Below are 461,373 nucleotides of genomic sequence, written 5' to 3'. Positions count from 1 at the left end.
CGGCGTGCTGGCTCCGCCACCCGACGATGACGAATTCCAGATTATCTTTCGCTTTGCCGATGAACAGACCCTGCATGCCTGGGAGCACTCCGTGTCGCGCACGGCGTGGCTGGCACGGGGCAGTGAGTTGTTCGCCCATCCGACGGAACATCGGGTCAGCGGCATCGAAGGCTGGTTCGGCGCTGCCGGTCAACGCCCGCCACGCTGGAAGCAAGCAGTGGCAATCTGGCTGGCGTTCTTTCCGGTGTCACTGCTGTTTAACTTTGTATTGGGGCCGTTGCTGGGCGAAATGACGCTTCTGCCACGCGTGCTTATCAGCACCCTGTGCCTGACGCCGTTGATGGTTTATTTCTTCATTCCGTTGTCGACACGGTTGTTGTCGGGTTGGTTGAATAGCACGCCAGCACGACCATTGTCCGCCGAGCCAAGTCCTCAAAATCGCTGAAAGATCGCAGCCTTCGGCAGCTCCTACAAATGCGGGACAGCATCCATTCTGTAGGAGCTGCCGCAGGCTGCGATCTTTTCAGGGCACCGCACGGCTTGTCGCTGGTATAGTTTTGCTCTCACCGCGACGCGAGCCCTTCATGACCTCCTCCGCAGCCCCTATCCTCATCACCGGCGCTGGCCAGCGTGTTGGCCTGCACTGCGCGCAGCGATTGCTCGAAGAGGGCCATCGCGTGATTTTCAGCTACCGCACTGAACGCCCCGGCGTGCAAACCCTGCGCGATCTGGGGGCGACTGCGGTATATGGAGATTTCTCCACCGAGGCCGGGATTTTCGCCTTCATTAGCGACTTGAAAGCCCATGCCGACAGCTTGCGGGCCATTGTCCATAACGCGTCCGAGTGGCTGGCCGAAACACCGGACACCGATGCGGCGGCGTTCACCCGCATGTTCACCGTGCACATGCTGGCGCCTTACCTGATTAACCTGCATTGCGCTGATTTGCTCGAACGCTCGAACCCCGCCGACATTGTGCACATCTGCGATGACGTGACCCGCAAGGGCAGCAGCAAGCACATCGGCTACTGCGCCAGCAAAGCCGGGCTCGAGAGCCTGACCCTGTCCTTCGCCGCGAAGTACGCACCCGGCATCAAGGTCAACGCCATTGCGCCGGCCCTGCTACTGTTCAATCCTGATGACGACGCGGCCTACCGCGCCAAGACGCTGGCCAAATCCGCGCTGGGCATCGAGCCCGGCAGCGAAGTGATCTACCAAAGCCTGCGCTATTTGCTCGACAACCCGTATGTCACCGGCACGACCCTGACCGTCAACGGCGGAAGGCACATCAAATAAGTGTCCCGCGAGGATCTTCCATGACGCTAACCCTGCCCCACAACGCTCTGTCCGAGAGCTACCGTGAAATCCTCCTCGGCCTCGGGGAAAATCCCGACCGCGAAGGCCTGCGCGACACCCCGATGCGCGCCGCCAAAGCCATGCAGTACCTCTGCCATGGCTATGAGCAAAGTGTCGAAGAGATCGTCAACGGTGCGCTATTCGCCTCCGACAACGATGAAATGGTGATCGTCGACAACATCGAGCTGTATTCGCTCTGCGAACATCACCTGCTGCCCTTCATCGGCAAGGCGCATGTGGCTTATATTCCAACCGGCAAGGTATTGGGCCTGTCGAAGGTTGCGCGGCTGGTGGACATGTTCGCCCGCCGCCTGCAAATTCAGGAAAACCTCACCCGGCAGATTGCCGAAGCGGTGCAAAAGGTCACCGGTGCGGCTGGCGTTGCGGTGGTCATTGAGGCCCAGCACATGTGCATGATGATGCGCGGCGTCGAGAAACAGAATTCGACCATGAACACCTCGGTAATGCTCGGCGCGTTCCGCGAATCGAGTAATACCCGCCAGGAGTTCCTGCAATTGATTGGACGGAGCAAGTAGTAATGCCACAACTTCAACCAGGCATGGCACGCATCCGGGTCAAGGACCTGTGCCTGCGCACCTACATCGGCATCAACGAGGATGAAATCCTCAACAAGCAGGATGTGTTGATCAACCTGACCATCCTCTACGCGGCCCAGGAAGCGGTGCGAGACAACGACATTGATCACGCGCTGAACTACCGCACCATCACCAAGGCAATCATTGCGCACGTGGAGGGCAATCGCTTTGCCCTGCTCGAACGCCTGACCCAGGAAATTCTCGACCTGGTCATGGCCAACGAATCGGTGCTGTACGCCGAGGTCGAAGTCGACAAGCCACATGCCTTGCGCTTTGCCGAGTCGGTGTCGATAACACTCGCGGCAAGCCGCTAAGCTTCAAGCCGCAAGCCTCAAGCGTTAAGCTACAAGCCACCGAAACCCAACTTGCAGCTTGAAGCTTGTAGCTCGCAGCTGTCTCGCAGAGACCCTTATGACCGCTCAAGAACGCCTCGAACTCGAAGCCGCCGCCTTTCGCCGGCTAGTGGCCCACCTGGACAGCCGCAAGGATGTGCAGAACATCGACCTGATGAACCTCTCCGGTTTCTGCCGCAATTGCCTGTCCAAGTGGTACAAGGCCGCCGCCGACGAACGCCAGATCGACGTCAGCCTCGATGAAGCCCGCGAAGTGGTTTACGGCATGCCGTACGCCGAGTGGAAAGCCCAATATCAGCAAGAAGCCAGCGCCGAACAACAAACGGCGTTCGCCAAAGGAAAAACCCATGAGTGATTTGAACACCCTGCGCGCCAGCCTCCAGAGCGGCGAACACGCCTTCGCCGACACCCTGGCGTTCATCGCAGCCGGTTACGATTACCAGCCCCAGGCCTTCAACAATGGCGGCGTGGAAAACGCGGCCGGGCAGAACGAAGGTTCGTGCAAGACCCTGGGTCTGGCACTGCTGGAAGGCCTGAGTGATGACGAAGCACTGCTGGCGTTCGGTGAACATTACCGTTCGGTGCTGGCGACGCCAGAAGGCAGCGATCACGGCAACATCCGTGCGTTGATCGCCCATGGTCTGGCCGGCGTGAAGTTCACCCAGCAGCCCCTGACCCGCCGCTGATTCAATTCGACGCTGATCAATCCTGTAGGAGCGAGCCTGCTCGCGATGGACTGAAGAACGCCACGGGGTGTCAGGCTCCCAGCGTTATCGTTCACACCCATCGCGATCAGGCTCGCTCCTACAGGTGTCCTGCGACACGTCCCGACTTTTAAGATTGACCCGGCGACTTTATTTCGTTTGCCGCCCGGTGCTGCTCACGGCTTAGATAAAAAGAAGTCCTCCTTCTTCCGAGCCGGCCCTCCATGCACAGCGAAACCATCAGCCAGTCGATCAACATCGTTCACCCTGTCACCCTCAGCCACGGCAAGAACGCCGAGGTCTGGGACACCGATGGCAAGCGCTACATCGACTTTGTCGGTGGCATCGGCGTACTGAACCTCGGTCACTGCCACCCACGCATCGTCGGGGCCATCCGCGAGCAGGCCACACGCCTGACCCATTACGCGTTCAATGCCGCGCCCCATACACCCTATCTCGAACTCATGGATCGCCTGGCGGCGTTTATCCCCGTCACCTATCCGGTCAGCGGCATGCTCACCAACAGTGGCGCCGAGGCGGCCGAGAACGCGCTGAAGATCGTGCGTGGCGCCACCGGCCGTACCGCGGTCATCGCTTTCGATGGCGCCTTTCACGGGCGCACCCTGGCCACCCTGAACCTCAACGGCAAGGTCGCGCCCTACAAGCAGAAAGTCGGCGTGCTGCCGGGCCCGGTGTATCACCTGCCCTACCCCAGCCAGGACAATGGCGTGACCTGCGCCGAGGCCCTGAAGGCCATGGAGCGGCTGTTCAGCGTCGAAATCGACGTCGAGGACGTGGCCTGTTTTATCGTCGAACCGGTGCAGGGTGAGGCGGGGTTTCTGGCTATGGATATCGAGTTCGCCCAGGCACTGCGCACGTTTTGCGATGAGAAAGGTATCGTGTTGATCGCCGATGAAATCCAGTCCGGTTTCGGCCGTACCGGCCAGCGCTTTGCGTTCTCGCGACTGGGCATCGAACCGGACCTGATTCTGCTCGGCAAAAGCATCGGCGGCGGTTTGCCGCTGGGCGCGGTGGTCGGACGCAAGTCGTTACTCGACACCTTGCCCAAGGGTGGGCTGGGTGGCACTTACTCCGGCAACCCCATCGCCTGCGCCGCCGCCCTGGCGACCCTGGACGAAATGACCGATGCGCACCTGCAAGCCTGGGGCTCACAACAGGAAGAGGCGATTGTCAGCCGCTATCAATCCTGGCGCGATCGCAACCTGTCGCCCTACCTCGGACGTCTGACTGGAGTTGGCGCGATGCGCGGCATCGAGCTGGCCAAGGCCGATGGCACGCCCGCATCGGCACAGTTGACCCAACTGCTGGCTCTGGCACGGGACGCAGGCTTGTTGCTGATGCCGAGCGGAAAATCCCGGCACATCATTCGGTTGTTGGCGCCGTTGACGACTGAAGCGCCTGTTCTTGAAGAAGGCCTGGACATCCTTGAGGCGTGCCTGCAGAAACTTGTCTGATCGACGAAGTCCCCTGTAGGAGCGAGCATGCTCGCGAAGAACCTGAGAGCCCCACGGGGTGTCAGGCTCCCCGCGTTATCGTTGACGACCATCGCGAGCGTGCTCGCTCCTACAGGGGTATGTGTATTTTTCGAAGGCACAAAAAAACCGGCCGGAGCCGGTTTTTTCATGTTTACAGCATCAAGCGTTCTGCAGATTGTCCAGGTAACGCTCGGCATCCAGTGCCGCCATGCAACCGGCGCCAGCCGAGGTGATGGCCTGGCGGTAGACGTGGTCAGCCACGTCACCGGCCGCGAAGATACCTTCGAGGTTGGTGGCGGTGGCGTTGCCGTCACGGCCGCCATTAACCACCAGGTAGCCGTCTTTGAGGGTCAACTGGCCTTCGAACAGCGAAGTGTTCGGGGTATGGCCGATGGCGATGAACACGCCGTCAACTTTCACTTCGTCGAAGCTGCCGTCGTTGTTCTTCAGACGGGCACCGGTCACGCCCATGTTGTCGCCCAGCACTTCATCCAGGGTCGCGTTCAGCTTCAGGATGATTTTGCCTTCAGCCACGCGGGCATTGAGCTTGTCGATCAGGATCTTCTCGGCGCGGAAGGTTTCGCGACGGTGAATCAGGGTCACGGTGCTGGCAATGTTGGCCAGGTACAGGGCTTCTTCAACAGCGGTGTTACCACCGCCGACCACCGCTACCGGCTTGTTGCGATAGAAGAAACCGTCACACGTTGCGCAGGCCGAAACGCCTTTGCCCATGAACGCTTCTTCGGACGGCAGGCCCAGGTAACGAGCGCTGGCGCCAGTAGCGATGATCAGGGCGTCGCAGGTGTAGGTCGCGCTGTCGCCGATCAGGGTGTACGGCTTGGAAGCGAAGTCCACGGCATTGACGTGATCGAAGACGATCTCGGTTTCAAAGCGCTCGGCGTGCTCACGCATCCGTTCCATCAACGCCGGGCCGGTCAGGCCGTGGACGTCGCCCGGCCAGTTATCGACTTCGGTGGTGGTGGTCAGTTGACCGCCAGCCTGCATGCCGGTGATCAAAAGTGGCTTGAGGTTGGCACGGGCGGCATAGACCGCAGCGCTGTAACCGGCAGGGCCGGAACCGAGAATAATCACTCGCGAATGACGGACTTCAGACATGACCTGCTCCTGTTGACCGGCCCGGAACACCTGGCACGGAACGCCGGATTGCCGGCTGGAATAAAAAAGAACGGTTGAAAGCACTTGGGGAAGGCTTGAACACGACCGTCCTGTAAAAGATTGGGTGCAGCGTATCGAGGGGGCGAAGATTAAGGAAATACGGTTTAACAATCCAGCTCATAGGTGGTCTCTATGTGTTCGCCGTGTGTATTCGGACGCCTTTGTTACAGTTAATGTCGATACCGCTGCCGCGCTTTCGCACCTCAAGCAAAGCCGGTAAGGTCGGCGCGTTTTCTCTTTGCTCGGAGCACGTTATGCCCGCCCCTGCCCTCTCTGGCCCGCAATACCTGCGCGAAGGCCTGAAACTGGTTCTCAGCCCCAGCTTGCGACTTTTTGTATTGCTGCCACTGGTGATCAACCTGGTGCTGTTCGTCGGATTGATCTTCTTGGCCGGCCATCAATTCAGTCTGTGGGTCGATTCACTGATGCCGACCCTGCCCGACTGGCTGAGCTTTCTCAGCTATGTCCTGTGGCCACTGTTCGTGGTGCTGGTGGTGTTGATGGTGTTTTTTACCTTCACAATGCTCGCCAACGTTATCGCTGCGCCGTTCAACGGTTTCCTGGCGGAAAAAGTCGAGGTGGTGGTGCGCGGCACCGACGACTTCCCGGCCTTCAGCTGGGGCGAGCTGATCGCGATGATCCCGCGAACTTTTGCCCGGGAAATGCGCAAGCTCGGCTACTTCCTGCCCCGGGCTATCGGTCTGTTTATCCTCTCGTTCATTCCCGTGGTGAATATCATCGCCGCGCCACTGTGGCTGTTGTTCGGGGTGTGGATGATGGCGATCCAGTACATCGACTACCCGGCGGACAACCACAAGCTGGGCTGGAACGAGATGCTCGCCTGGCTGCGGCAGAAACGCTGGCAGAGCATGAGCTTCGGCGGCAGCGTTTATCTGGTGCTGCTGATTCCGGTGGTCAACATCCTGATGATGCCGGCTGCCGTGGCCGGAGCGACGCTGTTTTGGGTGCGTGAACGCGGGGCCGAGAACCTCGTGAGCCAACGCTGAGCCATACCTGCAAAAGCGTTCATAAATCCATCATCTGAACGTCACAACGCCGACATGGCCTCAGTCGACACTGGGGCCATGACGACAGCTCTGCATATCACCCTGATCACCGAAACTTTCCCTCCCGAAATCAACGGCGTGGCCAATACCCTTGGTCGCCTGTGCGACGGTTTGCGCGCGCGCGGGCATCAGGTGGAGTTGGTGCGACCGCGCCAGGGTTGCGATCAGTCAGCAGGCAGCGACGACGAATTGCTGTTGTGCCGGGGCTGGCCGCTACCGGGTTATCCCGGTTTGCAATGGGGGCAGTCGTCGATGCACAAGCTGCTCAGACGCTGGAAGCGCCATCGCCCGGATGTGCTGTATATCGCGACCGAAGGGCCGCTCGGGTTGTCCGCACTACGCGCGGCTCGGAGGCTGGGGATTTCTGTGGTCAGTGGTTTTCACACCAACTTCCAGCAGTATTCCAGCCAGTACGGGCTCAGCCTGCTCACGCGCCTGCTGACCCACTATCTGCGCTGGTTCCACAATCGCTCGACCTTGACCCTGGTGCCCAGCGTCAGCCAGCGAATGGAACTGGAGCGTCGGCACTTCGAGCGCCTGGCGCTGTTGTCCCGTGGCGTCGACAGCCAGTTGTTCCACCCGGCCAAACGCCTGAACGCGTTGCGCGAGCAGTGGGGCCTGGGTGAGAACGACATTGCCGTCATCCACGTAGGACGCTTGGCACCGGAGAAAAACCTGGGCTTGCTCAAGCCCTGTTTCGACACGCTCAAGGCCACTTATCCACAACGGAACATGAAACTGATTGTGGTGGGCGACGGCCCGCAACGACCGATCATGGAAAATGAAATGCCCGATGCGATTTTCTGTGGGACGCAACGGGGTGAGGCCTTGGCCAGTCATTATGCATCGGGGGATGTGTTCGTGTTTCCCAGCCTGACTGAAACCTTCGGCAATGTGGTGCTTGAGGCGCTGGCTTCCGGGTTGGGCGTGGTGGCTTACGATCAAGCGGCAGCGGCGCAGCATATTCGTCACGGCTACAACGGCGTATTGGCGATGCCGGGGGATGAAGCAGCGTTCTGCGATGCCGCTGCGTGGCTGCTGGAGCAGGATGAAACCTTGCGCTGTGTGCGACTTAATGCCCGTCAGCATGCCGGGCGACAGGGATGGGCGACGATTATCGAGCAGTTCGAGGGGCAGTTGCGGGGGGCTTGCGTTCAGGGGCAAGTCTTGCCCGACGCAGCGTTGCTGCCTTAAGAGCTTCGCGGGCAAGCCTCGCTCCTACAGGTCATAGGGTGTACCTGTAGGAGCGAGGCTTGCCCGCGATAAGACACCGCTTAAACCAGCGTCATCAACGCCTCACGACTGAACGGCAGGATGTCCTGCTCACGACCGTCGCGCACTTTCTGCGCCCAGTCCGGGTCCACCAGCAGCGCACGGCCGACTGCCACGAGGTCGAACTCGTCGTTGTTCAAGCGCTCAAGCAGTTTTTCCAGGCTGGCCGGCTGGGCGACTTTGTCGGTGTTGACCATGAACTGCAGGAACTCGCCGTCCAGGCCGACGCTGCCCACGGTGATGGTCGGCTTGCCGGTGAGCTGGCGGGTCCAGCCGGCCAGGTTCAGTTCGGAACCGTCGAACTCCGGTTCCCAGAAACGGCGGGTCGAGCAATGGAAAATATCCACACCGGCGTCGGACAGCGGCTGGAGAAACTCGCCCAATGCCTCCGGTGTTTGTACCAGGCGCGCGGTGTAATCCTGCTGTTTCCACTGGGAGAAGCGCAAGATGATCGGGAAACCTTCACCGACCGCCGCACGTACGGCCTGAATCAATTCGATGGCGAAACGCGAACGGTTGGCCAGGCTGCCACCATATTCGTCGCTGCGCTGGTTACTGCCTTCCCAGAAGAACTGATCGATCAGATAGCCGTGGGCGCCGTGGATTTCCACGCCGTCCATACCAATGCTTTGGGCATCCTTGGCCGCTTGGGCGAACGCGGCGATCACGTCCTGAATGTCCTGCTTGGTCATGCCGTGAACCACGACATTGCCATCCTTCACCTTTTCCGACGGGCCATACCCCGGCACGCTGGCGTCCGGCTCGGTGCCGATACGGCGCACGCTGCCCACGTGCCACAGCTGCGGAACGATCTTGCCGCCTTCGGCGTGTACTGCATCGACGACTTTTTTCCAGCCGGCCAGCGCGGCTTCACCGTAGAAATGCGGCACGTTCGGGTAACCGTTGGACGCCTTGTGACCCACGGTGGTGCCTTCGGTGATGATCAAACCCACGCCGGCCGCGGCGCGACGACGGTAGTACTCGATCACTTTGGAATTCGGCACGCCACCAGGGGAAAACGAACGGGTCATCGGTGCCATGACGACGCGGGTCGGCAGCTCGAGACTGCCGAGGTGGAACGGTTTGAACAGGGCTTTTACGGGCATGAGGACGCTCCACGGACATAGAGTTTATGACGGCGATAATATGGAGGTTCGCAAGCGCTGAACAGCATTATTGATTTTGGTGATTAAGGTTTAAAAGGCGGAATACTGTAGGAGCGAGCATGCTCGCGATGAACCTGAGAACGCTGCGGGGTGTCAGGCACCCAGCGTTATCGTTCACGTCCATCGCGAGCGTGCTCGCTCCTACAGAGGGGGATATCAGCTCAGGGCTTTTTCTATCGCCTGAACGACGCTCGGATCGTCCGGAGCAGTGCGTGGCGAGAAACGCGCCAGTACTCGCCCGTCTTTACCCAGCAGGAATTTTTCAAAGTTCCAGGTGATGTCGCCGGGAAATTCAGCCCCCTCACCCGCCAGCAATTTATACAGCTGATGCCGCTCATGACCGTTGACTTCCAGCTTGCTGGACAACGGAAAAGTCACGCCATAGTTGAGGCTGCAAAATTCCTGGATCTCTTGCTCGGAACCCGGCTCTTGCCCGGCAAACTGATTGCACGGCAGGCCCAGCACGCTGAAACCCTTGCCCTTGTATTGCTGGTAGAGGTTTTCCAGCGCCGCATATTGTGGGGTCAAGCCACATTTGGAGGCGACGTTGACCACCAGCACGACTTGCCCTTTGAAAGGTGCCAAAGGCAGCGCCTGACCATTCAGGGCGGTCAAATTAAGGTCGTGAAAAGCACTCATGACGTACTCCAGATTCCCGTGTTTTTCTCGAAACAACCGCTTGGCGGTATCGCCTGAGACAGCCGCAGACTAAAAAGGCGCCCTCGGGGCGCCTCTCCAGTTATCTGAGCTTAGCGCAGAAAATCAGTGGTGATGGCCACCTTCGCCATGGACGTGGCCATGAGCGATTTCTTCCTGGCTGGCGTCACGGATAGCAACGATCTTGACCTGGAAATTCAGGCGCTGACCGGCCAATGGGTGGTTGCCGTCAACGGTGACGTCGTCGCCGTCCAGATCGCGGATGGTGACGATCTGCATTTGGCCGTCTGGAGCGGAAGCGTGGAACTGCATGCCCACTTCCAGTTCATCGACGCCTTCGAACATGCTGCGGCTCAGGGTGCTGACCAGTTCGGCAGCGTATTCGCCGTAGGCATCTTCAGGTTCAACGGATACTTTCAGCTCGTCACCGACGGTCTTACCTTCCAGAGCCTTTTCCAGACCAGGGATGATGTTGCCTGCACCTTGCAGGTACACCAGCGGCGCGCCGCCGGCGGAGCTGTCGATGACCTCACCAGCGTCGTTGGTCAGGGTATAGTCGATAGAGACAGCCTTGTTGGCGGCGATCAGCATGGGGCGAGACCTTTTGCATAAGAATGATGAAAGACCCAGTTTAGCGAAGCAATCGCCCGAAAGCGAACACAACCCAGACAGACGGGGGGCGACGATCATAGGCTTCCATCAGGACGAGGACGGACACTGGGTGGCCGAACTTTCCTGTGGCCACACCCAGCACCTGCGCCACCAGCCGCCGTGGCAGTCACGGGCCTGGGTCATGGATCCGGTGCAACGCCATGAAAAAATAGGCCAGCCCTTTGATTGCGGTTGGTGCGCACAGGGCTCGGTTAGCGATAACCTTGGCGACTGAATTTCGGTAGTCGACCAGCCATAGGTCGTCACCATTGCCATGCTCCTTCAGAGAATTCGCATGCAAACTTTTTTTATTGCACCCACCGATTTTGGTGTGGGCCTGACCTCCATCAGCCTCGGGCTGGTGCGTACGCTTGAGCGGGCCGGCCTCAAGGTCGGCTTTTTCAAACCGATCGCCCAGCCACATCCGGGGGATACCGGCCCCGAACGTTCCACCGAGCTGGTGGCCCGCACCCACGGTCTCAAACCGCCACAACCACTGGGCTTGGCCCATGTCGAGCGCATGCTCGGCGACGGTCAGCTGGACGAGTTGCTCGAAGAGATCATCACCCTCTATCAGCAGGCCGCCATCGGCAAGGACGTGCTGGTTGTCGAGGGCATGGTGCCGACCCGCAGCGCCAGCTATGCCGCACGGGTCAATCTGCACCTGGCCAAGAGTCTGGATGCCGAGGTGATCCTGGTCTCAGCGCCGGAAAACGAAGTGCTGACCGAATTGTCCGGTCGCGTGGAATTGCAGGCGCAATTGTTCGGCGGCCCGAAGGACCCGAAAGTCCTTGGCGTGATCCTCAACAAGGTCAAGACCGACGAGAGCATGGATGCCTTCGCCGCGCGCCTGAAGGAACATTCGCCGCTGTTGCGAAGTGGCGACTTCCGTCTGCTGGGCTGCATCCCGTACCAGCCGGAACTGAATGCGCCGCGTACCCGCGACGTGGCCGACCTGATGGGCGCCCAGGTGCTCAACGCCGGCGACTACGAAACCCGGCGCATGACCAAAATCATCATTTGCGCGCGCACCATGCGCAACACCGTGGAGTTGCTCAAGCCCGGCGTCCTGGTGGTGACCCCCGGCGATCGCGACGACATCATCCTGGCCGTGAGCCTTGCGGCCATCAATGGCGTGCCGCTGGCCGGCCTGTTGCTGACCAGCGACACCCTGCCCGATCCGCGCATCATGGACCTCTGCCGTGGCGCCTTGCAGGCTGGCCTGCCGGTACTGTCGGTGAGCACCGGTTCCTACGATACCGCCAACCTGCTGAACGGCTTGAACAAGGAAATCCCGATCGACGACCGCGAGCGCGCGGAGATCATCACCGATTTCGTCGCCGGCTATCTGGACGCCAACTGGTTGCACCAACGCTGCGGCACGCCACGGGAAATGCGCCTGTCGCCGGCGGTGTTCCGCTATCAATTGATTCAGCGTGCCCAGAACGCCAACAAACGCATCGTCCTGCCCGAAGGCAGCGAGCCGCTGACCGTACAAGCTGCGGCGATCTGTCAGGCCCGTGGCATTGCCCGCTGCGTGTTGCTGGCCAAACCCGCCGACGTCGAAGCCGTGGCGCGCGCCCAGGGCATTGAGCTGCCACCGGGGCTGGAAATCCTCGATCCGGATCTGATCCGCGAGCGCTATGTCGAGCCGATGGTGAAGTTGCGCAAGAGCAAAAGCCTCAACGCGCCGATGGCCGAGCAACAACTGGAAGACACCGTGGTGATCGGCACCATGATGCTGGCGCTGGATGAGGTCGATGGGCTTGTCTCAGGCGTCATTCATTCCACCGCCAACACCATTCGCCCAGCCCTTCAACTGATCAAGACGGCACCGGGCTGCACCCTGGTGTCGTCGGTATTCTTCATGCTGTTTCCCGAAGAAGTGCTGGTCTATGGCGACTGCGTGATGAACCCGCACCCGAGCGCCAGCGAGCTGGCTGAAATTGCCCTGCAAAGCGCCGACTCGGCGGCGGCATTCGGCATCACGCCACGGGTGGCGATGATCAGTTATTCCAGCGGTGAGTCGGCCAGCGGCGAGGAAGTCGAGAAGGTTCGCGAAGCGACATTGCTCGCCCATGAACAACAGAATGCGTTGCTGATCGACGGCCCGTTGCAGTACGACGCCGCCGCCAACGAAACCGTGGCCAGGCAATTGGCACCGAACAGTCAGGTCGCCGGTCGCGCCACGGTGTTCGTGTTCCCTGACCTCAACACCGGCAACACCACCCACAAGGCCGTGCAGCGTAGCGCCGATTGCGTCAGCCTCGGGCCGATGTTGCAAGGCCTGCGCAAACCGGTGAACGATTTGCCGCGCGGTGCGCAGGTCGACGACATCGTCTACACCATCGCGTTGACCGCGATCCAGGCAGCCAACCGACCTATGGATGTTTAAATGCTGGACTTTCTACCTGCCCCCGTGCGCGGTGTTATCGCTTCGCTACTGTTGGCATTGAACACGATTCTGCTCTGCTCGTTCCTGTTCTGCGTGGCGTTGGTCAAGGCATTGCCATTCGCCCTCACACAACGCATTGCCGGATGGTTGATGAGCCACACCCACGAAGCCTGGATCAGTCTCAACAAAGGCTGGATGAATCTGGTCCGCCGCACCCGCTGGCACGTCAGCGGCCTGCAGGGTCTCGACTACAAGCACTCCTACCTGATCACCAGCAACCACCAGAGCTGGGTCGATATCCTGGTGCTGCAATACGTGCTCAACCGGCGAATTCAGCCGTTGAAGTTCTTCCTCAAGCAGGAGCTGATCTGGGTGCCGGTGATCGGGCTGGCCTGGTGGGCGCTGGGCTTTCCGTTCATGAAGCGCTATTCCAAAGCGTATCTGGAAAAGCATCCTGAGAAGAAAGGCAAGGATCTGGAAACCACCCGCAAGACCTGTGCGAAATTTCGCGACAACCCGGTGGGCATTTTCAATTTCGTAGAGGGGACGCGCTTCACGGAAGGCAAGCATGCCCAGCAGCAATCACCCTTCAAGTACCTGCTCAAGCCCAAGGCCGGTGGCATTGCGTTTGTGCTGGATGCCATGGGTGAGCAACTGGAATCGATCGTCAATGTGACGATTCACTACCCGGCCGGTCGCCCCGGTTTCTGGGACCTGTTGTGCGGGAACGTTGCGGACGTGGTGGTGCACTTTCAGGAACTGAGGATTCCGCCGCAGTTCATCGGCAAGAACTACGACCAGGACGGTGAATACCGCTTGCAGTTCCAGGGCTGGATCAATCAGTTGTGGCAGGACAAGGATGCGTTGTTGGGGCAGATGCATCGCGAATATCCAGCGAAGTAATTCGGTGAATGTTCCGGCCTCTTCGCGGGCAAGCCTCGCTCCTACAGGGAAATGTGTTCCTCTGTAGGAGCGAGGCTTGCCCGCGAAGGCGTTCGAAAAGACACAAAAAAAACCGCCGATGATCACTCATCGGCGGGTTTATTTTTTTCTGCCTGACGCTTAGATCGCGCCGCGTTTACGCAGCAGATCCAGCACTTGCTTGACGCCTTCTTCCAGCGACACGGATTGGGTATCAACCACCAGATCGGCATCCAGCGGCACGTCGTACGGGAAGGATTCGCCCGGGATGTTATCCCCGGCCGCCGCGTACAGGCCTTGCGGATCACGTTCGGCACACACCGTTGGCGAGGCCTGGACGTAGACCGTCAGCAGACGCTCCTTGCCGATCAGTTCTTTGGCCTTTTCGCGACCTTCGGCACTCGGTGCAACGAACGCGGCCAGGGTCAACAGGCCGGCTTCGTTGAACTGACGCGCCACGTGCGCGGCACGGCACCAGTTCTCGGTACGCCCGGCGCGGTCCTGTGGCAGACCTTTGTTCAGGTCGTGACGCAGGTTCTGGCCATCAAGCACAAACACCGCACGGCCCAGGTCGAACAGCTTGCGCTCGACCGCGTAGGCCAGTGTGCTTTTGCCCGCGCCCGACAAGCCGCTGAACAACACGGTGGCCGGTTGCTGGCCGAAGCGCAGGGCGCGCTCTTCGGTAGCCACGTGAGCCAGTTTGCCGTGGTGGGTGCTGGTGCCGTGCACCACCGGTTGCGCGACGATCATGCCCGCGCCAACAGTGCCGTTGGTCAAGCGATCAATGACGATGAACGCGCCGGTGGTGCGGTTGCTGTCGTAACCGTCGAGCGCAATCGGCGCATCAAGCGCGATCTTGACCTTGCCGATTTCGTTCAATTGCAACGCACTGGCAGGACCTTCCTCCAGAGTGTTCACGTCGACCTTGTTGACGATGCTGGCGATGGAACCTGGCACGTAACTGGTGGCGCGCTTGATGTCGTATTTCTTGCCCGGCAGCATCGGCTCTTCGGCCATCCACACCAGCATCGCTTCGAAGCTGTCGGTCACCGGCGGCACGTTGTCGGCGTGCACCAGCAGGTCGCCACGGGAGATGTCGATTTCGTCTTCCATGGTCAGCGTCACGGCCTGACCTGGACCTGCGTGCTCCAGCTCACCTTCGAAGGTGACGATGGATTTCACGCGGCTGCTTTTGCCCGACGGCAGAACCACAACTTCGTCGCCCTTCTTGACGATGCCGCTGGCCAGGGTGCCGGCGAAACCGCGGAAGTTCAGGTTTGGACGGTTGACGTACTGCACCGGGAAACGCAGGTCGGTGAAGTTGCGGTCGCCCGCCACTTCCACGGTCTCGAGAATTTCCATCAGCGACTGACCGGTGTACCAAGGCGAGCGCTCGGACTTGTTCACCACGTTGTCGCCCTTGAGGGCCGACATCGGCACGAAGTGCATACTGGTCGGCTTCATCTTCAAGCCTTCGGCGAACTTCAGGTAGTCGGCCTTGATCGACTCGAACACGCCTTGGTCGAAGTCCTTGAGGTCCATCTTGTTGATGGCGACGACGATGTGCTTGATGCCCAGCAAAGAGGCGATGAAGCTGTGGCGACGGGTCTGGGTCTGCACGCCGTAGCGAGCATCGACCAGGATAATCGCCAAGTCACAGGTGGATGCACCGGTGGCCATGTTGCGAGTGTACTGCTCGTGGCCTGGGGTGTCGGCGATGATGAACTTGCGCTTGGCGGTGGAGAAGTAGCGGTACGCGACATCGATGGTGATGCCTTGCTCACGCTCGGCCTGCAGGCCGTCGACCAGCAATGCCAGGTCGATGTCTTCACCGGTGGTGCCGACTTTTTTCGAGTCACGGGTAATGGCTTCCAGGTGATCTTCGTAGATCATCTTGGAGTCGTGCAGCAGGCGCCCGATCAGCGTGCTCTTGCCGTCGTCGACGTTACCGCAGGTCAGAAAGCGCAGCAGCTCTTTACGTTCGTGCTGGCCCAGGTAGGCGAGGATGTCCTCGCTGATCAAATCAGATTGATGCGACATGACAGCCCCTTAGAAATAACCTTGACGTTTTTTGTCTTCCATCGAGCCTGCGCCATCGTGGTCGATGACACGGCCCTGGCGCTCGGAAGTTCGCGTCAGGAGCATTTCCTGAATGATGTCCGTGAGGCTTTCGGCCTCGGACTCCACCGCGCCCGTCAACGGGTAGCAGCCAAGGGTACGGAAACGCACTTTCTTTTTGACGATACGGGCTTTGTCTTCATCGCTCAGGTGCTCGAGGATGCGCTCGTCGTCGATCATGATCAGGGTGCCGTTCTTCTCGATGACTTCGCGCTCGGCGGCGAAGTACAGCGGCACGATCGGGATGCCTTCGAGGTAGATGTACTGCCAGATGTCCAGCTCGGTCCAGTTCGACAGTGGGAATACACGAATGGATTCGCCCTTGTTGACCTTGCCGTTGTAGACGTTCCACAGCTCCGGACGCTGGTTTTTCGGGTCCCAGCGGTGCTTGCTGTCGCGGAACGAGTACACACGCTCCTTGGCGCGGGATTTCTCTTCATCGCGGCGCGCACCGCCGAAGGCGGCGTCGAAACCATGCTTGTCCAATGCCTGCTTCAGGCCTTCGGTCTTCATGATGTCAGTGTGCTTGGCACTGCCGTGGGTGAACGGGTTGATGCCTTGCGCCACACCTTCAGGGTTCACGTGGGTGATCAGGTCCAGGCCCAGTTCGGCGACCATCTTGTCGCGGAACTTGTACATCTCCTGGAATTTCCACTGGGTGTCGACGTGCATCACCGGAAACGGCAGCTTGCCGGGGAAGAACGCCTTGCGTGCCAGGTGCAGCATCACGGCGGAGTCTTTACCGATGGAGTACAGCATCACCGGGTTGTCGAACTCGGCGGCCACCTCGCGGATGATGTGGATGCTTTCCGCCTCCAGCTGTTTCAGATGCGTCAGTTTGTCGACCATGGCTACTCACGAAATCTTTCTTATGAACGGCCAGCGGGCCGTGTTCGAGCGGGGATCCTAGCACAGCGCCCCGCTTCTAATCAGGGCGCCAGCTAGATCGAAAGGGCATATGAATATGCCTGCTCGTTTGGCCACTGCACCCCGTAGGAGCGAGGCTTGCCCGCGAAGAACGATGACACGGTGTACTTGATGCACCGCGTCATCGTTCTTCGCGGGCAAGCCTCGCTCCTACAAGGGCTGTGTTGAAATCAGATCGGATTCGGACAATCGATGAAAATGTGCTCAAGGGCAAACCGTCGCGCCAGGTAGTCGCCTAGCGCCTGCACACCGTAGCGCTCGGTGGCATGGTGACCGGCGGCGATGAAGCTGATGTCGTTTTCCCGGGCGCTGTGGAAGGTTTGTTCCGAGGCTTCGCCGCTGAGGTAAAGGTCGACGCCGGCCAGGATCGCCTGATCGATGTAGCCCTGACCGCCGCCCGTGCACCAACCCACACGGCGAATCATCGCACTGCCTTCGATCAGCAACGGTTCGCGCCCCATGACTTCCTGCACGCGGCGGGCAAAATCCCGGGCAGTCACCGGCTCGTTCAAGGAGCCGACCAGGCCGACGACTTTCAGGTTGTCCGGATCTAGCGGTCCTTCGACAGTGATGTCTAGCTGACGCGCCAACTGCACGTTGTTGCCGACATCCGGGTGCAAATCCAGCGGCAGGTGATAGGACAGCAAGCTGATGTCGTGCTTGAGCAGGGTCTTCAACCGGCGCTGTTTCATGCCGGTGATGCACGGGTTCTCGCCCTTCCAGAAATAACCATGGTGCACCAGCACCAGATCGGCGTTGGCTTCGACGGCGGCATCGAGCAAAGCCTGGCTGGCGGTGACGCCACTGACAATGCGCATCACTTGCGGCCGGCCTTCGACCTGCAAGCCGTTGGGGCAATAATCGGCGATCCTTGCACTATTCAGATAACGGTCGGCTTCTTCGACGAGTGTGCTCAGGGCGACGGCCATAAAAGACTCCTAAATATCCCGTTCAGAGGCGCGCGCGGCCTCGTATAATGCGCGACATTATGGGCGGTCTCCATTCGCCTGCAAACTTCTCAGGACGTGCTTAATGCTCAAGGCGCTGCGTTTTTCCGGCTGGCCGTTGTTGGCCGGCGTGCTTGTCGCTCTGTTAATCATCCAGCGTTACCCACAGTGGGTCGGGCTTCCAAGCCTCGACGTCAATCTGCAGCAAGCCCCGCAAACCAGCAGCATGCAGCAAGGCCCGGTGTCCTATTCCGACGCAGTGACCACCGCCGCCCCGTCCGTGGTGAACCTGTACACCACCAAAGTCATCAACAAACCCAACCATCCGCTGTTTGAAGATCCGCAGTTTCGCCGTTTCTTCGGCGACAACTCGCCCAAACAGAAACGCATGGAATCGAGCCTGGGTTCCGGCGTGATCATGAGCCCGGAAGGCTACATCCTGACCAACAACCACGTGACCAGCGGCGCCGACCAGATCGTGGTAGCCCTCAAGGACGGTCGGGAAACCCTGGCCCGCGTGATCGGCAGCGACCCGGAAACTGATCTCGCGGTGTTAAAAATCGACTTGAAGAACCTTCCTTCGATCACTGTGGGCCGCTCCGACAACATTCGCATCGGCGACGTTGCACTGGCCATTGGCAACCCCTTCGGCGTCGGCCAGACCGTGACCATGGGCATCATCAGCGCCACCGGGCGCAATCAGCTGGGTCTGAACAACTACGAAGATTTCATTCAAACCGACGCCGCGATCAACCCCGGCAACTCCGGCGGTGCATTGGTAGATGCCAACGGCAACCTGACCGGCATCAATACGGCGATTTTCTCCAAGTCCGGCGGTTCCCAGGGCATCGGCTTTGCCATCCCGGTGAAACTGGCGATGGAGGTGATGAAGTCAATCATCGAACACGGTCAGGTGATTCGTGGCTGGCTGGGGATCGAAGTGCAGCCATTGAGCCAGGAACTGGCGGAATCCTTTGGCCTATCCGGTCGTCCAGGCATCGTCGTCGCCGGGATTTTCCGTGACGGTCCGGCGCAGAAGGCCGGCCTGCAATTGGGCGACGTGATCCTCAGCATCGACGGCGAGCCGGCGGGCGATGGTCGTCGCTCGATGAATCAAGTGGCTCGCATCAAGCCAACCGACAAGGTCGTGGTCCAGGTGATGCGCAACGGCAAGGAACTCAAGCTCACGGCGGAAATCGGCCTGCGCCCACCTCCCGCCCCGGCCAAGGAAACAGAAGAGAACTGATCCTGGTTCGACTCCCTCGATCGATTGGAAGATATTCTCATTAGACATGTTATATTGTTTCAATTATTGCAATTGGAACAATATGACATGTCGCCTCATTCTCTCAAACCCTTCGCACTACTGGCCCTGCTGTTTGCTACCGAAGTATCGGCCCACGGTCTGTGGACCGAACAACGTCGAGGCAACATCGAAGTGATCTACGGCCACGGCGCCGAGGACGACGCCTTCAAGGCGCAGAAAATCAGCGGCGCCTGGGCGTATGACGTCAACAGCAAAATGATTCCGGTGACAGTGCAGCGCCTGGCTGACCACGCACGCCTGCAACCACTAAAGCCCCCCGCCGTTATTGCCGTGGCACTCAACAATGGTATGTGGTCGCAAACCGCCGAGAAGAAATGGATCAATGAAGGCCGCAGCAAAGTGCCCGGCGCCATTGAATCCACACAGACGTTCAAGTACAGCCTGGCGATTTATCAACTGGGGGCGAAGTTGCCGAAACTGGATCAGATCAAGTTGCTGATCCTGCCGGAGGTCGACCCGCTGACCGTCGGGCCGGGCCAGTCGCTGCCGGTCCGAGTACTACTGGATGGCAAACCAGCAGCGGGTGTGAAGCTGGTGGGTGACTATCGCAATACGCCGAGTACCCTGATCACCGAAACCGACGCGGACGGTCGGGCGCAGGTGTTGGTGCGCAATGAAGGTTTGAATGTGATTTCGGCACAGGTGGAAGTGCCGGTGAAGGACAGCGCGGACGTGACCAGTCGAGGGCTGTTCAGCTCGCTGACATTCCTGGGCGAGCCGCATCACGAGTAATTAATCACCCTCGCGCAAACTCGGTGATGGTTCAAAGGTCGCCGATTTGTTATAGCCGATGCTTATAAACAAGCCAAAAGACAATGAAAACAACATTGAAAAACTGTCACTTATGACAGATGCCATCTTTCCACAAAAAATCTACAGTCAGCACTCCCTGCTGAAACTAGATTTTTAAGGAGATCGTCATGCAAATCAATGAAATTGAGCTTGATAAAACTTCAATCAAAAGTATTGGCTATATCAAAATACAGACCGCTGATTCAAAAATGGAAACAGAACACGCAGTTTTATACCTACAGCCGAAACCAGGCGAACCGGATGTTGCCAAGGGTGCAGTCTATGGTTGGTCCGCCGATAAGCAAGATACAGTCTCGATTAGCTTCCCTGAAACCAGCGGTGACGGAAAGTTCACATACCATTACAAGAGGGACTTTGGTTCGCAGGAGATGCGCTGGGGCTTTAAAATTGGCGATATCGTCAAAGTTGCTGACTCAGGCGAGATAACCATTGAATTCAAACACTCAAAAAATAATGCAGAAGGAACTTTCAAATTTTTTTATGATAAGACCAAAGAAGCAACTGGCACGTTTAAATTAGAACGTCGCTAAAATCTTTGTTCGCTTTAGCTCACTACCTTGAAGCAAACGGCCCTCGTACCTTGCAAATATCAAAGTACTAGGGCCATTCTTTTCAAACCGTCAGATCACCAAGCCCATCGATTAATGCCTGGTTCTGCTCCGGTGTGCCGATGCTGATCCGCAGGAACTGCGCAATGCGCTCCTGCTTGAAGTGCCGAACGATCACACCCTGCTCGCGCAACTTCGCTGCCAGCCCCGCCGCATCGTGCTTGGGGTGACGGGCAAAGATGAAGTTCGCCGCCGAAGGCAAAACCTCAAAGCCCTTTGCTTGCAGTTGCGCGACGACCTTCTCGCGACTCTCGATCACCAGGCGACAGGTCTTGTCGAAATACTCGCGATCCTCGAACGCCGCGGCCGCACCGACATTGGCCATGCGATCCAGCGGATAGGAGTTGAAGCTGTTCTTGATCCGCTCCAGCGCCTCGATCAGGTCCGGATGCCCCACCGCCAGCCCCACCCGCAGGCCGGCCAGCGAGCGGGACTTGGACAGTGTTTGCGTCACCAGCAGGTTCGGATAACGGTCCACTAGGTTGATCGCCGTTTCTCCGCCGAAGTCGATGTACGCCTCGTCCACCACGACCACCGATTCCGGGTTGGCCTTGAGGATCTGCTCCACCGCCTCCAGTGCCAACAGGCAACCGGTGGGTGCGTTCGGGTTGGGGAAGATGATCCCGCCGTTCGGCTTGGCGTAGTCCGCCGGGTTGATCCGGAACTGCTCGTCCAACGGCACGGCGTCGAACTGGATGCCGTACAACCCGCAGTAAACCGGATAGAAGCTGTAGCTGATGTCCGGGAACAGCAGCGGCTGATCGTGCTGCAGCAACCCGTGGAAGATGTGCGCCAGGACTTCGTCGGAACCGTTGCCGAGGAACACCTGGTTGCTCTGCACGCCGTAGTACTTGGCCACGGCGTTTTTCAGCAAGTCGCTGTTCGGATCCGGGTACAGGCGCAGGTTGTCGTTCAGTTCGGTTTGCATCGCCGCCAGCGCCTTGGGCGATGGACCGTACGGGTTTTCATTGGTGTTGAGCTTCACCAGTTTTGCCAGTTTTGGCTGCTCGCCCGGTACGTAAGGCACCAGGTTCTTGACGAAAGGGCTCCAGAATTTACTCATGATCAGTTCCCCTTCTTTTCATCAAGAATGCGGTATTCAGCGCTGCGCGCGTGGGCGCTCAGCGATTCGCCTCGGGCCAGAATCGAAGCAGTCTTGCCGAGCTCGGAAGCACCGGCCTCGGAACAAAAGATGATCGAGGAACGCTTCTGGAAGTCGTACACACCCAACGGCGAGGAGAACCGAGCCGTGCCGGAAGTCGGCAATACGTGGTTAGGGCCTGCGCAATAGTCACCCAGGGCTTCCGAAGTGTGGCGGCCCATGAAAATCGCACCCGCGTGGCGGATGTGCGGCAACCAGGCTTGCGGATCGGCGACCGACAACTCCAGGTGCTCCGGCGCAATTCGGTTGGCCACTTCCATGGCTTGCTCCATGTCACGCACCTGAATCAACGCACCACGGCCATTGATCGAGGTTTCAATGATGGTGGCGCGTTCCATGGTCGGCAGCAGCTTGGCAATGCTGGCGGCGACCTTGTCGAGGAAGTCGGCATCCGGGCTGACCAGAATGGCTTGCGCGTCTTCATCGTGTTCGGCCTGGGAAAACAGGTCCATGGCGATCCAGTCCGGATCGGTCTGGCCGTCACACACCACGAGGATTTCCGAAGGGCCTGCGATCATATCGATGCCGACCTGGCCGAACACATGGCGCTTGGCAGTGGCGACATAGATGTTGCCTGGACCCACGACCTTATCGACCTGCGGTACGCTTTCGGTGCCGTAGGCCAATGCAGCAACAGCCTGGGCGCCGCCGATGGTGAACACGCGATCCACACCAGCGATGCATGCGGCAGCCAGCACAAGCTCGTTGACTTCACCGCGTGGCGTCGGCACCACCATGACCACTTCGGTCACGCCGGCGACCTTGGCCGGAATCGCGTTCATCAGTACCGACGACGGGTACGACGCCTTGCCACCAGGGACATACAAACCGGCGCGATCCAGCGGCGTGACTTTCTGGCCCAGGACGGTGCCGTCGGCTTCGGTGTAGCTCCAGGAGTCCTGCTTTTGCTTTTCGTGGTAGCTGCGCACGCGGGCGGCGGCATTTTCCAGGGCTTCGCGCTGAGGTACGGTGATGCGCGTAAGCGCCAGCTCCAGACGCTCGCGCGGCAGGATCAGGTCGGCCATGGACGCGACGTCCAGCCCATCGAATTGGCGGGTGTAATCCACCAGCGCCGCATCGCCACGCTCGCGCACGGCCTTGATGATGTCCAGCACGCGCTGATTGACCGAGTCGTCAGACACACTTTCCCAGCTCAGCAGATGATCCAGATGATGCGCGAAATCCGGGTCAGCAGCGTTGAGTCGGCGAATTGCAGTCGGTGCGGTCATAGCGAGAGCCTCATAGGATTGGCAAAAAACTCAGGCGCCCGAAGCTAACATTCGATCCGCTTGGGCACCTGAGAATTCTGGCTATGAGGCGGATAGACGGCGCGACGTGACGTCGCGCAGGTGAATCAGCCGCGGTGTCGAGACTCCACTGCCTTGCGCAGGGTGTCGATCAACGCCTGGATACGGGCGTGCTGCATTTTCATCGAAGCTTTATTGACGATCAGCCGGGAGCTGATGGCAGCAATGAAATCCTGTGGCTCCAGGCCGTTGGCCCGCAGCGTGTTGCCGGTGTCGACCACGTCGATGATCTTGTCGGCCAGACCGATCAGCGGCGCTAGTTCCATCGAGCCGTACAGCTTGATGATATCGACCTGACGGCCCTGCTCGGCGTAATAACGCTTGGCAACGTTGACGAATTTGGTGGCGATGCGCAGACGGCCCTTGGGCTCGACGGCGCCGACCTTGCCGGCAGTCATCAGCTTGCACTGGGCAATTTGCAGGTCCAGTGGCTCGTACAGGCCCTGGCCACCGTATTCCATCAGCACGTCTTTACCGGCGACACCCAGATCGGCGGCACCATGCTCGACATAGGTCGGCACGTCGGTGGCGCGTACGATCAACAGGCGTACATCTTCCTGGGTCGTGGGGATGATCAGCTTGCGGCTCTTGTCCGGATTCTCGGTCGGCACGATGCCCGCTTCGGCTAGAAGCGGCAGGGTGTCGTCAAGGATGCGGCCCTTGGACAGTGCGATGGTCAGCATGGAAAACGCCTTAATCAGGAATCTTATGCCCGGTCACAATCGGTGCCGGACACGCGTCGAGCCGCAAACCGGCTCGACCTGCAACAATCCAATGGGCACGTCCTTGTGCCCCATCTGCAACGACTAGCCCGGAACGCGACGGATCTTCGCGCCCAGCATCTGCAGTTTCTCTTCGATGCACTCGTAACCACGGTCGATGTGGTAGATGCGGTCGATCAGAGTGTCGCCATCGGCGATCAGTGCCGAGATGACCAGGCTGGCCGAAGCACGCAGGTCGGTGGCCATGACTGGCGCGCCCTTGAGTTTTTCGGTACCGGTCACGATGGCGGTGTTGCCTTCGACCTGGATCTTGGCACCCATGCGGTGCAGTTCGTAAACGTGCATGAAGCGGTTTTCGAAGATCGTCTCGATCACAGCACCGGTGCCTTCGGCAATGGCGTTGAGGGAGATGAACTGCGCTTGCATGTCGGTCGGGAACGCCGGGTACGGAGCGGTCCGCACGTTGACGGCTTTAGGCCGCTTGCCGTGCATGTTCAACTCGATCCAGTCGTCACCGGTGGTGATTTCAGCGCCCGACTCACGGAGTTTTTCCAGAACGGCTTCGAGGATGGTCGGATCGGTGTCCTTGACCTTCACACGGCCGCCGGTCACGGCAGCGGCAACCAGGTAGGTGCCGGTTTCGATACGGTCAGGCATCACCTTGTAAGTGGTGGTGTGCAGACGCTCAACGCCATCAATGGTGATGGTGTCGGTACCGGCGCCGGAAACCTTGGCACCCATGGCGTTCAGGAAGTTCGCCAGGTCGACGACTTCAGGTTCGCGCGCGGCGTTCGCCAGTACGCTGCGACCCTTGGCCAGAGCAGCCGCCATCATGATGTTTTCGGTACCGGTCACGCTGACGGTGTCGAAGAAGAAGTGCGCGCCGCGCAGGCCGCCTTCAGGCGCCTTGGCCTTGATGTAGCCGCCTTCAACGTCGATGATCGCGCCCATGGCTTCCAGGCCACGGATGTGCAGGTCAACCGGACGCGAACCGATGGCGCAACCGCCAGGCAACGCCACTTCGGCTTCACCGAAACGGGCAACCATCGGGCCCAGCACCAGAATCGACGCACGCATGGTTTTAACCAGTTCGTACGGAGCGACCAGGGTCTTGATGGTGCGTGGGTCGATTTCGACGGCCAGCTTCTCGTCAATGACCGGCTCGATCCCCATGCGACCGAACAATTCGATCATGGTGGTGATGTCGTGCAGGTGCGGCAGGTTGGCAACGGTCACCGGGCCATCGCACAGCAGCGTGGCAGCCAGGATCGGCAGGGCAGAGTTCTTCGCCCCGGAGATGCGGATTTCGCCGTCAAGACAAGCACCGCCAGTAATAATCAATTTATCCATAAGAATCTCGACGCCCTTGGGCTCAGGTGCGCTCGGCCCAGGCCGCGCTGCTGAAAAATTTCATAGTGACCGCATGGATGCTGCCATCGGCGATCCACGGGTTCAAATGGGCATAGATGCTCTGCTGACGCTTGACCGGGCTCAATGCCGCCAGTTCATCGCTAATCACGTTCAGCTGGAAATTGCAGCCTTCGCCTTCAACTTCAATCCGAGTTCCTGGCAGCTTTGCTTCAAGGAAGCTTTTCACTTCTACGGCCTGCATGCTCAACCTCAATCGGCGCCCTGTGCGCGCGGGTCGGACATCATACAAAAAAGCCCCGCGCCTGCGAACCCCGCGAAGCAGGACTCTGACGGGGGGCTTATTTGTCGATGCGGGTTAGGAGTTCGTCAACAGCTCGTCCAGTTCACTGACCTGAGCGATTTCACGCATATCTTCCGGCATCCCACGCAGGCTCAGCGACTTGCCGGCCGCTTTGGCGTCACGCATGAAGCACAGCAACAACGACAGACCGACGCTGCTGGACTTGGTGACCTGCGAACAGTCGACAATCAGCGCTGCTGCCTTGCTGTCCTTGATCAGCACCCGGCCCTCTTCACGCAAGCCAGGACCGGTACGGTAATCCAGCACGCCACTCAGATGCAGCTCGCCGGATTCGTCCATCAGGACCGCCGACTCACTCATTGGGTTTTCTTCTCGGAGGACTTGTCAGCGCTTTCCTTGGCCTTGGCGACTTCCCCGGCCCAACCATTGATGGTCTTGTCCAGGTCGTTACCATTGCGCTGCATGGCATCGGCGAACTGGTCGCGGAACAGCTTGCCAATGTTGATACCGTTGATGATGACGTTACGCAGTTTCCACTCGCCATTGATCTTTTCCAGGGTGTAGGACACCGGATAGATCGCGCCACTGCTGCCCTTGACCGTCATGCCAACGCTCGTACGGTCGCCTGATTCGTCCTTGGCTGGATCAACGGTGATGCCCTGGTTGTTGTACTCGAGCAAGGCATTGCCATAGAACTGGAACAGGCCTTTTTTGAAGTTCTCTTCAAAGGTTTTCATCTGCGCGGGTGTGGCTTTGCGCGAGTATTTGACGGTCATGATGCTTTTGGAAATGCCCTCGGCATCCACGACCGGCCCGACGATGGTGTTCAGCGCAGCATAGAAACCATTAGGGTCCTGCTTGTACTTCTCTTTGTTGGCGGCCAGGTCGGCCAGCATACGGTTTGTAGTGTCCTGCACCAGGTCGTGCGCGGAAGGCGCTGCCACGGCGTTAGCCACCAACGGCAAGGCTGCGAGCAATACCAACAGGCCACGTCGCAAGGTAGAGATCATTTACAAATTCCTCATTTAGGGTCTTTGCTAACGGTGTTGAGAAGAAACTTGCCGATCAGGTCCTCGAGCACCAGCGACGACTGGGTGTCGTGGATGGTCCCGCCATCCTTGAGCAGAGCTTCTTCCCCGCCGACGCTGATGCCGATGTATTTCTCACCCAACAGACCAGCAGTCAGGATAGATGCAGTAGAGTCCGCCGGTAGATTATCGACGCTTTTTTCCAGCTGCATGGTCACTCGACCGGTGAAACTGTCGCGGTCCAGATCGATCGCCGTGACCTTGCCGATGGTCACACCAGCCATGGTCACTTTAGCTCTGACAGTCAATCCGGCAATATTGTCGAAGTAGGCATAAAGTTTATAGGTATCGGTACTTGGGCTTGGGGACAGGCCACTGACCCGCAGCGCCAACAGCAGCAAAGCCAGGACGCCAGCCAGCAAGAAAAGGCCGACACCGATTTCCAGGGTGCGGTTTTGCATCAGAAATCTCCAAACATCAAGGCGGTCAGAATAAAGTCCAGGCCGAGCACAGCCAGGGAGGCATACACCACGGTCTTGGTCGTGGCACGACTGATCCCCTCGGAAGTGGGCTCGCAGTCATAGCCTTGGAATACGGCAATCCAGGTAACGACAAAGGCAAACACCATGCTTTTGATGGTGCCGTTGAGTACATCGTCAGTGAAGGTCACGCTGTTCTGCATGTTCGACCAGTAGGAACCGTCATAGACGCCGAGCCAGTCGACGGCGACCCATGAACCACCCCAGATGCCCACCACGCTGAAAATCATCGCCAGCACCGGCAGGGAAATGAAGCCGGCCCACAGGCGTGGGGCAATGATGTACTTGAGCGGGTCGACCCCGATCATTTCCAGGCTGGACAATTGTTCGGTGGACTTCATGTTGCCGATTTCCGCAGTCAATGCGGAACCCGCACGCCCGGCGAACAGCAACGCCGTCACCACCGGCCCCAATTCGCGCAACAGGGTCAACGCGACCATCTGCCCTACCGCCTGCTCCGAACCGTAGCTGGACAGGATATTGAAGCCCTGGAGTGCCAGCACCATGCCGATGAAAATACCGGAGACCACAATGATCACCAGCGACATCACGCCGACTGAATGCAGCTGCTTGACCAGCAGGCCGAAACCGCCGCCAATGCCGCCGCGACCGAGCAAGGCGTGAAACAGGAACAGGGTCGAACGACCGAACACCGCAACGGTATCGATTCCGGCTCGACCGAACCGCCGCACGCGTTCCAATAATGTAATTCTGCGCATCAGCGGCGCTTCCCTAGAAGATCTGCGCGGTAATCCGGCGCTGGAAAGTGGTACGGGACGGGGCCATCTGGCTCCCCGGTCATGAATTGACGAATTTTCGGGTCTTCCGAGTTCATCAACTCTTCAGGCGTACCCTGCCCCAATACTTGCCCATCGCCCACCACATAAATGTAATCAGCAATGCTCGCGGTCTCGGCCAGATCATGGGAAACCACGATGCTGGTGATACCCAGCGCATCGTTGAGCAGGCGGATCAGGCGCACCAGTACACCCATGGCGATCGGGTCCTGGCCGACAAAAGGCTCGTCGTACATGAGTATCTGCGGATCGAGCGCAATCGCCCGGGCCAATGCGACACGACGCTTCATGCCACCGGACAGTTCGTCGGGCATCAGGTCAATGGCGCCACGCAAGCCCACAGCCTGTAATTTGAGCAGGACGATATCGCGGATCATCTCCTCGGGCAGCTCGGTGTGAACGCGCAAAGGAAATGCCACGTTCTCGAACACATCGAGGTCGGTGAACAGCGCACCGCTCTGAAACAGCACACCCATGTGCTTGCGGGCATCGAAAAGATCGCTGCGCGAGAGCTTCGGCAGGTTCTGACCGTTGACCCAGACTTCGCCCTTGGTAGGCCGCAACTGCGCGCCCATCAACCGCAACAGCGTAGTCTTGCCACACCCGGAAGGCCCCATGATGCCGGTGACCTTGCCGCGCGGAATACGGATATCGACGTTATTGAAAATGCTGCGCGCACCGCGCTTGAAGGTCAGTCCCTTCAGCTCGACCGCGTAGGCGTTATCGGCACTCATCTAAACTCCTTGCGATGCAGCCTCTCACTCGGACGCCTGACTTTCTGACGAAAGCACATCTCTCCCGGGCGGGCCGAACTGGCGGCGAACTATATCACTGCAAACGCCATGCACCCAAGGTCATTGCCTGTCCTTTGTTTAATAACATGACTGGGGAAAAGCCTAATTTAGAAGGATCAGGTAACAAGGAATAACAATGCGCGACGAACTTGCGTGAGGGTTTTGAACATAACCGCTATAATCGCCGCCTTTTCATCAGGCTATACGATTTCTGACATGAGCCAATCCAGCGACCTGATTCAATCCGCCCAACGCACCATCCGCCTCGAAGTGGAAGCCGTACAAGGCTTGCTGCCGCATATCGACGCAGATTTCGTACGCGCTTGCGAGATGATTCTGGCCAGCAAAGGCCGCGTAGTCGTGGTCGGCATGGGCAAGTCGGGGCATATCGGCAACAAGATTGCCGCCACCCTGGCCAGCACCGGCACCACGGCATTTTTCGTCCACCCGGCTGAAGCCAGCCATGGTGACATGGGTATGATTACCCGCGACGACGTCATCCTGGCGCTGTCGAACTCAGGCTCCACCAATGAAATTGTGACCCTGCTGCCACTGATCAAGCGCTTGGGCATCCAGCTGATCAGCATGACCGGCAACCCCGATTCGCCACTGGCCAAGGCCGCCGAGGTCAACCTCAATGTTCACGTCGAACATGAAGCCTGCCCACTGAACCTTGCCCCCACGTCCTCCACGACCGCGGCGCTGGTGATGGGTGATGCCCTGGCCGTCGCCCTGCTGGAAGCCCGCGGCTTCACCGCTGAAGACTTCGCCTTTTCCCACCCCGGCGGTGCCTTGGGCCGACGCCTGTTGCTGAAAGTGGAAAACGTCATGCACGCAGGACAGGAGCTGCCGCAAGTTCAGCGCGGCACGCTACTCAAGGATGCACTGATGGAAATGACCCGCAAGGGCCTGGGCATGACCGTTGTTCTCGAAGCTAACGGCAAGCTGGCCGGCATCTTCACCGACGGTGATTTGCGCCGCACACTGGATCGCACCATCGACATCCACAGCGTCACCATTGATCAGGTCATGACCGCCCACGGCAAGACCGCCCGCGCCGAGATGCTCGCCGCCGAGGCCCTGAAAATCATGGAAGACCATAAAATCAACGCACTGGTCGTAGTCGACAGCGAAGACCGCCCGGTCGGCGCCTTGAACATGCACGACTTGTTGCGTGCAGGAGTAATGTAATGAGCACGGACCTGCTGCAACGCGGCCAACAGATCAAACTGGCAGTTTTTGACGTCGACGGCGTTCTGACCGACGGGCGCCTGTACTTCCTCGAAGACGGCAGCGAGTTCAAGACGTTCAACACCCTCGACGGCCAAGGCATCAAGATGCTCATGGCTGCCGGCGTGCAAACCGCCATCATCAGTGGCCGCAAGACACCGGTGGTTGAGCGACGAGCGAAAAACCTCGGCATCCCGCACCTGTATCAGGGGCGCGAAGACAAACTGGTCGTGCTCGACGAGCTTCTTGGCCAACTCAACCTAAGCTATGAACAGGTCGCCTATCTGGGCGATGACCTGCCCGACCTGCCGGTTATACGCCGTGTTGGCCTGGGCATGGCGGTGGCCAACGCCGCCAGCTTCGTGCGTGAACACGCTCACGGCATTACTCAGGCCCGTGGCGGTGAAGGTGCCGCCCGCGAATTCTGCGAACTGATCCTGCGTGCCCAGGGCCGCCTCGATGCGGCCAACGCTGCGTACTTGTGAGCCAAACATGCTGAGCAAAAAGATTCGCAACACCTTGATGTTCGGTTGCATCGCGGCAATTTTTGCCGCGGTCGGCTACTGGAACATCAGCCCCGAACGCTTCCTCGACAAGCCGGTCGTGCAAGTCGACAACAGCGAAATCGACTATTACGCCACCAACGCCCACAGTGTGCAGTTCCTGCCGGACGGCAGACTGCAATACGAAATGACGTCGGACAAGGTCGAACACCTGAAAGCGAGCGAAGTAACATTGCTGACCAATCCCGACCTGAACATGTTCCGCGGCACCGAGTACCCGTGGCACGTCCAGAGTGAGAAGGGGGAAGTCAATCCGGACGGCACACAGGTCGAACTGATCGATTCGGTTCGCATCACGCGCTTCGATGAGAAGAACCGCAGGACCCTGATCACCACCACCCGCATGACCGTGTTCCCGCAGCAGCAATATGCGCAGACTGATCAACCCGTTAGAATCGACGGCGCTGGTGGCGTATCGACAGGCAACGGAATGAAAGCGTACTTGAAAGAAAGCAGGATACACCTGCTCTCGAACGTAAGAGGACAGTATGAGGCTCGTTAAAACCCTCCCTATTTTGCTCAGTCTGGGCGCAGCACTGGGAAGCGTGAGCGCCTGGGCTCTGCCAAATGACCAAGAGCAGCCAATCCGCATCCAGGCCGACGACGCCCAACTGGACGACAAGAACGGTATCGCCACCTACACGGGCGACGTGATCATCACCCAAGGCTCGATGAAGGTCACCGGCAACAAAGTGACCATGACCCGCGCGCCCAACGGCGATATCGACGTGGTGACATCGGTGGGTAACCTCGCCTACTTCGAACAACTGCAAACCGCAGGTGATGCGAAGCCTGTTCAAGGCTGGGGCGTGACCATCCAGTATCACGCCGCGCAAAACCGCGTCGTTCTGATCGACAAGGCCAAGGTCGTCGACAAGGACAACAACGTCACCCAGGGCGAGAAAATCGTCTACGACACCGTTAAAAAACTGGCCAGCGCCGGTCGCGCTACTGGCAGCAAGGTCACCGAAGCGCGTCCGCGCATCGACATGGTGATCCAGCCGAAAAAGAAAACCGACGAGCAAAAGGCCCAGTAATGGCAACTCTGAAAGCTCAGCATCTGGCCAAGAGCTACAAGAGCCGCCAGGTCGTGCGTGACGTGAGCCTGTCCATCGACAGCGGTCAGATCGTCGGCCTGCTTGGCCCCAACGGTGCCGGCAAGACCACCTGTTTCTACATGATTGTCGGCCTGGTAAGGGCCGACCAGGGCCGCGTCCTGATCGACGACCTGGACGTCAGCCACCAGCCAATGCACGGTCGTGCGAAGGCCGGTATCGGTTATCTGCCGCAGGAAGCCTCGATCTTCCGCAAGCTGTCGGTGGCCGACAACATCATGGCGATCCTCGAGACCCGCAAGGAACTCGACAAGGCCGGCCGTCGCAAGGAACTGGAAAGCCTGCTGCAGGAATTCCACATCAGCCACATCCGCGACAACCTCGGGATGAGCCTGTCCGGTGGCGAACGTCGACGCGTGGAAATTGCCCGTGCGTTGGCTACCAACCCGAAATTCATCCTGCTCGACGAACCCTTCGCCGGCGTGGACCCGATTTCGGTGGGCGACATCAAGCAAATCATCCACCACCTCAAGGCCAAGGGCATTGGCGTGCTGATCACTGACCACAACGTCCGTGAGACCTTGGATATCTGCGAAACCGCCTACATCGTCAACGATGGCCAACTGATTGCCGAAGGTGATTCCGACACCATCCTGGCCAACGACCTGGTCAAGGAAGTGTACCTGGGCCATGAGTTCCGCCTGTAAGAGCAAGGTGCCTGACTGGTCGAGCGAGCGCTTGTCCCGATAAAAATCAACACTTTTTTATTGTTACAGCGCTCTAGGCAAACACTGCAAATTCGGGCATATAATTTGCTTATGTTTGGCGCTTCGGCGCCCTGTAGTGGATGGCGCATGTGCGCCGGCGAATAAGGTGTTAAGCCCCTGCCATGAAACCATCGCTAGTCTTGAGAATGGGCCAGCAGCTGACGATGACACCGCAGCTGCAACAGGCCATCCGCCTGCTCCAATTGTCGACCCTGGACCTGCAACAGGAAATCCAGGAGGCCCTGGAGTCCAATCCGATGCTCGAACGCCAGGAGGAAGGCGACGACTTCGATAACTCCGACCCCTTGGCCGACAACGCCGAACAGAAACCCAACGCCGAGATTCAGGAACCCTCCTACCAGGAAAGCGCCCCGACGGTTGATAACCTCGACGAAGGCGACTGGAACGAGCGCATTCCCAACGAGCTCCCCGTCGATACCGCATGGGAAGACGTCTACCAGACCAGCGCCAGCAGCATGCCAAGCAACGATGACGACGAGTGGGATTTCACCACCCGCACATCGGCCGGCGAAAGCCTGCAAAGCCATCTGCTGTGGCAATTGAACCTGGCGCCGATGTCCGACACCGACCGCCTGATTGCCGTGACCCTGATCGATTGCATCAACAATCAGGGCTACCTGGACGAAACGCTCGAAGAAATCCTTGATGCATTCGATCCGGAACTGGACATCGAACTGGACGAAATCGAAGCCGTCCTGCACCGCATCCAGCAATTCGAACCTGCCGGCATCGGCGCCCGCAACCTGGGCGAGTGCCTGCTGCTGCAATTGCGTCAGTTGTCGGCCAAAACACCTTGGCTGGCCGAAGCCAAACGCCTGGTCACCGACTTCATCGACTTGCTTGGCAGCCGCGACTACAGCCAGCTGATGCGCCGCATGAAGCTCAAGGAAGATGAACTGCGCCAGGTGATCGAACTCGTGCAGAGCCTCAACCCTCGTCCGGGCTCACAGATCGAATCCACCGAAGCCGAGTACGTCGTCCCCGATGTCATTGTGCGCAAGGACAACGAACGTTGGCTGGTGGAGCTCAATCAGGAGTCGGTACCCCGCCTGCGGGTCAACGCCCAGTACGCCGGCTTCGTGCGTCGCGCCGACACCAGTGCCGACAACACGTTCATGCGCAATCAGTTGCAGGAAGCCCGCTGGTTCATCAAGAGCCTGCAAAGCCGCAACGAAACCCTGATGAAAGTAGCCACCCAGATCGTCGAGCATCAGCGCGGCTTCCTGGAGTACGGCGACGAAGCCATGAAACCGCTGGTCCTGCATGACATCGCTGAAGCCGTCGGCATGCACGAGTCGACGATTTCACGGGTGACCACGCAGAAATTCATGCATACCCCTCGGGGCATCTATGAGCTGAAATATTTTTTCTCCAGCCACGTCAGCACCTCCGAGGGCGGCGAATGCTCGTCCACGGCAATCCGCGCGATCATCAAAAAACTGGTTGCCGCGGAAAATCAGAAAAAGCCGTTGAGTGACAGCAAGATCGCTGGTTTACTGGAGGCACAAGGCATTCAGGTGGCTCGCCGCACCGTCGCCAAGTACCGCGAGTCCCTCGGGATCGCGCCTTCGAGCGAACGCAAGCGGTTGATGTAGAGCCACGCCACAGCGTTCCAGTGGTAGATCATCTGGTCTACCGCTTTATGCACTGGCAACGAAGGAGAAGCTGTATGCAAGTCAACATCAGTGGACACCAACTGGAAGTGACCGAACCTCTTCGCACCTACATCGGCGAAAAACTCGAACGATTGGAGCGACATTTCGACAAGATCACCAACGTGCAGGTCACGATGACGGTCGAAAAGCTGAAGCAAAAAATCGAAGCCACGCTGCATATTCCCGGCAATGAAGTGGTCGCCAACGCGGAACATACCGACATGTACGCGGCGATCGATGCGCTGACCGACAAGCTGGACAAACAACTCAAAAAGCATAAGGAAAAGACCCAGAGCCTCCTCCAGGGCGCTACCGGTCGCTAACACCCCCAACCCATGATCCGACTTGAAAGCATCCTGACCCCCGGCCGTTCCCTGGTGAACGTGCCGGGCGGCAGTAAAAAGAAAGCCCTTGAGCAAATTGCCAACCTCATCCATCGCGAAGTGCCGGATCTGGAGATGCAAGATGTCTTCGAGGCGTTGATTGCCCGTGAAAAACTCGGTTCTACCGGTTTTGGCAACGGCATCGCCATTCCTCACTGCCGCCTCAAGGGTTGCAGCTCACCCATCAGTGCCTTGATGCACCTTGACGCCCCTATCGATTTCGACGCTATCGATGGCGCCCCGGTCGACCTGCTGTTCGTACTGCTGGTCCCGGAAGCCGCTACCGATGCGCACCTGGAGTTGTTGCGCCAGATCGCCAGCATGCTCGACCGCAAGGATGTGCGCGACAAACTGCGCAGCGCCCCGAGCAATGAAGCCTTGTATCAGGTTGTCCTGGACGAGCAAAACGGGCAGTAACCATGCGCTTGATCATCGTCAGCGGCCGCTCCGGCTCAGGTAAAAGTACCGCCCTCGATGTACTGGAGGACAACGGTTACTACTGCATCGACAACTTGCCTGCCGGGTTGTTGCCGGAACTGGCCGAACGCGCGTTGATTCACACCGAGATGCTACAGCCGCTGGTTGCCGTATCCATCGACGCCCGCAACCTGCCCAGCCACTTGTCGCGCTTTCCGGAACTGCTGGACGAAGTCCGCAGCCGGTATATCCAGTGCGACGTCCTGTACCTGGATGCCGACGAAGAAACCCTGCTCAAGCGCTTCTCGGAAACCCGGCGTCGCCACCCGCTGAGCAGTGCCAATCGCTCACTGGCCGAAGCGATCAAGGATGAAACGAACCTCCTTGGCCCGATCGCCGACCTGGCCGACCTCAAGATCAACACCACCAACCTGAACCTGTATCAGTTGCGCGATACCATCAAGCTGCGCCTGCTGAACCAACCGGAGCCCGGTACAGCGTTCCTGGTGGAGTCTTTCGGCTTCAAGCGCGGCATGCCGGTGGACGCCGACCTGGTGTTCGATGTGCGCTGCCTGCCCAATCCCTATTGGAAGCCGGAGTTACGTGCGCAGTCCGGACTCGATCAACCAGTTGCCGAGTACCTGGAGGCTCAGCCGGATGTCGAAGAGATGTTCCAGGACATCTCCACTTATTTGCTCAAATGGTTACCTCGCTTTGCTGCCAGCAACCGTGCCTATGTCACCATTGCCATTGGTTGCACAGGTGGGCATCACCGTTCTGTCTACCTGACCGAACGCCTTGGCAAGACCCTGCAGCAATCCCTGAAGAACGTCCAGGTCCGCCACCGCGACCTCAGCTAAAGGATTCACATCGCGATGCCTGCTCTGGAAATCGAAATCATCAATAAGTTGGGTTTGCATGCCCGGGCGTCAGCCAAATTCGTAGGGGTCGCCGGCCAGTTCAAGGAGTGCACCATCAGGGTAGGACGCACGCCAGAATCCACCGTCGATGGTAAAAGCATCATGGCCATGATGATGCTCGCCGCTGGCAAGGGCACCAAGATCCACCTGAGCACGGAAGGTGAGCAGGAACAGGAAGCGATGGATGCGTTGGTGGCTTTGATCAACAACTACTTCGACGAAGGCGAATAATGCCGGATCTGCGGACTGGCTCCTGTGGCGAGGGGATTTATCCCCTCGCCACAAAGGCAGTGCTGTTTTTAAGTGAACGGTATTAGCTTACCGACACCCCCTTACGCGAGCGCCGTATCCATCACCATCATCAAACAGAATCCGCCCAGCAACCCAAGGCTGGCCAGCTTGTCATGACCGTGACGACGGGATTCAGGAATGACCTCGTGGGTGACCACCAGCAACATGGCTCCGGCCGCCAAAGCCAATCCCAAAGGCAACAGCAGTTCGGCCAGGCTCACCAACCACGCACACAGCAGGGCGAACACCGGTTCGACCAGCCCTGACGCAGCACCGATCAGGAATGCCTTGAACCGCGACATCCCTGCCCCGGCCAACACCAACGCGATCACCAGGCCCTCCGGCACATCCTGCAACGCAATACCCATCGCCAAACTGTCGGCATCAGGCGTACCGCCGCCGGCCGAAACGCCCACGGCCATGCCTTCGGGAATGTTATGGGCAATGATCGCAAACACGAACAGCCAGATACGCGGCGCGATCACCGGATGATCCACCGTACCAATGAGCATGTCCGGCGATGCAGCGGAAACTTTGCGATCGACGAGAAACAGACCGAATGCACCGAGCATGATGCCGAAACAGATCAGGCCACTGGCCGCCCATGGCGTCATGCCCAGGCTTTGCGCCGCCGCAATGCCCGGCACGATCAGCGAAAACGCTGTCGCCGCCAGCATCACTCCAGCACCAAACCCCAACAATGTATCGCTGAGCGCCTGGGGAATACGCCGGATCACCAGCACCGGCACCGCCCCCAGCGCGGTACCCAGGGCGCAGATTGCACCACCCTGCAACGCCCCTGACAGCTTCGGCTCCAGATCCAGCCGCTCCAGACCGTGCGCCACCAGCAGGCTCATGCCCGCCAGCACCAACAGCGATCCAAACGCGTAACGAAACATTCGCCCACTCGCGACCGCCAGTGTTTCAGTGCCCATAGTCAGCCTTGAATTATTTTTGAACACTTAAACCAGCGCAGCCTGATAACGCGCAGCAACTTCAGGCCAGTTGATCACGTTGTAGAACGCGCTGATGTATTCCGGACGACGGTTCTGGTACTGCAGGTAATAGGCGTGTTCCCACACGTCCAGACCAAGGATCGGTGTATTGCCGCTCATCAGTGGACTGTCCTGGTTGCCACTGCTTTCCACGACCAGTTTCTTTTGCGGTGTCACGCTCAACCAGGCCCAGCCACTGCCAAAACGGGTCAGCGCGGCTTTGGTAAAGGCCTCCTTGAAACTGTCGAGACCGCCCAACTGCTCGTCGATGGCCTCAGCCAATACGCCTTCAGGCTTGCCGCCACCGTGAGGCGCCATGACTTCCCAGAACAACGAATGGTTGGCATGTCCACCGCCCTGATTGATCACTGCCGCGCGAAGCTTTTCCGGCAGTTGCTGCACCGCCGCCACCAGTTTTTCCACCGGCCACTCGGCGAACTCGGTGCCTTCAACCGCAGCGTTCAGGTTGTTGATGTAAGTCTGGTGGTGCTTGGTGTAATGAATCTCCATTGTCTGCGCATCGATGTGCGGCTCCAGAGCGTCGTAGGCATACGGCAAGGCAGGCAAGCTAAAAGCCATTTCAGTGGACTCCATGATGGTGAGGCGCAGGCGAAGCGGTATCGATTTGCAGCAAACGATGGGTGCGCGGGTACTCGCCGTGTTCGCTGATGAAATTCAGCAGCTCGACATAGGTTTTGCTGCTCTGACGCAGTGCGGCTTCACGCAGCGCCGGCGACAGTCGCGGGTCCTGCATGGTCTGCAACAGTCGTTGGTGGATGGCGCACAGGTACTCGGCGCTCTCCTCCGGCTGGTTCAGACGCAAATGCAGGTCCGCCAGGTTGTGATGGGAAATCACGCAAGCTGCCACCGCTTCCTCGGCATCCGCCCAGCGCTCGAACAGCACTTGGGCCAGGGCCAGCGCTTGCAAGTAAGCCTCGCGGGCGTCGACCAGCTCGCCCTGCATGAAAAAGCGGTTGGCTCTTTCGATCGTGCGTTTCCAGTGCTCCATGGTGAGCCTCCAAAGCGGCGTGGCCAGTTACACGCCGCCTGCGGTGAGTTTTTCCGGGTTCAACAACTCTTCCAGCTGGTTGCGGGAGAGGTCGGTGTGTTCCAGTGCGACATCAATCACCGGTCGACCTTGCGCATAGGCCTTCTTGGCGATTTCGGCAGCTTTCTGGTAACCGATGATCGGGTTGAGAGCGGTCACCAGAATCGGGTTGCGTGACAACGCTTCCTTGAGCCGAGCGTCATTGACCTTGAAGCTGGCGATGGCTTTTTCACCCAGCAAACGACTGGCGTTGGCCAGCAACTCGATACTGCTCAGCAGGTTCTGGGCAACGATCGGCAGCATCACATTCAACTCGAAGTTGCCCGATTGCCCGGCGATGGTGATGACCGTGTCATTCCCAATGACCTGGGCGGCCACCATGGCAGTGGCTTCCGGGATCACCGGGTTGACCTTGCCAGGCATGATCGAAGAGCCCGGTTGCAGAGCCTCGAGCTCTATCTCACCGAGACCAGCCAAGGGCCCCGAGTTCATCCAGCGCAAGTCGTTGGCAATTTTCATCAGCGATACGGCGGTTGCCTTGAGTTGACCTGAAACAGCCACCGCCGTGTCCTGGGAGCCGATCAGGGCAAACAGATCCGTGCCTGGCGTGAACTCCACGTTGGTCAATTGGCTCAATTGCCGGCTGAAACGCGCCGCAAACTCAGGATGCGCATTGATACCCGTGCCCACCGCCGTGCCGCCCTGGGCCAGGGATTGCAGGCTTGGTTGCAAATCCTGCAGATGACCAATGTTGGCTTTGAGCTGTTGCGCCCAACCCTTGAGCACCTGGCTCATGCGCACGGGCATCGCATCCATCAAGTGGGTGCGTCCGGTTTTGACATGGTGATGAACTTGCTCCGCCTTGTGCTCGATTGCCTGCACAAGCCCGATCAGAGCGGGCAACAGTTGCTCATGCAACGCCAGCGCCGCACTGACATGGATGGTGGTTGGAATGATGTCGTTGCTGCTCTGGCCGCAGTTGACGTGATCATTGGGGTTCACCGGCTCGCCGAGCAGACGGCTGGCCAGGGTGGCGATCACTTCGTTGGCGTTCATGTTGGAACTGGTGCCGGAACCGGTCTGGAAGATATCCACTGGGAAGTGCTGCATGAAATCACCTTCCAGCAGGCCCTGCGCCGCATCGACGATGGCCTTGCCCTGGGATTCGCTGATCTGCTTGAGATCGACGTTGGTGCGGGCCGCCGCCGCTTTGGCCAGGATCAGCGCGCGAATGAATTGCACCGGCATCGGCTTGCCACTGATTGGAAAGTTATCCACTGCACGCTGGGTCTGTGCGCCGTAGAGGGCGTCTTCCGGGACCTGAAGCTCGCCCATGCTGTCGCGCTCAATACGTGTCTTGGTCATCTGAAAATCCTTGCACCAGTTCAGTTAAGGGAATCGAGGGCTGCAACTCGCAGGTCGCCAGTTGCCAGGTGTAGCTTTGCCAGCGTTTGAGGCGGCATTTGCAGAGGGAAAGGCGTTCCAGGTCACGCAGCGGGCGCCAGGCCTGGTCGAGGCAATAGGTGCGCCAGTGCCAGGGCAGAGCGACATCCGCGGCGGTGTCGAGTAATAAACGGAAAGAGGTTTCAGCGACGGTCCAGGGTGAGGTCGCCGTGCAACAGGCCAGATACCGGCCTTCAGCCAGGTAATGTTCGATCAGACGAGGTTCGTCAGGATCCATCGCGCAACGGATCTGGCGGCTCATCCAGCGCCAGTTTTCGAGGTAAGGCTGCTCGTGCAAGGCAGAACTCATGATCCGGGGCTCATTCGATAATGAGATTTATTATTAAATGATAATCAGAAGCAAAACAAGAGCGGAAAGATCGCAGCCTTCGGCAGCTCCTACATAAATTTTGTGTAGGAGCTGCCGAAGGCTGCGATCTTTTGATCCCGAAAAAAAAACGCCACCCGGTGGGTGGCGCTTTTTTGTGTCCAGTAGCGAGATTTAACTCCCCGCTACCATCATTCGCTCGATCAACACCGACCCCGTACGAATGTTGCTGCGCAGCTCCAGGTCGTTCCCCACGGCCAGGATTTGCTTGAACATGTCGCGCATGTTGCCGGCGATGGTCACTTCCTGGACCGCAAACTGGATTTCGCCGTTCTCCACCCAATAACCTGCCGCGCCGCGGGAATAGTCGCCTGTCACCATGTTCAGGCCCTGGCCCATCAGTTCGGTGACCAGCAGGCCGCGCCCCATGCGGCGCAGCAAGGCCGCCTGGTCTTCATCGCCATGGGTAACGAACAAGTTGTGCACGCCACCGGCATTCGCCGTGCTCGGCATGCCGAGCTTGCGACCGGAATAAGTCCCAAGGATGTAGGACACCAATTCGCCTTTTTCGACGAACGGCTTGGCGTAGGTCGCCAGTCCATCGCCATCGAACGCCGCGCTGCCCAGCGCACGCATCAAATGCGGACGCTCGTCGATGGTCAGCCACTCGGGAAACAGTTTCTGCCCCAGCGTGCCTTCGAGGAACGATGATTTGCGATACAGGCTGCCGCCGGAAATTGCCGACAGGAAACTGCCGAACAAACCACCGGCCAGCTCAGCGGAAAACAGCACCGGCACCTCGCAGGTCGGCACCGGACGCGCACCCAGGCGGCTAGCGGCCCGTTGCGCGGCGCGTTGGCCGATGCTCACTGGGTCCGCCAACAAATTGCCCAGTCGGTTCACGTCGTACCAGTAATCGCGCTGCATCTGCCCGTCGGCCTCGGCGATCATCACGCAACTCAGGCTGTGCCGGGTCGAGGCATAGCCGCCGATAAAGCCATGGCTATTGCCGTAAACCCGGCAGCCCTGATGGGTGCTCAACGTGGTGCCGTCGGCGTTTTTGATCCGCGCGTCGGCGTCGAATGCTGCAGCTTCGCAGAGCAAGGCTTTTTCGATGGCCTGCTCCGGGGTGATGTCCCATTGATGGAACAGATCGTAATCCTGCACGTCCCTGGCCATCAGCGCGGCATCCGCCAGGCCCGAGGCTTCGTCTTCAGACGTGTGCTTGGCGATGGCCAGTGCAGCGGCGACCGTTTCGCGAATGGCTTCCGGGCCACTGGCCGAAGTGCTGGCCGAACCTTTGCGCTGCCCGACGTACAAGGTGATGCCAAAGCCCTGATCGCGGTTGAATTCGACAGTCTCGACTTCGCGCTGGCGCACGGTGGTCGACAGGCCCTGCTCCAGGGACACCGCCACCTCACAGGCACTGGCGCCCTGACGCTTGGCTTCAGCGATGATCTGCTCGACTTGTTCCTGCAGTGCCGGCAATGCTTGTGGGCCGACGCTTTCAACTGCACTCATGCTGTTCTCCACTCAAATTCTGCTTTCGGTAACGGTCATCGAGCGACCGGGCCGGACAAGCGGCCCCCGACTGGTTATCATGGCGGCGTTTCTTTGCGGACTGCCACCATGGTTGATTCTTACGACGACTCCCTCGATACGGGAGAAAAAAGCAAATCCCAGGTCAAACGCGAGCTGCATGCTCTGGTTGACCTCGGCGAGCGCCTTACAACGCTCAAGCCTGATTTGCTCAACAAACTGCCCTTGACCGACGCCTTGCGCCGGGCCCTGGCCGATGCGCCCAAGCACACCGCGCACATCGCGCGTAAACGGCACCTTCAGTTCATCGGCAAACTGATGCGCGATCAGGACACTGACGCCATTCTGGTTCTGCTCGATCAACTCGATGCCTCCACTCGCCAGTACAACGAACGCTTTCATAACCTGGAACGCTGGCGCGATCGCCTGATTGCCGGTGACGATGCGGTTCTGGAAAAATTCGTCGTCGAATACCCAGACGCCGATCGCCAGCAGCTGCGTTCCTTGATCCGTCAGGCCCAGCACGAGGTTGCGCACAACAAGCCTCCTGCTTCCAGCCGTAAAATCTTCAAGTACATCCGTGAGCTGGACGAGACTCAACGCGGCTTGCGCTGATTAACGTCCATCCCCTGTAGGAGCTGCCGCAGGCTGCGATCTTTTTAAGATCAAAAGATCGCAGCCTGCGGCAGCTCCTACAAGGGATGCGCATTTCCTTACGCGCCCGTGCCGCCCACGGTAATCGCATCAATTCTCAGCGTTGGCTGGCCGACACCGACCGGCACCGACTGCCCATCCTTGCCGCATGTCCCGACGCCGCTATCGAGCGCCAGATCGTTGCCGACCATCGACACTTTGCTCATGGCTTCCGGACCGTTACCGATCAAGGTCGCGCCTTTGACCGGAGCTGTGATCTTGCCGTCTTCGATCAAGTACGCTTCGCTGGTGGAGAACACGAACTTGCCACTGGTGATATCCACCTGACCGCCGCCAAGGTTGGCGCAGTAGATGCCCTTCTTCACCGAGGCGATGATTTCCGCCGGATCGCTTTCGCCGGCCAACATGTAGGTGTTGGTCATGCGTGGCATCGGCAGGTGGGCGTAGGATTCGCGACGGCCGTTACCGGTGCGTGCCACACCCATCAGGCGCGCATTGAGCTTGTCCTGCATGTAGCCCTTGAGTACGCCGTTTTCGATCAGCGTGGTGCACTCAGTCGGGGTGCCTTCATCGTCGACGCTCAACGAACCACGACGACCGGACAAGGTGCCGTCATCGACGATGGTGCACAGCTTGGAGGCAACCATCTCGCCCATCCGCCCGCTATAGGCCGAGCTGCCCTTGCGATTGAAATCCCCTTCCAGACCGTGGCCGACCGCTTCGTGCAGCAGCACACCCGACCATCCCGAACCGAGCACCACTGGCAAGGTACCGGCCGGCGCAGGAATGGCTTCCAGATTCACCAGCGCCTGACGCAGCGCTTCACGGGCATAGCCCATGGCGCGGTCTTCGGCGAGGAAATAACGGTAGTCCGTCCGACCGCCACCGCCGTGGCCACCGCGTTCGCGACGGCCATTCTGCTCGACGATCACACTGACGTTGAAGCGCACCAGCGGTCGCACGTCTGCGGCCAGCCCACCATCGGTGGACGCCACCAGAATTCGCTCCCAGACGCCGGCCATGCTCACCGTAACTTGCTGGATACGCGGATCGAGCGCACGCGTGGCCGCATCGATACGCTTGAGCAGGTCGACTTTCTCGGCGCGGCTCAGCACTTCCAGGGGATTGTCTGGCGCGTACAACTGCGCAACATCCTGAGTGGTAAACGCTTGTACCTTGCCATTCTGGCCGGCACGGGAAATCGAACGGGCGGCACGGGCCGCCGCGCCCAAGGCTTCCAGGGTGATGGCGTTGCTGTAGGCAAAACCGGTCTTTTCACCCGATTGCGCCCGTACACCTACCCCTTGGTCGAGATTGAAGCTGCCTTCCTTGACGATGCCGTCTTCCAGCGCCCAGGACTCGGAAATCTGCCCTTGAAAGTACAGGTCGGCGGCATCGATTCCCGGGCCGGCCAGATCGCCGAGCACGCCTTGCAGACTTTCGATCGTTACGCCGCCGGGTGCCAGGAGGTGTTCACTGACGGAGGACAACAACTCGCTCATATGCTTTACGCCTTAAATTCGTCGTTCTGATGCAGGTCGCTGGGCGCCCTGCGAGAAAAAGCGCCGGTGACTGGACACCGGCATCCGCGCCCGAATGGACGCCTGTTCACTGCTGTCTCGTTCGGCCAGCAGCACGGCCTCGCCTTGATCCTGTTGCGCCAGCACACGCCCCCACGGGTCGATGATTGCCGCATGGCCCCAGGTTTCCCGAGGCCCCGGATGTGTCCCACCTTGGGCGGCCGCGAGCACATAACACTGGGTTTCGATGGCCCGTGCACGAATCAGCACGTCCCAGTGAGCGGCGCCGGTCACGGCGGTAAAAGCCGACGGTGCGGTGATCAGCTGCGCGCCAGCAGCGCGCAATTCACTGTAGAGTTCCGGAAAACGCAAGTCATAACAAACCGTCAGACCCACTCGCCCCACCGGCGTATCCGCCACCACGACTCCACTGCCGTAAGCATAGTCATCGGATTCGCGATAACGGCCGCGATTGTCCGCCACGTCGACGTCGAACAGGTGCAGCTTGTCGTAGCGCGCCACCGTTTCGCCCTGATCATTGACCAGTAACGAGCATGCATGCGACTTAGCTGACGGTTGACCCGCCGGCGGTAATGGCAGAGTACCGGCCACTATCCATAACTTGAGGTCGCGGGCAGTCTGACTCAACCATGGCAGGATCGGACCTTCGCCCAAGGCCTCGGCGCGACCAATGTCGGCGATGTCGCGCCGGCCCATGGCGGCGAAGTTTTCCGGCAGCACCGCCAGTAATGCGCCAGCAGCCGCAGCCTGTTCCAACAAACGACGTGCCTGGGACAGGTTGGCCAGCACATCGCTCTGGCTGACCATTTGAATCACCGCAACAGACATGGCCTTTTCCTTATTGAAATCATCACAATCCTGTAGGAGCTGTGTAGGAGCTGTCGAGTGCAACGAGGCTGCGATCTTTTAAAACAAGATCAAAAGATCGCAGCCTGCGGCAGCTCCTACAGTCGGAGTGTTCAGCCATGCTACTCCATAGGTCCGCAGATTGGCTTTTCAAAAAGGCTTGTCGAAGGTGATTTTCGGATCTTTCCAGGGGCCTTGGACTGAGTATTTCACACTGGCAAAACGCGACACCCGATCACCGATCAACTTGTCGATCAGGAACAATGCACCACCAACGGCCGGAGCCCCCACGATCAGCGCGGCAATCGGCAGGTTATTGGTCACCGGCAGGGTTACCAGCAGTTTTGCGTCAATTCGATCGGCCACCATATTCAGGGTGCCATCGAGTTCAAGGGTGCTTGACGGTCCAGTCACGCGGATGGGTTCTCGGGTAACGTAAACGCCGTTGGTCCCTACCAGCAGGCCCTTGACCCGGTCGTAGCTCAGGCCTTTGCCAAACAGGTCCGAGAAGTCCAGACGCAGGCGCCGGCCGATGGAGTTGAAGTTGAGCAGGCCAAACACTCGCAGTGCCTGGGCACTGCCTTCGACTTCAACAAACTGCCCCTCTTTCATCGACGCATCAAGGGTGCCGGAGAAGCGCTTGCTGGCCAGCCAGGCCGGCGAACCGGGCCAACTGCCGTCGATATCCATGCGGAATTCCTGGCTGGTCACGCTCGGCGCAAAGCCCCAGCCCTTGAGTACATCAGCAAGATTCTTGCCGCTGATCCGCCCCTTGTACCAGCTCTTGCTAGCCCCCGGTGCGCCTTCCCAACCGCCAGTGCCCTGCAGCAGGATGCCCTTGAGACCCATATCCAGTGAATTAAAGGCAACGCCCTTGGCTGTCGGACGCACCTTCAGTGACCAGGCCCCCACCAGGTCCTTGCCCAGAAACAGTTGGTTGATGGTGATGTCCATTGCCGGGATCTTGGTCGGGTCCACCGAGGCCAGCGGGTCTGGCGCGTTTTCGTCAGTGATGACCGTAGGGTCGGGTGCCGGCAGTCGCACGGTTTGCAGATTGATCACCATCGGTGCGGCTTTCGCATCAGGGATGCTAGCGTTGCCTTTGACCTGCTGACTGTCGAGTTGCAAGGCCCAGGTAGACGGTTTGCGCGTCAACTGTATCGATGCCTGATCCAGCGTCGTGCCAAGGGCGCTGAGCTTGTCGACCTTGAAATCCGCGCCACTGAGCAACTGCTTGGCGCTGCCACCGGGATCCTGTCCGGCGTATTTGTTCACCAGATCCTGCCATGGGCCGATATCCAACTCCGACAGCACCCCGCGTACCCGCAGGCCTTTCGTGCCGGGTAGAACTGCGTCTCCGTTGCCCAGGAACAACTCACCACGACCGCTGGCAAAATCACCGGTCGGCGCGGTAAAGGTGAAGTTGGCCAATTCGCCGTAATTCACCCAATAGCGTCGTTCCGCGCCTTGCAGGGTCATGCGGAACGTCGTATCCCGCCCGGCATCTGCCGCCATGCCGAAAGGTGCCGGCAGATCTACCGTCACGCCCTTGAGATTGGAATTGACCCTCAACTGACTGTCGGCACCGTCCAGGGTCAACTGCAATTGATAGGGGATCACGCCGCTCACCGGCAACGGCTGGGTTACGCTCAACCAGTCTGTGAGCTTCTTGACCTCGACCTGCCCCGACGCGGTGACCCGGGTATTGAGCTTACCCTCGCGCCCATCGGCAAAAATCTGCGCCGTCACCGGCTTGTCGAACGCTCGGGCGCTGATGTTCTGTCCGCTCAGGCCTTTGGCACTGTCGAACCGGAAATCGCCCTTGAGCTGTGTCAACTCCAGCGGCGGCTCGGGCAGTTTCAGACGGGATTTAGCAGTTTTGAAGTCGACCAGGATCTTCGGCTGCTCGCCCTTGACCAGCGGAATATCCAGTTTCAGTTTGCCTTGCAGGTCACCCTCGCCCTCCCAACCGGCAAAGGTCTCGGCAGTGCCGATCGGCGCTTGTTGAAGGATTTTCAGGCCATCGCCCAGCCCCCCGGCGAACGCACCGTCGAGAAACAGGTGAGAGCTTTGCCCTTCCGGCACATGGGGTATGTTGACGTAAACGTCGCTGACCTGAGTGTCGAGCAATTGCCCCTTGCTGGCCAGAATCCGCACACCGCTGTCTTCAACGAACACATCGCCGGTGACCTTGCTGACATGAGGCCATCCCGGCTGAAAAGCCAACTCGGCATCGTGTACCTTGAAAAACAGGCTGATGCTGCGTGCCGTGTCGGTTGCGCCGTGATTCAACGAACCTTGGTATTGGAAGAAGCCCTGATCCACGGCACCTTTTAGAATCGCCGTGCGCAACCACTCGTCCAGCGCAGGGCTGAGGACCGCCGGCAGGTACTTGGCGGTGTAACGGCCGTCGCCGTCCACCAGACCGACCCGCAGGTCCATGTAGTCTTCCTGGGTGTGATCGAAATGCAGGCGAATCAGGAAGTCGCCGGCAATCTTGCCTTCTTCGCCCAACACCTTCAGGTACGGCGCGATCAGGGTGAAGCCGTCTTTATCGAGCTTCCAGGTCAAGGTTGCGTTGGCCTGAAGGTATTGCCACGGCTTGGCGAAAATCGGGTCCAGGTGCAGCATGAAGTCCTTGCTGTCCATGCGCAGCTCGCCATGGCCAAGGTCACCGCTGATGCTGCCCGTAACGTTTCGTGCTGCCGGCGCGCCGTGATAAGCGTCGAAACCAACTCGATCGAGGTTGGCGGCAAAGCTGAATTTGCTGTCATCGGTGGCGTTGGGCCGCACGTCGATCAATATATTGCGAAGTCCACCTGTCACCTTGAGTCGCTCGACCACCGTGGCAAAGCCTTCCGGCAATGGCGCCAGGGCATTGAGCAAGGGGGTGAGCGGTGTGAGGTCGAGACGGTCGGCTTGCAGGTGCCAAAGTTCTTCCGACTCGTCACTGGCCGCCGTTTGTTTGACTTGCAGACGCGACTCCCAGCGAGTCTCGCCAAGATTCATCGCCAGGGAATCCACCGTCACCAGCATGCCTTTGGCGTTGCGCTGGAAATAGCCGTTAAGCGCCAGATTGTTGATCTTGATCGGCTTTCGATCGGCGTAGGCGCCCTTGAGTTGCGGTGCATTCAAACGCACTGCGGCGCTTTGCAACAGGCCCTTGCCCCAAGTCGCCCACACCTCGCCACCGGCCTTGATCTCGGAGAAATTCCACTGTTGGCTGACACTCTCGGGCAGCCATTTCGACCAGTCACTTTGCGGCAGACTCAAGTAGACCTCGGCTTCACCCTCCTCCCACTCGCTGGCACGAATGCGGGTGCGCAGGCTCATGGCCATTGGCTGGCCATCGGGCAGGGTCAAGCGGGCATCGAGTCGCTGACGAATGGCACCGGTTTTCAGGTTCAGGCCGACGTAAGTCAGGGTCAGCGGCGAGGCTCCCCACGGTTGTAAAGTGACTTGGCTGTCGAGCAGCGACAGCTGCTGGATCATTTGCATGCGATTGAGCAACTGCTCCGGATCGAGAGGCTTGTCGTCTTTGACCGGCAACCCTTCCAATGCCCATTGACCGTCATCGCCCTGTTTGACGCTGATCTTCAGGCCGCTGAATTCCAGATGAGCGATGCGTACTTCGCGCGCCAGCAGGCTGGCCCACAGGTCCGGCACCGCACGCACCTTTTCCAGGTGCAGGGCCTGGGCACCTTCACCGACCGTCACATCTTGAGCCGACAAAATAGGTGCGAAACCACTCCAGCTGCCTTTGAGCTCGCCGATTTGCAACGGCATGCCCAAGGCCTCACTGGCCCGGGTTTCGACTTCGACACGGTATTCGGCCACCAACGGCGCGAGTTCGCGCCCCAGACTGACGTACAACGCCATCAACACCAAAACCAACGCGCACAGGCCCAGACCCCAACGGATCAGTGCGGCCAGAATGCGTGTCAGACGCTCCATGTCAGTTGGCTCCCATGGCAAAAGTTTTGCAGAAAGCTGAAGCCAGCCGTGCAGGAAAAATTAAAACGCAGCGACTCAGAGCAACACCACGTCGTATTGTTCCTGGGAATACATGGTTTCTACCTGGAACCGAATAGTGCGCCCGATAAAGCTTTCCAGTTCGGCGACATTGCCCGACTCCTCATCGAGCAGGCGGTCGACAACTTTCTGGTTGGCCAATACACGATAGCCTTCCGCCTGATAGGCGCGAGCTTCCCGGAGGATTTCGCGGAAGATTTCGTAGCATATCGTTTCAGGGGTCTTGAGCTTGCCACGCCCCTGGCAACAGGTGCACGGCTCGCACAACACTTGCTCGAGACTTTCACGGGTACGCTTGCGCGTCATCTGCACCAGGCCCAATTCGGTAATGCCGATGATGTTGGTCTTGGCGTGATCACGTTCCAGCTGCTTCTCCAGCGTGCGCAACACCTGGCGCTGGTGCTCTTCATCTTCCATGTCGATGAAGTCGATGATGATGATCCCGCCCAGGTTGCGCAGGCGCAGCTGGCGAGCGATGGCGGTCGCCGCTTCCAGGTTGGTCTTGAAGATGGTCTCTTCGAGGTTGCGATGACCGACGAAGGCCCCGGTATTGACGTCGATGGTGCTCATGGCTTCCGCGGGATCGACCACCAGATAACCACCGGATTTGAGCGGCACCTTGCGTTCCAGGGCTTTCTGGATTTCGTCTTCGACGCCATAGAGGTCGAAAATCGGCCGCTCGCCGGGGTAATGTTCCAGACGATCGGCAATCTCGGGCATCAGTTCGGCGACGAACTGCGTGGTTTTCTGGAAGGTTTCCCGAGAGTCGATACGAATCTTCTCGATCTTCGGGCTCACCAGATCACGCAATGTACGCAGCGCCAGACCGAGGTCTTCATAGATCACGCTGGGAGCGCTGATGGTTTTGATCTGTGCGCTGATCTGATCCCACAACCGGCGCAGGTAACGAATGTCCATCAGGATTTCGTCGCCCCCGGCGCCTTCGGCCGCGGTACGCAGGATGAATCCGCCAGCCTCCTGGATGCCTTCTTTGGCAACGCAATCGCTGACCACTTGCTTGAGCCGTTCGCGCTCGGCCTCGTCTTCGATCTTCAGCGAAATGCCAACATGCGCGGTGCGCGGCATGTACACCAGATAGCGCGAAGGAATCGACAGTTGGGTAGTCAGCCGTGCGCCTTTGGAGCCAATCGGGTCCTTGGTGACTTGCACCACCAGGCTCTGTCCTTCGTGCACCAGGGCACTGATGCTCTCGACTGCCGGGCCCTCGCGCAAGGAAATTTCCGATGCGTGAATGAACGCCGCACGATCCAGGCCGATATCGACAAATGCCGCCTGCATGCCCGGCAATACCCGCACGACTTTGCCTTTGTAGATGTTGCCGACGATCCCGCGCTTTTGCGTGCGCTCGACATGGACCTCTTGCAGGACACCGTTTTCGACCACCGCCACGCGTGATTCCATCGGCGTGATGTTGATCAGGATCTCTTCACTCATGGCAGGGTCTCGTTCAGGCATGTTCACGATAATGGCCGCATCTGGTCAGTACGACGCTTAACGCGCGTTATGGGTTTGCCAACAGGGTATGCCGAAATGGCCGAGCAGTTCCGCGGTTTCGCACAGCGGCAGTCCAACCACCGCCGAGTAACTTCCATCGAGCCCGGCGACAAACACCGCGCCCAATCCTTGAATGCCATATCCACCCGCCTTGTCCCGCGGCTCACCGCTGGCCCAGTAGGCGGCTGCCTCATCGGCGCCGATGGCGCGAAATCGCACCGAGCTGCGCACAACCCGCGATTCACAGCGCTCACCATCGAGCAACGCAATGGCTGTCAGGACTTCATGTTCTTTACCGGACAACATCTTCAGCATGGCGCAAGCGTCAGCTTCATCAACCGGTTTGCCAAGAATTTTGCCGTCGAGGACCACGGCGGTATCGGCGCCCAATACACAGAAGGGAACGTCGGACACCACAGCCTCGTGTCCAGCCGCTGCCTTGCTGCGCGCGAGACGCTCGACATAGTCGCAAGGGGATTCGTGAGTCAGGGGGGTTTCATCGATGTCCGCGCTGATGGCGGTGAATGGCACGCCGATCTGCGTGAGCAGTTCGCGCCGACGCGGCGAGCCAGAGGCGAGATAAAGGTGTTTCATCAAGACATCTCCCTGTCCAAGTGGCAAATGCCTGACCGAATTAATTGATTTTGTAGCGTCGACGCAATCCACGCAAACCGAAGCTGATCCAGGGCCAGAGCAATGCGCTGACCAGTGCCGGCAGTACCAGCGCCAGCGTTGGCTGACGGTTGCCGGTCAGGGCGCTCAACCACAGTTGAACCAGTTGCGCGAGACCGAAGATCACCAGGATAACCAGGCTTTGTTGCCACATCGGGAACATCCGCAGGCGTTGTTGCAGCGCCAGCACCAGGTAAGTGATGAGGGTCAGGATCAATGCGTTCTGGCCCAGCAATGTGCCGTACAACACGTCTTCGGCCAGCCCCAGGCACCATGCGGTGACCATGCCGACTTTCTGCGGCAGGGCCAGCGCCCAAAACGCCAGCAGCAAGGCCAGCCATAGCGGGCGCAAGATTTCCATGAATTGCGGCAAAGGCGAAACGCTGAGCAACAGGCCGATGGCAAACGTCAGCCATACGATCCAGCCGTTTCGGGAGGCTTTGACACCGACCATTATTCTTGCCTCCCAGTGGCAGCCGGTGCGGAGACAGGCGGTTTGGCAGCAGGTTTCACGGCAGCAGGTGGCTTGGCAGCTGCCGGTGGCTTGGCATTCGCGGCTGGCTTCGCAGCGGCCGGATGTGCGGCTACAGGCTTGGCCGGGGTAGCCGGTGTCGGAGCGGTCGCCGGTGCAACCGGAGTTGCTGGCGCAGCAACAGCTGCCGGAACGATCGCAGGTTTCGGCACGGTCGCCGGAATGATCGGCCCGCCACCCTGCGCATCCAGTGACTCCTGAGCTTGAGCGGCATCGTTGGCCCGCTCTTCGGCGGTGCGTCCATCGCTGAACACCAGCAACAGGTAACGACTGCGATTCAGGGCCGCGGTCGGTACGGCTCGGACGATGGCGAACGGCTGGCCGGAGTCATGAATCACTTCCTTGACCGTGGCCACCGGGTAGCCCGCCGGGAAACGCTGGCCGAGGCCGGAGCTGACCAGCAAATCGCCTTCCTTGATGTCGGCGGTATCCGCCACATGGCGCAACTCGAGGCGCTCCGGGTTACCGGTGCCGCTGGCAATCGCCCGCAGGCCGTTGCGGTTGACCTGCACCGGAATGCTATGGGTCGAGTCAGTCAGCAACAGGACGCGGGAGGTGTAGGGCATCAACTCGACCACTTGCCCCATCAGGCCGCGGGCATCGAGCACCGGCTGACCGAGGATCACTCCGTCGCGTTCACCCTTGTTGATGATGATGCGATGAGTAAAAGGATTCGGGTCCATGCCGATCAATTCGGCCACTTCGACCTTTTCGTTGACCAGTGCCGACGAGTTGAGCAACTCGCGCAGCCGAACGTTCTGCTCGGTCAGGGAGGCCAGCTTTTGCATGCGCCCCTGCAACAACAGGTTCTCGGTCTTGAGTTTTTCGTTTTCGGCGACGAGCTCGGTACGGCTGCCAAACTGGCTGGCCACACCCTGCCATAGCCGCTGCGGCAGGTCGGTGATCCAGTAAGACTGCATCAACACCAGCGACATCTGGCTACGCACTGGCTTGAGCAGTGTGAAGCGGGCATCGACCACCATCAGCGCGACCGAAAGCACGACCAGCACCAACAAGCGCACGCCCAATGAGGGACCCTTGGTGAAAAGCGGTTTAATAGGCCGCTCCTCCCAGGCAAATGTTCTCTTTATTCATACGGCAGACCGGCCTGGATGCAGACTGACAGAAGATAAACGCGAACAGGCAGCACTGCAAAGTGCTGCCTGCGCGCTGAACAGCATGGAGGCGATCCGGCGATTTATTCGCTGGAGAGCAGATCCATGGTGTGCTTATCCATCATTTCCAATGCACGGCCACCGCCGCGAGCAACGCAGGTCAACGGGTCTTCGGCGACGATCACCGGCAGACCGGTTTCCTGGGCCAGCAACTTGTCGAGGTCACGCAGCAAGGCGCCACCACCGGTCAGTACCAGACCACGCTCGGCGATATCGGAAGCCAATTCCGGAGGCGATTGCTCCAGGGCGCTTTTCACCGCCTGAACGATAGTGGCCAGGGACTCTTGCAGAGCTTCCAGCACTTCGTTGGAGTTCAGGGTGAAGGCACGTGGAACGCCTTCGGCCAGGTTACGGCCACGAACATCGACTTCACGGACTTCGCCGCCCGGGTAGGCCGTACCGATTTCCTGCTTGATGCGCTCGGCGGTGGATTCACCGATCAGGCTGCCGTAGTTGCGACGCACATAAGTGATGATCGCTTCGTCGAAGCGGTCGCCGCCCACACGTACGGATTCGGCGTACACCACACCGTTCAGGGAGATCAGGGCGATTTCGGTAGTACCACCACCGATATCCACGACCATCGAACCGCGAGCTTCTTCAACCGGCAGGCCGGCACCGATCGCAGCGGCCATTGGCTCTTCGATCAGGAAAACTTCACGGGCACCGGCACCGAGGGCCGATTCGCGGATGGCACGACGCTCAACCTGGGTGGATTTGCACGGAACGCAGATCAACACGCGAGGGCTAGGCTGCAGGAAGCTGTTTTCGTGAACCTTGTTGATGAAGTACTGCAGCATCTTTTCGCAGACGCTGAAGTCGGCGATCACGCCGTCCTTCATCGGACGAATGGCAGCAATGTTGCCCGGCGTACGGCCCAGCATGCGCTTGGCCTCGGTGCCGACAGCAACGACACTTTTCTGATTACCGTGGGTCCGAATGGCCACAACCGATGGCTCATTCAGGACGATACCGCGCTCGCGCACGTAAATAAGGGTGTTGGCAGTGCCCAGGTCAATGGAAAGATCGCTGGAAAACATGCCACGCAGTTTCTTGAACATGGGAAAGGGACCCTAGGCAACGCGTGGGTAAAAAAGTGCGGCAAACTCTAACAACGACAGGGATTTTGGGCAAGGCGCCAATATGTTAAATTGGCCGCTTTTCTGTGCACCAAGCCCCACAATCGCGGCCGTATGACCGCAGAAGTGCGGTAGTGTTCCGACAATCTAACACACGGACGCCGTCCGTCTTGTTTTCCACTGGAGACTCCCAATGGCGCTTGAACGCTCCGACGTGGAAAAAATCGCGCATCTGGCCTGCCTTGGCCTTAATGATGCCGATCTTCCACACATCACTTCGGCCCTCAACAGCATTCTCGGGCTGGTCGACGAAATGCAGGCGGTCAATACCGACGGTATCGAGCCGCTGGCCCACCCACTGGAAGCCAGCCAGCGCCTTCGTGCAGACGTCGTCACCGAGAGCAATAACCGCGAGGCCTACCAGTCCATCGCACCAGCGGTCGAAAACGGCCTGTACCTGGTTCCGAAAGTCATCGACTAAAGGGAAAGAGCCTGCAATGCATCAATTGACTCTGGCCGAGATCGCCCGCGGACTCGCCGATAAAAAGTTTTCCTCCGAAGAGCTGACCCAAGTCCTGCTGGCGCGCATCGCCCAGCTTGATCCTCAGCTCAACAGTTTCATCAGCCTCACCGAAGACCTGGCGCTACAGCAGGCGAAAGCCGCTGACGCACGCCGCGCCAAGGGTGAGAACGGTGCCCTGCTTGGCGCGCCAATAGCCCATAAAGACCTGTTCTGCACCCAGGGCATTCGCACCAGCTGCGGCTCGAAGATGCTCGACAACTTCAAGGCACCGTACGACGCCACGGTCGTCGCCAAGCTGGCCGCCGCCGGGGCCGTGACCCTGGGCAAGACCAACATGGACGAATTCGCCATGGGCTCGGCCAACGAGTCGAGCTACTACGGTGCGGTGAAAAACCCGTGGAACCTGGAACACGTACCAGGCGGCTCCTCTGGTGGTTCGGCTGCCGCAGTGGCCGCTCGCCTGTTGCCTGCCGCCACCGGCACCGACACCGGTGGCTCCATTCGCCAGCCCGCCGCGCTGACGAACCTGACCGGCCTGAAACCGACGTACGGTCGTGTATCGCGTTGGGGCATGATCGCCTATGCCTCCAGCCTCGATCAGGGCGGCCCCATGGCACGCACTGCCGAAGACTGCGCAATTTTGTTGCAAGGTATGGCCGGCTTCGATCCGAACGACTCCACCAGCATCGACGAACCCGTGCCGGACTACAGCGCCAGCCTGAACGGTTCGCTGCAAGGCCTGCGCATCGGCGTACCGAAAGAGTATTTCAGCACCGGTCTCGACCCGCGCATTGCCGACCTGGTCATGGCCAGCGTTGAAGAACTGAAAAAGCTCGGCGCCGTGATCAAGGAAATCAGCCTGCCGAACATGCAGCACGCGATCCCTGCGTACTACGTGATCGCCCCGGCAGAAGCGTCTTCCAACCTGTCGCGTTTCGACGGCGTGCGTTTCGGCTACCGCTGCGAAGACCCGAAAAACCTTGAAGACCTGTACAAGCGCTCCCGTGGCGAAGGCTTCGGAACGGAAGTGCAGCGCCGCATCATGGTCGGTGCCTACGCCCTGTCCGCCGGTTACTACGATGCCTACTACCTCAAGGCACAGAAGATTCGTCGCTTGATCAAGAACGACTTCATGACCGCCTTCAATGAGGTCGACATCATCCTCGGCCCAACCACGCCAAACCCGGCCTGGAAGCTCGGCGCCAAGAACAGCGACCCGGTCGCTGCGTACCTGGAAGACGTGTACACCATCACCGCCAACCTCGCGGGCCTGCCTGGCCTGTCGATGCCGGCTGGTTTCGTCGATGGTCTACCGGTTGGCGTGCAACTGCTCGCGCCGTATTTCCAGGAAGGTCGCCTGTTGAACGTTGCCCACCAGTATCAGTTACACACTGACTGGCACACCCGCACCCCAACCGGCTTCTGAGGAGACACACATGCAATGGGAAGTCGTGATCGGGCTGGAGATTCATACCCAGCTCACCACCCGGTCGAAAATCTTTTCCGGTAGTTCCACCACCTTCGGCTCCGAGCCGAACACCCAGGCCAGCCTGATCGACCTGGGCATGCCCGGCGTACTGCCGGTGCTGAACCAGGAAGCGGTGCGCATGGCGGTGATGTTCGGTCTGGCGATTGACGCCGAGATCGGCCAACACAACGTGTTCGCCCGTAAAAACTACTTCTATCCTGACCTGCCCAAGGGCTACCAGATCAGCCAGATGGAATTGCCGATCGTCGGCAAAGGCCACCTGGACATCGCCCTGGAAGACGGCACAGTCAAACGCGTCGGCATCACCCGCGCGCACCTGGAAGAAGACGCCGGCAAGAGCCTGCACGAAGAATTCAGCGGCGCCAGCGGCATCGACCTGAACCGGGCCGGTACGCCACTGCTGGAAATCGTCTCCGAACCGGACATGCGCAGCGCCAAGGAAGCCGTGGCTTACGTCAAGGCGATCCACGCCCTGGTGCGCTACCTGGGCATCTGCGACGGCAACATGGCTGAAGGTTCGCTGCGTTGCGATTGCAACGTCTCGGTGCGTCCGAAAGGCCAGGCCGAGTTCGGTACCCGCTGCGAGATCAAGAACGTCAACTCGTTCCGCTTCATCGAGAAGGCGATCAACTCCGAGATCCAGCGCCAGATCGACTTGATCGAAGACGGCGGCAAAGTGATCCAGCAGACCCGCCTGTACGACCCGAACAAGGACGAAACCCGTCCAATGCGCAGCAAAGAGGAAGCCAACGACTACCGTTACTTCCCCGACCCGGATCTGCTGCCGGTGATCATCGAAGAGTCGTTCCTGGGCGATGTACGCGCCACCCTGCCGGAACTGCCGCCACAGAAGCGCGAGCGCTTCCAGAGCCAGTTCGGTCTGTCGGCGTACGACGCCAACGTGCTGGCAACCAGCCGTGAACAGGCGGATTACTTCGAGAAAGTCGCGAGCATCAGCGGCGATGCCAAACTGGCGGCCAACTGGGTCATGGTCGAGTTGGGCAGCCTGTTGAACAAGCAAGGCCTGGACATCGAAGAGTCGCCGGTGTCGGCCGAGCAACTGGGCGGCATGCTGTTGCGCATCAAGGACAACACCATCTCCGGCAAGATCGCCAAAGTGGTGTTCGAAGCCATGGCCAACGGTGAAGGCAGCGCGGACGAGATCATCGACAAGCGCGGCCTCAAGCAAGTGACCGACACCGGTGCGATCTCGGCGGTGCTGGACGAAATGCTCGCCGCCAACGCCGAACAGGTCGAACAGTACCGCGCGGCAGACGAAGCCAAGCGCGGCAAGATGTTCGGCTTCTTCGTCGGCCAGGCCATGAAAGCCTCCAAGGGCAAGGCCAACCCGCAACAGGTCAACGAACTGCTCAAAAGCAAGCTCGAAGGCTGAGTGGAATGGAGCCAGTATTCAAACCTGGCTCTATCCCCCTGTGGCGAGGGAGCTTGCTCCCGCTCGACCGCGAAGCAGTCGCAAAGATGGCTAGTGCATTTTTTAATGAATGTGCTGTCCGATTTGGGTCTGCTTCGCAGACCAGCGGGAGCAAGCTCCCTCGCCACAATCACTTTGGGAGCCTTTGAATGAAGCGTCTACTGGGTGCCTGCGCCCTGCTCTCTCTTCTGGCCGGTTGCGCCAGCACTGACACCGTCGATCCGCATGGCTACGACAAAACCGGTGTGGCTTCGTACTACGGCGCCAAACACCAAGGCAAACGCACCGCCAGCGGCGAGCGTTTCGACAAGAATTCCATGACCGCCGCCCATCGCCAGCTACCCTTCGGCACACGGGTGAAGGTCACCAACCTGAACAACGACAAATCCTGCGTGGTGCGCATCAATGACCGTGGGCCTCACACCCGTGGCCGGCTGATCGACCTGTCCCACGAGGCCGCCGCACGCCTGGGTATGCTCAAGAGCGGCACGGCCCGGGTTCGGGTCCAGGCCCTCGACGACTGACCGATGGAGCCCCGACCATTTTCGGACTAGCCGATTTACCCCTGATCAGCGTGATCGAATTGTTCAGCGGGCTGCTGCTGTTGATTGCCGGGGCCGAACTGATGGTGCGTGCCGCCGTGCGCCTGGCCGCGCGCCTGCATGTGCGACCGCTGATCATCGGCCTGACCATCGTCGCTCTCGGTAGCAGCGCCCCGCAAATGGCGGTAAGCCTGCAAGCGACCCTCACTCACAACGCTGACATCGCCGTCGGCAGCGTGATAGGCAGCAGCATTTTCAACATCCTTGTCACCCTCGGTTTGTCGGCGCTGATCATCCCGCTGCGGGTATCACGGCAACTGGTGCGCCTGGACATTCCGCTGATGATCGGTGCCAGCCTGCTGGTGTTCGTGCTGGCCTGGAATGAGGAGCTGACCCGAGTCGACGGTGTGATGCTGCTGGCGGCACTGCTCATCTATCTGGCGTTATTGCTGCGCCAGTCGCAACATTCGACGCGCCCACATTCGATCACCCACGACACCCCGCAGGCGCCATGGGTCAGCAGCCTGCTGATGATCGTTGCAGGCCTGGGGATGCTGGTCTACGCCGGACACTTGCTGCTGGGGGCCGCGGTATCGGTGGCCACCGACCTCGGACTGTCGGAACGGATCATCGGCCTGACCATCGTCGCCGTCGGCACATCCCTGCCGGAACTCGCCACCTCCTTGATCGCCGCGTTGCGCGGTGAACGGGAGATCGCGGTGGGTAACGTAGTCGGTAGCAACCTGTTCAACCTGCTGGGTGTTCTGGGTGTCACGGCGCTGGTCGCGCCAGCACCGCTGTCGGTATCGCCCAACGCCCTGGATTTCGACCTGCCGGTGATGCTCGGCGTCGCGGTGCTGTGCCTGCCGATGTTCTATTCGGGTTATCGGGTGACCCGCGCCGAAGGCTTGCTGTTCCTGAGCTTGTACCTGGCCTACGGCCTGCATGTGGTGTCGTTTACCACCGGCATGCCACTGGCCGGCAAGCTAGAACACCTGATGCTGTTTTTCGTTCTGCCGGCGCTGGTGGCGTTCTTGCTGTTCACGTCGCTGCGCGCCTGGCGTCGCCAACACCACAAGAGGGAATTGCCATGACCGAGAATAAGAAAACCGGCGTTGAAGTGCGCCGCCAAGTAATGGGCGACGCCTTCGTCGACCGCGCCCTGGGCAATGCCACCGAGTTCACCCAGCCGCTGCAGGACTTCGTCAATGAACACGCCTGGGGCGGCGTGTGGAACCGCGATGGCTTGCCCCTGAAAACCCGCAGCCTGATCACCCTCGCCGCGTTGACTGCGCTCAAGTGCCCGCAGGAGTTGAAAGGCCATGTACGCGGCGCGCTGAACAACGGTTGCACCGTGGAAGAGATCCGCGAGGCGCTGCTGCATTGCGCGGTGTATGCCGGCGTACCGGCGGCGATCGATGCGTTTCGGGCGGCGCAGGAAGTGATCGATACCTACCAGAAGCCGGAGTGAAAACACGGTATTTGCAGTGACTATCTGATCGCCATCGCGGGCAAGCCTTGCTCCTACAGGTTTTGTGTTGTTCGCATAATTTGCACCCGACCACGATCCTGTAGGAGCAAGGCTTGCCCGCGATGCGGCCCCAGAGAGCAAAGCAAATCTGAAGCTAGATCCACCCGCCCCACTGCAACAGAAAGATCCCGATATTGGTGGTCACTGCCGCCATCAACGTAGTGATGACGATGATCGCCGCCGCCAGTTCATGGTTGCCATCCGCCGCCCGGGCCATAACGAAACTGGCCGCAGCGGTCGGGCTGCCGAAGTACAGAAACAGAATCCCCAGCTCCGCTCCTCGAAAACCCCAGAGCCATGCGCCCAGCGTCGCCAGCACCGGCAGGCCGAGCATTTTCACCAGACTCGAACTGAGCGCCATCGAACCGCTTTTGCGCATCGCTGCCAGCGACAGCGTGCCGCCGATGCAGATCAACGCCAGTGGCAAGGTGGTTTGTGCCAGATACTGGCCGGACGTCTCCAGCCACCCCGGCAAGCCAATCTTGAAATACGCGAATGGCGCCGCCGCAATCACACTGATGATCAGTGGGTTGCTGAACACGCTTTTGCAGATGCTCCACGGGTCGGACTTGATCACCGGGCTATACACCGCCAGGACGATGGTGGACAGCGTGTTGTAGAACAGGATCACCAGCGCCGCGAGAATCGCGCCGAGGGAAATGCCGTAGTCGCCGTACATGCTCGCTGCCAGCGCGAGACCGATCACGCCGTTGTTACCGCGAAAGGCTCCTTGGGTGTAGATGCCACGGTCTTCTCGCGGACACCTGAAAATCGCCCAGCCCCAGGCAATGGCAAAGCACACAAGGGTAGCGATTGAGAAGTAGATCAGCAGCGCCGGTTGCAGCGCGGCGTGCAGGTCGGCATGCAGGATGCCCAGAAACAGCAACGCCGGCATGGTGACGTTGAACACCAGGGACGACGCGGTGTGGATGAAATTGTCGTTGATCCAGTCGATGCGCTTGAGCAACACCCCCAGAAACAGCATGGCGAACACCGGTGCGGTGATGTTCAGGGTTTCGAGGAAAATTGCCAGCATGCCGGGGAGGACCTTGAAGTGGGCGTCGTTAGGGGGCTAATGATAAGCCACCCAGGGCATCGGCGTCTGTTAGACCGTCATCGCGGGCAAGCCTTGCTCCTACAGAACCGGGTCATACACATTTCCCGTATACGACGTAAATCCGTAGGAGCAAGGCTTGCCCGCGATGCAGGCGACACGGTCTTAAGTGATCGGCGCCGGATTGAACAGGGTGATGTCGTTATGCAGCTTGTGCCGCTCAGCCCAGGTCTGCTGCTTGCCGCTGGCCACGTCCAGGTAGTAGTGGAACAACTCCCAACCCAGCTCTTCGATGGACGCCCGACCGGTAGCAATGCGCCCGGCGTCGACATCGATCAGGTCCGGCCAGCGCTGCGCCAGTTCGGTCCGGGTCGACACCTTCACCACCGGCGCCATGGCCAGCCCGTAAGGCGTGCCGCGACCAGTGGTGAACACGTGCAGGTTCATCCCCGCCGCCAACTGCAACGTCCCGCAGACAAAATCGCTGGCCGGGGTCGCGCAGAAGATCAGGCCTTTTTCCTTGAAGCGCTCGCCAGGGCCAAGCACCCCGGTGATCGCGCTGCTGCCGGATTTGACGATCGAGCCCAAGGACTTCTCGACAATGTTCGACAGCCCGCCCTTCTTGTTGCCCGGCGTAGTGTTGGCGCTGCGATCCGCTTCGCCCTTGGCCAGGTAACGGTCGTACCAGTCCATTTCACGCACCAGCTCTTGGGCGACGGCTTCGGTTTTGGCCCGGGACGTCAGCAGGTAGATCGCGTCGCGCACTTCGGTGACTTCGGAAAACATCACCGTCGCACCAGCCCGCAACAGCAGGTCCGAGGCATAGCCCAACGCCGGGTTGGCGGTGATCCCGGAGAATGCATCGCTGCCGCCACATTGCATGCCGAGGATCAGCTCGGACGCCGGCACGGTTTCCCGACGGCGTTGATCGAGCTTCTTCAAGCGGGTTTCCGCCAGTTCCATGATCTGCTCGATCATCTCGGTGAAACCGTGGCTGGAATCCTGCAACCGATACAGCCACGGCTCGCTCAAATCGACCGAGGCATCGTCTTCGTGCATCACCTGCCCGGCCTGCAATTTCTCGCAGCCCAGGCTGATGACCAACGCCTCACCGCCCAGGTTCGGGTTGCGCGCCAGGTTGCGCACGGTGCGAATCGGGATGTAGGCGTCGGTGGCGGTAATCGCCACGCCACAACCATAGCTGTGGGTCAGTGCAACCACGTCGTCGACGTGCGGGTACTTGGGCAGCAATTCGTCCTTGATGCGCTTGACCGCGTGATCGAGCACTCCGGTCACGCATTGCACCGTGGTAGTGATACCCAGAATATTGCGCGTACCGACGGTACCGTCAGCGTTGCGGTAGCCCTCGAACGTGAAGCCTTCCAGCGGTGCCTGCGCGTCCGGCACTTCGGTGGACAGCGGCAGGCTGTCCAGCGGCGGCGCGGTCGGCATGCGCAGTTGATCTTCCTTGACCCAGCTACCGCGCGGAATCGGCTGCAAGGCATAGCCAATGACCTGGCCGTATCGAATCACCTGGCCACCCTCGGGTATGTCCTCCAGGGTGACCTTGTGGCTCTGTGGCACGAAGTCCACGGTGACCAGACCGTCCGAAAACTCGGTGCCGGCCGGTACGCCCTGATCGTTGACCACGATCACCACGTTGTCCCGCTCGTGCAGGCGGATGTAGCGCGGCGAATCGGAATGTTCAATCAACTGCATGACGCCGCTCCTCAGGAATGCGCTTGAGACAATTTGTTGTTGGTTTCAGGACCGCTGACCGGTGGTTCTTTGAGCACCACACGTTTGATCGGACCTACGATGACCAGATAGCTGAACACCGCGACCAGTGCGTTGCAACCGACAAACACCAGCGCCCATTTGAACGAGCCAGTGGAGCTGATGATGTAGCCGATGACGATCGGTGTCGTGATCGATGCCAGGTTGCCGAAGGTGTTGAACAGGCCACCGCTCAGACCGGCGATCTGTTTCGGCGAAGTGTCGGACACCACCGCCCAGCCCAATGCGCCCACGCCTTTGCCGAAGAAAGCCAGGGCCATGAAGCCGACGACCATCCATTCAACGTCCACGTAGTTGCAGGCCACGATGCTGCTGGACACCAGCAGGCCGGCGATGATCGGCGCCTTGCGGGCGAAGGTCAGGGAATGGCCCTTGCGCAGCAGGTAGTCGGAAATCACCCCGCCGAGCACACCGCCGATGAAGCCGCAGATCGCTGGCAACGAAGCAATGAAGCCGGCCTTGAGGATGGTCATGCCGCGCTCCTGCACCAGGTACACCGGGAACCAGGTCAGGAAGAAGTAGGTGATGCCGTTGATGCAGTACTGGCCCAGGTATACGCCGAGCATCATGCGGTTGGTCAGCAACTGGCGGATGTAGTCCCATTTCGGACCGTCGGTTTTTTTGCCTTGCTTGTGGTCCATGTCGACCATGCCGCCGTTTTCGGCGATGAACTTCACTTCCGCTTCGTTGGCCAGCGGATGTTGGCGCGGACTGTGGATAACTTTCAGCCAGACCAGCGAGAAGACGATGCCGAAGATACCCATGACGATGAACACGTGTTCCCAGCCAAAGGTGAACACGATCCAGCCCATCAGCGGTGCGAACAACACGGTGGCAAAGTATTGCGCCGAGTTGAAGATCGCCGAGGCCGTGCCGCGTTCAGCGGTGGGGAACCACGCCGCCACGATGCGGGCGTTGCCGGGGAACGACGGTGCTTCGGCCAGGCCGACCAAAAAGCGCAACATGAACAGCGCCACCACGGCGGTGGACATGCCGAACTCACCGACGAAGCCTTGCAGCACGGTGAACAGCGACCAGGTGAAAATGCTCAGCGCATAGATTTTTTTCGAGCCGAAACGGTCCAGCAACCAGCCACCGGGAATTTGCCCGGCCACGTAGGCCCAACCGAATGCGGAGAAGATGTAACCGAGAGTGACCGCGTCGATACCGAGATCTTTTTGCAGGCTGGAGCCAGCGATGGCGATGGTCGCCCGGTCGGCGTAGTTGATCGTGGTCACCAGAAACAGCATGAGCAGGATCAAATAGCGGACGTGAGTCGGCTTTTGGGTCGATTGCATGTAGATGTACTCCCACTGATTATTTTTATGCGGGGTGAATCTTTTGTTCCTTTTTTGTAGGAGCCGGCTTGCTGGCGATCCAGGCACCTCGGTGTGTCATTTACACCGCGTTGATGCGATCGCCAGCAAGCCGGCTCCTACGGGGGTAGCGTCAGGAACCGATGTAGCTGGTTTTCACTACGGTGTAGAACTCTTGCGCATAGCGACCTTGCTCACGTGATCCATAGGATGAACCTTTACGCCCACCGAACGGAACGTGGTAATCCACGCCGGCGGTCGGCAGGTTGACCATCACCATCCCGGCCTGGGAGTGGCGCTTGAAGTGATTGGCGTACTTCAGGGACGTGGTGGCAATACCTGCCGACAACCCGAACTCAGTGTCATTGGCCATGGCCAGTGCGGCGTCGTAATCGGCAACACGGACAATGTTGGCCACCGGGCCGAAGATCTCTTCGCGGCTGATGCGCATCGACGCTTCGCTGTCGGCAAACAGCGTTGGCGCAAGGAAATAACCTTCGGTGTCACAGGTCACCAGACCACCGCCACTGACCAGGCGAGCACCTTCGGACTGACCGATGTCGATGTACTTCATGTCCTGTTCAAGCTGAGCCTGGGAAACCACCGGACCGATATCGGTACCCGCTTTCAACGCGTGGCCGACTTTGATCGACTTCATGCGCTCGGCCATGGCTTCGACGAACTTGTCGTGAATACCGGCGGTGACAATCAGGCGGCTGGACGCTGTGCAACGCTGGCCGGTGGAGTAGAACGCGCTCTGTACCGACAACTCGACCGCTTGCTTGAGGTCGGCGTCGTCGAGAATGATCTGCGGGTTCTTGCCGCCCATTTCCAGCTGGACCTTGGCTTGACGCGATACGCAGCTGACGGCGATCTGACGACCCACACCGACGGAGCCGGTGAAGCTGATACCGTCGACTTTCGGGCTGTGTACCAGCGCATCGCCGACTACGCGACCGCTGCCCATCACCAGGTTGAACACACCAGCCGGGAAGCCGGCGCGGGAAATGATTTCAGCCAGGGCCCAAGCGCAACCTGGCACCAGATCCGCCGGTTTGAGCACTACGCAGTTGCCGTAGGCCAGGGCCGGGGCGATTTTCCACGACGGAATGGCAATCGGGAAGTTCCACGGTGTGATCAGGCCAACCACACCCAGGGCTTCACGGGTGACTTCGACGTTGACGCCCGGACGGACCGACGGCACGTAGTCGCCGGATAGACGCAGGCATTCACCGGCGAAGAACTTGAAGATGTTACCGGCACGGGTCACTTCGCCAATGGCTTCGGGCAGGGTCTTGCCCTCTTCTCGGGCCAGCAGGGTGCCGAGTTCTTCGCGGCGGGCGAGGATTTCGGTGCCGACTTTATCCAGCGAATCATGACGCGCCTGGATGCCGGACGTGGACCAGCTCGGGAATGCGGCACGGGCGGCGTCGATGGCGGCATTGACCTGGGCCAGGTCAGCCTTGGCGTAGTCGCCGATGTTGTCGCTCAATTCAGATGGGTTGATGTTGGCCGAGTAATCGGCACCGGCGACCCATTCGCCATTGATGTAGTTGTCGTAGCGCTTTGTCACGGGACGGCCCTCGAAACTAAGAAATCTCACGCAAAAGGCCGCTGAATACTCAGCGGCCTCGTTTAATCGGGTGTGTTACTGCGCACCCTGCTTGTCGATCAGCGCGGCAAGCATTTCGTACTCTTCGCCGGTCAGGTCGGTCAGTGGTGCACGGACAGGGCCTGCGTCGTAGCCGGCAATTTTTGCCCCGGCCTTGACGATGCTCACGGCATAGCCGGCCTTGCGGTTACGGATGTCCAGGTACGGCAGGAAGAAGTCGTCGATGATCTTGGCCACAGTGGCGTGATCTTCGCGGGCAATGGCGTGGTAGAAGTCCATCGCGGTTTTCGGAATGAAGTTGAACACCGCCGAGGAGTAGACCGGTACGCCCAGCGCCTTGTAGGCCGCTGCGTAGACTTCGGCGGTCGGCAGACCACCCAGGTAGCTGAAACGATCACCGAGGCGGCGACGGATCGACACCATCAATTCGATATCGCCCAGGCCATCCTTGTAGCCGATCAGGTTCGGGCAGCGCTCGGCCAGACGTTCCAGCAGCGGCGCATTCAGGCGGCAGACGTTACGGTTGTAAACCACGACGCCGATGTTGACCGATTTGCACACGGCTTCAACGTGGGCGGCAACGCCGTCCTGGCTGGCTTCGGTCAGGTAGTGCGGCAGCAGCAACAGGCCTTTGGCACCCAGGCGCTCGGCTTCTTGAGCATATTCGATGGCCTGGCGAGTCGAACCGCCGACACCGGCCAGAATCGGCACGCTGGTGGCGCAGGTGTCTACGGCCGTCTTGATGATTTCCGAATATTCGCTGGCTGCCAGCGAGAAGAACTCACCGGTGCCGCCTGCGGCGAACAGTGCCGAGGCGCCGTACGGGGCCAGCCACTCCAGACGCTTGATGTAGCCAGCGCGGTTGAAATCGCCCTGGGCATTGAAATCGGTGACCGGGAAAGACAGCAGACCGGCAGAAAGGATGGACTTCAGTTCTTGTGGATTCATTATTCGAACACCCTGCGTAGCGACGTTTGTGTGAGAAGACCGTTCAGCCTGCGCTGAAGTTGTAGGTCATCGTACAACTTAAAATACAACCGTCAACTGCATTTCATCGTCGTGGGTGAAAATTGTTCGACTGGGTGGAGTGATCGCCCTGATTTAGGGGGGTTTTCAGGGCGGGGGGATTAGGCAAGGTGACGCGACCAACGGATTGAAAGAGATACGTTGTCGGAAGATTCGGAGTGAGAACCCAGAAGATTGCGCAATGGCTCATGACCCCTTCGCGAGCAGGCTCGCTCCCACAATGGATCACCTGCGGACACAGATTATGTGAACGACCGCAATCAACTGTGGGAGCGAGCCTGCTCGCGAAGAGGGCCTGACAGGTAATGGACCACTCAATCCAACATCTTTGAGCAGGCCGATTCCGCTTGTCGGAACTGTTATTTTTAACAGTTTCCGACACTGCACCCTCAGTGGATAAGTATTCGCAAGCTAAGGGCCGGCTTCTGTCGTATTCCTCATGGCCTGCTAATAGGAGCTTTTATCATGGCCAATCCAGCGCCGACGCTGAATATCCCCACCACCGGCTCTCCTGTGCAAGCGCAGATAGATACTTCCACATTCAGCGGGTCGTTGTTGCTCACCATCCCTGATCACGCAACATTGCCTGCGGAAGGAAGGGTCTATGCAATTCTGGGTGATCCGGAGGATCCCGAATTGACCGGAGCCGAGGTCGCCGCAGGCAGGTATGTGCCACCCAAGCCACCGGCAGAGCCGGACGAGGGCGAATTTAAACAGGACAAGAACCTGATGGTCGAGATTTCCAACGCACAACTGCAAAAGTTTACCGGCCGAACAGTGGAGTTGCGCTACCAGGGAATGGGAGAGTCTAGCCTGGCCTATGACTCGGACCCTGTATTACTGACAATCAAGTGAGCCAGCACACTGCTCGCACCCCGGGGCTACCCGCCCCGTGTCTGCGCGTGGTGAAAGCAGCGAAGATTCGTCGGAAATGATCGCCGTCAAAATCATCGCTTGGTCTCAGCCCCGCTGCGCCTCAGCCTCTTCATGGGCATGACGCAACCGCTCACGGCTGTTGGTCAGGTGCAGGCGCATCGCGGCACGGGCGGCATCGGAATCCTGGCGGGCGATGGCCTCGTAGATTTCCTCGTGCTCGCGGCTCAGGCGATTCATGTAGTGCTGCTGATCGTCATGGGCCAGGCGCGCGGAGTTCAGGCGGGTACGCGGGATGATGCTGGTACCCAGGTGGGTCATGATGTCGGTGAAATAGCGGTTGCCTGTGGCCAGGGCAATCTGCAAGTGGAACTGGAAGTCCGAAGCCACGGCATCGCTGGCGTGGGCCACACTTTCGTTCAGCGCATCCAGTGCCGCGCGCATCAGGCCAAGCTGCTCGGGGGTACGGCGTTGCGCGGCCAGGCCTGCGGATTCCGTTTCGAGGCTGATGCGCAATTCCAGAACGGCCAACACATCACGCAAGGTGACCACGGTCGCCGGGTCGATGCGGAAACCGCTCGGGCTCGGGGTGTCGAGTACGAAGGTGCCGATGCCGTGACGGGTTTCCACCTGGCCGGCCGCCTGCAATCGGGAAATCGCTTCGCGCACCACTGTGCGGCTGACGCCATGGGCATCCATGATCGCCGACTCGGTGGGCAATTTGTCGCCACGCTTGAGGTGACCGTCGCGGATCTGCTCGGACAGCACCGTCACCAGTTCCTGAGCGAGGCTGCGGCGCTTGCGAGGGAGGCGGGGTGCGTCGTTCGGGTTTTCCATGGTGAACATCTGTCTCGAAAAATTCGGCTGAAACCGCATCATAGCTCAACGCGGTTGTACGATCACCACCACCCCTTGTAGGAGCTGCCGCAGGCTGCGATCTTTTGATTTTGCTTTTTAAAGACAAGATCAAAAGATCGCAGCCTGCGGCAGCTCCTACAAGGGGTGGTGGTGTTTAGGCGGTCACGGTCTGGTCCACCAGATGGCCATTGTCGATACGCACATGCCGCGGGTGGAAACGCTTGAGGCTGCTGCGATGGCCGACGCTGACGATGCTCAACCCAGGCAGTTCATCGATCAGCGCCTGATACAGCGACGCTTCGTCTTCTTCATCCATCGCCGAGGTCGCTTCGTCCATGTACAGCCATTGCGGTGCGTACAGTAGCGCACGGGCGAAGGCCAGGCGCTGCTGCTCACCCGGCGAAAGCATGCGCTGCCAGTGATTGGCTTCATCGAGACGTCCCACCAGATGCGGTAACCGGCAGGTTTCCAAGACATGCACATAGCGCTCGTTCGGATAGGTGTCGCCGGGCTGTGGATAACTCAGCGCTTCGCGCAGGGTGCCAATCGGCAAATAGGGTTTCTGCGGCAGGAACAGATGGCGTGCCGCCGGCATGCGGATGCTGCCATGCCCCGTCGGCCACAAGTGCCCCATCGCCCGCAGCAGGGTCGACTTGCCACTGCCGGAACGGCCGCTGAGCATGACGCGCTCGCCCTCCTCCACCGTCATATCGGCATTGGTCAGCAAATGACGGCCGTCAGCGAGGTCGAGACCAAGGTTATGCACTTTCAATGCATCCCCATGACTCTGCACATCAATGGCCGGTGCGCGATCTTCGTTGTCAGCCATGGCCTGGCGGAAACTCAACAGACGATCACAGGTGGCGCGCCACGAGGCAAGGCTCTGGTACGCACTGATGAACCAACTGAAGCTTTCCTGCACGTTGCCAAACGCCGAGCTGATCTGCATCAGTTCACCGAGTTCGATCTTGCCGGACAAGTAACGCGGCGACGCGACGATGAACGGAAAGATGATGGCGGCCTGGCTGTAACCGGCGGTGAAGAACGTCAGGCGCTTGGAGACTTTCATGATGTCCCAGAAGTTGTGCCAGACCATCCCGAAGCGGCTGCTCAGGCGACGATTTTCATTCGGCTCGCCGTTATACAACGCGATGCTTTCGGCATTTTCACGAATCCGCACCATGGAAAAACGCAGGTCGGCTTCGAAGCGTTGTTGTTGGTTGTTCAGGCCGATCAAGCGACGACCGATCAAATGCGTCAGCCAACTGCCCACCACGGCATACACCAGCACGCACCAGAACATGTAGCCGGGAATGGTAAAACCCCACACTTCGATACTGCCCGACACGCCCCACAGGATGATCGAGAACGACACCAGGCTGACAATGTTGCGAAGCAAGCCAATGCCCAGCTCCAGCGTGTTGGAGGTGAAGTTGTTGAGGTCTTCGGAAATCCGCTGGTCCGGGTTATCGGTGTAGCCGCCCTGCTCCAGCCGGTAGTAATTTTTGTCATCGAGCCAGCGGGAAAAATACTGTTCGGTGAGCCATGCTCGCCAGCGGATCGTCAGCATCTGCGTCAGGTACAGCCGGTACACCGCCCCGACAATCGCCACGGCGGCGATCACGCAGAAATACAGAATCAGCTGCCAGAACGCCGCCTCGTCCTTCTTTTGCAGGGCGTTATAAAAGTCCTTGTACCAGGTGTTAAACCACACCGAGATACCGACGCTGATGAGCGAAAGCGCGATCACGGCAATCAGCAACGTCCAGGCCTTGCCCTTTTCTTCGCTGCGCCAGTAAGGCGTGGTCATCGCCCAGATTTTTCGGAAAAACTGCCCGCGCACAGCATCGTTGACCGCGGAATATTCAGCGTTCTGATTCATGGAAAAGGCTCGATAAAGAAAAAGGCACGCACGAACCGATCATAGATGATCGGTTCGATTTGTCGCGAGGAGCGGCCCGCATTCGTTCAGCGCAGGTTCAGCGGCGAACGGGGCGTTTCTGCAGTTTGCGCTGCAGCGTGCGGCGGTGCATGCCCAGGGCGCGGGCAGTAGCGGAAATGTTGCCTTCGTGCTCGGTCAACACGCGCTGAATGTGCTCCCACTGCAAGCGGTCCACGGACATCGGGTTTTCCGGCACCAGGCTGTCGAGGTCAGCGTGTTCGGACAGCAACGCAGCCAGCACATCGTCGGCATCGGCCGGTTTGCACAGGTAGTTGCAGGCACCGCGCTTGATCGCTTCCACGGCGGTGGCAATGCTAGAGTAACCGGTGAGGATCACCACGCGCATTTCCGGGTCCATTTCCAGCAATTTGGGCAGCAGCACCAGGCCCGAATCGCCGTCCATTTTCAGGTCCAGCGCGGCATAGTCCGGCAAATCAGCCTGGGCCAGCACCAGCCCTTCTTCGGCGGAGCTGGCGGTGCTGACACGAAAGCCGCGCCGAGCCATGGCGCGGGCCATCACCCGAGTAAAGGTCGCATCGTCGTCGACCAGCAGCAAATGCGGCAGTTCTTCGCCTTCAACCTGGATTTCGTCACTCATGTTGGTCTCCTCGGGCGCCGTGAGGCAGGCGCAGCTCGGTGAGCGTGCCGCCTTCCTCATGACTATAGAGTTTCACTGAGCCGCCGGCGCGTGTCACGCTGGCCTTGCTCAAAAACAGGCCCAGGCCGAAGCCTTTGCCCTTGGTGGTAAAAAACGGCTTGCCGATCTGTTCGGCAATGGCCAGCGGCACGCCAGCGCCGTGGTCGCGGATGCTGATGGTCAAATCTTCGGCATTCCAGTCCAGGGTGACTTGCAGCCCTTCAGGGCAGGCATCGGCGGCGTTGTTCAATAGGTTCAGCAAGGCCTGGGTCAGGTCCGGCGGCGGCGCCATGCGCGGCACTGTGCCCTGGCCCAGGCGCTGGAATCGATAACTGGCTTCCGGGCGCATCAAGTGCCAGCGGTTAAGTGCCTCATCGAGCCAATCGGTGACGTCCTGCATTTCCACCGCCAGACGGCGATTGGCCTCGGCGGCGCGCACCAGCTGCTGCAAGGTTTCCTTGCAGAGTTTGACCTGGTCCTGCAGCACACTCAGGTCATCCTGCAACATCGGGTCGTGGTGGTCCTGGCGCATCTCCTTGAGCAGCACGCTCATGGTCGCCAGTGGCGTACCCAATTCATGAGCGGCACCGGCAGCCTGGGTGGCGACGGCCAGCAATTGCTGATCGCGCAGGCCTTCTTCGCGGCGAATGGCACGCAGTTCTTCCTGACGACGCAACTCTTCAGCCATGCGCGCGGCAAAGAACGTGATCACTGCCGCGGCGAGGGCAAAACTCAACCACATCCCGTAGACCTGAAGGTTTTCCCGGGCAATCGGGAAGGTTTGCAATGGGTAGAAGCGCGCCAGCAGCAGCGTGTACATCGTCAGCGCAATGCCCGACAGGATCACCGAATAGCGCCACGGCAAGGTCACGGCGGCAATGGTCAGCGGCACGAGATAATAGGAAACGAACGGGTTGGTCGAACCACCGGAGAAATACAGCAAGGCACTGTGGATAAACAGGTCGCAAGCCAATTGCACGGCGTATTCAAGCTCGGTCACCGGCCACGATGTGCGCAGGCGAATCGCTGTGAACGCGCACAGCAGCATCGAGCAACCGAGGGTCGCGGCCAGTTGGAACCAGGGTAGCGGCAGCAGTTCGAGCCAGTAGGCCAGGCCCACGGAACCGGCCTGGGCAGCCAGTACCAACGTACGGATGAAGGTCAGCCGCCAGAGGTTCTGGCGAGTGGCGGAGGTGATTTGAACGGGGGCGAGCATGAGCTCTCCTGATGAGCGCTCCAGGCGGATCGCAGGGAGTATAACCAAGCGTGGGGGCTGACAGGCAAAAGTGCGGCAAACCGCCACACGTGTAGATGGCTTGCAGGCCTTTGTGGCGAGGGGATTTATCCCCGTTGGGTGGCGAAGCCGCCCCAAAATCAGTGACCTCGTATTCAAGGTTATGCAAAAGACTGCAGGCGACTGCTCCGCAGCCGAACGGGGATAAATCCCCTCGCCACAGAAACCCCCTCGCCACAGGGTTAATTGCCATACATCTGTATAGAAGTTGTAACTGTGCGAACCGGATCATTGAAGCTAGAGTCTGATGGTTTCAAGCAGGCCCGGACCACGCCTGCGCACCATTTAAGGAGCCTTCATGCACACATTCCGCCGCAGCGCCGCCCTTCTCGCCCTGAGTGTCGGCACGATCGCCAGCCTTCCGGCCATGGCTGCCGACGAGCTTCATTACAACCAGATTTCCCTGCGTGCCGAAGTCAGCCAGGAAGTGGCGCGCGACCTGATGATCGTGACCCTCTACACCGAAGAGCAAAACACCGACCCGGCCAAACTCGCCGCCGACGTCAGCACCACCATGAACAAGGCGTTGGCCCAGGCCAAGCAGGTCAAGGACATCACCCTGCGCCAGGGCAGCCGCAACAGCTACCCGATCTATGATGCCAAGGGCCAGAAAATCACTGGCTGGCGTGAGCGCGCCGAATTGCGCCTGGAAAGCACGGATTTCGCCGCACTGTCGAAATTGACCGGCGAACTGCTCACCGACCTGAAGATGGGCGGCATGGACTTCGCCATTGCCACGCCAACGCGCAAGGCCAGTGAGGACGCCCTGCTCAAGGAAGCCGTGACAGCCTTCAAGGCCCGCGCCCAACTGGCGACCGATGCCCTGGGCGGCAAGGGCTACAAGATCGTCAACCTGAACTTCAACACTAATGGCTACCCGCAACCGTACATGCGCGCACCGATGATGATGAAAGCCGCCAGCATGGATGGTGCCGCACCAGTAACACCCGAGGTTGAAGCCGGGACCAGCCAAGTGAGCATGACGGCTGACGGTTCGATTGAAGTGTTGATGCCTTGAGTCAGTAACCCGCAGGCAAAAAAAAGGCGATCACCTCCCGGTGATCGCCTTTTTTTCTGCAAACAGCATCTATGCTCAATGTCGGGACGGGAAGGCAACCTGACAAAAACGACATCAGTTGCACTTGGTACAACCAACTACCAAAGCGCAATTGCGGAGCAACAATAACCAATCCCATTCAACCCCACAGGACCGGGTTTAAATAGGTAACACCCTCGCCCCGCCCACGGGCAACCCAAAGCCTGAACGCACCAAAAAAGTGCGCGAAATGCACTGCAAAAACGCCTCGCAAACGGTTAAATGCGTCAAAAATTACACATATGCGACATTAAGGTACGTTCGTGCCACCGTTTAAGGCTTATAAACGCATCGCATCTTGCATTGGGTATGGCCCCTGCATAAGTATCCGCAGGCACGACTCACGAGGTCGTCCTCAAAATCAAAAAATGACAACAAATCATGAGGCCACCATGCTCAAACACGCGGTCATTCCGTTTTTAGTTGGCGCCAGCCTGTTGGCTAGTGCACCGTTCGCTCAAGCTGCGACTAACCTGGTGTTCTGCTCCGAAGGGAGCCCGGCCGGTTTCGATCCGGGTCAATACACCACCGGAACCGACTTCGACGCCTCTGCAGAAACCATGTTCAACCGTCTGACTCAGTTCGAGCGTGGCGGCACCGCCGTTATTCCTGGCCTGGCGACCAGCTGGGACGTCTCCGCTGACGGCCTGACTTACACCTTCCACCTGCGCGAAGGCGTCAAGTTCCACACCACCCCGTATTTCAAGCCGACTCGTGAGTTCAACGCCGACGACGTGCTGTTCACCTTTAATCGCATGATTAACAAGGATGACCCGTTCCGTAAGGCGTACCCGACCGAATTCCCGTACTTCACCGACATGGGGATGGACACCAACATCACCAAGGTCGAGAAAGTCGACGACAAGACTGTCAAGTTCACCCTCAAGGACGTTGATGCCGCGTTCATCCAGAACCTGGCCATGAGTTTCGCCTCGATCCAGTCCGGCGAGTACGCTGCCCAGCTGCTCAAGGAAGGCAAGGCTGCCGACATCAACCAGAAGCCGGTCGGCACTGGTCCGTTCGTGTTCAAGAGCTACCAGAAAGACTCCAACATCCGCTACACCGGGAACAAGGACTACTGGAAGCCTGAAGACGTCAAGATCGACAACCTGATCTTCGCCATCACCACCGACCCTTCGGTGCGTATCCAGAAGCTCAAGAAAGGCGAGTGCCAGATCACTCTGTTCCCGCGCCCGGCCGACCTGAAGGCGCTGAAGGAAGACAAGACCCTGAAAGTGCCTGACCAGGCTGGCTTCAACCTGGGTTACATCGCCTACAACGTGATGCCCAAGCTCAAGGGTCAAACTGCTCCAAACCCGCTGGCCGACCTGAAAGTGCGTCAAGCGCTGGATATGGCAGTCAACAAGCCACAGATCATCGAATCGGTTTATCAGGGCGCCGGCCAGCTGGCCGTCAACGCCATGCCGCCGACCCAGTGGTCCTACGACACCACCATCAAAGATGCCAAGTACGACCCTGAGAAAGCCAAAGAGCTGCTCAAGGAAGCTGGCGTTAAAGAAGGCACCGAGATCGTTCTGTGGGCCATGCCTGTACAGCGTCCATACAACCCGAATGCCAAGTTGATGGCTGAGATGTTGCAGTCCGACTGGAAGAAGATCGGCCTGAACGTCAAGATCCAGAGCTACGAATGGGGCGAATACATCAAGCGCGCCAAAGGTGGCGAACAGCAAGGCATGCTGATTGGCTGGAGCGGTGACAATGGTGACCCCGATAACTGGCTGAACGTGCTGTTCGGTTGCGATTCGCTCGATGGCAACAACTTCTCCAAGTGGTGCGACAAGAAGTTTGACGACCTCGTCAAGCAAGCCAAGCGCACTTCGGACCAGGCCAAGCGCACCGAGCTGTACAAAGAGGCGCAACACGTCCTCAAAGATGCTGTTCCCTACACACCTATCGCTCACTCGACGGTGTTCCAACCCATGCGTGCCGAAGTACAGGACTTCAAGATCAGCCCATTTGGCTTGAACTCCTTCTACGGCGTCAGCGTCAGCAAGTAAGGTTTGGTAACGGCGACGTTTCTGACGTCGCCGTTACTCTATCTACCGAGAAAGCAGGAAATCACCTACATCCAAATCGTCTGCTGCCTACAGCAGTACGCTAGGACGCGTTGACTTTTCCCACAAGTCTTTCGGACTTTTCGCATTTACTGCCGGGCCTACGGTTCATACCGTCGGGACCTGACCAGTTCATGCGTGGGTCATCGGTTACTTTTGCTGTACGTCATGGCTGGAAACCAATGAAGCCTCCACGTCCCCGGACGGGACGAAGGCTCATTGCCAATACACTGAACAAGAGGGAGCGTCATGCGCCATACCTTGGTTTTATCCGCCTTGCTGGGCACCGGCCTGTTGGCTGCCACTTCCATGAGCCAGGCCGCCAATAACAGCCTGGTGTTCTGCTCCGAAGGCAGTCCCGCCGGTTTCGATACGGCGCAGTACACCACTGCGACCGACAACGATGCCGCCGAGCCGCTGTACAACCGCCTGGCAGAGTTTGAAAAAGGCTCGACCAATGTCGTACCGGGCCTGGCGACCAGTTGGGATATTTCCGAGGACGGCCTCAAGTACACCTTTCACCTGCGCCCTGGGGTGAAGTTTCACACGACCAAGTACTTCACTCCGACCCGCGACTTCAATGCCGATGACGTGCTGTTCACGTTCAATCGCATGCTCGACCCGCAACAACCTTTCCGTAAGGCTTACCCGACCGAATTCCCGTACTTCAACGGCATGAGCCTGAACAAGAACATCGCCAAGGTCGAAAAGACCGGGCCGCTGACCGTGGTCATGACGCTCAACAGCGTGGACGCCGCGTTCATCCAGAACATTGCCATGAGCTTTGCCGCAATCCTCTCCGCCGAGTACGCCGACAAGCTGCTGGCTGAAGGCAAGCCGAGCGACATCAACCAGAAACCGATCGGCACCGGGCCGTTCGTGTTCAAGAGTTACCAGAAAGACTCCAACATCCGTTACACCGGCAACAAGCACTACTGGGACCCGAGCCGCGTGAAGCTCGACAACCTGATTTTCGCCATCAACACCGACGCCTCGGTGCGCGTGCAGAAACTCAAGGCCAACGAGTGCCAGATCACCCTGCATCCGCGTCCGGCCGACGTGACCGCACTGAAGAACGATCCGAAACTGCAACTGATCGAGAAGCCCGGTTTCAACCTGGGCTACATCGCCTACAACGTGCGTCACAAGCCTTTCGACCAACTCGAAGTGCGCCAGGCACTGGACATGGCGGTGAACAAGCAAAGCATTCTCAACGCCGTTTACCAGGGCGCGGGGCAACTGGCGGTCAACGCCATGCCGCCAACTCAGTGGTCCTACGACGAGACGATCAAGGACGCCGCCTACAACCCGGAAAAAGCCAAGGAACTGCTCAAGGCAGCCGGCGTGAAGGAAGGCACCGAAATCACCCTGTGGGCCATGCCCGTCCAGCGTCCGTACAACCCTAACGCCAAGTTGATGGCCGAAATGCTCCAGGCGGATTGGGCGAAGATCGGCCTCAAGGTCAAGATCGTCAGCTACGAGTGGGGCGAGTACATCAAGCGCACCAAGAACGGCGAGCATGACATCAGCCTGATCGGTTGGACCGGTGACAACGGTGACCCGGACAACTGGCTCGGCACGCTGTACAGCTGCGATGCCATCGGCGGCAACAACTACTCCATGTGGTGCGATCCGGCTTACGACAAGCTGATCAAGCAGGCCAAGGTCGTGACCGACCGCGAGCAACGCACCGAGCTCTACAAACAGGCGCAGCAGTACCTCAAGCAGCAGGTACCGATCACGCCAGTCGCCCACTCGACGGTCAACCAGCCGTTGAGCGCCAAAGTCGAAGGGTTCAAGGTCAGCCCGTTCGGTCGCAACGTGTTCTCGGGTGTCAGCATCGAAAAATAATAAAACCGTGTAGCTAAAACGCTGGGGGTGCAATGCACCCTCACGCAAGCGTATTGCCGTTATTCGCCAATTTGGCACACAGCAAACGTTTGCAGAGCGTGAAATGAGTTCCAAAGCGAATAGCCGGATCACCCAAAAAGACCGGCATAACAATAAAGAAAGTAAGGAGCTTCACCCATGAAACTGAGCAGCACCGCAATGTTGGCTGTGGCCATCAGCAGTATCACCGCCACGGCTTACGCCGAAACCCAAAGCCAGGCATTCACCCCGGTGACCGTGAATGAAAAGAGCGCCCAAGCTGAAGCCACCGGCTTCCTCGAGGGCCAGTCGATCAGCGGCACGACCCGTAACTGGTATGCCAATGAACAACTCCAGCGCGGCGGTAAATTCGCCTACAAGAAAGACGGCGTATCGACCCCGACTGACCGTCGTATCAACTGGGTTCAGGGCACCATCGTCAAGTACAACTCGGGCTTCACCGAAGGCGCTGTTGGATTCAGCACTGAAGTGGCGGCCTACAACGCCATTGCCCTGGACCGTGACCGCAAGGACCTGGCCTCCAACAACGGTGGCGCACCGGGCACTCGTCCTGGCGCAGGCAACAACCGTACGCTGACCGAAGAAGGCGGCGATGCTGTTGGTCAGTGGAGCAAACTGGGCCTGGCCAACGTCAAGGCCCGCGTTTCAAACACCACCCTGACCGCCGGCCGCATGAACTTCAGCAGCCCGATGGTCGATGTCATCGGTAACCGTGCACTGCCATCGAGCTTCCAGGGTGTGGCGATCCACAGCGAAGAGCTGAACAACCTGCAGTTCGACCTGGCCACGTTCGACCGCAACTCACCGCGTACCGAAGAAAGCCAGCGCAAATTCCGCACCGAATACGCCAACGGCATCGTCGAAACCGACCACGTCTACACCGGCGGTATCACCTACAACCCGCTCGCCAGCCTGACCACCAGCCTCTGGGCGACCCAGGCTGAAGACATCTGGAACCAGTACTACTTCGGCGCCTCTCACGTACTGGGCGATAGCCAGGTACTGAGCCTGACCACCGGCCTGAACTACTACAAAACCAAGGAAACCGGTAAGGCCCTGATCGGCGACATCGACAACGACACGTACTCGCTGTCGCTGGGCCTGACCCACCAGGCTCACAGCCTGACCTTCTCGTACCAGGAAGTGAACGGTAACGAGTACTTCGACTACCTGCACGAAACCAACGGCATCTACCTGGCCAACTCCCTGCTGTCGGACTTCAACGGCCCGAACGAAAAATCGTTCCAGGTGGCCTACGGTCTGAACATGGCTGAATACGGCGTGCCTGGCCTGAAGTTCAACATCTACCAGGCGCGTGGCTGGGGCATCGACGGCACCCACTACACCGGCAACGGCGGCGTGGTTGGCAAGGGTTACGACGGCATCCAGAGTCAGGATGGCGAAACCCATTATGAATATGGCATCGGCGCAACCTACGCCGTGCAGAGTGGCCCGCTCAAGGCCACCACGATCCGCGGCACCTACACCGCTCACCGTGCCAGCGAAAACCAGGCTGACGGCAGCATCAACGAGTTCCGTCTCGTGACCACTGTTCCGTTCAACATTCTGTAATGCACCGGTCGAACGACTGGCTCAACGATGAGCCGGCCGTTCGGCTTTTGTCCTTCAAACCGATTGCAGAGGGTTCTTGATGAAAATGCTTCCCCTACGTGCGGCCATCGCGGCCGCCTTGCTGAGTGTCGCGGTGGGTGTATCGGCCAAACCCCTGGTGGTTTGCACCGAAGCCAGCCCCGAAGGCTTCGACATGGTCCAGTACACGACTGCCGTCACCGCCGACGCGGTGGCCGAAACCATCTTCAATCGGCTGGCGGACTTCAAGCCCGGCACCACTGAGGTGATTCCGGCCCTGGCCGAATCCTGGGACATCAGCGACGACGGCCTGACCTACACGTTCCATCTTCGCAAGGGCGTCAAGTTTCACACCACCGAATACTTCAAGCCAACGCGCGACATGAATGCCGATGACGTGGTCTGGAGCTTCCAGCGCCAGCTGGACCCGAACCATCCATGGCACAAACTCTCGAGCGTGGGCTTCCCGTACTTTGAAAGCATGGGCTTCAAGGAACTGCTGAAAAACGTCGAGAAAGTTGACGACAACACGGTCAAGTTCACCCTGACTCGCCAGGAAGCGCCCTTCCTTGCCGACATCGCCATGGCGTTCTCCTCGATCTACTCCGCCGAGTACGCCGACCAGTTGCTCAAGGCCAACAAGACCGGCGACTTGAACAACAAACCGGTCGGCACCGGTCCATTCGTCTTCCAGCGTTACAACAAGGACGCCCAGGTTCGCTTCAAGGCCAACCCGGACTACTTCCGCGGCAAGCCACCGGCCGATTCGCTGATCCTGGCCATCGCCACCGACAACAACGTGCGCCTGCAAAAGCTCAAGGCCAACGAGTGCCAGGTCGCGCTGTACCCCAAACCGGATGACATCCCGAGCATCAAGAAAGACCAGAAGCTGAAGGTCGATGAGCTCAATGCCATGACCGTTTCGTACATCGCCATGAACACCCAACACAAGTACATGAGCGACGTACGCGTGCGCAAAGCTATCGACATCGCCTTCGACAAAGAGGCTTATGTCAACGCACTGTTCGGTAAGGGCAATGCCACCGTGGGCGTCAACCCGTTCCCGGACACCCTGCTGGGCTTCAACCACAGCCTGAAAAACCCGCCACGGGACCTGGACAAGGCCCGCGCCCTGCTCAAGGAAGCCGGCGTACCGGAAGGCACCACGTTCACCCTGTTCACCCGTAACGGTGGCGGCCCGACCAACCCGAACCCGATGCTCGGCGCGCAGATGATGCAGGCCGACCTGGCCAAGGTCGGTATCAAGATCGACATCCGCGTGATGGAATGGGGCGAAATGCTCAAGCGCGCTAAAAACGGCGAGCACGATATGGTGTCCGCCGGATGGGCGGGCGATAACGGCGACCCGGACAACTTCCTAACACCTATGCTCAGTTGCGAAGCCGCCAAGAACGGCGAAAACTACGCACGCTGGTGCAATGATAAATTCCAGGCCCTGATCGATCAGGCCCGGGAGAAAACCGACCCGGCCGAACGTGCAGCACTCTACGAACAGGCTCAGGTTATCTTTAACCAGGACCAGCCATGGATCAGCATGGCGCACACTAGAATGTTTACCGCAATGCGCAACAACGTAGAGGGCTACCAAATTAGTCCGCTCACAACAAATAACTTCGCCACCACCCAGGTGAAGTAGATAAGAAACTCCCGGTGTGCCTGACCCCAGGCACGCCGGGCACGCCTAACCGGCTGATGAGGTACACCACACGATGTTTAGTTTTATTGCCCGCCGACTGGGGTTACTGATCCCCACGTTCTTCGGCATCACCTTGCTGACTTTCGCGTTGATTCGCATGATCCCCGGCGACCCCGTGGAAGTGATGATGGGTGAACGTCGGGTCGACCCCGAGATGCATGCTCAGGCAATGGAACGCCTAGGTCTGAACAAGCCCCTGTATGCCCAGTACCTGGATTACATCGGGAAACTGGCCCACGGCGACCTGGGGGAATCCCTGCGTACCCGTGAAAGCGTCTGGACCGAGTTCACGTCCCTTTTCCCCGCGACCCTGGAACTGTCCATGGCCGCCCTGCTGTTCGCCGGCATCCTGGGCCTTCTGGCCGGGGTGATCGCGGCACTCAAGCGAGGGTCCCTGTTCGACCATGGGGTCATGGGTGTCTCCTTGGCGGGATACTCGATGCCGATCTTCTGGTGGGGCCTGATCCTGATCATGTTCTTCTCGGTGTCCCTGGGCTGGACCCCGGTGTCCGGGCGGATCGACCTGCTGTATGACATCGAGCCGCGCACCGGTTTCATGCTGATCGATACGCTGCTGGCCGATGACGTCAGCGCCTTCCTCGACGCCTTGCATCACCTGATCCTGCCGGCCATCGTGCTCGGCACCATCCCGCTGGCGGTGATCGCACGGATGACCCGTTCGTCGATGCTAGAAGTGCTGCGCGAGGACTACATCCGTACCGCCAAGGCCAAGGGCCTGTCGCCATCGCGCGTGGTCTTCGTGCACGGCCTGCGTAACGCGCTGATCCCGGTACTGACCGTGGTCGGCCTGCAAGTCGGCACCCTGCTGGCCGGTGCGGTCCTGACCGAAACCATCTTCTCCTGGCCGGGCATCGGCAAATGGCTGATCGAAGCCATCGGCGCCCGTGACTACCCCGTTGTGCAAAACGGCATCCTGTTAATCGCCTGCCTGGTGATTCTGGTCAACTTCGTAGTGGACATCCTCTACGGCTTTGCCAACCCACGCATCCGTCATCAGCGCTGAGGTCAATACCCATGAGCACTCCAACATCCTCAGTAGCCACCGCCGCCACCGCCGTGGATCAAAGCCTGCTGTATCCGTCGCCGTACAAGGAATTCTGGCAAGCCTTTGCCAAGAACAAAGGGGCCGTCGCCGGCCTGCTGTTCATGCTGCTGGTGATTTTCTGCGCGATCTTCGCGCCGTGGGTCGCCCCTCATGATCCGAGCGAACAGTACCGTGACTTCCTGCTGACCCCGCCAGCCTGGCTGGAAGGTGGGCAGATGCAGTTCCTGCTGGGTACCGATGAACTGGGTCGCGACCTGCTGTCGCGCCTGATCCAAGGTTCGCGCCTGTCGCTGCTGATCGGCTTGTCGTCGGTGGTGATGTCGCTGATTCCCGGCATCCTGCTGGGTCTGTTCGCCGGGTTCTTCCCGCGCGTGGTCGGCCCGACCATCATGCGTTTGATGGACATCATGCTGGCCCTGCCCTCCCTGCTGCTGGCCGTGGCGATCGTCGCCATCCTCGGCCCAGGTCTGATCAATACCGTGATCGCCATCGCCGTGGTGTCCTTGCCGTCCTACGTTCGTCTGACCCGCGCTGCGGTGATGGGCGAGCTGAACCGCGACTACGTGACCGCCGCACGCCTGGCCGGTGCCGGCCTGCCACGCCTGATGTTCGTGACCGTGCTGCCCAACTGCATGGCGCCCCTGATCGTTCAGGCGACGTTGAGCTTCTCCTCAGCGATTCTCGATGCCGCCGCCCTGGGCTTCCTCGGTCTTGGCGTACAACCGCCAACCCCTGAGTGGGGCACCATGCTGGCCTCGGCCCGCGACTACATCGAACGCGCCTGGTGGGTCGTCAGCCTGCCTGGTTTGACCATTTTGCTCAGCGTGCTGGCAATCAACTTGATGGGCGACGGCCTGCGCGACGCGCTGGATCCGAAACTCAAGAACGCCGCCTGAGGAGATTCCCATGTCACTGCTAGAAATCAAGAATCTCAATGTTCGCTTCGGCGACAAGAACGCTACACCCGTGGTCGACGGCCTCGACCTGAAGGTAGACAAGGGCGAAGTCCTGGCCATCGTTGGCGAATCCGGTTCCGGCAAGTCCGTAACCATGATGGCGCTGATGGGCCTGATCGAGCACCCGGGGATCGTCACTGCCGACTCGCTCAGCTTTGACGGCAAGGACATGCTCAAGCTCAGCAATCGCCAGCGTCGGCAGATCGTCGGTAAAGACCTGTCCATGGTCTTCCAGGATCCGATGACCGCGCTGAACCCAAGCTACACCGTCGGTTTCCAGATCGAAGAAGTGCTGCGCCTGCACCTGAAAATGTCCGGCAAGGCCGCCCGCAAGCGCGCCATCGAGCTGTTGGAAAAAGTTGAAATCCCGGGCGCGGCCAGCCGTATGGATGCCTACCCGCACCAACTGTCCGGCGGTATGAGCCAGCGTGTCGCGATCGCCATGGCGATTGCCGGCGAGCCGAAACTGCTGATTGCCGACGAGCCGACCACCGCCCTCGACGTAACGATCCAGGCGCAGATCATGGACCTGCTGCTGGCGTTGCAGAAAGAGCAGAACATGGGCCTGGTGCTGATCACCCACGACCTCGCCGTCGTGGCCGAAACCGCCCAGCGCGTGTGCGTGATGTACGCCGGCCAAGCCGTTGAAGTCGGCCAGGTACCGCAACTGTTCGACATCCCGGCGCACCCGTACAGCGAAGCGCTGCTCAAGGCGATTCCGGAACACAGCCTGGGCGCCTCGCGCCTGTCGACCCTGCCGGGCATCGTGCCGGGCCGTTACGACCGTCCACAGGGCTGCCTGCTGTCGCCGCGCTGCCCGTACGTTCAGGACAACTGCCGCGCGCAGCGTCCAACCCTTGACCCGAAAAGCAACAGCCTCGCCCGCTGCTTCTACCCGCTGAACCAGGAGGTGGCGTAATGGCCGTCGTACTTACCGCCCGCGACCTGACCCGTCACTACGAAGTGTCCCGTGGCCTGTTCAAGGGGCATGCCACCGTGCGCGCCCTCAACGGTGTATCGTTCGAACTGGAAGCCGGCAAGACCCTCGCCGTCGTAGGTGAATCGGGCTGCGGCAAATCCACCCTGGCCCGCGCCCTGACCCTGATCGAAGAGCCGTCGTCCGGCTCCTTGAAAATCGCCGGCCAGGAAGTGGCTGGCGCCGACAAGGCCCAGCGCAAGCAACTGCGCAAAGACGTGCAGATGGTGTTCCAGAGCCCGTACGCCTCGCTCAACCCACGGCAAAAAATTGGTGACCAGTTGGCCGAACCGCTGCTGATCAACACCAACCTGTCGGCCGCGGAGCGTCGCGAGAAAGTCCAGGCGATGATGAAGCAGGTGGGCTTGCGTCCTGAGCACTACCAGCGTTACCCGCACATGTTCTCCGGCGGCCAGCGCCAACGGATCGCCCTGGCTCGCGCCATGATGCTGCAACCCAAAGTGCTGGTGGCGGACGAACCGACCTCGGCGCTGGACGTGTCGATCCAGGCGCAGGTGCTGAACCTGTTCATGGACATGCAGCAGGAGTTCAACACCGGTTACGTGTTCATCTCCCACAACCTCGCGGTGGTGCAACATGTGGCCGATGACGTGATGGTGATGTACCTCGGTCGCCCGGTGGAAATCGGTCCGAAGGAGGACATCTACGCCCGTCCCCTGCACCCGTACACCCAGGCACTGCTGTCGGCGACACCGACCATCCACCCGGACCCGTCCAAGCCGAAAATCAAGATCGTCGGTGAGCTGCCCAACCCGCTGAACCCGCCACCGGGCTGCGCCTTCCACAAACGCTGCCCATACGCCACCGAGCGTTGCAGCAGCGAAGTGCCGGCCTTGCGCGCGCTCGATACTCGTCAGGTGGCTTGCCACTACGCCGAGCAGTTCTTGTAAAAGCGCCAAAAAAACTGTGGGAGCGAGCCTGCTCGCGAAGGCGTCATTTCAGCCAACATCATTGCTGACTGACACACCGCTTTCGCGAGCAGGCTCGCTCCCACAGGGATATGTGTTAACCCAACCCCTTCTATTTCGATTGCGCATCAATCGAGGCAGAAGGGGTTTTATTTGGCCTGTGATCTAAGTCTGGCTATCGCCTTCGTCCGAGTCATCGGAGTCCGGCTCGTCGGTGGTCGAATCATCGTCACCTTCGCTTCCACCCTGCCCTTTATCGCCTGGTTCCGAATCGGAGGCGGCAATCATCAACTCACCCTGCCCCGCCTGACCGCTCGACGCCTGAGTATCGTGATTCTCACATTCTGCCCAGGCCATCGACGTCCCGAAGGACAGCATCACCAATACCTTCACCAGCAGTAAAACGCGCAATAACTTGTTCATAGCCGAATCCATCCTTTCTTGAGGGCCTGTCTGGCGCTGAATGAAATTTAGTTCCGATCAGCAAGGTTCTCCAGATAGGACGCTAACGAAGGGACGGAATGCGGTGGTTGTAGAGATTGGATTTGAATAAGAGTTATAACCAGATCAGCTATGGTGCCGTTTCACTTGGCGAAGGGAAGCTGACGATTCGCCTGGGTGTAAGCGTGTTGCCTGGTAAATCAATGGCATCGATAACAATGCCAGGAACGCGCCTGCAATCCAGACACTGTGCCCTCCCAGGTGGCCGTACAGCTGGCCGCCCAATGTCGGTGAAAGAAGCACACTCGTACTCCAGCACATTGAAAAAGCACCAAAATAAAGCCCGCTTCTACCTGCTTGCGCACGCTGCATGACCAGGACGTTCAACGTTGGCATAAACAGGATTTCGCCCAGCGTCCAAATTACGGTCGACAGGCACGCATAAAAAACATCTGTTCCCCAGGGCAACATTCCAAGTCCACAGGCCAGCAAAACGGCGCCCGCCAGTAGTTGCCGGCGCGCTCCCCATGTTTCGCTCAGATGGGATAACGGAATTTGCAGTAAAACCACAAGCACCGCATTGAGGGCAAATAACCATCCCACAACCTCAGGCCCCAGTTGATAGAAATCGAGTAAATAGTTACCCAACATGCTGTAGACCGGTTCGAATGCAAGGCCGAGAAAAACAGAAGCCGCCAGTAACCAAAGAAAGGGCTTGTCGCTAAAAGGAACACCTGAACCTGAAGTAGTGTCGGCAAACTCTTCCGGCGTCAGCACCTTTCGACGGGCAGTCGCCCGGACAAACCAGACCAAGGCCAGCAGCGTCATGGCTGCACTGACGAAAAACACCCATCGAAAATCAGTCTGTGCCAAAAATCCCCCGATCACTCCTGCTACCGCCATACCAAGGTTACTGGCAACACGGCTTAAAGACTGCGTACGGGCACGTTGTGCAACATCGCAATACTCCATGATCAAACGCTGATGCAGCGTACGATTCGCACCATCGAGCGCACCGCTAAACAGCAGCAATCCAGCTAACAAAAACACATTGGTTACCAGACCCAATAAAATCAGGATCCACGCCGATAAAAAAAACAACAAGGTAGAAAGCCGCGCAGTGGAGAAATAATCGCTCAACAGTCCACCGCCCATCGATCCAATCAGTAACCCTGCTCCGTAACCCGATAACAGCCAGCCAACGGTCTCAATTGGCAGTCCCAGCTCCTGACGCAGATACAACGCCATGAACAACTTGACCATGGCGCTCAACCGACTGATGAAGATCAATGCAGCAAGTACCCAAGCCATTTTTGAGAAATAGCCGTCCAACCGAATCAGGTGAGCGAACCGGCTAGTCATGCCATTGATCCAGGTTGTGACTCACTTGGCTGTAAATGCCTTTTGAAGCAAATGGAATATCCAAACGAATCTCGTGATCCGAATCATAAAAATACTGAGCTTGAAGCTGTCTGTCAGAATCCAGACCAATGAAAGGATTGTTAATCAAAAACTGTCGAGCGGCAGCGGAAAGTGTCGGTACTCGAATCAATATTCGCATTAGACCGAACGGGTTCGCGGGAACAATGGCCTGAGCGCCGAAGCGCTTTTTGTATTGGAACGTACCTTTGCTCAAAAATGGCTCACAACCTTGGAAGTCGACACTGTCAATCGACGATTGATTGGAGGCCCACTCCAAGATCGCGTGATAAACAAAATTCTGCGCCCCATTTTCCCGATAAAGTGCTCCACCGTCTTTCACTCCGATCAAGCGTGCATTCAAAGTGCGCGCCGCCCAATCTATCTGGGAAACACTCCCTGCTATCCACTCCTTGTTCAAATGGACGCGAAATAACACTCCCTGCTTGAACAAATCTTGATATGCCGACTGCTCCTGTACGCTTCGAGCAAATGCCCCATAGCGCGCGTTCATTGTCGGAACGTGCATGGAGCGATAAAAAGAAAAAAAGTCTTCATCCTTAGTTGATACATCGAAATTAAAACCCTGTTTTATCGATTGAGTCCTGCGCTTGCTTTCCCGATGGGAGAGTTCCCCCAACACATACTTCCACCCCGCAGACACATCGACTTTCTGGTGAATCCTGCTGAGCCCGACAATATCGCCCGGTTGCTGGAATCGCTGGACGACCGCCGACAGCGCCATCAACAAACTCATGTCGGTTTGATTCTGCTCTAGAAAAACCTCAAGTTGCTCCCATTCCAAAACACCCTCTCGCTCCACGGATGAATGCTCGAAAAAGCATTGATCCACAAAAGGGGCAATGTAGAGCAACCCCTCTGCCACCCCGACATACATAAAGCGAGCCGGACAACCGGCTCTGGAACTCCCACTGTAAATACGAAAATGGCAGAGCGCTTTCTGAGTCATTTGAATATCAGCACTCATGTATTGTTACGGTTACGAAGGGTTTCTATCATCTCTTCAGCACTGCCTATTAATGAAAAACCATCGAGCGGCAGGACTTGATAGTCTCCATGACAATAGGTACCTGATGCATGAATGGTGAAACCATCCACCCCCTCCAGCAACTCTCGATCAATCGCATTCAGGCACCCGGTCATCGCCATCACCAACGACCACTCTTTTAAATCCCGAGGATCGTTGGGCAGTCGAACAGGGGTACTGGCGAGCAAATGAGCGCATTCGCTGTAGCGTTGCATGCATTCATAGAGCGAAACGACAATTCCTGACCCACCACTGGCTCTGACATACTTGGACATTTCCACAGCTGTCGTTGGCTGATGAGTGTAAAAAGTGGGCTCAAGGATCTCTGCGGGACTCCAGGTCTTTGCAGGAAAATGTGCAGATTCCGATTGCGTCCACAGACCGTTCCCCTCCTGAATGTAACGTGGAGTGGAAGCGCCCTCGAAATTTCCGTCCAGCAAGTGCAGAACCATGTCACTGGTAGCTAAGTGTTGAACCAATAAAAATGAAGGAGTGGAAACTTTTTCTCTCTGACGCTTCAATAACTCCACACCAGAGCAATATCCCAGAAGACCATAAGCGCTCGACACCGCATGCACATGTACCGTCTTGCGATCAGTGTCCCAAGCGTCTCCGTACTCGAAGTCGAAAAACGCTCGAGCCTGATCAGAGAATCGGTAGTTCTCAAGTCGCAATGAATGCCACAGCTTCGAATCACCCACTGGCTGGCGATTAAAGAGATCCTTGAACTGCTGTCCTACAATTTTCACAGCCTCCGGCGACTCTGTATCAAGGACGAATACCGGATTAAGATCACGCAGCCGAGGGTCATCGTAAAGCTCAGTCTTTCGCAATTTCCCGATAGTCTGCATAGGCGTCAGCGTGACGATACGCAACTGCTCTGGGTGAACCAATTTGGCTTTCAGTGCACGTAGAACCGCGTCACGTAGTGCAATGGCTTTATTTCCCGATGAAGGGGAAAACAACAGAATGTTTTCACCAGTTTCCTGAATATGCCGGATGGCACGAGCAACGATCAGCGTGGAGGCAAAGGTTTTTGTCGTTTGCGTATTTTCGTTTTGTCTCAGGTCGAATAAGCGCAGCGGCACATTTCGATAGCTACCTATCTCGAAAAGCTGCGCAGTGGCAACGGATAGAAAAGACTGCATACGGGAGTCAAGTTCAGGCAATCTCATAGATGGTTCGAAAGCCGCGTCGCTGGTACTTATCTCAAATTCGGAAGAACTGCTGACGATCAGATCGTAATAACGCTCGATAAGAGAAACAGGCGTTTCAGGTCGCTTTGTTGCCAACGCTCCGATATCAATTTTCATCGCATCCATTTTTCATATGCTCCTGATCGAGGTAATTCGCTTTTTGCAAAATGCCCCTCGAACGCTAGACGTCAAGGAATGCGTTGTCGTGGGTAAAACCCAGTGGAATGGAAAACCAGACTCAAGCTACAGACTCAGGAAAGCGTTCCGACAGAAAAGTCCTACACAGCTTCGACTTGGTACTCCACGCAAGGTGAAAACGAATAACTAAGGAAAAGGTCAACGCCATGAATTTGTCTCAAACACTTCTACGACTCGAACAACGCCTACTATCCGAAGCAACCCGATGCAATGCTGATGAACTCTCCGGCCTGCTCGCCGATGACTTCATCGAGTTCGGCGCCAGCGGCAGCATCTGGACTAAGGCCGAGGTGATCCAGCAGTTGCCAAAGGATAGTTTCAGCCAACGAACCATCAGTCAGTTTGCAATCAAACCGCTGTCTGAGAACACCGCGCTGGTGACCTATCAATGTCATACCGAAACCAGCAATAGCTTGCGCAGTTCAATATGGCGCAAGCAGAACGAGCAATGGCAAATGCTCTTCCATCAGGGCACCCCGATTCTGTAGCAGCGCGCTCGCTATGGACGCAGCGCCCTTGAGATCACTGCGGGCAAACTTGCCCGCGAAACATCCGCCATCAGACTTTTCACACCACCCTGTAGGCCGTTTCTGAAATCCATCCAACCGGCTACATCAGCTTGCGGCGTTACCTACAACTCCTCCAGAGTCCGCCGGCTTGTGCGCTTCGAGGGCCATCACTAACTTGATCCGTGTCACTGAATACTCAGTGATCGGGTTTAGTAGCCCGTGGTCGTATGAAGTGCGTTTGCGCTCCTGATAGGCAGGTATCCCCATACCTGCCCTTGACGGCCGCTGTGCGCAGGGCACCTTCGGGTGCGCCGGATTCATACGACCCGGTCTACTAACCTGCGCACAGCTGCCACCTTCATTAAGAAACGCGATTCGGGGTTGGCGCCCACTCTTCAAGGACCTGAATCATGGCCACATCCCGCCAGCCCAGCAGCCTTTTCCTCATCACCCCCAACGCCGACAACCACACCCTGCTCGAATACGCCTGCGTCACTCTGGCCTCCGCCAGCGCCATGGCCAGCGACTTTGCACGGAATCTGAAAGGCCCCGAGGGCCACCAGCTACTGGGTATCCAGCAATCCATCATGCTCGGAGAAATGGCCGTCAATCGAGCACTGGACAACCTCGATCCCCCGTAACACTGCCCCTTGTGCAAGCGAGCCTCCCCGTCATGAAAAATATCGCGAGCAGATGCCCACCTGCGTAAGTGAATGCCAGTAAAAAGCCCCGGTGCTTTCGGACCGGGGCTTTTATGTGTTCCTGACAACCTGTAGGAGCAAAGCTTGCTCGCGATGGCAATTTCGAAACCGCCATCGCCGGCAAGCCGTGCTCCTACAAATCAGTGATGCTCACGCGTCGCACGGAATTTGATATCCGGCCAGCGCTCTTCCATCAGCGCCAGGTTGACCCGCGTCGGAGCCAGGTAGGTCAGGTGACCGCCGCCGTCCAGTGCCAGGTTTTCCACAGCCTTGTTGGAAAATTCCTCAAGCTTCTTCTTGTCGCTGCATTCGATCCAGCGCGCGGAGTACACGGTGATCGGCTCGTAGGAGCACTCGACCTTGTATTCCTCTTTCAGGCGGCTGGCGACCACATCGAACTGCAGCACACCGACGGCGCCGAGGATGATGTCGTTGCTGCGCTCCGGGAAGAACACCTGGGTCGCGCCTTCTTCGGCCAATTGTTGCAGGCCCTGGCGCAATTGCTTGGATTTCAGCGGGTCCTTCAGGCGTACGCGGCGGAACAGTTCCGGGGCGAAGTGCGGGATGCCGGTGAAGCCCAGGGTTTCGCCTTCGCTGAAGGTGTCGCCGATCTGGATGGTGCCGTGGTTGTGCAGGCCGATGATGTCGCCGGCGAAGGCTTCTTCGAGTTGCTCACGCTCGGAGGAGAAGAACGTCAAGGCATCGCCGATGCGCACGTCCTTACCGGTGCGCACGTGGCGCATCTTCATGCCTTTTTCGTACTTGCCCGAGCAGATACGCATGAAGGCGATACGGTCGCGGTGTTTGGGGTCCATGTTCGCCTGGATCTTGAAAATGAAGCCCGAAAACTTCTCTTCCACCGGCTCCACGGTGCGTTCGTTGGCCACCCGTGGCAGCGGACGCGGCGCCCAGTCAACCACGGCGTCGAGGACATGGTCGACACCGAAGTTACCCAGCGCGGTACCGAAGAACACCGGGGTCAGCTGACCATCGAGGAATTCCTGCTGGTTGAACTCGTGGCAGGCGCCCTGCACCAGCTCCAGCTGTTCGAGAAAACGCTCGTACTCGTCGCCCAAGTGCGCGCGCGCTTCATCGGAATCCAGCTTCTCGATGATCTTGGTTTCGGTGCGCTCGTGACCGTGACCGGCGGTGTAGACAATGATGTAGTCACCAGCGAGGTGATACACGCCCTTGAAGTCGCGGTAGCAACCAATCGGCCAGGTGATCGGCGCTGCCTTGATCTTCAGGACCGCTTCGATTTCGTCGAGCAGTTCGATCGGGTCGCGGATGTCACGGTCGAGTTTGTTGATGAAGCTGACGATCGGCGTGTCACGCAGACGGCAAACATCCATCAGGGCGATGGTCCGTGGCTCTACACCCTTACCGCCGTCGAGGACCATCAAGGCCGAGTCCACCGCAGTCAGGGTGCGGTAGGTGTCTTCAGAGAAGTCTTCGTGGCCCGGGGTGTCGAGCAGGTTGATCATGTGCTCGCGATACGGGAACTGCATGACCGACGTGGTAATCGAGATACCCCGCTGCTTTTCCATTTCCATCCAGTCGGAAGTGGCATGGCGGTCGGACTTACGGGATTTCACCGTACCGGCCACCGCAATCGCCTTGCCCATCAGCAAGAGCTTTTCGGTGATGGTGGTTTTACCGGCGTCGGGGTGGGAAATAATGGCGAAAGTGCGGCGTTTCGCGACTTCGGCGGCCTGTTTGGTCATGGGAAATCGCCTGGCAGGTGATTCAAAAAAGGGCGCAGATTATAGCCCAAGTTGATCAAAGAACCGAACCGTTGAGCACATTAGGGGTGGCCAAATGCTGCTTCAGATGGGAACCTTTTAAAGCACGGAGACGTCCACTCCCCCGTAACGACCACTCGTCGGGGGCCTGAAACACCTGCAATTCGGCCTGACGAGGCTGTGCTCATGGCTCAATTGCCATACGCGTCCCCCTGTAGGAGCGAGCATGCTCGCGATAGCGTGATTTCAGTCAGCATCGCTGCCAACTGACACACCGCCATCGCGAGCATGCTCGCTCCTACAGGGGACCGCGTTCGGTATTGAGAGCTGCTTCTCGCGACGTTTTTCCGGCAGCCAGGAATGGCCTGCCCCACGGGACTGCGTTCGCCGACTTAAAAAAGGAGTCCGCCTGTGGCTATCCACCATGGCAAAGGGCTGATAGGAGGCGCGCTGGTAATCGCCCTTCTGGCCCTGCTGATCCACTGGATCGGCATCGATACGATCGAACATTACCGCGACGATTTGTTGTTTTACCTGCAAGCTCATCTGCTGCTCGTCCTCGCCTCCATGCTGGCCGCCCTTGTCGTGGGTCTCCCCGCCGGTATCTACCTCAGCCGCCCGACCCGCGTCGCGCGTGCCGAACGCTTCATGCAGATCTTCAACATCGGCAACACCATTCCCCCACTCGCCGTCCTGGCCATCGCCCTGGGGTTCCTCGGCATCGGCAGTGGTCCTGCGATCTTCGCCCTGTTTCTCGCCTCACTGCTGCCCATCGTGCGCAATACCTACGAAGGCCTGAAAAACGTTCAGGGCTCGCTCAAGGAAGCCGCCGTCGGCATCGGCATGACCCCGCGCCAGGTGCTGTGGAAAGTCGAACTGCCGAACGCCGTGCCGATCATCATCGGTGGCGTGCGCGTGGCGCTGGCGATCAATGTCGGGACGGCGCCGCTGGCGTTCCTGATCGGCGCCAACAGCCTGGGCAGCCTGATTTTCCCTGGCATCGCCCTGAACAATCAGCCGCAGCTGCTGCTCGGCGCGGCTTGCACCGCGCTGCTGGCCTTATTGCTCGACGGCCTGGTGACAATGGCTAGCCGCCTCTGGCTTGAGCGCGGGCTGCGCCCGTCTTAAGCACTGGCAAAGGAACTCTCATGAAGACAACAAGCTTTTTACTAGGCTGCATTCTGCTGTGCGCAGGATTTGCCCAAGCCGCGGATAAACCGCTGATCCGCATCGGCGCCCGGGTATTCACCGAACAGACCCTGCTGGCGGAAATCACCTCGCAATACCTGCGCACCAAGGGCTACGAGGTTCAAGTAACCGGCGGCCTGGGCAGCAACCTGGCCCGCAGCGCCCACGAAAGCGGGCAACTGGACATGCTCTGGGAATACACCGGCGTGTCGCTGGTGGCCTACAACCATGTCACCGAAAAACTCGACAGCGAACAGTCCTACGCCCGGGTAAAAGAACTCGACGCGAAAAAAGGCCTGGTCTGGCTCACCCCGTCGAAGTTCAGCAACACCTATGCCCTCGCCCTGCCGAAAAGCGTCGCCGACGAGTACCCGCAGATCAACAGCATCAGCGACCTCAACAAAGTGCTACGTGACGAAGCGGACACTCATCATCTGGTCGCTCTGGATACCGAGTTCGCCAACCGCTCCGACGGGCTGGGAGGCATGGTGCAGCTGTACGACATGCCCCTGACGCGCAAGAACATCCGCCAGATGGATGCCGGCCTGGTGTACACCGCACTACGCAACGGTCAGGTGTTCGCCGGGCTGGTCTACACCACCGACGGTCGCCTCAACGCCTTCAAGCTCAAGTTGCTCAAAGACGACAAGCATTACTTCCCGGACTACACCGCGGCCCCCGTGGTGCGCCAAGCGTTTCTCGATGCGCATCCGCAATTGGCCGAGCAGCTCAAACCGCTGGCCGAACTGTTCGATGACGAGACCATGCGCCAGCTCAATGCGCGGGTGGATGTCGATCATCAAAGCCCCTCCACCGTGGCCGCCGACTTCCTGCGCCAGCATCCACTCAATTAAGGAGGAAAAGTCATGGAATTCTTGAACGCCTTTTCCCATCTCGACTGGCAGCAGGTGATGCACCTGACCTGGCAGCACATCACCCTGGTCGGGATCGCCGTCACCCTGGCGATTGTCGTCGGCGTGCCGCTGGGCATTCTGATGACGCGCTTTCCGACCCTCGCCGGCCCGCTGCAGGCCAGCGCGACAGTGCTGCTGACCGTGCCATCGATTGCCCTGTTCGGCCTGCTGCTGCCGTTCTATTCGAAATTCGGTCAGGGTCTGGGACCGCTGCCGGCGATCACCGCGGTGTTTCTTTATTCGCTGCTGCCGATCATGCGCAACACCTACCTGGCCCTGACCGGCGTCGAGCCGGGCATTCGCGAAGCCGCGCGCGGCATCGGCATGACCTTCGGCCAGCGCCTGCGCATGGTCGAACTGCCGATCGCCGTACCGGTGATCCTTGCCGGCGTGCGCACCGCCGTGGTGATGAACATCGGCGTCATGACCATCGCCGCCACCATCGGCGCCGGCGGCCTGGGCGTGCTTATCCTCGCTTCCATCAGCCGCAGCGACATGTCGATGCTGATCGTCGGCGCCGTGCTGGTCAGTGTGCTGGCCATCTTCGCCGACTTGATCCTGCAACTGCTGCAACGCTCGTTGACCCCAAAAGGACTCCTGAAATGATCGAACTTCAAAACCTCAGCAAGACCTTTCAAAGCAACGGCAAAGACGTGAAAGCCGTGGACTCGGTGAGCCTGACCGTCAATGAAGGCGAGATTTGTGTGTTCCTCGGGCCATCGGGTTGCGGCAAAAGTACCACCTTGAAAATGATCAATCGTCTGATCAAACCCACGTCGGGCAAGATCCTGATCAACGGTGAGGACACCACCGACCTCGACGCCGTGACCCTGCGGCGCAACATCGGTTACGTGATCCAGCAGATCGGCCTGTTTCCGAACATGACCATCGAGGAAAACATCGTGGTCGTGCCCAAGTTGCTCGGCTGGGATAAACAGAAATGCCACGACCGCGCGCGCGAACTGATGAGCATGATCAAGCTTGAGCCCAAGCAGTACCTGCATCGCTATCCCCGTGAATTGTCTGGCGGTCAACAGCAGCGGATCGGCGTGATTCGGGCGCTGGCGGCCGATGCGCCGCTGTTGCTGATGGATGAACCGTTCGGCGCGGTCGACCCGATCAACCGCGAAATGATCCAGAACGAGTTCTTCGAGATGCAGCGGGCGCTGAACAAGACGGTGATCATGGTCAGCCATGACATCGACGAAGCGATCAAGCTCGGCGACAAGATCGCGATTTTCCGCGCCGGCAAGCTCCTGCAGATCGACCACCCGGACACCCTGCTCGCCCACCCTGTGGACGACTTCGTCAGCAATTTCGTCGGCCAGGACAGCACCCTCAAGCGCCTGCTGCTGGTGAAAGCCGAAGATGCGGCGGACAACGCACCGTCTGTCAGCCCGGAAACGCCGGTGGCCGAGGCGCTGGAATTGATGGATGAACATGACCGGCGTTACGTAGTGGTTACCTGTGCTGAGAACAAAGCGCTGGGGTATGTACGACGTCGCGACCTGCACCGCCAGACTGGCACCTGCGGTCAGTACTTGCGTGAGTTCAATGCCACAGCGGCGTACGACGAGCATTTGCGCATCCTGTTGTCGCGCATGTATGAGTTCAACCGCGCGTGGTTGCCGGTGATGGATGCTGAGCGGGTGTTTTTGGGCGAGGTGACACAGGAGTCAATTGCCGAATATCTGAGCTCTGGCAAGTCCCGTGGGGGCAAGACAAGTATTGTTTCGCCGGCTGAGATAGCGCTGGCCTGATCTAAAAAATTCCGCCGCTAATTCATATATTTAGCGGCGGAATTTTATTAACCAAGAAAAACGAATCAAGCAAAAAGCTCTAAAAAAAAACCACTTATTACAAATCAATAGTTACAACTGTTAAATCTAACAGGTTCTTTTTCATGCCAAACTTATTTAACTAAAGACGTACAACTGACCACCCTTTTTTTTCGCGGGTCAGCTGTCAGAAACCGAGCATTGCCCTAAGTTCGCTTGTTCCTCTTCGGGAGTAGACAATGAAAGATCTTACAATGAAATCGCAACCTGGTGTAGCTTCCATCGCCGCAGGGCCTCCTGTTTCGCTTCGCTTCAACAGTGCTAGCAATCCAAACAAAGTCCGCCGAGGAGGCAACCTTGAGAAACTCCCAGCGGCCGATGCACTAGATGCATCTGGCAATATTGTATCTGGTGTGTCCGGAAACTACACATTGGGCACTCCATTACCTGGGGTAACTGTATCTAATAATCCAGGCAACTTGAACGGAAAACTTACTGTCACCAACGTGCAAAACAACATGAGCATCGACGTCGTGCTACGCACGAATACCACACCGCAATTGACGGGCATCTACCACGTAGTTGTTGAAGTAATAGGCTGATAAATTGGTTATGCCCCTTTGGCTGCACCCCCAGTGTTTGTTTGCCTCCCTCCCCTTGATCACCTCAGGTTCCCCCTCGGGGGGGGGGAACATCAATCCGTCATCACTGTCAGCTACACAGGTAGCTGAGCGGTGCCGCACGACGGAAGCGTGCAAAAACGCGACATTTTTTGTTGATCTCAAGCCCCTCACGCCCTAAAGTTCGCGCCGAGCGTCCATGCTGGAAACGATCCATCCGGCTCAAGTACTGACGACGAGACAGCAAGGCCAAGGGTAAAGCAGCACATCCCATGGCCTTTTTGCTTTCGGCGACATGCCTTGGGAAGTAGGCGAACCAAAGTGGGGATACGGAGGACGTTCATTTGCACCCATTGTTTTTTTCCGTTTGCCAATAGGAGCTTCCAAGCATGTCGATTCAGGTCGAAGATTATTTCGCGCGCGAAACCTTTCAAAAAATGAAGGCATTCGCCGACAAGCAAGAAACCCCATTCGTATTGATCGACACCGGCATGATCAGCCAGGCGTATGACGACCTGCGCGCCGGTTTCGAATTCGCCAAGGTCTACTACGCGGTCAAGGCCAACCCGGCTGTCGAGATCATCGACCTGCTTAAAGAGAAAGGTTCGAGCTTCGACATCGCTTCGATCTACGAGCTGGACAAAGTGCTGAGCCGCGGCGTCAGCCCCGACCAGATCAGCTACGGCAACACCATCAAGAAATCCAAGGACATCCGCTACTTCTACGAGAAGGGCGTGCGCCTGTACGCCACCGACTCCGAAGCCGACCTGCGCAACATCGCCAAGGCCGCGCCGGGTTCGAAAGTCTACGTACGCATCCTGACCGAAGGCTCGACCACCGCCGACTGGCCGCTGTCGCGCAAATTCGGTTGCCAGACCGACATGGCCATGGACCTGCTGATCCTGGCCCGCGACTTGGGCCTGGTGCCTTACGGCGTGTCGTTCCACGTCGGTTCGCAACAGCGTGACATCAGCGTCTGGGACGCGGCGATCGCCAAGGTCAAAGTGATCTTCGAGCGCCTGAAAGAAGAAGACGGCATCGAACTGAAACTGATCAACATGGGTGGCGGCTTCCCGGCCAACTACATCACCCGTACCAACAGCCTGGAAACCTACGCCGAAGAAATCATCCGCTTCCTCAAGGAAGACTTCGGTGACGACCTGCCGGAAATCATCCTCGAGCCAGGCCGCTCGCTGATTGCCAACGCCGGCATCCTGGTCAGCGAAGTGGTACTGGTCGCGCGTAAATCCCGTACTGCGGTAGAGCGTTGGGTGTACACGGATGTGGGCAAGTTCTCCGGCCTGATCGAAACCATGGACGAAGCCATCAAGTTCCCGATCTGGACCGAAAAGAAAGGCGAAGTCGAAGAAGTCGTCATCGCCGGCCCAACCTGCGACAGCGCCGACATCATGTACGAAAACTACAAGTACGGCCTGCCGCTGAACCTGGCTATCGGTGACCGCCTGTACTGGCTGTCGACCGGTGCGTACACCACCAGCTACAGCGCTGTGGAATTCAACGGCTTCCCGCCGCTGAAGTCCTTCTACGTGTAAGCGCTACACGCAGACAACAAAAAGCCCATGACCTGTCATGGGCTTTTTTGTATCTGAAACTTGAACATGTTCTCTGTAGGAGCTGCCGAAGGCTGCGATCCTTTGATCTTGGTTTTGAAGATCAAAAGATCGCAGCCTTCGGCAGCTCCTACAGTTCAGCGCAGCGCCGGAGGTAATCGCCCGCCAATGCCTGAATGCGTGCATCGGTCGCCCCCGCAAGTGTCTGACTCGCCACCCGCAGAAAATTCAGATTTCCCCCCTCCAGCGCCTTGCGCAACCAGACCAGTGCCTCATCGATATTGCCTTCGTCCGCCAACATCGCGGCATAACTGAACTGCCCACGAAAATCCCCGCCGACGGCCGAGCGTCGATACCAGTCGCGGGCTGCTTTGGTATCTGCCGGGCAAAAGCGCCCCTCTTCCAGATATCGCCCCACCAGGTTCATTGATTTTGCGTGACCCAATTCGGCGGCGCGCTGATAGAAACGCAATGCCTTTGGCTGATCCTCAACGACACCACGCCCGGTCGCCAGCAGGTTGGCGTAGTTGTACATCGCCCAGTCCAGTCCAGCCTCTGCCGCGATCCGATAATGGCGCGCAGCGAGCGAAGCCTCGGCGGCACACCCCCAACCATGCTCATGGCACCGGCCCAGCATGTTGCGCGCCATCAAGTGTCCCTGGCGGGCAGCAATGCCGAACCAACGCAGCGCCAGCGACTGATCCTGCGCAATCCCTCGACCGTCCAGCAGGATCTGCCCAAGCAACGCCTGGGCATCGACAACGCCCTCACGGGCCGCCATCAGAATCGCCTGAGCCGCACGCGCCGGGCTTTCGTCGAGCATGGTTTTAAGGCGCTCACCGTCGAGCACTTCCTCACGGCGCAGTTGAAACGTCATACCTCGACCCACCGGCGCAGCAGGTTGTGATAGGTGCCGGTCAGGCGGATCAACGAAGGGTGGTCCGGCACATCCTGTGTCAGTTGCCGGATCGCCCCGTCCATCTCGAACAGCAGGGCGCGCTGGCTGTCTTCGCGCACCAGGCTTTGGGTCCAGAAGAACGAGGCGTAACGCGCGCCACGGGTCACCGCGTTGACCTTGTGCAAGCTAGTGCCGGGGTACAGCACCATGTCGCCGGCGGGCAGCTTCACCCGCTGGGTGCCGTAAGTATCCTGAATTTCCAGTTCTCCACCGTCGTAATCCTCAGGCTCGCTGAAAAACAGGGTGGCCGACAGATCGGTACGCACCCGTTCGATGCTGCCCTTGGGCTGGCGCACGGCATTGTCGATGTGGAAGTCGAAACTGCCACCGGCCGTGTAACAGTTCACCAGCGGAGGAAAGACCTTGTGTGGCAGCGCCGCTGACATGAACTGCGGGTTTTTCCACAGGCGGTCCAACATCGCCGCGCCAATTTTCTTGGCTAGCGGATGCCCTTCCGGCAGTTGAAGATTGTGCTTGGCCTTGGCTGACTGATAGCCGGCCGTGATCTTGCCATCGGCCCAATCGGCCTGTTCCAGCGCCTGGCGAATGCGCTGCACTTCTTCTTTGTCGAACAAGCCGGGAATGTGCAACAGCATGGAATAGACGCCTGGATGCAAAGGGGCGCCAATGGTATTGATTCTTATTGCCGAAGTAAAACCCGCTAGACGAACGAAACAGTAAAAACCGTAAGGATAAATTGTAAAGATTGTAAATTCAGTGCGAATAGTAACGTTTCGCAATTGATACAAAGACGCGTCTACCCTATATTCCGCCGCCTCAAATCCTTGGGGAGGGGAATTAAAAATGTCACGTCTATACCCACAACTACCGGTCAGTTCACCACGCCTGCTCGCTTCTGCCATTGGCGTGGCAATCACTGCCGGCTCTGCGGGCCACATGGTCTTCGCGGCAGAGAAAGCCGACGAGAAAGCGCCGAGCAACACCATTTCGCTGGGTGCTACAGCGATCACCGGCGAAGCCCAGGACGAGACTTCCTACAACGTCGAAAAAGCCTCCTCGCCCAAGTACACCGCACCGCTGATCGATACCCCGCGTTCGATCACGGTCATTCCACAACAAGTCCTGAAGGACACTGGCGCCCTGAACATGCAGGACGCGCTGCGCACCGTGCCGGGCATCACTTTCGGCGCCGGTGAAGGCGGTAACCCACAAGGCGACCGTCCGTTCATTCGCGGCTTCGATGCCCAAGGCGACACTTACCTGGACGGCGTGCGCGATACCGGTTCACAGAGCCGCGAAATCTTCGCCGTCGAATCGATTGAAGTCAGCAAGGGCCCGAACTCCGCCATCGGCGGTCGTGGCGCGGCGGGCGGCAGCATCAACCTGGTCAGCAAAAAAGCGCACCTGGGCAACTCGCTCGACGGTGGCTTTACCTGGGGCTCGGACCAGACCCAGCGCTACACCCTGGACGGCAACTACCAGTTCTCCGACACCGCCGCCGGCCGTCTGAACCTGATGAGCCACGAAAGCAACGTCGCCGGTCGCGACAGCGTCGATTACGATCGCTGGGGCGTCGCGCCGTCGCTGGCCTTTGGCCTGGGCACCGACACCCGCGTCAACCTCGACTACTACCACCTGGAAAGCAACGACACGCCAGATTCGGGCATTCCGTACTCGATCCCGACCGGTGGCTCGGCTGCGCGCACCAAGTCCAACCCGGACAAGCCCAACGATGGCGGCGACAGCACCAATTTCTACGGCCTCAATGACCGTGACTTCCGCAAGACCCGCGTCGACACCGCGACCTTCGCCATCGAGCACGACCTGAACGATGCGCTGACCGTCAAGAACACCCTGCGCCACGGCACCAGCATGCAGGATTACATCCTGACCCAGCCGGACGACAGCAAGGGCAACGTCAACAATGGCACCGTGTGGCGTCGTGCCAACACCCGTGTCAGCAACGTCTCCACGACGACCAACCAGACCGATCTGTTTGGTGACGTGTATATCGCCGGGTTCAAGAACAGCTTCGCCACCGGCATCGAGTTCACCCGTGAAGAAGGTGAAAAGTCCTCGTACAACGTGAACACTGACACCACGCCGAGGACCGCCGCCGTCACGACCAACTGCAACCCGGCACTGATCGGTGTAAGCAGCGGCTACAACTGCACCTCGCTGTCCAATCCGAACCCGAACGACCCATGGAACGGAGCGATCTCGCGTAACTACGCCGGCACCGACACCGATGCCAATACCCGTGCCATCTACGTGTTCGACACCCTGGAGCTGTCGCAACAATGGCTGGTCAACATGGGTCTGCGTTACGACCACTTCGACACCCAGTACAAGACCTTCACCGCGTCGGGTGTGACTACGGCCAAAGGCAAGGACACCAGCGAGTTCGTCACCGGGCAGTTCGGCGTCGTCTACAAGCCGGCGGAAAACGGCAGCATCTACGCGTCCTACGCCACCTCCGCAACACCACCAGGTAACACCCTCGGCGAAGACACTGAAGGTAACCCGCTGAGCGGCACGCCGGATCGCAATGGCAACCTGCTGAACAGCGACATGGAGCCGGAAACCACCAAGAACTACGAGATCGGCACCAAGTGGGATCTGATGAATGATCGCCTGTCGCTGACAGCCGACATCTTCCGCACCGAGAAAGACAACGCTCGCGTGCAAACCGACGCCACCACGTACGAAAACGTCGGCAAGACCCGCGTGCAAGGCTTCGAGTTGTCGGCCAGCGGTAAGCTCACCGACAAATGGCAAGTGTTCGCCGGCTACGCCTACATGGACAGCGAGCAAGTCGATGGCGGTGACTTGCCAGCCAACAAGATCAACGACGGCAACGAACTGCCGAACACGCCGAAAAACAGCGCCAGCCTGTGGACGACCTACCAGGTCACGCCGAAGCTGACCATCGGTGGCGGTGCGTTCTACGTCGACGACGTGTTCGGCAGCGTGGCCAACACCACCATGGTCGACTCCTACGTTCGCTACGATGCGATGGCTGCCTACAAGCTGAGCAAAAACGTCGACCTGCAACTGAACGTGCAGAACCTGACCGACGAAACCTACTACGACAAGGCCTTCTCGACCCACTTCGCCAACCAGGCGGCGGGCCGTACGGCGCTGCTGAGCACCAACTTCCACTTCTAATGGAAATGTAACCACCGGCCCTGTAGGAGCTGCCGCAGGCTGCGATCTTTTGATCTTCAGCGATGTCATTACCGCCAAGAATCAAGATCAAAAGATCGCAGCCTGCGGCAGCTCCTACATTGGCAGCGGGTACAGCCCCGTTCACCCAGGTGAACGGGGCTTTCGTGTGTAAAAAAGAATGTTTCTCGACAACCCACGGCATCATAATGCGCGCCGTGATGACTCTTTCGAACGAACAAGGCGAGTGACGTGTTGAAGAAAACCCTGTTCCAGTTGCACTGGTTCTTTGGCATCAGCGCCGGGCTCGTCCTGGCCTTGATGGGCATCACCGGCGCGACGGTTTCGTTTCAGGATGAGATCCTGTACGCACTGAACCCTTCCGTGCTGCAGGTGCACAAGCAGGTCGCCGGCGTGCTGCCGCCCGCCGAACTGGTGGAAAAAGTCGAAGCGGCGACCGACCTGAAAATCGCGATGCTCTCGGTCGACATCGACTCCAACAACGCCGCACGCGCCTTCTTCACCCCGCCACCGGGCGAGCGTCGCGGCCCCATGCGCTACTTCGACCCGTATACGGGCGAGCTACTGGGCGACGCCACCGGCCAGCAATTCTTCGGCCTGATGCTGCAACTGCACCGCTTCCTCGCCATGGGAGACACCGGCAGACAGATCACGGGGGCCTGTACGCTGATCCTGGTGTTCTTCTGCCTGTCCGGCCTTTATCTGCGCTGGCCACGCCAGTGGAATAGCTGGCGCGCCTGGTTGACTCTGGACTGGAAGAAGAAGGGGCGCAGCTTCAACTGGGACCTGCACTCGGTCGCCGGCACCTGGTGCCTGGTGTTTTATCTCCTGGCAGCGCTGACCGGGTTGTCCTGGTCCTACGAGTGGTACAACAAGGGCCTGACCCAATTGCTCTCCGACTCGCCGCAGAACGAACGCGTTCGCGGCGGTCGTGGTCCGGCCCCCAAGGGCCCTGCGCCAACGGCCGACTACTCGGCCATGTGGAGCAGCATCTACAGCGCGGCCGGTCCCGACCTGAGTTTCTACAACACCCGCATGCCACCGGTGGCCGGGCAACCGGCGACTGTTTTTTACCTGTTGAAAGATTCTCCTCATGACCGCGCCCTGAACCAGATCACCCTCGACCCGGTCACCGGCGTGATCAAACGCCACGACCGTTACAACGACAAGAGCTTCAAGGCGCAGCTGCTCACCAGCATCTATGCACTGCACGTCGGTAGTTACTTCGGGATTGGCGGGCGCATTATCCTGACCATCACTGCCCTGACCATGCCGCTGTTTTTCATCACTGGCTGGCTGTTGTACCTGGATCGTCGCCGCAAAAAACGCCAGATCAAGGATGTGCGCAAAGGCCTGACCCAACCGGGCAGCGATGCGCCGGCGTGGCTGATCGGTTTCGCCAGCCAGAGCGGGTTCGCCGAGCAACTGGCGTGGCAGACCGCTGGCCAACTGCAAGCCGCCGGCCTGCCGGTGAAGGTGCAGCCGCTGGCGAGTGTCAGCGAGCAGGACTTGCACGATTCGAGCAACGCGTTGTTCGTGGTCAGCACTTTCGGTGACGGTGAAGCGCCGGACAGCGCCCGTGGTTTTGAGCGCAAGGTGCTGGGCCGGACCTTGAGCCTGGAAAGCCTGAACTACGCCGTGCTCGGCCTCGGTGACCGGCAATATCAACACTTCTGCGGTTTTGCCCGACGTCTGCACAACTGGCTGGGTGACCACGGTGGCAAGACATTGTTCGCCCCCGTGGAAGTCGACAGTGGCGACCCTTACGCCTTGCGTCACTGGCAACAGCAATTGGGCCTGTTGACCGGCCAGGCGCCGGTGGACAACTGGCAAGCGCCGAGCTACGACAACTGGACCTTGAGCCGTCGCGAATTGCTCAACCCGGACAGTTGCGGTTCGCCGGTGTACTTGTTGGGCCTCACTGCACCGACCACCAGCAGTTGGTTGGCCGGTGACTTGGTGGAAGTGCTGCCGCGCAATTGCCCATGGGCCATCGAGCATTTCCTCGAAGGATTGGGCATCGACGGTCGCGCGACCATCAACCTCGATGGTTTGTCGCAACCCTTGGAGCAAGCCCTCGCCGGCCGACAGCTGCCCGAAAACCGCAGCCATCTAGTCGGCTTGCACGCCCAGGCGTTGGTGGATGCGTTGGTGCCATTGGCCATGCGCGAGTACTCCATCGCCTCGATTGCCGCCGACGGCATTCTTGAATTGATCGTGCGCCAGGAACTGCACCCCGATGGCAGCCTGGGCGTCGGCTCCGGCTGGCTCACCGAACACGCGCCGGTGGGTGGTACTGTCAGCCTGCGGGTTCGACGCAACAGCGGCTTCCACCTGCCGAACGAGCCGGTACCGATGATCCTGCTCGGCAACGGCACGGGACTTGCCGGGCTGCGCAGCTTGCTCAAGGCGCGGATTGCCGACGGTCAGCAACGTCAGTGGCTGTTGTTCGGCGAGCGCAATCGGGAACACGATTACCTGTGCCGCGACGAGCTGGAAGAGTGGCTGATTTCGGGCGATCTGCAGCGTCTGGACCTGGCGTTTTCACGGGATCAGGCTGAAAAGATCTACGTGCAGGACCGCCTGCGTGAATCGGCCAATGAACTGAAAAAATGGCTGGCGGACGGTGCCGTGATCTACATCTGCGGCAGCTTGCAGGGGATGGCGGCCGGGGTTGATCAAGTACTCAACGACATACTTGGCGCTGCCGAGGTTGAGCGACTGATCGAACAGGGCCGCTACCGCCGCGACGTTTACTGACCCACATTGCCCCTGTAGGAGCTGCCGCAGGCTGCGATCTTTTGATTTTGTTTTTCAAGATCAAAAGATCGCAGCCTGCGGCAGCTCCTACAAGGGCGGTGGGGGTGTTATGCAGGTTGTTGTTTCTGCTCGTACACCGCCATGCCATCCAGATCGCGCAATACCACGCTCAACTCCCCGCTCTGCCTCTCAATATTCACCTCGCCATCCGGTGCCTCGAGCCCGATCGATATGTCGGCGGCAATGACTGTCCATTGGGTGGTGGTGATGTAGCGCCACACCCGGCCGCTCTCGGTGACGAGCTGTGCTGGTATGGGGTTGTCGGCGTAGAGGGTGTCGCCGCTGTGGATAAAGAAGTCCGGCAGGCGCAGGCGCATGGCTTCGTAGATGCGCATGCCACCGATGTCCGGGTTGATGCCGGCGGCCGGGATGACGCGACGGCGGCCAGGGTTGAATTCGCTCATGGTGTTCTCCCTGGAAAGGGAAAACTCAAACAGGCATCACTCGAGTGTGCGACATACAACCCGTAGGAGCGAGGCTTGCCCGCGAAGCCTATTTAACATTCAACACAGATGTTGATTGATAGATAGCCTTCGCGGGCAAGCCTCGCTCCTACGGGTGGTGGTGTCAGGCTTTGGCGGGCTCCAGGGCCAGCTCTACGGTTTCAGGCCTTTTGACCAACGCATACACCACCGCCGTCAACACACTCCCCGCCACAATCGCCAGCAAATAAAGCAGTGCATGGTTGATCGCATTCGGGATCGCCAACACGAACAGACCACCGTGGGGGGCCATCAATTTGCAGCCGAAATACATCGACAATGCACCGGTCAGCGCGCCACCGGCAATGCTCGCCGGGATCACTCGCAACGGGTCCTTGGCGGCAAACGGTATCGCACCTTCGGAGATAAAGCACAGGCCCAGCACCAGCGCCGCTTTACCGGCCTCGCGCTCGGTCTGGGCAAACTTGTGCCGGGCGATGAACGTGGCGATCCCCAGGCCAATCGGCGGCACCATGCCTGCGGCCATGGTCGCCGCCATCGGTGCATAACTCTGCGACGCCAGCAGCCCGACTGAGAACGCATACGCGGCCTTGTTGATCGGCCCGCCAAGGTCGACGCACATCATCCCGCCCAGCAACACACCCAGCAGAATCGCGTTGGTGGTGCCCATGCTGTCGAGGAAATGCGTGAGCCCTGCAAGCATTCCGGCCACCGGTTTGCCCACCACGTAGATCATCACCAGGCCGGTGAACAAACTGGCCAGCAACGGGATGATCAGGATCGGCTTCAACGCTTCGAGGCTTTGCGGTAAACGCGCATAGCGATTGATCGCCTGAGCCGCGTACCCGGCGATGAAGCCGGCAACGATCCCGCCGATAAATCCGGCACCGAGGGTGCTCGCCAACAAGCCACCGATCATCCCCGGTGCCAGCCCCGGACGGTCGGCAATGGAGTACGCGATATAACCCGCCAGCAGCGGCACCATCAGCTTGAACGCGGTGTCGCCGCCGATCTGCATCAGCGCTGCCGCCAGCGTCCCTTCTTCCTTGAACGCGGTAATGCCGAACACGAACGACAAGGCGATCATCAGACCGCCCGCCACCACCATCGGTAACATGAACGACACGCCGGTCAGCAGATGCTTGTAGACCCCGGTTTTCTCTTGCTTGGCCGGACCTTTAGTGCCCGTCGAGGCGCTTTCCTGCACACCTTCAGCCAGCGCTTTATTGAGCGTCGCCTCAGCTTGTTTGAGGGCAATGCCGGTGCCGCAGCGGTAGATTTTCTTGCCGGCAAACCGCTCGGTGGCGACTTCGATATCTGCCGCCAGCAGCACCACGTCGGCCTCGGCAATCGCTTGCGCGCTCAGCGGATTACGCGCCCCGACCGAGCCCTGGGTTTCCACTTGCAAGTCAAAACCCAGACGCTTGGCTGCTTGCTGCAAGGCTTCGGCGGCCATGAAGGTGTGCGCAACGCCGGTCGGACATGCGGTGATCGCAACCAGGCGCGGGGCATTCTTTGCAACGGCAATAGGCTCGACGATGGCCTCGGGTGCTCGATAAACCTTGGCCTCCTCGGCGCCACGTCGCAACACCGCTTCCACATCCTGCAGGGCTTGGGCTGGCGTGCTCTGGAACACGCGTTTGCCGACAAATCGCGACATGTCCACGGGGGCGCTGGTCACCAGCAACACCCACTCGGCGGCGTCAAGGGTCGCCGCCGACAGTTGCCGTTCGGGGTGTGCTGCATCGGTGACTTCGACGCTGGTGCTCCACCCCTGACGCTGGGCCGCCGCATCGAGCAAACGGGCGCACAGCACACTGGTGACCATGCCATTCGGGCAGGCAGTAACAATGGCTAATTTCATGACCAACCCTCTTATTGTTCTGTCAGGGGACGCACGTGCACACCCTGTTCGAGCTGCGCCAATTGCCCGGCATCGCCGATGCCGAAACCGATCTGGGTGACCGCCATCGCGGCAATTGCCGTGGCGGTGCGCAAGGTCTGCTCGGGCGTATCGGGCTTGAGCAAACCGTGAAGCATGCCCGCCAGCAACGAGTCACCAGCGCCCACCGTACTGGCGACACTGACCCTGGGCGGTGTGGCATGCAGCGCCGAGCCGACGCTGAACCAGTTCACACCCTCGGCGCCGTGGGAAATCACCACATGCTCGATGCCTTGGGCGTGCAAGCGATTCGCCGCTTCGGCCTGGGCCAGTACCGAAACCACCTCGCTACCCAGCACCTCCGCCAGCTCTTCGCTGTTGGGTTTGATCAGCCACGGGCCAGCCTTGAGCGCTGCTACCAAGGCCTCGCCGCTGGTATCGAGCGCGACTTTCAAGCCCAGGTTTTTCAAGCGCAGGATCAGCGCCTGCAACCACTGCGGGCTGACGCCTTGCGGCAGGCTGCCGGCGACGACTACGGCGTCATGGCCTGGCGCAATCTGCTCCAGTCGATCGAGCAATGCCTGCTGCGCTGCCGCACTGACCCTGGGGCCAGGACCATTGAGGTCGGTAATGCGGCCATCGTTTTCCGCCAATTTGATATTACTGCGCGTTTCACCGGGTACGCGGATGAACGCGTCGTTGAAACCCCGTTTGGCGAATAGGGTTTCAAACGCTTGCGGGTTGTCTTCGCCGAGGAAACCGCTGACGGTCAGCTGATGCCCAAGGTCCGCCAGCACCTGCGCCACGTTCACCCCTTTGCCGGCGGCGTGGGTGTGCATGCCGTCGCTGCGGTTGACCTGACCGGGCTCCAGGCGCGGCAACTGTACCGTCAGGTCCAATGCCGGGTTGAGGGTCAGGGTTAAAATCCGGGCCATTACAGGGCCTCCACTAATGCACGTACTTCATTGGCGCTGCCCACGGCGAGCGCCTCTTGGGCGAGGGTTTGGCTCTGGCTGAGGCTGAGCTCGCGAATCCGCGCCTTGACCTCGGGGATGCTGCGTCCGCCCACGCTCAGCTCATCCACCCCCAGCCCGACCAGCACCGGCACCGCCAGCGGATCGGCCGCCAGCTCACCGCAGACGCCCACCCACTTGCCATGGGCATGGGCCGCACGGACGGTGATGTCGATCAGTTGCAGCACCGCCGGGTGCAAGCCATCGGCCTGGGCCGACAGCGTCGGATGACCCCGGTCGATGGCCAGGGTGTATTGCGTCAGGTCGTTGGTGCCAACGCTGAAGAAGTCGACTTCTTTGGCCAACACCGGCGCCAGCAATGCCGCCGACGGCACTTCGATCATGATCCCCAGTTGCAGATCCGCGACCGGGATTTCCACACGCAGGCGCTCGGTCATGTCCCGAGCCTGGCGCCACTCTTCGACGCTGCCGACCATGGGGAACATGATGCGCAGCGGGCGGTTGTCGGCGGCCCGCAGCAAGGCGCGCAGTTGCGCTTCCATGATCTGCGGCCGTTGCAGAGTCAGCCGAATGCCGCGCACGCCGAGGAACGGGTTTTCTTCTTTGGCGATGGGCCAATAAGGCAAGGGTTTGTCGCCACCGACGTCGAGGGTGCGCACCACCAATGGCCGTCCGGCGAGGCCATCGAGTACGCGACGGTACTCAGCTTCCTGGGTGGCTTCGTCCGGCGCTTGGGGGTGGGCCATGAATATCAGTTCGGTGCGCAGCAGGCCGATGCCTTCGGCGCCCTGCTCCACCGCGCCGATCACACCAGCGCTTTCACCGACGTTGGCGAACACTTCGACGGCGTGACCATCGGTGGTCAGGGCCGGTTGGTGGCGTTGTTCGGCAGCGGCTTTGAGCCGTTGTTCGCGGGTGTCTCGTTCTTCGGTGGCGCGCTGCAACGTTGCCGCGTCGGCGTCTACGTGCAAACGGCCTCTTTGGGCATCAAGCAACAATGGCGTGCCCGGCGCCAGCAGCAACACAGCCGCACCGGCACCGACCAGCGCTGGAATTCCCAGGGCTCGGGCGACGATGGCGCTGTGGGCGGTGGCGCCACCCCGGGCGGTGAGAATGCCGGCGACGCGGGCCGGATCGAGGCGCGCCACATCGGACGGGCCGACTTCATCCATCACCAGAATGTACGGCTGCTCGGGTTCGCTCGGCGTTTCAATGCCGCACAATTGCGCCAGTACACGACGACCGATATCGCGCAAGTCGGCAGCACGTTCGGCCAGCAATGCGTCCTGTAAGGCTTCCTGTTGCCGCGCGGCCGCTTCGATCACCGACATCCAGGCCGCTTCCGCGCTTTCGCCCTGTTTGAGGCGGGTGTCGACTTCATCGGTCAATTCCGGGTCGTCGAGCATTTCCTGGTGCGTGACGAAAATCTCGCGAATCGCCTTGGCCTTGCTGCGTTCGATCAAGCCGCCAATGTCGCTGCGCACCTGCGCCAGCGCTTGCTTGAGACGTTCGCGCTCAATGGCCGCCGACTCGCCGCGCAGTGGGTAATCGATGTGTTGCTGCACTTGAATGTGTGCCGGGCCGATCGCAATACCGGGCGCGGCGGCAATGGCTTGAACCAGGCTGCCGGACGCCGGGGCGAGCAGCACAGGGGCCAACTCGACAATCTCTTCACGCGCAGGGCTGACCGCCGGGAGCGGCTCGACGTCCTCGCCGAGCCCCTCTTCGATAGCGGCCAGCAGCACGGGCAACGCATCGGCGGCGATGCTCGGTTCGGCAATGATTTCCAGCACCTGACCGCGACGGGCACCCAGGCTGAGCAACTTGCTCAAGCTCTTCACCGACACCGCGTTGTCCTGGCTATCGACGATGCGGATGCGGATCTCGCCTTCAAAACTTTTCGCCAGTTGCGCGAGGATTTTCGCCGGTCGCGCGTGCAGACCGTGGGCATTGGCCAGTGCAATCCGCGCACTCGGCCAATCTGCCGGCAACTCACCGCCGAGCACTTCAAGCACGGCGCGGCAACTGGTGGCACGGCCCAGTTCATGGCCGCGACCTTCAATCAGCAACGCACACAGGCGTTCAAGCAACGCTTGGTGGGCCTCACCAAGGCTGGCCAGACAGAACAATCCGTTCAACGGTTGACCGAGGTATCGCAGCGGCTTGTCCGGGGTGACAAAGGCCAACCCCGGCCGCTTGACCGTTTGCTCGCTGTGCAACCACCACAGGCCGTCGCCCAACGGCAGCGCTTCGACTTGCTGCAAGACAGCGGAGAAACCATTGCTGACGCAATCGGCCTGGCGCAGCAAACGTGCGCCGCGCCAGACCAACTCTTCGAAATCCTCGGCGGCCACGCCCAGGCCAATCATCTGCGCATCCAGCGCCAGCTCTTGCGGCGCGCCTTGCAACAGTTTCAGCAAGGCTTCGGCGGAACTGGCGCGGCGCAAGGCTTGGCCCAGATCGGTCTCGCCGAGGGCGCGGGTCAGCAATTGCAATAAACGCAGATGTTCATCGGATTTGGCGGCGATACCAATCGCCAGGTAAACGATCTGCCCATCGCCCCAATCCACGCCCTCGGGAAACTGCATCAGGCGCACGCCGGTGGTGTGCACCTGATCGCGGGTTTCGGGTGTACCGTGGGGAATGGCAATACCTTGACCGAGAAAGGTCGAGCCCTGGGCTTCGCGCGCCTGCAAACCAGCCAGATAACCGTCGGCGACCAGGCCGTCGGTAACCAGATGACGGGCCAGCAACTGCAACGCGGCGGACTTATCCACAGCCGATTGGCCCATGGAAATCTGCTCTACAGTGAGCTCGAGCATGCTTTCTCCTTTTTGGCGCCTGTTGGCACCAGGTATTGTTTTGAATGATTCAGCTTAGGCGCCTGACTTGAGACCGTATTTGGCAGTTTCGCGGCAGAACTGACCAAAGACGCCAATAACGTAGAAAATACGCTTGCTGAAACGTTTAATCTAGAATGATATGCACGTTACTCGATAATCCCTTTCGCTAGAAGTCCAATTGTCGGATGCGTCGCGACAATGGTCGACTGCCAGAATCGGGTAGGATTGACGAAAATGTCGGGCATGCTCGAAAAAACAAGGAAATAACGGGTTGAAACTCAGTGATATCGCCCAGTTGGCCGGTGTGTCCGTTACCACCGCCAGCTATGTCATCAATGGCAAGGCCGAACAGCAACGCATCAGCAGCGCGACCGTCGAACGTGTGCGTGCGGTGGTTGATCAACACGGCTTTACGCCCAATCCCCAGGCCGCCGGGCTGCGCAGTCGCCACACCCGTACCCTGGGCTTTATTTTGCCGGACCTGGAAAACCCCAGTTACGCGCGAATCGCCAAGTTGCTGGAACAAGGCGCACGGGCTCGCGGCTATCAATTGCTGATCGCCAGCTCCGACGATGCGCCGGACAGCGAACGGCAATTGCTGAAACTGTTCCGTGCCCGGCGCTGCGACGCGCTGATCGTCGCCAGTTGCCTGCCAAGCGGTGACGACAGCTATCGCCAATTGCAGGCCAAAGGCATTCCGATCATTGCCATCGACCGGGTCATGGAACCCGAGCATTTCTGCTCGGTGATCAGCGACGACCGCGAAGCCAGCCTGCAACTGACCCGCAGCCTGCTCGACCCGTTGCCCAAACAGATCGCCCTGATCGGCGCCCGCCCGGAACTGAGCATCAGCCAGGAACGGGCTGCCGGGTTCAAAGAAGCACTGGTCGGGTACACCGGCGAGGTTATCGTTGAACACGGCGAATCGTTCAGCCGTGAATGCGGCAAACAATTGATGGAAGAACTGCTCCAGCGTGTCGGCCATCTGCCCGAAGCGCTGATCACCACCTCTTACGTGCTGCTGCAAGGCGTGTTCGATGCCTTGCATGACTTCCCGCTGAAATCCCGTCCCTTGCGCCTCGGCACCTTCGGCGACACCCAACTGCTGGACTTCCTGCCATTACCGGTCAATGCCATGGCCCAACAGCATCAGTTGATCGCCGACAAAGCACTGGCGCTGGCCCTGGCGGCCATCGAACAGTCCGATTACCAACCCGGCGTACAGGCCATCGCGCGCACCTTCAAGCAGCGTATTCGCCAGGACTGAACCGTGGAGCTGATCGACACCCACACCCATCTGGACTTTCCGGACTTCGACGCCGATCGCGAGGCGCTGATGACGCAAAGCCGCGCCCTTGGCGTGCGGCGGATGGTGGTGTTGGGGGTCTATCAAGGCAATTGGCAGCGGGTGTGGGATCTGGTGCAAAGCGATCCCGACTTGCACGCGGCACTCGGCTTGCACCCGGTGTATTTGGACGATCATCGCCCGGAGCACCTGACGGAACTCGGCGACTGGCTGACGCGGCTGGCTGGTCATCGACAACTGTGCGCAGTAGGCGAAATCGGCCTGGATTACTTCATTGAAACCCTTGACCGCGATCGCCAGCAGGCGTTGTTCGATGCACAACTGCAACTGGCGGCGGATTTCAATTTGCCCGCGCTGATTCACGTACGGCGCAGCCACGCGGCGGTCATTGCCACGCTCAAACGCTTCAAGCTCAAACGCGCCGGCATCATTCACGCCTTCGCTGGCAGCCGCGAAGAGGCCCGGGAATACATCAAGCTGGGTTTCAAACTGGGCTTGGGCGGCGCCGCAACCTGGCCTCAAGCACTGCGCATGCACCGCGTTCTGGCGCAGCTACCGCTGGAGTCGGTGGTACTGGAAACCGACTCACCGGACATGGCGCCCGCCATGTTTGCCGGACAACGCAACAGCCCGGCGCACTTGCCGGCCATCTGCGCGGCATTGGCCGACATCATGGCGATCAGCCCCGAGCAATTGGCGGCTGCCAGCACCGTCAATGCCTGTGAGTTGTTTAACTGGTAGTCAGTCGACGTGGGCCTTGGCGGCCTCGAGAATCAGCGTCATGTGCTGACGCTGACGGGCATATCGAACAGCGATGAAGTAAACGAAAATCGCCACCAGGGAAAAGTTCAGCTGTTCGAGGACGCTGAACAAACCCATCCACTCCAGCACCAACAATACCAGCAGCGCCGTAAACACCATGACCAGCAAACTCGCCTTTAACATGGCCAGTGAGTCGAGGGACTTGAAGCGTTTGATCTGTTTGGGGTCGTTCAACCGCAAGGTTTTCTGGCAGTGGGAACAGGTGAAGGGCTCATTGATTGCGATGGCATTGAGCTGCCAGGGTTTGAGTAACAGCGTGCACTGACAATGGGCGCAGTGACCCTGGATTCCTTGCGTTGCGACAGTCATGACCGGGCCTTCTCCATGCGGGCGATGAAATGAATCTTCCTTCATTGAAGACGAAAAAGCAGAAAGCGTAGAAAAAACAGGAAGTTTCTGACTCCAACAGGGAAAAAGTACTACAGCAATTTCCGCAATACTTCCAGTAGGAAACAATTCCCCCTGTGGGAGCGGGCTTGCTCGCGAAGGCGGTGTGACAGTCGAAATATGCGTTGCCTGACACACCGTCTTCGCGAGCAAGCCCGCTCCTACATTTTTTATCGTGGTGTTTGTTAAACCCGAAACGCGCTGATCAGATGTTTGAGTTCCACTACCTGTACTGAGAGTACCCGACTGGCATCCTCGGTCTGGTGCGCCCCTTCAGCGGTCCGTTCACCAGCGCGATTGATCTCGACGATATTCTGGTCGATGTCGTGGGCCACGGCGGTTTGCTGCTCCACGGCCGCGGCGATCTGCTGGTTCTGGTCGACGATCATGCCCACCGCGCCGAGGATGTTCTCCAAGGCCCGCTGGACCTTTTCCGACTGACCTACCGTACCGTTTGCCATTTCATGGCTGACGCCCATGGCCTTCACCGCCGCGCCAACGCCACCGTGGAGCTTGGCGATCATCTGCTCGATCTCTTCGGTCGACTGCTGGGTACGCTTGGCCAACGTGCGAACCTCGTCCGCCACCACCGCGAAACCACGCCCCTGTTCCCCGGCCCGCGCCGCTTCGATGGCGGCGTTCAGCGCCAACAGGTTGGTCTGTTCGGCAATGCTCTTGATCACTTCCAGCACACGACTGATGGACTGGCTGTCACTGGCCAACTGATTGATCACCCGTACAGATTGATCGATCTCGCTGGCCAGTGCAGCGATGCTGCCTTGTTGGGATTGCACCAGTGCGCGACCGCTGATGGTTTCGTCGTTGACGCTGTGGGCACTGCTCACCGCCGCAGAGGCACTGCGCGCCACTTCCTGGGATGTGGCGGACATCTGGTTCATTGCCGTGGCGACCTGCTCGATCTGCGTGCGCTGTCCGGCCACGGCCTGGTTGCTTTGCGCAGAGACATTCTCCACCTGGCCGGCCTGGCGCTCGACTTCGCTGACGGTCTGTCCCACGCGCTCGATCAAGTCATGGATCTTTTTCACGGTGCCGTTGAACACTTCACCCAACTCGCCCAACTCATCGTCGCTGTTGGCGCTGAACGTGACGGTCATGTCGCCTGCCGCCACTTTGTCCATCACTGCGCCAAGGCGCTTAAGCGTGGTCCGGGTCGAAGCGTAGAAACCACCGTACAGGTAGAAAATCAGGACAAACACCACCGACAGCGCTACGGCCTGCAAGATCATGTGAGTGCGGTTCTGCTCCAGGCGCTGCTGCAATTGAGTGCCAAGGAACTTCAGGGTGGCTTCGTTGAGCTGGTAAGTCTGCTCCATCAGGGCGGTGACCTGGTCGTAGAAACCCTGCCACGGCGCATCCAGCGTGTCGGCCATCACCACTTGTTCTTCGAACAGCTCACCGGCTTTTTTCAGCGACGCTTTGCTGGTCTCAGCCTGGGAAGCCAAGGCTTCCCGCGCGGTTTTACTGGAGGCCAGTGCGTCTTGCAGTTTCAAGCCATATTCGGCCTGGAGTTTTTCGATCTGCGCCAACAGTTCATCGAAACGGGTGCTTGAGGACGAATTGAGAAAGCCCTGCCCCAGTGAATAGGCCCCCATCGCCCGACCGTCGCCCAAGACCTGCGTAACCATAGGTGTCACGCTGGTGACGAGCTCACTGAGCTGACGCATGTCGCTTTGACTATCACGGCTCAGACCGGCCTGACTGGCGACAATCTGGCTGAAGATTTGCGCATTGCTTACCAGTTTGCCGATCAAGGCACTTTTGCTTTGCAGGGAGTTTTCCGTTTGTTGAGCCTTCAACGCGGCGATCATTTCATCGCGTTTGCCATCGAACACCACAACCTGCTCCGGATCGTTGGTCATCGCCGCCAGCCCTTGCAGGCGCGTCAACACACGTTGCTCCAGCGTGGCGATCTGTGACTCGAGATTGCCGGCCTTGCCGGACTGGCCAAGGGTGACGTTGATCTGTACCAGGTTGTTCAGGGTTTCCAGATCGCGCCGCAGAGTCAAGCTGCTGCCCAACAGGTCGAGGCTCTGCAATTCGATCCGGGTGCCCTGGAATTCGCGATAGGAGTCACGTACCAGATAGAAGTTAGTCACCAGCATCGGTACCAGGAACAGAACACTGATCAGGCTGAACTTCATGCCGAAGCTCAAGCGGTTCATCAGCGCGACGGCGGGATGGAGCAAACTCTTCACTGGAAGTCTCCCCTTGATTTTTTATTTTTATTGGCAGGCGCAGCCAGACAGCAGATAGCCACTACTGGGCGCTGTCTCTATATAGCTCAAATCGAGGGAGGGTTTTGTAACTTAAAGTAAACGGAAAACTGCGACAGCTATCACCTTGTAGGAGCTGCCGCAGGCTGCGATCTTTTGATCTTGATCTTCAATTCAGGGCAGGACAGTCCACAACGCAAACCCCGCATACCAGAGCACCGCTGCCCGCAGCAGCAGCGCCCAGATTCGGTCGAGGCTGTTGATACCCTCCGTTCCGACCACCGGGGCAGGGATTTCAGCCGCTGCCAGTCCGGCCTTTTCGATCAATTGGGCGGCGCTGATATTCCAGTTCAGCAGCTCGTGCAACATCACCCGGCCGACCGCGACGAAGTTACCGACCAGGGCAACACTCGCCGCCAGCAGGCGCACCGGCACCCAATCGAACGCGTGGCGCATTTGCCCTGCGCGTTCGGCAACCGCTGGGTTCTGGCTGTGTTCTTCAGCCAAGGCCAGCAGCCGGTAACTCAGGGCGGCGACCGGCCCCAAGAGGAAGTACCAGAAAATCACCGCGAAAAAACTGTGGTAGGCCTCCCACAACAAATGCCCTTCGACCCGTTCCAACAGTTGCTCGCTGTTGTCGGCGCAGATATCGAGGTCGCGTTTTGCGACATGAGCCGCGGCTTGCAAGTCCTCCCGGCGCCAGGCATCGCGAAACGGGCCGAGCTCGCCCAGAAGATCGCCGCGCCCCAAACTGTAAATCACCACCAACAAGTGCACCGGAAGCGCCAGCAAACCGTAGGCTACCGGGTCCAGCACCAGCAACAGCAGACCCAACAGCGCGACCGGCAACAGCACCAGCACGACCAGAACCAACCATGGACTTTTCGCCAGTCGCGAATCGGACTCGAGTTTATGCAGCTCCCGCACCCAACCGCCATCTCGCTGAACCTGGTGGCGCAGGGCCGAAAATTTCTCGATCCATACCGCCAACAGCAACACCAGAAAACTCATCGTTGTTCCTCTTGTTCCGGAGCGGCGCTTACCAGAGCCGCACGATAGCGCGCCCAGTCGAACGCGGGGCCCGGATCGGTTTTGCGTCCGGGTGCGATGTCGCTATGCCCGCAGATACGTTGTGGCGTGATGGCCGTGAAGGCGCTTTGCAGTTGCCGGGTCAGGTCAATCAACGCATCGTACTGAGCATCGGTGAACGGCAAATCATCCGTGCCCTCGAGTTCAATGCCCACGGAAAAATCGTTACAGGTTTCCCTCCCTTCAAAACTCGAAACCCCGGCATGCCAGGCGCGCTCAAGACAGGAGACAAACTGGGTGACGGTGCCGTCACGCTCGATCAGAAAGTGCGCGGACACACGCAGGTCGGCAATCCCTTCAAAGTAAGGGTGCTCGGTGACATCCAGACGATTCTGGAAAAACTCCTGCACCTTGCCGGTGGCGAACTGCGCCGGCGGCAAGCTGATGTTGTGAATCACCAGCAGGGAGATTTCACCCGTAGGGCGCGCATTGAAGTTGGGCGAAGGACACAAATGCACGTCCTGACACCAACCGCTCGCGAGGTCCAACTGCATACCGATTCCTTCAACGACGACTGTATTGGTGCCCAGTATGCCGCGATAGTCCCTCCGCGCGCGATCACTTGCCGCGATTGAGATGGAACGGGCCGTCTTCAGTGCTCGGCAAAACGATTTCCTCCCGCACTTCGACCATCGCAAGGTTTTCACCGGCGCTGCCGGGCTCGGGTTCAAACAACTGAACGTGCAAACCTTCCAGCTCGGTAAAAAATTCGCTGACGGTAAACGGATCGAATGCCGAGCCAGTCAATCCCTCACGCAATCCCTTGAGCAAGTCCGGCACCAACGCCAACAAGCGCGAGCGCGCATCGGGCTCCACATGGCGTTGGACGCTCCAGATCAGCTGTTCCATGGTCTGCACAGCGACATGCCATTGCGTGGACTGATCGCCATGCTTAAGGCTGGTCAGCAGTAACACGTTGCTCCAGACCTCATGTACGAACACCACCACGCTTCGCGGCAAGGTCTTGCCGATCAGTGCCTGGTTTAACGCCAACTCGACACGGCGCCGAGCCAGCGCAGTTTGGGCGCGACTTTGCGAGGCATCGCGGGTTCGTTGCTCAAACCATTCACTGCGACGACGCTCAAGCAGCGCGTCAGACTCAAACAGCGCACCGGTGAGTGCAGCCTCCCCGCCCTGGCATGCCGGAGCGGGCTGGAGATCGGCCAGTACACCGGTGGCGATCAGCAGTTGGTTAGCTTGGGCGTAGAGCTGACCAGCCTCGCTGAGCACATAGCGATCAAACAGTTTGAGCATGATCAACTTGACCTTGATCTCCACCCCCAGACTGCGCCAGGCCTGCAAGAAGTACCCGCAAAGCATCGTCGGCCCAATGGGATTGTGCTGCTCCATCAGCGACCTGCCCAGCAGTGTGCTGAGGCGAGCAGTGAGCTGATCAAGTGCGAAACCGTCCTGGTTCAACACCTTGTTGACCATCGCCTCCACCGCGCCATTGCGCTCCTGTTCATCACTGGGCAGCGTTGCATGGGGCTCGGAGAACGAAGGTTGAGACAATATCGTGTGAGTGGCGTCGTACCGGGTGAGATGGATGAACCCGTCGAAGAATTGCTCGAAGAAAATACGTTCGATGCTTTTGCGCTTTAACCGCAGATCACGCATCGCCTGGAAGAAAACATTCTGATCAACATCATTGCGGGCTCGGTCGGACATTTCGAAGAGGGAGTCGTCGGCGTTGTCGAACAGCTGCTGCAACCCCTGTCGCAGTTGTTGTGCTGCCTTGTCGCGAACCTGAAGCAGAACCACGGGCAGCCGGGCGAGCGGCGAGTGAATCGCCTGGCCGGTAGTCGCCTTTCGCAAAGGCACTACATTCCCGTCGTTGCGCATTCAGCCTCCTGAAACGGTAACCCTTCGATTCGTCAAAGCCATGACGTCAATTACAAGGCGAATTATCTTGTAAAGACCCCTGCTGTGCCAGAAGACTCTGCACTGGCTTGCGGGCAGACGCCCTTCTACCCGCAGGAATCGATCAAATGCAGGTTTCGCAGCAGCATGAACCACGCGGATACCTTGGGTTGCTTCGCGCCATGGCCCTATAATCGGAGCACTTTGTTTGTGGAGCCCGTTATGCCGAATCTACGTCTCGCCGATTTGACCGCCGAAATCGAAGCCAACGTGCGCCGTGCGCTGCTCGAAGACGTCGGCAGCGGCGACATCACCGCGCAATTGATCCCGGCCGAACGCTTGGCCAAAGCCACCATCATTACTCGCGACGCCGCCGTCATCAGCGGCACCGCCTGGGTGGATACCGTGTTTCGGCAACTGGACCCACGGGTGGCGGTGCACTGGCAAGTCGCCGATGGTGAACGGGTCAAACCCAATCAAGTGCTGTTTCACCTCGAAGGCCCGGCCCGCTCGCTGCTGACCGGAGAACGCAGTGCACTGAATTTCCTGCAGCTGTTGTCCGGTGTGGCCACTCGCGCGCAGCACCTGGCGGACTTCGTGGCCCAGACTCAGGTGAAGTTGCTCGACACCCGCAAGACCTTGCCGGGTCTGCGCCTGGCGCAAAAATACGCCGTGACTTGCGGCGGTTGCCACAACCATCGCATCGGCCTGTATGACGCTTTTCTGATCAAGGAAAACCATATCGCGGCTTGCGGAGGGATCTCACAGGCTATCGCCGCCGCACACAAAATCGCACCGGGCAAACCGGTGGAGATCGAAGTGGAAAGTCTGGATGAGCTCAAAGAGGCGTTGGCAGGTGGTGCAGACATCATAATGCTTGATGAACTGAGCCTGGACGATATGCGCGAAGCTGTACGCCTGAACGCCGGCAAGGCCAAACTGGAGGCCAGTGGCGGAATCAATGAAAGTACATTGCTGCCGATCGCCGAAACCGGTGTGGATTACATTTCGATCGGGGCGATGACCAAGGATGTGAAGGCTGTCGATCTGTCGATGCGCTTGAGTCTCTGAGTCGCCTGTAGGAGCCAGGCTTGCCGGCGATGGCGTTCTCAGGGACGCTATCGCCGGCAAGCCTGGCTCCTACAAAAGCGGGTAAGCAGGCTGACGTCAGACCACCAGATTGTTCATCTCGCAGTACTCTTCCCACTCGACACCCAGCACCTCAGCCGCTTCTTTATGCAGTTTCAGGCGTTCAGCCTCGAACTCTTCCGGGGTCGTCGTGTATTTGAGCGTCAACTCCCACGGCTGTAGTCCCTGGGCTTCCGCTTCGTCCTCGAACGCCCACTGGATCTGGTCTTTCTGATCATCCGGACTCAAGTCCTTAATCTCGTCCAGTAGCTCGGGCGCGTCCAGTATGTACTTTTTGAGCGCCTCTTCGTGTCTGGCTTCCTGGCTCAATGCTTTCACGGTCATGTTGTTCTCGCTGATCGGGGAGGAATGGAAGATGGATGTGGATCATCAAGGATCTCTCTGACGCAAAAAACCGTTGGCAGTCCGGTCGATTGGCCTTCAGAACCATTCGGGATCATCTGAAAACAGAGTGTTGCTGGTGCCCGAGACAGGAATCGAACCTGCGACCTTCGCGTTACGAGTGCGCTGCTCTACCGACTGAGCTACACGGGCAGTGGGCTAAACCTAGCATCGCGAAGCAATACCAGCAACTTCGTCCAGCATCTTGATGAATTCCGACCAAAAAAAGGCCCCGCAGTTTTCACTGCGGGGCCTTCCTACAACGTTGTAGCGGTCAGACTTGAGGGTAATTAAACGCCCGAAGCCTTGGCTGCTGCTACATCTTTGATGGACAGCTTGATACGGCCGCGGTTGTCCACGTCCAGTACCAACACTTCCACTTCCTGGCCTTCTTTCAGGATGTCGGTCACTTTCTCAACGCGAGCGTCGCTCAACATCGAGATGTGAACCAGGCCGTCCTTGCCAGGCAGGATGTTCACGAATGCGCCGAAGTCGACGATGCGCTCAACCTTGCCGACGTAGATCTTGCCGATCTCGGCTTCGGCGGTGATGCTCAGAACGCGTTGGCGTGCTGCTTCTGCTGCATCCTTGGTTTCGCCGAAGATCTTGATCGAACCGTCGTCTTCGATGTCGATCGAAGCCTTGGTCTCTTCGCAGATCGCACGAATGGTCGCGCCGCCTTTACCGATGACATCACGGATTTTGTCGGTGTCGATCTTCATGGCGATCATGGTCGGAGCATTGGCCGACAATTCGGTACGCGATTGGCCAATGATCTGGTTCATTTGACCGAGAATGTTCAGGCGCGCTTCCAGGGCTTGGCCCAGGGCGATTTCCATGATTTCTTCGGTGATGCCTTTGATCTTGATGTCCATCTGCAGCGCGGTCACGCCTTTGGCGGTACCGGCTACTTTGAAGTCCATGTCACCCAGGTGGTCTTCGTCGCCCAGGATGTCGGTCAGAACTGCGAATTTCTCGCCTTCTTTAACTAGACCCATGGCGATACCGGCAACGGGTGCCTTCATCGGTACACCCGCGTCCATCAGCGCCAGGGAAGCACCGCAAACGGAAGCCATCGAGCTCGAACCGTTGGATTCGGTGATTTCCGAAACCACGCGGATGGTGTACGGGAACACGTCAGCAGCTGGCAGCATGGCCTGAACCGAACGACGGGCCAGACGGCCGTGACCGATTTCGCGACGACCGGCGCCACCCATGCGGCCACACTCGCCCACCGAGAACGGAGGGAAGTTGTAGTGCAGCATGAACGGGTCTTTTTTCTCGCCTTCCAGAGTGTCCAGCAGTTGCGCGTCACGGGCGGTGCCCAGTGTTGCAACGACCAGTGCCTGGGTTTCACCACGGGTGAACAGCGCCGAACCGTGAGTCTTCGGCAGAACGCCGACTTCGATGTTCAGCGGACGAACGGTACGCGTGTCACGACCATCGATACGTGGCTTGCCATTAACGATGTTTTCGCGAACAGTGCGGTATTCGATTTCACCGAAAGCCGCTTTGACGTCGCTGGCCGAAGGCTGGCCTTCTTCGCCGGACAGCTTGGCAACAACCTGGTCTTTCAGCTCACCCAGGCGAGCGTAGCGGTCGGCCTTGACGGTGATGGTGTAAGCCTGGGAGATCGCTTCGCCGAACTCGGCACGGATAGCGCCCAGCAGCTCGGTGGCTTCGGCTTGTGGAGCCCAGGTCCAGGTTGGCTTGGCTGCTTCGGCGGCCAGTTCTTTAACGGCGTTGATCACAACCTGGAACTCGTCGTGAGCAAACAGTACCGCGCCCAGCATCTGGTCTTCGGTCAGCTCTTCGGCTTCCGATTCAACCATCAGCACGGCGTCCGAAGTACCAGCAACGACCATGTCCAGGCTCGAAGCAGCCAGTTGCTCGTAAGTCGGGTTCAACAGGTAGCCAGTGCTTTCGTGGAAAGCGACGCGGGCTGCGCCGATCGGACCATCGAAAGGAATGCCGGAGATGGCCAGGGCAGCCGAGGTACCGATCATCGCAGCGATGTCCGGATCGGTCTTCTTGCTGGTGGAAACGACGGTGCAGACGACCTGCACTTCGTTCATGAAGCCTTCTGGGAACAGCGGACGGATCGGACGGTCGATCAGTCGGGAAGTCAGGGTTTCTTTCTCGGAAGGACGGCCTTCACGCTTGAAGAAACCGCCAGGGATCTTGCCGGCAGCGTAAGTCTTTTCCTGGTAGTGAACAGACAGTGGGAAGAAACCCTTGCCTGGATCGGCTTGCTTGGCACCGACTACGGTCACCAATACGCTGACGTCGTCGTCAACGGTGACCAATACTGCGCCGGAGGCCTGACGGGCGATACGGCCAGTCTCGAGGGTAACGGTCGACTGACCGAACTGGAATTTTTTGATGACCGGGTTCACGGTGTCCTACCTTCTTCTGTGGCTCTTGGGGAAACTGGTTTCTTGCGAAATTCTTGGGCAACATCGGGAATCGGCCCGATCGATTTGTCCAGGTGTTGTCACTCAGGTAAAGCCAATATCCAGATAAAACTTGAGGCTGGGAGCCTGCCGTTCGCCAACGGAAACCCGCTGACGCACGACAAACAACCAACCTCTAGCGCAATCGCTTATTAGCGACGCAGACCCAGGCGAGCGATCAGAGCGCTGTAACGGCTCACGTCTTTGCCTTTCAGGTAGTCCAGCAGCTTGCGACGCTGGTTAACCATGCGGATCAGACCACGACGGGAGTGGTGATCTTTACCGTTGGCCTTGAAGTGACCTTGCAGTTTGTTGATGTTGGCGGTCAGCAGTGCAACTTGCACTTCTGGCGAACCAGTGTCACCAACAGCTTGCTGGTAGTCAGCTACGATTTGAGCTTTTTCTTGAACGTCGAGAGCCATGAGGCAATCCTTTTATCAGGAAACTGTTTCAGAAAAACAGTTTCAACAGGCCAGGGACAAATCCCTGTATCTAAAAATGAGTAGTGACCGTGCCTGTTAACAGCCACCCTCGTTCGGTCATTCTGACCGAATCAGTCGACGCGGCGCGATACGCCCGTCTTCGCTCACTTCACCGATACCGATGAAGCGACCATTGTGATCCTGTACTCGTACCATGCCAAACTTCGGTGCATCCGGGGCGCGTACCGGCTGGCCGTTGAGCCAGTAGAACGCACTCGCTTCCGAAAATTGCAGCAGTGGCCAATCCAGCAAGCCACTGTCCGATGGCATCAGGAAGCGATCAACCGCTTCGTTGCCGCCTTCGGCATGTACTGCTTCCAGCTCTTCCAGTGTGACCGTCTGGGCCAGCGTGAAGGGTCCGGCCTGGGTACGTCGCAGTTCTGCAACGTAAGCGCCACAACCGAGCTGCTCACCGATATCCTCCACCAAGGTACGGATATAGGTGCCTTTGCTGCAATCTACCGCCAGCCGTACAGTGTCGCCTTCGAAGGCCAGCAATTCCAAGCGCGTAATAGTAACAGAACGCGGTTCACGCTCCACTACTTCGCCAGCACGGGCCAGCTTGTACAACGGCTGACCATCACGCTTGAGCGCCGAGTACATCGGTGGTATCTGACTGATTTGCCCACGAAATTTCGGCAGCGCGGCCTCGATTTCGGCGCGACCAACGGTCACTGGGCGCTCCTGCAAAACTTCACCCTCGGCATCTGCCGTGGTGGTGGTTTTGCCCAGTTGCGCCAGCGTTTCGTAACCCTTGTCCGAATCGAGCAGGTATTGCGAAAACTTGGTCGCTTCACCGAAGCACAACGGCAACACGCCGGTAGCGAGCGGATCGAGACTGCCAGTGTGACCGGCCTTTTCGGCGTTGAGCAGCCAGCGGACTTTCTGCAGGGCCGCGTTGGAGGTGAACCCCAGCGGCTTGTCGAGCAGGATGATGCCGCTGACGTTACGACGGATACGTTTGACCTGAGCCACCGATTACTCCTTGGTGTCTTCGGCTTCTGCCGCAACCGGATGCTGATTGTCTTCAGCCACTGCACGCTCGATCAAGGCCGATAGATGCGCACCGCGCACGACACTTTCATCGTAGTGGAAGTGCAACTGTGGAACGCTGCGCAGCTTCATTTCGCGGGCCAACTGCATGCGCAGGAAGCCAGCGGCGGAATTGAGCACCTTGATGCTCTGCGCGATCTCTTCGTGACCATCCTGCCCCATCACGGTGATGAAAATCTTGGCGTGACCAACGTCACGGCTGACTTCCACAGCGGTAATGGTAACCAGGCCGACACGTGGGTCTTTGACTTCACGACGGATCAGTTGTGCCAGCTCGCGCTGCATTTGATCGCCGATGCGTTGGGTACGGCTGTATTCTTTTGCCATGTCTTGTTACCTGTTACTGCCCCATGGTGAAACCCATGAGGTCTGAAAGCGGCAAACGCCCGGCCTGACAAAAGCCAGACCGGGCGTTGCGTTTAGAGTCCTGGCGATGCGCCGTGCATTTGCATGCGGCTGGCCATCACGGCTCTTGAAGTGCGCGAGTTAGAGGCTGCGAGCAACCTGAACCTTCTCGAAGACTTCGATCTTGTCACCGACTTTGACGTCGTTGTAGCTCTTCACGCCGATACCGCATTCCATGCCGGCACGTACTTCGGAAGCGTCATCCTTGAAGCGGCGCAGGGATTCCAGCTCGCCTTCGAAGATAACGATGTCTTCACGCAGTACACGGATTGGACGGTTACGGTGAACGACACCTTCGATAACCATGCAACCTGCGATCGCGCCAAACTTCGGCGAACGGAACACGTCACGCACTTCAGCCACACCGAGGATGTTCTCGCGAACGTCGCTGCCGAGCATACCGGTCAACGCTTTCTTCACGTCTTCGATGATGTCGTAGATCACGTTGTAGTAACGCATATCCAGACCTTCCTGCTCGACGATCTTGCGAGCGCCAGCATCGGCACGCACGTTGAAGCCGAACAGTACAGCGTTGGAGGCCAGTGCCAGGTTGGCATCGGACTCGGTGATACCACCGACACCGCCACCGACTACACGCACTTGCACTTCGTCGTTACCCAGGCCATTCAAGGCACCGTTCAACGCTTCCAGCGAACCACGGACGTCGGATTTGAGGACGATGTTGAGCGTCTTCTTCTCTTCCTGACCCATGCTTTCGAAGATGTTTTCCAGCTTGCCGGCGTGAGCACGAGCCAGCTTGACTTCGCGGAACTTGCCTTGACGGAACAGAGCCACTTCGCGGGCTTTCTTCTCGTCTGCCACAACGCTCATTTCGTCGCCAGCATCCGGAGTGCCGTCCAGGCCGAGAATCTCGACAGGGATAGCTGGACCGGCTTCCTTGATTGGCTTGCCGTTCTCATCGAGCATGGCGCGAACGCGGCCATAGTTCGAACCGACCAGGACCATGTCACCCTGACGCAGGGTACCGTCTTGAACCAGTACGGTAGCCACCGGGCCACGGCCCTTGTCCAGACGCGATTCAACCACGACACCACGGCCAGGAGCCGAAGGCGTAGCCGTCAGTTCCAGAACCTCGGCTTGCAGCAGAACAGCTTCGAGCAGTTCGTCGACGCCGGTACCCATCTTGGCCGAAACCGGTACGAATGGAGTGTCGCCACCCCAGTCTTCCGACGTCACGCCATGCACCGACAATTCGCTACGGATACGATCGAGGTCGGCACCCGGCTTGTCGATCTTGTTCACTGCCACGACCAGCGGAACACCGGCGGCCTGAGCATGCTGAACAGCTTCGATGGTTTGCGGCATTACGCCGTCGTCCGCTGCAACCACCAGGATCACGATGTCGGTTGCCTTGGCACCACGAGCACGCATTGCGGTAAACGCGGCGTGACCCGGGGTGTCGAGGAACGTCACCATGCCACGGTCGGTTTCAACGTGGTATGCGCCGATGTGCTGAGTAATACCACCGGCTTCGCCAGCGGCTACCTTGGCACGACGGATGTAGTCGAGCAGGGAGGTCTTACCGTGGTCAACGTGACCCATTACGGTCACGACCGGCGCACGGGCAACCGCCTCGCCTTCAAACTTCAGGGACTCGGCCAGGGAATCTTCCAGGGCCGTATCGCTGACCAGGGTCACTTTGTGGCCCAGCTCTTCAGCAACCAGCTGGGCAGTTTCCTGGTCCAGTACTTGGTTGATGGTCGCTGGAGTACCCAGTTTGAACATGAATTTGATGATTTCAGCGGCCTTGACCGACATCTGCTGGGCCAAATCGCCCACAGTGATGGTCTCGCCGATCTTCACTTCACGCACGACAGGGCCGGTTGGGCTCTGGAAACCGTGAGCGTTGCGCTTCTTCAGCTTGGCCTTGCCGCGACCACCACGACGGAAGCCATCGCTTTCTTCGTCGGTAGTACGTGGGGCAACACGTGGAGCAGGCGCCTTTTCCTTGACCGATGCACGATGCGGAGCGTTTTTGCGCTCGCCATCGCCACCACCGCGACGATTGTTATCATCGGCACGTGGTTTGTCCGGGCGACGTTGCTCATCGCGCTTACGGGTATCGGCAGCAGGAGCCGGCGCGACAGCTACAACCGGTGCGCTTTCGCGAACAGGCTCGGCGACCACGGCAGGTGCTGCAACGGGTTCAGCTGGAGCGGTCGGCGCAGCAACAGGCTGGCGACGCGCTTCTTCTTCGGCGCGACGCTTGGCTTCTTCTTCAGCCTTCTGACGTGCAGCATTTTCTACTGCGCGACGTTCTTCCAGTTCACGCTTGCGCTCGGCTTCGATTTCTTCCGGGCTGCGCTGTACGAAGACTTTCTTCTTGCGTACTTCAACGCTGATGCTTTTGCTGCCAGCAACACGCAGGGTGCTGGTGGTTTTACGCTGCAGCGTAATCTTGCGTGGTTCTTCCACTTTCGCCTTGTGGCTGCTTTTCAAGTGAGTCAGCAAGGATTGCTTCTCACTGTCAGTCACATGTTCTTCGGCGGCGGTGTGCGGCAGACCTGCCTCACGCATCTGCTGCAACAGGCGCTCTACCGGTGTTTTGACCTCATCGGCCAGTTGTTTCACCGTGACTTGCGTCATGCACTTCTCTCCTCAGGCCGCGCCTAATTACTCGAACCAATGGGCTCGGGCGGCCATGATCAACTTGCCGGCACGATCATCGTCAATGCCGTCGATGTCGAGCAGGTCGTCAATAGACTGCTCGGCCAGGTCTTCGCGGGTAATTACGCCGCGCACCGCCAGTTCCATCGCCAAATCCTTGTCCATACCCTCAAGCGAGAGCAGGTCTTCGGCCGGATGGGCGTCTGCCAGCTTTTCCTCTGTAGCGATGGCTTTGGTCAACAAACGATCCTTGGCACGAGCACGAAGCTCGTTGACGATGTCTTCGTCAAAGCCGTCGATGTTGAGCATTTCTTCCAACGGTACGTAGGCAATCTCTTCCAGGCTGGTGAAGCCTTCATCTACCAGCACCTGAGCCAGCTCTTCGTCGACTTCCAGCTCGTCGATGAAGTTACGCAGGATGTCGCCGGTTTCTGCTTGCTGCTTAGCCTGGATGTCCGATTCGGTCATCACGTTCAGGGTCCAGCCAGTCAATTGGCTAGCCAGACGCACGTTCTGACCACCGCGACCGATGGCCTGAGCCAGATTGTCTGCGCCAACGGCGATGTCCATGGCATGGGCATCTTCGTCAACGATAATTGCCGCAACCTCGGCCGGGGACATGGCGTTGATTACGAACTGAGCCGGGTTGTCGTCCCACAGAACGATGTCAACACGCTCACCGCCCAACTCACCCGACACTGCCTGGACACGCGAACCGCGCATACCGATGCAAGCGCCCTGAGGGTCGATGCGTTTGTCCTTGGAACGGACGGCGATCTTGGCACGGGACCCCGGATCACGGGATGCAGCCATGACTTCGATCAGACCTTCAGCGATTTCCGGCACTTCGATTCGGAACAACTCGATCAGCATTTCCGGCGCGGTTCGCGACAGGATCAACTGCGGGCCACGGTTCTCGGTGCGGATTTCCTTGAGCAATGCGCGCAGGCGCACACCAACCCGGAAGGTTTCGCGAGAAATGATGTCTTCACGAGCCAGCAACGCTTCGGCGTTGTTGCCCAGATCAACGATCACGTTGTCGCGGGTCACTTTCTTGACGGTACCGGAGATGATTTCACCCAGGTGTTCGCGGTAAGCGTCAACAACCTGAGCGCGCTCAGCCTCGCGAACCTTCTGCACAATGACTTGCTTGGCAGTCTGTGCAGCGATACGGCCGAACTCGATGGATTCGATCTTCTCTTCGACCACGTCGCCAACCTTGGCACCAGGATGCGTTTCGGCAACCTTGCTTGGCCAGGTTTCGATTGCTGGATCGTCCAGGTCGTCTTCTTCGACGACCGTCCAGCGACGGAATGTCTCATAAGCACCGGTGTGGCGATTGATTTCCACACGCAGATCAACTTCGTCCTCGAAACGCTTCTTGGTAGCAGTGGCCAGAGCCAGCTCCAGCGCTTCAAAAATCACGTTTGGCGGTACGCCTTTTTCATTGGATACCGACTCAACAACCAGCAGTACTTCTTTGCTCATCGTACGCCTCGCCTTTCGCAAGCCATTGGATCCGCGGGATCCGCGTCTCAGTCAAAACTGGGAATAATGTTGGCCTTGTCGATCATATCGATCGGCAACAGGAACTCATGGTCATCTACCTGCACCACGACATCCTGCTCTTCTACACCGCGCAGAAGGCCCTGAAAGTTGCGTCGACCTTCAAAAGGCGAGCGCAGCTTGATCTTCACTTGTTCACCGGCAAATTTGGCAAACTGCTCAAGAGTGAACAGCGGGCGTTCCATGCCAGGCGAGGAAACTTCAAGGGTGTATTCAACGGAGATAGGATCTTCAACATCCAGCACACCGCTGATCTGACGGCTGACAATGGCACAATCGTCCACCAGCACGCCGCCCTCTTTATCGATATAAACGCGCAACATTGAGTGGCGGCCCTGGGCCGTAAACTCAATACCCCAGCATTCATAGCCTAGGGCCACGACCACCGGGGCCAGCAAGGCCTGCAACTCTTCTAGCTTGCTCGACACCTGAACCCCCTAGTGCATGTATGTGCATGCTATGCAAAATAAAAAAATGGGCGAAACGCCCATCCTTGAAACGCCGTCGAACAGCGGCGTTGAAAGTGTCCAGCTAACAAAAAGCCCCTTAAAAGGGGCTCCTTAAACTGGTTGCGGGGGCCGGATTTGAACCGACGACCTTCGGGTTATGAGCCCGACGAGCTACCAGACTGCTCCACCCCGCGACAAAGCTGGGGCGGAAGTATACGACCGATCCCTGACAGGGTCAATGTAACCTTCCACCTGCAAGAAAGCCCGCAACAGCGGGCTCTCCTGACTAATTGGTACCGAGAAGGGGACTCGAACCCCTACACCCTATGGGCACAACCACCTCAAGGTTGCGTGTCTACCAATTCCACCACCTCGGCAATACTACGTTTGAAACCCTTCTTACTTCTGCTCTTGAGCTGGAGGTACGTCAGTCGCTGGAGTAGCCGACTTTTGCTCTTGAAGCACCGGGACATCATCAGAAGCCGGTTTTTGCTTTGGAACTTCCAACACCGCTGGATTTGGGAGACCTACTTGAGTCAGCTGGTGAGCCTTCTCTTTAGCAAAGTATCCTAACCCCAAGCTAGTCATGAAAAAACCTGCGGCGAGTATAGCAGTAAACTTACTAAGAAAGGTAGAGGAACCTTGGCTTCCGAACACAGTATTTGAAGCACCTGCTCCGAAAGACGCGCCAGCATCCGCACCTTTACCCTGCTGCAGCAATACCAGAGCCACTACGCCCAATGCACCCAGCAGATGAAAAACGACTACGACTGTTTCCAGCATTTTTTCAGTTTCCCGCGGCGCGACAAATCGCACCGAACTCATCTGCATTCAGGGAAGCCCCACCAATGAGGCCCCCATCGATATCCGGCATGCCGAACAGTTCGACCGCATTGGCCGCCTTCACGCTGCCGCCGTATAGAAGCCGCACACCTTGCGCGACCTCAGAATTCTCTGCCGCCAACTGAGCCCGGATGGCTGCATGCACATCCTGCGCTTGTTGCGGCGAAGCCGTCAGCCCGGTACCAATGGCCCAGACCGGCTCATAAGCAATGACTGCCTTTGCAAAAGCACCGACACCCAGCTCCTCAATGATACTGCCCAGCTGACGCGAGACAACCTCAAGAGTTTTCCCGGATTCACGCTCTTCAAGGGTCTCCCCTACACAGAGCACCGGAATCAAGCCACATGCCTGTGCCGCTGCGAACTTGCGATTCAGCATTCCGTCCTGCTCGCCCATGATAAGGCGGCGCTCGGAGTGCCCGACAAGCACCAGGGAACAGCCTGCATCCACCAACTGACTCGGCGCAACCTCACCGGTCAACGCACCCTGCATGGATTCCACCGCAGAGTTCTGCGCGCCGACCGAAATCGACTTTCCTTTCAAGCCATCAATCACTTGATTGATATGCAGGCAAGGCGGGAATACCGCAACATCAACACCGCTCGGCAAGGCCAATTGATTCAGGCCATTGATCAGCTCAGCGACGCTGGCGCGGGTACCGTGCATCTTCCAGTTACCAGCTACCATAGGGCGACGCATGCTGTACCTCGTCGGTCAAAGTGGGCGCAGATGTTACCCAACACAATCATGGCTGGCAAGCCGAATTCAGGCAGAAACTTCAGTAACCAGTTTTGCCAGCTCTTCGGCATAGCTGCGAACCTGTGTTTCATCCTCACCTTCGACCATGACACGCACCAGTGGCTCTGTACCGGACTTGCGCAACAACACACGCCCGCGCCCTGCCATAGCCTTGGTTACACGCTCGCTGGCTTCTTTCACCGACGGGTGCTCGAGAGGGCTTGCCCCACCACCGAACCGTACGTTGATCAAAACCTGAGGGCACTTTCGCAGCGCCTGGCGAGCCTGAGCCAACCCTTCGGAGCGGGTTTTCAATGCCATCAGCACCTGCAAGGCTGCAATGATCGCATCGCCGGTCGTGGTGTGATTGAAGCAAACGATATGCCCCGAGTTTTCACCCCCCACCAACCAGTCACGCTCTAACAGATCAGCGATCACATAACGGTCACCGACATTGGCTCGCACAAAGGGAATAGCAAGATCCGCCAGGGCCAGCTCTAGACCCAGGTTACTCATCAATGTGCCGACTACACCGCCCTGCAACTTGCCGCGCTCATGCAAATCGCGAGCGATGATATACAACAGCTCATCGCCATCGACGACAGCGCCAGTGTGATCGACCATCAGAACGCGATCGCCGTCGCCGTCGAAGGCGATCCCCAGATCAGCATGCTCAGTCAGAACAGCGGCCTGCAATTGCCCCATATGGGTCGATCCGCAGTTCTCGTTGATGTTCAAACCGTTGGGCTGCGCTGAAAGCACTACAACGTCGGCGCCCAGCTCACGGAAAACGCTGGGGGCGACCTTGTAAGTCGCACCGTGAGCGCAGTCGATAACGATTTTCAGGCCCGAGAAGCTGCTGCCGGTCGGCACACTGCTCTTGCAGAATTCGATGTAACGGCCAGAGGCGTCATTGATTCGCGAAACCTTGCCAATTTTGCTTGATTCAACCACGGTCATCGGGGTGTCCAGCAGCTCTTCAATCATCTGCTCGACTTCATCCGGAAGCTTGGTGCCCTTGCCGGAGAAAAACTTGATGCCGTTGTCATCGTGAGGGTTGTGAGACGCACTGATTACGATGCCGGCTTCAGCATGGAAGGTGCGTGTCAGGTAGGCAATGGCCGGTGTCGGCATCGGCCCCAGGAGCATGACATCGGCGCCCGCCGACGTGAGCCCAGCTTCGAGCGCCGACTCGAACATGTACCCGGAAATCCGGGTGTCCTTGCCAACCAGCACCTTGCAGGCTCCCATCTTGCGGAATGCCATACCCGCGGCCCAGCCGAGCTTGAGCATGAAGTCAGGAGTAATCGGGTATTCGCCGACTCGACCACGAATGCCGTCAGTACCAAAGTATTTCCTAGCCATAGGTGCTCCATCATTCTTATTCGGCTGATTCAACTGCGGCGATCATTCTCACCACGTCGACTGTTTCGGCCACGTCATGGACGCGCAATATGCGCGCGCCCTTGCTCGATGCCAGCGCCGCGAGGGCGAGCCCACCATAAAGGCGCTCACCCACCGGGCGACTCAATGCCTGGCCTATCATGCTCTTGCGAGAAACCCCGACCAGCAAGGGGCGCCCCAAGGCGTGCAAGGCTTCCATATGCTTGAACAAGCTTAGATTGTGCTGCAAGGTTTTTGCGAAACCGAACCCCGGGTCGAGAATGATCCGCTCAGCCGGAATGCCCACCGACTCACATTGAGCCATGCGCTCGGCGAGGAACTCACCCACTTCTTTCGTAACGTCTTGATAGTGCGGGTTATCCTGCATATCGCCCGGCTCGCCCAGCATATGCATCAGACAGACCGGCAAACCCGTTGCCGCTGCCGCATCAAGCGCGCCATCGCGGCGCAACGAACGCACATCGTTGATCAAACCGGCCCCTAGCCGCGCAGTTTCACGCATGACAGCTGGCGTGGACGTATCGACCGAGATGATCACATCCATTTCGCGGTTAATGCGCTCGACAATCGGGGCAACACGCTCAAGCTCCTCCAGTGGCGAAACCGCCCTGGCGCCTGGTCGCGTGGACTCACCACCGACATCGATCAGTGTCGCGCCAGCCGCCACCATAGCCTCGGCGTGGCGCAAGGCCGCGTCGAGCTGGCTGTACTGGCCACCATCGGAGAAGGAATCGGGAGTGACATTGAGGATGCCCATGACATGCGTCTGGGCCAAATCAAGAACCCGGTTGCCGCAAGGCAACCGGGTCGAGGACTGAACAAAAGTCATTTCAAGCCTTAAACGTCTGCAGCCGGACCGCCGATAGGTGTTTGCGGGCGCTCATCCTGCACCACCGGAGGCGTTCCGGAAGTACCGGTACCACCTGACCAATCGCGTGGTTCGCGAGGTGTACGCCCAGCCATGATGTCGTCAATTTGCTCGGCATCAATGGTCTCGTACTTCATCAGGGCATCGGCCATGGCGTCGAGCTTGTCGCGGTTATCCGTGAGAATCTGCTTCGCCGTGCCATAGCACTGGTCGATGATGCTGCGAACTTCGGAGTCAATCAGTTTCGCCGTCTCACCAGAGAAACTTGCATTCTGACCACCACCGCCACGACCAAGGAACACTTCACCCTCTTCTTCGGCGTACATCAGCGGGCCGAGTTTTTCGGAAAGCCCCCATTTGGTCACCATGTTCCGGGCAATTTGACTTGCACGCATGATGTCATTGGAAGCACCGGTGGTAACACCGTCGAAGCCCAGCGTCATCTCTTCGGCAATACGGCCACCGTACAGCGAGCAGATCTGGCTGATCAGCGCACGCTTGGACAAGCTGTAACGATCTTCCTCCGGCAAGAACATGGTCACACCCAGCGCTCGACCGCGCGGGATGATCGACACTTTGTACACTGGATCATGTTCAGGTACGACGCGACCAACGATGGCATGACCTGCTTCATGGTAAGCCGTGTTTTGCTTCTCTTTCTCGGACATGACCATGGATTTGCGCTCAGCGCCCATCATGATCTTGTCTTTGGCCAGTTCGAACTCTTTCATTTCGACAATGCGTTTGCCGGCACGGGCAGCAAACAGCGATGCCTCGTTCACCAGGTTGGCGAGGTCCGCACCGGAGAAGCCCGGCGTACCGCGAGCAATCACGGCCGGAGCGACATCGTCACCCATCGGCACTTTACGCATGTGAACCTTGAGAATCTGTTCACGACCACGGATATCTGGCAGACCGACCACAACCTGGCGGTCGAAACGGCCTGGACGCAGCAGCGCAGGGTCAAGCACGTCAGGACGGTTGGTTGCAGCAATCACGATGATGCCGTCGTTCATTTCGAAGCCGTCCATCTCCACCAGCAACTGGTTGAGAGTCTGCTCGCGCTCATCATGACCGCCGCCCATGCCGGCGCCACGGTGGCGACCAACGGCGTCGATTTCATCGATAAAGATGATGCATGGTGCGTGTTTCTTGGCCTGTTCGAACATATCGCGAACACGACTGGCACCGACACCGACGAACATTTCGACGAAGTCGGAACCGGAAATGGTGAAGAAAGGCACTTTGGCTTCGCCAGCGATTGCTTTGGCCAGCAGCGTCTTACCGGTACCCGGAGGACCGACCATCAGCACGCCGCGTGGGATTCGACCGCCCAAACGCTGGAATTTACCCGGGTCACGCAGGAACTCTACCAGCTCACCAACTTCTTCTTTGGCTTCGTCGCAACCGGCAACGTCAGCCAGGGTAGTCTTGACCTGATCTTCGGAAAGCAGGCGCGCCTTGCTCTTACCGAAGCTCATCGGCCCGCCCTTGCCGCCTGCACCACCCTGCATCTGCCGCATGAAAAACATGAACACGGCAATGATCACCAGAATCGGGAAGCTGGCGACCAGAAGTTGAGTCCAGATGCTTTGCTGTTCAGGCTGCTTGCCTTCAACCACGACATGGTTATCCACCAGGTCGCCGATCAGACCGTTATCCTGAATGGCCGGACGAATGGTCTTGAAGCTGTCGCCATCGTTGCGCTTGCCGGTGATCACGTAGCCATCTACCGCCACGCGCTCGACCTTGCCATCCTTGACCTGCTGGATGAAGTCGGAATAGTTGAGGGTCTGCGGCTCGTTAGGGCTGGAGAAGTTGTTCATCACCGTCACCAGGACAGCCGCGATGATCAACCACAGGATCAGATTCTTTGCCATATCGTTCAATTAACTACCCTCTGAAGCTAGCACCGCTGGTGGCGCGCGCTTCGCATGATATTCACCGGCCTAACTTACTACATTACCTACAACTCTGGCAGGCGCCGTCTGTAACCCTTTGTGAAACACTTCCTACACAATATTCGCTAATTCTCACAAGGCGAAATACGAAAATCCTATCGCCCCGGTCGAAAAATCTCTCTTTTCACTCAGTACGCCCACGATAGCCCCAAGCCAGCATGTATTGCTCGCGGGAACTCCCACGGGAGGAGTCTGGCTTGAGCATCTGGATCTTGTCGAATTTCCGACGCGCATCCTTCAGGTAAACATCAAACCCTTCGCCCTGGAAAATCTTGATCACGAAATTACCACCCGGCTTGAGTATCCGTTCCGCCAAATCAAGCGCGAGCTCGCAAAGAAACATGGCTTTTGGCATGTCTACTTCAGGCGTACCACTCATATTGGGGGCCATATCGGAAATCACAAGGTCCACCTGTGAATTACCCACGGCTTCAAGTATCCGAGCGAGCACCTCGTCCTGGGTGAAGTCACCCTGAATGAAAGTCACGTCCGGAATGCTGTCCATTTCCAGGATGTCCGAGGCAATCAGACGCCCCTGACCACCGATCAGCCGGCTGGTGACCTGCGACCATCCGCCGGGCGCTGCACCCAGGTCGACAACGCTCATGCCCGGACGGATCAGCTTGTATTTCTCCTGGATCTCCAGAAGCTTGTAACTCGCACGCGAGCGGTAGCCATCCTTCTGCGCCTGCTTCACATAGGGATCGTTGACATGTCTTTTCAGCCAACCAAGGCTTGTCTTGGAACGCGCCAATTGGGCACCTCGATGATAAGGGTCGTGATTAGTTGGGCGGATCCACGAACCCTCGGGTAAAATGGCCGCCATTTTACAGAATCCAGACGAAAGGGTCAGATTATGCCGCTCACTCAAGAGCAGAAGAAACAGTACAAATCCATTGGCCACCATCTGAAACCAGTTTTGATTGTGGCTGACAATGGCCTGACTGAAGGTGTATTAGCCGAACTTGAACGCGCTTTGGCGGATCACGAGCTGATCAAGATCAAGCTCAACATCCTGGATCGCGAATCGCGCCTGGCGTCCATTGCAGAACTGTGCAAGGTCGGCAAAGCGGATCTGGTTCAGGTCATCGGCAAGATGGCACTGATTTACCGCAAAAACTTCAGCGTCAACAAGCAGCTGTCGAACGTCCATCGCTTCAAGTGATGACAAGGGTCAAGGGTGCGCTTCGCGCGCCCTGCCACCCCATCCCGGCACCGGCTGCAGCACCAGTACCAGCCCGGAAAAGCCCAAGACAAGATAGCTGAACACCTGCCACCGCATCGCATCCGGCCAACCGATACGCACCGCGAAGTACATTGCACTCGCAAAAAGCGCCATCAGCAACAGCTGCCCGCGAACATCGCGCCATAGACTGGCAAGGCCCTCGGCCTGAACCAGCACCAAAGCCTGAAACACCACGCACGCTGCGGCAAATCCCACCATCAGCGCATTCGACATACCTGCAATTTCATCGATCAGCAACGGCGCCAGGCCAATTCGACCCAGCACCGGCGGCAGACCAATGTGCAACAACCACAAACCGCCGACCCACAACATCTGGGTCAGCTGCCAAAGCATGGCGCCCGCACGTAGCGGGCGCCTGCCTTTAGATGTGGCGAACTTCGACAATCTCATACTCAATAACGCCGCCTGGCGTCTTGACCGCAACCACATCACCTTCTTCCTTGGCAATCAAGGCGCGAGCAATGGGCGAGCCAACGGAGATCTTGCCGAGCTTGATGTCAGCTTCGTCCTCACCCACGATCTGGTAAGTCACGCTTTCATCGGTTTCGACGTTGGCGATTTCGACGGTCGTGCCGAAAATCACCTTACCGGTGTGAGGAATGGTCGTGACGTCGATAATCACCGCATTCTGCATGCGACCTTCAATGTCACGGATCCGCGCCTCGACCATACCCTGCTGCTCACGAGCAGCGTGGTATTCGGCGTTTTCCTTCAAGTCACCCAATTCACGGGCCGTACCGATGTCCTGGCTGAGCTTCGGACGGACGACCTTGGTCAGGTGAGCGTGCTCTTCTTCCAGGGCGCGAGCGCCCTGAACGGTCATTGGGTACTTCGTTATGCTCATGCCTTCAATCCTGCGTGTAGATCCTGCAAGCGGCGTACGGTCTTCTCCGGACCGAACTTCAGCGCTTCGCAGATCGCTTCGCCAGCAGCAATGGTAGTGGTGCAGTAGATCTTGTGCTGCAGGGCATTGCGACGAATGGAGTAGGAGTCAGCGATCGACTGGCGACCTTCGGTGGTATTGATGATCAAAGTGACTTCGTCATTCTTGATCATGTCGACCACGTGCGGACGGCCCTCGGTCACCTTGTTCACGCGGCGCACTTTCAGGCCTGCCGCTTCAATCAGCTTGGCAGTACCGACAGTGGCAACCACTTCAAAGCCCAAGTTGATCAGATCACGGGCCACGCCTGCAACCAGTGGCTTGTCGTCATCACGTACGCTGATAAACGCAGTACCGCCGGTCGGCAGCACTTCGCTGGCGCCCATCTGAGCCTTGGCGAACGCCTCACCGAAGGTGTCACCGACGCCCATGACTTCGCCCGTCGATTTCATCTCTGGGCCGAGGATCGGGTCAACACCAGGGAATTTGGCGAATGGGAACACCGCCTCTTTCACGCTGTAGAAGTTCGGAATGATTTCCTTGGTGAAGCCCAGTTCTTTCAAGGACTTACCTGCCATCACACGTGCGGCGATCATCGCCAGGGAAACACCGATGCACTTGGACACGAACGGCACGGTACGGGAAGCACGTGGATTGACTTCGATGACGTAGATGTCTTCGCCTTGCAGCGCCAACTGTACGTTCATCAGGCCGACCACGCCCAACTCCAGGGCCATTTTCTTGACCTGTTCGCGCATCTCGTCCTGGATGTGCGCCGGCAGCGAGTACGGCGGCAGCGAGCACGCGGAGTCACCGGAGTGAACACCGGCCTGCTCGATGTGCTGCATGATCGCACCGATCACAACATCTTTACCGTCGCTGACTGCATCCACATCCATTTCGATGGCGCAGTTGAGGAAGTGATCCAGCAGCACCGGGCTGTCGTTGGACACTTGCACCGCTTCGCGCAGGTAACGCTTGAGCTCTTCTTCCTTGTAGACGATTTCCATTGCCCGGCCGCCCAACACGTAGGATGGACGCACCACCAGCGGGTAACCGATCTTCGCCGCAGCACGAACGGCTTCGTCTTCGCTGCGCACGGTGGCGTTTGGCGGCTGACGCAGGTTCAGGCGCTGGACCATCTGCTGGAAGCGTTCACGGTCTTCGGCGCGGTCGATTGCATCAGGGCTGGTACCGATGATCGGCACACCAGCGGCTTCCAGGGCACGAGCCAGCTTCAGAGGGGTTTGACCGCCGTACTGGACGATCACGCCTTTTGGCTTCTCGACGCGAACGATTTCCAGCACATCTTCCAAAGTCACTGGCTCGAAGTACAGGCGATCGGAAGTGTCATAGTCAGTGGATACGGTTTCCGGGTTGCAGTTGACCATGATGGTCTCGTACCCGTCATCACGCAGGGCCAGTGCCGCGTGCACACAGCAGTAGTCGAACTCGATGCCCTGGCCGATACGGTTCGGACCGCCGCCCAGAATCATGATCTTGTCGCGACCCGATGGTGCGGCTTCGCACTCTTCTTCGTACGTGGAGTACAGGTACGCAGTGTCGGTAGCAAACTCGGCGGCACAGGTGTCGACGCGCTTGTAGACCGGGAATACTTCCAGCTTGTGGCGATGAGCACGCAAGCTCTTCTCGGTCACACCCAGCAACTTGGCCAGACGCTGGTCAGAGAAACCTTTGCGCTTGAGGCGGAACATCAAGTCGCGGTCGATGCTGGTCAGACCCAGGGTCTTGACCTTCTCTTCGTCCTTGATCAGATCTTCCATCTGAACCAGGAACCAAGGATCGATCATGGTCATGCCGAAGATATCTTCAACACTCATGCCGGCGCGCATTGCGTCCGCCACGTACCAGATACGCTCGGCGCCCGGCACGGTCAGCTCGCGCTTGAGTACACCCATGCTTTCCGGGTTGCTCAGATCAACCTTCTCGTCCAGGCCACAAACACCGACTTCCAGGCCGCGCAGGGCTTTCTGCAAAGATTCCTGGAAGGTACGGCCAATAGCCATGACTTCGCCGACCGACTTCATCTGAGTGGTCAGGCGCGCGTCAGCCTTGGCGAACTTCTCGAAGGCAAAACGTGGCAGCTTGGTCACGACGTAGTCGATGGATGGCTCGAAGGACGCCGGGGTCTTGCCGCCGGTGATGTCGTTCGACAACTCGTCCAGGGTGTAACCCACCGCCAGTTTGGCCGCGACCTTGGCAATCGGGAAGCCGGTGGCTTTCGAAGCCAGCGCCGAGGAGCGGGACACGCGCGGGTTCATCTCGATGACGACCATGCGACCAGTGTTTGGGCAAATACCGAACTGGACGTTGGAACCACCGGTTTCCACGCCGATCTCGCGCAATACCGCCAGGGAGGCGTTACGCAGGATCTGGTATTCCTTGTCGGTCAGGGTTTGCGCAGGCGCCACGGTAATCGAGTCACCGGTGTGCACACCCATCGGGTCGAAGTTTTCGATGGAGCAGACGATGATGCAGTTGTCCTTCTTATCGCGGACAACCTCCATCTCGTATTCTTTCCAGCCGATCAGCGATTCGTCGATCAGCAGCTCTTTGGTCGGCGACAGGTCCAGACCACGGGCGCAGATCTCTTCGAATTCTTCACGGTTATAAGCGATACCGCCACCGGTGCCGCCCATGGTGAACGACGGACGGATGATGCACGGGAAGCCCAGTTTCTCGAGAACCGCGTTGGCCTCTTCCATGCTGTGAGCGATACCGGAGCGTGGGCACGCCAGACCGATTGCCTTCATGGCCTTGTCGAAACGGGAACGGTCTTCAGCCTTGTCGATGGTATCGGCATTGGCACCAATCATTTCCACGCCGAACTTCTCCAGAACGCCTTCGCGCTCCAGATCAAGGGCGCAGTTCAGCGCCGTCTGGCCGCCCATGGTAGGCAGCAGCGCGTCTGGGCGTTCTTTCTCGATGATCTTGGCAACGGTCTGCCACTTGATCGGCTCGATGTAAGTGGCGTCGGCCATGGCCGGGTCGGTCATGATGGTGGCCGGGTTGGAGTTCACCAGGATGACGCGGTAACCCTCTTCGCGCAGGGCTTTACAGGCCTGGGCGCCGGAGTAGTCGAATTCGCAGGCCTGGCCGATTACGATCGGGCCAGCGCCGAGAATCAGGATGCTTTTAATGTCTGTACGTTTTGGCATGGGTTTGTCACTCAAATCCGCAGGTCAGTCGGCAAGCCGTCTTGTTCAATCTCTGAAGACCTGAGGGGGCCACCGGTGCCGGGACCACCCTCAGGTTTTGCTACATCAGGGCGAGCGATCAGCGTCGCTTGGCCATCTCATTGATGAAGCGATCGAACAATGGCGCTACGTCGTTCGGGCCAGGGCTGGCTTCCGGGTGACCCTGGAAGCTGAAAGCGCTCTTGTCGGTGCGCTCGATCCCTTGCAGGGTGCCGTCGAACAGCGATTTGTGGATCGCACGGACGTTGGCTGGCAGGGTTTCTTCGTCAACCGCAAAACCGTGGTTCTGGCTGGTGATCATCACAACACCGGTGTCCAGATCCTGGACCGGATGGTTGGCACCGTGGTGGCCGTGGCCCATTTTCAGAGTCTTGGCGCCGGAAGCCAGGGCCAGCAGTTGGTGACCGAGGCAGATACCGAATACCGGAATCTCGGTTTCCAACACGTCCTTGATCGCCTGGATGGCATAGTCGCAAGGCTCCGGATCACCAGGGCCGTTGGACAGGAACACGCCATCCGGATTCATTGCCAACACATCGGCAGCAGGCGTTTGCGCAGGGACCACAGTCACACGGCAACCGCGCTCGACCAGCATGCGCAGGATGTTCACCTTGACGCCGTAGTCATAGGCCACAACGTGGTAAGGCAGCTCGGATGCTTCGATGGTCGCGTGGCTGTCGGTTTTCAGATCCCAGACGGTCGAGCGCCACTCGTAAGTGTCTTTTGTGCTGACGACTTTCGCCAGATCCATGCCTTTCAGACCAGGGAATCCCTGGGCAGCGGCGATGGCGGCTTCTTCGGTAATGTTGTCACCGGCCATGATGCAGCCGTTCTGCGCGCCTTTTTCACGCAGGATGCGCGTCAGGCGACGAGTGTCGATACCAGCGATGGCTACAACGTTGTTGGCCTTCAGGTAATCGGACAGGGACATGGTGTTACGCCAGTTGCTCGCCACCAGTGGCAGGTCACGGATAACCAGGCCAGCGGACCAGACGCGGTTCGATTCGGCGTCTTCCGGCGTGGTGCCGGTATTGCCGATGTGCGGGTAAGTCAGGGTAACGATCTGTTGGGCGTAGGAAGGATCGGTAAGGATTTCCTGATAGCCGGTCATTGCGGTGTTGAACACCACCTCACCAACGGTCTGACCGTCGGCTCCAATGGCTTCGCCGCGAAAAATGCTGCCATCAGCAAGGGCGAGTATGGCTGGCTTAGTCAAGAAGACCTCCCGTAAATAAAGCCTGAAAGGGCGATCGCAGGTTGTAAAAAAGCGGAGTGACGTATGGACACGTCACCCCGCTTCTTCACTGAATTATTCTGCGCGCTTTTAGTGGACACACTAAAGCTGTAGCTTACAGAAAAAGGCATTTTTGGTCTACCGCCAATGAGCCCGAAAGGCCAGAGAATGCGACAGGTCGTCGCTTGGCGGAGTAAAACCGGGCTCAAACGCTGGGTTCGAGCCCGATTTCGAGCGCATCTTAACGCAAGTCGAGCACGTCTTGCATGTCGTACAGACCAGGCTCGCGCCCATCCAGCCAGAGCGCAGCACGCACCGCGCCCTTGGCGAAAGTCATGCGACTGGACGCTTTATGAGTGATCTCGACGCGCTCGCCATCGGCGGCGAACAGCACAGTGTGATCACCCACAATGTCACCCGCACGCACAGTGGCAAAGCCAATCGTTTCGCGATCACGGGCACCCGTCTGACCTTCACGACCATAAACCGCCACCTTCTTCAGGTCTCGACCCAAGGCATCGGCAATAACCTCACCCATGCGCACAGCGGTCCCCGAGGGTGCATCGACCTTATGTCGATGGTGAGCTTCGGTGATTTCGATATCGACGTCATCACCCAGCACACGAGCGGCCGTATCGAGCAGCTTCAGGCACAGGTTTACACCGACACTGAAGTTGGCCGCGAAGACGATCGGGATATCCTTGCCCGCCTCGGCCAGCAACTGTTTCTCTTCAACGCTGAAACCGGTGGTACCGATGATCATCGCCTTACCGTGTTTGCGGCAGAACGCGAGATTCTTCAAGGTCACCGTCGGGTGCGTGAAATCGATCAACACGTCGAACTCGTCAGCCACTCGATCCAGATCACCGGACAGCGGCACGCCGATACGACCCAGCGCAGCCAGTTCGCCAGCATCAGCGCCGACCAGCGTGCTATCAGGACGATCCACCGCTGCCGTCAACCCCGCGCCAGGCGCTTGATGCACCGCCTCGATCAAGGTTTTGCCCATGCGCCCGGCGGCGCCCATCACAGCAATACGTCGCATGCCAGTCTCCTTACAAGTCGCCGAAGAAGCGCTTCACGCCTTCGAACCAGCCCGTGGTTTTCGGCGAATGACTATTGTCGTCCGCGAGCGAACTGCGGAACTCCTCCAGCATCTCGCGCTGACGACGACTCAGATTGACCGGCGTCTCGACCGCCACACGGCACATCAAGTCACCAGCACCACCGCCACGCACAGGAGCAACGCCCTTGCCACGAACACGGAACTGCTTGCCGGTCTGAGTCCCCTCAGGGATCTTCAGCTTGACCCGACCATCGAGGGTCGGAATTTCCAGCTCGCCACCCAGTGCCGCATCGACGAAGCTGATCGGCACCTCACAGAACAGGTGCTTGCCATCGCGCTGGAAGATCGAGTGCTCGCGCACATTGATCACCACGTACAGATCGCCGGTTGGCCCACCTTGAGCGCCCGCCTCGCCTTCGCCCGACAAGCGAATGCGATCACCGGTATCAACACCGGCCGGCACCTTCACCGACAGGGTCTTGTATTCTTCGACACGACCTTCGCCGTGGCAGGAATCGCACGGATCGGAAATGATCTTGCCTTGGCCATGGCAGCGCGGGCAGGTCTGCTGCACCGAGAAGAAGCCTTGCTGCATACGCACCTGACCGATACCACCACAAGTCGGACAGGTAACCGGCGAAGAGCCTTTCTTGGCACCGGAGCCGTCGCACGGCTTACAGTTGACCAGCGTCGGAACGCGGATATTCACGGTCGTGCCACGCACCGCTTCTTCCAGATCCAGCTCCAGGGTGTAACGCAAATCGCTGCCGCGCTGAGCACCGCCACGGGAACCACCGCGACCGCCACCGAAGAAGTCACTGAAGACATCGCCAAAGATGTCGGAGAAGTTCTGACCACCGAAACCGGCACCGCCACCACCCATGCTCGGGTCGACACCCGCATGACCATATTGGTCGTAGGCTGCACGCTTGCTGGAGTCGGACAGCACTTCGTAGGCCTCGTTGGCCTCCTTGAATTTCTCTTCCGATGCTTTGTCATCGGGATTACGGTCCGGGTGATGCTTCATCGCCAGGCGACGGTAGGCCTTTTTCAGGTCCGCCTCGCTTGAACCTCGCTCAACACCCAATACTTCGTAATAGTCACGCTTTGCCATATGTCTTCTGCACTCTTGAGGACGTTCGGCCAACCTCTCCTGAGCTTCGCCAAACTCGTTGAGCCCCAATACAGGCCCGGACCCAACTCACGTCAATTCAACGATCCTGGTCTTTGTTTCAATGCGGCACTTTCAGCTCGGAAAGCAGGAGCATTCCCGACCATGCCACCAACACGCGAACACTGTCGCATGCTGTAAAAATTCGTGTACTCCAGACACGCCAACGCGGGAGCAGGCTCCCGCGCGGCGACATCCTACCAGTCACCGCCTCAAGGCAGTCAACCGGCCGACCAACAACTTACTTGTGGTCTTTGACTTCTTCGAACTCGGCATCGACAACGTCGTCAGCCTTTTCTGCCTTGTCGTCGTGCGGTGCCGCGCCTTCAGCAGGCTGAGCCTGTTCGGCGTACATCTTCTGAGCCACTGGTGCGGAGACCTTGGACAGCTCTTCAACCTTGGCTTCGATAGCCGCCTTGTCGTCGCCTTTAACAGCAGCTTCCAGGGCAACCACGGCCGCTTCGATTGCGGTCTTCTCTTCAGCGCTTACCTTGTCGCCAGCATCAGCGACCATTTTGCGCGTCGAGTGAACCAGTGCATCACCCTGGTTACGGGCAGCGGCCAGTTCTTCGAACTTGCGGTCTTCCTCGGCATTGGCCTCGGCATCACGCACCATGCGCTCGATCTCTTCGTCGGACAGACCGGAGTTGGCCTTGATCACGATCGACTGAGTCTTGCCGGTGGCCTTGTCCTTGGCACCTACGTGCAGAATGCCGTTGGCGTCGATGTCGAAGGTCACTTCGATTTGTGGCACGCCACGTGGTGCTGGTGGAATCTCGGCCAGGTCGAACTTGCCCAAAGACTTGTTCTGAGCCGCTTGCTTACGCTCACCCTGCAGCACGTGAATGGTCACGGCACCCTGGTTGTCGTCGGCAGTCGAGAACACTTGCGATTTCTTGGTAGGAATCGTGGTGTTTTTCTCGATCAGCGCGGTCATCACGCCACCCATGGTTTCGATACCCAGGGTCAGCGGGCTGACGTCCAGCAGCAGAACGTCTTTCACGTCACCAGCCAGAACAGCACCCTGAATCGCGGCACCCATGGCAACAGCTTCGTCCGGGTTCACGTCTTTACGAGCTTCTTTACCGAAGAACTCGGTGACCAGCTTCTGAACCAGCGGCATACGAGTCTGACCGCCAACCAGGATCACATCGTTGATCGAGCCAACATCGATACCGGAGTCTTTCAGAGCGATGCGGCAAGGCTCGATGGTGCGTTGAACCAGGTCTTCTACCAGCGCTTCCAACTTGGCGCGGGAGATCTTCACGTTCAGGTGCTTAGGACCGGTGGCGTCTGCAGTGATGTACGGCAGGTTCACGTCGGTCGACTGAGCGGACGACAGCTCGATCTTGGCTTTTTCAGCAGCTTCTTTCAGGCGCTGCATCGCCAGCGGGTCACCTTTGAGGTTCATGCCGCTTTCTTTCTTGAACTCGTCGACGAGGTAGTCGATCAGACGAATGTCAAAGTCTTCACCACCCAGGAAGGTATCACCGTTGGTGGCCAACACTTCGAACTGGTGCTCACCATCGACTTCGGCGATTTCGATCACGGAAACGTCGAAAGTACCGCCACCCAGGTCATAAACGATCACAGTGTGGTCGCCTTTGGCCTTGTCCATGCCGTAAGCCAGAGCAGCCGCGGTTGGTTCGTTGATGATACGTTTTACGTCCAGGCCCGCGATGCGGCCGGCGTCTTTGGTGGCTTGACGCTGGCTGTCGTTGAAGTAGGCCGGAACGGTGATCACCGCTTCAGTCACTGGCTCGCCGAGGTAGTCTTCGGCAGTCTTCTTCATTTTCTTCAGAATTTCAGCCGAGATTTGTGGCGGCGCCATTTTCTGGCCGTTCACTTCAACCCAGGCGTCGCTGTTGTCAGCCTTGACGATCTTGTAAGGGACCATCTGAATGTCTTTCTGAACCACATCTTCTTCGAAGCGGCGGCCGATCAGACGCTTTACTGCGTACAGGGTGTTGTGCGGGTTGGTCACAGCCTGACGCTTGGCCGACTGGCCGACCAGGATTTCGCCATCGTTGGCGTACGCGATGATCGACGGCGTGGTACGCGCGCCTTCAGCGTTTTCAATCACTTTGGCTGTGCCGTTTTCCAGCACGGAGACGCAGGAGTTGGTAGTCCCCAGGTCGATACCGATAATTTTGCCCATGTTCACTCTCCCGAAACTTTGGATTTGGTTGCCGCAGTGGTTGTGGCCATCTGCGGTAGCACTTAAACGCTTGACTTCTAAATGGGGGCCTTACGGCTAATTTCAAGCCTGCTCGTCAATAGAAGGCGAAACAGGTGCCGGAGCCTTGCTGACCACGACCATTGCCGGGCGCAGCAGGCGACCGTTGAGCTGGTAGCCCTTCTGAAAAACCTTGAGCACGCTGTTCGGCTCAACGTCAGCACTTTCCTGCATGGCCATTGCCTGATGAAGAACGGCATTGAACGGTTCGCCATGCGGATCGATCGCTTCCAGCTGATAACGCTTCAGGGTGTCCTGGAACATTTTCAGGGTCAGCTCGATGCCTTCGCGCATCGGACGGATGCTTTCGTCATCCGGGCTGGACAATTCCAGGCCGCGCTCCAGGCTGTCGATGATCGGCAGCAGGTCGCCGGCGAATTTCTCCAGCGCGAATTTGTGAGCCTTTTCTACATCCTGCTCGGCGCGACGGCGGACGTTCTGCAGATCGGCGGCAACACGCAAAGCCTGATCCTGCGCGCCTGCCAGTTGCTCTTCGAGCACTTGTACACGAGCCGCCAGGTCTTCACCCGAAGCCTCGGGCGCCTGGTTAGCGTCTGGGTTTTGCGTATCCACTGTCTGTTCGTCAGCCATAGAATTCTCCTTTCAATATCGTCCGCGAGCCTGACTCGCGCTTCTGCCCAGCTATATGGGGCCGCAAAATCGGGCTTCAAGGGGCACCAACACATTACCCCTACAAAAAACACCTGCATTGTCATTCCAGGGCGCGCTAAGGATTTCGTCGGGTCAAGCGAATCGACCTAACGAGGGGCATTGTCAGCCCGAAACAAAACACTGTATAAATAACCAGACCTAATGCCTGGGAGCGGCCTTTATGCTGGTGCACCTGTCCGTACACAACTACGCCATCGTTGAACATCTCGACCTCGAACTCGATCGCGGGATGAGCGTGATCACAGGGGAAACCGGCGCCGGCAAGTCGATCATGCTCGACGCCCTGGGCCTGACCCTCGGCGATCGCGCCGACAGCGGCGTTGTCCGACCTGGTGCAGACAAGGCCGACATCCTGGCAACATTCGATCTCGTCGATATTCCGGAAGCCGGAGCATGGCTGGCCGAGCGCGACCTCGAAAACGATGGCCCGTGCATCCTGCGCCGAGTGATTACCGCAGAAGGCCGTTCGCGCGGCTATATCAACGGCACGCCTTGCCCGCTGGGCGACCTCAAGGCGCTAGGCGAACTGTTGATCGACATCCACAGCCAGCACGAACACCAATCCCTGCTCAAGACCGACACCCATCGCCGCCTACTCGACGAATACGCCGGCGCGACCGACCTTGCCCGCCAGGTGCAACTGGCCGCCCAGCGCTGGCGCCAGACTCGCCAGGAACTGGAGCGACTCTCCAACTCCGGCGATGAGCAGCGTGCCCGCCACCAACTGCTCAGCTACCAACTTGAAGAACTGGAGAACCTGGGCCTCGGCGACAATGAACTGGAGCAGCTTGAGCAGGAACACAAGAACCTGACCAATGCCGAAACGCTGCTGGGTATCTGCCGGCAAGTGGTCGAGCAATGCAGCGAAAGTGATTCCGGCAACGTATTGAATGCCCTGACCGCCAGCCTTAACCGCCTGTCGAGCGTGAACAACTCAATCGGCGCGCTGGGCGAAGCCAGCAGCCTGCTGACCAGTGCACAGATCCAGGTCGAAGAAGCCGTGGGCGAATTGAACCGCTTCCTCGACAACTTCGACGCCGACCCCTCTCGCCTTCAGTATCTGGAAGAGCGCCTCGACTCGATCTACACCCTAGCTCGCAAACACCGCATTCAACCCACCGAAGTCGCCGAAATGCAGCAGAAACTGCTGGATGAAATCGAAACCCTGAATGCCAACGACGAATCCATCGAGCGACTGAGTGGCGAGCTGTCGTCCTATGCCCGTCACTATCAGGAAAAGGCCCGGGAATTGAGCGACTTGCGCCAACAGGCATCCAGCAGCCTGGCCAGCGCCGTGGAACAGGAAATCCAGCGCCTGGGCATGCCCGGTGGCCGCTTCACCATTGAACTACGCCCCAACAGCGGCGATGAGCTGCTGCCTAACGGGCTTGAGCAGGTGGAGTTATTGGTCAGCGCCAACCCGGGACAGCCTTTGAAAGCCTTGGCGAAAGTCGCCTCCGGCGGCGAACTGTCGCGAATCAGCCTGGCCATCCAGGTGATCACCGCACAAACCTCTCGCGTGCCGACCCTGGTGTTCGACGAAGTGGACGTGGGTATCGGTGGCCCGACAGCCGAGATCGTCGGTCAATTGCTGCGTCGACTTGGCGAAAGAGGCCAGGTTCTGACCGTGACTCATTTGCCACAAGTCGCTGCGCAAGGTCATCAGCATCTATTTGTGCACAAAGTACGAGGCGAGGATGCGACGCGTACCGCCGTCTCGAAATTGAGCAAGAACGACCGCATCGAAGAGGTGGCTCGAATGCTGGGCGGCATTGACCTCACCAAGGAATCCCTGGCCCACGCCAAGAAAATGGTGGTCGCTGCAAAAGTTTGAGACCGATAGAAAGCACGAAGGCGACCCTTGGGTCGCCTTCGTTCGTTTCGCGAACCTTGTGTTCGCGCGACATGCTTACTTTTTCTTGCGTACGTACAGCACCAGATTGTGATCAACCATCTCGAAGCCATATTTGTCGACGATCGCTTTCTGCAAGCGCTCGATTTCTTCGTCGAAGAATTCGATCACTTCGCTGGTCTCGACGTTGACCATATGGTCGTGATGCTTGCCGTCGTCCAACTCGAAGACCGCATGGCCTCCGTCGAAGTTGTGTCGCACCACTAGGCCAGCTGCCTCGAACTGAGTCAGTACACGGTAAACCGTGGCCAGACCGACGTCCTCGCCAGCCTCCATCAGTGCCTTGTAGACATCCTCGGCACTCATGTGGCGCTGCTCGGCAGAATCGAGCATTTGCAGAATTTTGACCCGTGGCAGGGTCACTTTGAGGCCGGCTTTGCGTAGTTCGCTATTTTCAACCATGGTCAGCTTTCTCGCGATGCTGCTTCGCAGCTTCTCTTAATGCGGGTATGATCGGCGTTTACGTTGTCCCAGCCAAGATAGTGGAAGTCGCCCACCGATGCAAAACACCAAGCTCTTGCTAACCAGTTTCACCTTAGTGGGACTGCTCGCACTCGCCGGTTGTTCATTCCCCGGGGTTTACAAAATCGACATCCAGCAGGGCAATGTCGTCACGCAGGACATGATAGACCAGTTACGCCCGGGAATGACCCGTAAGCAAGTAAGGTTTATTATGGGCAACCCTCTGTTGACCGACACGTTCCATGCCGATCGCTGGGATTACCTATACAGCCTGCAACCAGGGGGCGGTGAACGCCAACAGGAACGCATTAGCGTAATCTTCAACTCAAATGATCAACTTGTCAGCCTCTCCGGTGATTTCATGCCAGGCGTGAGCCGTGACGAAGCCATTCTCGGAAAGGACAGCGGCACCAACGTGACCGCACCGGCTGAAAACGCCGAGAAGCCGAAGCCGGAAAAGCCGGTCAAGCCGGGCTCGCTGCTGGATCAGATCCAGAAGGAAGTGGACGGTGTAGAAACTGTTCCAGTCCCGACCCCAGAACCACTGGAAACCTCGCCGCAATAATTTGCGACGCAATAAAAAACCCGGCATGCCCGGGTTTTTTATTGCCTGGCATTTATACCACTTACTGATTCCGGGCCTTGGCCTCGGCAGCTTTGGCCGCACGGAGTCGACGGACTTCTTTTGGATCAGCAAGCAGTGGCCGGTAAATCTCGATCCGATCCCCGGATTGAACCGGACGAATATCCGGATCAGCGATCACCTTGCCGAAGATACCCACAGTACATCCTGCCAGATCCAGGTCCGGGAACGACTGACCAATCCCGGACTCAAGCAACGCCGCCCGAACAGTCGTACCTGCCGGCACCGTCACCGACAACAGCACCTGACGATCAATGGCGGCATACACCACCTCGACCTCAACTTCGCCTCTCGCCTCAACCATACATTTGCTTGGCCCGCTGGCAGAATGCATCCACCAGCGTATTGGCCGCCTGATTGAACAATGGCCCAAGGGTCGCGCGAATAATCGGCCCAGCATAATCGAACGACAGGTCCAGACTGATTTTGCAGGCCTTCTCGCCCAATGGCTTGAACACCCAGACACCGTGCAGTTGAGTGAACGGCCCTTCTTCAAGGTTCATCTCAATTGACTGACCGGGAACCAAGGTATTGCGCGTCACGAAATGCTGGCTGAGTCCTCCCTTGGCTACACCTACGCTTGCGCGCATGTGCTCGGAGGAACTCTCCAACACTTCGGCGGACGAGCACCACGGCAAAAACTCCGGGTATCGCGCCACGTCGTTGACCAGGTCATACAGGGCCTGTGCCGGGTACGGCAGCAAGGCCGAACGTGAAATGTGTGTCGTCATGTCAGCGTCACTTCCACAGCTGGGCGGCAAACACTACGAGAATGCCGATGGGCGCCACATAGCGCATCAAGAACAAAGACCGGGCGAACAATGCCGGGTGCGGATCGACAGTTCGTCGTGCACCGCTTCCCGGCCCATTGCCCAGCCTGCAAACACCACGAAATACAAACCACCGACTGGCTACATGGTTCGCAACGTGTAGAAAACAATCACACCAAAGAAATAATCCGCTCGCGGCGCCCCACTGTTAGAGGTGGAACATACCGCCCTCGTTCACGAAAACTCCGGCATTCAAAAAAGAGCGCGCATTGTCCGGGATTCGATCAACCTGCTCAAGCACGTAGCATCACCGTAGCCGACTTGCTTGCAACTCCCTATAATGCCGCCCCTATGGCTAAACAGAAGAAACACCCCACAGGGACCATCGCGCAAAATAAAAAGGCGCGACACGATTACTTCATCGAACACAAGTTCGAGGCTGGTCTGGTCCTGGCCGGCTGGGAAGTAAAGAGTTTGCGGGCGAACAAGCTGCAACTGGTCGACAGTTATGTCCTGCTCAAGGATGGCGAAGCCTGGCTGCTCGGCAGTCACATCACACCCCTGACGACCGCCAGCACCCACGTCATCGCTGACCCGACGCGCACGCGCAAGCTGCTGCTGAACCGGCGCGAGCTGGACAAACTGTCCGCCGCCGTGGCGCAAAAGGGTTACGCCTGCGTGTGCCTGTCCTGGTACTGGAGCAAGCACATGGTCAAGTGCGAGATCGCTCTGGGCAAGGGCAAGAAGGAATATGACAAGCGTGATACCGAGCGCGAACGCGACGCCGGTCGCGAGTTGCAACGCGCCGTGCGGAACAAGGGCAAGGAAGAGTAATTCTTCCGACCTGAGGTTTGCGGGGCCATCGAAAAAGATCGCAGCCTTCGGCAGCTCCTACAGTAGGAGCTGCCGAAGGCTGCGATCTTTTTTGCGTTTAAGCGCAATCACATCCCCTTGCGCCGCTCCGCCCTAGCCATGCGCTGCACTTCCTGGCGCACCTCCTCAAGCACCTCCTGCACATAGAGAATATGGCGACTGGAGACTTCACGTGCCTGCTCCGCCCTGCCTTCGATAATCGCCTGGTACAACTCCCGGTGCTGCTCGATCAGCATGTCGCGGGTTTCAGTGCGCTGCTTGTACATGCCGCCAATGTTGGTCACCACGTTGCGCTTGAGCAAGTCAAACAAGCCACGAATGGTGTGCAGCAGCACCGCGTTATGACTGGCCTCGGCAATCGCCAGATGGAATTTCGCATCCGCCGCGCCTTCTTCGGCCCGACTCACTTCCTCATGCCGCGAATAGCAGTCCTGCAATTCATTGAACGCCGCGGTTAGCCGCTCACGATCAACATCCGTAGCGCGCAATGCGGCGTAATACGCACAGGACGCTTCCAAGGTATGACGAAACTCGAGCAGATCGCGCTGGGCCTCCGGGTTGCTTTCAAGCAGTAACAGCAATGGATCACTGAAGGTCGTCCCCAGGGACTCCACCACATAATTGCCGCCGCCCTGGCGACTGACCAGCAAACCCTTGGCGACCAGCTTCTGAATGGCTTCGCGCAACGAAGGTCGCGACACACCGAACTGCTCAGCCAATGCTCGCTCGGCCGGCAAGCGCTCACCCGCCTTCAGCGTGCCTTCGAGGATCATGCCCTCCAGTTGCTCGACAATATCGTCAGACAAACGGCGCTGACGAATCTGATCAAAGCCCATAACTCGATTTCTCCACCATCCGACGACACGCCGGGGCTCTATTCTGGCCTATCCACAAGGCATCGGCACCTGTCAGTCAAGATTCAGCCAAGCGAACCAGACAAGCGAAGGGTCACGCATTCGACAAAAGTTTTAGGGCGGCAAATTGACACACCGCCCACAAGACTTTTACCCTACCCAACAGCGATTGTAAATTGGTCTTACCAATTATCCAAGAACGCTGATCAGTGCCTGACCAACAACAATTAGGGGCCACCCCATATGCAAACCTGGCAACAGCTCTACAGCCCGCTCGGCAGCCTCGGTTTATCCGCACTCGCAGCCGTCATCCCCATCGTGTTCTTCTTTCTGGCCTTGGCTGTGTTTCGCCTTAAAGGTCATGTGGCCGGTAGCATCACGCTGGCCTTGTCGATCCTGGTGGCAATCTTCGCCTTCCAGATGCCGGTCGACATGGCATTCGCTGCCGCCGGATATGGCTTCGTCTATGGCCTGTGGCCGATTGCCTGGATCATTGTGGCGGCCGTATTCCTCTACAAACTGACGGTCAAGAGTGGCCAGTTCGAAGTGATCCGCAGTTCGGTACTGTCGATTACCGACGACCAGCGCCTGCAAGTGTTGCTGATCGGCTTCTGCTTCGGCGCCTTTCTTGAAGGTGCCGCCGGGTTCGGTGCGCCGGTGGCAATTACCGCTGCGCTGCTGGTAGGCCTGGGCTTCAATCCGCTGTACGCAGCGGGTCTGTGCCTGATCGCGAACACCGCTCCGGTGGCGTTTGGCGCCCTGGGTATTCCGATCATCGTTGCCGGCCAAGTCACCGGCATCGACGCGGTCAAGATTGGCGCCATGGCCGGTCGCCAATTGCCGCTTCTGTCGCTGTTCGTGCCGTTCTGGCTGGTGTTCATGATGGATGGTCTGCGTGGCGTCCGTGAAACCTGGCCTGCTGCACTGGTCGCTGGCTTGAGCTTTGCCGTCACCCAATTCTTCACCTCGAACTTCATCGGCCCGGAACTGCCGGACATCACTTCGGCCCTGGCCAGCCTGATTGCCCTGACCCTGTTCCTGAAAGTCTGGCAACCGAAACGTGCTGCCGGCCAGCACATCGCCGGCGCCGTCTCGGCTTCCGTGGTCAGCGAAAGCGCCGGTGGTTTCGGCCAGAAGCGCACCACCGTGGCTTCGCCTTATAGCCTGGGCGAAATCTTCAAGGCCTGGTCGCCGTTCCTGATCCTCACCGTCCTCGTCACCATCTGGACCCTGAAACCATTCAAGGCAATGTTTGCGGCCGGCGGATCGATGTACAGCTGGGTGTTCAACTTCGCCATCCCGCACCTTGATCAACTGGTGATCAAGACTGCACCGATCGTGGCTGCGCCGACCGCCATCCCGGCAGTGTTCAAGCTCGACCCGATCTCGGCGACCGGTACGGCGATTTTCTTCTCGGCATTGATCTCGATGCTGATTCTGAAAATCAATGTCAAAACTGGTCTGACCACTTTGAAAGAAACCTTCTACGAACTGCGCTGGCCGATCCTGTCCATCGGCATGGTGCTGGCGTTCGCGTTTGTCACCAACTACTCGGGCATGTCTTCGACCATGGCCCTGGTACTGGCCGGCACCGGCGCAGCGTTCCCGTTCTTCTCGCCGTTCCTCGGCTGGCTGGGCGTGTTCCTCACCGGCTCCGACACATCGTCGAACGCGCTGTTCAGTTCACTGCAATCGACCACCGCCCACCAGATTGGCGTCAACGACACCTTGCTGGTGGCGGCGAACACCAGCGGCGGCGTGACCGGCAAGATGATTTCGCCACAATCGATCGCCGTGGCTTGCGCCGCGACTGGCCTGGTGGGCAAGGAATCGGATCTGTTCCGCTTCACGCTCAAGCACAGCCTGTTCTTCGCCACCATCGTCGGCCTGATCACCCTGGCCCAGGCCTACTGGTTCACCGGCATGCTGGTGCACTGAGTCCTACGGCCACCCTGAAAAAAACCGACGCCGGACCACCACTCCGGCGTCAGCTATTCACAACCCGGTCTGTAAGGCTGCTGAAAGCCTGCATCTCTATATTCAGCAGCCTCGACGGACGGACAACCGGCCGAGAGACACGCCTGATGAGCGAGCTTTTTTACAACGCTGTGCCGAATGCGACCCGCGTCGCCCCGCCACTGCCCGAGCCTCGGCAATACCCCAGCGAGAAACCGCAACGGGTGTACCTGTTCGGGACCTGCGTAGTGGATCTGTTCTACCCGCAGGCTGGTATGGACGCGATCCACTTGCTGGAGCGCGAAGGCATCCGTGTCGAGTACCCGCAAGAGCAAAGTTGCTGCGGACAACCGGCCTACACCTCGGGTTACACCGAGCAGGCCCGGACCGTCGCACGCTCGCAATTGGCGCTGTTCGCCGGGGATTATCCGGTGGTGGTGCCGTCAGGCTCCTGTGCCGGCATGTTGCGCGAGCACTATGCCGACCTGTTCAAGGACGAACCGGAAACCTTGAAACAGGTTCAGGCCCTGGCGGCCAGAACCTATGAATTGGCCGAGTTTCTGTTGTTTGTCTGCAAAGTGCAGCTCAAGGACAGCGGCGAGCCGGTAAAAGTGGCGCTGCACACCTCGTGCTCGGCACGTCGCGAGATGAATACTCACTTGCACGGGCGTGAGCTGTTGTCGCAACTGAACAACGTCGAGCGGGTCAATCACGATCACGAAAGCGAGTGCTGTGGCTTCGGTGGGACTTTCAGCGTCCGTATGCCGGACATTTCCGGAGCGATGGTCGCCGACAAGACCCGTTCGTTGAAGGAATCCGGCGCACACAAGGTACTGAGTGCCGACTGCGGTTGCCTGATGAACATCAACGGATCTCTTGAGAAACAGAAGGAAGCGTTGCGTGGCCAACACCTGGCCAGCTTTCTCTGGGAAAGAACTGGAGGCGCGCAATGAACGCTTCCACGATTATTCCTACGGTCGCCGTAGAAGAAGATTTCCGCACCCGCGCACATAACGCGCTGGGTGACGCGCAATTGCGAAACAACTTTCGCAAGGCGATGGATTCACTGATGACCAAACGGGCAATGGCCTTTGGCGATGCCCACGAACGAGAACATCTGCGAGCGCTGGGCAATGCCGTCCGCGCCCGTGCATTATCCAAGCTGCCCGACCTGCTCGAGCAGCTTGAACAAAACCTGACCCGCAACGGTGTGACAGTGCACTGGGCGGAAACGGTGGACGAGGCCAATGGCATCGTTCTCTCGATCATCCGCGCTCACGAGGGGCGGCAAGTGATCAAGGGCAAATCGATGGTCAGCGAAGAGATGGAGATGAACCATGTCCTCGCTGAACAGGGCATTGAATGCCTGGAATCGGACATGGGCGAGTACATCGTCCAGCTCGACCACGAGAAGCCTTCACACATCATTATGCCGGCGATCCACAAGAATGCCGGTCAGGTCGCGTCCTTGTTCCACGACAAACTTGGCGTGGAATACACCAAGGACGTTGACCAGCTTATTCAGATCGGTCGCAGGGTCCTGCGGCAGAAGTTCTTCGAAGCGGACATCGGCGTCTCCGGCGTTAACTTCGCCGTGGCCGAAACCGGCACCCTGCTGCTGGTGGAAAACGAAGGCAACGGTCGCATGACCACTACCGTTCCACCGGTTCATATCGCCGTCACCGGCATCGAAAAAGTCGTGGAGAATCTGCGCGACGTAGTGCCGTTGCTGTCGCTGCTGACCCGATCAGCGTTGGGCATTCCGATCACCACGTACGTCAACATGATTTCCGGCCCGCGCAAAGAACATGAACTCGACGGCCCCCAGGAAGTGCATCTGGTGCTGCTGGACAACGGTCGCAGCCAGGCGTTTGCCGACAGCGAATTACGCCAGAGCCTGAACTGCATCCGCTGCGGCGCGTGTATGAATCATTGCCCGGTCTATACCCGAATCGGCGGCCATGCCTACGGCGAGGTGTACCCCGGCCCTATCGGAAAAATCATCACCCCGCACATGGTCGGCCTGACAAAAGTCCCGGACCATCCGAGCGCTTCCTCGTTGTGCGGTGCCTGCGGTGAAGTGTGCCCGGTCAAGATACCAATCCCGTCGCTGCTGCGGCGCCTGCGCGAAGAAAACGTCAAAGCACCCGATAGCCCGAATCCCGTGATGCGCGACCAAGGCCGCAAATATTCGCGCAAAGAGCGGTTTATCTGGAACGCCTGGGCAAAACTCAACAGTTCGCCGACGCTGTATCGCCTGTTTACCCTCGCCGCCACCCGCCTGCGCGCGCTGACGCCGAACAACGTCGGCCCCTGGACGCAAAACCATAGCGCGCCAAAACCCGCCGCCCGCTCACTGCACGACATGGCTCGCGAGCATCTGGCCAAACAGGGAGATCGTTGATGAGTGCCAAGCAAAACATCCTCGGCAAACTGCGTAAAAGCCTGACAGGCACCACACCGGTGCCTGACAACTTCGATGTCGATCTGGTGACCGTGCCCTACACCTACACCCCGGAACAGCGCATCCCGCAACTGCGCAAACTGATGGAGGCAGTGCACACGGAAATCCATCTGACCTCGGCGCAAGAATGGCCAAGCTTGCTGGCCAAACTGCTGCAGGATCGTCAGCTGCCAAGCCTGCTGATCGCACCGACCACCGAGCATGGCCAACAGATCACGCAGCATTGGGCGGAAAATCCGACGCTGCCTACACTCAAGGCCTACAACCGCCCGGTAGAAGAGTGGAAAGCCGAACTGTTCAACGACACCCCGGCGAGCCTGACAGGTACTTTGGGCGCCATCGCTGCCACCGGTAGCCTGATTCTCTGGCCAACGCGCGAGGAACCGCGCCTGATGAGCCTGGCGCCAACGGTGCATTTCGCCCTTCTCAAGGCCAGTGAAATCCGTGACAACTTCTATCAGGTGCAACAGGAGTTCGAATGGGCCCAGGGCATGCCGACCAACGCGTTGCTCGTGTCCGGTCCGTCAAAGACTGCCGACATCGAGCAGGTGCTGGCCTACGGCGCCCACGGCCCGAAAGATCTGGTGGTGTTGATTCTGGAGGACCAATGAGTCTACCGGCCGCTTTTCTGCGTGATGCGCAGCAACTGATTCCTCGGGAACGACGTTTCGACGACCCGTTGTCGACCCTCGCGTTCGGCACCGATGCCAGTTTCTATCGCCTGATTCCGCAACTGGTGATCCGCGTCGAGTCGGAAGAGGAAGTAGTGTCGCTGCTAAAGCTGGCACAGCGCGACCAGGTCCCCGTGACCTTCCGCGCCGCCGGCACCAGCCTGTCCGGCCAGGCCATCAGCGATTCGGTGCTGATCGTCCTTGGGGATAACTGGAACGGTCGCGAGATCCGTGGCCAAGGCACGCAAATCCGCCTGCAACCGGGGGTGATCGGTGCTCAGGCCAATGCCTGGCTGGCGCCGTTCGGGCGCAAGATCGGCCCAGACCCGGCGTCGATCAACGCCTGCAAAATCGGCGGCATCGTCGCCAACAACGCCAGCGGCATGTGCTGCGGCACGGCGCAAAACACCTACCACACGCTGGCCGGGATTCGACTGGTGCTGGCCGATGGCAGCCGTCTTGATACTGAAGATGCGACGAGCGTCGCAGCGTTTCGGCAAAGTCATTCAACGTTGCTGGAACGCCTGGCAACCTTGGGCCGCGAGACCCGCGCCAACACCGAACTGGCTGAAAAGATTCGCCACAAGTACCGTCTGAAAAACACCACCGGCCTGTCACTCAACGCCCTGGTGGATTACGACGAGCCTGTGGATATCTTGAGCCACTTGCTGGTGGGCTCCGAAGGCACCCTGGGCTTCATCAGCGCGGTGACCTACGACACGGTGATCGACCACCCGAACAAAGCCTCGGCGCTGATCGTCTTTCCAAACGTGGAAACCTGCTGCAATGCGGTCACCGTGCTCAAAAGCCAGCCAGTGTCCGCCGTGGAACTGCTGGATCGCCGCAGTCTGCGCTCGGTACAGAACAAACCCGGCATGCCGGCTTTCGTACAGCACCTGTCGAACAATGCCTGCGCCTTGCTGATCGAATCCCGAGCCGCGTCGTCTACGTTGCTACAGGAACAACTGGCGCAAATCATGGCGTCCCTGACCTCGTTTCCGGTGGAGAAGCAAGTCGACTTCACCGAAGACCCACTGGAAAACGCCCGCCTCTGGGCGATCCGCAAAGACACCTTCCCGGCCGTCGGTGCGGTGCGCAAAACCGGCACCACGGTGATCATCGAAGACGTGACCTTTCCGGTGGAACAACTGGCCACCGGCGTGAACCGCCTGATCGAGTTGTTCGACAAACATCACTACGACGAAGCGATCCTTTTCGGACATGCACTGGAAGGCAATCTGCACTTCGTCTTCACCCAGGGCTTCAACAGCCCGGAAGAAGTCGTACGCTACCAGGCGTTCATGGACGACGTGGCACAGTTGGTCGCCGTGGAGTTTGGTGGCTCGCTCAAGGCCGAACACGGCACCGGGCGCAACATGGCGCCCTTCGTCGAACTGGAATGGGGCAGCGATGCCTACCAGTTGATGTGGCAGCTCAAGCGCCTGCTCGACCCCAATGGCATTCTCAATCCGGACGTGGTGCTCAGCGAAGATCCGCAGATACACCTCAAGCATCTCAAACCGTTGCCTGCGGCTGACGAGATTGTGGACAAGTGCATCGAATGCGGTTTCTGTGAGCCGGTCTGCCCGTCGAAAGGCCTGACCCTGAGCCCGCGCCAGCGCATCGTGATCTGGCGAGACATTCAGGCGAAGAAACGCGCCGGCGTAAATACACAGGAACTGGAGGCCGCTTATGAATACCAAGGCATCGACACCTGTGCCGCCACGGGTCTGTGTGCACAACGTTGCCCGGTAGGCATCAATACCGGTGAGCTGGTGAAAAAGCTTCGCGGCCAGCACGCTACCCATACGAAAACCGCTAACTGGCTGGAAGGAAATTTCGCCACGGCACTGCAAGGTGCACGCTTCACCCTGCACGTGGCCAACGGGGCGCGGATGTTGCTGGGCGCGCCACGACTGGCCAGGCTTTCGGCGACGGTGACGCGCCTGTCCAAAGGGCAAATCCCGCAGTGGACCAACGCCATGCCGCAACCGGAACGGGCGATCCGCTTCAGCCCACCCGTGACGGACGAGCGCCCGCGCGTGGTGTACCTGGCCGCCTGTGTTTCACGGGCCATGGGGCCGGCGGCTGGCGACAAGGAGCAAATGTCGTTGTACGACAAAACCCGCGGCTTGCTGGAAAAAGCCGGTTATCAGGTGGTCTTCCCGGACAACCTGGACAACCTCTGCTGCGGCCAGCCGTTTGCCTCCAAGGGCTATGCCGAACAAGCCGAGCACAAGCGCCAGGAGCTAATCGGTGCCTTGCTCCACGCCAGCCGTGGCGGGCTCGACCCGATCTATTGCGACACCAGCCCCTGCACCTTGCGCCTGACTCAAGACCTTGGAGACGTGCGCCTGGATCTGTACGACCCGGTGCGTTTCATTCGCACGCATCTGATGGACCGACTGGAGTTCACCCCGCAGGACACACCGATCGCCGTGCATGTCACCTGCAGTACCCAGCACCTGGGGGAAAGCCAGGCGTTGATCGATCTGGCGCGCAAGTGCAGCAAGCACGTTGTCATCCCCGAAGGCATTCACTGCTGCGGGTTTGCCGGAGACAAGGGTTTCACCACGCCGCAATTGAACGCCCATTCGCTGCGCACGCTCAAGGACGCGGTACAGCAGTGCAGCGAGGGTATTTCCACCAGCCGCACCTGCGAGATCGGCCTGACACAACACGGCGGAATCGACTACCACGGACTAGTCTATCTGGTGGACCGCGTTACCCAGGCTAGGGTGCCCTGATGACAAGGCCTCAAGTAAGGCGCATTCAATCGCCTGTTCAGTAGTTTCTTGCGGGTATCAACACAGAAAATCAGAACCCTGACGTACCGCTACGGTCCACCGATCAAGTCCCGTCAATGCGGGACTTTCACAATCCTCGGCAGCCCGTCCTGATGACCAGCGATGCCTGGCCCTCAGTTCAAGGAGATACACATGAAACGTTCTGTGCTGTTAGGTCTGTTCGTTACTGCTTCCATAATGGCTTCCCCTTCGTTTGCCGCTGACGATCTTTGCACGATCAACCTGAAAACCATCGAAAACGGCAAGGCACAGATTCCTCCGGAAATGGCTGACCAGGTAATGGCCTCCGTCGAGAAAGCCAAGGCCGACCATGCAAAAGGCACCAAAGAAGGCACTGATGATTGCATTGCCGAGACCAACCAAACGATTCAGGACCTCAAGAACGCGAGCAAAGGGGGAAAGTAACTCTGCGCTCAAGGCCAACCTTCGGGTTGGCCTTCCGGGTCACATTGACGTAGACTGTACAGGCTTGTTGCTCATCAAGATTTGCGAGCAATGAGTTCGGGGCCGTTTAGGATTCGACGCCGGTCGCGAAACTTTAGGTGCATGCCGAGTTGGTAACAGAACTCGTAAATCCACTGTTGCAACTTCTTATAGTTGCCAATGACGACCAATACGGTGCTGCTCTCGCTGCTTAATTGCAGCTGACATGCACTCCTGGTACCTTCGGGTCCAGCAATCATCAGGGGATGTCTGTAAACCCGAAATGATTGTCATATAGAACAGAATCGCCGTGCAGTACGTTGTGGACGAAGCGGCTAAAACTTACACAACTCGCCCAAAGCACCCTGCCCGTCGGGTCGCTGAGGGTTAACTTAATAGACACGGCTACGCATGTAGTACCGACAGCGGAGTACTGGCGGACGGGGGTTCAAATCCCCCCGGCTCCACCAAATTAACATCTAAAGACGTCCACGGACGTCTTTTTTTGTGCCTGAAATCCAGTGAATACAGGGGCTTAGAGTCCGCGAGCGTCCACCAGCATCCGTGACCATCTACGATTTCGTGTATTCCAAGTGGTATTCCAAGCCCTCACCTGCTATTTTTTGGAATACATAAACAGCACTGGAATACACCATGGGGGCCCAAGCCACGCGCCTTTCAGACGTAAAAGTCAAAGCCGCGAAGCCAAAGGAAAAGGACTACATACTCACCGATGGCAACGGCCTTCAGATGCGAGTGAGAATCAATGGCTCAAAGCTATGGAATTTCAACTACATCCAACCAGTGACGAAAAAGCGGATAAACATGGGATTGGGCACCTTTCCTGAGGTAAGCCTGGCTCAAGCACGCAAGAAAACCGTGGAAGCGAGAGAGCTCGTCGCCCAGGGGCTGGACCCTAAAGAGAAACGCGACGCCGAGCGGCACGCGAAAAAAGCAGCCACGGAACACACTTTCGAAAATATCTCGGCAGCGTGGTTCGAGCTCAAAAAGGACTCAGTGACCCCAGCGTACGCCGAAGATATTTGGCGCTCTCTCACGCTGCACGTTTTCCCTGATCTGGCCGCCACCCCGATCTCTGCTATCACCGCCCCAAAAGTCATAAATTTGCTTCGCCCCCTTGAGACGAAGGGCAGTCTTGAAACTGTTAAGCGCTTGACCCAACGCCTCAATGAAATCATGACCTATGGTGTCAACTCGGGATTAATTCACGCGAATCCACTCAGTGGAATCCGCGCCGTCTTCAAAAAGCCCAAAAAGAAAAATATGGCCGCCCTGGCGCCCGACGAGCTGAAAGAGCTCATGCTGGCAATTGCTAATGCCAGCATAAAAAGAACTACGCGCTGCCTGATTGAGTGGCAACTTCACACCATGACTCGGCCAGCCGAGGCGGCCACATCGCGCTGGGCAGATATCGACTTCGAGAAGAAGATCTGGACGATACCGGCTGAGCGCATGAAGAAACGTCGGATGCACATCATTCCGCTTACGGAACAAGCTTTGGCGCTCTTGGAAGCAATCAAGCCCTACAGTGGACACCGGGAGTACGTCTTCCCTGCAGACCGGAACCCTCGCACCCACTGCAACAGCCAGACAGCCAACATGGCGCTGAAGCGCATGGGCTTCGAAGGGCGTCTAGTAAGTCATGGCATGCGCTCAATGGCGAGTACCATCCTTAATGAGCGCGGTTGGGATCCTGAGTTAATCGAGGTCGCGCTAGCCCACGTCGATAAAGATGAGGTGCGCAGCGCCTACAACCGAGCCGACTACATTGAGCGCAGACGCCCGATGATGGCCTGGTGGAGTGAGCACATCCAAGAGGCGGCAACTGGCAGCCTGTCGGTGGCAGCTATCAAAGAAGATAGAGACCGAAAAGTCGTGCCAATACGCTGACAGAGGGCAGCGATCGGTCGACACAATGGCTCAATCCGCATTGCCCCCAAGTGCTTGTGCGATCTCATGGAATACTGCTGGGCAGTGGTGATCATGGCATTCATCGCACTGGGTTATCGGGTTTGAGAGCAAACCTAACCGAAATTCGAGCCCCCCATGGGTTGCAAGTTGCGACAGTATTAATCCACTAAATTCAGAAATCCGAGTCGTCACCAGGATTCTGGGGGCTCGGCGTTGCTTCAGCTCCATTTCCTGAACCCAGGAGTGGGATCAACGTCGCTCGATGACACTGAATCGGTGACAAGGCGATTTTTCATTCATCAAACGGCTGCCTGCCCAGCATGTCCGTCACATGGTCAACGAAGCAGGTGATGCGCGATGCCAGCGTCGTGTTGTGGTAGTACACCGCATTGATTACCTGGTGCACATCGAACGTCTCCTTGGGGAGTAACTGCACTAGCCGCCCACTCCCACGGTCCTCAAGCGTCATAATGTCCGAAAGGCAGACGATGCCAAGACCAGCCAGCGCCATTTGCCGGAGCGTCTCGCCACTGGACGATCCGATCGTTGGTTTGATGTGCAAGTTCGTATCGCTGTAAGCGTCCGCCAAACACCCCTTGCGTAGTTAAACGAGCGCCCACTTGTACGGAAGCAATTCCGTAATCTCACTCGCCCGTTGCGTCGGCAGACGAGTCAGGACGTCTTTCAGATAAGCATACGGATCATGGGTGTCTTGGTGGGTGTGCTGATACATGTGGGGACGCAGGTTTTCGTGCACGGGTGTTTGCCACGATTACATGCGCAGAACTTAAAGCTCATTAGTGACCAGCCGATAACCTTCCGACTCGCCTGAAAGGCATCGTCGGTCAACCCAAAAAGGATGATGAAGTGACCCCTGATCTGATCAAGAATCTTGAACACGCCGTGGCCGGCGTCCTGGATGTAGTGGCCGGGCTCGATAGCCGTTCCGCCCACCGTGCCACGTTGAAGTCCGTGTTGCGCAAATTGCGGATTACGCGCGAACTTTCGTCCCTTTATTACATCTGCGTTGCCGGTAGCCAGAGTGCGGGCAAGACGCGCCTGGTCAGGGAACTCTATAACCTCAACGGTGAACACGAGTGGTTGGTTGATAACCAGGGCCGTGGTGAGCGAGTACCGGTTTTTATCCTTGAGAAAGACTGTGCCGAACCTTATGCCGTCGGCGTGCGTTACAAGCCAGGTCCTGATGGCAGTGAGGAAGAGACACTCGACAAGGCGTCCTTCCGCCGAATCATCAGCGCTTACGACGTCAACGACGATTATCTGTTCACCAAACTTTATGTACCGAAACAATATTTTTCGGCTCAGAGTTTCGGGCTTGTTCTGTTACCGGGTTACGAAATGCTCAACCGCGACAACGCCGAATGGCAGGGGTTGATGCGCCACACGTTGATCCACTCGCTTGGTAGCGTACTGGTTACCGACCGCACTCGAATTGCCGATAACGCCCAGGTCAAGATTCTGGCTGATCTCAAATCCCGGTATTTCCCCGACCGTAAGCCCGTCATTGCCGTAACCAAAACAGAAGCCTTGGAAAACCAGCAGATTGAGGACCTTACTGCAACGGTTGCCGATGTGTTCGAAGTCCCTGGACACGAACTGGATCGAATCATCTGCACGGGCGTGGGAGATGAGGATTATCGGAGGAAATGGACCCGCAACATCATGGATGTTGTCGGCAAGTACGCCTTGTCTTCGGCGGGCTCGGAGACCGTTCGGATCGAAGAGTTGGAACGCATCATCAATGATGAACTGGACAACGTTTCTGCAGCGCTTCGCGAGGAAGCGGCGGGCGAAGGTATCAGCGAGCACCTGAAGGAGCGCCAGGTTGAGAAAGTTCGTTCCGCATTCCGCAAAGCGTCCGATCGCTATCGGCGCGGGTACGCGAAGGAACTGCGAAACAACATGATCGGCTATGCCGGCCACGCCATCGGCATGGCGACAGACAAATACATCGAAGAAGAGGAAAACCTGACAGCCAAGCTGCGTCAGGCCGGTAATTTTCTGACGTTCCAGTCGGGTGAACATGAACAGCGCTTTCACAAGCGCATAGTCGACTGCTGGAACGGCGCGGACGATCAAGGCCAGTCACCTTTGATCAGTGACTATCGCGCCATCACCGATATGTCTCGCAAGGAACTTGATATCGAACCGCCTACAGAAGGGACGCTGGCACTGACACAACAGCCACTGCAAAACCTGATCGGTCATGGGACAACCAGGGAGCAAATTCCCGACGATAAGCTCCTCGCACTTCGCCAGGATCTGCGCTTGTTAATGGGGCAAAACCTGAAAGACGAGAAAGACCTCACCCCGCAACTGTTGCAGAGTGAGCAGCTGGAAGAGGTCCTGCGCCAACTGCCCGCGATGACGATGGAATACGTTCGGATTACTCAGGCAATTGCGCTGCGTAAGCCCGAATTGCTCAACAAAGAGTTGGCGAATTTCGACTTCAACGCACTGCGAACGGAAATCGAAACCGAGCTGCCACAGGCTCAAAAAACCTTCGGTCCGCTGCTCAAGTCCATTGCCGCCATCATGGCGGTAGACGTTGTCATTGATGGGCAATTCGATGTCTTGAACACCCTTACCGGTGGGGGCGCGGCGACTGGGCTGGGCGGTACGCTCTCGATGGCGGCTGCGGGAGCCATCGCGGTTGGCTTCATCGCTTACAAAACGGCCAATCAGGTTCAGGCGTACGACGCCGCGAAAAAAGGTTTTATTCGGGAAAGCCTGATGCACTTTGCCGAATCGCACATCCAGAAAAGCCTCGAACTCTACGATGACCTGATGGAAAACCTCGACGACCGGATGACCAGGAACCTGCGACTGGCTTATGGCCTGGGGGGTGAGTTGACGACGCACGATTCGTTGACGCGCAACTTGCACCGCATGGACGTGGCCCGCACCAACGTGATCAAGGCGCTGGACCGTGGCTGATATCTGGACGCAAAAGTTTCGCCAACGCAACGATTGGGCCCAGCACGCCTATGACCGCTTCGTCGCCGAGGTGGACCCTGAGCTGGTCGGGGATTTCACCCGCTCAGAGCATATTACCGTGGTGGTCTACGGCACGACTCAGGTTGGCAAGACCACGTTGATTCTCGATCTGCTCGGCATTCGCAAGGAGACGTTGCCGGCGGTCTCCGAGGTATTGCGGGGCGGGCAACGGCTGGGTAAATCGTCTACCGCCGCTCCTATTCGCTATGGACGCTCCCCTGACGATCTTTGGTATTTGGGGGAGGACGCGACGGGCTTGAGCAATGACCAGGCCGCCGAGCGCTTCGGTGAAATTCGCGAGCAGGTCATGAATGGGAGCGCTCATTCCTCGCCCCTCCTGAATGTCCGTATTCCGGGCATGTTTTTCCAAAATGAAGGAGAGGGGGCGCTCAGCCTGGATCTGCGGCTGATCGATATTCCGGGGATCAATGCGATCAACGAGCACGAACAACAGGCCGTCAGGCGAATCGCCGAGCGATATGTCGCCTCGGCTGACTTGATCCTGTTAGTGGGGCGGGCGGACAACCTCGGCTTTCTTCATCCTCGTGCCCTCGATTTTGAGGCACTCAACGATTGGATGCTGCAACCCAGCCGGTTTCGCGTGGTATTGACCTATACCTTTTCTCCGGCAAGTTTCCAGACCTGGTTCGGCAAGGCCCAGGACGCGAGCCCCCTTACGGCCCGCGACGTTCAGCAGCACCTTTACGATGAAATGTGCACCCACGATGAAAAGCCCCCCTCGGAGATGCTCAAGCATATTTATCCGCTGGAGTTTGGTGATTCTCTGGAGAACATGCGCAACCATTCGCAAGCTTATTACGAGCGCGCGAGTAGCGTCATCGAGGCATTACGCCGTGAATTGCTGGCCAGCATTACGGACGCGGCCAGCCCGTACGCTCGATTGTGGTCTGCCTTTCGGGTGGGGGAGTTCATCGAGGCAAAGGTCCAGCGCCACAACGACGCATTCGAGAGCCAGCGACCTGCTCTGGAACAGGCGATTACCAAGGCGCAACAGCGTATGGGGGAAGCCGAATCGCAGTTGAACGATGCAATAGGCGAGCACCTGGGCATGGAACTGCTGCGCCGTCGCCATGAGCAGCGTCTGAGGCATTTCAATCGAGGCGTCTATGCACAACGACTGAAGCGGTACTTTACCGCCTATATCAAACTCGATAGCGGTGAAACCGTGCCCGTGCTTCAGAACGCACTGAATGAGTTCCGGCTCCGTATTCGCCGCCTTTGGAGCGATCTCTGGGATGGGTTGAGGTACTCCTCAGCCAATCTCGATGTGGGCGATGTAAGCCCTCCCTCCACCGCAGCATTGCGCATGATCGAGGACCGGCTCGACGGATACTGGACCGACAGTTACTTGCTGAGCAGCAACTTCCAGACCGATGCCTCGGTCCTCCGGAACCAGGCCGGCATCGTGTGTTGCACCTATGCCCAGGAGGCTGACCAGGTGCTGGGAAAACTACTCAGGACAACACTGGCTCGCGCCGTCCAGCAAACGCGTAGCAGTGAAACGATGCTCAAGGCAATGAAATTGGAAGCGCAGCGCCATGAGCTCAAGCTGAAGGAGGCCGAAGCGCAATTGCTCAACGCCGAGCAGCAACATGCGCTCTTCAATGAGCGGATGGAACAAGGCCTGGTGCACGCTCAAAAATTCAAACAGTACATCTTCGAAGCATTCAGGACTGAGCTCAGCACCGTGCGCGGTGCGGTTGCCCGGCCCAAGAACAGTGTCGAGCAGCTGTGTGATGCCTTTTATGGGCTTTTGTTGCCGAACGAGCTCGACAAGATGCTTAAAGGAGATGAAAAGTGATGGACCGTGCAACCCTTGAACCCGAGATCCAGCAGGCGCGTGAAGAGCTTGGTCGCTTGCTCGACGATCTGATAAACCAACCGTTGGTTGAAGAGGCCCGGCGTATAGCAGGTGACAACCTCGACCAGTTAAAAAGCGATATAAAAACTCAGGGAGGCGGTCTTCGGCGACAGATCGATACGGGCTTCACAACGACCAATGATGACCTTGGGGACGCGGTGGACAAGGTGCGCTCAGCGGTTACGAAAATCGGCAACGACCTCACCCAGGCGGCACAGAGTACCCAACTGCGGCTGGAGGGTATTGAGCCGTTGCTGAACAACCTCGATGCAGGGCTCATGTCCAGTGAAGAGCGTCTGACGAAGTTGATGCAGACGCAACTTCACCACAGTGCCACGTCATTCAAAGCCATGACTGTACTTCTGAATACTCAACAAGAGGAGTACAGCAAGACCGTCGCCAACGTGTCGGAGGAACTGGAGAGTGTGAAAGGAATGCTGTACGTCGAGCGTGAAGACTTCCAGCGGGCGCTACAGGAACAACGCTTTAGGTTTAAAACCCTGTTAGGACTGTTTCTGCTGACAGGCGTTGGAACCTCTGCCATTTTACTCAAAATGTTTCTTGGTTGATCACCTGCCTGCAGGGACCTCAAGGCGCCCTGCAGCGTAACTTTTAATTTAATTTTAGATCAATGCCACCCGTCCAAAAAACATCTCTAACATTTCGTTAAGTTTTTAACGACTACATTGTTGTGCTCTTTAATAAGATCAAAAAAAGATCTTGGCTGAACTTTACTCTTATCCAGGAGCAGTCCAGGATTTTTCAGCAAGGCCTCCTTGACGCCATAATCCCCGCCTTCCACCAATAGCTCCTGAGTCTCTTTTGTCAAGCCTGGGTTGTTGGCCAAATTTACTCTTACACTCTGCTCCGGATCATTGGCGAGCCTCACCTGGACTTCCTTCGAAAGTTTTTGATGTACGGTAAGGATTATTTTCAATGCCGTATCAGCATTTTCCAATAGCAGTAACTGTTCGCTCTCTGTCAACTCTGGACGCCTGGCGAATGCCTGCTTGATACTGATTCCGCCATTCTCAAGGAGTTGAGATTTTACACTGCTTGTAAGTGAGGGGTTCGAGATCAGAGCAGCGCCAACCGAAACGTCTTTATCTAAAGCCAGTTGGAGCAGCAGGATTTCACTCAGTATCGGGTTACGAGCCAGCGTGGCTCTTACTTCGGCGTGCTCATCCTCTACCAGCTGCTCAGCGGCACCGTCGGATAGTGTTCTGTTGTTTGCCAAGTTCTTGCGCACAACCACATCGCTGTCGTTAGCGAGTGCCGTTTGGAGCGCTCCGTTCAAATCATTTCTGGTGGAAAGAGTTCGACGGACACCCGCCTCGCTATCCGCTGTCAGCTTCTGCTGAAGAGTTATGCCTTTCACCCTGCTTGCCAGCTTGGTGCGTAGGTCTTTGGCAAGAGTGCCGTCATTGATCTGGCGAATCAGCAAATCTTCCGGCGCATTGCCGTTCAAGCAAGCCAGCTCTAGCAGCTCCAGATCGTACTGTGGGCTGTTCTGGGGAATATTGATGCGAATCGACAACAAGCGCTCCGGACATCGCGGGTTATCGTAAACGGCCTTGATCACAGTACGCTGCGAATCCATTGCCAGCTTCTCTAACTGATCATCCGGACAATCAGGGTTACTCGCGACTTCCTCACGTTTCACATGGTTAGGGTCGGCAGCCATCTTGATCATCTGTGCGACACTGAGCCCCTGGTACTCAGATGCCGGGCGCAACTTGAGCTTTTCAAACAACTCCTCGTACTTGCCGACCTGATCGCGCAGGGTTTCACGCAGAGGAATGGTGGATTGAATTGCCTCTTCCAACAGTTCCTGAGTCAACACGCTGTCGCTAATAAACGCGTTGGCCAAGGCTTCGTTGACCGCATTCTCGATGTCGGCACCGCAGTAATCGCGGCACTTCTTTACAAGCGTCGGAATATCAAAATCGGCAACCTTTTGGCGGGACTTGCCCAAATGAATCTTCAGGATGCTTTCCCGCTCCACAGCGTTGGGAAAGCCCACATAAAAGATCTCGTCGAAACGCCCTTTGCGCAGAAGCTCCGGCGGCAATGCGCTGATGTCATTGGCAGTGGCGATAACGAAAACCGCTCCGGTTTTTTCCTGCATCCAGGTCAGGAAGTAGCCCAATAGGCGCGCAGTCACTTCCGAAGCATTACCACCGCCCATGCCAACGAAAGCCTTTTCCAGCTCATCAACCCAGAGAATGCAGGGGCTAACAGTCTCGGCCATACTCAGGGCGCGACGCATATTGTGCTCGCTTTCGCCGACATACTTGCCCAGCAGCGAGCCGATATCCAGACGCAACAGGGGCAACTGGAACAGATTGGCAGCGACCTTGGCCGTCAACGACTTACCGCAACCAGGCATACCAGCAATCAGCACCCCCTTAGGCGCCTTGACTCCACGCTGAGCGGCCTCGTCCAGCCGACGGATGATGGTAGCGCGCTGCTCCAGCCAATGTTTCAGGTTCTCTAGGCCGCCGATGTCGCCCAGCTCCACGACGCTGGGGACCATCTCCAGCACCCCGCTCTTGGCGATGATTTGCTCCTTCTCATGGAGAATTATCTTCAACGCATTTTCATCCAGCGTCGCGACCTGCCTCCCCATCATCCTCAGTAACTGGCCGATTTCGCTCGCGGTCAGTCCACTGAGCCCTGAAACCACCCGGTCATTCAGACTCTCCGGCACGATTAGTCGTCCGCTGGCTTTGGCCTGGGCCAGCAAGACCTTAATTTCCTCACGATCTGGAAGAGGCAGAGATAGCAGGGTGACCTGGGCCTCGATCGAAGCTGGGATGCAAACAGCCTCCGAAACCAGAATGACCGAGCATTCGCCAGCGTGATGACGCTCGATCAGGTTTAGCAATTGCTTGAGACGGGCGATCGCGAGCGTGTTGTGTTCCAAGGCGAGCCGAGCGCCCTTGATCAAGATCAGTGACTGCTCCAAATCCGCGTCCAGCAACGCCAGCAGCGAATGCTCCAGCTCGGTTTTTCCAGACTCAAGGTTACTCAACGGTCGCTTGTTATCGAAGTCGACCCAGCCATGTCCAAGGTTCCATTCGTGGATGCGCTTTAGCCCGAGTTTATCCTGAAGTCGGACCAGCAATTGGTCGACACGGGCCTCTTCTGCAGACTGGATATAGATGGCGGGAGCTCCAGCCAGGAAATGCTCTTCCAGCTTTACTTCGAAATTCTTTTTGCTTTTCATTGCGAGCTCTCAGCTAAACAGACCGCTAACAAAATTCCTGAAGCCATCCACTACAGCGACGGCGGCCTCTTTAATGCTCTCAGTCACTTTGCGGACTACCTTGCTGGCAACCTCGACAATCTTCCTGCCACCCTTTTCAATAAGCGTGCCCACCGCCTTCCCCGCTAAACGACCGGCAATGCCGCCAACAAGACCACCCACAGCCGTTCCTCCAGGACCAAAAACGGAACCTAACGCAGCTCCCCATTTGGCGCCAAGTTGGGTGCCTTTTTGTTCGACTACTTGCGCCAGCGAGCGAGCGGCCACCATGGTTGTCTGCTCGATGGCATTAATTGCGGTATCGGCGAGGAGGTCGCCCTGCCCTAGCTTATACAACGCCTTGGAACGCTCCAGGCCCGTATAGGTAGTAGTCGCGATCACCTCGGTTGGCGTATCGCGAAAAAAACTCAGCCAACCGCTTTTGGCAGCAATTACCACGCCACCGGAAACGGCAACCTGCGCACCGATATGCCGGGTGGACTTCAGCGAACTATCGAAAAATTCCTGCAGGGCCACACTGACCGGTGCGTTTTCATGGCCACGCATCCAGTTCCAGGTGCGCTGCCCGAGGATGCGGGCACCATGGCAGGAAGCATTCAGCGCCGCATTGAGCAACGCCTGATTGTTGATGTCCTTGGCAATGGCCAAACGGGAGTTTTCGTCCCAGATAGTCGGTTGTTTTTCCGTAGTGACTGTCGTACCGCCAATGGCGACGCCGGCTGGTACCGTAGTGTGACGAACATCTGGCTTGAGTGTCTGCATCAGCGATACGTTGGCCGACTCCAGCATGTCCTTCACATGTCCGGCGTACTCGCCCAGATTCAGGTCGGGATTGTCCTGAGCGTCCTGCTCCAGCTCCTTGGCCAGCCAGTTAGCCGTGCTTTTCCCCTTGTCGAGATGTCGTTGCAACGACTCTTTATGCTGATTGGTACGCGTGATCGACTCGATGAGCGAGCGCGCGACACTTTCGACTTCGGCGTTGTTTTCCCAGAGATGCGGATACTTGTTGAATTCATGCGTGAGCCACTGATCCAGGGGCACCTCGTGGCGATGCTGGTCGTAGGAACGAATGAAGCTCCAAATGACCTCTACAGCCTTGGGCGCATTACCGGAGTCAACGAATGCGACTTGGCTCAGCAGATCTGCTTGGCGCTCGTGCTCTTTTTCATCGTTAAGCATCGGCTCGGAAACGTTCGACATAGAAAATCCGTCTGATTGGCTCATGGCAGAGTGTCCTTTGGGGTTCAGCAAGGGTGACAAAAAAAAGAAATGATACCCGGCAAAGTGCCTATGGTCTCGCTAACGAATGGCCTTTTGCCATGCGACCCCACCCAGATATCACTGGACATGCACTTAGAGACGCAGAAGCAACCCTGCTAACGTCCGATCAACCCACCCCGCATCGCGCATCTTCAACGATTCGCTCCCGCATTTCGGGCACTGCTTGAACCACTCCCCCGGTCCCAGCGCATCACTCTGGGGTGCCATCGTTTTCTTCCAACCACATTCACCACACACAAACGTAAATGGCCTGGGCCTTATAGGCATCGCAGCTCTCCTGAAAATTTATCCATAGTCGTCTCCATCAGCGCTCTCAACTACCGGGATACGCCAACTCGATCTGCTGATCGAACACTCCACCAAATCCACAGTACTCACGCGGAATGCGCTCCATGTCCTCGGCGACTTGCACAATCACTTCGCGCAGCTCCAATTGCTCGAACCACCGAGCAGGAATCGCTGCAGCACCATACTGAACACCCAACAAGTGCCCGGCGATGAGCCCGGTACTGTCGCTATCGCCACTGTGATTCACCGCCGTGATTACGCCTTCTTCGAACGAAGGCGCTGCCAGGGCACACCACAATCCGATAGCCAGCGTTTCTTCGGCGACCCATCCGCCACCGAGCTCGCCTATTCGTTGCGGAGTGGGCTGGTAGCCCTCGTAAAAGAAGAAAAGTACGCGCTCAATGAGGCTCCGTATTTCTTCCATACCGGGCACTTGTCCATATTGGGCCAGGCTCTGAGTGACTGCGTGTTCCAGGCTGTCTTGCCGATCGACAATGCGCTGGAGAATATCGGCAAACAACCCGGCCGCCAGGTAGCCCGTAGGGTGTCCGTGAGTCAGGCGCCCTGACTGGACAGCGTAGTCAAAGGCGTTTGCAAAGAAGGCGCAGGGCGCAACGCGCATCAAGGCGCCACAGCCTTTGCTGTTGTTCTCGGCAACTGCGCCCAGCCGCGGACTGGCCTTGAGTGCACCTAGGCAAGTAGTGCCAGGGGCACGCCGAGACCAGAGCTCCGATTGCTTGATCAGCCAGCCGTCCACGCCGATCGGCATCGCCGTAGGGTAGTCCTGGGTTATCAGCCAGCGCAGCAACGAATGGTGAATAATGCTGGGGACGTGGCAAGGCCCTCTTGAGCTGCCGCACACATAAGCCCGTAGCAAGCCTTCTGCGGTGAAAAGCATCATCTGCGTGTCGTCGGTGATGGCGCCGGTGGTACCGAAAGCAGGGGCAAAATCAACGATACCTTGCGGACCGAACTTAGCTTCAATTGCAGACCACTCGAGAAACTCCACTGGGGCGCCTAGCGCATCTCCGACGGCGCCGCCGAGCAGGCAACCCTTGATCCATTCAAGTCTGTTCATGTCCTTTCCTCATCCCTCTGCAGGGATCAATTCCTGCAGAATCACCAGCTTTCTTTGCAACTGCTGGACGTGCTCTTTCTCGGCTCGCAACGCCGAACGCAGTTCGCGGTTTTCCATTTCCCAGATCCGCGCCCAGCGCACATTTTTTTGGCAGCCCATAGCCATCTGCCAGAGCTCACGCAATCTCAGACACTGATGCAGTAACACCAGCAGGATTGCTCCCATCATCAGCAATGCACCCGTCGAAACCGCTTCCGACATACTCATGTCCACTTCCTTTCGTGACTTCAATTCATTTTGAAGACAGACACACGATATGTAGTGTTTAACGACAGGTCTAGAATGTAGACTTATACAGGTAAAGTATTCGCGCACATGGAGAGGGTATGAAACGCAAGCAGTCCATCGAACAGGTCCGCTGGGATCTGGCACTTCGCTATCGTTTGATTGAGACCGTTGCCTGGTGGGAGGGCCGGTTGACCACGGGACACTTGATGCAGAGCTTCGGCATCAGCCGTCAGCAGGCGTCCAAGGACATCAACACCTACATCACAGAACATGCGCCTAAAAATCTTACATATGACAAAAAAATAAAAGGTTACGTGCCCAGCAAGACGTTCACGCCGCTGTTCATCGACAACAGCGCCAGCGCCTATTTGCACCTGCTCTATCAGAACAACGAACGCGCCCCGCACATCGATGGACTCGCCCTAGCCTACGCCCACACCAAGGTGCTGGAAGTCCCGGATCGTCCAATTCGGCCGGAAGTCCTGCGCCCATTGCTCAAGGCCTGTCGCGACGGCCTGCGCCTGGAAACCGAGTACGTGTCGCTCAATACTCCGAACGTGGAGATTCGCCTCATAGCCCCTCACACGCTGGTCTACACCGGTATGCGCTGGCATGTGCGGGCTTACTGCGAGAAGAACGGCCAGTACCGCGACTTTGTGCTCAGCCGTCTACGGGGCCAGCCGGATTTGCTCGACGAATCGCCAAACACTCGTGAGCTGGATGAAGACTGGAACACCGAAATACCGGTGATATTTGCCGCCGATGGGCGATTGAACGCGGCGCAGAAGTCAATCATCGAAACCGACTTCGGCATGATTGATGGCCAGCTCGTGGTGCCCAGTCGCAGGGCGCTGGTGAAGTACGTATTGCAACGCTATCAGATCGACCCGAGAAACCAGGCCACTAACCCCGAGGCCCAGCAAATCGTGGCAACCAACCTCAAGGAGCTGCGCCCCTGGCTCATGCATGACTGATCCTCAATCCTTTGGGCGAAGGCGTGTTGCCCCGAGTCGATCGCTGTCTGTCAGGCGTTTCGACTCGGCAACATCCATGTCCACCCGGCCGACATCTCGTGCCAGATACGCGCAGCGCTGATGCAGTTGTTGATCTCCCGGATCAGCAGTTGCTCAGCGATGTCGTTATGGCCATAGAGGATGGCCAGATTTCGAGCGGTATTGCCCTCGTTGTTCTTCGCGTTCATATCAAGTTCGAACATATTGTAGTTATCAGTGAAGTACTTGACGGCCTTGAAGTGGCCGTTTATTGCGAGCCAATGAATAGGCGTATTTCCGCCCACATCACGATGGTTGAGACTCCCGCCTAGCCGGAAACGCGTTTCAAGAGTTTTTATTTTTCCCTGCCTGGCGGGAAGATGCATGTATTTATCGTGCGGCATGAAGCTGCCGAGGCCTTTCCAGCCCCGCAGTTGCTTGTCCCCCAAGGCACCGAGTGCCTCCAGCTTCTCGATCAGGGCGATTCGGTTCAGCCGATAGGCGATGTCCAGTGGGGTGTCCCCCACAAGATTCCGGTCATTGAACGCCAGCGGATCAAACGACGACAGATACTGCGTATTGTCGAGAAGCACTGAAGCGTGCCAGTCCCCCAAGCCGAGCCCCTCCATGTCATCAACGCAAAAGCTCGTCGAGGCCAAAGCCTTCTGCAGCAGAGGAAGCAAAGCGGGCGTGTATGGCATTACTGTCTTCCCTGTTGCGGATAGATGACAAAACCCTTGATGGCACTACTCACACCGGGCGAGAGCATTGCCAGCCGTCCCGTACCTGACAGCCATGCACAAACCGTTGACTAGGCTCATGTCGTGCGGAGTCAGGCAGCGTATGGCAGTTAGATCGGGGCTGGCGACGATACAGGCCAGCGATTTCGCCCGGCTGACGGCTACATTCAAGCGATTTTTCGAGTACAGGAAGCCAATGTCTCTGGGCAAATAGTCTTCATTCGAGGTCGCCATCGATACGATAACAATCTCCGCTTCCTGCCCCTGAAACTTATCCACAGTACCGACACGAGCGCCCGCTGGCAGCACCTGTTTCAACAACTGTACTTGCAGGTTATACGGGGCTACTACCAGGATGTTTTCGATGCAGATCGCGTGCTCTACGCCCTTGTTATCCACATAACGTTGGCGCAGGAAGTATGCGTAAAGCTCTTGGACTTGCGCCGCTTCTTCGTCCGAACTCTGGCTGTTGCCATCGTGCTCCACAGGGCAAAACATCAGCCCGCTGTTCGGCACTTCCGGTCGCTGGCCATCCAGTAACAACACCCGCTTCTCAGTACCGGGCGCCGAAGAAAGTTGCCCTTCGTACACGGCTTGCGAAATGAACGAGCAAACGTTGGGGTGCATCCGCCAGGTTTGCGCCAGGAACACCCCACGATCAGGTGCGATTGTGGGCGTGCCATCCAACAGATAGTCGAGGATGGAATCGCCGGAGCGGCCCGGATGCACGCCTTGCACTGGCTGCGACAATTGCATCTGGTCGCCCATCAGGACGATGTTTCGCGCAGCCAAGCCCATCGTGACCAAATTCGCCACACTCACCTGACCAGCCTCGTCGATGAAGAGGTAATCCAGTTGCTCGGTGAAGACGGGATCGGCAAATAGCCAGGCGGTGCCGGCCGTCAAGTTAATGTTCGGCCCCCAGGCATCGAGGAACTCCTTTTTTTCCTCGATGGAACGGATGCAGCGGCCGGTGAACTCCGTGCCTTCGCCCTCCGAGGACTTTTTCAATCCCGTGAAAGTGAATCCCTCTTCTTGCGCACGAAATTCAACCGCCGCCAGCAGGTTATTGATGGCGTGGTGCGAATTGGAAGTTACGCCGATGCGCTTGCCCGCCTTGAGCAAGTCAACGATGACGTGCGAGCCGGTGTAGGTCTTGCCTGCACCTGGCGGCCCCTGAATAAACAGCACGCTGTGCTCGAGGTTTCGCACCACCTGCTTGATGGCATCAATCGTCGGCAGGCTTGAATCAAGCAGTGGTCCACCCGGCTTAATGCCCTTCACCCGCGGAGCGCGTCGATTTAGAAAGTCGGTAACCGCCTGGAATCGCTGTTCACCGGCCAAGAGGCTGTCGGCATAACGGAACAACGCCTTGCGGAGCGAAGTAGACGGAATCGGCCTCCCGGGAATCATGTCGAAGTAATCAGGCGGTGCATTTCTCTCGGTAGCCTTGAATGTCGCCAGACCGTTGTCATGGTCCAAATTAACCAACAGTACGCTGGCCAGGGACTCGGTGATGACGCCCTGAGAACCGGTACGCATTTTGGTTTCTTGAGGGTCGAAACTGTACTCATACAAAAACGATTTCTTGTTAGGTTCAGGCGGTGTATTTGTGCGCCGCAAACCGGCCAGACTCTCGATATCCTCCAGCAGCTCCTCGGTTGTCATGTCCTGCCGACTGAACAGCTGCCACCACGTTGGCTTCTCTGCACGGCGGTGGAAGTCGAGTAGCTGGAAGGTGAGCAACGTGACCTGATCCTCGTCACTCATGGCCTCTTCGTCGGCTTGCAGACCACCCAGCAGACGAACGCGATAATTCTCCAGAAGAATCTCGATTTCCTTTTGCTCCACGACTGACTTCTCGCTTTCGGCTTCAGTCCCGAAAAAAGCGGCTGCATTTGACGGCTTGATCTCCAGCAGCCAGTTGCGCAAAAGGTAAGTGGACAGCACGTCGTCTTCGTTATAACGCTCGATTTGCTCAAGCAATGCCGACTCGCCGGTCTCTTTCCATCGCTCATAAAACACGATGCTCGCGCCAGCATTGGTCACGTCGCCGTCGCGCCGGCCCATGTAAAAATGCTCGATATTCTTGATCGAGTAGCTGGGCTCGGACACCCGGATAGCTTCGCGCACGACCTTGTACAGATCGATCAGTTTGCCGTTGCGCAGCAACCAGTCCACTTGCGCTTCGCGCGTCCCGTGTTGGCTCATCAGTCGCTTAATAGCTGTTTCTTCGTAGCTGGCGTAGTGGTAAATATGCGCGTCGGGGTAACGCTTGAGATGGCCGATGACCCAGTCGATAAACTGCTCGAAGGCGATCTTTTCTTCATCCCGGGTATGCGCCCAAAAGGGTTTGAAGATTTGCTGCCCACCCTCCTCTATGTAAAGACCGAAGAGGTATTCCAGACCACCCTCTTCCAGCGGATTGCCCTCCATATCGAAGAACAGGTCGCCCTCGACCGCCTTGGGCATCCGATAAAAGCCACGTCGCTCACCCGACACGGGAAGCAGTTCGAATAGCGGGACATCACTGGAACGCCCCTGGAACTGCAAACGCGCCTGATGCCGCAACTTGCTCAATGACTCTGTCTGCAGTTTTGGAATGTGCAGGTCGTCAGTACTGTCCGCCAACTGGTGCAATGTGGTCACGCCGGCACTCTGTAACTTCTTGATTTGCGAACGGCTGATACCCGCTACCGCCGAGAGATGATCGTCCTGCAGTCGTTGTTCGTCGCAGCGATCACGCCAGGCGCAGAACCCACAATGCCCGCATGGCTCCGGGTAAGTAACGGGTCGCTTGGCACTGTTCACGAACGCTTCGAAACGCTGTAGCACATGCTCCAGATAATCGGCGTAGTCAGCGACCCGAAATGCCTGCTCGGTACGCGCAGCATCACCGAGTACGACATACATAAACGTTGGTTGCACACCTTGGATCGAGATCAGCATTCGTGAATAAAGCGCAACCTGTACAAGGAACTTGGCCTTGGCCGTTTTCGCCAGTTTGGTGTCGATCACCTCATAGCTGTGGTCGCCCAGCGCCGACGCCCGCGGCACTTTGCGCAGGAAGTCGGCATGGCCAATAAAGGCACCTTCCTGAAGCGACGCCTGGAAGATGATATCGACACCGGCCTTCATGGCCTGGATGGTCAGTTCCACCCGACGCGCGAAACTCGGATTGCCCTCGGCAATGTCGACAACGTTGGCGTATTGGTTTTTCAGCCGTTCGAAAAAGGCCGCTTCATGGGCCAGACCTTTGTCCTGGATCAAACGGTTCTGCTCGCTTGCCGCCGTTTTTTCCATAGGGCTGACAAGGTTCTGAAGGTCCAGCGCCGTTAGGTGCTGGCACTCAAGAAAACCGCAAATATCTGAGGCAGAGTACAACTGAATTCCGTTTCGGCTTTGCATGGTCGCTTCCAGTCCGGTGAAGCGTCCAGGAACGCTTCACGCTGATTCAATGTTGTGTGTGAGTCAGGCGTCGAGCGAGCATCCGCGGAAAAACTGCTCGAACAAGTTCGTCGGCAAATGTTCTGCATCGAGCAGCCCGAAATGCTTGCCCACGTTGCGCCCCAACGCCATCAGCGTCTTGGCAGAGTTCTCGGTACCTGCATATCCGGTGCTCACGATGTAGTCGATACGTGCCTTTTCGGTCGTCGCCCGCAGATACGCATTGCCCGTGATCAACACATCCACCAAACAGACGCTTGCCCGTTCATCACCCAGGGTGAACGGTTCCAATGTCTCGGTGGCCAATGCCGCGCACAATCCGTCCTTGCCACCGTCGACGATGCGTTCGAGCTCTTCGAGCGGCCGGCCGAACAGGTCGAATTCATCAATGGAAAACGCGAAACAGTAGCCCTGCGCGGTGGCACGCGTGAGCGGGTTCTCGTTACGCGGGTTAGTCAACAACCATGCAACGAAGGACGCTTTATTGTCGTGCGAACCGCTGTGGCGGAAAGCCAGATAATCCTTCAGAACCTGACTAAAGGGGTGCCCGGTAGGCACCCAGCCAGTGCCCTCACGTTCGCTTTTCTGCGCATCAATCACTGGCACTGCTGCCTTCGGATCAGTCGCCAGCATCACACCAAAGCACCGCAGGTCATAGCCGAGCATAAACAGGCTGGCCTCGAAGGCGTGGCACCGCGCGGACAGAGCCCCTTGTTCGGCAAACCAGCCGGTACGCTCGAGCAGGGCTCGGATAATCCACCCCAACCGCACCTGCCAACGTGCCCATGCGGCATAATCGATCACCGAAAATTGCGGCGCCGGCAAACCGTTCAAGAACGCTCCCGGATTGCGGATCTGGCTGCCACGAGCGGCTCCGGACGGGAACGCCAGCAAGGGTTTGCCACTCCCCGTCCATCGTTGGCGAAACAGCGAGTACAGCATGCCTATCGCTGCGCCGACGCGACTGTCATAGATGGGTGACCCCGACGCATCAAGCAAGGCGTGAATCTTGGTTAGGCCAGCATCGAAACGCTCGACACTGATCGCGTCGAGATCATTCAGATTATTGTCGCCGTCGAGCGACATGAGCCCGGCCATTTTTTGCAGGTAGCTCGACAGCTCGCCCTTTGCGGCCAGACGGTGCAAAAATGGAATGGCTCCCCGGACACCACCCCAACGAAGTATCTGCAAGCACGCCTGAAGCGCTTGTTGTTCATCCCCTAGGTTGACCGCACTCGTCAGCCACTCGCGAAGTTGCCCGAGAGAACGTTGAGTTTCAGCCCAGGTTTGTGAATCCACCGAGCTTTGGTTGGTATCTTGCCAACTTGCCTTCCAGCGATAGTGCTTAAGCACCTGCTCGAAACCTCGGACATCCGCCTGTAAACCGCCCGGCACGAATTTGCTGGATTTGAAACGAAGCTTGAACGTGAGCGTCGGCAAGTTCGCCGCCAGCCATGCAACGAAAGACTCAACTTCAGGTTGTGCCAGGAACTGTTCGCGCTTCATGCAGACTGCCTTGCAGGTAATATCGAATAGCCATACCCTAAGCAAATAAGAAGGCCCCGTCCACGTTGTCTGTCCATACAGGTAAACAAACGGAGCAGGTTCTGAAGCTCCTGATAGACGCTTCTCTACCAACGTCGGCGTTTAGCACAAAGTGCGTAAAGTTTTCAGACACTCCCTTACCCGTTCGCACGCCCCATGACATCAAGGATCGGCATCCATGGACCATCAAGCACTCAAGACCCGTCATCGCCTGGAACGTGAAAATCATCACCCCAATCTCACCTTGCGTGTTCATCGGGCGTTGAGCTGGCTCAGTCGTGCCGAGCAAGCTGACGATGCCGATGGGCGTTTTATCTTCCTGTGGATTGCCTTCAACTCGGCCTACGCCACCGATATCGACGAACAGTACCGCCTTTCCGAGCAATCCACGTTCAAGGCGTTCCTGGACAAACTCTGTGCGCTCGACACTGCCAACCTGATCGAGAATCTGGTCTGGTCCGAGTTCTCTGGCAGCATTCGCGCATTGTTGGACAACCCCTTCGTGTTCCAGAGCTTCTGGGATCACCAGAACGGCAAGATCAGCGAGCAACAGTGGACCGAGCGCTTTGCCAGCGGTCGGCGAGCAGCGCAGCAAGCGTTGGCCAACCGCAATACCCCGGCAGTGCTCGGAGTGCTGTTCAATCGAATTTATACATTGCGTAATCAGGTAATGCATGGGGGCGCAACCTGGAACAGCAGTGTGAACCGAGATCAACTGCGCGACTGCTCGAACCTTCTCGGCAAGCTGGTGCCGGTAGTTATTTTGCTGATGCTGGATAACCCGGAAACGCTATGGGGTGATGCTTGTTATCCCGTTATTGCTTAGGTAGCGGGACTTTCCAATCCCACGATCACAAACGAAGTGATTCCGCTGGCTGCTCACACAGCCAAACCGCCAACATGGCGCTGAAGCGTATGAGTTTCGAAGGGCGCCTGGTAAGTCATGGCATGCGCTCAATGGCGAGCACCATCCTTAATGAGCACAGCTCGTGATCTTGAACTGATCGAGGTTGCGCTTGCTCATATCGGTAAAGACGACATACACAGCGCCTACAACCGAACGAACTACATCGAATGCAGACGCCCTATGATGGACTGGTGGAGCAAGCACACTCAGGAAGCCGCCACTGGGAGGCTGTCAGTGTCAGCACTCTGTCAGAACCAAGATCGAAAAGTCGTCTCAATACGCTAACGAGTGGCTTCAACCAGTGATAAGCAATCACTCGACCACGACCGACGTCTGCCTGGACTGTGCATCGGGCTCGCCCCGCACTCTCAGTGTATATGCCAAGCAGTCGATACAAGCGATAGAGACACCTAAACCTCAAAGGAATTGTTTCAGCTGTCGCCGCGAGGAAAGGAAACGCGCAAATGACGAAGAAGATCGTTCGGTAGTACTGCTGGGAGCTTTGCAGTGCCGTTATTGGACAGCTGAATGGCGACTGTCTTATTAAGGCCGGCGAATTTCACTTGGACTTTTTCCAGCACATGCTTGCGGCCGGCTAGCAGGATATCAGTAGCTTCGCGCACATCCCTTACCCCTTTGAGCAAGATTTTTCCCGTCACCCCGTCGTCTATTTCGACGCCCGAGACCTGGAGCGAGTCGACAGTGATGTCCTGATCCACGGCAACCTGCAGAGCCGAGACCCACTCAATCAGGTTAACCGTAGGAGGCGTTACTACTAGGTTGAAACTGCAAGCTTCAAGCAGGCGACTGATCAATTCCTTGATACTGCGCTGGTAGCTCCTTAGTTCGATGTGGGGCGGCGAATCAAAAAGGGTGAACTCTGTCGTCCGGTACCCAATCCGATCAAACACCTCTTCACTACCAAAAGGAGTCGAGATCACCTCTTGGTAATTGTACTTTTCGATGTAACGTCCCTCGATGAAATCATCCCGGATTCGCTCTATAGCGAAGCCATCCATTCTTTCATCGGTAAATGGCATCTCGATGAGCCTCTTCCCAACAGCTCGAATCGACGAGGGCCATTGGGCATTCAGCCATCTAACCCTGTTCATGTCGGTTCTCCTTGCGGCTCAGCGCCCGCTTGAGCTTGCGCTCTCAGCCCCCTGATAACCTTCGCAGCGGTTTCTTCGATGATGCCCAGATAGGTTTCTTTGTCTTCGGCGCTGACCGGTCGGATCGTTTTGGTGTACTGAAGCTCAACGATACGATAGGCGCCTCGGACGAAGTACTTGAAACCTTTCCCTTGTACCGGATCCTCAAAAGCGGCCTCAAACTCCACCATCGGTTGTGGTGCCTTGTTCAGCAACGAGCGCCAGATGATCGACGTGATGAAGAAGCCCTTTCGGGTCAGACTCTGGTACTCCTCAGACGCCAGAAGTGTCTCACCTTTCAGTGCGACGTTCTTGACCAGAGCCAAGGCCTCCTCTTTGGCCACCTCAGCTTCCTGGTCATCGTCCAGGTCGAGCTCGTCTTCCTCAGGCTCCTGGGGCAAGCGCTCAACCCTCACACTAGTGACGTTCTTCAGCGAAAAGCCCGTGAGATCTCTGATCAGGGACGTAAAGAACTCTGTGCGCAGCGCTGATGACTGAAACTCGCCGAGTTCGATGCGGATGGTGGGAATCTCAGCCTTGGCCTTGGTATCCAACTTGTCCTTGAGCTTCGAGAAGATAGCCTTCACACGGTCGTTCGCAGGCATCCGAATAACCGTCTTGTCCGCCGAGACGTGGAACTCGATCGAGGCTTCTTTCGGTGTGCGCTGGACAAGTCGCGTCTTGCCATAGTCGACGTCGGAGTACTTAATGTTGGCGACCACTTGGTTGCCGTCCTTGATCTGCTGAGTGACCTTCTCGTCTTCCGGAGATTCCTCAATGTATTCCCGGAGGACCTCACGGATTCCTTCCACGGTCAGCGCGGTTGGCAGCGTTACCGAAGTGAGTTTTTCCTGTCGGCCAGAGTGCTCCCGCTGTTCCAGCAGGGTGTTCAGATCATGATAATCGTGCGGGAGGAGCGAGATGGCACTGACCAAGTCATCCCGGCTGTCCTTGGCAGAGTAGAAGATCCCCCTGTCCTTCGCGAGTTCAAGCAGAACCTTTTCGTTAATTTTCTGCTTAGCCGACATCAAGGCATCGTAGATTTCCTTATCCGTAGCACAGTACTGAAGCGCGTTTTTGCTCATTGCCGAGACAGCTCCAATTCACAGAAGGTGGTGCGTACGTGTTCAAGTTTTCCGAAGTCAATGGAGTCTAGGATCTGCCGAAGGTCGCCTCCGCCCTGATAGTCAGCGATGTACTGGTCTTTGGCTTTGGCGAAATTGGCCGAAGCATTCTGATGCGGGTCGACCATGCGGATCGTGACCTCCGTTTCGGCCTTTATTACCTGGTAGTGCATCAGGTACTCGATGAGGTATAGAAACTCATCGGTCGTGAATCCCCGCTTACGCATGAAGATCACGAAGCCCTGCTTGCTCCCATTCTTGGGGTTCACATAGGACAAGATGATCCAAGGAGCGGTCAGCATATCCAGCGTCGCAGCTTTGGCGTGCTCCAATTGGACATTCTTCCTGCGAACCAGATGGGGGTAATAGAACTTGCAGTAATCCCGCTCCGGCACGAGACCTGCACCTCCGCGCAGGTGGATGATTTCGTGATGAACGTTGTTTAGCCAGTAAATATCCTCAGGCCCCATCACAACGATCTTAGAGCCCTTCGGGATGTCCAAGTCGTCGCACTTCACCTTTTCAAGGATCTTGGCGAAGTCCTTGTCATACTCATTATCGTGGTTGTAGACGAAAAGAAGTCCCTGGATGTTCGCCGACACATCCGGATGGATGTAAGTGTCGCTAAACTCCTGACTGATCTCGGCGCATCGCAGACTCTTGGCCAGACTCTCGATCGCCTCCCGGATAGCCTTCGTTTTGATGGTGCCCTTCGCGTAGCTCTTGAGATCGCAGTTCACATAGGTGCGGGACTGCGAATAGGGCTCGTTGTACCAAAAGACGACATCAGAGGGATGGGTCTTGACCTCATGTGCCTCCTGGTTCTCGCACGGCCAATTGATGTTGGTGTGCTCCATGCGACCCCAGAGAAACTCGTTGAAAATCCCCTTCGACAGCTTCTCTGCCATCTTTGCGATGTTTATCGTCTCGGCCATGATTCCCTGGGCTCTTTATGTTGGTCAAAGCAGCGCTAGCGCCATGACGGCACTAATACTGGCACAGTAAACACGATGGTCGAGCCAGCTACAAGGCGATCCCCTGTTCGACCTTGGCACTATACCTTCCCGCGGGTACATCTCTAGGACGAAGTGGCTTCAACATGGATAAGACTGCTTGGGAGAAATGAGCCACACCTAGAGTAGCCGGACATCGCAACCAGCCGTCGAATGTCGGTTCGCAAAATGGGCCTGGTAAAGGTTGTCGATCCAAATCGCTGGTGAGTTCCCGCTTCGGCTCGACTGTAGCCCGTCGCACGCTTGGGCGAGCTGCTAGCAACAGAGACTTTCGATTAAAAAAATCTCAGTCCTACATAACCATAATGACATCAACAACGAGAAGGTTCGTCCCATGTCATTACAGTGCCCTCGCTGTCATTCCCCCAAAGTTGCCTCTTTCCATCACGCCATGAAAATCGGCGCTGCCATCGGCACCGTAGGCGGTGCAGCCCGTGGCGTCAGCGCAGCTCTAGCAGGTGGTCAGGCTGGTGCGCTTATCGGTGCTATCGCTGGGCCCGTCGGCATCACCCTCGGCTCAGTGTCAGGCGCCATCCTAGGCGGCCTGGCCGGCGGTGTCGGTGGCTGTGCGCTAGGCGCCCAAATGGGTGAGTCGCTCGATCGCCATGTGCTTGCCCACAACCTCTGCCTCGCCTGCAATCATCGCTTCAACCTACCAGCCTAATCCTCTTACAAAATTCTCCGGCCAGTGCTGCACGAGTGCACCACTTATGCCGGCACACCCAAAGGAATCACTCCCATGGCTCATCTCGTCGAACAAATGGCATACGTAGGCGCTACTCCTTGGCATGGTTTGGGTAACCGTCTGACGCAAAAACAACCGCTGGAAGTCTGGCAGCGCGAAGCTGGCATGAACTGGCAGATTCAAGAAAGTCCAGTTCACTTCAAGGCCGACACTGTCGGCAACCTAGGCACGATTCACTCCTTTCCGGAACAGAAGGTGCTGTATCGCTCCGACACCAAGTCCCCCTTGTCGGTAGTTTCCAACCGCTACCAAGTTGTGCAGCCTCGCGAGGTCTTGGAGTTCTACCGGGATCTGACTGAGGTCTCCGGTTATGAGCTGGAAACAGCTGGAATACTCAAGGGTGGTCGTAAGTTCTGGGCTTTGGCCAGGACGGGGCAGACAACCGTACTGAAGGGTAACGATCAGGTGAACGGCTATCTGCTGCTAGCCACCTCCTGTGACGGTACGCTGGCCACCACCGCGACCCCGACCACCGTGCGTGTAGTTTGCAACAACACCCTAACCATCTCCTTGAATGGCGCTACCCGCGCAATCAAGGTACCGCACAACACGCGCTTTGATCCGCAGGCAGTGAAGAAACAACTGGGCATAGCCGTCTCGCAATGGGATGAATTTATGTACCGCATGCGCGCACTGGCGGAGCGCAAGGTCCAGTGGCATGAGGCCATGGGCTTCTTTATGAATGTGCTTTGCGACGTCAACCCGAACAGTCCGTTGCCCGAAGTCCTGCCGAATGAGCGAGCACTGCGTAAGGTGCAAAACCTGTATGAAGGCCAAGGTCGTGGAGCGACGCTTGAATCAGCCCAAGGAACTGCGTGGGGCTTGCTCAACGCCGTGACCGAGTATGTCGATCACGAGCGCCGTGCACGCAGTACTGAATATCGTATGGACTCTGCGTGGTTCGGTAACGGCGCAGCCCTCAAAGAGCGCGCACTGAACGCCGCGTTGCAACTTGCCGCCTAGCCCAACCCACCAACTCAACTAAATGCGCCTGGTTAGCTTCTGCTGGCCGGGCGTTTTTATGCCGCACAGGAAAACAACATGGGCACAAAAACTCTGCAACAACCCAGCAACAAATCCCGCCCCCCGCTGCGTCTGGTGAACACCAAACAACTGCCGCGCGAGGACTGGCTGGCCGTGCGTAAACAAGGCATCGGCAGCTCGGATGCCGCCGCGGCCGTTGGCCTTAACCCTTACAAATCCCAGTTGGAGCTGTGGCTGGAGAAAACCGGGCGTGATAGCTCACTGCCCAAGCTCGATCCCAATGATGAAGAGAGCCCTGCTTATTGGGGCAACATCCTCGAACCGATTGTCGCATCGCATTACACCAAGCGTAGTGGTCACCGGGTACGACGTATCAATGCTGTATTGCAGCATCCTGATCCTAAACTGCCCTGGATGCTGGCCAACATCGACCGCGAGGTCATCGGCGCCGACGATGTACAGATCCTTGAATGCAAAACTGCTGGTATCAATGGCGCACGCCTCTGGGAAGAGGGCGTACCCGAGTACGTGCAGTTGCAAGTGATGCACCAGTTGGCCGTGACCGGTAAGCAGGCGGCGGATGTGGCCGTACTGCTGGGTGGCCAGCAACTAGAGATCCATCGCATCGAACGGGACGAATCGATGATTGATCGGCTGGTCGAACTTGAGCGGCTGTTCTGGGATTACGTGGTCAGTGATACCCCGCCACCGGCCGATGGTACGGACTCAGCAGAAGCCGCGTTGCGCTGCCTTTATCCCGAGGATAACGGCCAGACTCTGGATTTCAGTCAACACACAGAGCTGGCCAGCACTTACTTGGAGCTCAAGTCTGTTCGCCAGAGCATTGCTCAGCAAGAGACGCGCGAGGCGCAGCTCAAGCAAGTCCTGCAGCAGGCCATGGGCGCAGCCGCTCGTGTCGATTTTACCGAGGGCTATATCAGCTGGAAGAAGTCCAAGGACAGCACCATGCTCGATGTCGAACAGATGCTCAAGGATAAACCCTACCTGCAGGCCCGCTACCCCAAGATCAAAACAGGCAGTCGTCGCTTTTTGATCATCTGAGCCATTCCCGCCCCAAGCCACCCGGACCGCTCACGTCCCGGTGGCTTGTTTATTTCCAGATCTAGGAGAACCGCCATGCTCAAAGGTTTAGCCATTACCCCACCGGTGCTAGGGCGCATTTCCATCGGCAAAGTTGTCGAGAAAAACGGCAAGCGTATGCCCGAGAAAGACGATCAGTTCACCCTTACCTCGCAAGTACAAAACCGCGACGGTTGGTTGCTGCACCCACTCAATGAGGAACTCCGCAATGGCCAGGACGGCAAGCTGCGCAGCATTCCGATCCGCGTGCTGTTCAACGAGCCGGACCTGAACTTTCGCGCCGACTACAGCCTGTTCGACCGCACCACTGGCCGGCCGCTGTGCGTTGGCAATGGGGAAACCTGCAAGCGACAGTGTGAGGGCGGGATCAAGACACTGCCCTGCCCTTCACCCGACGGCTGTTCACTGGCCCAAGGCAATGCCTGTAAGCCTTACGGACGACTGAACGTGGTGATCGGCGACGATGATCCGCTGGGCAGCTTTGTGTTTCGAACTACCGGGTTCAACAGCATTCGCACCCTGGCTGCACGCCTGCAGTATTTCCAAGCCATCTCCGGCAATCGCCTGGCCTGTCTGCCGCTGGAGCTGCGTCTGCGTGGAAAGTCCACTCGGCAGAGTCACGGCTCACCGATCTTCTACGTGGATATCACGGTGCGCAGTGGCTTGAGCATGGAAGACGCCTTGCTGGAAGCCAAGCAGCTTGATGAAGCCCGACAAGTCTCTGGCTTTGACCAGACTGCCTTGGATCGCTCGGCACGACAGGGCTTTAACAACGGGGCCTTCGAAGACAGCGAGGAGGACACCGGCGCTATCGTCGAAGAGTTCTTCCCCGCAGCTGAAGATCATCCCAGCGAGGAAGAAGCCCCCAAACCAGCAGCCCCTGCCAAAACCTCACTGGCACAGAAGCTGGAATCTATATACCTCCAAAGCAGCAGTGACCACTCCGCTCGCGCCCACTGATCAAACTTCCAACATGACCACGGTCTTCCAATCCAGGAGAGTCCCCATGAAATATCACAAGCTCATAGCCGGTGAAGAGACCGGTACTTATGTCATGGAATCACCAGTCACCGAGGCCGACATCCTGCAGATGGCTCAACAACTCGCGATGAGTCGCCTATCTAAAGGACGGGCCTTGACTGAGCCGAAGCAAGTATTCAGCCATCTACAAACACTGCTGCAATACCATGAACACGAAGTCTTTGCTCTGCTACTGCTCGATACCAAACACAGGATTATAGGGTTTAGGGAGCTGTTCAGAGGCACGTTGGATGGTGCCAGCGTGTACCCTCGAGAGGTGGTCAAGATCGCCCTGGATCAAAACGCTGCGGCAGTGATTCTGGTTCACAATCATCCATCAGGAGATCCCGAACCCAGCCAAGCCGATCGTACGCTGACCACAACCCTCAAGAACGCTCTCAACATGATCGGCACTCGGATATTGGATCATGTTGTCGTGGGGCATGAGGGCTGTGTGTCATTGGCTGAGCGGGGTTATCTGTAGCGGTTAACAATGATCAGAAATACCTCCTCTGGATCGAATGGCTAATCAAGCCATTCGATCCAGAGGAAAGCCGTTCCTCTAAACTTAATTTTTTATTTGAACAAAATAAGTCTCAACACTTCCATCCCCATAATCACTCGACTTTTGCCTTCAATAAAGCATCCCGCGCGTCCTGATAGAATCTGGTCCTTCGTTGACTTCGATCCGATAGAGGCCAACGTCATCGTCGACATCTACACAACCTTCGCTATCCGCAGAGCAAGCGCCACGTATTCTTCGATTGAGGACCGAAAGCGCGGACAACCGTTCAAAAACCTTTGCCCAGCTATATTCAATGGCTCGATGGAGGCTAATGCATTGTTCTCGCTTGCAGGTGTACACCCATTACACTAGACGCCAGCTCAACCTAAGTATCTCAAGCATGCTTTGCTGGCGACGTTCCGCAACCATCGGTGTCCACTCAGCCTCGTGGAGAACCTGGCTAGTCAAGGCATAGGCGTTAACGCCGCTGCTACCGGAAAAATAGGCCGACTTCTTCTTATCGAAGTCATAATTCAGCGCCTTGGAGTTACGCGCCCGTGTCAGCGGCACCAAATTGGCTAGACGATGCAGCCAGCGTGCACGATCATCGACATCTGGCCAGGTTCGCGCCCACTCACTGCCCGGATCGACTGTCTGCGGTAGAACATGCTCGATAGTCAGCACATTGGGCGTGTAGTTGGCCGACATAGCGGACATAAAAGAGTCCAGACGTAGAATCACGTAGTTGCGCCGGCGAGCGGTCATTTCGTAGACGTTGCCATCTAGCGCCCGGAGCATATCGGCACACTCTACCGGCGCTAATTCAATACGGTAATCCAGCGTGCTGTTGACTAGATCCTCCAATACAAGAGCGTAGCGCTCGATCCGCTGGTTCACATTCTTAGCGGTGACATGCAGGTAGGCCGCCAGGCGCTCCAGCCGGGTAACGAAATCCAGTACCGTATTTGCATCGCCACCGTGACGTGCCAAGAACGCAATCGCCACCGGCACCCAGTCGGAGTTGTCGATCCGGTTTAGCCAAGTAAATAGCTCGTTGATTTTGTCGGCAGCCGAGGAAGACACGTACTGCGCGCTCTTCGCTATCAGATACGCCTCGGCATAGGGGGCGACTACGTGCTCGATAAGCGCTTCAGATGACTCCACTTTGCTAAGAACGTGGTCGCGGAACTCCTCCAGCAGCATCCGCCGCGCCTTGAAGCGGGCGTAAATCATGCGGATATGACCGAATAGCTCGTTGAAGCCATCACGCCCGGTGGCGACCTCCAGATCCTCCCAGCGGTCATTGAAAGCCTCGCGCTTACTCTCCGACAGCTTGCCGATCACCTCAGCCTTGATGATGTCCGTGGGCAGCAAATCCAGGCCCCGATTATTCAGCACTGAGAAAACCCGGAACGCTGACTGCTGGCTCGGAGTAGTGACCGCCACCAAGAAACAGCGCATCACTAGGAAGGAACCAAAAGCGATAAGGTGCGACTCATTACTCGCGAACTTTTCTGCCAAGCGCTCCAGGAGCAGACGAGCGTTGGCCTGTATGTTGCGCTGCGACTCATTGCCCAATTGCGCCGGATCAATCTTCGCCAGATCTGAGAACTGGAGCTCTTGCACATACTGTACGAAGAAAGCACGGTCCCGCTCACGCAGCGCCAAACGCGGTTTGGCCGCCAACTGCTGAGCCACACTTCCCGGCTCACGGATAAAGCGCTGAAAATCTGAACGATTGTCCCCGGTCAACAACGAAGTGAGGGTAGCCAGCAGAATGGTCAACGTGGTCAAACGCTGTTGTCCATCGATTACTTCAGCCTGCGGCGTTCCTTCATCCTTGATAAGGACAATGGAACCCAGGAAGTAACTGTCCTCGGGCTCCTTTTCAAAGAAATCGAACAGATCGTCGAACAGCTCGCCCGCCTGATCCCGGGTCCAGGCATAAGGTCGCTGATACGGCGGGATCACATAATCGAACTCGGAACTGAATATCTTCGCCAGTGGGTACTCGGCGCCACTAATTTTCTTGCTCATCTGAATCGCTCGCTCGTCATACCCCGCAACGTCGGGGCAAATTCAAAAGGGAAAAATTACGCGCCGTATGTTCCCCGTCTTACCGCTGCTACATTCACATTGCGGATCATTTCTACGCCGGCCGCAATAGCTGCAAGTGCTGTAGTAGAGCTACTCCTTTACCAGCAGTGACGTCAGTGAAAAAAGACTATAGGGCTTACTTGCGGCTTCATGGTGTGCTCAAACGGCTCCCCAGAACGAGGTAAGAAATAACCCGCATGAAGCAACCAGGGCAGCTGTTGAGCTGCCCTGGTTGCTTCAATACCGATCTTTTTATTAACTCAGAGCCTGCCAACCACTCAAGTCCTGAACGCTGGGCAGCTTGGTGGCCATGTTGGTGTGGCCGCTCATGGCGCCCGCAATGTCCCGAACGGCTTTCGACGGCAACTGCCCCTTCAAGACAGCTGACGATTCTTTTTGACCATTTGCCCTGTCGTATTGTCCATCCGGAACTGTGTGATTGTCCCATCAATGATTCGGCTTATCACTTCCCTTGCCACCTCTAACGAGACAGCGAACCACTCACGTGGGCGATAGTACTTCCCGTCCTTTCCGACCAAATCCACGTTGAGTCGTTGAACTGCCAGGAAGCCGTGAACGAGGGACTCGAACCGTTGCGGGTTCATGTTGTAACACTCGAACTCTGTCACCTTCTGTACTGGCCCCTCCAGGAAGGCTATATCACGCTCTGCATTACGAATCCGCTGATCTACCGTAAGTTCGGTGTAACCGATTTTGTACAGGTGCGGAAACTGCGCCAGAGCTGGATTGTTGCTCATAGACTTGACGATATAGATGACCCCGGTGCGCTGGTCACGATGGGTCAGGCGAATATCTTGGAAGGCCTCAGCCAACGTATCGTCTCGATCACGCAGTATGCGACGGCCTGTTTCCTCCATGTAGAGCGCCCGACCAAGAGAACGGCGCAGCATGTTCGACTCCGTTCCGTTCTCGAAGATCAGCCGCAACCGTGCATCTTTATGCTCACCACGCCCGTGCTCATCGCCAACCTCATCCACAAAGCAGATGACACCATTGAGGATGAAGGCATTGCCTACCGTAATCTGCCAGTTCTCAGCAAAGCGCACGGACTCTGCCTTGCCGCTTTTGAGGTCGGCATGCAGGTTTTTGAAGATCGTCTCAAACTGCCAGTAGTCCTCGCACTTTGTGCGTTGTGCTACCTCATCCGGCATATCCCTTTCAGACGGCACGTGCTTGATGTCGAGGATACTCATATCACCTAAATCGAGCAGCCCCAAGTCATCACCATCCAATATATCGTCGATGCTCATCACATCCTCGGGGGGGACAGGCGGTGAGGACGTGACGATTTTGGCCAGCTCACGTCCGGCCAGTACATTGTGCCGATCTAGGGCAGCTAGAGTGGCGTGATCGCCACCCTCGACGATCGCCCTCAAGCGCTTCGCCATTTGCCGTTCAGACAGGCTTTCACCGTGTTCGGACGGCAGGTGAACATGCTGATCAATGAACTGGTTGACCTCTTCAAACCGAGAAGCCATCAGGTCATATTTACCGGGCGCAACAGATCGTGGTTTGACGTTGAGTAGACCAAAATCATCCGACGCGCCAAAAATCTCATCCAGCGAACTTAACTCGCGGCGTTTTTTACCCTGAAGGATCATTTCATTGCCCTCAATCACACCGCTTGCTGTTGCTGGAGTTTTTCGCGCTTACGCTTCTTGATGTACTCCAGCCCCTCGGCATAACGCACCTCAATAGGGTCAGTTGAGACTAGAGATGGCTCGCGTCCTTTCTCTTGACGAAATGCCACTATGCGCGGCCAGAGGATCACCGCTTCCTCTTCGGTCATGTTGATACGGCCTGCCGCAACTACACCCTGAATTGTCTTGAGCATCGCGGGAGTCACGGATTTCGACAGGATTTCGTAAGCGCCGTGGAACGGGTTGACCTGATCAATCAAGTCGATAGTTAAGTTTTCGATGTTGATGAACTTATCGCCCATTTTCACAAACTGCCGACTTCCTTCCGGTAGATTGGAAGGCTGAGGGATCGGCTGTGTGCCGTACTCACCACGAGCCCCCTCTATCGGATAGCATGCGCCATCAGCCGTACTGCCGCACTCAATAATCACCGCATCCGGAGGGAGGTCTGCCTCATCAAACAGTCCACCAGAAGTACCGATCAATACTTTGGTCAGGACCCCTTCGCGTACCTGTTCGACCTCCTCAGGGGTCAGGTCGGGGTATTTCGTCTCAATAATTTTGGGTAGCTCGTTCTCATTGATGACCTCAGGTTCAACCCCACCACCTACCAATGACTTCCCAACCTCAGGTTTCTGAATCAGCGTGGCAATAATGTCGTCGCTGTCGCCATTCAAAATCTTGATGACCTTATCGGAGACAGGGGCAGTTACGTCATTGATGATGATTGTGCCTGGCTCAACCCTCTCGCCCTCTTTCATCTGCGAGCGTGGTTTAAAGGTAACAGTCGGGGCTAGCACCTGCTCCATCAGAAGCGACAAAGTGATCGCCTTGAGCATGTTGTTTACCGACACTTTCACGTCCTCATCCTCAGCGTCAGGCTGAGCGATCAGGTTAGTAAACTGAGCGTGGGCTTTACCCTCAGAGTCGCGGGTGGCACGGCCGATGATCTGCACAATTTCTGTCATCGAGCTTCGATAACCGATGGTCAGAACATGCTCGCACCAGGGCCAGTCGAAACCTTCCTTCGCCATGCCAAGGGCGATCACAGCGTCCAGGTCATCCGCCTTCTTGATGTTGCGTAGATATTCGACAACCAAGGGGCGTATCGGGCCGTCATCAACCAGGTTGGCCACCTTCATCTGCGACCCATCAGGGCGTTTAACGGTGATAATCCCAGTGTTCGGATCTTGCTGCTGCACAGTCCCCATCACATCGAGAATATGATCGACCTCTCCGTGCTTGTCCTTCGTGGACTCACCGCTGTTGACGTTCGGAATATGGATGATGGTCTTCTTGCGACTATCCAGCACGTCCTTAAGTGCATCGATGAAGCGCCCTTGGTAGAAGTGGTAACCAATGCCCAGTGACTTCAGGTAACGATAGCCGTTAAGTTGCTCGTAATAGGTGTACGTCACCTTGTTGAACTGCACCTCATCTTCCGGCAGTAGGATCGGCACCGTGTCGCCACGGAAGTAAGAGCCGGTCATCGCAACGATGTGTGCATTGGACTGCTTCATCAGGGAGTCAATCAGCGCTCCCAGGCGGTTATCGCCATCGACGGAGACGTGGTGGAACTCGTCAATCGCCACCAGAGTGTCGTTGAAATCAGCCGGGGTCAGCTTCTCGAAGGCAAAGCGCAGGGTCGCGTGCGTGCAAACCAAGATCTGCTCATCAGGTGCTTGCATAAAGCGACGGAACGATTCAACTTTAGAGCCCTCACCACCTGGCAAGCACAGGTTGTTCGACGGCAGCACCAACCAGTCCGCAAAGAAACCATGATCGGTCAGCATAGTGTCGCGAAACGAAGCACCGATGGACATCTCCGGCACCGCGACAATGACCTTACGCAGTCCCTGGCTCACCAACTTGTCGAGCCCCAGAAACATTAGGGCGCGGGATTTGCCGCTAGCTGGGGGGGCCTTTAACAACAGGTACTGACTGGTGCGCGAAGCGAAGGCCCGAGCCTGCATCTCGCGCATCCCCATCTCATTCAGGTTCGCGCTCTTGCCCGTTTGGGCGTACTCCACCTTCAACAAATCAACCATATTCTTGAGTCCTTTCCAGTTACTAGGCGGCAGTCTTGGATGCACGGGGCTTACGGATTTTCTTGGTCGCAGCTTGAGCAGCCAGCAGCTGACGCTCCTGCTCAATCAGCGTCTCATAACGGTCAAACAGGTGATCTAGGCGTTCAGAGATGTCACGGAACGGTCGGGATCGATACAGACGTTCAACCGCCGTATCCAGCGCCTTGTGGGCGGATGTGAGGCTATCTGGCATGCAGCTAAGGTCGTACAGGTCAGCCAGCGATTTGTCCGGATAGTGCTCCCTAACCATCAGTACTTCTTCAGCTAGAGCTTCGATTTGCGTGCGCTGAGCTTCGGAGGCTTCGGGCCATGGGAAAGTGTTGTAGACCAATGAGGCGGAATAGCGATAATCGCTTTTCATACGCCCAGCCACAACACGTATCCAGTCATTGTGCATGGTTGAAGTAAGTACGCCAAACTCGTAGAGAGTCGCATTAGGGATAATTTGCAAGTCGTTGTTAGCTATAACAGAACTGTCTACATAGCCAATGGGAACATACATTCGGTTCTCCGAGGATGTTCTGGGGATGGCCAGATAATTACCTACTCGGGGCTGGCGGTTTTCTGTGAATAAATGAGGGGTATTCGCCTTTTTTTTCGTCTGTTCCTTCGGACTGAGGAGTCGAGTACCTTTCACACGCTGAACACGCTTTGTTACCTCGGGCATACAGTTCAGTTCATCGAGTGTGCAATCAGCCAACCACAAGCAATATCGAGTAATTCCGGAAAGAAGATCGTCTGCCCCACGATAGTGCTTAATCCATTTAGCAGAAGCCGGTTCAGAGGCAATAAGCTGCTCACGCTCAGCAGCATCTAAGATAAGGTGCCCACCATCGGCGGCAATACTTCCGTTGGCAAAAGGAGTGACTTGGGCGATTGGTTTGCGTCGTCCATAAGCGACGGTGTTGCCTCCTTCCAGCAAGTATGGGCTGATATTGGAAACGGTCTGAGCGTGCCATTCATTCCCAATGCTTTTAAAAATCACTCGACTCGAGGGATTTGTAGACAGCCCAACAATCACGACATGGACGGCTGCGTTTTTCTTGGCACTATTTTTCCACTTGAATGGTTGGTAAGCGAAGCTGATATTCAGGCCGAGATTAAGGATACCTGGCCAAAGCATTGCTACCTGCTCGCCTTGGCAGATTGAGTTGGTGGATACCAAGGCCAATTCAGATCGAGTGCCATTAATGTACTGTGCGCCCTTCCAGAACCAACAAGCTACTAAATCAAGGTCCTTGTAGCTGTCAAACCCTTGGAAAGTCAGGGCCATATCATCATCTTGCTCTTTGGAGCGATCTTTACCAGATGCAACGAACGGCGGATTCCCGATCACATACACCTCGTCATTGGCCGTATTAGGGCAAATACGATTCCACTCAAGGCGCAGGCTGTTTCCATGGACAATACTGCCGCTCGCCTTCAGCGGCAACATCGGTTCCGCGTGACCAAAGGCCACTTTGAACTCAGTGTGCATCTGATGCTCAACAAGCCACAACGACAGCAAAGCAATCTCATGAGCGAAGTCGTCAATTTCGATGCCGTAGAATTGCGACAATTTGATGCCGCTCATGAACATCACACGCTGTTTACTGAAGTCATTCAGCGCACGGAAGACCTCCATCTCGAAGCGGCGCAACTCCTTGTAGGCGATAATAAGAAAGTTACCCGAGCCACAGGCAGGGTCGAAAATCTTGATTTGAGCAACACGCTCCAGCAATGCCTGCAGCTTTTTCTCACTACCGCGCGAAAGATCTAACTCCGCATATAGCTTGTCTAGGAACAATGGCTGGATGACCTTCATGATGTTACTCACGGAGGTATAGTGCTGGCCCATGGTACTGCGCTGCTCTTCGTCGATCACCGCCTGGAACATGGAACCAAATATGTCCGGATTGATCTGCGACCAGTCCAGAGTTCCGCACTCCAACAGCAAACGCCGAGATTTAGCCCCGAATGAGGGGATTGTCATCTGCTGCTCGAACAAACCGCCGTTTACATACGGGAAAGCTTTCAGGTGCGCAGGCATCGACTGGCGCAGGGCACCTGTTTCAGTAGCGTTCAGAACCGCGAACAGCTTGCCAAGAAACTCCGAAACGTCCTCACCATCTTCACGAGTCGTGGACTTGATCGCATCGGTGAACTGATGCTTGAGAAAAATTTCGGTATCTTCAGCAAAGAAGCAGAACAACAGGCGAGTCAGGAAGACGTTGAGGCTATGCACGTCCTCAGCGGTAGTGATCTGGTTACGCTCACGGATCAAGTCAAACAGCCGCCCCATCTTCTCCGCGGCTTTTACGTCCGCCACGCTTTCGCTGTGAATGTAACTCTTCTCCAAGCCCGCGAGCGGCAAGAAAAAACTGTACTGCTGATGGAGTTCGGTGAATGCGGTTTCCAAGCGCTCATCCGCCTTCAGGTCATAAGCAACCAGCTCCTCGAAGTCGGTCGCAATCACAAAACGGATCTTCTGCGTCTTTACCGCATCAGAACCCCTGAGGCGCTCCGCGACTTCGTGGAGATCCTCACCGGCTTGAACAGGGTGAAAATAAAGTTGACCTTTCAGTGCGACATCACCAGCGAGCTTAGCCACGTTACGGGCGCCGCCATTTCTTAGCTGAGTGATCGTGCTCTTTGCGAAGCCATAGGCATCCAGGAGTCCATAGATGAACTCAGACCTCACATCCATATGCTGGGTCAACCCTTGCAGCGCGTCATAGAGCTCAGTTTGATTGATCGACATGAATACTTCCTTGATGAAGAACTGGCCGGATGTCTCGACTTCCAGCTGACGCAATACGGGGAGTGCAGGGCAGGAGGTCAGCACTGACTGCCAACTGCTCGCTGCGATGTACTACAAAAAATTAGCTGAACCTTACCCGCTCGAACGAATCCAAACCAGCTGCGCGTATTCAACCTGTAAACTTTTCAAGCAGTTGCCCGCCGAACGCGGCCAGTGCGAAAGGCTCTCGCCCCTGCAGGCTTGATGCGTAGATGCTGGCTGTCTTTGGCCAGATAGCGCATGGCCTTGACGACCTTTTGTCGAGCCTGGATGTCTCGACGCTGGATCACCCCGATACCGACTTCATCGCCGTAACGGTCCTTGTCATCATTGCAGCGGTAGCAGTACCCACGCCCACGACTAATCTGCTCCCACAACTCACCAATCTCCCTAGCTTTATTAAAGTCGCTACGCACCTCAGCACCATTGAAGAAGAAGGCTGCATGGATGTGGAACCCCTTGTCCTCTCCTTGCTCGACTGAACAGATATAGCCCGTCTCGTGCTTGAAGATCGGATTACGCTCCCTCGCACGGACCAGCAAATCCAGGTCCTCGAACACATGTTCGATACGCAGACGTGCTTGTGCTATCGCTTGATAATGCAGGTCCACACGCACCACAACCGTACGGGAATAGCGATCAAGCACCCGTCCCACATACTCAGTAAGCATGGCCTGCTTCTGGCTGGCCTCATAGCGGCGATCATTCTCCTTACGCTTGAACTCCTTGCTTCGGATTATCTGACGAATCCGAGCGACCAGTACGTTCATGGAATGGTGGAAATCTAGGTATCCCGTCCCTTGCTCATTCAGACAGGTCAGACCTACAGGACTACGCTCTAGGCCAATGTCCTGACACGCTTGCCAGAAGGCTCGCAGGTGCTCGCTGTAGACGTAGGCTTCGTCATCGTAGAAGAGATCAAGCATCTGCTGTATGGAGTCGAAGTAACTGGAGAGCTTGGTCCTATGTACCTGTTCGAATCCTGATGGAGATTGGATGATCTCGAAAGCTGGTCTGTCAGTACGCTCAATAGATTCAACAAGTCGCTCGATCAGGATCGAGGCTTTTGACTGAGACACGCGTGTGCATGTGGTAGAGCTGGATGAGTGCATCGTTGAGTACCTGGTTGGGTGATGAACACACCAAGTACTCACTGAGTAATTTTTTACTGCCGAGACAACTCCTTGCTTGAGACTATTGAAATGTAGTAGTTAATTGAATATGGCTATATCAATAAAACCAGCTTAACCAAGCAAGGCACTGCCCAGAGAAGCGGGGCAGTGGAAAGCGATATTGCCCCGCATACCGATACTTTAGCTAGGAGCCTACCGCGGGAATTGTCTGAGGTGTCGCCACGGCAACCGGCCGACGCAGCATAAAGCGTCATGACCGGGGAAGCCCCGGTCATGACGTATTAAGACTGCTTGGAACGGGCATCCAAAGCTCATCCCTGATGCCTACACGGATCCCCCTCGGCTAAGTCGCGCACCTCAATCCTAGCCAGGATCCAGTCGTGAACTTCACTTTCCACCCAGGCAACGCACCGATCACCCAGTGAGACCTGTTTTGGGAAAGCTCCTTCACTAATGTACTTATAGATGGTGGACCGGCCCAGGCCGGTGCAGTCGATAACTTCTTTCAGACGGATGATCCTCATGAACGGGCTCCTCTCGTATCGTTCAGAGGATTCGCAAGGTCTGTAAATAAATACTCAACACGCCTACTGCTTAACGTTGACCGCTCAGGTTTCGCAGAGAATCCCATCAGAACGAAATAGTCTGTGCCGCTCAGTTGAAGACTTATCAACCCAAGATTTGACCAACGCCACTTAGCCAAGCGGAGACGCAAACCTAGGGAGCTTGGCCAATATCTGCCCAAGATGCCCGACGACGATTCAATTCGACCTTTTACAGAGCATTACTCACCTCTGCACCCGCCCGACTTCGGCCACCACCTTTGCCACACTCCAAAGACTCGAAGCATTCTCGGTCAGTCGTTCGAAACAACTGCGCACGCTGTGCACTCGCGCTTTGTCGAAATTGACATGCGCAACCTATTTGCACCAGCAGCATGTCCTGACAATCTCGCCGCCACTCGATATCAGCACCCACAAGGCCCCGTTTTTACTAATGGACGTTTAACGCCATATGCACCACCAACTCCAGGGAACGCGACAAACACGTCACTGACGCCATGGCAGCCTTGAACGTCCGGATCGATTCACACGGTGAAAATACTAGGAACGGCTAAAAAACCAACAACCTATGGCTACAGAGCCCATATTTACTGACCATATTAAAAAAAATATTCTAGAATATTCCTAGAATAAACATATAATGCCAATTAATCAGCAATAGATTCCATGTAGAACGCCCATAGAACACGCATAGAATCCTACTAGAATTACACCCAATTAATAATATTAGTATTTTAAAATTGATAGAGTGCGACTATGGATGAGACTTTTATCGTTGACGATAGCGGGCTTGACGAGCTGAGCCAGCTACTCAAGGAACCACGACAAAACACTCGTCATGACATCTGGCTATGGCTGTACCTGAACCAACATAAGCGGGCTAGGTTTGACGCTAGTACATGTAATGGCTCGACCATGCGGGACGAGATCGCAAGATTTCTGAAACGCAAGACCGAAAACCTTAAATTCATAGCGTCAAAAAAGGACCGATCGCTGGTCCCGCATGACTATCTCAAGTGGATTGAGGAAGATGAGCGGCAGCATCGATGGCTACTTCGCAGGATTGAAGACCTCACTGAGTTGAGACCTACTCAGGGACTGCCTAACGGACTGGTACGACTCAATGGTAGGAATCATCTCATCGCCATCCTTGATCTCTGGGATGTGGATATCGCAAAAAAAACAGACGAAATCGAGCGCCTTCGCAATCGTTGGCTTAGACACAAGGCTGGCGACAAAACTTTCGAGTGGTTCGAAGACAAAAAGGATGGCCTCAAACGCTGCAAATGCGCTTGGGAGTGGCTAGAGAAGCACCATGTATCCATATTTAAAAGCCAGAGCCCTATCAACAATTACAAAGAGCTGCTCATGTACTTTGATGAAGCAGAGCTCGGCCGCAATGAGCTGAAAGCCATCATCCAGTCGATCAAGAAACGATGGAACCGTAAGCAGTTCGACGAACGCACAGCAGACAAGAAGCAGGTTAATGTCATGCTATCGAAAACCGCGATCGAGCTACTCGATACGCTGGCAAAAAAGCACGAGCTGAAACGAGCTCAAATCTTGGAGATTCTGATAACGACGGAGTCTGAGGATGGCATGTACTTCACAGGCAGGCTGAAAGGTGGCTAGTAAACCTTAGACACCCTCCTTGCCTCTGCACCGCAAGCCCAAAGCCTTGGTATTCCAAATGGTATTCCAAAGAATTTTTTAACCGACATTTATAATTTAAAATCAATAACTTAGATAATCAGTTCAGATTACCCCGGCCCACCAAACCCGAAAAAAGCCGTAAAGCCAACGCTTTACGGCTTTTTTGTTGCCCGCGATTCTCCATGCACTCGCGCCCGCCAAAGTGCCTCACCTCAAACGAAAGCCACTCAAGTCAATCGACACCATCAAGCACTCACGCACGGGCTGCAACTTACCGCCCCTCACGATCATGGTCGCAGCTCCATGAAGATCGGCGCAGTGCTTTGTGTAGGAGCGAGCCCTGCTCGCGAAAAACTTGAGGGCACCGCGCAGCCTCCGATTTTACGCGTTATCGTTCACGACCATCGCGAGCCGGCTCGCTCCTACAGGGTATTGGGCCGATGCGAAAATCGGCCGCGCGCGCCCTGAAAAGTCAGCAGGTAGGCACTGATGACCATCAGCGTGCCGCCCATCGCCCCATACATGAACATTTCTTCACCCCACCTTAATCCCGGCACCTGTACATTTCCCTCGCTCATTCAAGAAACTACGGTTTGCCCGCCCTCCCGCGGGCTTTTTTTTGCCTGTAGATTGCTCGTCATTCACTCCACCAATGGGGCAATGCGCCCCGGAGCGCCAGATGACGATCCTCACCCTGCCCTGCAAACGCCTGACCCTGGCGATCCTGAGCCCCAGCCAAGCGGCGCTGGAGAGCGACTTTTATCGACGCAACCAGGCGCACCTGGCGCCTTGGTCACCGGTCCGTTCAGACGACTACTACAGCCCAGAAAGAATCCGTTCGCGCCTGGCACAACAGGCCATGGCGTTCGATGAGGGGTATGCGGTGCATTTCGCCCTGCTGGATCGCGACGACGGGCAGATGATCGGCGCCTGCAATTTCAGCGGTATCGTGCGCGGGGCATTCCAGGCCTGTTATCTGGGCTACCACATTTGCGAGTCACGTCAGGGCCAGGGCTTGATGCAAGAAGCGCTTGAAGCGGGTATTGGCTACATGTTCGAAACCATGAACCTGCACCGGATCATGGCCAACTACATTCCGGGTAACGAGCGCAGTGCGCGGTTGTTGGAGCGTTTGGGCTTCGAGCGCGAAGGATATGCCAGGAACTATCTGAACATTGCCGGGCGCTGGCAGGACCATGTGCTGACGGCCCTGGTGAGCAAGGTTTGGGAAGACCCGGATCGACAATGGTCGCGACAGTTGGGATAGGCGTCCTACAAGGACGCGAAACAAGGGGAAAGATCCCACAGGTGTTTCAGGTTGTCGGTCGGAAACGGGCTGAATAGTCTCTGGCGGTCGCTGAAAAATTCAGTGACCGGGTGTGAGATCTCGGGAGTATGAATCCAGTACCAGTACCACCATAATTGCCGCCAGCTATCCGCTGTCCGCAATGCTTTATGGCGGCTGTGTGCGGGCAGGCTTCGGTCTGGCCGGTTTCCTACTCCCGGTGATCTCACTCCGCACATAGCTGCCACCCATCTCGCCAGGTGAGATCGGCGAATGGTGGCTCTGCAACCGAGTGGAGAACAAAGATGGATAAGCTAATTCCTGACCCCCCTTGCACCGAAAGACCCTACAGCCCCACCACCTTTTTCACCGTCCTGCCCGACATCAGCACCGAAAACCTCCTCGCCCATGCCTGCGAGTCACTGGCTTCAGCCAACGTCATGCTCAACGACTTCGCCACCTACCTCAACGGCCCGCAGCGCAACACGGCGCTGGCCATTGCGCAGATCGTCATGCTGGCGGAACTGGCGGTCAACCGGGCGTTGGATAACATTGACCCCCAGGGATAGGAGCGAGCCTGCTTGCGAACGCTTTATCCCGGACAACAAAAAACCCGCCCCTGACTCAGGAAGCGGGTTTCGCCGTTCAACCACGCCTTCAGTTCACAGGCTCAGCCTCTGCCACCACTCGCGCTTTTTCATGCTTGTTCAACACAGGCTGATCCAGCCGTGCCCATCCATAAAACGCCAGCGCCGTCAGCAAACAGGTCAGCCACACAAAGATACCGGACCACAAGGTGTGAGACATGTAGTGCCAGCCTTGCAGAACCCGGGTCGTGCCGTAGACGAACCCCAGCAACAGCGAGCCGTAGAGCACCGCGCTGGAAAACCGCCAGCGGTAGCGACGAGCCACAAAGTACAACGCCATCATGGTGAAGCCACCCGACGCATGTCCGCCCGGCCAGCAGCGGCCATCACCCGCTTCCTGGAACAACTTGAAATTGTTGTACCACTCGATATGGGCCATTTTTCCGCCGTACAGCGTGGTCTCGACCGGGCAGTACACGCTGGTGTGGGACTTGAGAAAATGGATCACGCCTGTACACAGCGCAAACGCGATGACCACAAACAGAAAATCCCGACGATGAGCGGCTGCAAACTGCAACACGGGCGCGACCTTGCTGCGCTCGAGAAACCCACCGAGCCCAGGACGCTTTTGCGGGTTGACCAGCGGCCATACGAACGACAGCACGGCACCAATCAGCGCAATTTCAGCCGTCCAGTTCGGAATGATCCGCGCCCACTTGTGCGTCAGCTTCTCGAAGAAGTGAATCTGGTCCAGCGGGAACGTCTGGGTCAGCGGATCGAATAGCAGGTTGCTGAAAGCGACGTCGATATTGGTCATGTCGAACATCAAAAACACCGCGACCGCACAGGCCAGCGGTATTCCAAAATTCATACAGTAAAAGCGGGCACGGGAACGCGTCGGCATTGTGTTTCCTGATCCAGGGTTTGAGTTTATTTGGAGCTCACCGACTGCCAGTCCGAGGCTTCAATGAAGCCCAGCATACGCGGTTCCTTGAGGGTTTCGGCGGTGATAAACAGTGAAGCGCCGTAACCCAGGGTCGAATCCGGCAACTTCAGGTCTTTTTCCAGTTGCGACATGCATTCACTGTGGGTCACCAGGATCAGGTTGCGCCCGGCCACCTTATGCGCCAGTGCGTCACGCAGCATGGTGCCCTTGCAGTTGATCAACCACTCGTCGCCCGTACCGACCTTGTTGAACATGAATCCGGCGGTTTGCGCCGTGCGCATCATCGGGCTGTTATAGATGTCGGCCTTGTCCAGCCCCATCTGTTTGAACTGTGCGCCGACGGCCACCGCAACGCTGCGCGAGCGTTCGGTAATCCCGTCGTTGCCAATCAGGCAAGGGGCGCTGGAGTGATCGCAGCGCTCGACATGCCGCACCAGTGCGATCACATCGCCCTTGGACCAGGCCGTCTGCAGCGCCAGTGCGCCAGCGGTGTTGCCATGGGCCAGGTCCGGCACGGCGGCGGGTTGCAGCAAGAACACCGTCAACGGGATCACCAGCAGCGCCGAGGCCAGCACCACGGCAGCATTGCGATAACGGACCAAACCATTGAGGTCAATCGAGCGGCTTACACCGAAAAGACTCAGTCTCAATTCCACATTAAGCCGCCTCGCCGGCATGCACCCCTTCATTTGATGCCAGGAGGGTAGAGAGGCAGGCGTGGGCAGGCAGTGAAACGTTTGTGAAAAAAAGCTTAAAAGATCGCAGCCTGCGGCAGCTCCTACAGGGGATCCCATTTCCCTGCAGGCTGCGATCTTTTGATCTTCAGCTCTTGGCGTTGCGGCCGATACAGACCTTCTACACACCTTGCTGGCACCAAAAACAACAATCTTCCAGCCAACCGACGATCGAGAAGCACCACGTTCCTGGAGGAATTTTGATGAATAGCTGGTTCGGCAACATCAGCGTGAACCTGAAACTGGGCCTGGGATTTGGCCTGGTTCTGGCTTTGACCTGCATCCTCGCCCTGACGGGCTGGACGAGCCTGGGCAGCCTGATTGACCGCAGCAACTGGATGAGCGACATCACGCAGCTCAACGCCGGGCTGACCAAGTTGCGGGTGGTGCGCCTGCAATACATGCTGACCAACGGCGACGAAGCCACCGCCCAGACCGTGCAGACCACCCTTGAAGCATTTTCGGCTCAGCAACAAGCGCTGCTGGTGAAGTTCAAGAGCCCCGAAAACCTTAAGTTGCTCAAAGAGCAAGGCGTCGTCATCGACGCCTACAAAACGTCCCTGAACAAAATGCGTGGCGCTTATCGCGCCGGCAACAGTGCACGGGATGTCATGACCGCCAACGCGGAAACTGCCAACTCACTGATCAACGCCTTGAACACCCGCGTTCTACAGCTGCCACCGAGCGATGAGCGCTTCGAGCAGTTGCAGGCCATCACCGCAGCCAAGGAAGCGTTTCTGCTGGCGCGTTATGAAGTACGCGGCTACACCGCAACCACCAACGCCGAGACCGAACAGAAAGCGGTCACGCAACTGGACGCCGCCATCGCTAGCCTGAAGCCACTCAACGTCCATTTTGCCGATGTGCAGCCCGATGCTCTGTCGAAACTGGAAGCCGCCCTGGGTAACTACCGCGCGGCCTTGCAGGACTACAAAACCGCGAGCAACGTGGTGGTAGAGGCGCGCAAGGAAATGACGGACGAAGGTGCCGCCATCGTCTCCTTGAGCGAACAGCTGTATCAGATCCAGCTTGATCGACGCGATGCCGAAAGCGCCAAGGCGCAAACCCTGCAACTGGTCAGCACCTTGCTGGCGTTGCTGGTGGGCATCATCGCCGCCGTGCTCATCACCCGTCAGATCACCGGCCCCTTGCGCGAAACCCTGGCCGTGGTCGATCGCATTGCCAGTGGCGACCTGTCCCACAACGTCCATGTAACCCGCCGCGATGAACTCGGCGTGTTGCAGCAAGGCATCGCTCGCATGGGCGTAACCCTGCGCGACTTGATCAGCGGCATCCGCGACGGCGTCACTCAGATCGCCAGCGCCGCCGAAGAACTGTCGGCGGTGACCGAACAAACCAGCGCCGGGGTCAACAGCCAGAAAGTCGAGACCGATCAGGTCGCCACGGCCATGCACGAAATGACGGCCACCGTGCAGGAAGTTGCGCGCAACGCCGAAGAGGCCTCGCAAGCGGCCGCCGCTGCCGATGGCGAAGCCCGTGAAGGTGACAAGGTGGTCAACGAAGCCATCGCCCAGATCGAACGCCTGGCCAACGAAGTGGCGCGCTCCACCGAGGCCATGAGCGTGCTGCAACAGGAAAGCGACAAGATCGGCAGCGTGATGGACGTGATCAAGGCCGTGGCCGAACAGACCAACCTGCTGGCCCTCAACGCCGCCATCGAAGCGGCCCGCGCCGGTGAAGCGGGTCGCGGTTTCGCCGTGGTGGCCGACGAGGTTCGTGGCCTGGCCCAGCGCACGCAGAAATCCACCGAAGAAATCGAAGGCCTGGTGGCCGGCCTGCAAAACGGCACGCAACAGGTAGCAGCGGTGATGAACAACAGCCGCGCCCTCACCGACAGCAGCGTGGCCCTGACCCGCAAGGCCGGCGACTCACTGGAAAACATCACCCGCACGGTGTCCAACATCCAGTCGATGAACCAACAGATCGCCGCCGCCGCCGAACAGCAAAGCGCCGTGGCCGAAGAAATCAGCCGCAGCATCATCAACGTTCGCGACGTGTCAGAACAAACCGCAGCGGCCAGCGATGAAACGGCCAAGTCCAGTGTTGAACTGGCGCGGTTGGGCAATCAGTTGCAGATGATGGTCAGCCACTTCCGGGTTTGACGCTCAATCTGCGTTGAATGAAAGAACGCCATCGCGGGCAAGCCTCGCTCCTACAGGTTCACTCAATACCTGTAGGAGCGAGGCTTGCCCGCGAAGGCGAACTAAAGCTCAAACACTAATCGCATTGGTAAACACCAACCGATTGCCAAACGGATCGCTAATGGTCATGTCCTGGCTGCCCCAGGGCATGGCCTGGATCTGCGGGCGGGAGAAGGGGTAGTCCTTGGCCAGCAATTGCTGCTGGAAGGCTTCCAGTTCATCGGTCTCGATACGCAGGGCCGAGCCCGGTGTTGCATCGCCATGGTGTTCGGACAGGTGCAACACGCACTCGCCACGGGAGACTTGCAGGTACAGCGGGAAGTTGGCTTCGAAGCGGTGCTGCCAGTCGATCTTGAATCCAAGGAAGTCGACGTAGAATTCAACCGCTTTGGTTTCGTCGAAGATCCGCAGGATCGGGGTGGTTTTGCCGAAGCTCATCAAGTTGCTCCCAGACAGAAATAGCCCGCAGTGTAGCCGGGCTGTGTGTCAGCGAATCGGCTTGGTGGCGGCATTCTTTAATTGCAATGTGCCATCACGCAAAGATCAAAAGATCGCAGCCTTCGGCAGCTCCTACAGAAGAATGTGATCCCATGTAGGAGCTGCCGCAGGCTGCGATCTTTTCTGTCATTGAAATCCCGTGCGCAAATCCCCTTCCCGCGCCAGGAACCGCCCTTCCCTGCGGCCGTTCGCCTGTCCGTCGCGATAGCTGAGCACCCCGTTGACCCACACACCTTCGATGCCTTCGGCCGCCCGTTGCGGATCGTTGAAGTCCGCCACATCGCGAATGGTCGCCGGGTCGAACAGCACCAGGTCCGCCCAATGCCCTTCGCGGATCTCACCCCTGCCCTTCAAGCCGAACCGCGCCGCCGAGAGCCCGGTCATCTTGTGCACGGCGGTGTGCAGCGGAAACAGGCCTACGTCGCGGCTGAAATGGCCGAGCACCCGCGGGAAGGCGCCCCACAGGCGAGGGTGCGGAAACGGATCTTCCGGCAAGCCATCGGAGCCGACCATCGACAGTGGGTGCGCGAGGATCCGGCGCACATCGTTTTCGTCCATCCCGTAATACACCGCGCCAGCCGGCTGCAGCTGGCGGGCCGCGTCGAGCAACGACAGGTTCCATTCGGCGGCGATGTCCATCAGGTCGCGACCGCCCATTTCCGGGTGCGGCGTAGACCAGGTGATGGTAATGCGATGGGCATCGGTGACTTGCTTGAGGTCCAGGGTCGAGGAACTGGCGGCGTAGGGGTAGCAATCGCAGCCCACCGGATGGGTTTTCGCTGCCTGCTCAAGCGATGCCAGCAGTTGCGGACTGCGCCCCCAGTTACCGGCGCCGGCACATTTGAGGTGGGAAATGATCACCGGGGATTTTGCATGGCGGCCGATCTGGTAAGCCTCGTCCATGGCCTCCAGTACTGGTTCAAATTCGCTGCGCAGATGCGTGGTGTACACCGCGCCGAAAGCCGTGAGCTCTTCGGTCAGTTGCATGACTTCATCGGTGGATGCCGAGTACGCACTGGCGTAGGCAAGGCCGGTGGACAAGCCCAGCGCGCCGGCTTCGAGACTCTCGCGCAGTTGCTCGCGCATCGCGGCAATTTCTTCGGGTGTCGCGGTGCGGAACAGGTCATCAAGGTGGTTGCTGCGCAACGCGGTGTGCCCCACCAGCGCAGCCACGTTCAGGGTGGTGTTCGCCGCCTCGACAGCGGCGCGGTAATCGCTGAACGTCGGATAAGCAAAGGCCGCCGAGGTGCCGAGCAGGTTCATCGGGTCCGGCGGATCACCGCGCAGGCTCACAGGCGATGCACTGATGCCGCAGTTGCCGACGATCACCGTGGTCACGCCCTGGCTGAGTTTGGGCAGCATCTGCGGCTGGCGGATCACCACCGTGTCGTCGTGGGTGTGCACGTCGATGAAACCCGGCGCCAACACGTGGCCCTGCGCGTCGATTTCCTCGGCGGCTCTGGCCTCGCTCAGGTCACCGATGCGCTCGATGCGACCGTTGAGAATCGCTACGTCGGCGGGGTAACCGGGTTGGTTGCTGCCATCGATGATCAGGGCATTGCGAATCAGCGTGTCGTACTGCATGTCAGTCTCCCAGCGGCAGGTGATCGTCGCCGCCGCGGTAATCGTCCAGGGCGAGTTTGATCCGCCGCAGACGCTCTTGATTGTCTTGAGGATTGGCCAGTGCCAGCTCGGTGGCAAGCACATCAATGGCCAGCAGCATGCCGTAGCGCGCCGCCGTGGGTTTGTAGATGAAGGAGGTTTCGGCGCTTTGCAGCGGCAGGACGATGTCGGCCAATTGCGCCAGCGTCGAGTCGCCACGGGTGATGGCCAGAATCCGCGCACCGTAGCTGCGGGCCAGCTCCACCGTTTCGATCAGTTCCGGGGTGATGCCGGTCAGTGAGCAGACGATCACCACGTGCTCGGCGCTCAGGCTGGAGGCCGTGATGCGCATCATCACGGCGTCATGGCAGACCGAAATCGGGTAACCCAGCCGCACCAAACGCACCTGCAATTCATCGCTGCACAGGGTCGAGCAGCCACCCATGCCGAACGCATGAATCATACGCGCCTTGCCCAGCAGTTTTACCGCATCGGCAAAGCGCGACTCGTCGAAACCCGACAGATGCTGGCGCAGGGTCGACTCGATATCCCCGACGATCTGCCCATAGAACGCCGACTGCTCGGGGGTGCCCGCCGGGTCGAGAAAACGGCTGCCAACGCCGCTGGCCTGGGCCAGTTGCAGGCGCAGGTCACGCAAGTCGCGACAGCCCACGGTGCGGGCGAAACGCGACAAGGTGGCGGTGCTGACTTCCGCCCGCAGCGCCAGCTCATCGAGGCTGGCGGAAGCGGCGAACCCGACGTCGTCGAGCATCAGGCGGGCGATGCGTCCTTCACCGGCGCTGAAAGAATCCTGGCGGGCGCGAATCTGGTAAAGGATGTCCATGGCAAATGGCTCCGTTTAAATCAGGTAGGAAAGGCCAACGGTCAGGCCGAAGGCAACCAGCGAAATCAGGGTTTCAAGCACGGTCCAGGTCTTGAAGGTCTGGGCCACCGTCATGTTGAAGTATTCCTTGATCAACCAGAAGCCGCCGTCGTTGACGTGAGAAAAAATGACCGAGCCGGCACCGGTGGCCAGCACCAGCAATTCCGGATGCGGATAACCCAGGCCGATAGCCACCGGCGCGACCACGCCGGACGCGGTGGTCATGGCCACGGTGGCGGAACCGGTGGCGATGCGCATCAGCGCGGCGAACAACCAGCCCATCAGCAGTGGCGACAGATGGAATTCGTGGGCCAGGCCGACGATCTGGTCGGTGACGCCGGCATCCACCAGAATCTTGTTCAGACCGCCGCCAGCGCCCACCAGCAGGGTGATGCTGGCGGTCGGTGCCAGGCACTCGTTGGTGAACTTGAGGATCGATTCGCGATTGAAACCCTGAGCGATGCCGAGCGTCCAGAAACTCAGCAAGGTCGCCAACAGCAGGGCGATCACCGAGTTGCCGATGAACAACAGGAACTGGTTGAGCCCCGTACCCGGCGTGGAAATCAGGTTGGCCCAGCCGCCGATCAGCATCAGCACCACTGGCAGCAGAATGGTCGCCATGGTGATGCCGAAGCCCGGCAGGTTGTCGCGGGGTTCACGTTCGAGGAACTGGCGCTCCAGCGGGTTTTCCGCCGGCAACTGGATGCGCGGCACGATGAATTTGGCGTACAGGGGACCGGCGATGATCGCGGTGGGAATGCCGACGGCAATCGCATAGAGCAAAGTCTGCCCCACCGACGCCTGATAGACCTGCACCGCCAGCATCGCCGCCGGATGTGGCGGCACCAACGCATGCACCACTGAGAGCCCGGCGACCATCGGCAAACCGACCATCAGGATCGACACGCCCACCCGCCGCGCCACGGTGAACGCAATCGGCACCAGCAACACGAAACCGACCTCGAAAAACAGCGGCAGGCCCACCAGGAAGGCGATGCAGACCATCGCCCAGTGGGCGTTCTTCTCGCCGAAACGGTCGATCAGGGTCCGCGCCACCTGCTCGGCGCCCCCGGACTCGGCCATCATCTTGCCGAGCATCGTGCCCAGCGCCACCACCAGCGCGATGTGTCCCAGCGTCTTGCCAACCCCCGCCTCGTAAGCCCCCACCACACCGGACGGCGGCATCCCGGCGACCAGCGCCAGGCCGAGGGTAATCAGGGTGATGACGATGAACGGATTGAGCCGATAACGGGCGATCAGAACGATCAGGGCAATGATGGCAACAGCGGCATACACCAGCAGCCAATAGCCGAAGGACGGGGTCATGCGGTACTCCTCGAGAGGGTCACGTCGAAAGTTTTGTGAAACTCTTAAAACATTTCGAAGCGTGAAACTCAAACGAGGTGAAAGTAATTTTCGTATAGAGGTAAGAGGTGTCGTTTTTGGGTATGTTTTGTCGTTAATAATGAAAATCGGACCGGCGAATTTTCATTTTGAAGATCAAAAGATCGCAGCCTGCGGCAGCTCCTACAGAGGACCGGTGTAGGAGCTGCCGCAGGCTGCGATCTTTTGATTATTCAGTCGTGAGCGACATGGGCTCGCTTGAGCAGCTTCTTGCAGCGCTCGGACAAGTGCAGCACTCGCAAATGCTTGCCGGCCTTTTCGTAGCGCTCGCGCAAGGTCTTGAGGGCGGCGATGGCGGAGTAGTCGACGAAGCTCAGGTGGCGGCAGTCGATGGTCACCACGGCCGGGTCGTTGGCCGGATCGAATTGATTGAGAAACGGTGTGGTCGAGGCGAAAAACAGCGTGCCGTGCATCAGGTACAGCTTGCTGCCGTCGGCTTCAAGATGACTGTCTGCGTAGAGCTCGCGAGCCTGTTGCCAGGCGAAATTCAGCGCCGCAATGATGATCCCGCACAGCACCGCCGTGGCCAGGTCGGTGAACACGGTGATCACAGTCACCGCCATGATCACCAGCACATCATTGAGCGGCACCTTGTTCACCACCCGCAAGGAAGCCCAGGCGAAGGTCTGCTGCGACACCACGAACATCACCCCCACCAACGCCGCCAGCGGAATGCGTTCGATCAGCGGCGACAGGAACAGAATGAACAACAGAATCGCCACACCGGCCACCACACCGGATACCCGGCCACGTCCGCCAGAACTGAGGTTGATCACGGTCTGACCAATCATCGCGCAACCGCCCATGCCGCCGAACGCACCGGACACCACGTTCGCTGCGCCCAGCGCCACGCACTCACGGTCCGGGTAGCCGCGGCTCTCAGTGATCTCGTCGGTAAGGTTCAGGGTCAGCAGGGTTTCCAGTAGGCCGACCAACGCCATCAGGATCGCGTAGGGGGCAATGACGCGCAGGGTGTCGAGGTTCCAGGGAATGTCCGGCAAGGCGAAAGTCGGTAAGCCACCGGCAATGTGCGCCATGTCGCCCAGGGTACGGGTCGGCAGGCCGAGCAGGTACACCGCCAGGCCCACGCCGAGTATCGCCACCAACGCTGGCGGTACTGTCCGGGTCAGGCGTGGCAGCACATAGACAATCGCCATCGTCACGGCGACCAGCCCGATCATCATGTACAGCGGCGTGCCGCTCAGCCACGCCTCGCCGCTTTTGAAATGTTCCAGTTGCGCCAGGGCAATGATGATTGCCAGACCGTTGACGAAACCCAGCATCACCGGGTGCGGCACCATCCGCACCAGCTTACCGAGCTTGAGCAGACCGAACGCCATCATGATCAACCCGCCCAGCAGCACCGTGGCCAGCAGGTATTGCACACCGTGCTGCACCACCAGCGCGACGATCACCACCGCCATGGAACCGGCGGCACCGGAGACCATGCCCGGCCGACCGCCGAACAGCGCGGTCAGCGTGCAAATGATGAATGCGCCGTACAGCCCCATCAGCGGATTGAGGTGAGCCACCAGCGCGAAGGCGATGCATTCGGGCAGCAGGGCAAAAGACGTGGTGAGGCCGGCCAGGATGTCGGCGCGCAGGTTTTTGGGTTTCATGGAGGACCGCAGGGAGTAGCGAGAAAGAATGTGCGGATGTTACGGAATCGAGGGCAGCCCGGCCAGTTGTTGCGACGCTGAATATGCCATCGCGGGCAAGCCTTGCTCCTACAGGTTTTGTGTCGTTCACAAAATTCATAGACGACATAAAACCTGTAGGAGCAAGGCTTGCCCGCGATGAACGATGACGCGAACTACAGCGAACTCACACCATTTCTTTCAGAATCCACTCCACCACCGACGTGCGCTTGGGCACCCACCCCAGCAACGCCCGCGCCTGCTTGCCACGAACCCGACTGTTGGAACCCAAACCATAGTTGGCCATTTCATAACCCCACTCAGCCTCGGCCTCCTTGAGCGGCCAGTCTTGCGGTTCACCTAGACCCAGCGCCTGGGCCATGGCTGTGGTCATGTCGATGAACGATGCTTCACCGCTTTCGACGAAGTAGAAGGTGCCCGGAATGTTTTTGGTCAGCGCCAGCAGATACAGCGACACCACGTCTTCGATGTGCACGTTGGACCAGATGTTCTGCCCTGGACCGACATGGCGCACGACGCCGCTTTTACGCGCTTGTTTCAACAAACGCGGCAATTGCACGCTGTCACGATTCACGCCCAGGCTATGGCCGTAGATCAGGGTGTTGCAGATGACTGCCGAGTTCACCCCATCCTTCGCCGCAGCAAGAATCAGGTTGTCGATGGCCACGCGGGCGGCCTTGTCGACGGTCGGTTCCGGCAGGTTGTCCTCGAAGTAGATGACATCGCTGGATTTACCGCCCGACGCATCGCCGACGATGCTCGAACCGCTGGTGTGCAGGAACACCTTGTTGGAGCCGCGCAAGGCATCGAGCAAGGCTTCTACCGCACCGCGATGGTCGCTGCTGGCAGCGTTGATCACGGCTTCGGCGGCACGGGCCTGTTCGGCCAACAGGGCGCTGTCGTCCAGCGTGCCGACCACTGGCGTGATGCCCAGCGCTTTCAGCTCATCGGCCTGTTCGGCGTTGCGCACCAGACCGGTGACGCTGTGACCAGCCTTGATCAGGCCCGTGGCGATGGAACCGCCGATAAAACCGGCGGCGCCGGTGACGAATACGTTCATGGAGAAACTCCCTGCGTTGATCAATGATGCAACGAGTATCCGGCAGCGGTGCGCGACGAAAAATCCCCGCTGACCCAATTCACTCTTGTCCAGGAATCACGAATCAGCCTTGAAATCCTCACTCGCATACAACGCCAGCTTGCCCTGGATGAAATCCAGGAAACACTGAATGCGCAGGGCCAGTTGCGAGTTGCGGTAATACACCGCGTTGATCGGCTGGCGATAGCCGCTGTTGAACTCGGCCAGCACGACTTTCAAACGCCCGGCACGAATGTCTTCGATGGTCATGTAGTGCGACAGACTGGCAATGCCCTGGCCTTCCAGCGCCAGATGGCGAATGGTCTCGCCGCTGGAGGCGCTGAGCGCGGCCTCGATCGGCCAGCGATCACCGTGCACGTAGCGCAATGGCCACTGGTTCAGGCCTTCGTTCTGGGTGAATCCCAGCAGCGTGTGATTGGCCAGGTCGGCCACCGCCGTCGGCGTGCCGTGTTTTTCCAGATACGCGGGGCTGGCGACGATATGAATCGGGCTGCACCCCAGGGAGCGGGCGTGCAGGGTCGAGTCAGCAAGCGTGCCGATACGGATGGCGATGTCGGTGCTTTGTTCGAGCAGGTCGATGATCAGGTCGTTGCTGTTGAGCTCAAGCTGGATATCGGGATAAAGCCTGCGGAATTCATCGATGTAGGGCACGATGGCGTGCAACATGAAGGGTGATGCGGCGTTGATGCGCAAGCGTCCGGACGGCGTCTGCTGGCGTGACGACAAGCGCTCTTCGAGCTCATCCATCTGATCGAGAATCCGCTTGGCGTGTTCGAAGAAGTACTTGCCTTCTTCGGTGAGGTCCATGCGCCGTGTGGTGCGGTTGATCAGGGTCGTGTCGAGCTTGGCTTCCAGACGCGACAAGGTGCGGCTGACCGCCGACGGCGTCTGCCCGACCTGCTCGGCCGCCGCCGAAATCGACCCGCACTCAATCACGCAGACGAAGATCTGCAACTCATCGGATCTGGCTTTCACCTGCATTCCTTTTCGAAAAATTCAGCGCATCAATCGATTTTCGTAGGAGCCGGCTTGCTGGCGATGGCGGTCCTTCAGAAAAACCGCATGCGCTGATCGCCAGCAAGCCGGCTCCTACAGGTTTCGGTTCCCGCTATCGATAGTAGCCGAGCGTCAGGCCTTGAGGCCAAACACCTCGGTCAAATGTTGCTCGTAACGCGCCACATCGCCTTCGATATTTGGGCGCTTCATCACGTCCACGCACAGGAAGGTCGGCAAGCCGGTCATACCTAGGAATTCGTTGGCCTTGTGGAACGGGAAGTACACCGCATCCACGCCCTTGCCTTCGAAGAAGTCAGTCGGGTCGTCGAAGGCTTGCTGCGGTGCGTTCCAGGTCAGCGACAACATGTACTGCTTGCCCTGGATCAGGCCGCCGCTGCCGTACTTCTGCGAGGCATCGGAACGGGTGCGGCCATCGCTGGCGTAGAGGCTGCCATGACCTTCGGTGAAGACTTCGTCGATGTACTTCTTGACGGTCCACGGCGCGCCCATCCACCAACCGGGCATCTGGTAAATGATCACGTCGGCCCAGAGGAACTTGGCCACTTCTTCAGCGATGTCATAACCCTCATCGATGAAGGTGGCTTTGACATCCAGCCCGCCACGGTCCAGCACGCTCAACGCAGCTTCGTGCAGGGTGGCGTTGTAGCGGCCATCGGAGTGGGCGAATTTTTTGCCACCATTGAGCAACAGGACTTTTTTCATGGGGGATCTCGGGAAGGTCAGAAATTGGATGGCGGCAGAGTAACGATCCGCCTCGCGCGGAATAAGCCTTCGTTTGGCAAAAATCATTTGACCTAAACGCACGAATCTACAGCCGATTGTTGCCTTAGACTGGCGCCGATTCTGACTTGAGGAGTGATGTTCATGAGTGACCTGCAAGGCTTCATCCTGCACGCCAAGACCCGCCCGGAAAAATCCGACGCCTTTGAAGCGTTTTTCAGCGGTTACGTGGAAGCCAGCCGCGCCGAACCCGGCTGCATCGAGTACCACATGTTGCGCGACAAACAGGACCCGACCCTGTTCATTTTCTACGAGATCTGGCAGTCCCAGGCGCACCTCGACGTGCATTCGAACCTGCCACACATGAAGGCATTTCTCGCTCAGCGCGATGAGTACCTGGAACGTGACTTCGAGATCCGCGCCATTGAGATGATCAGCCGGTCGTCCGCTACCCGCTGATCAGCAAATGGCCGCCAAGCAAGCCAAGGCCAATGAAAAATACGCGCTTGAACAACACAGCGCTGATCCGCTGGCGCAGCCACTGCCCCAGCCACATGCCGAGCACCGCCGGGATCAGCGCCAGCAGCGAGGCGCTCAACTCGCCACCGCCGAGGGCGCCGCGCCATAACAACCCAGCGGCCAGGGCCAGGGTCGAGACAGTGAACGACAGCCCCAGCGCCTGCACCAACTCGTCCTTGCTCAAACCCAGCGCTTGCAGGTACGGCACCGCCGGAATCACGAACACGCCGGTGGCCGAGGTGATGATGCCCGTCAGCACGCCGCACAGCGGACCGAGCCAATGCTCGCTACGTTCGCCCACGCGCTGGACCGGCAGGAACAGTCCGCTCAAGGCGTAGAGCAACAACGCCGCACCCAGTCCTCGCACCACCCAATGCCCGCCGACCATGCCGATCCACAACGTACCCGCGCCGGTGCCGATGAAAATCGCCAGCAGCATCGGCCACAGACGTTTGATCAGCCCCCGTAGATGACCGCCGAATGCCAGTTGCCAGACGTTGGTCAGCGTGGCCGGGATGATCAACAGCGCGGCAGCCTGCGACGGCGCCATAGCCAGACCGAGCAAGCCCATGGCAATGGTCGGCAGGCCGAGGCCGATGACGCCTTTGATGGTGCCGGCCAGCAGAAAGGTGGTGATGACCAGTAAAGACAAGGCCAGACCGAGGTTTTGGTAGAACGCGGCGAGAGTATTCATGGGGCTATCGTGCGCCCACGAGGGGTGATTGAAAATCTGCCATATACTGAGGGTGCCTCTTGTAAGACAAGAGGCTGAATGTTGGGTTGTAGCTGCCGACGTCTTCGCGAGCAGGCTCGCTCCCACAGTGGTTTTGCGTCGCTCACCAATCCATTGTGGGAGCGAGCCTGCTCGCGAAGGCGTCCGCCCTGACAACACACCTATCTGGATTGCCCACATGCACTTCGACCTCACCGACCTGCGCCTCTACCTGCACATCCTCGACACCGGCAATATCACCGCTGGCGCCGCCCGCAGTCACCTGTCCCTGGCGGCGGCCAGTGCGCGCATTCGGGCGATGGAGTCGTCATTGGGCATTGATTTCCTGGAGCGCGGTCGGCGTGGGGTCTCGCCAACCCCGGCGGGAAAAGCCTTGGCGCAGCACGCCCGGCTCCTGCTGCAACAGGCCGACCGCATGCAGCAGGATCTGGCCGAATACGCCAAGGGCGTCAAAGGCCAGGTGCGCTTGCTGTGCAACACCACGGCGATCACTGAGTACCTGCCGGAAGTGTTGGCGGACTTCCTTTGCCACCATCCCAACCTCGACATCGATGTGCAGGAAATGCCGAGCCTGCGCATCGTCCACACCTTACGCCAGGGTGCGGCGGACCTGGGCATCGTCTCCGACGCCGTCGACACCCACAATCTCGAAACCCTGCCCTTTCGCGATGATCCGCTGGTGCTGATCATGCCGCCCGGACACCCATTGGCCGAAGGCACAACGCCACGCTTCAGCGATACGCTGCACTACGACTACGTCGGCCTGGCCGCCGACAGCGCCCTGTCGGTGTACCTCGAAGAACAGGCACTGCACGCCGGGGTCCGCCTGCAAATCCGCATCCGTGCGCAAGGCTTCGACGGCGTGATACGCATGGTCACCCGCGGCGCAGGGCTGGCCATCGTGCCGCTGGCGGCGATCCAGCGACGGCCTGCTGATCAATCCTTGAAAAGCTTCATGCTCGAAGAAAACTGGGCACAACGAAAACTGCTGCTGTGCACCCGTTCATTCACCGACCTGCCCGGCTATGCCAGAACCTTGCTCGACGCGTTGCGTGCCAAGTGAGGCCGGTTCCGACTTCCTGAAGAAAACCCAGTAGACCACCGTCAGCAACAGCAGGAACGGCGCGCCGAACACCAGGGTCATCTTGAAGGCTTCAGTGAAGTAGGTGGTGATCATCACCGCGCCCATCAGCAGCAATCCCAGCAAAGTCGTATACGGGAACAGGCGCATGCGGAACGACAGTTTGCGCTCGCCGTGACGCTGGTGATAACGACGGAAACAGTAGTGCGTCAGGAAGATCATGAACCAGGTGAAGATGGCGCCGAACATGGAGATTGCCATCATCAGGGTGAACGAGCTTTCCGGATACAGGATGTTGAGCAAGGTCGCCAGGGCGATGCCAGAACTCGACAGCAACAGGGCGTTCAGCGGAATGCCGGTCTTGCTCAACTTGCCCATGGATTTGGGGGCATAGCCACCACGGGACAGACTGAACATCATGCGTGTGGTGATGTACAGCTGGCTGTTCATCGCCGACAGTGCCGCGATCAGGATCACGAAGTTCATCACCCCGGTCGCACCCGGAATGCCGATGGCTTGCATGACCGTAACGAATGGGCTCTGGGCCTGGCCGGCCTGGGTCCATGGCACGATTGCCAGCATCAGCGCCAGGGTCAGCAGGTAGAACACCACCAGGCGCACGATGGTCGCGCGAAAGGCCTGCTTCACGGCCCGCTCCGGGTCCTTGGCTTCACCGGCGGCCACCGCGATCATCTCCACACTCAAGTAGCTGAAGATCGACACGATCACTGCCACCCACATGCCTTGCAGGCCATGGGGGAAAAAACCATCGTGGGCGGTGTAGTTGTGCACGCCGTATTCAGGATTGCCGGAGCCGAACACCACATACACCGCCAGGATGATGAAGCCGACAATGGCGCCGATCTTGATGGTCGAGAACCAGTACTCGAAGGTGCCGAAGGTCTTCACGCTAATAGCGTTCAGCACGATCAGTACGCTGGAAAACGACACGATCCACACCCACTCCGGTACGTTGGCGAACCAGTACTTCATATACATCGCCACCGCTGTCACTTCGGTGCCGACCGCCAGCACGATGGCCGCCCAATAGGCGTAGCGCACCAGGAAACCGGCCAGCGGACTGACATAGAACTCGGCATAGGCACCGAACGATCCCGAGGTCGAATGGGCCACGGTCATTTCCGCCAGGCAGCCCATCAACAGCAAGGTGATGATCGCGCCAATGGCATAACTGAGCAGCACGCTCGGCCCGGCATAGCCGATGGCGTAGGCACTGCCCATGAACAGCCCGGTGCCGATTGCGCCGCCAATGGCGATCATGCTCATCTGTCCCGACGTCAACTGACGCCGCAAACCGTGTTCACGGTTGGATATCGTTTCAAAACCGGCGTTGTCGGCCATGTGTATGTCCTCTGAATATTGTCTTTCTTGAAGAGCACGTCGTTGTTTGGGCAGTGGGATCACACGGATCAGAAAATACTCAGTGGATACTCGATGATGACGCGAACCTCGTTGTTGTCCGTGGTGTCCGCCCGTGCGACCTGGGCCGTCGAGCGCACGCTGGCCTGGCGCACCCGCACCGACAGGTCCCTGGCCGGGCCCGATTGCACGACATAGCGTGCCTCGAGGTCGCGCTCCCAGCGCTTGCCGTCATCGCCATAGCGTCCATAGGCACCGTTGGGGCCGCCATCGTAATGGCTGTCATCGATATGATCACCGCTGATGTAACGTGACATGAAACTCAGGCCCGGTACGCCGAACGGCGCCATGTCCAGGTCGTAGCGCAGTTGCCAGGAGCGTTCGTTGGGGGCGTTGAAGTCGAGCACTTGCACCGAGTTGGCGAGAAAGATCGACGTGCCTGGCTGCTGATCGAAACCCAGGTAGTCGAACGGCTCGTCGCCATCGACTTGCTGGTAAGCCAGGGTTAATCGATGGGCGCCGAATTTGTACGCGGCGGCCAACGACCAGGTGGTGTTGTCGATCTCGCCGGCCAGGCGCTGGCCCTCGTCGAGGGTGCGGTAAAGGTTGAAGTCCAGGTTCAGCGATCGGCCCTCGCTCAGCGCAAAGGTGTAGTTGGTGTTGGCGTAGTACTGGCGCCAGATATCGCTGAACTGCGAGCCATACAGGCTCACACTCAGCCGGTCGCTCAGGGCGTAGCTGCCGCCCAGGTAATCGACGCTGCGGGTTTCCACCCCGGCATACAGGGCCTTGAGTGCGCCATCGTCATTGGTCGAGTTGCCGTCGTTGCCGGAGGTGAAGTGGCCCATGTCCAGTTGCAGTGCCTCGAGCTCGTGGCTGGTCAGCTGAAAGCCGTTGGTCACGGGGGTGAACAGCCGCGCATTGCCGGTGCCAAACACCGGATTGAGCGGCGTCAGGTTGCCGTACTTGAGCTCGGTGCGGGAGATCCGCGCCTTGAGCGCACCACCGGCTTCGGAATACTCATCCTCGGGGCGACCGTCGGAATCGACCGGCAACAAACCGGTGCCGGTTCGTCCCCTGCCGCTGTCGAGCTTGAGCCCCAACTGCGCATAGGCATCGACCCCGAACCCCACCGTGCCCTGGGTATAACCGGAGCGAAAATCGAGCATGATCCCGTGGGCCCATTCGTCCCGGTAATTCTGCCCACCCGGATTATTGAGGTTGTTGCGATAGAAATAGAAGTTACGGTTGGTCAGGGTCAGACTGCTGTCTTCGACGAATCCATTGTCGGCGGCATGGGCGATTGACCCCAGGCAACTGGTGATGGCGAGCGGCAAGGCGGGCCAGTGGGACAACTTCATTCTGCGTGCTCCTTATTATTGTGTTTGCACAGAACTGTTTATTGGCGACGAGCCACGCCCTGCTGCCAGGAACTCCCCGGCAGCAAGGCATGAGCCATGGATCGATCAGGTGACGCTGTGACGGACCTGGAATTGCGCTTGCGCCCAGGTTTTCTCATCGAGAATCTCGCCCAGGATCTGCACCGCATCCCAGACCTCGGTGAAGGTCGTGTACAGCGGGGTGAAGCCGAAGCGCATGATCCGCGGTTCGCGGTAATCACCGATCACGCCACGGGCGATCAGGGCCTGGATCACCGCATAACCTTCGGGGTGTTCGAAGCTGACGTGACTGCCGCGTTTGGCGTGTTCGCGGGGTGTGACCAGGGTCAGTTCATGGGCCGCGCAGCGCTGCTCGACCAACTCGATGAACAGGTCGGTCAGGGCCAGGGATTTGCGCCGCAGGCTGGCCATGTCGGTCTGGGCGAACACGTCCAGGCCACACTCGACCATCGCCAGCGAAGTAATCGGCTGGGTGCCGCACAGATAGCGAGCGATGCCCTGGCTTGGCTCGTAGTGCGACTCCATGGCGAACTGCCGCGAATGGCCGAACCAGCCGGACAGCGGTTGCGACACCAGATCGCATAACGACGGCGAGACCCAAACAAACGCCTGGGAGCCGGGGCCGCCATTGAGGTACTTGTAGGTGCAACCGATGGCGTAGTCGGCACCGGCCTGATGCAGATCCACCGGCACCGCGCCGGCAGAATGCGCCAGGTCCCAGATGGTCAGCGCGCCGCACTCGTGGGCCAGCGCGGTCATGCCCTGCATGTCATGCATATAGCCAGTCTTGTAGTTGACGTGGGTAAGCATCACCACGGCCGTGTCCTGATCAATCGCTTGCGGCAGCTCTTCGGGGCTGTCGACCAGCCGCAGGGTGTAGCCCTGCTGCAGCATGTCGGCCAGGCCTTCGGCGATGTACAGGTCGGTGGGGAAGTTGCTGGACTCGGTGACGATCACCCGCCGCTGCGGCGAGCGTTGCGCCTGCACGCGCAAGGCGGCGCTGAGCACCTTGAACAGGTTGATCGAGGTGGTGTCGGTGACCACGACTTCACCGTCGCGGGCACCAATCAGGCCGGCCAGGCGGTTACCCAGACGCTCGCTGAGGTCGCGCCAGCCTGCGGTGTTCCAGCTGCGAATCAGGCCGTTGCCCCACTCTTCGGCGATCACCGCCTGAGCCCGGGCCAATGCCGCGACGGGGCGCGCACCCAGAGAGTTTCCGTCGAGATAAATCACCCCTTCAGGCAGGGCGAATTGTTGACGCAGAGGAGCCAGGGCGTCCTGAGCATCAAGCGCCAGGCAATCGTTTCTTGTTGTCATGGTGAGTCCTGTTTTCTAAGTAATCTGCCGTCCGGGCAGATCGCAAAAAGTCGCGGCGAGCAGAGAGCCAAACCCCGTGCTCCGGGCCAGATTCCCGCCGTTTCGGTGGAGAGATAATGAACGAAGCCCTGGAGAATTTTCGTGCAAAGTGAGCGGCCGTATAGTAGTTATCTCGCAGAAAATTCGAATCCAACCACAATAACCGCGGATTTATTTCACCCATGAATCTCGACTCGACAGACCTGCGAATCCTGCATCAACTGCAACAGGACGGGCGCATCAGCAACCAGGAATTGGCGGAGAAAGTCGCCCTTTCACCCTCGGCGTGCCTACGCCGATTGCGCCTGCTGGAAAGTGAGGGAATCATCAGCGGCTATCGCGCCGTGCTGAATGCCGAACGGCTGGGCATCGAGCTGGAAGCCATCGTCCATGTGTCGTTGCGACAGGATGTCGAGGACTGGCACGAGACCTTTATCAAGAAGGTCCAGTCGTGGCCGGAAGTGGTCACTGCGTACGTGATTACCGGGGCGAGCAACTATGTGTTGCGGGTCCAGGCGCGCAACCTCAAACACTTCTCCGATTTCATCGTCAACCACCTGAACCGCACGGCGGGTGTCACCGATATCCGCTCGGAAATCGTCTTGCAGAAAATCAAGGAACGCGATGAGTTGCTGGACCTGGTGGTGCGCAAATAACCCAAGAGTGACGTGACATTGTTGTAGGAGCCGGCTTGCTGGCGATCGCGGTCGGGCATTCAACATTAACGTCGACGATTACACCGTTATCGCCAGCAAGCCGACTCCTACAGGGATTGTTGGTAAACCATGGGTTTCGGGTAAATAAAAAGGACCCGCTGCGCAGGCCAACGGGGCGGTGCGACGCTTGGCTAAATCCCCTCACCACAAGAGCGGCGGCCTGTCCCCAGGTGCCTGGCACTAGCGCAGGCGGCGGGCGTCGTTGCGCTGCAAGGTCATGCTGGGGGATTCGTCGAACAGCTTGCGGTACTCGACAGAAAACCGCCCGAGGTGGGTGAAGCCCCAGCCCAAGGCGATCGCGGAAATATTGCGCGCCGAACGCTGCTCAAGGATCTCCTGGCGCACGGCGTTCAGGCGGTGCTTCTTCAGATAAGCCATCGGTGACAAGGCGAAGTACTTCCTGAAGGCCTCGAACAATTTGAAGCGCGACACGCCAGCCGCCGCTTCGATGTCTTCCAGATGCAGAGTCTCGCGGGCATTGTCGTGGATGTACTGCCGGGCCCGGATCAGATAATGCGGCAGCTTCACGCCAAGCACATCCCGCAGTTCTTCCGAGTAGTTGTTCGGCTGCGCGAGGATCAAGCCCTTGATCAGCGAACTTTCGATGTCCCGGGTAAATGCCACCTGTTCATACAGTTCGTTGCTGCGCTCCAGTTCAGCGATGAAGTAACGCGCCATGCGCCACCATGAGGCTGATGCCCCGTCGACTGCATCCATGACCGGTTCGAAACGCAGCGGCGCGTCCAGCGGGCGCTGCAGCAAACCTTCCAGCGACTCGCTCATGGCAAGACGCGTGATCACAACCTGCACCTTTCGACAGTCCCCGGAGATCGCCAGCAACTGGTTTTCATTCGGCGAGATGATCACCCCCTGGTCGCGGTCGGACCTCACCACACTGCCGTCCTTGCTCAACTCCTGCTCGCCCGACAGCGGCAGGCTCAGGCTGTAGCTGCTGAAGTGCTCGGGGTCTTCGATGTCGATGGTGACATCGGTGCCGTATGAGAGAGTGCCCAGGGTCGTGGCCATCGACTTGAACGTGTTGGCCGTGTGATGAAAACGGATGCGCTCGGGCGTCGTGGTCACCAGTCGGTGCGGCCCACAGATGCCGGACATCCAGCGTCTCGCGGCTTCAAGGTCATCGCTGTCGACGCGAATGTCGCGACACTGCGGATCGGAATGGCGGCTCATCACGGTGCACTCATGGGCTATTTGTTCAGCGCGCTCTGACGGCGCGTCTCGGTCCTGCAAAGGCAAGTTCCAGACCACAAAACGTCGAAGCCAACTTAACGGATAGTCATCCTCGATTAAGCGGATAAACCCGTTGGTTCGAAGCAGAAAAAAGCGCTCAAACCGCACTCGACGTTTCGTCGAACAGTACCTGATTGCCGCAAACCGGCGCAGCCGTTCATCGCCTTGAGTAGTCACTGCCCAACTGACGACCGACAGATTGTTACCGCCCCCACTTTACGGACTGCCTTCGCCAACAAACCGGATAGCCCCCACCTGCCCCACTCTCTCTAATGAGCGCACCGATACGCCCCAATAAAAACCGGTACACACCATGAGTGGCGAAAAGAACGTCGAAGAACGCGGCCAGCGCCACCCCGAGCAGTTCTATGGCCGTGCGACCTGCCGCCTCAAGCCCTACGCCGACAGTTGGCTGATCACGCGCAAGCCTGTGCTGCTGCTCAACGACACCTTCAACTCGGCTCTCGACTTCTACCACCTCTGAATCCCTGGAGACCGAGGCATGACTCACAAAGTAGCGTTCAGCTTTGCCGACGGAAAAACCCTGTTCTTTCCCGTGCAACCCAACGAAATCCTGCTCGACGCCGCCCTGCGCAATGGCATCAACATTCCCCTGGATTGCCGCGAAGGCGTCTGCGGCACCTGCCAGGGCCGCTGCGAATCGGGCGACTACAGCCAGGATTATGTGGACGAAGAAGCACTCTCCAGCCACGACCTGCAACAGCGAAAAATGCTCACCTGCCAAACGCGGGTGAAGTCGGATGCGGCGTTTTATTTCGACTTTGCCTCCAGCCTGTGCAACGCCAGCGGTCCTGACCGATTGAGCGCGACGGTCACCAACGTCAGGCAAGTATCGGCCAGCACGGCGATCCTGTATCTGGACCTGGGCACCGCCACGCCACCGCTGGATTACCTGCCAGGGCAATACGCACGGCTACGGATCCCCGGCACCGAGAGCTTGCGTTCCTATTCCTTCGCCAACCGGCCGGGCAGCCACAAGCAATTGCAATTCCTGATTCGCCTGCTGCCCGACGGGGTCATGAGCAATTACATCCGTGAGCGCTGTCAGGTCGGCGACGAGATTGTTCTCGAGGCTCCCCTTGGCGCGTTTTACCTGCGACATGTCGCCAAGCCGCTGATTCTGGTAGCGGGCGGAACCGGGCTGTCAGCGTTGCTGGGGATGCTCGATGAATTGGCCGAACGCGGCTGCGGGCAACCGGTGCATTTGTATTACGGGGTGCGGGACGCCGCCGATTTGTGCGAACAAGCGCGCATCACCGCCTATGCTGAACGCATTCCGGGATTTCGCTACACCGAAGTGGTCAGCGAGCCGTCGCCGCAATGGACAGGAAAACGCGGCTACATCGCCGAGCACTTCGATGTCAGTGAACTGCGCGATGCCCAGGCCGATATGTACGTCTGCGGCCCGCCGCCGATGGTCGAATCGATCAAGACCTGGTTGCAGGAACAGGCGCTGGATAACGTGCATCTGTATTACGAAAAGTTCACTGAGAGTAATATCTGACCTTTCAATTCTGATGTAACTACAAAAATCTATAGGGAACGCGATGGCGGACGAAATTTTACAAACGGGAACACTCAAGCGGGGGTTGAAAAATCGACACATTCAACTGATCGCCTTGGGTGGAGCCATTGGTACCGGGTTGTTCCTGGGCTCTGCCGGAGTGCTCAAGTCCGCCGGGCCGTCGATGATCCTGGGCTACGCCATCGCCGGTTTCATTGCCTTCCTGATCATGCGCCAGCTGGGCGAGATGATTGTCGAGGAGCCGGTCGCCGGCTCCTTCAGTCATTTTGCCCACAATTACTGGGGCAGCTTTGCCGGCTTCCTGTCCGGCTGGAACTACTGGGTGCTGTATGTGCTGGTGGGCATGGCGGAGCTGACGGCCGTCGGCAAGTACATCCAGTTCTGGTGGCCGGAAGTACCGACCTGGGTCAGTGCCGCGGTGTTCTTCGTGCTGGTCAACCTGATCAACACGCTGAACGTGAAGATCTTCGGCGAGATGGAGTTCTGGTTCGCGATCATCAAGGTCGTGGCGATCATCGGCATGATCGCCCTGGGCTGCTACATGCTGTTCAGCCACACCGGTGGCCCGCAAGCGTCGGTGAGCAACCTGTGGGACCACGGCGGGTTCTTCCCCAACGGCTACAGCGGCCTGCTGATGGCGATGGCGTTCATCATGTTCTCCTTCGGTGGCCTGGAGCTGGTCGGCATCACCGCCGCCGAAGCCAGCGAGCCGCGCAAGGTGATTCCCAAAGCCATCAACCAAGTGGTTTACCGGGTGCTGATTTTCTACGTTGGCGCACTCACTGTGCTGCTGTCGCTGTACCCCTGGGACCAGTTGTTGCAGACCCTGGGCGCGTCCGGCGATGCCTACAGCGGCAGCCCGTTCGTGCAGATCTTTTCCTTGATCGGCAGCGACACCGCCGCGCAGATTCTCAACTTCGTCGTACTCACCGCCGCCTTGTCGGTCTACAACAGCGGTGTCTACTGCAACAGCCGCATGCTTTACGGTCTGTCTGAACAAGGCGATGCACCCAAGGCGTTTATGAAGCTGAACAAGCAGGGCGTACCGTTGCTGGCACTCGGCGTGTCGGCACTGATCACGATGCTGGCGGTGGTGGTCAACTACGTCGCGCCGCACGAAGCGCTGGAGCTGCTGTTTGCCCTGGTGGTTGCGTCCCTGATGATCAACTGGGCGCTGATCAGCCTGACGCATTTGAAGTTCCGCAAAGCCATGGGCCAACGCGGCATCGTGCCGGGCTTCAAAGCCTTCTGGTCGCCGTACACCAACTACCTGTGCCTGGCGTTCATGGCCGTGATCATTTACGTGATGTGGATGATTCCGGGCATTCGTGCCTCGGTCTATGCCATTCCGGTCTGGGTGGCGATCATCTACGTGTTCTATCGGATACGTATGGCTCGGCATCGCGATCTGCCAGTGACGCAGTAATCACGCAAAAAAAAGCCCCGGCATTCAGTGAATGCCGGGGCTTTTCATTTACCCGAAATTCACGGTTAACCAACAATCCTTGCAGGAGCCGGCTTGCTGGCGATAACGGTGTAACCGTCGACGTTGATGTTGAATGTCCGACCGCTATCGCCAGCAAGCCGGCTCCTACAACAGCATGTTTCCCGGCAATTGGTGATGAATCTTTTTTGCCCGTTTTCAGAGGGTCGAACGCAGTCGCCACAGTTCGGGGAACAGCACGGTGTCGAGCATTTTGCGCAGGTAACCCACGCCTTCGGTGCCACCGGTACCTGGTTGAAAACCGATGATTCGCTCCACCGTGGTGACATGCCGGAAGCGCCATTGACGGAACGAGTCTTCCAGGTCGATGAACTTCTCCGCCAGCTGATACAAGTCCCAGTAACGCGTCGGGTCGGTGTAGACCTCGCGCCAGGCGGCTTCGACCGAGCTGTCGTGTTCGGTCGGGCGAGACGGATCACGCTCGAACCGTTGCGGGTCGATCGTCAGGCCGGCATTGGCCAACAAGCGAATCGCCTCGTCATACAGCGAAGGCGTGGCAATCGCTTTTTCGAGCTCTGCCAGGACCTCAGGGCGATGGGCATGGGGGCGCAGCAGGGTCGCGCTTTTGTTGCCGAGAATGAACTCGATCTCTCGATACTGAAACGACTGAAACCCCGAGGACTGCCCCAGAAATGGCCGGATCGAGTGGTACTCGGTGGGCGTCATAGTCGCCAGCACGGTCCAGGCATGCACCAGTTGATCAAAGATGCGCGAGACCCGCGCCAGCATCTTGAACGCCGGCGGCAACTGGCCCAGGCGCACGTGTTCGCGGGCGGCCTTGAGCTCGTGCAACATCAGCTTCATCCACAACTCGGACGTCTGGTGCTGAATGATGAACAACATCTCGTTGTGATCCGGCGACAAGGGATGCTGGGCACTGAGAATGCGCTCCAGATCCAGGTAGTCGCCGTAGCTCATGGCGTCGGAAAAATTCAGCTCGGCGTTATGCCACTCCCCTTCAGGATTGGCCGATGAATAAGGGCATTGGCTCATTGGGCAGCCTCCTTGTGCGTCAGTGGATTGAGTGGACGCAAGATCGCCCTCACCGGGCTGGCGTCGAGATGGGCAAAACGCAGCGGCAGCGCGATCAACTCATAATCGCCTTCCGGGACTTCATCCAGCACGATGCCCTCGAGGATCGCCATGCCGTGACGCGCCACGGCATTGTGCGAGTCCATGGTTTTGGATTGTTGCGGGTCAAGCGACGGCGTATCGATGCCGATCAGGCGTACGCCCAGACTGGCCAGCAGCTCGACCGTTTCCTTGGCGACCGCTGTGAAGTCAGGGTCCCAGGTCGTTGTCGGGGCCTGATGATAGGTACGCAACAGGACGCGCTCGGGCAGGTTGGCCAATCGACCCAGCAGTTGCTCCGGTTGCACCAGCGCGCCGCTGTCCAGGCAATGCAGGACACGGCAAGGTCCGATGTAGACATCCAGCGATACTTCGCCAATCGGCGCACCTTCAGGGCTGTAATGCAACGGTGCATCGACATGGGCGCCGGTGTGTGGCGACAAGGTAATGCGCCCGACATTCACCGGGCACTCGGGCCCATAGGTCCAGACGCGCTCTTCCTGAAACGGCGTGTCACCGGGCCAGGTCGGTGTGGCGGCACTCAAGGGCGGGCTGATGTCCCACCACGACATTGTTTTTTTCATTGCAACGCTTCTCGGATTTTTCCGGAGTAAATGATACGAGTGATGACTGTATAGATTCTTGCAAAGATCTTCGGGAACCGCCGGCTCGCTCGCAAGAAATGCGAGGAAAACGACATAGCTGCGCAGGAAATTCGACAAGGCCGGGCCACCGTCACTGCGCTTCTGGATAGCTCGATGTCGAGCACAGACAACTCGGCCCCGACCAAGCCGGTCAGGATGCGCCTTCAGTTATCCCAACGCATGGAGTCGTCATGACCGCCAACTCACCGATTACCGTTCTTCGCGACACCCACCCGCTGCCCGTGCTCGACGCCTGCAAATGGGAAAAACTCGAAGGCGACCCGCACACCGTCAACCTCAACGCCTACACCAGCGAAGACGGCAACAAGATCATGGGCACCTGGATCTGCACGCCGGGCAAGTGGTACGTGGAATACGTGAAATGGGAATACTGCGACTTCCGCGAGGGCTACTGCATCATCACCCCTGAAGGCAAAGAGCCGATTCACCTGCGTGCCGGTGACATTTTCGTCATCGAACCGGGGATGAAGGGCACCTGGGAAGTGGTGGAGACTGTGCGCAAGTATTTCGTCTTCGCCTGATCCCTGCGCAAAACGACACCTGATTACAAAAGCGACACCGGCAACGAGTAGTTTTCCACCGCGCTACTCGTTGCGCACCCAGCCCTCCATGGACGCATTCGCATCCCCCTGCCAAACACCCCCTTCACGCTCCAGATTCCCGCGCTAAACACTTCGCCGCTGCATCGGCAGAACGCCCGGAAAAACACCGCGATTGCTTTTTGCCACTCGGTGACCGACTGGTTCTCATAACGAACACAAAGTTTTCCCGTGTCGATTTCAGACACCGACGTGGCGCAATCAGGAAACTGGATTGTCGGACAAGCCGGGTAAGGTGGCGCACGCTCAAATGTCGCCACCAGAGAAAAAAAATAATGATCAGCCCGAGCTCAAAGGATTCCAGTGGCCAATTGGCGCAGGGCTTCAAGCCTCGTCACGTCACCATGCTGTCTATCGCCGGGATTATCGGCGCCGGTTTGTTCGTAGGCTCGGGGCATGCCATCGCGGCCGCCGGCCCGGCCGTATTGCTGGCTTATCTGTTCTCGGGCCTGCTGGTCGTTCTGGTCATGCGCATGCTCGGTGAAATGGCGGTGGCCAATCCCGACACCGGTTCGTTCTCCACCTATGCCGACCAGGCCATCGGTCGCTGGGCGGGCTTCACCATCGGCTGGCTCTATTGGTGGTTCTGGGTGCTGGTGATCCCAATTGAAGCGCTGGCTGCCGGCCATGTGCTGAACCAGTGGTTTCCCCAGATCGATGCCTGGCTGTTCGCCCTGGCGTCGATCATTGCCCTGGTGATCACCAACCTGTTCAGCGTCTCCAAGTACGGCGAGTTCGAATTCTGGTTCGCCATGGCCAAGGTCGTGGCAATCATTGGTTTCATCGGCGTGGGTTTTGCGGTGTTGATGGGCTGGATTCCCGATCGGCAAGTCAGCGGCTTGAGCGGCCTAATGGCCGAACACGGCGGGTTCGCTCCCAATGGCCTGTCGGCGGTCGTGGGGGCCTTCATCACCATCATGTTCAGCTTCATTGGTACCGAGGCTGTAACCATCGCCGCCGCCGAATCCGACAACCCTTCGCAGAACATTGCCAAGGCCACGCGCTCGGTGATCTGGCGCATCGGCGTGTTCTACCTGTTGTCTATTTTCGTGGTCATCTCGGTGGTGCCCTGGAACGATCCGCTGTTGGCCGAGGTGGGTTCCTACCAGCGAGCGCTGGAGATCATGAACATTCCCCACGCCAAGTTCATGGTGGACGTGGTGGTGCTGATCGCCGTGGCCAGTTGCATGAACTCCTCGATCTATATCGCCTCGCGCATGCTGTACTCGCTGGGGCGTCGTGGCGATGCGCCGAAGGCGCTGAAGGTGACTTCCTCCGAAGGCGTGCCCCGGGCGGCGGTCATCGCCAGCACCGTATTGGGTGCGGCGATTACAGTGTGGAGCTACTTCATGCCCGCCGGGTTGTTCGAGTTCCTGCTGGCCAGTTCCGGCGCGATTGCCTTGCTGGTGTACCTGGCCATTGCGGTGTCGCAGTTGCGTATGCGCCGGATGCTGCGTCGGCAGAACGTCGAGCTGACCTTTCGCATGTGGCTGTTCCCTTGGCTGACGTGGCTGGTGATCGCGTTCATTTGCGCTGCGCTGGCCGTGATGATGATCTCCCCGCAACACCGTACCGAAGTGACGACGACCATTGGCCTGGCACTGGCGATTTCCTTTATTGGCCTGATCACTTCGCGTCACCCGGTGCAGCCTGCACGAGCGACGTCCGTGGGATAAGCCGGGAGACATACCGGTTGCGCACACCAGCGGCACGGCGCTCCACGCTACCGTGCCACTGACCGTCATCGCTCTTCGTGAGGACATGAGCACGATGTCATCAAGGCTCACCCTGCCGGACGGCAAGCCGACTCAATGCATCGGCTTTCTGCTGCTGGATCAATTCACCCTGATTTCCCTGTCTTGCGCCGTGGAGCCGTTGCGCATGGCCAATCAATTGTCGGGGCAGGAGCTGTATCGCTGGCATACGTTCAGCCTCGGCGGCCAGCCCGTCTGGGCGAGCGACGGCGTGTCGATCACCCCGGATGCGTCCTGGGACAAGCCCTGGGAGGCAGACACAGTGATCGTCTGCGGTGGCGTTGGCATCCAGAGTGTGGTCACCCGCGAGCACATCACCTGGCTCAAGGCCCTGGCGCGTCAATCCCGACGCCTGGGAGGCATCTGCACCGGGAGCTGGGCACTGGCCAAAGCCGGACTGCTCGACGGGTACGAATGCAGCGTGCATTGGGAGTTTCTGGCGGCCATGCAGGAGGCTTTTCCACGGGTCAGCATGAGCGCGAGCCTGTTTACCCTCGACCGCAACCGGTTCACCAGCTCCGGCGGGACGGCGCCCATGGACATGATGCTGCACCTGATCGGGCGCGATCATGGTCGTGAGTTGTCGGCGGCCATTTCCGAGATGTTTGTCTACGAGCGCATACGCAACGAGCAGGACCATCAGCGCGTGCCGCTCAAGCACGTGCTGGGCACTCATCAGCCCAAGCTACAAGAGATCGTCGCGTTGATGGAGGCCAACCTCGAGGAGCCGATCGACCTGGATCACCTGGCCGATTATGTGGAGCTGTCACGCCGACAGTTGGAGCGGCTGTTCCAGAAATACCTGCACTGCACGCCCTCGCGTTACTACCTCAGATTGCGTCTGATCCGGGCGCGGCAATTGCTCAAGCAAACGTCAATGTCGCTGATTGAACTGGCGACGGTCTGCGGCTTCGTGTCCACGCCGCACTTTTCCAAATGCTATCGCGAGTACTTCGGCGTTCCACCGAGCGATGAGCGTGCAGGCTCTGAGATGAGTCGCAAGCCGGCGGCGCTTGCCATTGCTCAACCGGCATTGACCCGGCCGTTGACGGCCCTTGAGCAGGCGAGAAACGAGTCGACGTTTGCCAGCGTGAGGATGCCCGATCGAACCGGGTCATGATCTTTGAGACATAAAAAAGCCGGGAGATCACCCGACGTGATGTCCCGGCAAATGTCGATACGCAGATGAGTTACCTGGCTGCAATATCTGATGTAGGAGCGAGCCTGCTCGCGAAAATCTCGAGAGCAACGCGGGGAACCAGATTCCCCGCGTTATCGTTAACGACCATCGCGAGCATGCTCGCTCCTACAGGGTTTCAGTCGTTATTGCGGCTTGCGATAGCTGTTGATGATCGCCGAGAAGTCACTGCCGCCTTCGCCTCGCAAACTCATCGCCTGATACAGCTGCTGGGCCACCGCACCAAGCACCACCGGCTGGTGCGCCTGTCGCGCCGCTTCCGTGGCCAGCCCCAGATCCTTGAGCATCAGCTCGGCACCGAAACCACCGGTGTAGCCGCGCGAGGCAGGCGCCGTTTCGACGATGCCCGGCCAGGGGTTGTAGACCTCCGAACTCCAGCAGCGCCCGGTGGAGCTGTTGATGATGCCCGCCAGCACCTTGGTGTCGATGCCCAGGGCATCACCCAGCGCCATGGCTTCGCTGACGCCGACCATGGAAATCCCCAGCAGCAGGTTGTTGCAGATCTTGGCGATTTGCCCGGTGCCGACTTCACCACAATGGACGATGTTGCGGCCCATCTGCGCCAGCACCGGTTGCAGGGTGGCGAACAGTTCGGCGGTGGCGCCGACCATGAAGGTCAACGTGCCCGCCGCCGCACCGCCAGTGCCACCAGAGACTGGTGCATCGGCCATGGCCACGCCCTGTTTGGCCGCAGCGGCGGCTACATCGCGGGCGGTCTGTGGGTCGATGGTGCTGCAATCCACCGCGGGCACGCCTTTGCCAATGCCGGCGAGCACGCCGTCTTCACCCAGCCAGACGCTGCGCACATGCACAGCAGCCGGCAGCATGGTGATCACCAGCTCCGCGCCCTTTGCCGCGTCACGGGCCGAAGGGCTGATGGTGCCACCCAACTGTTCCAACTCCGCCAGCACGACTTTGTTCAGATCGACCAGATTGAGCGAGTGACCGGCCTTGATCAGGTTTCGCGCCATTGGCGCGCCCATGTTGCCGAGACCGATAAAAGCAATTTTCATGTCCGGCTCCTTAACGCAAGTTAATGGTGGTGTTCACGCCGTCGTTGACGCTGTCATCGTCGAACCAGCGGCTGGTGACGGTCTTGGTCTGAGTGTAGAACTGCACCACTTGCTTGCCATACGGGCCGAGGTCGCCGAGCTTGGAACCACGGGAACCGGTGAAGCTGAAGAACGGGACCGGCACCGGAATCGGGATGTTGATGCCGACCTGGCCGACGTCGATTTCGTTCTGGAATTTGCGCGCCGCCGCACCGCTCTGGGTGAACAGGCCCGTGCCGTTGCCGAACGGGTTGGCGTTGACCAGCGCAATGGCCTCATCGAGGGTGGCGACTTCCAGCACCACCAGCACCGGGCCGAAGATTTCCTGGGTGTAGATCTGCATGTCGGTGGTCACGCCGGAGAACAGGGTCGGGCCGACAAAGTTGCCCTTCTCGTAACCGGGCACCGTGATGTCGCGACCGTCCAGCTCCAGCTTGGCGCCTTCCTTGATGCCGCTTTCGATCAGGTCGAGAATTCGCGCCTTGGCTTTCTTCGAGATCACCGGACCAACATCTGTACCCGGCTCGCTGCCCGCGTTCACTTTGAGTTGCTGCGCCAGCGCTTTCAGGTCCGGCAGCCACTGCTTGGCCGCGCCCACCAGTACCACCACGGAGGTGGCCATGCAACGCTGACCGGCCGCGCCAAAACCGGCACCCACCAGGGCATTCAGTGCTTGTTCGCGATTGGCGTCGGGCAGTACCACGGCGTGGTTCTTGGCGCCCATCATCGATTGCACGCGCTTGCCGTGTTTGCCAGCCAGGTCGTAGACGTGGGTACCGACGGCGGTCGAGCCAACAAAGGACACCGCCTTGATGTCTTTGTGGGTGCAGAGCGCATCCACCACGTCCTTGCCGCCGTGCACGACGTTGAGCACGCCGGCCGGAATACCCGCTTCGATAGCCAGTTCCACCAGCAGCATGGTCGACATCGGGTCCTGTTCGGACGGCTTGAGCACGAAGGTGTTACCGCAGGCGATGGCCATCGGGAACATCCACAGTGGAATCATCGCCGGGAAGTTGAACGGGGTGATACCGGCGCACACGCCAATCGGCTGGCGCAGGGTGTAGGTGTCGACGCCGCCGGCGACGTTCTCGGCGAACTCGCCCATTTGCAGGCTGCCGATGGAGCAAGCGTGCTCGACCACTTCCAGGCCACGGAAAATGTCGCCTTCAGCGTCGGCAATGGTCTTGCCTTGCTCGGCGCTCAATACCTGGGCGATACGCTTGGAATGCTGGCGAATCAGTTCCTGGAGCTTGAGCATGATGCGCATCCGCGCACCGATCGGGGTCAGTTTCCAGGTCTGGAAAGCGCGATGGGCCGCACTGATCGCTGCGTCGACTTCTTCAGCGGTAGCGAATGGCACTTTGGCCAGCACTTGCTGGGTGGCCGGGTTGACGATGTCGTGCCATTCGGTGGATTTGGATTCGACCCACTGGCCGTCGATCAACAGCTTGACCTTGTGCACGGTGGTTTCGTTGGGCGTAAGCGATGCGTTCATGTGGGTCTCCTGGGCATTATTCTTGTTGAAGAGCGCTATCAGGGAAGCCAAGGCGAGAAAGTCGCCTTGAGATGAGGCGTGTGCCGCAAATTGGTTATCGGGCTGTTTTTGGAGTATAGATGTGCAAACTTCTGATAAGAACGCACATAAAAGCCGGTTCAACATGCAAAAAAACATCACGTCACTGGGCTCGCTGAACTGGGATGACCTCAAGTTTTTCCTCGAAGTGGCCCGCACCCGCAAGGCCAGCACCGCCGCCAAGCGCCTGGCGGTGGACTACACCACCGTGTCGCGACGCATCAGTTCGCTGGAAGCGTCATTGGGCACATTGTTGTTCGAGAAGTCCCGGACCAACGGCTTTGTCCTGACATCCGAAGGCCAGCGGCTGTTGGGCTATGCCGAGTCGATCGAAAGCACGTTGCACATGGCCTGCGAGCAGGTGTCGGGCTCTGGCGTGGCGTTGTCCGGGCATGTGCGCATGGGCTGTACCGAGGGATTCGGCAGCTTCTTCATCACCCCACAACTGAGCCATTTCGTCGACGCCTATCCGGCGATCTCGGTGGACATTCTGCCCCTGCCGCACTTCATCAGCCTGTCCAAGCGTGAGGCCGACATCGTCATCGCCCTGGAGCGCCCGGAGCATGGGCCGTACGTCTGCTGCAAGCTCTGCGACTACCGCTTGCAGCTGTACGCAACCCAGCAATACCTGGACACCCACCCGCCCATCCGCCGCCCCGCGGATCTGGCTAACCATTCATTCATCAGTTATGTCGACGACCTGGCCTTCAGCTCGGAACTGCTGTACCTGGCCAACGTACTACCCGGCGCCAGTGCCAACCTGCGCAGTACCAGTGTGATCGCGCAGTTCGTGGCGGCGCAGCAAGGCCGATCACTGGCCATCCTGCCCTGCTTCCTCGCCGCACAGGACCCACGCTTGCTGCCGGTGTTGCCGGAGGAAATCAATATCACCCGACAGTTCTGGATGTACTGCCGCGAGGATCTGCGCAAGTTGAAACGGATCACCCTGTTGTGGGATTACATCCGTGAGGTGACGGAACTGAATGGGCCGTTGTTGATGGGTGAGTCACGGGAGTTGCGGTTTACGGATTGACAGAATTTCAAGGAATCAGGTGGTCGAATCGTAACGAGGTCAGCAACCCTTTTCCAACGATTTGTAACAGGAGTTGGTACTCAACTTGTAACACCTCGACGTCGACGCTCAGAGAAGCGGAGGCACCCATGGGGATGCGGACCGTATAGCTGATCTAAATGTGGGAAATCCCACAATTACTCCGCCGACGTCGGCCAACGCCTGATGATGAACAGTAGAGAAATTGCGAAATTGATTGGCGAACTCCGAAGCGAAATGAAATCCAGACAAACCGCTTTTCAGTAATCTCCGGGTTTCCGATCTGGATATTCGGGTTGAAGCAGCGTTGCTACCGCCGTCACCAAATCATCCATTGACCATGGCTTATGCAAACAGATTGTTGCGTCGGGCACAGTTGAGGGGGCGAGTTCGTAGCCAGATGTAAGAACGGCGGCGGTGGATGGCCATTTCATTTTTACTAACTTAATGAAATCCACACCCTTAAGCTGGTCAGGTAGGCCGTGATCAACGATCACCAGCGGGCAACCATCTGGCATTCCCAGTAAGTAGATCAAAGCATTGTCGGCAGACTGGAAATCCAAGGAGTGAAGTCCGATCTCGGCCAGAGTGTCCACCATCAACATCCTCTGCGTGGGATCGTTCTCGACAACGATGACCCATCCATCTAGCGGTAAGAGCTTTTCCCACTTTGCCTTCATGCTCGATCCTTATTCAGGTACTACCAAGGCATTGATTGCGGTTGTCTCAGTGTAGGCATTTTTCCGGAACTATCCCTGATTGCTGCCTTGGATAGATAGTCCCGACGCCGACACCATATTTGGGAACTCAGCACCGTATGCAAGGAAAGCTCCCCCGCTTTTGGGGAATTGTCGCAGGCAAGAAGCCTAGGCTTGACTGTGCCGGATGGCTGGCTTGGTTATTGCTCAGAAGCTCGTACTCAACGATTTGTTGATCGACTGGAGATTAGAGCCTTGTGGAAAAATCCTCTGCTTCTGGGCATCGCATGTGGAGTTACAATCCTTGCTGTTGGAATGATCGCGAGCTTTATCCTGCTCCAGTGGCTGCTGAGATAAACAATCCAAAAGGACACATCTAAGGAGCTTGAAGGCGGGGGGGAACTTGCCTATCAGCTAGGATTGCCGCAATCGCAAGATGGCTTCTGTTATAGCTTGTGCGTTCCTATCCAAAGTCTTCATGGCGGCTATGGCATTAGCTGCAACACTCTCAACACCGTTCTCTGAGAGCCACTTGGTCACTTCCTCTATGGCTGCCGCTAGACCGTGTTGGTTGTGGAGAAGCAAAGTCAGTGCGTCCGCTGTGGCGATGTTGGCTTCTGAGTTATTCGACATGGCTTCCGCCCTTGAGTGATGTTGCGAGAAGCCTAGATCAGTGCCTGCTGGCGGGAGACACTTTTCAAATCCGCCAAGACCTAGATTTTTCAAAACGCACACTTGCCCTGCCCAAATATCGCCTGTGAATCTGAGGCGAAAATATTATTGGGGGATATCTGGTGAAACGGTCGAAATCCTGCACAGGCGGGGTCGGTCCTTAACGCCACTTCCATACCACCTTGGTATCGACGCTAGATTTCCAGAAATATCACGGCCACGAAAAAGCCACCCGAAGGCGGCTAGTTGCACACTTGTGAAGTGTTTAGGCTTCAGCCTTCATTGCACGCTGAACAGTGCTCAAGCTCACACCTAGGTGCTCAGCTGCCTTACGGAACGACAGACCCTTAGTCTCGCTATCACCAGTTACAACGGCACGGATAGCAGCATCATCAACGGTCTTGGTCCGCCCCTTGTACACGCCCTTCTCCTTGGCCTTAGCGATGCCTTCCTTACGGCGCTCTGCAATGATTGCGCGTTCAAACTGTGCAACGGCACCCATCATCGACAACATCAGCTCTTGAGTGGGGTTGTCTTCCCCTGTGAACAGCAAGCCTTCCTTGTCGAAGTGGACGCAAATGTGCCGGTCGGTTAGGCCTTTAACCAGTTCAAGCAGATCCGCAAGAGAGCGAGCTAGGCGGTCAATCGAGTGGACGACGATAGTGTCACCCTCACGAACGTATTCAAGCATTGCTTGGAGCTGTGGGCGATCAAGGGTCGCGCCACTCATCTTTTCCGTGAACACTTTATCCAGAGCTACACCGTCAAGTTGACGGGCTGTGTTCTGGTCTACCGAACTCACGCGAATGTATCCGACTCGTGCCATCTTCCCTGCCCCCTGTATTCATTTGCTTCTAGATGCTGGAATAATGGCTGTATTCACAATAAAAATCAATTCTAATGAATACGGATTTTAAGGGGATTTGTATTCACCTGCCAGTGACCCCTAGGGTTTACCCCAATGAGTACAGGCTGGGGTGCTGGTAGCCCTCAAAACTGGGGCGTGGCACGTTGGGGGGCCAGCTCTGGGAATGAGACCCTATCGGATTTCCACCAATGGTGGAAAAGTCGCACTTCTATGTCCGCCAAGAAGAATAATTGCCGGAAATCTTGGCAACTCGAAAGAAACGAGCGATCTGCTTGACACTAATAGCAGGATACCCCCGGAAATAGGGGCTTTGGCGGGATGGAGATGGTGCAGGAGCTGTAACCGACAGCTGTAGGGGGATAGATACCCGAATAGCTTTACATTAGTTACTTGGCTGTCGCGACTTTCTTTGGCGAGTAAGCCTTTTACAGATCAGCCATCGCCCGTGCTTCTTCCGTCGCCTGATGCTCTGCTGCAACTTTGGTGGCAGCGTGGGTAGGCTTTGCGTGCATCGCCAGTAGATCCGCCATTGCTGTCTGCACCTCAGTTGCCTCCTGTTTCGCTGCTGCCTTGGCGACTTTGGCTGCTGCCTCTGCCTCGGTTGCACGCCGCTTGTTGAAGATCGTTTCTTCCAGCACCTGGGCGGTTTTGGTTTTGTTAAGTTCGAAGCGAGCCTGCTCGTACTCTTCGCGTGTTGTTTCAGCCAAGCTCAGAAGTTCAGCGGACACAATCTCTTCTGGCTTCCGCAGAATGGCCTTGAAGAATAGAGACTCAGCGTTAGCCTTAACGATGGAGTACCCTTGCCGGATAAGGTCCTGTAGCTCTATCAGAGCAAGTTCTAGCGGCATATATCGAACGAAGTCCACGTTAACTGCCTTGTCCTTGTGATGTAGCCCTTCAGACCATCGGTTATAGTGCCCAACATTCTTGCTCAGAAGTGCCTGATACTCGTCCTCATCATAAGGGTAGAATTCGACAACTGTTTCGCCGTAAGTGTGGTTTGTGCTAGTCATTGTAAGTTTCCTTTATTACTTGTTTGAACGATGTGCTTTCAAGGCCGCGATGAAGCGTTCCTTGGCGTTTTGATTGGCGGCGTGTGGGTTGGCATTGCGGGGTTTGTTGGCGGCCTTTACGGGCTGCTGAGAGCCTTTAGGGATTGCCCCCATGGGTGTACGGTAGCTTTAGCCTTCTTGGCGGTTTGGACGCGCGTTCTGTGCGATTCCAAGTCACTGATGGTGGCGACCATCCCGGCTGAAAATACTGCGTCTTCCAATGCCGACAAGTACGTCAATTCGTCCTGAGTTGCCGGGATATAATCCACTTTGTCGGATGCCGTTGGTTGCTCCAGAAAGTACGAGAGAATTGCCTGATTGGTCTTATCGACTTCAAGCCACACTGTCTTGTTATCCATCAGGCGGCTCCTTGTTCTGATTGGCTGGTGTTCACCTGCTCTTGGGCGATGAACTGTGCTTCTCGCTGTTCATGCGTGAACTTGTTGTTGGCTCTCCAAGTTTTAACTTGACAATGCCCCCCACAAAAACGGCTAAGGTTTGAACGGCTGAAAAAGTTTCGATTGCAGCACTCGCAGTTGTGCTTGCGTAATGGGCGTTGTGCCATAGTTTGTTACCTCTGAATGAATGTTGATTTTCCCGAGGGAATAAAAAACCCGTTCTCAGAGCGAGGTTACGGGTGTGGGGGTACTACTAGTTGCACTCGTTATGGGCAAGTGCGGCATTGCTCTGTTGCAGGGCGAATTAGTGGCCAGTTTCGTTGCACCTCTGGCCGAGGCTTTACATTGAAGGATTTTGAAATCTCGAAAAGTCTAAGCCTGTCTTTGGCAACTATTTACCGATCATTCTGCTTCGGAATCGGGAACGAAGTTTTGCATCATGGTTCGGAAAGGAATGGTCCAAACTATGATATAGCAGGGGGAGGGTTGTTTTGAGTATTGCGAGAGAGTGGGTAAGTTGTTACTACCACTAAGAGAATATTAACACACCTTGTTCTAAAGTCAATACATGCATGCAAAATAAGTTGATTTTATTTTGCTCTTGCGGGTGAGTTTTGGCTCCCGCTTAGTTGTAGTTGATCCACTGCTCATTATGTTATTGGGTTTACACTTAGTTATCTCGGCGGCAGATGGACATCCTGATGTTTACGCCCGGTAGAGTAAACTCAAGCAGGAGTAATGTGTGGCGTTCCGCCACGGAGCAACATACTTTATGCCTCTCGGCATGGTACAAGCGAAGAGCAGGGTGGTGCAGCACCACTCCACCCAACTAGTAGAAGTTGTTACCTTGACAAGTTAATTGTGACGTTTACGTCACGCAGGAATCCTCTATTCAGTACTTTTGTTAGTTAATAACTGTAGAAGTTTAAGAGGGGAAGGATAGGGGGCACCCTTCCCGCTCTTGCTGTTAATTGTGCGGATAGCGCTGGTGCCTTCAGGCACAGGTTGTTACGATGAATAGGGTGTAACCTTTCCTAAGAAGTCTTTTAGGATAGGTTACACCCTGTCGGGAAAATCAGGCCGCTTTGTGCATCTTCTTCATCTTCGTTATTTTCGGGCGTGAAACTCCAGTTTCTCGATGGATCTGAGAGATTGAAGTGCCGAGCGATATCAGGCGTTTAACTTCTTCTTCGATCTTCTCGTCCAGCTTCCTGCTATCTCGCTTGATCGGCATCGTACTTGCAAGTGACCAGTCAACCGTTGCATCTGGGAAGTACGTCGATACCAAGTAATCAACAACTCGGTAATCCTGAACGTAAAACTTGATGTTTTTTGTGTTGTGGTGACACCGAATAGCCGTGCGTGCCACTGCTTGCAAAGTTGGTTCCAGAAGCCTGTTTGTCACAAACGATTCTTCAAAATTAATCCCGTATTTTGCCTCCAGATACTCTAGTCCCTTTCCATCAGATGGACTGGGGTTTCCGCCAAACAACACAGCGGCTTCTGTTGCTTCGGTATAACTGTTTAGGCCACGGCAGTCTTTGTCGACGTATATAGCACCAGGTGTAGTCTTGAATCCGGCCCATTTGTTTGAAAAAAGAAGTGGGGTGCTTTCTGCACGCTCCAGTACGTTCGCGAGAGCGATATCAATTAGGCGCGAATTTCCATGTAGGGTGGTCATCATCCGCCAACTGAATTTCTGGCCCCTCGGCACCACTGGGTAAATGGTGACATGGTTGCTACTAGGGCGCCATTCAGGGGTGAATTCTGAGTTTTTAAACCGAAAGCCATGTACCTGTGCGAATGTTTCGAATTCGCTGCTCTTGATGCTCGCCGCAAGTACATGGACCTCAGATGCTGAAGAGATTATATCCCACCAGTCTGTAAACTCCTCGACTGCACGTACATGCCGTTTGCCATGAGGCGTCGGTTGATCGATAAATACTTCAACCTTTGATAACAACAGACGGAATATGTGGGCTGCTGATTTCCCTAGTGTCGAGCAGTCAACTCCTCTTGAGTCACTCCGGTGCGTCCCGACTTGCTCTATCAGAACGCTCTCCTGTTCTTCAGGAATCTGCAACTTACCTTCACTTTCCTCTGTGTATTGAAGAACACGCTTCAGTTCAACTGGGTTTAAGGCGTAGTCTGGGTAATCTACTACCTTAGGAAGTTCATCAAGCACCAAAATCCAACCATGGAGTAACTGCGGACTGACTCGGCGTATCGACTCCTGCGTGCAGATAATGAACGTACCTACCTTGTCCGCAAGAGCGTTCTCCAGAGAACTGACTACAACTTCGCCAGAGCGGTGGTCAATTGGGCAACACGTGATTCCCTTGCTAGTTGCCCGGCGGGCTATTTCGTCACTCAACACCAACGTTGGTAACGCAAGGACTAGCCGTTTGCCTGCACTTATTAATGCGGGAAGCTTGGACAATAGGGCTTCTGTCTTACCAGCACCTGGTGCGGCAATGGCAGTGTAGATTGGTTTGATTCGTTCGATGCGGTTCATAATGATCTTCCATGAGTTAGTTAATTCGCAACTCCTCAATGTGTCCCGGTTATTTAAGTTGGGAGCTCTAAACCCTTATTGCAGACAGCACGAAACTCGCTTTGCTCAGCGGCCTATTGGCTTGAACATGCGAGGTTGTTGTCAGGTAGGGGAGGTGTTGCGGGTGTTACGATTGCCAGCCGCTGTGGCTGGGAAGCGAATAATACCAACTTTTAATAAGCCGTCAAGATCGAATCCATATCCAAATAATGGGCGATTGTCAACTCAACCAATTGCACTCTCAAGGGCTTTGCTCCCCGGAGCAAGGAAATGCCCCGGTTTGTATTCAACGGCATCGCGGTACATGAAGTTATGCTGCCTTAGAGCGGCTGCCCTTCACTTTCTTGCGAATATAGTCTGGGGCCTTAAGCTCTACATAAGCCTTGGCTTTCTTTGTGAACCTGATGGCCTCAGAGAACCCAAAGATCGACTCTTCTTCTTGGATATAGCAGTAACCATTATCGACTGCCTTGGCGGTCGGGAGTGGATTCCGTTCCCATCGATTTGCACGCAACCAACCGATATCACGTAGCCAAAGCTTAATGGTCCGTTGATTCAGGTTCAGTGCCGTACAGAACTCTTGGAACTTGTACAGGCCGTCCGCACCAATGAACCTGTCGAACACCGCTGCCTTTGATGCTGACTTCTGAACTTCCTGTTCAAGTCGTGCATTCTCTTCCACCAGAGTTTGTGCCTGGGTCATCAACGCCGAAATATATTTCAGCGGGTTATCCAGCAAATCCTGTGCAGAACTCTCATGGACAGCTACACCATCCGTTACCATTCGGTCGTAGGCCTCAATCACCTTCAGGTGGTATGCAGGACTAATCCACATCGCATATGCGTAAACGAGGGACTTAACGGCGTAGGTGCCACCAGTTCGCCCGCGTTTGGCCTCCACCGGATTAATTGTGCTTTTAAGCACAATTTCCTCCAGAAGCTCATGAAAGACATCGTGTCGCATCCATTGAGCCGGTGCCTTCGCAACCTCGCCGCCACTCGCCTTGTGGACATCGTTCAAGCAGTACCGACCTTCACTATCTTGGCGAACGGTGATGCCATCGATTACAACTTCTTTCGTCTGGTAGTCAGACATTTTTGCAACGTTACTCATATCTCCCCTTGCCCTCCATGGGCTAGTGAGGCGCCTGCGAACAGGCGCCAATTCCTTACTGAGCTTCCTGCTCTTCCAAGTACTGCTGCATTGCTGCTTGGTACTCTTCCATTTCTTTCTCTTCGCATTCAGCCCGGTAGGCCGCGTACTTCGGCAGACGCTCAAGCAACTCATCCGCGTGGAAGTACAAGTCCTTGCCGTTGTCCAGGATCGCGACAAACTCTTCGTCCGTCAGGAAGCCTTTGTAAGTTCGCCAAAAAGGGAGGCGCCAGAATAGCCCCCAACAACACAGTCACTGATCACCGCCAACGAACACCTTTATAAGCATCTTCGCAACGGTCTCAACGGGCACCCCTGAACCGTAGACATCAAAAGTAATCGTGCCCGATGCATGCCCCATGACGGCCTGAGCGTAAGCCGTAGGAACCCCTTTGGCCTGCATCAAAGACGCCAATGAATGCCGCAGGGAATGAAACACTAGACCGGGACCGTAGGAGTCACCAAGAGCCTCAGGGATCGCTTGTCGGTTCACCCAATCACCCACTGTCTTGTAGCCAATCTGTGCCAACGCCTCCGACTTACTGAGTCTGCACGCCTCGACGTATCTCAAGAACGCTGCAAGGTCAAAACCATAGGCACCGTCGGTCAACGGCACCAATCGTTCACTACGCTTGTTCTTGATTGACTTCCCCTCTCCGGCTTCATTGATGTGAATGGCTGTGATGCCGGATGCGAGGGTCTGAACGTCGCTCGTGGTTAGCTGAGAGATTTCGTTAAGACGACCTCCAGTGATAGCTCCAAGGCTTAGCAGCCAACGCTTCCATGAGGTCTCAGGCAGCGTATTGGAGTAAGCGACCAGCTTCCCTACCTGAACCTGCGTGAACGCCTTACGACTCGATTCAACGCCCTTTGTAAGCTTCAGTTTCTTGTCGTAGGACTTGGGTATGTGACCATTTTCAACCGACCATGCAAGGACAGCAGATAGCTTCACGATCAGCTTATTGACGGTCGAAGGCATGCGGCCATCTGAAAGGCGATCACGCAAAGCCACGAGGTCGGCCCGTGAGTGCGTCCGCATGTCCAGCTCACCGAGAGCCGCAGAGATTGTTCCGTGGCAAATCTTGGTTTCCTTCAGAGTCGATTCCTTCTGGTCCTTCCCACGGTCAGCCAAGTAAAGAGTTGAAAGGGCCTCGAAGGTCACAGCAGGCGTGATTACAGATAAGGACACCGGAACGTCCGCTACTGACTTCATGGACCGCGTAGAGCCGTCTACAGAGCCTGAGTGGCCATCATGCAATCCGCCCCACATCTGCGTAACGTTGCCATCACGTCCAGCCTCAAACAGCTCCACTGAGACAACACGGAAATGTTCCTTCAGCTTGCTCCACGATGCATCCGGGTTATCCAAATGGAACGTCCTGACGCACCCTGCAAGGCGTTCTGAAGCGTCCAGTGCGTCCCGCCTGTTGCTGGTCTGGAGGGAAACCGAAGCGAACGCAGTGGTGCTCCCCGTGGCCCTGAGACGCATGTAGTAAATCCCGTTGCGTCTGAAGTGGTACGGCTTGGCGAGTCTTGTCGTCGGCTTCACTGGAAAGGCGAGGTTTGTAACAGTGTTTGTAACAGCTGATCGAACTTCGAGGATGCTCATAGCGGTTAGCCCCTGTATTCATTGGGTTAACCTGAGTTCCTTGAGGTTCTGGATGTACTGCCGCGAGGACCTGCGCAAGCTCAAGCGGATCACCCTGTTGTGGGATTACATCCGTGAGGTGACGGAACTGAATGGGCCGTTGTTGATGGGTGAGTCACGGGAGTTGCGGTTTACCGATTGAGTGCTGAGAGCATTCAGGAGGCAATATCAGCCAAGCATCACACGACAACCTTTGCGACTGACTTCCAGCCGCTTGTAGCTCGCCAGATTGTCGTCACGTGTATCCATCAGATGAGGTAGAACGGTCTCGGGCTCATCGAGTTGCAAGGTCTGGAGAAAGTCGACATCACACTCCCACCACTTGCTGTTCAACAAGCTGTCTGCGAGTTCGGGAGGATGACGGTACCTGATCACTTTCGTCGGGAATCCCGCGACGATGGCGTAGGGAGGTACATCGTGAAGTACCACGGCACGCGTGGCGATGATGGCGCCAGTGCCCACCGTGACCCCTTCCATGATCATCGCGCCGTGCCCGATCCACACATCATCACCGATGGTGACATCGGCGATTTTCGGCTCGAAGGATAATGGGGCATTGGTGAATTGAAAGGGGTGAGAACTCACCCAATCCGAAGGGTGAGTGTTTTTGTCCTGGCCGATATAACAGTTTCTACCGATGGAACAGAATCGCCCTATCGAAGACACAGCCGAAAGTACGCAATTGCTTCGGATGTAGGTATGAGCACCAATGCTCAGTTGTTTGGCGTCGATGACGACGTTTCCAAGCAATACGTTCTCTTCAAGTATCAGCCTGGTTTTCGCACCAAGGGACGACACGCCTCCAGCGAACTTGCAGTTGTGCTGGCGAAGCCAATTTTTCCAGTAATGGTCCCGAAGTTTTTTTATTATTTTTTTCATCTGCAAATCGTCGCCTTCTGCCTATCTACGAGGGCGCACACGCCCAAGCCTTGAATAGGGTTGAACCAGACTGAATGCCTGGAGAGGCCGACGAAATTACCGGGTTCAGGTTACAGATGATGCCGCCAAAATGTTTCTCGATTATTCAGCGCTCTCCACGATCGAGGAAGCGGAGTCATTGAACGCCACGGGCGCCTCGCTGCAGATAACTGAGAAAATGCCGTTGTAGGAGCGAGATTGCTCGCGATGGACTCAAAAACACCGCGTTTTTCCAACAAACACGCGTAAACGTTCACGACCATCGCGAGCAGGCTCGCTCCTACAGTTACAGGCGCGTGTTTTAATCGGACGTATCCACTCCTTCCTTGAGCTCCAGCATCAACCCGCTCAAGCGCTTGACCTTGCGTCTCACCGCCTCTTCGAACACGCCGTTACGCGGCTCGATCAGCGTGAACCAGTCCTTGGCCCGGGTGATTCCGGTGTAGATCAATTCCTTGGTCAGCACCGGATTCAAGGCATCCGGCAGAATCAGTGCGGTATGGGCAAATTCCGAGCCTTGGGATTTGTGCACCGTCATCGCGTAAACGGTTTCGACATCATTGAGCCGGCTCGGCAGAACGAAACGCACCCCGCCCTGCCCGTCATTGCGCGGGAACGCCACGCGCAACACCTGTTTGCCCGCGTCAGGCCCATCATGTTCGGGCAATTTAAGCGCGATGCCGATATCGCCGTTCATCAAGCCCAGTCCGTAATCATTGCGCGTCATCAACACGGGCCGCCCTTCATACCACTGCTGGTCATTGTCGATCAGCCGAGCCTTGAGCAAGGCCTCAGTCACGCGCAGATTCAGTCCTTCCACGCCCCAGGGCCCTTTGCGGACCGCGCACAGCAACTGGAAGGCATCGAAGGCTTGCAAGACTTGTCGAGCCCACGCCATCCAGCGTGAATCATCCAGCGGAATGTCGAGCGCTGGCCGCTGGTTACGCAGCAGGCTCAAGTAATGCCGATAGCCCTGCGGCCCCTCGCCATGACCTTCAAGCAGCAAGCGCTCCAGCGTCCGATCCTGTTCATTTTTGAGGGACACACAAAACACATCGTCGTGGCTTCGAGCCGCCAGCAACTTGCGCGCCTCTTCTGGCTGCTGCTGGTTGACCCAACGGGCCAATTGGCCAATACCGCTGCCCTCACCGAACCGCCGCGAGTGGCGCAACATCACCACCTGCTGAGCCAACGGATGCGTGCCCTGGATGTCCTCCTGCAACCCGCTGGCCTCCAGGTTTTCACCACTGACCGTCTCGAGCCACTGGCGTGTTTGCGGGCTGTACCAACCTGCCTCCGCATCGCGGCACAAATCGCCAAGCACCGCCCCCGCTTCCACCGAGGCCAACTGGTCCTTGTCACCCAGCAACACCAGGCGCGCATGGGTCGGCAGTGCATCCAGCAGGTTGGCCATCATTTCCAGGTCGATCATCGACGCTTCGTCCACCACCAACACATCCAGCGGCAGGCGATTGCCCGCATGGTGCCGAAAATGTCGCGTGCCAGGCCGGCTGCCGAGCAGACGGTGAACAGTGGTGACATCCGACGGAATTTTGCTGCGTATGTCTTCGGTGACTTTCAGCGTTCGAACTTGCTGACTGATGGACTCGGTCAACCGCGCTGCAGCCTTGCCGGTCGGTGCGGCCAGACGGATGCGCAGTGGCTTGCCCGCTTCCACCGCCGGCGCCTGGAGCAAGGCCAGCAAGCGCACCACCGTGGTGGTCTTACCGGTGCCCGGACCACCGGTGACGATACTGAAGGCGCTTCGAGTCGCGAGGGCGCAGGCCAGTTTCTGCCAATCGATGACTTCACCGGCCCTGGCCGAACCGAACAAACCGGTCAGGCGTTGAAGCAAGTCACTCGGCGTTTCTTCCTGTTGCGCCAAGCGTTGGCGCAACGAGTTGTCGATACGCCGTTCGTACGCCCAATAGCGACGCAAATACAGGCGCTTGCCCGACAACACCAAGGGCCGCTGCTGCACCGACTCACGCGCGTCAGCCGCCAACGCGACCAAGCTGCCGGCTGCCAGGACCTTGCACCAGTGGGCACCGTCCAGGGACTCCAGCAGCTGTGAGGGCAGCAGCATTGCCCCTCCGTGCACGTCGCCTTCCGGTGGCAGCGACAGGGCGAAGTCCGGTTCCTTCAATGTCTCGAACAGATCCAGGCAGACATGCCCATGGCCCAATTGGTGGCTGGTCAACGCTGCCGCGAGCAGTATCAGCGGATCATCGTCCGGCGCCAGTTCATGAAGAAAGCCGACGAAGGCTTTGTCCAGCGCACGCAACCAGCCGCGCTCGACCCAGCGTGTCAGCAATACCAGCAAGTCGTCGGCGCGATTCAATGGATCGAGGTCTGCCAGACTTTCAGCGGCCAGCGAGGTGGGCAGCAGATCGACGAAGGTCCGGCTCATAGCAATACTCCTTGTTCCCACGCCGGTTCGGCTTTTGGTTCTGCCTTGCCCTGAAACAGTCGGTCCAGCCGCTCGATCAGCTCTTTGGGCGGACGGGTAAAATACACGCCCTGGCTGGGGGCTCGCGTACCGCGCAGGAACAGATACACCGCACCACCCACATGCCGGTCGTAGTCATAGTCGGCCAGCCGAGCCTTGAGCTGCCGATGCAGGGCCAGCAGGTACAAGACGTATTGCAGGTCATAACGGTTGTCGAGGATCGACTGCTCCATGGCTTGTTCGGTGTAGGCCGAATCATCAAGGCCAAGCCAGTTGGATTTGTAGTCAGCGACGTAGTAGCGGCCGTCGTGCTCGAACGTCAGGTCGATGAAGCCCTTGAACATGCCATTGAGCAATACTGGCTCGGCGGCCACGCGGGCCACACCGTTGTGGGTGTATTGGCGCACCAGCGCATCGAGCTTGAGCACATCGACCTTATGGCTGGCGAACCAGAACTCCATTTCGACCTGGTATTGAGTCAGTTGCTCGAACACCACCGGGGCCTGCTCCGCCCCCACTGGCAGTGGTGACTTGAGCAGATGCTGCAGCCAGTCGCTGAGCGTGGTGATCCAGCCTTCCCAGCCTCGACGATTGCAGCGACGGGCGATGGCGTCCTCCACGGTTTGTGGCGTGACGGAAAAACCTTCGTCACCCGCCCACTCAAGCAAGCCATGGAGAAAGGTGCCCGGATTCGGGCCACGAGGGAACCGATGGATATCGGCCCCGCCGGCGATCATCTCGCGGGGTGCCTGTGGATCGAGACGTTCATCATCGAAGAGTTTCTGTGCCTGAGGACTTTCCGGCGCTTGATCACTGCCGATGCTCAGCACATCACTCAGGCGCAAGGCGCTGTAAGATGCGATCCACCAGTGCTCGCTGGCCTTGCGCTTGGGAACCAACGGGGCACGCAACGCCGCTTCGTTCTGCGGTGGATGGTAATGCTCAGCGGTGGCTTCAGGCATTTCACTGCAACCCAGCGCGGGGCAGTTCTGCTGCAAGTCTTGCAGCCAACGTTTCAACCCGGCCGACTCCGTCAAGGCCGCACCACCGCCCAACAGATACCCCAGCGCCGAGAGGTGCAGCACCGAGCTGTTGTTATTGCCGCGTTTGAGGTCAGTCACCCCCAGCCAGCAGGCGTGCTGGGCGCGGGTCAGGGCCACATAAAGCAAGCGCAGGTCTTCCGCCAGACGCTCATCGTCAGCCAGGGCGATCAACTCAGCGGTGGGGTTCAAGGTCACTTGGGCCTTGCCGTTTGCGTCGTGGTAATGCAGTGGCAAGCGACTGCCATCTACCGGCTTCGCCGAACAAATGAATGGCAGGAACACCAGCGGGTATTCCAACCCTTTGGATTTGTGGATGGTCACCACCTTGACCAGTTGCTCGTCGCTTTCCAGACGCAGGATTTGTTCTTCACCGGCCTGGCCCGACAGCGCCAGATGCTCGGACAAATGACGAATCAGAGCCTGCTCGCCATCCAGTTCGGCGGCCGCCTGTTGCAGCAACTCGCACAGGTGCAAGAGGTTGGTCAGTACCCGTTCGCCATCGCTGCGTGCCATCAATGCCTGAGGCAACTGGAAGTCATGCAGCAAGCACCGCAACATGGGCAACACACCCTGCTTGCGCCAGATCTCGCGATAGCGGCGGAACTGCATGACCCGCGCTTCCCAGGCCAGTTCGTCCTGATTGAGCCGCTCCAGCTCCGCCAACGACAGGTTCAGCGTGATGCAGGCCAGCGCAGCCCGCAGGGGGCGCTCGACATCCGGCTCGGCACAGGCCTTGAGCCAGGTCAGCACGTCGTGCGCTTCCTGGGCGGCGAACACCGAATCCTTGTCCGACAGATAAACGCTGCGCACACCACGGGCAGCGAGCTCGGCACGCACAGCCTGGGCCTCCTTGCCATCACGGACCAGGATCGCGATATCCGCCGGCAACAGGCCTTTGAAGTCTTTGCCGTCCTGGAAGAACCCCGCACGACCTTGTTGGCCACCGTTGAGCAGAGTGGTGATTTGACTCGCACAGGCAGCGGCCAGTTGTTGTCGATACACCGCACCGGACAACGGCTGCTCGGCTGAAAATTGCCAGATGTTCAGCGCGGGGACCGCCTGACCATCAATGTGCAAAACTTCTTTGCGGCCTTGGGACTCGACGGGCAAAAACGGAACCGGGTTATCGCCATTGCTTTCGCGAAACAGGAAGGCGCCGCGTCCGGCCTCACGGGTTTCGGCACGGTCAAAGACATGGTTCACGGCGCTGACCATGCCATGACTCGAGCGGAAGTTGGTACCCAGCGTATGCAAGCGCCCAGAGGTCGCCTGGCGCGCGCGCAGATAGGTATAGATGTCGGCACCGCGGAAAGCGTAGATCGCTTGTTTCGGGTCGCCGATCAGGAACAGGCCACTTTCAGGATTGTTCTCCTCGATGCGATAAATGCTCTCGAAAATCCGGTACTGCACCGGGTCCGTATCCTGGAACTCGTCGATCAACGCCACCGGAAATTGTTCGCGGATCAGAGTCGCCAGACGCTCTCCGCCCTCGGCTTGCAAGGCAGCATCGAGGCGTAGCAGCATGTCATCGAAACCCATTTCCGCGCGGCGACGTTTTTCCTCCTCGAAACGTGCACCGACCCAGTGGGCGGCGTGTTGCAGCACCGCCGCATCGGGTGTCGGCAAGCTATCCAGACAGGCTTTCAGAGCGGGCATTGCCTCAAGCCCCGGATGATGAGGGACCTCGCCCTTCTTCCAGGCTTCAGCCATGCCGTCGGGCGTGAGGCGTGTGAAGCCGGTGCCGATGTCCAGTTGCTCAAGGGTTTCATCCTCGGCCCAGGCCTTGATCTTCTCGAACCAGGGTTCGAAGTAACGCGCCTGCATCTTGCGACCGTCGACGCTCTTGCTGGCGACACCCTCATGACAGATGGCGAGCAACTCGTCCGCCCATTGTCGCCACGGCTGCTTGAGTTCCAACAAGGCGGCTCGCCGTTCCTGCAAACACTCAGCGATCAGCTCGGCAGGTTCTTTACCCTGATCGACATTGTCCCGCTCGCTGGTAAACAGGCCTCGAACCCGAGGCAACAAGGCCGCCGGTCCACCCCAGTTGTTGCGCACCCAGTTCAGTGCATCGCCTTGCATCGGGTAACAGAACAACCGCCAGTAATCGCGCAGGACTTCACCGAGCAAATCGCTGTGGTCGGTTTCCAGTGTCTGGGTGAATAGACTGCCACTGTCGAAGGCGTGCTCGCGCAACATGCGCTGGCACCAACTGTGAATCGTCGAGACGGCCGCCTCGTCCATCCATTGCGCAGCGATGTCCAGGCGATTGGCACAGCCGGCCCATTGCCCGGGCTGGTACTGTTCGCGCAGTTCGGCGATCAGTCCGTCAGGGGCCGGTGTTTCGTCGCGAAAAAAACGGGCGGCTTCGGCCAGGCGAGTGCGAATACGCTCGCGCAGTTCTTTGGTGGCGGCATCAGTGAAGGTCACCACAAGGATTTGCGGAGGCAACAATTCACGACCGAATCCACTTTCCTCTGCGCCATGGCCGAGGACCAGGCGCAGGTACAGGGCAGAGATGGTGAACGTCTTGCCGGTCCCGGCACTGGCTTCGATCAGTTGACTTCCGCGCAGCGGGAATGCCAGCGCCAAAGGTGTCTTGGTGGTCATGGGCGCGCCTCCTCGCTGGACATCGAACGCCAGGGGGCATCAAGTAATGGTTTGTATAGAGCATTGCACCAATCGACGAATGTCTCGTCGGCGACCAACGCATCGAAGTCGGCAAACTGGCGGGCCAACGCCACGCTTTCGCGTCGCTCACCGTCAGTGGTCAATCCGTCACCTTCATAGGCCTTACGAGCAGCCGCCTCGGCTTTGACCGGTTCAGCCTGACCAAGCCAGGCGAAAGCTGTCTTGACCGCAATCGGCAGTGGCTGACGCATGCCCGATTGCCAGGCCAGCAACAGGTCACCCAGCAGTCGATTGGCTGATTCAGCTTCCATTGGCGCGAGCATCAGACTGTCGTCACTGGCCACCAACGCAGTGGTCATCGTCAGCCCGCTGGCGCATGCGATCAGATGATTGACCCAAGGCCGCGTCAGGCGATGCCATTTGCGCGACTTGATCGAACCAATGCTGTTGGGAATCGTAGTGATGGACAGCAACCCACCGTCGGCACGTTGATGCAGGCCACTGAGCCAGCCTTCAACTCGCAGGTCATGCAACTGCAGATTGACCGGCAAGGCGCTGGTCAATGGCGTTGGCCACAGAGCCAGAAGTTGCTGATAGCGTTGCAGCAGATCCGGCAACGGCTCGATCAGTTCTCGCTGCAGGCATTCGCCAAATCCGGCCATGGGCAACAGCCCACTGTTTTGCAGGCGTCGGGCTTGGGCTTCAAGTGCCTGGTCAGGGTTCTGCGCATCCGCCAGTGCCGCTTCCAGCAAACTGTCGCTGAGGCCATAGCGTTGCAGAGCATCGAGTACAAAGGGTTCCTCGTCCGCCAAAGGCACTTCGGCTGCCTCGAAGAACACCTTCAACCGCTGACTGAAGAAATGTCGCACCGGGTTACGCAGGAAGTCCTGGAGTTGGCCAAGACTCAGCGGCTCTTCCTGAACGTGGGGATTAAGGATTGCGTCTTCCGTGTTTTTTTGAGGGGTCTGGTGAAGCACTTGCCATTCGTTGGCGTAGCTGAACACGTCATCGCCTTCATGGAAATAACGGGCGCTGAAGGGCTGCAGCGGGTGTTCCTGAGTGATGGTTTCGAGCAGATCCGCACCGGCCTCGCTCGATTGCCAGCCACTGGCCAAATGGTCACGGAGCTGGCCAATCAAGACCGACGCCGGACGCTCACTGTTATCGCGAATGCTGCGACCCACCCAGCTGATATAGAGCTGATCTCGGGCCGATAGCAGCGCTTCGAGCAACAGGTAGCGGTCATCTTCGCGTCGTGAACGATCCCCGGGGCGGTAGTCACTGCCCATCAGGTCGAAGTCCAGCGGTGGTTGCGCTCGCGGATAGTCGCCGTCGTTCATGCCCAGCAAGCACACCAGCTTGAAGGGAATCGCACGCATCGGCATCAAGGTGCAGAAGTTCACCGAACCGGCGAGAAAGCGTTGGGACAACCGCCCCTGATCGAGACCGGCGAGCCAGGCTTCACGGACTACGGTCAGCGGCAGTTCTTCTTCCAGACCGACCGATTCACAATTCTCGAGCCAGGTTTCGCGCAACGTTTCCAGTTGAGTCAGCAGGAAGTCGTCATGTTCGTTGCTGGCCTGGAAGAACAGTGAAACCAGTGCCTGCAAGCGCACGCTCCATTGTTGCGGCGATGCCGGCTGCGTGAGCTCGTGATGGGCAATTTCCAACGCATCCAGCAGTGCAACCAACGGACCTATGAGCGCAGCATCCAGGCCACCGATTTCATCGTAGGGCTCGATACCGCCACAAGCCTCGCCACTGCCAACGGCATAGCCAAGCAGCATTCGCCGCAGGCCGAAACGCCAACTGTTTTGTTCCAGCGCCTGCGGTAAACCAAGGCCGGCACGCTGCTCGGCATTCATGCCCCAGCGGATGCCTGCGCCCTCGATCCAGCGATGAAGGGTCGGCAGGTCTCGCTCCTCGACACCAAAGCGCTCACGCAGTGCCGGAACGTCCAGCAGATCAAGGATTTCGCTGACAGGGAAGCGACTGTCGGGAAGCTTGAGCAGGTGCTCGACCGCGATCAGGAGCGGATCACGTCCCCGCTGCCCCTGATCGGCGAGTGTAAAGGGGATAAAGCGCGGATCGTGACGTTCGAGCTGGCCGAACACGGCCCGAATATGCGGTGCGTAACTGTCGATATCCGGGACCATGACAATCACATCGCGAGGACGTAATTGTGGGTCGGCACTGAAGCGCGCGAGCAACTGATCGTGAAGGATCTCAACTTCGCGCTGAGCACTGTGAGCGATGTGAAAGCGGATCGATTGATCTTTCTGTGGATCTACTGCTGGCCAACGTTCGCGAGTTTCGTTCAATGGCCGAAGCTCAAGAATGTCATCCTGCAATTGATTGAGCATGTTCAGCGGCACGCTGTCACTGAACAAATCGATGCGACCGTCGCGAAACGCCGAACGATAGCTGTTCGGATCGTCGTAGCTGTCGAGCAGGTTAATGTAGTCGCGGCCCTGCTTGCCCCATGCTGCCAGCAGTGGATGAGCGTGTTGATGCAGGGTTTGCGGGTCGAGTACAACCGGCATCCCGCTCTTGCGAGCCTGTCGTTTGTATTGATGCCGCAGGAGGTCTTTATCGGCGACGATGTCTGCCCAATGATGACGACACGGATTGTGCACGCACAGCAGCACCTGGCTGAATCGAGCCAGTCCGGCCAAGGCTTCCAGCGCTTGAGCTGGCAAGGAGGAGATCCCGAAGACAATGACTCGGGAGGGTAATCCAGCGGGTGCGGTGTTGAGACCGTTGATGCGTTCGATGAACCGCTGATGAACCCCGGCACGGCTCTGCGCCATACCACCTTCACCGACATCCAGCAGTAGCGCACGCCACAATTCCGCCTGCCAGCAGTTGGCTGGAGACAGCGGCTTGGGCTCACCTCTAACGCTGCGCAGCTGATGACGACCTTGTGCCCAGTCTTCGAGCCAATCCGCGCGGTAGACCTGATATTGGTCGAACAAATCGGCCAGCCGCTCTGCCAATTGATAGCGTTTTCGCAGGTCAGTGTCATTGGTGAGGAAGCGTTGCAGGGGCTCAAAGTGCGGTTGATTGATCAATTGTGGAAGCAGGCGCATCAGACGCCAGGTCAGCGGGGCTTTATCGAGCAGGGAGTTCACAGGGATTTCATCGCGCCCCAGCACCATGCGATAGAGCTGCCACATGAAACTGCCAGGCAATTGCACGTCGATGGCCGCGGCGATTCCGCAACCGCCCATGTCGTCATCTTCAGCGTCTTCGGCTAACGCCAACTTGAGCCATTGTGCAATGCCGTTGCTCTGCACCAACGCTATCTCATTCTCCAGGGGAGACAGCGGGTAGCGCCGCATCCAACTGACCACCAGGCTGCGCAATTCGTCCAGGCGGTTGCCGTGAACCACCATAAAACCAGCGCTGAGGGACGTCGCGTCCGGCATAAAGGCTTCCTTGGAAAATACGAAATCTAGGGCCGAACCTTAGCATTCTCGGGAGACTGTGACAGCGGGGACCTGCCAGGAGTTGCTGGCTGAACTTTCCTGCGGGCAAAACAAAACCCCTACCTGCATACGCAGATAGGGGTTTCGGAATTTAATCTTGACGATGACCTACTCTCACATGGGGAAACCCCACACTACCATCGGCGATGCATCGTTTCACTTCTGAGTTCGGGATGGGATCAGGTGGTTCCAATGCTCTATGGTCGTCAAGAAATTCTTGAGCCGGGCCGTCTTGCGACGTTCCAGCGAATTGGGTATGTGACAGCTTTCGGTGATTTGCGAGTTACGCGAACTTTCGGTTCATTGCGTCTTCACACACCGCAATCTGATGCTCTTTCGAGTAGTCAAATTGCTTGGGTGTTATATGGTCAAGCCTCACGGGCAATTAGTATTGGTTAGCTCAACGCCTCACAGCGCTTACACACCCAACCTATCAACGTCGTAGTCTTCGACGGCCCTTCAGGGAACTCAAGGTTCCAGTGAGATCTCATCTTGAGGCAAGTTTCCCGCTTAGATGCTTTCAGCGGTTATCTTTTCCGAACATAGCTACCCGGCAATGCCACTGGCGTGACAACCGGAACACCAGAGGTTCGTCCACTCCGGTCCTCTCGTACTAGGAGCAGCCCCTCTCAAATCTCAAACGTCCACGGCAGATAGGGACCGAACTGTCTCACGACGTTCTAAACCCAGCTCGCGTACCACTTTAAATGGCGAACAGCCATACCCTTGGGACCGGCTTCAGCCCCAGGATGTGATGAGCCGACATCGAGGTGCCAAACACCGCCGTCGATATGAACTCTTGGGCGGTATCAGCCTGTTATCCCCGGAGTACCTTTTATCCGTTGAGCGATGGCCCTTCCATACAGAACCACCGGATCACTAAGACCTACTTTCGTACCTGCTCGACGTGTCTGTCTCGCAGTCAAGCGCGCTTTTGCCTTTATACTCTACGACCGATTTCCGACCGGTCTGAGCGCACCTTCGTACTCCTCCGTTACTCTTTAGGAGGAGACCGCCCCAGTCAAACTACCCACCATACACTGTCCTCGATCCGGATAACGGACCTGAGTTAGAACCTCAAAGTTGCCAGGGTGGTATTTCAAGGATGGCTCCACGCAGACTGGCGTCCACGCTTCAAAGCCTCCCACCTATCCTACACAAGCAAATTCAAAGTCCAGTGCAAAGCTATAGTAAAGGTTCACGGGGTCTTTCCGTCTAGCCGCGGATACACTGCATCTTCACAGCGATTTCAATTTCACTGAGTCTCGGGTGGAGACAGCGCCGCCATCGTTACGCCATTCGTGCAGGTCGGAACTTACCCGACAAGGAATTTCGCTACCTTAGGACCGTTATAGTTACGGCCGCCGTTTACCGGGGCTTCGATCAAGAGCTTCGCGTTAGCTAACCCCATCAATTAACCTTCCGGCACCGGGCAGGCGTCACACCCTATACGTCCACTTTCGTGTTTGCAGAGTGCTGTGTTTTTAATAAACAGTCGCAGCGGCCTGGTATCTTCGACCGGCGTGAGCTTACGCAGCAAGTGCTTCACCCTCACCGGCGCACCTTCTCCCGAAGTTACGGTGCCATTTTGCCTAGTTCCTTCACCCGAGTTCTCTCAAGCGCCTTGGTATTCTCTACCCAACCACCTGTGTCGGTTTGGGGTACGGTTCCCGGTTATCTGAAGCTTAGAAGCTTTTCTTGGAAGCATGGCATCAACCACTTCGTCACCCAAAGGGTAACTCGTCATCAGCTCTCGGCCTTAGAATCCCGGATTTACCTAAGATTCCAGCCTACCACCTTAAACTTGGACAACCAACGCCAAGCTGGCCTAGCCTTCTCCGTCCCTCCATCGCAATAACCGGAAGTACAGGAATATTAACCTGTTTTCCATCGACTACGCTTTTCAGCCTCGCCTTAGGGACCGACTAACCCTGCGTCGATTAACGTTGCGCAGGAAACCTTGGTCTTTCGGCGTGGGTGTTTTTCACACCCATTGTCGTTACTCATGTCAGCATTCGCACTTCTGATACCTCCAGCAAGCTTCTCAACTCACCTTCACAGGCTTACAGAACGCTCCTCTACCGCATCACCTAAGTGATACCCGTAGCTTCGGTGTATGGTTTGAGCCCCGTTACATCTTCCGCGCAGGCCGACTCGACTAGTGAGCTATTACGCTTTCTTTAAAGGGTGGCTGCTTCTAAGCCAACCTCCTAGCTGTCTAAGCCTTCCCACATCGTTTCCCACTTAACCATAACTTTGGGACCTTAGCTGACGGTCTGGGTTGTTTCCCTTTTCACGACGGACGTTAGCACCCGCCGTGTGTCTCCCATGCTCGGCACTTGTAGGTATTCGGAGTTTGCATCGGTTTGGTAAGTCGGGATGACCCCCTAGCCGAAACAGTGCTCTACCCCCTACAGTGATACATGAGGCGCTACCTAAATAGCTTTCGAGGAGAACCAGCTATCTCCGAGCTTGATTAGCCTTTCACTCCGATCCACAGGTCATCCGCTAACTTTTCAACGGTAGTCGGTTCGGTCCTCCAGTCAGTGTTACCTAACCTTCAACCTGCCCATGGATAGATCGCCCGGTTTCGGGTCTATTCCCAGCGACTAGACGCCCTATTAAGACTCGCTTTCGCTACGCCTCCCCTATTCGGTTAAGCTCGCCACTGAAAATAAGTCGCTGACCCATTATACAAAAGGTACGCAGTCACAGAACAAAGTCTGCTCCCACTGCTTGTACGCATACGGTTTCAGGATCTATTTCACTCCCCTCTCCGGGGTTCTTTTCGCCTTTCCCTCACGGTACTAGTTCACTATCGGTCAGTCAGTAGTATTTAGCCTTGGAGGATGGTCCCCCCATATTCAGACAAAGTTTCTCGTGCTCCGTCCTACTCGATTTCATGACTAAGAGATTTTCGCGTACAGGGCTATCACCCACTATGGCCGCACTTTCCAGAGCGTTCCGCTAATCTCAAAGCCACTTAAGGGCTAGTCCCCGTTCGCTCGCCACTACTAAGGGAATCTCGGTTGATTTCTTTTCCTCAGGGTACTTAGATGTTTCAGTTCCCCTGGTTCGCCTCTTGCACCTATGTATTCAGTACAAGATAACCATCTTATGATGGCTGGGTTCCCCCATTCAGACATCTCCGGATCAAAGTCTGTTTGCCGACTCCCCGAAGCTTTTCGCAGGCTACCACGTCTTTCATCGCCTCTGACTGCCAAGGCATCCACCGTATGCGCTTCTTCACTTGACCATATAACCCCAAGCAATCTGGTTATACTATGAAGACGACATTCGCCGAAAATTCGCAAAACTCTTAAGAGTCACTCACAAATTTTACCTTAGCCTGAACATACACCAGTGAAAGTGCTGTTCAGTCTATCTTTCTATCACATACCCAAATTTTTAAAGAACGATCTAGTCAAAGACTAGAAATCAACATTCACCATCACTCGATGGAATGCTCATTTCTAAGCTCTTACTTCAGAAGCAGTAGTGGTGGAGCCAAGCGGGATCGAACCGCTGACCTCCTGCGTGCAAGGCAGGCGCTCTCCCAGCTGAGCTATGGCCCCGTATTTCTACAGGCGTTTCCCACACAAAATTGGTGGGTCTGGGCAGATTCGAACTGCCGACCTCACCCTTATCAGGGGTGCGCTCTAACCAACTGAGCTACAGACCCAATTTCGGGCTGCTTCTATCGTCTTCTTCAATGAATCAAGCAATTCGTGTGGGAGCTTATGGTACAGCTGAGTCGTCGATTAAGGAGGTGATCCAGCCGCAGGTTCCCCTACGGCTACCTTGTTACGACTTCACCCCAGTCATGAATCACACCGTGGTAACCGTCCCCCCGAAGGTTAGACTAGCTACTTCTGGTGCAACCCACTCCCATGGTGTGACGGGCGGTGTGTACAAGGCCCGGGAACGTATTCACCGCGACATTCTGATTCGCGATTACTAGCGATTCCGACTTCACGCAGTCGAGTTGCAGACTGCGATCCGGACTACGATCGGTTTTATGGGATTAGCTCCACCTCGCGGCTTGGCAACCCTCTGTACCGACCATTGTAGCACGTGTGTAGCCCAGGCCGTAAGGGCCATGATGACTTGACGTCATCCCCACCTTCCTCCGGTTTGTCACCGGCAGTCTCCTTAGAGTGCCCACCATAACGTGCTGGTAACTAAGGACAAGGGTTGCGCTCGTTACGGGACTTAACCCAACATCTCACGACACGAGCTGACGACAGCCATGCAGCACCTGTCTCAATGTTCCCGAAGGCACCAATCCATCTCTGGAAAGTTCATTGGATGTCAAGGCCTGGTAAGGTTCTTCGCGTTGCTTCGAATTAAACCACATGCTCCACCGCTTGTGCGGGCCCCCGTCAATTCATTTGAGTTTTAACCTTGCGGCCGTACTCCCCAGGCGGTCAACTTAATGCGTTAGCTGCGCCACTAAGAGCTCAAGGTCCCCAACGGCTAGTTGACATCGTTTACGGCGTGGACTACCAGGGTATCTAATCCTGTTTGCTCCCCACGCTTTCGCACCTCAGTGTCAGTATCAGTCCAGGTGGTCGCCTTCGCCACTGGTGTTCCTTCCTATATCTACGCATTTCACCGCTACACAGGAAATTCCACCACCCTCTACCATACTCTAGCTTGTCAGTTTTGAATGCAGTTCCCAGGTTGAGCCCGGGGCTTTCACATCCAACTTAACAAACCACCTACGCGCGCTTTACGCCCAGTAATTCCGATTAACGCTTGCACCCTCTGTATTACCGCGGCTGCTGGCACAGAGTTAGCCGGTGCTTATTCTGTCGGTAACGTCAAAATTGCAGAGTATTAATCTACAACCCTTCCTCCCAACTTAAAGTGCTTTACAATCCGAAGACCTTCTTCACACACGCGGCATGGCTGGATCAGGCTTTCGCCCATTGTCCAATATTCCCCACTGCTGCCTCCCGTAGGAGTCTGGACCGTGTCTCAGTTCCAGTGTGACTGATCATCCTCTCAGACCAGTTACGGATCGTCGCCTTGGTGAGCCATTACCTCACCAACTAGCTAATCCGACCTAGGCTCATCTGATAGCGCAAGGCCCGAAGGTCCCCTGCTTTCTCCCGTAGGACGTATGCGGTATTAGCGTCCCTTTCGAGACGTTGTCCCCCACTACCAGGCAGATTCCTAGGCATTACTCACCCGTCCGCCGCTGAATCCAGGAGCAAGCTCCTTTCATCCGCTCGACTTGCATGTGTTAGGCCTGCCGCCAGCGTTCAATCTGAGCCATGATCAAACTCTTCAGTTCAAACATCTTTGGGTTTTGAGAAAACCCTAAACTTGGCTCAGCAATCGTTGGTTACATCTTTGATTTCTCGCGGAGTAACTTGTGATGCTGATAATCTGTTGACTAGCAGCCTGATACCACAAGCACCCACACGAATTGCTTGATTCAGTTGTTAAAGAGCGGTTGGTTAAGATCTTTCGTCTCAACCGAGGCGCGCATTCTACAGCAGCCTCATTTGCTGTCAAGTGATTATTTTCAGAAGTTTTCAAGGATTTCCTTAACAACTTCAACCACTTGCGCTTTCGATCTCTCGTCAGCGGGAGGCGAATTCTACAGCGTTACTCGCTGCTGTCAACACCTCTTTTTCAACTTCCTTTCGGCTTCGATGACCTGAAGCAACTTGCCGCCGAAAACTGCGTAACTCATTGTTTACCAAGGAGTTTTCCGTTTCGACTGCGCCGGAAGTGGGGCGAATTATAGAGATCTGAAATCTGCCGTCAACACCTATTTTCATAAATCTGTCATACAGGTCAAAAAAGCCTCTAAAACAGAAAGGCCGACCCAATGGGTCGGCCTTTCTACGCCCTTCTACTTACAAGCTAGGGAAAGCGAACTGCGAAGCCTCATGGCTCGCACGCTGCGGCCAGCGCTGGGTGATGGCCTTGCGGCGAGTGTAGAAACGCACACCATCCGGACCATAAGCATGCAGGTCGCCAAACAGCGAACGCTTCCAGCCGCCAAAGCTGTGGTAAGCCACCGGCACCGGCAACGGTACGTTGACGCCGACCATACCGACTTCGATCTCGTCGCAGAACAACCGCGCCGCCTCACCGTCACGGGTGAAGATGCAAGTGCCGTTGCCATACTCGTGATCGTTGATCAGTTGCATCGCCTCTTCCAGGCTGTTGACCCGAACAACGCACAGCACCGGACCGAAGATCTCTTCTTTATAGATACGCATCTCAGGAGTGACGTTGTCGAACAGGCAACCACCGAGGAAGAAGCCGTCTTCATGACCCGGTACGCTCAGACCACGACCGTCAACCACCAGGGTCGCGCCCGCCGCCACGCCGTCTTCGACATAACCGCTGACCTTATCGCGTGCCTGACCGGTGACCAAAGGCCCCATGTCCAGACCACAGGTCGTACCTGCGCCGATTTTCAGCGCCTTGATCTGCGGTGTCAGTTTGGCCACCAGCGCGTCGGCAACCTGGTCACCCACACAGACCGCTACCGAGATCGCCATGCAGCGCTCGCCACAGGAACCGTAAGCGGCGCCCATCAGTGCGCTGACAGCGTTATCCAGATCCGCATCTGGCATCAGCACCGCATGGTTCTTCGCCCCGCCCAGTGCCTGGACGCGTTTGCCGCGCTTGGTGCCTTCGGCGTAGATGTATTCGGCAATCGGCGTCGAACCCACGAAGCTCAAGGCTTTGACTTCCGGCGCTTCGATCAGGGCGTCCACGGCAACCTTGTCACCGTGAACCACGCTCAGCACACCTTTAGGCAGACCGGCTTCCAGCAACAGTTGCGCGATCAGCAGTGTCGAGCTCGGGTCCCGCTCGGACGGCTTGAGAATGAAGCAGTTGCCGCAGACGATCGCCAGCGGATACATCCACAGCGGCACCATGGCCGGGAAGTTGAACGGCGTAATACCGGCCACAACACCCAGCGGCTGAAAATCCGACCACGCATCGATGTTCGGACCGACGTTACGGCTGTACTCGCCCTTGAGGATTTCCGGAGCCGCGCAGGCAAATTCAACGTTCTCGATGCCACGCTTCAGTTCGCCGGCCGCATCTTCCAGAGTCTTGCCGTGCTCTTCGCTGATCAGTTGCGCGATACGCGCTTCGTTCTGCTCCAGCAGTTGCTTGAAGCGGAACATCACCTGAGCACGTTTGGCCGCCGGCGTGTTGCGCCAAGCCGGGAACGCGGCCTTGGCTGCGTCAATGGCTTGTTGAATGGTTTCACGGCTTGCCAATGGCAGCTTGTGGATAGCCTGGCCGGTCGATGGGTTGAACACATCAGTGCTACGACCGGTTTCGGTGACCAGCTCACCATTGATCAAATGCGGAATAACGCTCATGGAAGCTCCTGAAGAATTGTCCACAGACGCCAAAAAATGACGCCTGCTATATATAGAGGCTTTGTGTAGGAGCGTGCCTGCTCGCGATGATGGTGAAGGCCCCGCGTTCATCCAGGCAGCCCGCATCATCGTTTACGCCCAGCGCGAGCAAGCTCGCCCCTACAGATGTCGTGTCAAATCAGTCGATCTTGCTCAGCACTTCGCCGACCGCATCGAACAAGCGATCCAGATCCTGCGGCTTGCTGTTGAAGGTTGGGCCGAACTGCAGGGTGTCGCCGCCAAAGCGCACGTAGAACCCGGCTTTCCACAGCGCCATGCCCGCCTCGAATGGGCGCACAATGGCATCGCCGTCACGCGGCGCAATCTGGATCGCGCCAGCCAGGCCATAGTTACGAATGTCGATAATGTTTTTGGTGCCCTTCAAACCGTGCAGTGCATTTTCAAAATGCGGCGCGACTTCGGCCACGCTCTGCACCAGGTTTTCTTTTTGCAGCAAGTCCAAAGCGGCCAGGCCCGCAGCGCAAGCCACCGGGTGCGCGGAATAGGTGTAGCCGTGAGGGAACTCCACCGCGTACTCAGGCGTCGCCTGATTCATGAAGGTCTGGTAGATCTCGGAGCTGGCAATCACCGCGCCCATCGGGATCGCACCGTTGGTGACTTGCTTGGCGATGCACATCAGGTCCGGGGTCACACCAAAGGTGGTAGCACCAAACATGGTGCCGGTCCGGCCAAAACCGGTGATCACTTCGTCGAACACCAGCAGGATGTTGTGCTGATCACAGATCTCACGCAGGCGCTTGAGGTAGCCCTGTGGCGGAACCAGCACGCCAGCGGAGCCGGCCAATGGTTCAACGAACACGGCAGCGATGTTCGAAGCATCGTGCAGTTCGATCAGCTTCAGCAGCTCATCGGCGAGGGCGATACCGCCCTGCTCCGGCATGCCACGGGAGAACGCATTGCTCGCCAGCAGCGTATGCGGCAGGTGATCGACATCCATCATCGCCTGACCGAACAGCTTACGGTTGCCATTGACACCGCCGAGGCTGGTGCCGGCGATGTTCACGCCATGGTAACCACGGGCACGCCCGATCATTTTGGTCTTGGTCGACTGGCCTTTCAGGCGCCAGTAGGCACGCACCATCTTCACGGCAGTATCGGCGCACTCGGAACCGGAGTCGGTGAAGAACACGTGGTTCAGGTTGCCCGGCGTCAGGTCGGTGATTTTTTCCGCCAACTGGAACGACAGCGGGTGGCCGTACTGGAAGCCTGGCGAGTAGTCGAGGGTGCCCAACTGCTTGGTCACCGCCTCTTGAATTTCCTTGCGGGTATGCCCGGCGCCACAAGTCCACAGACCCGACAGCGAGTCATAGACCTTGCGGCCCTTATCGTCGATCAGCCAGCTGCCTTCGGCACCCACGATCAGGCGCGGATCACGCTGGAAGTTACGGTTGGCGGTGTACGGCATCCAGTGCGCGTCGAGCTTGAGCTGGCTGGCCAGAGAAGTCGGTGCGTTTTCAGGCAAGTTCATGGGAAAAACCTCGCAAGGCAATAAGCGGCGTAGGGATTGAAAACCGTTGTTGCAGCTAAGTTGCCACGGGGATAAAGTCTGTGAAATCCAACTTTTCTAACCTTTAGTCAGCCACTGGCTAAACTATCGAGTAAGCACCATGAGCAGCCGCCGCCCCGACCCACTGGCGCAAGTCAGCGACTTCGACATACGCCTGTTGCGGATCTTTCGCAGCGTGGTCGAATGCGGTGGCTTCTCGGCAGCCGAAAGCGTGCTCGGCATTGGCCGCTCGGCCATCAGCCAACAGATGAGCGATCTGGAGCAACGCCTTGGCTTGCGTCTGTGCCAACGGGGTCGCGCCGGTTTTTCCCTGACCGAAGAAGGCCGCGAGGTCTATCAATCGGCGTTGCAGCTATTGAGTGCACTGGAAAGCTTTCGCACCGAGGTCAATGGCCTGCACCAGCACTTGCGCGGCGAATTGACCATCGGCCTGACCGACAATCTGGTCACCCTGCCCCACATGCGCATTACCCACGCGCTGGCGCAACTGAAGGAGCGCGGCCCGGACGTGCAGATCCAGATCCGCATGATCGCCCCCAACGAGGTGGAACAAGGCGTGCTTGATGGTCGCTTGCATGTCGGCGTGGTACCACAGGCCAGCGCTCTATCCGGACTGGAATATCAACCGCTCTACAGCGAACGCTCACTGCTGTATTGCGCAGTGGGTCACCCGCTGTTTTATGTCGATGACAAGCAGCTGGACGATGAGCGCCTCAACCATCAGGACGCCATTGCCCCGACCTTCCGTTTACCGGCGGAAATCCAGGCCCATTATCAAGCGCTCAATTGCACCGCCAGCGCCTCGGACCGTGAAGGCATGGCATTCCTGATTCTCACCGGGCGCTACATCGGTTATTTGCCGGACCACTATGCCAGCCTCTGGGTACAGCAAGGTCGATTGCGAGCACTCAAGCCCAATGCGCGCTTCTATGATCTGAGTCTTGCCTCTGTGACCCGCAAGGGACGCCGGCCTCACCTGGTGCTGGAGAGTTTTCTGGAGAGCCTGGCCGCGACACGCTGAACACCACCGCCCCTGTAGGAGCCGAGCTTGCTCGCGATAGGGGTCTGGCATTCAAAATTGATATTGGCTGACCCGACGCTATCGCGAGCAAGCTCGGCTCCTACGGGGATTGTGGGTATTCCGGGTTTTATCGTGTCGGGACTTGTCTGGAGCCTACGGGTGCGATATCAACGCAATGGCTCGCCCCACTCACTTGACCGGAAGTGTCCATGACCTTTGAAGTCCCCGCTCACGGCGGCAAACCTGCCAGCCGCATTCGTCAGAAGAACGAAGAGACCATCATCAAAGCCGCCGAGGACGAGTTCGCCCGTCACGGTTTCAAAGGCACCAGCATGAACACCATCGCCCAGAATGCCGGCTTGCCAAAAGCAAACCTGCATTACTACTTCACCAACAAACTCGGTTTGTACGTGGCGGTGTTGAGCAATATTCTTCAGCTGTGGGACAGCACTTTCAATACGTTGACCGCCGAGGATGATCCGGCCGAAGCCTTGACCCGCTACATCCGCGCCAAGATGGAGTTTTCCCGTCGCCAACCGCAAGCCTCGCGGATCTTCGCCATGGAGGTGATCAGTGGTGGTGAATGCCTGACCGAGTATTTCAACCAGGACTACCGCACCTGGTTCCAGGGCAGGGCCGGGGTGTTTCAAGCCTGGATCGACGCCGGCAAGATGGACCCGGTCGACCCAATCAACCTGATTTTCCTGTTGTGGGGCAGCACCCAACATTACGCCGACTTCGCCACCCAGATCTGCCGTGTCAGTGGGCGAGCCAAGTTGACCAAACAGGATATGGAAGACGCCGGCAACAACCTGATCCGTATCATTCTCAAGGGCTGCGGCCTGACACCGACGATTTAAGACTTTATATGCCCTTTACCCTCAGTGGCTTTTGCGAATACCGCGAAGAGATTCGCAAAAGCCGCTTCATCACCTTCGCCGCACCGATCACCAGTCCCGCTGAAGCCCAGGCATTCATCGAGCAGCACAGCGACCTGAACGCCACACACAATTGCTGGGCGTGGAAGCTCGGCGCTCAATATCGCAGTACCGACGATGGCGAGCCTGGCGGTACCGCTGGCCGGCCGATTCTGGCGGCGATCGAGGCACAGGATTGCGATCAAGTCGCGGTGCTGGTGATTCGCTGGTATGGCGGCATTCAACTGGGCACCGGCGGCTTGGCCCGTGCCTATGGCGGCGGTGCCAACAAATGCCTGCAAGCTGCGCCGAAAATCGAACTGATCAGTCGGGTGCCGCTACGTTGCGCTTGCACCTTCAGTGAACTGGCCCTGGTGAAATTGCGAGTCGCCGAGATCGGCGGACTGGTTGTGCAGGAAGACTTCACCGCCAATGGTGTTGAACTGCAGTTGGCGGTGGGTGAAGCGCATATCGAAATGCTTCAAAGACATTTGGCCGACTTGAGCCGCGGGCGCATCCTGTTGCAGCGTTGACGCTGTAATTTTTTGGGGCAGTTTGGAATATCGATGCCACCAGCAATTGCCCACATCCGCTGTGCACCCGGCTGTGGATAACCTGGGCACATACCGCTGTAACCCTTCTGTCATGCGGCTTTGCGGGCTTTGTTCAATTTTCGTCCAACTCCGTCAGAAAACTTAAAAAATTAAACTAAAACATAGACTTAGAATGGTTTATCACCTTTCGGAGATACCCCCTCCTCGCTTATGCCCGACATTTACGCTTGCGCACAAATACTGTGGAGCAATCTGTGGATAACCCGTTCATTCCTGTCGCGGCCCCATGTCGGATATGGCTCGCGGCATACTGCTCATTTTTTGACCAAACAATGCAGGTCAAAAGTAGAGCCTGATGACCGGTGATGCCCTCAAGTGGTGCCAGTCCATTTGTGAATCCATCATCAATGGACTCGACGCCTCGCACCGGGCGTTGCAGCATAGGTCAGGCCAATGCTGCTCATTGAATCCGTGATCCTCATTCATCAAGGAAACCACACATGTCCAAGGCAAAAAGCGCACTCATTATCGGTGCCTCTCGCGGGCTGGGCCTCGGCCTGGTGAAAACCCTGCTGGCCGATGGCTGGCAAGTGACCGCCACCGTGCGTAATCCACAAAACTCGCAAGCCTTGCAAGCATTGGGCAAGGTGCGGATCGAACAGCTCGACATGGATGATCAGCCCGCAGTGATCGCCTTGAACCAGCGCCTCAAGGACGAAGTGTTCGACCTATTGTTCGTGAATGCCGGCGTCAAGGGGCCGGACGTGCAGACGCCAGGCGGCGCGACACTGGCTGAAGTCGGGCAACTGTTTTTCACCAACGCGGTTGCCCCCATCAATCTCGCCCAGCAATTTGTTGGCCAGATTCGCCCAGAGACCGGTGTGCTGGCCTTCATGAGCTCGGTACTCGGCAGCGTGACCATGCCCGATGCGCCGGAACTGGCGCTGTACAAGGCCAGCAAAGCCGCTCTGAACTCCATGACCAACAGCTTCGTCACGCAGCTGAACCAACAATCGGGCGAGCAGAAACTCACCGTGCTGTCGCTGCATCCGGGCTGGGTGAAAACCGACATGGGCGGTGAAGGTGCCGATATCGATGTGCAAACGAGCACGCGAGGGCTGGTCGACCAGGTGAATGCATATGTCGGCAAGGGTGGGCATCATTTTGTAAATTATCGGGGCGAGACCATTCCCTGGTAAACGCAACTGCTCTGCCTTTGTAGGAGCCGAGCTTGCTCGCGATGGCGGTGTATAAGCCAACAACAGTTGACCAGACACACCGCTATCGCGAGCAAGCTCGGCTCCTACAGGGTTTTGCTTCGTCTGGTCGGGCTTGCCCGCGAAGTGCTTTTGATCGACACTGCGCACCTCGCCTCCCCGGCGACCCTGGATCAGCAGACAGGGCAACACTGAGCTGGCAACCCTGAACCCAACTTTCAGAGGAGCCGGCCAACATGCCTGCGACCCGTACCTGGTTAAAAAATCCCCTCGCTATTTTCACGGCCAACGGTCTCGATGCCCGTGGCGGCCTAGTGCTGCAAGACGGTGTGATCGTCGAAGTGCTTGGCGCAGGCCAGCAACCCTCGGCACCCTGTGGACAAGTGTTCGACGCCCGCGAACACGTCATTCTGCCGGGGCTGATCAATACCCATCACCACTTCTATCAAACCCTGACCCGCGCCTGGGCGCCGGTGGTCAACCAGCCATTGTTCCCGTGGCTGAAAACCCTGTACCCGGTCTGGGCGCGACTGACACCGGAAAAACTCGCCCTCGCCACCAAAGTCGCACTGGCCGAATTGCTGTTGTCCGGTTGCACCACTGCGGCCGATCACCACTACCTGTTCCCGGATGGCCTGGAAAATGCCATCGATGTGCAAGTCGAGAGTGTTCGTGAGTTGGGCATGCGCGCCATGTTGACTCGCGGTTCGATGAGCCTCGGGGAAAAGGACGGCGGGCTGCCACCACAGCAGACCGTGCAGGAAGGCCAGGTGATTCTCGACGACAGCCAGCGCTTGATCGCTGCCTATCACGAACGCGGTGACGGCGCGCAAATCCAGATCGCCCTGGCGCCCTGCTCGCCGTTCTCGGTGACCCCGCAAATCATGTCCGCCAGCGCCGAACTGGCGAACACCCTCGATGTTCGCCTGCACACGCACCTGGCGGAAACCCTCGACGAAGAAGACTTCTGCCTGCAACGCTTCGGCCTGCGCACCGTGGATTATCTGGACAGCGTCGGCTGGCTCGGCCCACGCACCTGGCTGGCCCATGGCATTCATTTCAACCCGGATGAAATCGCCCGCCTCGGTGCTGCCGGCACTGGCATCTGTCATTGCCCGAGCTCGAACATGCGCCTGGCTTCCGGCATCTGCCCAAGCATCGAACTGACCGACGCCGGTGCTCCGCTGGGCTTGGGCGTGGACGGTTCGGCGTCCAACGACGCGTCGAACATGATCCTCGAAGCGCGTCAGGCGCTGTACATCCAACGCCTGCGTTACGGTGCAGAGAAGATCACCCCGGAACGCGTTCTCGGTTGGGCCACCAAAGGTTCGGCGCAACTGCTCGGCCGCAGCGACATCGGCGAAATCGCCGTGGGCAAGCAGGCTGACCTGGCGTTGTTCAAGCTCGATGAGCTGCGTTTCTCCGGCAGCCACGATCCGGTGTCGGCGCTGCTGTTGTGCGGCGCGGATCGTGCGGACCGGGTAATGGTCGGCGGCAAGTGGCGGGTGATCGATGGACAAGTCGAAGGGTTGGACTTGAAAGGGTTGATTGCCAATCACAGCCAGGCGGCACGGCAACTGATCGCCGGTTCCTGACACACCCCAGAACCACTGTAGGAGCTGCCGAAGGCTGCGATCTTTTGATCTTGCTTTTCAGCAATGCAGAAACCAAAAAATCAAAAGATCGCAGCCTTCGGCAGCTCCTACAGCCCCAACAACGACAACATGATGAACGTCGCAAACAACACAAAGTGAGTCATCCCCTCGATGGCATTGGTTTGGCCATCGTTGAGGTTGATCGCGCTGACGATCAAGGTGATGAAGATCATCACGGTCTGCACCGGGGTCATCGCCATCTGGAAAGGCTGTCCGGTGTAGAGCGCCATCGCTTCCATCACCGGCACCGTCAGGATCACGGTCGACAGCGACGCCCCCAACGCGATGTTGACCACCGACTGCATGCGGTTGGCCAGCGCCGCGCGCAATGCGGTCAGAATTTCCGGTGCGGCGGAAATCGCAGCCACCACGATTGCCGTGATCACCGGCGGCGCACCTGACCCTTCCAACCCCAGATCGAGGGTCTTGGACATCACTTCGGCCAGTGCGCCAATCACCACCACACCGAACACCAAAATACCGATTGCCAATGCCAAGTTGACCGGTGCCGGCTCGGTTTCCTGCGGTTCCTTCCTGCGGCGCTTTTCCGGGTAGCTGTAGCTGAAAAAATAACTGTGCGGCCCGACTTGCATGCGCAGGAACAACGCGTAAGGTACCTATCACCGAGGGATAGACGATGCTAGAAATGTTGCTTTTATAGTGAAGGCGATGCTCACCTGACTGACTGCTTGAGCCGGGCCCAGGTGCCCGAAGAAGCGATTTATTGCTCTAAAGGACTCAACCACATCCTCACGAGTGGATGTTAGATTCGTTTTTGGCAACTGGGTCAATTCGGCGTCGGCGCCAACAAGCAGGCCGCTTTTGGTGAACGTTATCGATTATTTTCGACTCTCTACCGCGCTATAACGCTGAACTTCAATCGACGGAAAATGCGTCTCGAAAGTGCTCAACGAAAGCCGCGACCAGAGTGGAATCGCGCTCGTGATGGGCAAGAACGACCCCGCATTCACAACCTTCATCTGTGATATCAATGGCATGCAAGGAAGAGGCTTTAACCATTGAAACAGGAAGCAGAGCTATGCCGAATCCTGCTTGGATAAGCAACGATTGCGTACTTTTTAACGAATAAACCTGGGCTGGCTTCGGAACAAATCCTGCGCGAGCACAAAGCTCGAATGTAAGATAACTAAGCCCACCGCGCTTTGGATGCGCTATCGAGACAAATGGCTCGTCACGCAACTCGGCAAGTGATATTGATGTTCTTGATGACAGATGATGAGTAGGGCCGACTGCGACGACAACTTTCTCACTAAACAGAGTAAGAAGCTTAATATCATTTAATTGATGTAAAACCGGAACTCGAAACAGCCCAACATCAATTCGATTGTTAACTAAATTAATTAGCTGTGTTTCTGAAGACTCCTCCGACACTTCAACATTAACATTGGTCATGCACTCTAAATAAAGCCCAAGCGCGCCCTTTAACTTTCCTATGAGCGGCACCGTGCTGGCATGACCAAGGCGAATAGTACCACTTTGGCCGTTGCCTACCGATGTAGCAAGTCGAGCTGCGCTGTCGACGTCAATCAAAATTGCTTTTGCCCTAGGCAAAAAAGCTAACCCAGCATGTGTTAGATGTGGCTGTCTTGCTGTGCGCTCGAACAAAAGCGTACCAAGGTTACTTTCTAGCTCCTTAATTTGTCGACTTAGCGCTGATTGAGCAATAAACAATCTCTGCGCTGCGACACTGAAGCTTCCATGTTCCGCGATTTCTACAAAATATCGCAACTGCTTCATTGATATCATAACAGCTATGCCAAAATGTGATCAGTAAGATGTCATTTCCATATTAGTAGGTTTTCGCCCTATTGGGTAGGGTAATGAAACAACACGAAACGGAAATTCCGATAATGCCAGATGCTTTTCTGCATGCCCCTTTCGACAATGCAACCTTAGTAGTAATGTTCGTTACCATCAGCCTGGCATACGTAATTTTTTCTATTGCAGGTTTTGGAACGGCGCTGGTAGCTGGACCTGTCTTAGTGAATTACATGCCTCTCTCGCAAGCGATCCCTCTATTGGTGCTCCTTGACTGCGTGGCTGCATTCGGAAAACTGGCGCGTTCTCATCAGCATGTGGTGCGAATTGAACTCGCCAGGCTGCTGCCGTTCATGGCCATTGGTAGCATGGCTGGCATAGCAGTACTCCTCAAAACTAAATCTGACATTTTAATGCTCGCGATGGGGTGTTTCGTAACCTTGTACGCGTTGTATATGCTTACAAAGCCTGTACGAACCAGTTACATATCTGTGGCGTGGGCAATGCCACTTGGTATAGGCGGCGGGCTGTTTGGCGCCCTATTTGGCAGCGGCGGCTTCCTGTATGCGATCTATTTGAACGGCAGGATAGATACCAAAGAGAAAGCAAGTTCCACTCAAAGCACATTGATCGGAATTAGTACACTCGTACGTATTACCATGCTAACTATAGCGGGCGCATACGCCGATCTTGCGTTAGTCGTGACGGCGATCTACTTATTGCCAGCCTTAATGCTTGGTCTTTGGGCTGGAGAACATATCTCTTTTAAAATGTCTCGCAACACGTTCACAAAGCTAATAAATATAATCATATTGATTAGTGGTATTACTCTCGTGTATCGAGCCTATCTTGGCGGCAATTGAAAACACATCTGGCACGTTTGCCTGCAATTAATTATTTGAAGTGAGGTTTGCAAATGAAAAGCTCTCAAGCTCTACGCAATCTTTTGAATTCAGGAAAAACCATTATGGCTCCTGGCGCCTATGACGGCCTGTCATCACGACTAGTCAGTCTGGCTGGCTTTGATGCTGTGTATGCAAGTGGTGGCGCTATCGCTAGATCTTCTGGTTATCCGGATATCGGTCTGCTGAGCTTTACTGAAGTTATTGAGCGGATTGAGAAGATTGTAGAAGCCAGCGATATCCCCGTTATCGCAGACGCTGACACCGGCTTTGGCGGTACTGCCAACGTGCAACGCACCGTGAGGGCACTGGAACGCATCGGTGTCGCAGGCTTTCACCTGGAAGACCAAACATTCCCTAAGCGATGCGGGCACTTGGATAACAAGTCGCTTATTGATGTCGAAGAAATGTGCCAGAAGATCAAAGTGGCGCGTGCTAGCTTGCAAGACAGTAACTGCTTACTTATTGCGCGCACTGACGCAATTGCAATTGAAGGTTTCGAAGCAGCGCTTGTTAGAGCACAGCGTTACGTTGATGCGGGTGCCGATATGATTTTTGTGGAAGCGCCGGAGACGCTGGAGCAAATTCAGATCATTGCCCAACGGATTCCGGGGCCGAAGCTCATGAACATGTTCTATGGCGGTAAAACCCCACTCGTTTCTCTGCCAGCACTTGCAGAACTTGGCTATCAACTCGTAATCGTGCCATCGGATCTGCAACGGGCAGCCATCCATGCCATGAAAAAAACCCTGGTTGAACTCAAACGCTCAGGAGATAGCCATGCAATGTCCGATGAATTAACGAGTTTCTCCGAGCGGGAACTGATAATTCAAACTGAAAAGTATCTGGCGCTGGACGACCTGTAAAAACAGCTTTGTAGCCAACATGCGCGAAAAAAAGGAGATGGAATGTTATACAAAGGTGAATGGGATCCCAGCGAACTCGATTACCGAGCGCTCGCAGGGCAATGGCATGTGGTCTGCCTGAGTACGGATGTCGGCGACGATCAACCCAAGGCTGTGCGATTGCTGGGCGAAGAATTGGTTTTGTGGCGGGACGACCAAGGTAAGGTCAATGCGTGGAAGGATTACTGCGGCCACCGAGGGGCAAAACTGTCACTTGGATGCGTCAAACAAGGACAGATCGAGTGCCCTTACCATGGCTGGCGCTACAGCAGCCAAGGCGAATGCACGTTAGTTCCAGCACATCCTGACCGAAAAGGGCCCGCGTCACAGCGCCTGATTTTTCGCCACTACGCTGAAGAGCGCTACGGATACGTCTGGGTGAGTCTGGAGGAACCGCTGCGACCGCTGCCAGAATTGCCACAGTGGAATGACGAGAGCTTTCGCAAGGTGTTTGCAGGCCCATACCTGTACAACGCAAACGCGTTGCGCTCACTCGAAAACTTCATCGATGCATCGCACTTCCCCTTTGTGCATGCCAATCTCAATGGTCTGCCGGACGCACCTGAACCGCTGAAGCGGTACAACGTGAAGGAAGACGAGCATGGCCTGCACTCTTCGGAAATTTGCGTCTTTCAACCGTACGGAGACCATCGTGGGATACCGGTTAATGCCCGTTATACCTATTCCGTCCTGAACCCTACGACCGCATATTTCGTCAAAAAAACTGGTGAGACAGAGCGTTTCTGCACCTTCTTCAATGCCACACCAGTGGATGAATCGCAGTGCATTATCTGGCTGATAGTCGCTATTAACTTTGGCCAGGATCTCACCCTCGAACAGATCCTTTCTCGACAAAATATCGTTTTCGAACAGGATCGCCGTATTGTCGAATCCCAACGCCCACCGCGCCTGCCACTAGACCCACATGCGGAAATGCACGTGGTCAGTGATCGGATGGGTATTGAGTACCGCCGCTGGATTCGTGCCTTGGGCGAGGCCGCAACCACCAATGAACAAACACAGCTCATTGAATCTGTTTCTATCTGACAGGGAATGTCAAACATGACTGAATCATCTATCGATTTTCTCACGCGCTTGGAATCCAACGCCCGTACGTACGCCAGGAATATTCCAATAGTTCTGAGCCATGGTGCAGGCACTGAGGTTGTAGACTTCGAAGGGCGCCGTTACCTGGATTGCCTAGCTTGCGCAGGTGCCCTTCCCCTTGGGCACAATCACCCATTTGTTCAGCAACGCGTCATCCAGTTTCTGCAGTCCGGGCAGTTGCAACAGGCCCTCGATATCGCGACTCCGGCGAAGGTTCATTTCGTCCAGGAGCTCTACGAGATGCTTCCGCCAGCCTTCGCCAAACAAGCGAAGATCCAGTTCTGCGGGCCTACGGGAGCCGACGCCGCCGAGGCTGCCCTAAAGCTGTTCAAAACCGCGACGAAACGCCGTCCGATCATCGTTTTTCAGGGCGCTTATCACGGTATGACTCACGGCACGCTGGGTATGATGGGCAACCTGGCACCCAAACAAGAGATTACCGGCCTGCCTGGCGAAGTACACTTTCTGCCCTACCCCTACGTCTATCGCAGCCCATTTGGCGCCGGCACCAGTCCTGAGGAGACAGAACGTCTCAGCCTCGTATGCCTGGAAAACGCCCTCAGTGATCCGGAAAGTGGCATTGGTAAACCGGCAATGGTTCTGCTTGAGGCAATCCAGGGCGAAGGCGGCTGCATCCCAGCAAGCGCGCATTGGCTGCGCCAGGTGAGGGAAATCACCCAGCGGCACGACGTTCCCCTGGTCATTGACGAAATCCAGGCCGGTGTTGGTCGCAGTGGTGACCTGTTCGCGTTCCAGCAGGCCGATATCGTGCCAGACGCCATCCTCCTTTCTAAGGCTATCGGTGGTGGCTACCCACTGTCTGTGTTGCTGTATTTAGATCAGTACGACCAATGGAAGCCGGGAGCACACACCGGTACCTTCAGGGGCAATCAGATCGCTTTGGTCAGCGGAGCCGCAACCCTGGAGTTCATCAGAAACGAAGGGCTGCTGGATCACGTCAAGGTTGTCGGTGAGCAGCTGCGCCAGGGCCTGCTGAATCTCAAGAATCGCTATCCATTCATCGGTGACGTGCGTGGTCGGGGTTTGATGCTCGGTATGGAGATGGTTGAACCAGATGGCCACGTCGATGCACTTGGTCACCCGCCGGCGGCTGGAGCCATAGCTGCAAGTGTCAAGCGTGCCTGCCTGAACGAGGGCCTGATCATTGAAACGGGTGGGCGTCATGGTGCAGTGCTGCGCTTTCTCCCGCCGTTGGTAATCACCAGTGCTCAAGTCGACCTGGTATTGGAGCGTCTTGACCGAGCTCTGACCGCACAAATGGTCAGTTCAACTCGAGGCATACAAGGTACTCGCCATGCGGAGGTGCTGGCATGAGCACTCGTGGAAAGATCGTTGATGTACTGGGTATCGGATTTGGCCCAGCAAACATCGCATTGGCAATCGCCCTGGAAGAATTGGCTCCAGGCATGAGCGTGCAATTCATTGAAAAGCGCCTGGGCCCATTGTGGCAGCCGAACATGTTGCTGCCTGGCTCGGATATCCAGAATCATCCATTGCGAGATCTGGTGACCCCACGCAATCCGCGTAGCCGTTACAGCTTCACAAACTTCCTGTTTGAAAAAGGCCGCCTGTACGAGCATCTAAATCTTCCGTTGCATCATCCCCTGCGTGCGGAATATGCCCAGTACGTTTCTTGGGCTGCAGATTTCTTTGAAGACATCGTCGCCTACGGTTGTGAAGCTGCATCGGTGGAAGCAGTAAACCCATCAAATGGCGAAGGCGCCCACTACAGAGTGTGCTGCGTCGATGGCCGGGTATTTCTTGCTCGCTCTTTGGTGCTTGCACCTGGTCGTACGCCTCACATTCCTGCCCCTTTCACCGGGAACAAGGATCGACGCGTTCGCCATTTGAACGACTATTTGCCTGCCCTCGCTGAAGCTGTGGCCGCCACCGATGGTCGATGCCGCATAGCCGTAATCGGCGGTAGCCAGAGCGCAGTAGAGATTTTGCTTCACGCCAGTGATCAGACTGGCGTACGAGAGGTTGTCGGGTTCACACGTAATTTTGGCTATCGCCAGAAAGATACAAGCCCGTTTTCCGACGAGGTCTACTTCCCCTCATTTGTCGACACATTCCACAACGCCAGCCCGGAACATAAGACGCGGTTACGTCAGGAACTGGTGCATACCAATTATTCGGCTGCCGACATCGATGTCCTAAACGCGCTCTACGTACGTAAATATGAGCAAACGCTGAAAGGTGAAAGTCGGTTGCAGCTACGAACGTGTGAGGACATGATCGGTTGCATCCCTACCCCTACCGGGGTGCAAATCGAAAGTCGGCAGTATCTTGAAGGGAGCGTTCATAACCAGTCGTTCGATTTGGTGATTCTGGCCACGGGTTTTCTCGACCTCGGCACCGGAGATCGTCAGGAGCCCTTCCCGAGTTTGCTAGCTCCAATCGCCCGTGAAAATGAAATCGACACGTTGACCATTGCCAGGGATTATCGCGTCGAGTTCCTCAACGGCTTGCCCACCTACCTCAACGGGTTGTGCGAGTCTTCGCATGGCATGGGGGACGCAGGCTCGTTTAGCTTGCTGGCGTTACGCTCACAAAGCATCGTGGAATCACTGACCAGGAACTTGGAAGCCAGGGTTCAACACCATGCTTAACCAGACCATAAGCGAAATGCTGGCGGCGCCCTCTTGTTGGCAAACACAACTGCCCTGCCGCACCACTCGCGCCGGCAACCTTCCGTTTGAAAGTGATGTAGTCATCGTGGGAGCAGGTATTGGCGGATTAGCGGCAGCGCTACGGGCTCTTGAGTCAGGTTACTCGGTAACCGTGTTGGAGGCCGAGTGTGTGGGCTATGGCGCAAGCGGTCGCAATTCTGGCTTCGTGGTACCTATCCCATCGAGGCACTCTCCGGAGTCACTCGAACATTTGCTAGGCGAGGATACAGCGCCATTTTTAGCCGCTCTAAGCGAATCAGCCCTGGCTGTCTTTGAGTACGCGCCATCGGATTTAACGGTGAAAGGCTGGGTGCAACCAATGGTTGGCCGTGCTGGGGATGGGGCCCATGAACTGGCAAAGAAATGGATGCGCTTGGGGGTCAAGGTAGACCCCATGGAGCCCGAAGCACTGGAGTCTGCATTAGGGACTACTGAGTATGCCAATGGCCTCCATTTTGGCGATGCTGGTGCCATCAACCCTCTTGCTTTCGTGTACCAACTGGCTGACACGGTCAACCGCAAAGGTGGGCATATCATCGAACGTTGCAGTGTGCTTGATGTTCGACCGAAGGGCGGCTGGGTTGCAGTCAAAACTGGGCGAGGTGAGATCAAGGCCGGGCGCGTGTTTATCGCCGGCAATGCCTATGGTTCAGCGGCCAGCCTTACGACTCGGCGGGCAGTTAGTCCGCTAGCCCTAACGCTTGCGACTTTCGATTTGCCGCAGGAGTGCCGTGCCGAAAAGTTGCTGCCATTTTCAGACAACCGCAAGGACATGTGGTTTGCACGCCGCCTAGGGCCTACAAAGCTGCTGACGGGATGCTTCGTGTTACCGCTCCAGAGATCTTCCGCTTGCAGTGAATTGCTCCAGGATCGCATCAAGCGCCTTTACGGCACTGTTGTGCAAGAGCCCGAGCAACAGTGGGCCGGGTGGGTCGGCCTCACTACAGACGGGATGCCGAAGGTTCACCAGAATGACGAACGAATCATGGGGTGGAGCGGCTGTAACGGTCGAGGCATTGCGCTTTCAATGCTGATGGGGCGAACTCTGATGGATCGTCTGTGTGGGGCCAACGGCCTACATCTGCCCTTTTCATCTGGCGCGTACAAGACGGGTAACGCCCTGACTTGGCTGGCGCAAATGGTCATCGCACTTGATCGTCGGAAACAACGTCGCACCTCGCTTGCGTCCTGATCTTACCTACCAAATCCGAGTACATACCATGTCTGCCTGCCCCTTTCATTACTCTCAATACCGTTCCACAGACCAGGGAATGATCGACCGCTTCGTTGATGCTTTTCCCCTGGCAATGATCACATCGCATCGAGACGGACAATTTCGTTGTAGCCACATTCCGCTTTGGCGTCAGCCGGATGGTTCGTTGTTCGGCCATGTCGACGGAAATAACTCGCAGTTCAAAGGCGAGCAGTCTCTGAGTGCTCAAATCGTCTTCATGGGGCCATCGGCCTACATTCCTCCACAGGCTTACGTCTCGCGTCAGCTCCCCACCTGGAATTACCTCGCCGTTCACATGCAGGCGAACATAACTGTGGTCGACGACCCACGCCACAAGCTCGAAATCCTCGAGCAAACCGCGACACGGTTATCAGAGCAGCCCTCTGACTATCAGGTCGACGAGCGCGACCCTCGGGTGATATCGAACCTGCCACACATTCGGGGGTTGGTCATAAAACCGGAAAATACCGAGGGACGCTTTAAGCTCTCCCAGGACAAATCCTCGCCGGATTCGTCAGCTGCTCTGCGGTGGTTACTCGACGACCGAAAACACGAACATGCCGAGTTCCTGATGGAGCTCCTGCACGCTGCTTCCAAGCCGCAATCGAACTGAGGCCAGTATGCCAATCGTTAGAGTAGAAGACCCTGTACACCGTGACGCCGATACCCAAAAAGCCATAATCGACACGATTTATGGTTGCTTGAAAGCGGTGTTCAAGGTCAGTGACGAAGAGCTCCAGGCGCGCTATGTCTGCTATGACAAAGACCACTTCCGCTCCCCAGGAGATCGCAGTGAGTTCATCCAAATTGAAATCACGATTTTCAAAGGACGCAAGCTGGAAACCAAGCGCCAGCTGTATCAGTTGATCAGTAAAAGGATCGCTGCGCAGCTCGATATTTCAGAGCATGCCCCGCTGATACTGCTGGTCGAGCTAGAGCCAGAGAACTGGGGAATGCGTGGCGGAGTGCCGTCGAGTGAGATCGACTTTGGATATACTATATCCATCTGATATCGGTTTGCTTTTGCCTCAATAGCCCATGGCATCGGCGGGTCAGTTTCAGCTTTGGCTATCCGCCGGTTGCGCTGACTTAGCAAGTGGATTTGAGCGTTGAGGCTGGGTACGCTGTATTTTCGAAGACTTGCTCGCACCAAGCGACTCATCTGAAAGTCGCTCACATCCTTACTATGAAACTCCAATTCGATTATTTCAGGCATCCGGCCAAAGCTCCAAAATTACTCAATATGTACTTGCGGTGATCATCACTTACACGGCTTGGGGCAAAGCCCAAGAGGAGCGTTGCGGCTTCTTTGTAGGTGTTTCACGCGCCAAGGAGCGGTTGATGATCACGACATGCGACTTACGCCATCGACCGGCCCCAAACCCTCCAAGGTGGAATGAGCATCGCACTCCTCATGTAGAGTTCGTCACCTACGTAACTCCATTTCTTTCCGCTCAGCCAAACGCCTAACAATTAGCCGTGTGTCGCTGATGTTGTATGAGCTCAGGGCAAGGATGCTCCCTACGCAGTAAGTTATCCATAGACCTCAAGCAGAGTCGCAGACACTGGCCGAGGAAAATTTCCGGGCTTCCGGGATATGCCATAGATCGGGGTGTGTCAGGAAGGTCAAGGCAAGAGCACTCCTAATCAAAAGCAGGCTTTAACTGCTTTAAAGGCAGAAGCAAGAGCGTGTCAAAGCCTAAGGGCTTTGACACCAAGGCGGTGTCTGTCTAGAAAATCACCGCCGAATAGATCGTGTCGCGAACCAGTGTCTTCGAAGCTTCGTTGCTCATCATGATCGCCAGGATCACCACTTCCACCAATACGGCGGCCAGGGTCAGGATCATCGTGCCGTAGGGGTCGCCGACTTTTCCGCCAGCAGCTCGGCCTGGTGGGCGACGCGCATGGAGGCCGCGATGATAAACGCGACCAATACCACCCCGGCGATCAGCGCAATCATTTGTCCGCTGTGCAGCAGCCAGTGTTCAATCACGAAAGCAACCACGGCGGCGATCAGGGCCAACAGCAGAAAGGATTCTTGCTTGAGGATCGTGAGCATGGCGGGCCTTTTGCCTTTCAGGAGCGAATAAGCGACTGACTGCGGCGTGGTGCTAATGTTTCGTTAGACCTTAGCCCACCGGAAGTGACAACCCGTCCAAGGCAATGAACCTTCCGGTCAGGTTTTGCCAATTGTTTCCACCGGGCGCTGTAGAATGCCCGCCATCTGCACCTGATGAGAAAAGAACATGTACGACTGGCTGAACGCCCTGCCCAAGGCAGAACTGCACCTGCACCTGGAAGGTTCACTGGAACCCGAGCTGCTGTTCGCCCTGGCTGAACGTAACAAGATCGCCCTGCCGTGGAGCGATGTTGACACCCTGCGCAAGGCTTACGCCTTCAACAACCTGCAAGAGTTTCTCGACCTGTATTACCAGGGCGCCGACGTGTTGCGGACCTCCCAGGATTTCTATGACCTGACCTGGGCTTATCTGCTGCGCTGCAAAGAACAGAACGTGATCCACACCGAACCGTTCTTCGATCCACAGACCCATACCGACCGTGGCGTCCCGTTCGAAGTGGTGCTCAATGGCATCGCCGCCGCCTTGAAGGATGGCGAACAGCAGCTGGGCATCACCAGTGGTTTGATCCTCAGCTTCCTGCGCCACTTGAGCGAAGAACAAGCCGAGAAAACCCTCGATCAGGCGTTGCCGTTCCGCGATGCATTCGTCGCCGTGGGCCTGGACAGCTCCGAGATGGGGCATCCGCCAAGCAAGTTCCAGCGTGTGTTCGATCGTGCCCGTGGCGAAGGCTTCCTGACCGTCGCCCATGCCGGTGAAGAAGGCCCGCCCGAGTACATTTGGGAAGCCCTCGACCTGCTGAAAATCCAGCGCATCGACCATGGCGTCCGCGCCATCGAAGATGAGCGATTGATGCAGCGCATCATCGATGAGCAGATCCCGCTGACCGTATGCCCGTTGTCCAACACCAAGCTTTGCGTGTTCGATCACATGTCGCAGCACAACATCCTCGACATGCTCGAACGTGGCGTGAAAGTGACCGTGAACTCCGATGACCCGGCGTACTTCGGCGGTTACGTCACCGAAAACTTCCATGCGCTGTATACCGATCTGGGGATGACCCAGGATCAGGCAAAACGACTGGCACAAAACAGCCTGGATGCGCGGTTGGTTAAACCGTAAGGTCACTAAAAAACCTGTGGGAGCGGGCTTGCCCGCGATGAGGCCATCAGCTTCAACATATCTGTTACTGACAGACCGCTATCGCGGGCAAGCCCGCTCCCACAAGATCTCCAACTCGCACCCCACTGCTGTCACACGCCCCTACAACGCCATCTCCAGCTCTGTCTCCTTGGCAAAGCGGTGGATTTCACGCTGTCCGGCAGCAGTGACTTGCAAGGCCCGCGAGTCGTTGGGCAGGCTCAACCACCCCGACTGCATGAACAACTGCAACAACGCCGCCCCCAATGACCCGCCCATGTGCGGGCGTCTTTCACTCCAGTCCGGACATGCACACGCCGACTTGCCATTGCGATGGGCCAGCGCCTGGATGAACACACCACGGGCCGCCAACTCAGTGGATCCCTTGAGGGTGATGGTGACCCGTTGATCGAACTGTTCGATCCAGCCCGCGTCCAGCAAGCGCTGGTACAGATCTGCCGCCAGCGTGCCACCCAAATGATCGTCACACAGCCGGGCACGCAATAAGGACGAGTGCCTGACCACCGGCTTGGCGAGGGGGGTGCTGTGTTTGAAAACATCCGGTGTTTTGCGAGGCGTGCTGGCCAGCGTCGCACTGGCCAGTGCTTCGATCGCGGCACCGACTTCAGGAGCGGCCAGGCGGAAGAAGCGCTTGCGTCCACGATTTTCGACTTTCAAAAGACCACCGGTGGACAATCGTCCCAAGTGAGCGCTGGCCGAAGACGGTGACAGGCCGGCCAACAAGGCCAGCTCTTCGGCTTGACGTGCCGTGCCGTCCATCAAGGCCCACATCATTGCGCTGCGCTTTGGGTCAGCCAGCAAGGTGGCTATCTGGCTGATGCAAGGTGCATGTTCCATGAATTCACTCCCTGTTGAATCGTTTCGTCTACTGCTCGGCGACATCTTGACCGGTCAGGTGTCGTCGGCCAAGACGTGAAAACTGCCGTTAACCCGGCAGAGTCATCGACCATCACCTGGCAACGATGACTGAGCGCCGGTGATAGGCAGGGGACAAGGCCGAATGCAGCGTGGCTTGGCCCTTGCGATTGGCGGTGCGTACCCGAGGCGAGCGCTAGTATAGGCGGGTTGATCGCCGCGTCCTGTGTTTCACAACCCACTGACGGTGATAGTTCCTGAAGGAAATTTCGCTTTTTTCCTGCGATTAATGACCGATTTCCGACAACCCCGGAAAATGACTGCTCAACCGGGCGCATCGGCTGGCAAGCATTTCCCGCAACAGGTTCACAGGCTTACTCAATTGTGCGCGATGGGCGCACAACAAATTCAGCGGTGCGCGCTCGCAAAGCAGTTCCGGCATCAGCACTTTCAATCGGCCAGCAAGCACATCGGCGGCGACATCCAGCCAGGATTTGTAGGCGATCCCGGCCCCCGCCACGGCCCACAGCCGCACGACATCAGCGTCGTCACTGAACCGATCACCGCTGACGGTCAGGCTGACCTCGCGCTTGCCGTCGTGGAAACTCCAGTGGTCATGGATTCGGCTGCCAAGCATGAACAGCAGGCAGTTGTGCTGGGCCAATTGCTCCAATTGCCGAGGCTCGCCATACCGGGCCAGATAACCGGGCGCCGCACAGAGCACGCGCCGGTTGTGCGGGGCAATGGGCAATGCCACCAGGCTGGAGTCTTCCGGCTCGCCATAGCGAAGGGCGATGTCCACCGGTTGGCGGAACAGATCGGCAATGCGGTCGCCGAGTAACAGGCGCACGGTCAGCTTGGGGTGCTCGCGCTGAAACTCGTCCAGCCACGGCAGCAACAAATTGCGGCCGAAGTCCGACGGTGCCGACAGTTGCAGCACACCGCTGACCTGATCCTGACCACGGGCCAGTAAACGCCGGCCCTCGTCGAGGTTACTCAGGGCTGCCCGGGCGTATTCGAGAAATCCTTCGCCCTCCGCGGTCAGGCGCAGGCTGCGGGTTGAGCGCGCGAGCAAGCGGGTGCCGAGCTGCTGTTCGATACGCTTCAAGGCGGCGCTGGCCACCGCCGCCGACATGTCCATCCCCCGTGCAGCGGCCGACAGACTCCCCAAGTCAGCCGCCCGTACGAACAATTGCAAGTCATCGAAACGCAGCACCGCAAGCCCCATTATCAATAAAACATTGAAAGAGACTGCTCTTTTAGCGGGTTTTATCTTCATGAGAAATAGCCAATCATCTATCCCATCGACAAATTTTGCTTGATTTCTGTCTGGAGCCCCCATGAAAGCCATTGCCTATTACGCGTCCCTGCCGATCAGCGACGAAAAATCCCTGCAAGACATCGAGTTGCCGGAACCCATTGCCGGTCCTCGCGACTTGCTGGTGGAGGTCAAGGCGATTTCGGTCAACCCGGTGGACACCAAGGTCCGCCAAAACGTCCAGCCTGAAGGTGGCGCTGCAAAAGTGCTGGGTTGGGATGTGGCCGGTATCGTCAAGGCGGTGGGCAGTGACGTGACACTGTTCCAGCCGGGCGACAAGGTGTACTACGCCGGCTCCATCGCCCGTGCCGGCGGCAACAGCGAACGGCATGTGGTGGATGAGCGGATCGTCGGCCACATGCCTGACACCCTTGGCTTCGCCGAGGCCGCCGCGCTTCCGTTGACCGCCATCACCGCGTGGGAATTGCTGTTCGAACGCCTGCAGGTACAAGAAGGCAAAACCGATGAAGGTCAAAGCCTGCTGATTGTCGGTGCCGCCGGCGGTGTCGGTTCCATACTCACGCAATTGGCCAAACAGCTCACAGGGCTGAACGTCATCGGCACCGCTTCACGTCCACAAACCCAGAGCTGGGTGAAGGCATTGGGCGCCAATACCGTGATCGATCATAGCCAACCGCTGAGCGAAGCACTCAAACGTGCCGGCATCGAACAGGTGACCCATGTCGCCAGCCTGACCCAGACCGATCAACACTTGGATCAACTGGTCGAGGCGCTGGCGCCACAGGGCAAACTCGCCCTGATCGATGACCCGAAAACCCTGGACGTGACCAAACTCAAGCGCAAGAGCCTGTCGTTGCATTGGGAGTTCATGTACACCCGCTCGCTGTTCGAAACCGCAGACATGATCGAGCAGCACAATCTGCTCAACCGCGTGGCGCGCCTGATCGATGCCGGCACCTTGAAAACCACGGTCGGCGAACACTTCGGCACCATCAATGCAGCCAACCTGCGTCGCGCGCATGCCTTGCTGGAGAGCGGTAAGTCCAAGGGCAAGATCGTGCTGGAAGGGTTCTGACTCGACGTTATCGGTGTCGCCCGACGATGGGCGACACCGTCAGTCCGAAGGTTGACCGCGGTCAATTTGGCGATCGTATTCAGGACTACAATCGTCTTCTCTAAGTGACAATCTTTTACTTGAGGAGGTCAGTAATGAAGATCCTGATAAAAGAATTGGCTAAATCCCAGTGGCAGGTCCGCCTGGACCAGCATGCGGTGACATTCCGCAGCGAAGCCGAAGCCCGCGCCTTCACCAACACGCTCGAAGCGCGCCTGCATGCCCCCCATCAGATTCCTGACCGTCAGCCGCACCGTGCGGTTGGCTGAGTCCACTCTCAAACCTGGGCTTGCGCCAGAGCCCGGGCATTTTGCAAGCGCCGAGTGAGCGTCGCGGCGCTCACCACCAGAGTTCCGCACAGGCTGATAACCATGGCCATCGGCATGGCGCTGCCGTCGTGCAAAACCCCCACCAACGCGGCGGCGCCGGCCGCCACACTGAATTGCAGGCATCCGAGCATTGCCGAAGCACTACCGGCCCGTGCACCCTGCCCGCTCATTGCACAGGCCGAAGCGTTGGGGATGATGCAGCCGAGGCTGGCGATGCAGATGAACAACGGAATCAGCAATGGCCACAATTGCACGGTGTGCAGTGCGCTGACGGCCAGCAAGGTCAGTCCTGCGCCGAGATAAACCCATACCGCACGCGCGAGCAGGAACGCCGGCCCACGCTTGGCCAGCAGCCGTGCGTTGACTTGCGCCACCAGAATGAAACCCGCCGCATTGGTACCGAACAGCCAACCGAAATGCTCGGCAGGCACGCCATAGAGTTTGATGAAGACGAACGGTGATCCGGCGATGTAGGCAAACATGCCGGCAATGGCGATGCCACCGGTCAAGGCATGGCCGAGGAATACCGGGTCCTTCAACAAACGACCATACTGACGCAACGCTCCCGACAAGGGTTGGCGCGGTACATGCGCAGGCATGCTTTCCGGCAGGCCAAAGGCAACGGCCAACCCTGCCAGGGCACTGAAACCGGTCAATGCGAGGAAGATCGACTGCCAGCCGGTGGTGTTGACCAGCAGGCCACCCAGCATTGGCGCGAGAATCGGCGCCAGCCCCATCACCAGCATTAATTGCGAAAAGACCTTCGCCGAGCCCACCGCATCGCACTTGTCGCTGACCACCGCTCGGGAGATCACCATCCCTGCGCAGCCCCCGAGGGCCTGGACGAACCGGGCGGCGATCAGCCATTCCAGGCTCGGTGCATAGGCGCACGCCAACGAAGCCGCGGTAAACAGCCCGACACCGGTCAGCAACGGAATGCGTCGACCGAAGCGATCCGCCACCGGCCCGTAAGCCAGCTGACCAATGGATAAGCCGAGGAAGTACGCAGCCAGCGTCAGTTGAACGTGTTTTTCGTCTGTGCCGAAGGCCAGCGCCATGGACGGGAACGCCGGTAAATAGAAATCGATCGCCAGCGGACCGAAAGCGCTCAAGGCGCCAAGAATCAGAATGGTACGGAAGTTCATCAGGCATCCAGTTGGAGTCGGCAGCCCGACAGTCTAGCCGCGCATGGACGCCTTGAACATTCCGATAGCTCGCTAACTATTAAAAACCACGGGATGAATGCAAAAAACCGTGTAGGAGCGAGCCTGTCCTCAGGCGACTTTAATTTCGTAGCCTTCCTCGCTGATCGCCGCGATCACCTGGTCTGCGGTCAACGCTGACTCGACGCCGACTTCTTTCGTCGCCAGATCCACGCGAACGCTGGCCGCCGGGTCCTTGGCCTGCACGGCTTGAGTGATGGCTCTGACACAATGACCGCAGGACATGCCTTCAACACTGAACACTTGCATGGGGACGACTCCTTTTAATGAGGCTTTTGATTGAACGTGCCGCCAGTGTCGAGCTTGCCACCATGGCAAGGTCAAGTTCTGAAGTGATCTGCCGGGCTGGCAATCGGCGCCGTGCTCGGCCAAGCTGCGTCCATCAATGACTCGATCGGGAGATTCAGCCATGCGCTGGTCCGCTTTCAGCCTGTTTGGCTTCCTCAGCCTTTTCGCCGCCATGCCCTCGGCCCATGCCGCCGGGGAGGACTATGGCGTGCTGATCATTTCCCGCGAGCGGCTGGAAGTGTCAACCAGTTGCGAGATTGGCGTGTACATCCATGACCAGTTATCCGCGCGCCTGTTCCAAGAGCAAAGCACCTCATTCAACCTGCCGCCGGGCAATGTGTCCCTGCGCCTAAAATTACTACCTGGCCAGGTGCCAGGATGCAATCCGGGCATGCTGGCGCCGGGTTCGCAGGACATCACGCTGCGTGCGGGTGAGGTACAAAAGTACCGGATCGCGATGACGCAGGAAGGCATGTACCTCAAACGCGCGGGCCTGGGTTACTGAACACAATCACCCCCGTAGGAGCGAGGCTTGCCCGCGAAGAGGCCGTCATATTCACGATCGATATCACATGTGATGCCCCCTTCGCGGGCAAGCCTCGCTCCTACCGGGTTGGGATAACACGCTGTTTTTGCGCTTGACCTTGCCAGCATGGCAAGGTTGATCCTGTAGACATCTTCTACAGGGAGCGTGCCCCATGTCCGAATCCACCACTTTCGATCTGCCGATTGCCGGTATGACCTGCGCCAGCTGTGCGGGACGCGTCGAGCGTGCCTTGAGCAAAGTCATGGGTGCCAGCGCCGTCAGTGTCAACCTGGCCACTGAACAGGCACGGGTCCAGGCGCCAACCGGCAGCCTGCCCGCCTTGATGGAAGCCGTGGAAAAGGCCGGGTACAGCGTGCCGCAACACAGCCTGGAACTGAGTATTGAGGGCATGACCTGCGCTTCCTGTGTCGGGCGCGTAGAACGCGCGCTGAACAAGGTAGCGGGGGTCAAAAGTGTCAGCGTCAACCTGGCCAACGAGCGTGCGCATCTTGAACTGCTCGGGCAGGTCGATGCGCCAATCCTGATCGCTGCCGTGACCAAGGCCGGTTATGCCGCCAGCGTTTGGGAAGCTGAACACCCATCAACCGACAATCAACAGATCCGCCTGCACCGCGAACGCTGGGCCGTGATCGCGGCCATCGCCCTCGCCTTGCCGCTGGTCTTGCCGATGTTGCTGCAACCGTTCGGTGTGCACTGGATGCTCCCGGCCTGGGCGCAATTCGTGCTGGCTACGCCGGTGCAGTTCATCTTCGGGGCGCGGTTTTATGCCGCCGCCTGGAAAGCCGTGCGTGCCGGGGCCGGCAACATGGACTTGCTGGTTGCCCTGGGCACCAGCGCCGGGTATGGCTTGAGCATTTACGAGTGGGCCACCGCCGCTGGGGGCATGCCGCATTTGTATTTCGAAGCCTCGGCGGTGGTGATTGCCTTGGTGCTGTTGGGTAAATACCTGGAGAGCCGCGCCAAGCGCCAGACCGCCAGCGCCATTCGCGCCCTGGAAGCGCTGCGTCCGGAGCGGGCGATCCGGGTGGTTGACGGCCAAGAGCAAGATGTCGCCATCAGCGCCCTGCGTCTCGATGATTTGGTACTGGTCAAACCCGGCGAACGCTTCCCGGTGGACGGTGAAGTGGTGGACGGCCAGAGCCACGCAGATGAAGCCCTGATCAGCGGCGAAAGCCTGCCGGTACCCAAACAACCCGGCGATAGCGTTACCGGTGGCGCGATCAATGGAGAAGGCCGGTTGCTGGTGCGCACTCGGGCACTCGGCGCGGAAACGGTACTGGCGCGGATTATTCGTCTGGTTGAGGACGCTCAGGCCGCCAAGGCCCCGATCCAGAAACTGGTGGATAAAGTCAGCCAGGTCTTCGTGCCGGTGGTGCTGCTGTTGGCCCTGGCGACCTTGATCGGCTGGTGGTTGTATGGCGCGCCCCTGGAAACCGCGCTGATCAATGCCGTCGCAGTGTTGGTGATCGCTTGCCCTTGTGCATTGGGCCTGGCCACGCCGACGGCGATCATGGCCGGCACCGGCGTGGCGGCGCGTCACGGGATTCTGATCAAGGACGCCGAAGCCCTGGAGCGTGCCCACGAAGTCAGCGCGGTGGTGTTCGACAAAACCGGCACCCTGACGTCGGGTAACCCACGCATTGCCCACTTGAGTGCCCTCGACGGTGACGAAGCCACCCTGCTGCAACTGGCCGGCGCCCTGCAACGCGGCAGTGAGCATCCGCTGGCCAAGGCTGTGCTGGAGACATGTAACGAACGCGGTTTGATCGTGGCCGATGTCATCGACAGTCAGTCCCTGATGGGACGCGGCATTGCCGGAAGCCTCGATGGCCGTCGGCTGGCACTGGGTAATCGCCGCCTGCTGCAAGAGAGCGGGTTGAACGCCGGTGCCCTGACCGATTCGGCCATCGCATGGGAAGCCGAGGGCCGAACCCTGTCCTGGCTGATCGAACAAAACCCTGCGCCGCGAGTATTGGGTCTGTTCGCATTCGGTGACACGCTCAAGCCTGGTGCGTTGCAAGCCGTACAACAACTCAACGCACGCCACATCAGCAGTCACCTGTTGACCGGCGACAACAGTGGCAGTGCCAACGTGGTGGCCGACGCACTGGGCATCGCCCACGTACACGCTGAAGTGCTGCCGGCGGACAAAGCCGCCGAAGTCGCGATACTCAAGAAAACCGGGGTGGTGGCCATGGTCGGCGACGGCATCAACGATGCACCCGCATTGGCGGCCGCCGACATCGGCATCGCCATGGGTGGCGGCACCGATGTGGCCATGCACGCCGCGGGGATCACCCTGATGCGTGGCGATCCGCGCCTGGTTCCGGCGGCGCTGGAAATCAGTCGCAAGACCTACGCGAAGATCCGACAAAACCTGTTCTGGGCCTTCGTCTACAACCTGATCGGCATTCCCTTGGCAGCCTTCGGCTTTCTCAACCCGGTATTGGCCGGAGCGGCGATGGCGTTGTCGAGCGTCAGCGTGGTGAGCAATGCGTTACTGTTGAAAACCTGGAAACCCAAGGATCTGGAGGACAACCGATGAACATCGGCCAAGCGGCCCGCCACAGCGGCCTGAGCGCGAAGATGATCCGTTATTACGAGTCCATCGGCCTGCTCAGGGCGGCTCACCGCACCGACAGCGGTTACCGGGTGTATGGCGACGACGACCTGCACACCCTGGCGTTCATCAAGCGTTCCCGGGACCTGGGGTTTTCCCTAGAAGAAGTCGGCAAGCTGCTGACCCTCTGGCAGGACCGCCAACGGGCCAGTGCCGATGTGAAGGCATTGGCTCGCCAGCACATCGACGAGTTGAACCAGAAGATTCGTGAACTGGGTCAGTTGCGCGATACCTTGCAAGACCTGGTCGAGCATTGTCAGGGCGATCACCGTCCGGATTGCCCGATTCTCAAGGAGCTGGAGTCGGGGTGTTGTGCGGCACCGATTGGAGCCTGACACATTGATGTTGAATGTGCCGACGCCATCGCGGGCAAGCCCTGCTCCTACAGATTTATGTGAACGCCAAAACCACGCACCACACAAACCTGTAGGAGCAAGGCTTGCCCGCGATAGCGGACTATCAGGCAATGTGAATCTTAAATTTTCACCCACAAAAAAACCGGCCAAAGCCGGTTTTTTGTTTTAACCGATCACTGCATCCACGGCGGAGGCGGCTCTTCGGTCTTGCCAGGTGGCGCATCGTCCGCAGCGCGAGCTGCTTGCTTGCGCTCTTCATCCCGACGGGCGGCTTCGATTTCACGCATGACCCCGCCCACGTCGGCCACTTCTTCCGAGTCGGCAAACTCGCCGGTCAGGACGCTGCCCGGATGCAAGGTGCCGGCCTCGTACAGGGCCCACATTTCCTTGGCGTACCTGGTTTTCTTCAACTCCGGCGCAAAACGCCCGAAGTAGGACGCCATGTTGCCGACATCCCGCTCCAGCATGCTGAACGCGTGGTTATTACCCGCCGCATCCACCGCTTGCGGCAAATCGATGATCACGGGGCCAGTCGGGGTCAACAGGACGTTGAACTCGGACAAGTCACCGTGCACCAGACCGGTACACAACATCAGCACGATCTGCGAAATCAGGTAAGCGTGATACTCACGTGCCTGATCCGGCTCCAGCACCACGTCGTTCAGGCGCGGTGCGGCATCACCGTACTCGTCGGCGACCAGCTCCATCAGCAACACGCCTTCGAGGAAGTCATACGGCTTGGGCACTCGTACGCCGGCATTGGCCAGACGGAACAGCGCCGCCACTTCGGCGTTCTGCCAAGCGTCTTCGGCTTCCTTGCGGCCAAACTTGGAGCCCTTGGCCATGGCCCGGGCCTGACGGCTGTTGCGCACCTTGCGGCCTTCCTGGTATTCGGCCGCCTGGCGGAAACTGCGTTTATTCGCCTCCTTGTAGACCTTCGCGCAGCGTAACTGGTTACCGCAGCGCACCACATAAACAGCTGCTTCTTTACCACTCATGAGTGGGCGCAGCACCTCGTCGACCAGACCGTCCTCGATCAGGGGTTCAATGCGTTTTGGAGTCTTCATCAGCTTTTATTCTGGGTCCTTTATTACCAAACACGCGAAAGTCATTCGTTATACGGCAATCCACTCACCGATGGGAGGGGGTGGCGACCTATGAACGCTGGCACACACCTCAAGAACCACAGAATGTGCCGGACAACGGCTGGTCTCTCGACTGACGGTCCTTCGCAGGATTTTTTCAGCAAACCCTTAATTTCCTCCGACAACAGCCGAAGCCCTGAGTGACAAAACGATTTGTCCGACAATCGTTGCCTTGCAAAGACGATGTCGCCCCAGGGAACCGGGTTGATCAAAAACGTTTACGGCTGCCAATAAACCGCGAGTCATCTGCACTGCGTGGGCCTACAAGAAAATCTGGAGCGCGGATGAACATCAAACAGAAGTTGACCTGGGCGTTTGCAATCATCGCCTGCTTGCCTGTGGTGCTGGTCGCCACCCTCGTTGTGCTGAACTTGCGCAGTGATGCCAAGGACGAATTCGTCGACAGCAGCGGTCGCGAAATCCGTCAGGTCAGCAATGCCATGCAATTGTTCTTCGATGGCATCAGCCAAAACGTCGAGTACCTGGCCAAGCAACCGCTGATCAAAAACTCCGACGACAGCCTCAAGACCTACATGGACGCCAACGCCGCCAGCGTTCCCCAGGGCGAGATGGACAAAAAGATCTTCGGCTTCCTGCAAGACCTGGGCAACGCCCACCCTTCCTACGCCTACGCCATCCTCGGCACCGCGGCTGGCGGATACGTTTCGTGGCCGGACGATGCCAAGCTGAGCAACTACGACCCACGCCAGCGCCCATGGTACAAGGCAGCCCAGGCCAAACCGGGCAAACCGTTCCGTACCGAGGCTTACTACTGGGCGGAGAACGATACGTCCTACGTCAGCACCGTTCGCACCGTCGACAACAAGCTGGGCACCAACGGCGGCGTGGTCAGCATCGACGTATCGCTCAAACAGCTCACCGAACTGGTCAAACAGATCAAGCTCGGCGAAACCGGCTACCTGATGCTGCTGGAAAACTCCGGCACCGTGCTGGTCGATCCCAAGCAGCCCGATCACAACTTCAAGGCCTTGGGCAGCCTCGGCGAGGGTTATGCGCAACTGGCCAAGGCCGGCAAGGGCATGGTTGAAGTCGAACTCGATGGCGAGCGCTACATGGCCAACGTCTGGCCATCGGAGCAACTGGGCTGGACCTTCATTGGCCTGATCAAGCAAGGCGACGTGATGAGCACCGCCACCCAACTGACCTGGTTGATCGCGGTCATCGCCGCGGTGCTGGCGGTGATCTTCGCCGTTGTCGGCGCCAGCTTCGCCAGCCTTATCGTGCGACCGATCCGCAGCGTGGCCGACGGTCTGGAAGGCATTGCCCAGGGTGAAGGCGACCTGACCAAGAATCTACAAATCCGTGGCAAAGACGAAACCGCGCAACTGGCCAACTGGTTCAACCAGTTCCTGACCGCCATTCGCAACCTGATCCAGAGCATTGGCGGTGCTGCGACCAAAATCCTCGCCACCTCCAAGAGTTCGACCCAGGTCTCCAGCGACATGGCCGAAGCCGCCGGACGCCAGCGCGAGGCGGTGGACATGGTGTCCACGGCGTTCCACGAAATGGTCGCCACCGCCAACGAAGTGGCACGTTCTTGCAGCCAGGCCGCCGAGTCGGCCGACAGCGGCCAGCGCCAGGCCCGCGAAGGTCAGCAGCAGATCGATGCCGCCGTGAACAGCGTGGATCGCCTGAGCCAGGAAATCGAACAGTCGGCCCAGTCGATGCAGCAACTGGAGCGCGACAGTAATGACATTCAATCGATCCTCGGCACCATTCGCTCAATCGCCGAACAGACCAACTTGCTGGCGCTGAACGCGGCCATTGAAGCGGCGCGGGCCGGCGAACAAGGTCGTGGTTTTGCGGTGGTGGCGGACGAAGTGCGGGCGCTGGCCAAGCGTACCGCCGATTCCACGGCAGAGATCGACGGGCTGCTGGGCAACCTGGCCAAACGCACCAGCCAAGTAACCCAGCAGATGCACGCGAGCCTGGAAGTGTCGCAACAATCGGTGACCCGCATCGGCGAAGCGCGCAGCAGCTTCGGGCAGATCCGCGAGTCGGTGGACGTGATCCGCGACATGAACACCCAGATCGCCACGGCGGCGGAGCAACAGCACCAGGTCGCCGAAGACATCAACCGGCACATCAGCCAGATCCATGGTGATGCGCAGTTGGTGGCGGAACTGGCGAACTCGGCGCGAGTGGACTCCCAGAGCCTGGCCGGGTTGTCCAATGAGCTGGATGGGTTGGTGCGGCGGTTCCGGACCTGATTTAACGCCATTCGCGGGCAAGCCTCGCTCCTACAGGTATTGTTTACCCCCTGTAGGAGCGAGGCTTGCCCGCGAAAGTGTCATCACTGCCGAAACAACTCTCCCGGGGTAAACCCGAACAACGATTTAAACGCCGCAATAAACGCCGACGTCGAGTCATACCCACAGGCCAGCGCGGCATTGGTCACGCTGTCCCCCTCCTCCAGCAAGCTCAACGACGACAGCAACCGCATGCGCTGGCGCCAGCCGCGAAAGCTCAAACCGGTTTCGCGCTGAAACAGGCGCATCAGGGTTTTCTCCGACGTCCCCAATCGCTCAGCCCACTCCTGCAAGGTCACGTTACGCTCAGGGTTCTCGATCAACTCATTGCACAGCCCCAGCAGCCGTTCATGGCGAGGTAATGGTAGGGAGAACCCGACTTCCGGCAACGCCGCCAGTTGATCCAGCAGCACACTCACCAGACGCGCTTGCGGGCTGTCGCCCTGCGGATACTCCACCGGCAGCAGGCAAAAGCTCTTGATCAGTTCCCGCGCCAGTGGCGTCACTTCCAGCACACGGCAACGACCCTCCGCCCACAGGCAATCCTCGCGACGCACATACAGGCTGCGCATCTCGGCGCGCATCGACGTCACCACTTGATGCTCAAGATCCGCCGGAATCCAGATGCCCCACTGCGGCGGCGCAAAGAAACTGCCCTCGGCGGTGTGCACGCCGAGAACGCCGCTAATGGCGTAGGAAAACTGCACCCAATCGTGGCTGTGCGAAGCCGTCCACGAACCTGCATTCAGGCTCTCTACTCGGGCGTACAGCGGGCGCGGCAAAACGGTAAGGGGCGGGATGCTGCGTTCGAGGGACACTTGTCCGTTGGTCGGCATTGATTGGCCTTGTGTTGCGGGACGGCGGATGAAGCGACGTTAGGCCATGCTCCAAATCAATTCAACACCGCAGCCCTTTGTAGGAGCAGAGCTTGCTCCTACAGGAGTCAAAGTTCGATGATGGCGGTCACCCCCTGCCCACCCGCCGCGCAAATCGACACCAACCCCCGCCCCTTACCCGCCGCATCCAGCAGCTTCGCCAGATTAGCCACGATGCGCCCACCGGTAGCCGCAAACGGGTGTCCCGCCGCCAGCGAGCTGCCTTTGACGTTGAGCTTGCTGCGATCGATCGAGCCCAGCGGCGCATCAAGACCCAGACGGGTTTTGCAGTACTCGGGATCTTCCCAGGCCTTAAGCGTGCAGAGCACTTGCGCGGCAAACGCTTCGTGGATTTCGTAGTAGTCGAAGTCCTGCAAGGTCAAACCATTGCGCGCCAGCAATCTCGGCACGGCATACACCGGCGCCATCAACAGGCCTTCGGCACCGTTGACGAAATCCACCGCCGCCGCTTCGCCATCGCGCAGGTAGGCGAGGATCGGCAAGCCGCGTGCCTTCGCCCACTCTTCGCTACCCAACAGCACCAGCGAGGCACCATCAGTCAGCGGCGTGGAATTGCCAGCGGTCAGCGTACCCTTGGCGCTTTTCTCATAGGCGGGCTTGAGGTTGGCGAGCTTTTCCAGTGTCGAATCCGGGCGCAAATTATTGTCGCGAGTCAGGCCAAGGTACGGCGTCATCAAATCGTTGTGCCAACCCTCGGCATAGGACGCCGCCAGTTTCCGGTGACTTTCCAGGGCCAACTGATCCTGTGCCTCACGGGAAATGCTCCAGGTCTGCGCCATCAACTCGCAGTGCTGTCCCATGGACAACCCCGTACGCGGTTCACCGTTGCGCGGGAACTCGGGGATCAGGTGCCGGGGTCGCAATTGCAGGAAGGTTTTCAGTTTGTCGCCGGTGCTCTTGGCGCGATTGGCTTGCAGCAGGATCTTGCGCAGCCCTTCGCTGACACTGATCGGGGCATCAGACGTGGTGTCGACGCCACCGGCAATGCCGCATTCGATCTGGCCCAGGGCAATTTTGTTGGCCACCAGCAGCGCCGCTTCCAACCCGGTACCGCAGGCCTGCTGGATGTCGTAGGCCGGCGTCATGGGTGACAGCCGCGAACCCAGCACACATTCACGAGTCAGGTTCATGTCCCGGGAGTGCTTGAGCACGGCCCCTGCAACCACCTCGCCAATGCGCAGGCCGTGCAGGTTGTAGCGCTCGATCAAACCTTCGAGTGCGGCCGTGAGCATGTCCTGGTTACTGGCGGTGGCGTACGGCCCATTGGAGCGAGCGAAGGGAATACGGTTACCGCCAATGATCGCGACGCGGCGCAACTGAGTCATGAAAAGCTCCTGATGAAAGTTCCAAATGATCGCCGAACCTGTAGGAGCCGAGCTTGCTCGCGATGGCGGCGCGTCAGCTACATTGATGGTGACTGACGGACCGCCATCGCGAGCAAGCTCGGCTCCTACAGGGATTGCGTTGCCATTACATGTGCATAGCTCAAGCGTAGGCCGTATCCCGTGGATCGAACGACTGATTGCCAATCATGGTCCACACTTTGAACCCCAGCTTCCGGAGCGCGTTCCATGTCTGACCGCTATATCGACTTCGCCAATTCGTCCATCGGCCATCGTCTGGTCGGGGCTTTGGGCCTGCCTTCACCGGTACGCCTGGAACGCTGGCAGGCTGGCCGGTTGCGGCCGGTCGAGGGGCCGTTACTGATCGGTGGCGGGCCATTGGCGGAAAAAGTCAGTGTGTTCGCCAACCGCCTGACGGACGCGATCTACAGCTACGGCACCGACCCTTCGATGGCGGCTGCGTGGATTCCCGGTCATGGCCCGAAACTCAAGGCCGTGGTGTTCGATGCCAGCGACCTGCTGCAAGCCGATCAGCTCAAACAACTGCGTGAGTTCTTCCAGCCGCTGATGAAGAACCTCGATCACTGCGCGCACCTGGTGATTCTCGGGCGCGCCCCTGAATCGTTGCGTGATCCGTTTGCCGCCAGCGCCCAACGCGCGCTTGAAGGTTTCAGTCGCTCGCTGGCCAAGGAGCTGCGCAGCGGCGGCACCTTGCAACTGATCTACGTCGGCGAAGGCGCCGAAGATCAACTCGAAGGCCCGCTGCGGTTTTTCCTCTCGCCCAAAAGCGCTTTCGTCTCCGGGCAGGTGATACGCCTGAACGCCTGCAACACCCAGGTGACCGACTGGACACGCCCGCTGGCCGGGCGAAAAGCACTGGTCACCGGCGCGGCACGGGGCATTGGCGCCTCCATCGCCGAAACCCTGGCCCGCGATGGCGCCGAGGTCATCCTGCTCGATGTCCCACCGGCGAAAAACGATCTAGAAGCCCTGGCAGCACGCCTCGGCGGGCGCAGCCTCACGCTGGACATTTGTGCCGAAGATGCCGCCACGCAACTGGTCGAACAATTGCCCGACGGGCTCGACATCCTGGTGCACAACGCCGGCATCACCCGGGATAAAACCCTGGCCAACATGACACCGGATTTCTGGGATGCCGTGCTCGCGGTCAACCTCAATGCCCCACAAGTACTGACACAGGCCCTGCTCGACCATGGCACGCTGCGTGACAATGCACGGGTCATTCTGCTGGCCTCGATCAGCGGCATCGCCGGCAATCGCGGGCAAACCAACTACGCGGCGAGCAAGGCCGGGTTGATCGGGCTGGCGCAAGCCTGGGCGCCGTTGTTACAGGAGAGAGGCATCAGCATCAACGCAGTGGCGCCCGGTTTTATCGAAACCCAGATGACCGCACGGGTGCCCTTCGGCCTGCGCGAGGCTGGTCGGCGCATGAGTTCGCTAGGCCAGGGCGGCTTGCCGCAAGACGTCGCCGAAGCCGTGGCGTGGCTTGCGCAACCGGGCACCGGTGCGTTCACCGGGCAGGCGTTGCGTGTGTGCGGGCAAAGCGTTCTGGGGGCTTAGGCATGAGGACTGATTGGCACACCCTCGACCGTGAACCCTCCCTGGCCCCGCTGTATGGGAAAGCCGCGACGCGGCGCAAGATCACCGGCACCGCCCTGCCCGTCTCGGGACTGCGTTGCTGGGTCGATGTCGACCCTCAGCGCTTGGCGGCCTATCGCAAGGTGTGCGGTTTCGCCGACAACAGCCTGCTGCCACCAACCTATCCCCACATCCTCGCCTTCGCCTTACAGATGCAGTTGCTCACCGCCAAGGAGTTTCCGTTTCCGTTGCTAGGGTTGATTCACCTGAGTAATCGCATTCGCGTGCTGCGCCCCATGGGTGGGCTCAATCGGGCACGGGTCAGCGTCAAGGTGCAGAACCTGCAACCCCACGCCAAGGGCGCCACCTTCGATCTGGTGACCACCCTGGACGATCAATTGGGCACGTTGTGGGAGGCGCAAAGCCAGATGCTCTGTCGCGGGGTCAAGCTTGAGGGCGAGCCGGTCGATGACACACTGGCGTTGAACCAGCCGTTGACGCAAGTGGCCCAATGGAAAGCGCCTTCGGACATCGGCCGGCAGTACGCCAGGGTTTCGGGCGACTACAACCCCATTCACCTGAGTGCGGCCAGCGCCAAGCTGTTCGGTTTTCCTTCGGCCATTGCCCATGGCTTATGGAACAAGGCCCGCACACTGGCCGCGCTGGCTGACCATTTACCGACAGCGAACATCGAGATTGCAGTGCAGTTCAAGAAACCGGTGCGACTGCCCAGCGAAGTTGCCTTGCTGGCCAGTGCGGCGGGGCTTGCGGGCGAGTTGCAATTGATCGGCGCCGGGGACTTGGAGCACATGGTGGGGCATTGGCGGCCGGTGGCCTGACCGATCAAAAGATCGCAGCCTTCGGCAGCTCCTACAGGGTGATGCGTACACCTGTAGGAGCTGCCGAAGGCTGCGATCTTTTCGAATCTGATACACGGTCAAATGTTGCGCGTTTCGCGAGCAAGCTTCGCTCCTACAGAGGGCGGATGTAGGGGTTATCCGTGGGGTGGGTAGTTGGCCAATATCCGCGCGACCGTGTCGTGTATCGCCGTGCTGCGATCCGAGGGATTCGGTGTGCGGCTCAGGATCTGTTCGTCACTGCCACGCCATACCAGTTTGCCGTCCTTGCCATCGAGCAGGTCGATCTGGATGGTCGCCACTTTGTAGCTGATGTTGCGGGTTTCGTTGTACATCGGCGCGCCCCAGTAGCCGTTCCATGGGTTACCCCAACCGCCGCCATAGTTGGTGGTCACCTGTTGCTGGCGCTCTTCGACAATCAGGTAGGTCTGCACATTCAAATCAGCCTTGGCATCACCGGCGGCTGGACGCAGGCCGCGCTGATCCAGTTGATCGGCCACCGACTGGCGCACGCGTTGCTCGGTCAGGTCGCTCTTGATCCGAGGGTCGTCGGGGCGATATTGCAAGGCGGGTTCTTTCCAGCTCCAGCTGCGATAGGCAGCGAAATCGCGGCTGGCATCGAAGTCATGGTTAACCTGGTTGGCGGCGCAGGCACTGAGCAGCGCGGCCACTGCCAGTAAAGAGAAACGGCGGAACATGATGGTTCTCCGGTTGAAGACATAAACCTGCGAAAGGCTTCTTATTTACAGAAAGCCTAACTAGGAGGATACGCCGACATTGCCTTTTCTACAGCCTCCCGGATGGCATCGGTTTGTTGGCTCTGAGTGCTTCGGCTGCCGGTTTCGGCGCTGGAACTCCACACCGCTTGACCGTTCTGTGCGTCATACAGATCCACCAGCACCACGAGCACCTGCTCCTGATAAGTCCGCACGATCGGCACGCTGCCGTACATGCCATAACCCGGGCCATAGTGGTTATAGCCACCATAACCACCGTAGTACCCGTAATCGTCCTGAACCTGGCGCAAGCGGGTTTCCAGGCGCAATTCAGCGCTGACAAACAAATCCGCCGGGCGATCGCCGTGCACGGGGCGCAAGCCGCGTTGATCAAGCGCATTGCTCACCGCTTCGGCCACCTGCTCCGAGTCCGCCCACGCAGTGCCCTGCGGCAGGTGCCCGTCGAGCCAGGCCCAACTGCGATAGCGCCCGTAGTCATGGGGCGGCGCCGGGTAGGCGCTGTGGTCGAAGGTGTTCGCCGCCTGCGGTGGCGCCGGGGGAATCGGGTTGGAGGACGCCACATAAGGGTTGGTGCCCTCACAGGCCGCCAGCCCCAGACAGATCACCAGCAACCCAGAACGACTTTTCATTTCACGCTCCGATCAGACGGGCCGGCAAATCCAGTGCAAGTAACGTCCAAGCCCGGCGAAGCTTGGGTGGCGGCGGTGCGCCAGTTCCATTTCGAGCAAGTCCAGCAGCTCGGCGCGGGCCTGAAATTCCACGGGCATGTAATCGTGAAATACCCGCACCCCGCTCTGTGTTTCGACTCGCCACAGGCCTTCAAGTTGCCCCGCCAACTCCCGTGGATCCAGGGGTTGTTGCGGGGTCAGGCTCTGTTTTTCGCCGGCCATGTCGTTCTTGCGCATTTTTTTAAAATGGCCTTTGAGCAAGTTACGGTAAATCAACGCATCGCGGTTGTAGAAGGCCAGGGATAGCCAGCCGTCGGCCTTGGTCAATTGATGCAGCACCGGCAGGATGGCGTGGGGCTCGGCCAGCCATTCCAGCACGGCGTGACACAGCACCAGATCGTAGGGTTCGGTGAGCTGACCGAGCAGGTTCTGCCACGGTGCCTGAATGAAGGTTGCGGTTTGTCCTGCTTCGGCGAAGCGCTGACGGGCGCCTTCGAGCATGGGTTCGGCCGGCTCGGCCAATGTCACCTGATGTCCACGCTCGGCCAGCCACAACGACATGTGGCCAAGGCCGGCACCAATGTCCAGGACTCGCAGCGGTCGCTCCGGCAGGATTTCGGCCAGGTCAGCCTGCAGTACCGCCAGGCGAATCGCGCCTTTGGCCCCACCGTAGATTTTTTCCGCAAAACGCGTCGCCAATTGATCGAAATGACGGTCGCTCATCAGCTGAACCTCCGCTCACTGTCGGCCAGTTTGCTGCGCACCACTTCATTCATATCCAGGCCCAACTCACTGCACAACAACAATAGATAGAGGACGATATCGCCGATTTCCTGCCCGGCATGGGCCAGCTTGTCCGTCGGCAATTGCCGCGACTGGTCTTCGGTCAGCCATTGGAAAATCTCCACCAGCTCGCTCATTTCGACACTGGCGGCCATGGCCAGGTTTTTCGGGCTGTGAAATTGCCGCCAGTCATTGCGGTCGCGGATGGCGTGCAGGCGTTCGGTCAGTTCAACAAGGTTCATCGGGCTCTCCTGAAGGCGTATAGCTTCGGGGGGATGACGGGTGAAGGCAAGCGACAAAGATTGAGTGGCACCCCTTGAACCAATTGTGGGAGCGGGCTTGCTCGCGAATATGGAGGGTCAGGCATATGAACGCGTCATACTCGGGACTTTGCGCCATACTCAAAAAAATCGCAGCCTTCGGCAGCGCCTACAAGGAACTCGCCACCGTGCTCAATGGCCCAACACTCGAATTCATCAGGACGCTCATTCCATGCAGGTAGAAGGTTTTTTCGAATGGCTCGGCCAGGCGCTGGGTACGGTCATCCGGTTCATCGTTGATGCCCTCAGTGGCTTGTTCCAGATGGTGAGCCGTGCCAGCAGCAACTTTGTCGACGGCCTGTCCCGGGCACTGGGCATGGACACCTCGGTCATCAGCATCATTGTCCTGGTCCTCGGGCTGGTGCTGCTATGGTCAGCCATCCGCGCGTTCATGAATGCGGCGTTCATCATGGGGCTCATCTGGTTGATGCTGGGGTTGTGGTTGCTCAGCTGGATCATGCACTGACACCACACGATCCCTGTAGGAGCTGCCGAAGGCTGCGATCTTTTGATTTTGGTTTTTAAACGCAAGATCAAAAGATCGCAGCCTTCGGCAGCTCCTACACGGAATCGCCGTTAACTTCGAATGTGCCGCTACAATGCCCGCTCCCCAAGGAGCCCGCATGTCCAACCTGATTGCCGACTGGCGCGACCGCCCTACCCATCATCGGGTCTGGGCGCTGTCGGCGCCGATGATTCTTTCCAACATTTCCGTACCGTTGGTGGCGCTGGTCGACAGCACCGTCATCGGTCACCTGCCCCATGCCCATCAGCTTGGGGCCGTTGCGGTCGGGGCCAGCCTGTATACCTTCCTGGCCTGGGCCATGGGTTTTCTGCGCATGGGCTCCACCGGCTTTGCCGCCCAGGCCGCCGGGCGTGGCGATGGCGCGGCGTTGCGGCAGATTCTGTTGCAAGGGCTGATGTTAGCCATGGGACTGGCCATCGTGCTGGGTGCAGCGGGCGTGCCGTTAAGCGGGGTCGCACTGCACTTCATGCAGCCCTCGGCAGAACTGGACCAGATGACCCGCGAATTCTTCCACACGCGGCTATTCGGCCTGCCCGCGGCGCTGGCCAGTTATGCGCTGGTCGGCTGGTTCCTCGGCACGCAAAACGCCCGCGCGCCGCTGGTGATTTTGCTCAGTACCAACCTGGTCAACATCGCCTTGAACCTGTGGTTTGTCCTGGGACTGGAATGGGGCGTGGTCGGCGCAGCCAGGGCTTCGGTCATCGCCGAATGGACCGGTGCCTTGATCGGCCTGCTGATGACTCGCCAGGCCCTGCGTGCTTACCCCGGCCATATCATGTGGGCAGCGTTGGGGTTGTGGCAGAGCTGGCGTCCGTTGCTGGCAGTTAATCGCGACATTTTCATCCGCAGCCTGGCCCTGCAATCGGTGTTTTTTCTGATTACGGTGCAAGGTGCGCGACTGGGCGATGCCACCGTAGCCGCCAACGCCCTGTTGCTCAATGGCCTGTTGCTAACCGCCCACGCACTCGATGGTTTGGCCCACGCCGTGGAAGCCCTGTGCGGGCATGCCATCGGCGCTCGTGACCGCGAAGCCCTGCGCCGCTCCCTGGTGGTGGCCTGCGGCTGGTCATTACTGGCAAGCCTTGGGTTTGCCGTGTTGTTTGTGTTGGCCGGGCACCTGTTCATCGAGATGCAGACTGACATTGTCAGCGTGCGCGACACGGCGTTCATCTACTTGCCCTATCTCGCTGCATTGCCGCTGATTGCGGTCTGGAGCTACCTGCTCGACGGACTGTTCATCGGCGCCACCCGCGCCCGGGAAATGCGCAACGGCATGCTGCTGACCGTGGCCTTGCTGGCGCCGTTTGCCTGGGCACTACAAGGGTTGGGCAACCATGGCCTGTGGATAAGTTTCCTGCTGTTCATGTTGCTGCGTAGCCTGACCCTCGGCGCAATCGCCTGGCGCCTGCGGCGCAACGATGGCTGGTTCGCCCGCGCGCACTGACGACGGGCACTCAAGGTCGATCATTCTGCCAATGGCTGCGCAGGCTATTTAGCCGAGCCTGTTGGGTTCGCCCGGATAAGGGTGATACGGGCACAGCGGTGGGATGTTGCAGGCGTAACCATAACCAGCCATCCAGTACCGGGCGTTCGCTGAAACCCAGCGCCAAGCCTTCCTGCAACCAGGTCCACAGGCAGGCGTAACTTGTCGTGGTGGATTGGCTCCAGTGCCAGGCGTACTGCTCCATCAGGCAGGTTTGCAGTTTTTCCAGCTGTCGCTGGCTGAGGCTTTCTTCGACGGCCAAAGGACTGACGGCCAGCCCCGGATTGAGCAATTTCTGCCACCCCTGACTGCCGAATGCCCGGTCGGCCCAAGTGCCACCAAACCAGCGCAACTGGCGGATGGGCCCCAGCCAGCGACTCAGCTCCCCCGCATCGCAGGCATCGAAGAAGTAACTGGCGGTGTACGGGCTGTAGTAACTGAGCAAGGCCCGGTGATGCAGGCCAAAACCGACGGTGAGCATGCGCCGCAAATGCGCCAGCAACGTCGACGCCGACGCCTCGCTGATTAACAGCAAGCCACGCCAGTGCTGTGGGTCGCGCTGGCACGCCTCGGCCAGCATCGGGCAAGTCCGTAAATTGATCAGCGCCGGGCCCTGCTCGTGCAACGCATGCCATTCGGTGCCCTCGAACAGCGAGAACTTTCGGGCCTGGGCGAACTGTTCATTTAATGTCACTCCCGCCTCGGGTGTGCCCGGCACATCCAGCAACAACCACTGCGGGAGCGTATTGGCCGTGTGCAAATCGATCATGCTGCACCGCTCTGGCCGAGCTGCATGGCCGCCCGACAGGTACAGAGCGCCTGGGCACAATGATTGAAGCTGCCGCCTCCGGGTAACAGGCATAACAGCAACAAGGGTTCCCCCGAATGCAACCACTCGTGCACGCCATCGGGCGGACATGGGTCGGTAATCACCGGGCCGGCCAGCTCTTGAACCGATTCAGGTAAATGCAGCACACCCGTGATCAACGGCTGATCAGGGTCGCCCTCAATAAAGCTCACCACGACCTCCGCACCTTCGTTTAACGGTGTGCCGCTCGCCGCTTGCAACGGCAGCCAACAGTGGCCGGGGGTCGCCCCCTCGCCCTGATAAGACCAGTCAAACTGCACGGCCACCGGTCGCAACGGATCCGGTTGAGGCTCTTCAACGTTCACCACCCATGCCCGCTGCAGGCTATGCATCCTGGGTATGAGTGCACGATGGTGTGATTCGAACATCGCGCCCCAGTGCAAGGCGCGTACCTGGTTGCTGTAAGGGGTGAGAGGGTCCTGGCTGCCCTGATGTTCGACATGGGTCAGCAGCCATCGCTGATTCCACTCGGTTACGGGGTGTTCAACCAGCGGCATCAATTGACCGCTGCGCAATGTCGCCAGATCCGTGTGGCCTTCAGCAATTGGTTGTGCGTTGCCGGCAGATTGCTGAACCTCGAAACGACGTACACCTGCCAGCTCACTCTCGCGCCGGAAGACCGCCGTATCGCCCACGCGAAAATGCCCCGGTCCGTCGGCGAACACGATGCAGTGCCCCTGCGAACGATGTTCAAAGTGATAGTGCAGCCGTTCCTGGGCACACAACCGCTGGAGAAATTGCAGGTCCGATTCACGGTACTGCGTGCAGAAATCCTGCAACGGATAATCACCGCCCAGTTCGAAGCGCCGGTCCTGGCCGACAATTCCATGCTCCCTGAGCACCTGATCGAGGATTTGCGGCACCGAACGGGCGCTGAAGATACGCTGGCTGAAACGCTGGGCCAGGCACGCCAGTTTCGGCCCCAGACGTACATGACAAAGTCTGACGGTCGAGCCATGGTCGCGCTGGACCAGTTCGTGCAATTGTCCATGGATGCTGTTTCCCGTCGGCCCGAAGTGCAAGGACGCCGGTCGGTACAACAGGCTGGCAAGGTCAAGTGTAGGGTCATCAATCAGCAGATCCACGTCGAACACAAAGGGTTCGCTGATCGCTTCTCTACCGGTAAAGGCCAGCACTTCGAAGGCCTCGGACAGTCCTGCGACGTCCAGACGAAACTCTGGTTCGTTAACTGAATCGAACATCGGCGATTCTCTACGGGAGGGGCGGCCGGGGATTCTCGCCGAGAGGCATGGCCGAGTAGAGAGGTGAAATACAACTTGGGAAATGACCTACGCGAAAAGAGGACCAATGACTTGAAAGGTTGAAAACCTAGGTCGTTTCGCAGGGAAAAAAGAGCGTTGTCGCACCAGGTCATCTGAAATTTCCGCAGCCTTGCGGAAAATTTTCAGACAACCTGATGTGAGCGGGGCTGATGTCAGGAAGACAGGTAAGACGAACGGGTCAAACCCAGGCGCAAAGCGTCGAGGAACTGGGTACGCTCGGTGGCGCTGATGCGGGCACTGGCGCACTTGTCGCGGTAGTGAGTCATCAGTTCTTCCGGCGACAAGTGCACGTAACGCAGCATGTCTTCGATGGTGTCGTGGGTTTCGATACCGGCGTGGTACACGCTGCCGTCGGCGTTCTGGTAGATGTTCACCGAGTCGGTGTCACCGAACAGGTTGTGCATGTCGCCAAGGATTTCCTGGTAGGCACCCACCAGGAACACACCCAATAAGTAGTCCTCGCCTTCGTTCAACGCGTGCACCGGCAGGCTGGTTTCGATGCTCTGCTCGTCGACGTACTGGTTGATCTTGCCGTCGGAGTCGCAGGTCAGGTCTTGCAGCACCGCACGACGCAGCGGCTCTTCGTCGAGACGATGCAACGGGATGATCGGCAGTACCTGATCGATAGCCCAGGTATCCGGCAGGCTCTGGAACACCGAGAAGTTGCAGATGTACTTGTCAGCCAGCTTGTCGTTGAGCTCGTCCAGCACCTGGCGGTGGGAACGCTGACGTGCCTTCAACGAGTTGTGCAGACGACGGCACACGGCGAAATAGCATTGCTCGGCCAGGGCTTTTTCGGCCAGGGTCATCTTGCCATCGGCGTACTGGGCGGCGACGTCGCTCATGTAGTGCGTGGCGCGCCAGTAGGTTTCGGTGACCATTTCAATGTCAGTCGGGCCCAACAGGTCCACCAGCCATTGCACGGTTTCCGGCAGCGCGTCCTTGTTCTCGATCTGTGGAACGTCGTCGTTGTGTTTCTCGACGTCGGTCACCTGGACCACCAGCATGGCGTGGTGAGCCGTCAGGGAACGACCGCTCTCGGAGAAGATGTTCGGGTGCGGCAGGCTCTGCGCGTCGCAGAACTCTTTGAGCATCCCGACCACAACGCCGGCGTAATCGTCCATGTCGTAGTTGATCGAGCTGGCGTTACGCGAGTGCGTACCGTCGTAGTCCACGCCCAGGCCGCCACCGACGTCGATGTGGTCCACCGGCAGACCGAGGTTGCGCAATTCGCCGTAGTAACGGATCGCTTCCTTGAAGCCGTGTTGGTAGTCCGCCAGGTTGGCGATCTGCGAGCCCATGTGGAAGTGCAGCAGGCGAATGCCTTGATCGAGGCCCGCGGCGCGGAAACGCTCAACCACCGACAGCAACTGCGCCGCCGACAGACCGAACTTGGATTTTTCGCCACCGGTGTCCGCCCACTTCGACGAGGCCAGGGACGACAGGCGTACGCGCAGGCCAACCTGTGGCTTGACCTTGAGCGAGGCAGCCTCTTCGATCACCAGACCGACTTCGGATTCCTTCTCGATCACGATGAACACGTTGTGGCCGAGCTTTTGGCCCATCAACGCCAGGCGAATGAACTCGCGGTCTTTGTAGCCGTTGCAGACGATGGTGCCGCCCTTCGGCGCCAATGCCAGCACTGCCAGCAATTCCGGCTTGGAGCCGGCTTCCAGACCGATGGAGACGTTCTGGGTCGCGATGATGTTTTCGATCACCGCTTCCTGCTGGTTCACCTTGATCGGATACAGCGCGGTGTATTTGCTCTGATATTCCAGACGCTCGATGTTGGCGTCGAACGCGCCCGTCAGCTGGCGCACGCGGTCCTGAAGGATATCCGGGAAACGCACCAGCAACGGCAAAGACAGGCCACTCTTGCGCAACTGATCGACTTGCTCGAACAGATCGATAGGCGGACTGCTCGGACCGTTCGGACGAACTTCGACGCGACCGGCGTCATTGATCGCGAAATACCCGGCCCCCCAATGGCGAATCCCGTAAACACTGCGGCTGTCCGCAACTGTCCATTGGCTGCCATCGTCTTTGCGTGTGCGTCGTACGGACATCGAAGTCCCCTATAAAGAAGTCATAGTGCGTCGCCTGGATTCAGGCCGGCGCAGTCTAAAGAATGAAAATGACGGTTCGTCAACGAGGGGGTAGACCTCGCCGACCGCAGTGAGTTTAGAAACCGGTCATGAACAGGCTCTGTGAAAACCATGGTGACGACGCCAGCCTTGAAGACATTCAAGACTGGATCAAGCCACAGGTGGTTTTCACAGAGGCTGCTAGCCGCCGGACTTCTTCGCTTTGAATCCGAGCTTGATCAGTTCTGCCAAGAGTAGCTCGACATGATCGCCCTGGATTTCGATGACGCCGTCTTTCAACGCCCCACCGGTACCACAACGTTTCTTCAACGTCGTGGCCAGTTCCTTGAGCGCATCTTCGGCCAACGGCACGCCGGTGATGGTCGTCACTGTCTTGCCGCCACGGCCCTTGCTTTCGCGACGCACGCGAGCAATGCCGTCGCCGGCCGGGATAACGGTCTGTTTGCAGATACAGGCATCCACCGGTTTACTGCATTCCGGGCAATGACGACCTGCGTCGGTGGAAAATACCAAGCCACCTAAGGCGGCGAAGGATGCGGCTTTTTTGGCCACCGGCAATCCTCTTGGGAGGACAAAGACTGGTCGCAGCACTTGGGCAAGGCTATCGACCGCGAAGCCCCACTCAGGCAGGGGCAGCGCTACTGAAACGGTTGGATCCCCTGTAGGAGCGAGCATGCTCGCGATGGACGTCAACGATGACGCGGGACATCAGGCGGCCCGTTTCATTCTTGCGTTTTTCGCGAGCATGCTCGCTCCTACAGAAACAGCAATACCGGTTCAGTTTGAAAAGGTCGCGCAGTGTAACGGCAAAAACGCCGATTGCTAAGAGCCAATCGGCGCCAATTTATAGCGCTTTTGCGACGTCTTGCCCGCGAGATCTCAGATAACGTTTCAATGCCGCCAAAGAGTCCGGGCAATAAGGCTTTTCCTCGATTTCCCGCAGCACGTCTTCGATCGGCAAAAAGCGCGCCTCCAGCACTTCTTCCGGTTGCAGGACCAACGGACCGTCCCACACCGCCGAGAACGCCGAACACCAGAGGCGATTGCCAGTGTCCTCGAAGAAGAAGTGGTCATGGGCGGTCAACTCCACACCGCTCACGCCCAGTTCTTCTTCCAGCTCCCGAGCCGCCGATTCGGCGTAGGTTTCGGTGGCGAGCACCATGCCGCCAGCCGCCACGTCCCAGTAACCGGGATAGATCGCCTTGCTCAAGGTCCGCCGATGCACGCACAGCTCGCCGGCGGAGTTGAACAACATAATGTAGGTGCCACGCCCGATCAGCCCCCGCTCGCGCAGGTCGGACCGGACCAGGGCGCCGAGCAGGTTGTCCTGCTCATCGACCCAGGCGATCTGCTCGGCATCGGACGCCGCGCGGTGGGCGGCTTCCCTGGCGTTATCGACCATGACTCAGCCCTGATTCAGCAATTGACGCAAATCGATCACCGCCGCGTTGGCCCGGGAAATGTAGTTGGCCATGACCAGCGAGTGGTTGGCCAGCACACCGAAGCCGCTGCCGTTGAGGATCATCGGACTCCACAGCGTTTCCTGCGACGCTTCCAGCTCACGAATGATCTGGCGAACGCTGACCGTGGCGTTCTTCTTGGCCAGCACATCGGCAAAGTCGACTTCGATGGCGCGCAGCAGATGCGACAAGGCCCAGGCCTGTCCGCGGGCTTCGTAAAACACGTTATCGATCTGCAGCCATGGGGTTTCGACGATTTCTTCGTCGACCTGCGGCGCCACGCCCGGCGCCACGACCTCGGTCTTCAGCGCAGTGTTGAGCTTGACCCGACCGACGCTGGCCGACAGCCGCTGCGACAACGACCCCAGGCGCGTCCCGACGTCACCCAGCCAGTTGTTCAGGTTGTCGGCGCGGGCATAGAACAGCGCGGTCTTTTGATTCGGATCGGACAGGCGCGCCTGATAACGACTCAGGGAATTGATGCCTTCCTGGTACTCGGACTCACTGGACGGCAGCACCCAGCTTTTATTGTCGAAGTTGAAACGCGGTTCGGCCTTGGCCAAGTCGGCATCTTCAGCGGATTGCGACTGCGAGCGCGCAAAGTCTTTGCGCAGCGCACGACTCAAATCGCGCACCTGCACCAGCACGCCGTATTCCCAGCTTGGCATGTTGTCCATCCACAGGCCTGGCGGGAAACGGTCGTTGGATATGTAGCCGCCCGGTTTGGTCAGCAACGTGCCGGCAACGGTCTTGAGGGTTTCCACGGTGGTATAACCGACCACCATCTGCTTGCCTTCCCGCTCTGCAGCCAATTGAGCCGTCTGCTGCACCGGAAACAGTGCCGGCTCGGCGCTCCAGTACCATCCCAAAACGCTCGCCACCAACAGGTAGAGGCCGATCAACGTGGCCAGCGCCCGGCTGAACAACAGGCCGCCCAGGTAACTGCGGGTAGCCGATTTCGGTTCAGCGGCACGTTCAGGCGCGCTACCGGCGCGGTTCTTCCAGTCCAGCATGGCGATTTCCTTTCAAGCTCTTGGGTTCATCGGTTCGACCACAACCATACAACAACGTGCCTCGGCCCGGCACCCGCCGTTGGGTTCAGGGTGAAAATTTGCCTTCCGGACATGAATAAAAATCTGGCTGGCCCCGCATGAAAAAAACCGAGGCAGCTCGTTACAAGCTGTTTTTGTCAGATTTTTTGAAAAGGCCTGCTAAGGGAATCCCTGAGCCCTTAAGCACGTCGACTCACACCAGTAAAGCGTAGAAAAGCGCTGACAGGCGAGGCTTTTGACGGTCACGTAGAAGGCTTCCCGACCTGCGAGTAAATCCTCAACCCCCCAACGCACAGGCCTTTTGAGAGAATAATCAGCCGTTTAGAGACCCATCAGTCACAAACTGAATGCATCCACATTGCAGATTATTAACGTACAACGCTCATGTAATGGAAAAGAGGTGCTAGCATAGAGCCACCACTCGACCTCAGCGTGCACCCTAACTAGTAGTCAGGATATGACCGAGCCAGAAGATCCCAGCCGCGAGCGCCTCAAGCACCACTTTGCCCAGCGGGTCATTCATCAGGCACGTCAGATACTTGAGATATGGCAGCGCCTGCAACGCAGCGAGTGGTCCACCAACGAATTGTCGGAGCTGAGCGAGGCCAATCTGCGCCTGATGCGGTTTGCCGAGCGCTTCGAACAACCGGAACACATTCAACTGGCACGTCATATCAGCCAGTCGCTGGAGGCGGTCGACGCCAACCGCGGACGCCTGAGCAGCGGGCTGATCACCGACCTCAATCGCTTGATGCAGCGCCTGTCGCGCACCGGTCTGCGCCATGGTGACCAGCTCGATCAAACGTTGCTGCCGCCCCTGCGCAAACCGATCTACGTCATGTTGCAGGATCACGACCGCGCCGAGCGCCTGGCCAAACAACTGGAGTTCTTCGGGCTCAGCGCCCAGTCACTGGACAGCGTGGCAGCGTTTCGCTCCTCCATGACCGAGCGTTTGCCCGCCGCCATCGTCATGGACGTGGACTTCAACGGCCCTGGTGTAGGCCTGAAACTGGCCGCCGAAGCCCAGGAAGGCCTCGATCAACGTTTGCCGCTGTTGTTCTTCAGCCTGCACGAAACCGACACCCCGACCCGCCTGGCCGCCGTGCGCGCCGGTGGGCAGGAGTTTCTGACCGGCACCCTCGAAGCCTCGAGCTTGCTGGAAAAAATCGAAGTCCTGACCTGCGTCGCCCAGTACGAACCTTATAAAGTGCTGATCATCGATGACTCTCGCGCCCAGGCCTTGCACACCGAGCGCCTGCTCAACAGTGCGGGGATCGTGACCCGGACGCTGATCGAGCCGATTCAAGCCATGGCGGAACTGGCGGACTTTCAACCGGACCTGATCATCCTCGACATGTACATGCCGGCCTGCACCGGCACGGAACTGGCCAAGGTGATTCGTCACAACGACCGCTATGTCAGTGTGCCGATCATTTACCTGTCGGCCGAAGATGACCTGGACAAGCAGCTCGACGCCATGAGCGAAGGCGGCGACGACTTCCTGACCAAACCGATCAAACCCCGGCACCTGATCACCACCGTGCGCAATCGAGCGGCGCGGGCGCGCAATCTGAAAGCACGGATGGTCCGAGACAGTCTCACCGGCTTGTACAACCACACCCACATCCTGCAGTTGCTCGAAGATTGCTCGTTCCGCGCCCGCCGCGAGAACAAGCCGCTGAGTTTTGCCATGCTCGACATTGACCATTTCAAACGGGTCAACGACAGCCACGGCCACCCCATGGGCGACCGGGTGATCAAGAGCCTGGCGCTGTTCCTCAAGCAGCGGTTGCGCAAGACCGATTTCATCGGTCGCTACGGTGGCGAAGAGTTCGCCATCGTCATGCCCGACACCGACCTCGAAGCGGCCTGGAATGTACTGGATGAAATCCGCCAGCGTTTTGCCGAAATCCACTACCCTGCCCAGCCGCAGGATCTGTGGTGCACCTTCAGCGCCGGGGTGGTCGAGTTGTGCGAAGACTCCGACGGCCTGCTGATGGCCAGCCAGGCAGACGAGGCGCTGTATCGAGCCAAAGGCGCAGGGCGCAATCGCGTTCAAGCCGCGAGGACGTCAAAGCAAAGTGCCACCTTTTCATCGCAATCGACCCATTCAGTCATAACCCTGTAACAGAAACGCAATAACTTCAGGCGCTTACCATTCTGCCGTTGGTAGTCCCCCGATGCGTCTGAAGCTGCTGACCAATCTCAACACCCTCCTTTTAGTCGCCGTGTGCGTGGCCCTTGGCGCCACACTATGGTGGTCGCAAAAAGCCCTTGAGCGCCCTTATCTATTAATGGAGCGCTATTTGGGTTTGTCTCAGCGATTTCAAAATGAAGTGGCGCGCAACATCGAGGACTACCTCGCCAGCGGCGATGCCCTGCGCTTGAGCAGTGCCAGCCAGGCCATCGACAACCTGCAAAAGTCACTCGACGACTTGCCACCGGCACTGGCTGAAACCTTGCGCCCCAGCCTGTCGAACCTTAACGAGTTCAGCAAAACCGACCTGCTGGCCGCCGGCAAACTCGCGGGCGACCCTCAGGCCCTGTTGCTGCAAGCCGAGCGCGAGCTGAGTGCCAGCCTCGATCAACTCAGCCAGTACGCCAACGGCAACGCGGCGTACCTGACACCGCTACTCGCCGCCGCCCAGCATCTAGGCAAACTGTCACTGGCCCGGGACAAACTGGTCAGCAGCGGTCGTAGTGAACTGGCCGCCGATGTCGAACGCGAAGTCGCCAACATCCGCGCCCAGGCTGGGCAACTGGACGCGCTCCCCCTGCTCGGTGTAACGGCCAGCAGCGAATCGAGCACCGACGACTTCGCCGCGATGATGGGCCTGGAAAACACCGAGAAAGCCGTGGCCGAAGATGCCGGTGTCGGTTTCAAGCGTGAACTGAACAGCTTGCTCTCCCGCTATCCGGCAGAACTGGCGCGCACCCGCGATCAGATCCAGAAGCGCGCTGAACTGAGCGCCGCGACCCACCTGAAAATCGCTGACGTGCAACAGGCCATTGCCGGTCTGGAACCCGTGGTACGCGCCCAGCACGGGCAGATCCAGGGAGAGGTTCGGCTGATGCAGTGCGTGATGATCGGCCTGATCCTGCTGATCGCCTTGCTCATAGATACCCTGCAACGGCGCCTGGCCCGCACGCTGACCAACCTCGCGCCGGCTCTCTCGACCTGGGCCGAGGGTGATTTCAGCCAGGACATCCAGCTGGGCAAGACCAACCGCGAATTGCATGACATTGAAGCGTCGCTCAATCGCTTGCGCGCTTACCTGGTGGACCTGGTAGGCACCATTCGCCTCAACGCCGAACAGGTCGCAGGCAGCAGCCGCACCCTGGCCGAACTCAGCAATGACCTGCACAGCGGCGCTGAGCATCAGGCCGGCGATACTGCGCTGATCCGCGATTCCCTCGGCGAGCTGGAAGCCACCATTCAGCAAGTTGCCGGCGATGCCAGCCAGGCCGCCGACGCCAGCCGCCATGCCGGGTTGGCGGTGGAGCACGGGCAAAAAGTCATCGGCCTGAGCCTGAACGGCCTGCATGCACTGGTGGGCGAGGTGCAAGGCAATGCGCAGATGATAGAGCACTTGGCTGAAGAATCCGCAACGATTGGCGGGGTATTGACGGTAATCCGTTCGATCGCCGACCAGACCAACCTGCTGGCGCTGAACGCAGCCATTGAAGCGGCACGAGCCGGGGAAATGGGCCGTGGTTTTGCCGTGGTGGCCGAAGAAGTCCGCTCGCTGGCGCAACGCACCGCCGGGGCCACGGCAGAGATTCAGACCTTGATCGCCGGCCTGCAAACCGCCGCACGGCAATCGGTCGAAGGCATGCGCGCCCAGGTCGAACATGCCGAAGCCACGGCTAACCAGGCCCAGGCTGCCGACGGCGCGCTGGATAAAATCGTCGGAGCGATCCAGACCATTTCCGACACTGCCGTACGCATCGCCGATGTCACCGCTCAGCAGAGTGGCGCGGTCAGCGAGATTCGCGATCACAGTGAGCGCATCCATCAATTGGGTGGGGATAACTTGCTGCGTATCGGCGAAGGCCGTGAACAAGGGGAGAATCTGCTGGTGCTGGGTGGACGCTTGCATACAGCCGTCCAGGCCTTCCGCGTTAAATAGGACACCCTAATCCCCGTAGGAGCGAGGCTTGCCCGCGAAAAACGATAACGCGATCTATCAGCAGGATCGCATCGCCTGGTTCGCGGGCAAGCCTCGCTCCTGCGGGTACTGCGCAATCCACAAGACTGTCCGCTATCATGCCCCCAACCCCGATACGCGAGACCGTCATGCGCCGTTTGCTCTGCCTGTTGCTTCTAGTGCTTGCCCTGCCAGCCGCCGCTACCGGCCTGCTGGAGAGCCGACCCAGTTCCACCCTGGGCTCGATCAACAACAGTGCCGACTTCCTGCCGGTGCGCGAAGCCTTCCAGTTGAGCCTGGTAGAAAGCACACCGCAATCGATCAAACTGCGCTTCGTCGCCACCGAAGGCTATTACCTCTACCGCCATCGCTTCCAGTTCCGCGCCGATCCGGCCGACGTCACCCTCGGCCAAGCGCAAATGCCCAAGGGCGAACAGAAACACGATGAGTACTTCGGTGATGTCGAGGTCTACCACGGCATTCTCGACGTCGTACTGCCACGCACCGATCAACGCGCTTTCACCTTGGCCGTGACCTATCAAGGGTGCGCCGACAAAGGCTTGTGTTATCCGCCAGAAACCGAACGCTTGAGCATCAATGGCAGCGGCGGCGATGCCGCGAGCACCCACCCCTGGGGTTGGCGCGAACTGGCATTGTTCTTCCTCGCCGGCCTTGGCCTGACCTTCACTCCGTGCGTGCTACCCATGTTGCCGATTCTTTCCGGCGTGGTGCTGCGCGGCCAGGTAGGTGGCTGGCGTGGTTTCAATCTGTCGCTGGCCTACGTCCTGCCAATGGCCGCCTGCTTTGCCCTGCTGGGTGCCCTGATGGGCCTGTTCGGCGCGCAGCTCAATCTGCAGGCGCGCCTGCAATCAGCCTGGGTGCTGATCCCGTTTGCACTTTTTTTTGCCGTGTTCGCCCTGGCGATGTTCGGTGTATTCGAACTCAAGTTGCCGCATGCGATCAGCAGTCGCCTTGACCGTATTGCCGGCCGCACCGAAGGCGGTTCGCTGTGGGGAGCGGCGGTGCTCGGCGTGGTATCGAGCCTGCTGGTTTCGCCTTGCGTTTCGGCGCCACTGGCCGGCGCACTGTTGTATATCAGTGCCAGCGGCGATGCGCTGGGCGGTGGTTTGAAACTGTTCATGCTCGGCCTCGGCATGGGCGCGCCATTGCTGCTGGTGGCCACTGGCGGTGCCGCCTGGTTGCCGAAAAGCGGCCCGTGGCTGATCTACGTGAAAAATGCCATCGGCGTGTTGCTGCTGGGGCTGGCAATCGGCTTGCTCAGCCGGGTTTTGCCGGGCCAGATCACGTTGTTGCTGATCGGCCTGCTGGCCGGTGGCGTCGGCTTATTCATGGGCGCGCTGGAATTCGTCTATAAACCGCCGAGAAAACGCCTGGGCCAATTGATTGGGCTGTTCCTGCTGTTTTATGCACTGGCCTGCTGGTATGGCGGATTCAGCGGCCAGAGCGACCCGTTCAATCCGATCGGCCAGTCGCGCACGGTTGTGGCCACCGAGCAAGCCCCTGACACCAGCGCCTGGCAAACTGTCAGTACTCCAGCAGACCTTGATCGCGCACTCGCCGAAGCCAGCTCGTCCGGCACCCCTCTGCTGCTCGACTGGTACGCCGACTGGTGCATCAGCTGCAAGGTCATCGAACATGAAGTGCTCAACGACGCCACCGTCATCGAACACCTCAAGGGTTATCGACTGGTTCGCTTCGACATCACCGCCAGCAATGCCAAACAGCGGGCATTGCTCGACCGCTACAAGCTGTTCGGTCCTCCGGCACTGATGTTTTTCGGCAAGGATGGGGTCGAACGCACCGATGTGCGTGTAATCGGCGAGATCAATGCCAGGGACTTCGCCGAACGAATCGCCAAGGCAAATGACCGGATTTAATCAAGCGGTCATATATTTTGCGCAAACATCGGTCATCGTGCAGGCTATTGCAGAGAACTGGACAGTCACAAAGGCTTTGCGGCATAGTCGCCGGGTTCTGACAATTGCTCACCGATAACAAGGGAACAGCCGATGGCGACGCTACTGGTTCTGCACGGACCCAACCTGAACATGCTTGGCACCCGTGAACCGGGCACCTACGGCGCCACGACACTGGCGCAGATCAACCAGGACCTGGAACGCCGCGCCCGTGAAGCCGGCCACCATTTGCTGCACCTGCAAAGCAATGCCGAGTATGAATTGATCGACCGTATCCACGCCGCTCGCAGCGAAGGCGTGGACTTCATTTTGATCAATCCGGCAGCTTTTACGCATACAAGTGTCGCATTACGTGACGCGTTGCTGGCGGTGAGCATCCCATTCATCGAAGTGCATTTGTCCAACGTGCACAAACGCGAACCTTTCCGCCATCACTCTTACTTCTCCGACGTAGCGGTGGGAGTGATCTGCGGCCTTGGCGCCAGCGGTTACCGACTGGCCCTGGAGGCCGCACTAGAGCAGCTTGAACAACAAGCTAAACGCCCCTGACCGACCCTTGGGAGTTGATGATTCATGGATATCCGTAAAGTTAAGAAACTGATCGAATTGCTGGAAGAGTCCGGCATCGACGAGCTCGAGATCAAGGAAGGCGAAGAGTCCGTACGCATCAGCCGTCATAGCAAGACCCCGGCTCAGCAGTACTACGCGCCGGCTCCAATGCCTGCTCCGGCTGCCGCGCCAGCCGCTGCCGCCGCTCCGGCTGCCGCTGCCGCCCCTGCAGCTGCGGCCGCACCCGCGCTGAACGGCACCGTTGCCCGTTCGCCGATGGTCGGTACTTTCTATCGCAAATCTTCGCCAACCTCGCCAGCCTTCGTTGAAGTCGGCCAGACCGTGAAGAAAGGCGACACCCTGTGCATCGTTGAAGCGATGAAGATGATGAACCACATCGAAGCTGAAACCAGCGGTGTGATCGAATCCATCCTCGTCGAAGACGGCCAGCCGGTTGAGTACGACCAACCGCTGTTCACCATCGTTTGAACCGCGGAGAGCCTTTGATGACTGCGAAGTTGGAAAAAGTTCTGATCGCTAACCGCGGTGAGATCGCCCTGCGGATTCTGCGTGCCTGCAAAGAGATGGGCATCAAGACCGTCGCCGTTTACTCCAAGGCCGACAAAGAGCTGATGCACTTGGGCCTGGCAGACGAATCCGTCTGCATTGGTCCGGCTTCCGCCGCGCAATCCTACCTGCACATCCCGGCCATCATCGCCGCGGCCGAAGTGACCGGCGCCACCGCCATTCACCCTGGCTACGGTTTCCTCGCGGAAAACGCCGACTTCGCCGAACAGGTCGAGAACTCCGGCTTCGCCTTCATCGGCCCGAAAGCTGAAACCATCCGCCTGATGGGCGACAAGGTTTCGGCCAAGCACGCGATGATCGCCGCTGGCGTACCGACGGTTCCAGGTTCCGACGGCCCGCTGCCGGAAGACGAAGAAACCGCTCTGCGCATCGGTCGCGAAGTGGGTTACCCGGTGATCATCAAGGCCGCTGGCGGCGGCGGTGGTCGCGGCATGCGCGTAGTGCATAAAGAAGAAGACCTGATTGACTCGGCAAAACTGACCCGCTCCGAAGCGGGCGCAGCGTTCGGCAACCCGATGGTCTATCTGGAAAAATTCCTGACTAACCCACGTCACGTGGAAGTCCAGGTTCTTTCCGATGGCCAGGGCAACGCCGTACACCTGGGCGACCGCGACTGCTCGCTGCAGCGTCGTCACCAGAAAGTTCTCGAAGAAGCGCCAGCACCGGGCATTGACGAGAAGGCTCGCCAGGAAGTTCTCGCCCGCTGCGTCAAAGCGTGCATCGACATCGGTTACCGTGGCGCAGGCACTTTCGAGTTCCTGTACGAAAACGGTCGCTTCTACTTCATCGAGATGAACACTCGTGTCCAGGTAGAGCACCCGGTTTCGGAAATGGTCACCGGCATCGACATCGTCAAGGAGATGCTCAGCATCGCCGCCGGCAACAAGCTGTCGTTCACCCAGGATGACGTCGTCATCCGCGGTCACGCACTGGAATGCCGGATCAACGCCGAAGACCCGAAAACCTTCATGCCGAGCCCAGGCACGGTCAAGCATTTCCACGCCCCAGGCGGCAACGGCGTTCGCGTCGACTCGCACCTGTACAGTGGCTATGCCGTTCCGCCGAACTACGATTCGTTGATCGGCAAGCTGATCACCTACGGCGCAACCCGTGACGAAGCCATGGCGCGCATGCGCAATGCGCTGGACGAAATCGTGGTCGACGGGATCAAGACCAACATCCCGCTGCACCGCGACCTCACCCGCGATGAAGGCTTCTGCAAAGGGGGCGTGAACATTCACTACCTCGAGCACAAGCTGGCTGGCGAGAAGCACTAAGCTTCGACCGGCACATGACAAGGCCGCCTTCGGGCGGCTTTGTTGTTTCTGCCCCCCCGCACCCTGTAGGAGCAAAGCTTGCTCGCGATTGCGTATCGTCATACACATCTATGCTGAATGTACCCGAGTCATCGCGAGCAAGCTTTGCTCCTACAAAGAGCACGCAGGCGTCGCCCTTGTCGTCTTCTTACGCGCGCTCGCGTAAACTTGCCTGCTTCTCGCAGCCCGCTAGGCTGCAATCAATATTTTTCAAAGGTGCCCGCCATGCCTTGGCTGCAAGTCCGTCTCGCCATCAGCCCAGAACAAGCCGAAACCTACGAAGACGCTTTCCTTGAAGTGGGCGCCGTGTCGGTGACCTTCATGGACGCCGAAGACCAGCCGATCTTCGAGCCGGAACTCAATACCACCCCGCTGTGGTCGCATACCCACCTGCTGGCCCTGTTCGAAGGAGGTACCGAGCCCGGCCCGGTACTGGCCCATCTGGAATTGCTGACCGGCAGCCCACTGCCCGAACATCACAGCGAAGTGATCGAAGATCAGGATTGGGAACGCAGCTGGATGGACGGTTTCCAGCCGATGCGTTTCGGTCAGCGCCTGTGGATCGTGCCGAGCTGGCACGCAGCTCCCGAGCCTGATGCTGTGAACCTGTTGCTCGATCCGGGCCTGGCGTTCGGTACCGGCACCCACCCGACCACCGCCCTGTGCCTGGAATGGCTCGACGGCCAGGACCTCAAAGACTGTAACGTCCTCGACTTCGGCTGCGGCTCGGGCATCCTCGCGATTGCCGCCCTGCTGCTCGGCGCCAAGCACGCGGTCGGTACCGATATCGACGTGCAGGCGCTGGAAGCCTCCCGCGACAATGCTGGGCGCAACAACATCGCAGAAGAGCTGTTCCCGCTGTACCTGCCGGAAGACATGCCACAGGTTCAGGCCGACGTACTGGTGGCCAACATCCTTGCCGGCCCACTGGTCTCCCTGGCGCCGCAACTGTCCGGCCTGGTCAAGTCCGGCGGTCGCCTCGCTCTGTCGGGCATCCTCGCCGAGCAAGGCGAAGAAGTTGCCGCCGCCTACGCCAAGGACTTCGATCTGGATCCGATCGCCAATCGCGATGGCTGGGTGCGCATTACCGGCCGTCGGCGCTAGAATGAACGCCTGCCTACACCGGATCGCCGCATGACCGACAGCTTCGTCACCCAATGTCCGCATTGCCAAACCAGCTTCCGCGTCAGCCACGCTCAGTTGAGCGTGGCCCGCGGCGTCGTTCGCTGTGGTTCATGCCTGCAGGTGTTCAACGCTGCCAAGCAATTGCTTGAGCAGGCTGGCAAAGAGCCCGTCGCGCCTGTTGCCCCGGCAATCGTCGAACCGCCAACCCCCGTGGAACCGCGAGCCATCAGCCAAAAGCAATGGACTGCCACCGAACTGGATCTGGACAGTCTCGATCTGGATGAAGAGCTCGCCCGGCTCGAACAGCGGGAAATTCAGCCGATCACCGAGTTCGGCCGGCACCGGGAAGATAGCCTCAGCGCACGCCGCGATAGCGCCGAGAATGACGAAGAGCCCTGGACGCCCGACAGCCTGTTCAGCGAATCGGCGGCAGACCGAGCAGCGGCCAATGAACTTGACGACCTCGATACGCTCGACGCTCTCGAAGCGATGGAAACGACGGAACCCGTGAGCGAACCGGGCAGCCTGCTCTCGCGCACCGAACCCTCGCTTTCGCTGGAGCCGGTGGACCTGGACGACGAACCGCAGCCACCACAACTTCGCCTGCATGATCCGCTGGACACGCCCCTTCATCACGAACGCCTGTCAGCCACAGCCCCCGAGGAAACCGATCACGACCTGCCCGCGATCGAGCCGTTGCGCAAACGGCGCGAACGCAGCGAACCAGGCGTACGCGCCGAGGTACTGCAGGACCTGACCGATGACCCGCTGCAACTGGACTGGCAAAAGCGCCGTTCGCCCTGGGGCCGCCGGTTCTTCTGGCTGTTGTTGATCCTGCTCGGAGCAGGCGCACTCATCGGCCAGTATGTCGCCTACCACTTTGACGAATTGGCCCGACAGGACCAATACCGCCCATGGTTCCAGCAACTGTGCCCGCAAATCGGTTGCACGGTGCCCTCCAAGGTCGATATCGCGAAAATCAAGAGCAGCAACCTGGTGGTCCGCAGCCACCCGGAATTCAGCGGCGCACTGGTGGTCGATGCGATCATCTATAACCGCGCGCCCTTCTCCCAACCTTTCCCGTTGCTGGAGCTGCGTTTTGCCGATCTCAACGGCCACCTGATCGCCAGCCGTCGTTTCAAGCCTGGCGAATACCTCAAGGGCGACCTCGAAGGCATGGTGGAAATGCCTCCGCAAACACCGATCCACATCGCGCTGGACATTCTCGATCCTGGCGCCAAAGCGGTGAACTACAGCCTGAGCTTCCACTCTCCCGAGTGAAACGATTCACCGATCGCCGATTGACGACAGCCCCTCTGACTTCACCCGCCCAGGCCAAACCGCTGGCGATAACAGCATAACTGTTCAGATTTTGTTCAATTCAGCCTTTATCCAGTCATCGAGAGCGGGTATCATGCCAACCCTTTTTCGAACTCTCATGATCCGGCCCCACAACAGGGAAGTCCTATGTCGGCGGTACGCATCGGTCCATACACATTACATAACGGCTTGATTCTCGCTCCCATGGCGGGCGTCACCGACCAACCCTTTCGTCAGCTGTGCAAACGATTGGGCGCAGGACTAGTAGTCTCTGAAATGGTCACCAGCGACATGAGCTTGTGGAACACCCGCAAGTCGCGGATGCGCATGATCCACGAAGGCGATCCCGAGCCACGCTCGGTACAGATTGCCGGTGGCGACGCGCAGATGCTGGCGGATGCGGCCCGGGCCAACGTTGAACTGGGCGCGCAGATTATCGATATCAACATGGGCTGTCCGGCGAAGAAAGTCTGCAACAAGGCTGCCGGGTCCGCACTGTTGAAGGATGAAGCACTGGTAACCGAGATCCTGCACGCCGTCGTGGCGGCAGTCGATGTGCCGGTTACCCTGAAAATCCGTACCGGCTGGGACCGGGACAACAAGAATGGCCTGACGGTGGCGAAGATCGCCGAACAGGCAGGTATCACGGCGCTGGCGGTCCATGGCCGCACCCGTGCAGACCTGTACACCGGGGAAGCCGAGTACGACACCATCGCCGCGATCAAGCAGGCGGTGTCGATGCCGGTCTTCGCCAATGGCGATATCGATTCGCCAGAGAAGGCCCGATACGTGCTCGACGCGACCGGTGCCGATGGCCTGTTGATTGGCCGGGCTGCCCAGGGGCGGCCATGGATTTTTCGTGAGATCGACCATTTCCTGCGTACCGGCGAGAAGCTCCCGGCGCTGGAACTGATCGAAGTGGAACGCATTCTGCTAGAGCATCTGGCTGCGCTGCACGCCTTCTATGGAGACGTGATGGGCGTACGCATTGCTCGAAAGCATGTGGGCTGGTATCTCGCAACCTTGCCGGGCGCCAGGGAGTTTCGCGCCCACTTCAATCGTTTGGAAGATACGGAAGCACAATGCGCCAACGTTCAGGGCTTCTTCGCTGAACGTTACAAGAGCCTGACAGGGGACGGAGAGGGGGTGGCCGCATGACGATGATGACCGAGACTTTAGTGAGTGGAACGACACCCGTGAGCGACAACGTGAATTTGAAACAGCACCTCAATACCCCAAGCGAAGAAGGCCAGACCCTTCGCGGGAGTGTCGAGAAAGCGCTGCACAATTATTTCGCCCACCTTGAGGGCGCTGCCGTCACGGATGTGTACAACCTGGTGCTCTCCGAAGTCGAGGCCCCCCTGCTCGAGTGCGTGATGAACTACGTCAAGGGCAACCAGACCAAGGCCAGCGAGATGCTCGGACTGAACCGAGGCACGCTGCGCAAGAAACTCAAGCAGTACGATTTGCTGTAAGCATTCAATCAAACCAGAAAGGCGCCCGCGTAAAACCGGTCGCCTTTTTTGCTGACTCCTTTGCTTTGTGATGGAAATTGAGATGACCGACCAGACTACCCGCCTGCCGATCCGCCGCGCCTTGATCAGTGTTTCCGACAAGACCGGGATCCTCGAATTCGCCAAAGAGCTTGAAGCCCTGGGCGTCGAGATTCTCTCCACCGGCGGGACGTTCAAGCTGCTGCAGGACAACGGCGTTGCCGCAGTGGAAGTCGCCGATTACACCGGCTTCGCGGAAATGATGGACGGTCGGGTGAAAACCCTGCACCCGAAAATCCACGGCGGGATCCTGGGTCGTCGCGGTATCGACGACGCCATCATGAACGAGCACGGCATCAAGCCGATCGACCTGGTCGCGGTCAACCTCTACCCGTTCGAAGCCACCATCAGCAAGCCAGGCTGCGACCTGCCGACCGCCATCGAGAACATCGACATCGGCGGCCCGACCATGGTCCGTTCCGCCGCCAAGAACCACAAAGACGTGGCCATCGTGGTCAATGCCAGCGACTACGCCAACGTCCTGGAAAACCTCAAGGCCGGCGGCCTGACCTACGCTCAGCGTTTCGACCTGATGCTCAAGGCGTTCGAACACACTGCAGCCTACGACGGCATGATCGCCAACTACATGGGCACCGTGAACCAGGCCGCTGACATCCTCAGCACAGAAGGTCGCAGCGAATTCCCGCGCACCTTCAACAGCCAGTTCATCAAGGCCCAGGAAATGCGCTACGGCGAGAACCCGCACCAGAGCGCGGCGTTTTACGTGGAAGCCAAACCTGCCGAAGTCGGCATCGCCACCGCGACCCAACTGCAAGGCAAAGAGCTGTCTTTCAACAACGTGGCCGACACCGACGCTGCGCTGGAATGCGTCAAGAGCTTCGTCAAGCCGGCCTGCGTCATCGTCAAGCACGCCAACCCGTGCGGCGTGGCCGTCAGCCCTGATGCCGAAGGTGGCATCCGCAAGGCCTACGACCTGGCCTACGCCACCGACACCGAATCGGCGTTCGGCGGCATCATCGCTTTCAACCGCGAACTGGACGCTGAAACCGCCAAAGCGATCGTCGAGCGCCAGTTCGTTGAAGTGATCATCGCCCCAAGCGTCAGCGAAGAAGCCCGTGCCATCGTCGCGGCAAAAGCCAACGTGCGCCTGCTGGCCTGCGGCGAATGGTCGGCCGATCGTGCCGCTGCCTGGGACTACAAACGCGTCAACGGTGGCCTGCTGGTACAGAGCCGCGATATCGGCATGATCGGTGCCGATGACCTGAAAGTCGTGACCAAACGCGCACCGACCGAGCAGGAAATCAACGACCTGATCTTCGCCTGGAAAGTGGCCAAGTACGTGAAGTCCAACGCCATCGTCTACGCCAAAAACCGTCAGACCATCGGTGTCGGCGCTGGCCAGATGAGCCGCGTAAACTCCGCCCGCATCGCTGCCATCAAGGCAGAACATGCCGGCCTGCAAGTAGCCGGTTCGGTGATGGCATCCGACGCTTTCTTCCCGTTCCGCGACGGTCTGGACAATGCGGCCAAGGCCGGCATCACCGCGGTGATCCAGCCAGGCGGTTCGATGCGCGACAACGAAGTGATCGCCGCCGCTGATGAAGCCGGCATCGCCATGGTGTTCACCGGCATGCGCCACTTCCGTCACTGATAAACGCACCCACTGTAGGAGCCGGCTTGCTGGCGATAGCGGTCCAGCCGGTAAATTGCAGCGACTCGATCGCCAGCAAGCCGGCTCCTACAGTCAGCATCCATCAGGATGCTTCCCAGAATTAGCGTCATCCGAGGTTTTTGAAATGAATGTTTTGATCATTGGCAGCGGTGGCCGTGAACACGCCCTGGCCTGGAAAGTGGCTCAGGATCCGCGTGTGCAGAAAGTTTTCGTGGCGCCAGGCAACGCAGGTACCGCCATTGAAGCAAAATGCGAAAACGTTGCCATCGACGTCCTGGCCCTGGAACAGTTGGCCGACTTCGCCGAGAAAAACGTTTCCCTGACCATCGTCGGTCCGGAAGTGCCGCTGGTCGCTGGCGTCGTTGACCTGTTCCGCTCCCGTGGCCTGGATTGCTTCGGTCCGACCGCTGGCGCTGCACAGCTGGAAGGCTCGAAAGCGTTCACCAAGGACTTCCTGGCTCGCCACAAGATCCCGACTGCCGACTACCAGAACTTCACAGAGATCGAGCCGGCCCTGGCCTACCTGCGTGAAAAAGGCGCCCCGATCGTGATCAAGGCCGATGGCCTGGCCGCCGGTAAAGGTGTGATCGTCGCCATGACCCTGGCCGAAGCCGAGGACGCCGTGCGCGACATGCTGGCGGGCAATGCATTCGGCGATGCCGGTTCGCGCGTAGTGATCGAAGAGTTCCTGGACGGCGAAGAAGCCAGCTTCATCGTCATGGTCGACGGCAAGAACGTCCTGCCGATGGCCACCAGCCAGGACCATAAACGCGTCGGCGATGGTGATACCGGCCCTAACACCGGCGGCATGGGTGCCTACTCCCCTGCACCGGTGGTCACCAGTGAAGTGCACACGCGTGTCATGGACCAGGTGATCTGGCCGACGGTTCGCGGCATGGCTGAAGAAGGCAACGTCTACACTGGCTTCCTGTACGCAGGCCTGATGATCGACAAGGCTGGTAACCCAAAAGTTATCGAATTCAACTGCCGTTTCGGCGACCCTGAGACCCAACCTGTCATGCTGCGTTTGCAGTCGAGCCTGGTACTGCTGGTCGAAGCGGCCCTGGCACAGGCCTTGGACAAGGTTGAGGCGCAATGGGATCCACGTCCGAGCGTCGGTGTCGTACTGGCCGCGGGCGGCTATCCTGGTGACTACGCCAAAGGCGCGGCCATCAAGGGCCTGGATGCAGCAGCGGCACTGGAAGGCAAAGTGTTCCATGCCGGGACCGCGCTCAAGGACGGTCAAGTTGTGACGGCCGGTGGACGGGTGCTTTGCGCCACCGCCATGGGCGCCAGCGTCGATGCCGCTCAACAGCAGGCATACAAACTGGCGGCCAGCATTGATTGGGAAGGCAGTTTCTATCGCAAGGACATTGGCTACCGTGCCATTGCCCGCGAGCGTGGCGAAAATCAGGAATAAGCTACCCATTCGGCCGGGCAAGGGCCTTGGGCCCTTGCCTGACTATTCCGGCGCCGCGCATAGTTATATTCTGGCATCAACCTACGAAGGGATTTCGCCGTGCGCTGGCTCAGGATTGCCATAGGGTTCACCGTCACTCTGCTGACCTTGCTCTGCATGCTCCCGGCTCAGGCCGCGCCAGGCAGTGGCTTGGCGGTATTGCTCGATGAACAGGGCGACTTGCAACTGAGCGACATCCGCTCCGCCCGTTACACCAACCAATTCAGTCCTATCGATCTCGAGCGCGTCACGGCGGCCGAGCCCGACGGTGCGCTTTGGCTGCGCTTTCGCCTTGCCCCCGGTAAACATGAACAGGTACTGCGCGTATTCGCACCCGACCTGGCGCAACTCAATATGTATGTGCTGGACGGCGACAAGCTGATCGAGCAATCAAACACCGGCAACAAACAACCCCAGTCTGACCGGCCACTGCCCAGCAGCGACTTCATGCTGCCATTGCCCCAACTCGACAAACCCCTGGATGTCTACCTGCGACTGGTCTCCGAACACCAGCTGCGCCCCTATATCAGCCTGCAGTCAGCGGTCATGACCGCAGCCGATCAGAGCCAATCGCTAATCTATGGCCTGCTGTTGGGCTGCATTGGCATGCTGATCCTGCACAACCTCATCCGCTACGCCTACACCCGCTCACACAGCGCTCTCTGGCTGGCAGCCTGCGAAGCGCTGCTGATGCTCAGTCTGGTGCTGTTGCTGAATCTGGCAGGGGCCTGGCTGCCACATTGGCAAGCCTTGCAAACACCCGGCGCATACCTCGCCTTGCTGTTGACGGCCCCTTGCGGCCTGATGTTCACCTATCGTTTCTTCGCCCCCCTCGGCCCGCACCCGCTGAACAGGCTGATACTGGGTGAAATACTGCTGATTACTATCTGCAGCTTGTTGCTGCTGTTCGTCAATACACTGCCGCTGAACCTCATCACCTATGGCCTGGTCGCCCTGGCGGGCCTGAGCATGCTGTTCGTCAGCGCCTATCACTGGCAGAAAGGCTATCGACCGGCGCGCCTCTTCGTGGGCGCCATGGTGGCGTTCAACCTCGGAACGCTGATTATCCTGCCCGCACTGCTGGGGCTGACCCTGATCGAACCCCACGGCCTGATCACCACCCTGCTGGCATTCATCTGCATCAGCGGCCTGTTTATGAGCATTGCCCTGAGCGAACGCCAACGCCGCATCACGGAGGACCGCTTCAGCATTAGCCGCGACCTGGCGGCCAGTAATGCCGAGATCAACGCCAAGGCCGAGTTCCTGGCGAAGATCAGCCACGAAATACGTACACCGATGAATGGCGTGCTGGGCATGACCGAGCTGCTGCTGGGTACACCGCTCTCGGTGAAACAGCGCGACTACGTACAGACGATCCATAGCGCCGGCAATGAACTGCTGACGCTCATTAACGAAATCCTCGATATCTCCAAACTCGAATCCGGACAGATCGAACTCGATGATGTGCAGTTCGATCTCAACGCGCTGATTGAGGACTGCCTCAGTATCTTCCGCGCCAAGGCCGAACAGCAGAACGTCGAGCTGATCAGCTTCATTCAACCGCAAGTTCCTCGCGTAATCAGCGGTGACCCGACACGCCTGCGCCAAACCTTGTTGAGCCTGCTTGAAAACGCCCTGAAGAAAACCGACGAAGGCGAAATTCTGATCGTCGTCGCGCTCGACGAGCGCAGTGCAAAACCGCGTCTGCGAATCGCTGTTCAGGACAGCGGCGAACCCATGGACGCCGAGGAGCGCGATGCATTGATGCACGCGGAACTGCACAGCAAAAACTTCCTCTCGGCCAACCGCCTGGGTGGCAATCTGGGGCTGGTCATCGCCCGCCAGCTCATTCGCCTGATGCAAGGCGAGTTCGGTATCAAGAGCGGGAGCAATCAGGGCAGCACCTTATGGCTGACCTTGCCACTGGACCCTGATCGACTGGAGCATCCGACCTCAGACCTCGATGGCCCGCTACAAGGCGCGCGGGTTTTGGTGGTGGACGACAACGACACCTGTCGCAAGGTGTTGGTGCAGCAATGCAGCGCCTGGGGCTTGAACGTCAGCGCGGTTGCGTCCGGCAAGGAAGCGCTGGCACTGCTGCGAACCAAGGCACACTTGCGTGACTATTTCGACGTCGTCCTGCTGGACCAGAACATGCCTGGCATGACCGGCATGCAATTGGCTGCCAAGATCAAGGAAGACCCGAGCCTGAACCACGACATTCTGCTGATCATGCTCACCGGTATCAGCAATGCACCGAGCAAAATCATCGCGCGCAACTCGGGAATCAAACGCATCCTCGCAAAACCGGTGGCCGGCTACACCCTCAAGACGACCCTGGCCGATGAGTTGAACCAGCGTAACAAGGGCCTCGCGCTCGTGCAGCACCTCCCCTCCAGTCCTACACTGCCGGTCAAGGTGCCCAACGATTTCCGCATTCTGGTGGCCGAAGACAACAGCATCTCGACCAAGGTGATCCGCGGCATGCTGGGCAAGCTCAATCTGCAACCTGACACGGCCAGCAATGGTGAAGAAGCCTTGCAGGCGATGAAGGCCCAGCGTTACGACCTGGTGCTGATGGACTGTGAAATGCCGATCCTCGACGGTTTCTCGGCCACCCAGCAACTGCGGGCCTGGGAAGTGGGTAACCAGCGTACTCGTACCCCCGTGGTGGCATTGACCGCGCATATCCTGGCCGAGCATAAGGAACGCGCGCGCCAGGCCGGCATGGACGGGCACATGGCCAAACCGGTAGAGCTCTCGCAGTTGCGCGAACTGATCGAACACTGGGTTGCCCAGCGCGATCTGCAGAACCGGACGGCGACACCAACGTCCTGAGCCGACAGACCCCGCAACGCCTGATAGACTCCTCTCGACTTCCCTCGCCAGTGAGCCTGCACCATGCTCCACGTGTTGTTCAGTGTGTACCTGAAGATGCTGGTGCTCTACAGCCCGTTCTTCGTGTTGTCCTGTTTCATCAGCCTTACCCGCGGTTACTCGCGCAAGGAACAACGTCGACTGGCCTGGAAAGTGGCGATCGCCACGCTGGTCTCCAGCGTCTTGTTGTACCTGTTTGGCCGTGTGATTTTCAGCGTCTTCGGCATCACCGTGGATGCATTCCGTATTGGCGCCGGCAGCGTCTTGTTCATCTCCGCGTTGGGCATGGCACAGGGCAAGTCGGCGGTGCAGACCGACAACGTGCAGCAAGACGTGACCATCGTCCCGCTGACCATCCCGTTGACCGTCGGCCCCGGCACCATCGGTGCCTTGCTGGTGATGGGCGTGGGCCAGCCGCATTGGGACGACAAGCTCATTGCCATTGTCAGTATTGCCATCGCCAGCTTTACGGTGGGCGTGGTGCTGTATCTGTCCAACCATATCGAACGCATTGTCGGCGATCAGGGATTGCAGATTCTCAGCCGGTTGATGGGGTTGTTCGTGTGTGCATTGGCGGCACAGATCATCTTTACCGGGGTCAAGGGCTATCTGGTTCCTTGACCCTCGTTACAGCCTGGCCAGAGTCAACAAAACTCTGGCCAGGCCATGTCACTTACGCCGACTGAAGCGCTTGACCAGAACTTCCTTGCGATGCACGCCTAGATACTCTTCGATATCCGATCTTATTTCCGCATACCGGACCGGGTTGAACGTGATGAACGACTTGCCGTGAAAAACATCGAGGGAAGACGTTTTCCAGTCAACAAACAACACGCCGCCGTCGTCACTCCCCCCTCGATGATCGATGGCCGCTATCGCAATCAGAATAATTCCATTGGGCATCTGTTCGCAGGGAATCGTTGACAGTCGAACACCTTCCGCACTTTTCGACTCGATATTCAACAAGTTGATCGCTTCAGGCTCTTTCTTCAATGCATCCAATGTGGAGTGGGTGACAGCACTCAACACAGCAGCGCCAGGAATAGCGGCTTTTGCTGCCTCGACGGCGGCCTGAATAACATCAACCATGACATTATCCATTTCTAACTTGAGTGCGCTGGCACTGTATTTGGAATAACCCTTGTCTGCCACGAAGCAACCAAGATCTTCCATGCACTTGGCAAACGCGTGATACCAGGCCTCGGGATCGGAAGTTCCGGGCACTTCGTAGTTGGCTTCCATCTTCGACATGGTGATCAGGTTTTCAATGATCGCCATGTTCTCGACGCTGATATTCTTACCGTAGCCAATCAGGCTATTACCCAGCACCAACGCGTCCAACTCTTTGGTGGGGCTGGTGGCCACCGCAGGCACCAGTGACCTGACGCGGTTAATGGCAGGCAATGCAGCCTTGCGTTTATGCAGACACAGTCGGACAAAATCAACACTACGCGCAACACTGACCGAACTTTCAAAAACGTCCATATATAAAATCCCTTTTATTGATTAATTAGCGCTCCATCCCGGAGCGCCACAAAACTACTCCAACTCATCCAGAGCAACAACTTCAACCAAACACAACATATGTAGGCTTTTAAAAACAACGCCAATAAAGATACAACAACCAGATCACCCAACAATGCGGGCAATCTGGCGTGACTCTAAAAAATAAATATCGATTACTGGATGGGCGTTAGCTTGTCGCCATAACTGCGTGGCGTATAGACCCAAGGACTGCCATCGACACGGGGAATCAGCCGCGTCGTCGAAGAGCCGATAAGGACCATGGTCCGCATGTCCACTTGATCGACACTCAACTCCCCCAACGTCGTGACGCGCAAGGTTTGACCCGGACGGCCAATGTCTCGCCCCAGTACCACGGGTGTGCGAGGCTCGCGATGACGGGAAACGATGTCCAGCGCCTGCCCCAGCTGCCATGGGCGCGAACGGGAGATCGGGTTGTAGAACGCCAGGGCGAGATCGGCCTGAGCCGCCAGATCCAGGCGTTTTTCAATGATCGACCACGGCTTGAGGTTGTCGGATAACGAAAGCACACAGAAGTCATGCCCCAACGGCGCACCGGCCTGGGCAGCCGTTGCCAGCGATGCGGAAACCCCCGGCAAGATTTCCAGGTCAACGCGGTGCCACGCCGCATCGGTGGACTCATGAAGCGCTTCGAGCACGGCAGCGGCCATGGCAAAAACGCCCGGATCACCCGAGGAAACCACCACCACTGACCGCCCCTGGGCTGCCAGTTCAAAAGCATGGCGTGCACGCTGCATCTCTTCGCGGTTATCGGTGCAATGCAACACCTGATCGTCGCGAAACGGCCCGGCCATGCGCACGTAGGTTTCATACCCCAACACATCGTTGGCGCGAGCCAGTTCAGCCTTCACCGCGGGCACCATCAATTCAGCCGCTCCGGGCCCAAGTCCCACCACCGCCAGACGACCACGAGGGCGACCGATCTGCGATAGATCCAACGGTTGTTCGGCGACTGCAATGGCCAGGCTGTTGTCGCCCAGAATGGCGACAGGCTGCCCGATAGCGTTGCAGGCCAGTTCACCGATATCCGCCCCAGCATCGGCAAATCGCAACGGCACACCCAGTTCAAGCGCTGCTGCATGAAGCACCGGGTTAGCCATTTCAGCATCGGCCGCCAACAGACACGCCACCGATTGCACAGCGATTGCGGCCTTATGTAATGCCACACGGATCGTATTCGGCAAATCAGTAACGCCAGCGCTGATCGCCACCAGCACATTGCGCGGATAGATCAGCAATTCGTTGTCCGCCGGTACACGCTCGACATGGCTGACATGCACCGCCAGTCGTGCCTGGGCATCCTCAGGCAACTGCGCTTGCGCCAGCCACGGTGCCGCCCCTTCGATACGTACCGTTTCACCAGCCAGCAAGTCGGAAACGAAACGCTTGCCCAGCTCCAGATCGCCCAGTGCATAGCCGCTGGGTGGATTGAGCAGGCAAGTGCCAAAACGCAGCTCACCGCTGGTGGTGATGGCCGGTTTGACATCGAAATGTGCGGCGATTTCTCGCGCCATCACATTCACACCGCCCAGCCCCCCCAGCAACGGCACCACCGCACTGCCGTCTTCGGCCACAGCCAGCACCGGTGGTTCAACACCTTTTTCCAGCAGCAACGGCGCCAAAGTGCGGATGACGATACCCGCCGCACACAGGGCAATGATCGGCGTGTCCTGTTGATACAGCTCGCGCAGGGTCGCGCCGAACTCGTGATACACACGGTCCGCCCCCTCGACCCGCCCGGCCAAGCCGTGGATCAGCGCTCCAGGATAAAGCACTTGAATGTTGCGAGCAGTGGCGAGGCTGCCCTTACCGAGAATGACAATCGCCGGAACTGAACGCGTCATCAGCCTTGCCACCTTTCGCCGGGAACGATGATCAACGAGAAATACGGTGAGGACATCGGCTCGACCTGATCCAGCGGCACGATTTTCTGGTTAGCCATAGTCGCGCGCTCGACATAGAGCGCCCGCTCGGCCAATCCGAGCTCCTCCAGCACCTGACGGACCTTGGGAAAATTGCGGCCCAGCTTCATGATCACGGCGGCATCGGCATCGGCCAGGCGACGCTTGAGCTCGTCGTGGGGCAGCACGCCGGACAACACCGACAGGCTCTGATTGCGATACACCAGCGGTGCACCGAGTACCGAAGCCCCGCCGAGCATCGAACATACGCCCGGCACGACTTCGGCCTGATAGCGCTCGGCGAGCCGGTCATGCAGGTACATGTAGGAACCATAGAAGAACGGATCACCCTCGCAGATCACCGCTACATCGCGACCGGCATCGAGGTGTGCAGCCAGTTCTTCGGCAGCATCATCATAAAAATCACTGATCACTTGCTCGTACGAAAGCGGTGCCGGCAAGGCTTCAGTGGTCACCGGATACACCAACGGCAGCAGGTTCTGAGCGTCTTGCAGATGCGACTCGATGATGCCGAACGCATTACCCTTCTTACCCTTGGCGACGAAGTACGCCACCACCGGCGATTCGCGCAACAGGCGTAAGGCCTTGACCGTGATCAGTTCCGGATCACCAGGGCCAACGCCAAGGCCGATCAATCGTCCAGGTTGCTGCATCATTCGATCTCCGTGGCGAGGGCATTGACGGCGGCGGCGGCCATGGCGCTACCGCCCAGGCGGCCTTGCATGATGACAAACGGCACGCCGCGACTGTCCGCCGCCAGCGCTGCCTTGGACTCGGCGGCACCGACGAAGCCCACCGGGAAGCCGAGGATCAACGCCGGTTTCGGTGCTCCGGCATCGAGCATTTCCAACAGATAGAACAGTGCGGTCGGGGCATTGCCGATCACCACCACGCTGCCTTCCAGGTGCGGCCGCCACAGTTCCAGCGCTGCGGCGGAACGGGTGTTGCCCAACTCACGGGCAAGCTGCGGAACGCTTTCATCACGCAATGTGCAGATGACCGGGTTGTTGGCAGGCAATCGCGCGCGGGTTATGCCTTCGGAGACCATCCGCGCATCGCACAGGATCGGCGCACCGGCTGCCAGCGCATCGCGCCCGGCCTTGCCCGCGCCTTGGGAAAACTGCAAACCGTCGATAGCGTCGACCATGCCGCAGGCGTGAATCACCCGCACCGCGAGTTTTTCCAGATCGGCCGGAATTCGCGCGAGGTTGGCCTCGGCGCGAATGATCGCGAAGGAGTTGCGATAGATCTCCTGACCGTCGCGGATGTAATCAAGCATCAAGGGGGCTCCGTGAGCGGGCGTCGAGCAGGGCTGCGACCGCTTCAATAGTGAGATTGCGTGCATGCAACGCGCCGAAACCCGACTGCGTTGCTTCGCGAAAATATAAATCGTAGTGGCCAGGCGCGACGGCCAGCAATGTGGTGGGGGCAATATGCGCGGCGGCACAGGAGCGCGGGCAACCGCTCAAGTGCACACTAAGCGCGAGCCCATGCGTTTGCAGCAGCGCGGCCAGTTGCAGGGCATCGCCCTTGGTCTCGGCCAGGCTTTTGCCGCAACCGTTTGAACCGGTGCAGGCGATCAACCGGGTCAGCGGCTGATCGGCATTGCACGACAGGCCCAGCCGTGCCAGGCGTCGAAGAACTTCGGCGCAGTCTTCGTTGCGGATATTGGGCAACAACAGACTTTGCCACGGGGTGAAGCGCAGACTGCCGTCGCCGAACTCGTCCGCCAGTTGCGCAACACCTCTGAGCATCACCGGGTCAAGTCGTCCCAGCGGCGGCACCGCTCCCACATAGGCAACACCGGTCTTTTTCTGGGGATGAGCGCCGATGTGCAGAGCGCTCGCATCCGCAAGGCGCCGCCAATCGATAACGGCCTGAATGGACACACGCTCGGCCAGTCGGGTCAGCAGATGTTCGATGCCGTGCTCGGCCAGCAAATGACGCATCCGCGTTTGCTCGGGACGCGCCAGCTCCAGGAACAACTCAAGGACCGCCACCACCAGCTCATGACCATCGTCGAGCGAGACCGACCCTGCGGGCGCGTCCGTGGGGCAACCGGCCAGACCGAACGCCAGTCGTTGTTCGCCGTTTTGTTCAAAGGCCGATAACCACAAGTCGTGGGGATGTTCGAGCATCGCCAGGGCCTCACCGCCATCGAGCTGCACGGCAAATTTGGCGCTGAGGTCATGGAAGCGTTCGTGTCGTTGCACTGTGGCGAGAATCTGTTCAGCCAATGGCCGAGTGTCGAACAGCATCTGCCGATCGAGGCCGGCCACGGGGCTGAGCATCAGATTGCGTACATCGTCACCCGCGGCATGGCTGGGGCCCAACCCGGCGGCAAGCAAGCTATCGATCAAGGCAGCCTGCTGGTTGCCAATTCCACGAATCTGCAAATTGGCGCGATTGGTCGCCTCGATCACACCACCGGCATATCGCTCGGCTGCGTCAGCCACAGCGATCACTTGCTGTGCCCGGATGAAGCCACCGTTGAGCTTGATCCGGCAGATACCGCCGTCCAAAGCCTGGACGATACGCAACAATCCCGGACAGGCCGAAGGGCGTAAAGGACTGGATTTGGGACGAAAGTTCACAGGATGACCGGCACTGGACGAAGGGCAGCATTATGCCTGCTTTGTCCGGCGGGATGAAAAGCGCAGGCAGTTTGACGACGAAAAGCGCAGGCGACAAAAGCTCACAGCCTGAATCAATTGCCCCAGGCGCGCTCATTCAATCCGTGCACGGCCCCCTGTACTTTTCCAAGGCACGCCAATCATCACGTTTTCATATCTCAGGTAAAAACATGGACAGTAAACGACCGAATGGAATATTGACCGGGCCCAACCTTGTTTCATGCATAGGCGATCTTTCAACGCAAGACTACGACGACCTCGGTCATTGCACACAGATCGCCACAGCGTCCGCCGATAGGCTCTGTAGCCGATTCGCCGATTCGGCCAAGTGGCTGCATGAGTACATAGTCACCCTGGATTTTTTTGGCTGGTCGGTGTTTGAAGGGGCCATTACTACCCGCACGCGTCACGACCTGACGGCAAGCGTTGCAGACTTCCTGGTCCAGAGCGCTCAACGCATGCAGGACTCCCGACAAGGCAACGCCATGATCGACACACTCGACGCGCTCAAACCCGACAAGCCGGCGCTCTATTCACTGGATGAAGAAACTCTCATGGGGCAGCGTTTTCAGGTCATGCCTGTCCGGTACGACTCGAAGGGTTTTCTTGAGCTGGCCGTCTTTAATCTTGAATTGATGACTCATACGAGAAAAAGCAATTTCCTGTTCCTGGATTGGGAAGAACAGGCCACCACCATCATCCAGCAACGGGCGTACCTCAAGCTGGACAAACGCATACTCGAAACAAGAAGAACGCTCATCGATAAAAAGAGGCGCGAGATCGGAATGAAGCGATTCGAACTGCGCAAAGGCCAGGCAGGCTGATTTTCCTGCGACGTTAAAAGGCGTCTATCACTGTCGGCGCGTTATGATGCACAACCGCCAGACCGATGCCGGCCGGCGCGGTAATGATCAGGCTTCGATTGAACGTAGAGGAACAGCATGACCCCCTGGCTGACAGTGGTAGGCATCGGTGAAGACGGCTTCAAAGGGCTTGGCAAAAATGCCCGACATGCCTTGCTGAATGCTTCGCGGATTATTGGAGGACAACGACAACTGGATCTGTTGCCAGCCTGCATCCGTGGCGAACGGCAGTTGTGGCCCAGTCCTTTCAGCCTTGAACCGGTCTTGGCCAGGCGCGGCGAGCCCGTCTGCGTTCTGGCCAGCGGCGACCCCATGTTCTTCGGAGTGGGCGCCAGTCTCGCCCGGCAGTTGCCCGGCGATGAAATGCAGGTTCTGCCCGCCCCTTCTTCCTGCTCGTTGGCCGCTGCCAGAATGGGCTGGCCCTTGCAGGATGTGGTCACACTGTCCGTCGTTGCCCGCCCCGTCGCCGCACTCAGCGCCCAGTTATCCGGCGGCGTGCGCTTGCTGGTGCTGAGCAACGACGGTCGCAGCCCCGCTGCTATCGCCGCGCTGTTGCGTGAACGGGGGTTCGGCCCCAGCCGCCTCACCGTGCTCGAACACCTTGGTGGAGAAGCCGAACGGCGTATCGACGGCATCGCCAGCGACTGGACCGATCCTGACATCGCCGACTTGAACCTGATCGCCATCGACTGCATCGCCGAACCGAATACCCCACGACTGTCGCGCCTCGCCGGTTTACCCGACTCGGCGTTCAAGCACGACGGCCAACTGACCAAGCGCGACGTCCGTGCGATTACCCTTGCCCGCCTGGCCCCTCTGCCCGGTGAATTGCTGTGGGATGTCGGCGCCGGCAGCGGATCGATCGGTATCGAGTGGATGCGTGCGCACCCCAGTTGCCGGGCCCTGGCCATCGAGGCCGACGAAGGACGCCAGCAATTGATCGAGCACAACCGCGAAACCCTTGGCGTGCCCGGCCTGCAACTGATTCGCGGCCGTGCACCGCATGCCCTCGAGGGGCTTGAACGCCCGGACGCCATATTCATCGGCGGCGGCGTCACCCGCGAAGGCGTGCTGGACAGCTGCTGGGCCGCCCTCAAACCGGGCGGTCGCCTGATCGCCAACGCGGTCACGCTGCAAAGTGAAATCACCCTGATGGCGTGGCGCGAACAGCATGGCGGCGAGCTGACGCGCATTCATATTGCCCAGGCGCAACCGCTGGGCGATTTCGATACCTGGCGCCAGGCCTTGCCTATTACCGTACTGGATATGACGAAGCCTCTCGATGCGTGACGAAACTGGCGAACAGCCCGCGCCGCTACGCAGCGGCCTGACCACCGGCAGCTGCGCCACGGCGACCAGCCTTGCGGCCGCACGCCTGCTGCTTGCCGGTACGGTGGCTGACGCGGTGCAAATCATCTTGCCCAAAGGCAAGCAGGTACAAATGCGCCTGGAGTTCTGTCGGCTGACGGACGACTTCGCCGAGGCTGGCACGATCAAGGATGCCGGGGACGATCCCGACGTCACCCACGGCGCCCTGCTCTATTCCCAAGTTCGGCTGCGCGCCGAGCCGGGCGTTGCTTTCCATGCCGGGCGTGGTGTCGGAACCGTCACTCGCCCAGGGTTGGTGCTGGGTGTCGGCGAGCCGGCGATCAATCCGGTGCCGCGTCAGATGATCACCGATCATCTGACACGACTCGCCGGTGAGCTGGGCTATAGCGGCGGCTTCGAAGTCACGGTCAATGTCGAAAACGGCGAAACCCTGGCACTGAAAACCATGAACCCGCGTCTGGGCATACTCGGTGGTTTGTCGATCCTCGGTACCAGCGGCATTGTCCGGCCGTTTTCCTGTGCGGCGTACATTGCCTCGATTCACCAGGGCATCGATGTCGCGAAAACCAACGGTTACCTGCACATCGCGGCCTGCACCGGCAACGCCAGCGAAGACACCATGCGCCGGGTCTACAACCTGCCGGAAATCGCCCTGATCGAGATGGGCGACTTCGTCGGCGCAGTGCTCAAGCATCTGCGCAAGGTGCCGGTGGACAGACTCAGCATTTGCGGCGGCTTCGGCAAGATCAGCAAACTGGCGGCCGGCCATATGGACTTGCACAGCCGGCACTCAAGTATCGATCTGCCGCAACTGGCCGAATGGGCCGCCGCGGTGGGTGCCGATGCGACGCTGCAACAAGGCATCCGCGACGCCAACACCAGTCAGCAAGCCCTGGCCATGGCCAGCGCAGCCGGGGTCGCCCTGGGTGATGCGGTGTGCCGGCACGCCCTGGATTTTGCCCGCAGCGTGGTGCCGGCACAGGTGCAAGTCGAAGTGTTTGCCATCGATCGCCAGGGCGGGATCGTTGGACATGCCGGAGTTTTTCAATGAAACGCATGCTGTTGCTGGGCGGAGTGACCGAAGCCCTGGCCATCGCCCGCACCCTCGGGCCGGAACACATCTACAGCCTGGCCGGCATCGGCCGGGTGCCAACGGACCTGACTTGTCAGGTCCACGTTGGTGGTTTTGGCGGTGCCGAAGGCCTGGCTCAGTTCATCCGCGACGAACGGATTGACCTGCTATTGGATGCCACCCATCCCTACGCCGCCAAAATCAGCCAAAACGCTGCGAGCGCAGCGCGCTTGAGCGGCATTCCCTGCTGGGCGCTGCGAAGACCCGCCTGGCAGCCCCAAGCCGGAGACGACTGGCGCGACGTCAGCGACTGGGCCGAACTGATCGAAGCCCTCAAACCCTTTCGACGCCCCCTGTTCACCCTGGGTCGCGAGCCTTTGCAGCACCTGGACGAAATCCCGCCGGAACAATTCTGGACCTTGCGCGCACTGGACGTGTATCCCGGCAACGAACGCTGCGAAGTGATCGGCGCGCGCGGCCCCTTCCTGATCGACGATGAACGCGCGCTGTTCGAACGTCGGCAGATCGACGTGCTGATCAGCAAGAACAGCGGCAGTACCGCGACCGAGCCGAAGTTGGAAGTGGCACGCGAGCGCGGGGTGCCGGTGCTGGTGTTGACGCGGCCGGTGTTGCCGGGGGTTGAGCGGGAGTTTGGGTCGGTGACAGATATCTTGGCGGCAATGACTGGCACATAACCTGTCGCAGCCAGATGCAGGCTCCGGCAGCGGATACAAACGAGCAAAACGTCCTACATAAATATCGGATCTTTCACACGGTGTCATCCAAAACGGCTGACTTGCCTGGGCTCAAACTTATCCTTACTTTTGCCAGCGCCGCGAATGTAGCGCCCGGAGTGTCGAATGACCGAACAATTCACTCGCTTCGATATCAGTGAGTATCTTCTGACTCCTACCGATCTGTGGAATTACCTTAAGGCCAGTGAAGAGGAAGACGTGGGAGACGGGCGCTTCATTCGTGTCGCGCTCAGAGACGTCAAACACGCTATCTGTGCACGAATCCAAAGTGACCCAAAATTTGCCCAGGCGTTACGAAATGAAGTCGCTACACTCTTTAACAAAGGCGAGCCAGAAGCAGCTCGCAGGATGCTTCACCTGTTAACTCAAGCGCTGCGACACCACACCGCACGTCGCTTTTTTACTTATCGGCATTGATCAGGCTAAATAGCCGCGCCTGATCGCCCACCCAATGGATCTGTCCCATGCACCGACAACGGCTCGCAATTGCCTGGATAGCCTGCTTCGCAGTGCTGTTCAACCTGCTCGCCATGCCGATGTCCGCAGCAATGGCGCAGTCGGCGAAGTCGCCTGCCGAACAGCTGTTGTGGGGAAGTTTTTGCTCCGCCAGCGGCACCAAGATGGTCGCGATATCCCTGGGTGAGGTCGAGAAAAAAGTCTCGCAAAACGACGATCATTCCAACATGCAGCATTGCTGGTGCTGTTCAGGCTCCGCGCCCGTGGTGGCCTTGCCCGGACATGCTCCATCGTTGTATTTCGCACAATTCGAAGCCAATCGAAGCCTGCCCCCCGCCTCACTCAACACGCCGACACCGCGTCAGCAATGGCCGAACCTCAACCCCCGAGCCTCCCCTCTGGTGTGATTCCTACTCGCAATTGACCTGCGTTTCGAATCGTTCTGGAGAACCATCATGCTGAACAAACTCATCGTTGTGGCCGCGTTGCTGCTGCCTGCCTGCTTTGCCAATGCTCACGAATACAAAGTCGGGGAACTGCACATCGCCCACCCCTGGTCGCAAGAACTGCCGCCCAACGCACCGAACGTCGCGGCCTATTTCGTGATTCACAACGAAGGTAAAACTGCCGACCGGTTGCTCAGTGTCGACTCGCCGATTGCCGGCGTTGCGCAATTGCACGAGCACGTGATGCAAAACGATGTGATGAAGATGGAACACGTGCCGAGCGTCGAAGTCCCTGCCGGTGGCGAAGTCACCTTTGCCCCCATGGCCTATCACGTGATGTTGCTGAACCTGAGTGACCGCAGCCTGCTGAGCGATGGCAAGCGTTTTCCCATGACCCTGCACTTCGAGAAGTCCGGTGACGTGACGGTCGAGGTGGCGGTGCAGAAGCAGGCACCGGACGACATGCACAAGCACGAACACGCCCAGTAACCGCCTGAGCCAATCACGCCCATGCGCCCGCTCAGCGACAGCTCATCCGGCTCCCGTCGTCAGCCTTTGGAACTGACACGGGGCAGCTGGATCAGCCTGTTCGCCATGCTGATGATCTTTATCGGTCCGCTGATTTCCCAGTCGATGCCGATGGATCACCGCGCCCAGGCATTGATGAACACTTCCATGAACATGTCGATGGACATGAACATGGATGTGTTGGCGATGGAGCACGCCGATCACGGTGTTCAACCTGACGCCGAGCATTGTCCACCCAAGGCCGCGCATCACGTTCTATGGGAGAAATGCGGCTATTGCAGCCTGCTGTTCAACTGCCCGGCGCTCACCGGTGGCGCGTCGTTCGCAGCGTTCGACACTCCGACCGTCAACACTTTCACTACGCCCTTCCCCCGCCAGGGTCATGCCCGGCAAACGTTCGTCCCCGGCGCTCGCACCCGCGCCCCGCCCATCGTCACGTAAACACCTCCCTCAGATTGCACACGGTTTTGAAGACAGCTTCAGGCTGCCGGCCGTGTCGTTTACGACTGTTCGATGGAATTTGTCATGTCCAGGTTTTCTGCTGTCCCACGCTTGAGCCCTGCCCAAGCCTTTAATGCCCAGAACGACGCGAGCGCTCGTTTCAGGCACGCCACCGCCATTCTGTGCGGTGCCCTGCTGTCGCCCTCGGCGTTGGCCGATGAACAGGCCGGCCACAGTGAAGAACTCAGCCCGACGGTGATCACCGCCATTGCGCCCAGTTCACCACTGACTATCGTCACCAACCCCAAGGATCCGCGCCAACCGGTTCCGGCCAGCGACGGTTCTGACTATCTGAAAACCATCCCCGGCTTCGCCCAGGTGCGCAATGGCGGCACCAACGGCGACCCGGTATTGCGCGGCATGTTCGGCTCACGACTGAACATCCTCACCAACGGCGGCATGATGCTCGGTGCCTGCCCCGGCCGGATGGATGCGCCAACGTCGTATATTTCACCGCAGACCTACGACAAACTGACCGTGATCAAAGGCCCGCAAACCGTGCTCTGGGGACCGGGCGCCTCAGCCGGCACCATCCTCTTCGACCGCGAGCCAGAGACCTTCGGCGAACTCGGCACACGGGTGGACGCCAGCCTGCTGGCCGGCTCCAACGGTCGCTTCGACAAACTGGTGGACGTCGCTGCCGGCGGGTCACTGGGTTACGTGCGGGTCATCGGCAACACCGCGCAGGCCGACGACTATCAAGACGGCAACAACGAGACCGTGCCGTCTCGCTATGACAAATGGAACGGCGATGTAGCGCTCGGCTGGACCCCGGATACCGACACCCTGCTGGAGTTGACGGCGGGCAAGGGTGACGGCGAGGCCCGTTACGCCGGGCGTGGCATGGATGGCTCGCAGTTCAAGCGCGAAAGCCTGGGCCTGCGCTTCGAAAAGTCCAACATCAGCGACGTGCTGGAAAAGCTCGAGGCGCAGGTCTACTACAACTACGCCGACCATGTGATGGACAACTACACCCTGCGAACCCCGTCCGGTACAGGAATGATGGCGGGGCCAATGGCGTCCAACGTCGACCGCCGCACCCTTGGTGCTCGCATCAAAGGCACCTGGCACTGGGCCGATGTGCAGGTGATCGGCGGCATCGACGCGCAGACCAACGAGCACCGCCAACGCAGTGCCATGGGCATCGATACCTACAAGGACCTGCCCTATACCAAGGACGCCGATTTCCATAACTACGGCGTTTTCAGCGAAGTGACCTGGTACGCCGCCGACCGTGATCGCCTGATCAGCGGAGCACGGCTGGATCGCGCTTCAGCCAAGGATTACCGGCAGAGCACCGGGTCGGGGATGATGACCCGCCCCAATCCCACCGCAGGCGACACCCGCGCCGATACGCTGCCGAGCAGTTTCATCCGTTACGAACACGACCTGGCCGACAGTCCGACCACGCTGTATGCGGGGCTTGGGCACGTCCAGCGTTTCCCGGATTACTGGGAGCTTTTTTCGCCTAACGCCGGTCCCGCCGGGTCAGTGAATGCCTTTGATTCAATCAAGCCGGAAAAAACCACTCAGCTCGATTTCGGCCTGCAATACAAGACGGCTGACCTCGACGCCTGGGCCTCGGGCTATGTCGGCCAGGTGCGCGACTACATCCTGTTCGACTACACGCCCGGGATGATGGGCATGACCTCGCAAGCCGAGAACATCGACGCGCGAATCATGGGCGGTGAGTTGGGCGCGGCCTACAACCTGACCGCCAACTGGAAGGCTGACGCGACCCTGGCTTATGCCTGGGGCAAGAACAGCAGTGACGGCAGCGCATTGCCACAAATGCCACCGCTGGACACACGTTTTGGCCTGACCTACAGCGAAGACAACTGGAGTGCGGGCGCACTGTGGAGAGTGGTCGCCGCACAAAACCGTATCGATCAGAACAAAGGCAACGTGGTCGGCAAGGACTTCGACAAGACTCCGGGGTTCGGCGTGTTTTCGCTTAATGGCGCCTACCGGATCAACCAGCACTGGAGGGTCAGCAGCGGCGTCGACAACCTGTTCGGCAAGGCTTACGCCGAGCACTTGAACCTGGCCGGCAACGCCGGTTTCGGCTTCCCGGCCAATGACCCGCAAGCCATCAAGGAGCCGGGGCGAACACTTTGGACCAAGGTGGACATGAGCTTCTGACAACGCGCAGGCAGGCCGCTCTTTTGTAGGAGCGAGCCTGCTCGCGATCGGTTGCACGGCAACCGCCAACCCAACAACTAAAAGATCCAAGCCAAGCGGAGCACACGTGATGAAACAGCCAAAAGTGAATTTCTATAACCTGGCCTGGCGCTGGCATTTCTATGCCGGACTGTTCGTGGCGCCATTCATGGTGATGCTGGCCCTGACCGGCACCATTTACCTGTTCAAGCCGCAACTCGACTCACTGATGTACAGCAACTGGCTCAATGTGCCGGCCGGGCATCACACCGTCGCGGCCGATGACCTGATGAAGCGCGTCAAAGACGCGTATCCACAGGGCACGATCAAGCAATACCTGCCACCGGTGAACGCCGAGCGCAGCGCCCAATTTGTCGTGCTCGATGGCGACAAGGAGCTGAACGTCTTCATCGACCCGTACCATGGCGACATCCTCGGCGAGCAAGACGCCAAGAAAAACCTGCAAGCCATCGCCCGATCGATTCACGGTGAACTGATGATCGGCACGGTGGGTGACCGGCTTATTGAACTGGCCGCTGGCTGGGGCATTGTGCTGGTGGTTTCCGGGGTCTACCTCTGGTGGCCGCGCGGCCAGGCGGCAGGCATTCTGTGGCCACGCCTGAGCAGTCGCGGCCGCGTGCTATGGCGCGACTTGCATGCCGTCACCGGGTTCTGGGGCGCATCCTTGTTGCTGGTGATGCTACTCAGCGGCATGACCTGGACCGGTTTCTGGGGCCAGCAATTCGCCGGTGTGTGGAACGTGTTCCCGGCGGCCATGTGGGATGACGTGCCGAAGTCCGATGTGGAAGCGCGCAGCCTCAACAGCGCCACGCAACAGACCGTGCCTTGGGCCATGGAAAATACCCCGATGCCAATGTCCGGCGCCCACGCCGAGCACATGGCTCACGACGGCGCGCACGCCGCTCCGGCGGCGCCGACCATCAGCCTGCAAGACGTGCAAAACATCGCCACGCAGAGCAAGGTCGAACCGGGCTACAGCATCACCTTGCCGAAATCCGCGACCGGCGTGTTCACCATCTCGGTGTTCGCCGATGACCCGCGCAACGACGCCACCCTGCATGTCGATCAGTACAGCGGCAAGGTCCTGGCCGACGTGCGCTTCGAGCACTACGGCACTGTCGCCCGCGCCACGGAAATCGGCGTGATGCTGCATGAAGGCAAGATGTTCGGAGTGGTCAATCAGATCATCGTGCTGCTGATTTGCCTGATGATCCTGCTCAGCGCCGTCAGCGGCGTGGTGATCTGGTGGAAGCGTCGTCCGCAAGGCAAGCTCGGCGTACCGCCGCTGCGTCATGACCTGCCGAAATGGAAAACCGCCATCGTCATCATGTTCGCCCTGGCAGTCGCGTTCCCGCTGGTAGGTGCTTCGCTGGTGGCGGTCTGGGTGCTCGACAAGCTGCTGCTGTCGCGCTTCACCCGGCAAACTGAGAGCGCCTCAACTTCATCATGAGACAAGCGAGATGCGCGGGGCTCAATGGGCTGTAAACTCCCCCGCGCTGCCCTCTGACATCTCAGGGTTCCTTTCCGTCCCTTTCGCGGGCAAGCCTCGCTCCTACGATGGTCCAATGATCACCTGTAGGAGCGAGGCTTGCCCGCGAAGAGGCCATCAGCCCCCTAGAGCAACTGCATGACCTCGCTCAACCTCAAAAACCTCACCTGGTCTCCCCTGGGCCACGGCCACTGTCATCACCAGTTTCAGTTGCGCGATGCCTCGCTGCAGGTGACTGCCGGTGAGTTCGTCGGGTTGATCGGCCCCAATGGCAGCGGCAAGACCAGTCTGCTGCGTTGCGCCTGGCGTTTCAGCAAACCGCAGAGCGGCGAGGTCAGGCTCGATCACCACAACGTCTGGCAGCAATCCTCACGCTGGTGCGCGCAACGTATCGCTGTGGTGTTGCAGGAGTTTCCCGAGGCCTTTGGCCTGACCGTCTTTGAAGTGGTCGCCATGGGTCGCACCCCACACAAGGGGCTGTTCGATGGCGACACGCTCGAGGATAGACATCTTGCGACCCAGGCCTTGAAGTCAGTCGGCCTCGAAGGTTTCGAAGACCATGCCTTCTCCACCTTGTCGGGCGGTGAGAAACAACGGGTGATCCTCGCTCGCGCGCTGGCCCAGCAGCCGCAATTGCTGATCCTCGACGAGCCGACCAACCACCTCGACCCGCGCTATCAGCTGGAGCTGTTGCAGCTGGTCAAGCGCCTGAACATCGGCACCCTGGCCAGCATCCATGATCTCAACTTGGCCGCCGCGTTTTGCGATCGCCTGTACGTGATCAACCACGGCCGCATCGTCGCCAGCGGCTCGCCAAAAGAAGTCCTGACCAGCGCACTGCTGCGCAACGTTTTCGGCGTCGAAGCGTTGATCGATGAACACCCCTTGCACGGCTACCCACGAATCACCTGGATAACCCAATAATGATTTTTCGCTCCCTGCTGTACGTTTCCCTCTTATTGGGCAGCCCCCAGGCATTGGCCGACGCCACGCGCTACCCACTGACCATTCAGAGCTGCAACCGCGAAGTGACCTTCCAGCAAGCGCCGAGACACGCGGTCAGCCACGACATCAACATGACCCAAATGATGCTCGCCCTCGGCCTGAAGCCGCAAATGGCCGGCTACAGTGGCGTGTCGGGCTGGAAGTCGGTGACGCCCGACATGCACAACATCCTCGACGGTTTGCCGGAACTGGCGGCCAAGTACCCGTCGGTGGAAACCCTGCTCAATGCCAACGTCGACTTCTTTTTCGCCGGCTGGGATTACGGCATGCGCGTGGGTGGCGACCTCACACCGCAGACCCTGCAACCGTTGGGTATCAATGTCTACGAGCTGACCGAGTCCTGCGCCTTCGTGATGAAGCGTCCGCCGGCCACACTGGAAGATACTTACAACGACCTGCGTAACCTCGGGAAAATCTTCGACGTGCAGGATCGCGCCAATGCCCTGATCGGCCAGATGCAGGCGCAAGTCGCCGAAGTCCGCCAACACCTGCCTGCCGACAAACCTCGGGTGTTCCTGTACGACAGCGGTGAGGACCGGGCCATGACCTCGGGTCGCCTGGGTATGCCACAAGCGTTGATCGATGCCGCGGGCGGACGCAACGTACTCGACGACGTCGAGGCGAGCTGGACCCGAGTCAACTGGGAGAATGTGGTTGAACGCAATCCGCAGGTGATCGTGATCGTCGATTACGGCGAAATCACTGCCGATCAAAAAGTACAGTTCCTGCGCAGCAACAAGGCGCTGCAATCGGTGGACGCGATCAAACATCAGCGCTTCATCGTGATCCCTTACGTACAAGCCACGCCAGGTATCGACAACGTGCTGGCGGTACAAACCCTGGCTAAAGGTTTGCACGGCGGATGATCGAGCGTCGCTACACCTGGTTGCTGATCGGCCTGGGCACGCTGTTGCTGGTGTCGTGCGTGGTCTCCTTGGGTTTCGGTCCGGCGCAAGTGCCAGTGGACGTGGTGTGGCGAATTCTGCTGCACAAACTGTTCGGCATGGGTGCACCCGACTGGAGCGCCGGACAGCAACACATCGTCTGGCTGATCCGCGTGCCACGCATGCTGCTCGGTGCGCTGGTCGGCGCCGGCCTGGCACTGATCGGCGCGGTGTTGCAGGCCGTGACGCGTAACCCGCTGGCCGATCCGCATTTGCTCGGGGTCACGTCCGGTGCCACCTTGGGCGCGGTGATCGTGGTGCTGCATGTCGGTGAAATCGTCGGCCTGCTGACCTTGCCCATCGCCGCGTTCATCGGTGCGTTGCTGAGCATGCTGGTGGTGCTGTTGATCGCCAGCCGCCATGGCCGACTGGACAGTGATCGCCTGTTGCTGTGCGGCGTGGCGGTGTCGTTCGTGATGATGGCGATTGCCAACCTGCTGTTGTTTCTCGGCGATCACCGCGCCAGTTCCGCGGTGATGTTCTGGATGCTCGGCGGACTCGGGCTGGCACGCTGGGAACTGCTGGCTGTCCCGGCCACCAGCGTGCTGCTGGGGTTGGTGTTGCTGCTGGGAATGGCGCGCTCGCTGAATGCCCTGATGGCGGGCGAACAAACCGCCGTGACACTGGGATTGAACGCCCGAACCGTGCGGTTGTGGGTGTTTGTGATCGCCTCGTTGATGACTGGCGTGCTGGTGTCCATCAGCGGTTCGATCGGTTTTGTCGGGTTGATGGTGCCGCACATTGCCCGGCGCCTGGTCGGGGCCGAACACCGCCGGTTGCTGCCGGTGTGCGTGATACTCGGCAGCCTGTTCCTGGTATGGGTCGATGTCACCGCCCGCACGATGATCGCCCCCGAAGACCTGCCCATCGGCGTTGCCACCGCGGCCATCGGCGGCCTGTTCTTCATCAGCCTGATGCGCCGGCACTGATTCACAAAGAACAAAACTGTAGGAGCGAGCCTGCTCGCGATGAGGGCGTGTCAGATCCCATTGATGGTGACTGACACACCCTCATCGCGAGCAGGCTCGCTCCTACAGTGGGCCAGTGTTGCTCACAAACTTTACGCCCCAACGTGGCGCAACACGGCGCACCAATGCGCTGAACGCGTCCCTTCATGGTGCGCCGCCAACCCACGCAACCGCTCTAAACCGACATTTCCCTGCCTTTTCCCGACCGGGCACAGCCCTTGCTAAAGACCCTTCAGTCGTCCGCATCTGCCAACCAGAAAAATTAAACGTTCATGGAGATCGCACAATGAAGCGTCGCAGTTTGATCAAGGCTTTCACACTCTCGGCAAGCATTGCCGCGATGGGCATGACCTGGACTGTCCAGGCCGCCGAGACCATCAAGGTCGGGATTCTGCATTCGTTGTCCGGGACCATGGCGATTTCCGAAACGTCGCTCAAGGACATGGCCTTGATGACCATCGACGAGATCAACGCCAAGGGCGGCGTAAACGGCAAGATGCTGGAGCCGGTGGTGGTAGACCCGGCGTCGAACTGGCCGTTGTTTGCCGAGAAAGGCCGGCAGTTGCTGACCCAGGACAAGGTCGCGGTGGTGTTCGGCTGCTGGACCTCGGTGTCGCGCAAATCGGTGTTGCCGGTGTTCGAAGAACTCAACGGTCTACTGTTCTATCCAGTGCAATACGAAGGCGAAGAGATGTCGCCGAACGTGTTCTACACCGGCGCCGCGCCGAACCAGCAAGCGATCCCCGCCGTCGAGTACCTGATGAGCGAAGAAGGCGGCAGTGCCAAGCGCTACTTCCTGCTCGGCACCGACTACGTCTACCCGCGCACCACCAACAAGATCCTGCGTTCATTCCTGCATTCCAAAGGCGTGGCCGACAAGGACATCGAAGAGGTCTACACCCCGTTCGGCCACAGCGATTACCAGACCATCGTGGCCAACATCAAAAAATTCTCGGCCGGCGGCAAGACCGCCGTGATCTCCACGGTCAACGGCGACTCCAACGTGCCGTTCTATAAAGAGCTGGCCAACCAGGGCCTGAAAGCCACCGATGTACCGGTGGTGGCGTTCTCGGTGGGTGAAGAAGAATTGCGCGGCATCGACACCAAGCCGCTGGTGGGCAACCTCGCGGCGTGGAACTACTTCGAATCGGTCGAGAACCCGGCCAACCAGAAATTCGTCGCTGACTGGAAAGCCTACGCGAAGAAACACAACCTGCCGGGCGCCGACAAAGCCGTGACCAACGATCCGATGGAAGCCACTTACGTCGGCATCCACATGTGGGCGCAGGCCGCTGAAAAAGCCAAGTCCACTGACGTCGACAAAGTCCGCGAAGCCTTGGGTGGCCAGACTTTCGCCGCACCGTCGGGCTACACCCTGACCATGGACAAGACCAACCACCACCTGCACAAACCCGTGATGATCGGTGAGATCCAGGCCGATGGTCAGTTCAACGTCGTGTGGCAAACCGAAGGCCCGATCCGCGCCCAGCCGTGGAGCCCGTTCATCCCGGGTAACGACAAAAAGCCTGAGTATGCGGTGAAGAGCAACTGAGCCTTAGGCACCAGCTCCTAACTTTGTAGGAGCTGAGCTTGCTCGCGATGGCGGTGCATCTGACACACCGCTATCGCGAGCAAGCTCGGCTCCTACAGGGTCCGTCATCGCCCTTCAGGACGTAGCCATGTCCCTTTATCGTCTGTTTTTTGCCATCGTTTTTGTATTACTGCCAATGGCCACTTTTGCCAGCGACGCCGAAGACTTCGCCGCCGCCAACCCCGTGCAACAAGCCAAACTGCTGGAATCCTGGGCCGCGCAGCCCGACCCTGCACGCATCGAACTGATCAACACCCTGCAACAAGGCGAATTGACTGTCGATGGCCAGCCGAAAACCCTGCGCCTGAACAACCGCCTTCGTGGCTTGATCGACACCGCGCTGGCCAGCCATCAATTGCTCGCCGTCGATGGAAAAACCCGTCTGGCCGCTGCGCAGCAATTGCAGAAAAGCGCCAAACCGGCGCAACTGAAATTTCTCGACCAGCAACTGGCCAGTGAAAAAGATGAAGGCGTCCACGCTGCCCTCAGCCTGGCCCTGGCCAATCTGCAATTGGTCGATACCGATCCGGCTGTGCGATTGGCTGCCGTGCGGTTACTGGGCGAAACCGGCGACCCGCTGGCCCGCACCCGACTCGAAGGGCTGCTGGAACCCGGTGTCGAATCCGATGCCGCCGTGCGCACCGCCGCCGAAACCAGTCTCGCTCAAGTCAAACGCAAACTGCTGGTCGGCGAACTCCTTGGCCAGGCCTTCAGCGGCATGTCCCTGGGCTCGATCTTGCTGCTCGCGGCACTCGGTCTTGCGATCACCTTCGGCCTGCTCGGTGTAATCAACATGGCCCACGGCGAGATGCTGATGCTCGGTGCCTACTCGACCTACGTGGTGCAGTTGATGTTCCAACGCTTGGCGCCACAGGCCATCGAGTTCTATCCATTGATCGCACTGCCGGTGGCGTTTTTCGTCACCGCTGGCATCGGCATGGCGCTTGAGCGCACGGTGATTCGCCACCTCTATGGGCGTCCGCTGGAAACCCTGCTCGCCACCTGGGGCATCAGCCTGATGCTGATCCAGTTGGTCCGTCTGATCTTCGGTGCGCAGAACGTCGAAGTGGCCAACCCAGCGTGGTTGTCGGGCGGGGTTCAAGTGCTGCCCAATCTCGTGCTGCCTTACAACCGCATCGTGATCATCGCCTTCGCGCTGTTCGTGGTGGTGCTGACCTGGCTGCTGCTGAACAAGACACGCCTGGGCCTGAACGTTCGCGCGGTCACCCAGAACCGCAACATGGCCGCCTGCTGCGGCGTGCCCACCGGGCGTGTCGACATGCTCGCCTTCGGCTTGGGCTCCGGCATCGCCGGCCTCGGTGGCGTGGCGCTGAGCCAAATCGGCAACGTCGGCCCGGACCTCGGTCAGAGCTACATCATCGATTCATTCCTGGTGGTGGTGCTCGGTGGTGTCGGGCAACTGGCCGGTAGCGTGTTCGCCGCCTTCGGCCTGGGAATCGCCAACAAGATTCTCGAGCCGCAGATCGGTGCGGTGCTCGGCAAAATCCTTATCCTCGCGCTGATCATTCTGTTCATCCAGAAACGTCCGCAAGGCCTCTTCGCACTCAAAGGACGGGTGATCGACTGATGAACCAGCCCCTGATGGTCACGGCTACCCAAAAGGCCGGTCCCAAAGTCACGATTGCCGCTGGCGCGATGATTCTCGTTTTGCTGCTGGCGTTGCCACTGCTGTCGCTGTTGCCAGCGGACAGCATGCTGCATGTCTCGGCCTACACCCTGACGCTGGTGGGCAAAATCCTCTGCTACGCCATCGTCGCCCTGGCGCTGGATCTGGTCTGGGGTTACGCCGGCCTGCTATCCCTCGGCCACGGCCTGTTCTTCGCCCTCGGCGGTTACGCAATGGGCATGTACCTGATGCGCCAGGCGTCGGGCGATGGCTTGCCGGCGTTCATGACCTTCCTGTCGTGGACCGAGTTGCCCTGGTACTGGACCGGCACCGAAAGCTTCCTCTGGGCTATGTGTCTGGTCGTACTGGCGCCGGGGTTGCTGGCATTGGTCTTCGGCTTTTTCGCCTTCCGCTCGCGGATCAAGGGCGTGTACTTCTCGATCATGACCCAAGCCCTGACCTTTGCCGGGATGCTGCTGTTCTTTCGCAACGAGACCGGATTCGGCGGTAACAACGGTTTCACCAATTTCCGCACCATCCTGGGCTTTGGCATCACCGAACCGGGCACCCGTGCAGTGCTGTTTTTCGCCACGGTGCTGTTGCTGGTGGCAAGCCTGTTCATCGGTTGGCGCCTGGCGCAGAGCAAGTTCGGTCGGGTGCTGACCGCGCTGCGCGATGCCGAAAACCGGCTGATGTTCTGCGGCTACGATCCACGTGGATTCAAGCTGTTTGTCTGGGTGCTGAGTGCCGTGTTGTGTGGTTTGGCCGGTGCGCTGTATGTGCCGCAAGTCGGCATCATCAACCCGAGTGAAATGTCGCCCACCAACTCCATCGAAGCCGCTGTCTGGGTCGCCCTTGGCGGTCGCGGCACGCTGATCGGTCCGTTGCTCGGCGCCGGCGTGGTCAACGGCATGAAGAGCTGGTTCACCGTGGCCTTCCCCGAATACTGGCTGTTCTTCCTCGGCGCGCTGTTCATCGTCGTGACCCTGTACCTGCCCAAAGGGGTGATCGGCCTGCTGAAGAAACGAGGTGAATCATGAGAGTCACTGCAAGCGCCGAGTTCATGCTCGAACCTGCCTTCTTTCCGCCCCTGGAACCGAACAAAGACGCAGGCAGCAGCCGCGACGCCATCGGTCTCGGCCAACGCGTCGGCCCCGGCCTGAATACGCGCCACGGCACCATTCTGACCCTGGAAGACATCAGCGTCAGCTTCGATGGCTTCAAGGCGCTGAACGCTCTGAATTTGTACATCGGCGTCGGCGAACTGCGCTGCATCATCGGCCCCAACGGCGCGGGCAAGACCACGCTGATGGACGTGATCACCGGCAAGACCCGCCCCAGCCACGGCAAGGCCTGGTTCGGCGAAACCCTGGACCTGACGCAGATGAGCGAGGTGCAGATCGCCCAGGCCGGCATCGGTCGCAAGTTCCAGAAGCCGACGGTGTTCGAAGCCCTGAGCGTATTCGAGAATCTGGAACTGGCGCAGAAAACCGACAAATCGGTATGGGCCAGCCTGCGGGCACGGCTCAATGGCGAGCAGAAAGATCGTATCAGTGAAGTGCTGGATACCATCCGCCTGACCGCCTCGGTCAATCGCCCGGCAGGCTTGTTATCTCATGGCCAGAAGCAGTTTTTAGAGATCGGCATGCTGCTGATGCAAGACCCACAACTGCTGCTGCTCGACGAGCCGGTGGCGGGCATGACCGACGCCGAAACCGAATTCACCGCCGAGCTGTTCAAGAGCCTGGCGGGCAAGCATTCTTTGATGGTGGTGGAACACGACATGGGCTTCGTCGGTTCGATTGCCGACCACGTTACCGTGTTGCACCAAGGCAGCGTGCTGGCGGAAGGGTCGCTGGAGCAAGTGCAGGATAACGAGCGCGTAATCGAGGTGTACCTCGGTCGCTGAATGCTCTTTGTAGGAGCGAGGCTTGCCCGCGAAGAACGATGACGCGGACTTACAGTTCAACCGAGGCGTTCCCTCGCGGGCAAGCCTCGCTCCTACGGGGAATAAGGAGATTTGAAGATATGCTGCAAGTCGACAAGCTGCACCAGTACTACGGCGGAAGCCACATCCTGCGTGGCCTGAGCTTTGACGTGAAGGTCGGCGAAGTCACCTGCCTGCTGGGCCGTAACGGCGTGGGCAAGACCACCTTGCTCAAATGCCTGATGGGTCTGCTGCCAGCAAAAGAAGGTGCGGTGAATTGGGAAGGCAAACCGATCACCACGTTCAAGCCGCATCAACGGGTGCATGCCGGGATCGCTTATGTGCCGCAGGGTCGAGAGATCTTCGCTCGCCTGACGGTGGAGGAAAACCTGTTGATGGGTCTGTCGCGGTTTCCAGGCTCTGAAGCCAGGGAAGTGCCTGCGTTCATCTACGAGCTGTTCCCGGTGCTGCTGCAAATGAAGCAACGGCGCGGCGGTGACTTGTCCGGCGGCCAGCAACAACAACTCGCCATCGGTCGCGCACTGGCCAGCCGTCCGCGCCTGCTGATCCTCGACGAGCCCACCGAAGGCATCCAGCCGTCGGTGATCAAGGAAATCGGCGCGGTGATCAAGAAACTCGCGGCACGCGGCGACATGGCGATACTGCTGGTGGAGCAGTTCTACGACTTCGCCGCCGAACTGGCCGATCAATATCTGGTGATGTCTCGTGGTGAAATCGTGCAGCAGGGCCGTGGCGAAAACATGGAGGCCGAGGGTGTGCGCGGGTTGGTCACGATCTGAGTCGTGAACCATTTTGTTGCGCAACACCGCGCAAGTCGCCTCCTTTTGGTGCGCGACCATGGTTTACAACCGCCTTTCAGCCTGCAATTGCGTGCGGCACAGCCTTTGCAATTGTCCGGATGACCACCAGACAAGCACTGACCATGACTCTTCCCGCCTCCGGCGCCATATTCACCCCCAGTTGGCACGCCGAGCTGGATTTGGGCTACGCCCGGTTCGGCGACAGCACACGCCCGGTTCAACGTCGGCATAAGGGCCCGCTGCGGGTGCAAAAGCACCTGTACGCGGAAGGGCCCGAAGTGTGCCAGCACATCATTGTCCACCCGCCGGGCGGCATTGCCGGCGGTGATCGCCTGGACATCTCGGCCAGTGTCGGCCGCGATGCCTGGGTACAGATCACCAGCCCCGGCGCGGCCAAATGGTATCGTTCTGCAGGCCCCGCGTATCAGCAGCTGGATCTGAAAGTGGCCGCCGGTGCGACACTGGAATGGTTGCCCCAGGAGACGATCGTTTTCAGTGCGGCCCAGGCTGAACTGCGCACCGGCATCGACCTTGAAGGCGATGCCCGGTTGTTCTACTGGGACGTGGTAGCACTGGGCCGCCCGGCCAGCGGTGAGCGCTTCGACCTTGGGCATTTTCAGGCGCACCTGGATATTCGCCGTGACGGCCGGTTGATCTGGCATGAGCGCCAGCGCATTGTCGGTGGCGATGGTTTGCTGGATTCGCCAATCGGCCTGGACGGGCAACCGGTGTTTGCCACGCTGCTGGTGACGGGCGAAATCGAGCCTGATTTGCTGGAGCGTTGCCGGTCGCTGAACAATGAGGTGCGCGGGGATTTGACTCAATTGCCGGGGTTGCTGGTTGCCCGGTGCCTGGCCAGCGAAGCATTGCTGGCGCGCGGTTGGCTGATTGAATTGTGGCGATTGCTCAGGCCAGCGTTGCTCGGCCGGGAAGCCCTCCCACCCAGAATATGGAACACCTGAACACCGATCACCGATCACCGATCACCGTAGGAGCGAGGCTTGCCCGCGAAGCTTTTGGCGGCCTCAAGATCCCCTTCGCGGGCAAGCCTCGCTCCTACAGGTGATGTATTTACAGATCCGAAACTTTCTAATCTGCCCCGATGGATTTCTACGATGGACCTGACCCCACGCGAAAAAGACAAGCTGCTGATCTTCACCGCCGGCCTCGTGGCCGAGCGGCGTCTGGCCCGCGGTGTGAAACTCAATTATCCGGAAGCCATGGCCTACATTTCAGCGGCGCTGCTTGAAGGCGCCCGTGACGGCCAGACCGTGGCCGAGCTGATGCACTACGGCACCACCCTGCTCAATCGTGAACAAGTGATGGAAGGTATCCCGGAAATGATCCCGGAGATCCAGGTCGAAGCGACATTCCCCGACGGCACCAAACTGGTCACCGTCCATCAACCCATCGCCTGAGGCTGCGCCATGACTTACACCATCCGCGATGCGGTACACGCCGATCTGCCGGCGATCCGCGACATCTACAACGACGCCGTGCTCAACACCACGGCGATCTGGAATGAACAGGCTGTCGACCTCGGTAACCGCCAGGCCTGGTTCAGCGCTCGCCAGGCCCAGGGCTATCCGATCCTGGTGATCGTCAACGCTGACAACCATGTGCTGGGCTACGCTTCGTTCGGCGACTGGCGGCCGTTCGATGGCTTTCGCCACACCGTCGAGCACTCGGTCTACGTGCGCAGCGACCAACGCGGTAATGGCCTGGGCCCGAAACTGATGGAGGCCCTGATCGTGCGCGCCAAAGAAGGTGGCAAGCACGTGATGGTGGCCGCCATCGAAAGCGGCAACGCCGCCTCGATTCGCCTGCACGAGCGCATCGGATTCGTGACCACCGGGCAAATGCCTCAAGTGGGCACCAAGTTCGGTCGCTGGCTGGACCTGACCTTCATGCAACTGACCCTCAACCCCGGCGCCCAACCTCCGCTCGCCAGCAAGGAGTGACACCCGATGAACCCCGCCCAACTGCGACGCGTCAACGTTGAAAGCTTTGCGCACTATCGTCAGGGTTTGATTGATCTGCTGCTCGATGCGGTTGGTTATGGCGCCAGCGTTGGTTTCATGGCCGATCTGGACGCCAATCAGGCCCACGCCTATTTCGATGAGGTCCAGGACAACCTGAAGAAGGGCCATGTGTTGCTGTGGGTGGTGGTCAAGGATGAACAGGTGCAGGCCAGCGTACAGCTTGGGCTGTGCCAGAAAGCCAATGGCTTGAACCGCGCCGAAGTGCAGAAACTGTTGGTGCGCGAGCACGCACGGCGGCGGGGGCTGGGCCAACAGTTGATGAGCGCTCTGGAGCAAGCCGCCCTGCAACACAAGCGCGGCATGCTCTACCTCGACACCGAGGCCGGCTCCCCCGCCGAAGACTTCTACAAGGCACTGGGTTACACCCGCGCCGGCGAAATCCCCGATTACGCCTGCGATCCGACCGGCCGCTACAAACCGACTGCCCTCTATTACAAGATTCTCCAAGGAGCCCATTGATGATTCCCGGCGAATACCAGATCCAGCCTGGCGACATCGAACTCAATGCAGGCCGCCGCACGATCAGCCTGACCGTGGCCAACAGTGGTGATCGGCCGATTCAGGTGGGCTCGCACTATCACTTTTTCGAAACCAACGATGCCCTGACCTTCGACCGCGCCGCCAGCCGCGGCATGCGCCTGAACATTCCCGCCGGCACCGCCGTGCGTTTTGAGCCAGGGCAGCGTCGCGAGGTCGAGCTGGTGGATCTGGCGGGGCATCGTCGGGTGTTCGGCTTTGCCGGGCGGGTCATGGGCAACCTATAGGTTTTTCGTCACCGGTACTGGCCCCTTCGCGGGCAAGCCTCGCTCCTACAGGTGAACGTATGACCTTGTAGGAGCGAGGCTTGCCCGCGAATGCGATCTCCCATTCAATCAATTCCCAAGGCAGCCCATGAAAATCTCGAGACAAGCCTACGCCGACATGTACGGCCCTACCGTCGGCGACAAGGTTCGCCTGGCCGACACCGAGCTGTGGATCGAAGTGGAAAAAGACTTCACCACCTACGGCGAAGAAGTGAAGTTCGGCGGCGGCAAAGTCATTCGTGACGGTCAGGGCCAGAGCCAGTTGCTCGCCGCCGACGTCGTCGACACCCTGATCACCAATGCGCTGATCATCGACCACTGGGGCATCGTCAAGGCCGACGTCGGCCTCAAGGACGGGCGTATCCACGCCATTGGCAAGGCCGGCAACCCGGATGTACAGCCCAACGTGAACATCGCCATCGGTGCCAGCACCGAAGTCATCGCCGGTGAAGGCATGATCCTCACCGCCGGCGGCATAGACACCCACATCCATTTCATCTGCCCACAGCAGATCGAAGAAGCGCTGATGAGCGGCGTCACCACCATGATTGGCGGCGGCACCGGTCCTGCCACCGGCACCAACGCCACCACCTGCACCTCAGGCCCCTGGCACCTGGCCCGCATGCTCCAGGCCGCCGATGCGTTCCCGATGAACATCGGCCTGACCGGCAAGGGCAACGCCAGCCTGCCGGAGCCGTTGATCGAGCAGGTCAAGGCCGGCGCCATCGGCCTGAAGTTGCATGAAGACTGGGGCACCACCCCGGCGAGCATCGACAATTGCCTGAGCGTGGCCGACCAGTACGACGTGCAAGTGGCGATCCATACCGACACCCTTAACGAGTCCGGCTTTGTCGAAACCACCCTCGGTGCCTTCAAGGGCCGCACCATCCACACCTATCACACCGAAGGCGCCGGGGGCGGTCATGCGCCGGACATCATCAAGGCCTGCGGTTTCGCCAACGTTTTGCCGAGTTCGACCAACCCGACCCGGCCGTTCACCCGCAACACCATCGACGAACACCTGGACATGCTGATGGTCTGCCACCACTTGGACCCAAGCATTGCCGAAGACGTGGCATTCGCCGAAAGCCGCATCCGCCGCGAGACGATCGCCGCCGAAGACATCCTGCATGACCTCGGCGCGTTCTCAATGATCAGCTCCGACAGCCAGGCGATGGGCCGGGTCGGCGAGGTTATTACACGCACTTGGCAGACCGCCGACAAGATGAAAAAGCAGCGCGGCGCCCTGCCGGGTGATGGTGCGGGTAACGACAACTTCCGCGCCAAACGCTACATCGCCAAATACACCATCAACCCGGCGATCACCCATGGCATCAGCCATGAAGTGGGTTCGGTCGAGGTTGGGAAATGGGCGGATCTGGTGCTCTGGCGACCGGCCTTCTTTGGCGTCAAGCCGACGCTGATTCTCAAGGGTGGGGCCATTGGAGCCAGTCTGATGGGCGATGCCAACGCGTCGATTCCGACACCGCAACCGGTACATTACCGCCCGATGTTCGCCAGTTACGGGGGCTCGCTGCATGCCACCAGCCTGACGTTCATCAGCCAGGCCGCACAGGAAGCCGGCTTGCCGGAAGCGTTGGGATTGAAGAAAAAAATCGCCGTGGTCAAGGGATGTCGAGAGGTGCAGAAAACCGACCTGATCCACAACGATTACCTGCCGAACATCGACGTCGACCCGCAGACGTATCAAGTCAAGGCGGACGGGGAGTTGCTGTGGTGCGAACCGGCAGAAACACTGCCGATGGCGCAGCGTTACTTTCTTTTTTGAGGAAAATGGCAGCCCCCGCCGCGCCTCTTAAGCGCGGCAGGGCGCGCTCGATCAAGTTTGAGGGTCTGCCCCGTCCTCAAGCGTGAACGGGATGTCCTGACGCGATAACCTGGCACGCGTCATCGCTTCGCGGGTCAAAGTGGCGACCAATGCTTTTTCCTGTGCCGCAATTTTCTCCATCTGGACGTAATACTGCTCATTGCTCATCACCGATCCGGGTGTCACTTCACTGTCGGGCAAGCCCAGCTGCTTCGCCAATCGGACAATCTCGGTACGCCAGTAAATCTTGTGCACAGCTGAATCACTGTCGAGCCAGGCTTGTTGCGCGGCCTGCAGGTCCAGCGCGATTTCGGCCTGGTCATATACAGCTTTGAAGCGCTCAAGACTTGATCGCTTGAGGTAGTCGACCCAGAAAGGCTGGTCGATGATCCGCTCCTGCAGCTGTGTGCCGCGCTCCTTTTCCAATACTCGATCATGGGCGTTCTTGATCATCTCGGGTGTGACATCCGGTACACGGAACATCATCTTGCGCGACTGCCAGGGCAGCTCCAGACGCTGAGCCAGCCGCGTAGGGTAGATCATATGTATTTCGACCTCATCGATGTCCGGGATCACTCGCCCTTGGGCATCGCGATGGGGGACTACAAGCTCCTGTTCATCGAACTCGGGGAACTGTCGCCCCTGGCTCAACAATTCACCGATACGCTCCCGGGCGATCCGGCCCAATTCATCCAGCCGCGACTTGCCCCGGGCCAATTCCAGCAATGCGGTCTCAATCAGATCGTGTGCAGCCAGCTCATAGGCTTGAAAGATGAGCACTTCCAACCCCATGGCGTTGAACAGTTGCGCCCCGGCATCGACGCACGTGGTGGGAGCTGCCGCCAGGCGAAACAGTGTCTCTCGCAGCTCACTGTTCGCGGCGGCCGCGTCGATCATTTCCCAGACCTTGCGGCACAGCTCGACTTTCGCTGCTTCCTGGGTGGCGAGGGCATCGGCGGACTGCGCCAGCTTGCGCAGCTCTCTAAAGAAGGGCTCGGAGTTTGGCTCATCCTCAAGCTGCTCCCAAATATCCTGTTTGGCTTGCCATTGCTCGTTGGAAAGCCCTGCTTTCCAATGAATGCTGTCCAGCATGCCCCGGGGCGGATACGGTCGATCCGGCTCGATCCCCACCGATTGGCGATAGCCCCTGACAATTTGCAGATTCTGCTCGGAAATATATTCAGGCTCCAGGCTGATGGTGGTGCGAGCCACTACCTCAGCCTCATCCGATCCGGGCACCACCTCTGGTATATGTTCGAGCACATTGGCACTCAAATCCAGATTGAAGGTCCGGCCTCGATATTGATCGAACACCCCTACCGGCCAGGCATTCAAACCGGTATCGGCCAGTAGCAGGATATTCAGATCCGGCATTTGCCCGATATCCGGAAGCAGTTGCAACGGATTGCCTTCCAACCCAAGAAACTGAAGACGTGTCAGTCCGCGCAATCGGGCAACCGCCGACGGGTCCAGCTCGATCAGGTTATCGGACAGGTCCAGTTCTACCAGACGACTCATGCGGCCCAAGGACGCAGGCAGCTCGGACATATCGTTATTGCTCAGGTTCAGCCGACGCAGGCGCCGGAAATGGCGCAAGAATCCATCCACGTTCACATCGATATCGATTCCTGCACCGGATAGATCCAGATGGGTGACATGATCAAAATTGGCCGACAGTGGCGGCAACTCATTGAGTTGCCCTTCAAGATCCACATTCGACAAATTGATGAACTGTCCCTGGGGCAGGCCATTGATATCAAGGTCGACCTCTCCCGTGCGCTGCCAGGCTTGCTTGAGGGCCTTGAAGATTGCCATCCTCGCGCGCCGACGTCGGGCAAAATCAGGCGTTTGACGCTGTCGCTCAGAGACGCCCTCCATTTGCGCCCTCTGCCAGTTTTGCAGAGTGTGATCGAGTTGTTTGTACTCGCGTTCACGGTTCCTCAAGATCGTCTCGTGACTGTTGCCCATGGACTCGATGAATGCATTGATTTGCGCCGGTGACATGGAGGGATAGAGTGTACGAACTCGTTCTTCGACAATCTCCCGCCACTGGCTGGTTCTCGGGTGATCGCTCAAGGGATATCCAATACGCTCGCCGGATAAACGCATCGGTGACTTGAAGAAAGGTCTGTGGCGCGGCTGCATCCCGAACAGAGTACGAAGTTGATCGCGCGGCAGCCGATGCTCAATGATTTTCGCCTTCAACTGCATCCCCTGATGGGTGTGGGGCAGCCCAATGGCCTGGCGACTACGATCAGGCAACGCATGTTGAATCGAGGAGTAAAGATCATCGATCCCGTGCAGATGCTCGTCACGATCGTTACGCGCTTCATAGCGCCCCTCGCCCACTCGAACCAGCACTTTGCGCTCGGAGGCTTGCACGTCACCGACACTGGCGCGCAGCACTCCCTCAAGCCCTCCTTCGCGTATCTCAAGGCGTAGATCATTCACCCAACCCGGTATGGCTTTCAACGAATTGACCGCCAGGACTTCGCTGTCCTTTTCGATCAATGCATCAAGGTACAGCCCCTCATAGGCCCGGTTCAGGCGCATTTGTTGCTGCAACCGACGCGCCCTTTCTGCCAGGCGTAACGGGATGCGCCGGGTCGAGTTCAGGGTACTCAGCTCGATAGGTGTAGCGTCGACCAATAGTTCACGGATGATCAGTGTGGGAAGACCGGTGAAATCGCGCTGTACGATAGCCACCGCTGCATCGGCCTCAGGTTGTTGTTCAGCGTAAAGGCTGCGCATCAATCGCGCCCTGACACCTATCGCCCGTTCTTGCAGCTGTTTTTGCAAAGCACTGATGCGCGCCTCAGACGTCCTGGGCGTGTAAGTGGGCAGCAGTCCCTTGATGCCGGCCTCATTCAAAAACTCGATGATCTTCGCAGGCAACCGGCCGGTCATCAGTTGCGAGCGGCTCATTTTGAGGATGTTTTGTGGCAAGGCATCCTGGCTGCCGTACTTGACCGAGGGGCCGTTCAAGCCGTCTCCCGAAAAAGCCTCTATCGCCTTGCCCGCCGGCCATCCCGGCAACTCGACGGCCAGGGAGGCGACGTAACTGCACAAGGCACTTGAAAGTGATCCCTCAGCGATCCCGCGAGCGACTTTCACCGCGTCGCCATAGGCCCCGAACCTTTTAAGAGTATCGAGCATGACTGCAGGGACCGGCTCGCCTTCAACATGCAAGCGGCGCAGGATGTCGGTATCGACTCCACTCACCTGCCTGATTTGCTCCAGCTCGATATCGCTGAATCCGTCGACCATTGGCCCTAACCGACGCATCAGTCTTACGCCGTCCCACGTGAGGGGGCGCTCAAGCTCATGCCGCCAGGCCCCCTCGCCATTGTGTTCAACCTCGGGGGTGTAGGCTTCGGCGCGGGTCGGGTGCTGGATCCGGTACTGGTCGCTGCCGGGGACTTGTCTGACCGAGTAGACGTCGCCTTCAATGGGCAACACTGTCTGTCCGTTATGCATGTAAAGACCCAGTTCATCAGGCCTGGCCTCGGCGGCCAGCGTGATGGGCGCCTTGTATGGCGAAAGATCCGGCTTCCATAGTTTTTGCTTGCCGCTGGCCAGGGTGACGGGTTTGAGTGTGTCGACCCTTGTCGATAGCTGAATACTGGGCAACACGACCGCCCCGGTTCCGATAAATGCCACATTCAGTGCGACGCTGGAAAAATGCGCCCACATTTCAGGGACATCACCCTCCTCGTACGCCTCAATGCCCTCGAAAGCTTCATCGAGCATTTGCACTGCCCCGACCACCAACATGATCGGCCCTAATCCAGGGACAACAAAAGCTGCCAGATTGAACACGCTGATCACTGCATCCAGATAGCTCGCCAGCCTTTCTTCCCGGGCCCTGCGGTCTTCATCGCCCGTGGGTACGGCGATGGCTCGTGCGTCGGTCAAGAGTTTATCGGTCAGTTGCAGGCGTAGTTGCTTCCATAAATCGCCGTCGATAGAGACTTCATCCAACGGCAGACTGGCAGGCCAGACCTGCATCGGGTAATCCGTTCGGGAGTCGAGGCTGGTTGGGTTGTACAGCCTGTTGAACTGTGTAAAAAAAACGCCTTGTTGTCGCTGTGGGATGAATTGACTGAAAAAGTGCCGATAGGCGCTGCTATGCAAACGAGTCCTCAGATCCTCCATGAAGTCCGCGCTGGATGCGTACTCCTTCAGTGGCTGCAGCGGGTCATTGGGTAAATAAACGACCAGGCGCTCGACCCGATCAGCGGCCTTGCGACTTGGCCCGATCAGTAAGGGGCCTACCAGCTCGATACCGAACGCCTTCAAGGCTGAAAAAGTTACCGGTTTGCCATCCAGTGTCACGTCGCCCTCGTTATTGAGTGAGCGTCGGAGCATCTGATAGACGTCGTGACTGATCCCCGAATCGACCTGATGACTGCCCGGTCTTGTGGATGATTGCAGCCAAGCTATTTCAACGCTCACCGCCAGGCCTTGCCGATGATGTTCCTCCAACTGACGTTCCAGCACTTCGCGCTCAACGGCATCCTTTGGCCGTACGATGTCTTTGATGTGTTTCTGGTACAGCGTCCCCAAGTCCAACTCGCGGCAAAGCCTGGCGAAATCGTGAGGGGCAATAGGCTTGACCTGGGAGTTGACCGCCTGGAATGTGGGTAGAACTTCACCGTCATAACTGTTCCATCCAGTGATTATCTGGCAATCGTTACAGCGAAGCGGCTGCTCTTCATTGGGCTCGAAATTGGCCAGCGCCGCCTCGAGCAGCGAAATCCCACGGTACTCGTAGCGAAGGCTGCGATCCTCTTGCTGATCGAAGACGAGAAAACCATAAAGGTCATCCCGATCCCTGTAAGCGTATTTACGTGCCAGATAAACATTCCTGACATCCAGATCCAGCTTGAAGCGAGCCTTGATCGCCTCTTTAAGCGGCTGCTCGGCGAACTCGAAAATATCCTTGATGCTGCCCAATGCCGTATCGATTTTATTCAGGCTCTCGCGAAAGCGAGTGTGGCTGTCCGCCAGGGCTTTCTTCTGTCCAGGCGTCGCTATTGGGTACCAGGTGGGGAGTTGCAATTGGTGATTGCCCATCTCGGTTTTGCGCTGGCTGGACGCCTGGGAAAACCACTTGGGTATGCGGTCTTTGAGAAAATCATAGTGAACGCCCCGAAGATCACTGTTCAAAGTGCCGTCGTGGGAATAAACAGGTGGAGTTGATTGAGACATTACGAGTCATCCATGACTGTGGAAAGCCAACAGCCTACTGAATGACACCAAGATAGACGCGTAAATATGTACCGCATTCGACCGTCAGGTTCGGCGCCGATTCCCTCGGCGCCGGGCTGCGGATTACCAGTGAGGCGGTCCTGCAAAGTGCTTCGAGGAACCAGGTAACGGCTCCCCGGAACCCGAACGCTCGACTTCACCGGTCTCTCTGCGCGACAGATCGATCAGTTTTTGATTGCGCTCGATGGCCAGCTCTATACCCAGTGACTCCAAAGCTTCGCCATAGGCGGGGCTGGTGATGTCAGAGTGGGCATCCTCCAGTCGCTCATTTTTTACTTCTGCATTTTTATCCAGAGCCCTGAACACTTCAGGGTACTTCTCGTTGAGGTATTCGACCCAATACGGACGGCCAAGCAGATCCTCGTAGAAACTGTCGGATTGCTCCGCCTTTCGCACCCCTTCGACCGCATCGGCCAGCACCCTACCGGTGATGGGCCTGCCGAACGACATGTTTGCTGGCTGCCCCGGCAAGTCGAGCGCGTCTTTGAGGCCGATTCGATATTCCAGGCGTGCTTCCGCCGGATCATGGCGGTGCCCCGGTGCCTTGGCAGCCAACTCCTCGACCCGATCCAGGCGAAACAATTGCCGGGATAACTTCAACAACGCAGCACCCTTTTGCTCAAGGTTTGTCGGATCGATATCGAGCAAGGTGTTGTGTTCGAACACCTTGATTTCGAGCCCACTGAACGTGAGAATCCGACCATCGACGCAAGTGCCATGGGTGTTCGACAAGCCGAACAACGCTCGCCTGAGCTCGGTATTGCTCGCCGCCGCATTCAGCACATCCCAAACCCGACGGGTCAGGTCGGCACGGGCCAATAGGAATTCCCGGGTATCCTGCAAGCGCAACAGCAGGTGAAAGAACGCTTCGTGATCCGGCTCGGCTTCAAGTTGATTCCACAGCGCGTGGTGTTCAGCCAAGGCTTGCGGTTCCACACTCTCGAACCACGGTTCTTGTTGCGTCGGGTTGATCGGCTGTCCAGATAGATCTTCATCGGATACAACGCTTTCAGTATCGCTTGCGCCTTCGAAATCACTGTCGACCTCTTCGATAAAGTGGTGGATCTCCCTCGCGGTGATCCCCAATGCGCCATTGCGCCCATTGCTCTGGGCGTAAGCCCTGAGTCGCTCAAGACTGTCGCGCGATATATTGAGGTTATCGGACAGGTCGGTGCCTGACATCAGCAACTCATGGTTGCCGTCCAGAACCTGCACCGGAATCGAGGTGATGTCGTTGTAACTCAGGTTCAGGGTTCTGAGGTTTGTACCCTGTAGTGCGCCCTCGGGCCAGTCCGTGAGGCGATTGTTGCGCAGGTCCAGGGTTTCAATTCGTTCGAACTGACTGACATCGAAGGTCTCGAGATTGTTGTGGCTCAGATCGAGCCATTGCAGGTCCTCGTGTGCCGCCAGTGAGCGATACAAAGGCTCGGGGTCGGACATGTCATTGCTGGATAACTCCAGCCTCCGCAGGCCCCCCATGCTTTCCACCGCATCAGGCAGTACTCGCAGGTCGTTGGCGCTCAGTGTCAGCGCGCGCAATTGGCTGAAGCTGCGCAGAAAACCGTTCGAACCTTGTTCGGAGAGCCTCACCCCGGTGAGATTCAAGGTATCGACATGGGAAAACGGGACAGCCAGCTCAGGCAAGTCACCTACCTGTAAACCACTAAGGTTGAGTTCTGCTTCTACGGCCCCCTCGGCCAACAGCCCCTTGCGCCAACACTCCATGATGCGCACAGCGGCCAGGTGGCGGCTTTGCGCCGAGACGATCCAGTCGTAACCTCGGGACTCACGAATGAACAGCCAGTCGTTCAACTGACGGGTCAATACCTCATGCATCTGATTCCAGCCATTGATGCGTTCATGCATCTGCTGGTCTGTAAGCCCCTGAGTACGCATGTGCTCGATCAATTGCTCCGGCTCCTGTGCCTCCAGCGTCGGTATCAAACGATGCAGGCGTTGCTCCAGCGATAGCACGCTTTCACTGATGTCGGTTGGCAACAAAGGCAGCAACTGGTGGCTGATCGAAACACCGTTTTCCGCTGGCGGAAATTCTTCCGGCACCGTTTGCAAAGCAAATCGGCTTAACGTGCCATCTGCCAGGCCTTTTGCATCTTCGACACGCCGCAGCGCTGCGGACAGGGCCGCTTGCGTTTGCGGGGTCAGGGGCGCACCCGTCAGATTGGTACCGAGCAGAATTGAGTCCCGGGACAGCATCGTCTGCGGCAACGTGGTAATCCGGGTGTCGCGCAGATCAAGCCAGTTGAGCTGCGGCAAATTCTCCGCCCCTGCCGGCCAGCCCTCCAATGTCGACCCCATAAGGTTCAGTGTCTGAAGGCGATCCAGGCTGCCAACATCCAGCCGCGTCAGTCGGCAAGCACGCAGATTCAAGTGTTCGAGACTCGGCAAATCACCATGGGCCAACGATAAATCGGTCACACCGCTACCACTCAGATCAAGGGTTTGCAGGGCGTTGAATTGACGAACAAAGCCCCGCACCTGTTCGGCGGGCCCTTGCAACCCCATCAACCGTAAAGTGTGCACATGCGTGAAACCCTCGGTGGGCAGCCTTGGGAGGGTGTCGAGTTGCAAAAAAAGCAATTCCAGTAAAGAGGAATCGGTCATCTGACCATACAGCGCATTGAAGTTTTCGACCCCGGTTGTCGAGCCATAGCGTTTGAAAAGCCCATTGCGCCAACAGGTTCTCAAGGAGGATGCCGCTGACAAATGGCTTGGCGACGAACCGGAAATGCCAATCCACTTGCTCAACTCGCGCTCCAGTTCTGCATGCTGCGAACTCAGCGCTTCGATGGCTTCGAACCTTGCCTGGGTGCCTTGCCATTGCGCGGCAAACTTTTTGCCCAGCCGATCGATGTTTAGACCGCTGACTCGACGCAGCTCGCCTCTGCAATAGTCACCGACCATTTCCTCCAGATCGATCAAATGCCGAGGCAGGCTGCTGACGCGCTCATAGATCGGCTTGAACACTTCACGGGGGAATTTTGACCAGTCAAGCGACAACCCGGCCAACAGTCGCTCCTGCCCTTGGATCTCCACTGGCAGGTGATCGATACCCGTGCGCCGCAGATTCAAGCGTTCGAGCAGTGGCAACTCAAGCAGGCCCGTGGGCCACTGTTTCATTTGCGGCTCCGTCACTTCCAGTCGGCGCAAATGTTTGAAGGCGCTCAAATCATACGCCGGCTCTTCGAGCATGCTGGCGATGCTGCGGGCACTCACCAGATTAAGCTCCTCAAGATTGATCAGCCTACTCAGTGCCGATAGCAGTGCCGGGGAAGGAGCTGCCCAGACATGCAGACTGGTGAGTTTGCGCAGGCCTCTCAAAGCTTCGAAGGCATTCGCAGTCTCGGCGAAACGCAGATCCAATTGAAGTTTTTCTACATTGGGAAAGTGCGTCAGCAATGTTTCGGATCCGGACGCCATCAATGTCAGATCACGAACATGGGAAAAGTCCGCGGTGATCGGTGGCAGCGCTCCCATATGGATAATTTCAAGCCGGCTGAATCGAGGGTCTTCATCGACCAGAGGCGCACTTCGCCAGGATGCCTTGATGTTTTCCACCACCGTTCGACCGCCGAACAATGAGTTGTTCACGCCACCCGGCACCGGCTGAAGCCACCGCTCAAGCGTCGACTCAAGGGTTTCCCACTCGCGCAAGCGTGCTTGCAGATGCCCATAGATTTGCGCATCGGTTTGCCCTGCCCGTCGTAGCTTGAGGATGTAACCGTTGGCCTGCTGATCCGAAAGCCCGGGATAGACATCCCTCACGCGGGAGCTCAAGGGAAGATCCAGCGCGGGGCCATCGCCGCTGGCGTAATAACCAATTCTGGCCTGACTCACCCGTACCGGTGGTTTGATCCTCCCCGCCCTTGCGCTGCGTTCCTCCAGCAGCCGGGTCATTTCAGCACGATGCACTAATGCGTAATCGACCACGGCTTTTCGCAATGCCTGGCTCTGCCCCGTCTCGGGAAAACCCAAAGCCTTTCGCGCGTGATCGGGCAGCGCATGCATGATGGACTGGTAGAAGTTGTCACCCTGTCGGGGAAGGCTGTTGAGCGCCTCCCCTTGTTCGTTGAAGGCTTGGTAGAACGGCCCTTTTTTCACCAGGTATTTACGGCTTGTGGCCGTCTCCGCGCCAATGCCTTCGAGCATCCGCCCTTCGATGTGACCTTCACGGACTTCCAGTCGCACCTGGTCAGACCAGCCGGGTAACTTCGCCAACGTGTGCAGGGCCAGGCGCTGGCTGTCGGCAGTGACCATGTTGTCCCTGAGCAAGCCGGCATAGGCATGGCTCAGGCGCCCTTGCCGGACATGCCAGCGGGCTTGCTCCTGCATCGGCAGTGGCAGTCGTCCCGTGGCCTGCAATCGGGTGAGTTGCTCCGCGTCAGCCCCTGCCAACACCGCTTGCGCGGCAGACTCGCCAAGCCCCGGATGGAGCTTTTGCAACCTGGCGACCTCGGGGCTCGACGGTGCCTTGCTGCGATACATATTTTCGAACACGGTCGATTGGCGACGCTCCAGGTAATCGCCGATCTGTTTTCTAACTTCCCCCAAGCGCCCATCACGGATCCGCGCAGGTTCGCCGCCAAGTAGACCCGTGATTTCTGACTCATCCAGCGCAGCTAAAATGCGTTCGGGTAACTCGCCGCTCAGTACATCGGCCAGACTTACCCGGATGACAGGTTTGCGCCTGACACCCGCCAATAAGCGCTCGGCGCCGTATTTGACCGAACGCCCTGTCAGTAGCGGATCGTCGAAGACCTGTAACACCCGACCGGCTGGCCAGCGTGGCAGTTCAGTCACCAAGGGCAACGCGGCCAAAGAGCGCAGGTCAGTGGACTCTCCCGTTGCCACCTGCCGAATGACCGTCGCGACATCCCGATCGGCTTCGAACAGCCGCAGGGTGTCGGCCAGTTCCGGTGATGGTGGCATGTCGTCCATGTGCATCTTGCGCAAGGCGTTGTCGCTGATGCCGCTGATATCGGCGATGTCGAGCAGTTGCTGATCGGAAAAACCCTCTGTCATATGCCCCATGCGTCGTAGCAGCGTCAGGCGGTCCCAGGTCAAGGGGCGCTCCAGGGTATGACGCCAGGCACCGAGGCCGTTGTGAGCCAACACTGGCCGATAGGCATCAGGATCGGTGGGATGCTTTATCCGCCAGCGCTGGAGCGACTCATCCCAGGTCGTCTCGTAGACCTTCTCTGCTTGCCGGATATAGGTTTTACCCTCCAACTGATGCTGTCCCTGAAGGCTGGGGCCGCTGCTGCGTTCCAGGCTGACCTGGCTTTCATAAGGGCCAAGTTCCGGACTCCACAAACGGGGCTGTCCATCAGATCGCGTGACAGGATCAAGACGCTCGATCACAGGTTCGGCCTTGATCGCCGACCATTTTGCCAAGCCTTTGCCGACGCCCGCCGTGACCGCCAGCAAGGCGAGATTTTCCGCGACATCAATCAAGTGCGCCTTGGCGGCCTTGCGATCGCCTTCGCTCCACTCGATCGCCCCTTCGAAGGTCTCTTCCAGTAACTGACCGGCCATCACCACCATCATGACTTCGCCCAGCACCGGGACGAACATGGCAACCCCGGTCAGCACCAGCATGCCGATGTTCAGCAACCGGGAGAGCTTTTCCGAGCGCACCCTGGCGTCGACATCCGCCGTCGGTACTGCGTGACTGCGAGCATCGGCAATGACTTTGGCGCGATGTTGTTCAAACAGGTAAGCCCATAGATCGGGGTTGGCCTCCCAAAGCCCTTTGCCCTTGTGAAGAATACCGCCGGGGTCGAGGAAGGGGTCGTCGTTGGGCTTCTTCAGTGTCGGGGATGCGGGGGGCAACTCCTTGATTCCCACCAGTGCGCCGAGCGGGCTGATGCCTTTCCACAACTCGTTCAAGATCGGGGCGTAAGGTGTCAGGTGCTGCAAAAACGAGGTGCTCTTGTCGTCGGTCAGCTGATAGAAATAGTCCGGGCGGTCGGCATAGGCGACGAATTGACTGAAAAATCGCTGATAGGCAGTCGGGCGAATATCGTCAGGGGCAGCACCGTCGCGAGCGGTGAACCGCCGCTTGAACATAGCTTGCATTTCGTCATAGGTGTAACGCTTCAACGGGTGATGCGGGTCGTTGGGGATGTAAAGGATCATGTCATCCGAATAGCGGTACTTTTCGCAAATGGTGAACACCACGCAGCCGGTCATGCGGTGCCTCATCAAGCCCAGATCCCGAAACCAAATCTGCCTTTTCCCTTGGTACGGTTCGGTATCCCCGGCAATGATCGACAGGATTGTCGTGTAGTCCTGGGGCTCAATATCCTTTTTCAACAACGCCGTTTCAGCCGCGGCACGCAGGGCGGTTTTCTGCGCTGTAATGAATTTTTCACGAAGCGTCTGATCCGCCAGGGCGTCCGTAGGGTGCAAGTAATTCTTGAGGTAAGCCTGATACTGCGTGCCGATGTCCAGCGAACGGCACAACCCGGTGAATTGCTCCACCGTTAATGAAGTGGTAACCCTTTCGAAAGTGTCCGGCGTCGAGTTTTCCAACAGAAAACCTGACGACTCGTGAAAAGCGCCACGCTCACATTCCCACGCCTCGAAGTTGTGCAAGGCCGCCTGCAACAGCGGCAGCCTCAAGACTTCGAAACTGCCGATGTCGACACCCAAAACGCCAGCTTCCAGCGTTTTCCTGAGCAGTAAAAAGGTCTTGTTGACGTCCAGTTTTACATTGAACTGCTTGTTCAACGCGTCGATCAGCAACGGCTTGGCAAAGGTATCGATGTCCTGCAATGAAGACATCGTCTGGTCCAGCTGGGTCTGGGCGGTGAAGCTCGCAACGACGCTGTCATTGAGTGTTTTGCGTTGTTGTGAAGATGCGCTGCGATACCAATCGGGCAGAGGTGCGTCGGTTGACTTCAGCTGTTGACGGCGCTGCGCTGTCGCACCAGTCAGCCAATCGGGAATCGCCTGTTCCAACTGCTTGCCGTGGATGCTGCGGGAAATCAGAGCTTGTGGGTTCTGCGCCGTTACCAACGCTGGTGTTGGGAAACCAGACATGGTGTCTCTCCTGTGAAGTGGAGCACTACAACACCATGTCCGGCAGCGTCATCGGCACTACATATCTACCTTCGCACCGAGCACTGTCAGCAGAGTTTTCAATCAGTCGGACGACTCAACGGAGAACGGAGTTGGTTTGGCCTGCACCTTCGCCCGGTCCATCGCCTGCTGTGTCAATTGTCTGAGCAAGGCCTCTCGCTCATGCTTGATCGCCGTGTATTGCGCCGTGAACTCATCGTCGGTCATGACCCTACCCGGCGCGATTTCGCTCTCCGGTTTTCCCAGCTCCAGAGCCAGGGTTCTGAGCTGCAGTTTTTGTCGATCCTTGTCTTCGGGTGACAACTTCGACTCAGTTGCCCTTTCGTCCAGTGTCACCTTGAATTCGTACAGGGCATCCATCCGCCGATCGAACTGCCTGAAGCGCACACGATTGGCCCCTTCCACATAGGTTTTCCAAAACGATTGATCGGCGATCGAATCCCGCAACAGATCCCCTTCCTCCAAGGCGAGCACCCGCAGGCGTGCCTCTTCAATCATTGTGGGCGTCACGCCTGCAATGCCGCGAAACTGCATGGTGCGAGCCTGCCAGGGCAAGTCGAGCCCATTCTCCGCCTCCGGCTTTGCCAGTTCCGTGGTGAAGGCCAAGTGAACCTCGACGATATCAATGGTCCCCGTCATGGTGCCTAACGCATCCACCCGTTGAATCTGTTCACCGTTGGCCACGCGATCGGCAATATGCCGCTCGGCTATTCGCTCGATCTCGTCCAGGCGCGATTTGCCCTTGGCCAGCTCGACCAGTTCTGATTCGATCAACCCTGGGTTGCCCAAGCCATAGGCTTCGTGAACGAGCACCTTCATGCCCAATACATTAAACAGCTGCGTCGCACCATCGACACACTGAGTGCGTGCCACGGCCTCGGCAAAAAGGGTCGTACGCAATTCGCTGTCCTCTGCCATGGCCTCCAGCATGCGCCAGACCCTGGCGGTCAGGTCGATCCGGTAATTGCCACCGGCCTTGAAGTCCGCGGACTGGGTCAGCCGCCAGATCTCGAGAAAGAAGGACTCGGAGTTAAACTCATCTTCAACATCGTTCCAGATCAACTGTTTGGCCTGCCACTCTTGCAGGGGCATGCCCTCGGCCCATTCGCTGCTGTCAACGGTCCCCCTGGGTGGATAAGCACGCTCCGGATCCAACCCCGCCGATTCGGTGTAGAGCCTGAGCCTTTCCAGGTTCTGTGATGACAGCCATTGAGGATCACGAGTCAGCACCGAACGCGCCAGCAACTCGGCGCGAAACGAACCGGGCGCAACGTCAGGTATCCGGTTGATTGGATTGTGCCGCATGTCCAAAAACAGGCTGCGAGGTCGCGGCTGGGCAAACAGCCCGGTCGGCCAGCTGTCGATACCTGTGTTTTCCAGAATCAACAACTGCAGTTCTGGCATCCGGCTGATATCGGGCAGCAACTTCAATGGGTTTGCTTTCATCGCCAGGGATTTGAGGCGGATCAAGCCTTTCAAGTGCGCCACGGCCTCAGGTGTCAACTCGATTCGGTTGCCGTTCAGTATCAGATGCTCGAGGTAACGCATGTCACCGATCTGTGGTGGAAGGTGGGTTAACGCATTGCTGCCAAGATCGAGAAAGCGCAACCGGCGGAAATGAGAAAGAAACAGTGTCTGGCCATCGAGCAACGCACTTTGGCGCATGCTCAAGCTGGTGACATGGTCAAAATTTGCCTCCAGCACTGGCATTCCCGCCAGGTGTCGATTCATGGGCAGTCTATCGAGATTGAGCATCTGCGGGCGGACAATCCCTGGAACGTCCGCACCTGCAGGTCCCGTCCTTTGCCAGCATTGCCTGATCGCCTTCTGGACCGCTTCCCTGGAACGCCACTCGGCCATCCCTTCGGGACTGAAGCGAAATGAGCTTGTGGGCGAGTCCATCCAATACCGCATTTGTTCGTTCAACAGATCGAACTCAGCCTCCAGTTCGCCGACCCGCTGGGCCGCCGATTCACCGAATTCAGTCAACAGCGTTGTGAGTTGCTCGTCGCTGAATCCTGGGTACAACGCGCTGACTCGCCGATGCAGCATTGACTGGTCAAGGTGCTGGCGGTAGCCCTCCATGCCTCCACGCAGGCGCATGGTCTGCGGATCGTAGGCTGGTTTGCGTTCTGGATGGGTCGCCAACATCGACTCCAATTGCGAGTGATCCAGCGCAGAACGCTGGATCGTCTGCCTGAGCCGTACACTGTCGAAAATGTCATAGCCCAGTGCCTGTCGCTCGCCATCCGGCAGGGCATGCAACACCGACGCATAGAGATCGTCGGCGCCGTGCAAGTGCTGGTCTCGATCATCCCGCGCCTCGAATCGGCCGTCATCGTTCATCACCAGGACTTTGCGAATGGGCGCATTTTCGGGGCCGACGCTCGCGTACAAGTCGCCACTGAATGAATAAGCACGAATGTCGATTCGCACGTCAGCCGACCAGCCCGGCAACTTGGCAAGCGAGCCCAATGCCAGTTTGCAGGTATCGTTGTTTTCCAGCGCTTCAAGGTAGAGACCTTCATAGGCACGACTGAGCCGCACCTGGGCTTGCGCCCGTCGCGCCTGTTGATGCAAGCGCAGAGGAAGACGCTGCTTCTGTGCTAGATGGTGCAGGTCCTCAGGCTCGGCGGCGATCAGCAATTGTTCGGCGACGGCACTGGGTAACTGTGGATACTCACGGCGCAACAAAGCTGTTCGCGGGTCTGTGGAAACGTCTCGCGTGGCGTAGAGCGTTTCGAATAGGCGTGGCTGATTTTTTCCGGCCTGCTGGGCCACCCGGGTTTTCAGCTCATCAATACGCGCCTGCTTGTCGCCGGCGACACTTTGTCCGAGCAGTTCGCGGATTTCCTGTTCGTTGAAGTGCTCGATCACACGCTGCGGCAGCTGGCCGTCGCGCAGCTGCGCGCGGGTCAACTTGATGTGGTGGGCACTGTTCGTCGCGTTGTTGCCGTAGCTGATCGACTTACCCGACAGCCCTGGCCCGTCAAACAACTCCACGACTCTTGATTGCGGCCAGCGCGGCAGTTCCGTCATCAGGATGGGGACGAAGGTTTCCAGCGCTTCGGGTATTTGATTGGCCAGTATCTGCCGGCCCAACTCGCCGGCATCGCCATAGGCTTTGAAGCGCCTGAAGGTATCGACCAGCATCGCCGGTGGCGTGTCGTGCTCGACATGCACGCGGCGCAATGCATTGTCCGTCACGCCACTGACCGTCAGCACCTGCTCGAGACGTTCATCGGACCATCCCTGTACAGACGGTTCCAGCCGACGCAACAACCGCAGCTTGTCCCATTCCAGCGGCCGATCGAGTTCGGTCTTCCAGCTTCCGGCGCCGTTATGTTCCAGCAAAGGTTGATAGCCCTCAGGCCGTACAGGATGCTGAATTCGGTACCGCCCCGTCTCGGTGTCCTGCCTGACGGCAAAGTGTTCATCATCGAGACGCAAAACCTGCTGCTCGGCATGAGCGTAAAGACCCAAGCCGTTTGCCTCTGAGGCCTCGGGCAAGGTGAGCATATGCCTGTAGGGGCCAAGATCCGGATTCCACAGTCGCGTCTTGCCCTTGAACTGCACCGGTTTGAGACTTTCGACAAAGGGCGACACCTTGACGGGTACGATGTCCGTCTTGGGTAACACATGCCCGGCCCCCATCAACGCCAGTTGCGCAAAGTTGATCAACACGCCGTTGATATGGCCCGCCGCTTCTTCCCGGTCTCCCTTGCTCCAGTCTTCGACCCCTACGGCCAGCTCCGCGAGCATTTGCGCAACCATAATGCCCAGCACCACCTCGCCCACACCCGGTATCAGCATCGCGCCGAAGCTGAACAGGTTCCAGCCGATGTCCAGATAGCTGGTCAATCGCTTCCAGCGAGTGGCCGCATCTTCATCGTCCGTCGGCACCGCAATGTGTCGTGCATCGCTGAGGGCTTTGTCCCGGCGCTCCCGAAACAAGGTCACCCACAGATCACCGGCCATCAGGTTGGTGATCGGCTCTGCATTGGGGTTTTCGACAGCGGTCTCGCGCCACCAGGGGCCCATGTCGAGCGGGGCGCGTTGCTGCCAGGTGATGGTCTTCAATCGCTCGTTGGCGCGGGCGAAAAAAAGCCCTTTGTCCTTTTGCGCAACGAACCGACTGAAGAAGGCTTGGTATTGAGGGTCGCGTAGCTGGCTGATCAGGGTTTTCATGAAGTCCGACAGCGACTCGTATTCCTTCAACGGATGATGAGGGTCCTGCGGCACATAAGCGATCAGCGGCCCGGTCAATCGACTCTGTTGATAAATATCTTCATTGCGCAGTAGCTCATCCTTTACCCCGTCTGGCCCATTGGCAAAAAAGGCCTGGAGCATTTTGTATTTTTCATACTCTTGGCCGGGTAAAACAGGCACGCGCCGCGACCAGTCCAGCCAGAACTTCAAGCTGTCGGGTGTCAAGGTATCGACCGCCTGCTTCAGGGCCGACGGGTCTGCAACGGCGCTGAAAAGCACAACGCCGGTCAACCTGAAGCCCATGAGCGACAAACGGTGACTGCGCATTGGAAGATCGTAGAGTTTGATGCCTTGTTTATTCTCAGCGACCCCACGAAGCCTGTCGTAGCCATGGGCACTGACATCACCGTTCAAGCGGGCGATAAACGCCGACAGTTTGAAATCCGCACATTCACTGGCAATCGATCGTTCTTGCAGTTGCCTTTTCGCACTCGCGCCAAGCGGCTCCAGCCTAGATCTAAGGTGCGTTTGATACTGCTTTCCGATGTCCAGCTTTCGACACAATAGGGCGAACTGTTGCGCCGTTATTGAGTTGATGCGTTGTGACGTTCCTTGATTGCCCGTTTGATAAATGCCAGATCCGCTTCTGAAGGCCTCCGGACGCGTTTCCGTCGACTCAAAATTATGCAGCGCTGCGGCGAGCAAGGAAGTGTGCCGGATACGACTGGCGCCCCTGTCGATACCAAAAATAATGGTATCGGGCACATAAAGCTGCAGTGATAGGTGCTCGGGATTTTCATCAGTCTTTAAATGGTCTTTCAGCGCAGTATTGAGCAACGGCCTGGCGAAGGTCTCGATATCCTGCTCCAGCTCAGGGAGCAACTCATCCAGTTCACTTTGCGAGCGCAGGCGTTGATCCATTAACTCCTTGAGATACTGCCGGTCCACTTCCCGTGCATTGATGAACCAGTCCGGCATTTTCGCCTTCAGGTTCAACATTGATCCCAGTGTTTTCGTCGATGCATTTTTTATCGCATTGGGAATGACATTAATGATGCGTTGTTCGTGGACACTCTTGTTGGCCTTGGTAACGGATGGAACAGTCGTCGAAGTGCTTCCCTGCAAATCGGACATCTTCTAAACCTCAGGTTAATTGATGGAGCCAATAGCCTAGGCATCCCCCCAAAAAACAAAAGGCTGAAAAACTGTTTGCTCTCTACAGGGTTCATGCGGTGAACCGTCGAAAAACAAGACTGAAACTATGTATCTTTACCACCCGAAAAAGGCACAGTATGCAGCGGCTCCGCGGGCGGTTTTTTCCAGCCCGAAGGCGCTAATATTCGAAACACCCTGCATTCACCCGCTCAGGAATTCACCCATGCGCTTACCCGATTTCATCAGGCAACAGGTGGACCGAATCGTCGATGAGTGGGAGCAGTTCGCCAGAACCATCACGCCCGCAGCCGAGAATCTGGATCGAGTCGCCCTGCGCGACCACGCCAGGGCCATTCTGTTGGCGGCCGCCAGGGACATGACCAAGCCCCAGAATGCCAGCGAGCAAATGGCCAAGGCCAAGGGCGAAGGCCCGGAAAAAACCCCAAGCCTGGATGAAGCCGGCGCCAGCCATGGTGAACTGCGTCATACCGTGGGCTTCGACCTGGTACAGATGACCAGCGAATTCCGCCACTTGCGGGCCTGTGTTATTCGCCTGTGGGTCGACAGCCTGGAGTCGCCTGATATGACGTACTTCCAGGACATGATCCGGTTCAACGAGGCCATCGACGAAGCCCTCGCCGAATCCACGGCGGCCTACGCCGAACAGGTCAACCGCTCACGGGATATTTTTCTGGCGATTCTCGGCCATGACCTGCGCGCCCCGCTGCAAGCAGTGAGCATGTCCACCGAGCTGCTGCTGCGTAAGACAACGCTTGCGGGCGATGCGCTGACCTGCGCCAACAACATCAAGCGCGGCGCTCAGCATATGGCGGCGATGGTCAATGACTTGCTGGAGTTAGTGCGCAGCCGCCTGGGCAAGGATCTGCCGATCGAACCGGCACCGATGAACCTGGCCGATGCGACGCATGCGGCGATTGCACTGGCCTGCGCGGGTAATCCGGAGTGTGATCCGACGGTGATCGTCGAGGGTGATACGCAGGGCAACTGGGACGCCGTGCGACTGGGCCAGTTGCTGCAAAATCTTATCGGCAATGCCTTGCAGCATGGCTCGACCAAACGCGATGTAACGGTAACGCTCACCGGCTTGCCAGACACTGTTCGTCTCACGGTGCATAACGATGGTGCGCCGATTGCCGAGGACACAATCGGCACGATCTTCGACCCGCTGGTGCGTAGCGCCGACGAAGAGCTCGGCCAACCGTCCACCAGCCTTGGCCTGGGGTTGTTCATCGTCAAGCAAGTAGTCGATGCGCATGGCGGGACGATTGAAGTCACTTCCAGAGAAGTGGATGGGACACTGTTTACCGTGGTTCTGCCACGCCGACCACAGGAACTGTAGGAACTGTGTAGGAGCTGCCGAGTGCAACGAGGCTGCGATCTTTTGATTCTGTTTTTCAAGATCAAGAGATCGCAGCCTCGTTGCACTCGGCAGCTACAGGGTTTGGGGACTATTCGACGACCAACCGCCCCAACCGCTGCTTGAGCATCTGGTTTTCCGCCCGCAACTGCTGGACCTCTTCCAGCAGGTCCAGCGCCAGGGCGACGCCTTCCCAGTCCAACTCCAGATCATGGCGCAGCTTGGCGGCCCGTTTGGCCAGTGCCAGTTCGTAGTCGGTGAAACGCCAGTCCTTGGGCACGGTACCCTGAGGTTCGAGGATGCCGTGCTCGACGATTTCGATCACGTAGACGTCCGACAGGTCAGTCGCCTCACAGAATTCTGCCAAGTCCAGTTGAACGATCAGGGGACTGCTCATGGTCAGTAGCTCCTTGGTTCCAAATCAGAAGTTCTCTCGCGGGTCGAAGGCGGCTTTCTTCGCCAGTTCCTGCCACAGGGCCTTGATGTCATCGTCGGTTTTCTTCGGCATGACGGCCTTCAGTTGCACGAACAGGTAGCCCCGCTCACCCGACTTGTTCAGCAAGCCGTGGCCCTTGGCGCGCATGCGCTGACCGTTCTGGCTGCCGGCCGGGACCTTGAGGTTGATCTTGCCGGTCAGGGTCGGCACCGCGACTTCAGTGCCCAGCGCCAGCTCCCACGGTGCCAGTGGCAACGTGATGATCAGGTTTTCGCCTTCGACGTCGAACTTGGGGTGCGGCGCAAAGCGGATCGTCAGGTACAGATCGCCGTTGGCGCCACCGCCAACCCCTGGCGCGCCCTGCCCTTTAAGGCGGATGCGCTCGCCATCGCTCACGCCGGCAGGGATTTTCACGTTCAGGCTTTTCGGGGTGTTGCTGACGTGCTGGCCGGCCGCGTTGTATTGCGGCACCTGGAAGGTGACCTTCTTCGATTCGTTCGACAGGGTTTCCTCAAGGAAAACACCCAGTTCCATTTCCACGTCCTGCCCTCGACGCCCGGTGCTGCGGCGCGACTGTCCGCCACCACCGAAACCTGGGCCTCGGTTGCCAAAGATCGAACTGAAGAAGTCCGAGAAATCGCCGGTGTCCTGTCCACCGCCGAAACCGCCACGGCTCTGCCAGCCCGGCGGCCCCTGGAACGGTTGCCCATGCTGGCCATAACGGCGCAGGTCGTCGTATTCGGCGCGCTTGTCGGCGCTTTTCAGCGCTTCATAGGCTTCCGAGGCGTCCTTGAACTTGGCTTCGGCGTCCTTTTCCTTGCTGACGTCGGGGTGGTATTTGCGCGCCAGCTTGCGATAGGCCGCCTTGATGGCCTTGTCGTCAGCTGTCGGTTCCACACCGAGAATCTTGTAATAGTCTTTGAAGTCCATCGCTCGAATCACCATCCGTTATCGAAATCGCGCCACCTGCCACAGCATGCGCCTTTTGGCTGCACACAAATTGACCGATCTCAGGATTGTGACCGGGTAGCGCTTCAGAAGTTTATCGGCAGCAGGCGGGGCGACTTGCGCTCGCTCCTGGCTGTCCGGTTGATGCAGGGTAGTTTGGGGGTGATGGCACATCTTTCAAGGCGCCTGACGGCGAGATTTAGCAGATAACCGGCCTTCGATTCTGTGCCGCACTGGCATACACTGCGCGGCCGTTTTTTAACCGGAACCTGAAAGACATGAAAAACGCTTCTCCAGCCCGTGCCGTTGGTATCGACTTTGGCACGTCCAACTCCACCGTCGGCTGGCTGCGCCCCGGCATGGAAACGCTGATTGCGCTGGAGGATGACAAGATCACCCTGCCCTCGGTGGTCTTCTTCAACCTCGAAGAACGCCGCCCGGTGTACGGCCGGCTGGCGCTGCACGAGTACCTGGAAGGCTACGAAGGCCGACTGATGCGCTCGCTCAAAAGCCTGCTGGGTTCCAAGCTGATCAAGCACGACACCAGCGTTCTGGGCACGGCCATGCCGTTCAAGGACCTGCTCGGCCTGTTCATCGGCCAGCTCAAGAGCCGCGCCGAAGCGGCCGCCGGTCGGGAATTCGAGCAAGTGGTGCTGGGGCGCCCGGTGTTTTTCGTTGACGAAGACCCGGTCGCCGACAAAGAAGCCGAAGACACCCTGGTGGAAGTCGCGCGCAAGATCGGTTTCAAGGAAGTCTCATTCCAGTTCGAGCCGATTGCTGCGGCGTTCGACTATGAGTCGACCATTGAAAAGGAAGAGCTGGTACTGATTGTCGACATCGGCGGGGGTACCTCCGACTTCTCGCTGGTACGCCTGTCGCCTGAGCGCCGGGGTGTGGATAACCGCCAGGAAGACATCCTGGCCACCGGCGGCGTGCACATCGGCGGGACCGACTTCGACAAGCAATTGAGCCTGCAGGGCCTGATGCCGCTGTTCGGCTACGGCAGCCGGATGAAGAGCGGCGCCTACATGCCCACCAGCCACCACATGAACCTGGCGACCTGGCACACCATCAACTCGGTGTACTCACAGAAGTCGCAACTGGCGCTGGGCAGCATGCGCTACGACATCGAAGACACCGGCGGCATCGATCGCCTGTTCAAGTTGATCGAACAGCGCGCCGGGCACTGGCTGGCCATGTTGACGGAAGAAACCAAAATCGAACTGACCCATGTCGACAGCCGCACCGTTCCGCTGGATCGCATCGAAGCCGGTTTGAGCGTGGAACTGAGCCGGGCGCTGTTCGAATCGGCCATCGACAACTTGTTGGAGCGTGTGCGCAACAGCGTCAGCCAGTTGTTGAACGATGCCGGCGTTCAGGTCGGTCAGGTCGACACCGTATTCTTCACCGGTGGTTCGAGCGGGATTCCGGCGCTGCGTAACAGCGTGTCGGCGATGCTGCCGAATGCGCGGCATGTGGAAGGCAATATCTTTGGCAGCATTGGTAGTGGTTTGGCCATTGAAGCGGCCAAGCGTTACGGCACCATGGACTGATCCGAGACCGAAGCGCCCCTATCGCGAGCAGGCTCGCTCCCACAGTTGATCGCATTCTTCTGTGGGAGCGAGCCTGCTCGCGAAGGGGTCTTGTCAGGCAATAAAGATCTGCCTGATCAAACCATCCCCACCTGCTTCAACTCACTCTTCAGGTACGCGTAATAAATCGGCCCCGCCACCACTCCCGGCAGGCCGAACGCGGCTTCGAACACCAGCATCGCCAACAGCAACTCCCACGACTTGGCACTGATCTGCCCGCCGACGATACGCGCGTTGAGGAAGTATTCGAGCTTGTGGATAAAGATCAGGTAACCCAGCGCCGCCAAGGCCACCCAGATCGACAACGACAGGCCGACGATGGTGATCAGGGTGTTGGACATCAGATTGCCGATCACCGGCAACAGACCTAGCAGGAAGGTCAGGACGATCAGGGTCTTGGTCAGCGGTAGCTTGATGCCGAACATCGGCAGCACGACCGCCAGGAAGATCCCGGTAAAGAAGGTGTTGAGCAGGGAGATCTTGATCTGCGCGAAGACGATATTTCTGAAGGCCTGGACCAACAGGTGCAAGCGCTCGAACAGTGCGGCAGCCAGCGGTTTGCGCTTGGTCAGGTCAGGAATGCGCTGCAAGGCAATGATCGCCCCCAACACCATGCCGATCAGCAGCGTCACGAACATGTGTGCAGCGTCCTTGCCTACCAGCTGCAAGTCACTGAGGTGTTTGCTGACCCACTCGCCAATCGCTACGCGAAACTCGGCGGCACTGGCCGGCAGGTAGGCATCGATAAACGGTGGCAGTTGACCGCGAGCACGATCGACCACGCCCATGAACTTGTCGAGGGAGGCGCCGGGGTTCTCCGCCTCGTGCAGCAGAAAGCTGATGGCGCCGGCAAAGATCAGCGCCAGCACACTGACAATCAAAGTCCCTAACAAGGCCACTGCGAGCCAGCGTGCGCGTCGACCCTCGATCAATCGCTGCAATTGCGGGGTGAGCATGTTGACCAGTTCGAACACCAGTAGCCCGGCCAACAGGCTGGGCAACAACCGCAACGGGATCACCAGCAGCAACCCGCCGAAAATAATGACCCAGCTGATGACCAGCAAAACTTGACGCTGAGAAAACGTTGGCATACAGCCTCAAAACGAACGGCGTAAAAGGATTGGCAGTCTGCCAGCGTTCCGGCAGCGAAGCGAGTTTATGAACACGCCCGGTGTCGCGCCGAAAAGATCGCAGCCTTCGGCAGCTCCTACAGGGATCGCAATCTTTTGTAGGAGCTGCCGAAGGCTGCGATCTTTTGACTTTATTTTTTCTTCAGGCACTCACTCATGAACGCCTTGCGCGCATCACCTTTCAGGGCTTTGGTGGTGGCATCGGCGTTACAGGTCTTCATCTTTTCCTGCTGCGGGGTCAAGGCCTTGGCAGCATCGTTGGCCGCCGGTGCCGCTTTGAGGCAAGTGCTCATGAAGGCTTTGCGTTCATCGCCCTTGAGGCTTTTGGCGGTAGCGTCGGCATTGCAGGTGGTCATCTTGTTTTGTTGTTCAGTGGCAGCGAAGCCTTGGGAGCAGAGCAGTAATCCAATCATCAACAAAGGGACACGCAGCATCTTCATGGAGTTTTCTCCTTGTCGCCGCACCGAGGGGAACGGCCTTGCCCTGGAGTGTAGACAAAGGCTGTTACACCTTCCTGCTCTCCAGGTGGCTGCGTCGGTACTGCTCCGGCGTGCAGCCGGCCTGACGCTGGAACATCGCGATGAACGCCGAGCCGGTGCTATAACCCAGGTCGAAGGCGATTTCCTGAATGCTGCGCGAACTGTCCAGCGCTTCGATCGCCGCAAGAAACCGCAGGCGCTGGCGCCACTCGCCGAAGCTCATGCCCAACTCGCGGACAAACTGTCGCGCCAAGGTACGTTCACTGACATGGATGAGCCCCGCCCACTCCGCTAGTGGCCGGTTATCCCCTGGGTCGCTTTGCAAGGCTTCGAGAATGCCAAGCAGCCCGGCACTGCTGGCATAGGGCAAGTAGCACTCATGCACCGGCGCCTGTTGCAGTTGGTCCACCAACACTTGCGCGAGGCGCTGATCGGCATCCCGCTCGGGAATTTTCACGTCACGGGCGGCGAAATCCTTGAGGATGGCCTTGAGGATGTCACTGATGTCCAGGGTGCAGGCCTGCGCCGGCAAGTCACGGCACAGGGTCGGCGCGAGGCAGACCGCACGGTAGTTGATGGGCTGATTGCTGTAGAAACTGTGTTCGGTTTCGGGGGGCACCCACACCGCGTATTGCGGCGGCGACATGAACCGACTACCGCCGATCTCCATGTGCAGCACGCCATGGGCGGAATACTCCAGCGTGCCCCAGGGATGTTGGTGAGCCGAAGCAAAACGGTGCGCATCGAAATCGGCGTAGCGGAAGTACACCGGGGCAGGCAGTTCGCTGAAATCAAGCAGGTCGATGTGTTGACTGGTCATGCTGTCCGGAATCAGGGGCGTGTTGTCTGGATCGAAGTATAGGCTTGTATCCAGACAGGGGATAATCGCCCCTCACTAACGTTCTGGTTTTTCCCAATGCAATACGCTTACCCCCTGCTGGCCATTTTCATTTGGGCCGGCAACACCGTGATCACGAAAATGTCGGCCGGTGCGATCTTCCCCGCTGAAATCGGTTTTTATCGCTGGCTGCTCGCCGGCTTGCTGTTCACGCCCTTCATGCTCAAACCGGTGATCGCCCACTGGCCGGCCATCCGCCCTAATCTGGGCAAGGTCTTCATCCTCGGCGTACTTGGCATGGCGGTCTATCAAAGCCTGGCGTATTTCGCCGCGGCACTGACCTCGGCCACCAACATGGGCATCATCCTGTCGCTGATGCCATTGATGTCTCTGGCCATGGCGATCATCAGCCTGGGCCAGCGCCTGACCGCCGGTGCGCTGGCCGGTGCGGTGCTGTCGTTTGCCGGGGTATTGGTCGTTGTCTCGTCCGGCAGCCTCGAGGTGCTGCTCGAGCATGGGGTGAACCTGGGCGATGCGATGATGCTGATCGCCACACTGGCCTACGCGGTCTACAGCACCCTGCTGAAGAAATGGCAGCTGAAATTGCCACCGCTGGTGTTGCTGTATCTACAGGTGCTGGTGGCGGTGGTGGTGCTGTTTCCGCTGTTCCTCGCCTCACCGAAGATCGGCCCAACCCTGCAGAACATTCCGCTGGTGCTATACGCGTGCTTGCTGGCCTCGATGCTGGCGCCATTGGCCTGGATGCAGGCCGTGGTGCGACTGGGCCCGAGTCGGACCACGCTGTTTTTCAATTTACTGCCGGTGATGACTGCGTTGATCGCCGCGGTGGTGCTGCATGAGCAGTTGGCGGTTTATCACCTGGTGGGTGGGGTTTTGACGTTGGGTGGGGTGATTGTTTCGGAGCGGTGGACGACGGTGTTGAGCAGAAAGGTCAGCCATGCCTGATCTGTGGCGAGGGGATTTATCCCCGTTGGGCTGCGAAGCGGCCCCAAAAAATGGGACTGCTACGCAGTCCAACGGGGATAAATCCCCTCGCCACAACGCGGTCTAGAGCCCTGCTGCCTTGAGTCGCACGGCGTGTTCTACAAACAACCGGATCGGCTCCGCCCCCTTCCCCACCAACCCCAACGACTGATTGACGATGTCGAAATGGTCCAGCGGATACTCATCGCCAATCACCATCCCCAGATGCGAGCTGTAGCGCCCGACCATCCCATCGCAATGCCCAGCCTCGCGCACAAAGGTTTTGGCGAACAATCGGCAAGTGCGGTTGGTGCCATCGAACAGGTTGCGTCCACGATTGGTCTTGCCCGGTTGCAGGGTGCCGGACCAGGAGTAATAGCGAACGCCATTCACCTGCGATGGCCCATGCCCGCCCCATGTCTCAGGCAACCCTTGTGGATATCGCTGATTGAACAGTGCCACGCCTTGCGTGGTGAGTGAATGGTGGGAGGCATGGATATCCACCGGCAGCTTCGGCCCGCGATATCCGGTTTCCAGCAGGCCCATCAACACCCCGACCATGCGCACCAAAAAAATCAACCATCGGCACTTAACGCTACCGTGTGGATAGTGTGTGTGCAGGTAATCGGCCAGTTCCGAACCGTGATTCGGCCCCGCCACCGATGTCACCGACGCCACCCTATCCGGGCGTCTGGCGGCCGCATAACGGGCCGTGAGTGCACCCTGGCTGTGGCCGATCAGGTTGACTTTCTCGGCCCCCGTTTCGCGCAGGATTTCCTCGATCCGCGCCAGCAATTGTTCACCGCGCACTTCACTGGAATGGAGGGGCGAGACCTGCACCGCGAACACCTGCGCACCATCCTGGCGCAACGCCGGAACGATCCCGTACCAGTAGGGATAGAGCAGCAGCCGGACAAAACCGAGCATTCCCGGGACCAGCACCAACGGGTAACGCGTTGCCGAACCCTGCGACATGGGCAGACATCCTTGTAAACGTTGAGTGACGCAAGATCGGATGCAAGACATCCACCAAGCATCGCCAGCGAAGATGACAACTCAACCTGCAGTCTATGACATCCGCCCTACTTCAACCCGACGACACCCGCCACGATCAGCCCGACCGACACTAATTTGACCGCCGTCAGGCTTTCGCCCAACAACGCAAACCCGAGAAACACCGTGCCCAGCGAGCCGATAGCGGTCCAGATCGGGTAAGCGATGCTCACCGGCAGCTCGCGCATGGCCAGGGTCAGGAAATACACCCCACCCACCGCCGCCACGACGGTGATCAGCGACGGCCACAGGCGGGTGAAACCTTCGGCGTACTTCATACCCATGGCGAAGGTGACTTCAAAGCCCGCGGCGATCAGTAAACACAGCCAGGCCATTCAGAACTCCCTGGCCAACGCGACCAGCCGTTGTTCGGCCTGTGCAGCGGACACCGCAAACGTGCGCGCTTCGGATTCTTCACCTTCAGCAGCGACCACCGTGACATCGGTGATGCCGATAAAGCCCAACGCCGTGCGCAGCAAGGAATCGGCATGGTTCATGGCTTCCAGCTCACCGCCCGGACCGAAACCGAAGCCACCGCGACTGGTGACAATCAGCGCCTTTTTACCGTGCACTAGCGGTTCGTACTGAGCCACGCCGTTGTCCAGGGTGTGGTTGAAGGTCAGCCCGATACGCACGATCTGATCGATCCAGGCCTTCAAGCCACTGGGGACGCTGAAGTTATGCATGGGCGTGGAAATCACCAGCACGTCATGTCCCAGCAATTCACCAACCAGTTCATCGCTGAACGCCAGATCCGCCTGCATCGACAGAGGTCGCGCGTCCGGCTCCGGGTAAAACGCAGCGGCCACGAATGCCTCGTTGACCGGCGGTATCAACGCCCGACCGACTTCGCGGCGGGTGAGTTGCGCCTGCGGTTTGCGGGCTTGCAAGGCCGAAAGAAATACCTCGGCCAAACGCCGTGAGTGCGAGCGCTCACCTCGTGGGCTGGCATGAACAGCAAGAATTTTACTCATCTGAATCTCCTCGGGACTAAACTAAAACTGCTTGTGGCTTGCAGCTTCAAGCTTGTGGTTGCCCCTGTTCAACTGAGCAAAAATCATTCTGGATGAATCTGTTTCATCCATGGAGTCTTCATGTTTGCCTCTTTGCCGCTGACGGCCCTGCGTGCCTTTGAATCGGCCTCGCGCCTGCTGAGTTTCAAAGCCGCCGCCGAAGAACTGTCAGTGACCCCGACGGCGGTGTCCCACCAGATCCGTTCACTGGAAACCTGGCTCGGCGTGCAGCTGTTCGAACGCCTGCCACGCCAGGTGCGCCTGACCGAAGGCGGTGAGCGACTGTTCCATAGCCTGCATGGCGCGTTTCTGGAAGTGGCACAAAGCGTCGATACCCTGCGCCCGCAACGCAGCGGCACCAGTCTGACGATCTCCACCACCGCGGCCTTCGCCGCCCTGTGGCTGGTGCCGCGCCTGGGCCGCTTCTACGCCCGCCATCCGAACATCAGCGTGCGCCTCGACACCCATTGCGAAGTCATCGACCTGCATCAGGACGCCAGTGTCGATCTGGTGGTGCGCTACAGCCTCGACGACTACCCGAACCTGTACGGTCTTTGTCTGTTCGACGAATCCTTTGGCGTCTATGGCTCGCCGGAACAAGTGATGTTGGCAGCCACTTGCACACCGACGCTGATCAGCGTGCGCTGGCACAACTCCAAACTCTATGCCCACGGCTGGGAAGCCTGGTGCGCACAATCCGGCGAAGCCTGGCTGACCGGCCAACCCGCCGTGCGCGAATACGATGAAGAACATTACGCCCTGCAAGCGGCGATAGCCGGGCAAGGGCTGGTGCTGGCGAGCAATATTCTGGTGTCCGAGAGTGTGGCCAGCGGATTACTGATGCCTTATCGGGGCGATGTGCAGGTGGATGGCGCCGGTTACAGCGCCCTGTGTGTACCGGGACGGGAGCGACATCCGCCGGTTCGGGCTTTTTTTGCGTGGCTGCAAGAGGAGCGTCGACCTCCGGCGAACACGTGCGATCAAGTATTTAATATCTCTAGCCCGACACTTACCCAATAAGAATCAAAGTACAACTTTATTCACACCCCACCCTGATCGCATTTGAAGTTACAAACCTTACATAGACTTTTTTCAGGATGAAATTACTCTAACAGTCACAACCAAACGATTGCCCACACAAACAAGTAAAGGAATACACTCATGCTTTATGAACAACGACTTGAATTTATCGAATCACTGCCCTTGTTGCCACCCACTATAATACCGCGGAGCTTTGCCAATCTTTCAAAAGACACCCCACCCCATGACATCAACAAACCAACTGCCAGTGTAATGCCCGACACGATAAACGCATTTCTTCCCGGCGTCCCGCAGCCGATCATTGACGACGTCAATCTATGCAAGTTAGTCATGCAGTATGCCGCCACCAAAAAATACCCAGAGGAGAAACAACTATTTGAGTGGTATAAAGAATATATTACCGGCCTTTCAAATATTGGCTGGGTGTTCCAAAACAAGGATATTCAAGAGACCACCATCAGGAGAGTCGGCCTGACGATGGACCAGGTTGCCCTTGAGGTTACCAGCAGCCTGCTCACTCCTGGCGCCGCTGTCGTTCTGTCAAAGGTCGCAAAACAAGCTGTAGAAACCGTGCAAAAAAGCCCAAAGGCTATCGAAATCTTCAATCGCGACTTCAAACTTGGCGCCCAGGCCAAGTTCGACATTGCGCCGGTCTGGCTCGATAACCACGGCCAAGCGAACATGGTCCTTAACTGCGTCTCCCTCGATGCACGAGAAAGTACCCGTGGCATCTTGTTCTGGAAGTCCACAAGACAGTCCACCTCCATAAAAACCGGTGCAGTGCGGATGTATCTGAACAACAGTACCTTCTCGGGAATACGAGCCAAGCTGATAAGCAGGTACACCGATGCCGCCAGCAAGTACATTGACAACCTGCCTGACTTTTAAACAACTTCATCTTTAAGTTGGTAAAAACTGTCAATTTAAAAACCCACTGACAACTGTCGAGCCACTTAACATGGAAACATCAATCTATGACATCTACCTGATCAGCGGCAACATCATCGTCTTTTGTGGCAATCACACAAAGACCTTTAAAAATGATGTTTTGAATTCAAGCCTTCTCGGCGAACTCGTATCGACTTCGAAACACCAAAATGATCGGGAACAGCTATTATCCAACTATGTCACTACCGTGGGCCGACTGGGTTGGATTGAAAAAAGCAGAGAGTTCAGGCACTACGACTTTTCCGCGAAGAGCCTTTTACAAGTTATCGAATCAGTCACGGGGTCTACTCTGAGCAAAGAGGAAAAACAAGCACTGCTTAACGCCTTTCTTCAGTTGAAGAAGCTGTCTTCGCAATCGCCGGTTATTCAACTCATTCTCGATAGACTTCAAGCCAATGCATTTACTCCATGCATTGAGAACACCTGTTTCCCCTCGACAAAAAAAACGATTGCCACTTCAACTCGACTGACCATCGTTCGCAACAATGCAAGCATCATTACCCTGCAGGCGGCATTCAAGACAGCCGATGCAATCAGCATCGACATCCTGGATCAACCCGTTCTCAACGCCATCAAGGATGGAAAGTCCAACATGTGGTTGTTGGTCAGTTCGCTGGATGAGCGCGAGTACGATAAGGTCAGAGCGACTGTCATAAAAAAAATAGGCAATCGCATCCACACTGACTTGCTGCATGTTCCAATACCCAATTGGGTGATTTGAACAACCGATGCTGTTTAGATGAACAAACTGTAGGAGCGAGCTTGCTCGTGATGCATTCAAGAGCACCGTGTTTAGCCAGCACATACGCGTAATCGTTAACGACCATCGCGAGCATGCTCGCTCCTACAAAAGACAACATTCGCGCATCAGTTTTTTACAGTCTTCGGCGCCTTGCCCGCCTTCATCTGCTCCAGCAACGGCGCACACTGATTCGGTTCGCCCGCGCTCGGAGCCACCAGCGCCAATAACCCCGCCGCCGGTGCGGCAATCACGCCCAGCGCCACCATCCCCGCCCCGCGCAGCATCAACGGTACGGCCTTCACCCCCGCATCGGGCTTGATGAACTTGCCCCTCACATACAGCGGCGAACGCAACGAAATCAGCCGCCAGCCTTTGGATTCAGGAGTGATCGTCAGGTCCAACTGTTCGGTCGCCATGTTTGCGGTGCCATCGATATAAATGATCGCGTTCTCGGTATCGAAGACAAACAGACGCGTGGTCGCCAGCCCTGTCTTGATATCAAAGTCAGCAGCTGCGCAGTTGATCTTCACTTCCTTGTCGCCAAAAATCTTGCCAACTACATAGTTGCCGACGTTCAGCCCAGCCAGTTCCATCAGTTCGCGACTGATGGCGCCATCGTTGATCAGCAGCTTAAGGTTGCCACTGGCACTGCCCAGCAATTTGGCCACCGAGTTACCGCGCCCGCTGATATCGGCATCACCATTAAGCTCGCCAAAACTGGTTTTCATCGGCTCGAACGTCGGGAACAGTTGCTTGAGTTTGAACCCACGAGCGGTGAGTTTTGCGTTGCCCTCCAGGGGTTCAGTGCGGCCGTTAAGTTTAATCAGTGCATCCAGCTTGCCTCCCGCCACGCCAAAACGCAGCGGCTCAAGACTGAGCACACCATCGGTGAGCACCAGGTGTGTGTAGAGATCATTGAACGGCAGTTTTTCGCTGTGGACGATGCGTTTGCCGGTGAACTCGACATCGGCATCCATATCGCGCCAGCGCTCGGTCTTGAACTCCTCGACTGGAAGCACCTTGTCCGCAGGCTGCTTGCTCTCGCCTCCCCTGGCCTCTTGCTTGGCATTGGAGTCGGCGCCGATCAACGGCGCCAGGTCGGCAAACAACAACTGATTGGAAAGCAGGGACCCGCTGAGCTTCGGCCGCGGCTGGCTGGCGACGTAGCTCAAGCTGCCATGGATATCGCTGGCGCCGATCTTGCCGTTGAATTCCTCATAGCGAAACACCGCGCCGCCAGGCTCATGCAGCTTGGCGATCAAGTGACCGTCAGTGGCATACGGCGGCGTATCCGGCAGGGTCACGCCGGTCAGCGGATAGAGGTTGCCCAGGCTGTTACCCGCCAGCTTCAGGCGCAGATCCAGAGCCCCCAGGTTCATTGGGTCAGTCAGGGTGCCGGCCAATTCGACACTGGTGTCGGCGACCTTTACTTGAGCCTGCAACGGAAACGGTCGCGCGGCGTCCTGCAAGGCCAGCAGGCCTCCAACCTTGCCCTGCCCGGTCAGTTTCTGGCCGTGATACTGGCCTTTGACCTTCAGAGCAAATGCATAGTCCTGAGGCACTGCACCCTTCTCTTGTGCCGCTTTCGCGGTTTTATCACCGACGATCTCACTGAACGGGATCGGCTTGCCCAACGGGTCGATCAATAAGTCGAGCTGGGTCTTCAAGTTCTGGTCATCGAGAGTGACATGGCCTTTATCGAAGCCGATCGCGCCAATGTCCACCACCCACGGCGAAGGTTCGGCGTTCGGGTCTTTCGGATCGAATTTGAACGTCCAGTTGGCGCGGCCGTCGGCCAGGCGTTGCAGCTGGGCATTGGGTTCGGTGAGGTCGATGCGTGGGATCACCACCCGCTGCGCCATCAAGGCCAGGGGTGAAATACGCAGCTCCACACGCTTGAGGCTCGCCATTTCTGGCGTTTTCGACCAGTCAGGATTGCCCAGGCTCAAATCTTCGGCCACCACATGCGGCCAGGGCACCCAGGCACGCCAACCACCCTCATCGAGCTCGCGCCGCCAGACCACCGCCAGGTTGCCATTGATGGCGAACGGTCGGTGCAGTTCTTCGGAGACCTTGGCATTGAGCGGTGGTTTGATCCGGTTCCAATCGAAGAACACGATGATCAGTACCAGTGCCACCAGCAGAACAACGAGGCTTGAGAAGGTCCAGGCGAGAATTTTGTGAGTGCGCGTCATTGCACAGGGCTCCTGATACGACTGAGCGCCCCGACTGCGACGCACTTTGGAAACGCTGGGCCAGAACCGGCCCGCTATGGAATCTACGACTGAAAAACGGTCCGCAGGTTTAATCAAAAAGCCGATTTTGCCGAAATCACACGCTTGTTTGCTGCTTTTCCTTAACCTCTCGCGTTACCGCACTCGCACTTTTGCGTGGCGTAAACGTGTCGAAAATACCCACCTCGGTGCACCGCAAAGGCCCGGTTTGCAAGGCCTGCAGAGAACAATCAATTCTGTTGATTATTAACATTGCGTTTATGAACTTTTATATCGACTTATCGAGAGTAGCATTGCCTTCGTACCCAATTTATTGCCTTGCTACGGAGCACCCCGATCATGAAACGCCAAATACTAATAAGCCTTACCCTTTCCATGCTGGCCGGCACTGCTTTCGCACTGCCTGCCGCCGACCAAGCCACTCCACAAGTCAAAGTCAGCCACTCGGTGTTCAGCCAGACCTTGGCGGAAGGTGGTAACGATCGCCTGAAAGAAAAAGGCCTGATCACTCAAGATGGCTACGATAAAACCCCACAAGGTCAAACCGTTGCCGCTGATGGCTACGACAAAACTCCACAGGGCCAAACCATTGCCTCTGACGGCTACGACAAAACCCCACAAGGCCAAACTGTTGCCTCTGACGGCTACGATAAAACCCCACAAGGCCAAACTGTTGCCGCTGACGGCTACGACAAAACTCCACAAGGCCAAACTGTTGCTGCTGACGGCTACGACAAAACCCCACAAGGCCAAACTGTTGCTGCTGACGGCTACGACAAAACCCCACAAGGTCAAACCGTTGCCGCAGATGGTGGTGACCGTGTCATCGAACGCAACAGCGCTATGAGCTAAGCCCATGGCCGCCCTGAAAAAAAGCCCAATCACCGGATTGGGCTTTTGACTGTCTGGCGCTTCACTTTGTAATTGCAACATCTCCTCGCTTGAACCTCTATCGTCGTTCGACGCCGACAAACCCGATTTGCTAGAGTGCGTCGCTCTTTTATTCCAGAAAACGTCCTTGCGATGCTGCCTCGCGCCGAACAGAAACAACAAACCCGCAACGCCCTGATGGACGCTGCTCGCCATTTGATGGAAGGCGGTCGAGGATTCGGCAGCCTGAGTCTGCGTGAAGTGGCGAAAACCGCCGGGATCGTCCCGACCGGTTTCTATCGGCATTTCGCCGATATGGACGAACTGGGCCTGGAGCTGGTCAGCGAGGTCGGCCAGACCTTTCGCGAAACCATCCGCCTGGTACGGCATAACGAGTTTGTCATGGGCGGCATCATCGATGCGTCGGTGCGGATCTTTCTCGACGTGGTCAGCGCCAACCGTTCGCAATTTCTGTTTCTGGCCCGCGAGCAATATGGCGGTTCGCTCCCTGTGCGGCTGGCCATTGGCCGTTTACGCGAAGACATCAGCTCGGACCTGGCGGCCGACCTGTCGCTGATGCCCAAGCTGCAACACCTGGACCTCGCCGGCCTGAGCGTCATGGCCGACCTGATCGTCAAAAGCGTGTTCGCCACCTTGCCGGACATCATCGATCCGCCGGCCGAGGCGCTGCCTGAGCATCTGACGCCACAGGCAAAGATCACCCAGCAGCTGCGGTTTATCTTCATCGGCCTCAAGCACTGGCAAGGACTCGGCAGTACCGAGTGACGCCTGAAAAGATCGCAGCTTTCGGCAGCTCCTACACAGATCACATCCCTCTGTAGGAGCTGCCGAAGGCTGCGATCTTTTTTTGTGCGCCACCTATTGGTGCACCCGAATAGTTACCGCACCAAATCTACGCGCTTTTCTGCATCCTTTTAGACACGAACTACGTTTCCCACAGCCATTTCCTACGCCTGTCGCCGATTGGCAAGCCCCTTGCTCTAGCCTGTGCATCGTCCATTGCTGGAAGCTTTCCGATGCTGGTGATTCACCGCAGAATCGACCCTCAACCCGTCTGGGCCGCCGAGTTGCACCTGACGTTCGAAGCCCGGAGCAAAAGCCGTTTGCGCTGTTTCAGTGCCGAGGGCGAAGACGTCGGGTTGTTTTTGGAGCGTGGTCAATCGCCCCTGCATGACGGCGAATGCCTGCAAGCCGAAGACGGGCGCATCGTCCGCGTTTGCGCCCGTCCCGAACAACTGCTGCACGTCACCTGCGCCAATGCCTTTGAATTGACTCGAGCCGCCTATCACCTGGGCAATCGCCACGTCGCCCTTCAGGTGGGCGACGGCTGGCTGCGTCTACTCGACGACTACGTGCTCAAGGCCATGCTCGAACAACTCGGTGCCACCACCGAGCACATCGAAGCCCCATTCCAACCCGAACACGGCGCTTACGGCGGCGGTCATCATCATTCCCGCCATGGCGATGAAGACTTTAACTACCCGCCCAAACTGCATCAGTTTGGCGTGCGCCTGTGAACCCGGCCTGGGCATTGTTACGCCTGGCCAGTCCGCAACTGCCGATTGGCGGCTACAGCTATTCCCAAGGCCTGGAAATGGCCGTGGAAAACGGTGTGGTCAACGACCCCAACAGTGCGCGGCGCTGGATCAGTGATCAATTACTGCTCAATCTCGCCCGTTTCGAAGCGCCGCTGCTGCTCGCCCATTGTGTGGCCGCCCAGAATGAGCACTGGAGCGAGTTACTGCGACTCTGCGAAGAACACCGTGCCAGCCGGGAAACCCGCGAGTTGCATCAGGAAAGCCGGCAGATGGGCTACTCCCTCCAGCAACTGCTCAACGGCTTGCCGGAGCTGGATACCAGCGCCCGCGCCTTCCTCCAACAACGATCCGAACCGCATCTGGCGCTGGGCTGGGCCCTTGCCGCCCGCGCCTGGCGGATCAGCCCGCAGGATGCGCTGGCCGCGTGGCTCTGGAGCTGGCTGGAAAACCAATTGGCGGTGCTGATGAAAACCCTGCCGTTGGGCCAACAGGCGGCCCAGCGCCTGACCAGCGAATTATTACCGCTGTTGCAGCAGGCCCAGCAGAACGCAACGACCCTTAACCCCGAACACTCTGGCAGCGCCGTTTTCGGCCTGTCCCTGACGTGCATGGCCCACGAACGCCAGTACAGCCGTCTGTTCCGTTCCTAAACCCCTTTTTTTGGCCGCCCTATTTGGAGAACCACATGAACACACAACCCCTGCGCGTCGGCATCGGCGGCCCGGTCGGCTCCGGCAAAACCGCCCTGACCCTGGCGCTTTGCCTGGCTCTGCGTGACCGCTACAACCTAGCCGTGGTGACCAACGACATCTACACCCGCGAAGACGCCGACTTCCTGGTGCGCAACCAGGCCCTGGCACCGGAACGCATCATCGGCGTGGAAACCGGTGGCTGCCCGCACACGGCGATCCGTGAAGACGCCTCGATCAACCTCGAAGCCGTGGATCAATTGAACCGGCGCTTTCCGGGCCTGGACCTGATTTTGGTGGAGTCCGGTGGCGATAACCTGTCGGCAACCTTCAGCCCGGAACTGTCCGACCTGACCATTTACGTGATCGACGTTTCCGCTGGCGACAAGTTGCCGCGCAAGGGCGGGCCGGGGATCTGCAAATCCGACCTACTGGTAATCAACAAAATCGACCTGGCGCCACTGGTAGGCGCATCGCTGACCTTGATGGACAGCGACACCACCCGCATGCGCAACGGCAAGCCATTCGTCTTCAGCAACCAGAAAACCGGCCAGGGCCTGGAAGACATCATCGCCTTCATCGAACGTCAGGGCTTGCTGACGGCGGCCTGATTCACTTATTCACAAGGAAGCTAATCCATGACACTGAAACGCATTCTGGGCGCCATGGCGCTGTTGCTGACCCCGGCCATTGCCTTCGCCCACCCGGGACACGGCGACAACGGCTTGATCGCCGGCGTCAGCCACCCGATCGGTGGCCTCGACCACTTGCTGGCGATGCTCGCCGTCGGCCTCTGGGCGGCACAACACAAAGGCGCCGCTCGTTGGGCGCTGCCGTGCACCTTCGTCGGCACCCTGCTGCTTGGCGCAATGCTGGGTTTCGAAGGGCTGAACCTGCCGGCGCTGGAAAGCGGAATTGCCGCGTCCGTATTGGCGCTGGGGCTGGCGGTGGCATTGGCGGTGCGTCCGCCATTGAGCATGGCGCTGGTGGCGACGGCGTTGTTTGCGCTGTTTCATGGCGTGGCGCATGGGCTGGAATTGCCGGATATGTCGAACCCTTGGGCCTATGCAATAGGCTTTGTGGTGGCGACGGCGGCGTTGCATGGTGCGGGGTATGCGGTGGTGCGGGTTTTGCCTCAAGCAGCGGCACCGTTGGTTCGGCTGGCGGGAGCGGCCTCGGCGGCGACCGGGGCCTGGTTGTTGGCGGGTTGATTCTGTAGCGCTTGTGATGGCCTCTTCGCGGGCAAGCCTCGCTCCTACGGGATTAATGTTGGATCCCAAATGATTGGGACGATCCGTCATTCCGGGATTGATGTTGGATCACGAATGATTGGGACGACCCGTCATTCCGGGATTGATGTTGGACCCCGAATGATTGGGACGACCCGTCATTCCGGGATTGATGTTGGACCCCGAATGATTGGGACGACCCGTCATTCCGGGATTGATGTTGGACCCCGAATGATTGGGACGATCCGTCATTCCGGGATTGATGCTGGATTCCGAATGATTGGGACGACCCGTCATTCCGGGATTGTTGTTGGACCCCGAATGATTGGGACGATCCGTCATGCCGGGATTGATGTTGGACCCCGAATGATTGGGACGACCCGTCATGCCGGGATTGATGTTGGACCCCGAATGATTGGGACGATCCGTCATTCCGGGATTGATGTTGGACCCCGAATGATTGGGACGACCCGTCATGCCGGGATTGATGTTGGACCCCGAATGATTGGGACGATCCGTCATTCCGGGATTGATGTTGGACCCCGAATGATTGGGACGACCCGTCATGCCGGGATTGATGTTGGACCCCGAATGATTGGTACGACCCGTCATGCCGGGATTGATGTTGGACCCCGAATGATTGGTACGACCCGGAATCCGTAGGAGCGAGGCTTGCCCGCGAAGGCGGCCTGACAGACACCATGGCTCTCAGGCCTGCTAACATGTCGCGCAATCAACCCTGCCGTGACGACGCCAGCCAATGCCGCAAGCCCCCCGCTCCGCCTCCCAGCCTGAACTGACCGCCCTGTTCACTTCGGTGCAGCAGCACTTTCTGAACGTGATCGTGCCGCTTTGGCAAGGCCCGGGCTGGAATGCCGACATGGCACTGCCCTATGAGGCGCTGGATGCCGGACACCAGCCGCTGCCGCCCCAGCGTTACCGCGCCATGGCCTGTGCACGACAGCTGTATCTGTTCGCCAGCCTGATCGGCCAGGTGCCAGCGGCAGAAGAACGTGCAGCGGCGCTGTTCCGCTCGTTGCAGCGGCATTTCCACGACGCCGAGCATGGCGGCTGGTTCTACAGCATCGACCCGCAAGGCGCGCCGCTGGATAAGCGCAAAGACCTCTACACCCACGCCTTCATTCTGTTCGCCTGCGCCCATTATTGGAAAAAAGTCCGCGAGCCACTGGTCGAGTCAGTGCTCAATGCCGCCCTGGAAGTGATCTCGCGACAGTTCGCCACCGGCGATGGTCTCTATGAGGCCAATCTCGATCGCAACTGGAACACGCTGGAAACCGGCCCACTGCAAAACCCGTTGATGCACCTGGCCGAAGCCTTCCTCGCCACCTTGTCGGTACGTGAAGACCTCGCCGTGCAGCGGGCGCTGGTCGAGTTATGCACAGCCATGCAGAAGCGTTTTATCGATCCGCAACACGGCGTGTTGATGGAAAAACCCTTGGGTGCTGTGGATAACTGGTTCGAGCCTGGGCATCAGTTCGAGTGGTATTTCCTGCTGGAGTCGTCCGACCTGCTGCGCGGTTCGAAATTGCACGCCTCGCTGTCGCAGGCGTTTGCCTTCACAGAGCAATTGGGGGTCGATCAACAGACCGGTGCCGTGCGCGCCATGCTTGACCTCGGTCCGGATGGCGGTTCGCGCGACGCGACCCAGCGCATCTGGGCGCAGGCTGAGTACTTGCGGGCATTGACCTTGCGCCCAGATAGCGAGGCGGCTGTCTTGCGTCAATTGCAAGCGTTGCAGCAACGTTCGCTGCACGCGGGGGGCTGGTATGAGTGCCGTGACGAGCACGGAGAAGTGAGCCGCAGGGACATGCCGTCGACCACGCCTTATCACCTGGCGACTTGCTACGCCGGGTTGGCTGAATATCTTCGTTGACTGTGAAATCGCCTTCGCGGGCAAGCCTCGCTCCTACAGGTTATGCAAATTCACTGTAGGAGCGAGGCTTGCCCGCGAATGGCCGTTATGCGGTCTTACGCCTTGCCACCACTGCGATCGATCGCAAACCCGGCCCAGCTCTGGCTTACCGGCATCAGCTCCAGGCTGTTGATGTTGATGTGTGCCGGGGCATTGAGAATCCAGAAAATGGTGTCAGCGATGTCTTGGGGCTGGATCGGCTCGGCACCGGCGTAGGTGGCGTTGTAACGTTCCTGGTCACCGCCGAAACGCACCAACGAAAACTCACTCTCGCACAGACCCGGCTCGAGGTTACTGACGCGTACGCCTGTGCCTTGCAGATCACAACGCAAGCTCAGGGAGAACTGCTGGACGAAGGCCTTGGTCCCGCCATACACATGGCTGCCCGGATACGGATAATTGCCGGCGACCGACCCCAGGTTGACGATCCCGGCACCACGACCGTGGGCAATCAGGCGCGGCAGCAGCAAGCGGGTGCTGTACATCAAGCCCTTGATGTTGGTATCGACCATGGTGTCCCAGTCGTCCAGGCTGCACTTGGGCGCCGGATCTGCGCCCAGGGCCAGCCCGGCATTGTTGATCAACCCACGCAGCTTGGCGAAGCTCGGCGGCAGGTTCGCAATGGCGTCTTCCATAGCCTTGCGGTCACGCACGTCCAGCACTAGGCCATGCACTTCGGTCTGCTTCGACAGTTCGGCGCACAGCGCGTTGAGACGGTCTTCACGACGGCCGGTCAGCACCAGTTTCCAGCCAGCCTCGGCAAAACGACGGGCGCAGGCTTCACCAAAACCGGAGGTCGCGCCGGTAATAAACAGGGTGTTGGACATCGTGTTCTCCTTGCGTCGGCTGAGGGTCAGCCATTGGAATGGAAATCAGCAGGCAGCATGCCCGGCCAGGCTCTTACCGGCAACCATGTTCCTCTGTAGGCGCTGCCGCAGGCTGCGACCTTTTGATCTTGAAACATAAAATCAAAAGGTCGCAGCGTGCAGCAGCCCCTAAAGGACGGTGCTTACTGTATGAAATTTGATCAATCCCTGTCAGGCCTTACCCTGTATGGCTTACAGCGACATGCGCGCATGTTATCCACAGGCCGGTCCACAGTCTCTGGGGGCAAGTGAAAAAGCTGCAAGCCGCTATCCACAAGGCTTTGCGAGCAATTTGAAAACTTTTTCGCTTGACCCTCATCGGCCTACCGTGTAGCCCTTGGCTATTTTCCCGACCGGGCGGTCAAATCAACGATGGCCGCAAGCCAGTAACCACGGCCTTCAGCCCAGTCTTTCCAGAGTTTAATCACAGACTTATCCACAGGGTTGTTCACACCGGATTGCAGCTGTTTCACCCTCAAGAAAATAGTTGACAAACCCTGCGTCAAGCCTGGCAAAAACGCTTGATCAAAAAACAATCACCGCCCTGAAAGCCTCGTAAATAAAGGCTCTCAGCCAGCTACCACCACGTTATTCACAGCCAGTTCCACAGCAAACGGGGACAAGTCAAAACCGTGAGAAAACAGCAATTTGCAGCGGTTTTATGTCGCAGCTTGGGAGCTTGCGAATATTGTTTTCCACAATTCCCCGAAACCACACCTATCGCCCCCCTGTGGGAGCGAGCCTGCTCGCGAAAGCGGTGTATCTATACCAATGATGTTGAATGTGCCGCCGTCTTCGCGAGCAGGCTCGCTCCCACAGGGAATTGGCAGAGGATTTGCGGCATAAAAAAGCCCCGGCGATTGCTCGTCGGGGCTGTGGGTATTTTAAGAACGAATCAATGCCCGCCGAGATAGGCGTTACGCACATCCTCGTTGACCAGCAGTTCCTTACCCGTGCCGCTCATGCGGATCTCGCCGTTGACCATCACGTACGCCCGGTCCGACAGCCTGAGGGCGTGGTTGGCGTTTTGCTCCACCAGGAAGATGGTCATGCCGGTCTTCGCCAGTTCCCGCAGGGTGGCGAAGATCTGTTTCACCACGATCGGGGCCAGGCCCAGGCTTGGCTCGTCAAGCAGCAACAGCTTCGGCCGGCTCATCAATGCCCGGGCAATGGCGAGCATTTGCTGCTCGCCGCCGGACATAGTCATGGCGCGTTGGGTACGCCGCTCTTCGAGCCGTGGGAACAGTTCGAACATGCGCTGCATGTCTTCCTTGGCGTACTTGTCGCCAATTGGAATGGTGCCCATCAGCAGGTTTTCCTCGACCGTCATGTCGGGGAACACCCGCCGACCTTCCGGCGATTGTGCGATGCCGTTGGACGCGATGTAGTGCGACGACTTGTGGGTGATGTCCACGCCCTGATAAAGAATCTGCCCGTCCGCCGCCCGCGGCTGACCGAAGATCGACATCAGCAGGGTCGATTTGCCGGCACCGTTCGAGCCGATGAGGCTGACAGTTTCACCTTCGTTGATGTGCATCGACACGCCCTTGAGGGCCTGGATCGGACCGTAGAAAACATCAAGGTCCTTGAGTTCGAGGATGGGTTGACTCATACCACCTCCTCTTCGTCGGCGCCCAGGTAAGCGGCAATCACTTTCGGATCGTTGCGGATGTCGTCGGGACCGCCCTCGGCGATGACGACGCCGTGGTCCAGCACCACGATGTGGTCGGAAATGCTCATTACCATGCCCATGTCGTGTTCGATCAGCACCACGGTCAGATCGTGCTCGTCGCGCAGCAGCCGGATCATCGCGCTCAGCGCTTCGGTTTCCTGAGGGTTGAGGCCGGCGGCCGGTTCGTCGAGGCAGATGATCTGCGGACGGGTGCACATGGCCCGGGCAATTTCCAGGCGGCGTTGCTGACCATAGGACAATTCACCGGCCAAGCGGTTGGCGCAGTCCACCAGGTCCACCACTTCCAGCCAATAGAACGCATGGTCCAGCGCATCGCTCTCGGCCTTGCGGTAGCCCTTGGTGTTGAGGATGCCGGCCAGCATGTTGCGGTTGACCCACATGTGCTGGGCCACCAGCAGGTTTTCCAGCACCGACATTTCCTTGAACAGGCGAATGTTCTGGAAGGTCCTCGCCAGCCCGGCACGGTTCACCAGGTGGGTGCCACCAAAAGCCTTGTAGAACAGTCGACTGGCGAAGGATTTCGGCGAGACGAAGTCGGTCGGTTTGAACGACTCACCCAGCAATTTGATGACGTTGGTTTGCTGGCCGCGCACGTTGAGTTCGATCTTGCCGCCGGAGGCTTTGTAGAACCCGGTCAGGCAGTTGAACACCGTGGTCTTGCCGGCGCCGTTGGGGCCGATCAGGGCGAAGATCGAATTGCGTTTGACCTTCAGGCTGACATCGTTCAACGCCTTGATGCCGCCGAAGTGCATCATCAGTTTTTCGACACTGAGTACGACTTCGCTCATGGCGCTACTCCTTTACGCGGGGCCACACCGGTACGGCTGATCCGAATCAGGCCGCGCGGTCGCCAGATCATCATCAACACCATCAGGATGCCGAACAGCAGGACGCGGTATTCGGCGAAGCCACGCAGCAGTTCCGGGGCCACGGTCAGTACGAAGGCTGCGATCACCACACCAATGGTCGACCCCATGCCGCCCAATACCACAATGGCGAGGATCAGCGCCGATTCGAAAAAGGTGAACGAGGTCGGGTTCACAAAGCCCTGGTAGGTGGCGAAGAACACACCGGCCAGGCCCGCCGTCGAAGCACCGATGGTGAACGCCGAGAGTTTCACCAGCACATGGTTCAGGCCCATGGAGCGGCAGGCGATTTCGTCTTCACGCAGGGCTTCCCAGGCACGGCCGACCGGCATGCGGGTCAGGCGGTGTTTGATGTACAGCACAGCCAGGACCACCAGGAACAACACCGCGTAGATGAAGTAGTACTTCACGTCCGGGTTGTAGGCGATGCCGAAGAACTCGTGGAACGGCACGCCGCCATCCTTGGCCCGCTTGCCAAACTCCAGGCCGAAGAACGTCGGCAGCGGTGCCGGCATGCCGTTCGGGCCGCCGGTCAGGCTCAGCCAGTTGTTGAGGATCAGGCGAATGATTTCACCGAAGCCCAGGGTCACGATGGCTAGGTAGTCGCCGTGCAGGCGCAATACCGGAAAGCCGAGGATGCAACCGGCCAGGCCAGCGGTGATGGCCGCCAGCGGCAGCACGGTCCAGAACCCCAGCCCCAGGTACTGATAACCGAGGGCCAGACCGTAGGCACCGATGGCGTAGAACGCCACGTACCCCAGGTCGAGCAGACCGGCCAGGCCGACCACGATGTTCAGTCCCAGCCCCAGCAGCACGTAGATCAACCCGAGGATGACCACGCCCAGCAGGTAGGAGTTGGAGAAGAACGGCAAGATCACGGCGATGACGATCATCAGCGGGATGATCCAGCGCAGGCGCGACTTGTAGTCGGGAGGCAGTACATGCACGCCGGAGCCGGTGCTCTCGAATCCCTCGAGAATGCGCAGGCCCTTGGGGGTTTGCAGGAACAGGCTCAAGGCAAAGCGGCCGGCCATGACGATGGCGACAATCCAGGCCACGCGGGTCGATTCCAGATTGAAGCTGTAGCCGTCGAGCACGACACCGACAATCGGGCCGAACACGATCAGGGCAATGAGGCCGGCAAGAATCGCGTCAACCAGGCTTGTTTTGAGATCAATGGTTTTATGAGTGGTTGAGGACATTGCTTACACCTTCGACACAAGAGGACGGCCCAGCAGGCCCTGGGGCCGGAAGACCAGAACAAGTACGAGCAGCGAGAAGCTGAACACGTCTTTGTAGTCGGAGTTGACCAGGCCCGAGAACAGCGACTCGGAAATCCCGAGGATGATCCCGCCCAGCATGGCACCCGGCAGCGAGCCGATCCCGCCGAGTACCGCAGCGGTGAAGGCCTTGATGCCGATGACGAAACCGGCATAGAAGTCGAACGTGCCGTAGTTCATGGTGATCAGCACGCCGGCCAGGGCCGCCATCGCTGCACCGATGATGAAGACGTAGGAAATCACCCGGTCGGTGTTGATCCCCAGGATCGAAGCCATCTTGCGGTCTTGCTGAGTCGCGCGGCACATGCGGCCGAGCTTGGTGTACTTGATCACATAGGTCAGCAACGCCATGCCGACGAATGCGGCGACCAGAATGAAGATCTTGGTGTAGGTCAGTTGCACGAAGCCCGTGCCTACGTCGATGCGCCATGCACCGGTCAGCAGTGTCGGCACGCCTTGTTGGCGGGCGCCCTGGCTGATCTGGGCATAGTTTTGCAGGATCAGGGAAATCCCGATGGCGCTGATCAGCGGTGCCAGTCGGGTGGAGTTACGCAGGGGTTTGTAGGCGATGCGTTCGATGACCCAGCCATATACCCCGGTGACGACAATGGTGAACACCAGTGTGCCGAGCATCAGCAGAGGGAAGGATTCAATACCGAAGTACGCCAGCAGAGCCAGACTGATTGCCGCGAGGTAAGCGGAAATCATGTAAACCTCGCCGTGGGCGAAGTTGATCATGCCAATGATGCCATAGACCATTGTGTAGCCGATGGCGATCAGGCCATAGACCGACCCGAGGGTCAGGCCGTTGACCAGTTGCTGCAGGAAAATACCATCCATAACGCAATCTCACGCACTTGAGAGACTGCACAGAAGCCGCCGACATCGGACTGGGGTTCAGCCGCCGACGCCATGCGCGTTGTGTGCAGCTCTACGAGAAAAGACAAACGAGCAATGATTGATTCCAGCCTGCTGAGGAGAACGCTCTGTGGCGAGGGGATTCATCCCCGTTCGGCTGCGTAGCAGTCGCAGGTCCTATGACCACGGTGTATCAGAAACACCGTGATCACAGGTCTTGGGGCTGCTACGCAGCCCAACGGGGATGAATCCCCTCACCACAAGCAGATCAGCAGGTCAGATCACTTCTGTTTATCCAGTTGATGGTATTTGCCGTTCGCGTCCCACTCGTAAACCACGTAGTCGGAGACTTTCAGGTCGCCCTTGCTGTCCCAGGTCTTCTCGCCCATGACGGTTTTGACCGGGTTCTTCTTCAGCCATGCAGCAGCGTCTTCGCCCTTGTTGGACTTGGCGCCGTTGAAAGCGGCTGCCAGGGTCTGAACCGAGGCGTAGGCGTACAGGGTGTAGCCTTCAGGCTCGGTGCCGGCTTTGCGGAACTCTTCTACTACGGTCTTGCTGTCGGGCAGCAGGCGAGGGTCGGCACCGAAAGTCATCAGTACGCCGTTGGTGTATTGCGGGCCACCAGCGGTGGTCACCAGTTCGTCGGTCACGATGCCGTCGTCGGACATGAACTTCACGTCTTTGAGGCCTTCGGTACGCAGTTGTTTAACCAGTGGACCGGCTTCCGGGTGCAGGCCACCGAAGTAGACCACGTCGGCACCGGCCGCGCGGATCTTGGTAACCACGGCGCTGAAGTCTTTTTCACCCCGAGTCAGGCCTTCATACAGCACTGGCGTTACGCCGCGCTTGACCAACTGGGCCTTGGTGGCGTCAGCCAGGCCTTGGCCGTAGGTGTCCTTGTCGTGCAGCACGACAACCTTTTTGCCCTTGAGCACGTCGACGATGTAGTCGCCAGCCACGATGCCTTGCTGGTCGTCACGACCGCACATGCGGAACATGGCGCTCAGGCCGCGCTCGGTCACCTGCGGGTTGGTGGAGCCTGGAGTGATGGCGATGATGCCCGCTTCGTCGTAGATCTCGGAGGCCGGGATGGTCGACGAGGAGCAGAAGTGACCGACCACGCCGGCGACTTTCTGGTTGGTCAGGTCTTTGGCGACCGTCACCGCCTGTTTCGGTTCGCAGGCGTCATCGCCCTTGACCAGTACGATTTTCTCCCCGTTCACGCCGCCCGCTGCGTTGACCGCATCGGCCGCCGCTTGTGCACCCTTCATGTACTGTTCGCCAAATGCCGCGTTGGCGCCCGTCATTGGACCCGCTACGCCGATCTTGATGTCGGCCTGAGCAAACGCAGAAACACCCAACGCAGCTGCCACTGCGAGGGCCAGAAAGCCTTTCTTGTAAAACGTCTGGGACATGAGGTGGTGCTCCATGGTTTTTTTAATTGGCACTGCGACTTCACTGAATGCTCAGAGCAAGTGCCGTGCCATCGGTTTTTTATTCTTAAAAAAGTCGCTGCTTTATTGTTATTTCGACTGTTTCGGGCCCATTTTCATTGAGCGTGCAACCGTCTAAACCGCGGAAGGTGAAACCCTGTTTTTTCTTGAGGCGCAACCCTAGTGCGCCATCATTGCAACCGCGGTACTAAACGACGTGCAACCAGCCTGTAACAACGTGCGTCACCGAACTGCACACTGCTGGTGCGCAACTGCTACAACACGCACCACTACAGGCTAGTCGCAACGCCGAAAAGCGCCGCTTCCAACAACAAATTTCCACCATCAAATGACGATCCGCAGGCACTGGCCTGCGTGATACAGCGAGAACCCCGCCTCATACAAACAGCTGCGCAGGCCTACACCCGACAATGGCTGCATGGGGGCGAAGGGAATGGGTAGCGCTTGAGGGTTTGCGTTACACAGGTAATCGGCAAATGCCTTGCCGACGACCGTACCCGTGGTCACGCCACGACCGTTGTAACCGGTAACTGCCACTATTCCGGGCGCCGGTTCGAACAGGCGCATCAAGTGATCTGGCGTAAAGGCGATGCGCCCCGTCCAGGTGCACTCCCATTCCACTGGCTTGAGGTTAGGGAAGTAATGCTGCTGCACCCGATCGGCCCAGGCCTTGAGGAACCAGGTGGGCTTCTGGTTGCCGTTGCCAAGGCTGCCCAACAGCAGGCGGCCGTCCTTGTCACGCCGAATGCTGCTCAGCACTTGCCGGGTATCCCACGAGCCCTGCCCGCCCGGCAGGATTTCCTGGGCAGCGTCTTCGGTCAGTGGCACGGAGGCCACTTGATAGTAATAACCAGGGAAAAAGTTGCGCTTGAGCTCGGTCCAGTCGCCTTCAGTGTAAGCATTGGAGGCGATCACCACTTGCTCGGCCAGCACCGAACCCTGAGCGGTCTGCACCGACCACTTCTGGCCCTGACGTTCGAGGCGAGTGACCGGGGAATGATCGAACAGCTGTCCGCCCAGGCCCTTGGCCGCTTTGGCCAGCCCGGTGGTATAGGCCATTGGATTGAGTGTGCCAGCACGCTTATCGAGCAGCGCGGCGGCAATTTTTTTGGTGCCCGTCGCTTGCTGGCACGCTTGCCCGGTCAGCAGCTCCACCGGCGCGCCACGACGCTTCCATTGTTCTTCACGACTGCGCAGGTCGGCTTCGCCCCGCGCGTTGTGGGCCATGTGCAGCGTGCCCTCACGGCGCAACTGGCAATCGATGTTGTACTTATCGACCAGGCTGAAGACCAGCGCTGGCGCTGCGCCCAGCATGCGGTTGAGCTGACTGCCGACCGCCTCGCCAAACCCCGCCTCGATCTCATCCGGTGGAATCCACATCCCTGCGTTGACCAACCCGACGTTGCGCCCAGATCCGCCGTGACCGGCGCGATGGGCTTCCAGCACGCAGACACTTTTGCCCTGTTCCAGCAAATGCACCGCCGCCGACAGCCCGGTAAACCCGGCGCCGATGACGCAGACATCGACTGTTACTTCACCTCTGAGCGCCGCATTGTCGGGCCTTTGTGGCGTCAGTTTTTCCCACAGACACTCTTCGCGTAACGGCATTGCCAGACTCCAAACAGAAACCTAACAAACAACAAGCAAAAGCTTCGCGGGCAAGCCTCGCTCCTACTGCTCATGTGTATGCCGAAAATCACGCCAACACACAAACCTCGTAGGAGCGAGGCTTGCCCGCGAAGGGGCCTATCAGTCGAACGTAATACCCTGCGCCAACGGCAATTCCAGCGAGTAATTCACGGTGTTGGTCTGACGGCGCATGTAGCCACGCCATGCATCGGAACCGGACTCACGACCGCCGCCGGTTTCTTTCTCGCCACCGAATGCACCGCCGATTTCGGCGCCGCTCGGGCCGATGTTGACGTTGGCGATGCCACAGTCACTGCCCACCGCCGACATGAACTGCTCGGCTTCACGCACGTCGGTGGTGAAGATGCAGGACGACAGGCCTTGCGGCACGGCGTTGTTCAAGCGCAGAGCTTCGTTGAAGTCGGTGTAACCGACCACATAGAGAATCGGTGCGAAGGTTTCGTGGCAGACCACATCGCTCTGCTCCGGCATTTCGACGATGGCTGGCGAAACGTAGTAGGCATTGGGGAATTTGTCTTGCAGCTGGCGTTCACCGCCGAACACCCGTCCGCCTTCGCTCAACGCTTGTTCCAGTGCGTCTTGCATGTTGTCGAAGCTTTGCTTGTCGATCAGCGGGCCGACCAGGTTGCCTTCCAGTGGATGGCCGATGCGGACTTTGGAGTACGCGGCTTTCAGACGGGTGACGATTTCTTCCTTGACCGATTCGTGAGCGATCAGGCGACGCAAGGTGGTGCAACGCTGGCCGGCGGTGCCGACGGCGCTGAACAGGATCGCGCGAACGGCCATGTCCAGGTCGGCGCTTGGGCCGAGGATCATGGCGTTGTTGCCGCCCAACTCCAGGATGCTGCGGGCAAAACGTGCAGCGACTTTCGGCGCTACTTCGCGGCCCATGCGGGTGCTGCCGGTGGCACTGATCAGCGCGACACGCGGATCATCGACCAGCGCTTCACCCGCATCGCGACCACCGATGATGACCTGGCTCAGGTGCGCAGGCGCATCACTGAAGTTCTTCAGCACGCGGTCGAACAGCGCCTGGCACGCCAGCGCGGTCAGCGGAGTCTTTTCCGAGGGTTTCCAGATCACCGAGTTGCCGCAGACCAGCGCCAGCGCGGTGTTCCAGGCCCAAACGGCGACCGGGAAGTTGAAGGCGCTGATGACGCCGACAACGCCCAGCGGGTGCCAGGTCTCACGCATGTGGTGGCCAGGACGCTCGGAAGCGATGGTCAAACCGTACAACTGACGGGACAGGCCGACCGCGAAGTCGCAGATGTCGATCATTTCCTGAACTTCACCCAGACCTTCCTGGGTGATCTTGCCCGCTTCCCAGGACACCAGCTCCCCCAGATCGGCTTTGAATTCACGCAGAACCTCACCGAATTGGCGAACCAATTCACCACGGCGCGGCGCCGGCACCTTGCGCCACTGCTCGAACGCATGATCTGCGCGACTGATGTGCTGCTCGACTTCGGCGGCGCCTTCCCAGTTCACGGCGGCGATACGACTGCCGTCGATGGGCGAATGCACCGGCACTTTGCCGTTCTGGTACAGGGCCGGGTTCACACCAAGACGATCAAGCAATGCGGCAACCATGGGTCACTCCTCAAGCAAAAAACGGAACGGGTGCAGCCGCGCGATCACGGCTGATCAGACCTGTAGTTTTAGCTTCCCGGAGGTTACTCAACAAACGACCTTTAAGAGAGATATCATTCCGTTTATTCATGCAGTGCATTGCAGGCAATAAAGAGACAAGAACAAAGGACCGCCCATGCTGAACAAACGCTATTTGCCATCGATCGCTGCCCTGCAGTGTTTCGAAGCCGTGACCCGGCATCTGAGCTTCACCCGGGCCGCCGAAGAACTGAACCTGACCCAGAGTGCCGTCAGCAAGCAGGTCGCGCAGCTGGAAGAACTATTGCAGCATTTGTTGTTCCGACGGGTGCGCCGTCGCCTGCAAATGACGCCAGCGGGGGATTTGTACCTGGTCGAAGTACGAAAAATCCTCACGCAGGTCGAGATGTCCACCCATTACCTGCGCTCCTACGGCGGCGAAACCGAAGTCCTGCGCGTCTCCACGCCTCCGACCTTCGGCGCCCGCTGGCTGGTACCACGACTCAAAGGCTGGCGCCTGCGTCATCCGTCGATTCACCTGGATCTGTGCAGTGAGCAGGAAGCCGATGACCTGCTGCAAGGGCGCAGCGACCTGGCGTTCTACTTCGGCCAGGGCTCACGCCCCGGCACCGAATGCCTGAAGTTGTTCAGCGAAGAGTTGGTGCCGGTTTGCTCCCCCGGCAGCCTGCCTGACGAGCCTTTCACCGACCCCACGCAACTCACCGATTTGGTCCTGCTGCAAAACGCTTCGCGTCCCCAAGCCTGGCATGACTGGTTCGACAGCCAGGGCTACCACACCGAGCATAGCTACCACGGCCCACGCTTCGAAACCTTCTATATGTGCATCCGTGCCGCGCAAGTGGGTTGTGGCGTGGCGTTGCTGCCACGGTTTCTGGTCGAAGAGGAACTGGCCGAAGGCAAGCTGGTCATTCCCTGGCAGCACGCGATGCCCAGCACCGATGCCTATTACCTGGCGTACCCGGAGCATTCGGCGGAAGTGCCCAAGGTGCGGGATTTTGTGAAGTGGATGTTGGAGCAAATCGACAGCCCGGACATCTCCCAGCACTGAACACCACCTTGTGGCGAGGGGATTTATCCCCGTTGGGTCGCGTAGCGGCCCCAATATAAAAACGACGACTGCTGCGCAGCCGAACGGGGATAAATCCCCTCACCACAATGTTCTTTGCTGTCTGGCAAAAATCGCTGGCAATCCTGCCCACTGATATGCGCCACTAACGCCATTGATCAATACCGCCGCAACGCTGGAGCCCCTTTTATGAGCGAGAGTGTATTTGCCGATCGCATCGTGCAGAACCTGCTCGATACCGACTTCTACAAACTGACGATGATGCAGGCGGTGCTGCACAACTACCCGAACGTGGAAGTCGAATGGGATTTTCGTTGCCGCAACAGTGAGGATTTGCGGCCGTATCTGGCGGAGATTCGTTACCAGCTCGAGCGCCTGGCGGAGTTGAGCCTGAGCGCCGACCAGTTGAGTTTTCTGGAGCGCATCAGCTTCCTGAAACCAGACTTCCTGCGTTTTCTCGGGCTGTTTCGTTTCAACCTGCGTTACGTTCACACCGGCATCGAAAATGGCGAGTTGGTTATCCGACTACGTGGCCCATGGCTGCACATCATCCTGTTCGAAGTCCCCATGCTGGCGATTGTCAGCGAAGTACGTAACCGCTATCGCTACCGGGAAATCGGCCTGGAAGTGGCCCGCGAGCAGCTCTATCGCAAGTTCGACTGGCTGTCTGCCAATGCCTCGGCCGATGAGCTGGCAGAGTTGCAGGTCGCCGATTTCGGCACCCGTCGTCGCTTTTCGTACCGAGTGCAGGAAGAAGTGGTGAACGTGCTCAAGCACGACTTTCCGGGGCGCTTCGTCGGCACCAGCAACGTGCACCTGTCCCGCGAACTGGACATGAAACCGCTGGGCACCATGGCCCACGAGTGGATCATGGCCCACCAGCAGCTCGGTCCACGGCTGATCGACAGCCAGATCGCCGCCCTCGATTGCTGGGTCCGCGAATACCGCGGCCTGCTGGGGATTGCCCTGACCGATTGCATCACCATGGATGCCTTCCTCGGCGACTTCGATCTGTTTTTCGCCAAGCTGTTCGACGGATTGCGCCACGACTCGGGCGATCCGGTGGCATGGGCAGAAAAAGCCATTGCCCACTATCACAAGCTCGGCATCGATCCGATGAGCAAGACGCTGACCTTCTCCGACAGCCTTACATTGCCCAGGGCCCTGGAAATATTCCGGGCACTGCGGGGCCGGATCAACGTCAGTTTCGGCATCGGTACCAACCTGACCTGTGATATTCCGGGTGTCGAACCGATGAGCATCGTGCTTAAAATGACGGCCTGCAACGGCGCGCCGGTGGCGAAAATCTCCGACGAGCCAGGCAAGACTCACTGCAAAGACCCGAATTTCGTCGCCTATTTGCGACACGTTTTCCAAGTACCTGCCGCCCTTTCAGGCACATCAAGCAAGGAGTGAATTCATGCAAGCCGTACAGCGTGAGATTGCTGAACAGCTCAAGGTCCAACCACCGTTCGCCGACGAGGCCGCCCTCGAAGCTGAAGTCGCCCGGCGGATTACCTTCATTCAGGACTGCCTGGTCAATGCCGGGCTCAAGACCCTGGTGTTGGGCATCAGCGGCGGCGTCGATTCCCTGACCGCCGGCCTGCTGGCCCAGCGTGCCATGCGTGAGCTGCGCCAGCGCACCGGGGATGGCAACTACAAATTCATCACCGTGCGCTTGCCATACGAGACCCAATTTGATGAACACGATGCCCAGGCGTCGGTGGATTTCATCGCGCCAGACGAGCGTCACACCGTAAACATCGGCCCGGCGGTCAAGGCCCTGGCCAACGAAGTCGCGGCGTTCGAAGGCAAGCACGCGGTGTCGGTGGATTTCGTGCTCGGCAATACCAAGGCGCGGATGCGCATGGTCGCCCAGTACACCATCGCCGGCGCCACCCAAGGCCTGGTGATCGGCACGGACCATGCGGCGGAAGCGGTGATGGGTTTCTTCACCAAATTCGGTGATGGCGCCTGCGACCTCGCACCACTCAGCGGCCTGGTGAAAAACCAGGTCCGGGCGATTGCCCGCAGCTTTGGCGCGCCGGAATCGCTGGTGGAAAAAGTCCCGACCGCCGACCTCGAAGACCTGTCGCCCGGCAAACCGGACGAAGCCTCCCACGGCGTGACCTACGCCGAGATCGACGCCTTCCTGCACGGCAATCCGGTGCGCGAGGAAGCGTTCAAGATCATCCTGGACACCTACAACAAGACCCGTCACAAGCGTGTGATGCCGTTTGCGCCGTGAGGTGTGAGTGAATGAAAAAGCCCGCTGAAGTGTTGATCTTCAGCGGGCTTTTCTTTGGCCCGAACATGCATTGATGCCTCTGGCCTCTTCGCGGGCAAGCCTCGCTCCTACGGATTTGTGTCGTTCGCCAATTTTGTGAACGACACAAGTCCGTAGGAGCGAGGCTTGCCCGCGATGAACGATGACGCGGTGTCTGGACTTACTTCAGGGTAACCGTGCCTTTCATCATCGAGATGTGGCCCGGGAACGAGCAGAAGAAACCATATTTCTCGTTGGCATCAAGCTTGGATACATCGAAGGTCAGCGAGTCGGTTTCGTTGGCGCCAATGATCTTGGTGTGCGCGATGACGCGGGCATCGCCTTCTTTCAGATAATTCTTGTCGATGCCAGCACCCAGGCCGTCGGTGGCGATTGGCTGCATGTCGGCTTCTTTGCTGATCACCAGGTTATGGCCCATGACGTTCTTCGGCAGGCTGCCGGAATGGGTCAGTTCGACGGTGAAGGTTTTGCAGCTCTTGTCGATTTCAATGGCCTTGGTGTTGAAGGACATTTGGTCCGTAGAGTCGATAGTGGTTTTGCACTCCGCGGCCATCAATTGGCTGCTGACCAGCGTCAACAGGGATACCGCAACAAGTTTGGCAAACATGGTGAATCTCCAAGGCAGGGTTATCGGGAAATGCGAATGGACAGAAGACTGCCTGAAAACTTCGCAAGTTCATATGACCTGAATCAAAAATTGTATACAACTTTTGGGCTATGGGACCCATCGAGACAATCTACCAGCCAGGCGTCTGGCCCGGGCCTATGATCAGACCGTCATCACCTAACGGAGTGCCTGTCATGTCCCTCAATAGCCTGTTGTGCAGTTTGCTGGCCGCCTACGCTTGTGGTGCCAGCGGTACGTACGAAACACCCAAACGCGAAGTTTAGACCTTGGAGCGCCGGGTGCCTGGCTTTACTCTGTGGCCCTCATCGACCATGGAGTCAGGCATGTCATTAGCATCCATCTGTGTATTTTGTGGTGCCAGCACCGGTACCAACCCCGCTTATCGTGAGGCCGCCGTGGCCCTCGGCCAGGCATTGGCCGCGCGCAAACTGACCTTGGTCTACGGCGGCGGTGCCGTGGGCCTGATGGGCATCGTGGCCGACGCCGCGCTGGCAGCTGGTGGTGAAGTGGTCGGCATCATTCCGCAAAGCCTCATGGACAAGGAAATCGGCCACAAAGGCCTGACCCGACTGGAAGTGGTCGACGGCATGCATGCGCGCAAGGCGCGGATGGCTGAACTCAGCGATGCCTTCATTGCGCTGCCTGGCGGCCTGGGCACGCTGGAGGAGTTGTTCGAAGTCTGGACCTGGGGTCAACTGGGTTACCACGGCAAACCGCTGGGCTTGCTGGAAGTGAACGGTTTCTACAGCAAGCTCACCGGTTTTCTCGATCACATCGTCGGCGAAGGCTTCGTTCGCGGGGCGCACCGTGACATGCTGCAGGTGAGCGAATCGCCACATTCACTGCTCGACGCCCTCGATAGCTGGCAACCGACCGTGGCGCCAAAATGGGTCGAGCAAAAACCCGACTAACGACCCGGCACCGATACAGGGCAGAATACGCGCCGCTCAACCTCACCTTCGACCCCAGAGGATCGCCCATGGCCAAACCCAATTATTCCTTCGCCAAACGTCAGCGTGACTTGGCCAAGGAGCAGAAGAAAGAGGAAAAGCTTCAGCGCAAGAAAGCGATGGCTGAAGACGCGGCACTGAACCCTGACGGTGACGTCGCGACAGAAGATGATGTTGAAGCACCGAAAGACCAGGCGCCTGACGCCTGAGCCTTCCTCTTCTGTAGGAGCTGCCGAAGGCTGCGATCTTTTGATCTTGCCTTTGAACATCAAAAGATCGCAGCCTCGTTGCACTCGACAGCTCCTACAAGGGGATCTGCGTTAATCGAGTGGCATCACGGTGACACGAACTTCCGGGTCATGGTTGCCGCCTCCGAGAATCACTCCACGCAACGGCGACACATCGGAAAAATCCCGCCCCCAGGCCAGGGTGATGTGTTCCAGTGCCGGCTGCACATTGTTGGTCGGATCGAAATCGACCCAGCCCGAGACCGGGCAATACACCGAAACCCAGGCATGAGAGGCGTCGGCGCCGATCAGTCGAGGCTGGCCGGGTGGCGGCTGGGTCAGCAGATAGCCGCTGACGTACCGTGCGGCCAGGCCCCGGGAACGCACACAAGCGAGCATCAGGTGGGCGAAGTCCTGGCAAACGCCACGCCGACGCTCCAGCACTTCCACCAAAGGTGTCGCGACTTGGGTCGCTTCGGCATCGAAGGTGAATTCGCTGAAGATTTTCTCCATCAGTGCTTGAACGCCGAGCAACAGCGGTCGTCCCGCCGCAAAGCAGCTTTCTGAAAACTCGACGAAGTTGCGCTTCAAGTGCACGTAGGGCGACTGAAACCGGTAACGGCAAGCTTCAAGCAATTCGGACGCAAGTGGCTGGCTGCTGTAGGTCAAAGCGTTGCGGGTTTCTTCCCAGGCGGGCGACAGCGTGAAATCCGGCGCAGGTCGCGGCAGCACTTCGATCGTGAGGCTGGCGTTGACCAGCAGTTCATCATGGGGGCGCTCGAACGCCAGTCGCGTCAGCGGGTTACCGAAAACATCCAGTTCATCACGACGAGTCGTCGGGTCCGGGCTGATCTGCAGCTGCTGTTCAGTACAGCGTTGCCAGGCGCATTCGCGCGGCCACAGATGCGCCAGTTGCTGGGCGAGGGACACCGGGCTGTCGTAGTGATAGTGGGTGTCGTGGAAAATCTGGTAACGGGCACTCATCAGACGGACACCGTGCGCTGGCTGACATCATCGACATGGGCAAAATGGCGCAAGGCCAAGCGATCGGACACTTGCCCGCTGACATCGGCAATCTCTTGCAGCAAGTCGGCCAAGCCTTCGAGCGCCGCGCGTACGCTGGTCTCACCGAACAGAGGGTTTTCCAGACACCCCAGATCGAAACGCGCCAGCCGCTCCACCAAGGGCGGCAGCGCTGCTTCTCGCGGCACATCAAAGTCATCGTTCAGGCGTTTTAGGGTACGGGTCACCAGTTTCAACTGGAACAGCACGGCGTGAGGGTTTTGCTCATCCAGCAGCAACAGATCAAGCACAGGAATCAACTGCGCCACCGCCAGATAGCGCGAGCGGTAGGTGATGCTGCTATTGCCCAGCTCCAGCAGCCATTCAAGACCGGCCTGATCATAGGCCCCGGCGCCTCGCAGAAACGCCGCCAGGCTGCCGCTGAGGAATTGCAGGCGCTCAATCCGCCGACCGATCATCAGGAAGCGCCAACCCTCGTCCCGGGTCATGTCGTCGAGGGCAAAACCGGACAGCGCCGCCAGGGACATCACCAGACGGTTGAGGAAATCCAGCAATTCACCGAAATCCGGTTCATCGGTTTCCAGTTCCATGGCTTCGCGCTGCAACTCCACCAGGGCCTGCCAGTTTTCCCGCGAAAGTTTTCCGCGCACCTGCGAGGCGGCCCATTGCAAGCGCTGAAGATTGGAGCGCAGGCTGAACGGCCAGTCATCGCCAAGAATGGCGGCGAGCAGGCGCTCCGGCAGCTCACCTTCATCGGGCAATAGCATCAAGCGCTCGCCCAGTTCGACCGCCGCCTGCAAGGCCTGAGGGTCATCGCCGTCGACATAACGCGCCAACATGATCCGCAGCAAGCGCGCACTGTCATCGCAGCGCTCGCAATAACGGCCGAACCAGAACAGGTTTTCCACCACCCGCGACGGCAAGTAGGGATCGCGTCGCACCAGATCGTGCACGCCAATATTGCGCTGGGCTTTCCATTGTTCGCCGCTGGGCGCTCGATCACCCAACACCCAGGTGTCCTTGCTCGCTCCGCCACGCTGCATCGATACCACTTCGGCATCGGCCTCGGCGGCGACCCGGGTCAAACCGCCGGGTAACACGCGATAGCCATCGTGGCTGGCCACCGCATACACGCGCATACCGATGGCCCGGGGTTGCAACTGCCCGCCTTCGGCTTGCCAGATCGGCGCCTGGGATAATTGCGCCAACTCTTGCGCAACATAGGCATAAGGCCGCGCCTGCATGCGCTCAGCGAGCTCAACACGCTGCTTTTCACTCAAGTCTCGGCCAAAAACCGGAGCAAAGCTCTGGGACGGGAACGCCGGTTTGATCAGCAACTCTGGCAACTTTTCCAAGGCTTGGGCCAACACCGGCGCTTCGCCACACCACCAGGTCGCAATCGACGGCAGCATCAGTTCTTCACCCAACAGGAACTGACTGATTTTCGGCAGGAAGCCCAACAGCCCCGGCGATTCCAGTACGCCACTGCCAAGGGCGTTGGCCACCAGTACCCGCCCTTGCCGCACGGCGTCCAACAGGCCCGGCACGCCTAGCGCCGAATCGGTACGCAATTCCAGCGGGTCGCAAAAGTCGTCATCGAGCCGGCGCATGATCGCGTGCACCCGACGAAGACCACTGAGGGTTTTGAGGTACACCGTGGCGTCGCGCACCGTCAGATCGCCCCCTTCCACCAGCGGATAACCGAGTTGGCGAGCGAGGTACAGGTGCTCGAAATAGCTTTCGTTGAAACGCCCCGGCGTCAACAGCACCACCAGTGGCACCTCTTCATCGCTGGGTGCCTGACGGGCCAGGGTTTCCTGAAGCGTGCGGAAGAAGCCGGCCAAATGCTGCACTTTCAGGTCGCGATACAGTTCGGGAAAAGCCCGGGAAACGATGGTGCGGTTTTCCAGGGCGTAACCGGCGCCCGAGGGCGCCTGGGTGCGATCCGCCGTGACCCACCAGCGGCCATCGGGTGTGCGCGCAAGATCCACGGCATACAGGTGCAGAAAGGCCCCGACGGGCGGGCTGATGCCCTGGCAAGGCCAGAGGAAGTTGTTGTGGCCGAACACCAGTTCGGCGGGCAATAAACCTTCGGCAATCAGCCGTTGCGGCCCATACAGGTCGGCCAGCACGGCGTTGAGCAAGCGGGCGCGCTGGGCGATGCCGGTCGATAGCTGCTCCCACTCATCGGCGGCAATCACATGGGGCAGAAGGTCCAGTTCCCAGGGTCGATCGGCGCCTTTGGGGTCGGCATAGACGTTATAGGTGACGCCGTTTTCCTGAATCTGCCGGCTCAGCAAAGCCTGCCGCTGCGCCAGTTGCGCTGGCGTACTGCGCTGCAATTGGTCGAACAACCGCCGCCAGTGCGGACGTACCGCGCCACTGTCGTCGAGCAGTTCGTGATAAGTGCCCGCCGTCAGCGGGTAGCGGTCTAGCAGGTCAGGCATGGAAAGCTCGGCAGACAGCATTGATCGGTCAGACTAACGCAGGCTCATGACGCCCGGATAGACGAAAAATCCGGACGTCGCAGGCGGTTTAGAAACGTCGTAAATCGAGTGTCATCGGCAACTCGTCGTTGATTTCCAGCGTTGGCACGGGAAGCTTCCCTGGCGTATGCCCGACCCGGAAGAAACGCGCCATGCGCCGGCTCTCGGCTTCATTGGCATTCACTGGCAAGGTCTCGTAGTTGCGTCCGCCCGGATGCGCGACGTGGTACTGGCATCCACCCAGCGAGCGGCCCATCCAGGTATCGAGCAAATCGAACACCAAGGGTGCGTGGACCGGGATGGTCGGTTGCAAACAATTGGCCGGCTGCCAGGCACGAAATCTCACGCCGGCGACGAATTCACCGACACGCCCGGTGGGCTGCAACGGCACCGGGACGCCATTGCAGGTCAGCACATACCGTTGGGGCGGCAGGCCATTGAGCTTGACCTGCAAGCGTTCCAGGGACGAGTCCACATAACGCACAGTGCCCCCCATCGCGCCCTCCTCCCCCAGCACATGCCACGGCTCGAGTGCCTGGCGCAGCTCCAGGGCGATGCCACTGACGGCGTAATCGCCAACCTTGGGAAAACGGAACGCCAGATGCGCTGCAAACCACTCGGCCCGCACCGGATACCCGGCGGCATTGAGATCGACGATGACGTCGGCGAAATCCTGTTCGATGAAGTGCGGCAGCAGGAACCGATCGTGCAGTTCGGTGCCCCAGCGTGCCAGTTTCGGCGGTGCATAAGGCTCGCGCCAGAACCGTGCCACCAGCGCTCGCAGCAATAATTGTTGGACCAGGCTCATGCGCGCATGGGGCGGCATTTCAAAGGCACGCAGTTCCAGCAAGCCAAGGCGCCCTGTTGCACCGTCCGGCGAATACAGTTTGTCGATACAGAACTCGGCGCGATGGGTGTTGCCAGTGACGTCGATCAGCAGATTGCGCAGCAATCGGTCGACCCGCCACGGCGGGCACTCCTCGCCAGGCTCCGGCATTTGCGCAAAGGCGATTTCCAGTTCGTACAAGGCGTCGTTACGCGCCTCGTCGATGCGCGGCGCCTGGGAGGTCGGGCCGATGAACAGTCCAGAAAACAGGTAGGACAGAGACGGATGGTTATGCCAGTAACTGATCAGGCTGCGCAGTAAATCCGGACGCCGCAGAAACGGAGAGTCAGCCGGTGTTTCGCCCCCCAGTACGAAATGGTTACCGCCCCCAGTGCCAGTGTGTCGCCCATCGATCATGAATTTCTCGGTGGACAGTCGAGTCTGACGTGCCTCTTCGTACAGAAACTCGGTGCGCTCGACCAACTCATCCCAGGTCGCGGACGGCTGCACGTTGACCTCGATCACACCCGGATCAGGGGTGATGCGAAAATGGCTCAAACGCGGATCGCTCGGTGGCTCATAACCTTCCAGCAACACCGGGCAGCGTAATTCCTCGGCAGTGGCTTCGATGGCAGCGACCAGTTCCAGATAATCCTCAACCCGCTCCAGTGGCGGCATGAACAGGTACAACCGGCCCTCCCGCGCCTCGGCGCAGAACGCCGTGCGCGTCAGCCAGTCGGCGGACTCGTCGATCTTTGGTGCACGCTCCTGTGCCTCGGCAGACGCGCCATGGGTGTTCAACTGCGCGGTGTCGGGCAGGGTCGGAAAATCCTGGTTCGGGTCTTGCGGATGGATGAACGGGTACTCTGCGGCCTTCACCCAAGGCTGCGAACCGAGCGGCAGGCGATAACCCAGCGGCGAATCCCCCGGTACCAACCGACAATGCTCATCGCGCAGAAACCAGCGCCCGCTTTGCCACTGATCACCCTTGGCAGTGCGCGCCAGCGGCAGCACCTGACCGATGACCTTGTCCAAACCCTGGCTGAAGACTTTGCGCAGGCGCGCACGCTCCAGCGGTTCCTCCAGGCGCGAGTCTTCGGCACTGACGTTCTGCGGCAACGTACCTTCGCGCCAAAGGTAATAAAAATTGTCTTCGTAGGCCGGGAACACAAAACGTTTCGGAATGTTCAGTCGTTCGGCGACACTGGCCAGGAAACGTCCAGCCAACTCGCCATTGGCGCCGTAGTCTTGCTGCTCGTCGGCGATCAGCGCGCTGTTGTGCCAGATCGGCACACCGTCGCGGCGCCAGTAGCAGTTGAGCGACCAGCGAGGCAGTTGCTCACCGGGGTACCACTTGCCCTGGCCGAAATGCACCAGCCCCTGAGGGGCATAGCATTTACGCAGGCGCTGGAACAGTTCGGCGGACAGGCGGCGCTTGTTTGGCCCCAATGCCGCCGTATTCCACTCGGCGCCATCCGGATCATCGATGGAGACGAACGTCGGTTCTCCGCCCATGGTCAGGCGCACGTCACCTTCCAGCAGGTCGGCATCGATCTGTCGACCCAGTGCCTGAATCGCCAGCCATTGCTCTTCGGTGTAGGGTTTGGTGACCCGTGGTGTCTCCCAAATCCGCTTTACCGACATTTCATGACTGAATTCGCACTCGCAGGGCTCCACGAGACCACTGATTGGGGCAGCAGAGGATGGATCGGGACTACAGGCCAATGGGATATGCCCTTCACCGGCAAACAGCCCCGAAGTCGCATCCAGGCCGATCCAGCCGGCACCGGGCAAGTACACCTCGCACCAGGCGTGCAGGTCGGTGAAATCCACTTCAGTTCCCGACGGGCCATCGAGGCTCTTCACATCGGCGGTCAATTGAATCAGGTAGCCCGAGACGAAGCGCGCTGCCAAACCGAGGTGGCGCAGTATTTGGACCAGTAGCCATGCGGAATCTCGGCATGAGCCGCTGGCGCTTTCGAGGGTGAACTCGGGCGTTTGCACGCCCGGTTCCATGCGAATCAGGTAATCGATGTCTTCGCTCAGGCGCTGATTGAGCGCGACGAGGAAGTCCACGGCGGGTAACGGTGTGCGGTCAATGCCGTCCAGGTACGCCTTGAATGTCGGGGTCAGGGGCAGGGTTTCCAGATACGGCGCCAATTCCTTGCGCTCGTCCGCGGCATAGGCGAAGGGGATTTTTTCGGCGTAGGGCTCGAGGAAGAAATCGAAGGGATTGAAGATCGCCATCTCCGCCAGCAGATCGACTTCAATGCGCAGCTCATCGGTTTTCTCCGGAAACACAAGCCGCGCCAGGTAATTGCCCTGTGGGTCTTGTTGCCAGTTGATGAAGTGTTGCTCGGGGGAGACTTTGAGCGCATAGGACAGTATCCGCGTGCGACTGTGGGCGGCCGGGCGCAGGCGAACGATCTGCGGGCCGAGCTCGACGGCGCGGTCGTAGCGGTAATGCGTGACATGGTGCAATGCGACATGAATCGACACGGCGTGCCTCCTGCGAGCCTTGAGCGAATTGGAAAGCGCGCAAGACTTATGCCATCCGGCGGTACTGGCGCTTTCTCCGTTTACAGGAGGCAGTACAGCACCGAAATCGGGCGATGCAGGAAAATGGTGGGTGGGCGGTGCACGTAAATGTGGCGAAGATCAAAAGATCGCAGCCTTCGGCAGCTCCTACATTGAGATGCATTCCTCTGTAGGAGCTGCCGAAGGCTGCGATCTGTTGATCTTTGGGGGGACACAATGCAAAACGCCAACCCGAAGGTTGGCGTTCTGTTCAGCTCACACGAGGCTTAGCGCGGTACAACCGGCTTGCGCGCAGGCTTGGGGCCCTTGCCCTTGGCTGCGTCCTTGCGCTCCTTGGCCGCCTGCTGGTTGCGGGCAAACGCCGCCGCCTTGGCCTGTTCGCGCTTGTCCCACGGGTTGCCGCCATCGCTGGCACGCGGTGGCAGGCCGGTGTGCTGGGTCAGGATCTTCGTGGTTTCCTTGCCCACTTTATGGCTGCCGGCCGGCGTCGAGTTCTTGCGACGGGCACTCTGGTAGCTGTCGGTGGACGGCTGGTGCAGCGGGATCAGCTGGTTCTTGCCCGGCCCGATCAGGTCGCCACGACCCATGCGCAGCAACGCTTCACGCAGCATCGGCCAGCCTTTCGGGTCGTGGTAACGCAAGAACGCCTTGTGCAGGCGACGCTGCTCTTCGCTCTTGACGATGGTGACCGCGTCGCTCTTGTAGGTCACTTTGCGCAGCGGGTTCTTGCCCGAGTGGTACATCGCGGTGGCAGTGGCCATCGGCGACGGGTAGAACGCCTGCACCTGGTCGGCACGGAAGCCGTTGCCCTTGAGCCACAGGGCCAGGTTCATCATGTCTTCGTCGGTGGTGCCCGGGTGGGCGGCGATGAAGTACGGAATCAGGTATTGCTCTTTCCCGGCTTCCTTGGAGTACTTCTCGAACATGCGCTTGAACTTGTCATAGCTGCCGATGCCCGGTTTCATCATCTGGTTGAGCGGACCTTCCTCGGTATGCTCCGGGGCGATCTTCAGGTAGCCACCGACGTGGTGGGTCACCAGTTCCTTGACGTACTCCGGCGACTCGACCGCGAGGTCGTAGCGCAGGCCGGAAGCGATCAGGATCTTTTTCACACCCGGCAAGGCGCGGGCGCTGCGATACAGCTGGATCAGCGACGAGTGGTCGGTGTTCAGGTTCGGGCAGATGCCAGGGAACACGCACGACGGCTTGCGGCACGCGGATTCGATTTCCGGGCTCTTGCAGGCGATGCGGTACATGTTCGCGGTCGGGCCGCCGAGGTCGGAAATGACGCCGGTAAAACCCGGAACCTTGTCGCGAATTTCTTCGATCTCGCGAATGATCGACTCTTCGGAACGGTTCTGGATGATCCGCCCCTCGTGCTCGGTGATCGAGCAGAATGTGCAGCCGCCGAAGCAGCCACGCATGATGTTCACCGAGAAACGGATCATTTCGTAGGCCGGGATTTTCTCCTTGCCGTACGCCGGGTGCGGAATGCGCTGATAAGGCATGCCGAACACGTAGTCCATTTCTTCGGTGGTCATCGGAATCGGTGGCGGGTTAAACCAGACGTCGACTTCGCCATGCTTTTGCACCAGCGCACGGGCGTTGCCTGGGTTGGTCTCCAGGTGCAACACACGGTTGGCGTGGGCATAGAGCACCGCGTCGTTACGGACCTTCTCCACCGACGGCAGACGGATCACGGTCTTATCGCGGGTCATCTTCGGGCTGGCCAGGATCTGTACGACCTTGGCTTCCTGAGGGTCTTCGACCGGGCCTTTTTCCTGCTCGATGGCACAAGCAGCCGTGTCCTGGGTATTCACGTAGGGGTTGATGATCTTGTCGATCTTGCCCGGACGGTCGATGCGCGTGGAGTCGACTTCATACCAGTCTTTCGGCGTATCGCGACGGATGAACGCGGTACCGCGCACATCGGTGATGTCTTCGATCTTGTGACCATAGGACAGGCGCTGGGCGACTTCGACAATCGCACGCTCGGCGTTGCCGTACAGCAGGATATCGGCGCTGGCGTCGATCAGGATCGAGTTGCGGACCCGGTCCTGCCAGTAATCGTAATGAGCGATGCGACGCAGGGACGCTTCGATACCGCCAAGCACGATCGGCACGTGCTTGTAGGCTTCCTTGCAGCGCTGGCTGTACACCAGGCTCGCGCGGTCCGGACGCTTGCCCGCCAGGCCACCCGGCGTGTAGGCGTCATCGGAACGGATTTTTTTGTCGGCGGTGTAGCGGTTGATCATCGAGTCCATGTTGCCGGCCGCGACTCCGAAAAACAGGTTCGGCTCGCCAAGCTTCATGAAATCGTCTTTGGACTGCCAGTTCGGTTGGGCAATGATCCCGACGCGAAAGCCCTGGGACTCCAGCAACCGGCCGATGATCGCCATGCCAAATGACGGGTGATCGACGTAGGCATCACCGGTGACGATGATGATGTCGCAGGAATCCCAGCCGAGCTGATCCATCTCCTCCCTGCTCATCGGCAGGAATGGCGCTGGCCCGAAACATTCGGCCCAGTACTTGGGATAGTCAAATAACGGCTTGGCTGCTTGCATGTCGATAACCGGTGTTGGCTTTCATTGAATTTCGCGGGCGCGGAATATAGCACAAATTTTGACCAATTCCGACGGCTGTGGTCGGAAATTGGTGGAGCCCCATTCGCGGGCGAGCCTCGCTCCTACAGATCACACGAACCCGTAGGAGCGAGGCTTGCCCGCGAATGGGCTCTGTCAGGCGCTAAATACGTTACTCATCGTCGTCGAAGTTGTAGCTGCCCGGTGCCAGGTTCTCGAATCGGGTGTATTTACCGATGAACGCCAGGCGGATAAAGCCGATCGGGCCGTTCCGCTGCTTGCCGATGATGATCTCGGCAATGCCCTTGTGTTCGGTTTCCGGGTGATACACCTCGTCGCGGTACACGAACATGATCACGTCGGCGTCCTGCTCGATCGCTCCGGATTCCCGCAAGTCGGAGTTCACCGGGCGTTTGTTCGGCCGCTGTTCCAGGGAACGGTTGAGCTGGGACAAGGCCACCACCGGGCAGTTGAATTCCTTGGCCAGGGCTTTCAGGGATCGGGAGATTTCGGAAATCTCGTTGGTCCGGTTGTCACCGCTGGAACCCGGGATCTGCATCAGCTGCAAGTAGTCGATCATGATCAGGCCAATATCGCCATGCTCACGCACCAGGCGCCGGGTGCGGGCGCGCATCTCCGACGGGCTGATGCCGGCGGTATCGTCGATGAACAGCTTGCGGTCGTTGAGCAGGTTGACCGCCGACGTCAGGCGCGGCCAATCATCATCTTCCAACTGACCGGAACGCACCTTGGTCTGATCGATGCGGCCAAGGGACGACAACATACGCATGATCAGCGATTCACCTGGCATTTCCAGCGAGTAAACCAGAACGGCCTTGTCGCTGCGCAACACGGCGTTTTCCACCAGGTTCATCGCAAAGGTGGTTTTACCCATGGACGGACGACCGGCGACGATGATCAAGTCGGCCGGTTGCAGGCCGCTGGTCTTCTCATCGAGGTCGGTATAACCGGTGGAGAGGCCGGTGATGGCGTTGTCGGTGTTGAACAGGGTGTCAATGCGGTCGATCGCTTTGGTCAGCAGCTCATTCACACCCACCGGGCCGCCGGTTTTTGGCCGGGCCTCGGCAATCTGGAAGATCTGCCGCTCTGCTTCATCGAGGATTTCTTCGGCGGTACGACCTTCCGGGTTGAAGGCGCTGTCGGCGATCTCGGTGCTGATACCAATCAGTTGACGCAAGGTCGCGCGCTGGCGAACGATTTGCGCATAGGCCTTGATGTTGGCGACGGACGGCGTGTTTTTCGCCAGTTCGCCAAGGTAGCCAAGGCCACCGACCTGCGACGTCTGGCCTTCCTTGTCCAATTGCTCGGCCAGGGTCACGACATCGATCGGGGAGTTCTGATCGGCCAGTTTGGCAATCGCGCGGAAAATCAGGCGGTGGTCATGTCGATAGAAATCGCCGTCGGATACTTGATCGAGCACGCGCTCCCAGGCGTTGTTGTCCAGCATCAAACCACCGAGTACAGCCTGTTCGGCTTCGATGGAGTGCGGCGGCACCTTCAGCGCGGCGGTTTGCAGATCGTATTGCTCGGGAGCTGAGATTTCGTTCATGGCCACTTGGTTGTTCAGGAAAGCAGGGGTTTAAAAACGGAAGTACCAGAAAGACAAAGGGCACGACCTGTAAACAGGATCGTGCCCGATGTTACCGGCAAGCACCCGAGGGTGCCAGCCGACAAGTGCTGCTTAAGCTGCTACCACGACAACGCGTACGGTGGCTTCAACTTCGGCGTGCAGGTGCACGGCCACGTCGAATTCACCTACGTTGCGGATGGTGCCGTTCGGCAGACGAACTTCGCTTTTCGCCACTTCAACGCCAGAGGCGGTCAGTGCATCAGCGATGTCGTGGGTGCCGATCGAACCGAACAGCTTGCCTTCGTCACCAGCGGTGGCAGTGATGGTCACTTCCAGCTCAGCCAGTTGGGCGGCACGGCTTTCAGCCGATGCTTTACGGTCAGCTGCAGCTTTTTCCAGCTCAGCGCGACGCTCTTCGAACGCAGCCAGGTTGGCTGGGGTCGCAGCGGTAGCTTTGCCGTAAGGCAGCAGGTAGTTACGACCGTAACCAGCCTTAACGTTCACTTTGTCACCCAGGTTGCCCAGGTTGGTGACTTTTTCCAGAAGGATCAGTTGCATGTGGAAATCCTCTTAACTTTTAACCTTCACCGTTCGCGTTATCGGCGTCTTTCGGCGCCAGACGACCGCGAAAATCAATCAGGCTGTCGACGATGGCCAAAACCACCAGCAACGGATAGATCAGCTGCATGAACAGCAACAGCGTGACGTACAACCCCACCAGCCAGAACCTGGCCAGCCGCTTTTGCGCCACCAGCCCATGAATCAAGGCCAGCCCGGCGAAAACCAGCGGTACGCTGCACAACGGCACAAGCATGGACATCTGGACACCGAGATTCGGTGTCACAACCATGCCCGCCAGCAGCAACATCGCGGGACCCAGCGGGATTCGGACGGCGCGAAACTCGCGACCGAAACCACCAGGGTTGTACAACAACGCCTGCCAGTAGCGCCCGACAATCAGGCTCAGCACACTGACGATTTGCAACAAGGCCGCTATCAGGCCGGTCAGGATTGGTGCGATCAGGGACGCGAAACGCGCTTGCTCGTCTACCGACATCTTCTGGTAGACATCACCGAGTAGCGACGGCATGACTTTGATCAAAGCCTGCGCCAGCATCTCGATCTGGGGCTCAAAAGCCATCCCCAGCACCACTGAAAACACCACTCCCATCGCTATGCTGACCAGCAGCACGCGGTTCCAGGACTCACTTGCGCGCAAAACCAACGCAAGGCTCGCAGACCCCAGCAGCACAAGAAGCGCCCGTGGGTCGTCGGAGTAAAGCCACCAGATCAAAGCCGGCAGCATTCCCAGAGCAAGAACGCCCAAGGCGTCCTTCAATCCGCGCCGCAGGAGCACAAGGCATCCGGCGGCAGCACCCAACCAATACAGCAGCGGCAATGCCGCGCATCCAGCCACTACCAGAGTGGCCTGCATGCGACCCCGCATGATGAACTCAGCCAAGGCACGCATACATTCAATCCTTTGCTACGAGTCGACTACCCGGTCTCAGCGGCCGTGGCTGTCGGTGTAGGCCAGCAGGGCCAGGAAGCGGGCGCGCTTGATAGCGGTGGCCAGCTGACGCTGATAACGAGCTTTGGTACCGGTGATGCGGCTTGGAACGATTTTGCCGGTCTCGGATACGTAGGCTTTCAGAGTGTTGAGATCTTTGTAATCGATCTCTTTCACGTCTTCAGCGGTGAAGCGGCAGAATTTACGACGACGGAAGAAACGTGCCATTTGATAGGCTCCTTAAAAGGTCCGTGGATTACTCGTCAGCGTTATCGCTGTTGTCGCTGTCATCACCCTCAACGCCTTCAGCGTCGGAGTGCTCAGGACGGTCGCGACGCTCACGGCGCTCACTGCGGTTTTCTTCAGCCTTGAGCATCTCGGACTGGCCGGTAACGGCTTCGTCGCGACGGATGACCAGGTTACGGATCACTGCATCGTTGTAGCGGAAGTTGTCTTCCAGCTCGGCCAGGGCCTTGCCAGTGCACTCAACGTTCAGCATCACGTAGTGAGCCTTGTGAACATTGTTGATTGCGTAGGCCAGTTGACGACGGCCCCAATCTTCCAGACGGTGGATTTTGCCGCCGTCTTCTTCGATCAGCTTGGTGTAACGCTCAACCATGCCGCCGACTTGCTCGCTTTGATCCGGGTGGACCAAAAAGATGATTTCGTAATGACGCATGAATGCTCCTTACGGGTTGTAGCCTGCCGCTCAAAAGCGGTCAGACAAGGAGTGAATGACACTTATGGACTTGCCGGCGCGGGGCACATGCGTGCCTGCCGTCACAGCAAGGGGCGCAATTGTAGAGAAGGGACGTGGGAGGCGCAAGGTAATTGGTGATTATTTGAACAATTACACCAATACCTGTAGGAGCTGCCGCAGGCTGCGATCTTTTTGATCTTAAAAGATCGCAGCCTGCGGCAACTCCTACACGGGATTGCGTGGATCAGGGCTTTTTGGCGGCAGCCTTGGCTTTGGCACCACGCTGACGCTGCGCCTCGAACAGGCAGACACCGGTCGCGACGGACACGTTCAGGCTGCTGACGCTACCGGCCATCGGCAAATGCACCAGATAATCACAGTGTTCGCGGGTCAGACGGCGCATGCCTTTGCCTTCAGCCCCCATGATCAGGATGGTCGGACCGGTCAGGTCCTGGTCATAAATGCTGACCTCGGCCTCCCCCGCCGTGCCGACAATCCACAAGCCGCGCTGCTGGAGTTTTTCCAGGGTGCGCGCCAGGTTGGTCACGGCGACCAACGGAATCACTTCCGCCGCACCACAGGCCACCTTTCGCACGACCGGCGTCAGGGTGGCGGACTTGTCTTTCGGAACGATCACCGCCAGTGCCCCTGCCGCATCGGCAGAACGCAGGCAAGCGCCGAGGTTGTGCGGATCGGTCACGCCGTCGAGCACCAACAACAATGGCGCGCCCTCGGTACGATCGAGCAGTTCGTCGAGCATCGCCTCGCCCCAGACCTGGCTCGGGCTGACCTCTGCCACCACGCCCTGATGCACGCCCTCAACCCAGGCGTCCATTTCACGGCGTTCGGCCTGACCGACCTGGACGCGGTTTTCGTTGGCCAACTCGATCAACGTCTGCACCCGCGGGTCACCGCGACCTTCGGCCAACCAGATCTGCTTGACGCGCTTGGGGTGGTGACGCAGCAACGCTTCTACGGCGTGTACGCCATAGATTTTTTCCAACTGACTCATGGCTTGGCCTTAGGTTTACGGGCCCCACCGCTTTTGGCTGGGGCCGAGCCCGCTTTTGGCGGACCTTTACGATGTTTGCTCGGTTTGGCAGGTTTGCCGCCGGCAGCCTTGTCAGGCGCCGACCGTCCGGTCTTTCCCGCAGACGCCGCTTTACCGCCGCTTTTCGCGTCGGCCAGCAGCGCCTTTTTCATTTCACGACTTTTGCGCACTTCGGCGTTTTTCGCCGCTGCATCACTCGGGCGATAAGCCTCGACAGCCTTTTCTTTCGCGGGCCGACGACCGGTTTTCGCCGGCGCGGGTTCCGCTGCGGTCTTCGCTACAGGAGCCGCGGTTTCCGCTCCACGCTTCTTGCGACCAATTGGCGCGGTGAGGGTTTTCTCCGCCATTTCGAAGTCGATCTTGCGTTCGTCGAGATCGACGCGCATGACTCGCACCTCAACGGTGTCGCCAAGTCGGAAGCTGCGACCGGTACGTTCACCGGCCAAGCGGTGGTGCACTGGGTCGAAATGGTAGTAATCACCCGGCAGCGCGGTGACGTGCACCAGGCCTTCGACGTAAATATCGGTCAGCTCGACAAACAGGCCGAAGCCGGTGACCGCCGTGATCACGCCCGGGAACGATTCGCCCACGCGGTCTTTCATGTACTCGCACTTGAGCCAATTCACGACATCGCGAGTCGCTTCGTCGGCACGACGCTCGCTCATCGAGCACTGCTCGCCGAGCTGCTCCAGTGTCGCTTCGTCGTACGGATAGATGCGCGCCTTCGGAATGGTCATCGCACCGGCACGGCGAACGTGCGGGGTGTCCTGCTTGGAGTGGATGACGCTGCGAATCGCCCGGTGCGTGAGCAAGTCCGGGTAGCGGCGGATCGGCGAGGTGAAGTGGGTGTAAGCCTCGTAATTCAGGCCGAAGTGACCCTGGTTGTCGGCGCTGTACACCGCCTGGCTCAACGAGCGCAGCATGACGGTCTGGATCAGGTGGAAATCCGGACGATCCTTGATGTTGGCCAACAGGGCCTGGTAGTCCTTCGGCGACGGACCTTCCTTGCCTTTGTGCAGAGACAGTCCGAGCTCGCCGAGGAAAGCGCGCAGTTTTTCCAGGCGCTCAGGCGGTGGGCCATCATGCACGCGGTACAACGCGGGGATTTCGTGCTTTTTCAGGAATTCGGCGGTGGCCACGTTGGCCGCCAGCATGCACTCCTCGATCAGCTTGTGCGCATCGTTGCGCACCGTTGGCCGGATTTCGGCGATCTTGCGCTCGGAGCCGAAGATGATCCGGGTTTCCTGGGTTTCAAAATCGATTGCGCCACGCACATGACGAGCGGCCAGCAACACTTTGTACAGCGAATACAGTTGCTTGAGGTGCGGCACGACATCGGTATACTCACCACGCAGCTTGCGAGCTTCCGTGGCTTTCGGCGTCTCGAGCATGGCGCTGACCTTGTTGTAGGTCAGACGAGCATGGGAGTGAATGACCGCCTCGTAGAAGCAGTAGTCGGTCATTTCGCCGGATTTGGAGATGGTCATCTCGCAAACCATGGCCAGGCGATCCACCAGTGGGTTCAACGAGCACAGGCCGTTGGACAACTGCTCAGGCAGCATCGGGATCACGCGCTCGGGGAAGTACACCGAGTTGCCGCGCACCTGCGCCTCGGCATCCAGTGCCGAACCCAGTTTCACGTAGCTGGATACGTCGGCAATCGCCACGTACAACTTCCATCCACCGGAGAACAGGCGCAGCTTGCCCGGTCGGGCTTCGCAGTAGACGGCGTCATCGAAGTCGCGGGCATCTTCGCCGTCAATGGTGACGAACGGCAGATGACGCAGGTCGATGCGCTTCTCTTTGTCTTTCTCTTCGACTTCCGGCTTGAGTTTGGCGGCTTCTTTGAGCACAGCCTCTGGCCAGACGTGAGGAATGTCATAAGTGCGCAGGGCAACATCGATCTCCATGCCCGGCGCCATGTAGTTACCCACGACCTCAACCACATCGCCTTGCGGCTGGAAGCGTGGTGTCGGCCAGTGAGTGATCTTTACTTCGACAAACTGACCAATCTGAGCGTTGGCGTTGCGACCCGGCGTCACCAGCACTTCCTGCTGGATCTTCGGGTTGTCGGCAACCACGAAACCGATGCCGCCTTCTTCGAAGTAACGACCAACAATGCTTTCGTGAGCACGGGACACCACTTCGACAATCATGCCTTCACGGCGACCGCGACGATCCAGGCCGGAAACACGGGCCAGGGCACGGTCACCGTCGAACACCAGACGCATTTGCGCCGGGCTCATGAACAGGTCGTCACTGCCATCGTCCGGAACCAGGAAGCCGAAGCCGTCGCGATGGCCGCTGATGCGCCCAAGGATCAGGTCGAGCTTGTCCACCGGCGCATACGTGCCGCGACGGGTATAGATGAGTTGAGCATCGCGCTCCATGGCGCGCAGGCGGCGGCGCAGGGCTTCGATCTGGTCCTCTGTGGTCAGACCAAATTCTTCGACCAGTTGCTCGCGGGCAGCAGGCGAACCCCGATCAGCAAGGTGCTGAAGGATCAGTTCGCGGCTGGGAATAGGGTTTTCATATTTTTCCGCTTCACGAGCGGCCTCGGGATCGAGGGACTGCCAATCGGCCATTAGAGAGTTTTCACCTTGTCTATATGCGGGTTAGTTTGGCATAGGCATCATGAAACGGGAAATTTCAAGCTATATAAGGTCCTTCTGAAGCCCTGTGTCGACGCCTGAAGGGCGTTTTAAGCACCGCCGGTAAAAAAAATCATTTTTTTGGCCGGCAGGGGTTTACAGTTAAAAAGGCGCTCCGTATAGTGCGCGCCATCGACAACGCAGACACATTGTCGATGCTGCCCAGGTGGTGAAATTGGTAGACACGCCAGCTTCAGGTGCTGGTGACCTTACGGTCGTGGAAGTTCGAGTCTTCTCCTGGGCACCAATTTCGAGTTTGAGACTAGATCAGTTTCAAGACTCACACAAAAACCCGCGAAAGCGGGTTTTTTGCATTCTGGACATGCATTTTGTCAGGACTGATTTATTAAAATTAAATCAGGGGTTTACAGATCAAAATGCGGTCCGTATAGTGCGCCACATCAACAGCGGCAACGCTGAAGATGATTGCCCAGATGGTGAAATTGGTAGACACGCCAGCTTCAGGTGCTGGTGACCTTACGGTCGTGGAAGTTCGAGTCTTCTTCTGGGCACCAATTCAAATTCACGGTTCCGACCTTGAATTTCACAAAAACCCGCGAAAGCGGGTTTTTGCGTTTCTGGGGTTTGGAAAGCTTCTGTAGGAGCTGTCGCAGGCTGCGATCTTTTGATCCCGGACGACGCTGGCCCCATCAAAATCAAAAGATCGCAGCCTGCGGCAGCTCCTACCTAATCTTCTCCTACCCGTAAAGCGCATTTGAGAAACAATATCGTTTATCATTGTTGCAAGTTTTTGCAATGCGACAGTGAGGAACCCTGCGAATGATGCTTCGAAATACCCTGCGCCGCGGCTTGACCATCACCCTGCTCGGCCTGGCACTCGCCACCCCCCTCACCCAAGCCGCCGACCCGGTTTCCCTGACTCTCTACAACGGCCAACATAAGGAAGTCGGTGACGCCGTCGCCAAAGCCTTCGAAGCCAAGACCGGCATTCACGTCAACGTCCGCAAAGGCAGCAGCAACCAACTGGCCAGCCAAATTGTCGAGGAAGGCGATCGCTCGCCCGCCGATGTGATCTACACCGAAGAATCGCCGCCGCTGAACAAGCTCGGCGAGCAAGGTCTGCTGGCCAAGGCTGACGACGCGACCCTGGCGGTATTACCCAAGGAATACGTTGCCGGTAATGGCACCTGGATCGGGGTAACCGCCCGAGTGCGAGTGGTCGCCTTCAACCCGAAGCTGATCGATGAAAAAGATCTGCCAAAGTCGGTCATGGAATTCTCTGACCCGAAATGGCAGGGCAAGGTCGGCTTCGTGCCCACCAGCGGCGCCTTCCAGGAGCAGGCCGTCGCGATCATCAAGGTGCACGGCATGGACGCCGCCGAAGAGTGGCTGACAGGGCTGCGTGCCTTCGGCAAGACCTACAGCAACAACATGGTTGCGCTCAAAGCCGTGGAAAATGGCGAAGTGGCCACCGTACTGGTCAACAACTACTACTGGTTTGCCCTGCAGCGCGAAAAAGGTCAGCTCGATTCGAAGCTGCATTACTTCACCGGCGGCGATGTCGGTGGACTGATCACCGTTTCCAGCGCAGCGGTGCTCAAATCCAGCAAACATCCAAAAGAAGCCCAGCAATTGCTCGCCTACATGGCCAGCGAAGAAGGTCAGCGCGTTATCACTCAGACCACCGCCGAATACCCTCTGCACAAAGGCATGGAATCGGATCGCGGCCTCAAGCCGTTCAGCGAACTGGAGGCACCGAAAGTCACGCCAGCCGATCTTGGTAATGCCGAAGAAGCCCTGGACCTGGAACGCGACGTCGGACTGAACTGATGAGCACATCGCTATCCGCCCCCGGCGGCTATGTACCGCGCCGCAAGCGACCGTCGATCTGGCTGGTGCTTCCGGTACTGCTACTGGTCGTACTCAGCCTGCTGCCACTGGCCTACGTCGGACTCAAGGCCTGGCAAGCCGGCTGGGCAGAAGCGTTGCATCTGCTGTGGCGACCCTATGTATTTGGCCTGTTGCGCAACACCCTGGCGCTGATGGTCGGCGTTACGCTGGCCTGCGGCGTGATCGGCCTGTCCCTGGCATGGCTGCTGGAACGCAGCTATCTGCCAGGACGGCGATTGTGGGGCGTGATTCTGTGTTTGCCGTTCGCTGTGCCGGCGTTCGTCAGCAGCTTCACCTGGGTATCGTTGAGCGCACACTTCGAAGGCCTGGGCGGGGCAATTCTGGTGATGACCCTGTCCAAATACCCGCTGATTTTCCTGCCTGTTGCGGCGACGCTGCGTAACCTCGACCCGTCCCTGGAAGAATCCGCCCGCACACTGGGTCAGAATCGCTGGGGCGTATTCTTCAAAGTCACCCTCCCCTTGCTCTGGCCCTCGCTACTGGCAGGTGCGCTACTGATCGCTCTGCACATGCTGGTGGAGTTCGGGGCGCTATCCATCATTGGCCTGCAAACCTTCACCACCGCGATTTATCAGCAGTTCGAACTGGAATTCAGTAACGCCAACGCGGCGATGCTTTCTGCGGTACTGCTGTTGCTGTGCCTGATGTTGCTGTGGCTGGAACTGCGCGCTCGTGGCAGAGGCCGGCACGTACGCACCGGACAAGGCGCCGCGCGACAAGCAGAACAGGTTCGACTGGGCCCCTGGGTGATTGCCGGTCAGCTGTACTGTTTGTTGCTGGCAGTGATCGGCAGCGGCATTCCGCTGGGCATGCTGGCGTACTGGTTGGCCGTGGGTTCATCGGCGGCCTTCCCTGTCGCCGCCATCAGCGAGGCACTGCTGTCGTCTCTCGCGCTGTCGCTGGGTGGCGCGGCGTTATGCCTGGTACTTGCCGTGCCCGTGGGATTGCTGGTGGTGCGCTACAAAGGCCAACTGGCAATCTGGGCCGAACGCTTGCCGTATCTGCTGCACGCACTACCCGGCCTGGTGATCGCCCTGACCCTGGTGTATTTCGCCTTGCACTACGTGCCAATGCTGTACCAGACGTCGGCACTACTGCTGATCGCTTACGCGCTGCTGTTCCTGCCTCTGGCCCAAGCACCGATCCGCACGGCGCTGAACAAGGCCGCACCGCAACTGGAAGAAGCTGCGCGCACACTGGGCGCTTCATCGTTCACCGCGTTTTGCCGGATAACCTTACCGATCATCTTCCCGGCATTGGGCGCAGCCTTTGCCCTAGTGTTTCTGGATGCGATGAAAGAGCTGACGGCGACGCTGCTGCTCAGTCCGACCGGACTCAATACATTGGCGACGGAAGTTTGGGCGCATACCGCGAATGTGGAGTTTGCGGCGGCGGCGCCTTATGCGGCATTGTTGATATTGGTGTCGGGGTTGCCAGTGTATTTACTGACGACGCGGATGTATTTGAGCCGCTGACAAAGCAAAAGATCGCAGCCTTCGGCAGCTCCTACATGGGAATGCGTCCCCTGCAGGAGCTGCCGAAGGCTGCGATCTTTTGATCTTTAAGCCCTGAACTGCCCCAGACTCGCCTTCAGCTGCGCCGCCAGACCATCCAGCACCTTGCCACTGGCCGTCGTCTCAACCACCGCCTTGGCCGCTTTCTCGGCCTGCGCATGAATAGTTTCAACCCGACCACGCACCGCTTGAGCACCCTGCGCCTGATGCGCCGCGGCCTGGGTTGCCAGACCGATTGCCGCATGCACCTGCTCCACCGATGCCTGCACCGATTGCTGCAATCGCGCGCTGTCACGCAGCACCAGCAAACCTTCGTTAGCCTGGCGCCCCGCCTGACCGATCGCCGCCACCGCCTCACGCGCGCCTTGCTGCAAGGCCACGATGTGGGCCTGAATATCGCCCGTGGAGCTTTGGGTCTTGCTCGCCAGCGCCCGCACTTCATCCGCTACGACGGCAAACCCGCGCCCGGTCTCACCGGCTCGCGCTGCTTCGATAGCCGCGTTCAATGCCAGCAGATTGGTTTGCTCGGCGATCCCGTGAATGACCGTCAACACAACTTCAATCTGCTCGCTCTGTAGCGCCAGTCGCTCAATCACTTGCGCACCGGTTTCGACCTGCCCGGCCAATGCCTCGATCAGGCTGCCAACCTTCGCCGAGGTTCGGGTGTTTTCGTCGGTGGCCTGGCGAATATCCACCACTTGCTTCAGCGCTGCCTGCATGGCCTGACTCTCGGACTGAGCCTCGTCCGCCATTTGCGACAACGCGCGCAGGCTCTCAGCTACCTCATCACGCTGCATGCCCGCCGCCGCGTCGGCTCCGGCATTGCGCAAGGTCATGGCACCAATTTCCACACCCGTGCGCTGAGCTACATCACCGGCCTCGCGCACGATGGGCTGCAACTTATCCACAAAGCGATTGACTGCCGAGGCCATGTCGCCAATCTCGTCCTTGCTGTTGATCTGCACACGCTTGGTCAGATCACCCTCGCCGGCCGCCAGGTCATCCATGGCTCCAATCAGCATCTTCAAACGATTGACCACTCGACGCCCCAGCACCACCGCGAGCAACAGCAGAACGCCGGCACCCACTACCGCCAACCCCATGCCGATGCGCCAGCGCAAGGTTGCTGCTGCGTCCTGTACAGTGCTGGTGGTATTGGCTTTCATTTCTGATGCAGTGGACTGCGCCGACTGCAGCCGCGCACGCATGGCTGCGGCGCTGTCCGCCGCCGCACCCTTGAGGCTGTCGCCTACCAGCTGATCACTGCTGGCGATCAAGGCCGAGAAGCGTTTGTCGAGAGCCGCCAGGTCGGTTTCCACCGACGCTGTGGAGATCCCCATCAAGACCTTGCCGATTTCCACCCCGTTTGGATTGATCGAGGCTTCCAGGTAGTAGACCGTAGGATCGTTCTTCGCCGCGTCCAACACCTTGTCCAGCGCTCGTTCACCCTGACCTTTCTCCAGCAACGCCTTGTTGATCGGGTTTTCCCGATTGAGATAGCGCGTCAGATGCTGGCCAGTCGCATCGTCGTAGACCACAAACAGCACATTGGGATTGCGTTGGGCCCGACGGGCGAATTCGGAGAGGGTTGGAACATCGCTGTCCCACATGGCACGAGGTGCGACCGAAGCCAGAAGCTGCGCCATATCGTTGGCGGAGTCCTTTAGGTCTTTTTCCAGGGTTGCACGTAGCTGTGCCTGCTCCTCTTTCAATCGAGAGGACAAGCCGGCCGTGAGGCGCTGACGCGTGCTGGTGGAGAGGCTGTCGAGGCTCGACGTAACTTCACGCCCCGCCTGCTCAAGCTCGCTGGAAAGTTTTTGACTGTCAGCACCCAGGCGCACACCCAGGTCGGCCTCAAGCGCGGTCACCGTGCTTCGGGTCAGAGCAACAGCCACCAGCACCTGCACCAAAAGGGCGATACCGAGAGTAACGAACACAGGCCGCAAAAGACGGCTTTGTAACAATGAGAGAACGGCCGACACTGGAAATCCCTCTGCTTGGCGCCATTAAATTGATAGCACGCCGGAAGCCATGCTTTTTTCAATGTTCACTGCAAAGGTCATGCCGCGCGACAGGCATAAACGACAAAGGCCCCGGTTAAGGGGCCTTTGTGTTTTACATCAACGGCTTATCAAGCGAACGGGTGGCGCAGAACGATGGTTTCGTTGCGATCCGGGCCCGTCGAAATAATGTCAATCGGTGCACCAACCAACTCTTCAACGCGCTTGATGTAGTTACGTGCAGCTTGTGGCAGCTCTTCCAGCGTCTTGGCGCCGAGGGTGGACTCTTTCCAGCCCGGCATCTCTTCGTACACTGGCTCCAGGCCGATGTAGCTGTCGGCGTCGGTCGGCGCGTCGATCACTGCACCGTCCTGGTTCTTGTAGCCAACACAGATGTTGATGGTTTCCAGGCCGTCCAGTACGTCCAGCTTGGTCAGGCACAGGCCCGAGATGCTGTTGACGTCGATAGCGCGACGCAGGATGACGGCATCGAACCAGCCGCAACGACGGGCACGGCCGGTGGTAGCACCGAATTCGTGACCACGCTTGGCCAGGAACGCGCCAACATCGTCGAACAGCTCAGTCGGGAATGGACCCGAACCAACACGAGTGGTGTAAGCCTTGGTGATGCCCAGGATGTAGTCCAGGAACATCGGGCCGACACCCGAACCGGTAGCGATGCCGCCAGCGGTGGTGTTGGAGCTGGTGACGTACGGGTAGGTACCGTGGTCGATGTCCAGCAGGGAACCCTGGGCGCCTTCGAACATGATGTCCTTGCCATCGCGACGCAGCTGATGCAGCTCGGCGGTGACGTCGAGCATCATCGGCTTGAGCAGCTCGGCGTATTCCATGCACTCATCCAGAGTCTTCTGGAAGTCGATCGCAGGCTCTTTGTAGTAATTGACCAGCACGAAGTTGTGGTAGTCCAGCAACTCGCCCAGCTTGGCGGCGAAACGCTCGCGATGGAACAGGTCACCGATGCGCAGACCGCGACGTGCAACCTTATCTTCGTATGCCGGGCCGATGCCGCGACCGGTGGTGCCGATCTTCAGCTCGCCACGGGCCTTTTCACGGGCCTGGTCCAGCGCAACGTGGTAGGACAGGATCAGCGGGCAGGAAGGGCTGATACGCAGGCGCTCACGCACCGGAACACCTTTCTCTTCCAGCTTGTTGATTTCCCGCAGCAGGGCGTCAGGTGCAACCACCACGCCGTTGCCGATCAGGCACTGTACGCCTTCGCGCAGCACGCCCGACGGGATCAGGTGCAAGACGGTTTTTTCGCCGTCGATCACCAGGGTGTGGCCAGCGTTGTGGCCACCCTGATAGCGCACTACGGCGGCAGCATGTTCGGTCAGCAGATCAACGATCTTGCCTTTGCCCTCATCACCCCATTGGGTGCCCAGGACTACGACATTCTTACCCATAACACTTGTCCTCATTCGCGCAAACTTGGTGCCGGCGGTGGCCGGCAGGAAAACTCAAGAAGCCAGTGGCGATACTTGCCAAAGCCCGTTCTGCTGAATCAATTGCCGGTCGCAGTCCGCTTCACGGGCGGCGGCCAAAGGTTGCCCAGGCAAAGCCTGAACGACACGCTGACCCTCACTGCGCAACTGGCAAACCTGCTGCCAGAGTGCCGCATCCGTACTGTCAGGCATCCAGATACCGCCAGACGGTAGCTCGATCTCAGCACGCCCCAGGGTCACCAGGGTTTTCAAATCGGTAGAGAAACCAGTTGCCGGACGGGCACGACCGAAGTCGGCACCGATGTCGTCGTAACGACCGCCCTGGGCAATGGACTGGCCTACACCCGGCACAAACACCGCGAACACCACACCGGTGTGGTAGTGGTAACCGCGCAATTCGCCCAGGTCGAAATACAGTGGCAGTTCCGGGAAACGCGCCGACAGCCGCTCGGCAATCGCCAGCAGATCATCAAGTGCCGCCAGAACCGGGGCCGGAGCCTTGGCCAGGCGCTCGCGGGCAGCCTCCAGCACTTCGCGACCGCCACACAGATCGACCAACGCCCGCAACATGGCCGACAGATCGGCCGGCAAGCCCTCGGTCAAGGTAATGACCTCATCGATGGCCTTACGTTGCAACGCATCGAACAACTGCTGCTCAACTTCACCGGACAAACCGGCAGCGCGGGCCAGGCCGCGGTAGATACCCACATGCCCAAGGTCCATGTGCACGTCCGGCACATCGGCCAGTTGCAGCATGGCCAGCATCAGGCTGATGACTTCGACGTCGCTGCTCGGACTGGCATCGCCGTACAGCTCGGCACCCAACTGGATTGGGCTGCGTGAAGATGACAAGGCGCGTGGCTGGGCATGCAACACGCTACCGGCGTAGCACAGACGGTTCGGACCTTCACGACGCAAGGTATGCGCATCGATGCGGGCCACTTGCGGCGTGATGTCGGCCCGGAAACCCATCTGCCGACCCGATTGCGGGTCGATGACCTTGAAGGTACGCAGATCCAGGTCCTGGCCCGCGCCGGTCAGCAGGGATTCCAGGTACTCGATATGGGGAGTCACGACAAACTCGTAACCCCAGCTCTGGAACAGATCCAACACCTGACGACGCGCGACTTCTATGCGCGCCGCTTCCGGTGGCAGTACTTCTTCGATGCCATCTGGCAGCAGCCAGCGGTCTACCGTTGCCATTACGCCATTCCCCTATGATCCGGGCGGCAAGCCTTTGGGCGAGCCTTGAGTGAAGCAGAAAATGCTCGGTCCAGCACAAACCACGCGCATGAGCGACGAAGCGAAAAGCCTGAAATGGGCTTCGCCAAGCACTTTCCTCGTAAAACCTGTCGGGCCATTCAGCCCGGGTATCCACACAAAAACAGCAATCAAACGTGCAGACGCAAAAAAGCCGGGAATTTCCCGGCTGCCGCATCATACACACGTTTTCCCAAAGGATCACCCCGCCAGAGGTATTAGCCGCCCGGCGGGGTGGTTCAGGTCAACGTCGTATCAAGGCTTGGCTTTTTCCAGGTAGTGGAAGAAGTCGCTACTTGGGTCGAGGACCATGACGTCGGATTTGTTCGCGAAGCTTTCACGGTAGGCACGCAGGCTACGGTAGAACGCGTAGAACTCCTGATCCTGACCGTAGGCCTTGGAGTAGATCGAAGCGGCCTGGGCATCGCCGTCACCGCGAATCTCTTCGGATTCACGATAGGCTTCAGCCAGCAGCACGCGACGTTGACGATCGGCGTCGGCACGGATGCCTTCAGCCAGCTCGTTACCCTTGGCGCGGTGCTCGCGAGCTTCACGCTCACGCTCAGTGCTCATACGCTCGAACACGCTGCGGTTCACTTCTTTAGGCAGGTCGATGGTCTTGACGCGAACGTCGACCACTTCGATACCCAGTTCCTTTTCAGCCATCTTGTTCAGTGAAGCAGTGATGTCGGCCATCAGCGCATCACGCTCACCCGATACCACTTCGTGCAAGGTGCGCTTACCGAACTGGTCACGCAGGCCCGACTCCAAACGACGGGACAAACGTTCATCAGCAATTTGCTTGAGACCGGAAGTCGCGGTGTAGAAACGCTCAGCGTCCTTCACTCGCCACTTGGCATAGGCATCGACCATCACGGCTTTCTTTTCCAGCGTCAGGAAGCGCTGTGTCGGTGCATCCAGCGTCATCAGGCGTGCGTCGAATTTACGCACCTGGTTAACGTAAGGCACCTTCACATGCAAGCCAGGCTGAACATCGGTCTGGACCACGCGACCGAACTGCAGCAGCACCGCACGCTCGGTCTGAGCCACGATGTAAAAGCAGTTCCAGGCAGCGATCGCCACGACGACGCCGACAATAAGGGCGATCAGCGATTTATTGCTCATCAGCGACTCTCCCTGGTACGTGCTTGCTGTTGCTGCAGATCGGCTGCCGCACGTGCATTCGCTTCATTGCTGGTGGCTGCTGCACTGGTCACCGGGGTGCTGGTGCTGCGACCACTTTCGACCATCTTGTCCAAAGGCAGGTACAACAGGTTGCTCTGGCCATTCTTGTTACCGGTCACGAGAACCTTGCTGGTGCTGCTGAAGACTTCCTGCATGGTGTCCAGGTACAGACGCTGGCGGGTGACTTCAGGGGCCTTGCGGTACTCGGCGACCAGCTTGGTGAAGCGATCAGCCTCACCCTTGGCGCGCGAGACGGTTTCGTCGCGGTAGCCGTTGGCATCCTCAAGAATGCGCTGGGCCTGACCACGGGCTTCCGGCACGACGCCGTTGGCATAGGTTTCGGCCTGGTTGCGCGAACGCTGCTCGTCTTCACGGGCGCGGATCACGTCATCGAAGGCTTCCTGCACTTCACGCGGTGCTGCTGCGCTCTGCACGTTAACCTGGGTCACGGTGATACCGGTGCGATAGGTATCCATGAAGCGTTGCAGACGCTCCTTGATTTCGCTGGCCATCTGCTCACGACCTTCGGTCAACACCTGGTCCATCGCGGTGGAACCCACCACATGGCGCAAGGCACTGTCGGTCGCATGCTGCAGGCTGATTTCCGGCTGGTCGACGCTCAGCACGAAGTCCTGCAGGTTACTGATCTTGTACTGCACGGTCAGCGGCACTTCGACGATGTTTTCGTCTTCAGTCAGCATTTGACCCTGCTTGGTGTACGCACGCTCACGCGTGACGTTTTCCATGTACTTCTTGTCGATCGGCGGGAAATAGATATTCAGGCCCGGGCCAACGGTTTCGTAGTACTTGCCGAAGCGCAGCACCACGGCTTGCTCCTGCTCGTCGACGACATAGACCGCGCTGTACAGCCACACGGCCGCCAACACGACCAGACCAATGCCGAGCAGACCGCCGAAGCCGCCACTCTTGCCCGGCCCACCGCCGTCATCACCCCGTTTCTTTCCACCACCGAACAACCCGTTCAGGCTTTCCTGCAGCTTTCGGAAGGCCTCGTCGAGATCTGGCGGCCCCTTGCGATCGCCGTTATTACGGCGTTTGCCACCCCAAGGATCCTGATTATTCGAGTTGCCACCCGGCTCATTCCAAGCCATAGCGCTCTCCATCTGATAAAGCAAAGACGCACCCACGGCGCGCCGACCAATGCTACAGAATGCCTGTCACCACGACACAACCGCTTTCTCAGGCTTTTATTGCAAAGTGTGTTGCTCGATGAAGTCCAGCGGCTGCAAACCTTCGCGACTCACCAGCCGATTCAATTCGGCCCGTGGCAAACGAACGGCCAACAAGCTGAGGCCTTCTTCGTCATGTTCTTCTTTCTGTACCGCACCGAGTTCGAAAAACTGCGCACGCAGTCGAGCAAAACGTTGCGGCAAGCGCAAGGTGCCAACAAACAAATCATCGCCGAGCAGCTCGGCCACGGCCTGCTTGAGCAGGTCCAGGCCAGTACCGTCCTTGGCCGACAACCAGACCCGTTGCGGCTTGCCATCGGCATCGCGCTGGATCTGCGGCTCAACACCCTCGAGCAAATCGAGTTTGTTGTATACCTCCAGGATCGGCAAGTCCTGGGCCCCGATCTCGCCGAGCACCACCATGACCTGTTCGATCTGAGCCATGCGCTCGGGCTCATGGGAGTCGATCACATGCAGCAGCAGGTCGGAGTTGCTCGACTCTTCGAGCGTAGCCCGAAATGCCTCGACCAGTTTGTGTGGCAAGTGGCGAATAAAGCCCACTGTGTCAGCCAGCACGATCGGCCCCAGGTCATCGAGTTCAAGCCTGCGCAGGGTCGGGTCAAGAGTGGCGAACAATTGGTCGGCGGCGAACACATCGGATTCGGTTACCGAGTTGAACAGCGTCGATTTACCGGCGTTGGTATAGCCCACCAGTGAAACCGTCGGAATGTCCGCCCGCTTGCGGCCGCGACGCGATTGCTCGCGCTGACTGCGGACCTTTTCCAGGCGCCCCTTGATCTGCCGCAAACGAATCCGCAACAGACGTCGGTCGGTTTCCAGTTGGGTTTCACCCGGACCGCGCAGACCGATACCGCCCTTCTGACGCTCAAGGTGAGTCCAGCCGCGAACCAGTCGCGTACTCATGTGCTCAAGCTGAGCCAGTTCGACCTGGAGCTTGCCTTCATGGGTGCGGGCACGTTGGGCGAAGATATCGAGAATCAAGCCCGTGCGGTCGATGACGCGACACTCGAAAACACGTTCGAGGTTACGTTCCTGACTAGGTGTGAGGATGTGATTGAAAATCACCAGATCTACCTGTTCGGCTTTGACCAGGTCGCGCAGTTCCTCGACCTTGCCGCTGCCAATCAGGTATTTGGCGGTTGGCCGATTACGCGGCACGTTGAAAAACGCGACGGTCTCGGCGCCAGCCGACATTGCCAATTCCTGAAACTCCTGCGGATCTTCGCGCGCCTCAGGGTCCTGACCATCCAAGTGAACGAGAATGGCTCGCTCACCACCACCGTGGCGCTCAAAGAACAAAGGAGACTCCTATCAGGCGTTACCTGGCTCAGCATCACCTGCTTCGGATTCGGTTGCGCTAGGCAGACGAATTGGACGAACCGGCACTACTGTAGAGATAGCGTGTTTGTAGACCATCTGGCTGACGGTGTTTTTCAGCAGGATAACGAATTGGTCGAACGACTCGATCGTGCCTTGCAGTTTGATACCGTTGACCAGGTAGATGGACACCCCAACTTTCTCTTTACGTAAAGTATTCAAGTAAGGGTCTTGTAGCGAATGCCCTTTTGACATGTGCCGCACTCCTTTAAGGATTCAATATAAAAAAATAGGTAAACAAATGGCTTGTGACCGTCACACCCCCAAGGATAGACGGCAATTGCAAGGACTCAGCTCAATATGGAGATGGCCCCCAAGTATTTCAAGGCGCGCGGCAGATTGTCGCAATCCAGACTGTCCAACCAATGTAAATCAGTCCAACTGCGCAACCAGGTGAACTGACGCTTTGCCAATTGGCGCGTGGCGATGATTCCACGCTCCTGCATCTCGGCTGACGTCAGTTTGCCGTCCAGGTAATCCCAGACTTGTCGATAGCCTACTGCACGTATAGACGGCAACCCGGCATGCAGGTCACTTCGCTTACGCAGGGCTACGACCTCGTCGATGAATCCCTGTTCCAACATTAAAGTGAATCTTTGTTTAATTCGCTCGTGCAGTACCTGGCGATTTGCCGGAGCAATTGCCAAGTTCGCGACAGTATAGGGCAATTGTTGCCGTCCCGAAGCGGCTGCTTCAGTACTTTGCGCAGATTGTCGCAAACGAAGGGCAGTCATGCTTTGACCGCTGACACGATAAACTTCCAGCGCTCGACTGAGGCGTTGCGGATCGTTCGGATGAATGCGCGCGGCGGACACCGGATCGATCGCTGCCAATTGTTCATGCAGGGCTTGCCAGCCAAGGCGCGCAGCTTCTTCTTCGATCTGGGCTCGCACCTCGGGGTCAGCGGCCGGCATGTCGGCCAGGCCTTCGAGCAAAGCCTTGTAATAGAGCATTGTGCCGCCTACCAACAGCGGAATTTTTCCACGCGCGGTGATATCGGCCATGGCTTCGAGGGCATCACGTCGAAAATCCGCGGCCGAATAACTCTCGGCCGGGTCAAGAATATCGATCAGACGGTGCGGATACTGCGCCAGAAGCTCCTTCGACGGCTTGGCGGTGCCAATGTCCATGCCGCGGTAGACTAGCGCCGAATCGACGCTGATCAGCTCGCAGGGCAGAACCTTGGTGAGCTCGATGGCCAGGTCGGTCTTGCCGGCGGCGGTCGGGCCCATCAGGAAAATCGCAGGTGGGTGCTGGTTCATCAACGACCGCGCAAGAACAGTTTGTCCAGATCGTCCAGGCCCAACTGGGTCCAGGTCGGTCGGCCATGGTTGCATTGACCGCTGCGCTCGGTGTTTTCCATATCGCGCAGCAGACCGTTCATTTCCGGCAAGGCCAAGCGGCGATTGGCACGGACCGCGCCATGGCAGGCCATGGTACCGAGCAGTTCGTTCAGGTGCGCCTGAATCCGGTCGCTGGTGCCGTATTCCATCAGGTCGGCCAACACATCGCCGACCAGTCGATTGGCCTCGGCCTGCTTGAGCAGCGCCGGGATCTGCCGAATGGCCAGGGTTTCCGGGCCAAGGCGTTGCAGTTCAAAGCCCAGGCGCTGGAACCAGGCGACATGCTCTTCGGCGCAATCGGCCTCACGCTGGCTGACCGCCAGGGACTCCGGCACCAGCAGCGGCTGACCGCTGAGGCCTTCACTGGCCATGGCGACTTTCAGGCGTTCGTACATGATCCGCTCGTGAGCGGCGTGCATGTCCACCAGCACCAGGCCTTGGGCGTTTTCCGAAAGAATGTAGATGCCTTTGAGCTGCGCCAGCGCGTAACCCAGTGGTGGGATATCGCCCTGCCCGGCCGGCAACGCTACCGCACCGGTCTCCGGCAACGGTGCAAAGAACTCGCGATAGGCGGCCTGAGCCTCGGCGGCAGGCACAGCGGACTGAGGTCGCGGCGTGTATTGGTATTGATAACCGGCACCGGAACCCGAGCCGGCCGGCGTATTGATAGTCGGTTGCGCCTGAGGCTGCTCCAGCAGCGCATTGGCCGCCAGGCGCATTTCGCCCTGTGGGCCGAACTCACCCGCCTCAAGCCCTGTGGGCCGGACAACCGCTGTCGCCACCGGCGCCGCCAGTTGGTCTTCCGGCCGCACATCGCCCAAGGCTCGGTGCAAGGTGCCATAAAGAAAATCGTGGACCATGCGCCCATCACGGAAACGCACTTCGTGCTTAGTCGGGTGCACGTTGACGTCAACGCCCGCCGGATCGACTTCGAAAAACAGCACGAAGGTCGGGTGCCGGCCGTTGAACAGTACATCGCGATAAGCCTGACGCACGGCGTGGGCTACCAGTTTGTCGCGAACGGCACGGCCGTTGACGAAGAAATACTGCAAGTCCGCCTGGCTGCGATTGAACGTCGGCAACCCGACCCACCCCCACAAGTGCAGACCGTTGCGCTCGATTTCGATCGGCAACGCCTGCTCCAGGAAACCGGGACCGCAAATGGCCGAAACGCGCCGGGCACGGGCCGCATCATCATGGGCCTCGTGCAGGCTGAGGATGGTCTTGCCGTTATGGCGCAGATGGAATGCCACATCGAAGCGTGCCAGGGCCAGGCGCCTGATCACTTCTTGCAGATGATCGAACTCAGTTTTCTCGGTCTTGAGAAACTTGCGCCGGGCCGGTGTGTTGAAAAACAGGTCGCGAACTTCGACAGAGGTGCCCACCGGATGCGCTGCCGGCTGCACCCTGGCCGCCATTTCGCGACCTTCGGTCTCGACCTGCCAGGCCTGATCGGCATCGCGGGTACGGGATGTCAAGGTCAGGCGTGCCACAGAACTGATCGACGCAAGCGCCTCACCGCGAAAGCCCAGGCTCATGACCTGTTCAAGGTCTTCCAGGTTGCGGATCTTGCTGGTGGCGTGTCGCGCCAGGGCCAGCGGCAGGTCATCGGCAGAAATGCCGCTACCGTCGTCGCGCACTCGCAGCAGCTTGACGCCGCCCTGCTCCACATCGACATCAATGCGCTTGGCACCAGAGTCCAGGCTGTTTTCCAGCAGCTCCTTGATCACCGACGCCGGTCGCTCAACCACCTCGCCGGCGGCAATCTGGTTCGCCAGCCGAGGACTGAGCAGCTCAATGCGAGCAGCGTTAGTCAGCACCGGGTTCATTCTTTGGCCGCCAGTTCAGTGCCAGGAATGGTCAAATGTTGACCGATTTTGAGTTCATCACTCGCCAGGTTGTTGGCACTGCGCAGCGTGGCTGGCGATACCTGATAACGCACGGCGATCATCGCCAGCGTCTCACCAGGGCTTACCCGGTGATCACGTGGCCCCTGGGCAATCTTTCCGGAGTCGCGCAACCAGGCGATGTAAGTACCCGGTGGCGGATTCTGCTGGAAGAACTGACGTACGCCACTGCTGATGGAGCGCGCGAGCGCCTGCTGATGGCTCGACGCAGCGAGCTTCGAAGCTTCGTTGGCATTAGAGATGAACCCGGTTTCCACCAGAATCGACGGAATATCCGGCGATTTGAGCACCATGAACCCGGCTTGCTCGACCCGTTGTTTGTGCAGCGGAGTCACCCGGCCGATGTTGCTCAATACCTTCTGACCGACGTTCAAACTGGAGGTCAGGGACGCTGTCATCGACAGATCGAGCAGCACACCGGCGAGCATGCGGTCTTTGTCGTCGAGGCTGACGTTGCCGGCACCGCCGATCAAGTCGGAACGGTTTTCACTGTCCGCCAGCCAACGGGCGGTTTCAGAGGTCGCACCGCGATCAGACAGGGCAAACACCGAAGCACCGAAAGCGGCGGCCGAAGGCGCGGCGTCGGCGTGGATCGAGACGAACAGGTCTGCGCCTTTCTTGCGGGCGATTTCGGTACGACCACGCAGCGGAATGAAATAGTCGCCGGTACGGGTCAGCTCGGCGCGGAAGCCTTTCATGCCGTTGACCTGCCGCTGCAATTCGCGGGCAATCTGCAGCACCACATCTTTTTCGCGCTGGCCGCGGGAGCCAGAGGCGCCCGGGTCTTCACCGCCGTGACCGGCGTCGATCACCACAATAATGTCGCGCTTGCCGGCAGGCGCCGGCGGCAATTTGATTGCCGGCTCGGCAGGCGTGACCGGCACGGCCGGAACCGTGGCCACCGACGGCGTCGGCGCTGGAGCTGGCGCGGCGTCTGCGGGATTATCAAAGAGGTCGACCACCAGTCGATTGCCGTACTGGGCATTGGGGGCCAGAGAGAAGCTTTTCGGGGTGACCGGCTTTTTCAGGTCGATCACCACCCGCAAGTCGGTCGGAGTACGTTGGGCCGAACGCATGGCCGTGATCGGCGTATTCGCGCTATTGACGTTCAAGGGTGCGCCAAGGGTCGCGCCACTGATGTCGATCACCAGCCGATCCGGCGCGGTCAGGGTAAAGACGCTGTGCTGCACAGGGCCTGTCAGGTCAAACACCAGCCGTGTGTTGTCCGGCGCCCGCCACAGGCGAACGCTGTTGACCTTCGTCTCGGCCACAGCGTCGACGGTCACCGCCAAAAACAACACCCCTACGGCAGCAACCAACGCGCGAAAGCGCATACCTAACCCCATCATTTATTTGGATTCCAATGCCAATGCGGCACACCACGACTCGCCACGCGAGCCCTGGGATAAAATTTTCAGCGAACGCCCGCTGCCTTGCGGGCTAATGGTAATGGTCAGGTCGGGCTTTGGCAAAAAGCCTGCACCTTTATCGGGCCATTCGATCAGGCACAGGGCGTCGTCTTCGAAATAGTCGCGAATACCGAGGAATTCCAACTCTTCCGGATCGACCAGGCGATACAGATCGAAGTGGAAGGCGCGGATGTCGCCAATCTCGTAGGGCTCGACCAGGGTAAAGGTCGGGCTTTTTACTGCCCCGACATGCCCAAGCCCGCGAATGATGCCCCGGGACAATGTGGTTTTCCCCATCCCCAGGTTGCCTTCAAGAAAAATCAGGCCGTGCCCTTTAGTGGTTTGGGCAATGCGTGCGCCAAACGCCGTCATCGCCTCTTCATCAGCCAGGTACAGGGTTACTTCAGACACGGTGTTTGCTCCTCCAACAACTGACGAATGGCTGGAATCAGATCACTGGCCGCCAGCCCGCGGCCGAACTTACTTTGTTGTTCACCGGCATTGGCGTGCAACCAGACCGCCAGACAAGTGGCGTCGAATGCATCCATGCCCTGGGCCAGCAGTGCGCCAATCAGACCGGCCAGCACATCGCCCAAACCCGCAGTGGCCATGGCCGGATGACCTTGATGACACACAGCTAACCGCCCGTCAGGACTGGCAATCAGGCTTCCCGCCCCCTTGAGCACCACGACCGCCGCATATTTTTTGCTCAATGCATGGGCCGCCGCAGGGCGATCGGCCTGAATCTGAGCAGTACTCACGCCCAATAAACGTGCAGCTTCCCCCGGATGCGGGGTGATCACGCTGACCTTGGGCAAGTTCACATGCTCTTCGGCCAACAGATTCAATGCGTCGGCGTCCCAGACTTGCGGTAGCAATGCGTTGGCGGCGGCCGACAACAGGCTGCGCCCCCAAGCCCCTTGACCAAGGCCCGGACCGACAACCAACACGGAAACCTTCTCCAGCAAGCCCATGAGCTGATTGGCCGACGAAGTCCCCAGCGCCATGACTTCCGGGATTCGCGCCAACGCCGCCGGAACATGTTCCGGACGGGTCGCCAGCGACACCATGCCGGCACCGCCGCGCAGCGCACTTTGCGCGCTCAGCAAAATGGCGCCACCCAGACCACGATCACCGCCGATCAACAGCACATGACCGAGGGCGCCCTTATGGGATGTGGGTGCCCGGGAAGCCAGACGCGGTAGACTGCCGCGCGTCAGACGACGGGCGCTGGTCGGTGCGCCTTCAAGTAACTGCGGATCGGCGTGCAGGTCGTTGAAGACCAGCTCACCCACTACGTCTGCCGCATGACCGGTGAACAGTCCCAGCTTCAAACCAATGAACGTCACCGTCAGGTCGGCCCGCACTGCACATCCAAGGATTCGACCGGTGTTGGCACACAGTCCTGACGGAATATCCACTGCGATGACCGGGAGCCCGCTGGCATTGATTGCAGCGATGACACTGGCGTATGGCTCACGCACATCGCCAGCAAGGCCGGTACCGAGCAAGGCGTCCAGCACGAGGCCGCGCAATTCGGAGCACTCGGTCCAAGCTTCGATATAGATACTTTCCGACACGGCCTCCGCATGGGCCGATGCCGCATCGCCGCGCAGCTGCTGCGGATCGCCGGCCGCCAGAACCTGCACCGACCACCCCGCGCGCCTGGCAAGCACCGCCACCAGATAGCCGTCGCCCGCGTTATTGCCGTGACCGGCCACCACCGTCAATTCACTCGCCGTCGGCCACTGGCGGACCAATGCGCGCCAGGTGGCTCGGGCAGCACGCTGCATCAGCTCGAAGCCCGGCGTGCCGGCCGCGATCAGGCTCGCATCGAGCCCTCGGACCTGCTCGGCACTGTACAGCGCGTCGGGTAAATCATCTTTAGTGTGCGGCATGCGTCTTCGGGCTCCGATGTCTGGCAGAATTATACGCACCTCAGCTCCGGTTTCTCTCGTCTCATGCCCGCTATTACCACAGACCTGCCCGCCCTCGCCCAATCCATCAAGGACTGGGGCCGCGAGTTGGGCTTCCAGCAAGTCGGCATCAGCGGTCTCGATCTGGCCGAGCATGAGCAGCACCTGCAGCGCTGGCTCGACGCCGGCTACCACGGCGAAATGGACTACATGGGCGCCCATGGCAGCAAACGCTCGCACCCGGAAGAACTGGTGCCGGGCACCTTGCGCGTCGTTTCACTGCGCATGGACTACCTGTCGGGCGATACCAAAATGGCGCAGTTGCTGGCCCAACCGGAAAAAGCCTACGTCTCGCGTTATGCCTTGGGCCGCGACTACCACAAGTTGATCCGCAAGCGCGTGCAACAACTGGCGGAAAAAATTCAGGCACACATCGGTCCGTTCGGCTATCGCGCGTTTGTCGACAGTGCCCCAGTGCTGGAAAAAGCCATTGCGGAACAGGCCGGCCTGGGATGGATCGGCAAAAACACCCTGGTCTTGAATCGCAAGGCGGGCAGTTATTTCTTCCTCGCCGAACTGTTCGTCGATTTGCCGCTGCCGGTCGACCCGCCCCACGCCACCGAACATTGCGGTCGTTGCAGCGCCTGCCTCGACATCTGCCCAACGAACGCCTTTGTCGGCCCCTACGTGCTGGATGCAAGACGTTGCATTTCCTACCTGACCATCGAACTCAAGGGCGCAATCCCTGAAGAACTGCGTCCATTGATTGGCAACCGGGTATTTGGCTGCGATGACTGCCAGATTGTCTGCCCGTGGAACCGCTTCGCTCGTCCGTCCGGTGAAAGCGACTTCAAGCCACGGCACAACCTGGACAACGCCGACTTGGCCGAGCTGTTCATGTGGGACGAAGGCAAATTTCTGAGCAGCACCGAGGGATCGCCCTTAAGACGAGCGGGTTACGAAAGCTGGCTGCGCAATCTGGCGGTCGGGCTGGGCAATGCACCGTCAACGATTCCGGTGCTGGAGGCTTTAAAGGCCCGGCGCGAATACCCCTCCGAGATGGTGCGTGAACACGTCGAATGGGCCCTGAAACAACACGGCCTCGCGTAGGAGCTGCCGCAGGCTGCGATCTTTTGATCTCGTCTTTTAAAAACAGAATCAAAAGATCGCAGCCTGCGGCAGCTCCTACATTTAAGGTCGAATCAGGCTTCGTCGTTGTAGACGAACTTCGGCATTTCCCAATGAAAACGGATCGCCAATAAACGCAGCAGGAAGCCGCCGAATAGCGTGATCAATATCGCTTGCTCTCCCGGCACGTTCAGCCAAAGGCAAAACATGTAGCACCACGCCGCCGCGAACGAGACGCTGGCGTAGAGTTCGCGGCGGAAAATCAGCGGAATGTCGTTGCAGAAAATATCCCGCAGAATGCCGCCGAAGACCCCGGTAATCACGCCACTGACCGACGCAACCAGCATGCCGTGGCCCATTTCCAATGCGGTCATGCAGCCGATGAGGGTGAAGGCCACCAGACCGACGGCGTCCAGCACCAGGAACAGCGAGCGCAAATGGCGCATCCAGCGCGCGGTAAACACGGTGATCATCGCCGCAATCGTGGTCAATATCAGGTATTCCGGGTGCTTGACCCAGGTCAGCGGGTAGTGACCGAGCAGCACATCACGCACCGAACCGCCGCCCAACGCCGTGACGCAAGCGATCAGCACCACACCAAACCAATCCATGCCGCGACGGCCCGCAGAGAGCGCGCCGGTCATCGCTTCGGCGGTGATGGCGATCAGGTAGAGCATCAGCAACATGGTGGCGGTCCTTGCAGGAGGGCGCGCAGTCTAGCCATTTAGCATTGGCACCAAAAGAGGGCAAGAGCACCACAACCCCCTGTAGGAGCTGCCGAAGGCTGCGATCTTTTGATTTTGTCTATTTAAAAATCAAAAGATCGCAGCCTTCGGCAGCTCCTACATAGAGACCTGGTTCATCAGTTAGAACTTGATGAAATGCTGACGGTAGTGCTGCAACTCGGCGATGGATTCGCGGATGTCGTCCAGGGCCAGGTGGGTGCTGCCCTTCTTGAAGCTGTCGCGCACGTCTGGCGCCCAGCGAGCCGCCAGTTCCTTGAGGGTCGAGACATCGAGGTTGCGATAGTGGAAGTAGCTTTCCAGGGATTTCATGTGGGTATAAAGGAAGCGACGATCCTGGCAGATGCTGTTGCCGCAGATCGGCGACTTGCCCTTGGGCACCCACTTTTCCAGGAAGGCGATGGTCTGGGCTTCAGCTTCGGCCATGCTGATGCGACTTTCGCGCACACGCTGGGTCAAACCCGAGTTGCCATGGGTACGGGTATTCCACTCGTCCATGCGAGCGAGGACTTCGTCGCTATGATGGATAGCGATCACCGGACCTTCGGCCAAGGTGTTCAGGTCACTGTCGGTGACGATGGTGGCCATTTCGATAATGACGTCGTTATCCGGGTCCAGACCGGTCATTTCCAGGTCGATCCAGATCAGGTTCTGTGAGTTTTGCATGTGTCGGCTCCTAGGCAATGCTGCGCAGTTTAGCCTAGGCCGGTGGCCGGGCGTGCTAAACTCGCGGCCGTTTTACCTAATCGCTGCATTCTTGATACGGAACACCCATGGCCAAACGCCAACTCAATCGTCGTCAAAACTGGCGCATCGAAAAGATTCAGGGCGAACGCGCTGCCCGCGCCGCCAAACGCGAGTCCTCGGCTGTCGAGGCGCTCGAAGGTGGCGACCTGGGCCCGGAACAGCACGGCCTGGTGATCGCCCACTTTGGTGTGCAGGTCGAAGTCGAGGCCCGCGATGGCGAGCTGGCGGGCCAGGTGTTCCGTTGCCATTTGCGCGCCAACCTGCCGGCGCTGGTCACCGGCGACCAGGTGGTCTGGCGTGCCGGCAACCAGGGTATCGGCGTGATCGTGGCGCAGCTGCCGCGCAACACTGAACTGTGCCGTCCGGACAGCCGTGGCCAGCTCAAACCCGTGGCGGCCAACGTCGACATGATCGTCATCGTTTTCGCACCGCTGCCCGAGCCCCATGCCAACCTGATCGACCGGTACCTCGTGGCCGCCGAACACGCCGGGATCAAGCCGCTGCTGTTGCTGAACAAGTTCGACTTGATCGATGAAAACAACGCCCCGGCACTGAATGCCTTGCTGGCGGTCTATCGCTCCCTGGGTTATCCAGTGCTCGAAGTGTCGGCTCACCATGGCAACGGCATGGAGCAATTGCAGAAGCAATTGGACGGACGCATCAGCGTATTCGTCGGCCAATCCGGCGTCGGCAAATCATCGCTGGTCAACAGCTTGCTGCCGGACGTCGAAACCCGTGTCGGCCCGCTGTCCGAACTGTCCGGCCAGGGCACCCATACCACCACCACGGCGCGCCTGTTCCACTTCCCCGGCGGCGGTGAACTGATCGACTCCCCGGGCATCCGCGAATTCGGCCTGGGCCACGTCAGCCGTGCCGACGTCGAAGCCGGCTTCATCGAGTTCAACGACCTGCTTGGCACCTGCCGTTTCCGCGACTGCAAGCACGACCGCGAACCCGGTTGCGCCCTGCTCAAGGCCCTGGAAGATGGCCGTGTGCAACAACAACGGATGAACAGCTACCGCTCGATCATCGCCAGCCTGCCGGAGAACGGTTACTGAGTCGTTTCCAGCAGACATGAAAAAGCCGCGATCAACTCGCGGCTTTTTCATGTCTACTGCCGGTAGATTCATTCCCCTGTAGGAGCTGCCGCAGGCTGCGATCTTTTTAGCTTAAAAAACAAAGTCAAAAGATCGCAGCCTTCGGCAGCTCCTACACACAAAGTGTCATGGCTGCTTGGGCGTCTCACCCGGCTTCGGCGCCGGATCGTCAAACAGATTCAAACGCTCGCGAAGCTCGTGCGCCGGCAACGGTTCCTTGTCCGCCGGCAACGCATTCGGGTCGACCGGCGTGGCCGGGGCAGCACCCGGAGCTGCAGACGGGGTTTCTGGTACAGGCTCCGCACCTTGTGAACCTTCGATCGCACGCTGCGCTTTCTTAGTCAGCACGATGATGTCGATGCGGCGGTTGACCGGATTGAACGGATGCTCACGGTCAAACAGGGCCGACGAGGCATAACCCACCACCCGAGCCACCTGCGCTTCCGGATAGCTACCCGCGACCAGCGCCCGGCGAGCGGCGTTGGCACGGTTGGCCGACAGCTCCCAGTTACCGAAATCGCCCTGACCGCTGTACGGCTTGGCGTCAGTGTGACCGCTGATGCTGATCTTGTTCGGCACAGCCTTGATGGTGTCGGCCATGGCCAGCAGGATATCTTCGAAATACGGTTTCAGACGCGCACTGCCGGAGTCGAACATCGGCCGGTTCTCGGCGTCCACGATCTGAATGCGCAACCCGTCCGGAGTGATCTCGAACATGATTTGGTCTTTGAATTTCTGCAGCTGCGGATTTTCTTCGACCTTTTTCTGCAACTCTTGCAGCAACAGTTCGAGGCGCTCCTTTTCCACCATCTCGGCCATGCCTTCGACCTGTTCGGCGTCGACGGTCACCTTGTCCGGTTGCGGCTGGGATTTCACCTCGGGATTGAGGGTATTTTCCGGCGCCAGGGTCGGCGTACCGCCCAAATCGATGATGTAGGGCGTGCCGCTTTCGGAGAAGCCGATCGGGTCCTTGAAGTAACCGGCGATGGCGATCTTCTGCTCCGGTGTTGCCGTGGACAACAGCCACAACACCAGGAAGAACGCCATCATCGCCGTGGCGAAGTCGGCGAAGGCGATTTTCCAGGCGCCCCCGTGATGCCCGCCGCCATAGCGCTTGACGCGCTTGATGATTATCGGCTGATTGTTCTCCATGACTTAACGACCACGAACCGCTTGTTCCAGCTCGGCAAAGCTAGGACGGTGTGCCGGGTACAGTACCTTGCGCCCGAACTCCACGGCCAGCGATGGCGGCATGCCAGAGGCCGAGGCCACCAGCGAGGCCTTGATGGCTTCGTAGATGTTCAGTTCTTCCTTGGCATCGTGCGCCAGGGAATGGGCCAGCGGACCGAAGAAGCCGTAGGCGGCGAGAATACCGAAGAAGGTACCTACCAGCGCCGCACCCACGTGCAGACCGATGGATTTCTGATCGCCCTCACCCAGGGAAGCCATGGTCACAACAATACCCAGTACCGCCGCGACGATACCGAAACCAGGCATCCCGTCGGCAATGCCGTTAACGGCGTGGGAAGGATGCTCCAGTTCTTCCTTGAGGCTGTACAGCTCCATGTCGAACAGACCTTCGAGTTCGTGAGGAGCCATGTTGCCGGAGGACATGATGCGCAGGTAGTCGCAGATGAATGCCGTCATGCGTTCGTCCTTGAGGACTGACGGGTACTTGGCGAAGATCGGACTCGCGGCGGCATCTTCGATGTCGCCTTCGATGGCCATCATGCCTTCGCGGCGGCTCTTGTTGAGGATCTCGTAGATCAGGCCCAGCACTTCAAGATAGAAGCCATGATTGAAGCGCGAACCGAACATGCTCAGGGACTTCTTGAGCACGTGCTTCGTCATGTGGCCGGGGTTGGCCTGCAGGAATGCACCAAGTGCTGCACCACCGATGATCATGACCTCGAAGGGTTGGATCAGGGCGGCGATTTTGCCGTGGGAGAGCACGTATCCGCCGAGCACGCTCGCGAATACGACGATGATGCCGATAATTTTAGCCATAGGTAGGAGAGCACTTACTGAGTCGGGTTCAAGGTCATATTCGGAAGTTAATAAATCTCTTCTTCTACTTATCGGCAAAACTGCGCCAGACTAAAGGCAGTTCAGGCGAAAAGCCAATTTGACCCTCTCCGGGCCCGGGAAATGCTGATGATGATCGCCTCCAGACATGGCTAACGAAACGAACCTCCCGACTCCAAAACCCACCACGCTCGAAGGCTGGATCAAGCTTCTGGATGGTGTGCGCCTGCCCGTTCCCCAGGCCAGTCACGACCGTGTCTGTCGGGCGATCCGCGACAGTCGCAGCTCGGTGCGTGACATCGCCGAGTTGATGCAAGACAGCCCGGCCCTGGCCTTGAGCGTGATCCGTGAGGCCAACCGACATACCCACGGCAGCATGACCGAGCCTGCGGAAAATCTTGAAATCGCGATCAATCGCCTAGGCCTCAAGCGCACTGAAGAGTTGCTGGAGCGCTTGCCAGCCCAGCCCATGGCCGAGATTCCGAAAGCCCTGCGCCAGCTGCAGATGATCAGCCAGCACGCCACTCAACAGGCCAACGGTTTTTTTGCCAACCGCCTGGCCCGCCTGTGGCAAGACATCCATTGGGGTAGCCTGCTGTTTCTGTCGCCACTTTGGCCTTTGGCCCTGACACATCCGCAACTGCTCGAAGACTGGGAGCTGCGGGTCATCCATAAAGGAGAGTCGGCGCGTAAAGTCGAAAAGCAATTGTTTGGCGCACGCCTGCTGGACATCGGCTTGGCGCTGGTGGAGCTCTGGCGCCTGCCAATCTGGGTTCAACAAGGCTATCGATTGTTGCTCAGCGAGCAACGAGAACTGGTGAAAGTCCTGCGCATTGCCCGCGATAGCGAACATCCGCTGCGCCAGCAGAACCGCCTTGACGACGATCCAACCCTGCGCCGCTGGCTCAATCAGCCAGCCAACACGGTGCTGCTGGCCAACGGCCTTGCACTCTCGGCACAGCAAGCCTGGGACAGCCCCCACAGTCAGCGCTGGCAATACCTGACCAGTCTTTATCTGCAAATGCCGATGGACGAAGTCCAGCAGCAATTGCATCAGCAAGCAGCCAACAGTGCGCGCCAGCACGCCATGCCCGACCTGTGGCACCCGGCGGTGGCGCTGATCTGGCCGTGGGGCACGAACCGTGTCCACGCCGGACTGTTGCCGGCTCCGGCGCCAAACGCCGAAGACCTGGCGAAATGGCGCAAACAGTGCGCCGAGCTGCTGGTCGAGCCAAGTCGCTTCACCAATGCCATGCACCTGACCACCTCCGCCCGTGACGCACTGGTCGCGTGCGGCATGCGCCGGGTGATGATCCTGATGGCCGACCGCACCCACGCCAATCTGCGAGTGCACCAGATCGCCGGGCTGCCGAAGGAAGCAGCCGGACTGAATTTTGCCGTGAGCCAGAGCAGCGTGTTGCAACGTTTACTCGCGCAACAGGCTCAGCTGCGCCTGACACCCGACAACAACGCGCAATTTTCCGCCCTGCTACCCAACAGCCTGCGTTCGCAGTTCAGTGGCGAACACCTGCTGCTGCGCTCGCTGGTCAACAATGGCCGGGTGATCATGATCGTCGTGGCGGACCAGGGCGGTGGACCGTTTTCGGAAATCACCGTACAAGCCTTCGGTAAAACCGCGCAGTGCATCGAGAAAGCGCTGCATAACTTTAGCCGCCGCGGCCAATAGCGCTGCGCTACAATCCTCCCTTTTGTGCCCTGGAGACCTCACATGCCTGACTTCTCTGGCTTGCCGCTGGTGATCGAACCGAGCGACTTGCTCCCTCGCCTCGAGTCCCGCGAATTGATTCTGGTGGACCTGACCAGCAGCGCTCGCTACACCGAAGGGCATATTCCCGGTGCGCGATTTGTCGACCCCAAACGTACACAACTGGGCCAGGCACCTGCGCCGGGGCTGATGCCGCCGCAAGCAGCACTCGAAGCCTTGTTCGGTGAGCTGGGACACAACCCCGATGCGGTCTACGTGGTTTATGACGACGAAGGTGGCGGTTGGGCCGGGCGCTTTATCTGGCTGCTGGACGTCATCGGCCACAGCAAGTACCACTATGTCGATGGCGGCCTGACTGCCTGGCTGGCAGAAGGCTTGCCCATGTCGATCCAGATCCCGCCTGCTGCGGGTGGACCGGTCGCACTGACCCTGCGCGATGAACCCACGGCCACCCGCGAATACCTGCAAAGCCGTCTCGGCGCTGCTGACCTTGCGATCTGGGACGCGCGCGGACCGCTGGAATACTCCGGCGAGAAAGTGCTGGCGGCCAAGGGCGGGCATATCCCAGGCGCGGTCAATTTCGAATGGACCGCAGGCATGGACAAGGCGCGTAACCTGCGCATCCGTACCGACATGCCGCAGATCCTCGAGCAACTCGGGATCAGCAAGGACAAAGAAGTGATTACCCACTGCCAGACTCACCATCGTTCTGGCTTCACCTACCTGGTGGCCAAATCCCTCGGTTATCCGCGGGTCAAAGGCTACGCCGGTTCCTGGGGCGAATGGGGCAACCATCCCGACACCCCTGTAGAGAATTAAGGTTTTAAGGACAGTTAATGAACAAGCGTCTGTTTATCCTCAGCCAGTACCTGCTGCCTCACAACTTGCTCTCGCGACTGGCCGGCTGCATCGCCGAATGCCGTGTGCGCTGGTTCAAGAATGCCTTTACCGCCTGGTTCGCCAAGCGCTATCAGGTGAACATGTCCGAGGCACTGGTCGAGGACCTGACCGCCTACGAGCACTTCAATGCCTTCTTCACCCGCGCCCTGAAAGACGGCGCCCGCCCGCTGGATCAAACCCCAGGCGCGATCCTCAGCCCGGCCGACGGTGCGGTCAGCCAGCTTGGCCCAATCGAGCACGGCCGCGTGTTCCAGGCCAAGGGCCACAGTTTCAGCGTGCTGGAATTGCTCGGTGGCGATGCCGCCAACGCAGCGCCATTCATGGGCGGTGACTTCGCCACCATTTACCTGTCGCCCAAGGACTACCACCGCGTGCACATGCCGCTGGCCGGCACCCTGCGCGAGATGATCTACATCCCTGGCCGTCTGTTCTCGGTCAATCAGACCACCGCTGAAAACGTACCGGAGCTGTTCGCCCGCAACGAACGCGTGGCGTGCATTTTCGACACCGAGCGCGGGCCGATGGCCGTGGTGCTGGTGGGCGCAATGATCGTTGCCTCGATCGAAACCGTGTGGGCCGGCCTGGTCACACCGCCCAAACGCGAGCTGAAAACCTTCCGTTACGACGAAGCCGCCCGCGCGCCGATTCACCTGGAAAAAGGGGCGGAACTGGGTCGCTTCAAGTTGGGTTCGACGGCTGTCGTGCTGTTTGGGCCGGATCAGGTGAAATGGGCTGAAGAACTGGCGGCGGGATCGCCGGTGCGGATGGGCCAAGGCATGGGTCTGCCGAAGGCTTAAGCTTTTTGCCGAATGCAAACCTGTAGGAGCCGGCTTGCTGGCGATAGGTCCATCAAGGACGCCATCGCCAGCAAGCCGGCTCCTACATTGGGCTCACTCCTTAGAGCTGGCCGTCGCGATCGCGCAAGCCCAGCAGATACAGCACGCCATCCAGCCCAAGGGTGGAGATCGCCTGCTTCGCCGACTGTTTGACCAGTGGCTTGGCGCGGAACGCTACGCCCAACCCGGCAATCGCCAGCATCGGCAAGTCGTTGGCGCCGTCGCCGACCGCAATGGTCTGTTCCAGCCGCAAGCCTTCCTTGTGCGCCAACTCCTTCAATAGATCAGCCTTGCGCTGCGCATCGACAATCGGTTCGATCGCCACGCCGGTGACCTTGCCATCGACCACTTCCAATTCATTGGCGAACACGTAGTCGATACCCAGCTTCGCCTGCAATTGCTTGGCGAAGTAGGTGAAGCCGCCCGACAGAATGGCCGTCTTGTAGCCCAGGCGCTTGAGTTCAGCGAACAGGGTCTCGGCACCTTCGGTCAGACGCAGCGAGGCACCAATCGAATCCAGCACGCCGACATCCAGCCCCTTAAGCAACGCCAGGCGCTCTTTGAAGCTGGCGCGGAAGTCCAGTTCACCGGCCATCGCCCGCTCGGTGATTTCCGACACTTTGTCGCCAACGCCGGCAGCCTTGGCCAACTCGTCGATGACCTCGGCTTCGATCAGGGTCGAGTCCATATCGAACACCGCCAGGCGACGGTTGCGACGGAACAGCGAATCTTCCTGGAAAGCGATGTCGACGTTCAGGTCCTGAGCCACGCTGAGGAATTCGGCTCGCAGCGCCTGCGGATCGGCCGCTTCGCCGCGCACGGAAAACTCGATGCAGCCCTTGCCCTTGTCGGCCGGCATATCCAGCGGCATGCGCCCGGACAAACGATCGATGTGATCGATGTTCAAACCGTACTTGGCGGTGATCGAGCTCACGGCCTGCAATTGCCCGGCGGTCACTTTGCGGGTCAATAGCGTCACGATGTGGCGCTTTTTACCCTGATTGCCGACCCACTGCCGGTAATCCTCTTCGGACACCGGCGTGAAACGCACCTGTTGATCGAGCTCATAGCCCTTGAACAGGATGTCCTTGAGTACCGACTTGCCCTGTTCGGTGTCAGGAATTTCAACCAGGATGCCGAACGACAGCGTGTCGTGGATCACCGCCTGACCGATGTCGAGAATGTTCACACCACCCTGGGCCAGAACGCCGGTAATGGCCGCGGTCAGACCCGGACGGTCCTCACCAGTGATGTTTATCAGGACGATTTCGCGCAAGGCGCACCCCCGCAGGTGGAAAAAAACCGCATTCTACCCACTTTCAGTGACCATCGGGCACCGTGAGCGCTTTGACGGTCTAGGGCCTGTCGCTATACTGCGCGTCAACTTCACGGACAAAAGAGCCGAGCTCAAGTGAACCGGCCCACGCCAGTAAAAACCGATAACTTCTTCCTGCTGATCTTCCGGGCACTGCGCCATCGCCGTGTACCGATTGCATTGCGCATCGCCAGCCATAACGTGATTCTGGTCGCCCTGGCCCTGGTCATCTATGCCGGGGTGATGGGCTTGCAGTTCAAGCAGGCCATGCACGAGCAGGCGGATGCGCTGGGCGAAAGCCTGACCACGCAGACAGCCACTTCGGCCACGGAGCTGTTGGTGTCCAATGACATCCTCAGCCTCAATGTGCTGCTCAACAACCTGACCAAGAACAAGCTGGTGGCCCACGCCGCCATCTACAGCATGGATAACCGCATCCTTGCCGAGTCCGGTCAGCGTCCCAAGCACGGCCTGCTGGGCGAAGCCGAAGGCATCTACCAAAGCAAGATCACCTTCCAGGACGTGACCGCCGGCCAGTTGCGCATCAGCCTGGACATGGATCAGTTCCAGCAGCCGATGACCATCAGCTTGCAGAGCATGGGCATTCTGAGCGCGATTCTGCTGGCGCTGTCCCTGGCCTTGAGCCTGCGCCTGGGCCGGCACATTACGACGCCGCTCCTGCAGTTGCGGGTGTGGCTGCGTCATATCGACGAACATACCCCGGCCACCGACCGTCAGGACGAGATCGGCGACCTGGCGCGTCAGTTGCACGCCGACTTCGCACCTGAACCGGCCGAACCTGAACCCGTGCCGGAACCGGAGTTCGACGACAACGATTACGACGACGCCGAACCCGGCTTCGAAGTGCGTAACCTGCGCGATCCGAGTTTCGACGAAAGCCGCCCGGTGGCAGCAATGAAAGCGGCGCCACGACGCACGGTCAGCACCGTCGAAGACGATGACGACGATGCGTTCGCCGATCTTCTCGATGAGGCCCCGGACAACACCGAAAAACCGCTGGGCAAACCGGTGCCATCCAACGTACCGCAGCACAGTGCGATTCTGGCTGTTCAGCTCGGCTCGCAAGAGCAATTGCGCCGCCTGCCCCGTACTCGCCTGGAAGAACTGCTCAAACGTTACCGCGACTGCCTCGACCAGGCTGCTTCGCTCTACCAGAGCGAACTGCACACGCTGAACGATGGCAGTACGCTGATGCTTTTCCACACCGAAGACAGCGGCGACGACTACCTGACCAACGCCATCTGCTGCGGTGAACTGTTGCGGGCACTGGGCCATCAGTTGCAGATCGAAGTCGCCGACAGCGGCATCACCCTGCAATTGCAACTGGGCCTGACCCTGGGCGACGATCTGTTCGGCCTGAGCCAGATCGACCTGTTGTTGACCGACCCTGCGCAGGACGCCTTGGCCCTGTCACAACACAGCCGCAACCTGCTGCTGGTGGAGCGCAAGATCGGTGACGATGCACTGATTCGTCAACGTGCGCGAATCCGCCCGATTGCCAGCCCTGAGGGTGCGTGCTGCGTGGAGCGGTTGATGGAGCCATATCCGTCGATGCTCGAGCGGCAACTGGCGCGGATGCATGAGCGTCGGGCGTAAAAGCCGCGCTATGAAGAAGCCCGCACACGAGTGATCGTCTGCGGGCTTTTTATTGCCTGCTCTGGCCTCTTCGCGGGCAAGCCTCGCTCCTACAGGCTCTATGTCGTCCAGGCCAAAACCTGTAGGAGCAAGGCTTGCCCGCGATAGGCCGGTACTGACCTTAAAGATCCATGACGTGCAGAAACAACAAAGCCCGCATCAATGCGGGCTTTGTTTCGAATCCGTCCAGCCTTAGAAGCGGAACACTTCCATATCCGTGCGGATCGGTGCTGCCATCGGAATCTTCGGCTGCTTTTCCGCTTCTGCCGCAGGCGCTACCGGCTTGGCCGCCGGTTTTTTTGGTGCTTCGGCAATCGGTGCCTGGTTGGCCAGCGGTTTTAGGGCGACCGACAGCTGTTCGGCGAGTTTCTGCAACAGCACGCCCTGAGCCTGAACCTGAGCGGCCGTGTTGCCGGCATGTTGCTCTTGCAGATGAATGATGCGGTTATCGCGCACCTGACCGCGGCGGTCGATCAAGCGCCATTGGGCGTCGAGGATCGCCGGTTGCTTCTCACCCGAATCCAGGCGAGTGATGGTCAGCAGCACCTGAACGTCCGGGGTGAACCCAGTGGTTGCCGGCGCCAATACCACGCGCTGGCTGTCCAGGTGACCGGCGACCTGACGCAGCAGCAACTGGTCGATGTCCGAAGACAGGCTTCCCGCCCAACGACCATCGACCGAGGCTTGGAGGCTGCCATCGGGCTGACGCTGCAGCAACGTTTCACGCTGCAGGTAGTCAGCAACGGTTACCGGACCCAACAATACAGCCATGCCCGCGCCTTGCGCAGGCTGAACCGGACTTCCGCTGTCCAGTTGATACAGCGACACCGGTTGGTGAACGCTGCAACCCGCCAGGCCAAGAACGCCAGCGAGCATCAAAATAAAAGGAAGGCGCAGAGCAGTCATCGTCCCATCCAGGTGATCGCCACAAGGCTGACCACAGTGAAAATACTCAATAAATATGAAGAACGCTCGGCCACGCCGGCGCTTGAAAGGGCATATCATCCGTGAATATGCGCTCCGACTCCAGCGTCAAAGCGCCGATCTGCACGTTAAATCGCCGACCGGCGCCTCTAGGACGCTTAATTGAGGTTTTCGACGAGCAGCGCATCTACCCTCTGGAAGCCACGTGGCAACTTGTTACCACGACGCCCACGCTCACCTTTGTAGTGTTCCAGGTCGTCCGCTTTCAGTGACAAGGTACGTTTTCCGGCCTGCAGCACCAGCGTGGCGCCCTCCGGTATGACGGCGATGTCCGTGACATATTCTTCGCGACTGGCCACGCGCTCACCGGAAATTCCGATGATTTTGTTGCCTTTGCCCTTACCTAATTGTGGCAGATCGCTGATTTTGAAGATCAGCAGGCGACCTTCGGTGGTCACCGATGCCAGCCAGTTCTGCTCACGATCGGCCACCGGACGCGGCAAGATCACCTTGGCGTTGTTCGGCAGGCTCAACAGTGCCTTGCCTGCCTTGTTCTTGGCCTGCAGGTCTTCACCCTTGACCACAAAACCGTAGCCGGCGTCGGATGCGATGACGTACAGCGCATCGTCTTCCGGCATCAGCACACATTCGAAGCTGGCGCCCGGCGGCGGCGTCAGACGACCGGTCAGCGGTTCGCCCTGGCCACGGGCCGATGGCAAGGTATGCGCAGCGACCGAGTAGCTGCGGCCAGTGGAATCGATAAACACGGCAAACTGGTTGGAGCGCCCTGCCGCCAGGGCCTTGAATCCATCCCCAGCCTTGTAGGAAAGCCCCGTGGCATCGATCTCGTGGCCTTTGGCGGAACGCACCCAGCCTTTTTCCGACAGGACAACCGTGACTTTTTCGTTGGGCAGCAGCTCGGTTTCTGTCAGCGCCTTGGCTTCCGCGCGCTCGACGATAGGCGAGCGACGGTCGTCGCCATAGGTTTCGGCGTCCTTGATCAGCTCGCTGCGCACCAGTTTCTTCAACTTGGCTTCGCTGCTCAGCAAGGCTTGCAGCTTGGCTTGCTCCTTAAGCAGTTCATCCTGCTCGGCGCGCAGCTTCATTTCTTCCAGGCGCGCCAACTGACGCAACCGGGTGTCGAGAATGTAATCAGCCTGGATTTCGCTCAGGGCGAAACGCTCGATCAGCTTGGCCCGTGGATGCTCCTCGGTGCGGATGATGTGGATCACTTCATCCAGATTGAGGTAGGCAATCAGCAAACCGTCCAACAGGTGCAGGCGACGCTCGACCTTATCGAGACGGAATTGCAGGCGGCGACGAACGGTCTGTACCCGGAACTCCAGCCACTCCACCAGCAAGGCGCGCAGGTTCTTCAGCTGTGGCTTGCCGTCGAGGCCGATGATATTGACGTTGACCCGGTAGCTGGACTCCAGATCAGTGGTGGCGAACAAGTGCTGCATCAGTGCGTCATGATCAACGCGGCTGTTGACCGGAATGATCACGATGCGGCATGGGTTCTCGTGGTCCGATTCGTCGCGCAAGTCGGCGACCTGCGGCGCTTTCGACGGTTTTGCCTGCATCATCGCGGCAATCTGCTCCAGGACCTTGGCCCCGGAGACCTGGTGCGGCAGCGCCGTGACGACGATGTCGCCGTCTTCGATGTGGTAAACGGCACGCATGCGTACCGAGCCCCGACCGGATTCGTAGATTTTCAGCAGGTCGGCACGCGGCGTGATGATTTCCGCTTCGGTCGGGTAATCCGGCCCCTGGATGTGTTCACAGAGCTGCTCGACGCTCGCCTTGGGCTCATCGAGCAAGCGCACGCAGGCACTGGCGACTTCCCGCAGGTTGTGCGGCGGCACGTCGGTGGCCATACCCACGGCGATACCCGTGGTGCCGTTGAGCAGGATATTCGGCAAACGTGCTGGCAGAACCAGCGGCTCGTCGAGGGTGCCGTCGAAGTTCGGGCCCCAGTCTGCGGTGCCCTGCCCCAGTTCGCTGAGCAGTACTTCCGAATAGCGCGACAGGCGCGCCTCGGTGTATCGCATCGCGGCGAAGGATTTGGGATCGTCCGGCGCACCCCAGTTACCCTGGCCGTCCACCAGCGTGTAGCGGTAGCTGAACGGCTGGGCCATCAGCACCATGGCTTCATAGCAGGCCGAGTCGCCGTGGGGGTGGAATTTACCGAGCACGTCACCGACGGTAC

Annotated in this window: 384 protein-coding genes, 7 tRNA genes, 3 rRNA genes, 1 other RNA gene and 13 pseudogenes (2 of these 408 running past the window's edge); 186 read left to right on the top strand and 222 right to left on the bottom strand. The window is 58.5% G+C overall.

Annotation, left to right across the window (positions count from 1 at the left end; translation table 11 throughout):
- From ABTV22_RS04400 to ABTV22_RS04370, 7 genes are all read left to right on the top strand, one after another.
- Positions 1-445, top strand: the 3' portion of a protein-coding gene (locus tag ABTV22_RS04400) for an antibiotic biosynthesis monooxygenase (protein WP_433738726.1). It extends 125 nt beyond the left edge of the window; only the last 445 of its 570 coding nucleotides appear in the window; its start codon lies off the left edge, out of view; it ends in the stop codon at positions 443-445.
- Between the two features lie 139 nt (positions 446-584).
- Positions 585-1,295, top strand: coding sequence for a dihydromonapterin reductase (folM, locus tag ABTV22_RS04395; protein WP_433738725.1), 711 nt, complete (start codon positions 585-587; stop codon positions 1,293-1,295).
- Between the two features lie 20 nt (positions 1,296-1,315).
- Positions 1,316-1,891, top strand: coding sequence for a GTP cyclohydrolase I FolE (gene folE / locus ABTV22_RS04390; protein ID WP_433738724.1), 576 nt, complete (start codon positions 1,316-1,318; stop codon positions 1,889-1,891).
- Positions 1,892-1,893: 2 nt separating this feature from the next.
- Entirely contained in the window at positions 1,894-2,265 is a 372-nt protein-coding gene (folX, locus tag ABTV22_RS04385; protein ID WP_077045315.1) for a dihydroneopterin triphosphate 2'-epimerase, read from the top strand.
- Positions 2,266-2,362: 97 nt separating this feature from the next.
- On the top strand, positions 2,363-2,659 hold the full coding sequence (locus ABTV22_RS04380; RefSeq protein ID WP_433738723.1) for a DUF1244 domain-containing protein: 297 nt from the start codon (positions 2,363-2,365) through the stop codon (positions 2,657-2,659).
- The gene (locus ABTV22_RS04375; protein WP_433738722.1) at positions 2,652-2,990 is read left to right on the top strand and encodes a HopJ type III effector protein; all 339 of its coding nucleotides are present in this window, start codon (positions 2,652-2,654) and stop codon (positions 2,988-2,990) included. Before ABTV22_RS04380 ends, ABTV22_RS04375 begins: the two co-directional genes overlap by 8 nt.
- Before the next feature lie 242 nt (positions 2,991-3,232).
- Positions 3,233-4,483, top strand: a complete 1,251-nt coding sequence (locus ABTV22_RS04370; protein WP_433738721.1) for a 2-aminoadipate transaminase — start codon at positions 3,233-3,235, stop codon at positions 4,481-4,483.
- Between the two features lie 14 nt (positions 4,484-4,497).
- Here ABTV22_RS04370 and ABTV22_RS04365 read toward each other — a convergent pair.
- A pseudogene (locus tag ABTV22_RS04365) lies at positions 4,498-4,575 on the bottom strand (outer membrane lipoprotein carrier protein LolA); the annotation flags it as partial.
- An 88-nt stretch (positions 4,576-4,663) separates the two neighbouring features.
- Positions 4,664-5,620, bottom strand: a complete 957-nt coding sequence (gene trxB / locus ABTV22_RS04360; RefSeq protein WP_433738720.1) for a thioredoxin-disulfide reductase — start codon at positions 5,618-5,620, stop codon at positions 4,664-4,666.
- A 314-nt stretch (positions 5,621-5,934) separates the two neighbouring features.
- Here trxB and cysZ point away from each other — a divergent pair, with 314 nt between their 5' ends.
- Entirely contained in the window at positions 5,935-6,687 is a 753-nt protein-coding gene (cysZ, locus tag ABTV22_RS04355) for a sulfate transporter CysZ (protein WP_433738719.1), read from the top strand.
- Positions 6,688-6,741: 54 nt separating this feature from the next.
- A complete protein-coding gene (locus ABTV22_RS04350; RefSeq protein ID WP_433738718.1) occupies positions 6,742-7,941 on the top strand; it encodes a glycosyltransferase family 4 protein in 1,200 nt (399 codons plus the stop codon).
- An 80-nt stretch (positions 7,942-8,021) separates the two neighbouring features.
- On the opposite strand, the gene ABTV22_RS04345 is transcribed toward ABTV22_RS04350, so the two are convergent.
- The 3 genes from ABTV22_RS04345 to ABTV22_RS04335 all read right to left on the bottom strand — a co-directional run bounded on the left by ABTV22_RS04345 (position 8,022) and on the right by ABTV22_RS04335 (position 10,433).
- Complete coding sequence (locus tag ABTV22_RS04345; protein ID WP_433738717.1) at positions 8,022-9,125, bottom strand: NADH:flavin oxidoreductase; 1,104 nt, start codon at positions 9,123-9,125, stop codon at positions 8,022-8,024.
- 216 nt (positions 9,126-9,341) lie between these two features.
- Positions 9,342-9,824 carry a glutathione peroxidase gene (locus tag ABTV22_RS04340; RefSeq protein ID WP_433738716.1) on the bottom strand — a complete coding sequence of 161 codons (483 nt, stop codon included), beginning with the start codon at positions 9,822-9,824 and terminating at the stop codon, positions 9,342-9,344.
- A 123-nt stretch (positions 9,825-9,947) separates the two neighbouring features.
- Positions 9,948-10,433, bottom strand: a complete 486-nt coding sequence (locus ABTV22_RS04335) for an FKBP-type peptidyl-prolyl cis-trans isomerase (RefSeq protein WP_433738715.1) — start codon at positions 10,431-10,433, stop codon at positions 9,948-9,950.
- Here ABTV22_RS04335 and ABTV22_RS04330 point away from each other — a divergent pair.
- From ABTV22_RS04330 to ABTV22_RS04320, 3 genes are read left to right on the top strand one after another with little or no spacing between them, the layout of a single operon-like run.
- Positions 10,432-10,728, top strand: coding sequence for a DUF3565 domain-containing protein (locus tag ABTV22_RS04330; protein WP_433741298.1), 297 nt, complete (start codon positions 10,432-10,434; stop codon positions 10,726-10,728). The genes ABTV22_RS04335 and ABTV22_RS04330 overlap by 2 nt on opposite strands.
- A gap of 60 nt (positions 10,729-10,788) precedes the next feature.
- On the top strand, positions 10,789-12,888 hold the full coding sequence (gene pta / locus ABTV22_RS04325; protein ID WP_433738714.1) for a phosphate acetyltransferase: 2,100 nt from the start codon (positions 10,789-10,791) through the stop codon (positions 12,886-12,888).
- Positions 12,889-13,791, top strand: coding sequence for an acyltransferase (locus ABTV22_RS04320; protein WP_433738713.1), 903 nt, complete (start codon positions 12,889-12,891; stop codon positions 13,789-13,791).
- A gap of 159 nt (positions 13,792-13,950) precedes the next feature.
- Here ABTV22_RS04320 and cysN read toward each other — a convergent pair whose 3' ends face one another.
- From cysN to ABTV22_RS04305, 3 genes are all read right to left on the bottom strand, one after another.
- Positions 13,951-15,849 carry a sulfate adenylyltransferase subunit CysN gene (cysN, locus tag ABTV22_RS04315; RefSeq protein WP_433738712.1) on the bottom strand — a complete coding sequence of 633 codons (1,899 nt, stop codon included), beginning with the start codon at positions 15,847-15,849 and terminating at the stop codon, positions 13,951-13,953.
- Between the two features lie 9 nt (positions 15,850-15,858).
- Positions 15,859-16,776, bottom strand: coding sequence for a sulfate adenylyltransferase subunit CysD (gene cysD / locus ABTV22_RS04310; protein WP_150769422.1), 918 nt, complete (start codon positions 16,774-16,776; stop codon positions 15,859-15,861).
- Positions 16,777-17,024: 248 nt separating this feature from the next.
- Positions 17,025-17,783: a Nif3-like dinuclear metal center hexameric protein gene (locus ABTV22_RS04305; RefSeq protein ID WP_433738711.1), complete on the bottom strand. Its 759-nt coding sequence runs from the start codon at positions 17,781-17,783 to the stop codon at positions 17,025-17,027.
- Between the two features lie 103 nt (positions 17,784-17,886).
- On the opposite strand from ABTV22_RS04305, the gene algW reads away from it, so the two are divergent.
- The 3 genes from algW to ABTV22_RS04290 all read left to right on the top strand — a co-directional run bounded on the left by algW (position 17,887) and on the right by ABTV22_RS04290 (position 20,471).
- The gene (algW, locus tag ABTV22_RS04300) at positions 17,887-19,047 is read left to right on the top strand and encodes a Do family serine endopeptidase AlgW (protein WP_433738710.1); all 1,161 of its coding nucleotides are present in this window, start codon (positions 17,887-17,889) and stop codon (positions 19,045-19,047) included.
- 87 nt (positions 19,048-19,134) lie between these two features.
- Positions 19,135-19,860 carry a DUF4198 domain-containing protein gene (locus ABTV22_RS04295; RefSeq protein ID WP_433738709.1) on the top strand — a complete coding sequence of 242 codons (726 nt, stop codon included), beginning with the start codon at positions 19,135-19,137 and terminating at the stop codon, positions 19,858-19,860.
- A 188-nt stretch (positions 19,861-20,048) separates the two neighbouring features.
- Positions 20,049-20,471 carry a hypothetical protein gene (locus tag ABTV22_RS04290; protein ID WP_433738708.1) on the top strand — a complete coding sequence of 141 codons (423 nt, stop codon included), beginning with the start codon at positions 20,049-20,051 and terminating at the stop codon, positions 20,469-20,471.
- Between the two features lie 82 nt (positions 20,472-20,553).
- On the opposite strand, the gene hisC is transcribed toward ABTV22_RS04290, so the two are convergent.
- The 10 genes from hisC to ABTV22_RS04240 all read right to left on the bottom strand — a co-directional run bounded on the left by hisC (position 20,554) and on the right by ABTV22_RS04240 (position 28,510).
- Entirely contained in the window at positions 20,554-21,612 is a 1,059-nt protein-coding gene (hisC, locus tag ABTV22_RS04285) for a histidinol-phosphate transaminase (protein ID WP_433738707.1), read from the bottom strand.
- A gap of 2 nt (positions 21,613-21,614) precedes the next feature.
- Entirely contained in the window at positions 21,615-22,940 is a 1,326-nt protein-coding gene (gene hisD / locus ABTV22_RS04280; protein WP_433738706.1) for a histidinol dehydrogenase, read from the bottom strand.
- A gap of 125 nt (positions 22,941-23,065) precedes the next feature.
- Positions 23,066-23,701: an ATP phosphoribosyltransferase gene (hisG, locus tag ABTV22_RS04275; protein WP_008018703.1), complete on the bottom strand. Its 636-nt coding sequence runs from the start codon at positions 23,699-23,701 to the stop codon at positions 23,066-23,068.
- Between the two features lie 123 nt (positions 23,702-23,824).
- Positions 23,825-25,090: a UDP-N-acetylglucosamine 1-carboxyvinyltransferase gene (murA, locus tag ABTV22_RS04270; protein WP_433738705.1), complete on the bottom strand. Its 1,266-nt coding sequence runs from the start codon at positions 25,088-25,090 to the stop codon at positions 23,825-23,827.
- A 22-nt stretch (positions 25,091-25,112) separates the two neighbouring features.
- Complete coding sequence (locus ABTV22_RS04265; protein WP_433738704.1) at positions 25,113-25,352, bottom strand: BolA family protein; 240 nt, start codon at positions 25,350-25,352, stop codon at positions 25,113-25,115.
- A gap of 114 nt (positions 25,353-25,466) precedes the next feature.
- The gene (locus ABTV22_RS04260) at positions 25,467-25,772 is read right to left on the bottom strand and encodes an STAS domain-containing protein (RefSeq protein ID WP_433738703.1); all 306 of its coding nucleotides are present in this window, start codon (positions 25,770-25,772) and stop codon (positions 25,467-25,469) included.
- The gene (locus tag ABTV22_RS04255; RefSeq protein ID WP_433738702.1) at positions 25,769-26,422 is read right to left on the bottom strand and encodes an MlaC/ttg2D family ABC transporter substrate-binding protein; all 654 of its coding nucleotides are present in this window, start codon (positions 26,420-26,422) and stop codon (positions 25,769-25,771) included. Before ABTV22_RS04255 ends, ABTV22_RS04260 begins: the two co-directional genes overlap by 4 nt.
- Positions 26,423-26,433: 11 nt before the next feature.
- Positions 26,434-26,901, bottom strand: a complete 468-nt coding sequence (gene mlaD / locus ABTV22_RS04250) for an outer membrane lipid asymmetry maintenance protein MlaD (RefSeq protein ID WP_433738701.1) — start codon at positions 26,899-26,901, stop codon at positions 26,434-26,436.
- Positions 26,901-27,698: a lipid asymmetry maintenance ABC transporter permease subunit MlaE gene (gene mlaE / locus ABTV22_RS04245; protein WP_433738700.1), complete on the bottom strand. Its 798-nt coding sequence runs from the start codon at positions 27,696-27,698 to the stop codon at positions 26,901-26,903. The genes mlaD and mlaE overlap by 1 nt, the downstream gene beginning before the upstream one ends.
- On the bottom strand, positions 27,698-28,510 hold the full coding sequence (locus tag ABTV22_RS04240) for an ATP-binding cassette domain-containing protein (protein ID WP_433738699.1): 813 nt from the start codon (positions 28,508-28,510) through the stop codon (positions 27,698-27,700). The genes mlaE and ABTV22_RS04240 overlap by 1 nt, the downstream gene beginning before the upstream one ends.
- 276 nt (positions 28,511-28,786) lie before the next feature.
- On the opposite strand from ABTV22_RS04240, the gene ABTV22_RS04235 reads away from it, so the two are divergent.
- The 10 genes from ABTV22_RS04235 to ABTV22_RS04190 all read left to right on the top strand — a co-directional run bounded on the left by ABTV22_RS04235 (position 28,787) and on the right by ABTV22_RS04190 (position 35,812).
- Positions 28,787-29,761 (top strand): KpsF/GutQ family sugar-phosphate isomerase, encoded by a 975-nt coding sequence (locus ABTV22_RS04235; RefSeq protein WP_433738698.1) that lies wholly within the window; start codon positions 28,787-28,789, stop codon positions 29,759-29,761.
- A complete protein-coding gene (locus tag ABTV22_RS04230) occupies positions 29,761-30,285 on the top strand; it encodes a KdsC family phosphatase (RefSeq protein WP_096513437.1) in 525 nt (174 codons plus the stop codon). The genes ABTV22_RS04235 and ABTV22_RS04230 overlap by 1 nt, the downstream gene beginning before the upstream one ends.
- 7 nt (positions 30,286-30,292) lie before the next feature.
- On the top strand, positions 30,293-30,865 hold the full coding sequence (lptC, locus tag ABTV22_RS04225; protein WP_433738697.1) for an LPS export ABC transporter periplasmic protein LptC: 573 nt from the start codon (positions 30,293-30,295) through the stop codon (positions 30,863-30,865).
- A complete protein-coding gene (gene lptA, locus ABTV22_RS04220) occupies positions 30,852-31,400 on the top strand; it encodes a lipopolysaccharide transport periplasmic protein LptA (RefSeq protein WP_433738696.1) in 549 nt (182 codons plus the stop codon). The genes lptC and lptA overlap by 14 nt, the downstream gene beginning before the upstream one ends.
- On the top strand, positions 31,400-32,125 hold the full coding sequence (lptB, locus tag ABTV22_RS04215) for an LPS export ABC transporter ATP-binding protein (RefSeq protein WP_128606607.1): 726 nt from the start codon (positions 31,400-31,402) through the stop codon (positions 32,123-32,125). Before lptA ends, lptB begins: the two co-directional genes overlap by 1 nt.
- A gap of 182 nt (positions 32,126-32,307) precedes the next feature.
- Positions 32,308-33,801, top strand: coding sequence for an RNA polymerase factor sigma-54 (locus ABTV22_RS04210; protein ID WP_433738695.1), 1,494 nt, complete (start codon positions 32,308-32,310; stop codon positions 33,799-33,801).
- A gap of 74 nt (positions 33,802-33,875) precedes the next feature.
- On the top strand, positions 33,876-34,184 hold the full coding sequence (gene hpf / locus ABTV22_RS04205) for a ribosome hibernation-promoting factor, HPF/YfiA family (protein ID WP_007941242.1): 309 nt from the start codon (positions 33,876-33,878) through the stop codon (positions 34,182-34,184).
- Between the two features lie 12 nt (positions 34,185-34,196).
- The gene (gene ptsN, locus ABTV22_RS04200; protein WP_433738694.1) at positions 34,197-34,661 is read left to right on the top strand and encodes a PTS IIA-like nitrogen regulatory protein PtsN; all 465 of its coding nucleotides are present in this window, start codon (positions 34,197-34,199) and stop codon (positions 34,659-34,661) included.
- Between the two features lie 2 nt (positions 34,662-34,663).
- Entirely contained in the window at positions 34,664-35,521 is an 858-nt protein-coding gene (gene rapZ / locus ABTV22_RS04195) for an RNase adapter RapZ (protein ID WP_433738693.1), read from the top strand.
- A gap of 15 nt (positions 35,522-35,536) precedes the next feature.
- Positions 35,537-35,812 carry an HPr family phosphocarrier protein gene (locus ABTV22_RS04190; RefSeq protein WP_433738692.1) on the top strand — a complete coding sequence of 92 codons (276 nt, stop codon included), beginning with the start codon at positions 35,537-35,539 and terminating at the stop codon, positions 35,810-35,812.
- A gap of 101 nt (positions 35,813-35,913) precedes the next feature.
- Here the strand turns inward: ABTV22_RS04190 and ABTV22_RS04185 are convergent, their stop codons facing one another.
- From ABTV22_RS04185 to pmbA, 6 genes are all read right to left on the bottom strand, one after another.
- Complete coding sequence (locus ABTV22_RS04185) at positions 35,914-36,807, bottom strand: ZIP family metal transporter (RefSeq protein ID WP_433738691.1); 894 nt, start codon at positions 36,805-36,807, stop codon at positions 35,914-35,916.
- Between the two features lie 27 nt (positions 36,808-36,834).
- On the bottom strand, positions 36,835-37,446 hold the full coding sequence (locus ABTV22_RS04180) for a superoxide dismutase (protein WP_433738690.1): 612 nt from the start codon (positions 37,444-37,446) through the stop codon (positions 36,835-36,837).
- A 1-nt stretch (position 37,447) separates the two neighbouring features.
- Entirely contained in the window at positions 37,448-37,876 is a 429-nt protein-coding gene (locus ABTV22_RS04175) for a hypothetical protein (RefSeq protein ID WP_433738689.1), read from the bottom strand.
- A gap of 27 nt (positions 37,877-37,903) precedes the next feature.
- Positions 37,904-39,280, bottom strand: coding sequence for a class II fumarate hydratase (locus tag ABTV22_RS04170; protein ID WP_433738688.1), 1,377 nt, complete (start codon positions 39,278-39,280; stop codon positions 37,904-37,906).
- Complete coding sequence (locus ABTV22_RS04165) at positions 39,261-39,668, bottom strand: FagA protein (RefSeq protein ID WP_433738687.1); 408 nt, start codon at positions 39,666-39,668, stop codon at positions 39,261-39,263. The genes ABTV22_RS04170 and ABTV22_RS04165 overlap by 20 nt, the downstream gene beginning before the upstream one ends.
- Positions 39,669-39,860: 192 nt before the next feature.
- Positions 39,861-41,207 carry a metalloprotease PmbA gene (gene pmbA, locus ABTV22_RS04160; protein ID WP_433738686.1) on the bottom strand — a complete coding sequence of 449 codons (1,347 nt, stop codon included), beginning with the start codon at positions 41,205-41,207 and terminating at the stop codon, positions 39,861-39,863.
- A gap of 108 nt (positions 41,208-41,315) precedes the next feature.
- Between pmbA and yjgA the strand changes: the two genes are divergently transcribed.
- On the top strand, positions 41,316-41,840 hold the full coding sequence (yjgA, locus tag ABTV22_RS04155; RefSeq protein ID WP_433738685.1) for a ribosome biogenesis factor YjgA: 525 nt from the start codon (positions 41,316-41,318) through the stop codon (positions 41,838-41,840).
- Between the two features lie 98 nt (positions 41,841-41,938).
- Here the strand turns inward: yjgA and tldD are convergent, their stop codons facing one another.
- From tldD to mreB, 8 genes are all read right to left on the bottom strand, one after another.
- Positions 41,939-43,381 (bottom strand): metalloprotease TldD, encoded by a 1,443-nt coding sequence (gene tldD, locus ABTV22_RS04150; protein ID WP_433738684.1) that lies wholly within the window; start codon positions 43,379-43,381, stop codon positions 41,939-41,941.
- Between the two features lie 12 nt (positions 43,382-43,393).
- Complete coding sequence (locus ABTV22_RS04145; RefSeq protein ID WP_433738683.1) at positions 43,394-44,248, bottom strand: carbon-nitrogen hydrolase family protein; 855 nt, start codon at positions 44,246-44,248, stop codon at positions 43,394-43,396.
- Between the two features lie 168 nt (positions 44,249-44,416).
- Positions 44,417-48,220, bottom strand: coding sequence for a YhdP family protein (locus ABTV22_RS04140; RefSeq protein ID WP_433738682.1), 3,804 nt, complete (start codon positions 48,218-48,220; stop codon positions 44,417-44,419).
- A 75-nt stretch (positions 48,221-48,295) separates the two neighbouring features.
- Complete coding sequence (rng, locus tag ABTV22_RS04135) at positions 48,296-49,753, bottom strand: ribonuclease G (RefSeq protein ID WP_433738681.1); 1,458 nt, start codon at positions 49,751-49,753, stop codon at positions 48,296-48,298.
- Positions 49,754-49,810: 57 nt separating this feature from the next.
- On the bottom strand, positions 49,811-50,407 hold the full coding sequence (locus ABTV22_RS04130) for a Maf family protein (protein ID WP_433738680.1): 597 nt from the start codon (positions 50,405-50,407) through the stop codon (positions 49,811-49,813).
- A 40-nt stretch (positions 50,408-50,447) separates the two neighbouring features.
- Positions 50,448-50,939, bottom strand: coding sequence for a rod shape-determining protein MreD (mreD, locus tag ABTV22_RS04125; RefSeq protein WP_433738679.1), 492 nt, complete (start codon positions 50,937-50,939; stop codon positions 50,448-50,450).
- Positions 50,939-52,039 carry a rod shape-determining protein MreC gene (gene mreC / locus ABTV22_RS04120; RefSeq protein ID WP_433741296.1) on the bottom strand — a complete coding sequence of 367 codons (1,101 nt, stop codon included), beginning with the start codon at positions 52,037-52,039 and terminating at the stop codon, positions 50,939-50,941. The genes mreD and mreC overlap by 1 nt, the downstream gene beginning before the upstream one ends.
- Positions 52,040-52,215: 176 nt before the next feature.
- A complete protein-coding gene (mreB, locus tag ABTV22_RS04115) occupies positions 52,216-53,253 on the bottom strand; it encodes a rod shape-determining protein MreB (RefSeq protein ID WP_002555108.1) in 1,038 nt (345 codons plus the stop codon).
- A 211-nt stretch (positions 53,254-53,464) separates the two neighbouring features.
- On the opposite strand from mreB, the gene gatC reads away from it, so the two are divergent.
- The 6 genes from gatC to ABTV22_RS04085 all read left to right on the top strand — a co-directional run bounded on the left by gatC (position 53,465) and on the right by ABTV22_RS04085 (position 58,728).
- Entirely contained in the window at positions 53,465-53,752 is a 288-nt protein-coding gene (gene gatC, locus ABTV22_RS04110) for an Asp-tRNA(Asn)/Glu-tRNA(Gln) amidotransferase subunit GatC (protein WP_008054345.1), read from the top strand.
- A gap of 16 nt (positions 53,753-53,768) precedes the next feature.
- A complete protein-coding gene (gene gatA, locus ABTV22_RS04105) occupies positions 53,769-55,220 on the top strand; it encodes an Asp-tRNA(Asn)/Glu-tRNA(Gln) amidotransferase subunit GatA (protein ID WP_433738678.1) in 1,452 nt (483 codons plus the stop codon).
- 10 nt (positions 55,221-55,230) lie between these two features.
- Positions 55,231-56,676: an Asp-tRNA(Asn)/Glu-tRNA(Gln) amidotransferase subunit GatB gene (gene gatB, locus ABTV22_RS04100; protein ID WP_433738677.1), complete on the top strand. Its 1,446-nt coding sequence runs from the start codon at positions 55,231-55,233 to the stop codon at positions 56,674-56,676.
- Between the two features lie 188 nt (positions 56,677-56,864).
- The gene (locus ABTV22_RS04095; RefSeq protein ID WP_111280889.1) at positions 56,865-57,239 is read left to right on the top strand and encodes a septal ring lytic transglycosylase RlpA family protein; all 375 of its coding nucleotides are present in this window, start codon (positions 56,865-56,867) and stop codon (positions 57,237-57,239) included.
- Positions 57,240-57,289: 50 nt separating this feature from the next.
- Positions 57,290-58,351, top strand: a complete 1,062-nt coding sequence (locus tag ABTV22_RS04090; protein WP_433738676.1) for a calcium/sodium antiporter — start codon at positions 57,290-57,292, stop codon at positions 58,349-58,351.
- The gene (locus ABTV22_RS04085; protein WP_433738675.1) at positions 58,348-58,728 is read left to right on the top strand and encodes a carboxymuconolactone decarboxylase family protein; all 381 of its coding nucleotides are present in this window, start codon (positions 58,348-58,350) and stop codon (positions 58,726-58,728) included. The genes ABTV22_RS04090 and ABTV22_RS04085 overlap by 4 nt, the downstream gene beginning before the upstream one ends.
- Before the next feature lie 154 nt (positions 58,729-58,882).
- Here the strand turns inward: ABTV22_RS04085 and ABTV22_RS04080 are convergent, their stop codons facing one another.
- The 5 genes from ABTV22_RS04080 to kdgD all read right to left on the bottom strand — a co-directional run bounded on the left by ABTV22_RS04080 (position 58,883) and on the right by kdgD (position 65,515).
- Positions 58,883-59,824, bottom strand: coding sequence for an AEC family transporter (locus tag ABTV22_RS04080; RefSeq protein WP_433738674.1), 942 nt, complete (start codon positions 59,822-59,824; stop codon positions 58,883-58,885).
- Between the two features lie 183 nt (positions 59,825-60,007).
- Positions 60,008-61,561 (bottom strand): galactarate dehydratase, encoded by a 1,554-nt coding sequence (gene garD / locus ABTV22_RS04075; RefSeq protein ID WP_433738673.1) that lies wholly within the window; start codon positions 61,559-61,561, stop codon positions 60,008-60,010.
- Between the two features lie 11 nt (positions 61,562-61,572).
- Positions 61,573-62,937 carry an MFS transporter gene (locus ABTV22_RS04070; protein WP_433738672.1) on the bottom strand — a complete coding sequence of 455 codons (1,365 nt, stop codon included), beginning with the start codon at positions 62,935-62,937 and terminating at the stop codon, positions 61,573-61,575.
- Positions 62,938-63,088: 151 nt separating this feature from the next.
- Positions 63,089-64,528 (bottom strand): aldehyde dehydrogenase family protein, encoded by a 1,440-nt coding sequence (locus tag ABTV22_RS04065; protein WP_433738671.1) that lies wholly within the window; start codon positions 64,526-64,528, stop codon positions 63,089-63,091.
- Positions 64,529-64,603: 75 nt separating this feature from the next.
- Complete coding sequence (kdgD, locus tag ABTV22_RS04060; RefSeq protein ID WP_433738670.1) at positions 64,604-65,515, bottom strand: 5-dehydro-4-deoxyglucarate dehydratase; 912 nt, start codon at positions 65,513-65,515, stop codon at positions 64,604-64,606.
- 543 nt (positions 65,516-66,058) lie between these two features.
- On the opposite strand from kdgD, the gene ABTV22_RS04055 reads away from it, so the two are divergent.
- A complete protein-coding gene (locus tag ABTV22_RS04055; RefSeq protein ID WP_433738669.1) occupies positions 66,059-66,448 on the top strand; it encodes a hypothetical protein in 390 nt (129 codons plus the stop codon).
- Between the two features lie 105 nt (positions 66,449-66,553).
- Here the strand turns inward: ABTV22_RS04055 and ABTV22_RS04050 are convergent, their stop codons facing one another.
- From ABTV22_RS04050 to ABTV22_RS04035, 4 genes are all read right to left on the bottom strand, one after another.
- Complete coding sequence (locus ABTV22_RS04050; protein WP_433738668.1) at positions 66,554-67,303, bottom strand: FadR/GntR family transcriptional regulator; 750 nt, start codon at positions 67,301-67,303, stop codon at positions 66,554-66,556.
- Positions 67,304-67,478: 175 nt separating this feature from the next.
- Entirely contained in the window at positions 67,479-69,206 is a 1,728-nt protein-coding gene (locus ABTV22_RS04045) for an ABC transporter ATP-binding protein/permease (protein WP_433738667.1), read from the bottom strand.
- Positions 69,207-69,303: 97 nt separating this feature from the next.
- On the bottom strand, positions 69,304-69,864 hold the full coding sequence (locus ABTV22_RS04040; RefSeq protein ID WP_433738666.1) for a response regulator transcription factor: 561 nt from the start codon (positions 69,862-69,864) through the stop codon (positions 69,304-69,306).
- Positions 69,857-71,119, bottom strand: a complete 1,263-nt coding sequence (locus ABTV22_RS04035) for an ATP-binding protein (protein ID WP_433738665.1) — start codon at positions 71,117-71,119, stop codon at positions 69,857-69,859. The genes ABTV22_RS04040 and ABTV22_RS04035 overlap by 8 nt, the downstream gene beginning before the upstream one ends.
- A 376-nt stretch (positions 71,120-71,495) precedes the next feature.
- On the opposite strand from ABTV22_RS04035, the gene ABTV22_RS04030 reads away from it, so the two are divergent.
- The 9 genes from ABTV22_RS04030 (at position 71,496) to ABTV22_RS03990 (ending at position 83,474) form a co-directional block, all read left to right on the top strand.
- On the top strand, positions 71,496-72,215 hold the full coding sequence (locus tag ABTV22_RS04030; protein ID WP_433738664.1) for an SIMPL domain-containing protein: 720 nt from the start codon (positions 71,496-71,498) through the stop codon (positions 72,213-72,215).
- A 470-nt stretch (positions 72,216-72,685) separates the two neighbouring features.
- On the top strand, positions 72,686-74,311 hold the full coding sequence (locus ABTV22_RS04025) for an ABC transporter substrate-binding protein (RefSeq protein WP_433738663.1): 1,626 nt from the start codon (positions 72,686-72,688) through the stop codon (positions 74,309-74,311).
- A gap of 306 nt (positions 74,312-74,617) precedes the next feature.
- Positions 74,618-76,219 (top strand): ABC transporter substrate-binding protein, encoded by a 1,602-nt coding sequence (locus ABTV22_RS04020; protein ID WP_433738662.1) that lies wholly within the window; start codon positions 74,618-74,620, stop codon positions 76,217-76,219.
- Between the two features lie 177 nt (positions 76,220-76,396).
- Entirely contained in the window at positions 76,397-77,830 is a 1,434-nt protein-coding gene (locus tag ABTV22_RS04015) for an OprD family porin (protein WP_433738661.1), read from the top strand.
- A gap of 79 nt (positions 77,831-77,909) precedes the next feature.
- The gene (locus ABTV22_RS04010; protein ID WP_433738660.1) at positions 77,910-79,505 is read left to right on the top strand and encodes an ABC transporter substrate-binding protein; all 1,596 of its coding nucleotides are present in this window, start codon (positions 77,910-77,912) and stop codon (positions 79,503-79,505) included.
- Positions 79,506-79,578: 73 nt separating this feature from the next.
- A complete protein-coding gene (locus tag ABTV22_RS04005) occupies positions 79,579-80,589 on the top strand; it encodes an ABC transporter permease subunit (protein ID WP_433738659.1) in 1,011 nt (336 codons plus the stop codon).
- 11 nt (positions 80,590-80,600) lie between these two features.
- Complete coding sequence (locus tag ABTV22_RS04000) at positions 80,601-81,527, top strand: ABC transporter permease subunit (protein WP_433738658.1); 927 nt, start codon at positions 80,601-80,603, stop codon at positions 81,525-81,527.
- Between the two features lie 10 nt (positions 81,528-81,537).
- Positions 81,538-82,506 carry an ABC transporter ATP-binding protein gene (locus tag ABTV22_RS03995; protein WP_060542945.1) on the top strand — a complete coding sequence of 323 codons (969 nt, stop codon included), beginning with the start codon at positions 81,538-81,540 and terminating at the stop codon, positions 82,504-82,506.
- On the top strand, positions 82,506-83,474 hold the full coding sequence (locus ABTV22_RS03990; protein ID WP_433738657.1) for a peptide ABC transporter ATP-binding protein: 969 nt from the start codon (positions 82,506-82,508) through the stop codon (positions 83,472-83,474). Before ABTV22_RS03995 ends, ABTV22_RS03990 begins: the two co-directional genes overlap by 1 nt.
- Before the next feature lie 183 nt (positions 83,475-83,657).
- On the opposite strand, the gene ABTV22_RS03985 is transcribed toward ABTV22_RS03990, so the two are convergent.
- The 4 genes from ABTV22_RS03985 to ABTV22_RS03970 form a co-directional block, all read right to left on the bottom strand.
- A complete protein-coding gene (locus ABTV22_RS03985; protein WP_433738656.1) occupies positions 83,658-83,915 on the bottom strand; it encodes a hypothetical protein in 258 nt (85 codons plus the stop codon).
- Between the two features lie 144 nt (positions 83,916-84,059).
- Positions 84,060-85,295, bottom strand: coding sequence for an MFS transporter (locus ABTV22_RS03980; protein WP_433738655.1), 1,236 nt, complete (start codon positions 85,293-85,295; stop codon positions 84,060-84,062).
- A complete protein-coding gene (locus ABTV22_RS03975; RefSeq protein WP_433738654.1) occupies positions 85,288-86,340 on the bottom strand; it encodes a hypothetical protein in 1,053 nt (350 codons plus the stop codon). The genes ABTV22_RS03980 and ABTV22_RS03975 overlap by 8 nt, the downstream gene beginning before the upstream one ends.
- Complete coding sequence (locus tag ABTV22_RS03970) at positions 86,337-87,722, bottom strand: DUF6002 family protein (protein WP_433738653.1); 1,386 nt, start codon at positions 87,720-87,722, stop codon at positions 86,337-86,339. The genes ABTV22_RS03975 and ABTV22_RS03970 overlap by 4 nt, the downstream gene beginning before the upstream one ends.
- Before the next feature lie 218 nt (positions 87,723-87,940).
- Between ABTV22_RS03970 and ABTV22_RS03965 the strand changes: the two genes are divergently transcribed.
- Positions 87,941-88,282, top strand: a complete 342-nt coding sequence (locus ABTV22_RS03965) for a DUF4440 domain-containing protein (RefSeq protein ID WP_433738652.1) — start codon at positions 87,941-87,943, stop codon at positions 88,280-88,282.
- A 431-nt stretch (positions 88,283-88,713) separates the two neighbouring features.
- A complete protein-coding gene (locus ABTV22_RS03960) occupies positions 88,714-88,944 on the top strand; it encodes a DUF6124 family protein (RefSeq protein ID WP_433738651.1) in 231 nt (76 codons plus the stop codon).
- Positions 88,945-89,144: 200 nt separating this feature from the next.
- Here the strand turns inward: ABTV22_RS03960 and ABTV22_RS03955 are convergent, their stop codons facing one another.
- Complete coding sequence (locus tag ABTV22_RS03955; RefSeq protein ID WP_433738650.1) at positions 89,145-90,728, bottom strand: peptide chain release factor 3; 1,584 nt, start codon at positions 90,726-90,728, stop codon at positions 89,145-89,147.
- A 429-nt stretch (positions 90,729-91,157) separates the two neighbouring features.
- Between ABTV22_RS03955 and ABTV22_RS03950 the strand changes: the two genes are divergently transcribed.
- The 6 genes from ABTV22_RS03950 to ABTV22_RS03925 all read left to right on the top strand — a co-directional run bounded on the left by ABTV22_RS03950 (position 91,158) and on the right by ABTV22_RS03925 (position 96,799).
- The gene (locus ABTV22_RS03950) at positions 91,158-91,874 is read left to right on the top strand and encodes an ABC transporter permease (RefSeq protein ID WP_433738649.1); all 717 of its coding nucleotides are present in this window, start codon (positions 91,158-91,160) and stop codon (positions 91,872-91,874) included.
- A gap of 20 nt (positions 91,875-91,894) precedes the next feature.
- Positions 91,895-92,788 carry a glycine betaine ABC transporter substrate-binding protein gene (locus ABTV22_RS03945; protein WP_433738648.1) on the top strand — a complete coding sequence of 298 codons (894 nt, stop codon included), beginning with the start codon at positions 91,895-91,897 and terminating at the stop codon, positions 92,786-92,788.
- 12 nt (positions 92,789-92,800) lie between these two features.
- Positions 92,801-93,454 carry an ABC transporter permease gene (locus ABTV22_RS03940; protein ID WP_433738647.1) on the top strand — a complete coding sequence of 218 codons (654 nt, stop codon included), beginning with the start codon at positions 92,801-92,803 and terminating at the stop codon, positions 93,452-93,454.
- Positions 93,451-94,608, top strand: coding sequence for an osmoprotectant ABC transporter ATP-binding protein OsmV (locus ABTV22_RS03935; RefSeq protein WP_433738646.1), 1,158 nt, complete (start codon positions 93,451-93,453; stop codon positions 94,606-94,608). The genes ABTV22_RS03940 and ABTV22_RS03935 overlap by 4 nt, the downstream gene beginning before the upstream one ends.
- A gap of 257 nt (positions 94,609-94,865) precedes the next feature.
- Positions 94,866-95,228 carry a hypothetical protein gene (locus ABTV22_RS03930; protein ID WP_433738645.1) on the top strand — a complete coding sequence of 121 codons (363 nt, stop codon included), beginning with the start codon at positions 94,866-94,868 and terminating at the stop codon, positions 95,226-95,228.
- Between the two features lie 407 nt (positions 95,229-95,635).
- A complete protein-coding gene (locus ABTV22_RS03925; protein ID WP_433738644.1) occupies positions 95,636-96,799 on the top strand; it encodes a type III PLP-dependent enzyme in 1,164 nt (387 codons plus the stop codon).
- 148 nt (positions 96,800-96,947) lie between these two features.
- On the opposite strand, the gene ABTV22_RS03920 is transcribed toward ABTV22_RS03925, so the two are convergent.
- Both ABTV22_RS03920 and ABTV22_RS03915 read right to left on the bottom strand, forming a co-directional pair.
- Positions 96,948-97,694: a tetratricopeptide repeat protein gene (locus ABTV22_RS03920; RefSeq protein WP_433738643.1), complete on the bottom strand. Its 747-nt coding sequence runs from the start codon at positions 97,692-97,694 to the stop codon at positions 96,948-96,950.
- Complete coding sequence (locus ABTV22_RS03915; RefSeq protein WP_433738642.1) at positions 97,691-98,371, bottom strand: Fe2+-dependent dioxygenase; 681 nt, start codon at positions 98,369-98,371, stop codon at positions 97,691-97,693. The genes ABTV22_RS03920 and ABTV22_RS03915 overlap by 4 nt, the downstream gene beginning before the upstream one ends.
- 208 nt (positions 98,372-98,579) lie before the next feature.
- Between ABTV22_RS03915 and ABTV22_RS03910 the strand changes: the two genes are divergently transcribed.
- Complete coding sequence (locus ABTV22_RS03910) at positions 98,580-100,904, top strand: TonB-dependent receptor (RefSeq protein ID WP_433738641.1); 2,325 nt, start codon at positions 98,580-98,582, stop codon at positions 100,902-100,904.
- Between the two features lie 249 nt (positions 100,905-101,153).
- Positions 101,154-103,682 (top strand): PepSY domain-containing protein, encoded by a 2,529-nt coding sequence (locus ABTV22_RS03905; protein WP_433738640.1) that lies wholly within the window; start codon positions 101,154-101,156, stop codon positions 103,680-103,682.
- 239 nt (positions 103,683-103,921) lie between these two features.
- On the opposite strand, the pseudogene ABTV22_RS03900 reads toward ABTV22_RS03905, so the two are convergent.
- The 4 genes and pseudogenes from ABTV22_RS03900 to ptsP form a co-directional block, all read right to left on the bottom strand.
- Positions 103,922-104,101: pseudogene (locus tag ABTV22_RS03900) on the bottom strand (alkaline phosphatase D family protein); the annotation flags it as partial.
- Positions 104,102-104,309: 208 nt separating this feature from the next.
- Complete coding sequence (locus ABTV22_RS03895) at positions 104,310-106,049, bottom strand: PTS fructose-like transporter subunit IIB (RefSeq protein WP_433738639.1); 1,740 nt, start codon at positions 106,047-106,049, stop codon at positions 104,310-104,312.
- 11 nt (positions 106,050-106,060) lie between these two features.
- Positions 106,061-107,002: a 1-phosphofructokinase gene (pfkB, locus tag ABTV22_RS03890; protein ID WP_433738638.1), complete on the bottom strand. Its 942-nt coding sequence runs from the start codon at positions 107,000-107,002 to the stop codon at positions 106,061-106,063.
- A complete protein-coding gene (gene ptsP / locus ABTV22_RS03885; RefSeq protein ID WP_433738637.1) occupies positions 107,002-109,863 on the bottom strand; it encodes a phosphoenolpyruvate--protein phosphotransferase in 2,862 nt (953 codons plus the stop codon). The genes pfkB and ptsP overlap by 1 nt, the downstream gene beginning before the upstream one ends.
- 292 nt (positions 109,864-110,155) lie before the next feature.
- Here ptsP and cra point away from each other — a divergent pair, with 292 nt between their 5' ends.
- Both cra and ABTV22_RS03875 read left to right on the top strand, forming a co-directional pair.
- A complete protein-coding gene (gene cra / locus ABTV22_RS03880; RefSeq protein WP_433738636.1) occupies positions 110,156-111,151 on the top strand; it encodes a catabolite repressor/activator in 996 nt (331 codons plus the stop codon).
- Between the two features lie 3 nt (positions 111,152-111,154).
- Positions 111,155-111,931 carry a TatD family hydrolase gene (locus ABTV22_RS03875; RefSeq protein WP_433738635.1) on the top strand — a complete coding sequence of 259 codons (777 nt, stop codon included), beginning with the start codon at positions 111,155-111,157 and terminating at the stop codon, positions 111,929-111,931.
- Here the strand turns inward: ABTV22_RS03875 and ABTV22_RS03870 are convergent, their stop codons facing one another.
- From ABTV22_RS03870 to ABTV22_RS03850, 5 genes and pseudogenes are all read right to left on the bottom strand, one after another.
- Positions 111,932-112,321 carry a hypothetical protein gene (locus ABTV22_RS03870; RefSeq protein WP_433738634.1) on the bottom strand — a complete coding sequence of 130 codons (390 nt, stop codon included), beginning with the start codon at positions 112,319-112,321 and terminating at the stop codon, positions 111,932-111,934. It lies immediately after the preceding gene.
- A 263-nt stretch (positions 112,322-112,584) separates the two neighbouring features.
- The gene (locus tag ABTV22_RS03865) at positions 112,585-113,289 is read right to left on the bottom strand and encodes a methyl-accepting chemotaxis protein (protein ID WP_433741294.1); all 705 of its coding nucleotides are present in this window, start codon (positions 113,287-113,289) and stop codon (positions 112,585-112,587) included.
- A gap of 1,518 nt (positions 113,290-114,807) precedes the next feature.
- On the bottom strand, positions 114,808-115,644 hold the full coding sequence (gene ampE, locus ABTV22_RS03860; protein ID WP_433738633.1) for a regulatory signaling modulator protein AmpE: 837 nt from the start codon (positions 115,642-115,644) through the stop codon (positions 114,808-114,810).
- Positions 115,641-116,216 carry a 1,6-anhydro-N-acetylmuramyl-L-alanine amidase AmpD gene (gene ampD, locus ABTV22_RS03855; protein ID WP_433738632.1) on the bottom strand — a complete coding sequence of 192 codons (576 nt, stop codon included), beginning with the start codon at positions 116,214-116,216 and terminating at the stop codon, positions 115,641-115,643. The genes ampE and ampD overlap by 4 nt, the downstream gene beginning before the upstream one ends.
- Positions 116,217-116,388: 172 nt before the next feature.
- A pseudogene (locus ABTV22_RS03850) lies at positions 116,389-117,564 on the bottom strand (DUF1631 family protein); the annotation flags it as partial.
- A gap of 240 nt (positions 117,565-117,804) precedes the next feature.
- On the opposite strand from ABTV22_RS03850, the gene nadC reads away from it, so the two are divergent.
- Entirely contained in the window at positions 117,805-118,653 is an 849-nt protein-coding gene (gene nadC, locus ABTV22_RS03845) for a carboxylating nicotinate-nucleotide diphosphorylase (RefSeq protein ID WP_433738631.1), read from the top strand.
- 96 nt (positions 118,654-118,749) lie between these two features.
- Here nadC and ABTV22_RS03840 read toward each other — a convergent pair whose 3' ends face one another.
- From ABTV22_RS03840 to rlmE, 17 genes are all read right to left on the bottom strand, one after another.
- A complete protein-coding gene (locus ABTV22_RS03840) occupies positions 118,750-119,055 on the bottom strand; it encodes a DUF6388 family protein (RefSeq protein WP_433738630.1) in 306 nt (101 codons plus the stop codon).
- Positions 119,056-119,189: 134 nt separating this feature from the next.
- Positions 119,190-119,265, bottom strand: a tRNA-Thr gene (locus ABTV22_RS03835).
- A gap of 137 nt (positions 119,266-119,402) precedes the next feature.
- Positions 119,403-121,508 carry a polyribonucleotide nucleotidyltransferase gene (pnp, locus tag ABTV22_RS03830; protein WP_110966299.1) on the bottom strand — a complete coding sequence of 702 codons (2,106 nt, stop codon included), beginning with the start codon at positions 121,506-121,508 and terminating at the stop codon, positions 119,403-119,405.
- 209 nt (positions 121,509-121,717) lie between these two features.
- The gene (gene rpsO / locus ABTV22_RS03825) at positions 121,718-121,987 is read right to left on the bottom strand and encodes a 30S ribosomal protein S15 (RefSeq protein WP_011332409.1); all 270 of its coding nucleotides are present in this window, start codon (positions 121,985-121,987) and stop codon (positions 121,718-121,720) included.
- A 117-nt stretch (positions 121,988-122,104) separates the two neighbouring features.
- The gene (gene truB, locus ABTV22_RS03820; RefSeq protein WP_433738629.1) at positions 122,105-123,022 is read right to left on the bottom strand and encodes a tRNA pseudouridine(55) synthase TruB; all 918 of its coding nucleotides are present in this window, start codon (positions 123,020-123,022) and stop codon (positions 122,105-122,107) included.
- A 3-nt stretch (positions 123,023-123,025) separates the two neighbouring features.
- Positions 123,026-123,427 (bottom strand): 30S ribosome-binding factor RbfA, encoded by a 402-nt coding sequence (gene rbfA / locus ABTV22_RS03815; RefSeq protein WP_433738628.1) that lies wholly within the window; start codon positions 123,425-123,427, stop codon positions 123,026-123,028.
- Positions 123,428-123,586: 159 nt separating this feature from the next.
- Positions 123,587-126,112 carry a translation initiation factor IF-2 gene (gene infB / locus ABTV22_RS03810; RefSeq protein ID WP_433738627.1) on the bottom strand — a complete coding sequence of 842 codons (2,526 nt, stop codon included), beginning with the start codon at positions 126,110-126,112 and terminating at the stop codon, positions 123,587-123,589.
- A 27-nt stretch (positions 126,113-126,139) separates the two neighbouring features.
- Positions 126,140-127,621 (bottom strand): transcription termination factor NusA, encoded by a 1,482-nt coding sequence (gene nusA / locus ABTV22_RS03805; RefSeq protein ID WP_433738626.1) that lies wholly within the window; start codon positions 127,619-127,621, stop codon positions 126,140-126,142.
- A 47-nt stretch (positions 127,622-127,668) separates the two neighbouring features.
- Positions 127,669-128,127, bottom strand: coding sequence for a ribosome maturation factor RimP (gene rimP / locus ABTV22_RS03800; protein WP_085728105.1), 459 nt, complete (start codon positions 128,125-128,127; stop codon positions 127,669-127,671).
- A 138-nt stretch (positions 128,128-128,265) separates the two neighbouring features.
- A tRNA-Met gene (locus tag ABTV22_RS03795) sits at positions 128,266-128,342 on the bottom strand.
- A 97-nt stretch (positions 128,343-128,439) separates the two neighbouring features.
- Positions 128,440-128,525: transfer RNA gene (locus ABTV22_RS03790), tRNA-Leu, on the bottom strand.
- 22 nt (positions 128,526-128,547) lie between these two features.
- The gene (gene secG, locus ABTV22_RS03785) at positions 128,548-128,931 is read right to left on the bottom strand and encodes a preprotein translocase subunit SecG (RefSeq protein WP_433738625.1); all 384 of its coding nucleotides are present in this window, start codon (positions 128,929-128,931) and stop codon (positions 128,548-128,550) included.
- A 4-nt stretch (positions 128,932-128,935) separates the two neighbouring features.
- On the bottom strand, positions 128,936-129,691 hold the full coding sequence (tpiA, locus tag ABTV22_RS03780) for a triose-phosphate isomerase (RefSeq protein WP_433738624.1): 756 nt from the start codon (positions 129,689-129,691) through the stop codon (positions 128,936-128,938).
- 66 nt (positions 129,692-129,757) lie between these two features.
- The gene (gene glmM, locus ABTV22_RS03775) at positions 129,758-131,095 is read right to left on the bottom strand and encodes a phosphoglucosamine mutase (RefSeq protein ID WP_433738623.1); all 1,338 of its coding nucleotides are present in this window, start codon (positions 131,093-131,095) and stop codon (positions 129,758-129,760) included.
- Between the two features lie 16 nt (positions 131,096-131,111).
- Complete coding sequence (gene folP / locus ABTV22_RS03770; RefSeq protein ID WP_433738622.1) at positions 131,112-131,963, bottom strand: dihydropteroate synthase; 852 nt, start codon at positions 131,961-131,963, stop codon at positions 131,112-131,114.
- An 8-nt stretch (positions 131,964-131,971) separates the two neighbouring features.
- Positions 131,972-133,882, bottom strand: a complete 1,911-nt coding sequence (gene ftsH, locus ABTV22_RS03765) for an ATP-dependent zinc metalloprotease FtsH (protein ID WP_433741292.1) — start codon at positions 133,880-133,882, stop codon at positions 131,972-131,974.
- A 205-nt stretch (positions 133,883-134,087) separates the two neighbouring features.
- Positions 134,088-134,717 (bottom strand): 23S rRNA (uridine(2552)-2'-O)-methyltransferase RlmE, encoded by a 630-nt coding sequence (gene rlmE / locus ABTV22_RS03760; protein WP_433741290.1) that lies wholly within the window; start codon positions 134,715-134,717, stop codon positions 134,088-134,090.
- A 102-nt stretch (positions 134,718-134,819) separates the two neighbouring features.
- Between rlmE and ABTV22_RS03755 the strand changes: the two genes are divergently transcribed.
- Entirely contained in the window at positions 134,820-135,128 is a 309-nt protein-coding gene (locus tag ABTV22_RS03755; protein ID WP_007942889.1) for a YhbY family RNA-binding protein, read from the top strand.
- Between the two features lie 9 nt (positions 135,129-135,137).
- Here the strand turns inward: ABTV22_RS03755 and ABTV22_RS03750 are convergent, their stop codons facing one another.
- The 8 genes from ABTV22_RS03750 to grpE form a co-directional block, all read right to left on the bottom strand.
- Positions 135,138-135,542: an MFS transporter gene (locus ABTV22_RS03750; protein WP_433741289.1), complete on the bottom strand. Its 405-nt coding sequence runs from the start codon at positions 135,540-135,542 to the stop codon at positions 135,138-135,140.
- Between the two features lie 28 nt (positions 135,543-135,570).
- A complete protein-coding gene (gene greA, locus ABTV22_RS03745; protein WP_433741287.1) occupies positions 135,571-136,047 on the bottom strand; it encodes a transcription elongation factor GreA in 477 nt (158 codons plus the stop codon).
- Between the two features lie 2 nt (positions 136,048-136,049).
- Positions 136,050-139,271, bottom strand: a complete 3,222-nt coding sequence (carB, locus tag ABTV22_RS03740) for a carbamoyl-phosphate synthase large subunit (RefSeq protein ID WP_433738621.1) — start codon at positions 139,269-139,271, stop codon at positions 136,050-136,052.
- A 118-nt stretch (positions 139,272-139,389) separates the two neighbouring features.
- Entirely contained in the window at positions 139,390-140,526 is a 1,137-nt protein-coding gene (gene carA / locus ABTV22_RS03735) for a glutamine-hydrolyzing carbamoyl-phosphate synthase small subunit (RefSeq protein WP_433738620.1), read from the bottom strand.
- A 259-nt stretch (positions 140,527-140,785) separates the two neighbouring features.
- Positions 140,786-141,589, bottom strand: a complete 804-nt coding sequence (dapB, locus tag ABTV22_RS03730) for a 4-hydroxy-tetrahydrodipicolinate reductase (protein WP_433738619.1) — start codon at positions 141,587-141,589, stop codon at positions 140,786-140,788.
- Between the two features lie 10 nt (positions 141,590-141,599).
- Entirely contained in the window at positions 141,600-142,724 is a 1,125-nt protein-coding gene (gene dnaJ / locus ABTV22_RS03725; RefSeq protein ID WP_110966284.1) for a molecular chaperone DnaJ, read from the bottom strand.
- A 298-nt stretch (positions 142,725-143,022) separates the two neighbouring features.
- Positions 143,023-144,939, bottom strand: coding sequence for a molecular chaperone DnaK (gene dnaK, locus ABTV22_RS03720; RefSeq protein ID WP_433738618.1), 1,917 nt, complete (start codon positions 144,937-144,939; stop codon positions 143,023-143,025).
- A 102-nt stretch (positions 144,940-145,041) separates the two neighbouring features.
- Positions 145,042-145,608, bottom strand: coding sequence for a nucleotide exchange factor GrpE (gene grpE, locus ABTV22_RS03715; RefSeq protein ID WP_433738617.1), 567 nt, complete (start codon positions 145,606-145,608; stop codon positions 145,042-145,044).
- Between the two features lie 241 nt (positions 145,609-145,849).
- Between grpE and recN the strand changes: the two genes are divergently transcribed.
- The gene (gene recN, locus ABTV22_RS03710; protein WP_433738616.1) at positions 145,850-147,523 is read left to right on the top strand and encodes a DNA repair protein RecN; all 1,674 of its coding nucleotides are present in this window, start codon (positions 145,850-145,852) and stop codon (positions 147,521-147,523) included.
- A gap of 75 nt (positions 147,524-147,598) precedes the next feature.
- On the opposite strand, the gene fur is transcribed toward recN, so the two are convergent.
- Positions 147,599-148,003: a ferric iron uptake transcriptional regulator gene (gene fur / locus ABTV22_RS03705; protein ID WP_003197684.1), complete on the bottom strand. Its 405-nt coding sequence runs from the start codon at positions 148,001-148,003 to the stop codon at positions 147,599-147,601.
- A gap of 97 nt (positions 148,004-148,100) precedes the next feature.
- Here fur and ABTV22_RS03700 point away from each other — a divergent pair, with 97 nt between their 5' ends.
- Positions 148,101-148,628 (top strand): outer membrane protein assembly factor BamE, encoded by a 528-nt coding sequence (locus ABTV22_RS03700; RefSeq protein WP_433738615.1) that lies wholly within the window; start codon positions 148,101-148,103, stop codon positions 148,626-148,628.
- A gap of 61 nt (positions 148,629-148,689) precedes the next feature.
- Here the strand turns inward: ABTV22_RS03700 and ABTV22_RS03695 are convergent, their stop codons facing one another.
- The 3 genes and pseudogenes from ABTV22_RS03695 to ABTV22_RS03685 form a co-directional block, all read right to left on the bottom strand.
- Positions 148,690-149,010, bottom strand: coding sequence for an RnfH family protein (locus ABTV22_RS03695; protein ID WP_433738614.1), 321 nt, complete (start codon positions 149,008-149,010; stop codon positions 148,690-148,692).
- A complete protein-coding gene (locus tag ABTV22_RS03690) occupies positions 149,003-149,437 on the bottom strand; it encodes a type II toxin-antitoxin system RatA family toxin (protein ID WP_433738613.1) in 435 nt (144 codons plus the stop codon). Before ABTV22_RS03690 ends, ABTV22_RS03695 begins: the two co-directional genes overlap by 8 nt.
- A gap of 7 nt (positions 149,438-149,444) precedes the next feature.
- Positions 149,445-149,726 (bottom strand): annotated as a pseudogene (locus ABTV22_RS03685) (sodium-dependent transporter); the annotation flags it as partial.
- 101 nt (positions 149,727-149,827) lie between these two features.
- On the opposite strand from ABTV22_RS03685, the gene smpB reads away from it, so the two are divergent.
- Positions 149,828-150,310 (top strand): SsrA-binding protein SmpB, encoded by a 483-nt coding sequence (smpB, locus tag ABTV22_RS03680; protein WP_433738612.1) that lies wholly within the window; start codon positions 149,828-149,830, stop codon positions 150,308-150,310.
- Positions 150,311-150,417: 107 nt separating this feature from the next.
- Here the strand turns inward: smpB and ABTV22_RS03675 are convergent, their stop codons facing one another.
- The gene (locus ABTV22_RS03675) at positions 150,418-151,185 is read right to left on the bottom strand and encodes an FCD domain-containing protein (RefSeq protein WP_433738611.1); all 768 of its coding nucleotides are present in this window, start codon (positions 151,183-151,185) and stop codon (positions 150,418-150,420) included.
- A gap of 261 nt (positions 151,186-151,446) precedes the next feature.
- Here ABTV22_RS03675 and ABTV22_RS03670 point away from each other — a divergent pair, with 261 nt between their 5' ends.
- The 8 genes from ABTV22_RS03670 to ABTV22_RS03635 all read left to right on the top strand — a co-directional run bounded on the left by ABTV22_RS03670 (position 151,447) and on the right by ABTV22_RS03635 (position 161,435).
- Positions 151,447-153,141: a lactate permease LctP family transporter gene (locus tag ABTV22_RS03670; protein WP_433738610.1), complete on the top strand. Its 1,695-nt coding sequence runs from the start codon at positions 151,447-151,449 to the stop codon at positions 153,139-153,141.
- 146 nt (positions 153,142-153,287) lie between these two features.
- The gene (locus tag ABTV22_RS03665) at positions 153,288-154,112 is read left to right on the top strand and encodes a (Fe-S)-binding protein (RefSeq protein ID WP_433738609.1); all 825 of its coding nucleotides are present in this window, start codon (positions 153,288-153,290) and stop codon (positions 154,110-154,112) included.
- Positions 154,109-155,563, top strand: a complete 1,455-nt coding sequence (locus tag ABTV22_RS03660; protein WP_433738608.1) for a LutB/LldF family L-lactate oxidation iron-sulfur protein — start codon at positions 154,109-154,111, stop codon at positions 155,561-155,563. Before ABTV22_RS03665 ends, ABTV22_RS03660 begins: the two co-directional genes overlap by 4 nt.
- Entirely contained in the window at positions 155,563-156,234 is a 672-nt protein-coding gene (locus ABTV22_RS03655; protein WP_433738607.1) for a LutC/YkgG family protein, read from the top strand. Before ABTV22_RS03660 ends, ABTV22_RS03655 begins: the two co-directional genes overlap by 1 nt.
- On the top strand, positions 156,231-159,041 hold the full coding sequence (locus ABTV22_RS03650) for an FAD-binding and (Fe-S)-binding domain-containing protein (RefSeq protein WP_433738606.1): 2,811 nt from the start codon (positions 156,231-156,233) through the stop codon (positions 159,039-159,041). The genes ABTV22_RS03655 and ABTV22_RS03650 overlap by 4 nt, the downstream gene beginning before the upstream one ends.
- 192 nt (positions 159,042-159,233) lie before the next feature.
- Complete coding sequence (locus ABTV22_RS03645; protein WP_433738605.1) at positions 159,234-159,506, top strand: hypothetical protein; 273 nt, start codon at positions 159,234-159,236, stop codon at positions 159,504-159,506.
- A 98-nt stretch (positions 159,507-159,604) separates the two neighbouring features.
- Positions 159,605-159,994: a transfer-messenger RNA gene (gene ssrA, locus ABTV22_RS03640) on the top strand.
- A gap of 184 nt (positions 159,995-160,178) precedes the next feature.
- Positions 160,179-161,435: an integrase domain-containing protein gene (locus ABTV22_RS03635; RefSeq protein WP_433738604.1), complete on the top strand. Its 1,257-nt coding sequence runs from the start codon at positions 160,179-160,181 to the stop codon at positions 161,433-161,435.
- Between the two features lie 313 nt (positions 161,436-161,748).
- Here the strand turns inward: ABTV22_RS03635 and ABTV22_RS03630 are convergent, their stop codons facing one another.
- Together ABTV22_RS03630 and ABTV22_RS03625 are read right to left on the bottom strand one after the other, a co-directional pair.
- Positions 161,749-162,018 carry a LysR substrate-binding domain-containing protein gene (locus ABTV22_RS03630; RefSeq protein WP_433738603.1) on the bottom strand — a complete coding sequence of 90 codons (270 nt, stop codon included), beginning with the start codon at positions 162,016-162,018 and terminating at the stop codon, positions 161,749-161,751.
- 42 nt (positions 162,019-162,060) lie between these two features.
- A pseudogene (locus ABTV22_RS03625) lies at positions 162,061-162,165 on the bottom strand (transposase domain-containing protein); the annotation flags it as partial.
- A gap of 194 nt (positions 162,166-162,359) precedes the next feature.
- On the opposite strand from ABTV22_RS03625, the gene ABTV22_RS03620 reads away from it, so the two are divergent.
- The 3 genes from ABTV22_RS03620 to ABTV22_RS03610 are packed head-to-tail and all read left to right on the top strand — an operon-like array spanning position 162,360 to position 166,925.
- Entirely contained in the window at positions 162,360-164,414 is a 2,055-nt protein-coding gene (locus tag ABTV22_RS03620; RefSeq protein ID WP_433738602.1) for a hypothetical protein, read from the top strand.
- Positions 164,407-166,296 (top strand): dynamin family protein, encoded by a 1,890-nt coding sequence (locus tag ABTV22_RS03615; RefSeq protein WP_433738601.1) that lies wholly within the window; start codon positions 164,407-164,409, stop codon positions 166,294-166,296. The genes ABTV22_RS03620 and ABTV22_RS03615 overlap by 8 nt, the downstream gene beginning before the upstream one ends.
- Complete coding sequence (locus tag ABTV22_RS03610; protein ID WP_433738600.1) at positions 166,296-166,925, top strand: hypothetical protein; 630 nt, start codon at positions 166,296-166,298, stop codon at positions 166,923-166,925. Before ABTV22_RS03615 ends, ABTV22_RS03610 begins: the two co-directional genes overlap by 1 nt.
- An 86-nt stretch (positions 166,926-167,011) precedes the next feature.
- Here the strand turns inward: ABTV22_RS03610 and ABTV22_RS03605 are convergent, their stop codons facing one another.
- The 4 genes from ABTV22_RS03605 to ABTV22_RS03590 all read right to left on the bottom strand — a co-directional run bounded on the left by ABTV22_RS03605 (position 167,012) and on the right by ABTV22_RS03590 (position 172,538).
- Positions 167,012-169,585 carry an AAA family ATPase gene (locus ABTV22_RS03605; protein WP_433738599.1) on the bottom strand — a complete coding sequence of 858 codons (2,574 nt, stop codon included), beginning with the start codon at positions 169,583-169,585 and terminating at the stop codon, positions 167,012-167,014.
- 9 nt (positions 169,586-169,594) lie between these two features.
- Positions 169,595-170,848: a glycine zipper family protein gene (locus tag ABTV22_RS03600; protein WP_433738598.1), complete on the bottom strand. Its 1,254-nt coding sequence runs from the start codon at positions 170,846-170,848 to the stop codon at positions 169,595-169,597.
- Between the two features lie 370 nt (positions 170,849-171,218).
- Complete coding sequence (locus ABTV22_RS03595; RefSeq protein ID WP_433738597.1) at positions 171,219-172,271, bottom strand: ADP-ribosylglycohydrolase family protein; 1,053 nt, start codon at positions 172,269-172,271, stop codon at positions 171,219-171,221.
- Positions 172,272-172,280: 9 nt separating this feature from the next.
- Entirely contained in the window at positions 172,281-172,538 is a 258-nt protein-coding gene (locus ABTV22_RS03590) for a hypothetical protein (protein WP_127650044.1), read from the bottom strand.
- Positions 172,539-172,657: 119 nt separating this feature from the next.
- Between ABTV22_RS03590 and ABTV22_RS03585 the strand changes: the two genes are divergently transcribed.
- A complete protein-coding gene (locus ABTV22_RS03585; protein WP_154949546.1) occupies positions 172,658-173,533 on the top strand; it encodes a WYL domain-containing protein in 876 nt (291 codons plus the stop codon).
- Positions 173,534-173,583: 50 nt separating this feature from the next.
- Here ABTV22_RS03585 and ABTV22_RS03580 read toward each other — a convergent pair whose 3' ends face one another.
- The 3 genes from ABTV22_RS03580 to ABTV22_RS03570 all read right to left on the bottom strand — a co-directional run bounded on the left by ABTV22_RS03580 (position 173,584) and on the right by ABTV22_RS03570 (position 179,244).
- Complete coding sequence (locus tag ABTV22_RS03580) at positions 173,584-174,252, bottom strand: ankyrin repeat domain-containing protein (protein WP_433738596.1); 669 nt, start codon at positions 174,250-174,252, stop codon at positions 173,584-173,586.
- Positions 174,253-174,297: 45 nt separating this feature from the next.
- A complete protein-coding gene (locus ABTV22_RS03575) occupies positions 174,298-177,699 on the bottom strand; it encodes a TM0106 family RecB-like putative nuclease (RefSeq protein ID WP_433738595.1) in 3,402 nt (1,133 codons plus the stop codon).
- Positions 177,700-177,762: 63 nt separating this feature from the next.
- Entirely contained in the window at positions 177,763-179,244 is a 1,482-nt protein-coding gene (locus ABTV22_RS03570; RefSeq protein WP_433738594.1) for a hypothetical protein, read from the bottom strand.
- 217 nt (positions 179,245-179,461) lie between these two features.
- Here ABTV22_RS03570 and ABTV22_RS03565 point away from each other — a divergent pair, with 217 nt between their 5' ends.
- Complete coding sequence (locus ABTV22_RS03565) at positions 179,462-180,109, top strand: hypothetical protein (RefSeq protein WP_433738593.1); 648 nt, start codon at positions 179,462-179,464, stop codon at positions 180,107-180,109.
- Between the two features lie 56 nt (positions 180,110-180,165).
- A pseudogene (locus ABTV22_RS03560) lies at positions 180,166-180,475 on the top strand (integrase); the annotation flags it as partial.
- Between the two features lie 146 nt (positions 180,476-180,621).
- Here ABTV22_RS03560 and ABTV22_RS03555 read toward each other — a convergent pair.
- From ABTV22_RS03555 to ABTV22_RS03545, 3 genes are read right to left on the bottom strand one after another with little or no spacing between them, the layout of a single operon-like run.
- The gene (locus ABTV22_RS03555) at positions 180,622-181,302 is read right to left on the bottom strand and encodes a hypothetical protein (RefSeq protein WP_433738592.1); all 681 of its coding nucleotides are present in this window, start codon (positions 181,300-181,302) and stop codon (positions 180,622-180,624) included.
- Positions 181,299-182,426, bottom strand: a complete 1,128-nt coding sequence (locus tag ABTV22_RS03550) for a hypothetical protein (RefSeq protein ID WP_433738591.1) — start codon at positions 182,424-182,426, stop codon at positions 181,299-181,301. Before ABTV22_RS03550 ends, ABTV22_RS03555 begins: the two co-directional genes overlap by 4 nt.
- Positions 182,423-183,400: a hypothetical protein gene (locus tag ABTV22_RS03545; protein WP_433738590.1), complete on the bottom strand. Its 978-nt coding sequence runs from the start codon at positions 183,398-183,400 to the stop codon at positions 182,423-182,425. The genes ABTV22_RS03550 and ABTV22_RS03545 overlap by 4 nt, the downstream gene beginning before the upstream one ends.
- Positions 183,401-183,812: 412 nt before the next feature.
- Here ABTV22_RS03545 and ABTV22_RS03540 point away from each other — a divergent pair, with 412 nt between their 5' ends.
- The 5 genes from ABTV22_RS03540 (at position 183,813) to radC (ending at position 187,812) form a co-directional block, all read left to right on the top strand.
- Positions 183,813-184,142, top strand: coding sequence for a hypothetical protein (locus ABTV22_RS03540; protein ID WP_433738589.1), 330 nt, complete (start codon positions 183,813-183,815; stop codon positions 184,140-184,142).
- Positions 184,143-184,217: 75 nt separating this feature from the next.
- Entirely contained in the window at positions 184,218-185,186 is a 969-nt protein-coding gene (locus ABTV22_RS03535) for a DUF932 domain-containing protein (protein WP_433738588.1), read from the top strand.
- A 78-nt stretch (positions 185,187-185,264) separates the two neighbouring features.
- Entirely contained in the window at positions 185,265-186,269 is a 1,005-nt protein-coding gene (locus tag ABTV22_RS03530) for a YqaJ viral recombinase family protein (RefSeq protein WP_433738587.1), read from the top strand.
- Positions 186,270-186,344: 75 nt separating this feature from the next.
- Positions 186,345-187,268 carry a hydrolase or metal-binding protein gene (locus ABTV22_RS03525; RefSeq protein WP_433738586.1) on the top strand — a complete coding sequence of 308 codons (924 nt, stop codon included), beginning with the start codon at positions 186,345-186,347 and terminating at the stop codon, positions 187,266-187,268.
- A 46-nt stretch (positions 187,269-187,314) separates the two neighbouring features.
- Positions 187,315-187,812 carry a RadC family protein gene (gene radC / locus ABTV22_RS03520; RefSeq protein WP_433738585.1) on the top strand — a complete coding sequence of 166 codons (498 nt, stop codon included), beginning with the start codon at positions 187,315-187,317 and terminating at the stop codon, positions 187,810-187,812.
- Positions 187,813-188,196: 384 nt separating this feature from the next.
- On the opposite strand, the gene ABTV22_RS03515 is transcribed toward radC, so the two are convergent.
- The 6 genes from ABTV22_RS03515 to ABTV22_RS03490 all read right to left on the bottom strand — a co-directional run bounded on the left by ABTV22_RS03515 (position 188,197) and on the right by ABTV22_RS03490 (position 198,114).
- Positions 188,197-189,870, bottom strand: coding sequence for a DUF262 domain-containing protein (locus tag ABTV22_RS03515; protein WP_433738584.1), 1,674 nt, complete (start codon positions 189,868-189,870; stop codon positions 188,197-188,199).
- Positions 189,871-190,304: 434 nt separating this feature from the next.
- Positions 190,305-191,570 carry a GIY-YIG nuclease family protein gene (locus tag ABTV22_RS03510; RefSeq protein WP_433738583.1) on the bottom strand — a complete coding sequence of 422 codons (1,266 nt, stop codon included), beginning with the start codon at positions 191,568-191,570 and terminating at the stop codon, positions 190,305-190,307.
- Complete coding sequence (locus ABTV22_RS03505; RefSeq protein ID WP_433738582.1) at positions 191,567-193,639, bottom strand: DEAD/DEAH box helicase; 2,073 nt, start codon at positions 193,637-193,639, stop codon at positions 191,567-191,569. Before ABTV22_RS03505 ends, ABTV22_RS03510 begins: the two co-directional genes overlap by 4 nt.
- Positions 193,640-193,661: 22 nt before the next feature.
- On the bottom strand, positions 193,662-196,418 hold the full coding sequence (locus tag ABTV22_RS03500) for a class I SAM-dependent DNA methyltransferase (RefSeq protein WP_433738581.1): 2,757 nt from the start codon (positions 196,416-196,418) through the stop codon (positions 193,662-193,664).
- Positions 196,419-196,603: 185 nt separating this feature from the next.
- Positions 196,604-197,536, bottom strand: coding sequence for a YagK/YfjJ domain-containing protein (locus ABTV22_RS03495; RefSeq protein WP_433738580.1), 933 nt, complete (start codon positions 197,534-197,536; stop codon positions 196,604-196,606).
- 365 nt (positions 197,537-197,901) lie between these two features.
- Positions 197,902-198,114: a helix-turn-helix transcriptional regulator gene (locus tag ABTV22_RS03490; RefSeq protein WP_433738579.1), complete on the bottom strand. Its 213-nt coding sequence runs from the start codon at positions 198,112-198,114 to the stop codon at positions 197,902-197,904.
- A 795-nt stretch (positions 198,115-198,909) separates the two neighbouring features.
- On the opposite strand from ABTV22_RS03490, the gene ABTV22_RS03485 reads away from it, so the two are divergent.
- The 3 genes from ABTV22_RS03485 to ABTV22_RS03475 all read left to right on the top strand — a co-directional run bounded on the left by ABTV22_RS03485 (position 198,910) and on the right by ABTV22_RS03475 (position 201,660).
- The gene (locus ABTV22_RS03485; protein WP_433738578.1) at positions 198,910-199,785 is read left to right on the top strand and encodes a hypothetical protein; all 876 of its coding nucleotides are present in this window, start codon (positions 198,910-198,912) and stop codon (positions 199,783-199,785) included.
- Between the two features lie 700 nt (positions 199,786-200,485).
- Complete coding sequence (rimJ, locus tag ABTV22_RS03480; RefSeq protein WP_433738577.1) at positions 200,486-201,073, top strand: ribosomal protein S5-alanine N-acetyltransferase; 588 nt, start codon at positions 200,486-200,488, stop codon at positions 201,071-201,073.
- A gap of 323 nt (positions 201,074-201,396) precedes the next feature.
- Positions 201,397-201,660, top strand: a complete 264-nt coding sequence (locus ABTV22_RS03475) for a DUF6124 family protein (protein ID WP_433738576.1) — start codon at positions 201,397-201,399, stop codon at positions 201,658-201,660.
- A gap of 88 nt (positions 201,661-201,748) precedes the next feature.
- On the opposite strand, the gene ABTV22_RS03470 is transcribed toward ABTV22_RS03475, so the two are convergent.
- Together ABTV22_RS03470 and ABTV22_RS03465 are read right to left on the bottom strand one after the other, a co-directional pair.
- Entirely contained in the window at positions 201,749-202,582 is an 834-nt protein-coding gene (locus ABTV22_RS03470) for a phosphatase PAP2 family protein (RefSeq protein WP_433738575.1), read from the bottom strand.
- 26 nt (positions 202,583-202,608) lie between these two features.
- A complete protein-coding gene (locus ABTV22_RS03465) occupies positions 202,609-203,280 on the bottom strand; it encodes a histidine phosphatase family protein (RefSeq protein WP_433738574.1) in 672 nt (223 codons plus the stop codon).
- A gap of 281 nt (positions 203,281-203,561) precedes the next feature.
- Here ABTV22_RS03465 and ABTV22_RS03460 point away from each other — a divergent pair.
- Positions 203,562-204,575 (top strand): annotated as a pseudogene (locus tag ABTV22_RS03460) (methyl-accepting chemotaxis protein); the annotation flags it as partial.
- A gap of 42 nt (positions 204,576-204,617) precedes the next feature.
- Complete coding sequence (locus ABTV22_RS03455) at positions 204,618-205,481, top strand: methyl-accepting chemotaxis protein (RefSeq protein ID WP_433741285.1); 864 nt, start codon at positions 204,618-204,620, stop codon at positions 205,479-205,481.
- Positions 205,482-205,589: 108 nt separating this feature from the next.
- Here the strand turns inward: ABTV22_RS03455 and ABTV22_RS03450 are convergent, their stop codons facing one another.
- The 8 genes from ABTV22_RS03450 to ABTV22_RS03415 all read right to left on the bottom strand — a co-directional run bounded on the left by ABTV22_RS03450 (position 205,590) and on the right by ABTV22_RS03415 (position 214,383).
- The gene (locus ABTV22_RS03450) at positions 205,590-205,958 is read right to left on the bottom strand and encodes a glyoxalase superfamily protein (protein WP_433738573.1); all 369 of its coding nucleotides are present in this window, start codon (positions 205,956-205,958) and stop codon (positions 205,590-205,592) included.
- A gap of 186 nt (positions 205,959-206,144) precedes the next feature.
- Positions 206,145-207,602: an N-acyl-D-amino-acid deacylase family protein gene (locus ABTV22_RS03445; protein ID WP_433738572.1), complete on the bottom strand. Its 1,458-nt coding sequence runs from the start codon at positions 207,600-207,602 to the stop codon at positions 206,145-206,147.
- Between the two features lies 1 nt (position 207,603).
- Positions 207,604-208,464 carry a MurR/RpiR family transcriptional regulator gene (locus tag ABTV22_RS03440; protein WP_110966241.1) on the bottom strand — a complete coding sequence of 287 codons (861 nt, stop codon included), beginning with the start codon at positions 208,462-208,464 and terminating at the stop codon, positions 207,604-207,606.
- A 15-nt stretch (positions 208,465-208,479) separates the two neighbouring features.
- Complete coding sequence (locus ABTV22_RS03435; protein ID WP_433738571.1) at positions 208,480-209,829, bottom strand: GntP family permease; 1,350 nt, start codon at positions 209,827-209,829, stop codon at positions 208,480-208,482.
- A gap of 251 nt (positions 209,830-210,080) precedes the next feature.
- Complete coding sequence (locus ABTV22_RS03430) at positions 210,081-211,526, bottom strand: SulP family inorganic anion transporter (protein ID WP_433738570.1); 1,446 nt, start codon at positions 211,524-211,526, stop codon at positions 210,081-210,083.
- Between the two features lie 205 nt (positions 211,527-211,731).
- Positions 211,732-212,625, bottom strand: coding sequence for an NAD-dependent epimerase/dehydratase family protein (locus ABTV22_RS03425; RefSeq protein WP_433738569.1), 894 nt, complete (start codon positions 212,623-212,625; stop codon positions 211,732-211,734).
- Positions 212,626-212,721: 96 nt separating this feature from the next.
- Positions 212,722-213,639: a LysR family transcriptional regulator gene (locus tag ABTV22_RS03420; protein ID WP_433738568.1), complete on the bottom strand. Its 918-nt coding sequence runs from the start codon at positions 213,637-213,639 to the stop codon at positions 212,722-212,724.
- 153 nt (positions 213,640-213,792) lie between these two features.
- Complete coding sequence (locus ABTV22_RS03415; RefSeq protein WP_433738567.1) at positions 213,793-214,383, bottom strand: NAD(P)H-dependent oxidoreductase; 591 nt, start codon at positions 214,381-214,383, stop codon at positions 213,793-213,795.
- Between the two features lie 162 nt (positions 214,384-214,545).
- Here ABTV22_RS03415 and ABTV22_RS03410 point away from each other — a divergent pair, with 162 nt between their 5' ends.
- Positions 214,546-214,860: a putative quinol monooxygenase gene (locus ABTV22_RS03410; RefSeq protein WP_433738566.1), complete on the top strand. Its 315-nt coding sequence runs from the start codon at positions 214,546-214,548 to the stop codon at positions 214,858-214,860.
- Here ABTV22_RS03410 and ABTV22_RS03405 read toward each other — a convergent pair.
- Entirely contained in the window at positions 214,850-215,614 is a 765-nt protein-coding gene (locus ABTV22_RS03405; protein ID WP_433738565.1) for a sulfite exporter TauE/SafE family protein, read from the bottom strand. The genes ABTV22_RS03410 and ABTV22_RS03405 overlap by 11 nt on opposite strands.
- Positions 215,615-215,831: 217 nt before the next feature.
- Here ABTV22_RS03405 and ABTV22_RS03400 point away from each other — a divergent pair, with 217 nt between their 5' ends.
- The gene (locus tag ABTV22_RS03400; RefSeq protein WP_433738564.1) at positions 215,832-216,716 is read left to right on the top strand and encodes a LysR family transcriptional regulator; all 885 of its coding nucleotides are present in this window, start codon (positions 215,832-215,834) and stop codon (positions 216,714-216,716) included.
- Here ABTV22_RS03400 and ABTV22_RS03395 read toward each other — a convergent pair.
- From ABTV22_RS03395 to kynU, 3 genes are all read right to left on the bottom strand, one after another.
- Positions 216,657-218,096 carry an amino acid permease gene (locus tag ABTV22_RS03395; RefSeq protein ID WP_433738563.1) on the bottom strand — a complete coding sequence of 480 codons (1,440 nt, stop codon included), beginning with the start codon at positions 218,094-218,096 and terminating at the stop codon, positions 216,657-216,659. The genes ABTV22_RS03400 and ABTV22_RS03395 overlap by 60 nt on opposite strands.
- A 68-nt stretch (positions 218,097-218,164) precedes the next feature.
- Positions 218,165-219,475 carry an OprD family porin gene (locus ABTV22_RS03390; protein WP_433738562.1) on the bottom strand — a complete coding sequence of 437 codons (1,311 nt, stop codon included), beginning with the start codon at positions 219,473-219,475 and terminating at the stop codon, positions 218,165-218,167.
- 105 nt (positions 219,476-219,580) lie between these two features.
- The gene (kynU, locus tag ABTV22_RS03385) at positions 219,581-220,831 is read right to left on the bottom strand and encodes a kynureninase (RefSeq protein WP_433738561.1); all 1,251 of its coding nucleotides are present in this window, start codon (positions 220,829-220,831) and stop codon (positions 219,581-219,583) included.
- 221 nt (positions 220,832-221,052) lie between these two features.
- On the opposite strand from kynU, the gene ABTV22_RS03380 reads away from it, so the two are divergent.
- Positions 221,053-221,526, top strand: a complete 474-nt coding sequence (locus tag ABTV22_RS03380; RefSeq protein WP_433738560.1) for an Lrp/AsnC family transcriptional regulator — start codon at positions 221,053-221,055, stop codon at positions 221,524-221,526.
- A gap of 240 nt (positions 221,527-221,766) precedes the next feature.
- Here the strand turns inward: ABTV22_RS03380 and ABTV22_RS03375 are convergent, their stop codons facing one another.
- A complete protein-coding gene (locus ABTV22_RS03375; RefSeq protein WP_433738559.1) occupies positions 221,767-222,774 on the bottom strand; it encodes a helix-turn-helix domain-containing protein in 1,008 nt (335 codons plus the stop codon).
- 418 nt (positions 222,775-223,192) lie between these two features.
- On the opposite strand from ABTV22_RS03375, the pseudogene ABTV22_RS03370 reads away from it, so the two are divergent.
- From ABTV22_RS03370 to ABTV22_RS03360, 3 genes and pseudogenes are all read left to right on the top strand, one after another.
- Positions 223,193-223,318 (top strand): annotated as a pseudogene (locus tag ABTV22_RS03370) (benzoate 1,2-dioxygenase small subunit); the annotation flags it as partial.
- A gap of 18 nt (positions 223,319-223,336) precedes the next feature.
- On the top strand, positions 223,337-224,359 hold the full coding sequence (gene antC, locus ABTV22_RS03365; RefSeq protein ID WP_433738558.1) for an anthranilate 1,2-dioxygenase electron transfer component AntC: 1,023 nt from the start codon (positions 223,337-223,339) through the stop codon (positions 224,357-224,359).
- 43 nt (positions 224,360-224,402) lie between these two features.
- Positions 224,403-225,806: an amino acid permease gene (locus ABTV22_RS03360; protein ID WP_433738557.1), complete on the top strand. Its 1,404-nt coding sequence runs from the start codon at positions 224,403-224,405 to the stop codon at positions 225,804-225,806.
- Positions 225,807-226,022: 216 nt separating this feature from the next.
- Here the strand turns inward: ABTV22_RS03360 and kynA are convergent, their stop codons facing one another.
- Positions 226,023-226,877: a tryptophan 2,3-dioxygenase gene (gene kynA / locus ABTV22_RS03355; RefSeq protein WP_433738556.1), complete on the bottom strand. Its 855-nt coding sequence runs from the start codon at positions 226,875-226,877 to the stop codon at positions 226,023-226,025.
- A complete protein-coding gene (gene kynB, locus ABTV22_RS03350) occupies positions 226,874-227,539 on the bottom strand; it encodes an arylformamidase (RefSeq protein WP_433738555.1) in 666 nt (221 codons plus the stop codon). Before kynB ends, kynA begins: the two co-directional genes overlap by 4 nt.
- Before the next feature lie 251 nt (positions 227,540-227,790).
- On the opposite strand from kynB, the gene ABTV22_RS03345 reads away from it, so the two are divergent.
- From ABTV22_RS03345 to ABTV22_RS03335, 3 genes are all read left to right on the top strand, one after another.
- Positions 227,791-228,141 carry a cupin domain-containing protein gene (locus ABTV22_RS03345; RefSeq protein ID WP_110966221.1) on the top strand — a complete coding sequence of 117 codons (351 nt, stop codon included), beginning with the start codon at positions 227,791-227,793 and terminating at the stop codon, positions 228,139-228,141.
- A gap of 353 nt (positions 228,142-228,494) precedes the next feature.
- Positions 228,495-229,895: a GABA permease gene (gene gabP / locus ABTV22_RS03340; RefSeq protein ID WP_433738554.1), complete on the top strand. Its 1,401-nt coding sequence runs from the start codon at positions 228,495-228,497 to the stop codon at positions 229,893-229,895.
- A gap of 94 nt (positions 229,896-229,989) precedes the next feature.
- Positions 229,990-231,093, top strand: a complete 1,104-nt coding sequence (locus ABTV22_RS03335; protein WP_433738553.1) for a GlxA family transcriptional regulator — start codon at positions 229,990-229,992, stop codon at positions 231,091-231,093.
- Between the two features lie 203 nt (positions 231,094-231,296).
- Here ABTV22_RS03335 and mmsB read toward each other — a convergent pair whose 3' ends face one another.
- Together mmsB and ABTV22_RS03325 are read right to left on the bottom strand one after the other, a co-directional pair.
- The gene (gene mmsB, locus ABTV22_RS03330; protein ID WP_433738552.1) at positions 231,297-232,184 is read right to left on the bottom strand and encodes a 3-hydroxyisobutyrate dehydrogenase; all 888 of its coding nucleotides are present in this window, start codon (positions 232,182-232,184) and stop codon (positions 231,297-231,299) included.
- Positions 232,185-232,194: 10 nt separating this feature from the next.
- On the bottom strand, positions 232,195-233,721 hold the full coding sequence (locus ABTV22_RS03325) for a CoA-acylating methylmalonate-semialdehyde dehydrogenase (protein WP_433738551.1): 1,527 nt from the start codon (positions 233,719-233,721) through the stop codon (positions 232,195-232,197).
- Positions 233,722-233,884: 163 nt separating this feature from the next.
- On the opposite strand from ABTV22_RS03325, the gene ABTV22_RS03320 reads away from it, so the two are divergent.
- A complete protein-coding gene (locus ABTV22_RS03320) occupies positions 233,885-234,832 on the top strand; it encodes a LysR family transcriptional regulator (protein ID WP_433738550.1) in 948 nt (315 codons plus the stop codon).
- 278 nt (positions 234,833-235,110) lie between these two features.
- Here the strand turns inward: ABTV22_RS03320 and ABTV22_RS03315 are convergent, their stop codons facing one another.
- From ABTV22_RS03315 to ABTV22_RS03275, 9 genes are all read right to left on the bottom strand, one after another.
- Positions 235,111-235,530 (bottom strand): response regulator, encoded by a 420-nt coding sequence (locus ABTV22_RS03315; RefSeq protein WP_433738549.1) that lies wholly within the window; start codon positions 235,528-235,530, stop codon positions 235,111-235,113.
- Positions 235,531-235,962: 432 nt separating this feature from the next.
- A complete protein-coding gene (locus ABTV22_RS03310) occupies positions 235,963-236,181 on the bottom strand; it encodes a hypothetical protein (RefSeq protein ID WP_433738548.1) in 219 nt (72 codons plus the stop codon).
- A gap of 304 nt (positions 236,182-236,485) precedes the next feature.
- Positions 236,486-237,046 carry a recombinase family protein gene (locus ABTV22_RS03305; RefSeq protein ID WP_433738547.1) on the bottom strand — a complete coding sequence of 187 codons (561 nt, stop codon included), beginning with the start codon at positions 237,044-237,046 and terminating at the stop codon, positions 236,486-236,488.
- Positions 237,047-237,513: 467 nt separating this feature from the next.
- A complete protein-coding gene (locus ABTV22_RS03300; protein WP_433738546.1) occupies positions 237,514-238,101 on the bottom strand; it encodes a hypothetical protein in 588 nt (195 codons plus the stop codon).
- A 116-nt stretch (positions 238,102-238,217) separates the two neighbouring features.
- A complete protein-coding gene (locus ABTV22_RS03295) occupies positions 238,218-238,499 on the bottom strand; it encodes a hypothetical protein (protein ID WP_433738545.1) in 282 nt (93 codons plus the stop codon).
- A 1,114-nt stretch (positions 238,500-239,613) separates the two neighbouring features.
- The gene (locus ABTV22_RS03290) at positions 239,614-241,053 is read right to left on the bottom strand and encodes a hypothetical protein (protein WP_433738544.1); all 1,440 of its coding nucleotides are present in this window, start codon (positions 241,051-241,053) and stop codon (positions 239,614-239,616) included.
- 349 nt (positions 241,054-241,402) lie between these two features.
- Positions 241,403-242,206: a KilA-N domain-containing protein gene (locus tag ABTV22_RS03285; RefSeq protein ID WP_433738543.1), complete on the bottom strand. Its 804-nt coding sequence runs from the start codon at positions 242,204-242,206 to the stop codon at positions 241,403-241,405.
- Between the two features lie 55 nt (positions 242,207-242,261).
- Positions 242,262-242,396 (bottom strand): hypothetical protein, encoded by a 135-nt coding sequence (locus ABTV22_RS03280; RefSeq protein ID WP_433738542.1) that lies wholly within the window; start codon positions 242,394-242,396, stop codon positions 242,262-242,264.
- Between the two features lie 102 nt (positions 242,397-242,498).
- Positions 242,499-243,854, bottom strand: a complete 1,356-nt coding sequence (locus ABTV22_RS03275; protein ID WP_433738541.1) for a tyrosine-type recombinase/integrase — start codon at positions 243,852-243,854, stop codon at positions 242,499-242,501.
- A gap of 43 nt (positions 243,855-243,897) precedes the next feature.
- Here ABTV22_RS03275 and ABTV22_RS03270 point away from each other — a divergent pair.
- Positions 243,898-244,035: pseudogene (locus ABTV22_RS03270) on the top strand (LysR family transcriptional regulator); the annotation flags it as partial.
- 26 nt (positions 244,036-244,061) lie between these two features.
- Here ABTV22_RS03270 and ABTV22_RS03265 read toward each other — a convergent pair.
- The 11 genes from ABTV22_RS03265 to ABTV22_RS03215 form a co-directional block, all read right to left on the bottom strand.
- Positions 244,062-244,772, bottom strand: coding sequence for a CatB-related O-acetyltransferase (locus tag ABTV22_RS03265; protein WP_433738540.1), 711 nt, complete (start codon positions 244,770-244,772; stop codon positions 244,062-244,064).
- A 340-nt stretch (positions 244,773-245,112) separates the two neighbouring features.
- Positions 245,113-247,221 (bottom strand): exodeoxyribonuclease V subunit alpha, encoded by a 2,109-nt coding sequence (gene recD, locus ABTV22_RS03260; RefSeq protein WP_433738539.1) that lies wholly within the window; start codon positions 247,219-247,221, stop codon positions 245,113-245,115.
- On the bottom strand, positions 247,218-250,913 hold the full coding sequence (gene recB, locus ABTV22_RS03255; protein WP_433738538.1) for an exodeoxyribonuclease V subunit beta: 3,696 nt from the start codon (positions 250,911-250,913) through the stop codon (positions 247,218-247,220). The genes recD and recB overlap by 4 nt, the downstream gene beginning before the upstream one ends.
- Complete coding sequence (recC, locus tag ABTV22_RS03250) at positions 250,910-254,362, bottom strand: exodeoxyribonuclease V subunit gamma (protein WP_433738537.1); 3,453 nt, start codon at positions 254,360-254,362, stop codon at positions 250,910-250,912. The genes recB and recC overlap by 4 nt, the downstream gene beginning before the upstream one ends.
- A 155-nt stretch (positions 254,363-254,517) precedes the next feature.
- Positions 254,518-254,633: ribosomal RNA gene (gene rrf / locus ABTV22_RS03245) — 5S ribosomal RNA — on the bottom strand.
- Positions 254,634-254,786: 153 nt separating this feature from the next.
- A 23S ribosomal RNA gene (locus ABTV22_RS03240) occupies positions 254,787-257,678 on the bottom strand.
- Between the two features lie 243 nt (positions 257,679-257,921).
- A tRNA-Ala gene (locus ABTV22_RS03235) sits at positions 257,922-257,997 on the bottom strand.
- A gap of 30 nt (positions 257,998-258,027) precedes the next feature.
- A tRNA-Ile gene (locus ABTV22_RS03230) sits at positions 258,028-258,104 on the bottom strand.
- Between the two features lie 80 nt (positions 258,105-258,184).
- Positions 258,185-259,721, bottom strand: a 16S ribosomal RNA gene (locus ABTV22_RS03225).
- Together the 16S, 23S and 5S rRNA genes with 2 tRNA genes alongside form the textbook arrangement of a ribosomal RNA operon.
- Positions 259,722-260,292: 571 nt before the next feature.
- Positions 260,293-261,786: a CoA-acylating methylmalonate-semialdehyde dehydrogenase gene (locus ABTV22_RS03220; protein WP_433738536.1), complete on the bottom strand. Its 1,494-nt coding sequence runs from the start codon at positions 261,784-261,786 to the stop codon at positions 260,293-260,295.
- A 178-nt stretch (positions 261,787-261,964) separates the two neighbouring features.
- The gene (locus ABTV22_RS03215; RefSeq protein ID WP_433738535.1) at positions 261,965-263,314 is read right to left on the bottom strand and encodes an aspartate aminotransferase family protein; all 1,350 of its coding nucleotides are present in this window, start codon (positions 263,312-263,314) and stop codon (positions 261,965-261,967) included.
- A gap of 139 nt (positions 263,315-263,453) precedes the next feature.
- On the opposite strand from ABTV22_RS03215, the gene ABTV22_RS03210 reads away from it, so the two are divergent.
- The 5 genes from ABTV22_RS03210 (at position 263,454) to ABTV22_RS03190 (ending at position 268,657) form a co-directional block, all read left to right on the top strand.
- On the top strand, positions 263,454-264,374 hold the full coding sequence (locus tag ABTV22_RS03210; RefSeq protein WP_433738534.1) for a LysR family transcriptional regulator: 921 nt from the start codon (positions 263,454-263,456) through the stop codon (positions 264,372-264,374).
- Between the two features lie 209 nt (positions 264,375-264,583).
- Positions 264,584-265,234, top strand: coding sequence for a TetR/AcrR family transcriptional regulator (locus ABTV22_RS03205; RefSeq protein WP_433738533.1), 651 nt, complete (start codon positions 264,584-264,586; stop codon positions 265,232-265,234).
- Positions 265,235-265,242: 8 nt separating this feature from the next.
- The gene (locus ABTV22_RS03200) at positions 265,243-265,824 is read left to right on the top strand and encodes an IMPACT family protein (RefSeq protein WP_433738532.1); all 582 of its coding nucleotides are present in this window, start codon (positions 265,243-265,245) and stop codon (positions 265,822-265,824) included.
- Between the two features lie 521 nt (positions 265,825-266,345).
- On the top strand, positions 266,346-267,044 hold the full coding sequence (locus tag ABTV22_RS03195; RefSeq protein ID WP_433738531.1) for an SDR family oxidoreductase: 699 nt from the start codon (positions 266,346-266,348) through the stop codon (positions 267,042-267,044).
- Between the two features lie 254 nt (positions 267,045-267,298).
- Entirely contained in the window at positions 267,299-268,657 is a 1,359-nt protein-coding gene (locus tag ABTV22_RS03190) for an 8-oxoguanine deaminase (protein WP_433738530.1), read from the top strand.
- Positions 268,658-268,764: 107 nt separating this feature from the next.
- Here ABTV22_RS03190 and ABTV22_RS03185 read toward each other — a convergent pair.
- Together ABTV22_RS03185 and ABTV22_RS03180 are read right to left on the bottom strand one after the other, a co-directional pair.
- Positions 268,765-269,328 (bottom strand): annotated as a pseudogene (locus ABTV22_RS03185) (calcium:proton antiporter); the annotation flags it as partial.
- Between the two features lie 265 nt (positions 269,329-269,593).
- The gene (locus tag ABTV22_RS03180) at positions 269,594-270,484 is read right to left on the bottom strand and encodes a LysR family transcriptional regulator (protein ID WP_433738529.1); all 891 of its coding nucleotides are present in this window, start codon (positions 270,482-270,484) and stop codon (positions 269,594-269,596) included.
- Positions 270,485-270,558: 74 nt separating this feature from the next.
- Here ABTV22_RS03180 and ABTV22_RS03175 point away from each other — a divergent pair, with 74 nt between their 5' ends.
- From ABTV22_RS03175 to ABTV22_RS03140, 8 genes are all read left to right on the top strand, one after another.
- Positions 270,559-271,359, top strand: coding sequence for a sulfite exporter TauE/SafE family protein (locus ABTV22_RS03175; RefSeq protein WP_433738528.1), 801 nt, complete (start codon positions 270,559-270,561; stop codon positions 271,357-271,359).
- A 53-nt stretch (positions 271,360-271,412) separates the two neighbouring features.
- Positions 271,413-272,264, top strand: coding sequence for an isocitrate lyase/PEP mutase family protein (locus tag ABTV22_RS03170; protein WP_433738527.1), 852 nt, complete (start codon positions 271,413-271,415; stop codon positions 272,262-272,264).
- Positions 272,265-272,306: 42 nt separating this feature from the next.
- Positions 272,307-273,350 carry a Rieske 2Fe-2S domain-containing protein gene (locus tag ABTV22_RS03165; RefSeq protein WP_433738526.1) on the top strand — a complete coding sequence of 348 codons (1,044 nt, stop codon included), beginning with the start codon at positions 272,307-272,309 and terminating at the stop codon, positions 273,348-273,350.
- 15 nt (positions 273,351-273,365) lie between these two features.
- Positions 273,366-274,745, top strand: a complete 1,380-nt coding sequence (locus ABTV22_RS03160) for a diaminobutyrate--2-oxoglutarate transaminase family protein (RefSeq protein ID WP_433738525.1) — start codon at positions 273,366-273,368, stop codon at positions 274,743-274,745.
- A complete protein-coding gene (locus ABTV22_RS03155; protein ID WP_433738524.1) occupies positions 274,742-276,043 on the top strand; it encodes a SidA/IucD/PvdA family monooxygenase in 1,302 nt (433 codons plus the stop codon). Before ABTV22_RS03160 ends, ABTV22_RS03155 begins: the two co-directional genes overlap by 4 nt.
- Complete coding sequence (locus tag ABTV22_RS03150) at positions 276,036-277,295, top strand: NAD(P)/FAD-dependent oxidoreductase (RefSeq protein ID WP_433738523.1); 1,260 nt, start codon at positions 276,036-276,038, stop codon at positions 277,293-277,295. Before ABTV22_RS03155 ends, ABTV22_RS03150 begins: the two co-directional genes overlap by 8 nt.
- A 79-nt stretch (positions 277,296-277,374) precedes the next feature.
- Entirely contained in the window at positions 277,375-277,950 is a 576-nt protein-coding gene (locus ABTV22_RS03145; RefSeq protein ID WP_433738522.1) for an FMN-binding negative transcriptional regulator, read from the top strand.
- 7 nt (positions 277,951-277,957) lie between these two features.
- Positions 277,958-278,347: a tautomerase family protein gene (locus tag ABTV22_RS03140; RefSeq protein ID WP_433738521.1), complete on the top strand. Its 390-nt coding sequence runs from the start codon at positions 277,958-277,960 to the stop codon at positions 278,345-278,347.
- A gap of 726 nt (positions 278,348-279,073) precedes the next feature.
- Here ABTV22_RS03140 and ABTV22_RS03135 read toward each other — a convergent pair.
- Positions 279,074-279,396: pseudogene (locus tag ABTV22_RS03135) on the bottom strand (calcium:proton antiporter); the annotation flags it as partial.
- 187 nt (positions 279,397-279,583) lie between these two features.
- Between ABTV22_RS03135 and ABTV22_RS03130 the strand changes: the two are divergent.
- On the top strand, positions 279,584-280,537 hold the full coding sequence (locus ABTV22_RS03130) for an adenosine deaminase (protein ID WP_433738520.1): 954 nt from the start codon (positions 279,584-279,586) through the stop codon (positions 280,535-280,537).
- Positions 280,538-280,678: 141 nt separating this feature from the next.
- On the opposite strand, the gene ABTV22_RS03125 is transcribed toward ABTV22_RS03130, so the two are convergent.
- Both ABTV22_RS03125 and ABTV22_RS03120 read right to left on the bottom strand, forming a co-directional pair.
- The gene (locus tag ABTV22_RS03125; protein WP_433738519.1) at positions 280,679-281,413 is read right to left on the bottom strand and encodes an ArsR/SmtB family transcription factor; all 735 of its coding nucleotides are present in this window, start codon (positions 281,411-281,413) and stop codon (positions 280,679-280,681) included.
- A gap of 304 nt (positions 281,414-281,717) precedes the next feature.
- The gene (locus ABTV22_RS03120) at positions 281,718-282,647 is read right to left on the bottom strand and encodes a LysR family transcriptional regulator (RefSeq protein ID WP_433738518.1); all 930 of its coding nucleotides are present in this window, start codon (positions 282,645-282,647) and stop codon (positions 281,718-281,720) included.
- A gap of 124 nt (positions 282,648-282,771) precedes the next feature.
- Here ABTV22_RS03120 and ABTV22_RS03115 point away from each other — a divergent pair, with 124 nt between their 5' ends.
- Both ABTV22_RS03115 and ABTV22_RS03110 read left to right on the top strand, forming a co-directional pair.
- Complete coding sequence (locus tag ABTV22_RS03115) at positions 282,772-283,785, top strand: zinc-binding alcohol dehydrogenase family protein (RefSeq protein WP_433738517.1); 1,014 nt, start codon at positions 282,772-282,774, stop codon at positions 283,783-283,785.
- Positions 283,786-283,919: 134 nt separating this feature from the next.
- On the top strand, positions 283,920-284,093 hold the full coding sequence (locus ABTV22_RS03110; RefSeq protein WP_433738516.1) for a hypothetical protein: 174 nt from the start codon (positions 283,920-283,922) through the stop codon (positions 284,091-284,093).
- Positions 284,094-284,101: 8 nt separating this feature from the next.
- On the opposite strand, the gene ABTV22_RS03105 is transcribed toward ABTV22_RS03110, so the two are convergent.
- Complete coding sequence (locus ABTV22_RS03105; RefSeq protein ID WP_433738515.1) at positions 284,102-285,298, bottom strand: multidrug effflux MFS transporter; 1,197 nt, start codon at positions 285,296-285,298, stop codon at positions 284,102-284,104.
- 129 nt (positions 285,299-285,427) lie between these two features.
- Positions 285,428-285,625 (bottom strand): heavy-metal-associated domain-containing protein, encoded by a 198-nt coding sequence (locus tag ABTV22_RS03100; protein WP_433738514.1) that lies wholly within the window; start codon positions 285,623-285,625, stop codon positions 285,428-285,430.
- Between the two features lie 160 nt (positions 285,626-285,785).
- On the opposite strand from ABTV22_RS03100, the gene ABTV22_RS03095 reads away from it, so the two are divergent.
- The 3 genes from ABTV22_RS03095 (at position 285,786) to cueR (ending at position 289,166) form a co-directional block, all read left to right on the top strand.
- Positions 285,786-286,169: a hypothetical protein gene (locus ABTV22_RS03095; protein ID WP_433738513.1), complete on the top strand. Its 384-nt coding sequence runs from the start codon at positions 285,786-285,788 to the stop codon at positions 286,167-286,169.
- Between the two features lie 193 nt (positions 286,170-286,362).
- Positions 286,363-288,756: a heavy metal translocating P-type ATPase gene (locus ABTV22_RS03090; protein ID WP_433738512.1), complete on the top strand. Its 2,394-nt coding sequence runs from the start codon at positions 286,363-286,365 to the stop codon at positions 288,754-288,756.
- Entirely contained in the window at positions 288,753-289,166 is a 414-nt protein-coding gene (cueR, locus tag ABTV22_RS03085) for a Cu(I)-responsive transcriptional regulator (RefSeq protein ID WP_433738511.1), read from the top strand. Before ABTV22_RS03090 ends, cueR begins: the two co-directional genes overlap by 4 nt.
- A 194-nt stretch (positions 289,167-289,360) precedes the next feature.
- On the opposite strand, the gene ABTV22_RS03080 is transcribed toward cueR, so the two are convergent.
- Positions 289,361-290,254: a PA4780 family RIO1-like protein kinase gene (locus ABTV22_RS03080; protein ID WP_433738510.1), complete on the bottom strand. Its 894-nt coding sequence runs from the start codon at positions 290,252-290,254 to the stop codon at positions 289,361-289,363.
- A 362-nt stretch (positions 290,255-290,616) separates the two neighbouring features.
- Between ABTV22_RS03080 and ABTV22_RS03075 the strand changes: the two are divergent.
- Both ABTV22_RS03075 and ABTV22_RS03070 read left to right on the top strand, forming a co-directional pair.
- Positions 290,617-291,657: pseudogene (locus ABTV22_RS03075) on the top strand (cache domain-containing protein); the annotation flags it as partial.
- Between the two features lie 138 nt (positions 291,658-291,795).
- Positions 291,796-292,563, top strand: a complete 768-nt coding sequence (locus tag ABTV22_RS03070; RefSeq protein ID WP_433741283.1) for a methyl-accepting chemotaxis protein — start codon at positions 291,796-291,798, stop codon at positions 292,561-292,563.
- A gap of 83 nt (positions 292,564-292,646) precedes the next feature.
- Here the strand turns inward: ABTV22_RS03070 and ABTV22_RS03065 are convergent, their stop codons facing one another.
- Together ABTV22_RS03065 and ABTV22_RS03060 are read right to left on the bottom strand one after the other, a co-directional pair.
- A complete protein-coding gene (locus ABTV22_RS03065) occupies positions 292,647-293,438 on the bottom strand; it encodes an AraC family transcriptional regulator (RefSeq protein ID WP_433738509.1) in 792 nt (263 codons plus the stop codon).
- Positions 293,439-293,545: 107 nt separating this feature from the next.
- Entirely contained in the window at positions 293,546-294,823 is a 1,278-nt protein-coding gene (locus ABTV22_RS03060) for an acetyl-CoA C-acetyltransferase (RefSeq protein ID WP_433738508.1), read from the bottom strand.
- A gap of 246 nt (positions 294,824-295,069) precedes the next feature.
- Between ABTV22_RS03060 and ABTV22_RS03055 the strand changes: the two genes are divergently transcribed.
- The gene (locus tag ABTV22_RS03055; protein ID WP_433738507.1) at positions 295,070-296,422 is read left to right on the top strand and encodes a 3-oxoacyl-ACP reductase; all 1,353 of its coding nucleotides are present in this window, start codon (positions 295,070-295,072) and stop codon (positions 296,420-296,422) included.
- A 2-nt stretch (positions 296,423-296,424) separates the two neighbouring features.
- Entirely contained in the window at positions 296,425-297,279 is an 855-nt protein-coding gene (locus tag ABTV22_RS03050; RefSeq protein ID WP_433738506.1) for a MaoC family dehydratase, read from the top strand.
- A 155-nt stretch (positions 297,280-297,434) separates the two neighbouring features.
- Here the strand turns inward: ABTV22_RS03050 and ABTV22_RS03045 are convergent, their stop codons facing one another.
- The 4 genes from ABTV22_RS03045 to ABTV22_RS03030 are packed head-to-tail and all read right to left on the bottom strand — an operon-like array spanning position 297,435 to position 299,727.
- Positions 297,435-297,995, bottom strand: a complete 561-nt coding sequence (locus tag ABTV22_RS03045) for a DUF4136 domain-containing protein (protein WP_433738505.1) — start codon at positions 297,993-297,995, stop codon at positions 297,435-297,437.
- Positions 297,996-298,051: 56 nt separating this feature from the next.
- Positions 298,052-298,663, bottom strand: a complete 612-nt coding sequence (locus tag ABTV22_RS03040; protein ID WP_433738504.1) for a DUF4136 domain-containing protein — start codon at positions 298,661-298,663, stop codon at positions 298,052-298,054.
- Between the two features lie 12 nt (positions 298,664-298,675).
- Positions 298,676-299,425: a methyltransferase domain-containing protein gene (locus ABTV22_RS03035; protein WP_433738503.1), complete on the bottom strand. Its 750-nt coding sequence runs from the start codon at positions 299,423-299,425 to the stop codon at positions 298,676-298,678.
- Entirely contained in the window at positions 299,425-299,727 is a 303-nt protein-coding gene (locus ABTV22_RS03030; RefSeq protein WP_033059559.1) for a MazG-like family protein, read from the bottom strand. The genes ABTV22_RS03035 and ABTV22_RS03030 overlap by 1 nt, the downstream gene beginning before the upstream one ends.
- A gap of 250 nt (positions 299,728-299,977) precedes the next feature.
- Here ABTV22_RS03030 and ABTV22_RS03025 point away from each other — a divergent pair, with 250 nt between their 5' ends.
- Both ABTV22_RS03025 and ABTV22_RS03020 read left to right on the top strand, forming a co-directional pair.
- Positions 299,978-300,271 (top strand): hypothetical protein, encoded by a 294-nt coding sequence (locus ABTV22_RS03025; protein ID WP_433738502.1) that lies wholly within the window; start codon positions 299,978-299,980, stop codon positions 300,269-300,271.
- A gap of 157 nt (positions 300,272-300,428) precedes the next feature.
- Positions 300,429-301,775 carry an MATE family efflux transporter gene (locus tag ABTV22_RS03020; RefSeq protein WP_433738501.1) on the top strand — a complete coding sequence of 449 codons (1,347 nt, stop codon included), beginning with the start codon at positions 300,429-300,431 and terminating at the stop codon, positions 301,773-301,775.
- A gap of 10 nt (positions 301,776-301,785) precedes the next feature.
- Here the strand turns inward: ABTV22_RS03020 and ABTV22_RS03015 are convergent, their stop codons facing one another.
- The 4 genes from ABTV22_RS03015 to ABTV22_RS03000 all read right to left on the bottom strand — a co-directional run bounded on the left by ABTV22_RS03015 (position 301,786) and on the right by ABTV22_RS03000 (position 306,622).
- Complete coding sequence (locus ABTV22_RS03015; protein WP_433738500.1) at positions 301,786-302,583, bottom strand: DUF4123 domain-containing protein; 798 nt, start codon at positions 302,581-302,583, stop codon at positions 301,786-301,788.
- Positions 302,580-303,884 carry a type VI secretion system Vgr family protein gene (locus tag ABTV22_RS03010; RefSeq protein WP_433738499.1) on the bottom strand — a complete coding sequence of 435 codons (1,305 nt, stop codon included), beginning with the start codon at positions 303,882-303,884 and terminating at the stop codon, positions 302,580-302,582. The genes ABTV22_RS03015 and ABTV22_RS03010 overlap by 4 nt, the downstream gene beginning before the upstream one ends.
- Before the next feature lie 233 nt (positions 303,885-304,117).
- On the bottom strand, positions 304,118-306,031 hold the full coding sequence (gene speA, locus ABTV22_RS03005; RefSeq protein WP_433738498.1) for an arginine decarboxylase: 1,914 nt from the start codon (positions 306,029-306,031) through the stop codon (positions 304,118-304,120).
- Between the two features lie 219 nt (positions 306,032-306,250).
- On the bottom strand, positions 306,251-306,622 hold the full coding sequence (locus tag ABTV22_RS03000) for a translation initiation factor Sui1 (RefSeq protein WP_007991289.1): 372 nt from the start codon (positions 306,620-306,622) through the stop codon (positions 306,251-306,253).
- A 121-nt stretch (positions 306,623-306,743) separates the two neighbouring features.
- Here ABTV22_RS03000 and ABTV22_RS02995 point away from each other — a divergent pair, with 121 nt between their 5' ends.
- Positions 306,744-306,896 carry a hypothetical protein gene (locus tag ABTV22_RS02995; protein WP_433738497.1) on the top strand — a complete coding sequence of 51 codons (153 nt, stop codon included), beginning with the start codon at positions 306,744-306,746 and terminating at the stop codon, positions 306,894-306,896.
- An 18-nt stretch (positions 306,897-306,914) separates the two neighbouring features.
- On the opposite strand, the gene ABTV22_RS02990 is transcribed toward ABTV22_RS02995, so the two are convergent.
- Together ABTV22_RS02990 and ABTV22_RS02985 are read right to left on the bottom strand one after the other, a co-directional pair.
- Positions 306,915-307,472, bottom strand: coding sequence for an NUDIX hydrolase (locus ABTV22_RS02990; RefSeq protein WP_433738496.1), 558 nt, complete (start codon positions 307,470-307,472; stop codon positions 306,915-306,917).
- Positions 307,473-307,475: 3 nt separating this feature from the next.
- Positions 307,476-308,543, bottom strand: coding sequence for a DUF2333 family protein (locus ABTV22_RS02985; protein ID WP_433738495.1), 1,068 nt, complete (start codon positions 308,541-308,543; stop codon positions 307,476-307,478).
- Positions 308,544-309,039: 496 nt separating this feature from the next.
- Between ABTV22_RS02985 and gcbA the strand changes: the two genes are divergently transcribed.
- From gcbA to ABTV22_RS02915, 14 genes are all read left to right on the top strand, one after another.
- Positions 309,040-310,710 carry a diguanylate cyclase GcbA gene (gene gcbA, locus ABTV22_RS02980; RefSeq protein ID WP_433738494.1) on the top strand — a complete coding sequence of 557 codons (1,671 nt, stop codon included), beginning with the start codon at positions 309,040-309,042 and terminating at the stop codon, positions 310,708-310,710.
- Positions 310,711-310,762: 52 nt separating this feature from the next.
- Entirely contained in the window at positions 310,763-312,712 is a 1,950-nt protein-coding gene (locus tag ABTV22_RS02975) for a methyl-accepting chemotaxis protein (RefSeq protein WP_433738493.1), read from the top strand.
- A gap of 167 nt (positions 312,713-312,879) precedes the next feature.
- Positions 312,880-314,628, top strand: coding sequence for a protein-disulfide reductase DsbD (locus ABTV22_RS02970; protein WP_433738492.1), 1,749 nt, complete (start codon positions 312,880-312,882; stop codon positions 314,626-314,628).
- Positions 314,629-314,760: 132 nt separating this feature from the next.
- Positions 314,761-315,216: a type II 3-dehydroquinate dehydratase gene (aroQ, locus tag ABTV22_RS02965; protein ID WP_175387639.1), complete on the top strand. Its 456-nt coding sequence runs from the start codon at positions 314,761-314,763 to the stop codon at positions 315,214-315,216.
- A 24-nt stretch (positions 315,217-315,240) separates the two neighbouring features.
- A complete protein-coding gene (gene accB / locus ABTV22_RS02960; protein WP_433738491.1) occupies positions 315,241-315,705 on the top strand; it encodes an acetyl-CoA carboxylase biotin carboxyl carrier protein in 465 nt (154 codons plus the stop codon).
- Positions 315,706-315,722: 17 nt separating this feature from the next.
- Positions 315,723-317,081 carry an acetyl-CoA carboxylase biotin carboxylase subunit gene (gene accC / locus ABTV22_RS02955; RefSeq protein ID WP_433738490.1) on the top strand — a complete coding sequence of 453 codons (1,359 nt, stop codon included), beginning with the start codon at positions 315,723-315,725 and terminating at the stop codon, positions 317,079-317,081.
- A 264-nt stretch (positions 317,082-317,345) separates the two neighbouring features.
- Positions 317,346-318,224 (top strand): 50S ribosomal protein L11 methyltransferase, encoded by an 879-nt coding sequence (gene prmA, locus ABTV22_RS02950; protein WP_433738489.1) that lies wholly within the window; start codon positions 317,346-317,348, stop codon positions 318,222-318,224.
- A 30-nt stretch (positions 318,225-318,254) separates the two neighbouring features.
- Positions 318,255-319,526 carry a DUF3426 domain-containing protein gene (locus ABTV22_RS02945; protein WP_433738488.1) on the top strand — a complete coding sequence of 424 codons (1,272 nt, stop codon included), beginning with the start codon at positions 318,255-318,257 and terminating at the stop codon, positions 319,524-319,526.
- A 186-nt stretch (positions 319,527-319,712) separates the two neighbouring features.
- On the top strand, positions 319,713-320,723 hold the full coding sequence (gene dusB, locus ABTV22_RS02940; RefSeq protein WP_433738487.1) for a tRNA dihydrouridine synthase DusB: 1,011 nt from the start codon (positions 319,713-319,715) through the stop codon (positions 320,721-320,723).
- Positions 320,720-321,040 (top strand): DNA-binding transcriptional regulator Fis, encoded by a 321-nt coding sequence (gene fis, locus ABTV22_RS02935; protein ID WP_015093301.1) that lies wholly within the window; start codon positions 320,720-320,722, stop codon positions 321,038-321,040. Before dusB ends, fis begins: the two co-directional genes overlap by 4 nt.
- An 82-nt stretch (positions 321,041-321,122) precedes the next feature.
- On the top strand, positions 321,123-322,730 hold the full coding sequence (gene purH, locus ABTV22_RS02930; RefSeq protein ID WP_433738486.1) for a bifunctional phosphoribosylaminoimidazolecarboxamide formyltransferase/IMP cyclohydrolase: 1,608 nt from the start codon (positions 321,123-321,125) through the stop codon (positions 322,728-322,730).
- Between the two features lie 145 nt (positions 322,731-322,875).
- Positions 322,876-324,171, top strand: coding sequence for a phosphoribosylamine--glycine ligase (gene purD / locus ABTV22_RS02925; protein WP_433738485.1), 1,296 nt, complete (start codon positions 322,876-322,878; stop codon positions 324,169-324,171).
- 99 nt (positions 324,172-324,270) lie between these two features.
- Positions 324,271-327,048: a response regulator gene (locus tag ABTV22_RS02920; RefSeq protein ID WP_433738484.1), complete on the top strand. Its 2,778-nt coding sequence runs from the start codon at positions 324,271-324,273 to the stop codon at positions 327,046-327,048.
- A 63-nt stretch (positions 327,049-327,111) separates the two neighbouring features.
- The gene (locus tag ABTV22_RS02915) at positions 327,112-327,708 is read left to right on the top strand and encodes a MarC family protein (RefSeq protein WP_433738483.1); all 597 of its coding nucleotides are present in this window, start codon (positions 327,112-327,114) and stop codon (positions 327,706-327,708) included.
- Between the two features lie 48 nt (positions 327,709-327,756).
- Here ABTV22_RS02915 and ABTV22_RS02910 read toward each other — a convergent pair whose 3' ends face one another.
- The 5 genes from ABTV22_RS02910 to cobG all read right to left on the bottom strand — a co-directional run bounded on the left by ABTV22_RS02910 (position 327,757) and on the right by cobG (position 333,148).
- Positions 327,757-328,572 (bottom strand): hypothetical protein, encoded by an 816-nt coding sequence (locus tag ABTV22_RS02910; protein ID WP_433738482.1) that lies wholly within the window; start codon positions 328,570-328,572, stop codon positions 327,757-327,759.
- Positions 328,573-328,766: 194 nt separating this feature from the next.
- A complete protein-coding gene (gene cobJ / locus ABTV22_RS02905) occupies positions 328,767-330,476 on the bottom strand; it encodes a precorrin-3B C(17)-methyltransferase (protein ID WP_433738481.1) in 1,710 nt (569 codons plus the stop codon).
- The gene (locus ABTV22_RS02900) at positions 330,476-331,207 is read right to left on the bottom strand and encodes a precorrin-2 C(20)-methyltransferase (RefSeq protein WP_433741282.1); all 732 of its coding nucleotides are present in this window, start codon (positions 331,205-331,207) and stop codon (positions 330,476-330,478) included. The genes cobJ and ABTV22_RS02900 overlap by 1 nt, the downstream gene beginning before the upstream one ends.
- Positions 331,207-331,833 carry a precorrin-8X methylmutase gene (locus ABTV22_RS02895; protein WP_433738480.1) on the bottom strand — a complete coding sequence of 209 codons (627 nt, stop codon included), beginning with the start codon at positions 331,831-331,833 and terminating at the stop codon, positions 331,207-331,209. The genes ABTV22_RS02900 and ABTV22_RS02895 overlap by 1 nt, the downstream gene beginning before the upstream one ends.
- On the bottom strand, positions 331,826-333,148 hold the full coding sequence (gene cobG, locus ABTV22_RS02890) for a precorrin-3B synthase (RefSeq protein ID WP_433738479.1): 1,323 nt from the start codon (positions 333,146-333,148) through the stop codon (positions 331,826-331,828). The genes ABTV22_RS02895 and cobG overlap by 8 nt, the downstream gene beginning before the upstream one ends.
- A 32-nt stretch (positions 333,149-333,180) precedes the next feature.
- On the opposite strand from cobG, the gene ABTV22_RS02885 reads away from it, so the two are divergent.
- From ABTV22_RS02885 to ureC, 24 genes are all read left to right on the top strand, one after another.
- Complete coding sequence (locus ABTV22_RS02885) at positions 333,181-334,011, top strand: hypothetical protein (protein WP_433738478.1); 831 nt, start codon at positions 333,181-333,183, stop codon at positions 334,009-334,011.
- Positions 334,012-334,128: 117 nt separating this feature from the next.
- The gene (gene cbiE, locus ABTV22_RS02880; protein WP_433738477.1) at positions 334,129-335,340 is read left to right on the top strand and encodes a precorrin-6y C5,15-methyltransferase (decarboxylating) subunit CbiE; all 1,212 of its coding nucleotides are present in this window, start codon (positions 334,129-334,131) and stop codon (positions 335,338-335,340) included.
- Complete coding sequence (locus ABTV22_RS02875; protein WP_433738476.1) at positions 335,333-336,430, top strand: cobalt-precorrin-5B (C(1))-methyltransferase; 1,098 nt, start codon at positions 335,333-335,335, stop codon at positions 336,428-336,430. Before cbiE ends, ABTV22_RS02875 begins: the two co-directional genes overlap by 8 nt.
- Positions 336,427-337,146, top strand: coding sequence for a cobalt-precorrin-6A reductase (locus tag ABTV22_RS02870; RefSeq protein ID WP_433738475.1), 720 nt, complete (start codon positions 336,427-336,429; stop codon positions 337,144-337,146). The genes ABTV22_RS02875 and ABTV22_RS02870 overlap by 4 nt, the downstream gene beginning before the upstream one ends.
- Before the next feature lie 165 nt (positions 337,147-337,311).
- Complete coding sequence (locus tag ABTV22_RS02865; RefSeq protein ID WP_433738474.1) at positions 337,312-337,623, top strand: hypothetical protein; 312 nt, start codon at positions 337,312-337,314, stop codon at positions 337,621-337,623.
- A gap of 47 nt (positions 337,624-337,670) precedes the next feature.
- Positions 337,671-338,069, top strand: a complete 399-nt coding sequence (locus ABTV22_RS02860; protein WP_433738473.1) for a DUF2946 domain-containing protein — start codon at positions 337,671-337,673, stop codon at positions 338,067-338,069.
- A 48-nt stretch (positions 338,070-338,117) separates the two neighbouring features.
- Positions 338,118-338,597: a copper chaperone PCu(A)C gene (locus ABTV22_RS02855; protein WP_433738472.1), complete on the top strand. Its 480-nt coding sequence runs from the start codon at positions 338,118-338,120 to the stop codon at positions 338,595-338,597.
- A 21-nt stretch (positions 338,598-338,618) separates the two neighbouring features.
- Complete coding sequence (locus tag ABTV22_RS02850; protein ID WP_433738471.1) at positions 338,619-339,077, top strand: DUF2946 domain-containing protein; 459 nt, start codon at positions 338,619-338,621, stop codon at positions 339,075-339,077.
- A gap of 84 nt (positions 339,078-339,161) precedes the next feature.
- Positions 339,162-341,279: a TonB-dependent copper receptor gene (locus tag ABTV22_RS02845; RefSeq protein ID WP_433738470.1), complete on the top strand. Its 2,118-nt coding sequence runs from the start codon at positions 339,162-339,164 to the stop codon at positions 341,277-341,279.
- Between the two features lie 109 nt (positions 341,280-341,388).
- The gene (locus ABTV22_RS02840; RefSeq protein WP_433738469.1) at positions 341,389-342,768 is read left to right on the top strand and encodes a PepSY-associated TM helix domain-containing protein; all 1,380 of its coding nucleotides are present in this window, start codon (positions 341,389-341,391) and stop codon (positions 342,766-342,768) included.
- Between the two features lie 177 nt (positions 342,769-342,945).
- Positions 342,946-343,731: an ABC transporter ATP-binding protein gene (locus ABTV22_RS02835; RefSeq protein WP_433738468.1), complete on the top strand. Its 786-nt coding sequence runs from the start codon at positions 342,946-342,948 to the stop codon at positions 343,729-343,731.
- On the top strand, positions 343,731-344,678 hold the full coding sequence (locus ABTV22_RS02830; protein WP_433738467.1) for an ABC transporter substrate-binding protein: 948 nt from the start codon (positions 343,731-343,733) through the stop codon (positions 344,676-344,678). Before ABTV22_RS02835 ends, ABTV22_RS02830 begins: the two co-directional genes overlap by 1 nt.
- Positions 344,675-345,685, top strand: coding sequence for a FecCD family ABC transporter permease (locus ABTV22_RS02825; RefSeq protein ID WP_433738466.1), 1,011 nt, complete (start codon positions 344,675-344,677; stop codon positions 345,683-345,685). Before ABTV22_RS02830 ends, ABTV22_RS02825 begins: the two co-directional genes overlap by 4 nt.
- Before the next feature lie 325 nt (positions 345,686-346,010).
- On the top strand, positions 346,011-347,276 hold the full coding sequence (urtA, locus tag ABTV22_RS02820; protein WP_095192070.1) for an urea ABC transporter substrate-binding protein: 1,266 nt from the start codon (positions 346,011-346,013) through the stop codon (positions 347,274-347,276).
- 175 nt (positions 347,277-347,451) lie between these two features.
- A complete protein-coding gene (urtB, locus tag ABTV22_RS02815) occupies positions 347,452-348,903 on the top strand; it encodes an urea ABC transporter permease subunit UrtB (RefSeq protein WP_433741280.1) in 1,452 nt (483 codons plus the stop codon).
- Positions 348,903-349,982, top strand: a complete 1,080-nt coding sequence (gene urtC / locus ABTV22_RS02810) for an urea ABC transporter permease subunit UrtC (protein ID WP_433738465.1) — start codon at positions 348,903-348,905, stop codon at positions 349,980-349,982. The genes urtB and urtC overlap by 1 nt, the downstream gene beginning before the upstream one ends.
- The gene (gene urtD / locus ABTV22_RS02805) at positions 349,979-350,851 is read left to right on the top strand and encodes an urea ABC transporter ATP-binding protein UrtD (RefSeq protein WP_433738464.1); all 873 of its coding nucleotides are present in this window, start codon (positions 349,979-349,981) and stop codon (positions 350,849-350,851) included. The genes urtC and urtD overlap by 4 nt, the downstream gene beginning before the upstream one ends.
- A 119-nt stretch (positions 350,852-350,970) precedes the next feature.
- Positions 350,971-351,669, top strand: coding sequence for an urea ABC transporter ATP-binding subunit UrtE (gene urtE, locus ABTV22_RS02800; RefSeq protein ID WP_433738463.1), 699 nt, complete (start codon positions 350,971-350,973; stop codon positions 351,667-351,669).
- A 143-nt stretch (positions 351,670-351,812) separates the two neighbouring features.
- On the top strand, positions 351,813-352,652 hold the full coding sequence (locus ABTV22_RS02795) for an urease accessory protein UreD (protein WP_433738462.1): 840 nt from the start codon (positions 351,813-351,815) through the stop codon (positions 352,650-352,652).
- A gap of 153 nt (positions 352,653-352,805) precedes the next feature.
- Positions 352,806-353,108, top strand: a complete 303-nt coding sequence (ureA, locus tag ABTV22_RS02790; RefSeq protein ID WP_077045336.1) for an urease subunit gamma — start codon at positions 352,806-352,808, stop codon at positions 353,106-353,108.
- 9 nt (positions 353,109-353,117) lie between these two features.
- Positions 353,118-353,651: an N-acetyltransferase family protein gene (locus tag ABTV22_RS02785; RefSeq protein WP_433738461.1), complete on the top strand. Its 534-nt coding sequence runs from the start codon at positions 353,118-353,120 to the stop codon at positions 353,649-353,651.
- Positions 353,652-353,657: 6 nt separating this feature from the next.
- On the top strand, positions 353,658-354,191 hold the full coding sequence (locus ABTV22_RS02780) for a GNAT family N-acetyltransferase (RefSeq protein ID WP_433738460.1): 534 nt from the start codon (positions 353,658-353,660) through the stop codon (positions 354,189-354,191).
- Complete coding sequence (locus ABTV22_RS02775; RefSeq protein ID WP_433738459.1) at positions 354,191-354,496, top strand: urease subunit beta; 306 nt, start codon at positions 354,191-354,193, stop codon at positions 354,494-354,496. Before ABTV22_RS02780 ends, ABTV22_RS02775 begins: the two co-directional genes overlap by 1 nt.
- Before the next feature lie 127 nt (positions 354,497-354,623).
- Complete coding sequence (ureC, locus tag ABTV22_RS02770) at positions 354,624-356,324, top strand: urease subunit alpha (protein WP_433738458.1); 1,701 nt, start codon at positions 354,624-354,626, stop codon at positions 356,322-356,324.
- 51 nt (positions 356,325-356,375) lie between these two features.
- On the opposite strand, the gene ABTV22_RS02765 is transcribed toward ureC, so the two are convergent.
- The 4 genes and pseudogenes from ABTV22_RS02765 to ABTV22_RS02750 form a co-directional block, all read right to left on the bottom strand.
- Positions 356,376-361,319 (bottom strand): NEL-type E3 ubiquitin ligase domain-containing protein, encoded by a 4,944-nt coding sequence (locus tag ABTV22_RS02765; RefSeq protein ID WP_433738457.1) that lies wholly within the window; start codon positions 361,317-361,319, stop codon positions 356,376-356,378.
- A gap of 378 nt (positions 361,320-361,697) precedes the next feature.
- Positions 361,698-363,074: an NEL-type E3 ubiquitin ligase domain-containing protein gene (locus ABTV22_RS02760; RefSeq protein WP_433741278.1), complete on the bottom strand. Its 1,377-nt coding sequence runs from the start codon at positions 363,072-363,074 to the stop codon at positions 361,698-361,700.
- A gap of 4,620 nt (positions 363,075-367,694) precedes the next feature.
- Positions 367,695-368,438, bottom strand: a pseudogene (locus ABTV22_RS02755) (dermonecrotic toxin domain-containing protein); the annotation flags it as partial.
- A gap of 360 nt (positions 368,439-368,798) precedes the next feature.
- Positions 368,799-374,078 (bottom strand): dermonecrotic toxin domain-containing protein, encoded by a 5,280-nt coding sequence (locus tag ABTV22_RS02750; RefSeq protein WP_433738456.1) that lies wholly within the window; start codon positions 374,076-374,078, stop codon positions 368,799-368,801.
- A 244-nt stretch (positions 374,079-374,322) separates the two neighbouring features.
- Between ABTV22_RS02750 and ABTV22_RS02745 the strand changes: the two genes are divergently transcribed.
- Positions 374,323-375,459: a sensor histidine kinase gene (locus ABTV22_RS02745; RefSeq protein WP_433738455.1), complete on the top strand. Its 1,137-nt coding sequence runs from the start codon at positions 374,323-374,325 to the stop codon at positions 375,457-375,459.
- 109 nt (positions 375,460-375,568) lie between these two features.
- On the opposite strand, the gene ABTV22_RS02740 is transcribed toward ABTV22_RS02745, so the two are convergent.
- Positions 375,569-375,874 carry a chaperone modulator CbpM gene (locus ABTV22_RS02740; RefSeq protein WP_433738454.1) on the bottom strand — a complete coding sequence of 102 codons (306 nt, stop codon included), beginning with the start codon at positions 375,872-375,874 and terminating at the stop codon, positions 375,569-375,571.
- A 24-nt stretch (positions 375,875-375,898) separates the two neighbouring features.
- On the bottom strand, positions 375,899-376,843 hold the full coding sequence (locus ABTV22_RS02735; protein WP_433738453.1) for a DnaJ C-terminal domain-containing protein: 945 nt from the start codon (positions 376,841-376,843) through the stop codon (positions 375,899-375,901).
- Positions 376,844-377,139: 296 nt separating this feature from the next.
- Here ABTV22_RS02735 and ABTV22_RS02730 point away from each other — a divergent pair, with 296 nt between their 5' ends.
- Entirely contained in the window at positions 377,140-378,414 is a 1,275-nt protein-coding gene (locus ABTV22_RS02730) for an Hsp70 family protein (RefSeq protein ID WP_433738452.1), read from the top strand.
- Positions 378,415-378,530: 116 nt separating this feature from the next.
- Here the strand turns inward: ABTV22_RS02730 and ABTV22_RS02725 are convergent, their stop codons facing one another.
- From ABTV22_RS02725 to ABTV22_RS02715, 3 genes are all read right to left on the bottom strand, one after another.
- Positions 378,531-379,544, bottom strand: coding sequence for an AI-2E family transporter (locus tag ABTV22_RS02725; protein ID WP_433738451.1), 1,014 nt, complete (start codon positions 379,542-379,544; stop codon positions 378,531-378,533).
- Positions 379,545-379,714: 170 nt separating this feature from the next.
- Positions 379,715-380,023 (bottom strand): PsiF family protein, encoded by a 309-nt coding sequence (locus ABTV22_RS02720; RefSeq protein WP_433738450.1) that lies wholly within the window; start codon positions 380,021-380,023, stop codon positions 379,715-379,717.
- 64 nt (positions 380,024-380,087) lie between these two features.
- Positions 380,088-380,882: an AraC family transcriptional regulator gene (locus tag ABTV22_RS02715; protein ID WP_433738449.1), complete on the bottom strand. Its 795-nt coding sequence runs from the start codon at positions 380,880-380,882 to the stop codon at positions 380,088-380,090.
- 96 nt (positions 380,883-380,978) lie between these two features.
- Between ABTV22_RS02715 and ABTV22_RS02710 the strand changes: the two genes are divergently transcribed.
- Entirely contained in the window at positions 380,979-381,866 is an 888-nt protein-coding gene (locus ABTV22_RS02710) for a DMT family transporter (protein WP_433738448.1), read from the top strand.
- 102 nt (positions 381,867-381,968) lie between these two features.
- On the opposite strand, the gene ABTV22_RS02705 is transcribed toward ABTV22_RS02710, so the two are convergent.
- The 3 genes from ABTV22_RS02705 to ABTV22_RS02695 all read right to left on the bottom strand — a co-directional run bounded on the left by ABTV22_RS02705 (position 381,969) and on the right by ABTV22_RS02695 (position 383,911).
- A complete protein-coding gene (locus tag ABTV22_RS02705) occupies positions 381,969-382,859 on the bottom strand; it encodes an esterase/lipase family protein (protein ID WP_433738447.1) in 891 nt (296 codons plus the stop codon).
- Positions 382,860-382,966: 107 nt separating this feature from the next.
- Positions 382,967-383,272, bottom strand: coding sequence for a DMT family transporter (locus ABTV22_RS02700; RefSeq protein WP_433738446.1), 306 nt, complete (start codon positions 383,270-383,272; stop codon positions 382,967-382,969).
- A complete protein-coding gene (locus tag ABTV22_RS02695; protein WP_433738445.1) occupies positions 383,273-383,911 on the bottom strand; it encodes an FMN-dependent NADH-azoreductase in 639 nt (212 codons plus the stop codon).
- 120 nt (positions 383,912-384,031) lie between these two features.
- Between ABTV22_RS02695 and ABTV22_RS02690 the strand changes: the two genes are divergently transcribed.
- The 3 genes from ABTV22_RS02690 (at position 384,032) to ABTV22_RS02680 (ending at position 386,660) form a co-directional block, all read left to right on the top strand.
- Complete coding sequence (locus tag ABTV22_RS02690; RefSeq protein ID WP_433738444.1) at positions 384,032-384,970, top strand: LysR substrate-binding domain-containing protein; 939 nt, start codon at positions 384,032-384,034, stop codon at positions 384,968-384,970.
- Between the two features lie 141 nt (positions 384,971-385,111).
- The gene (locus tag ABTV22_RS02685) at positions 385,112-385,879 is read left to right on the top strand and encodes a hypothetical protein (RefSeq protein WP_433738443.1); all 768 of its coding nucleotides are present in this window, start codon (positions 385,112-385,114) and stop codon (positions 385,877-385,879) included.
- A 70-nt stretch (positions 385,880-385,949) separates the two neighbouring features.
- Positions 385,950-386,660 carry a hypothetical protein gene (locus tag ABTV22_RS02680; RefSeq protein WP_433738442.1) on the top strand — a complete coding sequence of 237 codons (711 nt, stop codon included), beginning with the start codon at positions 385,950-385,952 and terminating at the stop codon, positions 386,658-386,660.
- A 146-nt stretch (positions 386,661-386,806) separates the two neighbouring features.
- Here the strand turns inward: ABTV22_RS02680 and ABTV22_RS02675 are convergent, their stop codons facing one another.
- On the bottom strand, positions 386,807-388,876 hold the full coding sequence (locus ABTV22_RS02675) for an AsmA family protein (RefSeq protein WP_433738441.1): 2,070 nt from the start codon (positions 388,874-388,876) through the stop codon (positions 386,807-386,809).
- 378 nt (positions 388,877-389,254) lie between these two features.
- On the opposite strand from ABTV22_RS02675, the gene ABTV22_RS02670 reads away from it, so the two are divergent.
- The 6 genes from ABTV22_RS02670 to ABTV22_RS02645 all read left to right on the top strand — a co-directional run bounded on the left by ABTV22_RS02670 (position 389,255) and on the right by ABTV22_RS02645 (position 393,244).
- Positions 389,255-389,767, top strand: a complete 513-nt coding sequence (locus ABTV22_RS02670) for a hypothetical protein (RefSeq protein ID WP_433738440.1) — start codon at positions 389,255-389,257, stop codon at positions 389,765-389,767.
- Positions 389,768-389,938: 171 nt separating this feature from the next.
- Entirely contained in the window at positions 389,939-390,571 is a 633-nt protein-coding gene (locus tag ABTV22_RS02665; RefSeq protein ID WP_433738439.1) for a TetR family transcriptional regulator, read from the top strand.
- A 251-nt stretch (positions 390,572-390,822) separates the two neighbouring features.
- Positions 390,823-391,323 carry an urease accessory protein UreE gene (ureE, locus tag ABTV22_RS02660; RefSeq protein WP_433738438.1) on the top strand — a complete coding sequence of 167 codons (501 nt, stop codon included), beginning with the start codon at positions 390,823-390,825 and terminating at the stop codon, positions 391,321-391,323.
- A complete protein-coding gene (locus ABTV22_RS02655) occupies positions 391,320-391,994 on the top strand; it encodes an urease accessory protein UreF (RefSeq protein WP_433738437.1) in 675 nt (224 codons plus the stop codon). The genes ureE and ABTV22_RS02655 overlap by 4 nt, the downstream gene beginning before the upstream one ends.
- Positions 391,995-392,029: 35 nt before the next feature.
- Positions 392,030-392,644 carry an urease accessory protein UreG gene (gene ureG / locus ABTV22_RS02650; protein WP_034149659.1) on the top strand — a complete coding sequence of 205 codons (615 nt, stop codon included), beginning with the start codon at positions 392,030-392,032 and terminating at the stop codon, positions 392,642-392,644.
- 27 nt (positions 392,645-392,671) lie between these two features.
- Entirely contained in the window at positions 392,672-393,244 is a 573-nt protein-coding gene (locus tag ABTV22_RS02645; protein ID WP_433738436.1) for a HupE/UreJ family protein, read from the top strand.
- 108 nt (positions 393,245-393,352) lie between these two features.
- Here the strand turns inward: ABTV22_RS02645 and ABTV22_RS02640 are convergent, their stop codons facing one another.
- Positions 393,353-393,874 carry a hypothetical protein gene (locus tag ABTV22_RS02640; protein ID WP_433738435.1) on the bottom strand — a complete coding sequence of 174 codons (522 nt, stop codon included), beginning with the start codon at positions 393,872-393,874 and terminating at the stop codon, positions 393,353-393,355.
- Positions 393,875-394,022: 148 nt separating this feature from the next.
- Here ABTV22_RS02640 and ABTV22_RS02635 point away from each other — a divergent pair, with 148 nt between their 5' ends.
- Entirely contained in the window at positions 394,023-395,156 is a 1,134-nt protein-coding gene (locus ABTV22_RS02635; protein ID WP_433738434.1) for an AGE family epimerase/isomerase, read from the top strand.
- Positions 395,157-395,251: 95 nt separating this feature from the next.
- Here ABTV22_RS02635 and ABTV22_RS02630 read toward each other — a convergent pair whose 3' ends face one another.
- From ABTV22_RS02630 to amaB, 8 genes are all read right to left on the bottom strand, one after another.
- Entirely contained in the window at positions 395,252-396,022 is a 771-nt protein-coding gene (locus ABTV22_RS02630) for an SDR family oxidoreductase (protein WP_433738433.1), read from the bottom strand.
- 934 nt (positions 396,023-396,956) lie between these two features.
- Positions 396,957-397,673, bottom strand: a complete 717-nt coding sequence (locus ABTV22_RS02625; protein ID WP_433738432.1) for an ABC transporter ATP-binding protein — start codon at positions 397,671-397,673, stop codon at positions 396,957-396,959.
- The gene (locus ABTV22_RS02620) at positions 397,670-398,542 is read right to left on the bottom strand and encodes an ABC transporter ATP-binding protein (protein WP_433738431.1); all 873 of its coding nucleotides are present in this window, start codon (positions 398,540-398,542) and stop codon (positions 397,670-397,672) included. The genes ABTV22_RS02625 and ABTV22_RS02620 overlap by 4 nt, the downstream gene beginning before the upstream one ends.
- Positions 398,539-399,822: a high-affinity branched-chain amino acid ABC transporter permease LivM gene (livM, locus tag ABTV22_RS02615; RefSeq protein WP_433738430.1), complete on the bottom strand. Its 1,284-nt coding sequence runs from the start codon at positions 399,820-399,822 to the stop codon at positions 398,539-398,541. Before livM ends, ABTV22_RS02620 begins: the two co-directional genes overlap by 4 nt.
- A 3-nt stretch (positions 399,823-399,825) precedes the next feature.
- Complete coding sequence (locus ABTV22_RS02610) at positions 399,826-400,740, bottom strand: ABC transporter permease subunit (RefSeq protein WP_433738429.1); 915 nt, start codon at positions 400,738-400,740, stop codon at positions 399,826-399,828.
- A gap of 299 nt (positions 400,741-401,039) precedes the next feature.
- Entirely contained in the window at positions 401,040-402,173 is a 1,134-nt protein-coding gene (locus tag ABTV22_RS02605; protein ID WP_433738428.1) for a branched-chain amino acid ABC transporter substrate-binding protein, read from the bottom strand.
- 363 nt (positions 402,174-402,536) lie between these two features.
- A complete protein-coding gene (gene amaA, locus ABTV22_RS02600) occupies positions 402,537-403,820 on the bottom strand; it encodes an L-pipecolate oxidase (protein ID WP_433738427.1) in 1,284 nt (427 codons plus the stop codon).
- 141 nt (positions 403,821-403,961) lie between these two features.
- Positions 403,962-405,452 carry an L-piperidine-6-carboxylate dehydrogenase gene (amaB, locus tag ABTV22_RS02595; protein WP_433738426.1) on the bottom strand — a complete coding sequence of 497 codons (1,491 nt, stop codon included), beginning with the start codon at positions 405,450-405,452 and terminating at the stop codon, positions 403,962-403,964.
- A 175-nt stretch (positions 405,453-405,627) separates the two neighbouring features.
- Between amaB and ABTV22_RS02590 the strand changes: the two genes are divergently transcribed.
- From ABTV22_RS02590 to nadE, 3 genes are all read left to right on the top strand, one after another.
- Positions 405,628-406,539, top strand: a complete 912-nt coding sequence (locus ABTV22_RS02590; protein ID WP_433738425.1) for a LysR family transcriptional regulator — start codon at positions 405,628-405,630, stop codon at positions 406,537-406,539.
- 207 nt (positions 406,540-406,746) lie between these two features.
- A complete protein-coding gene (gene pncB / locus ABTV22_RS02585; protein WP_433738424.1) occupies positions 406,747-407,973 on the top strand; it encodes a nicotinate phosphoribosyltransferase in 1,227 nt (408 codons plus the stop codon).
- Between the two features lie 4 nt (positions 407,974-407,977).
- On the top strand, positions 407,978-408,805 hold the full coding sequence (gene nadE, locus ABTV22_RS02580; protein WP_433738423.1) for an ammonia-dependent NAD(+) synthetase: 828 nt from the start codon (positions 407,978-407,980) through the stop codon (positions 408,803-408,805).
- Between the two features lie 199 nt (positions 408,806-409,004).
- On the opposite strand, the gene azu is transcribed toward nadE, so the two are convergent.
- Positions 409,005-409,451, bottom strand: coding sequence for an azurin (azu, locus tag ABTV22_RS02575; protein WP_433738422.1), 447 nt, complete (start codon positions 409,449-409,451; stop codon positions 409,005-409,007).
- Between the two features lie 344 nt (positions 409,452-409,795).
- Between azu and ABTV22_RS02570 the strand changes: the two genes are divergently transcribed.
- Positions 409,796-410,383: a TIGR00730 family Rossman fold protein gene (locus tag ABTV22_RS02570; protein WP_433738421.1), complete on the top strand. Its 588-nt coding sequence runs from the start codon at positions 409,796-409,798 to the stop codon at positions 410,381-410,383.
- Between the two features lie 68 nt (positions 410,384-410,451).
- The gene (locus tag ABTV22_RS02565; protein ID WP_433738420.1) at positions 410,452-410,631 is read left to right on the top strand and encodes a hypothetical protein; all 180 of its coding nucleotides are present in this window, start codon (positions 410,452-410,454) and stop codon (positions 410,629-410,631) included.
- A gap of 111 nt (positions 410,632-410,742) precedes the next feature.
- Here the strand turns inward: ABTV22_RS02565 and ABTV22_RS02560 are convergent, their stop codons facing one another.
- The 11 genes from ABTV22_RS02560 to rnr form a co-directional block, all read right to left on the bottom strand.
- On the bottom strand, positions 410,743-411,633 hold the full coding sequence (locus ABTV22_RS02560; RefSeq protein WP_433738419.1) for a transglutaminase family protein: 891 nt from the start codon (positions 411,631-411,633) through the stop codon (positions 410,743-410,745).
- On the bottom strand, positions 411,633-414,119 hold the full coding sequence (locus tag ABTV22_RS02555; protein ID WP_433738418.1) for a circularly permuted type 2 ATP-grasp protein: 2,487 nt from the start codon (positions 414,117-414,119) through the stop codon (positions 411,633-411,635). Before ABTV22_RS02555 ends, ABTV22_RS02560 begins: the two co-directional genes overlap by 1 nt.
- Before the next feature lie 88 nt (positions 414,120-414,207).
- Positions 414,208-417,483, bottom strand: coding sequence for a DUF2126 domain-containing protein (locus tag ABTV22_RS02550; protein ID WP_433738417.1), 3,276 nt, complete (start codon positions 417,481-417,483; stop codon positions 414,208-414,210).
- A gap of 305 nt (positions 417,484-417,788) precedes the next feature.
- Positions 417,789-420,089, bottom strand: a complete 2,301-nt coding sequence (locus ABTV22_RS02545; RefSeq protein WP_433738416.1) for a YgiQ family radical SAM protein — start codon at positions 420,087-420,089, stop codon at positions 417,789-417,791.
- Between the two features lie 190 nt (positions 420,090-420,279).
- Positions 420,280-421,677: a replicative DNA helicase gene (gene dnaB, locus ABTV22_RS02540; RefSeq protein WP_433738415.1), complete on the bottom strand. Its 1,398-nt coding sequence runs from the start codon at positions 421,675-421,677 to the stop codon at positions 420,280-420,282.
- Between the two features lie 132 nt (positions 421,678-421,809).
- Positions 421,810-422,256: a 50S ribosomal protein L9 gene (rplI, locus tag ABTV22_RS02535; RefSeq protein ID WP_007939577.1), complete on the bottom strand. Its 447-nt coding sequence runs from the start codon at positions 422,254-422,256 to the stop codon at positions 421,810-421,812.
- A gap of 19 nt (positions 422,257-422,275) precedes the next feature.
- Positions 422,276-423,169 carry a hypothetical protein gene (locus ABTV22_RS02530; RefSeq protein WP_433738414.1) on the bottom strand — a complete coding sequence of 298 codons (894 nt, stop codon included), beginning with the start codon at positions 423,167-423,169 and terminating at the stop codon, positions 422,276-422,278.
- A 36-nt stretch (positions 423,170-423,205) separates the two neighbouring features.
- Positions 423,206-423,436 (bottom strand): 30S ribosomal protein S18, encoded by a 231-nt coding sequence (gene rpsR, locus ABTV22_RS02525; RefSeq protein ID WP_002551829.1) that lies wholly within the window; start codon positions 423,434-423,436, stop codon positions 423,206-423,208.
- 28 nt (positions 423,437-423,464) lie between these two features.
- Positions 423,465-423,887 carry a 30S ribosomal protein S6 gene (gene rpsF, locus ABTV22_RS02520; RefSeq protein WP_010450485.1) on the bottom strand — a complete coding sequence of 141 codons (423 nt, stop codon included), beginning with the start codon at positions 423,885-423,887 and terminating at the stop codon, positions 423,465-423,467.
- A gap of 265 nt (positions 423,888-424,152) precedes the next feature.
- Entirely contained in the window at positions 424,153-424,920 is a 768-nt protein-coding gene (rlmB, locus tag ABTV22_RS02515) for a 23S rRNA (guanosine(2251)-2'-O)-methyltransferase RlmB (RefSeq protein WP_433738413.1), read from the bottom strand.
- Entirely contained in the window at positions 424,917-427,544 is a 2,628-nt protein-coding gene (gene rnr / locus ABTV22_RS02510) for a ribonuclease R (RefSeq protein ID WP_433738412.1), read from the bottom strand. Before rnr ends, rlmB begins: the two co-directional genes overlap by 4 nt.
- A gap of 226 nt (positions 427,545-427,770) precedes the next feature.
- Between rnr and ABTV22_RS02505 the strand changes: the two genes are divergently transcribed.
- The 4 genes from ABTV22_RS02505 (at position 427,771) to ABTV22_RS02490 (ending at position 430,957) form a co-directional block, all read left to right on the top strand.
- Positions 427,771-427,857: transfer RNA gene (locus ABTV22_RS02505), tRNA-Leu, on the top strand.
- A 181-nt stretch (positions 427,858-428,038) separates the two neighbouring features.
- Positions 428,039-428,125: transfer RNA gene (locus ABTV22_RS02500), tRNA-Leu, on the top strand.
- Positions 428,126-428,390: 265 nt separating this feature from the next.
- Complete coding sequence (locus ABTV22_RS02495) at positions 428,391-429,401, top strand: extracellular solute-binding protein (protein ID WP_433738411.1); 1,011 nt, start codon at positions 428,391-428,393, stop codon at positions 429,399-429,401.
- Positions 429,401-430,957, top strand: a complete 1,557-nt coding sequence (locus ABTV22_RS02490; RefSeq protein ID WP_433738410.1) for an ABC transporter permease — start codon at positions 429,401-429,403, stop codon at positions 430,955-430,957. The genes ABTV22_RS02495 and ABTV22_RS02490 overlap by 1 nt, the downstream gene beginning before the upstream one ends.
- 86 nt (positions 430,958-431,043) lie before the next feature.
- On the opposite strand, the gene ABTV22_RS02485 is transcribed toward ABTV22_RS02490, so the two are convergent.
- The 12 genes from ABTV22_RS02485 to ABTV22_RS02430 form a co-directional block, all read right to left on the bottom strand.
- Positions 431,044-432,978 carry a methyl-accepting chemotaxis protein gene (locus ABTV22_RS02485; RefSeq protein ID WP_433738409.1) on the bottom strand — a complete coding sequence of 645 codons (1,935 nt, stop codon included), beginning with the start codon at positions 432,976-432,978 and terminating at the stop codon, positions 431,044-431,046.
- A 149-nt stretch (positions 432,979-433,127) separates the two neighbouring features.
- Positions 433,128-434,420: an adenylosuccinate synthase gene (locus ABTV22_RS02480; protein WP_433738408.1), complete on the bottom strand. Its 1,293-nt coding sequence runs from the start codon at positions 434,418-434,420 to the stop codon at positions 433,128-433,130.
- A 54-nt stretch (positions 434,421-434,474) separates the two neighbouring features.
- Positions 434,475-435,662 carry an ATP phosphoribosyltransferase regulatory subunit gene (locus ABTV22_RS02475; protein WP_433738407.1) on the bottom strand — a complete coding sequence of 396 codons (1,188 nt, stop codon included), beginning with the start codon at positions 435,660-435,662 and terminating at the stop codon, positions 434,475-434,477.
- A 312-nt stretch (positions 435,663-435,974) separates the two neighbouring features.
- Positions 435,975-436,844 carry a protease modulator HflC gene (gene hflC / locus ABTV22_RS02470; RefSeq protein ID WP_008064109.1) on the bottom strand — a complete coding sequence of 290 codons (870 nt, stop codon included), beginning with the start codon at positions 436,842-436,844 and terminating at the stop codon, positions 435,975-435,977.
- On the bottom strand, positions 436,844-438,016 hold the full coding sequence (hflK, locus tag ABTV22_RS02465; RefSeq protein ID WP_433738406.1) for an FtsH protease activity modulator HflK: 1,173 nt from the start codon (positions 438,014-438,016) through the stop codon (positions 436,844-436,846). Before hflK ends, hflC begins: the two co-directional genes overlap by 1 nt.
- A 96-nt stretch (positions 438,017-438,112) precedes the next feature.
- Positions 438,113-439,414 (bottom strand): ribosome rescue GTPase HflX, encoded by a 1,302-nt coding sequence (gene hflX / locus ABTV22_RS02460; RefSeq protein WP_433738405.1) that lies wholly within the window; start codon positions 439,412-439,414, stop codon positions 438,113-438,115.
- Between the two features lie 12 nt (positions 439,415-439,426).
- Positions 439,427-439,687, bottom strand: a complete 261-nt coding sequence (gene hfq, locus ABTV22_RS02455) for an RNA chaperone Hfq (protein ID WP_007902656.1) — start codon at positions 439,685-439,687, stop codon at positions 439,427-439,429.
- 95 nt (positions 439,688-439,782) lie between these two features.
- Positions 439,783-440,754, bottom strand: a complete 972-nt coding sequence (gene miaA / locus ABTV22_RS02450; RefSeq protein ID WP_433738404.1) for a tRNA (adenosine(37)-N6)-dimethylallyltransferase MiaA — start codon at positions 440,752-440,754, stop codon at positions 439,783-439,785.
- Positions 440,754-442,652 carry a DNA mismatch repair endonuclease MutL gene (gene mutL, locus ABTV22_RS02445; protein WP_433741276.1) on the bottom strand — a complete coding sequence of 633 codons (1,899 nt, stop codon included), beginning with the start codon at positions 442,650-442,652 and terminating at the stop codon, positions 440,754-440,756. Before mutL ends, miaA begins: the two co-directional genes overlap by 1 nt.
- An 8-nt stretch (positions 442,653-442,660) precedes the next feature.
- Positions 442,661-444,091: an N-acetylmuramoyl-L-alanine amidase gene (locus ABTV22_RS02440; protein WP_433738403.1), complete on the bottom strand. Its 1,431-nt coding sequence runs from the start codon at positions 444,089-444,091 to the stop codon at positions 442,661-442,663.
- Positions 444,092-444,562, bottom strand: coding sequence for a tRNA (adenosine(37)-N6)-threonylcarbamoyltransferase complex ATPase subunit type 1 TsaE (gene tsaE, locus ABTV22_RS02435; protein ID WP_433738402.1), 471 nt, complete (start codon positions 444,560-444,562; stop codon positions 444,092-444,094).
- Complete coding sequence (locus ABTV22_RS02430; protein WP_433738401.1) at positions 444,550-446,049, bottom strand: NAD(P)H-hydrate dehydratase; 1,500 nt, start codon at positions 446,047-446,049, stop codon at positions 444,550-444,552. Before ABTV22_RS02430 ends, tsaE begins: the two co-directional genes overlap by 13 nt.
- 63 nt (positions 446,050-446,112) lie before the next feature.
- Between ABTV22_RS02430 and queG the strand changes: the two genes are divergently transcribed.
- A complete protein-coding gene (queG, locus tag ABTV22_RS02425) occupies positions 446,113-447,177 on the top strand; it encodes a tRNA epoxyqueuosine(34) reductase QueG (protein WP_433738400.1) in 1,065 nt (354 codons plus the stop codon).
- Positions 447,178-447,269: 92 nt separating this feature from the next.
- Here the strand turns inward: queG and ABTV22_RS02420 are convergent, their stop codons facing one another.
- Both ABTV22_RS02420 and orn read right to left on the bottom strand, forming a co-directional pair.
- The gene (locus ABTV22_RS02420) at positions 447,270-447,881 is read right to left on the bottom strand and encodes a trimeric intracellular cation channel family protein (protein WP_433738399.1); all 612 of its coding nucleotides are present in this window, start codon (positions 447,879-447,881) and stop codon (positions 447,270-447,272) included.
- Positions 447,882-448,061: 180 nt separating this feature from the next.
- A complete protein-coding gene (orn, locus tag ABTV22_RS02415; RefSeq protein ID WP_433738398.1) occupies positions 448,062-448,604 on the bottom strand; it encodes an oligoribonuclease in 543 nt (180 codons plus the stop codon).
- A gap of 107 nt (positions 448,605-448,711) precedes the next feature.
- Here orn and rsgA point away from each other — a divergent pair, with 107 nt between their 5' ends.
- Entirely contained in the window at positions 448,712-449,743 is a 1,032-nt protein-coding gene (gene rsgA, locus ABTV22_RS02410) for a small ribosomal subunit biogenesis GTPase RsgA (RefSeq protein ID WP_433738397.1), read from the top strand.
- Positions 449,744-449,908: 165 nt separating this feature from the next.
- Here rsgA and motB read toward each other — a convergent pair whose 3' ends face one another.
- Both motB and motA read right to left on the bottom strand, forming a co-directional pair.
- Positions 449,909-450,934: a flagellar motor protein MotB gene (gene motB / locus ABTV22_RS02405; protein WP_433738396.1), complete on the bottom strand. Its 1,026-nt coding sequence runs from the start codon at positions 450,932-450,934 to the stop codon at positions 449,909-449,911.
- Positions 450,935-450,937: 3 nt separating this feature from the next.
- Positions 450,938-451,789 carry a flagellar motor stator protein MotA gene (motA, locus tag ABTV22_RS02400; RefSeq protein WP_433738395.1) on the bottom strand — a complete coding sequence of 284 codons (852 nt, stop codon included), beginning with the start codon at positions 451,787-451,789 and terminating at the stop codon, positions 450,938-450,940.
- 166 nt (positions 451,790-451,955) lie between these two features.
- Here motA and ABTV22_RS02395 point away from each other — a divergent pair, with 166 nt between their 5' ends.
- The 3 genes from ABTV22_RS02395 to asd are packed head-to-tail and all read left to right on the top strand — an operon-like array spanning position 451,956 to position 455,230.
- Positions 451,956-453,494, top strand: a complete 1,539-nt coding sequence (locus tag ABTV22_RS02395) for an HDOD domain-containing protein (RefSeq protein WP_433738394.1) — start codon at positions 451,956-451,958, stop codon at positions 453,492-453,494.
- A gap of 42 nt (positions 453,495-453,536) precedes the next feature.
- Positions 453,537-454,352 (top strand): rhodanese-like domain-containing protein, encoded by an 816-nt coding sequence (locus ABTV22_RS02390; RefSeq protein WP_433738393.1) that lies wholly within the window; start codon positions 453,537-453,539, stop codon positions 454,350-454,352.
- A 17-nt stretch (positions 454,353-454,369) separates the two neighbouring features.
- Positions 454,370-455,230 (top strand): archaetidylserine decarboxylase, encoded by an 861-nt coding sequence (gene asd, locus ABTV22_RS02385; protein ID WP_433738392.1) that lies wholly within the window; start codon positions 454,370-454,372, stop codon positions 455,228-455,230.
- A 100-nt stretch (positions 455,231-455,330) separates the two neighbouring features.
- Here asd and serB read toward each other — a convergent pair whose 3' ends face one another.
- The gene (serB, locus tag ABTV22_RS02380; protein ID WP_433738391.1) at positions 455,331-456,545 is read right to left on the bottom strand and encodes a phosphoserine phosphatase SerB; all 1,215 of its coding nucleotides are present in this window, start codon (positions 456,543-456,545) and stop codon (positions 455,331-455,333) included.
- 135 nt (positions 456,546-456,680) lie between these two features.
- Between serB and ABTV22_RS02375 the strand changes: the two genes are divergently transcribed.
- A complete protein-coding gene (locus tag ABTV22_RS02375; RefSeq protein ID WP_433738390.1) occupies positions 456,681-458,201 on the top strand; it encodes an AhpA/YtjB family protein in 1,521 nt (506 codons plus the stop codon).
- 231 nt (positions 458,202-458,432) lie between these two features.
- Here ABTV22_RS02375 and ABTV22_RS02370 read toward each other — a convergent pair whose 3' ends face one another.
- Positions 458,433-459,146: a PqiC family protein gene (locus ABTV22_RS02370; RefSeq protein ID WP_433738389.1), complete on the bottom strand. Its 714-nt coding sequence runs from the start codon at positions 459,144-459,146 to the stop codon at positions 458,433-458,435.
- Between the two features lie 176 nt (positions 459,147-459,322).
- A protein-coding gene (gene parC, locus ABTV22_RS02365; protein ID WP_433738388.1) for a DNA topoisomerase IV subunit A crosses the window boundary here: on the bottom strand, positions 459,323-461,373 show its 3' portion. It continues 214 nt past the right edge of the window; only the last 2,051 of its 2,265 coding nucleotides appear in the window; its start codon lies beyond the right edge, outside the window — the gene reads right to left on this strand; it ends in the stop codon at positions 459,323-459,325.

The organism is Pseudomonas putida, from assembly GCF_050990305.1.
In the GTDB taxonomy this organism is placed as follows: domain Bacteria; phylum Pseudomonadota; class Gammaproteobacteria; order Pseudomonadales; family Pseudomonadaceae; genus Aquipseudomonas; species Aquipseudomonas putida_AH.
The sequence above is the reverse complement of the archived record's forward strand: the minus strand, read 5'-3'. Positions and strand labels throughout refer to the sequence as shown.

Bases quoted from the DNA above. Each gene is read 5' to 3' on its own strand.
- folM (WP_433738725.1), top strand. From the start codon at position 585: ATGACCTCCTCCGCAGCCCCTATCCTCATCACCGGCGCTGGCCAGCGT.
- folE (WP_433738724.1), top strand. From the start codon at position 1,316: ATGACGCTAACCCTGCCCCACAACGCTCTGTCCGAGAGCTACCGTGAA.
- folX (WP_077045315.1), top strand. From the start codon at position 1,894: ATGCCACAACTTCAACCAGGCATGGCACGCATCCGGGTCAAGGACCTG.
- ABTV22_RS04380 (WP_433738723.1), top strand. From the start codon at position 2,363: ATGACCGCTCAAGAACGCCTCGAACTCGAAGCCGCCGCCTTTCGCCGG.
- ABTV22_RS04375 (WP_433738722.1), top strand. From the start codon at position 2,652: ATGAGTGATTTGAACACCCTGCGCGCCAGCCTCCAGAGCGGCGAACAC.
- ABTV22_RS04370 (WP_433738721.1), top strand. From the start codon at position 3,233: ATGCACAGCGAAACCATCAGCCAGTCGATCAACATCGTTCACCCTGTC.
- trxB (WP_433738720.1), bottom strand. From the start codon at position 5,620: ATGTCTGAAGTCCGTCATTCGCGAGTGATTATTCTCGGTTCCGGCCCT.
- cysZ (WP_433738719.1), top strand. From the start codon at position 5,935: ATGCCCGCCCCTGCCCTCTCTGGCCCGCAATACCTGCGCGAAGGCCTG.
- ABTV22_RS04350 (WP_433738718.1), top strand. From the start codon at position 6,742: ATGGCCTCAGTCGACACTGGGGCCATGACGACAGCTCTGCATATCACC.
- ABTV22_RS04345 (WP_433738717.1), bottom strand. From the start codon at position 9,125: ATGCCCGTAAAAGCCCTGTTCAAACCGTTCCACCTCGGCAGTCTCGAG.
- ABTV22_RS04340 (WP_433738716.1), bottom strand. From the start codon at position 9,824: ATGAGTGCTTTTCACGACCTTAATTTGACCGCCCTGAATGGTCAGGCG.
- ABTV22_RS04330 (WP_433741298.1), top strand. From the start codon at position 10,432: ATGGGGCGAGACCTTTTGCATAAGAATGATGAAAGACCCAGTTTAGCG.
- ABTV22_RS04335 (WP_433738715.1), bottom strand. From the start codon at position 10,433: ATGCTGATCGCCGCCAACAAGGCTGTCTCTATCGACTATACCCTGACC.
- pta (WP_433738714.1), top strand. From the start codon at position 10,789: ATGCAAACTTTTTTTATTGCACCCACCGATTTTGGTGTGGGCCTGACC.
- ABTV22_RS04320 (WP_433738713.1), top strand. From the start codon at position 12,889: ATGCTGGACTTTCTACCTGCCCCCGTGCGCGGTGTTATCGCTTCGCTA.
- cysN (WP_433738712.1), bottom strand. From the start codon at position 15,849: ATGTCGCATCAATCTGATTTGATCAGCGAGGACATCCTCGCCTACCTG.
- cysD (WP_150769422.1), bottom strand. From the start codon at position 16,776: ATGGTCGACAAACTGACGCATCTGAAACAGCTGGAGGCGGAAAGCATC.
- ABTV22_RS04305 (WP_433738711.1), bottom strand. From the start codon at position 17,783: ATGGCCGTCGCCCTGAGCACACTCGTCGAAGAAGCCGACCGTTATCTG.
- algW (WP_433738710.1), top strand. From the start codon at position 17,887: ATGCTCAAGGCGCTGCGTTTTTCCGGCTGGCCGTTGTTGGCCGGCGTG.
- ABTV22_RS04295 (WP_433738709.1), top strand. From the start codon at position 19,135: ATGTCGCCTCATTCTCTCAAACCCTTCGCACTACTGGCCCTGCTGTTT.
- ABTV22_RS04290 (WP_433738708.1), top strand. From the start codon at position 20,049: ATGCAAATCAATGAAATTGAGCTTGATAAAACTTCAATCAAAAGTATT.
- hisC (WP_433738707.1), bottom strand. From the start codon at position 21,612: ATGAGTAAATTCTGGAGCCCTTTCGTCAAGAACCTGGTGCCTTACGTA.
- hisD (WP_433738706.1), bottom strand. From the start codon at position 22,940: ATGACCGCACCGACTGCAATTCGCCGACTCAACGCTGCTGACCCGGAT.
- hisG (WP_008018703.1), bottom strand. From the start codon at position 23,701: ATGCTGACCATCGCACTGTCCAAGGGCCGCATCCTTGACGACACCCTG.
- murA (WP_433738705.1), bottom strand. From the start codon at position 25,090: ATGGATAAATTGATTATTACTGGCGGTGCTTGTCTTGACGGCGAAATC.
- ABTV22_RS04265 (WP_433738704.1), bottom strand. From the start codon at position 25,352: ATGCAGGCCGTAGAAGTGAAAAGCTTCCTTGAAGCAAAGCTGCCAGGA.
- ABTV22_RS04260 (WP_433738703.1), bottom strand. From the start codon at position 25,772: ATGAGTGAGTCGGCGGTCCTGATGGACGAATCCGGCGAGCTGCATCTG.
- ABTV22_RS04255 (WP_433738702.1), bottom strand. From the start codon at position 26,422: ATGATCTCTACCTTGCGACGTGGCCTGTTGGTATTGCTCGCAGCCTTG.
- mlaD (WP_433738701.1), bottom strand. From the start codon at position 26,901: ATGCAAAACCGCACCCTGGAAATCGGTGTCGGCCTTTTCTTGCTGGCT.
- mlaE (WP_433738700.1), bottom strand. From the start codon at position 27,698: ATGCGCAGAATTACATTATTGGAACGCGTGCGGCGGTTCGGTCGAGCC.
- ABTV22_RS04240 (WP_433738699.1), bottom strand. From the start codon at position 28,510: ATGAGTGCCGATAACGCCTACGCGGTCGAGCTGAAGGGACTGACCTTC.
- ABTV22_RS04235 (WP_433738698.1), top strand. From the start codon at position 28,787: ATGAGCCAATCCAGCGACCTGATTCAATCCGCCCAACGCACCATCCGC.
- ABTV22_RS04230 (WP_096513437.1), top strand. From the start codon at position 29,761: ATGAGCACGGACCTGCTGCAACGCGGCCAACAGATCAAACTGGCAGTT.
- lptC (WP_433738697.1), top strand. From the start codon at position 30,293: ATGCTGAGCAAAAAGATTCGCAACACCTTGATGTTCGGTTGCATCGCG.
- lptA (WP_433738696.1), top strand. From the start codon at position 30,852: ATGAGGCTCGTTAAAACCCTCCCTATTTTGCTCAGTCTGGGCGCAGCA.
- lptB (WP_128606607.1), top strand. From the start codon at position 31,400: ATGGCAACTCTGAAAGCTCAGCATCTGGCCAAGAGCTACAAGAGCCGC.
- ABTV22_RS04210 (WP_433738695.1), top strand. From the start codon at position 32,308: ATGAAACCATCGCTAGTCTTGAGAATGGGCCAGCAGCTGACGATGACA.
- hpf (WP_007941242.1), top strand. From the start codon at position 33,876: ATGCAAGTCAACATCAGTGGACACCAACTGGAAGTGACCGAACCTCTT.
- ptsN (WP_433738694.1), top strand. From the start codon at position 34,197: ATGATCCGACTTGAAAGCATCCTGACCCCCGGCCGTTCCCTGGTGAAC.
- rapZ (WP_433738693.1), top strand. From the start codon at position 34,664: ATGCGCTTGATCATCGTCAGCGGCCGCTCCGGCTCAGGTAAAAGTACC.
- ABTV22_RS04190 (WP_433738692.1), top strand. From the start codon at position 35,537: ATGCCTGCTCTGGAAATCGAAATCATCAATAAGTTGGGTTTGCATGCC.
- ABTV22_RS04185 (WP_433738691.1), bottom strand. From the start codon at position 36,807: ATGGGCACTGAAACACTGGCGGTCGCGAGTGGGCGAATGTTTCGTTAC.
- ABTV22_RS04180 (WP_433738690.1), bottom strand. From the start codon at position 37,446: ATGGCTTTTAGCTTGCCTGCCTTGCCGTATGCCTACGACGCTCTGGAG.
- ABTV22_RS04175 (WP_433738689.1), bottom strand. From the start codon at position 37,876: ATGGAGCACTGGAAACGCACGATCGAAAGAGCCAACCGCTTTTTCATG.
- ABTV22_RS04170 (WP_433738688.1), bottom strand. From the start codon at position 39,280: ATGACCAAGACACGTATTGAGCGCGACAGCATGGGCGAGCTTCAGGTC.
- ABTV22_RS04165 (WP_433738687.1), bottom strand. From the start codon at position 39,668: ATGAGTTCTGCCTTGCACGAGCAGCCTTACCTCGAAAACTGGCGCTGG.
- pmbA (WP_433738686.1), bottom strand. From the start codon at position 41,207: ATGAGTGCAGTTGAAAGCGTCGGCCCACAAGCATTGCCGGCACTGCAG.
- yjgA (WP_433738685.1), top strand. From the start codon at position 41,316: ATGGTTGATTCTTACGACGACTCCCTCGATACGGGAGAAAAAAGCAAA.
- tldD (WP_433738684.1), bottom strand. From the start codon at position 43,381: ATGAGCGAGTTGTTGTCCTCCGTCAGTGAACACCTCCTGGCACCCGGC.
- ABTV22_RS04145 (WP_433738683.1), bottom strand. From the start codon at position 44,248: ATGTCTGTTGCGGTGATTCAAATGGTCAGCCAGAGCGATGTGCTGGCC.
- ABTV22_RS04140 (WP_433738682.1), bottom strand. From the start codon at position 48,220: ATGGAGCGTCTGACACGCATTCTGGCCGCACTGATCCGTTGGGGTCTG.
- rng (WP_433738681.1), bottom strand. From the start codon at position 49,753: ATGAGTGAAGAGATCCTGATCAACATCACGCCGATGGAATCACGCGTG.
- ABTV22_RS04130 (WP_433738680.1), bottom strand. From the start codon at position 50,407: ATGAAACACCTTTATCTCGCCTCTGGCTCGCCGCGTCGGCGCGAACTG.
- mreD (WP_433738679.1), bottom strand. From the start codon at position 50,939: ATGGTCGGTGTCAAAGCCTCCCGAAACGGCTGGATCGTATGGCTGACG.
- mreB (WP_002555108.1), bottom strand. From the start codon at position 53,253: ATGTTCAAGAAACTGCGTGGCATGTTTTCCAGCGATCTTTCCATTGAC.
- gatC (WP_008054345.1), top strand. From the start codon at position 53,465: ATGGCGCTTGAACGCTCCGACGTGGAAAAAATCGCGCATCTGGCCTGC.
- gatA (WP_433738678.1), top strand. From the start codon at position 53,769: ATGCATCAATTGACTCTGGCCGAGATCGCCCGCGGACTCGCCGATAAA.
- gatB (WP_433738677.1), top strand. From the start codon at position 55,231: ATGCAATGGGAAGTCGTGATCGGGCTGGAGATTCATACCCAGCTCACC.
- ABTV22_RS04095 (WP_111280889.1), top strand. From the start codon at position 56,865: ATGAAGCGTCTACTGGGTGCCTGCGCCCTGCTCTCTCTTCTGGCCGGT.
- ABTV22_RS04085 (WP_433738675.1), top strand. From the start codon at position 58,348: ATGACCGAGAATAAGAAAACCGGCGTTGAAGTGCGCCGCCAAGTAATG.
- ABTV22_RS04080 (WP_433738674.1), bottom strand. From the start codon at position 59,824: ATGCTGGCAATTTTCCTCGAAACCCTGAACATCACCGCACCGGTGTTC.
- garD (WP_433738673.1), bottom strand. From the start codon at position 61,561: ATGCAGTTGATTGAACATTCCGATTCGCCGCGCTACATCCGCCTGCAC.
- ABTV22_RS04070 (WP_433738672.1), bottom strand. From the start codon at position 62,937: ATGCAATCGACCCAAAAGCCGACTCACGTCCGCTATTTGATCCTGCTC.
- kdgD (WP_433738670.1), bottom strand. From the start codon at position 65,515: ATGAATCCACAAGAACTGAAGTCCATCCTTTCTGCCGGTCTGCTGTCT.
- ABTV22_RS04055 (WP_433738669.1), top strand. From the start codon at position 66,059: ATGGCCAATCCAGCGCCGACGCTGAATATCCCCACCACCGGCTCTCCT.
- ABTV22_RS04050 (WP_433738668.1), bottom strand. From the start codon at position 67,303: ATGGAAAACCCGAACGACGCACCCCGCCTCCCTCGCAAGCGCCGCAGC.
- ABTV22_RS04045 (WP_433738667.1), bottom strand. From the start codon at position 69,206: ATGAATCAGAACGCTGAATATTCCGCGGTCAACGATGCTGTGCGCGGG.
- ABTV22_RS04040 (WP_433738666.1), bottom strand. From the start codon at position 69,864: ATGAGTGACGAAATCCAGGTTGAAGGCGAAGAACTGCCGCATTTGCTG.
- ABTV22_RS04035 (WP_433738665.1), bottom strand. From the start codon at position 71,119: ATGCTCGCCCCCGTTCAAATCACCTCCGCCACTCGCCAGAACCTCTGG.
- ABTV22_RS04030 (WP_433738664.1), top strand. From the start codon at position 71,496: ATGCACACATTCCGCCGCAGCGCCGCCCTTCTCGCCCTGAGTGTCGGC.
- ABTV22_RS04025 (WP_433738663.1), top strand. From the start codon at position 72,686: ATGCTCAAACACGCGGTCATTCCGTTTTTAGTTGGCGCCAGCCTGTTG.
- ABTV22_RS04020 (WP_433738662.1), top strand. From the start codon at position 74,618: ATGCGCCATACCTTGGTTTTATCCGCCTTGCTGGGCACCGGCCTGTTG.
- ABTV22_RS04015 (WP_433738661.1), top strand. From the start codon at position 76,397: ATGAAACTGAGCAGCACCGCAATGTTGGCTGTGGCCATCAGCAGTATC.
- ABTV22_RS04010 (WP_433738660.1), top strand. From the start codon at position 77,910: ATGAAAATGCTTCCCCTACGTGCGGCCATCGCGGCCGCCTTGCTGAGT.
- ABTV22_RS04005 (WP_433738659.1), top strand. From the start codon at position 79,579: ATGTTTAGTTTTATTGCCCGCCGACTGGGGTTACTGATCCCCACGTTC.
- ABTV22_RS04000 (WP_433738658.1), top strand. From the start codon at position 80,601: ATGAGCACTCCAACATCCTCAGTAGCCACCGCCGCCACCGCCGTGGAT.
- ABTV22_RS03995 (WP_060542945.1), top strand. From the start codon at position 81,538: ATGTCACTGCTAGAAATCAAGAATCTCAATGTTCGCTTCGGCGACAAG.
- ABTV22_RS03990 (WP_433738657.1), top strand. From the start codon at position 82,506: ATGGCCGTCGTACTTACCGCCCGCGACCTGACCCGTCACTACGAAGTG.
- ABTV22_RS03985 (WP_433738656.1), bottom strand. From the start codon at position 83,915: ATGAACAAGTTATTGCGCGTTTTACTGCTGGTGAAGGTATTGGTGATG.
- ABTV22_RS03980 (WP_433738655.1), bottom strand. From the start codon at position 85,295: ATGACTAGCCGGTTCGCTCACCTGATTCGGTTGGACGGCTATTTCTCA.
- ABTV22_RS03975 (WP_433738654.1), bottom strand. From the start codon at position 86,340: ATGAGTGCTGATATTCAAATGACTCAGAAAGCGCTCTGCCATTTTCGT.
- ABTV22_RS03970 (WP_433738653.1), bottom strand. From the start codon at position 87,722: ATGGATGCGATGAAAATTGATATCGGAGCGTTGGCAACAAAGCGACCT.
- ABTV22_RS03965 (WP_433738652.1), top strand. From the start codon at position 87,941: ATGAATTTGTCTCAAACACTTCTACGACTCGAACAACGCCTACTATCC.
- ABTV22_RS03960 (WP_433738651.1), top strand. From the start codon at position 88,714: ATGGCCACATCCCGCCAGCCCAGCAGCCTTTTCCTCATCACCCCCAAC.
- ABTV22_RS03955 (WP_433738650.1), bottom strand. From the start codon at position 90,728: ATGACCAAACAGGCCGCCGAAGTCGCGAAACGCCGCACTTTCGCCATT.
- ABTV22_RS03945 (WP_433738648.1), top strand. From the start codon at position 91,895: ATGAAGACAACAAGCTTTTTACTAGGCTGCATTCTGCTGTGCGCAGGA.
- ABTV22_RS03940 (WP_433738647.1), top strand. From the start codon at position 92,801: ATGGAATTCTTGAACGCCTTTTCCCATCTCGACTGGCAGCAGGTGATG.
- ABTV22_RS03935 (WP_433738646.1), top strand. From the start codon at position 93,451: ATGATCGAACTTCAAAACCTCAGCAAGACCTTTCAAAGCAACGGCAAA.
- ABTV22_RS03930 (WP_433738645.1), top strand. From the start codon at position 94,866: ATGAAAGATCTTACAATGAAATCGCAACCTGGTGTAGCTTCCATCGCC.
- ABTV22_RS03925 (WP_433738644.1), top strand. From the start codon at position 95,636: ATGTCGATTCAGGTCGAAGATTATTTCGCGCGCGAAACCTTTCAAAAA.
- ABTV22_RS03920 (WP_433738643.1), bottom strand. From the start codon at position 97,694: ATGACGTTTCAACTGCGCCGTGAGGAAGTGCTCGACGGTGAGCGCCTT.
- ABTV22_RS03915 (WP_433738642.1), bottom strand. From the start codon at position 98,371: ATGCTGTTGCACATTCCCGGCTTGTTCGACAAAGAAGAAGTGCAGCGC.
- ABTV22_RS03910 (WP_433738641.1), top strand. From the start codon at position 98,580: ATGTCACGTCTATACCCACAACTACCGGTCAGTTCACCACGCCTGCTC.
- ABTV22_RS03895 (WP_433738639.1), bottom strand. From the start codon at position 106,049: ATGAAATTAGCCATTGTTACTGCCTGCCCGAATGGCATGGTCACCAGT.
- pfkB (WP_433738638.1), bottom strand. From the start codon at position 107,002: ATGGCCCGGATTTTAACCCTGACCCTCAACCCGGCATTGGACCTGACG.
- ptsP (WP_433738637.1), bottom strand. From the start codon at position 109,863: ATGCTCGAGCTCACTGTAGAGCAGATTTCCATGGGCCAATCGGCTGTG.
- ABTV22_RS03870 (WP_433738634.1), bottom strand. From the start codon at position 112,321: ATGACTGTCGCAACGCAAGGAATCCAGGGTCACTGCGCCCATTGTCAG.
- ABTV22_RS03865 (WP_433741294.1), bottom strand. From the start codon at position 113,289: ATGTCCGCCACATCCCAGGAAGTGGCGCGCAGTGCCTCTGCGGCGGTG.
- ampE (WP_433738633.1), bottom strand. From the start codon at position 115,644: ATGAGTTTTCTGGTGTTGCTGTTGGCGGTATGGATCGAGAAATTTTCG.
- ampD (WP_433738632.1), bottom strand. From the start codon at position 116,216: ATGCAGTTGGACCTCGCGAGCGGTTGGTGTCAGGACGTGCATTTGTGT.
- nadC (WP_433738631.1), top strand. From the start codon at position 117,805: ATGCCGAATCTACGTCTCGCCGATTTGACCGCCGAAATCGAAGCCAAC.
- ABTV22_RS03840 (WP_433738630.1), bottom strand. From the start codon at position 119,055: ATGACCGTGAAAGCATTGAGCCAGGAAGCCAGACACGAAGAGGCGCTC.
- rpsO (WP_011332409.1), bottom strand. From the start codon at position 121,987: ATGGCTCTCGACGTTCAAGAAAAAGCTCAAATCGTAGCTGACTACCAG.
- rbfA (WP_433738628.1), bottom strand. From the start codon at position 123,427: ATGGCAAAAGAATACAGCCGTACCCAACGCATCGGCGATCAAATGCAG.
- infB (WP_433738627.1), bottom strand. From the start codon at position 126,112: ATGACGCAAGTCACGGTGAAACAACTGGCCGATGAGGTCAAAACACCG.
- nusA (WP_433738626.1), bottom strand. From the start codon at position 127,621: ATGAGCAAAGAAGTACTGCTGGTTGTTGAGTCGGTATCCAATGAAAAA.
- secG (WP_433738625.1), bottom strand. From the start codon at position 128,931: ATGCTGGAAACAGTCGTAGTCGTTTTTCATCTGCTGGGTGCATTGGGC.
- tpiA (WP_433738624.1), bottom strand. From the start codon at position 129,691: ATGCGTCGCCCTATGGTAGCTGGTAACTGGAAGATGCACGGTACCCGC.
- glmM (WP_433738623.1), bottom strand. From the start codon at position 131,095: ATGGCTAGGAAATACTTTGGTACTGACGGCATTCGTGGTCGAGTCGGC.
- folP (WP_433738622.1), bottom strand. From the start codon at position 131,963: ATGACTTTTGTTCAGTCCTCGACCCGGTTGCCTTGCGGCAACCGGGTT.
- ftsH (WP_433741292.1), bottom strand. From the start codon at position 133,882: ATGGCAAAGAATCTGATCCTGTGGTTGATCATCGCGGCTGTCCTGGTG.
- ABTV22_RS03755 (WP_007942889.1), top strand. From the start codon at position 134,820: ATGCCGCTCACTCAAGAGCAGAAGAAACAGTACAAATCCATTGGCCAC.
- ABTV22_RS03750 (WP_433741289.1), bottom strand. From the start codon at position 135,542: ATGCTTTGGCAGCTGACCCAGATGTTGTGGGTCGGCGGTTTGTGGTTG.
- carB (WP_433738621.1), bottom strand. From the start codon at position 139,271: ATGCCAAAACGTACAGACATTAAAAGCATCCTGATTCTCGGCGCTGGC.
- dapB (WP_433738619.1), bottom strand. From the start codon at position 141,589: ATGCGACGTATTGCTGTGATGGGCGCCGCCGGGCGCATGGGCAAAACC.
- dnaJ (WP_110966284.1), bottom strand. From the start codon at position 142,724: ATGGCAAAGCGTGACTATTACGAAGTATTGGGTGTTGAGCGAGGTTCA.
- dnaK (WP_433738618.1), bottom strand. From the start codon at position 144,939: ATGGGCAAAATTATCGGTATCGACCTGGGGACTACCAACTCCTGCGTC.
- grpE (WP_433738617.1), bottom strand. From the start codon at position 145,608: ATGGCTGACGAACAGACAGTGGATACGCAAAACCCAGACGCTAACCAG.
- recN (WP_433738616.1), top strand. From the start codon at position 145,850: ATGCTGGTGCACCTGTCCGTACACAACTACGCCATCGTTGAACATCTC.
- fur (WP_003197684.1), bottom strand. From the start codon at position 148,003: ATGGTTGAAAATAGCGAACTACGCAAAGCCGGCCTCAAAGTGACCCTG.
- ABTV22_RS03700 (WP_433738615.1), top strand. From the start codon at position 148,101: ATGCAAAACACCAAGCTCTTGCTAACCAGTTTCACCTTAGTGGGACTG.
- ABTV22_RS03695 (WP_433738614.1), bottom strand. From the start codon at position 149,010: ATGGTTGAGGCGAGAGGCGAAGTTGAGGTCGAGGTGGTGTATGCCGCC.
- ABTV22_RS03690 (WP_433738613.1), bottom strand. From the start codon at position 149,437: ATGACGACACACATTTCACGTTCGGCCTTGCTGCCGTACCCGGCACAG.
- smpB (WP_433738612.1), top strand. From the start codon at position 149,828: ATGGCTAAACAGAAGAAACACCCCACAGGGACCATCGCGCAAAATAAA.
- ABTV22_RS03675 (WP_433738611.1), bottom strand. From the start codon at position 151,185: ATGGGCTTTGATCAGATTCGTCAGCGCCGTTTGTCTGACGATATTGTC.
- ABTV22_RS03670 (WP_433738610.1), top strand. From the start codon at position 151,447: ATGCAAACCTGGCAACAGCTCTACAGCCCGCTCGGCAGCCTCGGTTTA.
- ABTV22_RS03665 (WP_433738609.1), top strand. From the start codon at position 153,288: ATGAGCGAGCTTTTTTACAACGCTGTGCCGAATGCGACCCGCGTCGCC.
- ABTV22_RS03660 (WP_433738608.1), top strand. From the start codon at position 154,109: ATGAACGCTTCCACGATTATTCCTACGGTCGCCGTAGAAGAAGATTTC.
- ABTV22_RS03655 (WP_433738607.1), top strand. From the start codon at position 155,563: ATGAGTGCCAAGCAAAACATCCTCGGCAAACTGCGTAAAAGCCTGACA.
- ABTV22_RS03650 (WP_433738606.1), top strand. From the start codon at position 156,231: ATGAGTCTACCGGCCGCTTTTCTGCGTGATGCGCAGCAACTGATTCCT.
- ABTV22_RS03645 (WP_433738605.1), top strand. From the start codon at position 159,234: ATGAAACGTTCTGTGCTGTTAGGTCTGTTCGTTACTGCTTCCATAATG.
- ABTV22_RS03635 (WP_433738604.1), top strand. From the start codon at position 160,179: ATGGGGGCCCAAGCCACGCGCCTTTCAGACGTAAAAGTCAAAGCCGCG.
- ABTV22_RS03610 (WP_433738600.1), top strand. From the start codon at position 166,296: ATGGACCGTGCAACCCTTGAACCCGAGATCCAGCAGGCGCGTGAAGAG.
- ABTV22_RS03605 (WP_433738599.1), bottom strand. From the start codon at position 169,585: ATGAAAAGCAAAAAGAATTTCGAAGTAAAGCTGGAAGAGCATTTCCTG.
- ABTV22_RS03600 (WP_433738598.1), bottom strand. From the start codon at position 170,848: ATGAGCCAATCAGACGGATTTTCTATGTCGAACGTTTCCGAGCCGATG.
- ABTV22_RS03595 (WP_433738597.1), bottom strand. From the start codon at position 172,271: ATGAACAGACTTGAATGGATCAAGGGTTGCCTGCTCGGCGGCGCCGTC.
- ABTV22_RS03590 (WP_127650044.1), bottom strand. From the start codon at position 172,538: ATGAGTATGTCGGAAGCGGTTTCGACGGGTGCATTGCTGATGATGGGA.
- ABTV22_RS03585 (WP_154949546.1), top strand. From the start codon at position 172,658: ATGAAACGCAAGCAGTCCATCGAACAGGTCCGCTGGGATCTGGCACTT.
- ABTV22_RS03580 (WP_433738596.1), bottom strand. From the start codon at position 174,252: ATGCCATACACGCCCGCTTTGCTTCCTCTGCTGCAGAAGGCTTTGGCC.
- ABTV22_RS03575 (WP_433738595.1), bottom strand. From the start codon at position 177,699: ATGCAAAGCCGAAACGGAATTCAGTTGTACTCTGCCTCAGATATTTGC.
- ABTV22_RS03570 (WP_433738594.1), bottom strand. From the start codon at position 179,244: ATGAAGCGCGAACAGTTCCTGGCACAACCTGAAGTTGAGTCTTTCGTT.
- ABTV22_RS03565 (WP_433738593.1), top strand. From the start codon at position 179,462: ATGGACCATCAAGCACTCAAGACCCGTCATCGCCTGGAACGTGAAAAT.
- ABTV22_RS03555 (WP_433738592.1), bottom strand. From the start codon at position 181,302: ATGAACAGGGTTAGATGGCTGAATGCCCAATGGCCCTCGTCGATTCGA.
- ABTV22_RS03550 (WP_433738591.1), bottom strand. From the start codon at position 182,426: ATGAGCAAAAACGCGCTTCAGTACTGTGCTACGGATAAGGAAATCTAC.
- ABTV22_RS03545 (WP_433738590.1), bottom strand. From the start codon at position 183,400: ATGGCCGAGACGATAAACATCGCAAAGATGGCAGAGAAGCTGTCGAAG.
- ABTV22_RS03540 (WP_433738589.1), top strand. From the start codon at position 183,813: ATGTCATTACAGTGCCCTCGCTGTCATTCCCCCAAAGTTGCCTCTTTC.
- ABTV22_RS03535 (WP_433738588.1), top strand. From the start codon at position 184,218: ATGGCTCATCTCGTCGAACAAATGGCATACGTAGGCGCTACTCCTTGG.
- ABTV22_RS03530 (WP_433738587.1), top strand. From the start codon at position 185,265: ATGGGCACAAAAACTCTGCAACAACCCAGCAACAAATCCCGCCCCCCG.
- ABTV22_RS03525 (WP_433738586.1), top strand. From the start codon at position 186,345: ATGCTCAAAGGTTTAGCCATTACCCCACCGGTGCTAGGGCGCATTTCC.
- radC (WP_433738585.1), top strand. From the start codon at position 187,315: ATGAAATATCACAAGCTCATAGCCGGTGAAGAGACCGGTACTTATGTC.
- ABTV22_RS03515 (WP_433738584.1), bottom strand. From the start codon at position 189,870: ATGAGCAAGAAAATTAGTGGCGCCGAGTACCCACTGGCGAAGATATTC.
- ABTV22_RS03505 (WP_433738582.1), bottom strand. From the start codon at position 193,639: ATGGTTGATTTGTTGAAGGTGGAGTACGCCCAAACGGGCAAGAGCGCG.
- ABTV22_RS03500 (WP_433738581.1), bottom strand. From the start codon at position 196,418: ATGTCGATCAATCAAACTGAGCTCTATGACGCGCTGCAAGGGTTGACC.
- ABTV22_RS03490 (WP_433738579.1), bottom strand. From the start codon at position 198,114: ATGAGGATCATCCGTCTGAAAGAAGTTATCGACTGCACCGGCCTGGGC.
- ABTV22_RS03485 (WP_433738578.1), top strand. From the start codon at position 198,910: ATGGATGAGACTTTTATCGTTGACGATAGCGGGCTTGACGAGCTGAGC.
- rimJ (WP_433738577.1), top strand. From the start codon at position 200,486: ATGACGATCCTCACCCTGCCCTGCAAACGCCTGACCCTGGCGATCCTG.
- ABTV22_RS03475 (WP_433738576.1), top strand. From the start codon at position 201,397: ATGGATAAGCTAATTCCTGACCCCCCTTGCACCGAAAGACCCTACAGC.
- ABTV22_RS03470 (WP_433738575.1), bottom strand. From the start codon at position 202,582: ATGCCGACGCGTTCCCGTGCCCGCTTTTACTGTATGAATTTTGGAATA.
- ABTV22_RS03455 (WP_433741285.1), top strand. From the start codon at position 204,618: ATGGGCGTAACCCTGCGCGACTTGATCAGCGGCATCCGCGACGGCGTC.
- ABTV22_RS03450 (WP_433738573.1), bottom strand. From the start codon at position 205,958: ATGAGCTTCGGCAAAACCACCCCGATCCTGCGGATCTTCGACGAAACC.
- ABTV22_RS03445 (WP_433738572.1), bottom strand. From the start codon at position 207,602: ATGCAGTACGACACGCTGATTCGCAATGCCCTGATCATCGATGGCAGC.
- ABTV22_RS03440 (WP_110966241.1), bottom strand. From the start codon at position 208,464: ATGGACATCCTTTACCAGATTCGCGCCCGCCAGGATTCTTTCAGCGCC.
- ABTV22_RS03435 (WP_433738571.1), bottom strand. From the start codon at position 209,829: ATGACCCCGTCCTTCGGCTATTGGCTGCTGGTGTATGCCGCTGTTGCC.
- ABTV22_RS03430 (WP_433738570.1), bottom strand. From the start codon at position 211,526: ATGAAACCCAAAAACCTGCGCGCCGACATCCTGGCCGGCCTCACCACG.
- ABTV22_RS03425 (WP_433738569.1), bottom strand. From the start codon at position 212,625: ATGAACGTATTCGTCACCGGCGCCGCCGGTTTTATCGGCGGTTCCATC.
- ABTV22_RS03415 (WP_433738567.1), bottom strand. From the start codon at position 214,383: ATGAAAAAAGTCCTGTTGCTCAATGGTGGCAAAAAATTCGCCCACTCC.
- ABTV22_RS03410 (WP_433738566.1), top strand. From the start codon at position 214,546: ATGAGTGACCTGCAAGGCTTCATCCTGCACGCCAAGACCCGCCCGGAA.
- ABTV22_RS03405 (WP_433738565.1), bottom strand. From the start codon at position 215,614: ATGAATACTCTCGCCGCGTTCTACCAAAACCTCGGTCTGGCCTTGTCT.
- ABTV22_RS03400 (WP_433738564.1), top strand. From the start codon at position 215,832: ATGCACTTCGACCTCACCGACCTGCGCCTCTACCTGCACATCCTCGAC.
- ABTV22_RS03395 (WP_433738563.1), bottom strand. From the start codon at position 218,096: ATGGCCGACAACGCCGGTTTTGAAACGATATCCAACCGTGAACACGGT.
- ABTV22_RS03390 (WP_433738562.1), bottom strand. From the start codon at position 219,475: ATGAAGTTGTCCCACTGGCCCGCCTTGCCGCTCGCCATCACCAGTTGC.
- kynU (WP_433738561.1), bottom strand. From the start codon at position 220,831: ATGACAACAAGAAACGATTGCCTGGCGCTTGATGCTCAGGACGCCCTG.
- ABTV22_RS03380 (WP_433738560.1), top strand. From the start codon at position 221,053: ATGAATCTCGACTCGACAGACCTGCGAATCCTGCATCAACTGCAACAG.
- ABTV22_RS03375 (WP_433738559.1), bottom strand. From the start codon at position 222,774: ATGAGCCGCCATTCCGATCCGCAGTGTCGCGACATTCGCGTCGACAGC.
- antC (WP_433738558.1), top strand. From the start codon at position 223,337: ATGACTCACAAAGTAGCGTTCAGCTTTGCCGACGGAAAAACCCTGTTC.
- ABTV22_RS03360 (WP_433738557.1), top strand. From the start codon at position 224,403: ATGGCGGACGAAATTTTACAAACGGGAACACTCAAGCGGGGGTTGAAA.
- kynA (WP_433738556.1), bottom strand. From the start codon at position 226,877: ATGAGCCAATGCCCTTATTCATCGGCCAATCCTGAAGGGGAGTGGCAT.
- kynB (WP_433738555.1), bottom strand. From the start codon at position 227,539: ATGAAAAAAACAATGTCGTGGTGGGACATCAGCCCGCCCTTGAGTGCC.
- ABTV22_RS03345 (WP_110966221.1), top strand. From the start codon at position 227,791: ATGACCGCCAACTCACCGATTACCGTTCTTCGCGACACCCACCCGCTG.
- gabP (WP_433738554.1), top strand. From the start codon at position 228,495: ATGATCAGCCCGAGCTCAAAGGATTCCAGTGGCCAATTGGCGCAGGGC.
- ABTV22_RS03335 (WP_433738553.1), top strand. From the start codon at position 229,990: ATGTCATCAAGGCTCACCCTGCCGGACGGCAAGCCGACTCAATGCATC.
- mmsB (WP_433738552.1), bottom strand. From the start codon at position 232,184: ATGAAAATTGCTTTTATCGGTCTCGGCAACATGGGCGCGCCAATGGCG.
- ABTV22_RS03325 (WP_433738551.1), bottom strand. From the start codon at position 233,721: ATGAACGCATCGCTTACGCCCAACGAAACCACCGTGCACAAGGTCAAG.
- ABTV22_RS03320 (WP_433738550.1), top strand. From the start codon at position 233,885: ATGCAAAAAAACATCACGTCACTGGGCTCGCTGAACTGGGATGACCTC.
- ABTV22_RS03315 (WP_433738549.1), bottom strand. From the start codon at position 235,530: ATGAAGGCAAAGTGGGAAAAGCTCTTACCGCTAGATGGATGGGTCATC.
- ABTV22_RS03310 (WP_433738548.1), bottom strand. From the start codon at position 236,181: ATGTCGAATAACTCAGAAGCCAACATCGCCACAGCGGACGCACTGACT.
- ABTV22_RS03305 (WP_433738547.1), bottom strand. From the start codon at position 237,046: ATGGCACGAGTCGGATACATTCGCGTGAGTTCGGTAGACCAGAACACA.
- ABTV22_RS03300 (WP_433738546.1), bottom strand. From the start codon at position 238,101: ATGACTAGCACAAACCACACTTACGGCGAAACAGTTGTCGAATTCTAC.
- ABTV22_RS03295 (WP_433738545.1), bottom strand. From the start codon at position 238,499: ATGGATAACAAGACAGTGTGGCTTGAAGTCGATAAGACCAATCAGGCA.
- ABTV22_RS03290 (WP_433738544.1), bottom strand. From the start codon at position 241,053: ATGAACCGCATCGAACGAATCAAACCAATCTACACTGCCATTGCCGCA.
- ABTV22_RS03285 (WP_433738543.1), bottom strand. From the start codon at position 242,206: ATGAGTAACGTTGCAAAAATGTCTGACTACCAGACGAAAGAAGTTGTA.
- ABTV22_RS03275 (WP_433738541.1), bottom strand. From the start codon at position 243,854: ATGAGCATCCTCGAAGTTCGATCAGCTGTTACAAACACTGTTACAAAC.
- ABTV22_RS03265 (WP_433738540.1), bottom strand. From the start codon at position 244,772: ATGAAAAAAATAATAAAAAAACTTCGGGACCATTACTGGAAAAATTGG.
- recD (WP_433738539.1), bottom strand. From the start codon at position 247,221: ATGAGCCGGACCTTCGTCGATCTGCTGCCCACCTCGCTGGCCGCTGAA.
- recB (WP_433738538.1), bottom strand. From the start codon at position 250,913: ATGACCACCAAGACACCTTTGGCGCTGGCATTCCCGCTGCGCGGAAGT.
- recC (WP_433738537.1), bottom strand. From the start codon at position 254,362: ATGCCGGACGCGACGTCCCTCAGCGCTGGTTTTATGGTGGTTCACGGC.
- ABTV22_RS03220 (WP_433738536.1), bottom strand. From the start codon at position 261,786: ATGAGCGTTATTCCGCATTTGATCAATGGTGAGCTGGTCACCGAAACC.
- ABTV22_RS03215 (WP_433738535.1), bottom strand. From the start codon at position 263,314: ATGAACTTGCCTGAAAACGCACCGACTTCTCTGGCCAGCCAGCTCAAG.
- ABTV22_RS03210 (WP_433738534.1), top strand. From the start codon at position 263,454: ATGAGCAGCCGCCGCCCCGACCCACTGGCGCAAGTCAGCGACTTCGAC.
- ABTV22_RS03205 (WP_433738533.1), top strand. From the start codon at position 264,584: ATGACCTTTGAAGTCCCCGCTCACGGCGGCAAACCTGCCAGCCGCATT.
- ABTV22_RS03200 (WP_433738532.1), top strand. From the start codon at position 265,243: ATGCCCTTTACCCTCAGTGGCTTTTGCGAATACCGCGAAGAGATTCGC.
- ABTV22_RS03195 (WP_433738531.1), top strand. From the start codon at position 266,346: ATGTCCAAGGCAAAAAGCGCACTCATTATCGGTGCCTCTCGCGGGCTG.
- ABTV22_RS03190 (WP_433738530.1), top strand. From the start codon at position 267,299: ATGCCTGCGACCCGTACCTGGTTAAAAAATCCCCTCGCTATTTTCACG.
- ABTV22_RS03180 (WP_433738529.1), bottom strand. From the start codon at position 270,484: ATGATATCAATGAAGCAGTTGCGATATTTTGTAGAAATCGCGGAACAT.
- ABTV22_RS03175 (WP_433738528.1), top strand. From the start codon at position 270,559: ATGAAACAACACGAAACGGAAATTCCGATAATGCCAGATGCTTTTCTG.
- ABTV22_RS03170 (WP_433738527.1), top strand. From the start codon at position 271,413: ATGAAAAGCTCTCAAGCTCTACGCAATCTTTTGAATTCAGGAAAAACC.
- ABTV22_RS03165 (WP_433738526.1), top strand. From the start codon at position 272,307: ATGTTATACAAAGGTGAATGGGATCCCAGCGAACTCGATTACCGAGCG.
- ABTV22_RS03160 (WP_433738525.1), top strand. From the start codon at position 273,366: ATGACTGAATCATCTATCGATTTTCTCACGCGCTTGGAATCCAACGCC.
- ABTV22_RS03155 (WP_433738524.1), top strand. From the start codon at position 274,742: ATGAGCACTCGTGGAAAGATCGTTGATGTACTGGGTATCGGATTTGGC.
- ABTV22_RS03150 (WP_433738523.1), top strand. From the start codon at position 276,036: ATGCTTAACCAGACCATAAGCGAAATGCTGGCGGCGCCCTCTTGTTGG.
- ABTV22_RS03145 (WP_433738522.1), top strand. From the start codon at position 277,375: ATGATCGACCGCTTCGTTGATGCTTTTCCCCTGGCAATGATCACATCG.
- ABTV22_RS03140 (WP_433738521.1), top strand. From the start codon at position 277,958: ATGCCAATCGTTAGAGTAGAAGACCCTGTACACCGTGACGCCGATACC.
- ABTV22_RS03130 (WP_433738520.1), top strand. From the start codon at position 279,584: ATGTACGACTGGCTGAACGCCCTGCCCAAGGCAGAACTGCACCTGCAC.
- ABTV22_RS03125 (WP_433738519.1), bottom strand. From the start codon at position 281,413: ATGGAACATGCACCTTGCATCAGCCAGATAGCCACCTTGCTGGCTGAC.
- ABTV22_RS03115 (WP_433738517.1), top strand. From the start codon at position 282,772: ATGAAAGCCATTGCCTATTACGCGTCCCTGCCGATCAGCGACGAAAAA.
- ABTV22_RS03110 (WP_433738516.1), top strand. From the start codon at position 283,920: ATGAAGATCCTGATAAAAGAATTGGCTAAATCCCAGTGGCAGGTCCGC.
- ABTV22_RS03105 (WP_433738515.1), bottom strand. From the start codon at position 285,298: ATGAACTTCCGTACCATTCTGATTCTTGGCGCCTTGAGCGCTTTCGGT.
- ABTV22_RS03100 (WP_433738514.1), bottom strand. From the start codon at position 285,625: ATGCAAGTGTTCAGTGTTGAAGGCATGTCCTGCGGTCATTGTGTCAGA.
- ABTV22_RS03095 (WP_433738513.1), top strand. From the start codon at position 285,786: ATGCGCTGGTCCGCTTTCAGCCTGTTTGGCTTCCTCAGCCTTTTCGCC.
- ABTV22_RS03090 (WP_433738512.1), top strand. From the start codon at position 286,363: ATGTCCGAATCCACCACTTTCGATCTGCCGATTGCCGGTATGACCTGC.
- cueR (WP_433738511.1), top strand. From the start codon at position 288,753: ATGAACATCGGCCAAGCGGCCCGCCACAGCGGCCTGAGCGCGAAGATG.
- ABTV22_RS03080 (WP_433738510.1), bottom strand. From the start codon at position 290,254: ATGAAGACTCCAAAACGCATTGAACCCCTGATCGAGGACGGTCTGGTC.
- ABTV22_RS03070 (WP_433741283.1), top strand. From the start codon at position 291,796: ATGGCCGAAGCCGCCGGACGCCAGCGCGAGGCGGTGGACATGGTGTCC.
- ABTV22_RS03065 (WP_433738509.1), bottom strand. From the start codon at position 293,438: ATGCCGACCAACGGACAAGTGTCCCTCGAACGCAGCATCCCGCCCCTT.
- ABTV22_RS03060 (WP_433738508.1), bottom strand. From the start codon at position 294,823: ATGACTCAGTTGCGCCGCGTCGCGATCATTGGCGGTAACCGTATTCCC.
- ABTV22_RS03055 (WP_433738507.1), top strand. From the start codon at position 295,070: ATGTCTGACCGCTATATCGACTTCGCCAATTCGTCCATCGGCCATCGT.
- ABTV22_RS03050 (WP_433738506.1), top strand. From the start codon at position 296,425: ATGAGGACTGATTGGCACACCCTCGACCGTGAACCCTCCCTGGCCCCG.
- ABTV22_RS03045 (WP_433738505.1), bottom strand. From the start codon at position 297,995: ATGTTCCGCCGTTTCTCTTTACTGGCAGTGGCCGCGCTGCTCAGTGCC.
- ABTV22_RS03040 (WP_433738504.1), bottom strand. From the start codon at position 298,663: ATGAAAAGTCGTTCTGGGTTGCTGGTGATCTGTCTGGGGCTGGCGGCC.
- ABTV22_RS03035 (WP_433738503.1), bottom strand. From the start codon at position 299,425: ATGAGCGACCGTCATTTCGATCAATTGGCGACGCGTTTTGCGGAAAAA.
- ABTV22_RS03030 (WP_033059559.1), bottom strand. From the start codon at position 299,727: ATGAACCTTGTTGAACTGACCGAACGCCTGCACGCCATCCGCGACCGC.
- ABTV22_RS03025 (WP_433738502.1), top strand. From the start codon at position 299,978: ATGCAGGTAGAAGGTTTTTTCGAATGGCTCGGCCAGGCGCTGGGTACG.
- ABTV22_RS03020 (WP_433738501.1), top strand. From the start codon at position 300,429: ATGTCCAACCTGATTGCCGACTGGCGCGACCGCCCTACCCATCATCGG.
- ABTV22_RS03015 (WP_433738500.1), bottom strand. From the start codon at position 302,583: ATGATCGATTTGCACACGGCCAATACGCTCCCGCAGTGGTTGTTGCTG.
- ABTV22_RS03010 (WP_433738499.1), bottom strand. From the start codon at position 303,884: ATGTTCGATTCAGTTAACGAACCAGAGTTTCGTCTGGACGTCGCAGGA.
- speA (WP_433738498.1), bottom strand. From the start codon at position 306,031: ATGTCCGTACGACGCACACGCAAAGACGATGGCAGCCAATGGACAGTT.
- ABTV22_RS02995 (WP_433738497.1), top strand. From the start codon at position 306,744: ATGCTCGCGATGGACGTCAACGATGACGCGGGACATCAGGCGGCCCGT.
- ABTV22_RS02990 (WP_433738496.1), bottom strand. From the start codon at position 307,472: ATGGTCGATAACGCCAGGGAAGCCGCCCACCGCGCGGCGTCCGATGCC.
- ABTV22_RS02985 (WP_433738495.1), bottom strand. From the start codon at position 308,543: ATGCTGGACTGGAAGAACCGCGCCGGTAGCGCGCCTGAACGTGCCGCT.
- gcbA (WP_433738494.1), top strand. From the start codon at position 309,040: ATGACCGAGCCAGAAGATCCCAGCCGCGAGCGCCTCAAGCACCACTTT.
- ABTV22_RS02975 (WP_433738493.1), top strand. From the start codon at position 310,763: ATGCGTCTGAAGCTGCTGACCAATCTCAACACCCTCCTTTTAGTCGCC.
- ABTV22_RS02970 (WP_433738492.1), top strand. From the start codon at position 312,880: ATGCGCCGTTTGCTCTGCCTGTTGCTTCTAGTGCTTGCCCTGCCAGCC.
- aroQ (WP_175387639.1), top strand. From the start codon at position 314,761: ATGGCGACGCTACTGGTTCTGCACGGACCCAACCTGAACATGCTTGGC.
- accB (WP_433738491.1), top strand. From the start codon at position 315,241: ATGGATATCCGTAAAGTTAAGAAACTGATCGAATTGCTGGAAGAGTCC.
- accC (WP_433738490.1), top strand. From the start codon at position 315,723: ATGACTGCGAAGTTGGAAAAAGTTCTGATCGCTAACCGCGGTGAGATC.
- prmA (WP_433738489.1), top strand. From the start codon at position 317,346: ATGCCTTGGCTGCAAGTCCGTCTCGCCATCAGCCCAGAACAAGCCGAA.
- ABTV22_RS02945 (WP_433738488.1), top strand. From the start codon at position 318,255: ATGACCGACAGCTTCGTCACCCAATGTCCGCATTGCCAAACCAGCTTC.
- dusB (WP_433738487.1), top strand. From the start codon at position 319,713: ATGTCGGCGGTACGCATCGGTCCATACACATTACATAACGGCTTGATT.
- fis (WP_015093301.1), top strand. From the start codon at position 320,720: ATGACGATGATGACCGAGACTTTAGTGAGTGGAACGACACCCGTGAGC.
- purH (WP_433738486.1), top strand. From the start codon at position 321,123: ATGACCGACCAGACTACCCGCCTGCCGATCCGCCGCGCCTTGATCAGT.
- purD (WP_433738485.1), top strand. From the start codon at position 322,876: ATGAATGTTTTGATCATTGGCAGCGGTGGCCGTGAACACGCCCTGGCC.
- ABTV22_RS02915 (WP_433738483.1), top strand. From the start codon at position 327,112: ATGCTCCACGTGTTGTTCAGTGTGTACCTGAAGATGCTGGTGCTCTAC.
- ABTV22_RS02910 (WP_433738482.1), bottom strand. From the start codon at position 328,572: ATGGACGTTTTTGAAAGTTCGGTCAGTGTTGCGCGTAGTGTTGATTTT.
- cobJ (WP_433738481.1), bottom strand. From the start codon at position 330,476: ATGACGCGTTCAGTTCCGGCGATTGTCATTCTCGGTAAGGGCAGCCTC.
- ABTV22_RS02900 (WP_433741282.1), bottom strand. From the start codon at position 331,207: ATGCAGCAACCTGGACGATTGATCGGCCTTGGCGTTGGCCCTGGTGAT.
- ABTV22_RS02895 (WP_433738480.1), bottom strand. From the start codon at position 331,833: ATGCTTGATTACATCCGCGACGGTCAGGAGATCTATCGCAACTCCTTC.
- ABTV22_RS02885 (WP_433738478.1), top strand. From the start codon at position 333,181: ATGCCTGCTTTGTCCGGCGGGATGAAAAGCGCAGGCAGTTTGACGACG.
- cbiE (WP_433738477.1), top strand. From the start codon at position 334,129: ATGACCCCCTGGCTGACAGTGGTAGGCATCGGTGAAGACGGCTTCAAA.
- ABTV22_RS02875 (WP_433738476.1), top strand. From the start codon at position 335,333: ATGCGTGACGAAACTGGCGAACAGCCCGCGCCGCTACGCAGCGGCCTG.
- ABTV22_RS02870 (WP_433738475.1), top strand. From the start codon at position 336,427: ATGAAACGCATGCTGTTGCTGGGCGGAGTGACCGAAGCCCTGGCCATC.
- ABTV22_RS02865 (WP_433738474.1), top strand. From the start codon at position 337,312: ATGACCGAACAATTCACTCGCTTCGATATCAGTGAGTATCTTCTGACT.
- ABTV22_RS02860 (WP_433738473.1), top strand. From the start codon at position 337,671: ATGCACCGACAACGGCTCGCAATTGCCTGGATAGCCTGCTTCGCAGTG.
- ABTV22_RS02855 (WP_433738472.1), top strand. From the start codon at position 338,118: ATGCTGAACAAACTCATCGTTGTGGCCGCGTTGCTGCTGCCTGCCTGC.
- ABTV22_RS02850 (WP_433738471.1), top strand. From the start codon at position 338,619: ATGCGCCCGCTCAGCGACAGCTCATCCGGCTCCCGTCGTCAGCCTTTG.
- ABTV22_RS02845 (WP_433738470.1), top strand. From the start codon at position 339,162: ATGTCCAGGTTTTCTGCTGTCCCACGCTTGAGCCCTGCCCAAGCCTTT.
- ABTV22_RS02840 (WP_433738469.1), top strand. From the start codon at position 341,389: ATGAAACAGCCAAAAGTGAATTTCTATAACCTGGCCTGGCGCTGGCAT.
- ABTV22_RS02835 (WP_433738468.1), top strand. From the start codon at position 342,946: ATGACCTCGCTCAACCTCAAAAACCTCACCTGGTCTCCCCTGGGCCAC.
- ABTV22_RS02830 (WP_433738467.1), top strand. From the start codon at position 343,731: ATGATTTTTCGCTCCCTGCTGTACGTTTCCCTCTTATTGGGCAGCCCC.
- ABTV22_RS02825 (WP_433738466.1), top strand. From the start codon at position 344,675: ATGATCGAGCGTCGCTACACCTGGTTGCTGATCGGCCTGGGCACGCTG.
- urtA (WP_095192070.1), top strand. From the start codon at position 346,011: ATGAAGCGTCGCAGTTTGATCAAGGCTTTCACACTCTCGGCAAGCATT.
- urtB (WP_433741280.1), top strand. From the start codon at position 347,452: ATGGCCACTTTTGCCAGCGACGCCGAAGACTTCGCCGCCGCCAACCCC.
- urtC (WP_433738465.1), top strand. From the start codon at position 348,903: ATGAACCAGCCCCTGATGGTCACGGCTACCCAAAAGGCCGGTCCCAAA.
- urtD (WP_433738464.1), top strand. From the start codon at position 349,979: ATGAGAGTCACTGCAAGCGCCGAGTTCATGCTCGAACCTGCCTTCTTT.
- urtE (WP_433738463.1), top strand. From the start codon at position 350,971: ATGCTGCAAGTCGACAAGCTGCACCAGTACTACGGCGGAAGCCACATC.
- ABTV22_RS02795 (WP_433738462.1), top strand. From the start codon at position 351,813: ATGACTCTTCCCGCCTCCGGCGCCATATTCACCCCCAGTTGGCACGCC.
- ureA (WP_077045336.1), top strand. From the start codon at position 352,806: ATGGACCTGACCCCACGCGAAAAAGACAAGCTGCTGATCTTCACCGCC.
- ABTV22_RS02785 (WP_433738461.1), top strand. From the start codon at position 353,118: ATGACTTACACCATCCGCGATGCGGTACACGCCGATCTGCCGGCGATC.
- ABTV22_RS02780 (WP_433738460.1), top strand. From the start codon at position 353,658: ATGAACCCCGCCCAACTGCGACGCGTCAACGTTGAAAGCTTTGCGCAC.
- ABTV22_RS02775 (WP_433738459.1), top strand. From the start codon at position 354,191: ATGATTCCCGGCGAATACCAGATCCAGCCTGGCGACATCGAACTCAAT.
- ureC (WP_433738458.1), top strand. From the start codon at position 354,624: ATGAAAATCTCGAGACAAGCCTACGCCGACATGTACGGCCCTACCGTC.
- ABTV22_RS02760 (WP_433741278.1), bottom strand. From the start codon at position 363,074: ATGTCCGACCCCGAGCCTTTGTATCGCTCACTGGCGGCACACGAGGAC.
- ABTV22_RS02750 (WP_433738456.1), bottom strand. From the start codon at position 374,078: ATGTCCGATTTGCAGGGAAGCACTTCGACGACTGTTCCATCCGTTACC.
- ABTV22_RS02745 (WP_433738455.1), top strand. From the start codon at position 374,323: ATGCGCTTACCCGATTTCATCAGGCAACAGGTGGACCGAATCGTCGAT.
- ABTV22_RS02740 (WP_433738454.1), bottom strand. From the start codon at position 375,874: ATGAGCAGTCCCCTGATCGTTCAACTGGACTTGGCAGAATTCTGTGAG.
- ABTV22_RS02735 (WP_433738453.1), bottom strand. From the start codon at position 376,843: ATGGACTTCAAAGACTATTACAAGATTCTCGGTGTGGAACCGACAGCT.
- ABTV22_RS02730 (WP_433738452.1), top strand. From the start codon at position 377,140: ATGAAAAACGCTTCTCCAGCCCGTGCCGTTGGTATCGACTTTGGCACG.
- ABTV22_RS02725 (WP_433738451.1), bottom strand. From the start codon at position 379,544: ATGCCAACGTTTTCTCAGCGTCAAGTTTTGCTGGTCATCAGCTGGGTC.
- ABTV22_RS02720 (WP_433738450.1), bottom strand. From the start codon at position 380,023: ATGAAGATGCTGCGTGTCCCTTTGTTGATGATTGGATTACTGCTCTGC.
- ABTV22_RS02715 (WP_433738449.1), bottom strand. From the start codon at position 380,882: ATGACCAGTCAACACATCGACCTGCTTGATTTCAGCGAACTGCCTGCC.
- ABTV22_RS02710 (WP_433738448.1), top strand. From the start codon at position 380,979: ATGCAATACGCTTACCCCCTGCTGGCCATTTTCATTTGGGCCGGCAAC.
- ABTV22_RS02705 (WP_433738447.1), bottom strand. From the start codon at position 382,859: ATGTCGCAGGGTTCGGCAACGCGTTACCCGTTGGTGCTGGTCCCGGGA.
- ABTV22_RS02700 (WP_433738446.1), bottom strand. From the start codon at position 383,272: ATGGCCTGGCTGTGTTTACTGATCGCCGCGGGCTTTGAAGTCACCTTC.
- ABTV22_RS02695 (WP_433738445.1), bottom strand. From the start codon at position 383,911: ATGAGTAAAATTCTTGCTGTTCATGCCAGCCCACGAGGTGAGCGCTCG.
- ABTV22_RS02690 (WP_433738444.1), top strand. From the start codon at position 384,032: ATGTTTGCCTCTTTGCCGCTGACGGCCCTGCGTGCCTTTGAATCGGCC.
- ABTV22_RS02685 (WP_433738443.1), top strand. From the start codon at position 385,112: ATGCTTTATGAACAACGACTTGAATTTATCGAATCACTGCCCTTGTTG.
- ABTV22_RS02680 (WP_433738442.1), top strand. From the start codon at position 385,950: ATGGAAACATCAATCTATGACATCTACCTGATCAGCGGCAACATCATC.
- ABTV22_RS02675 (WP_433738441.1), bottom strand. From the start codon at position 388,876: ATGACGCGCACTCACAAAATTCTCGCCTGGACCTTCTCAAGCCTCGTT.
- ABTV22_RS02670 (WP_433738440.1), top strand. From the start codon at position 389,255: ATGAAACGCCAAATACTAATAAGCCTTACCCTTTCCATGCTGGCCGGC.
- ABTV22_RS02665 (WP_433738439.1), top strand. From the start codon at position 389,939: ATGCTGCCTCGCGCCGAACAGAAACAACAAACCCGCAACGCCCTGATG.
- ureE (WP_433738438.1), top strand. From the start codon at position 390,823: ATGCTGGTGATTCACCGCAGAATCGACCCTCAACCCGTCTGGGCCGCC.
- ureG (WP_034149659.1), top strand. From the start codon at position 392,030: ATGAACACACAACCCCTGCGCGTCGGCATCGGCGGCCCGGTCGGCTCC.
- ABTV22_RS02645 (WP_433738436.1), top strand. From the start codon at position 392,672: ATGACACTGAAACGCATTCTGGGCGCCATGGCGCTGTTGCTGACCCCG.
- ABTV22_RS02640 (WP_433738435.1), bottom strand. From the start codon at position 393,874: ATGACGGGTCGTACCAATCATTCGGGGTCCAACATCAATCCCGGCATG.
- ABTV22_RS02635 (WP_433738434.1), top strand. From the start codon at position 394,023: ATGCCGCAAGCCCCCCGCTCCGCCTCCCAGCCTGAACTGACCGCCCTG.
- ABTV22_RS02630 (WP_433738433.1), bottom strand. From the start codon at position 396,022: ATGTCCAACACCCTGTTTATTACCGGCGCGACCTCCGGTTTTGGTGAA.
- ABTV22_RS02625 (WP_433738432.1), bottom strand. From the start codon at position 397,673: ATGAGTCAACCCATCCTCGAACTCAAGGACCTTGATGTTTTCTACGGT.
- ABTV22_RS02620 (WP_433738431.1), bottom strand. From the start codon at position 398,542: ATGAGCGAAGTCGTACTCAGTGTCGAAAAACTGATGATGCACTTCGGC.
- livM (WP_433738430.1), bottom strand. From the start codon at position 399,822: ATGTCCTCAACCACTCATAAAACCATTGATCTCAAAACAAGCCTGGTT.
- ABTV22_RS02610 (WP_433738429.1), bottom strand. From the start codon at position 400,740: ATGGATGGTATTTTCCTGCAGCAACTGGTCAACGGCCTGACCCTCGGG.
- ABTV22_RS02605 (WP_433738428.1), bottom strand. From the start codon at position 402,173: ATGTCCCAGACGTTTTACAAGAAAGGCTTTCTGGCCCTCGCAGTGGCA.
- amaA (WP_433738427.1), bottom strand. From the start codon at position 403,820: ATGCCGTTACGCGAAGAGTGTCTGTGGGAAAAACTGACGCCACAAAGG.
- amaB (WP_433738426.1), bottom strand. From the start codon at position 405,452: ATGGTTGCCGCATTGCTTGATCGTCTTGGTGTGAACCCGGCCCTGTAC.
- ABTV22_RS02590 (WP_433738425.1), top strand. From the start codon at position 405,628: ATGCTGAACAAACGCTATTTGCCATCGATCGCTGCCCTGCAGTGTTTC.
- pncB (WP_433738424.1), top strand. From the start codon at position 406,747: ATGAGCGAGAGTGTATTTGCCGATCGCATCGTGCAGAACCTGCTCGAT.
- nadE (WP_433738423.1), top strand. From the start codon at position 407,978: ATGCAAGCCGTACAGCGTGAGATTGCTGAACAGCTCAAGGTCCAACCA.
- azu (WP_433738422.1), bottom strand. From the start codon at position 409,451: ATGTTTGCCAAACTTGTTGCGGTATCCCTGTTGACGCTGGTCAGCAGC.
- ABTV22_RS02570 (WP_433738421.1), top strand. From the start codon at position 409,796: ATGTCATTAGCATCCATCTGTGTATTTTGTGGTGCCAGCACCGGTACC.
- ABTV22_RS02565 (WP_433738420.1), top strand. From the start codon at position 410,452: ATGGCCAAACCCAATTATTCCTTCGCCAAACGTCAGCGTGACTTGGCC.
- ABTV22_RS02560 (WP_433738419.1), bottom strand. From the start codon at position 411,633: ATGAGTGCCCGTTACCAGATTTTCCACGACACCCACTATCACTACGAC.
- ABTV22_RS02555 (WP_433738418.1), bottom strand. From the start codon at position 414,119: ATGCCTGACCTGCTAGACCGCTACCCGCTGACGGCGGGCACTTATCAC.
- ABTV22_RS02545 (WP_433738416.1), bottom strand. From the start codon at position 420,089: ATGCAAGCAGCCAAGCCGTTATTTGACTATCCCAAGTACTGGGCCGAA.
- dnaB (WP_433738415.1), bottom strand. From the start codon at position 421,677: ATGAACGAAATCTCAGCTCCCGAGCAATACGATCTGCAAACCGCCGCG.
- rplI (WP_007939577.1), bottom strand. From the start codon at position 422,256: ATGCAACTGATCCTTCTGGAAAAAGTCACCAACCTGGGCAACCTGGGT.
- ABTV22_RS02530 (WP_433738414.1), bottom strand. From the start codon at position 423,169: ATGCGTGCCTTGGCTGAGTTCATCATGCGGGGTCGCATGCAGGCCACT.
- rpsR (WP_002551829.1), bottom strand. From the start codon at position 423,436: ATGGCACGTTTCTTCCGTCGTCGTAAATTCTGCCGCTTCACCGCTGAA.
- rpsF (WP_010450485.1), bottom strand. From the start codon at position 423,887: ATGCGTCATTACGAAATCATCTTTTTGGTCCACCCGGATCAAAGCGAG.
- rlmB (WP_433738413.1), bottom strand. From the start codon at position 424,920: ATGAGTCAGTTGGAAAAAATCTATGGCGTACACGCCGTAGAAGCGTTG.
- rnr (WP_433738412.1), bottom strand. From the start codon at position 427,544: ATGGCCGATTGGCAGTCCCTCGATCCCGAGGCCGCTCGTGAAGCGGAA.
- ABTV22_RS02495 (WP_433738411.1), top strand. From the start codon at position 428,391: ATGATGCTTCGAAATACCCTGCGCCGCGGCTTGACCATCACCCTGCTC.
- ABTV22_RS02490 (WP_433738410.1), top strand. From the start codon at position 429,401: ATGAGCACATCGCTATCCGCCCCCGGCGGCTATGTACCGCGCCGCAAG.
- ABTV22_RS02480 (WP_433738408.1), bottom strand. From the start codon at position 434,420: ATGGGTAAGAATGTCGTAGTCCTGGGCACCCAATGGGGTGATGAGGGC.
- ABTV22_RS02475 (WP_433738407.1), bottom strand. From the start codon at position 435,662: ATGGCAACGGTAGACCGCTGGCTGCTGCCAGATGGCATCGAAGAAGTA.
- hflC (WP_008064109.1), bottom strand. From the start codon at position 436,844: ATGAGCAATAAATCGCTGATCGCCCTTATTGTCGGCGTCGTCGTGGCG.
- hflK (WP_433738406.1), bottom strand. From the start codon at position 438,016: ATGGCTTGGAATGAGCCGGGTGGCAACTCGAATAATCAGGATCCTTGG.
- hfq (WP_007902656.1), bottom strand. From the start codon at position 439,687: ATGTCAAAAGGGCATTCGCTACAAGACCCTTACTTGAATACTTTACGT.
- miaA (WP_433738404.1), bottom strand. From the start codon at position 440,754: ATGAACCAGCACCCACCTGCGATTTTCCTGATGGGCCCGACCGCCGCC.
- ABTV22_RS02440 (WP_433738403.1), bottom strand. From the start codon at position 444,091: ATGATGGGGTTAGGTATGCGCTTTCGCGCGTTGGTTGCTGCCGTAGGG.
- ABTV22_RS02430 (WP_433738401.1), bottom strand. From the start codon at position 446,049: ATGCCGCACACTAAAGATGATTTACCCGACGCGCTGTACAGTGCCGAG.
- queG (WP_433738400.1), top strand. From the start codon at position 446,113: ATGCCCGCTATTACCACAGACCTGCCCGCCCTCGCCCAATCCATCAAG.
- ABTV22_RS02420 (WP_433738399.1), bottom strand. From the start codon at position 447,881: ATGTTGCTGATGCTCTACCTGATCGCCATCACCGCCGAAGCGATGACC.
- orn (WP_433738398.1), bottom strand. From the start codon at position 448,604: ATGCAAAACTCACAGAACCTGATCTGGATCGACCTGGAAATGACCGGT.
- rsgA (WP_433738397.1), top strand. From the start codon at position 448,712: ATGGCCAAACGCCAACTCAATCGTCGTCAAAACTGGCGCATCGAAAAG.
- motB (WP_433738396.1), bottom strand. From the start codon at position 450,934: ATGGAGAACAATCAGCCGATAATCATCAAGCGCGTCAAGCGCTATGGC.
- motA (WP_433738395.1), bottom strand. From the start codon at position 451,789: ATGGCTAAAATTATCGGCATCATCGTCGTATTCGCGAGCGTGCTCGGC.
- ABTV22_RS02395 (WP_433738394.1), top strand. From the start codon at position 451,956: ATGGCTAACGAAACGAACCTCCCGACTCCAAAACCCACCACGCTCGAA.
- ABTV22_RS02390 (WP_433738393.1), top strand. From the start codon at position 453,537: ATGCCTGACTTCTCTGGCTTGCCGCTGGTGATCGAACCGAGCGACTTG.
- asd (WP_433738392.1), top strand. From the start codon at position 454,370: ATGAACAAGCGTCTGTTTATCCTCAGCCAGTACCTGCTGCCTCACAAC.
- ABTV22_RS02370 (WP_433738389.1), bottom strand. From the start codon at position 459,146: ATGACTGCTCTGCGCCTTCCTTTTATTTTGATGCTCGCTGGCGTTCTT.